The organism is Mesorhizobium sp. RSR380A, assembly GCF_054719385.1.
On the sequence record NZ_JBTTIB010000001.1, the window covers coordinates 276620 to 728809 of the forward strand.

Genomic DNA, 452190 nt, shown 5'->3' on the forward strand with positions numbered 1-452190 from the left:
GAGGAAGCCGTCGGTATCGACGTCATGGGTCTGACCAAGCTCCTCGTCGAAGAAGGAATCCGTCTGGTCGACCGCGTCACCGCGTCCCCAGCCATAGCCGGCGTTGATGCCGACATAGCCACCCGACCAGACAAACCCTGCCGGTACGGTCTCAATCACGTCGGCGGCGAACGTCGCGCCGCAAGCCGAAATCAGGAAAGTGGATGCGAGAAGCAGACGTTTCATGAAACTCCCCAATGCAGTCGGAAAGAGCATAGCACAGACATGCAATATTCATTAAGCTGCCCAGGCCGGAAAATCGGAAATTGTTGCAGAAAACAACTGTTTAGCCGAGACTTAATTAGCATCGCAACCGCAACGCAGATCTAAGCGATTCAAAGCGAACGCGCCATCTGCAGCAGCGCCAGCACCGACCGCCGTTGCGCGCGGTGCCGGGCACTTTCAGCACGCGCGGGATGAGATTGGCGAACACCGATTTGCCGAGCCCGTCCGGCGCCTTGAGGTAGAGCACGTCGTCCCTGACCTCGAAGCTTTCCGGGCCGGTGCATTTTTCGGCAAGCCTGGCGATCTCGTCCGCCGTCGGCTGGCGCTCCAGCGTGTAGGCGTGAAGCTTGGTCGGATCGCCGGCGACTTCCGGATAAGGATTCTCCTTCACCAACCGTTCGAACCAGGAGAGATCGCGCACCATGATGCGCGAGTGAAAGCCCCATTTTTTCTCGAACGCCATTTCGATCTGTTTCGCCAGCGTGGCGGCGTCGCCCTTCTTGGTCCGGAACACGACATTGCCGCTCTGCACATAACTGGCGACATCGGTGAAGCCTAGCGCCTCGAATAACGCCCGCAACTCCGCCATCTGGACGATGCGGTTGCCGCCGACATTGATGCCGGAAAACAGCGCGACGAAGACCACCCTTCGCTCTTCGAGCTTCGGGTGGCAGGCTGTACCGCTCATATGATGAACCCGGCCAGGGTCTCGTTGTCGGTGATGTCCTGATAGTGGACGCCCTCGGCCTCGAAATTCGCCCTCAGCAAATCGAAGTTTCGCCGGTCTTTGGTTTCGATGCCAATAAGCACAGAGCCGAAATTGCGCGCCGATTTCTTCAGATATTCGAAGCGCGCGATGTCGTCGTCGGGACCGAGCAGTTCGAGGAAGTCGCGCAGCGCGCCCGGCCGCTGCGGAAAGCGGATGATGAAGTATTTCTTCAGCCCCTCGAAGCGCAGCGCCCGCTCCTTCACGTCGGGCAGCCGCTCGAAATCGAAATTGCCGCCCGACACCACCGCGACGATGGTCTTGCCGCGGATTTCCTTGCGCGAAAAATCCTTCAACGCGTCGATCGCCAAGGCACCGGCCGGCTCCAGCACCACACCTTCGATGTTGAGCATCTCGATCATGGTGGCGCAGAGCCGGTTCTCAGGGATCAGCCGCACCGCCTGAGCGGCGAACTCCTTGAGGTGGCGCAACGGCTCGCGGCCGATCTCGGCCACCGCCGCGCCGTCGACGAAATTGTCGACATTGGCGAGCCGGACGCGCTTGCCGCTGGCGAGGCTCTGATGCAGGCTCGGCGCACCGGCCGGTTCGCAAAAGACGTAGCGCGCCTCACGTTGCTGATCGGCGAAATAGTGCGTCACCCCCGCGGCCAGGCCACCGCCGCCGACCGGCAGCATGATGATGTCGGGCATGCGCGCGCCTGGCATCTGGTCGGCGATCTCATAGGCGACCGTCGCCTGCCCCTCGATAATATCCTTGTGGTCGAAGGGCGGCACCATATGCGCGCCGGAACTTTCGGTGAATTCGAAGGCGGCGCGGTAGCAGTCGTCGAAGAAGTCGCCGACCAGCCTGATCTCGACGAAATCGCCGCCGAACAGCCGCGTCTTGTCGATCTTTTGCTGCGGCGTCGTCACCGGCATGAAGACCACGCCCTTCTTGCCGAAATGGCGGCAGACGAAGGCAAAGCCCTGCGCATGGTTGCCGGCCGAGGCGCAGACGAACAGCTCGGCCTCGTTGCCGGCGGCAAGCGCCTTGCGGAAAAAGTTGAAGGCGCCGCGGATCTTGTAGGAGCGCACGGGCGAAAGATCCTCGCGCTTCAACAGCACCCGAGCCCCCGTCTTCTTCGACAGATAGTCGTTTTCCTGCAGCGGCGTTTCGGGAAAGATCTCGCGGATCGCGGCTGCGGCGGTGGCGACACGGGAGGAGAAACTGTTCATGGCGCCGTCACCTCTGGATCGAATGGTTCGAAGGCGAAGCCTATTGCACAATTCGCCGTTTGCAGCCACCGATGCGGCGCGGCCGCTTTGACGCGCCAGCAGGAATCCATTGGAGCCATCTTCATGCCTGTTTCGGCTGTCGCCCTGAAGACCGTAGACCTTCCTGAATTCGGCGAACCAACAGTGATGCCGCTAGTTCAGCGGCGGACCTACGAAGCGCGCATCGAGGCTCTGCTGGCGCGCGGCGCCGAGGCCGGGCTCGATGCCTTCGCCGTCTATGGCGACCGCGAGCACGCGGCCAATGTCGCCTATCTCAGTGGTTACGATCCGCGTTTCGAGGAGACGCTGCTGGTCATCGTTCCCGGCAGCCAGCCAAAACTTCTCGTCGGCAATGAGGGTTGGGGCTATGCCGAAATCTGCGACGGGCCTTACGAGCGCGTCCTTTACCAGACCTTCTCGCTGCCGGCGCAGCCACGCGACCGCTCGGCCTCTCTATCCGACACGCTTGCCGCCTGCGGCCTGAAGGCCGGCCAGAAGATCGGCGCCATCGGCTGGAAGCCGTTCGGCCCCGGCGATGGCGGCTTTGGCGAGACGACGCTCGACCTGCCGTCCTTCATCGCCGATACGCTGCGCACACTGGCCGGCGACAGAGGCGCGGTGGTCAACGCCGCCAACCTGTTGATGAACCCGTCCGACGGCCTACGCGCCATCAACGAGGCAGACCAATTGGCGTCCTTCGAATTCGCCGCGACCTTTTCCTCGCAGGGCCTGCGCAACGTGCTTAGGAATATCGAGCCCGGCATGAGCGAATTGCAGGCCGCGCGGCTGATGGGGATCAACGGCCTGCCCCTGTGCTGCCACCCGATGCTGTCCGCCGGCAGGCGTGCGCCCTACGGCTTGCCTAGCCCGCGCCTCGACATCATCAAGCGCGGCGATCCCGTCACCATGGCCTATGGCATCCAGGGCTCGCTCAACGCCCGCGCCGGCTTCCTGGTCGAGAGCGCGGCCGAACTGCCGCGCGAGATAAGCGACTATGTCGAACAGCTGGTAGCGCCCTATTTCGCCGCCGTCGTCGACTGGTACGAGAGCATCGGCATAGGCGTTGCCGGCGGAGCGCTTTGGAAAGCCGTGCATGACCGCATAGGCGACCCGTTCTTCGGCGTCTCGCTCAATCCCGGCCATCTCGTCCATATCGACGAATGGATGCATTCGCCGGTGTTTTCCGGCTCGGACATCAAGCTGCAATCGGGCATGGCGCTGCAGGTCGACATCATTCCGGCGACCGGAACCAGCTATTTCACCACCAACATCGAAGACGGTATCGCGCTTGCCGATGAGTCCCTGCGCGAGGAGATCGCGGCCCGCTATCCCGAGGCATGGCGCCGCATCGAGGCGCGCCGCGCCTTCATGGGCGATGTGCTCGGCATCAGGCTCAAGCCCGAGGTATTGCCCTTCTCCAACATCCCTGCGTTCCTGCCGCCATTCTGGCTTTCGCGCAACAGTGCGATGACCGTGGCTCGACGCTGACCACATTTCGGCTGGACACGACTTACTTCTGCCGCACTCTCACTGTCCGGGAGGTGCCGCGGGGGTATATGGGCCTTTTGGCCGGAGTGGAATTTTTGACGTGCGTTTGAAGACGATTTGCATTCTTGCACTTGCCCTGTTGATCGCCGGCTGCGGCGGCCGCAAAACCGAGGAACTGCTCGGCAGCGCCGTCATGTCCACGCCGGTGACCGAAATCTCAGGCAATCACTCGATCTTCATTGCCACCACACGCAAGAAATCCGACGATCCCAACAAAGTTTTCGACGGCGAACGCTCGGCGACGCTGAACTACGCCCGCGTCACCGTCACCGTTCCCGGCACCCACCAGACCGGCCAGATCGAGCGCCGCTCGCGCGGCAGGTCCAACGACCCGGCGAAGTACTTCATGGCCTCCGAGGTCGTCGGCTACGATGCGCAGCCGAAATTCTCCAGTGCGCTCAATGCCGACATCGCCGCGCGCGGCGGCCGCGTCATGGTCTTCGTGCATGGCTACAACACCGGCTTCGACGACGCGGTCTACCGCCTGACCCAGATCGTCCACGATTCCGGCTATCCCGGCACGCCGGTGCTGTTTTCCTGGGCATCGGGCGCCAGAACCACCGACTATGTCTATGACAAGGAAAGCGCCAGCGCCGCCCGCGATCAGCTGGAGGTGACATTGCGCATGCTGCAGCAGTCCGGCGCGCGGCGCATCGACATCGTCGCCCACTCGCTCGGAACCTGGGTGACCATGGAAACGCTGCGCCAGATGGCCATCACCGGCGACCGCGATCTCGGCGGCAAGCTCGGCGATGTCGTGCTGGCCTCTCCCGACATCGACGTCGACGTCTTCAAGAGCCAGATGCGCCGCTACGGCAAGCCGGACAAGCCGTTCATCCTGCTGCTCTCCGACGACGACCGGGCGCTGCGGCTCTCAGGCCTGATCGCCGGCTCGCGGCCACGCGTCGGCGACTACAAGGATGCCGCCGACCTCGCCGCTTATGGCGTCACCGTGGTCGACCTCTCCAAGGTCAAGGGAGGCGACAGCTTCAACCACACCAAATTCGCCGACAATCCCGAACTGGTGAAGATGATCGGCCAGCGGCTGCGCGAGGATGACGGCTTTGCCAGCGACCAGACGGTGACCGACCGTATCAGCGCGCTCGGACAATAAGGCTGTCGCCTTGCGGCGACCGTCGCTGCGTGAGGTCGCGAATGCCGCTCGGCCCGATCACTTTCAACTGGACCGGGCCGGTCTCTGCCTCTACGACATTGAAATCGGCGCCAATGCGCCAGCGGGAGCCCGCGTGAACGAGCGTTGGAAGACTGTCCTGGTCCTTGCGTTCGCGCTCGCTGCCGCCGGCTGCGTCGGCCCGAACACCCATGACCTGTTGAACGAGACGACGGTTTCGGTGCCTGCCTCCGACATCGCGGCCACCCACGAAATCTTCGTCGCCACCACCCGCAAGCAGGCGACCAAGGACCCACGCCAGGTGTTCGATGGCGATCGCTCGCTGACCACCAGCTACGCCCGCGTCGACGTCACCGTGCCGAAGGTCCACCAGGTCGGCGCCATCGAGCGCGCCAAGGGCTCGGCAAATTCGAACCCGGCCAAGCAATTCACCGCCACCGACGTCGTCCACTATGGCGACGCCTCGCAATTCGCCAAGGCCGTCGGCGCCAACATCGCCATGAATGGCGACCGCGCGCTGGTCTTCGTCCACGGCTTCAACAACGGCTTCGACGATGGGGTCTACCGGCTGACGCAGATCGCCCACGACACCGAATATCCGGGTACGCCGATCTTGTTTTCGTGGGCTTCGAGCGGCAAGACCACGGGCTATATCTACGACAAGGACAGCGCCAACGCCGCGCGCGACGACCTCGAGGCGACGCTCAGGATGCTCGCCAAGACACGGGTCAAGAGCATCGACATCATCGCGCATTCGATGGGAACCTGGGTGACGATGGAAGCGCTGCGCCAGCTGGCGATCACCGGCGACCGCGATCTCGACGGCAAGCTCGGCCGTGTCGTCCTGGCATCGCCCGATATCGATGTCGACGTCTTTAAGAAGCAGATGATCCGCTACGGCAAGCCCGACAGGCCGTTCGTCATCCTGCTTTCCGCCGACGACCGTGCTCTGCGATTGTCCAGCCTGATATCCGGCGACAAGCCGCGCGTCGGCGACTACGGCAACGCCGCCGACATCGCCAGCTACGGCGTCGTCGTGGCCGACCTCAGCCAGATCAAGGGCGGCGACCGCCTGAACCACGCCAAATTCGCCGACAACCCGTTCCTGGTGCAATTGCTCGGTGACCGTCTGCGCGCTCCAGCCGGCCTGGCATCGGACGAACCCACGCAGGGCCAGATCGACAATCTCGGCCGAGGCCTCGGCAAGGCAGTCGGATCCGTCGCCGAGATCATCATCACCACGCCATTCAAGGTGCTGACCATCGCCACCGGCGGATGAGAGCCAAGCACCGGGGCTGATCTCAGATAAAAAGATCGACCTTCTGGAACGTCGTCACGTCGATCAGGCCGACATCGGAAATCCTGAGCTCCGGAATGACGACCAGCGCCAGCAGCGAGTGCTGCATATAGGCGTTGTTGAGCGAGCAGCCCATCTTGCGCATTGCTTCGGTCAGTTTCTCGGCCTTGGCCGCCACGATTTCGGCGCGCTCGTCCGACATCAGCCCGGCGATCGGCATTTCGACCAGCGCAAGCTCCTTGCCCTTCGAAAACAGCACCACGCCGCCACCGACCTCGCCCAGGCGGTTGACGGCCAGCGCCATGTCTTCCTTGTTGGTGCCGACGCAGATGATGTGGTGGGCATCATGTGCGACGCTCGACGCAATGGCGCAGTCGCCCATATAGCCGAAGCCTGAGACGAAGGCATTGGTGACGCCGCCGGTGCCGCGGTGGCGCTCGACCAGCGCGATCTGGCAGATGTCGTTGCGGCGGTCCATGGCGACCAGCCCGTCCTCGACCGGCAGGTCGGCCTCCAGCGCCCGCGTCGGCGCCTGGTTTTCGATCACGCCGATGACCCGCACCCGCACCTCGTTGGCGCCCTTGGGCGCCGCAATGTCGAAGTCGCCTGGCTTCAGCTTCTTGCCGAGCTTGACGGTGTTCTTCGCCGATTTGGGGTAATCATAGGCCGGGATGTCGATCTCGAGCTTGCCGCCCTTGGCCAGCCTGATACCGCGGCCATAGACCTCGTCGATGGTCATGGCGGCGAGATCGGCGACGATCAGCAGATCGGCCAGCCGTCCCGGCGCGATCGAGCCGATCTCGCGCTCCAGCTTGAAATGCTGGGCGGTATTCAGCGTCGCCATCTGGATCGCCGTCACCGGCTTCAATCCCTGTTGGATGGCGTGGCGCACCACCCGGTCCATATGGCCTTCATGCACCAGCGTGCCGGAATGGCTGTCGTCGGTGCACAGGATGAAGTTGCGCGGGTCGAGCCCGCTCTCGGTCACCGCCTTGATCTGCGAGGCAACATCGTACCAGGCCGAGCCCAGCCGCAGCATTGCCTTCATGCCCTGGCGCACGCGGGCGATCGCGTCCTCGGCGCGCGTGCCTTCATGGTCGTCCTCCGGCCCGCCGGCGACATAGCCATGGAACGGCAGGCCGAGATCGCGCGACGCATAGTGGCCGCCGACCGTCTTGCCCGCTCGCACCGTGGCGGCTATCTCGCCCGACATCACCGGATCGTTGGCCACGACACCGGGAAAATTCATCACTTCGCCGAGCCCGATGATGTTTTCCCAGGTCATCGCTTCCGCGACATCGGCGACCGTCAGTTCGGCCCCGGCATGCTCCAGCCCCGGCGCGGACGGCACGCAGGACGGCATCTGGACATGGACGTTGATCGGCATGGCGACGGCCTCGTCATGCATCAGCCGCACGCCGGGCAGACCCAGCACATTGGCGATCTCGTGCGGATCGATGAACATCGAGGTGGTGCCGTGCGGGATGACGGCGCGGCAGAACTCGGTCACCGTCACCATGCCGCTCTCGACATGCATGTGCGCGTCGCACAGGCCGGGCACGAGATAGCGACCGCCGGCGTCGACCACCTTGGTGCCCTGGCCGATGGCATGGCTGGCATTCGGCCCGCAATAGGCGAAGCGGCCGCCTGATATGGCGATGTCGGTGCCGGCTATGATTTCGCCGGAGTGCACGTTCACCCAGCGGCCGTTGCGAATGACGAGATCGGCAGGCTTGCGCCCCGTCGCGACGTCGACCAGATGCGTCGCCATCTCGGTCCAGGGCTTGGGTTTCGTCGCCGACGGCTGCTTGGCCATGAAAGACTCCTGTTTGCCAGACTGTGCCAAGCCGGCAAGGTTTTGGCCAGCGATCACGGACGAAATCCGCTCGATGATCGGCGGATGCGCTGCACCCGTTCACACCGGCGAGCGTCACGGCGGTCATTCAGTTTGGCTTGTGCCGGCACTTATGCTACTATTCTGCCGACGGTGCTGATTTGCTCCGACGACCCGCCGCGAGGCGGGTTTTTGTTGTGATGAGGCCGAAACCTCCTGAGGTGAAGTCATGACCCGGTTCCTGAAAGCACTCGCCTTCGTCACCCTGTTCCTGATCTCGGCCGGCTTTGCATCCGCCGAGGAACGTTGGCAGACCTTGCCCGAACCGGCGGCCATGCCCAAGCCTGAACAGAGCGGATATGCGCCGGTCAACGGCATTCAGATGTACTACGCCGTTTTCGGCGCCGGTGATCCGATTCTCCTGATCCATGGCGGCCTTGGCCATGGCGACATCTGGGCAAGCCAGGTGGCGACCATGTCCAAGACGCATAAGGTTATTATCGCCGACAGCCGCGGCCATGGCCGCTCTACCCGCACCGAGCAGCCTTACGGCTATGACCTCATGGCGTCGGACTATCTTGCGCTGCTCGACTATCTCAAGATCGACAAGACCGCTCTTGTCGGCTGGAGCGACGGCGGCATTATCGGCATCGACATCGCGCTGCATCATCCGGAGCGGCTGACAAGGCTCTTTGCGCAGGCCGCCAACGTCACCACCGATGGCGTCGATCCGGGTGTGCTGACCAACAAGACCTTTGCCGCCTATATCGACCGCTCGGGACGCGACTACAAGAAACTGTCGAAGACTCCCGACCAGTACGATGCCTTCGTGGCGCAGATCAGCCACATGTGGGAGTCGGAGCCGGCCTGGACCAAGGAACAGCTCGGCAAGATAACCACGCCGACTGCGATCGTTGCCGGCGACCATGACGAGGCGATCAAGCGCGAACACACCGAATACATGGCCTCCGTCATTCCGGGCGCCAAGCTCATCATCCTGCCCAACGCCAGCCATTTCGCCATGCTGCAGGCGCCGGACGAATATAGCAAGGCGGCGCTGGACTTCATCGACGCCAAATAGCGCCCCCCAAGATAGAGCACCCAGCGCAGCAACGGGTGCTTCCGATTGTTGAACAATGGGTTCCGTTTTGCGGCGAATAGGATTACCTTCCGGCAAGGCGCCTTCTGAACAGCCTTTTCGGAGAACTCGATGCGGTGTCTGACGATTGCCAGTGCCGGATTTCTGATCGCTCTGGCCGCGCCGGCATTCGCCGCCGACCCGATGGCGGTGCCGATGACCGAACCAGGCTTCGACTGGACCGGCTACTATGCCGGCCTGCAGGCCGGCTACGGCTGGGGCCAGTCCGACATATCAGTGACGGAAGGCGCGCCGTTTTCCATCTCGCCCGATATTGACGGCGGTTTCGTCGGGGGCCATGTCGCCGGCCTGTGGCAGTTCGATCAGGCGGTGCTCGGCGCCGAGGCGGAGCTCAATTATTCCGCCGTCGACGGTACGGCGGTATCAGGCCTTGGAAGCACATTCCGCACGGACATCAAGTGGTTCGGATCTGTAAACGCCAAAGCGGGCTTCGCCATGGACCGCGTGCTGGTCTACGGCGTCGGCGGCGTCGCCTTTGCCGGCATCGAAACGTCGCAAGTCGCGGGCGCGTCGTTCGCCGGCACACGCACGAATATCGGCTGGACCTTGGGCGCCGGCGTTGACTATGCGCTGACCGACAAATTCATCGTCGGCGCGCAATATCGCTATTACGATTTCGGCTCCGAGCACTATGACGTGGCGGAACCCTTCAACGATCGCGATCAGGATGTGAAGCTGAACGCGGTCGGTATCAATCTCAGCTACAAATTCTGAGCCTTCTCGGCGACTGAGATTTTGGCAACAACCAACTGTTTTGCCATCACGAACCACCTTTCATGAGTCCGACACTCGGCAAAAGATGGCTTGACGGGTTTTCGCTGGCGTCTGAAAAGGGCTGGCCTGCGGACGTGGCGGAATTGGTAGACGCAAGGGACTTAAAATCCCTCGATCTCTGATCGTACGGGTTCGATTCCCGTCGTCCGCACCATTTGAAATGCTTAGGATTTGTTCTGTAAGAACTCACTGGCTACCATAGAAAAGGCTGACGCGGGTAGCAACTGAAGAGGTTTAACACTCTTGCTGGAATACCTGCTGCAACACTCCTGTCGGTAGCGACCGACCGCGCGGGCCAGGTCAAGGCACTCCCTTAGGAGCCGGCTGGGGCCGCAGCGGCCTTAACCCGGTGGGCATGCTCCGTCGCGATTTTAAGAAGAGTTGCGGCCGTTTCCTGTGGCGTCCAACCTTGCGCTTCTGACGCAGTCACCAAGGCCGCAAACGCGGCTTCTAATGCGACTTCACAGTTCACCCCACGGTCTGGGCTATCCTCTGGCAATATCGGGGGTTCGACGGATTGGGACATGGTGACTTCTTTCAAAGGGGAAAACCCGCCGCCCCAGCCTTTTGCCACTTGAAAATTTCAGCAAAGGATCATTCCAGCTATCAGCAGCGTGATTAGAACTGACAACGGCACGGCCAGAAGACCGACCAACTCAACATTTCTTGTGTTTTGTCGCTTGTCCATCTTCGTCGCCCGCATGTCGTTGGCTTTGGCATCTTGCCGTCAACGTGCAGCTGTTGGAACCAACCACAAGTGCCGCTGATCGGAGATTCAGTCGGTGCTGCATATTAGCAACACATTGTGGAACGATCGGGCGGCATCAGCCAATTGCTTTTGAATGCGCTTGCACTTGCTTCGTACGATTCCGTACAGTTTCCCCCATAGGGGAGGCGGCCGATGGACCATGACGAGGAAGGCTACAGCATTGACGCCTTCGATTTCGATGTGGTGTGCGAGACCTTCAGGAGATCCGTTCGGGAGTTGAACCTGGCTGAAGAGCATTGGGTAGACCACGCGAAGGCGCTGCTACGGGAATTCACCGACAGCGCACCTGATGACGACATGATTAGCCGGATCGTCGGGCGCTAGTGGCCTATACAGCGGTAGTTGGTTAGAATCGTACCCCGGTCCTGCCACGGAAACCTTTTCCAAGGTTTGCCGCGTCATAGAGGCATCACAGAAGCTCCTGGAACAGATTGCCCAGCGCGGAGGGCCCTATAACGAAAAAGCTCGCCACCGTGAGGCAGCGGGCAGTTTTGGGAGAAACAGAAATGGGAACAATGGACCCCCGAATTGCCAACGGGCCATCGCCAATGCCGTCAGAGAGCCCTGCCTGGACGTGTGGCGTCCTGTCCGGCCCTCGCCATTGATTTCGTCGGCAAGCTTGTCTTTGGCCTCGTGATAGGTCTTGAAGTTGGCATCGGGATGGCAATCGCCGGCTGCCAAGGAGGCCGGCCGCTGGCCGACCCATCAGTTAGGCGTCCGTAGCCAGAGCGTTATAAAGCAGCAAACACGCCAGGATAGGAACGGCGCTGCCTAGCAGCTGGTCTGCCGTGAGGCCGGAAAAATAGACAAGATGAAACGTCACCATCGCTCTACCAATCACGGTTCGGAACACTGCCGAATTAACCGTTGGCCGACGCTAATGTTCCGCTCTGGACTCACTACCGCTTTGGAAGAATCCTGCATCAGCGCCCCGCCGACCTTGATCTCAACGTCCGTGCCACAAGGCTTTCCTTCGTTCGCATGGTTCGCAGAGATTAGCACGATCGCATACTCTCATCTCATCCGGCGTCGTCTCCCTCACAAAGCAGCGCCGGTAAGGCTCGGCGACCTTCTTGTTTGTCCGTGTGCCAAAGGAGGTCGCCGGGCCTGCCGTTGCTCATCTTTGCTGGTGGTTGCTCCTGATGCTGCGCTTGGCGCCGTCGCCCTACTGCTACCTGCGGGGTAAGGCCGGCGAGCCCTCTTGTCAGGCAGTCCGGCATGTAGGATTATAGTCCTCGTTGCGGCGACCCCTCAATGGAGAGCGCCAATGGCCAGAACCAAACCTTCGGAACAACTTTCCCGGGCTGAAATCGAGCGCTTCCTGGCGGCAGCCGAAGCGCTGCACAAGAGCATCGTCGGGCCGCTCCTGGCGTACCACGGCGAGCACTACCAAGCTCTACGTAAGGTCCATGGACCCCTGTTGAAGTCGATCGAGACCATCACCGGCCAGAGGGCGAAGTTCATCCAGTGGAACGGGACAGGACCGGCACAGCCCCGGGACAAGCCTCCGGGCTAAGTCTCCTCCCGGAAATCCAGCAGCTTGGCATGGCGAAGCTTCTCCTCGCCCTTTAGGAACCGCACGCGGCCGACCAGGCCCGGCTTTAGCCATTCGGCCTTGTCACTCTTGAGCCCTTTCGGCGCCGGCCCGCCAATCTTGCCTTGCACGCGGTCCCATAGGCGCTGGCGCTTGTCCGCCTTGAAGGTGACGAAGGCGCCGCCGGCATAGTGGCCTTTGTCGGCCATCAGCACCATGGCAGGCTTGCCGGCCTCGCGCTGCACGCCGATGATGTCCATCTCCTTTTCGGCATAGCACTTGATCTTGCGCCAGTTCGTCGTCGGACCCGACCGATACTTGCTGCCCTTCCGCTTTGAAACGATACCTTCAAGCCCAGCCTGGTCGACCAGATGAAAGACGGCGTCGCCAGTGCCCGGCATCGCTTCGCTGAACTGAATTCGGCCGCCGTCCGGGATCAACGCCCGGAGTATCTCGCGACGGTCTTCCACCGGCGTGTTCCGCAAGTCATGCCCGTTCAGGTGCAAGAGGTCGAATGCTAGCAGATACAGATCGCGCGAAGGCTTGCGGCTGGTCGCGGCTGATTGATGCGCATGGAAGTCGGATAGGCCAGCCTCATTGATCGTAATGGTCTCGCCGTCGATGATGAAGTCTTTCGCCTCGATCGCTTCCGCCTCACCGGCAAGTTGGATGTAGCGGCCCGTCCAATCATAACCGTTCTTGGTGATCAGCCGAATCCCGTCATCATCCTTGATGACCTGGGTGCGGTAGCCATCGAATTTGATCTCATGAATCCAATCATCGCCCATCGGCGGCGTGTCGACCAGTTCGGGTTCCATGGGCTTGATGAATTTCAGACGCATGCACTGACTCGCAGAACTGCGACTTCAATTAGCAATTGCTAAATTAGTTCCGGAACATTTTAGACGAATTGGATGTTTGAAGGGCTATGAAGATCGAAGCCGACCAATGCCGGGCAGCGCTGACGCTCATCCGGCGCACAATGGAAGAACTGTCCTCCTGGCGTGCTGCCGAGCGAAGAGATGGTCAATGGGCTCTATGGTCCGGAACTGATCCATGAGGCGGAAGCCATTGCCGCCGGCATCGTCGCAACCATTGACCAGCTGCAATTGCCCGTGATGAAACCGCCGTCCCCTAGTATCAAATAGAGACCGACACAGGGAAGGTCGCTTGGCCGCGCGATCGTGGGCTCGCAACGACCGGCGAGGCGATGCCGGCCTCACCAAGGGTTACAGCCCCTCGACCAGCAGCGAAGGCGGCTCGCGGCAGTGCAACGCCCGAAGTGTTTCGAGACGACGATGTCCACCGAGCGTAGCCAGCGCGCGTTGTGCTGCACAAGGACCGAGGCAGCGGCACGGCCGCCCGGGCTACTCCAAAGGCGGCTCTTCGCTCTGTGGAGCCAAAACGGTGATATCCATCCTGGCGATTGTCGATGCGGCGCGCCCCTGGGCGCCAGAAACCGTGTCGCCACTTTCTGCCGCCATTGCCTTGGCGCGATGTCCTACGCTGTCTGCGCTTTTGCCTGGCGCAAATCCTTCGCCCGGTTCTGTCTTTGCGGGTTTCGGTCGAGTTTCAGCTGCCTGCCGATGTTGGTTTCCAATCGCCGAGACCATTGATACCTCCCCTTGATGAGGCCGCGACTGTACCTGTCAAGGCTGTAGCGAGGCTGATCACTTAAGTGGTCGGGTTGCGCCCGCTCGTAGTGGCCCTCCGATCACTGGGCTCTCGATGCCTTGGCGCTCGCGGACGTCTGGTCGGGTGGGAAGTTCAAACTCAGCCGCCCTTTGCGGCACCGGTTTCGCCCGACAACTAGGAACGATTTCGGCCGCCATGTGTTACGCAATCATGAATCTCGCGGATCCCGGATCAACAATGGCAACCGATCTTTTCACGATGCAACTCGCTGATGCTCAGCAGCGCATCAAACAGACCGAGTTCGCGCTGGTACTCAGCGAGAAAATGGTGGCTGAGAACCTCGCTTTATCCAGCAGGATACGATCGGCGAGGCGCCGAGTCCTGAAGACCGGAGGGCCTCTGGCGACAGTCGACTCAACAAGCTGAAAGAGTTCTTCAAATGATCTCGACCCAGTCCGGACGTGGGAGAGCTTGCCGGTAACCTTAGCGGTAATCGGCCGAGTCGCAGCAGGAAGCGCGCTGAAAACTTGCTCCATGAAGACTGCGGCGTCGCTATGAATCTCGCCTTTGTGTTGCCGAATCCGATCTGCGCAAAGGCGCGTGGTCGAGACCAGGCAGCGGCTCACGAAGATTGATCCCAGCAGGGCAAATTGACCGCTACGGCTCAGTTGAGGCAGCACTTCGAAATCACGGCTATTGACCTGCTGAGCTATCAGTTTCCCTCGATCTCTAATCGTATGGGTTCTCCGCACCATCCTTCGCTCTTCGAGCTTCGGGGTGGCAGGCCACCCAGTAGCCGTCAAACGTCGAGATAGCCGGCGGCGACCAGCGTTGCCTTATATCGCCGGGCAAATCGGCTGGGCAAACGACTGAGGTAAGCTGACGCGCCAATATCCCAATGCGCGCCCAGTTCGCGGTCGAAGGCAGCCGGGTCGAATTGCAGCAAGCCGCTGCGTGGGTAGACCGTGAATTCTCCGAAGATCGGCTCCCCCTCCTCCTCGTAGAAATCGACACGCACCATGTCGAACTCGCTGCCGAGCGCCTCGGCTGCCTCGATCATCCGCGCCAGGCTCTTGGGAGGGGGAATTTCCAGGCTCGAGTCGATCGCGCCCTGGGCAATGTTCAGCGGGCGCCAATCGCGATCCAGGTGGGCGGTATTCTTGACCGTGGAACGGAAGGCGACGACGACGATGTAGGCGACGCGGCCAGCCAGCACACAGAATTTGTAGTCGACCGGGTCATAGCCCTGGTCCTTGCCCACAAGTGCTTCGACGAAAACCCGCCGCTCTATGTGCGCATAGCTGCGCTCCAGCTTCCGGGCGCCATAGGTTTGGCCAAGGTATTCCGTCATCTCGGCAATGATCGCCTCCCGGTCGGCGTTGGCCGGATCGCGAACGATGACATTCATGGCGCAACCGTGGTTGCATTTGACGGCGTAGGGGATTTTTAGGTCATCGAAGGGGATCTGGCGCGGATCGTCGCCCTGCCACAGCACCTCAGGGATGGCGAGCCCGGGAAGCCGCTCCCTGACGATTTCCTTGGACTTGAGCTTGTCGAGAAGACCGGTAAAGCGAGGATCGTCATCGAAAATCTTGCGCCAGTGGATCTTTTCCGTGAACGTCACCGGGGCTGCAAAATTCGGCAGATGCCGCATCCGCTCAAGGAAACGCTGGGTCAACCGGCGGTAGCGGACAAGCAGCGCGGCGTTCAGCAACAGGAGAGATGCCCGCGCGCTGTTTCGCTTCAGCCATGCCTTTGCGCCACGCGCCATTCCGGTGTCCTTGCAACTTGCGCAACTTCATCCGCGAAGTGGACGGCCACCCTGCCCGCAGCAGTGAGGCACGTCGAGCTTCGCCGAGCTAGCCCTTCATCGGGTACAGTTTCAAATGCTGGATCAGGATGATCGTCTTGGCATCGATGATGCGGCCGTCTGAAATGCCGGCCAGCGCTTCATCAAGCCGCATTTCCAGAACCTCGATGTCCTCGCCCTCGTCGGCCGCGCCGCCGCCGGCCGAGATGCGGTCGGCGGGTGAATAGCGCGCCACGAAGAACCACAGCCGTTCGGTGACGCTGCCCGGGCTCATATAGGGGGAAAACAGCCGCTCGATGTTCTGTAGGCGATAGCCGAGCTCTTCCTCGGCCTCCTTGAGGATGGCGGTTTCGGGATCGTTTTTGTCGAGCAGGCCGGCGCAGGCCTCGATCAGCGGTTCGCGGTGGCCGGTGACGTAGGCGGGGTAGCGGAACTGCCGCACCAGAAGCACCGTCTGACGCTCGGGATCGAAAGGCAGGATCACCGCGCCGTCGCCACGATCGTAGGTCTGGCGAATCTGCGTCTCCCACTGCCCGTCGCGCCGACGGTAATCGAGAACAGTCTTCTTCAGGACCGCCCAGTCGTCGGACAGGACTTCCTCCGAGCGGATGCGGATACGATCTTCCATGATGAGCTCCAAGCTGTCGGCGCCATGGCGTAACCGCGAACGGTTTTGCGCGCAACCGAAACGGCGAAGCTTTCACCGCCTCGTGTCTGGTGCCGGCAACTGCCATCGCCTAAATAGCTGCAGTCCCTCTCCGGAGTTTTTTGATGACCGCAGCGCTTTTCCAGCCGATCGCTCTCGACGGCCTGACCTTTCCGAACCGTATCGCGGTGGCGCCGATGTGCCAGTATTCCGCCGAAGATGGCTCGGCCAGCGACTGGCATCTCTATCACTGGATGAACTTGGCGATGTCGGGCGCCGGCATGGTCACCGTCGAGATGACCGACGTCGAACGGCGCGGCCGCATCACCCATGGCTGCCTCGGCCTCTATTCCGACGACAACGAGGCGGCCGCCCGGCGCACGCTGGATGCAGCAAGGCGCGTCGCCGCGCCGGAAACGAAATTCGGCATTCAGCTTGCCCATGCCGGCCGCAAGGCCTCCAACCGAAAGCCCTGGGAAGGCGGCGGCCCATTGCAGCCGGGCGAGGATCCCTGGCAGACCGTCTCGGCCTCGGCCATCGCCTATGACACCGGCTGGAATGTGCCGCATGCGCTGGAGGAGGATGAAATCCTGCAGCTTATCGAGCGCTTCACTCAAGCCGCGAAGCGGGCCGAGCGCGCCGGCTTCGACTTCCTCGAGTTGCACGCCGCGCACGGCTATCTGATCTTCCAGTTCCTGTCGCCGCTTTCCAACCAGCGCACCGACCGCTGGGGCGGCTCGCTGGAAAACCGCATGCGCTTCCTCATCGAGATCGCCAAATCGGTGAGGAAGGCAGTTCCAAACCTGATGCTTGGCGCCCGCCTGTCGGTGAAGGACTGGGTCGATGGCGGCTTCGAGGTCGAAGAGGCGATCGAGGTGGCCAAAGCCTTGAAGGCGCTTGATGTTGCCTATATCTGCTGTTCGAGCGGCGGCAATTCGCCGTTGCAGAAGCTGCCGACCGGCGCCGGCTATCAGGTGCATCTGGCCGAAGCGGTGCGCAAGGGCGCCGGCATCCCGACACGGGCTGTCGGCCTGATCGACGATCCCTCGCAGGCAGAGGCGATCGTCGCCGACGGCCGCGCCGACATAGTCGCGCTGGCCCGCGCCTTCCTCGCCGATCCGCGCTGGGGCTGGCGCGCCGCCGCCACCTTCAGCGAGAAAATCCATCCCGCGCCACAGCTCGCCCGCTCGGTGACGACGATGCAGCATTGGACGAAGGGCTGAACAGGCAGCGCCGACGGATGCGCCAAACGCATCTGCTGGACAGATTGCCGCAGCTTCGCGTTAATCCGCCCGCTATAGTCCCTGGGGGCAGGCCGCCTTGGCGGCCGGATTGGGAGCAAAGTCCATGGCATCAAGGGCAATCTATCCGGCGGCAGCCGCTCTGGTGGTCGCACTGTCGTTCGCCGCGTCGTCTCCGGTCGGCGCGCAATATTGCGAAGGCACGGTGCACGGCCTGTCCAGGCACTACGATCTGGATACCGGCAGCGGGTTTCTCGCCGTGCGCGTACGGCCGAACTCGTCGTCGCGCATGATCGGGCAATTGTTCAACGGCGACCACACGGAGATTTTCGACCGCCGCGGCAACTGGTACCAGGTCGAAATCGGCGGACGGACCGGCTGGGCCAACGCCCACTGGCTGCGCAACGACTGCGGTTACTGAGACCAACGATTGCGGTTGGTGAGACGTTTGGGCGCAGGCTGACGGCCACTTTTGCAACCATATTGGCTGCTTTGCGTTGCGGCCATCATGGATAACAAACCTTTTGAAACCCCGGTCGTGGTCGAACTCGGCCATGTCGGCAAATATCGCCAGATCCGCAGCACCCAGGAAGCGGCGGAGTGTCTGATGACGGTGTGGCCGCTCAATCGCGGCCCGCGCCATCGTGATGCTCTCGACACTTGCCTCAAAGTGCTGGAAGGTTATCGTTCGACGGCCGATGCACGCAGGGCTTTGATCGAAGCGGCCAAGGAATCGGAAGTGCTGGTTCCCGAAGACCGGCTGCCAGACGCCAAGTTGCATTGAAGCCCAAATTGCAATGAAAAACGGGCCGCATTGAGCGGACGGACGAACCGGAGGATTCCATGGCGAAGCTGACTTACAAGATCGTCGAGCATGACGGGGGCTGGGCCTACAAGGTCGGTTCGACATTCTCGGAGACATTCCCGACCCACCAGGATGCGCTGCGCGCCGCCGAGATCGCCTCGGCCGAACAGCAGATCGCCGGCGCCACGGACGGCATCCAGTATGAGGATGCCGAAGGCAAGTGGCACGACGAACTGGCCGACGGCCGCGACCGGCCGCAGACCGAAGTTTCCGACTGATCCTTGCCCCTCAGCTTTCGCTGCCGGCCATGGATGCTCGCCTAAGCAATTCCCTTGGGAATTGCGTGTCAAAACAAACAGGCGGGACATCCTGCCGGTCAGTCGAAGCCGCGGCTTGATCACTTGCCGCAATATTGATCGTTCACGTTGGGCCTCACATTTCCATAGGGTCCTGACGGGTCGGAGGCGCACGGCCCCGTAGCGCCGCCATAGCCTTGGCTGCCGTCGGCATTGATGCTGCCGGTGGTGCTCTGGTCGACGGTCGATGACTGCTCGTTCCCGAACGGCCACCAGCTGTGATGGTTGGAATACGTGCTGTCCGATGACTGCGCCATCGCCGATGTGGCAAGACCGATCGTCAGCACGGATGCTGCAAAAACTTTCCTGTACATTGAATTACTCCGTATCCGCCGCCTTGGGTGCGACACGGGGTAAAACCGGATATCAGCCGAATGGTTCAGTGAAATTGTTGTGAGGCTGTGGTGAGGTCTTGGCCGGCGAATGTCCGCTCGGCAATGCGCTTGATGAAGGCGATGACGCGGTCCGGCTCGACGAATTGCGGCATGTGGCCGAGGCCTTCGACCGTCTCGAAATCGAGCCCTTCGATCCTGTCCTTCATCGGCTCCCCATGTATGCGCATGGCGATGACGCGATCGGCTGTCCCGAAGAAAATGCCGGCCGGCATGGCGATCTCTTCATAGCGCTCTTCGATGCGGCCAAGATCCTGTTCGACCGCTACGAAATCGGTGGAGGTTGCATGGAAATGGCTTGGCCTCAGCCCGAGCCATCCGCCGCCATCGATCATGTAGTCGGCGGGAACGGCCTGCGGCGCGAAGATGAACTCCAGTGTCTGCCGCGCATATCTGAGGCTTGTCGGTATCGCGACGGTGTAGGCCATGATCCAGCGCCAAAGCCGCGAACGGATATAGAGCAGGCCCGCTTTCTCGCGGGCGCCGGCTTCCAGATGCGTCAGCGGCGCCAGCAAAGCGATGCCGGAAATCGCGCCGGGATGCTCCAAGGCCAGGGTCAGCGCGACGGCGCCCCCCAGCGAGTGCCCGACCACGAGCGGCCTTTCCAGCCCGAGTGTTTCGATGAAGCGCCTGATGATCTCGACCTGTTCAGGCAGACGGCCGGTGGCTCCTCGCGCGCGAACAGAATAGCCCGATCCCGGCCGGTCGAGTGCAATGAGGCGGTAGCCAGGGCCAAAGCGCTCAAACAGCGTGTGGCGAAACTGGTGGAGTTGCGCGCCAAGTCCGTGCACGAACAGGATCGGCCGTCCCTCGCCCGTTTCGACATAATGGATGCGGCTGCCGTCGATCTCGACGAAGTTTCCGCTGGCCGGCACCAGCCTTTCGGCCTTGGCGGCAATCCAGAGCGTAGCGGCCACCAGACAGGCCACGATGACGAGAGCCAGCACGGACAGGCCGGCGACAAGCCAAAGCAGAATCGATACCAGCATGTTTTCACCCGGGAAGCGGACCGGCGCGCACCATCACCCACTGACGAACGCTCGGCAAGGCAGATGGCGGCTTGTGTCGGCATTGCCGCCAGTTCGATGGCGCGCTATCTCAGGCGACCTTCTTTCTGCCTCAGGCGACCTTGTCTGCCAACGGGCCTGTTTGCCGGAGCCTTCCATGCCTGAAATCGTCACTGCCGCCATGCTTGTCATCGGCGACGAGATTCTGTCCGGCCGCACCAAGGATAAAAATATCGGCCACCTCGCCGACATCATGACGGCCATCGGCATCGACCTGAAGGAAGTGCGCATCGTTCCCGACGAGGAGGACGAGATTGTCGCTGCGGTGAATGCCGTACGCGCCCGCTACACCTATGTCTTTACCACCGGTGGCATCGGCCCGACGCATGACGACATCACCGCCGATTCCGTTTCCAAGGCTTTTGGGGTGCCGTGCGAATACGACGCCAAGGCCTATGCCATGCTGGGCGAGAGCTATGCCGCGCGCGGCATCGAATACACCGAGGCCCGCAAGCGCATGGCGCGCATGCCGCGCGGCGCCGACCATATCGACAATCCGGTCTCCGTCGCGCCCGGCTTTCGCATCGGCAACGTCCATGTCATGGCCGGCGTGCCGGCGATTTTCCAGGCCATGCTCGACAATGTCGTGCCGACGCTGAAGGCCGGCACCAAGATGCTGTCGGCCACCGTCCATTGCCCGTTCGGCGAAGGCCTGATCGGCGGTCCCCTGGGCGACATCCAGAAGGCGCATCCCGACACCATCATCGGCTCCTATCCGAAATATGGCGACGGCAAATTCTGGACGGAGCTGGTGGTCCGCGCCCGCAGCCAGGAGGCGCTGGATTCGGCACGCAAGGACGTCGAGGCGATGGTGGCCGGCTTCACCGCCGCCAATTGACCCTGGGTTCGCGGACCATCGCCGGGCCGGAACCAAGCACCGCACTCCCACGTTTTCCCTCGGGCGCAGCACGCGCTGGCAGATTTGAGGGATTTCGCATGCGCTTCAAGACCATCGTCGCCATATTGCAGAACGAACAGGACGCCGAACGCGTGCTCGACTGCGCCATCCCGCTTGCCGACCGGTTCGAGAGCCATCTCATCGGCATCCATGCCGAAGCGCTGCCCGTTCCCTACACCTCGGCAACCGGCTTCCCCGACACTGAGTTCCTGCAGGTCTCCGCCGACATGAACCGCGAGCGCGCCGAGAAATTGCAGGCGCTTTTCGTTGGGCGGATCGAGAATTCCGGCCTTTCCTTCGAATGGCGCAGCCTCGAGAGCTTTTCCGGCGACAGCGCGCTGACGGGTATTTCCAGCGTGCGCGCCGCCGATCTGATTATTGCCGCGCAGCGCGAGACCGGGGGCGACACGAGCGCCGATGTCGACACGCTGGTTTACGATGCCGGCCGGCCAGTGCTGGTGGTGCCGCATGAGGGGCCGTTGGTCACCACATTCAAACATGTGCTGCTGGCCTGGAACGGCAGCAAGGAGGCGGCGCGTGCCGCCTTCGACGCGCTGCCCTTCATCATCGAGGCCGAAAAGACCGACATTCTGGTCATCGATCCGCCGGATACGCTGGATGACAACCCGGAAGCCGCCGGCGCCGAGATCGCCGCGGCACTCTCCAGGCATGGCGCAACGGTCAGCGTGTCGGTGCAGAAATCGGGTAATGCTTCGGTCGATGACGTCATCCAGACCCGGATCGCCGAGACCGGAGCCGACCTTCTGGTGCTCGGCGCCTACAGCCATTCCTGGCTGCGTCAGCTTTTGTTCGGCGGCGTCACGCGCACCGTGTTGCGCAGCGTGCCGGTTGCGGCCTTTTTGTCGCGGTAACTCCACAGCTGGCCCCGCCCTTGCCAATGCCCTGACTTTCCAGTTAATTCCGCGCGCATTCCACAATGTTGCGCGCGGAGTGCAGAATGTCCCTTCCCGAAAAAGCCTTTCCGGTCTCCTGGGACCAGTTCCACCGCGATGCCCGGGCGCTCGCCTGGCGGCTTGCCGGCGCCAACAAGGGTCAGTGGAAGGCCATCGTCTGCATCACCCGTGGGGGCCTGGTTCCCGCTGCCATCATCTCACGCGAACTCGGCATACGCGTCATCGAGACGGTCTGCGTCGCCTCCTATCACGACTACACCAGCCAGGGGCAATTGCAGGTGCTGAAGGAGATCACGCCGGCGCTGCTCGCCGATGATGGCGCGGGCGTGTTGATCATCGACGACCTCACAGACACCGGCAAGACGGCAGGCATCGTGCGCGCCATGATGCCCAAGGCGCATTTCGCCACCGTCTACGCCAAGCCGAAAGGCCGGCCGCTGGTCGACACCTTCATCACCGAAGTCAGCCAGGACACCTGGATCTACTTTCCCTGGGACATGGGTTTCACCTACCAGAAGCCGATCGCCGACGATCACGCCGGCTGATTCGCGCCAGCCCCATTTCTGCCCAGACGGCCAAACCCGCCCCGTCTGCTATGAAAACAGACACTGGAAGGCACATTATTCTGTCGAATCGACGCCTGTTGGCGGATTGGACGGTTGGTGTGATGTTTTTTACTTTTAAGACTTACACTTGTCGGTAAGATTCATACGGCGGCTAACGATTCTGAGGGCTGGGGTAGCTTTCACTGATGCTGACGACACCGGCGACACACGACCATCTGGCTGAAAGGGTCCGCAAGCTCTTCGGCACTTCGCCTTGTCGCCTGCAGGTTGCCGCTTTGCCATGGCGCAATAAGGGAAGACGGCGTCGAGATCATGCTGATCACCAGCCGAGACACCGGGCGTTGGGTGCTGCCGAAGGGCTGGCCCGAGGCCAGGGAGCCGCTCTGCGAGGCAGCGGCGCGCGAGGCGGGCGAGGAAGCCGGATTGCGTGGCAAGATTTCGCTTTTCGAGGCCGGTCGTTACTTCTACGCCAAGGCCCTAGCGTCCGGCGAGGAAGTGCCTTGCGAAGTGCTGGTGTTTCCGCTGCAGGTCGAGCACGTTGCCGACCGCTGGAAGGAAAAGCGCGCTCGCACCCGCAAATGGGTCAATGGGGCCGAGGCAGTACGCATGGTCAACGAACCGGCCCTCTGCCAGATCATCGCCCATTTCTGCGCCGATCCCGACAAGTTCGTCGTTAGAGCGTAGCTCACAGCCACCGCTGCATAGTCCTGCGCGCCCGCACCGGTTCTTGCCCCGATTCCGGGCTCGGTGCTTCGCTCCGCGCGCCAGCAATCCGACACTATAAATCCCTCCCCTTCAGGCCAAGCTTAGCCACGGCTTGACATGCAGGTATTTACCTGCATATTGTGTCTTCAAGATGAGTGAGACCGATGGACGCCGACAAGGTTTTCAAAGCGCTGGGCGACCCGAGCCGCAGAAGGCTGCTCGATCTTCTGTGTGAGAAGAACGGACAGACGCTCGGCCAGCTTTGCCAAAATCTCGACATGGCGAGGCAATCCGCCACGCAGCACATCGATCTGCTGGAGGCGGCCAATCTGATCAGCACGGTCAAGCGTGGCCGAGAGAAGCTGCATTTCATCAACCCCGTGCCGCTGCACGAAGTCTACGAGCGGTGGGTGCGAAAATTCGAACGGCAGCGGCTGAGCCTGCTGCACGACCTGAAACAAGAACTCGAAGGAGACGACCAATGACCCGGGAAACCACCAGTTTTGTCTACGTGACCTACATCAGATCGACGCCACAAAAGGTGTTCGAAGCCATCACCAGGCCCGATATCGCCAAGCGCTACTGGGGCCACGAGAACGTCTCCGACTGGAAGCCCGGTTCGAAATGGGAACATATTCGCGCCAATGAGGAGCGCTCTGTTGAACTCGTCGGCAAGGTGGTCGAAATCTCGCCGCCAACCCGCCTGGTCATGAGCTGGGCCAACGCTTCGCAGGCCGACGATCCGACCAAGCATAGCCGGGTGACGTTCGCCATCGAGGAATACGACACCATGGTCAAGCTGACCGTCAGCCATGACGAGCTCGAAGCCGGCAGCGGCATGGCCAAAGGCGTCAGCCAAGGCTGGCCAGCCGTGCTGTCCAGTATGAAATCCTTCCTCGAAACCGGCACGGGCATCGACCTTTTCGCCAAGCCGAAATCAGCCTGAAGCAACCGCGGAGAACGATGATGACCAAGCACTTTGCCGGCGGCTGCGCCTGCGGCGCGATCCGCTATGAGGCCAGCGGCGAGCCGATCTTTCAGAACCACTGCCAATGCCTCGATTGCCAAAAGCGCAGCGGTACTGGCCATTGTTCCTATGTGACCTTCGGCCGGCGCGCTGACGTAAAGATCACCGGCGAGCCGAGCACATGGCGGATGATCGCCGACAGCGGCAATGAAAAAGCCCAGGCCTTTTGCCCGACCTGCGGCACGCCGGTCTACGTAACGTTCGTCGCCATGCCGGAGGTGACGGCGATCCAGGCCACGAGCCTCGACGATCCCGGCCAGTTCGACCCGCAGGCGGTCACCTACACCGTGCGCGGCCACGTCTGGGACACGATCGACCCAGCGCTTCAGCCATTCGAGCGAATGCCTGGATGAACCAGGCAGAGCCCTATCCCTCGGATAGGGCTCTGCGTTCAACTCAGATCACTAGGCCCTTGGTCAGTTCCAGCGCCTGCCGCTCGAACAGGCGGCGGTAGATGCCGCCCTTCAGCCGGATCAGCTCGTCATGCGAGCCTTCCTCGACGATCTTGCCACGGTCGAACACGAGCAGCCTGTCCAGCGCCCGCACCGTCGACAGACGGTGCGCGATGACCAGCGTCGTGCGGCCAACCATCAGCCGCTCCATCGCCTGCTGGATCAGCACTTCCGATTCCGAATCGAGGCTCGATGTCGCCTCGTCCAGGATCAGGATGCGCGCATCCGCCAGGAAGGCACGTGCGATCGCCACCCGCTGGCGCTCGCCGCCCGACAGTTTCACGCCGCGTTCACCGACCAGCGTGCCGTAGCCCTTCGGCAGGTTGGTGATGAAATCATGCGCGCTGGCGAGCTTCGCGGCATGCTCGATCTCGGCCTGCGTGGCGTCCGGTCGGGCGTAGGCGATGTTTTCCGCCAGCGAGCGGTGGAACAGGATGGGCTCCTGCTGGACGATGGCAATCTGTGCGCGCAGCGACGCCTGTGCAACCTGCGAGATGTCTTGGCCATCTATCAGGATCCTGCCGCCGCTGACATCATAGAGACGCTGGATCAGCTTCACGAAGGTCGTCTTGCCCGAGCCGGAATGACCGACCAGTCCGACCCGCTCGCCCGCCGCTATCTCCACCGAAAAGCCGCGGTAGAGCGGCAGGCGATGGCTGCCATAGTGGAAGGTGACGTTATCGAAGGCGATGTGGCCATGCGTGATCCGGATCGGCTTGGCGCCGGGCCGGTCCTCGATGCCGAGCGGTTGCGACTGGAAATCGACCAGTTCCTCCATGTCGTTGATCGAACGCTGCAAATTGCGGATATGCGTGCCGATGTCCCTGAGGTAGCCCTGCAGCACGAAGAACGAGGTCAGCACGAAGGCGACATCGCCCGCACTTGCCTGGCCCCAGGCCCACAGCATCAGCGACAGGCCGATCACTGCCGTCCGCAGCACCAGCAGCATGGCGCCTTGCGTCGTGCCGTTGATGGTGCCGCGCACCCAAGTGCGGCTGGTCCGCGCGCGCCATTTGGCGACGACCTTGGCAAGACGCGTTTCCTCGCGCGTCTCGGCGCCGAAACCCTTGACCACGGCATTGCAGCTCACCGCATCGGCAAGCGAGCCGCCAAGCCGCGTATCCCAGCTGTTGGCGAGCCGTGCCGCGGGCGCGACATAGCCGAGCGACAGCAGCGCCGTCACCGTGATGAACAGCACCGAGCCGACTGCCACGACCAGCCCCATCAGCGGCCAGAACCAGCCGAGCAGCAACGTCGAGCCGACCAGCATGGCGACCGATGGCAACAACGCAATCAGGATGGTGTCATTGAGCAGGTCGAGAGCCCACATGCCGCGCGTGACCTTGCGCACCGTCGATCCGGCAAAGCTGTTGGCGTGCCAGTCGGTTGAGAAGCGCTGCACGCGATAGAACGAGTCGGCGGCGATGTCGGCCATCATCTTCAGCGTCAGCTCGACAATGCCCATGAAAGCCAGGTTGCGCAGCACCACGCCGGTCAGCGCCAAAGCGATGAGCGCGAAGAACGCCGCCATTGCCGCATTCCACGCGACATCGTCAGCCAACGCACTGCTGGCGACGGCGTCGACCAGCCGGCCGGAATAGAGCGGCGTCAAGACGTCGGCCAGGGTCGACAGCAGGAAGCTGCCCATGATCAGCGAAAGCCGCCACGGCTGGCGCCGCCAGTGGCTGAGCGTGAAGCCAAGAACGCTGCGAAAGGCGCTTGCACGCAGATCGATTCGAAAACGAGTCATGATGTCATCCGGGCGCAAATCTGCCCGGTCCCGGTAAGGTCTGAAAATTGAAAACCGCGCTGGGCAATTCGCCCGGCTGCGGAGGTTCGGCATAGGTGGCGGCGCGCCCCGGGTTGTCGGGTGGCGACCGGCATCGGCAGAAGCCTGTACTCGACCGGCATCGGTGCGAAGGGCAAACCTTCGCCGGACGCCAGGTGAGACCTAGGCTTCGCGGCCTCGCATTACCATGTGAAATACTGCCATTCAGACCTCCCGCAAGACACTTGCGGAGAGGTCCTTATAGAGACGCCATGAAGGATCGCCAAGGCCGGGCACGTGGCAAAGCGTAACTGGTCCAACCAGTGAGGTTATTTTGCAACAACAGCCGGTCAACCCCCCTCGCTATGCCTCATTCCGGGTTGCGATCGAGGCGCATGTAGCGGCCGTCGGTTGATGCCTTGAAGCCCAGCTTCTCATAAAGGCCATGCGCGTCACTGGTCGACAGGCTCCAGTGCGAGACCGTGCTGAGTTCAGGGTGGTCGATGAGCGCCTGCACCAGTTGCAAGCCAATGCCTTGGCCGCGATGCTGCGGCCAGATGATGATGTCGGCGAGATAGGCAAACACCGTACGGTCGGTGATGGCCCGGCCAAAACCGACTTGGTTCCCGTCGATATAGGCCGCGGTGCAGAACGAGTTGGCAAAGGCGCGGCGATGAAACTCATCGCTGCGGCCGGCGCCCCAATAACTCGCCATCAACAGATCGGAGGTCGCCCGGAAATCGATCCGTGACATGTCGAAGCTGATTTCACAGTCGGGCATGGTGCCTCGCAAAGAATGGAGGGCGGCCGAATTTCGGTCCGGCCCGTGGTTTGGTTACCGACCTGACGCGCTTACGGCACCACGAAATGCCGCGCCCCTGCTCCCTGATCTTGCCGTTCTTGAAGCGCAGGATGTGATACTCAGCGTTCCCTTGAAATAGCTGATAAAGATGCGCCCCCCAAGCTTCATCAATTTAATCAGATGTTTAGCCGCGATCCCTGAAACGGTTGGTGATGGGATAGCGGCGGTCGCGGCCAAAATTCTTACGGGTGATCTTCACACCCGGCGCCGCTTGCCGGCGTTTGTACTCGGCAATGTAGAGCAAATGTTCGACGCGCGTCACCGTCGCCCGGTCGTGGCCGCGCGCGACGATGTCGTCGACGCCCATTTCGTTCTCGACCAGGCATTCCAGAATGTCGTCCAGCACCGGATAGGGCGGCAGCGAATCCTGGTCGGTTTGGTTCTCGCGCAATTCCGCCGACGGCGCCTTGTCGATGATATTCCTGGGGATCACCTCGCCTGAGGGACCGAGCGCGCCCGGCGGCACATGGCTGTTGCGCCAGCGCGACAGCGCATAGACCTGCATCTTGTAGAGGTCTTTTATCGGGTTGAAGCCGCCATTCATGTCGCCATAAAGCGTGGCGTAGCCCACCGACATCTCGCTCTTGTTGCCCGTGGTGACGACCATCGAGCCGAACTTGTTGGAAATCGCCATCAGGATCGTGCCGCGCGCGCGGCTCTGTAGATTCTCTTCGGTGATGCCTTCCTTGGTGCCTTCAAAAAGCTGCGCCAGCGTGTGTAGGAAACCCTCGACCGGTTCGAAGATCGGCACGATGTCATAGCGGCAGCCAAGCGCACGGGCGCAATCCTCGGCATCCTTCAGTGAATCCTCCGAGGTATAGCGGTAGGGCATCATCACCGCCCGCAGCCGCTCCTCGCCAAGTGCGTCGACGGCAAGGGCCGCGCAGATCGCCGAATCGATGCCGCCGGAGAGACCCAGCACCACGTTCTTGAAGCCGTTCTTGTTGACGTAGTCGCGCAGGCCGAGCATGCAGGCGCGGTAGTCCGCCTCTTCGCGCTCGGGGATTTTCGACATCGGCCCTTCCGAGCAGACCCAGCCGTCGAACTCTTCTGCGTTTTGCGCGCCTGCGGCGACGCGGTTGCGCTTCCAGGTGGTGACGTCGACAGTTTCCTCGAACTGGCTCATCTGGAAGGCAAGCGTCTTGTCGGCGCCTATGGCAAAAGAGGCGCCGTCGAAGATCAGCTCATCCTGGCCGCCGATCTGATTGGCATAGATCATCGGCAAACCGGTCTCGATGACCTGGCGGATAACGACCTGATGGCGCACGTCCATCTTGGCGCGGTAGTAGGGCGAGCCGTTCGGCACCAGCAGGATTTCCGCGCCGCTCTCGGCCAGGGTTTCACAGATGCCGACGTCGCCCCAGATGTCCTCGCAGATCGGAATTCCGATGCGCACACCGCGGAAGTTGACGGGTCCCTGAGCCTCGGGGCCGGCCTGAAAGACGCGCTTCTCGTCGAACTCGCCATAGTTTGGCAAATCGAGCTTGTAGCGCTCGGCGAGGATCTTGCCGCCATCGGCGACGATGATCGAATTGTGGGTGCCGCTCTTGCGCTTCAACGGCGTGCCGATGATGACGCCCGGCCCGCCGTCGGCGGTATCTCCGGCGAAGTCCTGAGCGGCCTTCTCGCAAACCTTGAGGAAGGCCGGCTTCAGCACCAGGTCCTCCGGCGGGTAACCGGCAAGGAAAAGCTCGGTGTAGAGCACGATGTCGGCGCCCTGGCGGGCGGCATCGGCCCTCGCCTCGCGCGCCTTGGCAAGGTTGCCGGCGACATCGCCGACCGTCGGGTTGAGCTGGGCAACGGCGATGCGCAGAATATCGGGTGCGGTCTTTTTGGTCATGTGTGCGGTTTAGCGCGGCAAAATTGCTCCGGCAATGGCACGGTGTTTCAAGACCATATGCCAGATGCGAACCTCAGTGGACGGCCGGCTCAACCCGATCCCGCTATTCCCACCATTCCCGGATCTCTTCGGCCGAATGGTTCGCACCAATGGACAGCGACAAAATGCGTGACAGATGCTGATAGGGCAAACCGGTTTCGACATGCCATTCGTTCAGTTGCATCTGGATCTTGGCCAGGTACCTCTTCGACGTCGGGCTTTCCGCAATGTCGAGGCCGGCGTCGCGCAGTGCCGCCCCCATCGGCTGAGATGACAAATGCGTCCCAGCCCAGCCAGCGCAGGAAATACTGGCCGGTGTTGCCGCCAAGCCGGCTGCCATGCTTGCCGAGATACGCCATCAGCCCGACCTGGTCGTCGCCAGGCCACTCCGCGAGGAATTTGCCGAAACCGCCATGTTCCTTCGACACACGCTCAACGAAGGCGGCGTTGTCGCGGACGGATTTGATCTTCTGCGGGTTGCGCACGATGCGCTTGTCGGCCGTCAGGTCGTGCCAGAAGTCATCAGGCTGAAACAACAGCCGTTTCGGCTCGAAATGGAGAAACGCGTCCTCGAACCCAGGCCATTTCTGTTCGATAACGCGCCAGACGAAGCCGGCGGCAAATACCCGCTCGGCCATCGTCGACAGGATGCGATCGTCCGTAATGTCGGCAATCGCAGCATTGTCAGACGCCGGCCCGAGCAGCGAGGTCAGCACCGCGTCGCCGCCTTTGCGTTTTGCAGCACGGGCGCGAATCTTCGCGAAATCGGGCATCCTGCATCCTCGCGCCGCGCTTTTGACGAAACGCCATCTTCCTATATGCAAACAAGGCTGCCAAGCCGACGCTTTTCCTATGGAGACATCCATGCACAAGACCGTGCCAGAACTTGCCAACCGCTGGTTGAGGCGAACGCCTGAAACCCTCAGCGAGCTCGAGCGGCGGGTGTTGCAGAGCACTGTCGACCGCAAGCCCATCTCGCAGGATATCAACGACAGCCTCACCGGCCTTCAGGGCGCCGGCGACCGGATCGCCGATGCCATTGCCCGCATCGGCGGCTCGTGGACGTTCATCCTGTCCTTCATTGCTTTCCTGGTGCTGTGGATCGGCGCCAATTGGTGGCTGCTGGGACGAGACTCATTCGATCCCTACCCCTTCATCTTCCTCAATCTCGTGCTGTCGATGATCGCCGCCCTGCAGGCGCCGGTGATCATGATGTCGCAGAACCGCCAGGCCGCGCGCGACCGCATCGACGCCGCGCATGACTATGAGGTCAACCTCAAGGCCGAGATCGAGATCATGGCTCTGCATGAAAAGCTGGACGAACTGCGCCACAGCCAGATCATCGGCGTGCGCGAGGACATTGCGCGCCTGGCCGAACAGGTGAACCGCATAGACGAAAAACTGTCGGGCCGGCAAACCTCTCAATGACCGGGATCGTCCATCACCTCATCGAGCAATACGGGTTGATCGCGGTTTTCCTGGGCTGTGTCGCCGAAGGCGAAAGTGCGGCCATCCTCGGCGGCTTCTTCGCCCATCAGCATGTCTTCATCCTCTGGAAAGCTTTCCTCGCGGCCGCCATTGGCGCCTTCGTCGGCGACACGTTTTTCTTCGTCCTCGGCCGCAGCTTTGCCGACCATCCCAGGGTGCTGAAACTGAAGGCGAGGCCCGGCTTCAACCACGCCTACCGTCTCGTCTCGTCCCATCCCAACATATTCGTCCTGTCCAACCGCTACATCTATGGCCTGCGCCTGGTCGGCGGCATCGCGGCCGGTTTCGCCAGCATTTCGGTAGCGCGCTTCGTTATCCTCAACGCGGTGTCGTCGCTGGTCTGGGCGGCTTTGTTCTGCGGCATCGGCTACGTCTTCGGCCTCGGCGCCGAGCAGATGATAGGCAAGGCACTGCTCCATCACGAACGGCTGCTGATCGCGCTTGCCATAGGTCTGGGTGTCGCCATCCTTGCCTGGCTCATCGCCCGCACCGTCGCCGGCAAGGAGCGCGCCAAGGACGCCCGCGACAGCGAAACCACATCGTAAGGTTCAGTCGTCGTCCTCGACCAGAGCCCGGTCGCCGCGATCGAGGATCAGCGGGATGATGAGATCTTCCTCGTCGGCCAGATGCCGCTTCAGCATGGCGATCAGCCGGCTGTTCTCGTCCGCATAGGCGTCGGCGGCGAAGCGCTGCCTGTCCTCGCTCTCCTCGAGCGTGCGGATGAAGGCGTTCGCCGTCTCGGCGTTGCGCTCCATCCCCTCATGAATGGTGTGATGGTCGGCATCGAGGATTTCGAAGCCGCGCTTCAGGCGCGGCTCCGCCTTGGCGAAAGCCGGGAAATATTGGTAGTCCTCGACATTGTGGTGGCCGTCGAGATTGCCGAGAAAGTGGTTCAGCCGCGGCGCGAACCAGCGCGCGAAATCCGGCGCCGTCAGCCTGCCTTCGCGATAGTCGCCAATGCCGTTGGTGAGCATGCCGCCCAGCTCTCGGAACATGTCGTGCCGCTGCAGCCACATGTTTGCCATGCCGTGGATGTTGGCGTGGCCCTGCCATGTCTCGCGCGGATATTTTTCCGCCAGCCAGCGCAGGTCTTCCGGCAGGCCGGCTCTTTCAAGCAGCAGAAAATTGGCTTCCACGTCAGTCTCCTTTGGTGACTAACATATGGGAGCGTTCAGATCAGATCGGTAGTCCCGTGATGCGCTCGATGAGGGCGATTCCCCAGACGCCGGCGACGATGACGACCGAAATCAGCACCGCCAGCGAGCCGCAGTCCTTGGCAAGTTGGATGTCGACGTTGAACTCGCGACTGAAGGCATCGCAGGCTGCCTCGATGCCGGTGTTCAGCACTTCGACCATGATGAGCAGCAGCACCGCGCCGATCAACAGCGCGTAGCCGCGCCACGAGACCGAGACGAACCAGCCGAGCGGCAGCGCCAGCACCAGCAGCATCAGTTCCTGCTGAAATGCCCTTTCGCTGGCGGCGAGCTTGCGAAAGGCTCGCACAGAATTGAAGTAAGCACCGATCAGCCGCTGCATGCCGCATCCCCTTCGAATCACCGGCAGGGGATATCGCAATGGCTGGATCAAGGGAATAAGGCAGCCGCCGCAAAATCACTCCTCCGCAACCTTGATCGTCGGCGTCGACTTCTCGAACTGCGGCAGTCCATCGTCGATCGTATAGTAATCGCCCTTGTCGCCGACAAAGATGTGGCATTGGCCTTCGAGCCCGGTCGGGTTGTCGAACGATCCGGCCAGAACTGAGACATAGGCATCCTGACCCGGCTTCCAGAACAGCACCGAGCCGCAGATCTTGCAAAAGCCGCGCTTGGCGAAGGAAGACGATTCGTACCAGCTGATGTTGTCGGCGCCGGTTATCGTGATGTCGCCGTCGGCGACGTTGGTTGCAGCGTAAAAATGCCCGCTCTGCTTCCGGCACTGCGAACAGTGGCAATAAATGACGCCGCGCAACGGCCCTCGCGTCTGGAAACGCACGGCTCCACACAGGCAAGATCCGCTGTGGTTGTTGCTCATCCCTGCCTCCACCAGCCATCGTCCACGGCTTCGCCGCTGGCCGAGAGGATTTCAGTTTTGCCGCAGCCGGGCACCGGCAAATGCGACATGGGGTGGGCGTGTTCGGACCTGACCTCAGGATCTTGCAAACCATTTCTGCAGCCTGCGGTAGAACGGACGCGTTACCTGGCGGCACATTAAGGAAACTTTAGCGCCGGCGCATCTATGGTCGTTGCCAAGCGAATGTCGCGATTGGGGACGTGTCTTTCGCAGGATGATCCGAAATACGGCTGGCACTCTCCGGTCGGCGGCATCTCGCACGGTCTGCGATGGTTCCCAGAGGCAGAGTGAACAGAACATGCAGCCGGCAGCCGTCCAGACCGACCGAAACAGCGACATTGCAACAGCCGTTGTGGCGACCATGCGTCAGCTCGGCGTGCTTGGCCTGCCGCGCAATTACGAAATCTTCTACGAAGCACTGAAAGGCACCAATCGCGAACTCGGCCTGGCCGTCGTCGCGCTGGGCAACCAGCCGACGCAGGACGATCTCGACCGCATCGGCCGCGCTTTCTTTGCCCAGCATCACGGTCCCGGCATTGTCGAGCAGGCGCGCGACGTGCTGGCCAGGGAACTCGAGGACATCGCCTTGCTGCTGCGCAGCGAACGTAGCCATATCGAGAAATACGGCAAGATCCTCGATGAGACATCGAGTGGCCTCGCCAACCGCAGCCTGCTTTCGCAGGATCTGCTGCAGAAGGTCGCCAGCGCCATGGCGGCGGCCACCAACTCGACCCTCGACCACGGCAAGCAGGTTGCAACCACGCTGAGCGACAAGACGGCGGAACTGGAGAGCGTCAAGTCGAAGCTTGAGGAGTACAAGCGGCTCGCCGACACCGACCCCTTGACCCATATCTGGAACCGCCGCGCCTTCGACAAGCAAATCACGGCGATTTACACCTCCAACAAGGGGATCCTGTTCAACGCCCTGATCCTTGCCGACATCGACCATTTCAAGAGTGTCAACGATCGCTACGGCCACCCGGTCGGCGACAAGATCATCCAGATCGTCGCTGAAATCTTCCAGACCAGCATCCGTGAAGACATGTTCGTAGCCCGCACCGGCGGCGAGGAATTCGCGCTGATCGTCGAGGGCGCCAGCGAGGATACCACTTACGAGATCGCCGAACGCATCCGCCTGCTGATCGAACAGACGCCGTTCACCAGCAGCCAGACCGGCGCCAATTACGGCACGGTGACCGTTTCCATGGGCATCTGCATGGCTTCCGAAGCGGAAAGCCCGGAGGATCTCTACACCAAGGCGGACCGGGCGCTCTACCGCTCCAAGGTTGGCGGGCGCAACCGCGTCACCCGGCACTCGACAATGGCCGGCCGCACCGGCAAGAACTGGCTGCTATACAAGAAAGACTGACGCTTCGGCGTGCAGCCAATTCCCGGGCACGGGCAAATTTATCGGATCCCGTCTCTTTCCATATGAATTTCCGTGGACTATATTTTCCATGGAAAGAGAGAGGCCATGTCTGTTACACAACCCAATGCTGCCGCCCCTGATCTGACCGCGAAGGCGGCCGAAAATGCGGTTCTGACCAAGGCCACGCTGCGCGCCGCCGAACTCTTGGATATAACCGCCAGGGTGCTTGCGTCGATCATCGGCGTCTCGGAAGCCACGGTTTCACGCATGCGCAGGCAGGAATTCCTGCTGGAGCGCGGCACCAAGCCGTTCGAACTCGCGGTGCTGTTCGTGCGGCTGTTCCGTTCGCTCGACGCCATTGTCGGCGGTGACGAGACGATAGCCCGGGCATGGCTGAAGAACGCCAATACCGCGTTCGATGGCAGCCCGCTTGAAAAGATCCTCACCATTGCCGGGCTTGTCGATGTCATTGCCTATCTGGACTCCCGACGCGCTCTCGTCTGAAGCCGTCCGGTTCGACGGCAAATACTGGCGCATGGTCGAGGCGCAGCACCGCGTCTCGACGCTGAAGATCGTTGACACGCTGGACGAACAGGCGCTGCTCGAGGATCTGATCGAGGAGACCAAGCCGCAGATCCCCATGGAATGCCGGCATCTCCACTATCTCCTGGCGACGCCCTTCCGCTACGGCTCGATCTATCCCTACGGCTCGCGCTTCCGCCGCGCTGGCCGCACCCTGGGTGTCTACTATGCCGCGGAGACGATCATGACGGCGGTCGCCGAAATGGCCTTCTACCGCTTGTTGTTCTTCGCCGATTCGCCCGACACGCCATGGCCGCACGACGCCGCCGAATACACCGCCTTCGCCGCCGCGATCCGCACCGACAAGGCTGTCGACCTCACGCGGCCGCCACTCGACCGCGATCAGGCTGAGTGGACGCATCCGACCGACTACGCCGCCAGCCAGGCGATTGCCGATGTCGCGCGTGAGGCTGGGCTGGAGGCGATCCGTTACCGTTCGGCGCGCGACCCGACGGGCGTCAATGTGGCGTTGCTGACATGCCGCGGCTTTACCAAGGCCAAGCCGCTGGAGCCGCATACCTGGCGCATCCGGCTCGGCGCGTTCGGCGTCCAGGCCATCTCAGAATTTCCGGAGAAGCGGATCGAGTTTTCCAGAACCGCCTTTGCCAACGATCCCCGGCTCAACGGATTGCGCTGGGAACGCGGGCGTTGATCTAAACGAAAAAGCGCCGGATTTCTCCGGCGCTTATCATTTCAGTTTCTGAAAACAGGCTCTCAGCCGTTCACGGCCTGCTTGTGCCGGATCGGATGGGTCTTCTTCAAGAGGTCGGACACCAGGAACGCCAGCTCGATCGCCTGGTCAGCGTTGAGGCGCGGGTCGCAATGGGTGTGGTAGCGATCCTGCAGTTCCTCTGCGGTGATGGCGCGGGCGCCGCCGGTGCATTCGGTGACGTTCTTGCCGGTCATCTCGACATGGATGCCGCCCGGGTGCGTGCCCTCAGCGCGATGCACTTCGAAGAAGGTCTGTACTTCCTTGAGGATGCGGTCGAATGGCCGCGTCTTGTAGCCGGCTGCCTCGATGGTGTTGCCGTGCATCGGGTCGGATGACCACACGACGCTGCGGCCTTCCTTCTGCACCGCGCGCACCAGCTTCGGCAGATGGTCGGCGACCTTGTCGGAGCCGAAGCGGGCAATCAGCGTCAGCCGGCCCGGCTCGTTCTCCGGATTGAGCAGGTCGATCAGCTCCAGCAAACCATCCGGCGTCAGCGACGGACCGCATTTGAGGCCGAGCGGGTTCTTGATGCCACGGCAATATTCGACATGGGCATGGTCGGGCTGGCGGGTTCGGTCGCCGATCCAGATCATGTGGCCGGAGGTTGCATACCAGTCGCCCGACGTCGAATCGACGCGGGTCAGCGCCTCTTCATAGCCCAGCAACAGCGCTTCGTGGCTGGTGTAGAAATCGGTCTCGCGCAAGGCGTAGTTGGTTTCCGAGGTGATGCCGACGGCCTTCATGAAGTCCATCGTCTCGGTGATGCGGTTAGCGAGCTTGCCGTATTTCTCGCCCTGCGGGCTGTCGGAGACGAAACCCAGCATCCAGCTATGCACGTTCTCCAGGCTGGCATAGCCGCCCTGGGCGAAGGCGCGCAACAGGTTGAGCGTCGCCGCCGACTGGCGGTAAGCCATCTCCTGGCGGGCCGGGTCGGGAATACGCGACTTCGGGTCGAACTCGATGCCGTTGATGATGTCGCCGCGATAGCTCGGCAGCGTCACCTCGCCCTTGGTCTCATTGTCGGACGAGCGCGGCTTGGCGAACTGACCAGCAACGCGGCCGACCTTCACCACCGGCTGCGCGCCGGCGAAAGTCAGCACCACCGACATCTGCAGGAAGACGCGGAAGAAGTCGCGGATGTTGTCCGCGCCATGCTCGGCGAAACTCTCGGCGCAATCGCCGCCCTGCAGAAGGAATGCGTCGCCGGCAGCGACGGCCGCAAGCTGCTTCTTCAGCTTGCGCGCCTCACCGGCAAAAACCAGCGGCGGAAAGGTGGCGAGCTGGGCTTCCGTGCTCTTCAGGGCGGCAAGGTCCGGATAGGCAGGAACCTGCTTGATCGGCTTCGCTCTCCAAGAATTCGGCGACCATTTCGTCATCGCTGCACCCAAACGCTCTTTCCAGCAGGCTTTTGCCCGCCATTCCCGCCCCATATGGGGATGGCGGCTCCATACACGAAGCCGATTTCCTATTCTAGACCGGAATTCAAGCGCTGGCGAATGATGGGGAGCGCCATGCCGCGACCCACTTTGGCTTCTTATCTTCGCGACGGCTGTGCAATATCGCTTGGTGCCAGAATCGATCCTCACCGATCTAGTCGCGCCGGTCATCGTCCGCCGCGCAACAATTCTCCATGGAGTCCCTATGTCCGTGTCCGCCTACTTTGACCGCGTGCGCCGCGAGCAAGGCCTGTTTACGATCGAAGAGGTGGTTGGCCTGTCCGAGCGCGGCAACGTGATCTACGACCCCTACTCCACGCTGATTTCCGCAGGCGCCGTCATCGGGCGAGGCAACGTCTTCTTCCCCGGCGTCTACCTGTTCTGCACCGACGGTGGCGCGCTGGAGATCGGCGACGCCAACATTTTCCACGCCAACACACTGTTCGAAGCAGCCACAGGCATCATCCGCGTCGGCTCACGCAACCAGTTCGGTGAAGGTGGTTTTACTGCAAAGGCCAACAGGCCGGGAGCCTCGATCGTGATCGGCGATCAAGGCCGCTATCTCAACGGCGCGGCGGTCTTCGGCGAAACGGTGCTGGGTTCAGGCAGCCAGCTTCTCGGTGCAATCACGGTCGACAGTTGCCGGCTGGAACCGGGCGGCAGTTTTCGTGAGCCCGACCCCGACCGCCGGGCCGGATTGCTGAAAGGCGCCGGCGCCGCGCGCGGCTTCACCGTGCCTGCCGGGCACGTCATCGTCGGCGCCGGCACGTTCTCGGCATCCGACCTGCAGTTGCAGTCGAATTTCCATCCGAAAGTCTAGGTGGCCACCAGCCGCGCCAACTGCGTCATGACGACAGCCGAGCCCGCCAGACGCTTCTCGGCTGTCGGCCAGTCGCGGATGAAGACCACGCTGTGGTCGGCCCTGATCTTGGCCAGCGAGCCCTGTTCGCCGATGTACTTGACCAGCCCGACCGGGTTGGAAAACTCGCGCTTGCGGAAATGGATGACGACGCCCTTGGGGCCGGCATCGAGCTTTTCGACATTGGCCCTGCGGCAGAGTGCCTTGATGAAGACGATCTTGAGCAGATGCTTCACTTCCTCCGGCAGCGGGCCGAAGCGGTCGATCAGCTCGGCGCCGAAAGCATCGATCTCCTCGGTGTTTTCGAGATCGCCAAGGCGGCGGTAGAGCGCCAGCCTGAGCTGAAGGTCCGGCACGTAGCTTTCCGGGATCATGACAGCGGTGCCGACAGCGATCTGCGGCGACCAGCCGCCATCCTGAACCTCGCCGGAATCCTTCACCTCGGCCACCGCCTCCTCCAGCATCTGCTGGTAGAGTTCGAAGCCGACCTCCTTAATATGGCCGGATTGCTCTTCGCCGAGAAGATTGCCGGCGCCCCTGATATCGAGGTCGTGGCTGGCCAGTTGGAAGCCGGCGCCGAGCGTATCCAGCGACTGCAGCACCTTCAGCCGGCGCTCGGCGGTGTCGGTGAGCTTGCGATTGGCCGGCAGCGTGAACAACGCATATGCCCGCACCTTGGAACGGCCGACGCGGCCGCGCAGCTGGTAGAGCTGCGACAGGCCGAACATATCGGCGCGATGGATGATCAGCGTGTTGGCGGTCGGAATGTCGAGCCCGGATTCGACGATGGTGGTCGACAACAGCACGTCGTACTGGCCGTCATAGAAGGCGTTCATGATGTCGTCGAGTTCGCCCGGCGGCATCTGGCCATGGGCCACCGCCACCTTCAGCTCGGGGACGGATTCGCGCAGGAAATCATGGATTTCGGCGAGATCGCTGATGCGCGGAACGACATAGAAGGAATGGCCGCCGCGGTAGCGTTCGCGCAGCAGCGTCTCGCGGATGACCAGCGGGTCGAAAGGCGAGATGAAGGTGCGCACCGCCATGCGGTCGACCGGCGGCGTGGCGATCAGCGACAGTTCGCGAACGCCGGTCAAGGCAAGCTGCAGCGTGCGCGGGATCGGCGTCGCCGACAGCGTCAGCACATGGACGTCGGTCTTGAGGTCCTTCAGCCGTTCCTTGTGCTTGACGCCAAAATGCTGCTCCTCGTCGATAATCAGCAGGCCGAGATTCTTGAACGAAATCGCCGACCCCAGCAGCGCATGGGTGCCGATGACGATGTCGACCTGCCCCTCGGCGATGCCTTTCTTGGTTTCCGCCAGTTCCTTGGCGCCGACCAGCCGCGAGGCCTGGCCGACGCGGATCGGCAGGCCGGAGAAGCGCTGCGAAAAGGTCTTGAAATGCTGGCGCGACAACAGCGTCGTCGGCACCACGACCGCGACCTGGAACCCTTCCATCGCCGCGATGAAGGCGGCGCGCAACGCCACTTCGGTCTTGCCGAAGCCGACATCGCCGCAGATCAGCCGGTCCATCGGCTTGCCGGCGCCGAGATCGTCCACGACGGCATCGATCGCGCCCTGCTGGTCGTCGGTCTCCTCGTAGGGAAAGCGCGCCGAGAATTCGCCGTAAAGCCCTTCCGCCGGCACCATGGGCGGCGCGGTACGCATCTGGCGCTCGGCGGCAATGCGGATCAGCTGTCCGGCCATGTCGAGCAGGCGCTTCTTCAGCCGCGCCTTGCGCGACTGCCAGGCGCCGCCGCCGAGCTTGTCCAGCGTCGCCTCGGCTGTGTCAGAGCCGTAGCGCGACAGAAGCTCGATGTTTTCCACCGGCAGGAACAGCCGGTCGTCGCCGGCATAGTGGATTTCCAGGCAATCATGCGGCGCACCGACCGCCTCGATGGTGCGCAGGCCGATGAAACGGCCAATGCCGTGATCAGCATGGACGACGATGTCGCCCGCCGACAACGACGACGCCTCGGCGATGAAATCCGACGCGCGCTTCTTGCGCTTCGAGCGCCGGATCAGCCGGTCGCCCAGAATATCCTGTTCGGCGACGACGACCAGTTGTTCGGTCTCGAAGCCGGATTCCAGCGGCAGCACCGCAAGCGCCGCCTGGCCCGGCTCGAGTTTTTCCGCCTCGGCCAACGTCGCCACCGGCACGAGATTGCCGAGATGGTGCTCGGCCAGGATCTGGCCAAGCCGGTCGAGCGAGCCTTCGGTCCAGCCGGCGACGATGACCCGCCGGCGCGCCGCGCGCTCGTCGGCGATGTGTTTTACGACGACATCGAAGACGTTGATGTTTGGGTCAGCCCGTTCCTCGGCAAAGCTGCGGCCATGGCGCGAGCCGCCATGGAAGACCTTCTTGGCCCCGACATCGGGCGCGTCGAAGGCGGTGAAGTCGATGGCTTCGCGCGGTCCGAGCGACGCCACGAGGTTTTCCGGTGAGAGATAGAGCAGGTCCGGCGCCACCGGCTTGTAGGGCACGGCGTCCTTCAAGGCGGCGTCGGCCTGTTTGCGGCGCGCTTCGTAGTGGTCGAGGATCAGCGTGTGACGCTCAGCCAGCGCTTCGTGCGCCAGATGGTCGAAGATGACAGGCGCATCCGGCAGATAATCAAACACTGTCTCCAGCCGCTCGTAGAACAGCGGCAGCCAGTGCTCCATGCCGGCAAAGCGCCGCCCTTCGCTCACCGCCGCATAAAGGCCGTCGTCGCGCTGCGGCGCGCCAAAGGCTTCGATATAGGAGCGCCGGAAGCGGCTGATGGTTTCGGGCGTCAGCGCCACTTCGCTCATCGTCTGCAGCGCCATCGACTTGCGCTGGCCGGTTGTGCGCTGCGTGGCGGCGTCGAAAACGCGGATCGATTCCAGCGTGTCACCGAAGAAATCGAGCCGCAGTGCTTCCGTCCAGCCGGGCGCGTAGAGGTCGAGGATGCCGCCGCGCACGGCGAATTCGCCGATACCGCGCACCGTCGGCACTCGCTCGAAGCCGGAAATCTCCAGCCGGGACACCAGCGCGTTCATGTCGATCTGGTTGCCGGGCTTTGCGTGGAAAGTCTGCGCTTCGACCAGATCGGCCGGCGGAATGCGCTGCAGCAGCGCATTGGCAGTGGTCAGGATGACCGCGCGATGCGGCTTTTTTGCCAGCGCGATCATCGCCGTCAGGGCGTCGAGCCGCTTGGCAGCGGCATCGGAGCCTGGCGAAACGCGGTCATAGGGCAGGCAATCCCAGGCCGGCAACTCCAGCACCGGCAGGCCGGGGGCGGCAAAGGTCAGCGCCTCGATGATCGACGGCAGGCGCTGGCCGTCGCGCGCCACGAACAGCACCGGTTTGTCAGGCGCAATCTCATGGATCGCCTGCACCAGCGCAAAGGCTTCGTAGCCATCGGCAACGCCGTCGACGATGAACTGGCCGGCACGGCCTTTCGGCAGACCGATTTTGGGAATGAGGCTCATGGTTGCACGTTTAAAATGTCATGGTCCGGCGCGATGCCAGGATCTTTTGCAGGACGGCACAGTCGATATTCCTGGGAACCGGGCGTTCGCCGGTGACCATGGGCAGGAATTCGGTGTCGGGAATGTCGAGCAGCCTTTCATATTGGTCGATTTCATCGCCGGTCAAGGCGCCGATCTCGTTGTCGGCAAACGTACCGAGGATAAGGTCCATCTCGCGCATCCCGCGATGCCAGGAGCGGAACAACAGCTTGCGGCGCCTGATATCCAGCCCCTCGCTTGATCGTTTCGTCCCGGTCATCGTGCCGCATCCTTGCTTGGTGCGGCGCATATAGCGTGGATAGAGGGCGGTGTCAGCCTTGCAACGCACGGGTGGGCGGCTAAACATCCCGGGTGTGAAGAACACTCCTGACAACGCTGGTGCCGGACACCGCCCGCACCTCACCCTCCCCCTTGTGGGGAGGGTCGGCGAGCACGCTTCGCAAAGCGAAGCGGGTGAGACGGGGTGCTGCGCTGGTGTGCCGCCTTCTTGTGAAGTTAGACGCGCACCTACCCCCATCCCGCTCCGCTTCGCGGATCGACCCTCCCCGCAGGGGGGAGAGTAAAGCCATGCGCCCCTCCCTCCTCGACCCTCTCTTCGTTCCCATCACTTCGCTTGCCGGCGTCGGCCCCAAGGTTGGCGCTCTGATCGAGAAGGTGGTGGCGGCCGATCTCGGCGAACGGCCGGCGCGCGCGGGCGACCTGTTGTTCGTGCTGCCGCACACCGTCATCGACCGTCGCAATCGTCCCGGCATCGCGCTTGCGCCTGCAGGCGCCATCGTCACACTCGACGTGCGCATCGACCGCCACCAGCCACCGCCGCGCGGCAACCGGTCGGTGCCTTACCGCGTCTATGCCCATGACGACACCGGCGAGATCGGGTTGACCTTCTTCCACGCCCATGCCGCCTATCTCGAAAAAGCGATGCCGGTGGGCGAGCATGTCGTCGTCTCCGGCCGTATGGAATGGTTCAACGGCCGCCCGACCATGGTCCATCCCGACCATATCGCTTTGGCAGGTGACACTGAGAGCCTGCCGCTGGTCGAACCGGTCTATCCGCTCACTGCGGGCCTGTCCGGAAAAGTGCTGCGCCGCGCCATCGGCCAGGCGCTCGGCCGGCTGCCGGAATTGCCGGAGTGGCAGGACGCTGCCTTCATGCGCAAGCAGACCTTTCCGGCCTTTGCCGACGCGCTCGCCCGCGTCCACAATCCCGCGGACCCGATCGATGTCGCCATCGAGGGGGTGGCATGGCGCCGCCTTGCCTATGACGAGCTTCTCGCCGGCCAGGTGTCGCTGGCATTGGTGCGGGCAAAAGTGCGCCGGCTGTCGGGCCGGCCGCTCATCGGCGACGGTCGCATCGTCGAGAAACTGCGCGCAGCCCTGCCCTATTCATTGACCGGCAGCCAGGAATTCGCGCTTGCCGAAATCAATGCCGATCTGGCCGACCCCGAGCGCATGCTGCGCCTGCTGCAAGGCGATGTCGGCTCCGGCAAGACGGTGGTGGCGCTGCTGGCCATGGGGCGCGCAGTCGAGGCCGGTGGCCAGGCGGCCTTGATGGCGCCGACCGAGATCCTGGCGCGCCAGCATCTGGCGACGATCACGCCTTTGGCCGAACAGGCCGGCCTGCGCGTCGCCATCCTCACCGGCCGCGAAAAGGGCCGCGAGCGCGCCGATACGCTGGCGGGCCTGGCCAGCGGCGACATCGACATTGTCGTCGGCACCCATGCGCTGTTCCAGGAAACGGTGACCTATCACGACCTCGTCTTTGCCGTGGTCGACGAGCAACACCGCTTCGGCGTCCACCAGCGGCTTGCCATCACCGCCAAGGGCGACGCCCCGGACATGCTGGTGATGACGGCGACGCCGATCCCGCGCACTCTGGTGCTGACCGCCTTCGGCGACATGGACGTCTCCAAGCTGACGGAAAAGCCGGTTGGCCGCCAGCCGATCCGCACCGTCACGCTGCCACTGGAACGGCTGGACGAACTGGTCGGTCGCATGCTGGACGCGGTTGCCGACGGCCAGAAGATCTACTGGATCTGCCCGCTGGTCGAGGAATCCGAAGAGATCAAGTTGATGTCGGCCGAGGACCGTTTTGCCTCGCTGCAGCCCTTGTTCGGCGATCGAATCGGCCTCGTCCACGGCCGCATGAAGGGCGCCGAAAAGGACGAGGCGATGCGCGCGTTCAAGGCCGGCGAAACCCGCATCCTGATCGCCACCACCGTCATCGAGGTCGGCGTCGACGTGCCGGACGCCACCATTATGGTCATCGAGCATGCCGAACGTTTTGGCCTGGCGCAACTGCACCAGTTGCGCGGCCGCGTCGGCCGCGGCGACAAGCCTTCTTCCTGCGTGCTGCTCTACAAGGACCCGCTCGGCGAAACGGCCAAGCGCCGGCTGTCGGTGATGCGCGAGACCGAGGACGGGTTCCTGATCGCCGAAGAGGATCTGAAGCTGCGCGGCGAAGGCGAATTGCTCGGCACCCGCCAGTCCGGCACGCCGGGCTTCCAGGTGGCGCGCATCGAGGTGCACGCCGACTTGCTCGAAGCAGCCCGCGACGATGCAAGGCTGATCCTGTCGCGTGATCCGGAACTACAGTCTGAGCGCGGCGAGGCGCTGCGGCTGCTGCTCTATTTGTTCGGCCGCGACGAGGCCGTGCGGCTCTTGCGTGCCGGCTGAGCCAAAGCACCAAGCGGCGGGTTGGCGAGATCTCCGTCGATCGGCTGGCCGTTCATCGTCACCATTTTCGGCTTGACTTCGGGCGCCACCAGCCCGGCCGAGACGATCAGCCTGGCGCCGTCCTCAATCGTCATGTCGAGCAGCACGATGTCGGATTTCGGCACGTACATCAGGAAACCGGTGGTAGGGTTCGGCGTGCACGGCATGAACACGGCGATCATCGGGTCGCCTGCATGGTCGAGCTTCTGGTTGATCTCGGTTTCCTTTTCACTGGCGACGAAGACCAGCGACCAGACGCCTTTTCGCGGATATTCGACCAGCCCGACCTGGCGGAACATATCGCCCTTGTTCGACAGCACCGTCTGGAAAATCTGCTTCAGCGAACCGTAGATGCCGCGCACCAGCGGCATACGGCCAAGCAGCCGTTCGCCGAAATTGACGATGGCGCGACCGACGATGTTGGCGGTCATGAAGCCGATCAGCGTGATCAGCACGAGCGCCACGATCAGGCCGAAGCCGGGCACCGGAAACGGCAAATAGGTGTCGGGGCTGTAGCGCGCCGGAATGTACGGCTTCACCCAGGAATCGACCCAGCCGACGAACGACCAGGCGATATAGGCGGTGATCGCCAGCGGCGCGCAGACGATAAAGCCTGTGAGGAAATAGTTCCTCAGCCGGGTCATGCCTGAAGTTCTGGGAGCATCGGACATGGTTCACCGGGGACGCGGGTTGCAGCGCCACACTAGTGAAGCGGACGGCGCTTTGGAACTGCGAAGTTTTTTAGACCCCCGATGAGCGCCGACTACTCCACCGTCACCGATTTCGCCAGGTTGCGCGGCTGGTCGACGTCCGTCCCCATGAACACGGCGGCGTAGTAGGCCAGCATCTGGATCGGCAGCGCATAGATGATCGGCGAGATGATTTCCGGCACGTCGGGCAGGATGATCGTCTCCATCGTCTTGACGCTGACCTGCGCCGCGCCCTTGGCGTCGGTGATCAGGATGATCTTGCCGCCGCGCGCCGCCACTTCCTGCATGTTCGACACGGTTTTTTCGAAGATGCGATCATGCGGCGCGATGACGATGACCGGCATGTTCTCGTCGATCAGCGCGATCGGCCCGTGCTTCAGTTCGCCCGCGGCATAACCCTCGGCATGGATGTAGGAGATTTCCTTGAGTTTCAGCGCGCCTTCCATGGCCAGCGGGAAATTGGTGTCGCGTCCGAGATAGAGCACGTCCTTGTAGCGCGAGATTTCGCGCGCGATGCGCTCGATCTGCTCTTCGAGCTTCAGTACCTGGTTGGCGTAGCGAGGCGCCTCCGAAAGAGCGCGCACCAGCGTCTTTTCCTCATCCTTCGAGATCGTGCCGCGCGCCACACCCGCACGCACCGCCAGCGAGGCCAGCACCGAAAGCTGGCAGGTGAAAGCCTTGGTCGAGGCGACGCCGATCTCCGGCCCGGCCAGCGTCGGCAGCACGACGTCGGATTCGCGCGCCATGGTCGATTCGCGCACATTGACGATGGCGCCGATCTTCATGCCCGCCTTGCGGCAATAGCGCAGCGAGGCCAGCGTGTCGGCGGTTTCGCCGGACTGCGAGATGAAGAAGGCGGCATCATCAGCGGATAATGGCATTTCGCGGTAGCGGAATTCCGAGGCGACATCGATGTCGACCGGCAGCCGCGCATAGCGCTCGAACCAGTATTTGCTGATCAACCCCGCGAGATAGGCGGTGCCGCAGGCCGAGATCGCCAGCCGGCCGATCTTGGCGAAGTCGAACGGCAGTTCCAGCGGCTTCGACAGGCCAGAGACGAAATCGACGTAGTGCGCCAGCGTATGCGAGATCACCTCGGGCTGTTCATGGATTTCCTTTTCCATGAAATGGCGGCGGTTGCCCTTGTCGACCATGAAGCTGGTCGACAGCGATTGCTGGCGCTTGCGGGCAACCTCTTTGCCGTCGATGTCGAAGATGGTGACGCCATCGCGGCGCACCACCGCCCAGTCGCCGTCTTCAAGGTAGGTGATGGAATTGGTGAAGGGCGCCAGCGCGATGGCGTCGGAGCCCAGAAACATCTCGCCATCGCCATGGCCGACGGCCAGCGGCGGGCCATTGCGGGCGCCGACGATGAGGTCCTCGTCGCCGGTGAACATGATGGCCAGAGCAAAGGCGCCTTCCAGTCGATTCAGCGCCTGATGCGCCGCCTCGATCGGCTTCAACCCTTTGGCGAGTTCGCGCGCCACCAGGTGCGCCACGACCTCGGTGTCGGTCTGTGATGAGAAGGAATAGCCGTCGCGGATCAGTTCGTCGCGCAGTTCGGCGAAATTCTCGATGATGCCGTTATGAACGATGGCGACGCCGTCGGAAAAATGCGGATGGGCGTTGGTCTCGTTGGGCACGCCATGCGTGGCCCAGCGCGTGTGGCCGATGCCGATCGTGCCATCGAGCGGCTCGTCCTTCAGCCGGCGTTCGAGGTTGATCAGCTTGCCTTCGGCGCGGCGGCGGCCAAGCCGGCCATGCTCGACCGTGGCGACACCGGCCGAGTCATAGCCGCGATATTCCAGCCGCTTCAGCGCATCGACGATGAGCGGCGCGACCTGGCTCTGGCCGACAATTCCGACGATACCGCACATATGCCTGCCCCCAATTCCCGCTGGAAAACCAGTCCCGATGGAAAACCAGCGCTATCTAGGGATTGCCGGCCCGCCGCGAAAGTCACTTTGCGTTTCGTCTGCTGTAACGGAACGCTTCTCAACCCGATGCACTATGACACACCGCTCTTGCAATCCGGTTACCGCAATTCCTCGGTTGTTCAATTGCTTCGGCGGTTAATGGTCGGTGCCGGCCTTTTTCTTCGCCGCAGCGGCCGAGGCAAAGCGCTCGCGCAATTCCTTGCCTTTCCCGGGAATGGTCTTCTGGCGGGCGCGGCCGAAGGCCAGCGCATCGTCCGGCACGCTTTCGGTTATGACGCTACCCGAGGCGATGTAGCCGCCCTTGCCGATCGTAACCGGCGCCACCAGCGACGAGTTCGAACCGATGAAGGCGCCCTCGCCGATGTCGGTGAAAAACTTCGAGTAGCCGTCATAGTTGCAGGTAATGGTGCCGGCGCCGATATTGGCCCCCGCGCCCACACAGGCATCGCCGATATAAGTCAGATGATTGACCTTGGCGCCCTCCTCGATGACCGCCTGCTTGACCTCGCAGAAATTGCCGACCTTGGCCTTGTTGCGAAGATCGGCACCCGGCCGCAGCCGCGCGAACGGCCCGACATCGCAGTTGGAGGCAATGGTGGCGCCCTCGATGTGGCTGAAAGCGTGGATCTTGGCGCCGGTTGCAATTTTCACGCCCGGTCCGAACCAGACATTGGGCTCGACGATCGTATCGGCGCCGATTTCGGTGTCATGCGAGAAATACACGGTTTCCGGCGCGATCAGCGTTACGCCCGACAGCATGGCCTCGTAGCGCCGGCGCACCTGCCAGATGGCTTCCGCCTGCGCCAGCTCGGCCCGGTTGTTGATGCCGAGCGCGCTCTCGAAGCTCGTTTCGGTGGCGAGGACATCGAGCCCTTTCGCGCTGGCGATCTCGACGATGTCGGTGAGATAGAACTCGCCCTTGGCGTTCTTGTTGCCGACCTTGTGGAGCAGTTCGAGCGCATGAGCGCCGGCCACCGCCATCATGCCGGCATTGCAGAAGCCGATCTTCTTTTCCTCGGCGGAGCAGTCCTTCTCTTCGCGGATGGCAGTCAGCTTGCCGCCCTTTTCGATCAGCCGGCCATAGCCGGCCGGGCTGGGCGGACGGAAACCGATCACCACGACGGCCGCGCCATCGGCAAGCTTTTGCCGCGCGGTCACCAGGGCTTCAGCGTCGATCAGCGGCGTGTCGCCGAACATCACGAGAATATCGTCATAACCCTTTGATATCGCATCGCTCGCAGCCAGCACGGCATGCGCAGTGCCGAGCCGCTTCTCCTGCACGAAGGTCTCGGCCTTGGGCGCGAATTTCGCCGCCGCCTTGCGCATATCATCGGCGCCATGGCCGATCACCAGCGCCTGGCTGCGGGCGCCGGCGGCCTCGGCCGCTTTCACCACATGGGCGACCATCGGCAGTCCAGCGATCTGGTGCAGCACCTTCGGCATCGCGCTCTTCATGCGCGTGCCTTCACCGGCGGCGAGAATGACGGACAAGCAGGATCTCTGGCTCATGGAAGGACAACCGTATGAAATGGGATCAGGAATCGCAGAGTGGTAGCATCTGGCGTCATGCTGCACCAATGGGGTTAAATTCCGGTGAGGTGATGAGGCAGTTCACTCTCGATCAGCGGATCGCTACCCCAGCCGGCCCAGCACCGGAAAATTCTCGAGCAGCCAGTAGGACACCGTCTGCACGCCACCGGTGAGGAAGAACACGCCGGCGACGACCAGCAGCGCGCCGATCGCCTTTTCGACGCGGCCGAGATGGACGCGGAATTTGCCGAGGAAGCGCATGAAGGCGCCGGAGAACAGGGCAGCAAGCAGGAACGGAATGCCGAGGCCAAGCGAATAGGCGGCAAGCAGAAGAGCGCCCTCGCCCACCGTCTCGCGGCCGCCGGCCAAGGTCAGGATCGGCCCCAGCACCGGGCCGATGCACGGCGTCCAGCCAAAGGCGAAGGCCAGCCCCATGACATAGGCGGCGACCATGCTGGCAGGCTTGCCCTGCGACTGAAAGCGCGCCTCGCGCGACAGAAGTGGTATGCGCAGGATGCCGAGGAAATTCAGCCCCATCAGGATGATCAGCACCCCGGCCGCCATCGCCAGCGGCTCCTGCCAGACGCGCAGCCAGTGGCCGATGGTCGAGGCGCCGGCGCCAAGCGCCACGAACACGGTGGAGAAACCGAGTACGAAGGCGAGCGAGGAATAGATGAGCGCGCCGCGGGCGCCGGCCTTGGCCGTGACGCCGGCATCGTCACCGCGAAAATCGTCGACCGACACGCCGGCCATGTAGCAGAGATAGGGAGGCACCAGCGGCAGCACGCAAGGCGACAGGAACGAGATCGCCCCCGCTCCGACCGCGCTGACATAGCCGATGTCCAATGGCATTCCAGAACTCCAGATTCCTTGGCGCCGGTATAGCGGTGCAAAACCGTGTTCGCCAATCACCATCGTGTGGCATTTGGCTACACATACGGTCCGGCCGGACGAATTGTTACCGACCAATCCCAAGTTGACCAAGTCGGGGAAGAAATGCCCCTCGCCGAGCGTTCACACAGCGAAGCCGCGATTTCTGCGCGCTTCGTCGGATCACCAGGGAGATTTCCATGAAAAGCATCACTGTCGGCCTGGCCGCCCTTCTGCTCAGCACCGCCGCATCCTTCGCCGCCGAAGCGTGGAAGGAAGCCGAAGTCGGTGGCACCAAGATCTACACCGATGCCAATGGCATGACGCTCTATACCTATGACAAGGACGAGAAGGGCAAGACCAACTGCTACGACAAATGCGCCACCAACTGGCCGCCGCTGAAGGCCGAGGACGGCGCCAAGGCGGACGACGAATGGACCATCGTCGACCGCACCGACGGCACCAAGATGTGGGCCTATGACGGCAAGCCGGTCTACACCTTCATCAAGGACAAGAAGGCCGGTGACATCACCGGCGACGGCGTCGGCGAAGTCTGGCACATCGTCAAGGCCGACTGATCGTCCGAACCTCTATCCCGCACCCCATCGGCGGGACTCGGCTGGCCGCCGGCTCCAAGCGACCCGGCGACCAGTTCGGCATTTACACGCAGCACGAACTAGTCGCGGCGCCTTTCCCGGTGGCTCGAAACACGAACCGTCCCAGACAGAAATTTTGTGATCTTCTCCATACACTCTAAGAGTGTATTGCGGCACACGCCTCCGCATTTTGGCCGCTTGCCCTTGACCGATCGCAAAAGCGCGGCCATGTGAGCGACCAATTGAATGCGTCACGCAGCGGAATTCTTCTGCCGCCCCACAGCTGATATGAGACCTCATGGACGTCGTCGTCGTCGAATCGCCGGCCAAGGCAAAGACAATCAACAAGTATCTCGGCAGGAACTTCAAGGTTCTGGCCTCGTTCGGCCATGTCCGCGATCTGCCGGCCAAGGATGGTTCGGTGCGTCCCGACGAGGATTTCGCCATGTCCTGGGCGGTCGACACCGCGTCCGGAAAGCGTCTCTCCGACATCGCGAACGCGGTCAAGGATGCCGATGGCCTGATCCTCGCCACGGATCCGGATCGCGAGGGCGAAGCCATTTCCTGGCACGTGCTGGAGGTGCTCAAGCAGAAGCGCGTGTTGAAGGACAAGCCGGTCAGCCGCGTCGTCTTCAATGCCATCACCAAGTCGTCGGTGCTGGAAGCGATGGCCAATCCGCGCCAGATCGATGCACCATTGGTCGATGCCTATCTGGCTCGCCGCGCACTCGATTATCTCGTCGGCTTCACGCTGTCGCCGGTGCTGTGGCGCAAATTGCCGGGCGCCCGTTCGGCCGGCCGCGTCCAGTCGGTGGCGCTGCGCCTGGTCTGCGACCGCGAATCCGAGATCGAGCGCTTCATCCGCGAGGAATACTGGCAGATCGCTGCCCTCCTCGGCACGCCACGTAACGACAGCTTCGAGGCGCGGCTGACCGCCTTCGAGCGCAAGAAGCTGCAGAAGCTCGACATCGCCAGCAAGGCGCAGGCCGACGATATCAAGGGCATGCTCGAAGGCGCGACTTTCAAGGCTCTGTCGGTGGAAGCCAAACCGACAAGGCGCAATCCTGGCCCGCCCTTCACCACTTCGACGCTGCAGCAGGCGGCATCGTCGGGCCTCGGCTTTTCGGCGACGCGCACCATGCAGGTGGCGCAGCGCCTCTATGAAGGCATGGAGATCGGCGGCGAGACCACCGGCCTGATCACCTATATGCGAACCGACGGCGTGCAGATGGCGCCGGAGGCGATCGACGCCGCCCGCGACACCATCGCCAAGGAATTCGGCCCACGATACCTCCCGGAAAAGCCGCGCCAGTACACAGCCAAGGCCAAGAATGCCCAGGAAGCGCACGAGGCGGTCCGCCCGACCGATTTCATGCGCACGCCGGCTTCGGTCAGGCAATATCTCGATTCCGACCAGCTGCGGCTTTACGAATTGATCTGGAAGCGCGCCATCGCCAGCCAGATGCAGTCGGCCGAGATCGAGCGTACCACGGTCGAAATCGAGGCGGTCAATGGCGCTCGCACCGCGGAGCTTCGCGCCGTCGGTTCCGTCGTTCGCTTCGACGGCTTCATCGCCGCCTACACCGACCAGAAGGACGACGACGCCGAAGACGAGGAAAACCGTCGTCTGCCCGAGATCCGTGCCGGCGAGCAGCTGGCCCGTCAGGCGATCAATGCCACCCAGCACACCACCGAGCCGCCGCCGCGCTACTCCGAGGCGTCGCTGATCAAGAAGCTGGAAGAGCTCGGCATCGGCCGTCCGTCGACCTACACCGCGATCCTGAAGACGTTGGAAGACCGTGACTACGTCACCATCGACAAGCGCCGGCTGGTGCCGCAGGCCAAGGGCCGGCTGCTGTCGGCTTTCCTCGAAAGCTTCTTCGAGCGCTATGTCGAATATGACTTCACGGCCTCACTCGAGGAAAAGCTTGACGAGATTTCCGACGGCAAGCTCGCCTGGAAGGACGTGCTTCGTGACTTCTGGAAAGATTTTTCCGGCGCCGTCGCCGACATCAAGGAACTGCGCGTCACTGACGTGCTCGACGCGCTGAACGAGGAACTGGCGCCGCTGGTGTTCCCCGCGCGGGAGGATGGCTCGAATCCCCGCATCTGCCCAAAATGCGGCTCCGGCAATCTGTCGCTGAAACTCGGCAAGTTCGGCGCCTTCGTCGGCTGCTCCAACTATCCGGAATGTTCCTTTACCCGCCAACTCGGCGATGCCGCCAACCCGAATGGCGAGAATGGCGGCGGCGAGGACGGCACCAAGGTCCTCGGCAAGGACCCCTACACGGCAGAGGAAATCACGCTGCGCTCAGGCCGCTTCGGTCCTTATATCCAGCGCGGCGACGGCAAGGAAGCCAAGCGCTCCAGCCTGCCCAAGGGCTGGACGCCCGACTCGATCGACCATGAAAAGGCCTTGGCGCTGCTGTCGCTGCCGCGCGATATCGGCAAGCACCCTGAATCCGGCAAGATGATCTCCGCCGGGCTTGGCCGCTATGGTCCATTCGTTTTGCATGATGGCATCTATGCCAATGTCGACAGCATAGAGGATGTGTTCTCGATCGGCCTCAACCGCGCTGTCACCGTGATCGCCGAGAAGCAGCTGAAGGGCAAGGGCGGCCGCAATGGCGGCACTGCGGCGGCGCTGAAGGAACTCGGCGACCATCCCGATGGCGGGGGCAAGATCGTCGTGCGCGATGGCAAATATGGGCCCTATGTCAACTACGGCAAGGTCAACGCGACACTGCCCAAGGGCAAGGATCCGCAGTCGGTGACCGTCGAGGACGCGCTGGCGCTGATCGCCGAGAAGGAAGCCAAGGGCGGCGGCAAGAAGCCGTTCCGCAAGGCGGCAGCCGCCAAGGCCCCCACAGCCAAGAAAACCACTGCCAAAACAACCACTGGCAAGAAAACCACAGCCAAGAAGTCGGCGACCAAGAAGCCGGCGGCGAAGAAAAAGGGATAGCAGCGTGGCGCGCAGGATCACCGGTAGAAGCCACGGCGATCCGCGCACCGCCGACACGAGGGCCAAGGTCAAGGACGACTACAGGCCCTCGCGTGACGAAATCCTGCGCTACATCGCCGAGAACCCCGACCGCGCGGGAAAACGCGACATCGCCAAGGCGTTTGCCTTGCGCGGCGACGACCGCATCTGGCTGAAGGACATTCTGCGCGACCTGCAGGACGAAGGCATCCTGACCAAGGAGCGCAAACGGCTGGCCCGTGTCGGCGCCTTGTCGCATGTCGCCGTACTCGACATTTTTGGCCGCGATGGCGACGGCATCCTGCTGGCGCATCCTGCCGAGCCCGTAGGCACCGGCGAACCGCCCGTCGTCTCGATCCGCGTCTCGCGCGGCGGCAATGGCCCGCAGCCGGGCATCGGCGACCGTGTGCTGGCCAAGACCTTCCCGACCGACGATGCGACCGGGCCCGCCTATACGGGCCGCGTAATGAAGATTTTCGAGAAGCGGACAGATGCCGTGCTGGGCGTCTTTCGTATCCTTCAGGACGGCACCTTCCGCATCGAGCCGGTGGAACGTCGCCAGCCCGAACTGATCGTCGACAAGGAATTCCAGAACGGCGCCAGGAACGGCGACCTTGTCGAGGTCGAGCCCGCGCGGGCCTCCCGGTATGGTTTGCCGCGCGCAAAAGTGGTGGCGGTGCTGGGCTCGCTGACCAGCGAAAAGGCGGTCTCGATGATCGCCATCCACGCGCACGACATTCCGCATATCTTCCCGGCCGACGTCATCGCCGAATCCGAGGCGGTAAAACCGGCGACGCTTGCTCACCGCGAGGACTGGCGCGACCTGCCGCTGGTGACCATCGACCCGGCCGACGCCAAGGACCATGACGACGCCGTCTTCGCCACGCCCGACCTCGACGAGAAGAACCCCGGCGGCGTGATCGCCACGGTGGCGATCGCCGATGTTGCAGCCTATGTCCGCTATGGCACCGCACTCGATCGCGAGGCGCTGAAACGCGGCAATTCTGTCTATTTCCCCGACCGCGTCGTGCCGATGCTGCCAGAGCGCATCTCCAACGACCTGTGCTCGCTGCGCGAAGGCCAGGACCGTCCCGCGCTTGCCGTGCGCATGATTTTTGCCGCCGATGGCCGCAAGCTGCGTCACACCTTCCACCGCGTCATGATGAAATCGGCGGCAAAGCTCGCCTATCCGCAGGCCCAGGCCGCGATAGACGGCCTTCCTGACGACAAGACCGGCCCGATCCTCGATACGGTGCTGAAGCCGCTGTGGGACGCCTACGCCATCCTCAAGCGCGGCCGCGATGGCCGCCAGCCACTCGAGCTTGATCTGCCCGAGCGCAAGATCCTGCTCAAGCCGGACGGCACCGTCGACCGCGTCGTCGTCCCGGAGCGGCTCGACGCCCACAAGCTGATCGAAGAATTCATGATCCAGGCCAATGTCGCCGCCGCCGAAACGCTGGAAGCGAAGAAGCAGGCGCTGGTCTACCGCGTCCACGATGCGCCGTCGCTGGCCAAGCAGGAATCGCTGCGCGAGTTCCTGCAGACGCTCGGCCTGTCGCTGGCGCGTGGCGCGCAGATGCGGCCCGCCCAGTTCAACGGCATTCTCGAGCGCGTGCGTGGCGCCGACAATGAGGGGCTGGTCAACGAAGTGGTGCTGCGCTCGCAGAGTCAGGCCGAATATTCGCCCAAGAACATCGGCCATTTCGGCCTCAACCTGAAGCGCTACGCGCATTTCACCTCGCCGATCCGCCGCTATGCCGATCTGATCGTGCATCGCGGGCTGATTGCCGCACTTGGGCTCGGCCCTGGCGGGCTGACGCAGGACGAAGAGACGCGGCTGGAAGACGTCGCGGTGCTGATCTCCGGCACCGAGCGCCGCGCCATGGCGGCCGAGCGCGACACCGTCGACCGGCTGATCGCTGCCTACCTCGCCGAGCGCATCGACGACCGGTTCGACGCCCGCATTTCGGGCGTCACCAAATCGGGACTATTTGTCCAATTGCCGCAGTTTGGCGCAGATGGCTTCATCCCGGTGTCAAGTCTGGATGGCGATTACTATATATATGACGAAACCGCGCGATCGCTGTTCGGAGAACGCACCGGCAAGGGCTATCAGCTTGCCGACCGCGTCGAGGTTCGCCTGATCGAGGTGGCGCCTATGGCCGGCGCGATGCGTTTCGAGATGCTGACCGACCCGAAGCCCCTGCCCGGCTCCAAACGGTCGTTTCACAAGGCAAAAGGCCGCGCCCGCGCGTCGCAATCGCGCCCGGGGTCGCGCGGCAGGAGACGATAATGGCAAGCGAAATGGGAATCCAGAAGCAGGTTTTCGGCGGCGAACATCATTCGGGCCGAGTCGCCCGCCCGCTGTGGACGGCGATGAAGCGCGGCGCCCTTGGCCGCTGCCCGCATTGCGGCGAAGGCAGGTTGTTCGCCGGCTTCACCAAAAGTGTCGACAAATGCGCCGTGTGCGGTGAGGAGTTCCACCACCACCGCGCCGACGACCTGCCCGCTTATCTCGTCATCGTCATTGTCGGCCACATCGTTCTCGGCGCCTTCATGGGCGTTGAGGCGACCTCGACGCTCTCCATGTGGCAGCACATCGCCATTTGGGTGCCGTTGACCATCGTGCTGTCGGTCGCTCTGCTGCAACCGGTCAAGGGCGCCGTCATCGGACTGCAATGGGCGCTCTATATGCACGGCTTCGGCGGCGAAAAAGACGGCACCGAGCCGCATCCCGGAACCTAGTTTGCGTCAGGGCAATGTCGCCTGGCGCAACATGCCGACCGTGAAAGGCCACTTTCGTTTGCCAGAAGTTTCCGCTAGGTCCTGCGCATGGAAGGTATGACCAAGGCGGAAGTCAGCAGGATGGACCGTGGCGCAGCCGCCCACAGCGGCCTGCCCATACGCCCGCGCGATGCCGCCACCCTGATCCTGCTCGACCGCGAGGGCGACGAGATTCTGGTGCTGATGGGCCGGCGCCATGCAGGCCACGCCTTCATGCCCGGCAAGTTCGTCTTTCCCGGCGGCCGCACCGATTCGGCCGACAGCCGCATAGCCGTTGCCACCCCATTGCTCCCGGAGGAAGAAGCCAGGCTGACCGCCGGCGTCGGCCGCATCAGCCCGTCGCGGGCCCGTGCCATCGCGCTCTCGGCCATCCGCGAGACTTATGAGGAAGCCGGCCTGCTCATCGGCCGCAAAGGCTCGTTCGCAACCGACAAGCGCGACTGGCAGGGCTTTGTCGAGCACGGCGTCCAGCCTTCGCTGGCGCCGCTGCGCTTCATCGCCCGCGCCATCACCCCGCCCAATCGCGTGCGTCGTTTCGACACCCGCTTCTTCAGCGCCTGGCGCAGCGATGTCGCCGTGGAACTGCCGGGTGGCGGCCCGACCAATGAGCTGGAAGAACTGGTCTGGCTGCCGCTTGCCAAGGCCAGAGAGGCCGATATCCCCGACATCACCCGAACGATCTTGCAGGAGCTGGAGACGCGGCTTGCCGGCGATCCGCGCCTGCGACCCGGTGGGTCCGTGCCGTTCTACCGGCTTATCCGCAACCGCTTCGTTCGCGAAATTCTTTAGAGCAATTCCAGGAAAAGTGTGACGCGGTTTTCCGTCCGGAATTACGCAATATCAAACAGACAGAGTATTCAGGCATCACATGACGGTCGATACCCAGCAAGAGGGCGACGAGCGCGTACATTGGCTACCGATGATCGCCGCGATCTCGTCGATCAGCGTCGTCGGCATCGCCATAGGCCTCGGCATGCCGCTGCTCAGCGTTATTCTCGAGAGCCGCGGCCACTCGGCATCGATGATCGGCCTCAACACCGCGGTCGCCGGCCTTGCCTCGATCGCCGGCGCCCCGCTGGCCACGCCGCTGGCGATGCGCTTCGGCGTCGCCTGGACGATGATCGCCATGATCGCCGCCGGCGCGCTCGCCTTTGTCGGCTTCCACTTCGCGCCGGACTTCTGGATGTGGTTCCCACTACGCGTCGTGCTGCACATCGCGCTGACGGTGCTGTTCATCCTGTCGGAATTCTGGATCAGCACCTCGGCGCCGCCGCGCCGGCGCGGCCTGGTGCTCGGCATCTACGCCACAGTGCTGTCGCTCGGCTTCGCCGCCGGGCCATGGATCTTCGCCCATATCGGCAGCACCGGCTTCTTGCCGTTTGGCGTCATCATCGTCCTGGTCGCGCTGGCCGCAATCCCGGTGCTGGCCGCACGGAATGAAAGTCCCACAATCGTGGTTGACGGCGAAACCAGCAACTTCCTGCGCTACATCTGGCTGGTGCCGACAGCGACCGCCGCCGTGCTGGTGTTCGGCGCCGTCGAGACCGGCGGCTTTGCGCTGTTCCCCGTCTATGGCAACCGCATCGGCTATTCCGAGGCGGATGCAGCCCTCCTGCTCACCATGATCGGCCTCGGCAACGTGCTGTTGCAGATCCCTATCGGCATGATCAGCGACCGCGTCTCAGACCGCCGCTATCTGCTTTTGGCCTGTGCCACGGTCGGACTTGCCGGCACCATCTTCATGCCGTTCTTCGCCGGCAATTGGCACCTTATGGCGGCGCTTCTGTTTGTCTGGGGCGGCGTGGTGGCCGCCATGTACACGATCGGCCTTGCCCATCTGGGCTCGCAGCTCTCCGGCCATGAACTGGCCTCGGCCAATGCCGCCTTCGTGCTCTGCTACGGCGTCGGCATGGTGCTTGGCCCGCAGGCGATCGGCATCGGCATGGATGCCTTCGGGCCCTCCGGCTTCGGCTGGTCGCTCGGCCTGTTCTTTGCCGCCTATATCGCCTTGGTCAGCGCCAGGCTGGTCCGCAAGATCTGGTAGCCTGTCCGTCGCCAGCCTGCGCAATCCTGACGGGATGTCGCCGCTGCTGACAGAACCGTGTCAGGAGACCTCAGCTAAAAGGGTGTCCCAAAAAACCCGAGTTTGAGGATACGGTGATGATCGACAGCGGCTTTGAAACCACATCTCTGCGCATGACGCTTCTGCTGCTTGTCAGCTTCCAGGCCCCGGCAACCGATGTCGACCGCATCATGGACGCCGTGGTCGCGATCGCGCCGCTGGCAATGGGCAAATACGACCGCAACGCCTATCAAACGGCGCACGGCATCGAACGCTACCGACCGCTGGAAGGTGCAACCGCCGGCGTCGAAACCGAACTGCGCCGCCGCCCCGGCACCGTCGAGGTCTCGTTCGAGTTGCCCGACGACCAGGTGCTCGCCGCCCGCGTCGTCGAGGCGATTTTCCAGGCGCATTCCTACCAGGAGCCGGTGATCCGCATCCAGCCGATCCTCGCCAGCCGCTCCAAGGGCCTGGACGACCGCGCCAATCCGAATCGCTGGTGGAACACCACCGGGGACTGGAAAAAAGCGCTTCCAGTTAAGGAAGAAGCCTAGAAATCCGGCCCCGCTGAGGGCGAGCAACAGCGACCTTACCTTCTCTCCTTGTGGGGTGAGAAGCGGCCTCGTAGCGGACGAAAAGCCAATTGCTTGGTTTTCGAGATTCGAACGCCCTGAGCCTCAGCCTCCATCGAGCCGGTGATAAAACCGGACAACTCATGTGCTACCTAATCCGGACAACTCATGTGCTTACGACACGGCGGCCGCGCCGGGCTTGACTTTCCGGGCACGTTCTTTATGTGTCGCGCCAAGTTTCCCGCGTCCGGGTGTTTTCCCCCGCTCCAGCGGCCAAAACCCCACGAACATAACGGACTGATACAATGGCCAAAGCCGCAAACATCAAGATCAAGCTTCTGTCGACCGCCGACACCGGTTTCTTCTACGTGACCAGCAAGAACAGCCGTACCAAGACCGACAAGCTGTCGTTCCGCAAATACGACCCGGTCGCCAAGAAGCATGTCGAGTTCAAGGAAACCAAGATCAAGTAATCTGGTTTTCATACGCTCTGTCAAAAGCGCCGCCCCTTCGGGCGGCGTTTTTGATTCAAGGCCCCGAAAAGCCAGAACCCTCCGCTGTTTGGCGCGAAGTGCTCATCTCATTTTTTGGCAAAAAAGGGGGCCGGTCGGCGTATGGCAGCGGTACGAGGAGGCCACTATGTGCCAGCGCCGGCCGGCCGACCCCACGGACCCAGGAGATGCGGCGGACCTGAGCATCATGGGGTATTCGGCGAAGCGATGCGGCTGTCTACCCTCGTGCCCGCATCGCCCTTGTTCTTGCACCGCACATTTGCGCAACAATGTTTGAAAATCAATAGTTTCTTAACCAAGCCTGCCGAATCGCTTGGATTAAGGTAAATTCCTAACCCTGTCCGATTGACTGCATAATCGGTGGTCTAGCCTACGCTGCCTTGGCGACGACCCGGTTGCGGCCGCCACTTTTGGCTTCGTAGAGCGCCACGTCGGCACGTTTCATCAACGCCGCGACCGTGTCCGCGCCCTTCAGAACCGATGACACGCCGACGCTGACCGTGACTTCGATCGCCTTGCCTTCAGGGCCGATGGCAAACGGCAGCTGGGCGATTTCAGCGCGAATGCGCTCGGCAACTTTCTCCGCCACCGCGCCGTCCGTGTCCGGCATCACAACGACGAATTCCTCGCCGCCGAAGCGGCAGGCAAGGTCGATACCCCTGACGTTCTTGCGCAGCCGCCTTGCGAACTCGCGCAGCACATCGTCGCCGCCATCATGGCCATGCGAGTCATTGACGGTCTTGAAGCGGTCCAGATCGGTGATCATCACCGACAGAGGCCGCCGCCGCGCCACGGCGCGGTCGAACAGCGTCTGCAAATGGCTGTCGAGGTAGCGGCGGTTGTGCAGGCCGGTCAATGCGTCGGTCACCGCCATCTCGATGGTCTGGGTGACGCTGGCGCGCAGCTGGTCGTTGTAGCGCTTGCGGCGCACCTGCGTGCGCAGCCGCGCCGTCAGCTCCTGCTGGTCGATCGGCCGCATCAGATAGTCGTTGATGCCGAGCTCGAGCCCGCGAATGATGCGCCCCTCCTCGCCTCCATCGGCAATCAGGATGATCGGCAGGAAGCGGGTGCGGTCGAGCGAACGAAATTGCGAACACAACCGCAGCGGATCGAAATCGGCAAAACCGGTCGAGATCAGCACGCACTCATAGGGCGCCTCGGCGGCTTGGAAGAAGCCGGCATGCGGATCGGTCGCAATGTCGAGCTCGGCGCTGCCGCGCAGCATTTTCTGGATGCGCTCGAACGACGATTTGCGCTCGTCGATCAACAGCACCTTCGGCGTGGCGTCCTCCGACGCGAAGCTGCGGCTCAACAGCGCCTCGATGCCGATGTTGCGGGTGGTCGATGCGCGCAGCCGCAGCTCGTCGGTCAGCGACTTCAGCCTGACCAGGCTCTTCACCCGCGTCATCAGCTGCAGATCGTTGACCGGCTTGGTGAGAAAGTCGTCGGCGCCTGCCTCGAGGCCGCGCACCCGGTCGGCAACGTGGCCCAGCGCGGTCACCATGACCACCGGTATATGCGCGGTCGCCGGATCGCTTTTCAGCCGCTTGCAGACCTCGAACCCGTCCATGCCGGGCATCATCACGTCGAGCAGCACGACATCGACCTTGCCGTTTTCGCAGGTCTCGATCGCGTCCGGCCCGTTGAAGGCCGTCAACACCTCGAAATATTCGGCCAGCAGCCGAACCTCGAGAAGTTTGACATTGGCAGGGATGTCGTCGACGACGAGGATCCGCGCGGTCATGTCACAAGGCTCCGGCTGAAGGCATCAGGCATCACCGAGATAGGATTTGATGGTCTCGATGAAACGCGGCACCGAGATCGGCTTGGAGATGTAGGCCTCGCAACCGCCCTGGCGAATGCGTTCCTCGTCGCCCTTCATGGCGAAGGCGGTGACGGCGATGACCGGAATGGAATGGAGGTCGTCGTCCTCCTTCAGCCATTTCGTCACTTCCAGCCCCGACACTTCGGGCAGCTGGATGTCCATCAGGATCAGGTCGGGCCTGTGCTGGCGCGCCAGATCGAGCGCCTCGAGCCCGTTGCGCGTGCGCACCGTTTCATAACCGCTGGCTTCGATGAGGTCGCGAAAGAGCTTCATATTGAGCTCGTTGTCCTCGACGATCATGACCTTCTTAGGCATCGATTTCCCGTCCCGGCCAGGCTTCTGCCCGAAGCCCTGCCGCTATGCGCCCTTGTCGAAGCACACCAAACCCTCGCTCACTCTTAAGGCAATATGATTGACGAAATGGAAACCCGAAGCGGCAAAAGCCATTCGGATTCCACCTCGAAAACCACATTGGATCGGGGCTGTGGCTTGCCGCAGGCGACGCTTGCGATTACTGCGGAAAAGAGACTCATTTCCGCAACGAGAAAGTAGTGATGGCAAACGCAGCGTCAATGCGCGAGGAAGCGGAAACCATTGCCGTGAAGGCACTGGGCTTCGTCGCCGCCGACCCCGAACTCCTGCCGCGCTTCCTGGCCATCACCGGCATCGAGGCGTCCGCCATCCGCCGCGCCGCGGCCGAACCGGGATTCCTTGCCGGCGTGCTGCAGTTCATCCTCGCCCACGAGCCGACCTTGCTGCGCTTTGCCGAGGAAACCGGCACCCCGCCTGCCTCAGTCGGCAAGGCGTTGCGCGCGCTGCCTCTTGGCGGCGAGGACCATGAGCATTCGATATGAGCGACGATCCCGAGACGGCACGCCAGATCGCCGAACTTGCAGCCGACGACCGGCCTCTGCTGATCCTCGATGTCGACGATGTCGTGCTCGAATTCATCCGGCCGTTTCCGCATTTCCTGAAATCGCGCGGCTTCGGCCTGACGCTGGCCTCGTTCCGTCTCACCGGCAACATTGCCGAAACGGCGAGCGGCCGGCTGATCGAACAGCCGGAGGTGACGGCACTTCTCGGAGATTTCTTCGATACGCAGGCCGACTGGCAGAGCGTCACCGACGGTGCCGAACAAGCGCTTGCCAGCCTCGGCGACCGCGCCGAGATCGTCCTTTTGACCGCCATGCCGCATCGGCATCGCGCGGCGCGCCGCGCTCATCTCGATGCGCTCGGGCTGCCCTATCCGCTGTTGACCACCGAGATGGCCAAGGGACCGGCGGTGGCCAAGTTGCGTGGTAGCAAGGGCCGGCCGGTGGTCTTTGTCGACGACCAGCCCGCCAACCTCATCTCGGCACGCAACTCGGTTGCCGACGCCCATCTCTTCCACCTGATGGCCGACAATTCGCTGCGCGCCTTCCTGCCGCCGGTGCCGGACGACGTCATCTCCGTCGAGGACTGGCACGAGGCCGCGCCGAAGATCGCAAGCGCGCTCGGGCTCTGAGTTAGTCGCCTCTGAGTCCAGCGCTCAGGGCTTCGTTGCTGTCCCAGGGCTCGCATCCTGATCGGTGTTGTCTTCCACGACCGGATCAGGCCCCTTCAGCATGGCGCCGTTGACCGTCACCGACCCGTCGTGCCTGGCGTTGATCACCCATTCGATACGACCGCCCGGCAGCGTCTTGGCGAATCCCTTGATGGCCAGCGCGCCGGTAAAAGCCTGCGAGGCCTGCGGGTCCGTCTTCGCCGCCTCCTGCAGGCTTGCCACGATCTTGTCGTAGCCGGTCACGTCGATCGTCACGTTGGCATCGGGCTTCTTGTCGGGGAAGGTCATTTCGCCTTCCATGGCGACCTCAATGTCACCATTCTTGACCGTGCTGTGTCCAAGCACGAACTTTGGTGTCTTGGCCAAGAAATCGGCGGAAATCTCATCGCCGAAATCTGCCGGAAGCGGTGGATCCTTACTGAAATCGAGGGTTTCTATGGTTTTCCGAGCCATACTGTCGAGATCGATGTTGGCGCCGCCGAAATTCAGGTCGAGATCCGTCGGCAGCAACGCAACGGTCCAACTGGGCAGCATCTGCTGCGGTATTGTCAGGCCGGAAACCTTGAATGCGTAGCTGATCTTGCCGTCCTTGGTGATGCCGTCCATGCCGACAACGGTGTTCAGCTGCGCCGCGCCGAAATTGCCGGCATATGTTTCAATGGCAAGGTTTTTGAATGCGTAGGTCCCATCGATCCGTTCCCATAGCGGCAGCGCACCGAGCAGAAGCGTTTTGAACTCTGCTTGATCGGCCTTCAGCCGGGCCTCGTCCTCATGGGCGACGGCGAACGCCAAAAGATCCAGAAGCGGCTTGGTCTGAATGGCCTTAGCGGTCACGTTCACAGCGAGCTCCGGTGCCCGGAGCGCTGCGATTGACCGGTCATCGATTTTGACCGTTTCGACGAAGTCCGCCATCGCCTGTGTGAAATTAAGATCGACGCCGCCGTTAGCCGACTTGCTGGCGTCAAATTTGGAAGAGCCCAGCCCCACGCTCAAATTGGTCAATTGACTGACTTGGCGCGACGTCATCGTCATGCCCGCAATCGAACTGGTGCCACTGGTAAATGCCGCCAGTTTCGGGTCATAGACGCCCGTGAACTTGCCATCCTTGACAACGATTTGCCCGGTGTTCAGGCCATTTGGGCCATTTACCTCGATGGACCCAGTCGTAGAGAAATCCGAGGCGACATCCCAGCCTCCGTCGCTGCGCGGTTTGACCCGCAGCGTGACGGGCGGGAAATCGAACCGCTTCAGATCCTGCTTCGGCATCTTCGCCACAAGCGCCTTCACATCGAAGGTGATCTTGTAGGCACCCTCCTCGGCTGAGATCTTCAAAATGCCTTCATTGAGCGCCTGTTTGCCGACATAGCGAGAGAGCTCATCGGAAAGTTGCTTGGCACCTTGGGCATCGACAGCCTGGCCAAAGGCAGGAGCGCTGAGGGCGAGAAGGAAAGCAAGCGGCAAGACACGGTTCACAAAATTCTCCATTTGACCAAAAAGGAACGCTTCGTTCGTCTGCTATGAACCAACCTACAGTTTCCACAGGACATCAACAAACGCCGACGGGTAATTAGACTACAGCACAAGCCGCATCAGCGGCCGGCCGGCCTTGCGTTCGAGGAGCCGCTCGAAGCCGGCCTTTTCGAACACACGCGACGAGCCGACGAATAGCCCGATCGAACGCGAATCGCGCGACACGTCGATCGGACACGCCTCGACCAGCCGCGCCTTGTTCTGGCGGGCAAAAGCGATGCCGCCCTCGACTAGGCGGTGGCTGACGCCCCGGCCGCGCGCGCTGGCGCGGATGAAGAAGCAGGAGATGGCCCAGACGCCGGGATCTACGGCGTCGGTTGGATCGACCGGCGCCGAGCCCCTGCCCCGATTGTTCCATTCGGGCACGTCGGCGCGCGGGCCGATCTGCATCCAGCCGACCGCTATGCCGTCCTCGAAAGCCAAAAGCCCCGGCGGCGGCCCTGCCTCGATGCGCGCCTTGATATGATCCTTGTTGCGCTGTTTGTCGCTGGCCCGCCGGACCGCCGGCGCCATCCGGAAATGCGTGCACCAGCACCCGTAACAGGCGCCCTGCTTGCCGAAAAGATCCTCGAAATCCGCCCACAGGTCGGGCGCCAGCGGCGCTATGGTCGTGCTCATGAGTTATCTCCCGGCTAACCGCTTGTGGCGGCTTCCGTCCTGACGTACCATTGCATCTGTTCTCTTTATGTTCGCAGCGATGGCGGCCCCTGTCAACAATCCCGAGCACGGTTTTTGCCGCGACTGCCTGACCTTTCAGCGCAGCGATACCAGGCGCTGTGAGCGTTGCGGCAGCCCTCGACTCACCCGCCATCCCGAGCTCTACCAGCTGCATCTGGCGCATATCGATTGCGACGCCTTCTATGCGGCGATCGAAAAGCGCGACAATCCGGCGCTGAAGGACAAGCCGCTGATCATCGGCGGCGGCAAGCGCGGCGTCGTCTCCACCGCCTGCTACATCGCCCGCATCAAGGGGGTGCGCTCGGCAATGCCGATGTTCAAGGCGCTCGAAGCCTGTCCGGAAGCGGTTGTCATCCCGCCCAATATGGAGAAATACGTCCGCGTCGGCCGCGAGGTCCGCGCGCTGATGCAGGCGCTGACGCCGCTGGTCGAACCGCTCTCCATCGACGAGGCGTTTCTCGACCTCGCCGGCACCGAGCGCCTGCACGGCATGCCGCCGGCGGTGGTGCTGGCGCGCTTTGCGCAGACCGTCGAAAAGGAAATCGGCATCACCGTTTCGGCCGGCCTTTCCTACTGCAAGTTCCTGGCCAAGGTTGCCTCCGATTTCCGCAAGCCGCGCGGCTTTTCGGTGATCGGCGAAGCCGAGGCGCTGGGTTTCCTGGCCGAACAGCCGGTGACGTTGATCTGGGGCGTCGGCAAGGCTTTTGCCGTAACGCTCGAACGCGACGGCATCCGCAGCATCGCCCAGTTGCAGCGCATGGAGCGCGCCGATCTGATGCGCCGCTATGGCGTGATAGGCACCCGGCTCTACCATCTCTCGCGCGGCCAGGACGACCGCCGTGTCGATCCCGACCAGAATGCGAAAAGTGTGTCGGCCGAAACCACTTTCGACACCGACATAGCTGAAATGGGCGAACTGGTTCCAGTGCTGAGGGGATTGTCGGAAAGGGTCTCGGCGCGGCTGAAGAAGTCAGGCATTGCCGGGCGCACCGTGGTGCTGAAGCTGAAGACGCAGGATTTCAAGCTGCGCACCCGCAACCGCCAGCTCGGCGACCCGACAAGGCTGGCCGACCGTATTTTCCAGACCGGGCTCGAGCTTTTGCGCAAGGAGGCGGACGGGACAAAGTACCGGCTGCTCGGCATCGGTGTCAGCGATCTATCGGATGACGAGAAAGCCGATCCGCCCGATCTCGTCGACGTCGGCTCGCGCAAGCGCGCCATGGCCGAAAGCGCCATCGATACGCTGCGCGACAAGTTCGGCAAGAAGGCGGTGGAAACCGGCTACACCTTCGGCAAAGGCCGCAACGCCAACCCGCCGGAGCCGATCGAGGGGTGAGACGGCTTAGATACGCTTGAGATCGATGCGGCTCGTCACCACGTTGTTGCCGGTTTTCGGATCGACGTCGGTAACGGTCAACCGCATTCCGTCGCCGCTGGTTTTCTCGACCGTCAACCGCGCCTTGCGATCGCCATTGACCTCCGCCGCCCAGCGAATGCCGAGACTGATCGCGTTGCCGGAGCGGCTGCCGGCGAGCTGTGCCGGCCCGGTGCGCGACCCGACATAGACGCCAGTATACTTCGCCCCGCGGGCCTTCAGATTGGCGCTGATGGCGCGCGTCACCACGACAAGACCACGGCAATTGCCGTCAAGCGACAATGAACTCGAGGTCGCGTCGGAATTGAAGGTGCAGGACACATTCACCGTCGGTGCGTCGGTGGTGACCTTGACTGTCCCATTGCCGGAGAAATTCCCTTGCAAGGAGCTGAGAAAATTCGCCTCGTCGGCATCGGCCGTGGCGCTTGCAGTTAGCAGGCAGCCGGCTAGCAGAAACCGCGCGAATGATTTCATCGGAATCTCTCCCCCGTTGATGTTGAAGAAACGATGCGTCCAGCAATTGGCCAATACCGGGAACCAACGCCTGCCGTTGCGTCAGGTTCCACTTCCAGCATGGCTGTTTTGCAACGGGTCTGGCCCAGTCGAATGCGTCGCCTAACGGTTGCGATAGAAGTCCCGGCTTGCGACATAGCGCCTATGGCACCTTCCCCATCGATCCCCAAAGCCGCGTTCTGGATGGCGCTGTCGATCGCCTCGTTCCTGGCGATGTCGGTCGCCGGCCGCGCCACGACCGCGGAGCTCAACGTGTTCCAGGTGCTGGAACTGCGCTCGGTGATCGGCTTTTTCATCCTGCTGCCGCTGGTGATTGTGAGCGGCGGCTTTGCGGCGATGCGCACGCAGCGCCCCGTCGCCCATCTCGCCCGCAATGTCATCCACTATACCGGCCAGGCGGCATGGCTTTACGCATTGACACTGATCCCGCTGGCCGTGCTGATTTCGATCGAATTCACGACGCCGATCTGGACGGCCCTGCTGGCGGTGGCCTTCCTCGGCGAAAGGCTCTCCCGACCCAAGCTGGCGGCGATCGCGCTGGGGCTGATCGGCGTGGTGATCATCGTGCGGCCCGGCGTTGGCGCCGTCGATCCGGGGCACCTGATCGTGCTCGGCGCCGCTGTCTGCTTCGGCATTTCGGTGGTCATGGTCAAGTCGCTGACACGCACCGACAGCGTCGTGCGCATCATCTTCTGGATGCTGATCATCCAGTCGGTGGTCGGCCTGATCCCGGCGCTTTATGAATGGCGCAACCCACCGCTCGAACTCTGGCCATGGATCCTGCTGATTGCCTTCACCGGCATGTCGTCGCATTTCTGCATGGCGCGTGCCCTCACCTATGCCGACGCTACGGTGGTTTCACCGATGGATTTCCTGCGCGTGCCACTGTCGGCGCTGATCGGCTGGCTGCTCTACAGCGAACAGATCGACATCTTTACAGCCGGCGGCGCCCTGCTGATCCTGATGGGCAACCTGCTCAACCTGCAGCGCAAGGCGCCAAAGCCGGCCGAGGTCGCGGCCTCGTAGCGGTCGGTCAATTCCCCTCATCCGGTATGTTGAGGAGATGCCCGCAGGCCTTGCAGTGCACGGCGTCCGGCTCATGCCGTTGCAGTCCGCACTGCGGACAGGGAAAGAACACCTTGGCGGGTCGAAAAATCGCGGTCGCCAGTCTGACGAACAGCGAGATGCCGATGATCATGGTGACGATTGCGGTCAGCTTGCCGGCAATTCCCGGCAGCACGATGTCGCCGAAACCGGTCGTCGTCACCGTGGCAACGGTGAAATAAAGCGCATCGACATAGTTTTCGAGGCCGGCGCCGGAGCGGAAGAAGAAGGTGTAGACGAAACCGGTGATGACGAAGAGAAACGTCAAAAGGTTGATGACCGCCTGGCTCGCCTCGCGCCATGGCCTTAGCCCGCGCATCTCGAAATGCCGCCACAGCGAGCCGCTGCGCGACAGCGACCACAGCCGCAGGATGCGCAGGAACGCCAGATTTGCCAGCGCCGTCGGCATCAGCAGCGTCAGAAGGATGAAGACATCGACCCAGGATGTCGGCTGTTTCATCAGCCGCAGCATGTCGTTGGAGGCTAACAGCCGGGCAATCAGGTCGGCGGCGACCAATGCGGCGACGGTATAGTCGAGCCACAGGAATGACGGCTTGTCCTGGAGCACCGGCGTGGCAACGAAGAAGGCGATGATGGCGAGGTCGATGATGACCGCCACCAGCTGAAACCGGAACGCCGCCGGCGTGCGTCCGTGATAGAGCTTGCGCAGCCGGTCACGCAGCCGCGCCATCGCTGAGCTTTGCTGCAATCCGTCCTTCTCGGCTGCTTTCATCACCAAGTGCGTAACTGTCCCAGCCGGGGCCGTCTAGAGCATGATCCCAAAAAGTGGGTGCCGGTTTTTGGAAAAGATCATGCTCCAACAAAGGGTTAGATCATGATGAGATTTCAACCAAATCTCATCATGATCTAGTGGCCCCGGTGACCGTCAGCCCTCCACCACCTTGCCGTCCGGCCCGACGAGGCGCCAGGCCGAGGCGGTGTCGTAGACGAACCGCTCCTCCGCAATCCGGTCACCACGCCAGCGCTGCAGGGCCACCTCTTCCAGCCGGCGCACGGTGCCGGCCTTGTCGACACGGTCGAAGGTCCAGCGGATGGCGACATTGTCGCCATCGACCAGGAATGTCTGGACAGGATGGGTGTGCATCTTCTCGATCCGGTCGAGTGCTGCCTGCTCATGCGCCATCAGTGTTTCCTTGCCGCGCCGCGGGACGCCGAGATTTTCCTGCATGGTGGCATCGTCATGGTAGAAGTCGGCGATCGCTTTGACGTGGCTGCCTTCGACCACCTCCTTGAGGAAGGCTTCGACGCGTTCGCGGCTGGGCATGATTGTGCGTTCCTGTGAAGTTTCTGCTCAACGCATGTGGTTCAAAGGAAGGTCAGGTCAACCACGCCCCGCACGCTGGCCCTATCGGCTGCAATGTCAGGCCCAGAGCATCTTTATGCCGTCATGCACTGGCCGACGTCGATGGGATTGCCGTGTATATCAGCGCAGCCTAGACGAGCTCGACTTCGACCACACCCGGCACCGCGCGCATGGCCGACGCGATCTGCGGCGAGATGCGGTAGCGGTTGGGCAATTCGATCTCGATCTCGCCCTGCGCCTCTTCTTTGATGACGATAATGCTTACCTGACTTTCCCCACGCTGGGTAAGCTGCGATTGAATCGCCGACGCAGGCCCGTCATTTCGAACGAAGATGCGCAGCGCCTTCTGGATACGGCTGGCCTCATCCTCCAGCGACTGCACCGTCTGGATGCGCAGATTGACCCCTTCGGGCCTATCCTCGGCCGAAACGGTGATCACCACCGAACGTCCGGGCTCGAGCAGATCGCGATACTGCGCCAACCCTTCCGAAAACAGCACGGCTTCATATTGGCCAGATGTGTCGGAAAAGGCGATGACGCCCATCTTGTTGCCGGTTCGGGTCTTGCGCTCCTGCTTGGTGGTGACGGTGCCGGCGAGCCGGCCCGCGGCGGCACCGCGTTTGACCGCAGCCGAGAACTCGCCCCAGTTCTGCACGCGCATCTTCTGCAGGGCCGCCTTGTACTCGTCGAGCGGATGCGCCGAAAGATAGAAGCCGACGACCTGGAATTCACGGTGCAGCCGGTCGGCGGCAAGCCACGGATCGGTCTGCGGCAAATTGAGCGCCTGCTGCTGCGCGCCGAGCGACGCGCCGAAAATGTCGTGCTGGCCCGAAATGGCATTCTGCTGCGCCAGCGAAGCCAGCCCCATCATCCGTTCGACGCCGGCCATCATCTGGGCGCGGTCGTGGCCGAAGCAGTCGAGCGCGCCGGCCATGATCAGGCTTTCGAAGACGCGCTTGCCGACGATCTTGGGATCGACCCTTTCACAGAAATCGGCGAGATTCTTGAACGGCTTTTCGCCGCGCATGGCGACGATGTGCTCGACCGCAGCGTCGCCGACGCCCTTGAGGGCCGCCAGCGAATAGTAAATGCGGTTCTCGCCGACCTCGAAATTGCGGAAGCTGGTCATCACCGACGGCGCCACCACCTCGATGCCGAGACGCAGCGCATCCTGGCGGAAATCGGCGAGTTTGTCGGTATTGCCCATGTCGAGCGTCATCGACGCCGCCAGGAACTCGACGGGGTAATGCGCCTTGAGATAGGCGGTCTGGTAGGACACGACGGCGTAGGCGGCCGCGTGCGATTTGTTGAAGCCGTAGTCGGCGAACTTGGCCAGAAGGTCGAAGATGAAGTCGGCCTGCGGCTTGCCGACGCCGCGTTCGACCGCACCGGTGACGAAGCGCTCGCGCTGCTTGTCCATTTCGGCGCGGATCTTCTTGCCCATCGCGCGACGCAGCAGATCGGCTTCGCCGAGCGAATAGCCCGACAGTTCCTGCGCGATCTGCATCACCTGTTCCTGGTAGACGATGACGCCTTGCGTCTCCTTCACCAGATGGTCGATCTTGGGATGGATCGATGCCATCTCCTCTTCGCCATGCTTTCTGGCGTTGTAGGTCGGGATGTTCTCCATCGGGCCGGGACGGTAGAGCGCCACCAGCGCGATGATGTCCTCGATGCAGTCGGGCCGCATGCCGATCAGCGCCTTGCGCATGCCGGCACTTTCCACCTGGAACACACCGACCACTTCGCCGCGCGACAGCATGGCGTAGGTTTCAGGATCGTCGAGCGGGATCGTCGCCAGGTCGATCTCGATGCCGCGCCGGCGGATCAGCTTCACCGCCGTCTCCAGCACCGTCAGCGTCTTCAGGCCGAGGAAGTCGAATTTTACCAGCCCGGCCTGCTCGACATATTTCATGTTGAACTGGGTGACCGGCATGTCGGAGCGCGGATCGCGGTACATCGGCACCAGTTCCGACAAGGGCCGGTCGCCGATCACGATGCCGGCGGCGTGCGTCGAAGCGTGGCGGTAGAGCCCTTCCAGCTTTTGCGCCATATCGAGCAGCGTCTGCACGATCGGCTCCTTCTCGGCCTCCTCGGCAAAGCGCGGCTCGTTGGCGATGGCATCCGCCAGCTTGACCGGATTGGCCGGGTTCTGCGGCACCATCTTGGAGAGCTTGTCGACTTGGCCGTAAGGCATTTGCAGCACGCGGCCGACGTCGCGCAGCACCGCGCGCGCCTGCAGCGTACCGAAGGTGATGATTTGTCCCACCTGGTCGCGGCCATATTTCTGCTGGACGTAGCGGATGACCTCTTCGCGCCGATCCTGGCAGAAGTCGATGTCGAAGTCGGGCATCGACACGCGGTCCGGATTGAGGAAGCGCTCGAACAGCAGCGAGAAGCGCAGCGGATCGATATCGGTGATGGTGGTGGAATAAGCGACCAGCGATCCGGCGCCCGAACCACGGCCCGGCCCGACCGGAATGCCTTGCGCCTTCGCCCATTTGATGAAGTCGGCCACGATCAGGAAGTAACCGGGAAATTTCATCTTCTCGATGATGGAGAGCTCGAAATCGAGCCGCTCGCGGTATTGTTCGACCGTGTAGCCGGCGGTGGGTCCATGCGCCGCCAGCCGGGCGTCGAGACCTTCATGGGCCTGCCGGCGCAGTTCATCGGCCTCCGCTTTCAGCGCCACCTCATTGTCGGCGACATCGCCGCCGGTAAAGCGTGGCAGGATCGGATTGCGGGTCTTGGGATAATAGGAACAGCGCAGCGCGATCTCGACGGTGTTGTCGATCGCTTCCGGCAGGTCGGCGAACAGCCGCGCCATATCCGCCTGGCTGCGCAGGAAATTGTCCGAAGTCAGCCGGCGACGGTTGTCGGCGGCAACCACCGAACCCTCGGCAATGGCGATCAGAGCATCATGCGCGTCATAGTCGTCGCGGGCGGCGAAGAACGCCTCATTCGTGGCGACCAGCGGCAGATCATGGATATAGGCAAGGTCGACCGATGATTTCTCGATAGCGCGGTCATAACCGGAAACACGGTCCAGCTCGACATAGAGCCGGTCGCCGAACAGCGCCTTGAGTGCCAGAAGCCGCGTCTCGGCAAGATCTCGGCGATCCTCCTTCAGCGCCCGGCCGATCGGGCCGCGCGGCCCGCCGCTGAGGCAGATCAGGCCATCGCTATGGCCTTCCAGCATTGCTGACGTCAGATGCACGGGCTCGCCCGGCGGCGTCTCCAGATAGACCTGGCTGACCAGCCTGACGAGGTTGCTGTAGCCGGCCTCGGTGGCGGCGAGCAGCACCACGGCGTGCATCTCCGGACCATGGCGGCGGCGGTCGCGCTGCGCGTCGCTGGTCTCGCCGGAAAAGGCGAGATCGATCTGGCAACCGATAATCGGCTGGATGCCTTCCTTCACCGCCTTCTGGGCAAATTCCAGCGCGCCGAACAGATTGTTTGTGTCGGTGACTGCGATTGCCGGGCACTCGTCCTTGACGGCATGACCGACAACGGCGGCGACCTGCAAGGCGCCCTCGAGCAGCGAATACGCCGAATGCACCCGCAGATGGATGAACGGCCGCGCCGGCGCCTCCGGGCGCGCAGCAGCGAGCGCTGCTTCGCGCCTCAGGGGATCGCGTGGAAGTTTGTCATCCGCCATGATGTTTCAAATTGCTCGAAGGGCTTTGAGTCGATGGAGATGTATTGTCCCGGACCGGGCGATGCCAGTCCAGCACAAATGACCACCGACCACAGGCTTCCGTACCCAGCCGCACGGCTCAGAGATTGTTTCGAAATTCGAGTCATATGATGGTGGTTCCGAGAACCGGAGCGCAGCGGCCATTGGTCCGTGAGCACGGGAAGCGCAGAAACCACCTTCAGATGGCCGCCGGAGTAGAATTTCCAAACAATCTCTAGGCGAACTCCATGATCACCGCATCGACAGCCAGGCTGTCACCCGGCTTGGCGTTGAGCTTCGACACGACAAGATCGCGGTCGGCGCGCAGCACGTTTTCCATCTTCATCGCCTCGACCACGGCCAGCGTCTCGCCGGCCTTGACCTCCTGCCCCTCGGCAACCGCGATCGACACGACCAGGCCCGGCATCGGGCAAAGCAGCATCTTGGACGTGTCCGGCGCCACCTTCTCCGGCATCAGCCTTTCCAGCTCCGCCGTTCGCGGCAGCATGGCGCGCGCCGTCACCGACATGCCCTTCCAGGCGATGCGCAGGCCGTTCGGCAGCGGCCTGATCTGCGCCGTGACCTTGCGGGCACCGACAGTGCCGCGCCAGATGAGGTCGCCCGGCCGCCAGTCGGACGCCACGGTCAGCGCTTTGCCGCCATCGACCGACAGATCGATTTCCATCGGAATGGAGATCATGCCCTCGATGATCGAAGCCTGGAGATAGTCGTCGCCGAGCTTCACCACCCAATCGCGCTTGAGTGCGCCCGAATGCGGCGCCAGCCGCCCGCCCAGCCGGTCAAGCCGATCGCGGCGCAGAAGCTCGACCGCGGTGGCGATCGCCGCCAGCACTGCCTTTTCATCGCCATTGGGCACGATCGGCGCGAAGCCGTCAGGATATTCCTCGGCGATGAAGCCCGTCGATATCCGCCCCTCGCGCCAGCGCGGATGCTGCATCAGCGCCGCCAGGAACGGGATGTTGTGCTCGATGCCGTCGACGACGAAACTGTCCAGCGCTTCCGACATGGCATCGATGGCCTCGATACGCGTGGGCGCCCAGGTGCAGAGTTTTGCCACCATCGGATCATAGAACATCGGAATCTCGGAGCCTTCGGTGACGCCGGTGTCGTTGCGGATGACGACATCGCCGAACTTGCCCTCCTCCGGCGGCCGGTAGCGCGTCAACCGGCCGATCGAGGGCAGGAAATTGCGATAGGGATCCTCGGCATAGAGCCGGCTTTCCACCGCCCAGCCGTTCAGCGTGACGTCGCTCTGCTTGATGCCGAGCTTTTCGCCGGCGGCGACGCGGATCATCTGCTCAACTAGGTCGATGCCGGTAACAAGCTCCGTCACCGGATGCTCGACCTGCAATCGTGTATTCATTTCAAGGAAATAGAAGTTCTTTTCAGCATCGACGATGAACTCGACGGTGCCGGCGCTCTGGTAGTCGACCGCCTTGGCCAGCGCCACGGCCTGCTCGCCCATCGCCTTGCGCGTCCTGGCATCGAGGAATGGCGACGGCGCCTCTTCCGCCACCTTCTGGTTCCGACGCTGGATCGAGCATTCGCGCTCGCCGAGATAGAGGGCGGTGCCATGCGCGTCGGCCAGCACCTGGATTTCGATATGACGCGGATCGACGACGAACTTTTCGATGAAGACGCGGTCGTCGCCGAACGAGCTTTTCGCCTCCGAGCGCGCCCGGTCGAAGCCGTCGCGCACTTCCGACTGGCTCCAGGCAATGCGCATGCCTTTACCGCCGCCGCCGGCCGAGGCCTTGATCATCACGGGATAACCGATCTCGCCGGCGATCTTTTCGGCATGGTCGGCATTTTCGATGACACCAAGCCAGCCGGGAACCGTCGACACCTCAGCGGCCTTGGCGAACTTCTTCGATTCGATCTTGTCGCCCATCGCCTTGATAGCCTTGGGTTTCGGACCGATGAAGACAATGCCCTCAGCCTCAAGCGCGTCGCAGAAGGCGGCCCGCTCCGACAGAAAACCGTAGCCGGGATGCACGGCCTGCGCGCCCGTCTCCTTGCAGGCAGCGATGATCTTTTCAGGCAGAAGATAGCTTTGCGCGGCAGGCGATGGCCCGATATGCACGGCTTCGTCGGCCATTTCGACGTGCACGGCGTCGCGATCGGCGTCGGAATAGACCGCTACGGTGGCAATCCCCATCCTGCGCGCCGTCTTGATGACGCGGCAAGCAATCTCGCCGCGATTGGCGATCAGGATTTTCGTGAACATCGAAGGCGTTTCCTCGGTCTTTCGTCCTTCTTATGGGCTTCGGCAGCCAGGCTCAAGCACCGCCGGCAGCGCACCCATCAAGACACTCCCTGCCCGCCAGGCCCGTGCCGAGGGGCGAAGGTTGGGCTCGCCGACGACTGGGCCAAGATTTGCGCCATATTTGGTCGCCAAATCGGGTTGAAACAGTATAAAAACCCTGAAAGCCTGAAGACCAATCGCCTTGGGAGGAATTGCCTAATGAAAACCCGCGCCGCTGTCGCTGTCGCCGCCGGAAAGCCGCTGGAAATCATGGAGGTCGACCTCGACGGACCGCGCGAAGGCGAGGTGCTGGTCGAGATCAAGGCGACCGGCATCTGCCACACCGACGAGTTCACCCTGTCGGGCGCCGATCCCGAAGGCCTGTTTCCGGCAATCCTCGGCCATGAAGGCGCTGGCGTTGTCGTCGATGTCGGCAAGGGCATCACCTCGGTCAAGAAGGGCGACCACGTCATCCCGCTCTACACGCCGGAATGCCGGCAGTGCCCATCCTGCCTGTCGCGCAAGACCAATTTGTGCACCGCCATCCGCGCCACGCAGGGCCAAGGCTTGATGCCCGATGGCTCCTCGCGCTTCTCGATCGGCAAGGACAAGATCTTCCACTATATGGGCTGCTCGACCTTCTCCAATTTCACCGTTTTGCCCGAGATCGCCGTCGCCAAGGTCAACCCGGACGCGCCCTTCGACAAAATCTGCTACATTGGTTGCGGCGTCACCACCGGCATCGGCGCGGTCATCAACACCGCGAAGGTCGAGCAAGGCGCGACTGCTGTCGTCTTTGGTCTCGGTGGCATCGGCCTCAACGTCATCCAGGGCCTGAAGCTCGCCGGCGCTGACATGATCATCGGTGTCGACCTCAACAACGACAAGAAGGCATGGGGCGAGCGCTTCGGCATGACGCATTTCGTCAATCCGAAGGAGATCGACGGCGACATCGTTCCTCACCTCGTCAACTTGACCAAGCGCGGCGCCGACCAGATCGGCGGCGCCGACTACACATTCGACTGCACCGGCAACACCAAGGTGATGCGCCAGGCGCTGGAAGCCTCGCATCGCGGCTGGGGCAAGTCGGTCGTCATCGGCGTGGCCGGCGCCGGCCAGGAGATTTCGACCCGGCCGTTCCAGCTGGTCACCGGCCGCACCTGGATGGGCACCGCCTTTGGCGGCGCACGCGGCCGCACTGACGTGCCAAAAATCGTCGACTGGTACATGGACGGCAAGATCCAGATCGACCCGATGATCACCCATTTGCTGAAGCTGGAAGACATCAACAAGGGCTTCGACCTTATGCATGAGGGCAAGTCGATCAGGAGCGTCGTCGTTTATTGAGGAGAAGAAGCCGCCGACCGAAGGGCCAGCGACTTTAGTTGCATGGGTTCAACAAGGGAGGAAGATAATGCCTGAGAAACTGCATCCGAAAATCGACAATGGCCTGCCGAAGGAAAGCGCAAGCTTTGCCGGCGGCACGCTGGTCTGTGCCTGCACCAGCAAGCCGGTGAAGGTGAAGGTCAAGGGCCAGATCGCCCACAACCATGCCTGTGGCTGCACCAAATGCTGGAAGCCTGACGGCGCGGTGTTCTCGGTCGTGGCCGTAGCCGGCACCGGCGATGTCACAGTCACCGAAAACGGCGACAAGCTGAAAGTGGTCGACCCCTCGGCACTTATCCAGCGTCACGCCTGCACCGGCTGCGGTGTCCATATGCACGGACCGGTCGAGCGCGACCATCCGTTCAAGGGTCTGTCCTTCATCCATCCCGAGCGCTTCCAGGAAGACGGCTGGTCACCGCCGGGCTTCACCGCTTTCGTTTCGTCGATCATCGAATCCGGTGTCGACCCCAAGCGCATGGACGGCATCCGCGGCCAGTTGAAGTCGATGGGCCTCGAGCCCTATGACTGTCTCAATCCCGGCCTGATGGATTACATTGCCACCTGGACGGCGAAGAAGTCGGGCGCGCGGCCGGCCTGACAGTACGAGATTTCTGGCATGGGGCCGGGTAACATGCCGGCCCCATGTCCGTTTTGGAGAGATAATGCCGGCACCCGCCATCTACGTCGACGCCGATGCCTGCCCGGTGAAAGCCGAGGTCGAGAAGGTCGCCGAGCGCCATGGCGTGGTCGTCACCTACGTCTCCAATGGCGGGCTGCGTCCGTCGCGCGATCCGATGATTCGCAACGTCGTCGTCTCTAAAAGCGCCGATGCCGCTGACGATTGGATCGTCGAGAACGCAAAACCCAACGACATCGTGATCACCGCCGACATCCCGCTTGCCGCTCGCACCGTGGCGCTCGGCGCGCATGTGCTTGGGCCAACCGGCCGGCCGTTCACGCCGGAGACCATCGGCATGGCGGTTGCAATGCGCGATTTGAAGCAGCATCTGCGCGAAACCGGCGAGAGCAAGGGCTACAATGCCAGCTTTGCGCCACAGGATCGCTCGCGTTTCCTGGGTGAGCTCGACCGTATCTTGCGGCGGGCTCTGAAATCCGTCACACCCGACCAGACGTGAAGCATCATCCGAGGTCGGGCTATGGCCGACACATCGCCGAATAACCCCTTGCAGCGGCACAAGCAGTTCTTTGTGTCGCTAGCCGTCGGTCTGGTCGTATTTGCCGCGGTATTGCCTTTGATTGGATCGCTCCCCGTCTCCACGCGGCTTGCTTATTCGATCTCGATTGCCGCCGATTCCTTCTTCGTCGTCTTCATCGCGCTCGTCATCGCCAAGATGCCGCTGCTGTCCGGCCGCTATCTCAGCAAGAACGCGCGCGAACTGGACCTCCCAGTGCTGGGCATCTTTGCCATCACGCTCGGCATCGTCGCCATGGCCATTGTCCTGCTGTTCCTTTTGATCAATCACAAGGATCGCGACCCCATCGAACTCGGCTTCGCCATGCTGTCGATCCCGCTTGGCTGGTTCACCATCCATGCCATGGCCGCCCTCCACTATGCGCATGTCTACTGGATGGACGGCGACGCGATCGATGCCGAAACCAAGAAGAAGATACCGGTCGGCGGCCTCGATTTTCCCGGCAGCAAACGGCCGGACGGTTGGGACTTTCTCTATTTCGCGACGGTGATCGGCATGACCGCGCAGACCGCCGACACCGCGATCACGACCTCGCATATGCGCCGCGTGGTGCTTGTCCATTCGATCCTGTCGTTCTTCTTCAACGCCGTCATCGTCGCCGCCGTCGTCAATCTCGCGGTGAGCCTCGGCAATTGAGTATCCGTGCCCGCGATAAACCCGTGCCCGTAATAAAAACGTGACCGCATGAAACATCGCTTTCGATAGCGACGTATTGGGAGGACAAGGACGAGCGCGGCCATCCCAGGATCGCGCAGCCGGAGGCGAGGAAAAGATGGAAACCATTACCATGAGTCAGCCCGGCGCAGGCGTCGATGCCGCCTCAACGAAGGATGCGACGCTGATCTACCGGCAATCGCGCTGGACCCGCCTGACGCACTGGCTGTGGGCGATCTCGCTGTTCTTCTTGCTTTTGTCCGGCCTGCAGATCTTCAATGCCCGGCCGCAGCTCTACATCGGCAAGCAATCCGGCTTCGAGTACAACAACACCGTCTTTGCCATCGGCGCCGAAAACACCGCCACCGGCCCGCGCGGCTATACCGAAATCTTCGGCCATCGCTTCGACACCACAGGCGTGCTCGGCTGGTCGGGCCCGGCCCGGCAGCAAACGTCGCGTGCCTTCCCGTCCTGGGCGACAATCCCGTCCTATTACGATCTCGGCACCGCCCGCGTTGTGCATTTCTTCTTCGCCTGGATACTGACAACCACCTTGGTCGTCTGGCTGGTCGCCAGCCTGGTCAACGGCCATCTGCGCCGCGATCTGGCGCCGCGCCTTGACGATCTCAAGCGGCTGCCGCAGGACATCATCGAGCACGCCAAGCTCAGGTTCCACCACACACGCGAATACAACACGCTGCAGAAAATGGCCTATGGCGGCGTACTGTTCGTGCTGTTGCCACTCATGATCATCACCGGCCTTGCCATGTCGCCGAGCATGAACTCGGTGCTGCCCTGGCTCAACGAACTGCTCGGCGGAAGGCAGACGGCGCGCACCATCCATTTCACGGTGATGGTGCTGCTGGTCGGCTTTTTCATCGTCCATATGATGATGATCCTCGCCGCCGGCCCGATCAACGAACTGCGCTCGATCATCACCGGCTGGTACCGCACCGATCCGCCAAGGCATGGCGACACCGAGAGGAGTGCGTGAGATGGCCAAATTCCAGATCAGCCGCCGAAAGTTCCTGACGGGCGCCGGCCTCGGCGTTTCCGGCATCATGTTGTCGGGCTGCGATGCCTTCGACAGCCAGCTCGGCATGGGCGACGGCCTGCGCAGTTTCCTCGAAAACGCCAATGGCCTGACCTACCGCGCGCAACGCTGGCTTGCCGGCCGCGATGCTCTGGCGCCGGAATTCACCGAGGCCGACATCCGCCAGCCGCAGCGGCCGAACGGCGTCACCGCGCCCGACGATGACACCTACAAGGGCCTGCTCGCCAACAATTTCGCCGACTGGCGGCTGGAGGTAACGGGCCTGGTCGAAAAGCCGCTGTCGCTCAGCCGCGAGCAGTTGGAGAACATGCCGAGCCGCACGCAGATCACCCGCCACGACTGTGTCGAAGGCTGGAGCTGCATCGCCAAATGGACCGGCACCCCGCTGTCGCTGGTGCTCGACCAGGCTGTGGTCAAGCCGCAGGCCCGCTATGTCATGTTCCACTGCCTCGATACGATCGATCGCAGCCTCTCCGGGGAAATCAAATATTACGGCACCATCGACCTGATCGATGCCCGCCACCCGCAGACGATCCTCGCCTACGGCCTCAACGGCAAGCCGCTGCCGGTCGAAAACGGCGCGCCGCTGCGCGTGCGCGTCGAACGACAGCTCGGCTACAAGATGCCGAAGTATCTCTACAAGATCGAGCTCGTCGACAGTTTTGCCAATATCGGCGGCGGCCGCGGCGGCTATTGGGAAGACAATGGCTATGACTGGTATGGCGGGATTTGATGGCCTCGCATTCTGACCGAGCACGATCTGACTCCGACCGAACCGAGCTTGCCTGAGGAAGCCGGTTTCGAGCGCGTGGCCGAACTTGGCGATTGGCCTGAAGACACTCCAATATCGTCCTCTGCAAAACGGTCGCAGAAAACGGCGCGGCTTAAGCAACCTTGTCGAGCAGTGGCTTGAGCGCCGGATGTATCTCCGGCGAGGCGAGTTTGATCAGCGTCAGCAGCGCGCGTTCATTGTCACGCAGCGGGCGGTCGGTGCCGATGCGATCGGCCAGCCATTTCGCCTCGCTGGCGTCGATCGTCTCGGCGCGGCGCGCGAGTGCCTCGGCGGCACGGTTCTTCGACTCCCATTCGGCCTCGATATCGCCGGGCGAACGATAGGCTTCCATGATGCCGGCCAGTCCGCCCGACACCATGCGGCTGAAGAAGCCACCAATTTCGGGCTCGACCTGGTCCAAGAAACTGTCACGACGCAGCGCCACATCGCGCGTCGGCGCTTCGTAGCCGGCCGAACACATGACGAAATTGGCGAGCGCCTTGACGAACAGGTCGTTCCAGGACGGGTCGTTGTGGGTCGCTGCGGTCTGCTCGTTGATCTGGAACAGCACCTCGGCCTCAACCCGTGTGATGGCGATGTTACCGTCGCCGCCATAGGCATGGAGAATGCGGCGCAACAGATCGACCTCTGCCTTGGCGACCAGCCCGGGAACCAGCGCGCCGCCGAGCATCAGTGGTCCCTTGCCGTCGACCACCGCGTTGGCGACCTGCTCGAGCGCATAGGCGGAGAGCCGGCCGGGCGATGATTTCGCCCTTTCCAGCACATGCACCAGCAGCTCCAGTTCGGTCACACTGTCGACCATTCCGTCGCGCGAGATGGTCTGGATCAGCCAACCGGCATTGTCTTCAGAGATATAGCCTGCCGGCTTTTCCTGGTGGACGATGTAGTCGGTAACGGCCTCGACGAAGAATTCAGGCCATTGCGGACATTTGTCCGTCGCTGTCGCATCGAGCGCGAACAGTGCTTCAGCCTCGCCGCGCGTCACCACGCCGTCGGCGAACACTTCGCGACGCAGCATGACGACATCTTCCGCCGTGATGCGGTCCTTCGAGGCCAGCCCCGCCACCGGCGCGCTCCCGATCCGTTCGCCCATCTGTCAATCCCCATCCGCCGTGCCCAACGCAATTGCCGGCCAAACCGTCAGCCCAGAATATCGCCATTGTCTTGAAAAACCGGCAAACGGCGTGGTTAGCGAAGACTGTAAAGACGACGCGCTTTACGTGTCGCTGGCAGGTGACAAGGTGTCGCCGACAAGCTATGGATGGCGCGTCGAGGGCTTAAGTTTTGAGTCCTACCTGTTTGCGGGAGAGAGCAGCGCGAGCTGCCGCCGAAGGGGAAATCGCCCGAAATCTCTCAGGCAAAAGAACCGTAGACGGGAAAGACACTCTGGAAAGTCGGGGCTTGCCCCCGCGCCGAAGGTGTAAGCGTCGCCGACAGAGTTCCGGTTGCGCGAGTCTCTCAGGCTTCAGACAGAGGGGCACGGACTGGTCGCCAGCAGCGGCCGATTGCGTGCGACTCTGGAGATGACATGACGGGCGACGACACCAAACACCTTCCTCTCGAAGATCTGCACACCGCCGCCGGCGCACGCTTTGGCGCCTTTGCGGGCTGGTCGATGCCGCTGACCTATCCGGCCGGCGTGATGAAGGAGCACCTTCACACCCGCGAACATGCCGGCCTGTTCGACATTTCGCATATGAAGCTGTTCGCTGTCAGCGGACCGGGCGCTGCGGCACTGCTCAACCGCGCCAGTCCGCTCGATGCCGGCGCGCTTGAGATTTCACAGTCCAAATATAGTTTCTTCCTCAACGAGGCCGCCGGGATCATCGACGATCTGATCGTCACCCGGCTCGGCGCCGAGCGCTTCATGGTGGTCGCCAACGCCGGGAATGCGGTCGAGGACGAGAAGCATTTGCGTGCGCTGGCCGCGGACTTCGACGTCAAAGTCGATGCGCTCGACCGCGTCTTCCTGGCGATCCAGGGGCCGGAAGCCTGGGCTGCCTTGTCCCGCGCCGGCATCGAGACCGGCTCACTCTTGTTCATGCATGGCATCGAGCCGAAGCAAAACTGGTTCATGAGCCGCTCCGGCTACACCGGCGAGGACGGCTTCGAGATCGGCCTGCCGGAGGCGGATGCGCGCGCTCTGGTCACGAAACTGCTCGAGGACGAGCGTGTGTTGTGGATCGGCCTTGCTGCCCGCGACTCGCTGCGGTTGGAGGCCGGCCTGTGCCTGCACGGCCAGGACATCACGCCGGAGATCGATCCGGCCAGTGCCGGCCTGATGTGGGCGATCCCCAAAGATCTCCGCGCCGGCGGGTCCTTCATCGGCGCCGATGCGCTGCGGTCCATCCTGGAGCGCGGGCCGTCGCAAAAGCGCGTCGGCCTGAAGCCGGACGGCCGCCAGCCGGTGCGCGCCGGCGCTGCTTTGTTCGATGCCGACGGCGATCCGGCCGGCTACGTGACATCAGGCGGCTTCGGCCCGTCGGCCGGCCATCCCGTCGCCATGGGCTATGTGTCAACGGCCTTGGCCAAGCCGGGCACGAAACTGTTCGCCGACGTTCGCGGGACGAAAATCCCGGTCGATATCAGTTCCTTGCCCTTCACTCCTCATCGCTACCGCAAAGGATAATTCCGATGGCAAAAACCTATTTCACACAAGATCACGAATGGCTGAGCGTCGAGGGAGGCATCGCCACCGTCGGGATAACCGACTATGCGCAGGAACAGCTTGGCGATCTCGTCTTCGTCGAACTGCCTCAAATCGGCACCAAACTCAGTAAGGGCGACACCGCCGTGGTCGTCGAATCCGTCAAGGCGGCATCCGATGTTTATGCGCCGGTTGATGGCGAGATCACCGACGCCAACGGCGCGCTGTCCTCGGACCCGTCGCTGGTCAACTCCGCTGCGACCGGCGACGGCTGGCTGTGGAAGATGAAGCTCGCCGACGAAGGCCAACTCGCAGGCCTCATGAATGAGGCCGCCTACAAAGCCCATATCGGTTGACATCAGGACCTATTGCCATGAGCGCAGCACTTACCCCCTTCTCGGCCCGCCACATCGGTCCTGATGTAAACGACGTCAGAGCCATGCTTGCCGTGATCGGCGTTCCCTCCGTCGAGACGCTGATCAGCCAGGCCGTGCCGCAGTCGATCCGCCTCGATCTGCCGCTAGCCCTTCCCGCGCCGGCGAGCGAAGCCGAAGCGCTGGCCGAATTGTCGGCGATCATGGCAAAAAACAGGGTGCTGAAGAGCTTCATCGGCGCCGGCTATCACGGCGTCCATGTGCCGCCGGTCATCCAGCGCAACCTGTTCGAGAACCCGGCCTGGTACACCGCCTATACGCCCTACCAGGCCGAGATCAGCCAGGGCCGCCTGGAAATGCTGTTCAACTTCCAGACCTTGGTCACCGAATTGACCGGCCTGCCGGTGGCTTCGGCCTCCCTGCTCGACGAAGCGACGGCGGTGGCCGAAGCGGTCGGCATCGCGCTGCGCCATCACCGCGACAAGCGCACCAAGGTGGCGCTGGCCGGCACGCCGCATCCGCAGACGCTGGACGTCGTGCGCACCCGCGCCGAGCCGCTCGGCATCGAGATCGATGGCGAGACCATCGACGACAACACCGCCGCCCTGCTGGTCTCCTGGCCGGACACGTTTGGCGTCTATGGCGACCACAAGGCGGCGATCGAGAAGGCTCGCGCCACCGGCGCCGTGGTCGTCTTCATCGCCGATCCGCTTGCGCTCACGCTGACCGAAGCGCCGGCCAGGCTTGGCGCCGACATCGCCGTCGGCCCGATGCAGCGCTTTGGCGTGCCGATGGGCTTTGGCGGCCCGCACGCCGCCTATTGCGCCGTCTCCGACAAGCTGACCCGGCTGATGCCCGGCCGCCTCGTCGGCCAGTCGATCGACAGCAAGGGCCGTCCCGGCTATCGCCTCGCCCTGCAGACGCGCGAACAGCATATCCGCCGCGACAAGGCGACCTCCAACATCTGCACCGCGCAGGCGCTGCTTGCCAACATGGCGACCGCATACGCGATCTGGCACGGGCCTACTGGTTTGCAGGCGATCGCAGCCCGAATTCATGAGCTCGCCAACGGCCTCGCAGCAGGCCTGAAAACCGCTGGTGTTTCCGTGCTCGGCTCAAGCCGTTTCGACACGGTGACGGCCGAAGTGAAGGGCAAGGCAGCTTCGATCGCCGCTGCCGCTGAAAAAGGTGGCCGGCTGCTGCGCGTCATCGATGCCGACCGCATCAGCATCGCCTTCGACGAAACCTCGACCGAGGCGGATCTCGAGGCTATCGCCGCCCTGTTCGGCGCCAAGTCCGGCGCTACTGAGGCCGGCGCGATGCCCGGCAAGCCGCGCGGCAAGGAGTTTCTGACCCAGCCGGTTTTCCGCGAAAACCACTCCGAGACCGACATGATGCGCCTGCTGCGCAGGCTAGCCGACAAGGATTTGGCGCTCGACCGCACCATGATCCCGCTGGGCTCCTGCACCATGAAGCTGAACGCGGCGGCCGAAATGATGCCGGTCAGCTGGCCTGTTGTCGCCAACCTCCATCCCTTCGCGCCGGCCAGCCATTCGGCCGGCTATCGCGCCATGGTCGGCGAGCTGGAAGGCTGGCTGGCGCAGATCACCGGCTTCGACGCCGTCAGCCTGCAGCCCAATGCCGGCAGCCAAGGCGAATATGCCGGCCTGCTCGCCATCCGCGCCTATCACCGTTCGCGTGGCGAAGGCCATCGCACCATCTGCCTGATCCCCCAGTCCGCGCATGGCACCAATCCCGCGAGTGCGGCGATGGCCGGCATGAGCGTCGTCGTCGTGCGCTGTCTGGAGGACGGCAATATCGACATGGACGATATGCGAGCCAAGGCCAACGAGCATTCCAAGAATCTCGCAGCTCTGATGTTCACCTATCCCTCGACGCACGGCGTCTACGAGGAAGGCGCGCGCCACCTGTGCGCTCTCATCCACGAGCATGGCGGCCAGGTCTATTTCGACGGCGCCAACCTTAACGCGCTGGTCGCGCTGGCGCGGCCCGCCGATATCGGCGCCGATGTCTGCCACATGAACCTGCACAAGACCTTCTGCATCCCGCATGGCGGCGGCGGTCCGGGCGTCGGTCCGATCGGCGTCAGGGCGCATCTGAAACCCTATCTGCCGGGTCATGTCACCGAAGGTTCGGCGCATGCCGTGTCGGCCGCACCGTTCGGCAGCGCTTCCATCCTGCCGATCACCTGGATGTACATCCGCATGATGGGCGCCGCCGGCCTGAAGCAGGCGACGGAGACGGCGATCATCTCGGCCAATTATGTGGCGACGCGGCTCGCGCCGCACTTCCCGCTTCTCTACAAGGGCAGGCACGATCGCATCGCGCATGAATGCATCCTCGACACGCGCGTGCTCAAGGAGAGCGCCGGCATCAGCGTCGACGATATCGCCAAGCGGCTGATCGACTACGGTTTTCACGCGCCGACCATGTCGTTCCCTGTCGCCGGCACGCTGATGGTCGAGCCGACCGAATCCGAGCCCAAGCGCGAACTCGACCGGTTCTGCGAGGCGATGATCGCTATCGCCGGCGAGGCAGCGAAAGTGGCGAAGGGCGAATGGCCGCTCGAGGACAACCCGCTGGTCAATGCCCCGCACACGGCGGCCGAAACCCTTGCCGGCCAGTGGACTCACCCCTATTCGCGGCTGGAAGCGGCCTACCCCGCCGGCGATGTCGACAAAGCGGCCAAATACTGGCCGCCGGTCTCGCGCATCGACAATGTCGCCGGCGACCGCAACCTCGTCTGCTCCTGCCCGCCGCTGTCGGAATATCTCGGCGCCGCCGAATGACACTCTGGCCTGTCAGGCTGAACGCAAGGCCGGCCCATCGGCCTTGCTTACCCGGTTCAGCACAAGCACGCGGTTCCGCCCCGCGTGCTTGGCCGCGTAAAGCGCTTTGTCGGCCTCGGCCAGGACGTCCTCGAGGCTGCTGCCGTCTTCCTTGCCAAAGCCGATGCCGCCGCTGACGCTGCTGCGCAACGGCCCGCGCGGCGTCGGCACCACTTCCGTGCCGAAAGCGACGCCGATCTTGCTGGCGAGGTCATGGGCCTTGTCTTGCGGCATCCGCGACATGACCAGCGCGAACTCCTCGCCGCCCAGCCGAAAGGCGTCGACGCCAACCCGATCATATTTCTTGATGATTGCCGCGAAGCGGCACAGGACCCGGTCGCCGACCGGATGGCCGTAGACATCGTTGGTCCGTTTGAAATGATCGAGGTCGAACATGGCGATCGACATGAACGGACCGAAGACGCGCTCGCCATAGAGCGAGTTCAAGGCACGCCGGTTCATCAGCCCGGTCAACGGGTCGGTCAGAGTCTCGGCCTTCAGTTCGATCTGTGCCTGAAGATGATGCAGCGACAGCGTCAGCGCGCCGAGAGCCGTCATGCAGGCGACCGCCACGACCGAATTCAACCGCTCGGCCCAATTGTCGGGTGCGACGCCGAGCACCCACTGGCCCTTAACCAGAAGCACGGCGCCGCAGAGCCCGAAGGATACGCCGCAGACGCCGCTTAGCGCCGAAACGACCAGCAGAATGCCGCGATCCTGACCGCCCTTGATCCAGAACATCACCCCGATCGAGGCGAGCAGCACTGTTACCGTCGTATAGGTGAGGATGAAGCCGACACCATCGAAACCGAGATAGGTCACGCCGGCGCAGACAGCCATCGCAAGCAGGGCCGGCAGGACAGCGCGACTGTAGTTGCGCACACCGAGATATTGCATGGCCGAAAGTGAAAGCGCCAGGAAACCGAGGCTGAGCAGCGCCAACGCTGCCTGACAAAGCAACGGAGTGGGCTCCCTCGTGTAGCGCCAGAAGACGATGACGTGGGCGACAAGGACGAGAATGCCGCACGCCACCGTCAGCACGAAGCGTGCACGCGGCGCCGTGAACCAGATCACAAACATGGTGACGCTCAGGCATGTGCCCGACAGCGCAGCCGCCAGCAATAGCGAACTGAAATCCAGCATGGATGAGCGGCAACCTTTGGGATCCTCGATTTGTGGCGCATCATAGGCATGCAACCGGCCGGAGATACCGTTTTCGGCCGGTTTTCAAAGCAACCTGCCGACAGGGTTTACAAAGCGTCGACTGCCGTCCCCGCGAAGAGTCTCAGCCCTTGTTGAGCAGCGCCAGATTGGCGTTGATCACGCTCGGGTCGGCCATTCCGGCCCTTGCTTCCATGAGCAGCGCCCTCGCCTTCTTCTTGTTGCCGCGCAGCAGCTGCGAATAGCCCATATTGTTGACAATCTGCGGCTTGCGCCCGGCAACCTTCAAAAGCTGGTCGTAGGCGCGGTCGGCGAAGTCGAAGCGGCCGAGTTCGTCATAGGAGGCGGCAAGCCCCATCCATCCCTCGGCACTGTCGGCCTTCAGTTCCACGGCCTTGCGGAAATGCTGTTCGGCAAGGCCGTAATTGGCCTCGCGGAACTGCGCCTTGCCTTGCGCAAGGTCGGAGGTGCTGACGTCTTTTGCCACCGGTTGGATCGACGTGGTCTTGGTCTTATCGACGTTCTCAGTCGTACAGCCGCTGACCATCAAGACGGCCGCTAGCGCGGCCATTGCCGTGAAAATTCTGTGACGCATGCCCCTGGCCCCAATCGCCCGATTTACCGGGTCGTTCTTCAGGAGGCAGACTACAACAGGGCAATTAAACTTCAGTGCTGAAACGCCCCTAAAATTTGGTTTCGGGCACACCAGCCATTAACCAGCCGAGGGCTAGTCCGGCTCCATCGACTTGAGCCCCGCCGGAAACTGATAGCGGCTGCCGTCATAGCGCAGCCGGTAGGTTCGTTTCATGGACCTTCCGGGATGGGACTGGCACTCGCCGTTCTTGTCGACAGACGGATTGTCGGTGTCCAACCGCTCGAACACTGTGATGTCGTGATAGCCGTGATGTCTCGCCGGGCTCATCGCCAGGCTGACCCGGCTGGATTGAAAGGATCCTGCGCAATTGGTGTCGCCTTCGCCGCCAAAACCGGCCACGATGATGCCGTCGAGCACCAGGCGCAGATCACCGCCGTCAAGGGCATAGAGCCGCAGGTCGGTTTCGCTGAAGGGATTGGGCCGCGAATGGCTCGCCATTTGGATGCGCAGGCCAAAGCCGGTGACACCGGGCGCCAGGCCATAGCGGCCGGTATCGAATTCGACCTTGTTGATGGCGATGGCATCATCGGTCATCAGCCCGGGCTGGAGCAGGCGCTGGCGCACCTGCCTGGTCTTCCTGTCGACGACCAGAAGGTCGACATCGCCGACATGCCCGTCGTCGCTGGATTGGCTGCTGTCGATGAGCGGCACCGCGACCAGCAACAGATCGTCATGGGCAGGCCATATCTTGCAGACGAGGCCAAACGGCGTATCCGGGAGCGTCACGGCGATGCTGGTATGGGGTTCGAGCGTGAACGAGGCGCCGTCTGCGCTCTTTTGGGCCCTGGGATAGGCCTGTTGCACCAGGGCGGCAGCATCGCCGCAATCGTCGGCCGCGGCCGAGGCCGGCGACAGACTGGTGGCGGCCAGGCCGAGGAAAGCGGTGCACAAGACTATTCGCATGGACGGCTCACTCATTTTGCTTTGCGGATTTTGCCGAAGGAGAGCGACCGAACCGGCCGGGTTTCGACATCCAGATGAAGCGTAGTTGGAGTGAGTAACCGCAAGAAGCCGCCGGGCAATCCCCTAGGTATCTACTGAACCGCCGTCATTTTGACGATGATCGGGATGACGGCGATCATCAGCACCACCGGCAGGATGCACACCACCACCGGCACCGACATCTTGGCCGGCAAGGCATGTGCCTTCTCCTCGGCCAGCGACATGCGCTTGTGGCGCATTTCGTCGGAGAACACGCGCAGCGCCCCGGCAAGGCTGGTGCCGAGTTCCTTCGACTGCTGCAAAAGCGTGGCGAAGGAGCGCACCTCGTCCAAGCTGAGGCGGTCGGCGAGCGCCTTCAAGGCATCGTCGAGGCTGCGGCCGGCCCTGAGTTCCAGCGACACCAGCTGCAGGTTTTGGCTCAGCGACGGATAGGTCTTGGCCAGTTCCTTCGAGACCCGCTCGATGCCTGCCTCCATGCTCATGCCCGCATCGGAGCAGACGATCATCAAATCCATGAAGTCGGGAAAGCCGTTGCGGTATTCGCGCATCTTTTCCCGCACCTTCTGGCTGAGCACCAGGCCGGGCACGAAATAGCCGGCGGCTCCCGACAGGATGATGAAGGTCCAGCGGCTGGTCGCGGTGGAATCGGCGCTGCCCATCCAATGGTTGACCAGGAACGCGCCGATCGTTGCGCCCACCAGGCAGGCGAAGCGGATCAGGAAGAATGTGCCGATCGCGCGCGGCTCCATATAGCCCGCCTGGATCAGCTTCATACGCAACCGGGCGACATTTTCCGGATCGCTCTTGGCGTAGAATTCCTGCGCCCGCTTCACCGCCTTCTCGCGCACGACGCTCTGGTTCTTCTTCGGCGCCGCCTCGGCCTGTTGGGGAGTCTTGCTGTCGTCGATCTTGAGCCGGCGCTTGAGATCGTTGCGGTCGCCTTTGGCTACCACGAGCGGCCATGCCACCGCGCTGCCACCCAACACCAGCAGCAGCGCGGCTACCGGCATCAGCGACGTCGGCGCCAGCGATGCAAGAAACTGGATCATCTGCTCCATCTCAGAACCGGAAGTTCGACATCTTGAACATGATGATGTTGCCCAGCATCAGCCATGTCACGGAACCGCCCAGCAGATACCACGTCTTCGGTACATCCCAGACGCTCTGATAGAATTGCGGCATCATCACCATGATGGTGGCGAACAGCAGTGCCGGCACCGCCGTCAGGATATAGGCCGACATACGACCCTCAGTCGAAATGGCGCGCACCTTGCGGCGCAGCTTGCCGCGTTCGCGGATCGTCGTCGACAGCCCGTCGAGGATCTCGCGCAGATTGCCGCCCGAACTCGTCTGGATGGAAACCGCGGTGACGAACAGCGGCAGATCCTCTTGGCCGACGCGGTCGAACAGTGAATTCAGCGCAGAAACCAGGTCGGAACCATAAGTCACCTCGTCGGAGATAACGCCGAATTCGGTGCCGATCGGATCGGACATCTCGCGCGACACCATCGAGATCGCCACCGGAACCGGATGCCCGGCCTTCAAGCCGCGCGTGATCAATTCCAGCGCCTCCGGCAACTGCACGCCGAAACGCTTCACCCGCCGGGCACGCTTGGAACGCAGCACAATCACCGGCAGCAGCGCTGTCAGCACCACAAACAGCAAAATGGCGAGCAACAGCGGCAGCCCGTACCAGAGCGCGACGAGCATCATCGCGAGCGCGACGCCCGTCGTCATCGTCAGGAATTTCGGCAACGGCATCACCATGCCAGACTGCGTGCGCAGCGCGCGAAAACGGTCGGGCGAGAAGAATGACGTGCCGGAATCGAGGCCGCGTTCCTTGCGCAGCTGAATCAGCACCTGTTCCTGGCTGATCTTGTTTTCCTGCAGCTTCATGCGCCGGTTGATGGCCAGGCGCTTGTCGCTGCGGCCGGCATAGAGCAGATAGCAGCCTTCGGCGATCATGATGCCGGTCAGCGCTGCCGCGGCATAAACGACATAGATCGGGCTGAAATTCTCGAACACCCGGCTACTCCTGCGGCCGGCCGGGTTCGAAATATTTGCCGGGGAATTCAATGCCCATATTGCGCAGGTCCTCGAGGAAACGCGGGCGAATGCCGGTCGCCTCGTAGTGACCGAGGATCTTGCCGTCGGCCTCCATGCCAGTGCGCACGAAGCGGAATATCTCCTGCATCTGGATGACGTCCCCTTCCATGCCGGTCACCTCGGCGACGCTGGTCACCTTGCGCTTGCCGTCCGACAGTCGCGTCAGCTGGACGATAAGGTCGAGCGCGCTGGCGATCTGGCTGCGGATCGACTGCACCGTCATCGGCATGCCGGTCATGCCCAGCATCTGCTCGAGGCGCGAAATGGCGTCGCGCGGCGTGTTGGCGTGGATGGTCGCCATCGAGCCTTCATGGCCGGTGTTCATCGCCTGCAGCATGTCGAAGGCCTCCTCGCCGCGGCACTCGCCGAGGATGACGCGGTCAGGGCGCATGCGCAGCGCGTTCTTGACCAGGTCGCGCTGCTTCAGCTCGCCATGACCTTCGATGTTGGCGGGGCGCGTTTCCATGCGCGCGACATGCGGCTGCTGCAGCTGCAGTTCGGCCGCGTCCTCGATGGTGATCAACCGTTCGTCTTCCGGAATGAAGGCTGACAATGCGTTGAGCATCGTCGTCTTGCCGGTGCCGGTGCCGCCCGAGATGATGGTCGTCTTGCGGGCGTGGACTGCCGCCGCCAGCACCTCGGCCATATTCTGGGTGATGGCGCCGAACTCGACCAGCTTGTGCAGGCCGAGCTTGTTCTTTGAAAACTTGCGGATCGACACCAGCGGCCCGTCGACGGCGACCGGGCGAATGGCGGCGTTGAAGCGCGAGCCGTCGAGCATGCGGGCATCGACCATCGGTTGCGATTCGTCGACCCGGCGGCCGACGGCGGCGACGATCTTGTTGACGATGCGCAACAGATGCGCCTCGTCCTTGAACGGGATATGGACCTGCTGCAGCTTGCCCCGTTTTTCGACGAAGCAGTTCTGGTGGCCGTTGATCAGGATGTCGTTGATGTCGGGGTCCTTGAGCAGCGGTTCCAGCGGGCCGAGGCCGACCATCTCATCGACGATGTCATCGACCAGCGCTTCAAGTTCGACGGTGTTGATCGCCATACGCTCCTGGCGGGTCTTTTCCGACACGAACTCCTGCACCTGCCGGCGCATCTCATCCTTGGGCAGGCGCTCCAGCGCGACCAGGTTGATTTCCTCGAGCAGCAGCCGGTGGATGCGCACGCGGGCATCGAGCACCTTGTTGGCGCTTTTTCCCGGTGTTGTCTCCGGCTTCGGCGGCAAGGCCTTGCGGTTCGTCGGGATGACCACGGCGTGATGCGCGACCGGCGCCGCCTCGGCCGGTTTCAGCGCGCGGACGTCACGGTTCTGCAGGGTCGAGAAGCGGCTGGTCATCCGGCTTTCCTCTTCAGGAGGCCCCTGCCGATGCCGAACAGCGAGCGCGATTTCTCCGGCGTCACCACGGCTTCTTCCGGCAGGATGATCCTCTTCAGATCGTTGACGACATTGGCGTTCGGGTCGATCTCATGCAGCGGCACGCCGCGGTCGACCGCTTCACGCACAAGCCGGTAATTGTTGGAGATGCCGCCGACGAAATGCTCGCCCAGGATTTCCTGAACATCCGCCTGCTTGATGCCGTTGTCGAACATCTTCTGCTCGAAACGGTTGACGATCACGTTCGGCTTCACTTCCTTGCCTGCCGTCTCGTAGACCGCCTGGATCAGCCGCTGCGTATGGCGCAGGCATGGCACCGTCATTTCAGCGACGATGTAGAGCTTGTTGGAGCCGAGCAGCACCGTCTCCGTCCACGGAAACCAGGTGCGCGGCATGTCGATGACGACGTTGTCGAAATAGGCCGAGACGAGATCGAGCATGCGCACCACGACATCGGTCTTGAACGAGCGCATTTCCGACGGATGCGTTGGCGCCGCCAGCACGCAGAGCCCGCTCGCATGCTTGGACAGCATCACGTCCAGCAGCTGACGGTCGAGGCGCTCGGGCTGGTTCTCGATTTCGGTGATGTCGAAGCGCGGCTCGAGGTCGAGATATTCGGCGCAGGCGCCTTGCTGGAAGTTGAGGTCGACCACGCAGGTCGACGCGCCGCGCGTCACCGAATGATGCAGCTGGAAGGCGGTCTGCAGCGCCAGCGTCGTGGTGCCGACGCCGCCGGCGGCCGGCATGAAGGTATAGATCTGCGACTCGGTGTTTTCCTCGCGCCCCGGCCCTTGCAGCGCGCGCACGACCGACCGCACCAGATCGGCGGTGGTGATCGGCTTGACCAGGAAATCGGCGACCTGGAGCTGCACCAGGATACGCACCGCGGCTGCGTTGAATTCCTGGGTGACGACGACCACCGGAACGCGGCCTTCAAGCCGGCGCATGATGCGCTGCAGCGACTCGATCTCTTCCAGCTTTGCCGCATCCATGTCGACGATGAGCGCGCCGAAATCGGCTTCCTGGACCTCGCCGCGCAGTTCGGTAATGTTCTTCTCAACGGTAGAAAGCTGGATCACCTCCGAAGCCGCGAACGCGGTGCGCGTATCCTGCACAAAGGTCCGGTCGCTGGACACCAGCAGGATTTTCTTGGTCTTTATGCCGCTTGCCATTTTGTCAGCCTGTCAGGTCATTCCCGGTCAAATCACCGGGCAAATCAATCGGTTGTCGCTGTCGGTTGCACTGCCTTGGCGGCAGCAGCCTGGTCGGCGGCGTTGACCGCCGCCTCACTGCGCTGCGCCGGCACCAGCAGCCTGGTGTTCTGGACGCCGTATTTCCAGGGATCGACCATCTGCATGGCCGTATTGGCGGCCTGTGCGTTGCCGGCCGCCATCGTCGGTCCCTCGGAGCGGATATAGTCGTCGCTGGTGCAGCCGCTGGCGAGGCCGGCGAGCAGCAGGGCGATGCATGGTTCCACGCGCATGGCTTCAATCCTTCGGCAGGTCGAGGAAATGCCCGACGGTGGTGACCGCGGCCGGCTGTGCCGTACTGCCGCTGGCCATTGCCACTGCACGATTGGCGTCGGACGATTTCACTTCCTCGGTGTTGTTTAGGAAATAGTCGACATTGCTGGCCGGCTGCGTGCCGTCGGTCGGCTCGAGCAGCTTCTTCGACGGATCGACCGGCTTGACCAGATAGGGGGTGACGATGATCACCAGATCGGTCTCGCGCCGCTGATATGATTTGGAGGAGAACAGCGAGCCGAGCACCGGCAGCTTGCCGAGGCCGGGAAGACGCGACGTGGTGATGTCGTTCTGTGACTGCAGCAGGCCGGCGATCATGAAGCTCTGGCCGTTCTTCAGGTCGACCGATGTCCTGGCGCGGCGCACGATAAAGCCCGGCACCGAGATATTGCCGATATTGTAGGAGGCCGAAGCATCGATCGAGGACACTTCCGGCGCGATGTCAAGGCTGACCAGCCCGTCCTTGAGAACCGTCGGCGTGAAGTCGAGGCTGACGCCGTATTTCTTGTAGCTGACGGAAATCTTGCCATTGTCCTCGGAGACCGGGATCGGGAACTCGCCGCCGGCGAGGAAGCTTGCCGTCTGGCCCGAGCGGGCGATCAGGTTCGGCTCTGCCAGCCGCCGGGCAAGGCCACGTTCCTCCAGCGCCTTGATGGCGACGTCGATCGACAGGCCGTTGGACAGCAGCCGGCCGATGATCTCGCCATTGCCGGCTCCCGGCACCGAGCCCGGCTCGATGGTGACGTCGCGCCCGCCAATGCCGTAAGCAAAATTGGCGCTGTATTTGGCGCCGAGATCCTGTCCGGCCTGGCGATTGATCTCGACGAAGCGGACGTTGAGCTGAACCTGCTGCGAGGACGAGATGTTGACCGAATTGATCACTTCCTCATTGCCGGAGAAGCGGCTGGCGATCTTGCTTGCCTTCTCGGCGGCGACCGCGTCATCGGCCTCGCCCGACAGCACGACGCGGCCATTGGCCGAGCCGACCTTGATCTTGGCGTCCGGCACGCTGGCGCGAATGGTGCTGGCCAGCTGGTCGGTGTCCAGCGTCACCTCGATGTCTACGGTGCCGACCAGCTGCTTGTTCTCGTCGAACAGCGCGATGCCGGTGGTGCCGAGATTGTTGCCCAGCACATAGAAGGATTTGTCGGTCAGCGGATTGACGTTGGCGATCTCCGGATCGCCGATGACGATCTGGTAGAAGGCGGCATTGGTCATGACCGTCTTCGGCTTGCCCTTGGCCACCTTGATCGACGCATTCGTTGTCGACGAGACATGGACTATATCGTTGTCGGCCTTGGCTGGCGCGCTGAGGCCGAGCATTACGGCCGCGGCAAGGCAAGCCCCCACCGCAAGCGCCCGCATTGGGCGCAGCCCTTTCGTCGTCTGAAATGCATGAAGTCCCGACATCTGTCCCGTCCTTCGCCCGGTTCCCACCGGCAGTTATTGCTGGTCCCGCGCAGGAACCTGGTATTCTTCGACCTGCGTGCCGCGCGTCACGATGATCGTCTTGAATTTCGGCTTCTCAGGCTCCTTGGTCGCGGCAGTGAACAGCGCGCCGGCAGCGGCCTGGACGCCGGAGGCGACCGATCCGCCGAAGGACGAGATGGTGGTGACGCCGTCCTTGGCGGCACCACCGTCGGCGGCCGAGCGGAGCGACAGCGACAAGGTGCCGACGGTGCGGGCAAGCGCCACTTTCTGCGCGCCTTCGGTCGTCACCTCGATGGTCACGGAATTGGCGATCTGCGGTGTGGTCTGGCGCTCGTCGGCGCCCTGCCCCACGGTCAGCACCTTGGCGTCGGAGACGACGATCTCGGAGGTAACGGTCGATCCGGCAGCGCCCTGCGCGTTCTTGGCCACTTCCTGGATTTCGCCCGCATCGCGTGTCAGCACCACGTCGACCCGGTCGCCCGGCATGACGAAGCCGCCGACACCGGCGATCTCGTCGGTGCGGATTGTCACCGCCCGCATGCCGGGCGTCATCATGTTGGACAGCGTCGCGCGGCCGTTCGGCCCCGACAATTTGCTGATCAGCACCGGCTCGTTGATCTCGATCGGCGACAATACCACGCGGCTGCCTTCGGCGAGCAATGCATTGACTGTGGTGAACGCGCCCTGCGGCACCGAATCCTCGGACCATGGGATTTCGCTGAGCTGCGCCCGGTCAAGCTCCATGCCGTAACGCAGCGGCGCGTTGGCCACCACGATGGTCTTGAAGACAACCTTGGGGACGGCGGGCGCCGGGATCGACGCCGTTTTCTCTTCGGCATCGGCCTTGGCCTGGCTTTTCACCCAGAAATCCGCGGCAAAGATTGAAATCGCGCCGAAGACGGCAGCGATGCCAATCATCGTTATGGCCTTGCCCCTCACAACCAACCCCTGACTCTCGTGGTCTTTTGTTTTGTTGGGGCGACGCTAGGCCGCTTTGTTAAAGATTCAGGAATCCCAGCGGCTCCGCACGGACCTATTTCCGCCGGCTTGGTTATCGAAAGGTTTTAGGATAAGAAGGGGTTAAATCCCCGAACGTAACAGGAACTTCCGTCGCTTGGCGCCGAAAAGCGTGGCAGTATCGACGGGTGATTCGCGGCACCGGATTCTATGGCAGGCATGGACGACAACAACGATCTTTTCGGCAATCTGGAAAAGCAGCCCCAACCGGCTCGGACACCTTCGCGCCCGGCCGACCCGCTGGTGCAGGCCACGAAGCGTCCTGCCGCGACCAAGGACGGCAGCGAGGGCTATAGCGCCGCCGACATCGAGGTGCTGGAGGGGCTGGAGCCGGTGCGGCGCCGTCCCGGCATGTATATTGGCGGCACCGACGACAAGGCGATGCACCATCTGTTTGCCGAGGTCATCGATAATTCGATGGACGAGGCGGTCGCCGGCCATGCCACTTTCATCGATGTCGAGCTGTCGGCCGACGGGTTTCTGACCGTCACCGACAATGGCCGCGGCATTCCGGTCGATCCGCATCCGAAATTCAAGAAGCCGGCGCTCGAAGTCATTATGACGACGCTGCATTCGGGCGGCAAGTTCGATAGCAAGGTTTATGAGACCTCCGGCGGTCTGCACGGTGTCGGCGTCTCGGTCGTCAATGCGCTGTCGGACCATCTCGAAGTCGAGGTCGCGCGCGGTCGCCAGCTTTACCGCCAAAGGTTCTCGCGCGGCGTTCCGGTGAGCGGGCTGGAGCAGCTCGGCGAAGTGCACAACCGGCGCGGCACCAAAATCCGCTTCCATCCCGACGAGCAGATTTTCGGCAAGGGCGCCGCCTTCGAGCCGGCGCGGCTCTATCGCATGACCCGCTCGAAAGCCTATCTGTTCGGCGGCGTCGAGATCCGCTGGAGCTGCGACCCATCGCTGATCAAGGAAAAGGACCAGACGCCGGCCAAGGCGGAGTTCCATTTCCCCGGCGGCTTGAAGGACTATCTCAAGGCATCGCTCGGCGATGATTTCCAGGTGACCCGCGAAATCTTCGCCGGCAAGAGCGAGAAGCAGGGCGGCCACGGTTCGCTGGAATGGGCGGTGACCTGGTTCGGCGGTGACGGCTTCGTCAACTCCTACTGCAACACCATCCCGACCGGCGAAGGCGGCACGCATGAGGCCGGCTTTCGCAATGTGCTGACGCGCGGGCTTCGGGCCTATGCCGACCTGGTCGGCAACAAGCGCGCCTCGATCGTCACCTCCGAAGACGTGATGATCTCGGCGGCAGGCATGCTGTCGGTGTTTATTCGCGAGCCGGAATTCGTCGGCCAGACCAAGGACAGGCTGGCAACGATCGAAGCCATTCGCATTGTCGAGACCGCCATCCGCGATCCCTTCGACCACTGGCTGGCCGACAATCCGCAGGAAGCCTCCAAGCTGCTGGAATGGGTGATTGCGCGCGCCGACGAGCGGGTGCGCCGGCGCCAGGAAAAGGAAGTGTCGCGCAAGAGCGCGGTGCGCAAGCTGCGCCTTCCCGGCAAGCTCGCCGACTGCACGCAGAATGCCGCCGCGGGCGCCGAACTGTTCATCGTCGAAGGCGACTCGGCCGGCGGCTCGGCCAAGCAGGCGCGCGACCGCGCCAGCCAGGCGGTGCTGCCGCTGCGCGGAAAAATCCTCAACGTCGCCAGCGCCGGCAACGACAAGCTAGCCGCCAACCAGCAGATTTCGGACCTGATTCAGGCGCTCGGCTGCGGCACGCGCTCGAAATACCGCGACGAGGATTTGCGCTACGACCGCGTGATCATCATGACCGACGCCGACGTCGACGGCGCTCACATAGCCTCGCTGCTGATCACCTTCTTCTACCAGGAAATGCCGAATCTGGTGAATGGCGGCCATCTCTATCTGGCGGTGCCGCCGCTCTATTCGATCCGGCAAGGCGGCAAGGTTGCCTATGCCAGGGACGATGCGCACAAGGACGAGCTGTTGCGCACCGAATTCACCGGCCGCGCCAAGGTCGAGATCGGCCGCTTCAAGGGCCTGGGCGAGATGATGGCCGCGCAGCTCAAGGAAACCACCATGGACCCGAGGAAGCGCACGCTGCTCAGGGTCGATGTCATCGACGCCGTGGCCGCGACCAAGGATGCTGTCGACGCGCTGATGGGCACCAAGCCGGAAGCCCGCTTCCGCTTCATCCAGGAACGCGCCGAATTCGCCGCGACGGAAGTGCTGGATATCTGAGCGCTGGCCAACTCTTCGTTTTGACGCAGTTCCGGGCGGAAAACCGTTTCAAACTTTTCCTGGAATTGCTCTAGCCTGCACTTCCGATACGGAGACCAGCTTGTGATCCGGGCGCGGCTGAAGAGCTACTTCGAAACCAGTTTGGCGGGCCTGACGCAGCCGACGCGCTCGGATTGGATTTTCGCCCTGCGCACGGTTTCGGCCGGTCTGATCGCGCTTCTCGCTGCTTACGCGTTGAAACTCGACCACCCGCAATGGGCGATGATGACGGTCTTCATCGTCGCCCAGCCGGTCGCCGGCATGGTGCTGGCGAAAGGTTTTTACCGGCTGCTCGGCACGCTGGCCGGTGGACTTGCGGCGATCGGCATCACCTCGGTTTTCGGCACCAATCCCTGGCTGCTGGTCACGGCGCTATCCGTCTGGATTGGGCTGTGCACGCTGGTTTCGTCGCTGCTGCGCAATCCGGAAGCCTATGGCGCCGCACTTGCCGGCTATACCGCGATGATCATTGGGCTGCCGGCTTTCGGCCAGCCGCACGTGGTCGTCGATCTCGCTGTCGCGCGCTGCGCCGAGATCGTGCTCGGCATCGTCTGCGCCGGCCTGACCAGCCGGCTGATCCTGCCCAAGCTGGCCGCTGACGCCATTATCTCCAGGCTGAAGCGCAGCATCCTCGACCTTGCAACCTATGCAGGCGGCGCTTTTTCCGGTGGCGACCCGGCGACGCTGGCCGGCCTGCACCGCAAGCTGATCACCGACGCCCAGATGCTGGCCGAGATGCGCGCCTATGCCCGGCTCGAAGCACCGAGCTTCGCCACCCGCGCCCATCCGGTCCGCCTAACCATCGGTCAGCTTCTCTCGGCGCTGTCGGCGGCGCGCGCGCTGCATTCGCATGCCGCGCCGAAAAACGCAGCGCTCATTCCGGTACGCTCCGAACTGCAGTCGTTGGTCAGCGAGCTGGCAGCGACGCCCGAGGCGCTGGACGACACGTCGCCCTGGGTGACGCGGCTCGACGCGATTGCCGGCAAGGCCCGGCAAATGCCCGACGCCTCGACCGATCAGGGCGACGACAGGGTCGGCACCATAACCCGCCTCACCATCGCCGCCGATTTCGCCGAAGCCTTCAAGCAGGTGCTGCGCGGCCTCGACGCCCTGCGCGCACCGGTGACGGGCCCCAGCCGGAGCAACAGGCAGCCGCCTGCGCTGGTGGTGCACCGCGATTATCCCGGGGCTTCGCGCAATGCCATACGCGCCGGCCTTGCCACGTTGGCGGTCGCCGCCTTCTGGCTGACGACGAAATGGTCCGACGCGGCCGGCACCGTCATCCTCGTTGCCGTCGTCTCCAGTCTTTTCGCCGCGCGGCCTGACCCGGTGCGGGTGTCCTGGGGCTTCTTCAAGGGAACGCTGCTGGCTTTGCCCTTTGCCTTCCTTGTCGGCCAGGTCGCGCTGCCTGCTTTGCCCGGCTTCGGCTGGTTCACGCTGTTTGTCGTGCCGATCCTGGTACCGACGGCGCTGGGCATGGCCAATCCGCGCACCGTCGGCGTGGCGACGGCCTTTGCCATCAATTTCCTCGCCTTCCTCAGCCCGCATCAGGCGATGACCTATGCCCCAGGCCCGTTTTTCGCCGGCTCGGCCTCGGTGCTGGTCGGCATCCTGCTGGCGATCGGCGTCTTCATCGTGGTGCTGCCGGTGGATCCATGGCGCGCGGCCAACCGCATCGTGCGGGCCATGCGCGAGGATCTGGCGCGGCTGTGCCTGCATGAGCGGGTGCCGCGGCGTTCGGCCTTCGAGAGCCTGGCCTATGACCGCATCAACCAGCTGATGCCGCTCTTGCAAAATGCCGGCAGGAAAGGCGATGCGATTCTGGGCGGCGGGGTCGCCGCCGTTACCGTCGGCCTTGAAATCCTGCGTCTGCGCGCCGCGCAGCAGAGCCCGTCCACTCCTACCGACACCGCGCTCTCGATCGCCAATTTCCTGCGCGGCCTCGCGCGTGAACTGCTCTTTCGCGCAACCGGCGATCCACAGACAGCAACTGTCACTGTGGCCCGGCAATATGCAGCCAGCCTTTCAGAGCGCAGCGGCGGTGCGGATATGCTGCAGATCGCAGCCTCGCTGCGCATCATCGCCGCCGCGATCGAGGATTTCCCGGATTTCTTCACCAGGGGCCGTGGCTAGGGCGTCAGGCCGCGGCTATCGCCAGCGCATGCCCGCGCGCGTTTTCCCGCAGCGCGTCGAGATGGATCGACTTGACCAGGCCGGCGAGATCGCCCTCAGTGGATTGACCTCCGAGTTCCTTCAGCATCAGCCAGCTGACTTCCTGCACGCCGGCGAGGCGCTTGCCGTTGGCGACTTCGCGCCAGATCTTGAGCGCGCGCAGGATGATGGCATGGGTGGAAGCGGCAAGGCCGGCGCTGCGGAACAGCGCCTGCAACGCAAGGTCCTGGCCGCCGGCGAGCAAGGCCCGCACCCGCTGCTCCGACTGCTGGCTGAGCGCGACCAGGGCCGAGCCGAAAAAGTCGACCTTGCCGTGGGCAATGGTGCGGATGATGAAACTTGCGGTCAGGTCGCCGCGCAGGCGCAGATGTTCGATGAGTGCCGCATGTTCCTCCGCGCGCGTGCCTTCGACCAGCCGCACCGAAGCCTTGACGCAAGCATCGCGCGTGACGCGCTCGGCTCTGGCCGCCCCCATCAGCGCCATCACCAGCGGCGAAGCCTTCAGCGTTTCGCCGAGCTTGACCAGCAGCATGTGCCGGCAGTCGGCCGGCAGCCGCACATCCGTGACCATTGCCTCGCGCAAATGAGCGATATGGCCATGCCGCTCGGCGATGCGGCGGAAGGAGAGCGAGGCTATGTCGGCGCCGTCATTGGCGAGCAGCGCCGCACACGCTTCCGGTTCGCCGATCTCGGCGATCGCCGCGGCAACCGCCATCGAAACGACCGGCCGGTCGGCGATCAGTTTTTGCGTCGCCTTGTGCCCGGCCGCGACGCGGTCGATCAGGTCGGCGTCCGTCAGCAGCGGGGAGCGCGCCAGCACCAGGGCTGCCACTTCCGGCTGATCGGAGGCAAGCGCGCTGATGATCTGCAGCGGCGCGTGATGGCTCATCGACAGCGCTTCGGCCATAGCCAGCCGCACCTTCGACGAGGCGTCGTCGAGCAGCAGCGTCAGCGCCGCTTCGGCCGCGCAACGGTCTTCGAAAGGCAGGTCGGAATTGACGTAGGCGCGGGCCAGCGCGCTTGCCGCCGCGGCGCGCTCCGAAACTCTCGCGGTGTAGATCCATTTGAGAAAATGCGAGACAACCATACTGCCTGCTACGCCCCTTGCCGGAAAGCTTCCGGCCCCAGGAATGACCCTAGGCAGAAATGGTTTACGAACGGTTCACCATGTTTATTAACTGGCTTGCGGGTGGCATGGGCAGCGCCTATCAACCGTCAGGCAGCGGAGGAGAAAAACGATGCCCGGGCTTTATCTCGAAGAGTTCGTCGTCGGACATGTCTTTCGGCACACGCTGCGCAAGACCGTCACCGAAAGCGATAACATGCTGTTCTCGGTGATGACGCTGAACCCGCAGCCGCTGCACATCGACTTCGACTTCGCCGCCAAGAGCGAATGGGGCAGACCGCTGGTCAATTCGCTGTTCACGCTCGGCCTGATGATCGGCATTTCCGTCAATGACATCACCGTCGGCACCACAATTGCCAATCTCGGCATGAAGGAGACGGTGTTTCCGCACCCGGTCTTCCACGGCGACACCATCCGTGTCGAAACGACGGTGATCTCAGTCAGGGACTCGAAATCGAAGCCGGACCGCGGCATCGTCGAGTTCGAGCATCACGCCTACAATCAGAACGATGTGCTCGTTGCCAAATGCACGCGCCAGGCGATGATGATGAAAAAGGCGGCCTGATGCGCTCGCTGCTGTTTGTTCCCGGTGATTCCGAAAAGAAGCTGGACAAAGGCTTTGGCGCCGGCGCCGACGTGGTCATCGTCGATCTCGAGGATTCCGTGGCGCCACAAAACAAGGCGGCGGCACGCGACATCGCGGCACGCTTTATCGCCGGCAACAGGCAGCAGACAAGCTCCGCCATCTATGTCCGCGTCAACGATCTCTCGACCAGATTGACCGACGATGATCTGGCCGCGCTGGTTCCTGCAAAGCCCGACGGCATCATGCTGCCGAAGTCGAACAGCGGCCAGGATGTTCAGCAGCTGTCCGTAAAGCTCCGCGTGCATGAGGCCGAAAACGGATTGCCGGATGGCGCGATCAAGATCCTGCCGATCATCACCGAGACGGCTGCCAGTTTGCTGGCCGCCGCGACCTACGCCGGGGCAAGCGCCCGGCTTGCCGGCCTCACCTGGGGTGCCGAAGATCTGTCCGCGGCGATCGGTGCGCGGGCTGCGCGCGACGACAACGGCCGCTACACCGATGTCTTCCGCCATGCCCGCACCATGACCATCCTCGCCGCCGGCGCGGCCGAAGTCGCGGCGATCGACACGGTCTTCCCCGCCTTTCGCGACATGGCCGTCTTCGAAGCCGAATGCACGGAGGCCGAGCGTGACGGCTTTACCGGCAAGATGGCGATCCATCCGGCGCAAGTGCCGGTCATCAACGCCGCCTTCACACCGTCGGCGGAGGCAGTGCAACGCTCGCAGGCCATCGTCGCGGCCTTCGAGGCGGCCGGAAATCCTGGCGTGGTCGGCATTGACGGCAAGATGTATGACCGGCCGCATCTCAGGCTCGCCGAGCGGCTTCTGGCTCGCGCCAAGGCAGCCGGGGTTTAGTCCCGCGCCAGCACGATGACCCGGTCCTCCGGCAGGTAGGCCAGCGCTTGCGACTTCAACGGGTTGACGGTGACGCCGCCCAGAGCCCGCTCATCATTCTGCGCGGCGCGAACGCGCCGGTGCCCGATGGCGATCTCTCCGCGCAACCGCGCCGATTCCGCGATCGTCCAGAACGTCACCGGCTGGTCGATGGCGACATAGTCGCCGACCGGACGCATGTAGATTTCGGAGCCCTCCTCGTCGAGCAGGTCATCGAAGATCGCGGCGAGATGCTGGTTCTCCGATGCCTGCGCCAGCATCAGGCTGACCAGCCGGTTGCTGACGACGAAGTCATCGGCCTTGGTCACCGCCGCCAACTCGCGGTTGCGCACGTCGATCATTTCGCTGACGATCGAGATATGCGTGCCGGCATCGTCTGCGATTTTGCGCAAATGCAGCAGCGTCACCAGCGTGCGCGTATCGGCGGGCTGCGCTGCCATGGTCTCGCTGTAGCCGAGGACGAGCACGTGGTCGTAAGAAGGCACGTCCAGACTTGCCAGTGCTGTTCTGCTCGACGTGTCGGTGATGCGGCAGGAAACCGCCAGATTGTCGCCGACGACCGGCAGTCCGGCAACTTCCTGCTCGAGGCCAGGCGTATCGGCGGCGATGGTCAGGATTGACCCAGGTGCGACGTAGCGCGACAGTTCATAGGTTATGATCGGACCGCGCCGGTTCCAGCCAAGGATCAGCGTGCGCTCCGGCTTCGCCTCGATGGGCTGATGGCGAAGAATCGCCGCGGCATCGATCTTGGCTCCGGCGCTTCCCAGCTTGATGGCGGCATCGTCCTCGGCAATGATGATGGCGCGCATGTCCTTGCCGATTACCAGCTCCGACGGCGGGTTGAGATTGACGCGCCCCTGCTGGTCGCAGAGCCCGATCAGCGCGCAATGCTCATACGCCATCACTGCCTCGCCGAAGGTCTTGCCGGTGAGATCAGGCTGCTCGGTCGTGTAGATTTCGCAGCCGTCGAAATCGAGCAGCTCCGAATAGACGCCGCTGAGACCCGACTGCCGGCTCGAATGCACGACGATGCGCGAGATCAGCTGGTCGGCCAGGACAAGCTGTACCTCTGCCCCGCCGACGACGCGGGCGACCTCGGCGTTCTTTCCGTCGCGGATCTCGGCGGCGATGTTATAGGGCGCCGTGCGCCGGTTCGGGTCGTTGGCCAGCGCCAGCACCGTCTTGATCACCTGCGAATCCGGGTCGTCGCCGTCCGGCGACAGCACGATGATCGAGCGCGAGGTCTGCGGGTTGACGATGGCCAGATCGTAGAGGTCGGTCGGGTCGCCGCTGCGGCAGATGATGCGTGTATTGCCCAGTCTGCCGACTTTGGCGGCGATCTCGTCCTCCATCACCACCTTGTCCATATTGGCCATGACGACAATGCGCGGATGGCGGCGGCTGGCATTGGCAATGACGAGTTCGGAGATGACGTCGAAGATCGACGGCGACCAGTTGAGGATGATGGTGTGGTCGCTCTCCAGCACCCGCGAACGGCCCTTGCGCAATTCATCGAGCTTGCTGTCGACGCCGGCGCTGAGCACGCCGATGAGGGCCGACACGACGAAGATGCCGGCGAGCGTGACAAAGAGCATGACGAGACGAAAGGCCCAGCCGGTGTCGCCGCCCATCGTGCCGGAATCGAGCGTGCGCATCAGCGATTCCCAGAATGCTTCGAAGAAGTTCAACGGCTCGCCGCCCTCCGGCGCAATGCGGGTCACCGCAAGGAAAGCCGCGGCGGCAATGATGATCAGCAGCGAAGCAACTGCGAGCCAGCCGATCAGCGCGATCGGGCCGGCGGCCATGCTCTTGTCAAACCCGTAGCGCAGCCGGGTTCCCAGCGAGTCTCGTTTCTTCATGTCGCCGGCAACCCCCAATATTCCCCATGGTCGATGCGCCGACCCCAACGCATCGCCGAAGCCGCTGTCTTAGCCGGTGTTTAAATAAAGGGGAATCGCTTTCGGGTGTCAGTCGTTCCACGGCCCCGCATAATCGGCATAGAGCTTTGCCGGATCGGGCCGCGGCCGTTCCGGCGCCGGTCCCTGATAGGAGCCAATATGGATAAACCCGACAACACGTTCCTGTGGCGCCAGTCCCAGCAGCGCCCGGCCCTCCGCCACGTCGGAATACCAGTTGCTGATCATGTTGGTGCCATAGCCCAGCGCATTGGCTGCGATCATCAGGTTCATCGCCGCCATGCCGCCGGACAGGAACATTTCCCATTGCGGGATTTTTGGATTGTCCTTCGGAACCGACACCACGCCGATCACCAGCGGCGCGCGGGAAAACCGCGCCAGCTCCTGGTTGCGGCGGTTTTCCGGCAGCGGCCCTTCGCGCTGTTCGGCGAGCGCCGCCAGCTTCCTGCCGATCTCGAGTCGCGCCTCGCCGCGATAGAGGATGAAGCGCCACGGCTCCAGTCGGCCGTGATCGGGCACACGGCTTGCAGCCGCGATCATGGTCGCGATATCGCCATCGCTGGGCGCCGGTTCCTTCAATTCAGGAATCGGTGCGGAGTTTCGGGTCAGCAGGAAGTCGATGATCGGCGACGCCATGGGGCCAGGTCTCCTAAAGCACTCGATTTTGAGCTGAAGCGCGCCATTGCGGGTGGGGCGGCTCGTGCATTGGCGCGGACGCGCCGGACGAAAGAGCCGTTGCCGAGGCGGATCGGACTCTTAAGCCTTGAAATTGCCACCGCCTTGGGCTTCAACGCAAGGCATGTTTGAGGGGACATCGCGCCTTTTCCTGATTTGGCTCGCCGTAGCGCTGTTTGCGCCGGCCTCGATGGCCATGGCGCAGAATGCCGACGGCATCGGCAATCTGAAACTCCCCGATATTTCGAGCTATGCACCGCCCAAGGGCGAGACGCCGCTGGCACTAGGTGGCGGCGGCGCCATAACGCTGTCGGCCCAGTTGACCGACAAGGGCGCCGACATCACGCGCGGCATCGTCTGGCGCGTCTTCAAGCCCGAGGCCGCCGGCGACGGCAAGCTGCCGATGGTGGCTTCCGCGCATGGCGGCAGCGCCGTGTTCCAGCTCGAACCCGGCAGCTATCTGGTCCACGCCTCATACGGACGCGCCGGCGCCACCAAGCGCATCACCGTCGGCAAGGACGCCAGGCGCGAAAGCCTGGTGCTCGATGCCGGCGGCCTCAAGCTCGACGCGGTGCTGTCGGGCGGCGTGCGTATTCCGCCGAAAAAACTGCGCTTCTCCATTTATGAGGGCACCGCCGAGGCCAATGGCGACCGCGCTTTGATCATTCCCGATGTCGAGCCGAACAGCGTCGTGCGGCTCAACGCCGGCGTTTATCATGTCGTCTCCACCTATGGCGCGGTCAATGCCGTCATTCGCTCCGACATCCGCGTCGAAGCCGGCAAGCTGACCGAAGCCACCGTCGAGCATCGCGCGGCGGAGGAGACCATGAAGCTGGTGCGCGAGACCGGCGGCGAGGCCATCGCCGATACATCCTGGTCGCTGCTCAACGAATCCGGCGACCCGATCAAGGAGGCCGTCGGCGCCTTCGCCTCGATGGTCTTGGCCGAAGGCCAATACACCATCATCGCCAAGAACCGCGACCGCATCTACCAGAAGGATTTCACCGTCGTTGCCGGACAGAACCAGGAGATCGAGGTCCTGGCCACCGAGGCGTCGGCCATCGATCCCGAGGAAGGCGCCGACTGACCGGCGCGCCCATTGGCCTCGGTTTGGCCCTCAGTTGAAGTGGTAGTTCAGGGCTACGTCAGGCGGCCTTGCGCAGGCGGCGCTGCAGGAAGTGGACCCGGCCGCGCGGCGCGTCGGGCGCCAGATCGAAGACGCCGCGATGAAGACGCTCAAGCAGCGCCTTGCGATCGCGCAGCGATTCCAGCTCGGCCCAGCTCAACAGGTTGCCGACGCGCACGTCGATCGTCTTGCCGGACAGCCGCGCGAATTCGCGGATGAGCATTGAAAGGCGCAACGTCAGCGACGCCTTGCCGACGAATTTCGCCACCCTTCCTTCGCGCTCCGCCATGTTCATCGGGCCGCTGACCAGATGGAACAGCCGGCCGTTCTGCCCGGAAAAATGCATCGGCACCACCGACGCCTTGGCGTCCTGCACGAGGCGCGCCGGAAACATCTTCCACGGCAGGTCGCGCGCCCGGCCAAAGCCTTTCGGCGCGGTGGCGACGCCGCCGGCCGGAAATACGACGATGGTGACGCCCTCCCTGAGCAGCCGCACCGCCTCGTGGCGTACCGCCAAGTTGTTCTTCACCGCGTCCTTGGTCTCGGAAAAGTCGATCGGCAGCGAATACGGTTCCATCTCGCGGATCTTCAGCAGATCCTTGTGGATCATGACGCGGAACGGACGCCCGAGCTGCTCGACGAGCGACAGCACGGCAATGCCGTCGCCAATGCCGAACGGGTGGTTGGCTACGATCACCAGCGGCGTGTCCGGCAGCCCCGCCGGCGGCCACCGATCGGTGCTGCGCACCTCGACGTCGATCAGCTCCAGCATGCGGCTGAACACGCGCTCGCCGGTCGGCGCCACCTGGCGGCGCCAGAAATCATAGAGCGCGGCATACCGGTCGCGCCCCGACAGACCTTCAATGGAATGGATGAACCAGCGCGTCAGCGCCGGCTGGCTCGCATTGGCGTAGGAGAGTTCGGGAAACGGCCTTTCCCGTATCTTCAGCTTGAGCATGGGGGCTCGTTACAAGGTTGGCGTGACAGGCATGTGAAAATGGCGGTGGATCGCTCCACCGCCATTTCTCCGAAATATTGATTGCTCAGGCCGCGCTGCGCCTTCGGTCGGGCGAAACAGCCTCGTCGGAAAGCAGCTTCAGCGCGTCGGCCAGCTTGAGCGATTCCTGATCGCGCGAGCCGAGCCGGCGGATGTTGACCGTCTCCTCTTCCGCCTCGCGCTTGCCGCATACGAGGATCACAGGAACCTTGGCCAGCGAATGCTCACGCACCTTGTAGTTGATCTTCTCGTTGCGCAGATCCGGTTCGGCCAAAAGTCCTGCCGCCTTCAACTGTGCGACGACCTTTCGCGCATAGTCGTCAGCATCCGAGGTGATCGTCGCCACAACCACCTGCAGCGGCGCGAACCACAGCGGGAAATGACCGGAATAATGCTCGATCAGGATGCCGAGAAAGCGTTCCATCGAACCGCAGATGGCGCGATGCACCATCACCGGCTGCTTCTTTTCCGAATCCGAACCTATGTAGAAGGCGCCAAAGCGTTCCGGCAGATTGAAGTCGACCTGCGTGGTGCCGCACTGCCATTCGCGGCCGATGGCGTCCTTCAGCACATATTCGAATTTCGGCCCATAGAAAGCGCCCTCGCCCGGATTGATCGAGGTCTTGATGCGGTTTCCCGAGCGCGTCCTGATTGTATCCAGCACGTTGCCCATGATCGCCTCGGCATGATCCCAGGCCTCGTCGGTGCCGACGCGCTTATCCGGCCGCGTCGACAGCTTCACGCTGACATCGTCGAAGCCGAAATCGGCGTAGGTCGACAGGATCAGATCGTTGATGCGCAGGCACTCCGCGGCCAGCTGCTCCTCGGTGCAGAAGATGTGCGCATCGTCCTGCGTGAAGCCGCGCACGCGCATCAGCCCGTGCAAGGCGCCGGACGGTTCGTAACGATGCACATTGCCGAATTCCGCAAGCTTTACGGGCAGATCGCGATAGGATTTCAACCCATGCTTGAATATCTGCACGTGGCCCGGACAATTCATCGGCTTCAGCGCGAACACGCGGTCGTCGTCGGTGTCGTCGCCGGCCACCGTCACCTTGAACATGGCATCGCGATACCAGCCCCAGTGGCCAGACGTCTCCCACAGGCTCTTGTCGAGAACCTGCGGTGCGTTGACCTCCTGGTAGCCCTGCTCGTCGAGGCGGCGGCGCATGTAGTTGACCAGATTCTGGAACATCTTCCAGCCCTTGGCGTGCCAGAAGACGACGCCCGGCCCCTCTTCCTGGAAATGGAACAGGTCCATCTCGCGGCCGAGTTTGCGGTGGTCGCGCTTCTCTGCCTCTTCCAGCATCGTCTGGTAGGCATCGAGTTCAGCTTGCTCGGCCCAGGCCGTGCCGTAGATGCGGGTCAGCATGGGGTTGTTCGAATCGCCACGCCAATAGGCGCCGGCCACCTTCATCAGCTTGAAGGCGTTGCCGATCTGCCCGGTGGAGGCCATGTGTGGGCCGCGGCAGAGGTCGAACCAGTCACCCTGGGAATAGATCTTGAGATCCTGGTCTTCGGGAATGGCGTCGATCAGCTCGAGCTTGTAGCGCTCGCCCTTCTCGGCAAAGACCTTTTTCGCCTTGTCGCGCGACCAGACTTCCTTGGTGAACGGCTTGTTACGCGCAATGATCTCGCGCATCTTCTTTTCGATCACCGGGAAATCGTCAGGCGTGAACGGCTCGTTGCGGGCGAAGTCGTAATAGAATCCGTTCTCGATCACCGGCCCGATGGTCACTTGCGTTCCCGGCCACAGTTCCTGCACGGCCTCCGCCAGCACGTGTGCTGCATCATGACGGATGAGTTCCAGCGCGCGCGGATCGCTGCGGGTGATGATCTCGACCTTGCCGGACTTGCCAAGCGGGTCGGAAAGATCGCGAACGGTGCCGTCGATGGCATAGGCGACAGCCTTCTTGGCCAGCGACTTCGAGATCGATTCGGCGAGGCCCGCACCGGTCATCGCCGCGTCATAGTCGCGGACGGAGCCATCGGGAAATGTCAGGGAAACGGAATTCAGCATCGGGTATCTCCTATCCAGTCCCGCAAACGAGCGCGGGTGGTCGTGGTGTGAAGCCGGAGGCATCCGGCAGCGGGCGGGTTTTAGAGGCCACGCGGCATCAGGTAAAGAGCCGTCGTTGGCGCAGGTGTCAGGAAATGGCGCGACAGATGTCGCAGGCCAGTCGCACAGGCTTGCGAATTTCCCCGACACGAGGTTGGAATCCCCGGCATGGAAGACGCAAAATCCAGCCGAACCGCCTTGGGCGTCGCGCGCATGCGGGCCCTCCACCAGTTCTCGCAGCAGGCGGCGCTGTTTCGCGACCCATATGCGAGTGCGATACTGGGCGATGCCGCACCGACGGTGCAGGAGCTCGAGCAGGAAGGTGAGCGCAGCCGGCGCATGCGCCTGTTCGTGGCAGCGCGCGCCCGCCTCGCCGAGGACTGGCTGGCTGCGGCGGTGCGCCGGGGCGTCCAGCAAGTGGTGGTGCTCGGCGCCGGCCTCGACACTTTCTCGCTGCGCAATCCGTACCCTGATGTCGCGGTGTTCGAAGTCGATCACCCGGCGACACAGGCCTGGAAACGGAAATGCATCGCCGATGCTGGTCTTGCCGAACCGCGGGCCACCATGTTCGTGCCGGTCAACTTCGAGCGCCAGCGCCCCGCGGATGGCCTGGCATCGGCCGGTTTGCGGCAGACCGAGCCCAGTTTCTTCATCTGGCTGGGTGTCGTTCCGTATCTGAGCCAGGACGCAATCTTCAGCACCCTGTCCTGGATTGCCGGCATGCCAGGTTCGGAGGTCGTCTTCGACTACAGCGAGCCGGCCGAGAACCGCGATGCGGCTGGACAGGCTGCCCTCTCTTTCCATGCGGCGCGCGTCGCCGCTGCCGGAGAGCCCTGGATCAGCTTCTTCGTGCCCGCGGCACTGGCGCAATCGCTGCGCGAGCTCGGCTTCGATGAGATCGAAGATCTGGAAAGCAGCGACATCGCCGCCCGCTTCTCCAGGACGCCAAAGGCGGAGACAAGGAATTCCGGCGGCCACATCCTTCGTGCCCGCCGGAGCACTTGAAGCTAAAGCAAGTTCACTTCACCAGTTGCGGCAACTCCCTCAGTAACGCCGCGCGTGTCGCCGGGCCTTTCGGCATGTCGATCGGCTTGGTGTCGACGACCAGCCGGGCGAAGACGATCCGGCGGCCGCCCTTTTCGGCCCAGCCGACGAACCAGCCCAGCGCGCGCTTGTCCTTGCTGTTTCCCAGCCTGGTGCTGCCGGTTTTGCCCCGCACCGTCCAGCCGCCGGCCTGGAAAGTCGGCAGGATGGCTCGGGTCATCTCATGCGCCTTGGCAGAAACCGGCATCTTGCCGGCGAGCAGCTGGCGCAGGAAGGCTGTCTGTTCGACCGGCGATATCTCAAGCGAGGAATTTATCCAGGATTGCGTGAGCCCGTTGTCCTTGTCGGCATCGCCCGAGACATCCATGTTGCCGTAGCCGAATTTCGAGACGTAGAGGGCAAAGCTTTTTGCGCCGAGCCGGCGCACGATCTCGCGCGAATACCATACGATCGAGTCGCGCTCCCAGATCGTCGGGTCGACGGCCTTGTGGTCGCGCTTCACGGCGTTGAACTCAGGCTTGTAGTCCCAGCTCGGTGTATGCGCGTCGCTGAGGACACCGCTGTCGTAGCCGATCAGCGCCAGCGGCACCTTGAAGGTCGACGCCGGGCTGACGCGTTGGTCGCAGACGCCGCTTTGATAGAGCGTCTCGCCGCTCGCCGCGTCCTGGATAAGCGTGCAGGCGAAATCGCCAAGCGGCGCCGATTGCGCCCGCATCGGAAATCCCAGAAACCAGGCCAGCAGGAAGAGGACCGCGGCAATGATGAAGGGATGGGTTTCGATCCGACGCATGTGGGCTCTCCTGGGAATGAACAGGAGGCGCTTAGCGAAGTGTCTTGGCTCGATTTTGACTCAAATGCGCAGTCTTTGTGCAGGCCGTTGTTAACCCTACCGGATCGTAAAGAAATGCCGCCCTGGCGATCTATATCAGGGACCCAGCGCGTCCGCCGTCAGGCCTCGCCGCGCTTCCTGCCGATCTGCCAATAACGCCATGGCGTGAACCAGACGTAGCTCGGAGCGAGCACCTCCGGCACGCGGTCGACACCATGCGTTCCGAACGGCCCGCAGCGCAGCACGCGAAAAAGCCCCATCCAGCCGCCGGCCCACAGGCCATGGCGGGCGATTGCCTCATGCGCGTATTCGGAACAGGTCGGCAGATGCCGGCAGGAATTGCCGACAAAGCCGGACAGCGTCAGCTGGTACAAGCGCACCAGCGACGTGCCGAAAATGCGGCCGGGTGTTTTGCGCCAGGGACCGGGCCAGTTGCGCCCGCGCCGGGTCTGTCCGGCGGCATGCACATGCCGATGCTTGTCGCCCACCGCAGTCTCTTTCCGAACGCGACCCCGAAACCGGCTTCCGGGTCAGCTTGCGTTTCCAAACCGATAGATGTGAGCTTCGGCCGGCAAACGCAATCCTCTTCACTCGCCTCTTTGTCGGCTTCAGGGTCGCGAGCGGCGAAAGGGATGCCGCTCCGCTGGAGCCGCCCAGCGGGTGGCCGGCCTTTGCTCGGTGCGGTGCACATGATGCTGCCTGTCGCCATGCCACTGAAATGTCGCGATCCGCATCACATCGCAAAAGATTTCCAGTAACTGGATCATGGCCGCATCTCCTTTGAGACGGATTAGACGCCCGCTGGCCTTCGCCTTCAAACGAGTATAATTTCCGGTTCAGATAACTTCGGGTTATGCGAAATGAAGCGCGGACGGCTGCCCCTGACGGCATTGCGAAGTTTCGAGGCAGCCGGCCGGCAATTGAGCTTTAGCCGGGCCGCCGAGGAGCTGTTCGTCTCCCAGGCCGCCATCAGCCGGCAGATCCGCGAACTCGAGCAGTTCCTGCGCCAGCCCTTGTTCCACCGTCATCACCGTCGCGTCGAGCTGAGCGAAGCCGGCCAGCGCCTGCTCGATCAGTTGGTCAGGAGTTTCGATGACATCGACAGGCTGGTTTCGGACCTGGTGGCTGCCCCGGCGCAGTCGGTGGTCCGCGTCAGTGTCGAGCCGTCGCTGGCCTCGGTATGGCTGTTGCCGCGGCTCAACCGCTTCAGCCAGTTGCGGCCCGATATCGACGTTTCCCTCGAAGTCGACCCAAGGCCGATCGAGTTCCGCAGCGATCAGCCCGAACTCGCCTTGCGCTTCAGCGCGCGCGCCACCTCATGGCCGCGCAGCGAGGCCGAATGGCTCGCCTCGACCGTCGATTCACCGGTCCTGTCGCCGGCATTGCTGGCATCGGGCCCTGCCCTCGAAAAGCCGCTCGACCTTGCCCGCTACACGCTGTTGCACGAGGAGAATCGTCAAGGCTGGGCGCGCTGGTTCGAGGCAGCCGGCGTGGCAGCCGACACCATTCCGGCGCGCGGCCCTATGCTGGCGGATGTGTCGCTGTCGAAGCAGGCGGCCCTGCTCGGCCACGGCGTGGCGCTGGGCGACCTCTTGCAGATCGGCGAAGAGATTGCATCCGGCGCGCTGATCAAGCCGTTCGACATCGACGTCGCATCGGGCGCCTACTGGCTGGTGGCCAGGAGTTTGAAGGACCTGCCGGAGCCGGCTAAGGCGTTTGCAGACTGGGTGAGAAGCGAATTCGCCGAAAGCAGACGGGCGCAGCAAACCAAGGCATGAGCCCGGTTACGTGAGAAGCTCCTCGACGTGTTCAGCGCCCAATTTTGACAATTCACCGGCTGTTGGAGGAGCCGTCATGTACCAACATCACCGCTTGTTCGGCGCGTTTCTTCTCGATCTGACCGATGGCATCGACGACCGCATCGAAGGTCAGCATGGTCGAGGCATGGCGCGCCTTGTAGTCGCGCACCGGCTCCAGATATCTCAGATCGGCAAAGCGGCCTTGCGGCGGCGCGCCGTTTTCCTTGAGCATCTTCAGCATGGTGTCGCGCACCGCCCGCAATTCGTCGGCGCTGGCGCCGATGACATGTTGAGCCATGATCGAGGACGAGGCCTGGCCGAGGGCGCAGGCCTTCACGTCATGCGAGAAATCGGTGACGACGCCATTGTCCATCTTGAGGTCGATGGTCACCGTCGAGCCGCACAATTTGGAATGGGCCTTGGCCGTCGCATCCGGATGATCGAGCCGGCCTATGCGGGCGATGTTTCCGGCAAAACCCAGAATTTTCGCATTGTAGACGTCGTCAATCATATTTTTCCAATCCGTCGCCGCCAAGCGAACAGCGATTGCCGCTGTGGCGTCTTTCATTCGCTGCGCACGACCATATATAATGCTGGCAGTCGGGTATCGACAAGGCAACGCAAAGCCGCCGTCCTTGCCCGTTTCGTTCACGCCGCTTGCGGGCTGGAAACAGGGCGAGTTTTCAGCACCCGAAAGGTCGTGGTCCGTTCAACTCGTTCCTTCTGAGAGAGGAACTACGGGAGACGCCTTTATGGATGCCGTCATCAAGAAAATCATGCCCCCTTCCGACTATCTGGACAAGCCGGTCACCGACAGGCCGAGCGAAGCCGAGGTCGAGGCCGCCGTGCGCACGCTGTTGCGCTGGACCGGCGACAATCCGGACCGCGAGGGCCTGATCGACACGCCCAAGCGCGTCACCAAGGCCTTTCTCGAAATGTTCAACGGCTATGACATGTGCCCGGCCGAAGAACTCGGCCGCACCTTCGAGGAAGTCGCCGGCTATGACGATCTCGTCATCGTCAGGGACATCCAGTTCCACTCGCATTGCGAGCACCACATGGTGCCGATCATCGGCAAGGCGCATGTCGGCTACCTCCCGGACGGCAAGGTCGTCGGCCTGTCCAAGATTGCCCGTGTGGTCGATATCTTCGCCCATCGCCTGCAGACGCAGGAGGCCATGACTGCACAGATCGCCGGCGTCATCCAGGACGTGCTCAATCCGCGCGGTGTCGCAGTCATGATCGAGGCCGAGCATATGTGCATGGCCATGCGCGGCATCCGCAAGCAGGGCTCCACCACGCTGACCTCGACCTTCACCGGCGTATTCAAGGACACGCCCGAGGAACAGGTCCGTTTCGTCACCATGGTGCGCGGCCTCGGGGCGTAAGCCGCTCGCCGCCATCGCTAGATCAAGGACCGGCGATGTCGGCACTAACATTTCCCAAGGCTCCATCGGACAAGAAGGCTCTCGAAGAAGGCGCGGTGTTTTCCCCGCGCTTCGATGCTGCCGGGCTGGTCACCGTCGTCGTCACCGACGCCGCTGACGGTATGCTGCTGATGGTCGCGCATATGAATGCCGAGGCGCTGGCGCTGACGCTCGAAACCGGCATCGCGCACTACTGGTCGCGCTCGCGCAACGCGCTGTGGAAGAAGGGCGAAACATCAGGCAATTTTCAGACCGTCGTCGAGGTGCTCACGGATTGTGACCAGGACGCCATATGGTTGCGCGTCAAAGTGTTGGGCCACGACGCAACTTGTCACACCGGCCGGCGTTCATGTTTTTATCGGACGGTGGGGCTAATCGGCGGCAAGGCAACGCTTGCCGACGATGGCAGCACGCCGCTGTTCGATGCGGAAAAAACGTATCGGAAGCCCGCGTGAACCATTCAACAGTCGCAAACCACTCATATTCACTATTCTCAAACGTCCTTCCTGTAGAACGGACGCGGGACAAGGGAGATCATGATGCTCGAGTGGGCGTCATTGCGTAGCAGACCGGACGTGCGGGAGGCCAATGGCCCCTCATCGTCCGGCGGCGTGCCTGACCCGCAACCCGCGGGCAAGACAGGCATTTCGCTCGCGCTGGGCGGCGGCTGCGCACGCGGCTGGGCGCACATTGGCGTGCTGCGCGCGCTCGACGAAGCCGGCATCGAAGTCTCGATGATCGCCGGCACCTCGATCGGCGCGCTGGTTGGCGGCTGCTATCTCGCCGGCAAGCTGGACGAACTCGAGGAGTTCGCCCGCAGCCTGACCAAGCGGCGCATCTTCGGCCTGCTCGATCTCAATCTGCGCGGCAGCGGCCTGTTCGGCGGCATGAAACTGGACGTCAGGCTGCGCGAGCACATGGCAGGCATCCGCTTCGAGGATCTGACAAAACCCTTCGTCGCCGTTGGCGCCGAAATTCGCACCGGCCATGAGATCTGGCTGTCCAGCGGTTCCCTGATCACCGCGATGCGCGCTTCCTATGCGCTGCCCGGCGTGTTCGAACCGGTGAATTGCAACGGCCGCATCCTGGTCGACGGCGCGCTGGTCAACCCGGTTCCGGTTTCGGTCTGCCGCGCCTACGAGCAGCCGCTGGTCGTCGCGGTCAACCTTCACTACGATCTGTTCGGCCGCGCCGCCGTCATCAAGCACAGCGCCGGGGAACTGCTCATCGAGAAGGACGCGCCCCGTCCAGGCCAGGCCGACCCGAACCACCAGCCGCACCAGAGCCGTCTCGGCATCACCGGCGTCATGGTCGAAGCCTTCAACATCATCCAGGACCGGATTTCACGCGCAAGGCTGGCGGGCGATCCGCCCGACATGTCGCTGCAACCGAAACTCAGCCATATCGGCTTGACCGAATTCCACCGCGCGGATGAGGCGATCAGCGTCGGTTACCAGGCGACGATCGCGCAGATCAGCGAGTTGAAGCGGCTGCAGACGGTTCTGGCTTAAACCAATTCGGCAATGTCAGGCTTTGGCCGCATCGGTGATGCGGAACTGCACCGTACGGTTGCCGTTCCAATAATTCCCCGACAGCGAGCCGGCGACATGGATCGTGTTGCCCCTGTTCTTGAACAGGAATTCGCCCAGCGCGGTATCGACGGATCGAAAGGCGATGCCCTGGATGCGGCCGCCGCTTTCCGACTGCAGATCAGCCCGGATGTGGTTGGTGCCGACGGCCCGCGCGTCGGCCAGCCGATGGCGCGGCAGCGCGAACACCGGCGCGACATGGCCGGCGCCGAAAGGCCCGGCCTTTTCCAGTGCATCGAGCAAAGCAATCGTCGCGCCCTCGGCGGCGAGCGCGCCGTCGACGGCCAGACTTTCTTCGTCCTGCAGCCGGAACACTTCGGCCGCCGCGCGCTCCTCAAAGAAAGCACGGAGTTCGCCGAGCTTGGCGCGTTCCACCGTGATGCCGGCGGCCATGCCGTGGCCGCCGCCCTTGACGATCAGCCCGGCATCGGCGGCTGCGCGCACCAGCCGTCCGAGATCGAAGCCCGACACCGAACGGCCAGAGCCGGTGCCGATGCCATTGGCGTTGAAGGCGATGGCGAAGGCCGGCCGCCGCGCATGGTCCTTCAGCCGCGAGGCGATCAAGCCGACAATGCCAGGATGCCAATTGGTGCTGGCGGTGACGATGATGGCCGGCCCGTTGCCGCCGGCAAGTTCGGCGTCAGCCTCGGCGCGCGCCGCTGCCAGCATCTCCAGCTCCATCTGCTGGCGTTCCTGGTTGAGCCGGTCGAGTGTCTCGGCAATGGTCCCGGCCTCAACCGGATCGTCGGTGGCGAGCAGCCGGCTGCCAAGTGCTGCATCGCCGATGCGGCCGCCGGCATTGATGCGCGGCCCAATCAGATAGGCGAGATGAAAGGTGCTTATCGGCTCACCGATGCGGGACACCCGCGCCAGTGCGGCGAGCCCCTCATTCTTCTGCTGCCGCGCCATCTGTAGTCCCTTGACGACGAAAGCGCGGTTCACGCCGATGAGCGGCACCACATCGCAAACCGTGGCCAGCGCCGCCAAGTCGAGCAACGACAACAGGTCCGGTGGCGCTGCGTCGGGCAATCGGCTGCGCAGGACCCTCGCCGTCTGCACCAGAGTAAGGAAGACGACACCGGCGGCGCACAGATGGCCTTGCCCGGATAGGTCGTCCTCGCGATTGGGATTGACGACTGCGGTCGCCTCCGGCAGCGGGCCGCCGACCTGATGGTGGTCGAGCACCACCACATCGGCGCCTGCGGCCTTGGCGGCATCAATGGAGACAGCGCTGTTGGTGCCGCAATCGACGGTGACGATCAGCGTCGCGCCGCGCGAGACCAGTTCGCGCATAGCCTCCGGATTGGGGCCGTAGCCCTCGAAGATGCGGTCGGGAATGTAGATCTCCGAAGGCACCGAGAAATGCGTCAGGAAGCGCTTGAGCAACGCCGAAGAGGCGGCGCCGTCGACATCGTAGTCGCCGAAGATTGCCACCTTCTCCTTGGCCATGACCGCTTCGGCGATGCGGGTCGCAGCCTTGCCCATGTCGGTCAGCGAAGCCGGATCCGGCAACAGATTGCGAATCGTCGGATCGAGGAAGCGCTCGGCCTGGTCGGCGGTGACGCCGCGCCCGGCGAGCACGCGAGCCACAATGTCGGGCACGCCGTGGCCCTGCGCTATGGCAAGCGCGGTCATGTCCTGCCGCTCGCTCAACCGGTGTTCCCAGGAAACACCGGTCGCCGACTGCCTGATATCGAGGAAGAGGCGTTTGTCGCCCGTCATAGGAGGCGTAATCTATAGATTGTCATTTCCGGCAATATGCGACGGCTAAACAGGAAAGTCTCAAAACTTTTCCACATCCTGGTGACGCGCCTTGATCTCGCGGCTCACGCCTCCGCCAGAGCCCGATGATGATTGGTGGGTTCGACCTGAAATCTCAATCCGGCTCCAAATCAAAGAGATAGAGCATTATGGCGTCTGAACCACTTTTCAGCAGGAATATCAAATCGGTTAAGGAGAAAAATGACTTGGCCTAACCAGCGCGCTCAATGCGGATAACCTGCGGCTTGTCTGTGAGGTGGCCGTCCTTGGTGATGCCGTCGACAGCCTTGCGCACCGCTGCTTCCGTCGTCTCGTGGGTGACCAGGATCACCGTCTTTTGCGCGTCCGTCTCGCCGCTGACGGCATGCTGGACGATCGATTCCAGCGAAATGTCGTTGTCCGCCATGCGCTTGGCGATCGCGGCGAAGACGCCGATGCGGTCGTGCACGGTCAGCCGGATGAAATAGCCGCCGGCATGGCTGCGCATCTGCGCCTTCTTGTAGGGGCGCAGTTCCTTGGCCGGCAGGCCGAACACCGGACCGTGCTGGAAGCCCGGCCGGCTCTTTGCGATGTCGGCGATATCGCCGACCACGGCGGACGCGGTGGCGTTGCCGCCGGCGCCCGGGCCGGAGAGCAGCAGTTCGCCCAAAATGTCGGTTTCGATGGCCACCGCATTGGTAACGCCATGCACCTGTGCGATCACCGACGCGGTCGGCACCATGGTCGGGTGCACGCGCTGCTCGATGCCGCTGTCGGTGCGCTGCGCGACACCGAGCAGTTTTATCCGGTAGCCGAGATCGGCGGCAGCGCGGATATCGGCCTGGCTGATATTGGAAATGCCTTCCATGTAGATGTCGTTGGCGGCGATCTTGGTGCCGAAGGCCAGGCTGGTCAGGATCGACAATTTATGCGCCGTGTCATGGCCCTCGATATCGAAAGTCGGATCGGCTTCGGCGTAGCCCAGCCGTTGCGCGTCCTTCAGGCACTCGTCGAAGGAGATGCCCTCGGCCTCCATGCGGGTCAGGATGTAGTTGCAGGTGCCGTTGAGGATGCCGAAAACGCGAGTGACCGAATTGCCGGCCATCGCCTCGCGCATCGTCTTGATGACCGGGATGCCGCCGGCAACTGCCGCCTCGTAGTTGAGCAGCACGCCCTTCTTCTCGGCGATTTCGGCAAGCGCCACGCCGTGCTTGGCCAACAGCGCCTTGTTGGCGGTGACGACATGACGTCCGGCTTCAAGTGCTGCCTTGACCGACGCGCGCGCTGCCCCTTCGTCGCCGCCGATCAGTTCGACGAAGACGTCGATATCGGCGGCCTGCGCCATCTTGATCGGATCGTCGAACCATTTGGCGGCGCTGAGGTCGACGCCACGGTCGCGCTTGGGATCGCGCGCGGAAACGGTCGTGACGATGACATCGCGTCCGCACTGGCGCGTCAGCTCCGCTGCCTTGTCGCGCAGCACGCGCGCCACCGAGGCGCCAACCGTACCCAGACCCGCAATTCCAACACGCAACGCTTCAGCCATGCCCGGCGACGCCCCTCAAAAAATCTACTCGAATAAGATGTGCGGCGACTTTAGCGATGCGCGGCGAGCGGCACCACATTGTTCGGCTGCTTGGCGCTGGACGCCAGGAAGCGCTTGATGTTGCGCGCCGCCTGCCGGATCCGGTGCTCGTTCTCGACCAGCGCGATGCGGACATGATCGTCGCCATGCTCGCCAAAGCCGATGCCCGGCGCCACCGCCACGTCGGCGTGCTCGATCAGGAGCTTGGAAAACTCAAGCGAGCCGAGATGCTTGAACGGCTCCGGGATCGGCGCCCAGGCGAACATCGAGGCAGCCGGTGCCGGAATGGTCCAGCCGGCGCGGCTGAAGGCGTCGACCATGACGTCGCGGCGCTTCAAATAGACCTCGCGCACTTCGGCGATGTCGGCGCCGTCGCCATTCAGCGCATGCGCCGCCGCAACCTGGATCGGCGTGAAGGCGCCGTAGTCGAGATAGGACTTCACCCGCGTCAACGCCGAGATCAGCCGCTCATTGCCGACGGCAAAGCCCATGCGCCAGCCGGGCATGGAGAAGGTCTTCGACATCGAGGTGAACTCGACGCAGACATCGATGGCGCCCGGCACTTGCAGCACCGAAGGCGGCGGATTGCCGTCGAAATAGATCTCCGAATAGGCAAGGTCCGACAGGATGATGATGTCGTTCTTCTTGGCGAAGGCGACCACGTCCTTGTAGAAATCGAGCGAGGCGACCAGCGCCGTCGGGTTCGACGGATAGTTGAGGATCAATGCCAGTGGCTTCGGGATCGAATGACGGACACCGCGCTCGAGCGCCGGGATGAAGCCGTCATCCGGCTCGACCTGCAGCGAACGGATGACGCCGCCCGACATGATGAAGCCGAAAGCATGGATCGGATAGGTCGGGTTGGGGCACAGGATCACGTCGCCCGGCGCGGTGATCGCCTGCGCCATATTGGCGAAGCCTTCCTTCGAACCGAGCGTCGCCACCACCTGCGTGTCGGGATTGAGCTTCACGCCGAAACGGCGCTGATAATAGGCGGCCTGGGCGCGGCGCAGACCTGGGATGCCGCGCGAGGAGGAATAGCGATGCGTGCGCGGATCGCGCACCACTTCGCACAATTTGTCGACGATCGCCTTCGGCGTGGGCAGGTCCGGGTTGCCCATGCCAAGGTCGATAATGTCGGCGCCGCGCGAACGGGCGCTGGCCTTCAGCCGGTTGACCTGCTCGAACACGTAGGGCGGAAGCCGGCGGACCTTGTGAAATTCTTCCATGTCAGTTCCAGACGATTTAAGATTGGCTTTAGCACAGTTGGCTTGGCTAGGCGCCTTTGGCAAAGACCGCTTTCGGCGCGCGATATAGCCTTATTTGCAGGTAGGGTCGAGGGCGGGATCGCATTTGGCTTCGATCTGCTTCAGCGTGTCCTTGCCATGGTTCTTCGCCAGCGAATTCAGCGCCGCCGGGCTGGTGGACGGGGCACCGCCGCCGCCCTTGGCCACTTGCCCCTGCTGTTCGCCCTTCAACTGGGCAAGCTTGGCCTGCGTCTCCTCAGGGGTGAGTTGCTTTGCCGCCACCTGCGGTGGGATGTTGAGATTGGGATAAGAGCCGGTGTCCTGCGCGCCCTGGGTCAGGCCGACATTCATCCCGTTGCCGGTGTTGGCGCTCGTGCAGCCACTTGCCGCCAGCAGCCCTGGCGCCAGACATGCGATTGCAACCGCGATGCGGCAAAAGCGGCCTGCCCCCGAAAAAATGGTCTCGCCGGTGTTAATCGTCATATTGTTTTCCTGGCAGCCGGGGTACAGCGCATTGGACCCGGTCAGATGTCCCATGATAATATGTCAAGAAAACGCCTCGGGAGGAACCCCGCGAGCCATGTCCAAAACACCTGATTCGAGCAAAGCGGAAGATGATCAATCTTCGACCGTCGAGCAATATCTGGTGAAAGACCCGGAACGCTTCGCGTTGAACATGGCGCGTATGGTCGAACAGGCCGGCAAAGCCGCCTCCGCCTGGGCCGAGCCGCGCGAAAAGGGCGAGGTGCGCGATCATGTCGCCGAACCCGTGGTCGACATGGTAAAAACCTTTTCCAAGCTCAGCGAATATTGGCTGGCCGACCCGCAACGCGCGCTGGAAGCGCAGACGCGACTGTTCGCCGGCTACATGACGGTCTGGGGCAACGCCATCCAGAAGGTTAGCCCGAATGCCGAGGCGCCCGAAGATGCGGTCAAGCCCGAGCGCGGCGACAAGCGTTTTCAAGACCCCGAATGGGGTCGCAACGCTTTCTTCGATTTCCTCAAACAGGCCTATCTCGTCACCTCGCGCTGGGCGGCCGACCTGGTCGAGCACGCCGAAGGCCTCGACGACCACACCCGCCACAAGGCGAGCTTCTACGTCAAGCAGGTGTCCAATGCCATCTCGCCGTCGAACTTCATCCTGACCAATCCGGAGCTGTTTCGAGAAACCATCGCCTCGAATGGCGAAAACCTGGTGCGCGGCATGAAGATGCTGGCCGAAGACATCGCCGCCGGCAAGGGCGACCTGAAGCTGAGACAAGCTGACTATTCGCCCTTCGAGATCGGCAAGAACGTCGCGACATCTCCCGGCAAGGTGGTCGGCCGCAGCGATGTCGCCGAAATCATCCAGTACGATCCGACGACGGAGACGGTGCTCAAGCGCCCGCTGCTGATCTGCCCGCCCTGGATCAACAAGTTCTACATCCTCGATCTCAACCCGCAAAAGTCCTTCATCCGCTGGGCGATCGAGCAAGGCCATACCGTTTTCGTCATCTCCTGGATCAATCCCGACGAGCGGCACGGCGCCAAGGGCTGGGAAGCTTACATACGGGAAGGCCTGCAATACGGCCTCGAAATGATCGAGAAGGCGACCGGCGAGAAAGAGGTCAACGCCATCGGCTATTGCGTCGGCGGCACGCTGCTGGCGGCCGCACTCGCACTGCTGGCACAGGAAGGCGACAACCGCATCAAATCGGCGACCTTCTTCACCACGCAGGTCGACTTCACCCATGCCGGCGACCTGAAAGTCTTCGTCGATGAGGACCAGGTGGCAGCGGTCGAGAAATCGATGAACGAAAAGGGCTACCTCGACGGCACCAAGATGGCGACCGCCTTCAACATGCTGCGCTCGGGCGACCTGATCTGGCCTCATGTCATCAACAATTACATGCGCGGCAAGGATCCCCTGCCCTTCGACCTGCTCTACTGGAACGCCGATTCCACCCGCATGGCGGCTGCAAACCACTCCTTCTACCTGCGCAACTGTTATCTCGAGAACAATCTGACTCGTGGCGTGATGGAACTCGCCGGCCGCACTGTGTCGCTGGCCGACGTCACCATCCCGGTTTACAACCTGGCGTCGAAGGAAGATCACATCGCGCCGGCCCTTTCGGTGTTTCTCGGCTCGCAATATTTCGGCGGCGACGTCGAGTTTGTGATGGCTGGTTCCGGCCACATTGCCGGTGTGGTCAACCCGCCGGCAGCCAAGAAATACCAGTACTGGACCGGCGGCAAACCGACAGGCGATTTTGGCCAGTGGCTCGCCTCGGCGGTGGAGCATCCCGGCTCCTGGTGGACGCACTGGCAGCACTGGATCGAAACCCAGGACGACACCCTCGTTCCGGCCCGCAAACCGGGCAAGCATATGAAAACCCTGGGTGATGCCCCCGGCACCTATGTGAAGGTGCGCGTGTAACGGCCGGCACCTTTTGCAGGTGCCTGTGTGTAACGGAATGTAATGTCTGGTGAGTTGACTGGCCGGCAAAACGGGGCGAAATGGTGTCGTCAACCTTCAAGAAGCCTCAATTGGCCTCCAACGAGCAAATAATTCAGAGGCTTGCAGAATTGACACAAGTCTCGTTTCCGGTTTGGGAACACAAGGTTATTGGATGTGAACGTTTCGACGCCGCACCAATAGCAGGCCGACCGGACACCGAGGGGGAATTTAGTTTTGAAATCAGTAGGATCGCGTCTCGCGGGGAGAGAAGGTCGCACTATAGCGGCAGCGCTTTTCTCCGTGCTTCTGGCGTCCTGCACCTCCGCCAGCGACCCCACAATGTCCGTCGGCATGCCTGGCTACAACGCGACCGCTTCTGACATCGCCGCGGCTTCCGGCGCCAGCCCTGCGGCGCCGGGCGATTCGACCGTGCAGGTCACATCCACCGGGCCGCAGATGATGATGACGGCAGCGGGCGATGCGACACTGCCCGAGCAGGTCGCCTATGTGCCGGTGGCCAAGCCCGGCACCGGCTTCCCGGTCAATGTTCCCGCCGGCTCCGAAACCATTGTCGGCCAGACGCCGCAGTCGCTGCAGCAGTCAGCACAGACCGCGGCCGCAACGGACGCCGTGGCGCAGAAGATCGCCGCCGCCGATGCCGGCGTGATCGCACCGAAACCGACTGCCGCGGCACCCGCGCCCGGCGAGGTCTACGTGACCGCCGCGCCCCAGCAGATCGACACGCCGAAGAAGGGCTTCCTGGCCTCACTGTTCAGCACCACGCCAACCTCGGCGGCACCTGCTCCGCTGGTCAACTCGCGCTCGGGCGAACAGCCTGCGGTTGCTGCCCAGAAGGCCGCCCCGGCAAAGCCGATCATCACGTTGGCCTCAGCCAGTTCGGCCGACAAGCCCTTGCAGCTTGCCTCGCTTGGCAACGAGAGCAACCACATCACCGGCAGCGATGCCTTGCCCGGCGTGCGCCAGACGGCGTTGTTCGAGATCAAGCGCAAATCCGGCCTCGACGACGAAAGCGACGTCGATCTGAACGAGGACGAGGGTTCGGGCGGCGCCTATCAGGTGGCTTCCGCCGCCGGCCTCGCCCGGCTGGCGCCCAACGGCCTGTTGAAGCAAAACGAGAGCGTCGACGTCGCCTGCCTGAAGCCGTCGCTGGTGCGTGTGCTGAAGACCATCGAAGGCCATTACGGCCGCAAGATGATGGTCACATCAGGCTACCGCGACCCGGCACGCAACCGGCGCGCCAACGGCGCCAAGAATTCGCTGCACATGTATTGCGCCGCCGCCGACATCCAGGTTCCCGGCGTCTCCAAATGGGAACTGGCGAGCTACATCCGAACCATGCCCGGCCGCGGCGGCGTCGGCACCTACTGCCATACCGAATCCGTTCACGTCGACGTCGGCCCCGAGCGCGACTGGAACTGGCGCTGCCGCCGGCGGGGGTAGCATCCCCATTCGGCAAACGGGCCGAGGGGCTGTTAGCAGCCCGCCGTTTTTTCCGATTAGCTATCAGCGACGTTCGAGATTAGCCGAGGCACCCGCGACTTCGTCATCCTATGGCGAAGCAAGGACCGCAGCGACGCAGCGCAGACGCGAGGATGACGACTGCGCAGCGCATTCGTCCAAAGATGTGCAACGACGCGAGGCCAGAAAACCTGCGCTTGCTCACCAAACTGGCCGTTTTCGCCCCTCTTGAAAAAAGTTTCCGCATCTGGCGGCTGATGGGTTGCCGGTTGGCAACAACGCAATTATAAGCCGCTTCGTCTGAGCGCGCCCATCGTCTAGCGGTTAGGACACCGCCCTTTCACGGCGGTAACAGGGGTTCGATTCCCCTTGGGCGTACCAGATCTTTCAGGAAAACAATAAGCCTCGCGGCAGCCGCCGAACTAGCAGCGGCTGGAACGGTGGCGCGGCGAATCGGTTGAAACGGCGAACAGCGGCTGCCGTGCCGAGGTTTCCCTCGGCGCCTGCTCGCGGCAATCTCCGGCCACTCACCCCTGGTCGTGCGCTACCTGCGGCCAGCGCTGTAACGCCGCGTGACCACCCTCGGTCAGCGCGTAGACGCCGCGCTCGGCCCTGGCGAACCAGCCATAGACATTGTCCGATAGGATGCTGGGCGCGCGCGGCGAAATCGCTTTCAGATCGCGCGGGCGTTTCGGCCCGTCGGTCATGGCTGCGGCGCAGGCCAGCGCATCCTGCCGGTAGACGGTCATGATCGGGGCGCGCGAACCACCGCCGACCACCGGATCGCCGCGCCGGCGACGGTGTTCCTCCATCAGTCGGGAGCGCCGCTTCGGATCGCGACGCGGCGGCAGAGCCGCCGGGCTGAGCAGCACTTCGACCTCCCCCTTGCCGCTGACAGCCAGAAGCCCGAAGCCGAGCCGCCGGCACAGCGCGCGAAAACGGCGGTCGTGCTCGCGGCCTTTGCCACGCGCCGACATGCGCGCGGCCAGCCACACTTCGTCGCATGCCGCGGCGCGATCGACACCTTGCAGCACCAGTTCGAGGTTGAACTGCAATTTCAGTTCGCAGATGACCAGCACAGGCGGCTCGCCGTCGCGCACCGCCACGATATCGCAGTGCCCGACTTCGCCCTTGACCGTGAATTCCAGGCTCTCGAGAAACCGCTTCACCGGGATGTAGAGAGACGTTTCCTGCATCGCGCAGGCATAGCCGATTCGGATCGGGTCGGCACAGGGATCGCCGAGAGGCCGACGCCTTGCGCTAAACCGCGTCGATCCCACCATCTGCAAAAGCCATCCGTCAGGCAGGTCTCCGGCATGATAGTCCCGCCATAGCGCTCGACGATTTCCTTGGCGATGACCGACGTCGCCAGGGCCGAGCGCGACCAGTATTTCATCGCCTGTCTCGCGTTCAACAAGGCGCTCGCCGTGGCTGGGACGGCACGATCGACAGCGCAAGGCCCGAGATTCGTCGACGCCAAGACCGGTCCACGGTTGGCCACACAATGACGAGCGCGTGTGTGCTCTGTATGAGGCTAGGGGCGGGTGCGCGTCCGGCGCTGCCCCGGTGCGGCATCGTCCGCCTTGAAATGCATCTCGTCCTGGACCGCGGCAAAAAACCGGCGGACATCGTTGGCCGCCGAAGCCGCATCGCAGCCGGCCGCGACCGCCTTGTCGAGGAGTTCGCGCGCCGTGGCCTTCCAGAACGACGTGGCCGTGTCGCCGTGCAGTCTGCCCAGCCTTGCGGCGACCTCGCGCACCAGCACGGTCTGCCGATCTAGCGGGAAGGTACGCACATTGGCTGAAGACATGTTCTGCACCATGAAACCGACGCAACGAATCAGACGCTGCTCTATGGCTCATGCCTAGCTGTGAAGTCGGAAACGGAACCTTAACGCCGCGGAGTCCGCGCCGATTGGAACGAGTCGGTTGGCCGGCCTCCAGGCCAAGCAGAACTCTAGACCCTCAGGCCCCTCGCCTCGCCGGCGCGCTTGGCCGTAACCATCATATCCCTGGCCAGCAGGCCACTGACCCGGCAAAACGCCATGAAGGCGCGCCAGGCGTCCTCAGTCCTGACCACATCCACCGTGGCCCCGAAGCAGGCATTGAACGCCGCTTCATAGACCTTGCCCTGTCGCTTCCTTGGCCAGTCATGCAGGATATCCAGCGCCTGTTCGACGCTGTATATTTCCTCTACCGGCAGCCCGGGCGCGGGCGCGATGCGCACCGGCACCTCGAATTGCAATCTGTCCATTCTATATCTCCCGAACTGGCGTCGACCACAGCAACGCCGTTCGTCGTCAAAAGTTGCTTTGGCTGCTTTTGCGCGAAAATGTGTCGTCAGTGCGATCTCGGCATTCGGAGGAGATCGCGCACCTGGATGTCATCTGAGCGGTCGCGCAAGCCAGGAATATCGCCAGTATCAGTCCATTGCCGGCAGTTCTTCCTTGAACCTTGCGGCTTGCAGTGCCAAATCTGAGGAAATTTTCTAACGGGCTGATATGCGCCGCCCGCTTACAGGCAAACGGACACTATGGTAACCTATCTCGACGCCGCCACGGCACCCCTCAGGAACACCGGCCAGATCCGCCTCTACGGCGAAGAAGGATTTGCCGGCATGCGCAAGGCCTGCGATCTCACCGCGCGCTGCCTTGATGAACTGGTGCCGATGGTCCAGCCGGGTGTCACCACCGAGACCATCGACCGTTTCGTCTTCGAATTCGGCATGGACCAAGGCGCGCTACCGGCGACGCTCAACTACCGCGGCTACACCAAATCGTCCTGCACCTCGATCAACCACGTCGTCTGCCACGGCATTCCAGACAACAAGCCGTTGAAGGATGGCGACATCGTCAACATCGACGTCACCTACATCCTCGACGGCTGGCACGGCGATTCCTCGCGCATGTATCCCGTCGGCACCATCAAGCGCGCCGCCGAACGCCTGCTTGAAGTCACTCATGAGTGCCTGATGCGCGGAATCGCGGCGGTCCGGCCCGGCGCCCGCACCGGCGCCATCGGCGCCGCCATCCAGACCTATGCCGAGGCAGAGCGCTGCTCGGTGGTGCGCGATTTCTGCGGCCACGGCGTTGGCCAGCTGTTCCACGACGCACCCAACATCCTGCACTATGGCACCGCCTCGGAAGGCGTCGAGATGCGGCCGGGCATGATCTTCACCATCGAGCCCATGATCAATCTTGGCCGGCCGCATGTGAAAGTGCTGTCGGACGGCTGGACGGCGGTGACGCGCGACCGCTCGCTGTCGGCGCAGTACGAACACACGATCGGCGTCACCGAAACTGGCTGCGAGATTTTCACCCTGTCGCCAAACAAGCTCGACCGCCCCGGCCTGCCGCCGGTCAGCTGAAAACAAGATCGCCTCAAGCCGCAGCTTTGAGGCGCCGTCGCCGAAAAAACTCGACCGCGCGCTGCTTACCGCTCTAATCTGCCGTCGAAGCCTCGGGGAGTGTGGGGGATGGATGGGGAACAGCGGTGACGACGAACGGGGGTTCTTCTCCGAGCGGTGGCTTGAACCACCGGCGAAGGACAAGGCACCAAGAGACAAATCGGCGGAGAAGCCACACTATCACGGCCATCGCGACCGTTTGCGCGAGCGCTTCGTTGCCGGCGGCGCGGACGCCCTGCCCGACTACGAACTTCTCGAACTGCTGCTGTTTCGCCTGATCCCGCGCGTCGACACCAAGCCGATCGCCAAGGCGCTCTTGGCGCGCTTCGGCACTTTTGGCGAAGTGCTTGGCGCACCGGTGGCGCTGCTGCAGGAGGTGAAGGGCATCGGCCCCGCCGTGGCGGTCGACCTGAAGGTGATTGCCGCTGCCGCGCAGCGCATGGCGCGGACCGAGGTTCGCGACCGCGAGGTGCTGTCCAACTGGACGCAGCTTCTTGCGTACTGCCGCTCGGCGATGGCGTTCGAGAACCGCGAACAGTTCCGCATCTTGTTTCTCGACAAGAAGAACGTGCTGATCGCCGACGAGGTACAGCAGGTCGGCACCGTGGACCACACGCCGGTCTATCCGCGCGAAGTGATCAAGCGCGCGCTGGAACTATCGGCCAGCGCCGTCATCCTGGTGCATAACCACCCTTCCGGCGATCCGACACCATCGCGTGCGGACATCGAAATGACCAAGCAGATCATCGAGAGCGCCAAGCCGCTCGGCATCGCCGTCCACGACCACATCATCATCGGCAAGAAAGGCAACGCCTCGATGAAGGGCCTGCTGCTGATCTGAGCCTGATGGGCGCCGGTGCCGTCATCCCAAACGCCACCGCTCGCGAGCCAATCAGCAACATTCCGGCTTGGCTCAAACGCCCACGCTTGCGGTGTAGAAGTGATAGTGCGACGGAAGCGCCCGCTTCGGCGACAATGTGGTAGACCCGCGAATACGAAGCAGCCACAGCCATTGCAGGAGATCTATTCAATGACGCTCGAATGCATAAATCCAAATGATCTGCCGATTCCAGAAATGTACTCCCAGGTCGTCGTTGCGACAGGAAGCAAGCTGGTGTTCGTCTCGGGCCAGCAACCAGAAGACATACACGGCAAGCTCGTTGGCCATGGTGATTTCGCAGTCCAGGCGCGCCTGGCGTTCGGGAATCTCGGCCGAGCGCTTGCTGCCGCCGGCGCTCGGCCCGTAGCAAGTCTGCAAGATCACGATCTACATCGTCGATTACAAACGCGACGAACACGTGCCGATCATCGAAGCGGCCCAGATCGAGCTGTTCGGCGATCACAAGCCGGCAAACGTAGTGGTCGGGATAGCGGTGATGTCTCCCGGCTACCTGATAGAGATCGATGCGATCGCGGTCATCGACCCGTAGGCCAAGCGAGGACGCGTCAAGTCGCCCAAACAAATCCCGGAACTCGCTGCGAGATTGCCACGACCTTGATCTCTCCATCCATCCACGATCACATCGTCATCGGCAGGAATTGCGATGTCTCGATGAAGAGCCTGCTGCTCACCTGATCAACGTCGGAAACAGGAAACACGCAATGCCCCAGCCCGGCGACGAACCATGGCCGTTCGACAAGCAACGCGCAGCCCTCCTGGTCATCGACATGCAAAGCGACTTCGTCGATGAGGGCGCCGTCATGGAAGTGGCCATGGCCCGCCATCGCATTCCGGCGATGCGGCAGGTGGTCGAGCTTTGCCGCGCGCAAGGCGTCCCGGTGATCTACACCCAGCATGTGCTCAGCGACCATTTCGATATCTCGCCGCTGGAAACCAGCTATCAGCCGAAGCTGAAAACCAAAGGCATGCGGGAAGGCAGCGCCGGCGCCGAAATCGTCGCCGCGCTTGCGCCCTTGCCTGGGGATGTCGTCATCAAGAAGCACCGCTACGATGCCTTCCACAACACGCAGCTCGAGACCGTGTTGCGCAACATCCGTGGCGCAGGCCGGGTCGACACGGTGATCATCATCGGCACCGTGACCAGCATCTGCTGCGAATCCACCGCGCGGAGCGCCTTCATGCGCGACTACAAGGTGGCTTTCATCAGCGACGCCAATGGCGGACTGGACGAGGCATCGCACAATGCAACCCTCGACATCATAGGCAAGGTGTTCGGGCGCGTGATGACGGTTGCCGAGCTTGGGAACCTGTTGCGGAGTTGAACCCCAGCGTCAGCTGGCGTGCGTCTCAAGCTCCGGCGCCGAGCCTGCCCTCAAGAAGGTCGCGCCGCTGCTGCAATTCGCCGGAGACGAATTTGGTGAAGGCGTGGACGCGCGCCGTGCGGCGCAAATCGTCGTGCACCAGCACCCACAGCGCCGAGCCAATCTCCTCGATCAGCCCTCCGATCCTTACAAGCCCGGGCAGGCTGTCGCCGAGATAACAGGGCAGCGCCGCAACCCCGATACCGGCGCCCGCCGCATGCGACATCGTCACCAGGGAATCGGCGCGCATGGCGATCTCGACATCGGGCAGCGACGACCGCATCCAGCGGGCGACGCCGGTGTTGGCTAGGCTGTCGTCGGGCGCGATCCAGCGCAGCGCACCCAATCTCGGCTCCGGGGGTAGCGTTTCGGCGTAGGAACGTGTCGCGTAGGCGGCGAAGGCGACGCCCGAAATGCGCCGGCCGACCAGGATTTCCTGCGGTTGCGACACCGGCCTGATCGCCACGTCTGCATCCCTTTGCGTCAGGTTGGCGATGGAATTCTGCGTCATCGCCTCGACCCGTATGCCGGGATGGAGCTTATGAAACGCCGCCAGGATCGGCGGCAGCACCGATGCCATTAGCGTATCGGTGGTGGTGACCCGCAACCTGCCTTCGAACCTGAGATCCTGCCCCGACAGTTTGCGCGCCAGTTCATTGACCGTCTCGGCCATTGTGCGTGCCGCGCCCAGCAGTTCCTCGCCGCCCGCGGTGAGGGCATAGCCAGTCGGCAGCCGATCGAAAAGGCGGATACCCAGCCGCGCCTCGAAGGCGTTGACGCGCCGCAGCACAGTCGTGTGGTTCACGCCTAGGATCCGAGCCGCCGCCGCCAGCGAAGCGCCATCGGCGACGGCCAGCACCATGCGCAGATCTTCCCAGTCGATATCGCGTGAGCTGTGCATTCTTGCAGAAAGATAAAAGAAAGCGCTGCGCTCTGCGAGTCAAAATGACGCTTCGCTGTGCAAAAACGCAGAGCAAGCGGGCGAATCGGCATGTCGATCTGCGCATGCACGCACGCCATATGGAGTCCGACGCAAAAGAAACAGTCGCGGAGAAGAGCCATGACGCCGATAGAACTCTACACCTGCCAGACACCCAACGGGCACAAGGCCTCGATCATGCTGGAAGAGGTCGGCCTGCCCTACTCGGTCCGCTTGGTCGACATCGAAAGGGGCGACCAGACCAAGCCTGATTTCCTGGCGCTCAATCCCAACAACAAGATCCCGGTGATCGTCGACCGGGACGCCGGCCGCACGGTCTTCGAATCCGGCGCCATCCTACACTACCTGGCGCGACGGTCGGGCAAGCTTCAGCCGGTGGGCGCGCAGGAGGCGGACGATACGCTGACCTGGACCTTGTTCCAGGCGGCCCATGTCGGCCCGACGCTTGGCCAATTGTGGAATTACAAAATCTTCGCGCCGGAAAAAATCCCTTATGTGATCGAGCGTTTTGAGCGCGAAACCGGACGCGTCTTCCGAGTGCTCAATAGCCGGCTCAAGAACTATGAGCACATCGTCGGCAAAAGCTACGGCATCGCCGATGTGATGACATGGCCATGGATCAACGCGGCCGTCACCAGGCTCGGCCTCAGCCTCGATGACGCGCCAGACCTGGCGCGTTGGTATGCCGCCATAGGCCGACGCTCCGCAGTTGTCAGAGGCATTGCCGTTCCCGCCCTGCCCGAAGCATCGGCTGCCGCTTAGATCATGATGAGATTTGGTTGAAATCTCATCATGACCTAACCCTTTGTTGGAGCATGATCTTTTCCAAAAAACCGGCACCCACTTTTTGGGATCATGCCCTAGCCGCCGCACCCCGCATTCAAGGAATACGATCGTGGAAATCCTCTTCGTCCCTCTGGCGCTTGTCGCCGGTGGCCTGCTTGCGGTGCAAGCCGGCGCCAATGCCCAACTTTCAAAGGCGGTCGGCTCACCCTTTGCCGCGACCACGCTTCAGCTCGCGGTCGGCGCCATCGTGCTGTTGTCGATCACGGCCCTCACCGGAACGACACCGGCTCTGCTTGCCGTTCGGCAAGCCGAATGGTGGCATGCGATCGGCGGCATGGCTTCGGCCTTCTACGTTGTTTCGACCATTCTTCTGTTCCCTCGCCTTGGCGCCGTCGTGTCCGTCGGGCTCTTCATCGCTGGGCAGATGCTTGCATCCTTCGCCCTCGACACGTTCGGCTGGCTCGGGATCCCCGAAGCCGGACTGCGAGCCGGGCCTGCCTTCGGCATGCTCGTCTTGCTTGCCGGGGCTGCCCTCATCGTTCTGGGACAGAAGGGCGCGGCCGACAATACCGCATCCTCAAGACCAGGGTGGATCGGACTGGCGCTGCTGGCAGGCGCCGTGCTTCCGGTGCAAGGCGCTGTAAACGCCTTGCTTCGGCACGACCTTGGCGGCGCGCCGTTTGCGGTCGGCACCATCTCGTTCCTGGTGGCGATGCTGGCCATGGCCGCGGTGCTTCTGATCGCGCTTGCCCTGACGAAGACGCCCCGCCCTCGCCTCGCCGGCTTGTCGTCGATGCCCTGGTGGGGCTGGCTCGGAGGTTTTGCCGGCGCCACCTATGTCACGACCGTGTTCACCGCCATCCCCGTCATCGGAGCGGCAGCTGCCGTCAGCCTGACGGTGGCCGGCCAGCAGGTCGCCGGCATCTTCGTCGACACCTTCGGCTGGTTCCGCCTGCCGCAGCGGCTTGTCTCCGGCATGCGGCTCGCCGGCGTCGTGCTGCTTTTGGCCGGCTGCATCATCATCAAGGCGCTTTGATCCCGCTGGAACAAGGCAAGCCGAATCAAACCAGTCCCTGCCCTCCCTGATTTGGGGGTCAGGTGTCGCTCCGGCGTCACCAACGAAGCAAGGTCCGGGCGCCGCAGAAGCAATTTTTCGCTCCTTCCACAACCGGCTCTAGAATTTCGATCGCAAATCACGCATGATGCACTTGGTATTTTCCCGGGACGGCTTCGCGCCCCCTGAAATACCGGGAGGAACGGGACATGCCCATAGTGGTTGTACTCGTTTTGATCGTCGTGGGCTCGGTGTTGTTCCACTTCCTGAGCCCATGGTGGTGGACTCCGATTGCCTCGAATTGGGACTATATCGACAACACCATCATCATCACCTTTTGGATTACCGGCGTCGTCTTCGCCGCAGTCGTCCTATTCATGGCCTATTGCGTTTTCCGCTTCCGTCACCGCGAAGGCAACCAGGCGGCCTACGAACCGGAGAACAAGCGGCTCGAATGGTGGCTGACGATCGTCACCGGAGTGGGTGTTACCGCCATGCTGGTTCCCGGCCTGTTTGTCTGGAGCCGGTTCGTCAACGTTCCAAGCGACGCAACCGTGGTCGAAGTCGTCGGCCAGCAATGGCAGTGGAGCTTCCGCTTGCCCGGCAAGGACGGCAAACTCGGCACATCCGACACCCGCGACGTCACCGCTGAAAATCCGCTGGGCGTGATCGCCAAGGATCCCAGCGGCCAGGACGACGTCGTGGTCGAAGCGGCCGACCTGCATCTGCCGGTCGGCAAGCCGGTCAAGATGCTGCTGCGCTCGATCGATGTGTTGCACGATTTCTACGTTCCGGAATTCCGCGCCAAGATGGACATGATACCGGGCTCGGTCACCTATTTCTGGTTCACCCCCACCAAGACCGGGACCTTCCAGGTTCTGTGCGCCGAACTGTGCGGCCAGGGGCACCCGATGATGCATGGCATCGTCATGGTCGATACCGAGCAGGACTATGTGGCCTGGCTCGACCAGCAGCAGACGTTCGCGCAGTTGTCGGCGCCGCAGCAGACGGGCTCGGTGGAACAGGCGCCGGGCAACGCGACGGCGTCAGCTCTAGAAGTTGCGGCAAAACTCGAAACTGTCGGGTCCCGCTGAAGGGCACGGAGGTGCTCCGCCTATGGTCGATATCACGCCTGCAGATGCCGTCCCGCCCGCCGAAGTCGCGGAAATGGAGCTTTACCATCCGCACAGCTGGTGGACGAAGTATGTCTTCTCGCAGGACGCCAAGGTCATCGCCATCCAGTATTCGGCGACCGCAACGGCCATCGGCCTGGTCGCGCTGGTGCTGTCCTGGCTGATGCGGCTGCAGCTCGGCTTCCCCGGCACGTTCGATTTCATCACCCCCGAGGCCTACTACCAGTTCATCACCATGCACGGCATGATCATGGTGATCTACCTGCTCACGGCACTCTTCCTCGGCGGCTTCGGCAACTACCTGATCCCGCTGATGGTCGGCGCCCGCGACATGGTCTTTCCCTATGTCAACATGCTGAGCTACTGGATCTACCTCCTTGCCGTGCTGGTGCTGGTGTCGAGCTTCTTTGCGCCCGGCGGACCGACCGGCGCCGGGTGGACGCTCTATCCGCCGCAAGCCATCATGACCGGTACACCTGGCGGCCAGGAATGGGGCATCATCCTGATGCTCGTCTCGCTGATCCTGTTCATCATCGGCTTCACCATGGGCGGTCTGAACTATGTCGTGACGGTGCTGCAGGCCCGCACGCGCGGCATGACGATGATGCGCCTGCCGCTGACCGTCTGGGGCATCTTCACCGCCACCGTCATGGCGCTGCTCGCCTTTCCGGCGCTGTTCGTCGCCTGCGTGATGATGCTGCTTGACCGCGCGCTTGGAACCTCCTTTTTCATGCCCGCGGTCGTCGAGATGGGGGAACAGCTACAGCACAATGGCGGCAGCCCGATCCTGTTCCAGCATCTGTTCTGGTTCTTCGGCCACCCGGAAGTCTACATCGTGGCGCTGCCGGCCTTCGGCATCGTCTCCGATCTGATCAGCACGCATGCGCGCAAGAACATTTTTGGCTACCGGATGATGGTCTGGGCCATCGTTGGCATCGGCGCGCTGAGCTTCGTGGTCTGGGCGCACCACATGTATGTCAGCGGCATGCACCCCTATTTCGGCTTCTTCTTCGCCACCACGACACTGATCATCGCCATCCCGACGGCGATCAAGGTCTACAATTGGGTGCTGACGCTGTGGCGGGGCGACATCCATCTCACCATACCGATGCTGTTTGCCATGGCTTTCATCGTCACCTTCGTCAATGGCGGGTTGACCGGGCTGTTTCTCGGCAACGTCGTCGTCGACGTCCCGCTGTCGGACACGATGTTCGTCGTCGCTCACTTCCATATGGTCATGGGTGTTGCTCCGATCGTCGTCATCTTCGGCGCGATCTACCACTGGTACCCGAAGGTCACCGGCCGGATGCTGAACGAGACGCTCGGCCGGTTCCATTTCTGGGTCACATTCCTCGGCGCCTACCTGATCTTCTTTCCCATGCATTACATCGGCCTGATGGGCGTGCCGCGGCGCTATGCCGAACTGACCGACGTGACGGTCATGACGGAGTCGGCGCATCACCTGAACTCGTTCATCAGCATCATGGCGTTTATCGTCGGCTTCGCCCAGATCGTTTTCCTGTTCAATCTTATCTGGAGCATCCGCCATGGGCGCGAGGCCGGTGGCAATCCATGGCGAGCCACGACACTCGAATGGCAAACGCCGCAGACGCCACCGGCGCATGGCAATTTCGGCAAGGATCTGCCGATCGTCTATCGCTGGGCCTATGACTACAGCGTGCCGGGCGCCAAGGAGGACTTCATTCCGCAAAACATGCCGGGCACGTTCGGCCCCTCCAGGGAGCCGGCATGAGCGTCATCCTGGTCTTCCTTCTCGTGATCGCCGGCTTTGCCGGCTGGTGGCTCTCGCATCAGCGGCTGATGGCGAAACCATGGCTCGAGCAAGGTGTGGCAGGAGATTTTGTCGCCTTCGACCGATCGAGCCTGCCGACCGCCAAGATTGGCCTCGGTGTCTTCCTCGCCGTGGTCGGCTGCCTGTTTGCGCTGTTCACCAGCGCCTACTTCATGCGTATGGCGCTGTCGGACTGGCAGCCGCTGCCCATCCCACGCCTGCTCTGGCTCAACACCGGCATGCTGGTGCTGAGCAGCGTTGCGCTGCAATGCGCCTCGATCGCGGCGCGCAAGCGCCAGATGGACACGGTCAGGCTCGGCCTTGCCGCGGCTGGGCTCACCGCGATCGCCTTCCTCATCGGGCAGCTCATGGCATGGCGGGACCTGACCGCCGATGGCTATTTTCTGGCCTCCAATCCGGCCAACAGTTTTTTCTACCTGATAACCGGGATGCACGGCCTGCATATCGTGGGAGGGCTGGTGGGCCTGGGCAGGACAACCGCCGGCGCCTGGAACGGGGCACGGCCGGAACGGCTTCGCCTCAGCGTCGAATTATGCGCCATGTACTGGCATTTCCTGCTTTTCGTCTGGCTCGCCATCTTCGCTCTTTTAGCCGGCTGGGCCGCGACGTTCATCGATATTTGCCGGCAGTTGCTGACCTAGGAGGTCGAGGAGCATGGCAGAAACGACACTGACGCATACCGGCCAAACGGAGACGCGGCCCGCAGGCTGGCAAGGCATCGCCGCCGATTGGTCCTCGGATCAGCGCGCGTTCAAGAACGTGTCCTGGGGCAAGGCCATGATGTGGATCTTCCTGCTCAGCGACACCTTCATCTTCGGCTGCTTCCTGCTCTCCTACATGACCGCGCGCGTCTCCACACGTGTGCCGTGGCCCAATCCGAGCGAGGTCTTTGCGCTTCGCATCGGCGGTTCGGACATTCCACTGATCCTGATTGCCATCATGACCTTCGTGCTGATATCGAGCAGCGGAACGATGGCCATGGCGGTCAATTTTGGCTATCGCCGCGACCGCCGCAAAACCGCAATCCTCATGCTTCTGACGGCAGCGCTAGGAGCCACCTTCGTCGGCATGCAAGCCTTCGAATGGACCAAGTTGATCACCGAAGGGGTACGGCCGTGGGGCAATCCCTGGGGCGCGGCACAATTCGGCTCGACTTTCTTCATGATCACCGGCTTCCACGGCACGCATGTGACGATCGGGGTGATCTTCCTCATCATCGTGGCGCGAAAGGTCTGGCGTGGAGACTACGACGTCGGTCGTCCCGGCTTCTTCACCAGCCGCAGGGGTCGCTACGAGAACGTCGAAATCATGGGGCTCTACTGGCATTTCGTCGACCTGGTCTGGGTGTTCATTTTCGCATTCTTCTATCTTTGGTGAGAGGCTGACATGGCTGAAGCAACCGCAAACGGCCTCGGGCAACACGCGCTGCACTCTGATCATGCGCATGAAGGGCCATCGACCGGCGTCGCGGAGGTTCATCAGGAACATCCGATCAAGCTCTATCTGGTGGTCTGGGCATGGCTGTTCATCCTCAGCGCCTGCTCCTACATGGTCGATTATCTCGGCATCCACGGCTATCTCAGATGGTCTCTGATCCTGATCTTCATGATCCTCAAGGCCGGGCTGATCGTCGCCGTGTTCATGCACATGGCCTGGGAGCGGCTGGCGCTGACCTATGCGATCATCCTGCCGCCGCTTCTGATATTGGTGTTCGTGGCGATGATGCTCTTCGAAGCGGACTACACGCTTCTCACCCGGTTGTCCTTCTTCGGACCGGGGCCCTGACGCACAGTCTTCATCTCCGGTCAAAGACCGGAGATGAAGCTTCCCATCAGCTGATCTGCGGGGTCAGAGGCCGACCCGCGTCGGGGACGATGGCGGCTCCACAACCTTGCGGTAGACATGCCAGGTGGCGTGACCCAGGATCGGCAGCACGACCGCCAGCCCGGCAAACACCGGCAGCGAGCCTATGATCAGGGCGACGGCGACAATCAGTCCCCAGACAGCCATGGGGATCGGGTTCGCCAGCACCGCTCGCACCGACGTGTGGATGGCTTCGTAGGCGCCGACGTCGCGGTCGAGCAGCAATGGGAAGGCGACAACCGTCGTGCACAACACCACCGCGGCGAAGACGAAGCCGATGGCGTGACCCAGGACAATCAGAGACCAGCCGCGTCCGGTGGCAAATATTTCATTGATGAAGCCCGAAATCGATGCAGGCGGAGCCGGGCCGAAGAGATATTCGTAGAACACCTGCGCCGCCAAAAGCCAGGCGATGAAGATTGCAACCAGCATGATCCCGACTGCGGCGATGGCTGGCAGGGCCGGAGAATTCCTGACCTCGAACGCGTGCGTCCAGGAGGTGTCGAGCCCGGCTTCTCGTCTGCGGCTGATCTCGTAAAGGCCGATCGCCGCGAATGGACCGATAAGCGCAAAGCCGGACACCAGCGGAAACAACATCGGCAACGCATTGGCACCCGAAGTCCAGGCAGCGAGCACCACGCCGACAAGCGGATAGATCAGGCAGAGAAAGACGATGTGCGACGGTTTGACCATAAAATCGTCAACACCGCGCTTGAGCGCATCGAAAAGATCGGAAACACTGATTTTTCGGATTTTGGTGTGTTCCAGCGTTTCGCTGGCGCCTGCAATCACGTGAAAACTTGTCATGCCCGTTCCTCCAGACCAGGTCCGGCAAGGTCGCGGTGTCACGGTGCTGCCGTTCTGCATGACTGGCCACGCGAACCGCGACCTGCACCGCAATCAATATACTCCATTGACTGGAGCTTGTCGCCCGTTCTTACAAAAGGCTCCCGGAAGGCGAAGTTTCCGAACACAGCGTCATGCCGTCACCCTCCGGCTGACATGAACGCGCGCATCGCGATGGTATCGGCAAGCAGCACGGCAAAGATCGCGAAAAGATAGAAGATCGAATAGGCAAACAGCGCCTTGGCCGGCTTCATCTCCTTGTCGAGGATGACCAGGGCGTTCCAGGCATGCCAGATGAAACCCGCGCCCAACGCAGCCGAAACAATCCCATAGACCCCGCTCGTAAATCCGAACGCCCAGGGCAGCACTCCGATCGGTGCCAGAAGCAGTGAATAGGCGAAGATCTGCCTTCTGGTCGAGGCCTGGCCGGCCACGTTCGGCATCATCGGGATGCCGGCAGCGGCATAGTCGCCGGCCTTGAACAGTGCGAGCGCCCAGAAATGCGGCGGCGTCCACAGGAAAATGATCAGGAACAGGATCAGGCTTTCAATGCCGATGGCGCCGGTGGCCGCCGCCCAGCCGATCATCGGAGGAAGGGCACCCGCTGCGCCGCCGATGACGATGTTCTGCGGCGTCGAGCGCTTCAGCCACATCGTATAGATGACGACGTAGAAAAAGATTGTGAAGGCCAGCAGTGACGCGGCAAGCCAGCCCACCAGCACGCCGAGCGTCATGACCGAAAGTGCGGAAAGCACCAGGCCGAAGCCGAGCGCTTCGCCGGCCGTGACGCGGCCCGACGGAACCGGCCGCTTTGATGTGCGCGACATCAGCGCGTCGATGTCGGCGTCGTACCACATGTTGAGCGCGCCGGCCGCTCCCGCTCCAACCGCAATCGCACCTATGGCGATCACGGCGATGACCGGGTTCATCGCGCCGGGCGCCACCATCAGACCGACGAAGGCGGTAAAGACGGCAAGGGCCATGACCCGAGGCTTCAAGAGCGCAAAGAAATCACTGGCCGTCGCGTCCGAGAGGCGGACGCCGGTATCCTTGAGGCTTTCCTTGACCGACATTTGAGACGACCATCGATGGAAACCGGGCAGCCTAGAGCAATTCCAGGAAAAGTGTATGCGGTTTTCCATCCGGAATTGCGTAAGAACAAAGAGATCGAGCGGATCGCCGTTTCCGTGAAACGGTGAAACGCTCTGGCCGGCCGAAGAGCCAGGTTACGGGGAAAATTGCTTCAGATAGGCGATGACGTTGGCGACGTCCTCGTCCTTCTTGAGGCCGGGAAACGCCATCTTCGTCCCTTTGACCATTGCCTTGGGGTCGTGAAGATACGTCGTCAGTGTCGGCTCATCCCATTTGACGCCGGATGTGCCGGCCGCGATCATGGCTTCGGAATATTTGAAATCCGGATGCGTACCGGCCGTCCGGCCGATAACGCCATGCAACGAAGGGCCTATCTTGTTGGTGTCTTGGTCTGCGACGTGGCAGACCTTGCATTTGGTGAAGACCTTCTCGCCCGCCGCGGCGTCCTGTGCCCGCGATGGATTGGCGATGAAAGTTGCAACGGAAACGACGGCGAAAAACGCAACCAAGCGCATGGCATTCCTCCCTGATCGTCAAATTTGCCTGAGACGGTCTGCACATGCCGGTAGCACCAGCATGCGCCCTGCACGGCAGAATAGATTCTCCGCTCCTCCTCAGATGGAATTGCGGCACTTGTGTACCACAGAATCTGGCCGGTAGGTAGAACAGGACGACCGTACAAAGGTTCAGGTGGGCTGCGGTGGCTCAAGGCACATCCGCCACAACGAAAAAGGCCGCCTCGGGGGCGGCCTTTTCTGATCTTGTCGTCAGGCGCTTATTCGGCGTCCTTGGCGGCCTTCTTCTTCGGGGCTGCCTTCTTCTTCGGCTCTTCCGCGTCGTCGGCCTTTTCAGCCTTGTCGGCCTTCTTGGCAGCGGCCTTCTTCGCCGGCTTGGCCTTGGCGGTATCGCCCTCTTCGTCGTCAGCCATCAGCTCTTCCTTGCTGACCTTGACGTCGGTGACCGAGATCTGGCTGAGCAGATGGTCGACGACCTTCTCCTCGAACATCGGCGCGCGCAGCGTGTTCAGGGCTTCCGGATTGCTGCGATAGAACTCGAAGGCTTCCTGCTGCTGGTTGGCCGGGTAGCGGCGCACCTGCTCGAACAGGCCGCGCTGCAGTTCCTCGTCGGAAACGGTGACGCCGGCCTTCTCGCCGATCTCGGCCAAAACCAGGCCGAGACGCACGCGGCGCTCGGCAAGCCGCAGATATTCGGCGCGTGCCTCTTCTTCCGTCGTCTCCTCGTCGGCGAAGGTACGGCCGGCGGCTTCGAGATCGCGGTTGACCTGGGTCCAGATGTTGTTGAACTCGGCATCGACGAGCTTCGACGGCGCCTCGAACGAATAGGCCGCGTCGAGCTGGTCGAGCAGCTGGCGCTTGACCTTCTGACGGGTCATCGAGCCGAACTGGTTCTCGATCTGGCCGCGCACCACGTCGCGCAGGCGCTCCAGCGATTCCAGGCCGAGATTCTTGGCCATCTCGTCATTGATTTCCAGCGTACCGGGCTTGGACACTTCCTTGACGGTGACGTCGAAGGTGGCTTCCTTGCCGGCCAGATGCGCTGCCTGGTAGTTTTCCGGGAAAGTGACCGTGACCTGCTTCTCGTCGCCGGCCTTGGCGCCGATCAGTTGGTCCTCGAAGCCTGGAATGAATTCCTTGGACCCCAGAACCAGCGGCTGGTCGGTGCCGGCGCCGCCGGAAAAGGCCTCGCCGTCGATCTTGCCGACATAGTCGATCAAAACGCGATCGCCTTCGGCGGCCTTGCCGGTCTTCGGCTCGAAGCTTCGCGCCGATTCGGCAACGCGCTGGACCTGCTCGTCGATCTCGCTGTCCGGCACTTCGAATACCTGGCGCGTCACCTTGATGTCGGAGAAATCCTTGATCTCGATCGCCGGGATGACCTCGTAGTTGAGGCGGAATTCGAAGTCGGCGCCGCCGGCCAGGATCTTCTCGGCCTCTTTCTCGTCTTCCGTCATGATCACTTCAGGCTGCATGGCGGCCTTTTCGCCGCGCCCCGTGATGATCGAACGGGTCGAATCGTTGAGGATTTCGTTGACCACTTCGGCCATGAACGACTTGCCGTAGACCTTGCGCAAATGCTGCACAGGCACCTTGCCGGGACGGAAGCCGTTGATGCGGACCTTGTTCCTGGCGTCGGACAGCCGCGCCATCAGCTTGGCTTCCATATCACCGGCCGGCACGGTGATCTTGATCTCGCGCTTGAGACCGGAGTTGAGCGTTTCGGTGACCTGCATCGTAAAACCTTTATCTTCACCAAAGAGGCTGCCACGGCGTCTTGCCGTTCACAGCCTGCCGGTACAATCTTGCCGGGAATGGCTTTTGGTACGGAACCTGGCGATTTGACCGAAATTACGGCTCAAATTGTTCCAAACTGCGTTCCAAGATGTGAATAAGTTCTTGTTTTTCCTACTTCTTATCACATTCTGCAGAAGCGGATCGGCGCGTCCCGTCACATTTGACACGCCTTTTGTCACAGGCGAGGCCAATTTTCAACCATCTTCGCGTTGCAGCGAATGACCGCCCCAACGGCAGACATTTTCGCCCCGACATTGACAGAATGATGGCTACATGGGATTGCCGACAAATGCGGATGTGGCGGAACTGGTAGACGCCCTGGATTTAGGTTCCAGTGCCGAAAGGCGTGGGGGTTCGAGTCCCTTCATCCGCACCACCCTTCGCTCTATCGAGCTTCGGGTGGCAGGCCACCCAGGAGCTTGATAAAGCGAAGGGTGTCCTCCGAAGCCGTGGCGTAGGAGGACTGGCGGCGACGGCCTACACTTCAAACACTTGACCGGTAAACCACTCCGCCAATTTCGCCAGCTCCGGCCCCAGCACCCGGTCGGCGTCGACCGGGGGCACGATCTTCCTGATATCCGCGACAAAATCCTGCAATGCCGGCGGCGCGGCGCGTTCAGTCACGTACAGGGCCTGCGAGGCGATCATGGCCAGCATCGCCATTGCCGCATCGAGGCAGCGGCCGGCCGTCGCTTCCTTGGTCCAGGCGAAGAATGCGGTGGTGGCGACGTCGTCCTGGCCGGCGCCGGCCGATTCGGTGCCCGGAATGAAGGTGCGCTGCGCCGCGAGCTTGGCCTGTTCGAAATAGCCGGTGATCGCCATCGGGACATAGCCGACATTGCCATGGCCATCGCTGTCGGCCCAATGCCGCCCGGTCATCAACAGATCGGGCAGCAGCGACACCTTGCCGTTCAGCAGCTTTGAGGCGTGGCGGTCGCAAAGCAGGCAGAGATCGGCCCAGATCGCCGCCAGATCGTCCAATGCCGGTGTCGCCATGGCATTGTGGTAGCCGCCGGTGGAGATGCAGCGTCCCAGCGGATGCGCATCGTCGGGCGGGATATAGACCGGATTGTCCGAGATCGAGGCCAGCGACACGGTCGCCGCCTGCTCGGCGCCCGCCAGCGCCCGATGCGCATGGCCGAGCACGCGCGGCACGATGCGGTAGCTGACCGGCGCCTGATAGTTGCGCCGGCCGTCGCCGGCGCCAACCAGGTATTGCCGCAACCCTTGCAAGGCGGCCGCTTCGTGCGCGTCGCCCCACAGCCCGTCGAGCGCGGCATCATAATGCTCGAGCGGCGCACGAAAGGCTTCGATCGACAGCGCAAACACCTTGTGCGCCATCGCGACGCGACGGCGTGCGGCAAGTGCTGCGTCCGCCACAAGGGCGGCAGCGCAGGGCGAGCCGTTGATCAGCGAGCCCCGCTCCTTCACTTCGAGCTCCAGGCCAGCGGTAAGCGCGGCAAACAGCGGATAGAGCGCCAGGATCTCGCCGGCGCCGCCCTGCCCCTGCGACGACACCACCGGCATCGGTCCACCGTCGAGCATCGCCGCAACGGCTAGCGCGATGCGCGGCGTGGTGGCGGCATTGCCTTCGATGAAATTGGTCAGCCGTGCCAGCACGATCGCCCTGACCACGCGCTCGGGCAACGGCTCCCCGAAGGATGTGGCGGCGGCAAAAGCCTTGATGCGCGCATGGCGGTCGCGCTCGTCAAGTTCGAGCTTGCGGCTTGCCAGCTCGCCCATGGCGGTGGTGACGCCGTAGATGACCGGCGGCGGATCGGACTCAATGAGTTTCAGGAACGAGGCGCGGCATTCGGCAATGCGTTGCAAGGCCTTGTCGCCGATTTCGACCGTGTCGTTTCTCCAGGCGACGCGCAAAACGGCATCGAGATTGATATCTTCGCGCGTCGTCACCGTAATCGGCATTGTCTTCGCCCGTCTGGTTTGCATGAGGGCGAAGCGATCGATCGTTGCCGAAATCCATGCCCTGGGTAATGTCTTCTAGTAGAGCGGTTCCTCAAACAATGTCTTGTCGCCGTCCATCAGCGCCTTGATCTGTGCCTGGCCACTGGCGGCGAGCGCGATGCGCACGCCGAATGGCCGCACCCGCATGTCGTTCTGGATCGCCATGCCCTGGCCCTCAGGTAGGTAGAAGCGGTCGATGCCGTATTGCGGTGCGATCGTGGATTCAGGATCAAGCGTCCAGCCCGGCGCGACCTGGCCGACAATATCGGCTTCGTCGGCGGTCGCCGGCGTCGGAGCCTTGCCGAACCAGGCCGTGGTCGCATGCCAATAGCCGTCGGCACCCGGCTTCAGCCGGACCACGATCGGCGTGTTCTCGCTCACGAGCTGGCCGGCCGGGATGTTGGCGATCAGCTTCACCGGCAAGCGCGATATTTCATAGCCGAGGATAATATAGTCGCCGCGCAGCAGATCGCGCGGATCGACCGGCTCGACTTTCAGCAAGACCTCCTTGCCGTTGCGCAGGATCGCCGCGCGGCCGGCGATGATCCAGCTCAGGAAGCCGATCTGGACGAGCGCCAGGACCAGCGCCGAGATGACAAGTTTCTTTCCCGACATCATGCTGCCGCTCCTTCCGGGGCCTTCATGCGTTTTTCCACACGGATGATGACGAGAGCCAGGATGCCGAACAGCACTGCGGCAGCCAGGAAGAAGCCGGCCGTGCCGAGCATCGTCTGCAAGGTCACGACGTAGATAATGGCGAGCTCGAAGGCAAAGCCGGCATAGGCAACCCAGCGCAGCCCCCTGCTCTCGCGCCCGCCCAGCATGATCGCCGCGGCAATGCCGGCCAGTGCGATGACCGACGCAATGGCAAAGCCGTTGCTGAAGGCGTTGTCATCGCCCAGTTCGATCTGCATCATCGCCAGCCCGGTGAGAAAGCCGATCAAGGCGTGCAAAGGCAACCGCCCGCCGAGTTGCAAGATCCGGTCGGCCGGCCCAGCGGCGAAGATCGAAACCGCAAACAGCAGCGCCGACACCAGAGGAATAGCCAGGGCGAGCGTGTTCTGGTCCAGGCCGCGCACCGCGATATAGAAAATGACCGAGAGAATGATCAGGTGGCGTGCCGGCTGGCTGCGCGTCCACAACGAGACGACAAAAAGCACCGGCGCCATGATAACGAAGAAATCCGGAAATACGGGGCGGTCATAAAAGTCGAACGCGCGCACGAACAGCCAGGCAACGGATATGCCGACGGCAGCGACCGTCAGCGGGTTCGAGCGCAACGCCACCGCGGCTAATGCCGTGCCGATGCCCCAGGTGACGATGGCCGAGGCTTCGTCACCCGTGAGATGGTACATCTGGCCGATCAGCGCGATCGATCCGCCGAAGGCCGCGGCGGCCACGATCCACAGCGCCTCGCCGATCGCCGCATGGTCGCGCATCTTCAACACCGCGCCGCCGACATAGCCGGCGAGAATGACGGCAAACAGCGCCGCGACCCGCACCAGCCGCGGGATCGCGTCCCAGTTGGCGGCGACGAAGAGCAGGATCGCGGCGCCGAACAGCAGCGCTGCCATCATGGCCAATATAGTGCCGAAGCTCAGCGATTTGCGCTCGTTTGCGTCGATGTCGCGCTTAAGCGCATCGGCCGTCTTCGCGTCGATCAGGCCAGCCTGCAGCCACCGCCCGATATCGGCCCTCGCCCGTGACGAATAACTCGCCATGCCGCTTCTCCCCCAGCTTGGTCTTTCTGACAGCCGATCCGCTCAAATCGTTGACGCAACGTCATTTTCCGATTCGGGTTTCTTCATGACGAAGCCGTGAACGCGCGTTAATGTTGCATTGCACAATTTGCATTGCTGCCATGCGCCAACAGCACTTTTAAATCGATATAACCCAGCCTATTTACTGTTCGTACACAAACGGAATGATCCGAAGAAAGACGAAACGAGCACTACCATGAACCTGATCCGCAACTACCGCAACTGGCGCCGCTACCGGGACACCGTCTCCGAGCTGAGCCGCCTGTCGAACCGTGAACTGACCGACCTCGGCATCAGCCGCAGCGACATCCACTACGTCGCCCGCAAGGCGGTCTAATCCTCTTCGGATCGCAAATGGTCCGAACCAGTTTTGAAAAAGAGAACGACAATGAACCTGATCCGCAACTATCGTAACTGGCGCGTTTACCGCGACACCGTTACCGAGCTGGGTCGCCTTTCGAACCGTCAGCTCCATGATCTCGGCATCGTCCGCGACGAGATCAAGATCATTGCCCGCAGGGCGACGATCTAACCAGAATTTCGCCAGGGTCGACCTCCTCCCCGACCCTGACGGATACGGTCAGCCTTCACCTCCTCCCGAGGGTTGACCACCAAAACGGCGCCCGCCGCACCTCCTCCCGCGGCGGGCGCTGTTTCCAAACCGAACGCAGTTCGTCTCCAAAGTGAACGCAGTTCGCCTTCCAGGGATTTCGCCTCCCTCGATCCGGCGAAAAGAATTTCGTCAAAGCCGACCTCCTCCCCGGCGATGACGAATACGGCCGATCCCCACCTCCTCCCGAGGATCGGCCCCAAAAACGACACCCGCCGCACCTCCTCCCGCGGCGGGTGTTGTTGTTTTTGGGCAGGCTTTTCAATTGCGCATGCAGTCGATCGAGGCGCTTTACGCCGCGATCAGAGCGTCGCCGCGGACATAAGAAAGTCGAGCTCCGTCGTTGCACGACAATGACCCACGCTCGCACCGGCCAATTGCAAACGGCGCGCCAAGCGATTATTCCGGCGCTCATGAGCAAAAATCCTATCCACATCGTCGGCGGCGGCCTCGCCGGCTCCGAAGCCGCATGGCAGGCAGCACAAGCCGGCGTTCCCGTCATTTTGCATGAGATGCGCCCAGTGCGCGGCACCGATGCGCACAAGACCGATGGGCTGGCCGAACTCGTCTGTTCCAATTCCTTCCGCTCCGACGATGCCGAGAACAATGCCGTCGGCCTGCTGCATACCGAAATGCGACTGGCCGGCTCGCTGATCATGAGCGCCGGCGACGCCAATCAGGTGCCGGCCGGCGGCGCGCTGGCCGTCGATCGCGACGGCTTCTCCGACGCGGTGACGAAAAGGCTCGAAACGCACCCGCTGATCACCATCGAGCGGGAGGAAGTGCCGGGCTTGCCGCCGGCGGAATGGGACCAGGCGATCATCGCCACCGGCCCGTTGACCGCGCCGTCGCTCGCCCAGTCGATCGCCGAGGCAACCGGCGCCGACGCGCTGGCCTTCTTCGACGCCATCGCCCCGATCATCCATTTCGACACGATCGACATGGACACCTGCTGGTTCCAGTCGCGCTACGACAAGGTTGGGCCCGGCGGCACCGGCAAGGACTACATCAATTGCCCGATGGACAAGGACCAGTATCTCGCCTTCGTACAGGCGCTGGTCGACGGCCAGAAGACCGAATTCAAGCAGTGGGAAGGCACGCCCTATTTCGACGGCTGCCTGCCGATCGAAATCATGGCCGAGCGCGGCGTCGAGACGCTGCGCTACGGGCCGATGAAGCCGATGGGGCTGACCAATGCCCACAATCCGACGGTAAAAGCCTATGCCGTGGTGCAGCTGCGCCAGGACAATGCGCTGGGAACGCTCTACAACATGGTCGGTTTCCAGACCAAGCTGAAGCATGCCGAGCAGGTGCGCGTCTTCCGCACCATTCCGGGCCTGGAAAACGCCGAGTTCGCCCGTCTCGGCGGCCTGCACCGCAACACCTACATCAATTCGCCGACCTTGCTCGACGCCTCGCTGCAGCTGAAGTCGCGGCCGGGCCTGCGCTTTGCCGGCCAGATCACCGGCTGCGAGGGCTATGTCGAGAGCGCGGCGATCGGCCTGCTCGCCGGCCGCTTCGCCGCCGCCGAGCGGCTCGGCCACGCGCCATCGCTGCCACCGCTCACCACCGCCTTCGGCGCCTTGCTCAACCACATCACCGGCGGCCACATCGTTTCCGACGACGAGCCGGGCAAACGCTCGTTCCAGCCGATGAACGTCAATTTCGGCCTGTTCCCGCCGGTGGAAGCACCGAAGACCGAAGGCAAACGCCTGCGCGGCAAGGACAAGACGGTGGCCAAGCGCCACGCGATCACCTCACGCGCGCGGGCAGATTGTCGGGAGTGGCTAGGGCTGCCGGCGCAAACATCGGAAGCTGCTGAATAGCCAAGTCTCAGAGTCCTAACGCGATTGACGTTTACGTCAACTCGCTGGCCAACCCCGCGTTGCGCGCCTGAGCAACAGCCAATGCCGGCGCAGAGCCGAAAGCCGGGCTGCGCCACCAAGCGGCGAGCGGCCATTGGCCATCTTGCCGAGATAGGCGCTGGTCAGCGCCAGCGGCAGGAACGCCGGACGCAGCGTTTCCGGAAGTGCGGACGCCCCTTGCTCGAAAGCGCGGAGATGCTCCTGCGCCAATGCAATCATCGCAGCCACCGCGCGCTGAGCGCCGGGGCCGCCGTCGCCGCTGACGAACTCCTCCGGCGACGAGCCGGCCGCTGCAAGGATATCCGCCGGCACGAAGCATTGCCCGCGTCGGCGATGCAGCGGCAACAGCAGCAACAGGCCGGTCATCGCCTGGGCGCAGCCGGCCCTGCCCGCCAGTTCGGCAAAGCGCGGCGCCTGATTGGGATCGAGCACCATCGCCGCCAGCTGGATCAGCGCGGCCGCCGTCTCGCCGCAATATCCCTCGAGATCGGTGCGCGACGGCATCGGATCGTCATAGAGGTCGAAGATGCGGGCCTCGAGCATGTTGTCGAAGGCAGTTTTGGGCAGGCCATGGGCAGAAATCGTCGCCTTCAGCGCATCGGCGAGCGGGTTGCCTGTGGCTGCGGCTTCAGCAGCGATGACATCGCGCCACCATTGCAGCCTCACTTCGCCCGGCAATGCCTCGTGGATGCGGTCTCGGACAGACGCAATCTCGGCATTGAAGGCGTAAAGCGAAAACAGCGCCGCGCGCTTGTTGGCCGGTGCATAGAGTGCGCTGACATAGCGGTCATGGTCGCCGGCGCGCACCGTCTCCATGACGATGTCAGCTGTATCGGTCACGTCAGTCGACGGCGATGAGCGCCGCGGCCACGGCGCGGTCTTCGGCAAGCAGAACATTGTAGGTCCGCACCGCTGCCCCCGTCGACATCGGGTCGGAGCCAATGCCAGCCGCTTTCAGCGCCGCCCGAAGTGCTGTCGGCAAGGGCCGCAAATCCTTGCCTGTACCGACCAGCAGGATCTCGACCTTGCCGGCCTCAGCCAGCAGCAGGTCGAAATCCGCCGCCGTCAGGGCCAGCGGATCGGCCGGCTCCCAGCCATGGATGCCGGAGGGCAGGCAAAGAAGCGAGCCGCGATGCGACATGTCGGCGAAGCGGAAGCCGCCATTGCCGTAGGCTTCGATCGGCGCCCGTCCGGGGAAATGCGCCTCGCGGATGACGATCCCTTTTGCCACCAGCGCAGCCGTCAGGTCGCCATGGCCTTGCCGCCACCAACCGGCTTCTCCTCATCGGCGCTCGCTCCCTGCGGCCTGAGCCTGAACAGGATCAGCAAGGGCGCTGCGATGAAGATCGACGAATAGGTGCCGAAGACGACGCCGAACAGCATCGCCATGGTGAACGAGCGGATCACCTCGCCGCCGAACAACACGAGCGCCAGCAGCGCCAGGATGGTCGTCACCGAAGTCAGCGTCGTTCTCGACAGCGTCTCGTTGATGGCGTTGTTCAACAATTGTGGGAGCGGCATTCGTTTGTATTTTCGCAAATCTTCTCGAACACGGTCATAGACGACGATCGTGTCGTTGAGCGAATAGCCGATAATGGTCAGGATCGCCGCCAGCGAAGACTGGTTGAACTCGAGCCCGGTGATGACGAAGAAGCCCAGCGTCATCACCACATCGTGCACCGTCGCCACGATTGCGCCGACCGCGAACTGCCATTCGAAGCGGAACCAGACATAGACCAGGATGCCGATCAGCGCGATGATCATCGCAATCGTGCCTTGCTTGGCCAGTTCGCCCGAAACGGTGGGACCCACCACCTCGACGCGGCGGAAATCGTAATTGTCCTGCAGCTCGCCGCGCACCTTGTCGATGACGGTCTGCTCGGCGTTCTCACCGCCATCCTGGGTGCCAACGCGGATCAGCACGTCATTCGGCGCGCCGAATTGCTGGACCTGCACTTCACCGATATTGAGCTCCGACAGCCGGCTTCTGATATCGCCAATATCGGCGTCGCCTTGCTTGGACTGCACCTCGATGATCGAGCCGCCCTTGAAGTCGATGCCGTAGTTGATGTCGATGGTCAGGAATCCGATAACCGACGCGATCGACAGCAGGCTGGACAGTGCGAACGTCCAGCGGCGGATGCCCATGAACGGGATTTTCGTGCCGGCCGGAACGAAGGTCACCGGCGCACGCGGCAATTCCTTCGGACGCGCACGGCGCAGCCAGATCGACACCAGCAGACGGGTGAAGGTGAAGGCGGTGAAGACCGTGGTCAAGATGCCGATGGCATAGGTGATGGCGAAGCCCTTGACCGGTCCGGTGCCGAGATAGAACAGCACGACCGTGGCAATCAGCGACGTCACGTTGGAATCCACGATGGTCGCCAACGCCTTGGTGAAGCCTGTGTCGATCGACTGGATGACCGAACGGCCGGCCCGTCGCTCCTCTCGGATACGCTCATAGATCAGCACGTTGGAATCGACCGCCATGCCGATGGTCAGCACGATACCGGCAATGCCGGGCAAGGTCAGTGTCGCGCCAAGCAGCGACAAGACCCCGACGATCATCGCCACGTGCACGGCGAGCGCAATGTTGGCGAGGAAGCCGAGAAGTCCGTAGGCGACGAACATGAAGGCGACGACGAGAATGGAGCCGATGATGCCGGCGACCTTGCCGGCATGGATCGAATCCTGGCCGAGGCCCGGGCCGACGGTGCGTTCTTCGATCACGGTCAGCTTTGCCGGCAGCGCGCCGGCGCGCAGCAGCACGGCGAGGTCGTTGGCGCTTTCGGCGGTGAAATTGCCTGAGATCTGGCCGCTGCCGCCGAGGATCGGTTCGCGGATCACCGGCGCCGAAATCACCTGATTGTCGAGGATGATGGCGAACGGCTTGCCGACATTCTGCTGCGTCGCCTGGCCGAATCGTGTCGCACCGCGCGAGTTGAAGACGAACGAAACCACCGGCTCGTTGTTTCGGGAATCATAGGTTGCCGTCGCCTTGGCAAGATCTTCACCGGACACGATGACGCGATTTTCCACCAGATACGGAACCGGCGGATCGTCCTGCGAATAAAGCACCGAGGAGCCTGCCGGCGGGCGGCCGTTCAGCGCATCCTGCACCGACATCGAGGTATCGACCATCTGGAAGGTCATCTTGGCGGTCTGGCCGATGATCTCCTTCAGCCTTTGCGGATCCTGCAGGCCCGGCACCTGGACGAGTACACGGTCGTCGCCCTGCCGCTGCACGATCGGCTCGGTGGTGCCGAGTTCGTTGACGCGACGCTCGACGACTTCGATCGACTGCGCCAATGCGGCCGAGGTGCGGTATTTGATGCCGGCGTCGGTGACGGTGAATTTGAGCAGCCCGGCTTCGGAATCATCCAGGGACATCTCCTGGATGGAGCCACCGGTGAACAGGCCGGCGGCGACCGGATCGGTCAGCGGCTTAAGCGCCGCCTTGGCGGCATCGATCTGGGTTGGATCGGTGATGCGCACTTGTACGGTCCTGCCGGTGCCGCCAAGGCCGGTATAGCCCACCTTGGCATCGCGCAGCAGCGTGCGGATCTCGTCGCGCGTCGTTTCCAGCTGCGCCTTGACCAGGTCGTTCTGGTCCATCTGCAAGAGGATGTGCGAACCGCCCTGCAGATCGAGACCAAGCGTCATCTGCCGCTTCGGCACCCAGTTGGGCAATTGCGCCAATGTGCTGGCCGGGAAGAGATTTGGCGCGGCAAGGATGAATGTGACGGCCACGGCGATCCAGATCAGGATCATCTTCAGGCGCGAAAAATACAGCATATGGCGTTGTCCGTCAGGGCGTACTGGCGGATCGTTCCGCCGACAATTCGGTTATTTCTTGGCGTTCTTATTTGCCACCGGCTCGCCCTTAACCCGCACTTCGCCGATTGTCGAGCGCGCTGAGGTCAATTTGGCGCTGCCGCCGGCAGCGGTTTCGGCGTCAATCGCCTCTGTCGGTTCCATTCTAATTCTGATCACCGCCGGGCGCTATCGTGCGCTACTCGACTATTTTCAATTGTGCAGGCATCGGTCCGGAACGCAAAAGCAAGGCCAGATCATCGGCGTTCTCCTTTGTAAGGTTGCCCGATATCTGGCCGCGGCCGTTAAGAATTGGCTCGCGGACGACTGGCACCGAAAGCACTTGGTTGTCGAGGATCATCGCAAATAGCTTGCCGACATTCTGCGAGGTCGCCTGCGCAACGCGTGCCGTTGCCCTGGAATCGAAGGTGAACGAAACCGCCGGCTCATTTGTGACGGAGTTGGAAGTCGCCTGAGCATTGACAATGTCGTCACTGGAAACGATCGTTCGGCTCTCAACCAGATAGGGAACCGGTGGATCGTCCTTCGAATAAACCACCACCGAGCCAGCGGGCGTCCGGCCATTGATCGCATCAGCGACCGGCATCGACTCATCAACCCACTGAAAAGTCAGCATTCCGGTTCGGGTGAGAATTCTCCTCAGCCTTTGCAAATCCGCAACGCCCGAGGTCCGGACCAGCATACCGTCTTCGCCCTCTGGCCGCACTACTGGGTCGGCTACACCAAGATCACGCAGGCGATTCTTAATGACCACGATTGACTGCGCAAGCGCGATCGACATCCGATACTTGATACCTGTGTCTGTTACCGTGAACTTGAGCAACGCTGCTCCGGTATCATCCAGGATCACTTCCTGGACCGGACCAGCGCTGCCAAGGACAGGATCAGTCACCGCCTCCAATGCCATCTTGGCCGCGCCGACCTGAGCGGCGTCGGTGATATGCACCTGAACGGCCCGACCCGACTTAGCAAGACCAGTATAGCCGATCCTTGCATCGCGCAGCAGCGTCCTGATTTCGTCACGCGTCGCCTCCAACCGGCGATCGATCACATCGGTCGCGTCCAATCGAAGCAGCACGTCCGCGCCGGCAGCGTGAAGACTGGGCGCGTCGACGAGCATTGTGGCCATAGCAAGCCAGATCAGGATCATTTTCAGGCGCGAAAAATGGACCATACGCCGTCTTTGTCAGAGCTCTGCCCGCGGATCGCTCCGCTTGGGAAACTGGCTTACTTCTTGGCGTTCTGGTTGGCCACCGGCTCGCCCTTGACCCGAACATCGGCGATCGTCGAGCGCAGCGCCGTCACCTTGGTGCCGCCGCCAAGGTCGATCTCAAGCTCATTGTCGTCGATCACCTTGGTCACCTTGCCGACGAAGCCGCCGCCGGTGATGACCGTGTCGCCACGGCGCACGGCCGAGATCATCTCCTGGCGCTTCTTCAACTGGGCGCGCTGCGGCCGGATGATGAGGAAATACATGATCACGAAGATCAGAACGAACGGGAGTATCATGCCGATATCCCCGAACGGACCAAGCGGAGTTCCGGTAGCTTGGGCGTATGCCGGTGTGACGAACATCAAGAACTCCTGGTTACGAAGAAGGCCGTAGGGCGGCCTCGCCAAATTTGGCCGGAATATAGTGGGTAAAGTTACCAATGCAACTGCGCGGCCGGGCTTTCAGCTGCTTTTCCGGCCGGTTGACCCGTGTTAGAGCATGCTCCCGGAATACGGGCGTGGTTTTCGCAAAAGATCATGCCCAAACAAAAGCTTGGAACCAGTTTCTATCTCGCCCGGATCAAGACGATTTCGGCCCCTACGCACGTTCGTGCGGAAACATAAAAGACGAGACATGACCGACAGCACCATCGAGGCCCTGAACCAAAAGCTCGACCGCCTGATCGAGGCGGTCACCCGCCTCGCCCCGCCGCCGGTGCCGCAAACCGATCTTGCGGTTGCCGATTGCTTCGTCTGGCAGGCCGACCCCGGCTATCTCGAGCCGGTGCGCAAGGTCAACCGCGTCGACATCGGCCTGATCCGCGGCGTCGACCGCGTGCGCGACATTCTGGTCGAAAACACGGAACGCTTCGCCGCCGGCCATGCCGCCAACAATGTGTTGTTGTGGGGTGCGCGCGGCATGGGCAAATCCTCGCTGGTCAAGGCCGTGCATGCGCAGATCAACGCCCAGGCCAAATCCGACCTGCCGCTCAAGCTGATCGAGATCCATCGCGAGGATATCGACACGCTGCCCAGGCTGATGGGCCTGCTGAAGGCGGCGCCGTTTCGCTTCATCCTGTTTTGCGACGACCTCTCCTTCGACCATGACGACACCTCCTACAAGTCGCTGAAGGCAGCCCTTGAAGGCGGCGTCGAGGGCCGCCCGGCCAATGTCATCTTCTACGCCACGTCGAACCGCCGGCACCTGTTGCCGCGCGACATGATCGACAATGAGCGCTCGACCGCCATCAACCCGTCCGAGGCGGTCGAGGAAAAGGTTTCGCTGTCCGACCGTTTCGGCCTGTGGCTCGGCTTCCACAAATGTTCGCAGGACGAATATCTCGACATGGTCAACAGCTATGCCAGCCATCACGGGCTCACTATCGACCCGGAGCAGCTGCGCGCCGAGGCGCTGGAATGGGCAACGACGCGCGGCAGCCGCTCGGGCCGCGTCGCCTGGCAGTTCACCCAGGATCTGGCCGGCCGGCTCGGCAAGCCGCTGAACGACTGATTGATTTGCGTCAGGTCACTGAAAAAGCCCGCCCCTTGCGGAGCGGGCTGAGCCGGCGGGCCGGACTGGAGGTCAGACGGCCTGCAAAACGTTTATTGTTCTATTCGAGATAGCCAGAGGGGTCGACCGGGGCCGAGTTCTTGCGCACTTCGAAGTGCAGTTTCGGCGAGTCGGTGGTGCCGCTCATGCCCGACAACGCGATTTCCTGGCCGCGCTTGACCTTCTGGCCGCGCTGCACCTCGATAGAACTGGCGTGGCCATAGACGGTGACCAGCCCGTTTTCGTGGCGCACCAGCACCGTGTTGCCGAATTCCTTGAGGCCGTCGCCGGCATAGATGACCACGCCATTCTCGGCCGCCTTGACCGGCGTTCCCTCAGGCACGGCGATGTCGACACCGTCCTTGCCGCCACCAAAATTGGAGATGACGCGGCCACGCACCGGCCAACGCATCTTGCCGATGCCGGTGGCATCAGGCGCGACAGCATCGTCGTCCTCGGCCTGCTGGATGACCTTGGCATCCTTCTTCGGCGGCGTGTAGGTGGCGAGCGTCTCCGTCGGCTTTGCCGCAGGCTGGGTTGCGGCCGTCGTCACCGGATCAACTTTGGCCGGCTTGGCGCTTGCAACCGTTGCGGTGCCACCGGCGGGAACCTTCAGCGTCTGGCCAATCTTGAGCAGACCGTCCTGCATGCCGTTGGCCTGCTTCAGCGCCACGACGCCAACCCCGGTCTTCCTGGCGATGGAGGACAGGCTATCGCCCGACTGCACCGTGTAGGTGCCGGCACCTGCCTTTGGCGCCGCTGCGGCCGTCTGCTGCGCCGGCTTGTCGGTCTTCGGCTTGTTCGCGGCCGAAGCGTCGACCTGCGCGGCGGACTTGCCGTCCTTGAGCTTCGGCTGCTGCGGCAGCACGGCGACCTTCTCCGGAGCCGGCGTCTTGGGGCTGTTCGCCGGCTTGCCGTCGGCAACTTTCGGCTCGGTCCCCTTGCTCGAATAGGCATAGGCCGGGATGACCAGCTTCTGGCCGGTCTTCAGCCCCTTGGTGGCGCTCAAGCCGTTGACCTTCATGATGACGTCGGCCGGCACGTGATAGCGATGGGCGATGCCGGAAATGGTCTCGCCGTCCCTGACGACGATCTCCGTGGCGTGCGGCGTGCCGGCGGCAACTGGTTTCGGATCGGAGTCACCGGCATTCTTGAACGGCCTTGCCGGCTGCACGGTGCCGGTGGTCGTCCTGTCGACATGCGGTGCCGGCGCAAGTGCAGGCGCGGAAGCGGTGCGCATCGGAGCGGCTTTGGGCGCGCTCGGCGGCGGCAGCTGCTGGACGGTGACCGGCTCCAGGCTGGAGCGGCTGACCGACTGGTTATGGCTGCCATCGACAGGTGCTGCAGCGATCGGCTCGGGCGCCACATCGCCCGGATAGGGCTGCGCGGTGCTCTGCTTGTCGATGATGGCGCGCTGATTGTTGGTCGAGGAGGTGAAGACGTCGTCGACACCGTTGAACCGCGAGACCTGGGAGCTACACCCCGCTGCCATTCCGGCTAGCATGAGGACAGCGCAGCCCCGCGACAGAGTACGCCCGTTTGCCTTCATAACACTGAATTGCATCGCACTAACCCGCAGACCCGGTACACACTGGTCATGATTAAAGCGCGTTAATGTTACTGGCGGGTTAACCCCATAGAATCGGACGCAAATTTTCTTAAAACATTTTGTAAGGCGCCTTCACCAACGTCGTCATCCCTGGGCGAAGCAGGCGCGAAGCGCCGTCGCGGAGACCCTGGGATCCATTCCGTGACATTGGCCGAAGAATGCAGCAGAGCAGAATTCTGCGCCGTAGCTACGCCTTGATGGCGCGGCATGGATCCTCGGGTCTGCGCTGCGTCGCTACGCTCCTTGCTTCGCCCGTGGATGACGAAACGATCGGCTTCGGCTTACCTTCGAAGCGCGTGACAGGCAGAATTCAGATAACCGCCGCAACGCTGCGCAGGATCGGCTGCAGGCGCACGGTGCCGATATCCTCGCGCTCGAAGCGGCTGCCGACCTTGGTCAGCTTGGCCAGCACCTGCTCGCCCTCCTCCGGCCCGATCGGGGCAATGACGATGCCGCCGCTCGACAATTGGTCGAGCAGGAAGCGCGGCAGGCTGTCGAAAGCCGCCCAGGCTACGATGCGGTCGAACGGCGCTTCGTTGGCAAGGCCGGTGGAACCATCGGCCTGGCGCACGATGACATTGCCGATGCCGAGCGCCTCGAAGCGTTGCCTGGCCTGCTCGGCCAGCGTCTTGTAGCGGTCGACGCTGACGATGCGAGCCGCGAGCCGCGACATCACCGCTGCCGTGTAGCCCGAGCCGGTGCCGATCTCGAGCACCCGGTTGCCGGGCTCTATTGCCAGGGCCGCAATCACCGCCGCCTGCCGGTCGGCGCCCTCGATCGCCTCGCCGCACTCGATCGGCAGCATGCCGTCCGACCAGGCGATCGAATGGAACTGGCCGTTGAGGAAGCCGCGCCGCGGCGTCGCCTCGAAGGCTGCGATCAACGCCTTCGGCACCGCGCCTTGGCCGCGCAGGCGCAGCAGGAAAGCGGCAAAACCCTCGCGATCGTCGAGCGGCAAGTTCATGCCAGAACCTTCTTCATGCGAACACCTTATTCAGCCAGCGCCTTGGTCAGTTGGTCACGGATTTCATGCGCGGTGAGGTCAAGCTGCAGCGGCGTCACAGACACGAGCCGGTTGCGCAGAGCATGGAGATCGGTGCCCTGCTTGCCCTCGACCGGCTCGCGGCCGAAGCGCAGCCAGTAATAAGGCAGGCCGCGCCCGTCGCGGCGCTCGTCGACCCACAGGCTGTGCACCAGCTTGCCTTGCGACGTCACGACGGTGCCGGCGACCTCGTCAGGCAGGCAGTTGGGAAAGTTGACGTTGAGCAGCACGCCGTCCGGCAGCGGCATGGCGACGAGCTTTTTCAGCAGCGCCGGCGCCAGCACCTCGGTGGTCTCATAGGGAACGACGCGGTCCTCGCCGACATAGGAATAACCCTGGCTGAGTGCGATCGAGCGGATGCCGAGCAGCGCGCCTTCCATGGCGCCGGCGACGGTGCCGGAATAGGTGACGTCGTCGGCGATGTTGGCGCCGGAATTGACACCGGACAGGATCAGGTCCGGCGCGCCAGGCAGGATCTTCTTGACGCCCATGATGACGCAGTCGGTCGGCGTGCCGCGCACGGCGTAGTGTTTCTCGCCGATCTTGCGCAGCCGGAGCGGCTCCGAGATCGACAGCGAGTGCGCGTAGCCGGACTGGTCCTGCTCCGGCGCCACGACCCAGACATCGTCCGACAGCGTGCGGGCGATGCGTTCGAGCGACGCCAGGCCCTCGGCATGGATGCCGTCATCATTGGTCAGAAGGATGCGCATTACTTCGATTCGATCTTCGCCAGACCGCCCATATAAGGCCGCAGCACTTCAGGAATGGTTACGCTGCCATCCTCATTCTGGTAGTTTTCGATGACGGCAATCAGCGCACGGCCGACAGCGGTGCCCGAACCGTTCAGCGTGTGCACAAAGCGGTTGCCCTTGCCATCCCGGTCCTTGTAGCGGGCATCCATGCGCCTGGCCTGGAAGTCGCCGCAGACCGAGCAGGACGAGATTTCGCGATAGGCGTTCTGGCCGGGCAGCCAGACCTCGATGTCGTAGGTCTTGCGCGCGCCAAACCCCATGTCGCCCGTGCACAGGACCATGGTGCGGAACGGCAGCTCCAGTCGCTTCAGCACCTCTTCCGCGCACTGCGTCATCCGCTCGTGCTCGGCGAGCGAAGACTCCTGGTCGGTGACCGAGACCAGCTCGACCTTGTAGAACTGGTGCTGGCGCAACATGCCGCGCGTGTCGCGGCCGGCGGAGCCCGCTTCCGAGCGGAAGCACGGCGTCAGCGCCGTATAGCGCAGCGGCAGCTTTTCATGGGCCGTGATTTCTTCGCGCACCAGGTTGGTGAGCGGGACCTCGGCGGTTGGAATCAACCCGAGCCGGCCATCGCCATGCTGCACGAAGAACAGGTCGTCCTCGAATTTCGGCAGCTGGTTGGTCCCGAAAAGCACTTCGTCGCGCACCATCAGTGGCGGGATGACTTCTTCATAGCCATGCTCGGTCGTGTGCAGATCGAGCATGAACTGGCCGATGGCGCGCTCCATCCGCGCCAGCCCGCTCTTCAGCACGGTGAAGCGTGATCCCGACAGCTTTGCCGCCCGCTCGAAATCCATCATGCCGAGCGCTTCGCCGATCTCGAAATGCTCCTTCACCCAGTTCGGCCGGGTCGGCACCTCGCCGACGATATGCTTGACGACATTGTCGTGCTCGTCCTTGCCGACCGGCACGTCGTCGAGCGGCACATTCGGCAGCACCGCCAGCGCATCGTTCAGCGTCTTGTCGAGCTCGCGCTCGCGCGCCTCGCCATTCTGGATGAAGGTCTTGATATCGCCGACTTCGGCCTTGAGCTTTTCGGCAAGTGCCGTGTCGCCCGAACGCATGGCGTTGCCGATCTCCTTCGAGGCGGCGTTGCGGCGTTCCTGCTTGGTCTGCAGCTCGGTGACGTGCTCGCGCCGCGCTTCGTCCTTCTTGATCAGCTCATCGACCGTGGACTGCGCCTCGTCAGCCGACCACGAGCGCTTGGCCAGCGCCTCGACAAGGGCCTTCGGGTTGTCGCGAATCCATTTGATATCAAGCATGGTTGGTCGTCCTCGAGCTAAGGCCTGAGGGCGTAAACCGCATCCTTCATCGATGCAAGATGGCGGCTGTCGCGTTTTTCCGCTAACGCGGATACCCGAACGCGACAGCCTATGAACGAGCCTGCTTTGAGGACGCGTCCGCCGCCTTTTCGGCCACGGCTTCGGCGGCTTCCTGCTTCTCGCGCGCCAGCTTCTGCTTGACCTGATCGCGCTCGATCAGCCGGGCCGCCCAGATCGACACCTCGTAGAGCAGGATGGTCGGGATGGCCAAACCGATCTGGCTCATCGGATCAGGCGGCGTCAGCACCGCCGCGACGACGAAGGCGATGACGATCGCCCATTTGCGCTTCTCGGCCAGCGCCTTCGACGACAGCATGCCGACGCGCGTCATCAGGCTGGTCACCACCGGCAGCTGGAACACCAGGCCGAAGGAGAAGATCAGCGTCATGATCAGGCTGAGATATTCCGACACTTTCGGCAGCAGCGAGATCTGCACCTGGTCGTCGGTGCCGGCCTGCTGCATGGCGAGGAAGAACCACATCACCATCGGCGTGAAGAAGAAATAGACCAGCGACGCTCCCATCAGGAACAGGATCGGCGATGCGATAAGGAACGGCAGGAAGGCGTTGCGTTCGTTCTTGTAGAGGCCTGGCGCGATGAATTTGTAGATCTGCGTGGCGATCAGCGGAAAGGCGATGACCATGCCGCCGAACATGGCGAGCTTGACCTGGGTGAAGAAGAATTCCTGCGGCGCCGTATAGATCAGCTCGACCTTGTGCGGATCGAGCCCGGCCCACTGCGTGGCCCACTTGAACGGAACGACCAAAAGATTGAACAGCTTCTTGGCAAAGAAGAAGCAGACGAGGAAGGCGACGAAGAAACCGCCGATCGACCAGATCAGCCGCCGGCGCAGTTCGATCAGATGCTCCATCAGCGGAGCCGACGACTTCTCGATCTCGTCCTTTTCGCTGTCCGTAATGCTCACTTGGCGGCCCCCGCCGTCTTCTTGGACGCGGGCTTCGTGGCCGGCGCAGGCTTCGGCTCAGCCTTTGCGACTGCCTTCGGTGCAGCAGCGGGCTTGGTGGCGGCTTTTCCAGGTGCAGCCTTGGCGGGCGCCGCTGACGGCTTGGCCGCAACCTTCGCCGCAGGCGCCGGCTTTGCCGGTGCTGCCTTGGCTGCCGCTGTTTTGGTTGCCGGGGCCTTTGATATCGCAGCCCCCTTGGCGCGCGCGTTTCGTGGCGCTGCTGTTGCTGCAGCCGGTGTCACCACCGCCTGATCGGTCATCGCCGGAAGGATCGGCGCCGCCGGCGCTGTTTCCGGTCCGTTGACACCCGGCATCACCGTCGCGCCGTTCTTGAGCGGCTCGGCCGGCTGTGGTGTTTCTGCCGCGGGCGTTGAGGGGTCGACGGCGGGCTTCGGCTTCATCACCGCATCGACGCCGGAGCGAACCTCGGCTGCCGCCTGTTCGAACGGATTGAGCTGCTTGCGGATTTCGGCCGCCGGATTGAGGCCGCGCAGCGTATCGACAGACTTCTTGACGTCGTCGAGCTCGGCTTCCTTCAACGCCTCGTTGAACTGCTTCTGGAAGTCGGAGGCCATGGCACGCAGCTTCGCCGTCGTGCGGCCGAAGGTGCGCAGCATATTGGGCAAATCCTTGGGTCCGACGACCACGATCATGACGATCGCGATCACCAGCATTTCGGTCCAGCCGACTTCAAACATGGCAATCAGTTCCGACTAGTGCTTGTCGCCCAACAGTGCGAAGCGGTTTTGGGACAACGACTTGCACAAAAGCAACAACCTTCGGCTCAGCTCTTGCTGGCCTTTTCCTTCACTGCCGAAACGGTCTCGTCCGGGCGGTGCTCGACGGTGCGCTTGTCTTCGGCGGTATCGTCGTCGGCCATGCCCTTCTTGAAGCTCTTGATGCCCTTGGCCATGTCGCCCATCAGCTCGGGTATCTTGCCGCGGCCGAACACCAGCAGCACGATCACCAGCACGATCATCCAGTGCCAAATCGAAAATGAACCCATTGTAACTCTCTCTCGAATGTTTTCCCTGGCGATGATCTATGCGTTTTCGCGTTGGGATTCAAACACAACAGCGACAAAGTTTATGAAGGCGCGGTCTATGTCACGCATTTTCGGCAAAGCTGCCCGCTACCAATCGGCGCATCTACCGCAGCAATGCAGCTTTTTGACAGCGGCTTGCGGTCAATCTTCCGTGACGCGCGGCGTCAGCAGGCCGAGTTCCTCGAGATCGATGTCGGTCAACGCATCCTCGTCCTCGGTCAGCGCGTCCGGATCGGCCGGCGGCAACGGGATGGCGAAATTCGACGGCATTCGGCCGGAAAGCAGCCCTGCCCCCTTCAGTTCGTCCATGCCGGGAAGATCGCGGATATCCTCCAGTGCGAAATGGTCGAGGAAAGTGTCTGTCGTGCCGTAGGTGACGGGACGGCCGGGCGTGCGGCGGCGGCCGCGCATGCGCACCCATTCCGTTTCGAGCAGCGTATCCAGCGTGCCCTTCGAGGTCTCGACGCCTCTGATGTCCTCGATCTCGGCGCGCGTCACCGGCTGGTGGTAGGCGATGATCGCCAGCACTTCGAGCGCCGCGCGCGACAGCTTGCGCTGCTGCACCGTGTCGCGGCTCATCAGGAAGGCGAGATCGCCGGCGGTACGGAAAGCCCAGGCATCGCCGACCCGGACCAGATTGACGCCGCGCCGCGCATAGATCTGCTGCAGCTCAGCCATGGCAGCGGCTATGCTGATGCCGTCGGGCAATCTGGCTGCGAGCTGCTTTTCGCTGACCGGCTCGGCGCTGGCGAACACAATCGCCTCGGCCATGCGTATGGCTTCGGCCATATGCAGCCGTTCGCCAGGATTCAGAAGCAGGGTATCAGTCGGATCCTGGGCGATAATGCCCTCCTCGGTCTCTTCTTCGACCTTGAACGGAATGACCGAAGCGTTGGCGCGTTCGCTCATGATGCCACCTCGACTGCCTTGATTGGTTGCGCGCGGCCGCGCAGATAGAGCGGCGCGAACACCTGGTCCTGTCGCATCTCGATGCTGCCTTCGCGCACCAGTTCCAGCGACGCCGCAAACGAGCTGGCAATCGCGGTACGCCGTTCGTCCGGGCTGGTCAGGTAATTGATCAGATAGCTGTCCAGCGCCGTCCAGTCGCGCAGCGAGCCGATCAGCCGGGTCAGGATATCGCGCGCATCCTTGAGCGACCACACGCCACGCCGGGCAATTGTCACATTGGTGATCGCCTGTTTCTGGCGCTGCTGCGCATAGGCGGTGAGCAAATCGTAGAGCGAGGCCGAATAGGCGTTACGCTTCTCGACGATGACCATCTCAGGCATGCCGCGTGCAAACACGTCGCGGCCGAGCCGGTTGCGGTTGACCAGCCTTGCCGAGGCGTCGCGCATGGCCTCCAGACGCTTCAGCCGGAACTGCAGCACCGCGGCCAGTTCCTCGCCGCTTTCGCCTTCCTCGCCGGGCTGCTTGGGGATGAGGAGCTTCGACTTGAGGAAGGCCAGCCACGCCGCCATCACCAGGTAGTCGGCGGCAAGCTCAAGCCTCAGCGCCGTCGCCGTCTCGACGAAGGTCAGATATTGCTCGACCAGCGCCAAGATGGAAATCCGCGACAGATCGACCTTTTGGTTGCGGGCGAGATGCAGCAAGAGGTCGAGCGGACCTTCGAACCCGGCGACGTCGACGACCAGCGACGGGTCGCCGGTGACCCGTGAATCGTCGTTCTCGGCCCACAGACGGTCCATCGGTGCGGCCTTCGCAGCCTTGCTGTCCAATGTCTCCGCCACTTGTTCCTTTACCTCTGGTTAGAGCATGATGCCGAAAAGTGTGAAGCGGTTTTCGGACGACATCATGCTCTCTCTATCTAATTTAGAGACGGATTCAGATTTCAGGTCGAACAGACCTGAAATCATCCGTCTCTAGGCCACCGCATCGAAATAGGTGGCAAACTCGGCGCGTATCTCGGTTTCGTCGGCCCGGTCGCGATCCCTTATATAGGTCAGCGCCCGGTTGGCGCGCTCCAGCGACGTCCCTTCAAGTCCCGTGGTTCGCGATGCGATGCCTGCCATCTCCTCGAAAACGCCATTGCAGTGAAGGACCAGATCGCAGCCCGCCGCAAGGATCGAGGCCGCCTTTGTCGGGAAATCCCCAGAAAGTGCCTTCATCGAGGTGTCGTCGCTCATCAACAGCCCGTCGAAGCCGATCTCGCGGCGGATGATCTCGTCGATGACCTTGCCTGAGGTGGTCGCTGGGTTGTTCGGATCGATGGCGCTGTAGACGACATGCGCCGTCATCGCCATCGGCAGATGGCTAAGCTCGCGGAAAGGGGCGAAATCATGCCGCTGCAGGTCGCTCAGCGAGGCGTCGACCACAGGCAGCTCGAAATGCGTGTCGGCGAAGGCGCGTCCATGGCCCGGAATATGCTTCATGACCGGCAACACGCCGCCGGACATCAGCCCTTCCGCGGCGGCGCGGCCAAGTTCGATGACCGGGCGCGGCTCCTTGCCATAGGCGCGCGCGCCGATGACGTCGCTGGCGCCCTCGATCGGCACGTCCAGCACCGGCAGGCAATCGGCCGAGATACCGAAGCGCAACAGGTCGAAGGCGTGCAGCCGCGCCATCAGCCAGGCAGCGCGGGTGCCGGCATCATGGTCCTTGCGCCACAATGCACCGAGCGCGCCGCCGGCGGGATAGTTCGGCGCCAGCGGCGGCCGCAGGCGCTGCACCCGGCCACCTTCCTGATCGATGAACACCAGCGCATCGGGGCGCCCGATACAGTCGCGCATTTCGGCGACCAGATCGCGGATCTGCTCGGTTTCGCCGATGTTGCGCGCAAACAGGATGAAGCCCCACGGGCATTCATTGCGATAGAAACGGATTTCTTCGCGGGTCAGCGATTTCCCGGCACAGCCGAGGATCATGGATTTTGATTCGGTCATTCCACCAGTTTAGGGCTTCGCGCCGGCAAAGGGAATCTCCCCGGACGGCAAGCGCCTCAACCTCTCGCCCATCCACATGAAAAAGCCGGCGCGACCCTTGGGAACGCACCGGCTCTGATAATTGGATCCGGCCTTACCGAGACACGAAGCAGTTGCCGCCGGCAGCCTTGTAGCTGGTGCACAGATTGATCGCATCGTTGCGCGATTGCGCAGGCACCCGGACACGGTAGAAGGTGCCCTTGCCGGCGATCTCCGCCTTGACGATGTTGGCGGTGCGACCGGCGAGCACATTTCCATAGCGGCGCTGCAGGTCGGCGTAGTTGGCCTGGGCGCTTTCGACCGTCGGCTGCGAAGCGATCTGCATCGACCACGAACCGCCCGATGTCGAAGCCGTCGCCGGAATGGAGGCAACCTGGTCGGGCTTGACCTCGCCGACCACGTCGACCGGCTGGTCGGACGGGCGCTGCGGCGCTACGGCAACCGTCTGCGGCGTGTTGGCGGACTGGGTCTCAGCCTTCGGCGTGGCCGCCGGCTTCACCGGCTTGACCGGCTTGGCGGTCTCGGCACTTGCCTGGTCGCTATTTGCCTGATCGGCAGGCGCCACGGTGCCGGTCTGCTCGGCATCGGCCGAAGGGGCGACGTGCTGCGGCGCCGGGTCAAGCGGCTCAGTCGCCGCAACCTGTGGCGCGGCCGGCGTCGAGTCCTCGCGGGCCACCAACGAGCCGTCGGGCTTGACCACCATGGTCCGCACCTTGCGCGGGGCAACGGCGACCGTATCGGGGTTCTTGTCGGCTTCCTGCAGCACCTGAGCGATGCGGTCCTCGGACTTTGGCGCCGGCGCGACAGCCGCGTCGGGGTTGACGGCAGCTTCGGGGTTGCCGGCAGCGTCGGGGCCTGGGGCAGCGTCGGTATCGTCGGGCGACAGATCGACGACGCGGCTTTCAGGCTCCTGCGCCTTCACATCGACCGGCTCTTCGGTGTTGGTGACCAGCTTCTCCTGAACCGGCTCGGCCGGCTTGGTGCCCTTGGCGACCGCATCATAAACCTTGTTGTCCTGGTTCGGCACCACGGCGCCGCCCGGATTTTCGGGCTTGACCTTGATCGGCCTGTTGTCGGCTTTGACAATGACCGGCGCATCGCCGCCGCCCTTTCCGCCGAACGACAAGGCGAAGGCGCCAAGGCCGCCGGCAATCGCAACCGCAGCAACGACCCCCGCGACCAGCAGGCCGCTCCTGCGCGGCCGTGCGGCTTCCTGCTCGGCGAGGCCCGGCACCGCCATTGCCTCGTCCAGATCCGGATCGTAGTCGAGTTCGTCGACCGCGAAATCGTCGGCCTGCGAAACCGGCTGGCTGCCGGGCAGATCGTCCATGTCGAAGCCGCCGGCGGAATCGGCGTGGTGAGCTTGCGTGGCTGCAAGCACTTCGGCTGGCCGCGCAGCATAGGCGCGCTGGTCGAGCTCGTGGCCCGAACTGAAGCCGGAACTGTAGGAATCGTCATCATAGCCGGCACTGCGTGCGGCAGTGGGCGGCGCCACTTCCACCGCGTTCATGTCGTTGAGCATGCCGGCGAATTCGGCGTCGATGTCGTCATAGGCGGCCGGCTCGTCTTGCTCGAAGCTGAGTTCTGGAATGTCGAGGTCGTCGGCAATCGCCACCACACGCTCCGGCACATCGACCGTCTCGACATCCGGCATCTCGTCATAGGCCTGAGGCGGCGCCTGGCGCGATGGCGTCGGCGCCACATAGGCAGCAGCGGCAACCGGCTGGTCGCGATAGCTTGGCGCTGCCGCCGGCGGCATGGACGGCTTTTCTGCAAAAGAAGCTTGCGGCTGCGCTGCAAAAGAAGGTTGCGGCTGCGCTGCAAAGGAAGGCTGGGCCGGGGTGGGAGTCACGCGGCTCCACGAACGCGCCGGCTCCGGCGGCGTCGAGCGCCAATCGCCAGCGACCGGTGCTGCCGTATCGTCATGACCGAGATCGATGCCCTTGGCCAGCGCCGCGTCGAAGGCGTGATCATCGAACTCGATCTCGGGCACATGGCCTTCAAGTTCGCCGGCAAGCAGATCGTCGAAATCGGCATCGTCCGCCTGGGCCTCCTGAGGAGCAGGCGCGTGTTCGTCCAGGTCCCAGTCGAGATTATCGACCGGAGCGACCGGCGTCGCGACGGACCGCTGCACCGGGGCAACCGGCTCATAAGTCCTGGTGGGCTCGATGGCGGCAGCCCTGGTGGGCTCGGTGACCACCGGAATCGGGGCGACTGGCGCCGGGCGTGGTGTGGTCATGGCGCCAAGCAGCGCGTTGAGTTCATCTTCCAACGTCCGTTCGTCAGCTACCGGAGCGGCCGGGGTCGCCATATTGGTAGGCGCCACATAGGCTGGTGCGACCGGAGTTGGCTGAACCGGAGCGGGTGCGGTCTCGGCCACCGGCTCGTGATCGGCAAGCGCATCATCGATGCTCAGATCGAAATCGTCGAATGCTTCGTGCGCAGTCTCATGAGAGGGGCTGGCCTCCACGGTCCAGGCCGGCGTCTCGTCCACTTCCGGCGCATCCATCTCAACCGGCGCGCTGACCTGCAGATCGCTGACATCCAGATCGCGCTCTTCCGGATCCTCGGCCTCAACAGGCTGAGCCTCGAAAGCCTGAGGCTCGAAATGCTCGGCTGCAAAATCCTGGGCTGCAAAATCCTGGGCTGCAAAATCCTGGGCCGCAAAGTCCATGTCGACATCGGCCATCGCGTCATCGAAATGACCCGCAAAATCCTCGTCGGCAACAGCGTGGTCGGCGGAGCCGACGGCGTCGAAGGTATGGATCGGCGCCTCGGCTACTGGCGCGGCATACTGGTCCTGCGCCGGCGCAGGACCGTCCAGCGTCAGCTCGTCTTCCAGCGACATCGAGACGGCATTGTCGAAATCATCGTCGAACGCGAGATCGTCGGCAGGCGCAGCAGCAACCTGCGCGACATCTGCGGCATGGGCGACGGTCGCGCCGTCATCGAGCAGCAACCCCTGCTCGAGCGAAGCGGCAAGGTCGTCATCCATCGGCAGGTCGTCTTCGAGCGGCGATACGTTTTCCAGCGAGCTGGCCACGGCATTGTCGAAATCATCGTCGAATGCAGCTTCGTCGAATGCGGGCTCGGCAAACGAAGGTTCGGCAAACGAGGGTTCAACGGGAGCAGCCGCAGCCTGCGGGGCAGCGCCGAAATCCAGATCGGCGGCATCGTCGAAGACGAAATCATATTCCAGCGAAGCAGCCAGCGCATCGTCCATCGCGGCATCGGTGGTTTCGAAAGCCGGCTCGCGAATCTCGGCAGCAGGTTCGTAGGGCTCAGCGGCAGGCTGGTGAACCTCGGGAGCTGGCTGGCTGGCCTCCATGGAACCGACTTCATCGCCGAATTCGCCCATCAACTCCTTCTCGAGGTCGATGTCGAAATCGCCCTCGTCTGCAGCCGTCTCGACGGCTGGCGCCTGCGGCTTGACCGGCTGGCGCGGATCGAAACCCATGATCCTGGTCAGTTCAGCGAACGGATCATCTTCGGCGATGTCGTTGTTGTCGGCTACTCTCAGCTGGGTTCTGTCTGCCATTATTGTTCCCGAACTCGCACTCATTCGGACGCCATGGACGTCGCGTAGGGTTGGCCCTTACCAGCGCAATGTGGGCAAATGGTGACAGGTGTTTTGGTTAAACCTAACGCATCTCAGTGGGCGCATCAGCCCCAATCAGCGTCAGGCCGGAGGTCAAAACATCCGAAACAGCCTGCACCAGCCCTAGTCTGGCATGAGTCAATTGTCGGTCGTTAACCTTAACAAAACGTAAGTCGGGATTCTCGGTGCCCCGATTCCAGTGTCCATGGAAGGTGGAAGCCAGATCGTAGAGGTAGAATGCCAGCCGGTGCGGCTCCAGCGCAAGGGCCGCGGATTCGATCAGCCTTGGATATTCAGCCAGCTTCCGGATCAGGCCGATCTCGCCCTCGTCGGTGAGCGACGCCGAGGCCGCGGCCAGGCTGTTGCGGTCGAAATTGGCCTCGCCCAGTTGCTCGCTCGCCTGCCGGAACACCGAATGACAGCGCGCCGAAGCGTACTGCACGTAGAACACGGGATTGTCCTTGGACTGTTCGGTGACCTTGGCGAAATCGAAGTCGAGCGGCGCGTCGCTCTTGCGGTAGAGCATCATGAAGCGGATAGCATCGCGGCCCACCTCCTCCACCGCTTCGCGCAAGGTCACGAAGTCGCCCGACCGCTTCGACATCCGAACCGGTTCGCCATCGCGAAACAGCTTCACCAGATTGCACAGGAGCACCGTGAGTTGCAGCTTCAGATCATCGCCTGCAATCGCCCGCGCCAGCGCTTCCAGCCGCTTGACGTAGCCGCCATGGTCGGCGCCCAGCACATAGATCAGGCCGACGAAACCGCGGTCGACCTTGTCCTTGAGATAGGCGACGTCGGCGGCGAAATAGGTGAACGAGCCGTCGGACTTGACCAGCGCCCGGTCCATGTCGTCGCCGACCGCCGTCGAGCGGAACAGCGTCTGCTCGCGGTCTTCCCAGTCGTCCGGCTTCTCGCCCTTGGGCGGCGGCAGCTTGCCCTTGTAGATATGGCCCTTCAGCGTCAGATCGTTGATCGCCGAGCGGATCCTCCTGGCATTGTCGGCATGCAGCGTGCGCTCGGAGAAGAAAACGTCGTGATGCACATTGAGCAACGCCAGATCCTCGCGGATCATCACCATCATGGCGTCGATCGTGCGATCCTTGACGATTGCCAGCGACTCATCGTCGGGCATCTGCAAGAGCTTGCGGCCAAATTCGGCAGCCAGCGCCTGACCGACCGGCACAAGGTAATCGCCGGGATAGAGGCCGGCCGGTATCTCGCCAATGTCGTCGCCCAGCGCTTCGCGGTAGCGCAGGAAGGCCGAACGCCCGAGCACGTCGATCTGCGCGCCGGCGTCGTTGATGATGTATTCCTTGGTGACGTCATAGCCGGCGAAGGCCATCAGATTGGCGAGCGTGTCGCCGACAACCGCGCCCCGGCAATGGCCGACATGCATCGGCCCGGTCGGATTGGCCGAGACATATTCGACATTGGTCTTCTTGCCGCCACCAATGGTCGAGCGGCCGTAGTTTTGCCCCTCGCCGAGCACCGCGGTCAGATGTGCCTGCCAGAAAGCGTCCTTGAGCCGGAGATTGACGAAGCCGGGACCGGCGACGTCGGCTTCGGCAACATCGGCGTCGCTGCGCAGCACTTCCACCAGCCGCTCGGCCAGCGCGCGCGGGTTCTGCCCGGTGGGCTTGGCCAGTACCATCGCCGCATTGGTGGCGAGATCGCCATGGCTGGCGTCGCGCGGCGGCTCGACGGCGATGCGCGACAGGTCGGGCGAAACGCCATTACTGTCTTTCAAATCAAGCGCTTCGACGGCTTTTGTGATTCGCGCGCTGAAATCGGCGAAGATGTTCATGGGTCTTGCTCTGGCGGACTGTGCAGGGGAACCGGCTCATTGGCCGGCAAATCGCGCCCGCCCTAGCTTAAATCGGGCGTATGGTCAAACAGACGGCGGTGTTCCTTCAAGGCGTAGGTATCCGTCATCCCCGCCAGGAAATCGGCGACGCTGCGCGCCTTGATGCGGTCCTCCGCCCGGTCGAGCCCCTCCCGCCAGCCGTCCGGCATGGCGCGCGGATCGGCGAAATAGACATCGAACAGGTCGCGCACGATCTGCTCGGCCTGAGTGCGAACGCGCATCACCTCGTCATGCCGGTAGAGATGCTTGTAGAGAAAGGTCTTCAATTCCTTCTCGGTCGCCGCCACGTCAGCGGAAAAGGTCACCATCGTTTCGCCCGCCGCCCGCACCGCTTCGGCGCTGTCAGGCTTGATGCGCTCAAGATTGGCGGTGGTGGAAACAATGACATCCTCGACCATCATCGTGATCTGCCGGCGCATCAGCTCATGGCCGGTGCGCACATCGTCCAGGCCCGGATAGCGCGCGCGCACGCTTGCCAGGATCGATCCCGGCAGCGCCACCGTTTCCAGCATGTCCAAGGTCAGGAAGCCGGAGCGCAGGCCGTCGTCGATGTCATGGGTGTTGTAGGCGATATCGTCGGCGATCGCAGCACATTGCGCCTCGATGCCGGCGAAATGGTCGAGTTCGAGGTCGTGCAACTCGGAATAGTCGCGGATCGCCTGCGGCACCGGGCCTTTGAGCCCTTTTCCCTTGGCGTGGGTCAGCGGGCCATTGTGCTTCACCAGGCCTTCCAGCGTTTCCCAGGTCAGGTTCAGCCCGTCGAACTCGGCATAGCGCCGCTCCAGCCGCGTCACCACGCGCAGCGACTGCGCATTGTGGTCGAAGCCGCCCCATTGGGCCATCCGCTCGTTCAGCGCGTCCTCGCCGGTATGGCCGAACGGCGTGTGACCGAAATCGTGCACCAAGGCGACCGCCTCGGCCAGATCCTCGTCGCCGCGCAGCGCTCGCGCCAGAGCCCGCGCAATCTGCGCCACCTCGATCGAATGCGTCAGCCGGGTGCGGTAGTGATCTCCTTCATGGGCGACGAACACCTGCGTCTTGTGCTTCAGGCGGCGGAAGGCAGTCGAATGAATGATACGGTCACGGTCGCGCTGGAATGGCGTGCGAGTCGGGCTCTCGACCTCGTCATAGAGCCGCCCGCGCGACCTGGCTGGGTCGCTGGCATAGGCCGCGCGCGGCCGATAGCCGAACCCAATGTCGCCAAGCTCATTTGTCATGGCTGATGCCGCCGCAGTTGACTTGCCCCTTCCCGCTTCATACCTATCATGTGAAACTGAAAGCAAGGTGACGCCCATGGGCGCTGATGCCAAGACTGCCATGAAAGTCGAGATGACCGAGTCCGCCGCCAGGCGGATCGCGAAAATCGTCTCTGGCGAGGCCGGCAAGACGGCGCTGCGCGTCTCCGTAGAGGGCGGCGGCTGCTCCGGCTTTTCCTACAAGTTCGACCTGGTCAATACGCGCAACGACGACGACGTCGCCATCGAAAAGGACGGCGCCACCGTGCTGATCGACGATTTGTCGCTGGTCTATATGGGCGGCTCGGTGATCGACTTCGTCGACGATCTGATGGGCCAATCGTTCCAGATCCGCAACCCCAATGCAGTCGCCTCCTGCGGCTGCGGCACCAGTTTCTCCATCTAGGCAGATGTCCGGCGTCGGCGCGGTCCGTCAGGTCGCACTGTCGGCCGGGCGCGATCTCGACGTGACGCTGGCCTTCTGGCACGATGTGCTCGGCCTCAGCGTTCATGCCCGCTACGATCCGCCGGGCATCGCCTTCATCATGGCCGGTGATATCAGGTTGCTGTTCACCGATGGCGTTCCGGCCGGCACCGTCTATCTCGATATAGCCGGGCTCGAAGCCTTCCACGCCGAGGCGAAAGCGTCCGGCGTTCCCTTCACCGCACCGCCGGCGCTCGTCCACAACGACACCGAAGGCACGTTCGGAACGGCGGGGGAAAGCGAGTGGATGGCCTTTCTAAAGGACCCGGCAGGCAATACGATCGGGCTTGTCGAACGTCTTTCGCCCGAACATCCCTGAGGCCGCCCATGAAAATCGTTACCTGGAACATAAACGGCATTCGCGCCCGCATCGGCAACCTCACCCACTGGCTGAGCGAAAGCCAGCCCGACATCGTCTGCCTGCAGGAGATCAAGTCGGTCGACGAGCAGTTCCCGCGCGCCGAGATCGAGGCGCTTGGCTACAACGTGGAAACCCATGGCCAGAAGGGCTTTAACGGCGTCGCCCTACTGTCGAAACTTCCGTTCGACGAGGTTATCAGAGGCCTGCCCGGTGATGACGCCGACGAGCAGGCGCGCTTCATCGAGGGCGTGTTCTCGACCGACCAGGGCGCGCTGCGCGTCGCCTCGCTCTATCTGCCCAACGGCAATCCCATCGATGACGAGAAGAAATTTCCTTACAAGCTGGCCTGGATGGAGCGGCTGCATCGCTGGGCCGAGCAGCGGCTGCTTCTGGAGGAGGCGCTGGTGCTGGCCGGCGACTACAATGTCATCCCCGAGCCGGTCGATGCGCGCTTCCCCGAGAACTGGCTTGGCGATGCGCTGTTCCAGCCGCAGACCCGGCAGGCCTTCCGACGGCTGAAGAATCTCGGCTTCACCGAGGCAGTCCGCGCCGTCACCGATGCGGCCGATGTCTATACGTTCTGGGATTACCAGGCCGGTGCCTGGCAGAAGAACAACGGCATCCGCATCGACCATCTGCTGTTGTCGCCCGAAGCCGCCAACCGCTTTTCCTCGGCCTCGATCGAAAAGCATGTGCGCGCCTGGGAAAAGCCTTCCGACCATGTGCCGGTGGCGATCGATCTGGCGCTGCTGCCGGCCTGATATCAGCCGAAACCCTGATGTCGCCACAATCGCGCCATTCAGTCAGAGATCAGCATGGCGGCTGGGGTTCCATGGCACTACGATTCCTCCTTTGCCCGATCGGTCTGGCATTTGCCATGGCCTCTCCTGCAGCGGCACTTGCCGAGTGCCTCGCCAATGGCAAGTCCTACCAGGTCGGCCAGGTCACCTGCCTGACGGTTTCAGACAAGAGCCATATGGCCCGCTGCGACCTGGTGCTCAACAACACCTCATGGACCAAGATCGGCGACAGCTGCCCCGACAGCACGATGAAGCCGCATCTGCACGTCACGCCGATCTCGATGCCGGTACACAGAGCGGCGCCGGCGGAACTCACCGAGAACTGATGGATGTGAGCTAATTTCCCCCTTGAGGGGGAGATGGCCGGCAAGCCAGAGGGGGGCGCGAAGAACGCGACCTTTCGGTCAAACAAGCTCACCCTCTCAGTCCAACCCGGGCAAACTTTAGTCAACTGAATGCCAGCGGCACAGCGCCCCCCTCTGCCCTGCCGGGCATCCCCCTCAAGGGGGGAGATTGGCAATTTCACTGGTCGCCGCCGCCCTTGGTGAGAATATCGTCGGCAAGCGAAATCGCAGTGCGGCGGTCGGCTTCGCCGGCGGCGGCAAATGCCTCTTCCTGCATGCCGCGGATCCACGGCTGGTCGCTCGGCGAGGCGCGTTCGAGCGCGGCGGTCATCATGGCCAGCCCGCGCACGATCTTGCCGCTCTGGAACAGAAGATTGCCAAGCGTCGCCTGGGCGCCGGCATGGCCTTTTTCGGCGGCGAGCTGGAACCAGCGGCCGGCCTGCTTGACGCTGGCCTTGACGCCGCCCTCGCCCTTCAGGAACATCTGGCCCATCTCGAACTGGGCGTTCGGGTTGCGGTAATTGGCGGCCGCACGCATGTAATATTCCTGCGCCGCGACCTCGTTTTCCTCGACCGGGCTGCCGGGGATGCCTGTCCGGAGATAGTCGCCCAGCGCCACCAGCGCGTCGGAGACATAGCTTTCCTCCGGCGAACCCGGCTCGACATCCTGATCGACGATCTCGGAGAAGAATTTGAACGCCGCGTAGTCGTCGCGCGTCACGCCGTCGCCTTCGGCATACATGCGGGCGAGCTTCCAGGTGGCGCCGATCTGGCCGTTTTCGGCGGCGTATTTATAGGCCTCGACCGCCTGTTCCTTGTGGCCGCTCTTGTAAGCGGAGAAGCCGAACTGGAACACGGCCCACGGGCTCGATTGCGGCTTCACGCCGGTCTTGTCGTCGAACACCTTGTCGTCGAAGGCCATGGCCTGGCTCACGGCGCCAAAGATCGCAACAGCGACCAGTGCCGGAAGGACAGACGACCTCAACAACTCAGATATCCGCATAGCAATGTGTTTCTTTGGCACCGCCGGGATGGGTGACCGCGCCGTCGCGGGCAGGCCCTACCGTCTGTGCATATTTCCAGATCGCGCCCGACTGGTAGTCGGTCGTGCGCGCCTTCCAGGCCTTCGCCCTCGTTGCCAGTTCAGCCTCGGACAGGTCGACCTCGATCGTGCCTTTGGTCGCGTCGATCGAGATCACGTCGCCGTCTTTCAAGAGCCCGATCGGGCCGCCAACGGCTGCTTCGGGCCCGACATGGCCGATGCAGAACCCGCGTGTCGCGCCCGAAAAACGGCCGTCGGTGATGAGGGCCACCTTGCCGCCCATGCCCTGGCCGTAGAGCGCCGCCGTCGTCGACAGCATCTCGCGCATGCCCGGACCGCCGCGCGGACCCTCGTAGCGGATGACGAGAACTTCGCCTTCCCTGTAGTTGCGGTGCGTGACCGCCTCGAAACATTCCTCTTCCGAATCGAAACAGCGTGCCGGGCCTGAGAATTTCAGCTCCGTCATGCCCGCGACCTTCACGATCGCGCCTTCGGGGGCAAGGTTGCCCTTCAAGCCCACGACACCGCCGGTTTGGGTGATTGGTCGGTTGGCGGGACGGACCACATCCTGGCTATCATTCCAGGCAACATGCTCCATGTTTTCGGCCAAAGTACGGCCAGTCACGGTCATGCAGTCGCCATGCAGATAGCCATGGTCGAGCAGCGTCTTCATCAACAGCGGAATGCCGCCGGCCTCGAACATGTCCTTGGCGACATATTTGCCGCCCGGCTTGAGGTCGGCGATGTAAGGCGTCTTCTCGAAAATCGCGGCAACGTCGAACAGGTCGAACTTGATGCCTGCCTCATGCGCGATCGCCGGCAGGTGCAAAGCCGCATTCGTCGAGCCGCCGGTGGCCGAGACCACGGTCGCCGCATTCTCCAGCGCCTTCAGCGTGACGATGTCGCGCGGCCGGATGTTCTTGGCGATCAGCTCCATGATCTTTTCGCCGGAGGCGAAATTGAAGCGGTCGCGCATCTCGTAAGGCGCCGGCGCGCCGCAGGAGTACGGCAGCGCCAGGCCGATCGCCTCGGCGACGGTGGCCATGGTGTTGGCTGTGAACTGGGCCCCGCAGGAGCCGGCGGACGGACACGCCGCCTGCTCGATCTCGAGCAGTTCGGCATCGCTGACCGTGCCGACCGAATGCTGGCCGACCGCCTCGAACACGTCCTGCACAGTGATCTGGCGGCCGCGATAGGAGCCCGGCAGGATCGAGCCGCCATAGATGAAGATCGACGGCACGTTGAGCCGCACCATGGCCATCATCATGCCGGGCAGCGACTTGTCGCAGCCGGCAAGGCCGACCAGCGCATCGTAGCAATGGCCGCGCATGGTGAGTTCGACCGAATCGGCGATGACATCGCGCGACACCAGCGACGACTTCATGCCCTGGTGGCCCATGGCGATGCCGTCGGTGACGGTGATGGTGCAGAATTCGCGCGACGTGCCGTTGCCGGCCGCGACACCTTTCTTGACCACTTGCGCCTGGCGCATCAGCGAGATGTTGCAAGGCGCCGCCTCGTTCCAGCAGGAGGCAACGCCGACCAGCGGCTGCGCGATCTCGGCCGCAGACAGGCCCATGGCATAGAGATACGAACGGTGCGGCGCACGCGCCGGACCGACCGTCACATGGCGGCTAGGGAGCTTGGCCTTGGAGATGACTTTGGCGTCCATTCTCTTCCTTGCCGCGGGCGGCGCGGCCTGCCTCATCGCCGAGCCTTTTGGCGCGTGTCCCGAGACGAATTCGAGGTGCGCCGGGTTTATGGCGGGAAATGGGCAATTTGGTCGAGCGGGACCGTAGCGCGGGGGTTGGTCCGGAACTGTTGCCAAAACGTCACAATTACGAGAGGCGACATAGGTGCGGCGGATTTTGAACGCCGGCGCTTGACGGCACGGCTCGACGCTGTGCCGCAAACTGAAAAAGGCCGGGCACTGCCCGCCCTTTTCTCTTTTAATTTGAAAAGCTTACCACTTCACCTTGAACGAAGTCGAAACGGCTGAAACCAGATCGTTGCCGAAATCGGCGGTGTAGTCCGTACCATATGTGACGCCATCCTTGCCTACGACGGGATGGATCGATCCGCTTGTGAGCACACCCAACGCGCCGCCAAGACGAAGCTCGACGTTCGCGGTCGGGGTGTAGGATACACCACCGCTGACCGTCCATGTATCGGTCTGGGCGCTGAGGCCTGTGCTGGTTCCACGATCCCAGGTCAGACCCGCGGCGCCGCTCCACTGGTCATTGAACTTGTGGCCAATGCCGCCGGAAACCGTCCAGCCATCACGATAGAGCAGATCAAGCGACGTGAGCCTCAAAGCACTGGTCGTCGTGCAAGACGGAACGCCTGTCGGGCAGAAAGGAATGCTCTGCAGCACGCTCCAATTGACCCATTTGATGGACCCGAACGCCAGCCAACCGGGAGCTATGCCCGACTGAAGTTTGAGTTCCAGCGACTCCGGAACCTCCGACGAGCCGCTGACATTCGTAACATTGCCCAGGAACGGGTTGGCCGGACCGACGGCGGGAAGCTGCGTCAGGTCGAGCGTTCCGTCCAAATGGTCCAGCTTGACCGCCGAGTTGTAAACGAGGCTGGCGCGCAGCGCGATATCCGGAATCTCATAGGCTACGCCGGCGCGCCATCCCCAACCGTCACCTTCGAGATCAAGACGGCCAATTCCCGACAACCCAAGGGGACCAACAAAAGGCGAAACCAGCTGTTCCTTGAAACCCGAAACATCCTCGTGAAACACGCCGCCGATAAAGCGCACCTGTCCTTTTCCGAGATCCATCTTATACGAACAGGTCCCGCCTACGGCCTCGCTCTTGACCTTGGTTATGATGTTACCGTTCGCGCCGGCCCAGTTGGCGCCGGGATTGCTGTACGCACCGATCGGCTGGCCGTAGTCGATAAGACAATCGACGGGCCCCATACCAGCCTTGATACCGACACTCGGCACCCAATAGCTTTCGGTATCACGGGCACTGTTGGAGAAGCCCAGAGCGTTAAGATTGCCGCCACCCGTAACCGGGTTTGGATCGATATCCACCACGTTCTTCAAGTCGCGTTGCGGCATGACATAAGTGCCGGTCACCTCGCCTGTGACCTGCGCCGGATCGAAAAGCAGGTCGATGTCGTAGCCACCGCGCTCCAGACCGCCGGCATGCACGGAACCGATCAAACCCAGCGAAAAACACCCCGCCCCCAGCAGTGTTTTCAAACGCAAATTGTTCATGGATGTCCTCCCCGAAATTCCAGTGCGTCAAGCTAGAACCAATTCGGGTTAACGGTGCAACAATGAATTGAAACAGCGTACATGTACGCACTTGCGGAACGCATTTCGGACAAAGTGGCGCGCCGCGCAAGCATGCCGGAAAATGGCCATTTGAGCGGCAATCGGCGCAAAAAATCATGAAAAACCGCTCTAAACAGTATAAAACGCGGATGTTTTACCGGCATTAGGCCCCATTGTTACATTAAGGCAACAATGGGGCGCAAACTTTCCGTTTACGTCAACATTAACGTTACGGAATGCCTGTTTTTCGGGCACAAGACTGCCTTGACGCCGTTCCCAGGCATCGCGAATCCGGCGCTCAGCCGGCGTCGCGCACCCGGGTCAACGCCACCGAAAGCTTCTCCTGCTGATCACGGTATTCCGCGAGTTTTTCGCGCTCGGCCGCGACGATCTCTTCCGGCGCGCTGGCGACGAACCGTTCGTTCGACAGCTTCTTGTGCAGCCGCGCGATTTCCTCGGTCACCTTGGCCAGTTCCTTCTGCAGCCGCGCCGCCTCGGCGGACAGATCGATCAGGCTGCCGAGCGGCAGGCAGATCGTCGCCTCGTTGAGCACGATCTGGGCCGAGCCCTTGGGTGCGGCGTCCTGCAGCGAGATGTCGCCGACCCGCGCCAGCCGCTTGATGGCGGACGCATGGCGTTCCAGCCTCTGGTGAGTCTCGGCGCTGGCGCCGACCACCACCAGCGGCGCGATCGCCGCCGGCGGCACGTTCATTTCAGAGCGCACCGAGCGGATGCCGGAGACCAGATCGACCAGCCAGTTGATGTCGGCGGCTGCATCGGCGTCCTCGAAGTCCGGTGATGGCCAGGCGGCGTGGCAAAGCAGCGTTGCGCGCGTCCTGCCCTCACCTGCCGTCTGCGCCCACAGCTCCTCGGTCATGAACGGCATCATGGGGTGAAGCAGCTTGTAGATCTCGTCGAGCACGAAGGCGACGCAGGCACGGCTTTCGGCCTTGGCCGCCTCGTCGGTGCCCATGAACACCGGCTTCAGCAGTTCCAGATACCAGTCGCAGAACAGGTTCCAGACGAAGCGGTAGGCGGCGCCCGCCGCTTCGTTGAAGCGGTAGCCGGTGATCCCTTCGGTGATCGCGTGCGACGCCCTGGTCAATTCGGTCAGGATCCAGCGATTGACCGGCAGCTTGGCGTCGTTCAGCCAGAAGTCGTCATTGCGCGCGACCTCGTTCATCTCGGCAAAGCGTGTCGCGTTCCACAGCTTGGTGCCGAAATTGCGGTAGCCGGCGATGCGCGCCGGATCGAGCTTTACGTCGCGCCCCTGCGCCGCCATCACCGTCAGCGTGAAGCGCAGTGCGTCAGCACCAAACTCGTCGATGAGGTCGAGCGGATCGATGACGTTGCCTTTCGACTTCGACATCTTCTGCCCGTTCTTGTCGCGCACCAGCGCATGCACATAGATGGTGTGGAACGGCTCCTCGTGCATGAAATGCAGGCCCATCATCATCATCCGGGCGACCCAGAAGAAGATGATGTCGAAACCGGTCACCAGCACGTCGGTCTGGTAATAGGTCTTCAGCTCCGGCGTGTGATCCGGCCAGCCCAGTGTCGAGAACGGCCAAAGCGCCGACGAGAACCAGGTGTCGAGCACGTCCTCGTCGCGGGTCAGGATCTCGCCCGGCTTGAAGGTCTCGAGCTTGTCCTCGACCCAGGCCTTCCATGGACCTTCCAGCGCCAGATAATATTCGATCGCGGCGCCCAGCGCCTCTTCCTCGGTCTTCTCGACGAAGACCCGGCCGTCCGGCCCGTACCAGGCCGGGATCCGGTGACCCCACCATAGCTGGCGTGAAATACACCAGGGCTGGATGTTCTCCATCCAGTCGAAATAGGTCTTTTCCCAGTTCTTCGGCACGAAGTTGGTACGGCCTTCGCGCACCGATGCGATCGCCGGCTTGGCCAGCTCAGCGGCGTTTGCATACCACTGCTCGGTCAGAAACGGCTCGATCGGCACGCCGCCGCGGTCGCCATGCGGCACGGCGTGGCGATGCGGCTCGATCTTGTCGAGGAAGCCGCCGGCCTCCATCAGCTCGACGATTTTCTTGCGCGCGACGAAACGGTCGAGACCGTCGAGCTCGTCCCAGACGGCCTGGCGCTCCGGCGTCACGTCGAGCCCGGCGAGAAAATCCTCGTTATCCCTGAGCGTTATTGCCGCCTCGATGGTCAGGATGTTGATCGCCGGCAGCTTGTGGCGCTTGCCAACCTCGAAATCGTTGAAGTCGTGCGCCGGCGTGATCTTGACGGCGCCGGAACCCTTTTCCGGGTCGGAATACTCGTCAGCCACAACCGGAATTTTCCGGCCGACGATCGGCAACACGACATTCTTGCCGACCAGATGCCGGTAGCGCTCGTCGTCCGGGTGCACGGCGACTGCCGTATCGCCCAGCATCGTCTCGGGCCGTGTCGTCGCCACGGTGATGAATGTCCCAGGATTTTCCGGATCGAAAATCTCGCCCTCGATCGGATAGCGGAAGTGCCAGAGATTGCCATTGACCTCCTGCGGCTCGACCTCCAGGTCGGAGATCGCCGTCAACAGCTTCGGGTCCCAGTTCACAAGGCGCTTGTCCTTGTAGATCAGCCCTTCCTTGTAGAGGCTGACAAAAACTTCGAGCACGGCCTTGGACAGGCCTTCATCCATGGTGAAGCGTTCGCGCGACCAGTCCGCCGAGGCGCCGAGCCGCTTCAGCTGGTTGAAAATGGCGCCGCCGGACTCGGCCTTCCACTCCCAGACCTTGTCGATGAACTGTTCGCGGGTGAGATCGCGGCGATGTATCTGCTTTTCCATAAGCTGGCGTTCGACCACCATCTGCGTGGCGATGCCGGCATGATCCATGCCGGGCTGCCACAGCACGTTTTTGCCGCGCATGCGCTCGAAGCGCACGAGTATGTCCTGCAGCGTGTTGTTGAGTGCATGGCCCATATGCAGCGAGCCGGTGACGTTGGGCGGCGGGATGACGATGGTGAAGGCCTCCGCCCCCTCCTCGGCGCCGGCGCCGGCGCGAAATGCGTCCGCCTCTTCCCAGATTTTGGCGATCCTGGGCTCGACGGTCTTGGCGTCGTAGGTCTTTTCAAGCATGGGAAAATGGTCCGCGCGGTCGGGAGTTTTGCTGACCCGGTGTAAATCGGAAGGTTTTGGCCAAGTCAACCGCGAGGGCGGCCTCAGTCCTTCAACGCAAATAGGCGGGGCCCTGGTCATTTCAACGGGAAGGCCATGCCTGCACCTTCATCGTCAGCGATCCCGACGGTAACCTGATCGTGTTCGCGACATCGGCCGGAAGCTGACCTGCAGCGAAAGCGTCGCCCGAAGGCGGCGCCTTAATCCGGAACGGGCTATGGTGATGTCTACTGCGCGCCGCGCGCGACGCGCTCGATTTCTTCGCGTACCAGGCGCTCGACCAGCGTCGGCAGATTGTTGTCCAGCCAGTCCTGCAACATCGGCCGCAGCATCTCCTCGGCCATCTCGTCGAAGGTCTTCTTGCTGCGGCTGGCGAAGGCGTCGGAGAGCTCGCCGAAGGCGGCTGCGACCTGCCGTCCCGTATGTTCCGAAACGATCGCCGACCGAACCGGAGTTGTATCGGCCGGGCGCGCGCGCTCGCCGCTCGAAGGACGAGGCTCGAAAGCCGGCTCGGCAGCGAGATCGTCCTCGAAAGCCTCGACCTCCGCGATTGCTGCCTGCCGATTTTCAGTCTCTGGCTGCCTGATCTCCGGCTGCCTGATCTCGGGCCGCCGTACTGTGTCAGCCGGTTTTGCCTGATTGCCAACGGCCGCGATTTCGCGGCGCCAATCCGTGACGATCGAGTCGGTGGTTTCCGCCTTTGCCCGCACTGCAACTTCTGCCCTGACGGCGGGAGCTGGCTCACTGGCTATCCTGGCGCTTACTTCCGCCAATGTCATCGGAGCATGCGCGGGTGGCGCGGCGGTCGTGGCATTTGCCGCAATGGCCGGCTTCACTGGCGACGGCTCGGAGCGCGGCTCCAGCCGCGCAACCACCGGCTCGGCCAGTTGGGCCTGCACCTCGGCCAGCGTCACCGGCTTCTTGCTTTCGGTCGAGCTGTGCAATTCGCTGCGGAAGGCCTCGACATCCGAAACAGGCCCGGCGGCCGGCACAACGTCCTGGCGCAACTCATCCGCGTCGCCCGGCAGCTTGCGGCCTGTGTCGCTGTCTTCGATGATCCTCCTGATGGAAGCCAGTATTTCTTCCATGGAAGGTTCGCGCTGTGCGCTGCTTGCCGTCGCCATCGTCACATCCGCCGCCCCCGCGCATGATCCCGAAAATCGATCTTCGATTTTCGAAGAGGATCAGGCGCAAAATCAAAGTTCTACAGCCTCCTTTGCGCATCCATCGGACGCGTGGCGCTGCAGTGACCCGTTCCTGGATTCCTGTCCGGCAAAGCCGGATACGAATCATGGCGACAGCGTAGCCGACGGATCGCCATCCGAGAATCCCCAATCTCGGAAGACGCCGGATTTCAACAATTTAGGCTACAAAAGACAAACGCCGCGCATCCTTGGGAAGCGCGGCGCTACGATACTTTCAATCTTGGCGGGATTTGAACCGCTCAGTCGCGATCAACGACCGTCCGGCGTACGCAGCCCGATCCATTTGTCCTTGACGGCTCTGTAGTGCTCTTCAGGCTTGTACTTCACCACATTCAACGCCAGGCGATCGGCCGACAGGCGGCCCATGGCCGACAGGATGGCGTAGCTCGCTACAACCACATCGCGCTCGGAGCTGGCGAGGTCGATCTTTGCCGAGATGACGGCGTTCTGGGCATTCAACACGTCGAGCGTGGTGCGCTGTCCGACATTGCGCTCCTCGATGACGCCGTTGAGCGCCAACTGTGCGGCCGCGATCACCTGCCGATTAGCGTCGACGCTTTCACGCGCTGCGATGTATTGCGTCCATGCCGAGGTCACGGCCTGGCGCACCGAGTCACGGCTGACATCCACCTCGATGCGAGCCTGGCTGAGCGATTCCTTCGACTGACGAACGAGTGCGGAGGTACGGCCGCCCGAATAGATCGGAACGGTCAGCGTCGCGCCGACGGTGGCGGCATTGGAATCGCCGTCCGAATCCCCCGCGCCAGGTACGGTATTTTGATAGACATGGGAAAGGCCGGCACTGGCAGTCAACTGCGGCAGCAACGCACCCTCCTGCGTCTTTACATCAAATCCGGCTGCATCGACGGAATGTAGGGCGGCCAGGATGGCCGGATGCTCGTTCGATGCAATACCGATCGCCGCCTCGAGACTCCTCGGCAACAGCTTCGCCAACGGCGACGCGGCCTTGAGCTTGCCCGGCTCGTCACCGACGATCTGATGATAGGTTGCCGCACTGGCCAGAGCCTGCGCACGGGCAGCACTCAATTGCGCCACCGCGGCCGAACGCGACGCGTCGGCCTGCGCTACATCGGTGCGCGTGCCCTCGCCGACCTCGAAGCGCGAGCGTGCCGCGCGCGCCTGCTCGGTCAGGAACTGCAGATTCTGTTCGGTCAGCACCGCCACCTGGCGGTCGCGAATCACGTCCATATAGGCGCTCGCCGCGTTGAACAGCGTGTTCTCTTCGGTGTTGCGCAGGCCCTCGACCGAGGCCCTCACCTGTGCAGCGGCCGACGCGACCCTGTTCTTGGTCTGGAAGCCGTCGAACAGCGTCTGATCAATCCGAACGCCGAAGCTGCCGGTGGTCAATGCCAGGCTCGCGTTCCTGCCGTTTAGGTGCCTGGAGGTGTAATCGATATCAGCCGAACCAGTGATCACCGGGCGATAGCCCGACTTGGCGATCGCCACGCCCTCATCGGTGACGCGCACGCCGGCACGGGCCGAATTCAGCGAGGAATTGTTCTGGTAGGCCTTGGAAAGCGCGCCGAGAATGGTTTCCGCCGAGGCGGCTATCGGCGAAAGCGCTGTCGCGGAAATGAGGACAGTAACAAACAAACTCTTGGCTAAGGACGGCACTTTATATCCCTCATTCGTTTTGCACGGGAACCACGCCACGCCAGCCCATCCCTAGGGATCGGCCAGCGCCGCGTCGATGTATCGTTCCCCCGCTGACAGCCTCCCGAAACCCCGGTTAACCAATCAGCAACGATTGTTCAATCGCAAGCCAACATGACAGAGTCTTTGCTGCAAGGCAAAATCACTTAGAACTCGAAGGCATGAATGCGTTCAAATCCGGGTAGTGGCTTAATTGCCGCATTAAATGCCCGTCTTCCGGTTACAACCCCCCCTGCATTGAAAAAGAGCCGGGCTACGCCCGCATTGCCCTGCCCTTCCACAGCCACCAGCCGGCCGCCTTCGGCAAGCTGGTCAAGCAGCGCCGCAGGCACTTTCTCGACGCTGCCGCCGATGAGAATCACATTGTAGGGCGCCTTGGCGGCATGACCTAGCGGCAGTGGGCCGGTGACCACGGTGACGTTATCGCAGCCCTGCGCCGAAAGCGCCGCTTTGGCTGCTTCCGCCAGTGTGGTATCGCTTTCCAGCGCCACGACGGATTTGGCCAGCCTGGACAGCAGCGCCGCGGAATAACCGGTGCCGCAGCCGACATCGAGCACCGAATCGCCGGCGTCGATCTCGGCCAACTGCAAAAGCTTGGCCAGTGGCGACGGCTCCATGAGGTAGCGCGCACCGCTGCCATCGGCGCCGTCGGAGATGCGGATATCCTCGTCGATATAGGCGAGAGCCTGTCGGCCGGCCCCGACAAAGGCCTCGCGCGGCACGGCAAGCATGGCATCGAGCAATGCTGCGTCGGTCACATCGGTGGTGCGGACCTGGCCGTCGACCATCTTGACGCGAAGTTCGGAGAAATCAGCGCTCATGTCCCAACCAATCCGTCAAAGCCAATGCGCTGAAATGCGCTTGTCGCGCCGACACTGCGGCGCATTCGACCGGAACTCAAGCCCCCGGCATGCGGGAGTTGAAGCGATTGGAGGCCTCGCCCGGAATCGAACCGGGGTGCAAGGATTTGCAGTCCTCTGCGTAACCACTCCGCCACGAGGCCTCATCGCTCCCGGCGAGCGAACTCAATATGGTGGCAGCGAAAGGTCGTCAAGCGTCCGCGCGGCATTCCGGCGCGCTTTCCTCATCAGCCGCCGCAACGTGGTTCCCGAGCGGTTTCAGCGCTTGGCGCACCGGCATATTGGCCGCTCCTCAAGCATGGCTGCGCGACCGGCGAAACTCGAACCCGCGGCTTTACGCAGCGGGTGCAAACTGGCTTCCACCGTAAACGCGCGGCTGACACCAGGGCTGCCGTTCTCAAGGAGATATTCGAGGGGAAGGTCTGCGAGGGGCTGGAAGCGAAGCGTCCGCTGAACCGGGACCGCGCGCCATCGCTTTCAATTTGGCCGGCGACGCCGTTCCCACCAGACGACGAACCGGCGCCGCAGGCGGCGCACCGCGGCAAATTCGTAGGAAAGCACCAAAAGGCCGAGCGGAATCATCCAGAAGCCGAGAATCGGCAGGAAACCGAGAAGGCCGAAAAACACCAGCACGATACCGATGGCGATCCTCAGCCCGCGCGAGCGCGGCATGGTGAACTCGCGCCCGAACACCGAGATTTTCCGCGCCGGTGCCTGGTTTTCGTCTGCTGCAGTCATGTCGAAAGTCGATCCGGTTGCCTTCGATAAAGCCATATGCGCTAAAGGCTGCAATCGCCTTTCAGGTTCCGCCGACCAAGGTCCGACGGCGCCCAAGACGGCTCATATGTGGTGTCATCCGGCGATTGCCAGAAACCATTGGGTGAAAATGCGCTAAAAAATGCGAAATGCTTCTTTGCAAAGCCGAAAAGGGTTTGCTATAGGCTGCGCCACTCACATGAGAGCCTCTATTCCCCGGTAGCTCAGTGGTAGAGCAACCGGCTGTTAACCGGTTGGTCGCTGGTTCGAATCCGGCCCGGGGAGCCACCGCCTTTTCTAAGCCGTGGTGCGATCTTGTACACTACAGCGCCATTGTCCGCGCACTTCGGTCCGCTTAGCTTCTGCCAGAACGGCTGGTAACAGCTACGAAGCCGATCGAGGCAGTTTGGTGGGCATCGCGCCCCTGCCCTCGCCCGAAGGCAGCCTGATAAAGCCCGATATCATCTATGAAAATACCAAATCGGGAGGACGTTGGTGCAAACCAAGAAGATCATCAATGACGGCAATCGGGCCGTCGACGAGATGCTGGAAGGCATCCTGGCTGCGCATCCCCGCCATCTCAAAGCCGTTGACGGAAGCCCGCGCTCGATCATCGCCCGCGATGGACCGCGCCAAGGCAAGGTAGGCCTCGTCATTGGTGGCGGCTCGGGCCACGAGCCGAGTTTTCTCGGCTTCGTCGGCAAGGGGCTGGCCGACGCGGCGGCGATCGGCAATGTCTTCGCCTCTCCGCCGCCCGACCCGATCCTCGAATGCGCCAAGGCGGCGAGCGGCGGCGCCGGTGTGCTGTTCATGTACGGCAACTATGCCGGCGACGTCATGAATTTCGACATGGCGGCCGAGATGGCCGCGATGGACGACATCGAGGTGCGCACGGTGCTGAGCACCGACGACGTCGCTTCCGCGCCCGTTGGCGACAGGCACAAGCGGCGCGGTGTCGCAGGGAACTTCTTCATCTTCAAGGCGGCAGGCGCCGCCTGCGACCGCATGTTGTCTTTCGATGAATGCGAACGCATTGCCGGGAAAGCCAACGACCACACCTTTACCATGGGCGTCGCATTGGCGCCGTGTTCGTTGCCGCAAACCCGCCGGCCGAATTTCGAAATCGGACCCGACGAGATGGAGATCGGCATGGGCATCCATGGCGAACCCGGCATCGCACGCGGAAAACTCAAAACGGCCGACGAGATCACTGACGAAATGCTGGACAGGATTCTCGCCGAGATGGCGCCGGCACGCGGCGAGAAGGTCGCCGTGCTGGTCAATTCGCTGGGTTCGACGCCGCTGATGGAACTCTACATCATGAACCGGCGCGTGAAGCAGAGGCTTGACGATATCGGTGTATCCATTCACGCAAGCTGGGTCGGCAATTACTGCACCTCGCTCGAAATGGCCGGCGCTTCGATTACGCTGCACCACCTCGACGACGAGTTGCAAACGATGCTCGACCACCCTTGCGACTGCGCCATGTTTCGCGCCGGGTAAACTTGGTGAACGGCAAGGAACAAGAGATGACGACAATCGACACCACCCGCCTTGCCGCGATGTTCGCGGCCATCGCCGACGCTATGTCAGCCGACCGGGATCGGTTGTGCGCGCTTGACGGGGTGATCGGCGATGCCGACCACGGCATTGCGATGGAGCTTGGATTTTCCGCGGCACGCGATGCGGTGGCCGCATTGGATACCGGCACCACCGATCCGACCATCTTGCTGAACACGGCGGCGAAGTCGTTCCTCAACGCCGTCGGCGCCTCCTCGGGCCCGCTCTATGCCACGGCATTCATGCGCGGCGCGGCCGCCGTCAAGGGCAAGGCGACGCTCGACGACGCCGACGCGGTCGCTATGTTCCAAGCGATGGCCAGAGGCATTCAGGATCGCGGCAAGGCCGAGCCTGGCGAAAAGACAATGATCGATGCGTGGGCGCCGGCCGCGACGGCTGCGGGCGAGGCACTGGCCGCCGGCAAGGGGCTGGCCGGCAGCCTCGCGGCTGCAGCCGGGGCGGCAAAGGCCGGCGCGGAGGCGACCAAGGCGATGATCGCCACCAAGGGCCGGGCCTCCCGCCTCGGCGAACGCTCGCTTGGCCATATGGATCCAGGCGCGGCGTCCGCCGTAACCGTCATCGAGGCGATGCGGATCGCCTTGACCGGCTAGGTCGGGAGCGGATCCTCAGCGCTTCGCGTCGAGCTTGTCGACAGCCTGCACATTGGCGGCAGAGGGACCGTTCGGATCGAACTCCGAGGCCAGCCAGGCGTCGGCGATCGATTTGGCCAGTTCGGGGCCGATGACGCGCGCACCCATGGTGATGATCTGGGCATTGTTGGATTTCGCAGCGCGTTCCGCCGAATAGGTGTCGTGGGTTAGCGCGGCACGGATTCCGGGCACCTTGTTGGCCGAGATGCTGACGCCGATGCCGGTGCCGCAAAACAGGATGGCGCGATCGTAATTGCCGTCGACAATTTCGTGGCCGACCGCAGCGGCAATATCGGCGTAGAATCCGGCCTGGCTGAGATCGACGACCTGCAGTTCTGGCTTGGTGGCGAGATGCTTGGCGATGACATCGAGCAGCGGCTTGCCGGCGCTGTCGGCTCCGAGTGCGATCTTCATGGCAATTAACTCCTTCGTTTTCGTGGTCAGCGCGCGATGGCGGCCGACGCCTTTTTGAGAATGTCGATATAGCCTTCCGCTTGCCATGCCGAGCGGCCGATGAACAGCCCATCGATATGCGGCTGGCCGATCAGTTCGGCCGCGTTGCCGGGATTGACGCTGCCGCCGTAGAGCACAAGCGGGGCGGTCGGCAACCGGGTTGCTGCGACCTGCTTGATCAGCGCCTGCTGCTTGTCGGCATAGTCGGCGCTGGCCGGAATGCCTTTCTCGCCGATCGCCCACACCGGTTCATAGGCAAAGAGTATCTCTGCCGACAACTCATTGTTTGCGAGACCCTGCAGCGCGCCCAAAACCTGCGCGGTCAGGATTTCGTCGGCGCGGCCGCCCTCGCGCTCGGCCAGCGTCTCGCCGACACAAATCAAGGGTACGAAGCCGTGCTTGACTGCCGCTGCGGTTTTCAGTCCCACGATCTTGTCCGTCTCGCCAAAATGCTCACGGCGCTCGCTATGGCCGAGTTCGATCAGGTCGAGCCCACAATCCCTCAGCATCACCGGCGAAATCTCGCCCGTCCAGGCGCCGGCATCGGCCCAATGCATGTTCTGGGCGCCGACCTTGACGCGGGTGTTGGCGAGCGCCGCCTTGACCTGCCGCACCGCGGTGAAGGGGGGAATGACGAAAGGCTGTATCGCCGGATCGAAGCCCGGCACGAACGCCGCCAATCCCTCGGCGAACTGCAGCGCCTCCGCCAGCGTCTTGTTCATCTTCCAGCTCGTGCCGACCCAATATGGGGCCATTCTTCTCTCCTTCGATCCGAAATTCGAATGATGCGTGTTTCCGGGTCTGCGCCGGCCTTCGGGCCGGCGGTTTGCCTCAAGCGCGAGGCTTGAGACTTTCGCGGCCGCTGTCGATGTAAGGCGCCCAGAAATCCACCGACTCACGGATCATTGCAATAACCTGATGATCGACCGGTTCCCTCTCCCGGAAGGAAAGTTCAAGGCAGATTTCATTGTCGGTTCCGCCACCCGCCCGCACGGCGTCGAGCAGCTTCTGCGGGATGATGCGGCCATCCTTGTTGTAGGCGGCGGTGAACGGCCAGTGCCCGCCCTTGTTCATCGACGATTGCTTGATGTGGATGATCGGCGATTGCAACGGGAACGCTTTCGCCCAGGCATAGGGATCAGTGTCGTCAGGATTGGGCGAGGTCACGTCGCCATGGTCGATGTCGACCATCATCTGCATCGGGATCGGCAGCTTGGCCGCATCGATGGCGCCCTGCAATTCGACGCAGCTTTCGATCGTGTGGCCAAACTCGCGGCCGACCGACATCGGTTCCCAGAAAAGGTAGGTCAGGCCCGCCGCCTTGGCGTGCTCGGCCACTTCGCGCCAGCATTCGAGCGCGATGTCGAGAAGCGCCGCGCACCGCTGCGGATCGTCAAAATCCTTGTAGGTGAATATGGCGAACTGCGTGCCCATGCCCGACGCGCCGAGTTCGGCGGAGATGTCGGCGAAGGTCTTGAACCAATCGACATAATAGCGGCGCACATCCGCGTCCGGATGGCCGAAATGATTGAGCCGGCCATAGGGACCGGTCATACCCGAAGTGATCCGCACGCCGGTCCGCGCCAGGGCGCTGTTGAACAGGCGAACGAACTTGGCGATCGTTGCCGCCGGCCAGCCCGGATTGACGAATTCATGCGTCAGTTGCACGTCGCGGATGCCGATGCCATAGGCAATGGCGTCGATCAGATCGTCGGGATCGGCGAAGCGATTGACCAGCGGGTTGGTGTTCAGCGAAAGCGTGAAGGCCATCAGTTCACCGCCGCCATTGTCTTTGTGCACCAGTCTTCGAATGTTTTCCGCTCGGCCGCATTGATATGCAGCCCGTGTTTGGTCCGGCGTTCGAGAACGTCGGCGGCGGTCATCGCCCATTCGGTCTCGAACAGGAAGACAGCTTCGAGCTCATAGAAATCCGGGCCGAAACGACGGCCGAGATCGGCTTCGCCTTTTACGCCTTTCAGCAAGGCGCGTGTGCGCGTGCCGTAGCTGCGGGCATAGTGCTTCACCAGCGACGGGCTAAGCCACGAAAACTCGGCGTGCAGATCGCCCAGGAACTGTTCGAAATCCGCGTTGGGCAGGTCGCCTCCCGGCAGGGGAATTTTGGCTGTCCAGGCCTTCTTTATGGTCGGAAAGAAGGGCTGGATCTTTTCCAGAGCATGTTCGGACAGTTTGCGGAAGGTGGTGATCTTGCCGCCGAACACAGAAAGCAGCGGCGCGCCACCGTTCGGGGCGTCGAGTTCGAACATGTAGTCGCGCGTCACCGCGCTCGGGTTGTCGGCATTGTCGTCATAGAGCGGCCGCACGCCCGAGAAACTGTAGACCACGTCCTGCGCGGTGAGTTGGCGCTTGAAGTAGCGGTTAACCACCTTGATCAGATAATCGATTTCGCTGGCTTCGGCCGCCACTAGCTCAGGCCTGCCTTCATAGGGTATGTCGGTGGTGCCGATCAGCGCCAGATCGTTCTCATACGGGTTGACGAAAATCACCCGCTTGTCGTTGTTCTGGATCAGATAGGCCTGCCGTCCCTCCCAGAATTTTGGCACGACGATATGGCTGCCCTTCACCAGGCGAACGTTGCGGGTGGAATTCTGTCCCGCCACGCGGCTGACGATGTCATTCACCCACGGCCCGGCCGCGTTGACCAGCCCGCGTGCGCGGACCCTCGTCACAGCACCGGTGCGGCCGTCCTGCATGTCGATTGCCCACAGGCCGCCTTCACGCCTGGCAGCAATACAGGCGGTGCGGGTGAACACCTTTGCGCCGCGCTGTTTGGCATCCAGCGCGTTGAGCAACACCAGCCGTGCATCATCGACCCAGCAGTCCGAATATTCGAAGCCGCGCTTGAATTCGTCCTTGATCGGCGCCCCTTCCGGCGCTGTTCTCAAATTCAGTGTCCTCGTTCCCGGCAACCGCTTGCGGCCGCCAAGATGGTCGTAGAGAAACAGCCCGAGCCGCACCAGCCATGCCGGCCGGTCCTCGGGGCTGTGCGGCAGCACGAAGCGCATTGGCCAGATGATGTGCGGCGCCGCCTCCAGCAGCACCTCGCGTTCGATCAGCGCTTCGCGCACCAACCGGAACTCGTAATATTCGAGATAGCGCAGGCCGCCATGCACCAGCTTGCCGGAACGCGAACTGGTGCCTTGCCCCAGATCGTCCTTCTCGCACAGGATAACCGACAGCCCGCGACCGGCCGCATCGCGCGCGATGCCGGCGCCGTTGACGCCGCCGCCGATCACGAAGAGATCGACAATATCCGTTGTATCGCTCAAGACTTAGCTCCTGTGCGGTGCGCCATCGATTTCCACACCGGCTGCAGCGCCTGACGCGCCGCGACAAAAGACGGAAACAGCGCATCGTAGGTTTGCGAAAGCGCCTCGTCATAGGCGTCGCATTCGCCCAGCAGCGGCGTCACCCACTCGGCGCAGCAATCATCCATCGAGCGATAGACGCCAAGCCCGACTGCGGCCATCATCGCCGCACCCGCGGCGCCGGCTTCCTGGCGGCTGCTGGTCCTGACTTGCGCACGGGTCGCCGCGGCGATGATGCGGCGCAGCGACGGACTGCGCGCGGCGCCGCCAGACAGGCGGATTTCGCCGGGCACGCTGCCCATTGCCTGGTAGCAATCGCGGGCCGCGAAGGCCAATCCTTCAAGAACCGCGCGTGCCAGATCGCCAAAACCGTGCTTGACGGAAAGCCCGATGAAGCCGGCGCGCGCGTCTGGATCGACGAACGGGCCGCGTTCGCCGGCAAGCGAGATATAAGGCTGATAGACCAGCGACCCCGGTTCCGATCCTTCGACCCAGACATCGAGCGCTTTCAGCAGCTCGTCGCGCGAAGGTTTTGCGCCGCTGGCGGTCAGCACGTCGCGCGCCAGGCCAAGCAGCCAGTCGATGTTGAGCGTCGCCGCCATATTGGATTGCAGCTGCGCATAGGCGCCCGGAACCGGCATGGCGATCGTGTAGCCGGAGGCATTGTCGTTGAGGACGACATCATCAGGAGTGCGCGCTAGGCGTGTGTGGATGCCGGTCGAGCCGATGACCGTGCAGCCGACATTGCCGCTTGGATCATAGAGGCCGGCGCCAAGCGCGGTGCTGACCATGTCGACGTAGCCCAGCACCACCGGCGTGCCCTCAAGCAGGCCGGTCTCGTTTGCTGCCGACGCAGAAAGCGGATGATGATCGGTCGTGCCTTCGAGCATGGGCGGCAACAGGCGGCGGTGCGACGTCAGATCCAGAATGTCGAGCACCTCGTCGGAATATCTGCGCGAGCGGAAATCGCCAAAGGTGAAGGTGCCTTCCGATGGATCGGTGGCGCGCTCGCCGGTCATCTTGAAGTAGAGCCAGTCCTTGCAGTGAAAGGCAGTGGCGGCGCGCTCCAGAATTTCAGGGCTGTTCCTCTTCAGCCAGCTGAGCTGAGCGCCCTGCTGGCAGGCGTTGAGCCCGGTGCCGGTGATCTCGAACCGCGCGCGATCCCGGGGATCGCCGCGCATCTCGTCCACCAGATGTCCGGCGCGGGCGTCGAGCCAGAGCCAGGCGCGACCGACCGGCAAGCCGTCACCATCGATCAGCCAGGCGCCGTCGCCCTGCCCGGTGATCGCGATCGCCGCGGTTCGCCGCGCGAGGTCGGGAACTTTCGTCGCCAGCTCGCGAACGGTCAGCGCCATGTCGCGCCATGTCTGATCGAGGTCCTGCTCGGCGCCGCCGCCTTCCAGCGTGACAAAACTGTTGGTCATCGACGCCATGGCAAGCTGCCGCCCCGACAGATCGAAAGCGACCGATTTGATCACGGAAGTTCCCGCGTCGATCCCGATCAGCAGGTCTTTCATGCCGCAAGTTCCGGATGATTATGGAGGCAAGTCACAAGGAGCAGTCTTTATTGTCTGGAGCCGTGGAAGAGGCAGGGAGTGTCCGCAAGGACACCCCCTGTGCAGGTTTTATTCCGACAGCACGAAGGGTGCGGTGTACTTGTCCACATTATCCTTGGTGATGAGAAGGCAATCGAACAGCTGCTTCTCGCTGGTGGCGCCGGTGGCGCCCGACTTGATGAACGAGTCGGCCTGCTGCACGGCTTTTGCCGAGAAGATGGCGACTGGCTGAAGCACGGTGTACTGCAGTTCGCCGGACTTGATGGCCGCAACCGCATCCGGGGAGCCGTCGAAGCCGCCGACCTTGATGCCGGCGAGCTTGCCGGCTTCCTTCAGCGCCGCAACCGCACCAAGCGCCATTTCATCATTGCCGCTGATCACGGCGATGATGTCGGGATTGGCTTGCAGCATGCTCTGCATCTTGTCGTGGCCCTGGGTGCGATCCCAGTTGGCGACCTGCGAGGCAGCCTTTTCGAGATCCGGATACTGGCTCAGCACGGTCGCGTAGCCGTTCGAGCGCGTGGCGGCGTTGTTGTCCGACGGGGCGCCGAGCAGTTCGACATACTTGCCCTTTTCACCGACCGCCTGCACCCACTGCTGGGCACCGAGAGCCGCACCCTGCGCGTTGTTGGAGACGAGCTGGCCCTTGGCGAGGCCTTCCTGGTTGATCTCGGCATTGACGAGGAAAACCGGGATGTTGGCGGCAATCGCCTTCTTCACCGCGCCGACCGAACCATCGGCATTGGCCGGGTCGAGGATGATCGCCACCGACTTGTTGGTGATGGCGGTGTCGATCAGATTGCTTTCGGTATTGGTGTCGCCCTTGTGGGCGGCGACGTTGGCTGTATAGCCAAGCTTTTCGGCTTCGGCCTTGGCGACGTTGCCTTCGGTCAGCCAGTAGGGGTTGGCCGGATCGTTGACGATGATCGAGATCAGGCCCGCGGCCGATGCGGCTGCGCTGAACCCGACCACCATCGCGGCGGCAAGCAAACTTCTAAGCACGATTTTCATGTACATTCCTCCAATGATTTTACGCGGTCTTGCTGCCAGTCAGCTGGCAGTCTTCCCTTGGGCAGGATTGGCCGGTTCGGCCTTCCCCCGTTTCTGAGAAGTCGGTTGGCCGCCCGTCGAAGCTGGAAGCTTGCTACGGCGGCGATACTGAACGGCATTGAGGAGCACGGCGAGCACGATGACGGCGCCGGTGAACACTGTTTGCCAGTAGGATGAGATGCCGATGATCACCAGACCATCCGACAGGAAGCCGATGACGAAGGCCCCGAGCAATGTGCCGCGGATGTTGCCGCGTCCGCCGGTCAATGCCGCGCCGCCGATGACGACGGCGGCGATGGCCGTCAATTCGTAAGTGGTGCCGGCGGTCGGTCCGGCCGAAGTAAGCTGCGATGACAGGATCAGGCCGGCAATGGCGGCGCAGATACCGGAAAGCACATAGACCGAAATCTGCACGGTCTTGACCGGAACGCCGGAGAGTTCGGCGGCGCGCTCATTGCCGCCGGAGGCGTAGAGCCAGCGCCCGAAAGCGGTGCGGTTCAACACGATGCTGCCTATCAGCGCGATCACCGCCAGCACCACTACGCCGGTCGGCACGCCGAACAGGCGGTTGAAGCCGAGCGCGTCGAAACCGGTGTTGCCCAGCTCCGGCTTGCCGCCGAGATTGTTGTAGGTCAGGCCGCTGGTCATCAGCAACGCCAGGCCGCGCGCCATGTACATCACGCCGAGCGTGGCGACGAAAGCCGGAACCTTGAACCGCGCGATCAACACGCCGTTGACCAGACCGACAGCGGCGCCCAGCATGCAGGCCAGCACCGCCACCACCCAGACCGGCGGGTAGAGAACGACGCCCAGCCAGGTCAGCGTCACGCCCTGCATCAGAAAACCGGCGACGACGCCCGCAAGCCCGAGCGTGGAGCCGACCGACAGATCGATGCCGCCATTGAGGATGACGAGCAGCATGCCGACGGCGAGAATCCCGAAGATGGCGACATGCGAGGCCATGGTCAGGAAATTCGCCACCGAAAGGTAATAGGGCGACAGGATCGAGAAGACGACGATGATGACGATCAGGGCAAAGAAGGCCCGGCCTTCGAGCAGCAGCTTGGCCACGTCGAAGCCCTCGCCGCCCGCATTGGGGCTGGACTGTTTGCTGGCCTGGCTGACATCGCTCATGATCGGGGCTCCGGAATCTATGATCAGGCGACCACGGCTTCGCCGGAGGCGGCCATGATCTGCTCTTTGGTGGCGTTGGCGCCGAATTCGGCGGAAATCTTGCCGCGCCGCATGACGACGATGCGGTGAGCGATGCTGAGGCACTCATTGACCTCCGAGGTCGAGAAGACGACCGCCAGGCCTTGCGCGGCACGCTCGCTGAGCAAGCGAAAGACTTCGGCCTTGGCGCCGACATCGATGCCGCGGCTCGGCTCGTCGAGAAGGATGACCTTGGGATCTGTCGTCAGCATCTTGCCGATGACGACCTTCTGCTGGTTGCCGCCCGACAGCGATCCGATCATGGCGTTGCCGCCCGCGGTCTTGATGGTCACCTTGCGGATCGAATCGTCGATCAGTGCGCGTTCCCTCGGCCGGGAGAGGAACAGGCCTTTCGCAAACGCCTCGATGCTGGCAAGCGACAGATTGCGGCCGACGGTCATGGTCTGAACCAGGCCGTCGCGCTGGCGATCCTCGGGGACCAGAACCAGACCTCGGGCGATGCGCTGGGCAATGGTCAGCCCCGAAACGTCCTCACCCTCCAGCAGCGCCCGCCCGCCCGCCATGGGCACACGGCCGGCGACGGCCTCCAGCAATTCCGTGCGGCCCGCGCCCATCAGCCCATAGATGCAGACGATCTCGCCCGCTTTGACATCCAGCGACAGATGATCGACGACGTAGCCTGAACCCGAAGCGTCGGTGACGCTGACATCCTCGATCGACAGCGCGACCTCACCAAACGCATGGCCGGTCGGCGGCGAGCCGAGGTCGAAATTCTCGCCCACCATGTTGCGGACGATCCATTCGAGGTCGATGTCCTTGGCTTCGGCCGTCGCCGTGATCGCCCCGTCACGCAGCACGACGGCGTAGTCGGTGATCTGCAGCGCCTCTTCGAGGTGATGCGAGATGTAGACGATGGAGACACCGCGGCTGGTCAGATCGCGGATCACCTTGAACAGCACTTCGACCTCCGTGGCGCTCAGCGCGGAGGTCGGCTCGTCCATGATCAGGATGCGGCTGTCGACCGATAGCGCGCGTGCGATCTCGACGATCTGCTGCTGCCCCAGGCGCAGGTCCTCCACCAAGGTCATCGGATCGATGTCTTCTTCGAGGTCGGCCATCAGCGCCCGCGCTTGGCGCGACTCCTCGGCGAAGTCGAGGCCGGTTCTGGTGCGCAGTTCGCGGCCCAAGAAGATGTTGTCGCGAACGCTCAGATTCGGCGCCAGGCTGAGCTCCTGGTGGATGATCGAAATGCCGCGGTCGCGCGCGTCCGAAGACGAGGAAAAGCTGACGAGATTGCCGTCGAGCACGATGTCGCCGGATGTCGGCGTGACCACGCCGGACAGGATCTTCATCAGCGTCGACTTGCCGGCGCCATTCTCACCGAACAGGGTGGTGACCTTGCCGCGATGGATGTCGAAGTTGACGCCCTTGAGCGCGTGAACGCCGCCATACGACATGACGACATTGCGCGCCGACAGCACGGCGTCGCCAGTCGCGGGTTCTGTGCCGGAAGCCGAATTCATTTGACCTCCAGCCTCACCGGCGTAACCAGCCAGCTCTTCGGATTGACCAGCTTGAAGGCACCGACCACCGCTATGGTCTTGCCGGTCAAGGCGCTGGTGTCGACTTTCGCCAGCACCTCCTTCTTCATCTCGTTGTTCAGCGCCGAGCCGGCGTCCTGATACTCGATCTGGTTGGTGAACTGACCGAAGGTGATCTTGCCGGTGGCGTCGCGAAGCTCGGTTCCGTTGATCGCCGGCCCTGTCTGCACGCGGACCGTCAACGTGTCGGGCAAACCATCGACGGCGACCTTGTAGATGCCCGACTTTCCCTCACCGACGACGCCGGTGAACTTGACCGACATGACCGGTCCGACACCCGCAGGTACGCCATATTCCTTTTCGGCGGTCGCCCTGTCCTTGGCGATCGCAGTCGCGATCGTCGCGGCGTCGGCGGCACGCGCCTCGACATCGGCCTGCACCTTGGGAAACTCCGACTTGCCATAGTCGGCGGCGGAAAAGACGGCGTTGCGGACATCGCCGGCGGAGCCGATCTTGATCACCTTGGTGTCGAGCGCCATGGCGCCAAGCAGAACCACAACCGCGGCGCCGGCAAGTGCGCGGCGCAGGCCGGGCGAAGCTTGCCGGGCGGAGGCAGCGTTCGCGCTCATGATGCAACCACCAGCGATTTTCCGTTGTCACGCATTCGAAGATCCTCCGTTCACGCGGCGCTTCGTGGCACCGGCTGCATCATCGAGCCGGCTGAGTTCGACGAGCGCGCGCGCCGTGCATTCATCGGTGATCAGGCCGCTGAGATAACGGCTTTCGAGCACCGCCTTGATGGCGCGTACCTTCACCTTGCCGCCGGCGACGGCAACGATCCTGCGGCCCTTCAACTGGTCTCGCGGAAGCGCCAGGATTCTTTCCGACAGCGCTGTTTCGACCGGGCGCCCCTTGTCGTCGAAGAAATGCGCCAGCAACTCGCCAACGCCGCCGTCCCGTTTGACATCGTCGATTTCGGACGGCTCGATCATGCCTGTGGCAACCAGCGACGCCTCCCGCTCGGCCGTGCCTATTCCGACGAACATCAGGTCGGACCGGCTGGCGAGAGCGAACACATCGCTGATGCCGCGCTGGCCAAGCAGCACTTCGCGGTCCTCGGCGGTATTGGCGACAAAAGGCACCGGCATGACGAAAGCCTGCGCGCCGGTCCGCTCTGCCAGGCGATGCATGACGTCGTGCGGGTTGGCGGCGAATTTGCGCGTCACGCCGCCAAGCAGCGAGACGAAACGGATGTGAGCAGCAGTTGCGCGCGTCAGATATTCGACGCTGGCGGCAAGCGTGCGGCCATGGCCGACGCCGATCAGCATGTCTTCGCCGCGATCGATTTCGCGCTTCAGGAACTGGGCGCCGGCAATGCCCAGCCCCTTGAGCGGCAGTTCGTCCTGATCGAGATCGGGAACCACCTCGCAATAGTGGAGCCCATAGGCGGCGATCAGGCGCTGTTCCAGGTCGACGCATTCGGCGACGTCGCCGTCGATGAAGACCCTGACCAGACCTTCCTGGTTGGCCTTGGTGATCAGCCTATGCGCCTTGAGGCTGGTCAGGCCAAGCCGCTTGGCCACCTGGGCCTGGGTCAGACCACCGGCATAGTGCAGCCAGGCCGCGCGCGTGGCGAGGCTGGATTCATGGTCGCGGTTTGCGCTTCCGCCGGAATTCAAGCCATCCCCTCCCCAGGGTGATAATATTATCTTTGTGTGCAAAAATTTTCATACCTTTGCACCGCTGTCAATCCCTCCGCAGATGGTTGCCTCAGCCGACGTTCGGCAGCCAACGCGAGCCTATTAGAAGGTAAGCATACAATATGACCATACGGTAGTGTTAATTTAACGTCAATTTGTGTTACCGTATCCAGTGACGGCATGAGCCCGTAGGCGCCGGCAAATCCCAATCCGGGTGCAAAATGGGAAGGTTGATGCACAGGGCGCAACAAGGGCAAATCGATCGGATTGCCTCAGGAAAAGCTATCGGCGTCAGCGATCAAGCGATCAGTCCAGCCGCATCAGGTTCCTGCCCTCGAGCTCGACAACAGCGGCTTCGACCTCCCGCGTGAGGCGCTCGGTGCTCCACGCCAACGCCCGCCCCGCGATCGCGGCAATCTCCTGCAGGTCGCGGCTCGTCAACGAGCCGCCTATCGCCAACGTGCTGCGGCGCATAACGACATCGGCCAGATGTTCGACGAACTCGTTGCGCGCGATGTAGTCGATTTCCGCCTTGCCGTAGCCGCCGGAGTCCGGCAGGCAACCCTCATCATCCGACCCGTGCCTGGCGATCTCAACGGCTCTGGTCCCGTAGCGCGACAGCAATTGATCAAGGCGCCCTTCCCCGGCGCCCGTTGCCTGCTGTGCCTCAGCCAGCCAGTCCGCGCGCGCGGCGGCATTGGCCGGAAAATCCCGCCCACCGCCGATCGGCATCGACTGAGTCGACATCTTGCGGCTGCGCTGCAAGCGCTTGAGTACGGTATCAGTGACTTCCTCGGCAAAGCCGCGGAACGTCGTCCATTTGCCGCCGACCAGCGAAATGACTGCAAAGGGCCTGTTGCCGTCCGGCTCGGCAACGGGCGCCGAATGATCGCGGCTGATCAGTCCGGGCGTCGCTGCTTCAGACGTCGGCAGCGGCCGGATGCCGCTATAGGCGTAGACGATCTGGTCGCGCTCGAACGCCATGCCCGGCAGCAGCGTTCGCACGCTGTCGAGCAGATAGTCGACTTCTTCGGGTTCGCAGCGGACCGCGTCCGGATTGTCGGCCTTGATGTCGGTCGAGCCGACCAGCGCCAGGCCGAGATAGTCGTAGACCAGGCAGATGCGGCCGTCATCGGCCTCGAAATAGAGCATGCGCCCGGCGAGGCTTTTGACCAGTTCGTCATGCCTTAACAGGATATGCGAGCCCTTGGTGCCGCCGATCATCTTCGATGGAGCACCAAGCAGCGCGTTGACGTCGTCGATCCACGGACCGGCGGCGTTCACCACCAGCTTCGGCCGCACCGAAAAGGCCGCGCCGTTTTCCGGCTGGAAGGTGAGCACGCCATTGGCTGAAGCCGCCAGTGTCGTGTAGTTGGCACCGGCAGACGCCGCGTGAGCCTGCAAGCCGTCGAGGATCAGTTCCAGCACCAGCCTTTCCGGGTGACTTATCTTGGCGTCGTAGTAGGTGCCGGTGGCGACGATCGCCGGATTGAGCGCCGGCATCTCAACAAGCGCCTGCCGCCGCCCGACCATGCGGTGGCGCGGCATGACCTGGTTTCGTGAACCGTAGAAATCGTAGATCATCAAGCCGATCTTGATCAGTATGGCGCCGCGGCTGCGCGGCGCGCTGGTCGAGCCGAACAGCGTTCGCAACGCCGCGAGCATGCCCTTGCTCCACGAGAAGATCGGGATGACGGTCGGCAGCGGGCTGACATAGTGCGGCGCGTTTTGAAGAAGCAGATTGCGTTCGAGCGTCGACTGCGCCACCAGCCCGAACTCGCCGGTCTCGAGATATTTCAAGCCGCCGTGGATGAGCCTCGACGGCGCGGCACTGGTGCCCGAGCCGAAATCCGCCTTTTCGACGATCAGGCAGCTGACACCTTGCGCGCACAGATCGCGAAACAGCCCAGCCCCGTTGATGCCGGCGCCAAGAATGACGACGTCGACTTCGCCGGTCCCGGCCATCGCGGCGAGACGCCCTGCGGGATTGTCCGCCCCGGCTCCATCTGCTGGGTTCATGGCGCCTTCGTCTTGACGATGCGCAACTTCACCCCCGCCCGTTCGAGGCTCTGCGCCTGCGCATCGCCCAGGCCCTCGGTCACCAGCACGGCGTCGAAACTGGTCAGATCGTCGAAGACATGCAGCGCGATCCGGTCGAATTTTGCGTGGTCGACCAAAAGGATGCGCTTCACGGAGGCGGTCATCATCGCCTGCTTGACCCGCACGACATTCGGATCCTGGATGAAAGCAGTGGTTCCGGTGACGGCCGAAGCCGAACAGATCAGCACATTGGCGCGCAACTGCGCCACGGCGTTCTCGCAGACAATGCCGATATAGGCATTGTAAGTGGGATGATACTGGCCGCCGAGGCAGATGAAATCGATATCGTCCACATTGATCAATTGGCCCGCCGTCGAGACGCTGTTGGAAATGACGGTCAGCGGCTTGACGTCGAGCAGCAGCGTCGCGACCGCGTTTGCCGTCGATGAATCGTCCAGCATCACCACCTGGCCGGCCTCGATATAATCCAGTGCCGCCCGCGCCAGTGCATCCTTCTCGGCTCGATTGACGGTCACCCGGTAGCGGAAAGCGCTCTCGTAGAGGCCGGAAGGCTGGACCGTCACCGCACCGTGCAGCTTGCGCAGCACGCCCTGCTGCGCCAGCCGGTCGATATGCCGGTGGATGGTCATGCGCGACACGCCGAAATGCTCGACCAGATCATCGATGCGCACCTGGCCGAGCTTGATCACATAATCGGCGATCTCTTCGCGTCGTTCGTCGGCCTTGATCATGCGTTTACCCCCGCCAGCCTTTCGATATCAGGCCAATGCGACTTCAGCTGCTCGGCTATGCGGCAGTAGAGCGAAAACCGCTCATTGAACACAGCACTGGAGGCGGGCACGGTTTGGTACGTCCGCTCCGTCATGCCGACCTGCCTGGCGCCCTCTTGCGGCGTCTTGAACAAGCCGACCGCAGCACCTGCGCAAAGCGCGGCACCGAGGGCCGCGGTCTCATCCGTCGAGGTGACGGTGACCGGGGCGTTCAGCACGTCGGCAAACATCTGGACGAAAGCAGGATTGCGCGAACCGCCGCCGGTCAGGCGGATCTCGCTGACGGCAAAGCCGTCGCGCAAAGCCTCGACATGGGTGCGGTGATTGAAGGCGATGCCTTCCAGAACCGCCTTCAGCATGTCGCCGCGATTGTGCCAGCCATGCAGGCCGACAAAGCTGCCGCTGGCCAAATCGCCATAGGGAGAGCCGAACAGATAGGGATGAAACAGGATGGTCGAAGGCTTCTTCAACGCCGCGTCGATCTCTCCCGCCAGCAATTCGTGGAGCGAGCCGCCATCCGCGTTTGTCCTGTCTTGCTCCAAGCGACAGAAAGTGTCGAGAAACCAGTCGTAGTTCGCGGTCGAGGCCGGCGAGATCGACATGTTGTTCCAACGCCCCGCATCGATGGCGTTGCGGCAGAACCAACGTCGGTCGACGCGCGGTTGCGAAGAGACGACTTCGTTGATGGAATACGTGCCGGCGACGATGGCGAGCACGCCGTCTTCATGGCCGCCCATGCCAAGCGCCGAGGCGGCCACGTCGTGCAGGCCGCAGGCGACCGGTGTTCCCCTGCGAAGGCCGGTCCTTTCGGCGGCATCGGCTGTGACTTGACCGGCGATGTCAGCGGAATGCGCCACCGGCGGCAGCGCGTTGAACAGATCCTCCAACCCGAAGATGCGCATCGCTTCAGGCGCATAGGCTTGCGTGCGAAAATCCGTGAATGAAGTGCTGGCCTCCGTGCGGTCGGTCCCGATCGTGCCGGTCAGGCAAAAGCGCAGCCAGTCCTTGCAGGCCAGCACATGGCCGATGCGGCCATAGCGATCAGGATCGTTCTGCTTAAGCCACGCCAGCAGCGCCGACGGCGCCGAAACATGCGGCGTCTGGCCTGTCGTCGCCAGTGCATCGGTGAAAACGGTACCGGCGGACCACCTTTCGACAATGTCGCCGGCGCGGCTGTCGAGCGACAGGATGCCTGGTCCCAAAGGCTGACGATCATGATCGAGCAGATAGAGACCATCGCCATGCGCGGTCGCCGCCACCGCCTTGATGTCTTCCGCCGGCCTGCCGGAGAGCGCGATCGCCTCCTTGATGGCGTCGGCTGTTGCTTGCCACAGGCCTGACATGTCGCGCTCCACCCAGCGCGCGTGGGGCATCGATTGCGGCACCCGGCGACGGGCCACGGACAATTGCGTGCCGTCGGCATCGAAGATGACCGCCTTGGTGACCGTGAGGCCGTTATCGATTCCGAGCAGGCTGGGCATGATCACCGCCTCTTTCAGCAACTGGCGATTGCTACAGGGCGATCCTGCAGTCTGATGCAAGGGCGAAACACATGGCGACAACCCCGATTGAGCAAGGGGGACAAACGGCAAAAGCACCTCGCCGCAACAAAGAACTCATATCTTTATGTGAATTTAACGTCAACATACGCGACAAAAAGGCTTCGGCGCCAGGGAGCCACGGATGGATCTCGCGGTTGCCAGGCGACGCGTAATCAGCTGCTAAGGCCGTCACGGATGGCGCTGAAATAGCGGTCGGTTCCGACCTGCCCGCCCTTGAGCGCCACCTCCATCCCATCGATCGCCTTGATGCGCGAGTGAGCGACGCAAAGCGGCGACCCCGGCGACGCCGGCAGCGGCATCCGCACCGTCAGCGCATCGACACCCATCTGGCCAAGCGCGTGGCTCGACGTGTCGCCGCCGGCTATGACCACGCGCTGCAACTTCTGCTCGATCGTCAGCGCGCGAAGCAGTTCGCCAAGGCCGCGACCGAGCTTGTGGCGGGCGCCTTCCTGGCGGTCGATTTCCGCACCCCTGTCGGCTGCGGATCCAAGGGCCGTGTAGAGAACGACGCTGCGCCCGGCTTCCAGGCTGGCGCGACCGGCTGCCGCTGCGCGTGCGATCGCATCTCCCGAAGCTTCGGAGACCAGTTCGACGGGATCGACCTCGATGCCGTCGAAGCCGTCGGTCAAAGCGTGCCGGATCTGTCGTTCGGTCGTCGGCGAACAACTGCCCGAGACGACCGCGATCCGGTCGGCAGCACCTGGCGGCGAAAATTCTGGTTCAGCTCTGACTGTCCCGTTCGACACCCATTCGGCCAGCAGCGCATATTCGATCCCCGACGAGCCGACGACGAACGAACCGCCCGGCTTGCGGGCGCGCCATATCTCCTTGCCGGCAAGCGCCTGCGTCTCGAGGCTGTCGACATCGACAAGCACGATGTCGGTGCCCTCGGCGAGCAAGCGATCGAAGGCTTCCGAGCGCGACGCCGACTGCAACGTCGCGAGATCGACCAGCCCCGACGTGAGCTCCGTCTGCCGCGACAGATGGATCAGCAGGTCGGATTCATCCATTGGCGTCGTCGGGTGGCGGCTCATCACCGGATGGCGATCGATGCGGTAGTATCTGTCGCGATAGGCGGCGAACAGATGGCCGAAGGCGGTGTATCGCTTGAGCTGCGGCGCCCCGACCAGCAGCGGCACGCTGTCCCGCGCGAAGACCGAGCGGCCGATCTCGATGGCGCGGCCGATGCTGCCGATCGTCGGGCTGGAGTCGAAGGTCGAGCAGACCTTGTAGTGACAGATTTGGGCATTCAGCGCCTTCAGCCAGGCGAAAGCGTTTGTGAGATGCGTGTCCATCCACTGTGGCGTCTCGCTGCGGCTGGTGCCGGCCAGGCCAATGGCGCGGCAATGGCTGAACTGCGCAAGCATGGTCGCGTTCGGCTGGCGCATGAACAGCACGGTCGGCACGCCGCCAAGTTCGAGCGCTTCCATGACGTCGGTCGAGCCGGTGAGGTCGTCGCCATAATAGCTGAGAAGCAGATTTTGCATCGCTTCAGGCCGCTTTGCCGTCGCCGAATTTTTCGATCGACCGCGCCAGTTCGGGATGGCTCAAGGCGAAATCCGCCAGCGGAATGCCGTCGACCGCCGCCTGCCAGGCCTGCTGCACGGCGCGCACGCCGGCGCCCGGCCCGTCCGGATGGCTGACGATGCCGCCGCCGCAGAGATAGAGCAGATCGACCGTCCGGCCGGTTCGTGCATAGGTCTCCGGCGCCTGCCCGCCCCATTGGCCGGAGCCCGCCACAGGCAAGGCGCAATCCTCAGGCGCAAAGATCGGCGTCGTCACCGCCTTGAAGGACTCGACGAAGGACGCGTCCGGCTCCCAGTATTTCGATTGGATGCCGTTGATCTGAAACTGGTCGACGCCGAGCAGCCGCCAGAATTGTTGCCAGACCTTGAAGTCCATGCCGAGGCCGGGATGACGGGTAAGAATGTCCCAGCCGTTGCGGTGGGCGTGCAGCACCAGGCTGGAGCGCTTTCTCAAGTAGGCCATGCCACCGAAGCCTATCGAATTGATGTTGACCACCGCGCAATTGCCGCCGGCCTTGGCCACCAGATCGTGGTTGCGCATCATCTCGTCCGGGTCGGCATGCGAGATGCCGAAGGCATACATGACCTTCTTGCCGGTCCTCTGCTCGTGGTCGAGGATCAGCGGCATGATTGCCTTTACCCGCTCCGCCAGCGGCGAATAGGCTGGGCTCATCAGCTTCTCATCGTCCTTGATGAAATCGACACCGGCGGCGATCAGCTCGCCCACCATCGCGGCGGTCTCGGGGGGCCGCAGCCCCAGCGCCGGCTTGACGATGGTGCCGATGATCGGCCGATCCGTGACACCTGTCAGCCTGCGGCTGCCGGCGACGCCGAATTGCGGACCTGGATGCGCGCCGCGGAATTGCTCCGGCAGCTTCATGTCGACAACGCGAATGCCGGTTAGGCCCTTGATCGAATAGGCGCCGCCGATGGCAATGGTCATCAGAGCCGACAGGTCGTGGCCGATGGCATCGAATGGAAAGGCGATGTCGACATCCGCGCGCTTGAACGGCCCGTTACCGGCCTCGGGAATGGAGGGGCGAAGTGCGTCCGGCAGGTGCCGAATGGCCAGGACACGCGCGGCCACCCGGGCTTTCAGTTCCTCGGTCTCGCCGGGCAGCGCGACGAAGGTTCCAGACGACTGGTCGCTGGCGATCTTGGCTGCCAGCGTCTCGATGCTGCCTGATGTCTCGATGCGGTAGGTGAGCGTGATCATGGTTCGTTGTCTGAGGCCGCAGGGGGTTCGAAAAGAGTTCCTTGATCGTCGGAATCTGGTATAATGAGCACATAAGCTTTGCAAGCAATATCCTGTCTGGCGGCTATGGGCGATCGGGGCGACAGCCATTCCGGGAACAGCTGCGGCAGTGTTAGATAGACACAGGTCAAGGGAGTGATTCGCGACGATGAACCGTTCGGAGCCGATCGTCCGGCGCAAACTTTCCGACGAAGTGTTTTTGCGGCTGAAGCGCCTGATCACCAGCGGAGAATTGACGCCGGGCGACGACATGCCGTCGGAGCGCGAGTTGATGGAGCGCTTCGAGGTCGGCCGTCCCGCGATCCGCGAGGCGATGCAGGCGCTGAGCAATATGGGCCTCGTCGCGATCTCGCATGGGGAACGCGCCAAGGTGCTGCAGCTGACCGCCAAGTCGATCATCAAGCAGGTCGATGGCGCAGCCAAGATCATCCTGTCGTCGTCGAAGGACACGTTGGAACACCTGAAAACGGCGCGCATCTTCTTCGAGCGCGGTATGGTCAGGGAAGCCGCCGAAAACGCCACTGCCGAGGACGTTGAGCAGCTGCGGGCCACAATTGCCGAACAGCGTGGCTTTCGCGGCGATTCCGAGGCTTTCATTTCAGCCGACATGAAGTTTCACACCCAGATCGCGGCCATTTCAGGCAACCCGATCTATATCGCCGTCAGCGAGGCGATGCTCGGTTGGCTGAAGGAATATCACACCGAAATGCTGATCTGGACCGGCAAGGAACAGTTCACGCTGACCGAGCATGAAGAGATCATCGGCCGCATCGAGAAGAAGGATGCCGACGGCGCCGAGAAGGCGATGATCAAGCACCTCGAGCGCTCGCGCGCGCTTTATGTGATGAACTCCGGCAACTGATTTCAGCCGATCCGCGTGATCGCGTAAGGGGTCATCACCAGTTGGCCTCGGCCAAACGCTGAGATGTCGACCGTCACGTCGTCCGCCGTCAGGTTCGCCAGCCACGCCACGGTCTTGCCCGAAGCGGAGCGGCCGGCCAGCGCCAGCACCTTGGTCTCGTCGCTCGTTTTCGTCGCCACATACGTAAGGCCGGCCAGTTCGCAAAGCCCCTTGATGGCATCGAAGATCGGCCGAGGCGATCCTTCCGCGACGGGTTCGCCGGATGCTGCGAGCACGCCGAAAGGCCCGGCGAAGCCGGACAGCGTGAGCAGTTCCAGCCCGGCCGGCGCGACACGCGCGGCATAGCCGATCGCCCATGCGGCTGCGAACAGGCCGGCATGGCGAGGGTCGCGATCGGCCATGGCGATGCGCTGGCCCCCGGGATTGCCCTTGGTCGCGCCGCCATAGGGGTTCTGGCGCATGGCGATCGTCGATGGACCGATGCGGTAAGGCTTTTCCCCGAAGATCGCCCGCGCCGACGCGGTGATGAAGGGCAGCGCCTCCAGCGACTGCATGACGCTGAGATCGTCGGCGGCGTGCACGATCGGGCACGTGCAGTGGGTGACGAAATCGAGTTGGCCCGCCGGCACGCGCTTGCGGTTGAGCTCGGTGAAATAGCTGAACATGCCGCCGCCGAGCCGGATATCGGGAAAGGCGCGACAGGCCGCGGCATAGACGTCTTCGAGCGGCGGACAGTCCGGCCACGCGCTGCCCGGCGGTGTCGACTGCCGGTCAACCGAAGGCGAGACGGCAATGGCCGAAAGCTTCAACCCGGCTTGACGCACCATGTCGGCAACGCCTGACAGCTCGGCATCGAGGTCGCCCGCGCAGGCAACGACGCATTCCAGCGTCGTCTGCACCGGATAGGCGGCGGTGAGCCTTGCATAAGACTGCAATGCTTCGACGCCGTGACCGCGCGTCGGATCGTAGTGGAAGACAAGTTGCTGCGGGCCGAGCTCGGTCAATGTCGAAAGATTTGCGAGCGCTGCTTCGACCTCATCCGGGTAGATGATCACGCCGAGATCCGGCAGCCTCTGCCCGGTCTCGCCGAGTTCGACGCTGACCGGTTCGGCGGCAGATGCTGCGGCCGGCATTCCCCCCTCGCCGGTGATGCGCAGGCTGACCGTCTGGCTTACAGTTTGGCCGGCCGGCAGCACATAGGGCCAAGGCAACGCCAGTGGCCGCACATAGGTCTTGTAGGACGCGTCCGACCAGTTACGCTGGTCCTCCATCTCGAAAGTGTCGCCCTCCATCCGGCATTCGGCAGTGATGCCCGGCCGGACCTCATGGGTGATCGCGCGCAAATCCTTGAAAGGCTGCCAGGGATCGATCAGCAGTGGCAGTTTCGTCGCCACCACGCTGCCGTCGGTATGCTCGACCGTGACCGGGCTGCTGGCGAGGCCGGCGATCGGATGCAGGACGCAAAAACCGCAGCGATTGGTCTCGAAATCGCTTTCAGGGACCGCGCTGACGTCGAACACTAGGTGACCGTTGGCGGAGCCCTTGATCGTAGCGCGAAAGTCGAGCCGGCTTCCGCCCGGTGCTAAGCAAGTTGCGGAGTAGCTGACGGAGCAGCTGTCGGCGTCCTGATCGACGGCAAGTTCCGTCAGCGCCGGTTCATAGGTGCCCCAGTCGCGGTCGCGCACGATGTAGGCGATGGCGCGCAGCACTTCGATGCCGCCGTAACGGATGGTGCGCAGGCTGCCGTTGACAAAGTCGGCGCTGAGCAAGCCCGCACTCAGCCTAACCGGCTCGGCCTCGACCACGCGTGTGCCGTATAGGAGGAAGGCGTCGGCTGTCATGTCAGCAAGCCATCCAGGTGGACAGGTTCGTGGCTCGCGGCGCCCAGATAGGCCGCCTCGACCAGCGCGAATGTCTTGAGATTGTCGGCGCCCGAGGTCGCCGGCTCGGTTCCCTTTGCCAGGCAGTCGACCCAGTGCTGCTGGATGGCGACGACGCTCTCCTGGATGTTGTGCCATGGGCGCGATGCCCAGGCGAGTACGGGCGGCGAAACGTCGGTAATCTTCGTGCCGCTCCTGCCGGTGACGGTGAGCCGATATCCCTGCGCCAAGCGGATCGTGCCGTCGCTGCCGTCGATCTCGATCAGCGTTTCGGGAAACGGTTCGGTGGCGAGCTTCGTCGCGTAGCTACAGTCGACCACTGACGTCGCCCCGCTCTTGTGGTCCATCAGCATCGTCGCGACATCTTCGCCCGCGATGCCGGGGTTGATGCGCGCGGTTCGCGTCGTGATCGTCGACACGTCGCCCAGTAGAAAACGGGCGATGTCGAGACTGTGGATACCGAGATCCTCGATGATGAAGCGCTTTCCCTTGGCGAGATAGGGCTGGCCGGAAAACACGTCATAGGCAGAGCGGAAGGAGATGCGCCCGAAGAACGGCGTGCCGATCTCGCCGCTGTCGAGCACGGCACGCACCGCCTGGATCGCCGACTGCCAACGAAAATTCTCATGCACCATCAACGGTACGCCGGCTTCCACGCAGGCCCTCACCATCGCCTTGGCGTCGGCAAGCGTCGGCGCGAACGGCTTTTGGCAAATCACCGGCACACGGTGCAGCGCCGCCATCTCGACCAGCGGACGATGGCTGGGAACGGTGGTGGCGATATCGACGAAGTCGAGGCTTTCGCTTGCAAACATCTCTGCCGCGTCGGTGTAGCGCTTCGCAATGCCGAACTGGTCGCCGATGATGCGCAGCCGCTCCGGGTCGCGGTCGCAAATGGCGACCATCGCGGCGCCTTCAATGTCGCGCCAGGCATGCATCTGGTTGATGGCAAAGAAGCCGCAGCCGATGAGCCCTCCCCGCAACTCCGCCATGCTCAGCCTGCCTTTGCCATCTGCATCAACGTCACCCGGCTCTGCAGCCGGCGCTGCGCCTGGTCGACGACGACGGCGACGATAATGACAAGGCCCTTGATCACCATCTGCCAGAAGGAACTCACGCCCATCATCACCAACCCGTCCGAAAGAATGCCGATGACGAAGGCGCCGACAATGGTGCCGCCGATCGTGCCGCGCCCCCCTGACATCGAGGTGCCGCCGAGCACTGCCGCCGCGATGGCGTTGAGCTCGAAACTTTCGCCCGTTGCCGGGTGCGAGGCCATCAGTTCGGACGAGATGATCAAACCGACGATCGCCGCGCAAAAGCCGGAGAACATGTAGACGAACATTTTCACCACGTTGACACGAACGCCCGAAATTCGCGACGCCCGTTCATTGCCGCCGACGGCGAAGATGTGGCGGCCGAGCGGCGTGTATTTGGCGAGATATGCCGCCGCCAGCGCAACGACGATCAGGATCCAGATCGCCACCGGCAGGCCGAGCAGCCGCCCGGCGCCGAGGAAACCAAACCCGGTGGTGCCAAGCTCCGGCTTGCCGACGAGGTTGGGGAAGGTGCGGCCGTCCGACGACAGCAACGCCAGGCCCCGCGCGACATAGAGCACGCCGAGCGTGGCGATGAACGGCGCGACATTCAACCTGGTGATCAGCAATCCGTTGACGGCGCCGATCAATATGCCGACCGCCAGCGTGATCAGGGCGATCTCGACGACATTGAAATAGATTGTGTAGCCGAATTGCAGGTCGATTCCGTTCAGCACGAGGTAGCCGGCGACCATGCCGCACAGGCCGACGATCGAGCCGACCGACAGGTCGATGCCGCCGGTGACGATGACGAAGGTCATGCCCATAGCGAGGAAGGCGTTCAGCGCCACATGTTTCGACATCAGGATCAGGTTGGCGGTCGACAGGAAATTCGGCGCCGCGATCGAGAAGAAGATCAAGACGGCGATCAGCGCGATGAAGGTCCTCGCCTTCATCAGCGTCAGCAGCAGCGAGCCGCTCGAAACGGAGGAGACAGCCGCCTTGGCCGGGATGTCAGTCATGGGTTCTCCGTGTGCGGGGCCGGTCCGTGGCCAAGTGCCGAGGCGGCGACAAGGGCTGCCTCCGTCGCCTCGGCGCGATCGAACATGCCGGTCAGTTTTCCATTGCTCATCACCGCGATCCGGTCGGACAGCGCCATCACCTCATCGAGATCGGAGGTGGCGAACAGAATACCGAGCCCATCGCGCGACAGTTTGCGCATGGTGCGGAAGACGTCGGCCTTGGCGCCGACATCGATGCCACGGCTCGGCTCGTCCATCAGCAGCACCTTCGGCCCGGTGAGCAGCGCCTTGCCGATCACCACCTTTTGCTGGTTGCCGCCCGACAGCGACGAGACCTCCTGCGCCGGGTCGGCAACCTTGATCGCCAGTTCCCGCACCATCTGCGTCACCGCCTGCTTCTCCTGGCCGCCACTGATGTGGAACAGGCGGACAAAGCGCGACAGGCTGGCCAGCGTCAGATTGCTGGCGACGGAGAGGATCGACACCAGCCCTTCGCGTTGGCGGTCTTCGGGGATCAGCGCCAGCCCGCGCCGGATGCGCCGCGTCGTGTCCCGCTCCTTGACCTTCTTGCCGGCGATGAAGATCGCGCCGGTCGCCTGGCCATGGCGGCCCATGATGCAGTCGAACAGCTCGCTTCGCCCGGCGCCCATCAGGCCGTATATGCCGAGTATCTCGCCGGCGCGCAGCGACAGCGAGACGTGATCGACCGCCAGCCCCCCGGTAGCCCGCGGCAGGCAGATGTCCTCGGCGCGGAATATCTCTTCGCCGGGAACATGGCCGTCGGCCTTGGCGAAATCCTTGGCGTCGGAGCCGATCATCTGCCGCACGATCCACCGCGTGTCGACGTTTTTCATCTCTTCCTGGCCGGTGATGTGTCCATCGCGCAGCACGGTGATGTAGTCGCCGATGCGGATCAGTTCTTCCAGCCGGTGCGAGATGTAGACGATGGCCACGCCGCGCGCCTTGAGGTCGGCGATCACCTTGAACAGGATCTCGACTTCCGCCGCACTCAGCGCCGAGGTCGGCTCGTCCATGATCAGGATGCGTGCATCGAGCGAAACCGCCTTGGCGATCTCGACCAGCTGCTGCTGGCCGATGCGCAGATCCTCGACCAGCATGTCGGGCCTTATCCCGGCCTGCAGGCGTTCGAGAAATTGGGCCGCACGGCGCTCCTGCTCCTTGCGGTCGATCTTGCGAAACCGGTTGGTGATCTCGCGCGTGGCGAAGATGTTCTCGGCGACGGTCATATTGCCGAACAGGTTCAGCTCTTGGAACACCATGCCGATGCCGCGGTTCACCGCGTCGCCCGATGACGAGAAGGAGACCTCCTCCCCTTCCAGGAGGATCCGGCCGAGCGTCGGCTGTTCGACGCCGGCGATAATCTTCATCAGCGTCGATTTGCCGGCGCCGTTTTCGCCGACCAGCACATTGACGGCGCCCTTGCGCACCTCGAAATTCGCGCGCTTGACCGCGACGGTGCCGGAATAGACCTTGGAGACGTCCTCCAGCTTCAAGACGACATCGTGAGCAACCGCAGCGCTCATGGCTTCGGCCCGATCTCTGCCTCCGCCGGCGTCACCAGCGGCAGGTCCTGGCCGTTTTCGAGCGTATAGGCGCCGAGGACCTTGGCGGTCCGGCCTTCCAGCGCGTCACGCGGCAGTTTGGCAAGCACGGCCTTGACGGCATAGGCGTTGAACGCCTTGCCGAACTGGGCGAAGTCGATCTGGTTGGTAAAATCGTTGAACTGGATGAAATCGAGACTGTCGCGCAGCGCGGTTCCCCGCATCGCCGGTCCGATTTGCACACGCGCATCGGCCTTGCCGTCGCCGTCGACATCGATATCCATCGTTGCCGCGCGTGACGTCGTGTTGGCTGCGATGATCTTGCCCTCGACGCGAACCGCGAAGGTCCATGGCGAATTCGCCTGCTTGTTCGGATTGCCATATTTGGCGCCAGCGGAAGCAGGATCGGTTTTCGCCAGAGCGTGGACCTCGGCAAACGGCCCGGCCTTCTGCTGGAGGTAAGGCACGACCTTCGCGGCCCAGATCTCCTCGACCATCTTGTCCGGATTGAAGACGGCGGCATTGCCGCTGCCCCCCGAAGGGGTCGGGAGGATCTTGCAGGCGGTCAAGCTGATGCCGAGTATCACGGCAAGGATCGGCCAGGTCGGCTTGTTGTTCAGCATGATGGCTTGTTGAGCATGTGATCAATACCCACGGAAAATGCCGACGAGGGACGACCCTTGGGTCGCCCCTCGCTATTCATGTCACGCCGGCTCAGTTGGTCAGCGCAAACGTTTCCAGCTTGGCAGCATTGTCACCATTGACCAAGACGCAGTCCATCAGCTGCTTTTCCTTGGCCGGCGACTTCTTGTTCTTGATGAAGTCGTTGGCCTGCTCGACCGCCATCTGCGCCTGCGCATAGGCCGGCTGCAGGACGGTTGCCTTGATGCCGCCCGCGGTGATGGAGTCGCGCACGTCGTTGGATCCGTCGAAGCCAACGACGATGACGTCCTTGCGGTTCGCCGCGACCAGCGCCGCATACGCGCCCATCGCCATGGTGTCGTTGCCGGAGATGACGCCCTTGATATCCGGGTTGGCCTGCAGGATCGATTCCATCTTGGAATAGGCTTCCGTCTGGCTCCAGTTGGCCGATTGCTGGGCGACCATCTTCAGATCCGGATAATCGTCGATGACGTCATGATAGCCCTTCGAGCGAATGCCGGCATTGGTGTCGGATTCCTTGCCGACCAGCTCGACGAAATTGCCCTTCTCGCCCATCAGCTTGACGAACTCCTGCGCGCCGAGCTGGGCGCCCTGGTAGTTGTTGGAGACGATCTGAGCCACGGCGACGCCGGTGGCGTTGATCTCGCGATCGATCAGGAACGACGGCACGCCCGCGTCCTTGGCCTTCTGCACGGCAGCGACAGTGGCGTCGGCGCCGGCATTGTCGAGGATGATCGCCTTGGCGCCGCGACCGATCGCCGTATCGATCAATTCGGATTGCTTGTTGGCGTCGTCATCATGGACGAGCACAAGCGGTTCGTAGCCGAGTTCCTTGGCCTTGGCTTCGGCGCCGACGGCTTCCGCCTTGAAGAACGGATTGTCGTGCGAGGGCGTGATGATGGCAATGAGGTCGGCCGCATAGGCGGGTACCGCCGTGCCAAGCGCCAGCATGCCGGCGAACGCCGCAAGTGTCATTCTGCGTGTGAGTTTCATGATGTCCTCCCGTTTGAAAAATTGCCTTGATAAATCAAGGCCTCTGTATTCGAATTCATCGCGCAACGCGGGCCGCCGATCGGTTCAGGCTGAATGCCGGTGCCGGCTTCCCAAACGATCGCTGCTCCCCCGCCGTCCCTCCACTCGCCCACGCTTCGTACTTCCCGCGAACCCTTGCCCAAGCCATCAACAGCTAAGCCAACTGGTATGATGAGTCAATCACTAATTGAGGTGACATGTTCCCACTGAGCAAAACATCTGTTCGTCATGGCGGGTGTGTCGAGCCATCGAGGCGCTCCGGCAAGCGCCCGACTCGGCCTGTCTCAGGTAATGCGCCGAATGCTCTCGGCGATCTCTTCCGGCTCGAACACCCGCTTCCAGTCGTCGCGCATCAGCACCGGCTTGCCGAATTCGATCGCCTTGTTGCAGGCATCCGAGAATACGCCCTTGGTCTCGCCGAAAATCACGGCGCCGAGCACGTTCATGTGGCCGAGCAGGAAGTCGAGCGCCGCCTGTTGGTCGACGCCACGCGCGACGACCTCGTCGACGGCTTCCTTCATGACGACGAGCAGTGACGCGCACACCGTCTCCGATAGACCGGGCTCCAGCAGCGCCATCTGTTCGACAGTGACACGGTGCGAGCGCATGACCGGCGCCCAGATGATTTTCGCGACCGCCTCGCCCTTGGCGTAATCCGCTTCCGGTCCCTGCATCAGCGCGCTGACCATATGCTGCTTGGCCTTGACGCCGCCAAAATAGTCCTTCTTGGCCGCCATGTCGGTCTCGTCGTTGAAGATCGGCGGATGACAGGGATGGGTGACGAAATAGGTCAGGTCCGGCCGGTTGGGCAGATGGCCGGCGAAGGGTGCGGCCGCGTCGAGCACTATCACCATCGTGCCAGGCGCGAGCTTGCTCTCGATATCAGCCGCCACCTTGCCGATATGCGTGTCGGGAACGGCCAGGATGACGATATCCGCCCCGTCGAGCGCCGCATCGGCACTGACCGCGTCAAAGCCCAGTCCGGTCTTCAGCCGCTCGCGGCCGGCCTCGCTGACCTCGACATGGCGTACCGTGTAGGGCGATCCGCGAAAATTGGTCGACAGGCGGTAACCCATTTTGCCGCCGGCACCGAGCAGCGCAATCGTCGTCATCTATCCCTACTCCCGCTTTAAACGACGGCCGCGCCGATCGTCAGGTTATCAACTGGTATAATCACATTACCACGAATTCAGGAGTTGAACAGGGCTTTGATGAGGCTATGCGGTCGCCCGTTTGGCATTCCACTCGCACGTGGCGGGCCTATAGCTGCCTGGGTCCCGGGTCTTCCCAGCCCGAAAACTATCCCTGCGCTGCGACTCCTGGTAGCGCCTTCAGGATCCAGTCACGCGCCGGCGTCCTTCTTCAACCAGGTGAAACCGGTAGCGATCGCGCACGAACTCGTTGAAAAATTGCCCTTTCGAGAAGGCGGCGCGGAACGCCGCGTAGGTCTCGGGCTCGACCTCCTCGTAGTCGTAGCGGGCTCCGCTCGGGACGAACCAGACCGAGAGGATTTTCGTCGACGGGTCGTAGTGGGTGTTGCGGATGGCAGTGGACGGCATGTCGAAAATCCCGCTTCGTCCCAAAATCTTGCTTCGCCCCAAATCCTGCTTCGAAAATGCGTAATGCCGCAACGATGCGGAGGTTCCGTCAGGGAGGCGCACCACAACGCCGAAAATCTTGCCCGGGCGGCGAGGCTTCCTATCTCTCCGTCAGATGTCACAGACGAAATCCAGCACAACAGCGTATGCCAGCCAGGGCGATCTCTTCGGCGCGGCCGACACGCTGCCGGAAGGATTTTCTTACCGGCCGGGCCTGATCACAACGGATGAAGAGGCGGCACTGGTCCGTCACCTCAATGAACTGTCCTTCAAGCCGTTCGATTTCCATGGCCATATTGCCAACCGGCAGGTGGCCGGCTTCGGCTGGCGCTACGACTACGACCGGCGCCAGGTCGTCGAAGCGCCGCCCATCCCGAAATTCCTGCTGCCGCTTCGCGACAAGGTCGCGGATTTTGCCGGCAGGCAGGCCACGGAATTCGCGCAAGTGCTCATCAACGAGTATCGGCCGGGCGCGGGCATAGGTTGGCATCGCGACAAGCCGCATTTCGATCTCGTCGCCGGCGTCTCGCTGCTGGCGCCCTGCAGCTTTCGGCTGCGCCGCAAAAACGGCTCGAAATGGGATCGCGAGACGATCGAGGTCGAACCGAGGTCCCTCTATCTCATGGACGGTCCGGCGCGCCACGAGTGGGAGCACAGCATTCCGCCGGTCGCCGGGCACCGCTATTCGATCACGCTGCGCACTCTGAAATAGCGACACTCCAAGCCACGCAGCAGCCGCTCTGGAAGGCCGAGCGCAGTTGTGCTTCGATTGCATATGAGCGTGGATCGCAGCAGAGTTTTGGTTACCCGCGTGGCGCTCTTTCTGTGGGCATGCCTGTCCTGCGTTCTGGCTCTGCAGTGGCTCGTCGACCTTGGCATGGTCGGCTTTCCCGACGGATACATAACGCCCTATGCCCGAGCAACGAGCACGCTGTTGCATGTCCTTGTCTGGGCATGCCTGGCTCAAAGTCTCTACTTCGCTTGCCGAGCCTTGTTTGGCAAACGCTTCGAGCCTGCTCCTCTCTTCCTGCAAATCCTGATCGCCGCCGCACTGACTGTCGTGCCGGCATTCATCGTAAAACACTGTCCGCGGTCTCAGGTATGCAGCAACATCTATGAAGCGCTCACGAATACGATGATGGACGACGGCACCGGCGGATGACGTTGTGTCTCCAGTAACTGACGAGAGTTAGAACTTTGGCGTCGCGCCGCGCGGTGGCGGTAAAACCTGGAGGAACCATGCGAAAGATCCTGGCATCGATGCTGCTGTTCGCGGCAGCGCTATCGGCAAACCCCGCTCGGGCGCTGGACAGTACCATCCCGCCGGTTGTCGTCACACCGCTTGCCGATCGCAGCCAGACGGCGTCCGGCCAGCCGATCGTGCTGCCGCAGAAAAATGTCCAGGTCCTGGTTTCAACCTATGACATTGCGGTCGGCGCCACTCTGCCGGTGCACAAGCACCCGTTTGCCCGCTACGCCTATGTCGAAGCCGGGACACTCAAAGTGACGAATGTCGAGACCGGCAACAGCAACACCTACAAGACGGGCGATTTCATCATCGAGATGATCGGCCAGTGGCACCAGGCCACCAACATCGGCGACGGCCCGGTCAAGCTGCTGGTCATCGACCAGGTCGAACAAGGCGCCAAGAACACGGTGCTGCGCCAGTAATTGCGGATCGGCCGGGTTGCCGGGCTGGCCCAAGCAGCGACTGGCTGTTCCGGCTTCCCCACCAACCGAGCCGATGCTAGGGCTGGCCGTCTGCAATGATGAAGGATCGCCCCTTGGCCGGAAATGCTCGCCCCCTGATCGAAATCTGCGTCGAAGGCATCGACGGATTGCTGGCAGCCCAGGCCGCCGGCGCCGACCGGGTTGAACTCTGCGCCAGCCTGGTCGAAGGCGGCATCACGCCCAGCCTCGGCACGGTGCGCGCCGCACTCGAGAGCGCGACCATTCCGTTCCACGTCATCGTGCGCCCGCGCGGCGGCGATTTCCTCTACAGCGAGGCCGAATATCGCTCGATGCTGGCTGATGTCGCGGCACTGCGCGACCTCGGCGTCGCCGGCGTCGTCGTCGGTTGCCTCAATGCCGACGGCACCATCGACGAAACCCGCATGGGCGCTTTGGCCGAGGCGGCCGGCCCGCTCGCCGTCACCTGCCACCGCGCCTTCGACATGACCCGCGATCCGGCCGAGGCGTTGGAAGCGCTGATCCGCTGCAAGGTCGGCCGCGTGCTGACCAGCGGCCAGAGGGACACCGCGGTGGAAGGCGCCGGCCTGTTGGCGGATCTCGTCCGCCAGGCCGACGGCCGCATCATCATCCTCGGCTGCGGCGCGCTGGGCCCCGAAAACATCGCCGGGGTGCTGGCATCAACCGGGCTGACGGAAATGCATTTCGCCGCGCTCAAGGATGTACCGAGCGCCATGGCCTACCGCAACCCTGATGTCGGCATGGGCGGCGGCGATCTGGACCGCGAATACCGCACCACAGTCACCGATGGGGCGCTGGTTGCCGCGACGATTGCGGCGGCCAGAGCATGATGAGCGAAGCCGTGACTGGGCCGTCGCCGATCAGCCGTGTCTCGCCTCAGGACGAAGCCGCCATCCTCGCACTCAACAACGAGCACGCCGCCGAACTGTCATGGCTCGAGCCCGAACGGCTGTCCTTCCTGCTTGGCGAAGCGTTTTACGTCAGGCGCATCGGCGCGCTCGAAGCCTTCATCATGACCTTCGACCAGGATGCGCGCTACGACAGCCCGAATTTCCTCTGGTTCCGCGAGCGCTATCCACGCTTCGTCTATGTCGACCGCGTCGTCGTCGCGGCGCAAGCGCGCGGCCACGGCCACGCCCGCCGGCTCTACGAGGATCTGTTCGGGGAAGTGGCCCGCGCGGGCCACAGCATCGTCACCTGCGAGGTGAATGCCGAACCGCCCAATCCGGCTTCGGACGCCTTCCATGCCGCGCTTGGCTTTGCGCAAGTCGGGGAAGCGGCGATCCATGGCGGCCAGAAGACCGTGCGCTACTACCTCAGGCAGATTGCGGGCTGACGCATCGCTGGCTGATGATCGGCAAGCAGGTCGCCACGGCAGCATAAGATTAGGAGTCCGTAGCCCTCACCAATTCCGGTTCAGCCAGGCCCGCGCGGGCTTCTCGACCAGATAGTAGCTGCATAATGCACAGGCGAAGACAGCCGCCAGCATCGGGATCGGCGCACTGCCCTGCTCGGCGACGAATTTGTAGAAGGGCTGTTGCCAGAGATAGAGCGAGTACGACCACAGCCCGATCATCACCATCGGCCTGGATGAAAGCAGGCCGGTCAGGTGCCGGCTGCTGGTGTCCAGCGTATTGACGGCAAGCGCCAGCAACGGCACCGCCAGTAGGTAATGGATCGGCGTCGGCACCGGATCGAGGAACAGCAATATAGCCGCCGCCGCCGACACGAGGCTGACATAGGGGCTCTTCAGGAATGCCGGCACCCGGTCATCGTGCTTGAGCAGGCAGATCGATGCCGACAGCAGGATCGAGGCGATATGCACATCGGTGCGCCAATAGCTGTGCTCGTAATCCATGCCGAGCACCCAGTACGAAATGGCGCCATTGGCCATCGCCAGCAGCGACAGCGTCACCAGCAGCCGAACGACATTACCCCGCCCGGTCACCACCACGCTGATGAGCGCCAGGATGATGTAGGCATGCTCTTCCACGCACAGCGACCAGATGTGGTCGAGCGCGCCGGCGCGGGTGATGAGAATTCCGGCATAGTTGTAGGTGAATGTCAGCGCCGTCAGCGCCGCCTTCCATTTGAAGCCGATAAAGGTGCCGGAGAGCCCGATCATGGCTGATGTCACGAACACCAGCAGCGCGGGATAGATGCGCGAAAAGCGGCGCTTGAAGAATTTTTTCAGCGGAAAGCGTTCGATGAACAGTATCTCGCCCATCAGCCGGCCTGAGAGCACGAAGAAGAACTCGACGCCGAGCACGCCGAGATTGATCCCGGGAACGGGGAAGAAATGGCCGATCAGCACCAGTGCGATCGAAAGCCCGCGCCAGCCATCGAGATAGGCCAGTCTTGCTCTGGCGGCTTTGTCGGCTGTGGCCCGCGGCAGGGCAACAGACGCTGCGGAGATGTCGGCCATGCCGATCCTCTACGACGCAAGATCTTGGCGCAGCTCACACCGCCGCGCGCAGAATCCACCCCGTGTTCCGCCAAGCTATACATATTGCAGTGCAATATCAGATTGTGCAAGTGCGAGAATGGGGCTGGGCAGTCCCTTGGGAAGTATGCGCCTGTTCTTGCACGGGAATTACCTGAAACAACGGATTTGCGCGTGGCAGCGAACTCGCAAGGACTGGGCAGTTACAGCTCGCCGCAGACGAACAAAGGGGCCGCGATGGCCCCTTTCCTTGTCAGTAGTTGATGATGTCAGGCGTTGGCTGCCGCCACGGCGCGCTTGGCCATCACGGCGATCAAATTGGCGCGGTATTCGGCCGAAGCGTGGAGGTCGGTCATCAAATTCTTCGCCGGCACTTTCACGCCGTCGAGCGCCGATGCGGCAAAGTTCTTCGCCAGTGCGGCTTCGATCTCCTTCGAGCGGAACACACCGTCATCGCCGGCGCCGGTAACGGCAACGCTGACCCCGTCCTTGCCCTTGGCCACGAACACGCCGACAATCGCATAGCGCGAGGCCGGGTTGCGGAATTTTTCGTAAGCAGCCTTGGCCGGCGCGGTAAAACTCACCGCCGTGATGATCTCGCCTTCTTTCAGCGCCGTCTCGAACAGGCCGGTGAAGAATTTCGCGGCTGAAATCTCGCGCTTGTTGGTGACGATGGTGGCGCCCAGCGCCAAGAGCGCCGCCGGATAATCGGCGGCTGGGTCGTTGTTGGCGACCGAGCCGCCGATCGTGCCCTTGTGGCGCACCGCCGGATCGCCAATCAGCGACGCCAGATGCGCAAGCGCCGGACAGGCCTTTCTCAGTCTCTCGTCATTGGCGACGTCGTAATGGGTGGTGGCAGCGCCGATGGTGACGGTCCTGCCCGACACCTTGACGCCTTGCAGCTCCTTGATCCGCGACAGGTCGATCAGGTCGGAGGGTGCGGCGAGCCGCGTCTTCATCGCCGGGATCAGCGTCATGCCGCCTGACAAAAGCCTGGCGTCGCCGCTCTTCACCAGCTTGGCGGCGTCGGCGACCGAGGCGGCGCGGTGGTAGTTGACTGCGTACATGGGATCCTCCCCTGAAGTGGTTAGGCAGTAGTGAGTAGGGAGTAGGGAATAAGGACGCTGTCATCTCCGGTAGTGCCCATTCCCTACTCACTACTCCCTACTCACTCATTTCTTCGCCCTAATCGCCGCCCACACCGTCGACGGCGAGGCCGGCATGGCGATGTCCACAATCCCCAAAGCGTCGGTGATGGCGTTGATGACCGCTGGCGGCGAGCCGATGGCGCCGGCTTCGCCACAACCCTTGATGCCGAGCGGATTGCTCGGACACGGCGTGTTCGAGGTCGACACCTTGAATGACGGCAGGTCGTCCGCGCGCGGCATGGTGTAGTCCATGTAGCTCGCCGTCAAAAGCTGCCCGCTATCGTCATAGTGAGCGCCTTCCAGCAGCGCCTGGCCGATGCCCTGGGCGATGCCGCCATGCACCTGGCCCTCGACGATCATCGGGTTGATGATGTTGCCGAAATCGTCCGCGGCGACGAACTGGACGATCTCGGTCGTGCCGGTTTCCGGATCGATCTCGACCTCGCAGATGTAGCAGCCGGCTGGGAAAGTGAAGTTCGCCGGATCGTAGAAGGCGGTTTCCTTCAGTCCCGGCTCCATGCCTGCCGGCAGATTGTGGGCGGTGTAGGCGGCAAGCGCCACCTGGAACCAGGGCAGGCTCTTGTCGGTGCCGGCAACCTTGACCTCGCCATTCTCGATGACGATGTCGCCCTCGTCGGCCTCGAGCAGATGGGCGGCGATTTTCTTGGCCTTGGCCTCGACCTTGTCGAGCGCCTTGGCAATTGCCGACATGCCGACCGCACCCGAGCGCGAGCCGTAGGTGCCCATACCCATCTGCACCTTGTCGGTATCTCCATGGACGATCGAGACCGAGTCCAGTGGCACGCCAAAACGCTGGTTGACGAGTTGCGCGAAGGTCGTCTCATGGCCCTGGCCATGGCTGTGCGAGCCGGTCAGCACCTCGATCGTGCCGACGGCATTGACCCGCACTTCGGCCGATTCCCACAGACCGACGCCGGCGCCGAGCGAACCGACCGCCGCCGACGGCGCGATGCCGCAGGCCTCGATATAGCAGCTCATGCCGATGCCGCGCAGTCTGCCCTGGCTGGCGGCCGCCGCTTTGCGCTTGGCAAAGCCGGCATAGTCGGACGCCTGTGTCGCCGCATCGAGCGAAGCGCCGTAATCGCCGGCGTCATAATTCATGATGACCGGCGTCTGGTGCGGAAACTCGGTGATGAAATTGATGCGCCGCAACTCCGCCGGCGAGACCCCAAGTTCACGCGCGGCCGTCTCCATTGTCCGTTCGAGCAGATACGTGGCTTCTGGCCGCCCTGCCCCGCGATAGGCGTCGACGGGTGCCGTGTTGGTGTAGACGGTGCGCACATTGGCGTGGATCGTCGGGATGTTGTACTGGCCCGACAGCAGCGTCGCGTAGAGATAGGTCGGCACGCAAGACGAGAACAGCGACATGTAGGCGCCGAGATTGGCGATGGTGTCTACCTTGAAGCCGGTGATCTTGTTGTTCTTGTCGAACGCCATTTCGACCGTCGAGACATGGTCGCGGCCATGCGCGTCGGTGAGAAAGCTTTCGGTACGGTCGGCAACCCATTTGACCGGCACGCCGGTCTTCTTCGACGCCCAAAGGCAGACGATCTCTTCGGGATAGATGTAGATCTTCGAGCCGAAGCCGCCGCCGACATCGGGCGCAATGACGCGCAGCTTGTTTTCCGGAGCGACATTGTAGAAGGCGCTCATCACTAGCCGCGCGACATGCGGGTTCTGCGACGTCGTCCAGCAGGTAAAATGGTCCTCGGCCTTGTCGTAATGGCCAAGGGCCGCGCGCGGCTCCATGGCGTTGGGAACCAGCCGGTTGTTGACGATCTTCATGCGGGTGACATGGGCCGCCGCCTGGATCGCTGCGTCGGTCGCCTTGGCGTCGCCGATCTCCCAGTCGAAGATCAGATTGTCCTCGGCATCGGCATGGACCTGCGGCGCACCTTTTTGCAGCGCCTTGGTGGCATCGACCACCGCCTTCAATTCCTTGTAGGTGATCTCGACCGCTTCGGCCGCGTCGCGGGCCTGGCCCTTGGTTTCCGCCACCACGATGACGACCGCATCGCCGACATAGCGCACCTTGTCGACCGCCAGCGGCGACCACGCGCCCATCTTCATCGGCGAGCCGTCCTTGGAATGGATCATCCAGCCGCAGATCAGGTTGCCGATGCCGTCGGCCTTGAGCTCCTTGCCGGTCAAGACGCCGATGACGCCGGGCATCGCCTGCGCTCGTCTGACGTCGATCTTCCTGATCTGAGCATGCGCGTGCGGGCTGCGCACGAAAGCGGCATGCTTCATGCCGGGAACCACCATGTCGTCGACATAGCGGCCGGCGCCGGTGATGAAGCGTTTGTCTTCCTTGCGCACGACCCGAGCGCCGATACCTTCAATGCCCATAGGAATTCCTCCGGAATAGCGAATAGTGAGTGGCGAATAGTGATTAGTGAGTAGGGAATTGTGCTCGGAGCGGTTCGGCTAAACCGACTACTCGCTACTCCCTATTCGCTACTCGCTTCTTTCTTACGCTGCCTGTTTCGCCCTGCCCTTCGGCACCTTCGCCATAGTCTGCGATGCGGCGAGGATCGCCTTGACGATGTTGTGGTAGCCGGTGCAGCGGCAGATGTTGCCTTCGAGCTCGGCGCGCACCGTCGCCTCGTCAAGGCCTTCGGGATGGCGCGCGATCATGTCGGTCGCCGTCATGATCATGCCCGGCGTGCAGAAGCCGCATTGCAGCCCATGATGTTCCTTGAACGCGGCCTGCATCGGATGCAGGTCGCCGCCATTGGCAAGCCCTTCGATCGTCACCACGGTCGACCCGGAGGCCTGCACGGCCAGCATCGAACAGGACTTCACCGCCTTGCCGTCGACATGCACGACGCAGGCGCCGCATTGAGAGGTGTCACAACCGACATGCGTTCCGGTGAGACCAAGATTTTCGCGCAGGAAATGAACCAGAAGCGTTCGGTCCTCGGCAGCGCCGCTGATCCGTTTTCCGTTCACGACAAACGAAACGTCCGACATGCATCCTCCCTGAGTATCGACCTTGGTAGTCATGCTGCCGATGCGGCTTTGGCGCTCGGCCATGCGCTATTGGTACACTGCAAAAAGCGCAAAAAACACACGGCGCTCATTGTACTTTCGGTCATGGAGAAAACGAAAATCATGGGCCTGTCCGCCCCATTGCCAAAGAGCGAATAGGGGGCAACAATGCCCTCGACGCCAACGCGCCGAGAGACATAAAACGGGCGCGCGCAGGAAGCGTCGGAGGATATCGGGAGGAAGCCTCTGGCCAGTTCACGGACGAGCTATGCATCCGGTCTGTCGGCGCTCACCACCGACGAGCCCGACGCCGATGCATTCGCCCTGGCGGTCGCCGTCGAGGCCGCAGCCATCGATGCCGGCTTTGCCCTGCTGTTCTTCTCCCAGAGCCTGTTTGACGCGAGCGTCCTTTCGCAAGGGCTGAAGACCCACGCGCCGACGCTGGCCTACGCCGCCTGCTCGACCGCCGGCGAGATCACCCCCCAGGGCCTGGAGGAAGGCCATGTGCTGGCGCTGCTCTTTCCCTCCGCGTCGTTTTCGGCGGTCAGCACCATGGTCGACAATCTCTCCTCGTCGGGAATGGACAGGATCACTGATGAAGTCGAGGGCTTGCGGCGGTTGCTGCGCGGACGCACCGGCAGTTGCCATGCCAAAAGCACCTTCGCGCTCTGCTTCATCGACGGCCTGTCCTTTGCCGAGGAAGCTGTAACCTCGGCCATCCATTGGGGGCTGGACGACATCCCGCTGATCGGCGGTTCGGCGGGCGACGATTTGAAATTCGAAACCACCAGGCTGATTTCGAACGGCAAGGTTGCGTCCGACAGCGCCATCATTGTGCTGATCGCCACCGAGATCCCGTTCCATGTCTTCAAGACCGACAATTTCATCCCAACCGACGAGAAGCTGGTGGTGACGGCATCCGATCCGGACCACCGCACCGTGCGCGAATTCAACGCCACCAACGCGGCTGAGGAATATGCAGCCTCGGTCGGCATCGTTGCGCAGAACCTGACGCCGATGAGCTTCGCCTCGCACCCGGTGGTGGTGAAAGTGGGCGGCGAATATTACTGCCGCTCGATCCAGAAGATGCATGCCGACGGTTCCCTGTCTTTCTTTTGCGCCATAGACGACGGCGTCGTGCTGTCCATCGCCCAGCCCAAGGACATGGTGGAATCCACGCGCGCCGCACTGCGCGACGTCGAGCAACGGCTCGGCGGCATCGACATGATCCTCGGCTTCGATTGCGTGCTGCGCCGGCTCGACGCCCGCAACCGCCAGGTGTTCCGCGACATTTCGGAGCTCTACCGGGTCAACAATGTCATCGGCTTCGGCACCTATGGCGAACAGTACCGTTCGATGCATCTGAACCAAACCTTCACCGGCATCGCCTTCGGCGAACGCCAGGCGGCGGAATAGCGCATGCCGCTCAGGGACATCAACGACGTCGACAGGCTGAAGAAGATCAACGCCGCTCTGGTCAGCCGCGTCGAGCGCTCGATGGACCAGCAGGGCAACGCCTTCTCGCTGTTCCAGACCGCAATTTCACTGGAAAACCGCGTGCGCATGCGCACCGAGGAACTACACTCGACCTTGCGCCGGCTGGAACAGTCGAACATCGACCTCAGCGCCGCCAAGGAAAACGCCGAGCTGGCAAACCTGTCCAAGACCAGGTTCCTGGCCGCCGCCAGCCATGACGTGCTGCAGCCGCTGAACGCCGCCCACCTCTCGGTCTCGGCACTGGCCGAAGTGCAGACCAGCGACGAGGGCAAGAAACTCGTCCGTCAGGTCGAGCGCTCGCTGGAGACGATGGAAGACCTGTTGCGCACGCTGCTCGACATTTCCAAGCTCGACGCCGGCGTGGTCCAGCCCGACATTGGCGACGTCAATCTGGAGACGCTGTTTTCCTCGCTGCGATCGGATTTCCTGCCCGTGGCCGAGATGAAGGGGCTGGCGCTGAAGTTCCGCCCGGTCAGCGCCGTGGTGCGTTCGGACCGCACGCTCTTGCGCCGCATCCTGCAAAACATCCTGTCCAATGCGCTGCGCTATACCCCTTCGGGCGGCGTGCTTGTCGGCACAAGGCATCGCGGCGATAGCATCCGCATCGATGTCGCCGACACCGGCTGCGGCATTCCCGACGACCAGCGCGAGGCGGTGTTCGAGGAGTTCCATCGCGGCTCCGCCATTCCAGCCGACACCGGAATCTCCGGCGGCGGGCTGGGCCTGGGCCTTGCCATCGTGCGGCGCATGGCCGCCGCGCTCGGTCATCCCGTGACGTTCTCCTCGAGGGTTGGGCGCGGCACCATCTTCCACATCGACGTGCCGGTCGGCATCGGCGCCAGCGCCGACGCCATCGCCAGCCTTGCCGAAATGGAGCGGCCGCGCGGCTACGGCCTGTTCGGCACCAAGGTGCTGCTGGTCGAAAACGACGCCGACGTGCTGCAGGCGATGACTTTCCTGCTCGAGCGCTGGCAGTGCCTGGTGCGCGCCGCGACCTCGACCGAGGCTGCGCTCAGCCTGCTTGGCGACACCGACTGGGTGCCCGACATCGTCATTGCCGACCAGCATCTCGACGACGGCGACCTCGGCACCGCCACCATCGCCGAAGTCCGCGATTATCTCGGCCGCGCCGTGCCGGCGCTGATCGTCACCGCCGACGGATCGGAGGCCGTCGCCAAAGCCGCCCGCGCCGCCGGCATCGAACTGATGCGCAAGCCGCTGAAACCGGCGCAGCTAAGGGCGCTGCTGGCGCATTTGCTGGCTTAGAACCAACTGTGCAAATCGGAAAATCTGGACGCCGAGGCAGCTGGCGAAGGAGAAAGTGCACAGTCACCATAGCTCAAGTGCAGGTAGCTCAATGATAGTGATAAGACATATTTATAGCAGGGACCTTTTGGTTGAAGGAAAAATCTTGGACCTTTGGGATTTGCCAAGCCAGTCCAACATTCATGTGAACATTCGGGTAACTATCGGCTTTGAGGAGAACAATTTTGAGGAGGTTTTTGATTCTGCAATTATCACCGGAAGTCTAGTCAAAGAACTAATCGACGACTCTGCCATCGCGCCGTATGGCGGAAAGGTCTTTAAATACAAGGAATTCGAACCCGTTTCTATAAAATCGGATATCTATCGAAAGATATTTAGCTGCGACAGAATTGATTTTCGAGATAGTATCTCTGAGCTTTCAAAGATCATGGAATGGGATTTCGAAGGGATGTAAACTATCCCTCTGGTGTAAGAGTTTCGAATTACGGTGCGAACTACGGTGATTTTCTAGGCGCCCCTCAAAACCCCGCCTGATCCCGAAACAGCTCCGCATTGTCCAGCTTCGACACCTCGATCACCGCTTGCGTGCGGCTGTAGACGTTGAGCTTGCGCAGGATCTCCGAGACATGCGCCTTGACCGTGGTCTCGCCGACCTGCAGCTCATAGGCGATCTGCTTGTTGAGCAGGCCCTGGCGCAGCATCTGCAGCACGCGCAACTGCTGCGGCGTCAGTTTCGCCAGCCGCTGCACCATGTCGGCGCGGTCGGTGCTGTCGGCGTCCGGCGGCTGGCCTTCGTAGTTTTCCGGCACATAGATCGCGCCCTCCATCACCGAACGGATGGCGGCGGCGAGATCGCTCTTGCGCGCCGATTTCGGGATAAAGCCGGCCGCGCCATAGGACAGCGCCTCGGAGATGATCTTCGGCTCCTCATAACCCGACACGACGACCACCGGCAGCCGCGGATGGCGGGTCCTGAGCTGCAGCAGCCCGTCGAAACCATGGACATCGGGCATGTTGAGATCGAGCAGCGCCAGATCGAACGGTTTTATCCCACCCAGAAGATCGAGTGCCTCGGCGATCGAGCGCGCCTCCACCGTGTCGACTTCCGGATAGGCCATCTGCACGGCGCTGTGCAGCGCCTCGCGAAACAGCGGATGGTCGTCGATGATCAGAAACCGGGCGCGATCGTTGATTGCGGTCATGGTGTTCGTTTCAGTTCTCCGTGGGCACGATACTCCCGCTGGTATGGCCAGCTTATTGGCAAATAGTCTATCGCCATCTTAACCCCCGGAGGCGAAGCCGACTTTATCCGACAATCAAGGCGCAGCCGATGCTTTTGCTGGCGCTGACGCCTTGCCCGGCCGTCCAAATCGGTCGAATGTGCCGGCAACAACCCAGGCAGAGACCCCGCATGACAGACTTCGTCCTTCCCTTGCCCGCAACACCATCGGTCGCCATAGAAGGCTCTGCCGAGCGCTTTGCGGTGCGCCGCATCTTCTGCGTCGGCCGCAACTACGCCGCGCACGCCCGCGAACTCGGCAATGACGAACGCGACCCGCCCTTCTTCTTCACCAAGCCGGCCGATGCGGTGGTCGATAGCGGCACCACGGTCCCCTACCCGCCTTTGACCAAAAACCTGCACCATGAGATCGAGCTGGTGGCGGCGATCGGCAAGGCCGGCTTCCGCATCCCCCGCGCTGAAGCCCTCGAGCATGTCTGGGGCTACGGCGTCGGCATCGACCTCACCCGCCGCGACCTGCAGGACGAAGCCAAGAAAGCAGCGCGGCCCTGGGATTGGTCCAAGGCCTTCGACCGCTCGGCACCCTGCGGTCCGCTGGTGCCGGCCGCCAAATCCGGCCATCCGCAAAAGGGCCGCATTTGGCTCGCCGTCGACGGCGCGGTGAAGCAGGAGGGCGACCTCGCCGAACTGATCTGGCCGATCGCCGATATCGTTTCGATCTGCAGCAGTGCGGTTGTACTACAACCGGGCGACCTGATCTTCACCGGCACGCCGGCGGGCGTCGGCGCGGTCGCGTCGGGACAGACGATGACCGGCGGCGTCGACGGCATCGGCACCATCGAGATCACCGTCGGCCAAGATTCCACCGACAAGCCGTGACCCGATGAGCGACCTCGTCCTCCACAACTACTACCGCTCCTCCACCTCCTACCGCGTGCGCATCGCGCTCGAGATGAAGGGGCTAAGCTACGATTACGTGCCGCATCATCTGCGTCATGGCGACCATCTGGAGCCGGCTTACCGCGCGGTCAATCCGCAAGCGCTGGTACCGGCGCTGATCCTGGGCGACGGCACGCTGTTGACGCAGTCGCTGGCGATCATCGAATATCTCGACGAGACCCATCCCGAACCGCCGCTGTTGCCGAAGGACGCGCTCGGCCGGGCGCGTGTGCGAATGCTGGCGCAGATGATCGCCTGCGACATCCACCCGGTGAACAATCTGCGGGTGCTGACCTCGCTGCGCACTTTGTTCGGCGCCGGCGACCAGGATGTCATCCACTGGTTTCGCCACTGGGTGAACGAAGGGTTCCAGCCGCTTGAAAAGATTCTGGCTTCATCGGATGAGACCGGCACATTTTGCCATGGCGACGCACCGGGTCTCGCCGACATCTGCCTGGTCGCCCAGATCGCCAGCAACGCCCGCTTCGGCGTCGACCTGACACCCTACCCCGAGATCTCGCGCATCCACGCCGCCTGCATGGCGCTGCCGGCCTTTCAGAAGGCAGCACCGGAGAATCAGATAGATGCGGAATAGAAGCGCACTGGCGCAGAGCATGAGGACCACCCGATGAAAGCCGTCGTCTTCGAGAAATTCGGCCAAGCGCCGACGATCCAGACCGTGCCGGATCCGAAGCCGGCCGCCGATGGCGTCGTCATCAAGGTCGAGGCGACGGGGCTGTGCCGCAGCGACTGGCATGGCTGGATGGGCCATGATGACGGCATCACCCTGCCGCATGTTCCCGGTCACGAACTGGCCGGCATTGTCGTAGCCGTCGGCAAGCGGGTAACCCGCTGGAAGGCCGGCGAACGCGTCACCGTGCCGTTCTGCGTCGGCTGCGGCCGCTGTTTCGAATGCACCTCCGGCAACCACCAGGTCTGCGAGCATCAAACGCAGCCAGGCTTCACCGCCTGGGGCTCGTTTGCCGAATATGTCGCCATCGAACATGCCGACACCAACCTCGTGCGGCTGCCCGAGGAGATGGAATTCGCCACCGCCGCCAGCCTCGGCTGCCGCTTCGTCACCTCGTTTCGCGCCATTGTCGACCAGGGCCGGGTGACGCCGGGCGAATGGGTGGCGGTGCATGGCTGCGGCGGCGTCGGCCTGTCGGCGATCATGATCGCCAGTTCCATGGGCGCCAATGTCATTGCCATCGACCTTACCGACGAGAAGCTGGAGTTCGCCAAAAAGATCGGCGCCGTGGCGACCATCAATGCCTCGAACACGCCGAATGTCGTCAAGGCGGTCAAGCAGATCACCAATGGCGGCGCACACATGTCGATGGACGCGCTCGGCCACCCCACGACGTCGTTCAACTCGATTTCCAATCTGCGCCGGCGTGGCCGCCATGTGCAGGTTGGCCTGATGCTGGGCGAGCATGCCCGGCCACAGGTGCCGATGGACAAGGTGATTGCCTTCGAGCTCGAAATCCTCGGCAGCCACGGCATGCAGGCCCATCGCTACCCCGCAATGATGGAAATGATCCGCACCGGCAAGCTGAAGCCCGATCTGCTGGTCGGCAGAAAGATCAGCCTCGACGAGGCGCCAGCCGCCCTGATGGCGATGGGCGGGTTCGAGGGGATTGGCATCGGGGTTGTGACGAAATTCTGACAGCGATTCGATAGAAATTGCAGAACAGTCCATGCAACCAAGACGCCAGTAGAATCGCTCGACAAGGTTGCGCTAGTCCGTCAGAATCGACCCCAAGCGATCATCGGATTGAACCTGGCTGGACCAGCCACACACAGGACTATACTGTCGCTATGGCCTATTGGGTAAAGCGTATTGCACTAAAGGATGGCGAAGTAGTCACGGAACGTGAGCTTCGCGCAGACGAAAACCGATTTGCTGGAACGGCTCCGGTGGTTGGTGACTTGATTGAGGTCGAATGTCGCGGCCGCAGGTTTATGGCTGAGGTGGTATGGGGAAATTGGCCCGGCCGCGTTCATCCACACGATACAGTTGTACCGCTTCGGGTTTTCGAGGTTGGCCTTGATCCGGCAACCCCGCTCCGCTTTCCGACTCGTGGCCCAACCTGATCGCGGAGTGACTGCTTCCACCAAGTTCTGTCATTTCACATTAATGAGACCGCGGCCGAATCAGCCAATCCTACCGCGCAAACCTCTTTGCCCCGACCACGCAGGCGACCACACCCAGCGTGACAACCACCATCAGCGGGCTGACCTGCTCGTGCAGAAGCGTCGCTGCCAGCGCCAGGCCGAAAAAGGGCTGCAGTAGCTGCAACTGCCCGACGGCAGCGATGCCGCCTTGGGCGAGGCCGCGGTACCAGAACACGAAGCCGATCAGCATGCTGAACAGCGAGACATAGGCGAGACCCGCCCAGGCGCCGGAGCCGACGCCGGCGAAGGACGACGGCAGCGTCGCAAAGGTCAGCACCAGCATGATCGGCAGCGAGATCGCCAGCGCCCAGCAGATCACCTGCCAGCCGCCCAGCCTGCGCGACAATGCCGCCCCCTCGGCATAGCCCAGCCCGCAGACGATGATGGCAGCCAGCATCAAGCCGTCGCCGATCGGTGATGCTGTTACGCCTTGGGAGAAGGCAAAACCGCCGACAAGCGCGCTGCCGATGCAGGAGAACAGCCAGAAGGCCGGGCGCGGACGCTCGCCACCGCGCAGCACGCCGAAGATCGCGGTGGCCAGCGGCAGCAGGCCGACGAAGATGATGGAGTGGGCGGAGGTGACGTGCTTAAGCGCCAGCGCTGTCAGCAAGGGAAAGCCGACAACCACGCCAAGCGCCACGATGACCAGCGACAGAAAATCGCTGCGCTCCGGGCGCTTCTGCCGAAAAAGCATCAGCATGGCGAGACCGAGCAGTCCGGCAATCGCGGCGCGGGCCGAGGTCAGGAATATCGGATCGAAATCGGCCACGGCCACCCGCGTTGCCGGCAGCGAGCCTGAGAAGATCAGCACGCCGACGAATCCGTTCAGCCAGCCGCTCGCGGTCTTGTCCATTCCAGGCTCCATTGCTTTCGCCCTCTATCGGGCAAGTGCCTATGGTGCAGCCAGAGACAATGCAGTACAATTCCGCAAAGCTGTAATGGCTGATTGAGCAATACAGATGACTGGTCTCGTTTTGGAAGTCGACACCGCACGCACTGTTGCCCCGACCACTCTGGTCGAAACTGTCATGGCGACCATCCGCCAGCGGATTGCCGCGCGCAGCCTGACGCCGGGCGCGCGGCTGCCTTCGATCCGCGCCTTCGCCAAAGCCATGCAGGTGTCCAAGTCGACCGTGGTCGAAGCCTATGAGCGGCTCGCTGCCGAAGGCGCGATACGCTCACGGCCGGGCTCGGGTTTCTATGCCGCCGGATCGCTGGCGCCACTGTCGCTGGCCGAGATCGGCCCGCGGCTCGACCGCGCTGTCGATCCGCTTTGGGTTTCGCGCCAGTCGCTGGAAGCCGGCGACGACATGCTGAAACCCGGCTGCGGCTGGATGCCGGCCTCATGGATGCCGCAGGCGGCCTTGCGCCGGGCGCTGCGCACCGTGGCGCGCGCAGACGATGTCGACCTAGCCGATTACGGCACGCCGCTCGGCCTGCCGCCGCTCAGGCAATTGCTCGCGCGGCGCATGGCCGGCCACGGCATCGAGGTCTCGCCCGAACAGATCATGCTGACCGAATCGGGCACGCAGGCCATCGATCTTCTGTGCCGCTTCCTGATCGAACCCGGCGATACCGTGCTGGTCGACGACCCCTGCTATTTCAATTTCCACGCGCTGCTGCGCGCCCACCGCGCCAAGGTCGTCAGCGTGCCCTACACGCCATCCGGGCCTGATATCGAGCTGTTCGCCCAGGCACTGGCCGAGCACAAGCCGCGCCTCTACATCACCAATTCCGCCATCCACAACCCGACCGGCGCGATCCTGTCGCCGGTCACCGCGCACCGGCTGCTGAAGCTCGCCGACCAGTCGGACCTGACCATCGTCGAGGACGACATCTTCGCCGATTTCGAGCACAGTCCCGCGCCCCGGCTGGCGGCGTTCGACGGCCTCAACCGCGTCGTCCATATCGGCAGCTTCTCCAAGACGCTATCGGCATCGGTTCGCTGCGGCTTCATCGCGGCACCGCGCGACTGGATCGAGCAACTCACCGACCTCAAGATTGCCACCACCTTCGGCGGCGGCCGGCTGGCGGCCGAACTGGTGCTGACGCTGCTTAGGGACGGCAGCTACCGCAAGCACATGGAATTGCTGCGCGCGCGGCTTTCCCGCGCCATGGGCGAGACGGGCGTGCGCCTGAAGGCGATCGGCATCACGCCCTGGATCGACCAACCGGCCGGCTTGTTCCTGTGGTGCAGCCTGCCCGATGGCGTGGATGCGGCCGAAATCGCCCGCCGCGCGCTGGCCGACAACATCGTGCTGGCGCCCGGCAACGCATTCAGTCTGTCGGGAACCGCCAGCCGCTTCCTGCGCTTCAACGTTGCCCAGTGCCAGGACGAGCGGATTTTCAGGGTGCTCAAGGCGGCAATGGCGCGCTGAGCGCTCAGCGGGAGGCCGCGCAGACCTCCCGAACGCAATCTCGCAGCCAGCGTTGCGCCGGATCGGCATCGAGCCGTGGATGCCAGAGCATCGAGATGGTGACCTCCACAGTGGCGACCGGCAGCGGAAAGCTGACCATGCCGGCGCGTGCGCCTTGCGTGTGCCGTTCGGGCACGCTGGCAATAAGGTCCGAAGCGCGCGCCATGGCGAGTGCAGCCGAAAAGCCGGAGACCATGCACGCCACGGTTCGCTGCAGGCCGAGCTGCGCCAAAGTCTGATCGATCGGCCCTCTTTCCCGACCCCGCCGTGAAACGCTGATGTGGCGGCCGGCCGCGTAGCGTTCAGGCGTTACCGCGCCTTCACTCAAAGGGTGGCCGGCTCGCACAGCACCGACGAAGCGGTCGCGAAACAGCGCCTGTATCAGCACTTCAGGTCCGGCCTCGCCGGTAACGCCGATTTCGAGGTCAATGTCGGCGTCGCGCAATGAGGCGACGTCCTTGTCGGCTTTCGGCGCAAAGCGCAGCCGCACGCCCGGCGCCTCGGCCTGTATGCGGGCGACAAGACCCGGCCCGAACTCCTCGACGAACCCCTCATTGCTGCGCAGCGTGAAGATCTGTTCCAGCTTCGCGAGATCGAGAGGCCTGGCAGGGCGCAGCAGCATTTCCGCTTCCTGGACAACACGGCCGGCCTGCTGCCGCAATGCCTCCGCGCGCGGCGTCGGCACAAGGCCTCGACCGGCCCGAACCAGCAGCGGGTCGCCGGTCGCTTCGCGCAGTCGCGCCAGGGTGCGGCTCATCGCCGACGGGCTGAGCCGTAGCCGGCTGGCGGCGCGCGCCACGCTGCCTTCGGCGAGCAAAACGTCGAGCGCGAACAGCAGATTGAGATCGGGCGATGCCATCGGCGGATTGTAGCACATGCCATGGCGTTTGGCGCACGAATAAGATGCAAATGCTGCGCCTTCCGCCATGACACCCCGACGACTAGATCTCGGTTGCGGGACTGACAAGGAGGAAATCGCCATGGCAACTGCCGAGCAGAACGAGTGCGCATCGGCGCCGCAGAAAACCCGGTCCGCAGGCCTGGCCCACTCTCCTGTCTTGGCATTGGCCAGCCTGTCGCTCGCCACGCTGCTGTCGTCGCTTGGAACCAGCATTGCCAGCGTCGGCCTGCCGTCGCTGATGCAGGCCTTCGGCGCGTCGTTCCAGTCGGTGCAATGGGTGGTTCTCGCCTATCTGCTGGCCATTACCGCCCTGATCGTCAGCGCCGGCCGACTGGCCGATATGGTCGGCCGCCGGCCGTTGCTGCTCGGCGGCATCGCGCTGTTCACACTGGCCTCGGTGCTCTGCGGCCTGGCGCCCACGCTCTGGCTGCTGGTCGCGGCGCGCGCCGTGCAAGGGCTGGGTGCCGCGCTGATGATGGCGCTGACGCTGGCCTTTGTCGCGGAGACTGTAGCCAAGGAACGGACCGGCAGCGCCATGGGGCTGCTCGGCGCCATGTCGGCAATCGGCACCACGCTCGGCCCCTCGCTCGGCGGCTTTCTGATTGCCGGCTTTGGCTGGCGGGCGATCTTCCTCGTCAATGTCCCGCTCGGCCTCCTGACCTTTGCCCTCGCCTCGCTGGCCCTGCCCGCCCGTGGCAAGGCTGCACAAGGCGTTCAAGGCGGGTTCGACGCGATCGGAACGGTCTTGCTGGCCCTGACGCTCGCCGCCTATGCATTGGCCATGACGCTCGGCCGCGGCCATTTCGGCGCCCTCAACATCGGCCTCCTGGTGGCCGCCGGCATCGGCGTCGTTCTGTTCGGCGTTGCGCAGACGAAGGCGAAAAGTCCCTTGATCCGGCTTGCCCGGTTGTACGACATCCGGCTCAGCGCCAGCCTCGCCACGAACCTCGTTGTCGCCACCGTGATGATGGCGGCCCTGGTGGTCGCTCCGTTCTATTTGTCGCGAGGGCTGGGGCTCAATGCTGCGATGGTCGGCGTGGTCCTGTCGACAGGTCCGCTGGTCTCCGCGCTCTCGGCGCTCGGCGCCGGCCGCCTCACCGATCGCTTCCGGCGCGCACAGGATGATGGTCGTCGGACTGTTCAGTCTTGCCGTCGGAACCTCATTGTTGTCGCTCGCCGCAACAAAACTCGGCATTGCCAGCTATATCGTGCCGATCGCCGTCACCTGCTTCGGGTACGCCCTGTTCCAGACATCCAACAATGCCGCCGTCATGAGCGGTGTCGCTGCCGGCGAGCGCGGCGTGGTGTCCGGCCTGCTCAATCTGTCGCGCAATCTCGGCCTGATCACCGGCGCATCGCTTATGGGCGCCATTTTTGCGGCTGCCTCGACGGGAGAACGGCAAAGCCAGGACATGCTGACCTCAGCGGCAGCCGCGCACGGCATGCAGGTTACCTTTCAGACGGCAACGGTCCTGGCGGTGGCTGCGCTGTTGCTGGCACTGCTCTCGACCCGCGCCGGCGGCAGGCTGTCGGTGCGGCAACAACCATCATGACCGAAGATAGGGAGCTTACGCTCCCGCCCGCTTGCGCCGCTCATAAAGCATGACCAGCGTTTCGGCGGTCAGCGCCGGCCTCTGTTCGCCCTCGATCTCGACCGTATTGGCGGCCTTCATCAGATACTGGCCCGGCCCCTTGTCCTCCACCGACAACAGCGTCGTGCGCAGCCGGATGCGTGCGCCGACCCTGACAGGCGCCAAGAACCGCACCTTGTCGAAGCCGTAATTGAAGGCGGCTTGCGTGTTTTCGGGTACGATGCCCATACCCAGCGCCAGCGCGCCGATGATCGACAGCGTCAGATAGCCATGCGCGATCGTGGTGCGAAATGGGCTCTGCCGCTTCGCCCGCTCCGGATCGACGTGGATCCACTGATGGTCGCCTGTGCATTCGGCAAACTGGTTGATGCGGTTCTGGTCGACGGTCGTCCATTCCGACACGCCGAGCTCCTGCCCGGCCATCGCCCTTAACTGCTCGAAGGTCGGCGGCGTTTTCGGCCGTAGTTCCGTCATTCCTGCTTTCCCGGTGGCTCCCAGTGCCTCGGACCACGAACGGACGGCTCCTGTCAATTCGCCCGTTGCGATTCCGTTCCGTCATTTTCCGCCAAACAGCGTCCCTCGTCCATGCTCATGCGCCGCAACCGGCCCACTCCTCTCATGGTTGCGTTGAGAGTCACTTCTTGTCATAGCCCGAGCGGATTTCCTCCATCGCTTCCTTGATGCGGCTGCGCAGGATTTCGATCGATTCGGTGCCGGATTTCTTGACCAGCTCGGCCACTTCGCCGGCATTTTTCAGGGCGGCTTCGAAGGATTTCCTGGCGAACTCCGCCTGTTTTGTCATCAGTTCCTGGGGATTGCCCGGCGCCTTGTAGCTCTGCGCCATGTCGCTGACTTCACGCAGCGTGTCCTGCAGCATCTCGCGCTGTCTGGACAACAATGAGGTCGCGCCGGCAGCTCCCGCCCGCGCCGATCTTTCCAGGGCCTCGAGGTTCTTGCGATGATGCGCGAGGATCGCCTCGACATTCGGCACCTTCAGGTCACGGCCGAACCGGCTGAACATGTCAAGGAACGAATCGGAGTCGGGTTGTTTGGCCATTGCTCGTGCTCCCCAGTGTCGCAAATGCTGAACCCTGTTCTGGACAATAGCACTCGCGCGCCGTGTGTCCATTCGGACGCCCAAGCAATTCAGCGGCAAATGCAGCATCAGCCAGCGAGAAACAGCCTCTCCGCCGTGTAGAGCACGAGACCGGCCAGGCCGCCAATAATCATGCCATTGAAGCGGATATATTGCAGGTCCCTGCCGATGTTCATCTCGATCAGCCTCGTCAGCTGGGCAAGGTCCCAGCGCTTGACCTGATCGGCGATGAACGTCGACACACCGCTCTTCTGGCTCTCGACGAATGACGACAGCGCCACGACAAAGCCCTGGTTCATGTCGGCCCTGATCTGCGGATCGCCCGAGAGATGGCGGCCGACCTCGACGAACATGTTGGCGAGATGCGCGCGAACAATCGAATTCTCCGCCTTGGCGTCCTGTTCGATGAACAGGCTGAGGCTCTGCCACATGTCGCCGGCGAGCGACTTCACTTCCGGCCGCGCCAGGAAATCGCGTTTCAGCTTCTCGGCCCGTTTGGCGTATTGCTTCGAGGTTCTGAGCCGCTCGATGAAGCTGTGCGCGAAACGGTCGAATTCGGCGCGCATCGGATGGTCGGGGTCGGCGCGCACCTCGTCAAGCAGCGAACCGGCGGAAGCGACTATCTTCTTCAGCAGATAGGCGTCGGCTCTGAACAGGTTGAACAGCGACGGCAATTCCTCGCGGATTTTCTCGCGCATGGTCGCCAGCGCCTCTTCATCGTTCAGGAACCGGCCGATCACCCTGGTGAATTCGTCGAAGAGTTTCTGGTGGCGGCGGTCGTCGGTCAGTGCCGACAGCAATTCGGCCGCGAGCGGCGCCAGCGGCACCTTGTCGATCTGCTCCAGCATGCGGCTGGTGACGAAGCCGCGCAGGCCGGATTGCTCGATCGCCGCAAGCGTCTGCGGGACCAGCCGTACGACGAAGCGCGACAGGCCGGCAGAGCGTTCGGCGTCAGTCAGCCAGTCGGCGACCAGTGCTGCAAAATCGACCTCGGCCAGCTTTTCCCGCACCGGCTCCGGCGCCAGAAAATTGACCTCGATGAAGCGGCCCAGATTATCGGCGATGCGGTTCTGGTTCGCTGGGATGATGGCGGTGTGCGGGATCGGCAGGCCCAGCGGCCGCTTGAACAGCGCCACCACCGCGTACCAGTCGGCCAGGCCGCCAATGGTCGCCGCCTCGGCGAAGGCCGCCACGAAGCCCAGCCACGGATACTTGGCCTCGAACGATTTGGCCACGGCAAAAACCACGACGCAAAGCACCAGCGCAGCCGTGGCGAGGAACTTTGTCCGCCGCAACGCGAAAAGCTTGGCGCCCGTCTCGGCATCAAAACCGCCAGGCGCCAGGGACGAAGCCGATTGGGACATGATACGCCGCTCCTCATCGATCTCTTGGCTATCTGGCATGGGCTATTTAGGGGGTGTTTGGGCCCGTAGCATGATCGGATGGGCCGATTTCGTCCGGGAATTGCCGGTTTCGCACGCAAAGTTGACAAGAATGTTCATCTATCATGCAATCCCAGTCTGGAATTGTTCCAAGGTATAGGCCATATTCCGATCAGGCCAGTGTGGGCGAATCCGAAACTCCGGGTGAGAAAGCCGCACCAGCACAATCTAAAATCTGGTGCAGTTCCAGCGCGCCAGCACTCGGTGAGGAATGAAATGCGGCTGACGCGCCAGACCAACTACGCCATGCGCATCCTGATGTATTGCGCCGCCAACAACGATCGCCTGAGCCGCATCCCCGAGATTGCGGCCGCCTACTCGGTGTCGGAGCTTTTCCTGTTCAAGATCCTGCAGCCGCTGGTCGAGCATGGCCTGGTCGAGACGGTGCGCGGCAGGAATGGCGGCGTGAGGATCGGCCGCCCCGCCGAGCAGATCAGCCTGTTCGACGTCGTACGGGTGACCGAAGAGAGCTTCGCCATGGCCGAGTGCTTCGAAAACGACGCCGCCGAATGCCCGCTGGTCGACAGCTGCCAGCTGAATTCGGCGCTGCGCGAGGCGCTCAACGCCTTCTTTGCCGTGCTTTCCCGCTACACGATCGCCGATATGGTGGCGGCGCGCCCGAATGTGCGTCATTTGCTCGGCATCGACATGCTGGTCCAGCGAGCACCGGCCGCCTGAGTTTTCTAGTGCATGTCGCTCAAAAGTGGCCCCGGTTTTGAGACAACGACATGCATAAAGACAAAGACCTAAAGCGCGTCGCCTGAGTCCGTTCAAACGCGACGCGCTTTAGGCGGCTGACTGCGGCAAGACAAACGGCATGTTCGCCGCCGGCAACACACCGACCCTTAGCCGACAATCGAACACCTTTTCGATCAGATCGTCGCTCAGCACCTCCTGCGGTGAACCGTCGGCGGCGAGCCGGCCGCGATGCATCACGAAAATCCGGTCGGCATACATGGCCGTCAGATTGAGGTCGTGCAGGATGGCGATCACACCGCCGCCGCGCCGGGCGAAATCGCGGGCGATGTTCATGATGATCAGCTGGTGCTTGATATCGAGGCTGGAGACCGGCTCGTCGAGATAGAGATAGCGCGGCTTGCCGTCGAGCACCGGCGCCCAGACCTGGCACAGCACGCGCGCCAGTTGCACACGCTGTTGTTCGCCGCCCGAAAGCTCCTGATAGAAGCGGCCGGCAAAGCCGTCGAGGTCGACCCGCACCAGCGCCCGCTCGGGCAGACGATCATCTTCGCCCGGCAGAACGCCGGAACGGCCGCCGATAAGGCCGAGCCTGACCACTTCGTGCACGGTGAAGGGAAAGGACAGCGTCGCGGCCTGCGGCAGCACGGCACGCACGGTCGCGGCCTCCACCGGCTTCATCGCGGAGAGGTCGCGCCCGTTGACGGCCACTGTCCCCGCAAACGCCAGATCGCCCGACAACGCCTTCAAAAACGTCGTCTTGCCCGAGCCGTTGGGTCCGACGATTGCCGCAATTTCGCCCGGCCGCGCGACGAAATCGACATTGGCAACAATGCGCTTGCCGCCGATCGCCACCGAGACATCGCGTGCTTCGATCATGCCGCCTCACAAGTCGATTACGCCGCGCTTGCGCAGCAGGATCCAGAGGAAGAACGGCGCGCCGGCGATCGCCGTGACGATGCCGATTGGCAATTCGGCCGGCGCCACGATGACGCGGGCAACTGCGTCGGCAAGAAGCAGCATCGAGGCGCCGAGCAGTGCCGATGCGAGCAAAAGATAGCGATTGTCCGGACCGATCAGCAGCCGCAGCAGATGCGGCACGACGATGCCGACAAAACCGATGCCTCCGCTGACTGCGACAGAGGCGCCGACCGCTGCCGAGACGCCGACGATCGCGGTGTATTTCAGCCGCTGTACCGGGATGCCGAGATGTCCGGCCGTCGCCTCGCCGAGCGCCAGGGCGTTGAGGCCTTTGGCCAGGAACGGCATTGCCGCAAGCGCCAGGATGATGATCGGACCGACGGAAGCGATCTTCGGCCAGGTCGCGCCGCCCAGCGAGCCCAGTTGCCAGAAGGTCAGGTCGCGCAACTGCCGGTCGTCGGCCATGAAAATCAGGATACCGGTCAGCGCCATGGCAAGGGCTGCGAGCGCAATGCCGGCAAGCAGCATGGTAGCGACCGATGTGCGCCCCTGCCGCGTGGCGACGCGGTAGAGCACCAGCGTGACCGCAAGGCCGCCGCAGAAAGCGGCGAGCGGCAAGGCCAGCCCGCCGAGCGCCAGAGTGAGCGGCGCCAGCCACGTCGTGCCGAGCACGATGACGGCGACCGCGCCGAGGCTCGACCCGGCGGAAACGCCGATCAGGCCGGGATCGGCGAGCGGGTTGCGAAACAGGCCTTGCATGACCGCACCCGATACGGCCAGTGCCGCCCCGATGAGCACACCGAGCAGTACGCGCGGCATGCGGATATCGTAGACGATCAACCGGTCGCGGGCACCAAGCGCGGCGTCGTCCGGCGTGGCGCCGGTCAGCCAGTCACGAATGACACCAACGGCCGATGCATCGGAAGCGCCCGACCTCAGCGACAGGAACATCGAAAGGGCAAGCGCCACACACAGGAGCACAATAACCAGGCGAGCGCGCCCGGAACGATCGCCCTCGGCCACCTTGCCCGCCGCGCCGGCGATCGACTGATCCACCATCGGCTCAGTCCGTGACCTGGCTGCCATAGAGCGAGGCGGCCAGATCGTGGATGGCATCGGCCGTGCGCGGCCCGAAGCCGAGGAGATAGCTGCCATCCATCAGGGTCAGCTTGCGGCCTTCGCCCGCCGGCGTCGAGGTGATCGACGGGATGGCGAACAGCTCGGCCTCCGCAATCGGCGGGCCGGCATTCTTCATGGCCAGGATCACGTCCGGCCTGGCAGTGACGATCGCCTCGTCGGACATCTGCTTGTAGCCGGAAAAACCTTCGACCGCATTGACGGCACCGGCGAGCTTGATGATGCCGTCACCGGCGGTGTCGGTGCCGGCGGCCAGGATCTTGCCGCCCTGGATCGACAGCACGAACAGGATGCGCTTGCGCTGCTTGATCGACGCCGTCTGCTTCTCGGCCGCCTTCAGCTTGGCGTCGGTCTCAGCCACCAGCGTCTCGGCCTTGGCGTCGACGCCAAGCGCCTTGCCGACGATGCGGATCTTTTCCAGGATGCCGTCATGGCTGTAATGCTCGGGCACGTCGATGAACGGAACGCTCGACTTTTTCAGCACATCGACCGCTTCCTTCGGCCCACTGCCATGCAGCGCCAGAATGCCCGAAGGATTGACCGACAACACGCCTTCCGGCGACAGCTGGCGCATATAGCCGACGTCGGGCAGCGCGACCGCGGCGGCGGGGTAGCGGCTGGTCGAATCGCGGGCGACGAGATGACCTTCCTCGCCAAGCGCGTAGACGATCTCGGTGATCGAACCGCCGATCGCCACGATCCGCGACGTGTCGGCCAACACGGCCACGTTCTCGCTGGCCGGCACTGGGGCGGCAATAAACAGCGACAGGCCCATGGCCGCGGCAAGCGTCCTGAACAGTGAAATCATCGTCGTTTCCTCAGGCTGCGGTCGGGCTTGGAATGCGCGGCAGGTTCTCGGCAAGGAACCGCCAGTCGTCGCGCTCGCCCTCGCCTTCACGGCGCTTGCCGAAGAACTGGATGATCATCTTGCCGTCGGCGCCATAGGCTTCGAGCGAGGTGACATGACCGTCCTTGGTCGGTTTGCGCACCGCCCACACCTCCTGGATGTGGTCGGTGCGCAGATGCAAATGGAAGGTCTCGTCCATGACGTTGATCCACGGCCCCATCGGCTTGATCGACTTGACCGGGCCGGAATGGATCTGGATGCAGCCTCGGTTTCCGACAAAACACATGATCGGCATGCCGTCGGCGGCGGCATGGTGGAACATGGCGCCGATGGCGTCATTGTCGAGCAGCCAGGCATAGTCCTGGCCGACCATGCGCACGGCCTGGCGGCGGCTGAGCTTCAGCGCTTTCAACATGCCAAAGAACTGGTGGACGTCGGTCAGCCGGCTCCAGCGGTCGCGCAGATCATCGATGTCTGCGGCAATGCCCGACGTCTCCGCGTCGTCGTCGGCCAGGCCTGCGATAGACACGGTCGCCTCCTGGTTCGGCGATTCGAGTGCGGCCACGAGCTTCTGGTAGGCATAGAGATTGGACGCCGGCCGCAGATGCACCTTGTGCACCGCATCGCCGGCCGCGTCGAAGAATTGCAGGCTGCGGCGGATGTCGCCACCGTCGCGCTTTTCCACGGCAAAGCCATGCGCCCAGACCTTTGGAAAGATACGCAGGTCGATGTTTTCGCCCAGCACCATGGCATTGTGCGCGCCTGTGACAACCTTGTCGTAGACGCCGATCTTCTCGTGCACCGCGCTTTCGTTGCGGGTCAGCGCCATCACTTCGCCGACGGCGTCGAGGCCGGTCAGAAGATCGTTGACCCTGGGCTCGACGCGCACGACACCGTCGCCGCAATGCGCGGCCACCAGCTCGGCTTCGGAAATACCGAGCTCGGCGGCAAGATCGCGCTCGCGCGCTTTCGGATTGTCTGCCCGCGCTCGCCGGATTTCATGCGGTGCGGGTTTTACGCGCTGGTCCATGTCCTGCTTACCTGTCCTGCCTGGCGTTTTGGCCTGCCTGGCTGTTTCGTCACTTGTTGAGGATGAGCTTGCCCTGGCGGGTGATCTTCAGCCGATAGAGCGCCCCATGGTGCTCGATGCCGATCTCGTGCTCGCCCTGGAACAGCGTGTTGGAGGACAGCGTCCGCACCGCCAGCGGCACCCGGTCGAAGCGGGTCGGCGTCTCCTCGGAACGGCGGACGCGGTAACGGAAGTCGTTGGGATTGTGGGTGTTCATCTCTTTCGATCCCTTTCCTGTGCCGGGCAACTGGCTAGCGTTGTAAAAATGCCGATTCATTTCTTGACTCGAATAATCATGTTTATTAGTCAGTGCAATACCGGACAAAATGAGTCAACATTTAAGACGCCGGACAGAATGAAAAATGCCAGCGAGCACCAAGCCAGCCAGCATCGAACCTGGAATTTTGGAGTTGGGGCATGGGCTTGGGAAATTGTGGACGACTGGGTCTGGCGAACGCCGATCCGGTGCATCGGCCTATGGCAAAGGCAATGGCAGCCTTGCTTGCGGGGGCAGCGACGATCGCGCTGCTGACATCGCCGGCCAGCGCTCAGCAGGCTGCTGACCAGCAGCAGGCTGATCCGGCCAGGAAAGCTGAAGACACCAAGGCCGCCCCTGCCGGCGCAACGCTGCTCGACAAGATCCTCGTCATCAGCCGCACCGGCGAGACGGCGATCGAATCGCTTGCCTCGGCCAGCCATGTCGACCAGGAACAGCTCGACCGCCGCATGGCGACGACGCCGAGCGAAATGCTGCTCGGTGTGCCTGGTGTCGCCGTGCAGGCCGATGCGCGACGCGTCAGCTCCAGCATCAACATCCGCGGCCTGCAGGATTTCGGTCGCGTCGCCGTCATCGTCGACGGCGCCAGGCAGAATTTCCAGCGCTCCGACCACGGCACGCAGTCGACCTTCTATGTCGATCCCGAGCTCATCAAATCCGTCGATGTCATCCGCGGACCGACCGCCAACACCTATGGCTCCGGCGCCATTGGCGGCGTCGTCTTCTTCGACACCAAGGATGCGGTGGATTTCCTCAGATCGGGCGAAACCTGGGCCGGCTCCGTCACCGGGCGCTATGAAAGCAACGGCAAGGGCTGGACCGCCAGCGCCAGCGGCGCCTACAAATTCAACGACGATTTGGATGTGCTGGGCAACATCGTCTACCGCGACTACGGCGACTACAAGAATGGCAGCGGCGACACCGTCGCCGGTACCGGTTTCGACGTGCTGAGCGGCCTGCTCAAGACCACAATCCGCCCGAGCGAGAACAGCGAATTGAAGCTCGGCTGGGTCGGCTCGAGCGACGGCTGGACGGAAACCAGCGGCGGCGTGCCGGCCAACGACGTCGACCTGAAGTCGAACACCTTCACCGCCCGCTACAACATCACTGACGACGCCAAGAGCTGGCTCGACCTCCACATCAACGCCTCCTACAACAAGACCAATCTCGACCTCACCACGCTTGTTTCGCAAAACCGCTTCGATCCGGTAACCGGTCTTCCCGTCGTGCTTCCGGCAGGCTCAACGTCGACCTTCGATGTCGGCACGACCGGCATCGACATCTGGAACACGTCGCGCTTCGAGACCGCCGGCATCTCGCATGAGCTGACTTATGGCGGCGACTGGGTCGGCGACGATGTCGAGACCGGCGGCACGTCGGGCGGCGACAGTTTTTATACGCCGTCGGGCAAGCGCAACGTTTCGGGCGCCTATATCCAGGACAGGCTGAGCTGGGACTGGCTCGAAGTCATCACCGGTCTGCGTTACGACAATTACAGCCTGAAGGATTCGGACAACGAAACCTCAGGCGACAGGCTGTCGCCGCGCATCACCGTTGGTGTCACGCCCTTCGAAAGCGCCAGCCTGGCGGGCCTGCAGTTCTATGGCACCTACGCGGAAGGCTACCGCTCGCCGTCGCTGACCGAAACGCTGATCAGCGGCAACCATCCGGCAGGCGTCACCTTCCCGTTCCTGCCCAACCCAAACCTGCGGCCTGAAACCGGCAAGACCACCGAGTTCGGCGTCAACTACAAGCTGGACGACCTTATCGAGGCCGGCGACGCGTTCCGGCTCAAGGCCGCCTACTTCCACAACGATGTCGACGACTACATCGAAGGCGTCACGCTGTCGGCATTCGACCCGACCAGCGGCTGCCCGTTCGGCCCCGGCATTCCGATCTGCTTCCAGTACCAGAACGTCGCCCAGGCCAAGATAAACGGCTTCGAACTGGAAAGCGTCTACGATGCCGCCTGGGGTTATGCCGGGCTCTCCGCCTCGATCACCAACGGCCACACCATCTCCGATGAAGGTGAGCGCGCCGACCTTGCCACCATCCCGTCCTCGCAGGTCACCGGGCAGCTCGGCTTCCGCTTCCTTCAGGACAAGCTGACCGTCGGCGGCGAGGTGCAGTACAACGGCAAGCCGAAGGGCAACCCCGTAGCCAAGGATTATACTCTGGTCAACGCCTTCGCCAGCTACCAGGCCACCGACAATCTGAAGGTGGACTTCCGCGCCGACAATTTGTTCGACGTCAAATACTCCAACCCGCTGAACGGCGGCACCACCGCCGTCATCTATGAACCCGGCATCACGCTGAAGCTGGCCGCAACCATGCGCTTTGGAGGCTGACACCCATGACAAGTTTGACGGCATCGCTTCGGCTCCTGACCTCGACGCTGGCGATGTCGCTTGGCTTGATGCCGGCGTGGGCTCAGTCCGCGCCGGCTCCGCAACTCAGCCTCGAGCTCAATGCCGCGCAGCCCTCCGAAAAGGGTTGCCGCCTGACCTTCGTCGTCAACAATGCGCTCGGCGCCGATCTTTCCAAGGCGGCATTCGAAATCGCGCTGTTCAACGAGGCCGGCATTGTCGACCGCCTGAGCGTGCTCGACTTCAAGGACCTGCCGGCCGGCAAGACCAAGGTGACCCGCTTCGACCTCGCCGGCACCGACTGCACCAAACTCAGCCGCGTGCTGATCAACAGCGCCACCGAATGCGCCGGCGTCGAACCGGGCGCCTGCATGCGCGGCCTGAAGACGCAGACCAAGACCGGTATCGCATTCGGCGTTTGAGGTGGGCCTGCATCCCGCCTTCCTGCACGACAATGCGGCACGACCCGTCGCAGCTCCGCCGTCATGGCCGGCAACCGATCTTGATTTGACAATTCCGCCGCGCTCGCGGCAGGTCTCGCCGCGAACCATGCAGGACATCACCCCCCTTCCCGACGCCGGCAGCGAACTGGCGATTACGCCGGCCAAGCTCGCACAGCCGGCGGCCGCGGACCGCAAATGGACTGTGGCGATCGTCGCGTCCTGCCTACTCCATGCCGCTGCCGCAGCGGCGTTCATGGTCGCACCCGCCGGGACATTCGATACCGGGAAGGCAATACAGGCCGAAGGCGCCGATCGATCAGGCGCAGACGTCCTCGGCACCGCTTTGCAAAACCCGGTACCCGACGCGGTGGATGTTACCCTGGTAACCGATCCGCAGCCGGCCAAGCCCGTCCAACCCACGCCGCAAACCGAGGCGCCTCAAGCCGTAGAGGAGCCGGCGGCGCCCAAATCTGCGCCGGAATCTGCCAAGCAGGCAACCGTCGCTCCCGATGCACCAACGGCCGCCATCCCGGATGATCAAAGTGTCGCCCCAGAGGCTGAGACGCCTGCACCGTCACCGGTTCAAACGCAGAGTTCGGAGGCGTCTCCCGCCAATGAGCCTGCCGTTGAATTGCCTGCCGCGAGGCCACCAGTCCCAAGCCCGAGGCCAAGTACATCAATATCGGGCGCACCAATATCGGGAGAGACTGGCGGCACGGCAGATGGCGAGGAGCGCGAGGCAACGGCGGTTGCCAGCAAAGGCGGAAAACAGAGCGCGGCGGGCAATTCGATGGAATCCGGCTACAGCGTTGAAGTTCAGAACAAGCTTGTCCGCGCCAACCGCCACGTTTCGAAGGCGGTTCAAGCCAAGGCTCGCAACAATGCCAGGGTCTATTTCGTCGTCATGGCCGACGGCAGCGTCAGCGACTTGCAGCTTGTCGAAAGTTCAGGGTCTGCCGAGCTAGACCAATTCGCTTTGAAACTGGTGCGCCAGCAAGCGCCGTTCCCGCCCATTCCACCCGAGACCGGATTATCAAGTTGGGTGTTCAGGGCGCGGATCGGTCCGTTTTAACCAGCTCGTAGACCTTCGCCAAATGTCATCGTCCATCAATTCAAGAGGAAGCCCAATGTACATCGCCATGAACCGCTTCAAGGTCCAGAACGGCTCGGAGACCGCTTTCGAGGATGTCTGGAAGAACCGCGATTCGAGCCTCTCGGAGATGAAAGGCTTCAGGGAATTCCACTTGCTGCGCGGCCCGGTCAACGAGACCGAGGGTTATACGCTGTTTGCCTCGCACACGGTGTGGGCAAGCCATGAGGATTTCGTCGCCTGGACCAAATCCGAGAATTTTCGCGCCGCCCATCGCAACACCGGCACCTCGAAGGTGCATTATCTCGGCCATCCGCAGTTCGAAGGCTTTTCGGTCGTCGAAGGGGCCTGATTGAGATTTCACCCGTCGACGAGATCTGACGACGGGCAGATGCCGTCAGGTTCCGGTTGAATTCCGGCCGCCCAGTCGCCGAAGCCACTGGGCAATGTGCAGGCGCAGCCGCCGCCAGGGCTGTCCGCGTGTCAGGTAGCGCGCCAACCGCGGATCACCGGCCAGCTCCGGGAACTGGCGCACATGCTGCGTCAGGAATGCAGGTATGAAATTGCGCCCGTTGAGATCGCTGAGCCAGGCAGAATTCGCCAGCAAATAGTCTGCGGCATCCGCCGCCAACACGCTCCTGTAGCTCCTGTATGCAGGCGTTTGCCGCACATTGCCGCCGGCAAAGGCAGTTCCGGTGGACAGGTTGGAGCCATGCAGGCGATAGAGGCCGAGACCTTCTGACAGGATGAGGCTGCCGCCGGCCTGGTGCGCGAGTGTCGCCGTCAGATAATCCGTCCCGACCTTGGCCTTGAACGGGAAGGACAATACCGGTTCCAGCGCGCCACGCCGGTACATGATCGCCGAGCATTGCGACCACAGCCAGCCCGTCACCGCAGGTGCGAAATAGGTTACCGGATGCTCCGATGCGTAGGCGATCCCGGGCGCCATGCCGGCAAGCCGGCCACCGGGCGCGATGGCGACGCCACTGCGATCCGCTCCGGACCGCGGTTTGCGCAAGGCAAGGAAGGTACCGCCCAGCAAGGTGCCGTCGCCATCGACAAGGAACACATCGGAACTCGACAGTGCGGCCGAATGCGTCGTGTTGAGGTGGGCGGACAGATGAGCGAGGAGAAAATCCGGCAGCCACACGTCATCGGCGTCGAGAAACGCGACGAAGGGCGCGTCGGTTGCGGCAAAGCCGTCGCGGAATCCCGCGGTCTGGCCGCCATTCTCCGTGCGCACCAACAGGCGCAGGCGCGGGTCTTCTATATCCCTTAGAAGCTGTCGGACATGGTCGGCCGAGCCGTCCGTCGAGGCATCGTCGACGATGACGCATTCCCAATTCCGGTAGGTCTGCGCAAGCACCGAGCGGATCGCCTGTTCGACGTACGGCCGATAGTTGAAGCAAGTGATGACCACCGCCACGCGCGGCAGCTCAAACGGTCGGGACGTGTCTTCCATCTGTTCGGCTGCCCCGCTCGAGTTGCTCTCTATCCCTTGCGCATACCCTTGCAACCCGACGCAGGCAAGCGAGCCGCGAAAAGCCCCCTAGGCCGCCGCGAGCAGGCTGGCATTGCCGCCGGCAGCCGTGGTGTCGACGCAGACAGCGCGTTCATGCGCATAGGCCGCCGGGTTGAGCACCTCGCTGACCAGCGGCACGATCGGCCCGCTGCGGTCGGCAATGACCTTGCGCACGATCCGCGCCGCCTCGGGCCTGCCCGAGAAGGCGACGACATGGACGCGCAGCGAACGCGCTTCGACTGGGTCTGGCCGACCGTCTATGGCCGCCAGCGGCAACCCCTTGCCGGTCAGCGCCGACAGTGCCGCCGGCGCGCCCGGCGCCACGGCCAGCACCGCATTGCCGGCGGCCAGCGCCTGGATCGTCTGGGCAAGCAGCGTGTCGGCGTCCGGACCGAGGCACAGCACCCGGCCACGCGGCGACAGCGACAGCGTGTTGGCCTCGCCGGTCGGTCCGGGCAGGTCGACCTGGCCGAAATCGATGGCGGCTGCAGCGCCGATGGCTGCAGCGCCCTTGCCGCGCAGATGTTTTCTCAAAATGGCGATGCGGTCCGGCCGCGTCGACCAGCCGCCAAGCGTCGGATCGGGCAGATTGTCGGCCAGTTCGGTCGCCGTCACCTTGTGGCCCTCGGCAATCTCCGTGCCCGCCTCCGGCCCCTTGCGGAACCGCCGGAGATAATGCGGCCCGCCGGCCTTCGGCCCGGTGCCCGAAAGCCCCTCGCCGCCAAAGGGCTGCGAGCCGACGACGGCGCCGATCTGGTTGCGGTTGACATAGATGTTGCCGGCATGGATGCCGTCGACGAAATGCTGGACGCGGCCTTCGATGCGGGTGTGCAGGCCGAAGGTCAGGCCATAGCCTTTGCGGTTGATGGCGGCGATGACGGCGTCGATCCCGTCGGCGTCGAAGCTGGCGACATGCAGCACCGGACCGAACACTTCGCGCTCCATCTCCTCGATGCCTTTGACCCGGAACACATGCGGCGCAACGAAGCGGCCATCTTTGGGTGCTTCGAGCTTGGCGATCAGCCGGCCCTGCAGCCCCATTTTGGTGCAATACTCGCGGATCGAGTTCTGCGCCTCGTCATCGATGACCGGCCCAACATCGGTCGAAATCTGCCAGGGATCGCCGATGGTGAGCGCTTCCATGGCGCCCTTCAGCATCTCCAGCATCTTCTTCTCGACATCCTTCTGCACGTAAAGCACGCGCAGCGCCGAGCAGCGCTGGCCCGCACTCTGGAAGGCGGACGCCAGGATGTCGCGCACCGCCTGTTCGGGCAGTGCTGTGGAATCGACAATCATGGCATTGAGACCGCCGGTCTCGGCGATCAGCATGGCGTCGGGCGCAGCTGTCTCGGCCAGTTGCTTCTCGATCAGCTTTGCAACCTCGGTCGAGCCGGTGAAGCAGACGCCGGCAATGCGCGAATCCGCGGTCAGCGGTCCGCCGACCGACGGGCCGTCGCCCGGCAGAAGCTGGATCACATCTTCCGGCACGCCGGCCTCGCGCAGCAGCTCGACGGCGCGGAAGGCGATCAGCGGCGTCTGTTCGGCTGGCTTGGCGATGACCGAATTGCCGGTGACGAGCGCTGCCGCGATCTGGCCGGTGAAGATGGCGAGCGGGAAATTCCACGGCGAAATGCACACGATCGCGCCGCGCGCCTCGGTGCCCGCTTCGTTGTTGGCCGCTTCGGCAGCGTAGTAACGCAGGAAGTCGACGGCTTCGCGCACTTCAGCCACGCCGTCGGCCAGCGACTTGCCGGCTTCCCTTGTAGCCAGCGCGAAAAACTCGACCGCATTGGCCTCATAGAGGTCGGCGGCGCGGTTGAGGATGGCGGCGCGCTCGGCGACGGGACGCTTCGCCCAGGCCGGCTGCGCTTCCACAGCAAAGCGCACCGCGGTCGCGACCTGCTTGGCAGCGGCTTCGGCGACCGTGCCGACGATCTCGGCAGGCTTTGCCGGATTGACCACCGGGCGCTGCTTGCCGTAGCCGGCGGCGCGCGTGATCGGCTTGGCATGCCAGCGCTCGGGCCCGGCAAAGGCCGCCTTGGCCTTGTCGATCGCCGCCAGCGTCACCGGATCGGTGATGTCGAACCCCTTCGAGTTGCGCCGACCAGCGCCGAAGATCGTCGCAGGACGAGCGATTGCCGGATTGGCGGCGGGGCCCTGGCTCTCGACCGTCTCGAGCGGATCGCACGCAATATCCTCCGGCTCGACGTCCTCGTCGGTGAGCTGATGGACGAAGGAGGAGTTGGCGCCATTCTCCAGCAGGCGGCGAACCAGATAGGCCAAGAGGTCGGAGTGCGCGCCGACCGGCGCATAGATGCGGCAGCGCGTGCCTTCGGCCTGGCGCACCGTCTCATGCAGCGCCTCGCCCATGCCGTGCAGGCGCTGGAATTCGAAAGCGTCACGGTTGTCAGCCATCGACAGGACGGCAGCGACTGTATGGGCGTTGTGCGTGGCGAATTGCGGATAGATGCGGTCGGTCATCGACAGCAACTTCCTGGCGCAGGCCATGTAGGAAACATCGGTGTTGGCCTTGCGGGTGAAGACAGGGTAGCCGGAAAGCCCGAGCGTCTGTGCCCGCTTGATCTCGGTGTCCCAATAGGCGCCCTTGACCAGCCGCACCATGATGTTGCGGTCGTACTTTTTCGCCAGCGCATAGAGCCAGTCGATGGTGAAGGCCGCGCGCGGGCCGTAGGCCTGGACGACGACGCCAAAGCCATTCCAGCCGGCAAGCTCCGGCTCGGACAACACACGCTCGATCACATCGAGCGACAGGTCGAGCCGGTCGGCCTCCTCGGCGTCGATGTTGAGGCCCATGCGCGAATGGCGTGCGGCCAGCGCCAGCGACAGCAGCCGCTCCGCCATCACCGGCAGCATCTTTTCCTTCTGTGCCTCTTCGTAGCGCGGATGCAGCGCCGACAGTTTGACCGAGATGCCGTGGTTCTGGCGGATATCGGGACCGTTGGAGCCTGAATCGAGCGAGGAGATCGCATCGGCATAGGCCTTGAGGTAGCGCAGCGCGTCGGCCTCGGTGCGGGCCGCCTCGCCCAGCATGTCGAAGGAATAGAGATAACCTTTCTGGATCATCGACTTGCCGCGCTTGACGGCTTCCGCAATGGTGCGGCCGAGCACGAACTGCTCGCCCATTTCGCGCATGGCGGCGGCGACCGCCTTGCGGATCACCGGTTCGCCCAGCCGGCGAACCATCGAGCGCAGCGTGCCTTCAATGCCGCCCTCGCCCTCGTCGAGCACACGGCCGGTCAGCATCAGCGCCCAGGTCGAGGCGTTGACGAAGATCGAGCTCGAACCGCCCGAATGCGCCGACCAGTCATGCGGTGCGATCTTGTCGGCGATCAGGTCGTCCATAGTCTCGGTGTCAGGCACGCGCAGCAGTGCCTCGGCCAGGCACATGAGCGCCACTCCTTCCTTGGTGGAGAGGCCGTAGGCGGAGAGAAAAACCTCCATCAGCCGCGGGTCGGACGAGCCGCGCACCGCGCGCACCAGATCCGCGGCACGGGCCGAGACGGCTTTGCGGTCATCGGCCGAAAGTTCTGTCGCGGCAGCCAGGCGCTTCACAGCCGCGTCTTCGTCGGGCAGGTAGTTGGCGCGGATCTGCTGGCGGATGGTGTCGAGCGGCATGGCGGTCCTGCGGAGCAAGCATCTGGGAGCGGGCCGGCGGTCGCCGGACCGAATGGCGCAAGCTAGCACAGAGCCGCATTTTCGGCCGGTCCAAAGAAATCGACATGCCAGGCCGAGCGGTCTATCATGCGGCTAAATTGTTATCAGATGGACTGTGATATCCGTGACAGGAGACCAATTGGACCGCATCGACAGAAACATCCTGTCGGCGCTGGCGCGCGACGGGCGGCTGTCCATGTCGGAACTGGCCGGCAAGGTCGGCCTGTCGAAGACGCCGGTGCAGGCGCGGGTGAAGCGCCTGGAGAAGGACGGCTATATCAGGGGCTATCAGGCGATCATCGATCGCGAGCGCATGGGCGAAGGTCATGTCGCCTTCGTCCAGGTCAAACTGTCGGACACACGCTCGGCCGCGCTCGATGCTTTCAATCGCGCGGTGCAGGCCGTGCCGGAGATCGAGCAGTGCCACATGATGGCGTCGAGCTTCGATTATCTTCTGAAGGTCCGCACCACGGACATCGCCGCCTATCGCCGTGTCCTCGGCGAGCGCATCTCGGCATTGCCGCATGTTGCGCAGACTTCAACCTTCGTGGCCATGGAGACGGTGAAGGATCGCTGACTCACTCCGACAGCGTCTTCAAAAACGCCACCAGCGCCGCGCGTTCGCGGTCCGACAGTTGCAGCGGGTGGACCTCGGAGGTGCCCTCGACGCTCGCCTCCGCCTTCGCATAGTGCGCCACCACCTCCTCCAGCGTGGAGAACTGTCCGGCATGCATATAGGGCGGCCGTGTCGCCGCGCCCCGCAGCGACGGCGTCTTGTAGGCGCGCATCAGTTCGGGTGCTGCCTTGACGATGAAGCGCAGCTCGCCGCAGGCGCCGGCGTCGCCATCGCGGAAGGCGCCGAAGCAGTTGAATGGGTCGGCCTGAACCTGGGCCACCGCATCGAAACGGCCGCGATCCAATGGCAAATCCCTGACCGGCGGCACGCCGGTGTTGTGGAAAGCGTTGTCGGTGAAGCGCGGGCCGTTATGGCAGGTGACGCAATTGGCCTTGCCGATGAACAGTTTCAGCCCGAGCATCTCCTCCGGCGAAAAGGCATCGTCGGCTTTCGGCTTGGCGCCTGACGCAAGATCGATGGCAAAGCGGTCAAAGCGCGTCTGTGCCGGTTCGACCGACCGTTCGAAGGCGGCGATCGCCTTGCCGATGTTGGAAAAGACGCGGTTGACGTCGTCCATTTCCGCCGCGGTCATTGCCTTCCATGCCGCCTGCTCGGCCTCGTTGCCGAGCGGGCTGGCGTTGGCCGGCACGGCGGAAAGATCCGGCAGTGGCCCGAAGATGCGCTCGTAGCGCGCACCAAAGCGCTTCTGGATGTAATGGGCGAAGGCGGCGCGGTTCCCCGCCTGCTCAAGCGGGTTTTCCAGCGGCGTCAGCGCCTGCGCCCACAGGCTGTCGCGCCGTCCATCCCAGAAGAACCACGGATTGCGGGCAATGCCGGCCAGCGGCATCGAGCGCCTGTTGGTTCGGCCGACGCCGACGGATTGCGGCAGGTCATCCTGGAACTGCCGGTCGATCTTGTGGCAGGTCGAGCAGGATACGTTCCCGTCACGGCTCATCCCCTGGTCGAAGAACAGAGTGGAGCCCAAGGCGGCGGCGGCTGGCACGTCGGCGAAGCGGTTGGTGGTGTCGGGTTTGAGCGCCGGCAAGGTGTTCAGCGCCAGCGAAGCGATGGTCTTCTTCTCGGCATCGGAAAAATCCGGTTTGCCGCAGCCGGCAACGAGCACGACCGCCGCCAATGCCAGAAGGCGCAACAGGCCGTTCATCCGCTCACAGCACCACGTTGAAGACGACCGTGTCGGAACCGGCCGCCGCCGAAATGGCGAAGCGCAACTGCCACACGCCGCTCATGGTGAATTTCAGCCCCTCGATGCGGTAACGCCCCTCGCCAAGATAATCGGTCGCCTGCGGACTGGTCGGCAAGCCGTGATTGTGCTGCGGCATGCCGCCGGACACCGAGATCGCCGCACCTTCCACGGAATCGCCCTTGACCGTCTTCAGGGTCAGCAACCAGGATTGCAGTTCGCCTTGCCGGATAACGCCGCGTTCCGGCTGAATGCTGGCGACAAACAAGCCGTTCGCCGTCTTCTTCGAGCGCGAAACATCGGGGCTCGGCGCCGACTGCGGCGCGGTCAGATAGACGATCGCCAATATGCCAGCCAGCAAGGCGGCCAGACCAACGCCCGCAAGAAGATAACGCCATATCGATGCCAAACCGGTTCCTCTTCTGGACATAACGTCTCGGGAAGCAATTCGCGTCCCGCCGCTTCTGTGGGAAAACGCTTCTGGCGCAAAAAACCGCCGCCGCCAAGCATGGCGCTGCCGGCCGCAAAAAGCTACAGCAGCGAACTGGTCCGGAGACAGATACATGGCAGCAGACGGCGTCGCTTCGATCGGTGAATGCATGCTCGAGCTGTCCGGCCAGGCCGGGCCGAACTGGCGCATGGGCTTTGCCGGCGACACGTTCAACACGTTGTGGGCGCTGCATGCGCTGAGCGGCGAGCGGCCGGCGACCTATGTCTCGGCCTTCGGCGACGATCCCTTCTCGCAGGGCCAGATTTCGTTCTTCGCCGAAAACGGCATCGACATCGGCGCCAGCCCGGTCATCCCAGGCGCGCGGCCCGGCCTCTACGCCATCACCTTGACCGGCGCCGAACGCGCCTTCACCTATTGGCGCAGCGACGCGGCGGCCAGGCGGCTTGCCTCGGACCCGGCCGCCTTGGCAAAAAGCCTTGAAAACCAGGCTCTTGTGTATTTTTCCGGAATCACCTTGGCAATTCTGGATGCCGCCGCGCGCAAGACGTTGCTGGCAGAAGTGGCCAAGGCGCGGGCTGCCGGTTCGCTCGTCGCCTTCGACCCCAACTACCGGCCGCGCCTGTGGCAGAGCCGCGAGGAGGCGCAAGCCGCGATCCTCGACGCGCTTGCCGTCGCCGACATCGCGCTGCCGACCTTTCCCGACGAGCAGATGCTGTTTGGCGATTCGGCACCGCAAGCGACCGCCGAGCGGTTCGGAAAACTGGTCGGCGAAGTCGTCGTCAAGAATGGCGAGGAACCCGCGCTGATCGCCACTGGCGGAGCCCTGCAGCCGGTTCCGGCCCAGCATGTCGCCACCCCGGTCGACACCACCGGCGCCGGCGATTCCTTCAATGGCGGCTATCTCGCCGCCCGGCTTGCCGGCCATGCCCCGGCGGATGCCGTGCAGCGCGCGCATCGCGTCGCCGCCGCTGTCGTGCAGGTGCGAGGCGCGCTGGCGCCGTTCGAGGTTCTAAGAACCGCTTTCGAGGGCTAAGACCTTAGGGAAGCCTGAAACGATATTCCGTCACCTGATGATAGATCTGGCCCGGCCACAGCGTGGCCTGTGGGAAATAGGGCCGGTTCGGCGCGTCGGGCCATGTCTGCGCTTCCAGGCAAAAGCCGGAAAACGCCTTGTAGCGCCGTCCGTCCAGGCCGCCTGAGGTTGGCGCGACATACTGGCCGGTGTAGAGCTGCAGGCCAGGCTCTGTGGTCCAGACCTCCATCTCGACGCCGGAATTGGCGCCTTGCGCCCACGCCACCTGGTGAAGCGGGCCCCGGGCTGACGCCAGGCAGAAATTGACGTCGTAAGGAAGCTGCTCGCCTTCCGTTTCCATGCGCAGCGGCCGCGCCTGGCGGAAGTCGAAGGGCGTGCCGTCGACCGGTTTGACCACGCCGGTCGGGATCATCTCGCCATCGACCGGCGTATAGGCGCCGGCATTCAGCATCAGCCGGTGGTCGAGAATGTCACCGGCGCCGCCATCGTCGAGATTGAAATAGGAATGCTGCGCCAGATTGCACAGCGTCGGCTCCTCGCAAGTGGCGGTCAGTTCCATCGAGAGCGTGCCGGGAATCTTCAGCCGGTAGGTGCAGGTGACGTCGAGCGCGCCGGGAAAGCCCATCGTGCCCTCGGGATCGTGCAGGGTCAGGGTGACAAAATCCCGGCCGTGCAGCGAAACCGTCCACGGCCGATGGAAGAAGCCCTCCGAGCCGCCATGCAGCGTGTGCTTGCCGAGGAAATTGCGCTCGGTCTGGTAGCGCTGGCCGGCAATGGTGAAGCGGCCGTCGCGGATGCGGTTGGCATAGCGGCCGACGACCGCGCCGAAGAAGGCCCGGTCGGTCTCGTAAGGCTCGAAGCGATCGTAGCCCAGCACCAGCGGCGCGTCGTGGCCGGCGAGCCGCAGATCCTGGATGATTGCGCCAAGCCCGATGATGTTGGCGCTGACGCCGCCGCCCCGGATGGTGAAACGGCGAACGGGTTCGCCTGCCTGCGTCGTGCCGAAGACTTCGCCGTCCTTCATCGCTATGTCCAAATGCTAATTCATCGATCTGTCGACTTAGAGCAATTCCAGGAAAAGTGTGAAACGGTTTTCCGTCCGGAATTGCAAAAAACAAAGAACTGGAGCGGTTCGGCGTTTCCGTGAAACGCTGAACCGCTCCAGTCCGGCTGAATGTCGTCTGGCAAGGGCAGGCGCGCGGCCTGCCCTGCCCGTGAATGATTTAGAGGCCGAGACCCCCGATGCAGACATATTTGGTGTCGAGATAATCCTCGATGCCCTGATGTCCGCCTTCCTTGCCGAGGCCCGATTCCTTGACGCCGCCGAACGGCGCTTCCGGCGTGGTGATCAGGCCTTCATTGACGCCGACCATGCCGTATTTCAGGCCTTCCATGACCCGGAAGGCGCGGCCGAGGTCGCCGGTGTAGAAATAGGCGGCCAGGCCGAACTCGGTGTCGTTGGCGAGCGCAATGGCTTCCTCCTCGGTCTCGAACTTGAACACCGGGGCGATCGGGCCAAAAATCTCTTCCTTCATGAAGCGCATGTCGGGCTTCGCATCGGCGATGACGGTCGGCTGGAAGAATGAGCCGCCAAGCGCGTGGCGCTTGCCGCCGGCAACGACCTTGCCGCCCTTCGACGTGGCGTCGGCGATGAATTCCTCGACCTTCTCGACCGCCTTCACGTCGATCAGGGGCCCCTGCTGCACGCCCTCTTCCAGGCCCGAGCCAACTTTCAGCGCATTGCTGGCAGCGGCCAGCCTCTCGACAAACTTGTCGTAGATGCCGGCCTGCACCAGGAAGCGGTTGGTGCACACGCAGGTCTGGCCTGAATTGCGGTATTTGGCGGTGATGGCGCCGGCGACGGCGCGATCGAGGTCGGCATCGTCGAAGACCAGGAACGGCGCATTGCCGCCGAGTTCCATCGAGACCTTCTTGACGGTGACGGACGACTTCTGGATCAGCAGCTTGCCGATCTCGGTCGAGCCGGTGAAGGTGATCTTCGACACCAGCGGATTGGCGCAGATCTCGTCGCCGATTTCGCCGGCAGCACCCGTCAGGATGTTGATGACGCCCTTTGGGAAGCCGACTTCCTCGGCGAGCGCGCCCCATGCAAGGCCGGAATACGGCGTCTGCGAGGCCGGCTTGACCACGGCGGTGCAGCCGGCGGCAAGCGCGGGGCCAAGCTTGCGGGCAAGCATCGAGGAGGGGAAATTCCACGGCGTGATGGCGGCAATGACGCCGACCGGCTCCTTGGTCACCAGGATGCGGCGATCGCCCCATGGCGATGGCACGACATCGCCATAGGTGCGGCGGCCTTCCTCGGCAAACCACATGATGTAGGCGGCAGCCGAACCGATCTCGCCCTTGGATTCGGCGAGCGACTTGCCCTGCTCGATGGTGAGCAGTTCGGCCAGCACATCCTGATTATCCATCATCGCGTCATGCAGCTTGCGCAACAGCTTCGAGCGCTCCAGCGCGGTCGTCTTGCGCCAGGTCTTGAAGGCTTCGCTTGCGGCTTCGATGGCGCGGCGGGTTTCCGCCTTGCCCGACTTCGGCACGGTGCCGATCTTGAGACCGGTGGCCGGGTTGTTGACGTCGACCGTTTGGCCGCTGTCGGCCTGCACCCATTCGCCATTGATGAGATTGGACTGGCGCATGAAATGGCTGGTTTTCTGCAGCATGGTCTAGCCTCCGTTCGGCGCACTTACGGGCCGGTTTCCTGGATCTCTTGAACGAGCGTGCACAATGGCGGCGGAGCCGACACGCTGAAGCCACTGCTCTTTACCTAGGGCAAGCCCGGCAAGCAATTGCAAGATGGCATATAGGCTTTGGGCCAGCCCAACGCCAGAGAAAATTCACATGTAAATTAGTTTGGGCCGCAGCCTTGCCAAAGACCAGCCTTGCCAAAGACCAGCCTTACAGAAGACCAAGCCTACCCAAAGACATGCACCACCACCGTCAGCCAAAAGGCGGTTGTAACAACCGCGCTTGCCGTGGCGATGGTCATCTGGTTCGACGCCAGCGCCTGGCCGGTGTTGAACTGCACGGCGATGAGATAGGAATTGATGCCGGACGGCAGCGCCGCCACCACGACCGCCACTTTGGCCGTCAAGGGCGGCAGGCCAAACAGCCAGACCAGGCCGAGCACCAGCGCCGGCATCAGGAACAGTTTCAGCGTCGACAGCGCCAGCGCCGGTCGGATGTTACCGGAAATGCCGAAACGGCGCAGGCTGAGCCCCATGGCGAACAGCGCCACCGGCCCGGCGGTGTTAGCCAGCGCATCGGCCAGTCGCATGGCAAGGTTCGGCAGCGGCGCGCCGGTGAGGCGCCATGCCAGCCCGGCCAGGATGCCGATGATCAACGGATTGGTGAACAGTCTTCTCAGAAAGCTCTGGATGATGTGCAGCGGGTGTACGGGCTCGCTGCCGCCGCGGCCAAATATCTCGAACATGATGATCGAAGCCATCATCATGGTCGGCAGATGCACGGAAACGAGCAGCGACAGCACTTCGAATCCGCTGGACCCGAATACGCCGAGAACGAAGGGAATGCCCAGCAACACCACATTCGAGAAGGACGACGACACTCCACCGACGATGCCGGTGCGCGCGTCCCGCCCAAAGATCCGTGTCGTCACCAGATGGCCGGCGGCCCATGTCATTGCAACCGCCGTGAAGTAAGCGCCCCACAGCGACCAGGGCGCCACGCCGTGGAAATCCGAATTCACCATCGTCCGAAACAGCAGCAGCGGCATCGCGACGTTGATGGCGAATTCGGAGATGCCGTCCCCGCTGGCCGGTTTCAGATAGCCGGTGAGCCCGGTGACATAGCCGAGCGCGACGAGGCTGAAGACGAAAAGAACGGTTTCGGTGAGCGGAGACATTTTTCAGGGATAGGCGAGCCCGGATTCCAGTGCAATCGCCATGATCTTCAGAAACTGATCCTCGATCCGCCCGGCGCCTGAATTTGATCATGGTCGGGTGGCAGCGCTATACAGGCTTGGGATCATCAGGGCGGACACACAGCGAATGGTTGCGACGCCGAAACAGCGTCATTTCAGACAGGGGTGGCTGGTCAGACAAGTGTGGCTGGTCAGACAGGGGTGGCTGGCGGGTTTCGTCGCTATACTGCTTTGCCTTGGCGTATCTGAGGCCCAGGCCGCCGAGACCAAAAGTCTCAGGGGCGTGGCGCTGATCATCGGCCAGTCGAAATACGAACACATCGCAGCCCTTGCCAACCCGGCCAACGACGCCCGCGACATGGCCAAGATGCTGACCGACCTCGGCTTCGACGCCCGCAACGTCACCGATCGCGATGCCGCCAAGCTGAAGCGCGATCTCGATCGGTTTGTCGAGGACGCCGAAGGCGCCGACGTCGCCTTCATCTATTATTCCGGCCACGGCATCGAGGCGGGCGGCGAGAATTATCTGGTGCCGGTCGATGCCGACGTCTCCTCGTTGAAAAATGCCGGTGAGGCGCTGGTGGCGATTTCAGCCGTCATGGACGAGCTGAAAAAGACCGTGCCGGTGACGATCGTGCTGCTTGACGCCTGCCGCACCAACCCGTTTCCGCCGGGCGCGGTCGTGCGACGCGGGCCGACGGCTTCCGCCGAGCCTGTCGGCGCCGGCGGGCTGGAACCGGTGCGCGGCGCAAAAGCCCTCGCCGATGCCTCATTGGATAATGCCAGCCTGGGAACCGTGGTCGGCTTCGCCGCTGAGCCGGGCCGACCCGCACTTGATGGCGCCGCCGGCGAAAACAGCCCCTACGCCGCCGCCCTGCTGCGCCACCTCACCGCGATGAAAGGCACGGAATTCGGCTCGGTCATGCGCATGGTCACCGAGGAGGTCTATCTCGACACCAAGGCAAAGCAGCGCCCCTGGGTCAGCGAGAGTCTGCGTCGCCTGCTCTATTTCGGCGTCGCGCCGCCGGAACCGACCGGCGACGACGGGCTGATCACCGGTGAGCGGCGGCAATTGCTGCTGACCATTTCCGACCTGCCCGATCCCAAACGGGCTCAGGTGGAGTTGGCTTCTCTGCAGGACGGCGTGCCCCTTGACGCGCTCTACGGCGTGCTCAAGGCGCTCGGCACGGAAAAGATCCCTGAGGATCCCAACGACCTGCAGAAGGTGCTGGACAGCCAGGCCGAGCGTCTGAAGAAGATGATGGCCGAGCGCGCCGCGCTGCGCACCGACGATCCCGAGATCAGTCGCCTGGTCGCATCCGCCGACAAGGCCATAGGCCAGGGCGCCATGGTGACGGCGCGCAAATTCCTCGACGACGCGGTCGGCCGGATCGAGGAAAACAGCGGTGCGGTCGACGAGGCCGAGGACCTGCTCCGGCAAAAGCGCATCGCCGACGCCGCCATCTATGCCAAACGCGCCGACGCCGCCGCGCTGGTCTTCGACTACAAATCCGCCGCCAACGACTATGCCAAGGCGTATTCGTTGGTCGAGAAGTGGGACGAAAAGCTGCGCTGGAACTACAAGAACCAGGAGGCCGAGGCGTTGAACGCTCATGGCTACGCCACCGGCGACCTCGATGCGCTGCAGCACTCCATCGAGGCCTATCGCACCATCTTGAACTTCATCCCCAACGGCGAACAGAATCGCGACTGGGCAATCACCCGCAACAACATGGCGGTGGTGCTGCAGACCATTGGAGAGCGCGAAACCGAGACTGCGCATCTCGAAGAAGCAGCGGTGATTTTCCGCGATTCGCTGGTGGTGTTCGAGCGCGAGAAGGACGACCGCAACTGGGCCGCGGCGCAGAACAACCTGGCCAACGTGCTTCTGAAGATCGGCGAACGCGAGAGCGACCCGAAGCGTCTCAATGAAGCGGTGGCGGCGACGCGCGCCACCCTTGAGAAGCGTCCGCGCGACAAGCTGCCGTTGGACTGGGCCGGTTCGCAGAACAATCTAGGCCTCGCGCTCTATGCACTCTCCGAGCGTGAGCCTGCCGGCGAGCATCTCACCCAGGCGGAAGCAGCCTACCGGCTGGCGCTTGAGGAATACACACGCGAGAAAGCACCCGTGGAATGGGCGATGGTCGAGAACAATCTCGGCAACACGCTTGTAACGCTTGGCATCCAGCACAACGACAAGGCGAAGATCAACGAGGCGGCCGACGCGTTTCGCGCCGCGCTGGAAGTGCGAACCCGCGAAACTTTCCCGGTGTCCTGGGCGACCAGCCGCCTCAACCTGGGCAATGCGCTGAGCGGTATCGCCCGCTTCGATATGGGCACGGCTACGCTCGAAGAAGCTGCTGCTGCCTATGACGACGCTCTGACGGTGTTTACCCGCAAGCGCTTCCCGATGGACTGGGCGTCAGCCCAGAACAATCTCGGCTCGATCTATCAGACGCTGGGCCAGCGCACGCGTGATGCGGCCAAGCTGGAACAGTCGGCGGCAGCCTTCCAGGCGGCACGGCAGGTCTATGTCAGGCGGAAGTTCCCGCAGGACTGGGCGATGAGCTACTACAATCTCGGCAACACGCTGCAGCTTCTCGGCGGCGTCACCGACAAGCCCGAGCATTACAGCGAGGCGGTCGACGCCTACGGCAATGCGTTGCGCGAGTACAAGCGCGAGACGAACCCGCGGCAATGGGCAATGGCCCAGGCCGGCCTGGGCTCGACGCTGCACTGGTTGAGCATGAGCAATGGCGATGCCAAGACGCTGCAGGATTCGATTGCGGCGCGGCGGGCAGCGCTCGAAATACTCACCATCGAGGCCGCGCCGGTCGACTGGGCCAACGCTCAAAATGGCATCGGTATGAGCCTGCTCAATCTCGGCAATCTCCAGCGGACCGACAAATATCTCAACGACGCCGAAGCGGCGTTCACGGCGGCGCTGAAGGTGTTTACGCGCGAAAGTCAGCCGCTGCAGTGGGCCTTCGAGCAGAACAATATCGGCGACGTCCACTGGAACCGCGCCAGCTATGGCGCGGGCAAGCCGGAATATCTCAAGGCGATCGAATTCTTCGAGAACGCCAAGCAGGGCTTCACCGAAGCCGGCTACACGATCCCTATCCCGCTCACCGATCAGAAGATCGAGCTGGCGAAGAAGCAAATGGCGAAAATGTGAAGCGAACCGACGGTTCGCCTTTCGCTTGTCTTTGTGCCGGCTTTCCGATCCCTATATCAGAATGACCGGAGCGGCATCCGGCTCCCGGAAAAGGTTTCGATGATTCGATTTGTGCTGTCGCTGTTCCTGCTTGCTGTTCCCGCCGTCGCCCACGCGACCGACGCCGGCTGGGCGCTGCTGCGTGACGGCGGCCATGTCGTGCTGCTTCGCCACGCACTGGTCACCGGCACCACCGACCCCGCCAATTTCGTCATCGACAACTGCGCCACCCAGGTCAACCTATCGGCGCGCGGCAAGCAGCAGGCGAGCAAGATCGGCGCCTTGTTCGGCGCCCGCGCCGCCCCCATCGAGCGGGTGCTGTCCAGCCGCTATTGCCGCTGCCTCGACACTGCCCGCATCGCCTTCGAAGCGGAGCCGGAGCTCTTTGCGCCGCTAGACCTCCTGAGGAGCGATCCGACCGAGAAGGCCGCGCAGCTCGACGCGGTGATGAAGGAAATCCGCGCCTACACCGGTTCCGACAATCTGGTCATGGTCACGCATCTCGAAAACATCGTCGCGCTGACCGGCGTCTCGCCGCGCGAGGGCGAAGCGGTGGTGGTCGAGCCGCAGGGCGATGGCTTGCGCGTGCTCGGCCGTGTCACGTTCTGAGAGAGCCAGTGGTCAAGCTCCGTGAAAACTAAGCTGACGTAACGTCAACTGGAAGAGCCACCGGCTTGTCGGGCGGCCCTTCTTGTCTTCACGGGAGGGCCATCCCATCTGCGCCCGGCGCATCAGGCCTTTTCCTGCCGGGAAAAACCGATTAGACAGCGCCCAAACCAGATGCGGACAGATTCCGCCCGCAACCGAAGGAAGAGCCCTTGTCCACCACGTTCGACAAAGTCGCCAAGATCATTGCCGACACCAGCGAGATCGATATCGACACCATCACTCCCGAGAGCCACACGATCGACGATCTCGGCATCGACAGTCTCGATTTCCTCGATATCGTCTTTGCCATCGACAAGGAATTCGGCATCAAGGTGCCGCTGGAAAAGTGGACCCAAGAAGTCAATGACGGCAAGGCTTCGACCGACGATTACTTCGTCATGAAGAACCTGTGCGCCAAGATCGACGCGCTGGTCGCCGCCAAGACCGCCTGATATCGGCAAGTGCGCGGCCTTGACGGGCTGCGCCGCCTGACCCACAAAGCCGCTCATGAGCAGCCCTCGCGACGTCGTCATCACCGGTATCGGCCTTGTCTCCTCGCTGGGAGAGGGTCCGGATACCCACTGGCAGAAGCTGGCGCAAGCGGGCCTGCAGCCGGTGCTCGAATCCGCGCGCTTTGCGCCCTACACCGTGCATCCGCTGCCGGAGATCGACTGGAACCTGCAGATCGCCAAGCGCGGCGACCAGCGGCAGATGGAAACCTGGCAGAGGCTGGGCACCTATGCCGCCGGCATGGCGCTGGATGACGCCGGCATCAAGGGCAATGACGATCTCTGCACGACGATGGACATGGTGGTGGCCGCCGGCGGCGGCGAGCGGGACGAGGCGGTCGATGCCGCCATCCTCGCAGCGTCCGAGAGCCGCAACGACCGCGACGTGCTGCTCAACGAGAAGCTGACCACCGAATTGCGGCCGACGCTTTTCCTGGCCCAGCTCTCCAATCTGCTCGCCGGCAATATCTCCATCGTCCACAAGGTGACGGGATCGTCGAGGACCTTCATGGGCGAGGAAGGTGCCGGCGTCGCCGCCGTCGAGACCGCCGCCGCGCGCATCCGCTCCGGACAGTCGACGCACATACTGGTCGGCGGCGCCTTCCAGACCGAACATTCCGACATGCTGCTCGGCTATGAGCTGGCCGGTTATCTGCATCGCGGCCCATGGAAGCCGGTCTGGCAGAGACAGGGCGCCGAGGGCGGCGGCCTGGTCTCCGGCTCCGGCGGCGCTTTCCTGGTGCTGGAGCAGCGCGAACACGCGCAAAGCCGTGGCCGCAAGATCTATGCCGAGCTCGGACCGGTCGTCTCAGGCCGCGCCCGGCGTTCGCGCGGCGAGCTTGACGCCGAGATCACGGCACTGCTCAAACAGGCAACTCTCCCGAACGGCAAGTTGCTGGCCCTGTCGGGCGCATCCGGGGCGCATACCGCAACGTCAGCCGAAAAGTCAGCGCTGGATGCCAATCCGGCGATATCGGCGCGCGGCTTCGCCACGCTGACCGGGCATATGAAGGAAGCGCAGTTTCCATTCGCGGTCGCCCTCGCCGCCCTGGCCGTCGACCGCAAGGCCCCCTACCCCGTATTCGACGCCGCGGCCGAGAAGCCGTTCGAAGGCATTCCCGAAACCGTGCTCGCAACGGCGATCGGCTATCACCAATTCGAGGGCATGGCGCTGGTCAACGCTGCTTGAAGCAGCGCTGAGCGATCATGCTGCAAAGTTAAGAGGTTCCGGATGGCCAATCTCAGAGATCATATGGGCAGGCCGATCGTCGCCGTCACCGGCATCGGCGTGGTAACCTCGCTCGGCATCGGTAAGGCCGACAATTGGGCGGCACTGACCTCCGGCAAATCGGGCATCCACCCGATCACCCGCTTTCCCGTCGACCACCTCAACACCCGCATCTCCGGCATGGTCGATTTCCTCGACTCAAGCTCGAAAGGCGCCAGCCTGCTGACCTACGAACTGGCCGAAACCGCAGCGAAGGAGGCGGTGGCCGAATCCGGCCTCGAGTCCTCTGACTTCGGTGGCCCGCTCTTCCTCGCCTCGCCGCCGGTCGAACTCGACTGGCACGACCGCTTCGCGCTCTACAATTCCGACGGCAAAGGCGCCGGCGCCGAAAGGCTGCTCAGGGTGGCGCGCGGGCTGAAGGAAACAGGTACGTTCGCAAGCACGCAGTTCGGCGCGATCGCCGACCGGCTGGCCGACCGCTTTGGCACGCGCGGCCTGCCGATCACGCTGTCGACGGCCTGCGCTTCGGGCGCCACCGCCATCCAGCTCGGCGTCGAGGCGATCCGCCGCGGCGAATGCGACCGGGCGCTGTCGATCGGCGCCGACGGTTCGGCAACCGCCGAGGCGCTGATCCGCTTTTCGTTGCTCTCGGCGCTGTCGACCCACAATGACATCCCTGAAAAGGCGTCAAAACCCTTCTCCAAGGACCGCGACGGCTTTGTGCTGGCCGAAGGCTCCGGCGCGCTGGTGCTGGAATCGCTTGAGGCAGCCCTTGCCCGGGGCGCCAGCGTTCTCGGCATCCTGCGCGGCTGCGGTGAAAAGGCCGACGATTTCCATCGCACCCGTTCCAAGCCCGACGGTTCGCCGGCGATCGCAGCAGTCCGCGCCGCCCTTGCCGATGCCGGCTTGAGCAAGGACGAGATCGACTACGTCAACGCTCACGGCACCTCGACACCGGAAAACGACAAGATGGAGCATCTGTCGCTGTCGACCGTGTTCGGCGATCGCATCGGCTCGATGCCGGTCTCGTCGAACAAGTCGATGATCGGCCACACGCTGTCGGCGGCGGGTGCTGTCGAAGCGGCGTTTTCGCTGATGACCATGCGCGAAAGCGTGATTCCGCCGACCATCAACTACGACAATCCCGACCCGGCAATCGTGCTCGACGTGGTGCCCAACAAGAAGCGCAATGCCGAAGTCGGCACCGTGCTCTCGAACTCGTTCGGCTTCGGCGGCCAGAACACTTGCCTTGTCATGGCGCGGGAACCGGTCTAAGCGACCTTTTTCAGCCAGACTGAACTGACAGGCCCCATGCGCGCACTGCAACTTATCGAGGACCGCCGTCTTGAAACGGTGGACCTGCCGCCCCCGCCGCCCCCCGCATTGGGCGAAGTCACGCTGCGCATCAAGGCGGTGGCGCTGAACCATATCGACGTCTGGGGCTGGCGTGGCATGGCCTTCGCCAAGCGTAAGCTGCCGCTGGTCGTCGGCGCCGAAGCCTCCGGCGAGGTCGAAGCTGTCGGCCCCGGCGTCTCCAGCCTGCTGCCCGGACAATTGGTATCGATCTATGGCGCGCGCACCTGCGGCCTTTGCCGCGCCTGCCGCGAAGGCCGCGACAATCTCTGCGAACATGTCTCGGGCGTCCACGGCTTCCATCTCGATGGCTTTGCCCAGGAGAAGATCAACCTGCCGGCGCGCCTGCTGGTCCCTGCTCCTCCCGGCGTGACCGATGTCGGCGCGGCTGTCGCCCCCGTCACCTTCGGCACCGTCGAGCACATGCTGTTCGACAATGCCAAGCTGCAGCCCGGCGAAACCATCCTCATCCATGCCGGCGGCTCCGGCATCGGCTCGGCGGCGATCCAGCTGGCCAGGCGCATGGGTTGCACCATCATCACCACGGTCGGCTCCAACGACAAGATCGACAAGGCCAAGGCGCTCGGCGCCGACCATGTCATCAACTACCGCGACGACCGTTTCGAAGGCGTCGTGCGCAAGCTCACCAGGAAGAAGGGCGTCGACGTCGTCTTCGAGCATGTCGGCGCCGACACCTTTGCCGCCTCGATGCTGTGCCTCAAGCGCGGCGGCCGCCTGGTCACCTGCGGCTCGACCTCCGGCGTGTCGACGCAGATCAATCTGATGCAGCTGTTCCAGCAGCAGCTGAAGCTGCTCGGGTCCTTCGGCTGCCGCATGGAGAACATGGCCAACGCCATGCAGAAGATGGCGGCGGGACAGGTAGCACCTGTCATCGACACCGAGGTCGGCTTCGACGGCATCGACGCCGCGCTGAAGCGCATGGAAGGCCGCGACGTGTTCGGCAAGATCATCCTGCGCGTTTCTTAGGACTATGGTCGGCAAGGTGTTCAAGAAAGCCCGCCGGGACTTCATGTTCCGCTATGGCCGAAGACTGCGCCAGATGGAGCACTGGCTGGTGGCGCGCGTGGCGATGACGATCATCTCGCTGCTGCGCCTCCTGCCCGCGGACAGGGCGCTCAATTTCGCCGACCGGGCGGCCCGGCGCATCGGTCCGCGGGTCGGGCGCCACCGTGTCGCCATCGACAATCTGCGCCTTGCCTATCCCGAAAAGAGCGATGTCGAGATCGAGGCCATCGCCTCCGACATGTGGGGCAACATGGCCCGGCTCGCCGCCGAATACATCTTTCTTGACGCGCTCTTCGACTATGATCCGAACGCAGCGACGCCCGGCCGCGTCGAAGTTGGCGGCGCCGATCATTTCCATCAGATAGCTGGCGAGGACAAACCGCATATCCTGTTCACCGGCCATCTCGGCAATTTTGAATTGCTGCCGGTGGCTGCCGCGACGTTCGGCATGAAGATCACGGCGCTGTTTCGTCCGCCGAACAATCCCTACCTCGCCGATTATATCCATTCGACGCGGCGTTCGAGCATGGGCGCCTTGCTGCCGTCTTCGACCGGCGCCTCCTTCGCGTTGGCGTCGATTCTGGAGAAAGGCGGCAATATCGGCGTTTTGGTCGACCAGAAATTCTCCAGCGGACTGGAGACGATCTTCTTTAATCGCCCATGCCAGAGCAATCCGGTTCTGGGCATGCTCGCCCGTCACTATGATTGCGACGTCTATCCGGCGCGATGTGTGCGGCTGCCAGGCAACCGCTTCCGCCTCGAGATCGAGGACAAGCTGACCTTGCCGCGCAATGAAAGCGGCAGCGTCGATGTCGCGGCCACCACCCAACTGCTCGCCGACGTGGTCGAGCGCTGGGTGCGCGAAGATCCGGGACAGTGGATGTGGTTCCACAAAAGGTGGGAAATCTCAGGCCGGCGTCGCCGCCGGCGCGGACAGGCCAACGCCACCGGCCAGGGGCAGCGTCAATCTTAAGTCGTCGAAAGCCTCAGTTCGTCACAACGATCCGCGTATTGCCGAAGCCGACTTCGCGCACCATCGCATAGAACATCGCGGCATTGGCGGTGTGCAGCCGCACGCAGCCATGCGATGCCGGACGCCCTAGCTGCCTGACCGCGCCGGTGCCGTGGATGGCGTAGCCGCCATGGAAGAACACCGAGTAAGGCATTGGCGACATGTGGTATTTTTTCGAATACCACATCCGCGCCGTGCGTTGCGGCCGATAGGTGCCGCGCGGCGTGAAATAGCCGCTGCGCGCGGTCGACACGCTCCAGCGATAAAGCACCTGGCCGTATTGGCTGACGGTCATGGTCTGCGACGAGACGTCGATGCTGGCCACCAGCGAGGCAGCCCTGCTTTCGATGGACGTGCCGAACAGCATCGCAGCAAAAGCAGCTGCCATGAGAACGATTTTAGTCATGAGATCAAACCCCTTTGATGCCCCTTGCCTGCCTTGTCATCACGCGGTTTTTCATCTTTTTAATGACAGGTGAGTGATCTAACACACACTCCTTGATAAATTCGCCAATCTAAAGCAGCGAATTTGAACGATTTTCCCGCCATAGTTGCCGCTGCGACACGAAGTTTCGGCGCCAGTGGCGCGATGCTTGCAAAACCACCCCCTTGCCTGCTCAAATCCGGGAATGAGCGAACGACTCTTCAAAGCGATAGACGCCCGTGTTGATGACCTGGTCGCACTGACCGCCGACCTGATCCGCTTCCCGACCATCAACCCGCCCGGCGAAGCCTATCGCCCCTGCGCCGAATATATCGGTGCGCGCCTAGGCAGGCTTGGCTTCGAAACCGAATTCATCCGCGCCGAAGGCACGCCCGGCGACACCGACCGCTATCCCCGCGTCAATGTCGTCGCCCGCTTCGACGGCCGCTCGCCTGGGGCCTGCGTCCATTTCAACTCGCACATCGATGTGGTCGAAGCCGGCGAAGGCTGGAGCGTCGATCCCTTTGCCGGGGTGGTGAAGGACGGCAAGGTCTACGGCCGCGGCGCCTGCGACATGAAAGGGGGCATGGCCGCCTCGATCATCGCGGCGGAAGCCTTCATGGAGGTTTTCCCCGACTTTCCCGGCGCCATCGAAATCTCCGGCACCGTCGATGAAGAGTCCGGCGGCTTCGGCGGCGTCGCCCATTTGGCCAGGCTCGGCTATTTCTCGAAACCCAAGGTCGACCACGTCATCATCCCCGAGCCGCTGAACAAGGACCGCATCTGTCTTGGCCATCGCGGCGTCTGGTGGGCGGAGATCGAGACCAAGGGCGAGATCGCGCATGGCTCGATGCCGTTCCTCGGCGACAATGCCGTGCGCCACATGGGCGCCGTGCTGCAGGCCTTCGAGGATGAACTTTTTCCGGCGCTCGACCGCAAGGTGACGCGCATGCCTGTCGTGCCCGAAGGCGCAAAGCGCTCGACCATGAACATCAACTCGATCCATGGCGGCCAGACCGAGGATTTCCGCCCCGGCCTGCCCTCACCCAACGTGCCCGACGCTTGCCGGCTGACCATCGACCGCCGCTTCCTGCTCGAGGAGGACCTTGCCACGGTCAAGAGCGAGGTGACCGATATCCTCGACCGGCTGAAGCGCGAGCGCAAAAAGTTCGACTACGAGATTCGCGACCTGATGGAGGTGCTGCCGCTGATGACCGAGCGCGATGCGCCGGTGGTCAAGGCGGTGGCGCAAGGCATCATGGCGATCTTCGACCGCGAGCCGGATTATGTCATTTCACCAGGTACTTACGACCAGAAGCACATCGCCCGCATCGGCCACATCTATGATTGCATCGCCTATGGCCCGGGCATTTTGGACCTCGCCCACCGGCCCGACGAATGGGTCGGTATCTCTGACATGGTGGAGTCGGCCAAGGTGATGGCGATCGGGCTGAATGTGCTGCTTAGGGGCACGGCCGCGGACTGAACCATCGACTTCGCTGAAAAAACATTCCTCCCCGCGCCGCTGCGGAGCACGAAACGCAATTTACTCCACCTCGAAATCACGCTTCTATCGCACCAGGGTTCGAGCATTTGGGAGTTGCACGATGAAATTGTGGAAAACCATTCTTGCCGCCGCGGTGCTGGCACTGGCCGGCAGTCAGGCATTTGCCGCACGCACCGACCTGGTGATCGGCATTACGCTCGAGCCGCCACATCTCGATCCGACCGCCGGTGCTGCCGCGGCGATCGACGAAGTGCTCTACGCCAACGTCTTCGAGGGCCTGACCCGCATCGGTCCGAATGGCGAAGTGCTGCCCGACCTTGCCGAGAGCTGGGCCATTTCCGACGATGGCAAGGTCTACACCTTCAAGCTGCACACCGGCGTCAAATTCCATGACGGCAGCGATTTCGACGCCGGCGACGTGAAGTTCTCGCTCGACCGCGCCCGCGCCGACAATTCGGTCAACGCGCAAAAAGCCCTGTTCGCCTCCATCGATACGGTCGAAGTCGTCGATCCGACGACGGTCAAGGTGACGCTGAAGAACCCGCAGGGGTCGTTCCTCTACAATCTGGGCTGGGGCGACGCGGTGATTGTGGCGCCCGAGAGCGCCGACACCAACAAGGAAAAGCCCATCGGCACCGGCCCGTTCAAATTCCAGAGCTGGGCCAAGGGCTCGTCGATCACGCTGGTGAAATCGGACACTTACTGGGGCGCCCCGGTGTTCCTCGACAAGGCCGAGTTCCGCATCGTTCCCGACGCCGCCGCCGCCGTGCCGGCGCTGCTCTCCGGCGACATCCAGGCTTTCCCTTTCTTCGATCCCGACAGCGTCGCGCAGGTCAAGGACGATCCGCGCTTCAAGGTGGTGATCGGCTCGACCGAGGGCGAGACCATTCTGGCGATCAACAACAAGAAGCCGCCTTTCGACAAGCTCGAGGTGCGGCAGGCAATTGCCTTCGCGCTCGACCGCAAGGCGATCATCGACGGCGCCTCGGCCGGCCTCGGCGTGCCGATCGGCTCGCACATGTCGCCGGCCAGCAAGGCCTATGTCGACCTCACCGGCCTCTATCCGCACAATGTCGACAAGGCCAAGGAACTGCTGAAGCAGGCCGGCCTGGAGAACGGCTTCAAGGCGATGCTGAAACTGCCGCCGCCTTCCTATGCGCGGCTTGGCGGCGAGATCATCGCTTCGCAGCTGCGCGATGTCGGCATCGACCTGGAAATCATTCCGGTCGAATGGGCGCAGTGGCTGGACCAGGTGTTCACCAAGAAGGATTACGACCTGACCATCGTCTCCCACACCGAGCCCAACGACATCGATATCTACTCGCGCAAGGACTACTACTTCAACTACGACAACCCCGCCTTCGACAAGATCATCGCCGAGCTGAACCTCACCTCCGACGACGCCAAGCGCAACACGCTGCTCGGCGAAGCACAGAAGATCCTGGCCGACGACGCCGTAGTCGGCTTCCTCTATGAACTGCCGAAGGTCGGCGTCTGGGACGCCAAGCTGCAGGGCCTGTGGGAGAATGCGCCGATCCAGGCGAATGATCTGACCAAGGTGAAGTGGACGGATTGAGGCGGCGGGCCAAAGGGCGGCGTTTGCGCTCCGTCACACCCCCCTCTGCCCTGCCGGGCATCTCCCCCGCAAGGGGGGAGATCGGGCTCTCATCTCCGCTTTCGCCTATCGCGAACGTTGAACGCTGGTCGACGACACAGAACCTGCTGATCTCCCCCCTTGCGGGGGGTGAGGAGTGGTCCGCGCAGCGGACGGAAAGCCAACTGCTTGGCTTTCCGAACAACGAACGCCCGAAGCGACAGCGAAGGGCCGGGTCCGGCAGGACAGAGGGGGGTGGGGGGGAACTCGACTTTCAAGGCGCAGCCGCACCGGGCGCCCCTCCACCATGACCGCCTACCTCCTCAAACGCCTCGCCATCGCCATCGCAACCTTGATCCTGGCCTCGATGGTCGTCTTCGCCGTGCTAGAAATCCTGCCCGGCGATCCGGCGCGGCTGATGCTTGGCCTCAACGCCAGCGCCGAGCAGGTCGAACTCCTGCGCAACCAGATGGGCCTCAACGCGCCGCTTCTCCTGCGCTACCTCCACTGGGTCGGCGGTCTGCTCAGCCTCGATTTCGGCCGCTCCTACACTTATTCAGTGCCGGTCATCGACCTTGTCCGCGAGCGCATGGCGGTTTCCCTGCCGCTGGCGCTGATCGCGCTGGCGCTGTCCACCATCATTGCCATCCCGGTCGGGCTCTATTCCGCCAGCCGGCGCGGGCGGGCCGGCGATACGATCGCCATGGGCGCCGCCCAGCTCGGCGTTGCCATCCCGAACTTCTGGTTCGCGCTGATGCTGATCTACCTCTTTGCCGTCTGGCTGCGGCTGGTGCCGGCCGGCGGCTTTCCCGGCTGGAGCGCCGGCGCCTGGCCGGCGCTGAAATCGCTGCTGCTGCCGGCCATCGCCCTCGCTCTGCCGCAGGCGGCGATCCTGGCGCGCGTTGCCCGCTCGGCGCTGATCGAGGTGCTGAACGAGGACTATATCCGCACCGCCCGCGCCAAGGGCCTGCCTTACCGCGCCGTGCTATGGCGGCACGCGCTGCGCAACGCGATGATCCCGGTTCTGACCATTCTGGGCCTGCAATTCGCCTTCCTGCTCGCCGGCACCATCATCATCGAGAACGTCTTTTATCTCCCCGGCCTCGGACGGCTGGTGTTCCAGGCGATCACTCAGCGCGACCTGATCGTGGTGGAAAGCATCGTCATGCTGCTGGTCGTCGCCGTCATTGCCGTTAACCTCGTCGTCGACGTCTCCTACGCCATCGTCGATCCGCGCCTTCGAGGCCGGCAATGACGCTGCACATCGACATCCCGCAGGAGACGTTGGGCAGCATTCTGGCCAAGGCCTTCCGCAACCGCTCCTTCCTCATCGGCTTCGCCATCACGGTGCTGGTGGCTGCAATAGCGGTCATCTCCTACGTCTGGACGCCCTACGACGTGACCAAACTGGTGATCTCGGACAAGACGCTCGCGCCCTCTGCGGCGCACTGGTTCGGCACCGATCATTTCGGCCGCGACATCCTGTCGATGATCATGGTCGGCGCCCGCAACTCGATCGCCGTGGCGCTGGTCGCGGTCGGCATCGGCATGGGCGTCGGCGTGCCGCTCGGCGCCTTCGCCGCGGCGCGCGGCGGGTTGGTCGACGAGGCGCTGATGCGGCTGAACGACCTCGTCTTCGCCTTCCCGGCGCTGCTGTCGGCGATCATGATCACCGCCATCTTCGGACCGGGCGCGATCAACGCCATCATCGCCATCGGCATCTTCAACATCCCGGTGTTTGCGCGCGTCGCCCGCGCCGGCGCGCTGGCGATCTGGCCACGCGAGTTCATTCTCGCCGCGCGCGCCGCCGGCAAGAGCAAGACGCAGATTACAATCGAGCACGTGCTGCCCAACATCGCCACGCTGCTTCTGGTGCAAGGCACCATCCAGTTCGCGCTCGGCATTTTGGCCGAAGCCGGTCTCTCCTATGTCGGCCTCGGCGCCCAGCCGCCAATGCCGAGCTGGGGCCGCATGCTGTTCGACGCGCAGACGCGCATGGTGGTGGCGCCTTGGATGGCGATCTTCCCCGGCATGGCCATCGTCATCACCGTGCTTGGGCTCAATCTGCTCGGTGACGGCATCGCCGACATACTCGACCCGAAATCGCGGCGGCAGCGATGAGCCTGCTGCAGATCGAGAACCTGTCGCTGGCCGTCGGCGACACGCCGATCCTGAAAGGGGTCGAGCTCTCCGTCGCGCCCGGCGAGGTGATGGGCCTGGTCGGTGAATCCGGTTCCGGCAAATCGATGACGGCGCTGACCATCATGCAGCTTCTGCCGCATGCGGCGCGCGCCGCCGGCCGCGTGACCTTCGACGGCATCGATATTCTGGCCGCAACCGAGGACCAGATGTGCGCGCTGCGCGGCGACGACATCGGCATGGTGTTCCAGGAGCCGATGACGGCGCTCAACCCCGTCAAGACCATCGGCGAGCAGGTCGCCGAAGGCATACGCTGGCACACTAGGGCAAGCCGTGCCGACGCCGAAGACCGCGCGCGCAAAATGCTCGACCGCGTTGGCCTGCCGGAGGCCAAATTCCCGCTGTCGCGCTATCCGCACGAACTGTCGGGCGGCCAGCGCCAGCGCGTCGTCATCGCCATTGCCTGCGCATTGAAACCCAAGCTGCTCATCGCCGACGAGCCGACCACGGCGCTCGACGTGGTGCTGCAGGCGCAGATCCTCGACCTCTTGCGCGGCCTTGTCAGCGAAAACCGAATGGGCCTGCTGTTGATCTCGCACGATCTCGCGGTCGTCACCGAAATGGCCGACCGCATCACCATTCTGCGCCATGGCGAGGTGATGGAAGCCGGCGACACCGCACGCACGCTGTCGGAACAGCTGCATCCCTACACGCGCCAGCTGGCGCTGGCCTCCATGCACGTGCCCGCGCGCGCCAAGGTTCACGCCGCCGGCCAGGGCAAACCGCTGCTTGAGGTCGAAGGCGTGACACGGGACTATCCGGGCCGGCGCACCTCCCTGTTCAAGTCAGCGGCTCCGATCCGCGCCGTCGACGACGTGTCCTTGTCGCTGGCGCCGGGCCAATCGGTGGCGCTGGTCGGCCGCTCCGGCTGCGGCAAGTCAACGCTTGCCCGCATGATCCTGGCGCTCGACAAATCGACATCGGGAACGATCCGCTTTCGCGGCGAGACCATAACCGGCAAAAGCGAGGCGGAGCTCAAAGCCGCGCGGCGCGACATGCAGGTCGTGTTCCAGGATCCCTACGGCTCTTTCGACCCGCGCCAGAAGGTCGTAAAACTGGTCGCCGAGCCGCTGCATGTACTGGAGACGAAGCCGACACCGGCTGAGCGGCGCGAGATGGTGGCGCATGCGCTGCACGAGGTCGGCCTCGGCACCAGCGACATGGACAAATATCCGCATGAGTTTTCCGGCGGCCAGCGCCAGCGCCTGTCGATCGCCCGCGCCATCATCACTAGGCCGAAGCTGGTCGTCGCCGACGAGCCGGTCTCGGCGCTCGACGTCTCGATCCGCGCCCAGATCCTCGATCTGTTCGCAGAGCTCAACCAGAAGCTCGGCATCGGCTATCTCTTCATCACCCACGATTTGACCGTCGCCCGCGCCATCACCGATGAGGTGCTGGTCATGCATGACGGCAGGATCGTCGAGCGCGGCAAGACCGGTGACGTGCTCGATCATCCGCAGTCGGAGGCGGCCAGGGCGCTGGTCGCGGCTGCGCCCGATCTGCATCGGGCGATCGCTCACCGTATGCAGGAACAGGGGTAAGTGACCGGTTCGCGCAGCGAATTCATCGTGCCAGTGGCACGATGAAAGGTCACAAACGCTGGGACGCTGCGAAGCAGCGGGGACCCGGCTGGGCGGCCGTTGCCCCTGGTCTGCCTCACTCCTCCGGCTTCACCACATCGACCGGGCTGATGTCGAGCAAATCGAGCGTGCGGCGCAACAGCCGCACTTCGCTCTCGGCCAGTTTGGAATCGGCTTTGGCGATCTCCGCCATGTGGAGCGCCAGCAACTTGCGCCGTTCGACATCGAGATCGCGGAACAGCGCAATGGCTTGCGAACCGTTGGTCTCGTAGCCGAAATCATTGAGATATTCGATGACCGCGTCGATGCTGGTTTCCGGGATGCCGAAGGCGTCCTTGCAGATGCGCCGGAAGGCGACCATCTCGCTCTCCGAAACCGAGCCGTCGGCCAGGATCATGCGAAACAGCATCAAGAGCTCCGCCGACAGCACAGGGTCGTCGGCAACCTTGCGCACGCCGGGGTCACCATCGAAGATCGAGCGTATCTGGTCGAGCAATGCCATCGCCAACAGTGTCCCTTTCCCGAGCCCGCCCAGCGCACATGACCCAAAACTGCGCAGCGGTACTGAGATAATGACATGCACCACAGGAAATCCAAGCGCAACGCGCTTGGATGGACGTAGCGCGGAATCGGCCTTGCGCAAACCGGATGGCCATGAGAAGGCGCGGCACCACCTTTCCCGCCGGAATGTTCAGAAAATCCCGATGCTCGACCTCGCCACCCAGACCGTCATCATGCTTGCCTTGGCCGCTTTTGCAGCCGGCTTTGTCGATTCGATAGCCGGCGGCGGCGGGCTGATCACCATCCCGGCCCTGCTGCTTGCCGGCTTCCCGCCGGTCGCAGCACTTGGAACCAACAAGCTGCAGGGCATTTTCGGCACCGCTTCGGCGACCATCCACTACGCCATGAATGGCCATGTCGATCTGCGCCGACAGCTGCCATCGGCGCTTCTGGCCCTTGCCGGCAGTGCCGTCGGCGCCTTGCTGGCGGCATTCGTGCCGGGTGATCTCCTGCGGGCGCTGCTGCCGCTGCTTTTAATCGCCATCGCGATCTACTTCGCCGTGAAACCCAACATGAACGATGTCGACCGCGCCGAGCGCCTGTCGCCCTTCCTGTTCGGGCTGGTCATCGCCCCTTTGGTCGGCTTTTATGACGGGCTGTTCGGGCCGGGAGCCGGCTCCTTCTACATGCTGGCCTTCGTCAGCCTCGCCGGCTTCGGCGTGCTCAAGGCCACGGCACACACCAAGCTGCTCAATTTCGCCTCCAACATTGGCGGCTTCATCGTCTTTGCCGTCGCCGGCGTCGTCTGCTGGAAGATCGGGCTGATGATGGGCGTCGCCCAGTTCCTCGGCGCCCGGCTCGGCGCCAGCCTTGCCATCCGCATCGGCGCCCGGCTGATCAAGCCGCTGCTGGTGATCATCTGCCTGGCTCTGGCGGTGAAGCTGCTGGCCGACCCGGCGAACCCATTGCGCCAGCTGATTGGTGTATAAGCCTCACGCCTGATAGGATGCCGTTGTACGAATCATGTTGGAGGGACCACACATGAATCTTAGTGCACCCACTCAGCTTGTTTTCATCATATCCCTAGTCATCGCCATCATCGGCGTGCTCGCCGCGCTTGGCGTTCTTGCGTTCATTCCTCTGGCTGCGGTGTGGATTGTCCTCATCGCATACATTGTGCTTGCCGCCGCCTGCCTGATGCGCGGCGCCTAGGCACCCGAGACTTCTGCAATTCGAAGCGCCCGGTCAAAAGCCGGGCGCTTTTGCTTTGGATGCATGGTCCGTTAGGCTCTTCCGCGCGGAAGGATGACCATGTCCGGCGAGACGGAGCGCCACGATCAACAGCACCGCCCGGTAGCCGACCGGTTCGAGATGGTGCGGCGCGCGCCGGGCCTGCGGCTGCAGAACGCGGTCACCGACATTTGTGGCTATCGCGAAACGGCGCCCGGCCATTTTCGCAATGTCGAATACGCCTCGCTCACCGTCCCGCTGGTGATCAGTTTCGCAGAATCCTTCGCCATCGGCCTTGGTCCTTCAGCGCCGCGTCGAAGGTCGGCGAAAGCGCCCGAACTTCGACATCCACGGAGTGGAAACGAAGCGGAAGCGCAGACCCGAGGATGACGAAACGATGGGCGGCCCTACCTCGCTAACCCAAAAATCGCATCGCAATCGAGATGGCGCTCCAGTTCGGTTGCGATCTCGTCCAGAGCGTTTTCCACCTCCGCCCGATAGTCGACGCCGCCGCCTTTCACGCCGAGGCTTTCCAGGAATCTCGCTCGGAAAGCGTCGGCGGAAAACAGGCCGTGCAGATAGGTGCCAAAAACCTTGCCATCGGCGGAAATGGCACCGTCGTCGATGCCGTTGATCACAGCCGACGGCCGCGCCATGTCCGGCCCGGTGGTACGGCCGAGATGGATTTCGTAGCCCTCGAGCGCCAGGCCGAACGGCACTGAGCGGGCGCTGACATTGCGCACCGTCTTTTCCGGCTCCATCACCGTCTCGATGTCGAGCAGACCAAGACCTTCCGCCTCGGTGACGCTGCCCTCGATGCGATCGGGATCGCGCACCAGGCGGCCGAGCATCTGGAAGCCGCCGCAAATGCCGACGATATGGCCGCCGCGTTTGCGGTGCGCGAGGAGATCGCGATCCCAGCCATTCTCGCGGAACTTCATGAGATCGCCGATCGTCGATTTGGAACCGGGAATGACCACCAGGCCGGCATCCTCCGGCAAGCGCTGCCCCGGCGGCACAAACACCACTTCGACCTGCGGTTCGGCCTTGAGCGGGTCGAGGTCGTCGAAATTGGCGATGCGGCCAAGCATCGGCACGGCGACCTTCAACGCCCGCTTCTCGCCCGATGCCAGGCGTTCGAGCACGACCGAATCCTCCGAAGGCAATCGCGCCGCCGCCTTCAGCCACGGCACGACGCCAAAGCAGCGCCAGCCGGTGAAGCTTTCGATCGACCGGATGCCGTCGTCGAACAGCGAGACATCGCCGCGGAACTTATTGATGAGGTAGCCGACGATCATGCGCCTGTCTCCCTCCGGCAGGATCAGATGCGTGCCGGCGACCGAAGCGATGACGCCACCGCGGTCGATGTCGCCGACCAGGATGACCGGCACGTCGGCGCGCGTGGCAAAGCCCATATTGGCGATGTCGCGGCTGCGCAGGTTGATTTCGGCCGGCGATCCGGCGCCCTCGACGACGACCAGATCGGCGCCCTCACCGACCTTCGTCCAGGACTCCAGCACGGCGTCCATCAGCCCCGCTTTCATTGTCTGGTAGTCGCGCGCTCGCGCCTCGCCGAACACCTTGCCCTGCACGATCACCTGCGAACCGATGTCGCTCTGGGGTTTGAGCAGCACCGGATTCATATGCACGGTCGGCTGAACACCACACGCCAGCGCTTGCAGCCATTGCCCACGGCCAATCTCGCCGCCGCCGGGGCGGTCGTCGCCCGGAATGTCGGCGACGGCGGCATTGTTCGACATGTTCTGCGGCTTGAACGGCCTGACTTTCAGCCCGCGATTCCTGGCCGCGCGGCAGAGCCCCGCCACCAGCACCGTCTTGCCGACATCCGAACCCGTGCCTTGCAGCATGATCGCCTTGGCCATGCTCAGCCCCTGCCCTGCGCGCCGGAAACGGTCGATTTCTGCGCCAGCGGCCCGCCGCGCCAGATGTAGAGCGCCAGCAACGCTTCGCTGCCGGTGCGCATGGCATGGCTGACATTGGAGGCGTGATGGATAATTTCGCCCGCCTGGCGGGTGTGAAAGCCGCCTTCGCCCATGCGCCACTCGGTGCCGCCGGTCAGCGGAATGTAGATCTCCTCGGCAATGTGATGATGGTCGGGATAGGTGATGCCGGGCCCCAGGATCAGCAATCCGGCCGCGACCTCTTCATTGGCGAAATGGCCGCGCGTGCCAAACACCTCCAGCCAGCCGTATTTCTGCAAGAACGCTTCACCAAAATCGCTCGCGTTGTAGGTCTGCCCCCAGCACAGATCGTCACGACGCTCCGCCAGCAGTTGCACCAGAGGCTGCGGGTCCGGCGGCGCCAGTTCGACAATGCGGTCGAGCAGACCAAGGCAAGGCAGCGGATGCGCTTCGAGCACGCGCGCCGTCATATTCCAGCCGATCCGGGTCACGGCGTCCCGCACCAGCGCGTTGTCCACGCCCCGGAGATAGGCATGGAAGCGGTCGAGCAATTCGTCGAAATATGTCGGCACGCAATGCTCCCTTGATCCATTCATGCACAGCGGCTGCGCGGCGAGCCGGGTTGCGCGGCGGCATCATTGGTCTAGATTGAGCGGCGCGCAAAGCCAAAAACAACAGGCCAGCAAGCCAACCCCAGCTGGGGAACACAGGGAGCACGCCATGGACGCCGCGGTCGATGCGAGCACCAGCCAGTTCGAGCTCAACGAGGAACAGCGCGCCATCCAGGAGATGGCACAGGCCTTCGCCGCCGATCGCGTTGCGCCCAATGCGCTCGAATGGGACCGGGCAAGACACTTTCCTGCCGATGTAATCCGCGAGACCGGCCCGCTCGGCCTCGGCGGCATCTATGTCAGGGACGATGTCGGCGGCTCGGCGCTCGGCCGGCTCGACGCCGTGCTGATCTTCGAGGCACTGTCGCACGCCGATCCGGCGTTTTCCTCCTTCATCTCGATCCACAATATGGCGGCGTCGATGATCGACCGCTTCGGCGACGACGAGCAGCGCCAACGCTTCCTGCCGAAGCTGACCTCGATGGAATGGCTGGCGAGCTACTGCCTGACCGAGCCGGGTTCAGGCTCGGATGCCGCGGCGCTGAAGACGCGCGCGGTGAAGAACGGCAACGACTATGTGCTTAACGGCGCCAAGCAGTTCATCTCCGGGGCCGGCGACAGCGACCTCTATGTCGTCATGGCGCGCACCGGCGCCGACGGGCCGAAGGGCATTTCCACCTTCGTCGTGCCGAAGGATGCGCCCGGCCTCTCCTTCGGCGCCAACGAGCACAAGATGGGCTGGCACATGCAGTCGACCCGCCAGGTGATCTTCGAGGACTGCAAGGTGCCGGCTGCAAACCTGCTGTCGGGGGAAGGCGCAGGTTTCGGCATCGCCATGGCCGGCCTTGACGGCGGCCGCCTCAACATCGCCGCCTGTTCGCTCGGCGGCGCGCAATCTGCGCTCGACAAGGCGCTGTCCTATACCGCCGAGCGCAAGGCTTTCGGCTCGAAGATCAACCAGTTCCAGGCGCTGCAGTTCAGGTTGGCCGACATGGAGACCGAATTGCAGGCGGCACGCATTTTCCTCTATGCTGCCGCCTCGAAGCTAGACCGCAAGGCGCCGGACGCCGGGAAATGGTCGGCCATGGCCAAGCGCTTCGTCACCGACATCGGCTTCAACGTCGCCAACGAGGCGCTGCAGCTGCATGGCGGCTACGGCTATCTCCACGATTACGGTATCGAAAAACTGGTGCGCGACCTGCGCGTCCACCAGATCCTCGAAGGCACCAACGAGATCATGCGCGTCATCATCGCGCGGGCGTTGATTGGACGGCAGTAGGCAGTAGGCAGTAGGCAGTAGGCAAAGGATGACCGGCAAGATCAACTCGTACAAGGATCTTATCGTATGGCAGCAGGCGGTGGATCTGGCTGTCAGCACCTACTCATTGACCAAGACATGGCCCAAAGAGGAATTGTATGGGCTGACCAGCCAAATCCGCCGTTCAGCAACCTCTATCCCTGCAAACATCGCGGAAGGCTATGGCCGAGACAACCGAGGCTCCTATCAGCAATTTCTCAGGATAGCCCAAGGCTCGCTGAAGAAGTTCGAGACACACCTCCAAATCGCTCAACGCATTGGCGTTGCCACGCATGGGCAAGCTGAGCACCTGCTTCTGGCGGCCGAGGCCATCGGAAAGATGCTTCGCCAACTTATTATCAAACTCGCACCCGAATAGGTCGCCCTACTGCCTACTGCCTACTGCCTACTGCCTACTGCCTACTGCCTACTGCCTACTGCCTACTCATCATGGAGCACCGCTATGACCACCATCGCCTTCATTGGTCTCGGCAATATGGGCAATCCGATGGCTGCCAATCTCGTCAAGGCGGGGCACGCGGTGCACGGCTTCGACCTGATGCCGGAGAACCTGACCGTCGCGCGCGAGCATGGTGTCACCGTCATGGCTAATGCTGTTGCCGCGGTGAAAGACGCCGATGTCGTCATCACCATGCTGCCGGCCGGCAAGCACGTGCTCTCGGTCTACGAGGACATCGCATCCAAGGCCAAACCAGGCGCCCTGTTCATTGATTCCTCGACCATCGATGTCGAGTCGGCCCGCAAGGCGCATGCCGTAGCAAGGAAGCAAGGGCTGCATTCGATCGACGCCCCCGTCTCCGGCGGCACCGGCGGTGCTGCTGCGGGAACGCTAACCTTCATGGCCGGCGGCGCCAAGGATGCCTTCGCCAAGGCCGAACCGGTCCTGAAGCCGATGGCAGGCCGCATCGTCCATTGCGGCGACGACGGCGCCGGTCAGGCAGCCAAAATCTGCAACAACATGATGCTCGGCATTTCGATGATCGGCGTCGCAGAGGCCTTCGTGCTGGCCGAAAAGCTCGGCCTCTCGCATCAGGCCCTGTTCGACGTTGCCTCGACCTCGTCGGGCCAGTGCTGGTCGCTGACCACCTACTGCCCGGTGCCGGGTCCCGTGCCGGCCTCACCCGCCAACCGCGACTACAAACCGGGCTTTGCCGCGGCACTCATGCTGAAGGACCTGAAACTGGCGCAGGAAGCCGCCCAAAGCGCCGGCGCGGTGACGCCGATGGGGGCCGAAGCGGCCCAGCTTTATGCGCTGTTCAACGCCCAGGGAAATGGCGGCGACGATTTTTCCGGCATCATAAATTTCCTTCGCGGCAGTTCTCTATAAGTTTCGAATTTGGCAGCGCTTTTCTCGATTTTTATTGCGCGGAAAAATTGCAAATTTAGATTTGCTTAAGCTCTCGATAACCCGGCGGTAACGATGTGCCTATATAACGGATGGCGAGGCGGACATATCGCATCCGCCCGGCGCTCCGGATCAGGTCTCGCGTACCGGAGCCCGTAAGTTTCGCAAGTGTACTGTTGGCGAAATGCCATGCGTATCTGGCAAAGCCGCGTTCCGATGGAGCGCGGTTTTTGCGTTTTGCAGTCCTATACTGTTCGGTCTGAATTATATTCCGATTGCAGCGTTCGGAATTGCCTGATGGTCTTCATTGACCAGCACGATCGGTGCGCTGACCCCTTCGACCCTGACGATAAGCAGGCGCACAGTCCGGGCGCCCTGATTGCAAGGCGTCCGGCTGTCGTTCCATCTACTTCTTGCGCAAATCCGCTTGCGCCAGATCCAGCGCTTTGGCGATGCGATCGCAAGCCATGTCGATCGTCGCGCGGGTCCAGATCAGCGGCGGCGACAGGATCATCGTGTCGCCGGTGGCGCGCAGCATCAGGCCTTGCGCGATGGCGTGGTCGCGGACGGTGACGGCGGCACTGCCCGCCGGCAGGAAGCGCTCCTTGGTCGCCTTGTCCTTGACGATCTCGACCGCGCCCATCAGCCCGATCGATCGCACCTCGCCGACCAGTTCGTGGCCGGCAATGCGCTCCTGCAGCGCCTGGGCGAAGTAAGGTCCAGTGTCGTTCCTGACCCTGTCGACTAGGCCTTCTCGCTCCATGATCTCGAGATTCTTCAGCGCCACCGCGCAGGCCACCGGGTGACCCGAATAGGTATAGCCGTGGTAGAATTCGCCGCCCTTTTCGACCAGCGTCGCCGCGATACGGTCGCCGACCAGCAGCGCCGACAGCGGCTGATAGCCCGAGGTCAGTGCCTTGGCCGTGGTGATGGTGTCGGCCTCGACGCCGAAGGTCTGCGCCGCAAACCATTCGCCGGTGCGGCCATAGCCGGTGATGACCTCGTCCAGCATCAAAAGCGCATCGTATTTGCGGCAGATGCGCTGCACTTCCGGCCAATAGCTCATCGGCGGTATTTTCACCCCGCCCGCGCCCATCACCGGCTCGCCGATGAAGGCCGCCACCTTGTCGGCACCGGCTTCGAGGATGGCGTCCTCGACGGCCTTGGCCGCGCGCAGGCCGAAATCATGGTCGCTTTCGCCAGGCAGCGCCAACTCATAAGCATAGGGCATCATCACATGGACGATGTTGGGCACCGCCCCGCCGAGCTGCTTGTGCATCAAATCCATGCCGCCCAGCGACGTGCCGGCGACGGTCGAGCCGTGATAGGCCGACTTGCGCGAGATGATGCGGTTCTTCTCCGGCTTGCCTTCCAGCACCCAATAGTGGCGCACGAGCCGCAGCGCCGTGTCGTTGGCCTCCGAGCCGGAGGAGCCGTAAAACACCTGGGCGATGCCCTTGGGCGCCAGCTCGGCCAGCTTCTTCGACAGCAGCACGGGCGTCGGCGTCGAGCATTTGAAGAAGGAATTATAGTAGGGCAATTCCTTCATCTGCGCGTAAGCGGCGTCGGCCAGCTCGTCGCGGCCATAGCCGACATTGACGCACCACAGCCCGGCCATGCCGTCGAGTATTTCGGTGCCGTCGGCATCGTAGATGAACGGGCCGTTGGCGTGGGTGATGATGCGCGAGCCGGTCTCGCGCAATTCCTTGTGGTCGGTGAAGGGATGCAGATGATGCGCGGCGTCAATCTGCTGAAGCTGCTTCAGCGAATAATTCTGGTAAGTCATGGGTTTGCTCTTTCCTCTGGAATCAAACCGGCAAGCTGCCGGGGCGACTTCGTCAGAGGACGGCGGGCGGCGAATAGCCGATGCGAGCGCACAGCCTGAGCAGTTCGGCGCGCAGCGTGCGCGGCGACGGTGTCACCGCGACCCCGAAGGCGCCGGATGTGCTCATGTAGACCATGGCGGCAGTCTATGCCGCCCGAGGCCCGAAATTCAAGCGGTGCCGCTCAATACCCTTTGCAGGAACACGTATTTCATGGCGGTTTGCGCCGCTTGCGGCCGGCGGTCGCCGCGCCCGCCATGGCCGCCTTCCGTCTCCTCGAAGAACAACGTCTTGCCGTGACCTGCTTCCTGCAGCTTCGCCGCCATCTTGCGGGCATGGCCGGGATGGACGCGGTCGTCGGCGGTTGATGTCGTGAGCAGCACCGGGGGATAGACGGCATCGGCCGAGACATGATGGTACGGCGAATAGGCGGCGAGCCACTTGGCTTCTTCCGGTTTTGCCGGATCGCCATATTCGCCGATCCACGAGGCGCCTGGCGGCAGTTCGGTGTAGCGCAGCATGTCGAGCAGCGGCACCTCGATGATGACGGCGCCGAACAGTTCGGGATGCTGCGTCAGGGAAACGCCGGTAAGCAGGCCGCCATTCGAGCCGCCCTGGATGCTGAGGGAAGCAGCGGTGGCGATGCCGCGCCTGACGACGTCCTGCGCCACCGCGGCGAAATCGTCGAAGGCAGTCTGGCGATTGCCCTTCAGCGCCGCCTGGTGCCAGGCCGGCCCAAACTCACCGCCACCGCGGATGCAGGCCTGCACATAGGCATTGCCCTTCTCCAGCCACAGCCTGCCGCGCACACCGGCATAGCCGGGCAGCAGCGGTATTTCGAAGCCGCCATAACCATAGAGAAGCGTCGGTACCGGACCCTTCTGGTCGCGCCGCCTGACGACGAAATACGGGACCATTGTGCCGTCCTTCGAGCGCGCCTCGAACTGTTCGGAGACCAGCGGCGCGGCGTCGAACCGAGCCGGCTGCGATTTCACGGTGGCCAGCGTCGCCCCGTTATCATCCGACCAGATGATCGAACTCGGCGTCAGGAAATCGGTGAAGGAGAAGGAGACGCTGGAACCGAAATGCTCAGCATGCGCGATGCCGACATTGCCGTTCTCGGGCAGCGCCACCGGCTTCAGCGACCAGCGGTCGCCGCTGCGCTCGGCGACAACGACCTTGCCGCGCACATTGTCCATCAGATTGATGAACAGCCGGTCCTGAGTGCGGGCAATGCCGGCGACCGAAACACGGTGCGCTGGCGCGAGCATGGTTTCAACAGGGCCCAGGTCGCCGGTGTCCATCCAGTGTTCGAAATCGAAGGAATAGAGGCCGTCCGGCAAGCACTCAGTGCCGCCCGGCGCCGTCCATGGGCTGCGCACCCCGAACACGAACCGGCCCTTGAACAGCGCGGTGTCGGTGACATCGTCCGGCAGCGGGATGCGCCGGTTTTCGCCCGACGGCAGGCGCAGAAAACTGTGCGAGGAGAAGAAGGCGATCGTGCGGGCCAGAAACAAATACTGCCTGTCGCCATCATGCTCGACCCCCGCGCCGGCCGCGAGATCCTGCTTCTCGGCCTCGAAGATCGGCGTCGCCTCCTCCAACCGGGTGCCGCGCTTCCACAGCTTGACGACGCGCGGATAACCGGACTGGGTCTTGTCGTCTTCATGGAAGGCAGCCGAGACAATGACCGTGTCCTTGTCCAGCCAGGAAAAGCCGGATTTCGAGGCGGGAGCGCGGAAGCCGCCCTCGATGAATGATTTGGTCTCGATGTCGAATTCGCGCATCTCGCTGGCATCGCCGCCATCCGGCGACATCGCCACCAGGCAAAGGTTGAAATCGGGGTAAAGGCGGCTGGCGCCGCTGAACACCCACTTCACCCCCTCCTTGGCCGACAGCACGTCGAAGTCGATGATCGTCTCCCACACAGGCTTCTCGGTCTTGTAGGAAGCAACCGTCGTGCGGCGCCAGAGGCCGAGCACATTGGTCTTGTCCTGCCAGAAATTATAGACTTGGCCGTTGAGCGCGGCACCGACCGCAATGTTGTCCTCGGCCGTCATCAGGTCGAGCGCCGTCTCGAAGGCCGCCTGGTAGGACGGATCGCCCTGTAGTTCGGCCACGGTGATCTGGTTCTGGCGATGCACCCAGTCGAGCGATTCCTTGCTGGTCCGGTCCTCCAGCCAGAGGAACTTGTCCTCCGCGGTGGCATCCGTCTGGCGTTTTGTCGTCGATTGGGTCACGCATGGTCTCCAGGCTAGTGGCGGGCAGCCCTGCCTACATCGCGTTGCAAGCGGTTTTATTCAAGATGGTACGTCAGGTCATCGGGGGAATGCGGCCTCAAACCATCCGCCGGCGCAGGACCGTGGCCACAGCCAGTGCCAGACAAATCGCGCCCAGCGTGATCGGCAGACCGGAGGCGCCGATCACATCCATGACGCCACCCGCCAGCGGCGGCACCACGATGCCGCCGATGCCCCACATCAGGGAGAAGGCGGCATTGCCGGCGACCAGCGCCGAGCCGGTAAAGCGCTCGCCGAGCTCGATGATCGACATGGTGTAGATGCCATAGGAGACCGCGCCCCAGATAAAGACGCAAGGCCAGATCAGCGGCGTCTCGATGAGCAGCGGCAACAGGGCGCAGCCCAGCACCGTCACCACGACGCAGATGAATCGCACCAGACGCGCCGTCAGCCGTTCCGCCAGCAAGCCGAGCGGCACCTGCATGGCGATGTTGCCTGCGATCATCACCGACAGCAGCGCCGACATGCGCGCTTCCGCGATGCCATAGTGCGTGCCGTAGACCGGCAGCAGCGCCAGCACGCCCTGTTCGAAACCGGCGGCAACGACCACCGCCGACAGCAATAGCCATGCCAGTGGCATGAAGCCCATGACCGAAACCCTGCGCCCGGCTTCGTCGACCTTCGGCAGTTGCGGCAGCACCAGCGCCAGGCAGGCGCCGCAGAAGATGAAGGCGGCGATCCCCACCAGGAATGGCGGCCATCCCACGGTGCCGACAACGAGCAGGCAGAGCGGCCCGGCAGCGAAGCCGGCCGAGATGATGGTTGAATAGACACCCATGACGCGACCGCGGCGCGATGGCGGCGCCAGTGCAATGACCCAGATTTCGCTCAAGACATAGAGCGGGTTGGTCACCACCCCGATCAAGAAGCGCAGCGGAAACCACAGATAGACATTCTGGGTCCAGCCGATCAGCGCAAGCACAATAGCCGAAAGCGCCGCGCAGGTAAGCGCGGTGCGCCCTGCCCCGAACCGGCGCGCCAGTGCCGGGATCAGCGGCGACGAGACAATGAAGCCGATCGGCGTCATTGCCGCCGAGAGCCCGATGATGGCCGGCGAAACGCCTTGGCGTTGCAGGATGAAGCTCAGCAGCGGATAGGACAGGCCTTGCGCGATGGCGAACACCGAGACGGTCGCGATCACGCCGCTGATCGCCGCCCACTGCATCTTCTCGTTGTCAGCTTCCGCCAGGTTCATCATTGGCACCTAAACCAGGCTCAGGACTAGCTTTTCTGTCCGACGCGGGTAAGCCCCGCCCCGGTAAAACCGTTTGCTCCAGACAAGGCCTGTCATGAGTTTGGGCCTGTCAGGAGTTTTTGGGCCTGTCAGGAGTTTGGCGCTTGAACGATCGGTAAAGCGCGAAGCTCACCAGCAGCGCGTCGAGTCCGGCGATCACCACCGGCAGGCCGAGCGGACCGATGACCTGCATCAGCGCACCGGCGCCGGGCGGGCCGACAATGCCGCCGGCGCCCCACATCAAGGCAAAGGCGGCGTTACCGGCGACCAGCACGGTTCCCTTGAAGCGGCTGCCGAGCTCCACCAGCGCCATGGTGTAGACGCCATAGCCGACCGCTCCCATGACGAGAAGGACGAGCCAGATCGCCGGCGTCGTGATCAGCAACGGCAGCAAAACCGCGCAGGCCGTTGTCGCCAACGCACAGAAGATGATCATCGCCCGCCCGCCGAAACGCTCGGCAAGCAGGCCGAGCGGGATTTGCAGGAAGATGTTTCCCAGCGACAGTGCCATCACCAGGGCCGCCAGCGTCCTTTCGGGCAGGCCATAGGCAGCACCGAAGACCGGCATCAATGCGTAGGTGCCCTGCTGGACCGCCGCCGAAACCAGCACGGCAAACAACAGCGCCGGCGCCAGCCTGGCGAAACCGAAAAAGCCGCCGGGCAATTGGCCGTCATCCTCGAAGCCGGCGAGGCTTGAGGAAACAGCACGAAGGATCGCGGCGCACAGGATGAAGCCGGCCATGCCGACCAGGAAAGGAACCCAGCCCGATATCCCTACCGCGGTCAGGACCAAAGGCCCCGCAGCATAGCCAGCGCCCAGCACGGTGTTGAATGCCCCCATCACCCTGCCGCGGCGCGACGGCGGCGCCAGCGACAGCGCCCATACTTCGCCCAGTATATAGAGCGGGTTGATGACGATACCGATGATGAAGCGGATGACGAACCAGCCCACCCAGTCCTGCAGGTAGCCGATGCCGAGGAAGCACAGCGCCCCAATCAATGAGCAACCCACAGCCAGGTTGCGCGCGCCGACCAGCCGAATGGCTGCCGGCACGAACGAGGCCGAAAGGATCAGGCCAAGCGGCATCATCGCTGCCGACAAGCCGATCAGCGCCGGCGACATGCCTTGCTTCTGCATCAGCAGCGTAAACAGCGGCGAGCTCAGCCCTTGCGCCGCACCGAACATCGCGAGGGCGGCAGTTACGCCGGCAAGCGCCGCCCATTGCGTCCCCGCTTCGCCATCGCTCGAACCGGTCGCAGCCATGATGCCTTCCACATGAATTGCCGGCCCATCCAGCGGCAAACCACTGAGCTAGCGGTTCGATTTAGGGAAAGGAAGGGCCGCGCCTGAAATCCCCTTGCGCCAAGAGCCGCAGTGGGCGCGTCCTGTCCGCTAATCCCCGGCAAGGTTGTCAACTATCGGACTGCCGTTCGGGCATGTCGCTTCCCTCGTCCTAGTGGTCGCCGCCTCCGCAATGGTCGGACAGCCGCCGGTCCATTATGCCGCCCGCTACCAGCATCGTACGAGGACCATCATGACCGCCGCCCTGCATCCAGCCGAACCGCCTTTGGCAACCGACCGGGCCCGTCGCGGTGGCCGTGCGGGCAAGCGCGCCGGCGGCTCGGCCGCCTTCGAACAGCCGGCTTTTCGGCAACTGAGAAATCCGCTAACGCCGACCAAGCTGGTCTCTGACGACGAGCTGGAATCGATCCACCTCGCCTCGCTGCGCGTCTTGAGGGAAATAGGCGTCGACGTGCTGCATGACGAAGCGCGCCGCATGATGAAGGAAAACGGCGCCGATGTCCGCGAGGGCAGCGAGCGCGTGCGCTTCGACAGCGACATGATCCTCGATCTCATCTCCAACTGCCCGTCGGAATTCACGCTCCATGCCCGCAACCCGGCGCACAATGTGCGCTTCGGCGGCAACAATGTGATCCTGTCGATGATGGCGTCGGCACCGAACTGCTCCGACCTCGATCGCGGCCGCCGTCCGGGCAACCAGCAGGACTACCGCAACTTCCTGCGTCTGGCGCAGATGCACAACATCCTGAACTGCACCGGCGGTTATCCGGTCGAGCCGACCGACATCCATCCTTCCGTGCGCCACCTCGAATGCATCCGCGACCTCGCCACGCTGACCGACAAGGTGTTCCACATCTATTCGCTCGGCAAGGAGCGCAATGTCGACGGCATCGAGATCGCCAGGATCGCCCGCGGCATCAGCCATGAGCAGATGCTCGAAGAGCCGTCCGTCTTCACCATCATCAACACCAATTCGCCGCTGAAACTGGATGTGCCGATGATGGAAGGCATCATCCAGATGTCGAGCAAGGGTCAGGTCGTCGTCATCACGCCCTTCACCCTGTCCGGCGCGATGGCGCCGGTGACCATCGCCGGTGCGCTGGTGCAGCAAAATGCCGAGGCGCTGTCCGGCATCGCCTTTGCCCAGATGGTGAGAAAGGGCGCGCCGGTTGGCTATGGCGGCTTCACCTCGAATGTCGACATGAAGTCAGGCTCGCCGGCCTTCGGCACGCCTGAATATATGAAGGCGCAGCTTGTCGGCGGCCAGCTTGCCCGCCGTTACAAGATCCCCTACCGCACCTCCAATACCTGCGCCGCCAACACGGTCGACGCGCAGGCAGCCTATGAAAGCGTGTTCTCGCTGTGGGGCGCCATCCAGGGCGGCGGCAATCTGATGATGCACGGCGCCGGCTGGCTCGAAGGTGGCCTGCGCTGTTCCTACGAGAAGACCATCCTGGACATCGACCTGTTGCAGATGGTGGCCGAGTTCCTCACCCCGCTCGACCTGTCCGACGAAGCGCTCGGCTTCGACGCCATCCAGTCGGTCGGCCCCGGCGGCCATTTCTTCGGCACCCAGCACACGCAGGACCGCTACAAGACAGCCTTCTACTCGCCCATCCTCTCCGACTGGCGCAATTTCGAGACCTGGGCCGAAGCCGGATCGCCGACCGCGCTGGAAAAGGCCAACAAGGTCTGGAAGGAGCGGCTGGCATCCTACGAGGAACCTTATATGGACCCGGCGATCCGCGAAGAGCTCAACGACTTCGTCGAAAAGCGCACGGCCGAAGGCGGCGCGCCGACCGATTTTTGATCGGCAAGCAACTGGCGGCATCCTGCCAACCGACACACCTGATTCAATTTACGCAAAAACGGACCTATCTCTCATGAAATCTCATGTAAAAGCGGTTGTCATTGGCGGCGGCGTCGTTGGCTGCTCGGTGCTCTATCACCTGGCCAAGGCCGGCTGGACCGACATCATGCTGATCGAGCGTTCCGAGCTCACCTCCGGCTCGTCCTGGCACGCAGCCGGCGGCTTCCACACGCTGAACGGCGATCCCAACGTCGCCAAGCTGCAGGCCTATACGGTGCAGCTCTACAAGGAGATCGAGGAAATCTCCGGCCAGTCCTGCTCGCTGCATCTGACCGGCGGCGTGATGATGGCCGATACGCCCGAGCGCATGGATTTTCTGCGCCTGGCCCACGCCAAGGGCCGCTATCTCGGCATGGACACCGAACTGATCACGCCCTCCGAAGCCAAGGCGATGTTCCCGCTGATGGACGAGACCAATTTCGTCGGCGCCATGTGGGATCCGGTCGAAGGCCATCTCGATCCCTCCGGCACGACGATCGCCTACTCCAAAGCGGCCAAGAAGCTGGGCGCCGAGATCGTGCTGCGCAACCGCGTCGTCGAACTGACGCAGGAAGTTGACGGCACCTGGAACGTCGTCACCGAACAGGGCACCGTCCACGCCGAGCATGTCGTCAACTGCGGCGGCCTGTGGGCGCGCGAGATCGGCCGCATGGTCGGCGTCGAACTGCCGGTGCTGGCCATGGAGCACATGTACCTGCTCACCGAGCCGATGCCCGAGGTCGAAGAGTTCAACAAATCGACCGGCCGCGAGATGATCGGCGTGCTTGACTTCAAGGGCGAGATCTACACCCGACAAGAGCGCAACGGCATCCTGCTCGGCACCTATGAAAAGGCCTGCAAGCCATGGTCGCCGGTCAACACGCCGTGGGATTTCGGCCATGAACTGCTGCCGCCCGACCTCGACCGCATCGCGCCGTCGCTGGAGATCGGCTTCAAGCATTTCCCCGGCATCGAGAAAGCCGGCATCAAGCAGATCATCAACGGCCCCTTCACCTTCGCGCTCGACGGAAATCCGCTGGTCGGGCCGGTGCAGGGCCTGACCAATTTCTGGTGCGCCTGCGCCGTCATGGCCGGCTTCAGCCAGGGCGGCGGCGTCGGCCTCGCGCTGTCCAACTGGATGGTGCATGGCGATCCCGGCTTCGACGTCTGGGGCATGGATGTCGCCCGCTTCGGCGAGTGGGCCGGCCTGCGCTACACCAACGCAAAGGTGCGCGAAAACTATTCGCGCCGCTTCTCCATCCGCTTCCCCAATGAAGAGCTGCCGGCTGCGCGCCCTGCACAAACCACCCCGCTCTATGACACGATGCTCGCCAACAACGCCGTCATGGGCGATAGCTGGGGCCTGGAGACCCCGCTGTGGTTCGCGCCGAAGGGCAAGGAGCCGAAGGACGTCGTCTCCTTCCACCGCTCAAACGATTTCGGTCCTATCGGCGAGGAAGTGCGCGCCACGCGCGAACGCGTCGGCGTCACCGAAATCGCCAACTTCGCCAAATACGAAGTGTCGGGACCTGCGGCTGAGGATTTCCTCAACCGGCTGATGACCAACCGCATGCCGAAGATCGGCCGCATCGTGCTGACGCCGATGATCAACGAGTTCGGCAAGCTGATCGGCGACTTCACCATCGCCAAGGCAGGCGAAGACAGATTTATGATCTGGGGTTCGTCCGCCGCGCAGAAGTACCACATGCGCTGGTTCGAAAAGCACCTGCCGAAGGATGGTTCGGTGCGCATCCACCGCTTCGATCAGACGCTCGTCGGCCTGTCGATCGCCGGGCCGAAATCGCGCGACCTCTTGCAGAAGCTGGTCGATGTCGACATCTCGACCAAGGCGTTTCGCTTCATGGATTTCCGCGAAATGGCGGTCGGGGGCGCGCCCTGCATGGTCAACCGCATCACCTATACCGGTGATCTCGGCTATGAAATCTGGATGGCGCCGGCCTATGAGCGCCTGGTCTACAAGGCGATCAAGGACGCCGGCGAGGAGTTAGGCCTCGTCGATTTCGGCATGCGCGCTTTGCTCTCCATGCGCCTGGAGAAGAACTTCCCGACCTGGTACCGCGAGCTGCGGCCGATCTACGGCCCGTTCGAAGGCGGGATGGACCGCTTCATCAAGCTGGAGAAGAACGACTTCATCGGCCGCGAGGCCGCCGCCAAGGAACAGGCGGAAGGACCGAAACTGCGCCGTGTCTCCTTTATCGTCGATGCGGCCGACGCCGATGTCATGGGCGACGAGCCGATCTGGGCCAAGGTCGGCAAGGACTATGGCACGGTGGAAAAGCCGCATGGCTATGGCGCGCCGCGCTTCGACATGGCGGGCAAGGAAGTGCGTGGCTCGAAGGCTGCCGAAGGCGCTTCCGCCGTGCGCGGCATCGTCGACGGCGACTGGCGCGTGGTCGGCTGGGTCACCTCGGGCGGTTATGCGCACTATGTGCAGAAATCGATGGCGCAGGGCTATGTGCCGGCGGCACTCGCCGAGGACGAAAGTGCCGGACTGTTCGAGATCGAGATCCTCGGCCACCGGCGTCCGGCGCGTATCAATGTCGAGGCGCCCTTCGACCCCAGCGGCGAGAAGATGCGGACCTGAAAAGGCGACAGGGAGCGTGAGATCGTGTAAGGGGCCTTCGGCAGTTGGCCGCAGGCATTTTCCCTCGATGAGAAGACGATCCCCTTGCAGTATCTAGAGAAATGGACGGACTGGCTCGGCGAAGGCAAGGTCGGTCCCTTCAACGCCGCACTGGTCTGCGTCGCGGTCTATTGCGTCGTCCAGATCGTGGTGATGGCGCTGCTGTCCCATGTCGTAGGAACCGGTGTCGGCGTCGACGATTCCGAACAGCTGATGTACATGCACTACCTCTGGGCTGGCTATGGTGGCTCGCAGCCGCCGCTCTACACCTGGCTTGCCCGCCTCGTCGCCGCCGTGGTCGGAACGAACATCCTGGCGCTCAAGATCGTGAAGTACCTGCTGATCGGAGCGGCGCTGGCGTCGGTTTTCATCGCTGTCCGCCGCCTGGGCTATTCCAGCCGCGCTGGCGCCGCCGCATTGTTCGGCCTGCTGTTGTTTCCGCAGATGGTGTGGGAGATGCAGCACGCCCTCACCCACTCGATCGCCGCTTTCTGTTTTTCAGTGGTGCTGTTTCTTGCGCTCGTCGAACTGGTGCAGCGGCGTTCGCTGGCCACCTATGTGCTGTTTGGCGTGGCGATGGCCGCCGCCATCCTGTCGAAATACAACAACGCGATCTTTCTCGGCGCGCTGATGCTGTCCACCCTGTCGCTGCGCGAAACGCGCGGCGTCATCCTCAACCGCCGGTTTTCGATCAGCCTTGTCGTGGCGGTGCTGCTTTGCCTGCCGACGCTCTACTGGAACCTGACCTACACCGACCAGTTGCTGTCGCACAGCGGCGGCTTCGGAATGGGCAGAGGAGAAAGCGCCATACAAACCGCATTCTACGGAATGCGCGGACTGGGCAAGGCTATCCTGTATTTCGCCGTGTTGCCGGCCGGCATATTCGTCGCGGCTTTGCTCATCGCATGGAAAAAGCCGGCGCCCGCGCTGCAACCGGCGCCATGGACCGAGAAACTGGTGTGGCGCACCATCGCTTTTGCCCTGGCGATGACCATCGTGCTCGTCCTGGCGAGCGGGACGACGCAATTTCGCGATCGCTGGATGCTTCCCATCCTTGTGTTGCTGCCGGTCGCGCTGGCCTTGCGGATGGATGCCAGAGGCGACAAGGGAAGGAAGGTGCAGGACGTCGTCGTCTTTGTCGGCGCAACGCTTGCAATCCTCGTGCTGCCGGTGACCTGGTACACGCACCTCAATGGCGGCGACAGCCGCGGCAGCATCGTGCGTGTCGACTACCAGTCGCTCTATGGCCAGCTGACGGCAAACGGTCCGGTTCGCACGGCGATATCGAGCTGGCACTGGGTGGGAAATCTGCGTCTTGTCGATCCCGATCTGGTCGTGCTCGACGACGAGATGCCGGACTTCGGCCATTTGCTGATCGAGCCGGCGGTGCTCGTGATGGCCAATGACAAGGAACCTCCCGAGGGCATCCTGCGGGCCTTGAGCGAGGCCGGCTATGTCGCTGACGGCTCGCCGCAGCAGTTGGTCGTTCCGATGCTGTTCGACAGCGAGCCGCCCACCCGCACGCTGACGGTCACGCGGCTGAAGAAAGCGGCCGCGGGCGCAGCGCCACAGTAAGTCGGCAGGGAGGCGTCGGGTGGAGAAACAAGGGTTCGGTCGTCATCGCAAGATCATGCCGTTCGAGCCCGGCTCCGTCGAAGCCTTGCGCGAAACATCGCGCCAGAAGGCGGCGTCGCTGAACCAGCATGTGCTGGGCTATGGCGCGCTGGCTGAAGCCGAATGGCAAGCGGCAGGCATCGCCGCGCCCGATCTTGCCGCGATGCGCAAATACCGGCTCGAGCGCCTCCGCGCCGAACTGAGGCGCCGAAACTACGCCGGCGCGCTGCTCTACGACCCCGTCAACATCCGCTACGCCACCGATTCGACCAACATGCAGCTGTGGGTCGCGCACAATCCGACCCGCCACTGCTTCATCGCCACTGAGGGACCCGTGGTGCTGTTCGACTATTTCTCCTGCGAGCATCTGTCCGACCATTCCGGCGTCGTTGACGAGGTGCGGCCGGCAGTGTCGTGGATGTATCTCTATGGCGGCGAGCTGACCGAGCACAAAGTCCGCCGCTGGGCGGCCGGCATCGCCGATCTGGTCAAGGAGCATGGCGGCGGCAACAGCCGCATTGCGGTCGACCACATCAACCCGGAAGGCGTCGAGGAACTCGCCCGGCTCGGCATTTCGATCGGCAATGGCGAAGCGGTGATGGAAAATGCGCGGCTGATCAAATCGCCGGACGAGATCCTCGCCATGCGCCGCGCCATTGTCGCCTGCGAGGCGGCGATGGGCGAGATGGAAGCGGCGTTGAAGCCGGGCATTTCCGAAAACGAATTGTGGGCCGAACTCCACCGCGGCAACATTGCGCGCGGCGGCGAATGGATCGAGACCCGGCTGCTGGCCTCGGGGCCGCGCACCAATCCGTGGTTCCAGGAATGCTCATCGCGCGTGATCGAGGAAGGCGACCTCGTCGCCTTCGACACCGACCTGATCGGCCCCTACGGCTTCTGCGCCGATCTCTCGCGCACCTGGCTTTGCGGTGACGCCAGGCCGTCGAACGAGCAGCGCGACCTGTTCCGCATTGCCGCCGACCAGATCGCCCACAACACGCAATTGATGCAGCCCGGCATGTCCTTTCGCGACCTGGTCGAACGCTCCGTGGTGCCGCCGGGAGATTGCTTCCCGGCGCGCTACGGCGTGCTCTATCACGGCGTCGGCCTCGCCGACGAGTATCCAACCCTGCCACATGCCAGCGACTGGACGCCGGACACGCCCGATGGCGTGCTGGAGCCGGGAATGGTCCTGTGCGTGGAAAGCTATATCGGCCGTCTCGGCGACCATGAGGGCGTCAAGATCGAGGAACAGATCCTGATCACCGAGACCGGTAACGAGCAGCTTTCAACCTACCCGTTGGATGCGAGGCTGCTCGGCTGATCCGGCAAGCGCCTCGCGCAGAGCCTTGAGCGTCTTTTCCGGCGTCGTCCTGGCGGTGATGTAGGGCAGGCCTTTGCGCCTTGCCGTCCAGCCGACGACCTTCACGGCGTTTGCCGCAGGCTCGAAACGCTGCGCCAGCGCCCAGCTCTCACAGTCGATGGCAGCTATATCCGCCTTGCCCTCGGCGACCGCGACGATCGAGCCGCGATGGCCACCGCTCTCGCTGCGCGAGGGAAACATATCCATGCTCTCGCCGGCGGCCTGCAGGTCGCGCGTCAGCGCGATGATGCCCGACATCGAATCGAGGCTGTTGTAGGTAAAACACTTGCCACGCATCAGATCGAGCGGCAGCAAGGCTTTGCCATCCGCGGGCGAGCGAACCTCCGGTCCCTCGCCCGTCCGCATCACCAGCGCGCTCGAATAGAGTTCGCCTTCGCCGCCCTCGTAAGCGTCGTAGCTCGGCTGGCCGACCACCTGCACATGCTTGCTCAGGCCGAGTTCCATCGGCCCCCAGCAGGTCTGCGCGAACAGCAGCGCCGGATGCAGCCAAAGCTGGTGATGGTCGAGTTCGTCCGGCGGCAGTATCGCCGGATCGGGCGCGATCAGTCTGCCCTCGGCGTCGTGGATACCGCCCGGCACCGGCGGCAGGTCGCCATTGCGGCGCACGATTGTCTGCGGCCCATCGACGCCCTTGTGCCGAAAAGCATCGCGCAACGCTGCCCATTGCGCGTCGACCTCGCCGCGCACTTCGGGCCAGTCATACATCGGCAATGCCGCAACCAAATCACTCATGCCGACACTCAATCATCATGGCTCGGGAAAGGATCGCAAAAACGCGGCGTCCAATCAGAATTGGCCGACACGGGTTCGGGAAGTCCGGGGATTATTCCTTCGGCGGCTCGGCCGGAACCGGCGCGCTGCCAAGCCCGCTGATGCTGCGCGCCCTGATGCGCGGCTTGAACGCCCTGCCCGGCTCGGCCTGGCGGCGCAGCACCGGGTGCACGATCGGCTCCTTGGCCTTGAAGGCGTAGGCTTTGATCAGTGCGAAATAGTTCGGATAGGCGTAGCCATTGTTCATCCGCAGCCACTCGTCGCGGCGGTCGGCAAACAGTTTTGGCAGCCTGTACCAGGCAACGGTCGGGGTCTTGTGGTGAACGAAGTGCAGATTGTTGTTGAGGAACAGGAACGACAGCGGCGAGCGCTCGATGATCACCGTGCGTCCTTCAGGGTGCTCGGACCACTGATGTTCGGCGAAAGTCCGGACCGCGATCAGCGACTGGCCGAGCCAGACCGGCACCAGAATGTAGAGCCATACGGGAATGCCGAAGCCGAACTGCACGATCGGCACCACGATGGCGAGGCCGATCGCATGCAGCAGCCATGCCTTGCCGATCACCTTGTCGCCGGCAATCACATGCCTGGCGTCGTCGACGAAGAAACCGATGCAGGACAGCCAGGGGCCGAGGAAGAAACGGCCGGCCATGGTGTTGTTGATCTTGAGCAGGAATTTCATCGTCGGCGGTAGATCGTCATGCATCCACAACGCCTGGTAATAGCTCTCGGGATCGTCGAGCGGATCGGTCAGGCGCTCGTCGGCGTGGTGGCGCAAGTGAAGCGTCTTGAAGCGACGGAACGGCCAGACCAGGCCGATCGGCAGGAAGACGAAGGCTTCGTTGATGAGCGCGCTGCGCGTCGGATGGCCATGCAGCACTTCATGCATGATCGACGACTGCAAGGCCAGGATGAAGCCGAGGAGAAGAAGTGCCAGGACCGGATAAGAGGGCCAGAGCAGGAGCCCGGCAGCGAGCCACATTCCGTAACAGAAGAAAGCGAGGACCACGGTCGGCCACTCGATGGCCGCTGCGTCGCGTCGCTTGATGCACTTGCCTGTCATGCTATCGAACACTGCCCCTCAGTCGCCGGAATTGGTTCCTGACAGCATAGTGTCAGGAGAAGCGATTCCGCTCAACGAGACAAAGTGTACAAAATGTTGCGATTGCGCATTTTTGACCGCAGATGTTATACATTGTAAACAACCCTACGGATTCATTTACGCTGGAAGTGCTGAATCGACGGCTCGGGCGCAAATTTTTCCTAAGAGAGCGCGGAGAACGAACAGTGGACAAACGGGACCTTTCGGCAATCTTCCGGGAGCGCCTGAAGCTGCTCCTGACACGGTCCGATCTCAACCAGTCAGCTTTCGCGTCAGCAGTCGGCATCGACCGGTCGGCGCTGTCGCAACTGATGTCCGGCGCCTCGACGCGCCTGCCACGCGCCGAAACGCTGCTCAACATCGCCGCCGAATTCAAGATCTCGCTGGACTGGCTGCTCGGCCTCTCCCAGGACGAAGGCGTCACCGGCGAAATCCGCGAAAGCCTGGAGATCGAAGAGGCGCCCGACGGCTTCGACCGCACGCTGCTCGCCAAATGGTTCGCGGAAGCCGCAGGCACCAAGATCCGCTATGTGCCGGCCGGCATTCCCGATCTCCTGCGCACACGCCAGCTGGTCGACTACGAAGCCAACATCACCAACCGCAGCCGTCTGGCGCAGGCCAGCGAGACGCAGTACCGCATCGAGTACAACCGGCGCCCTGAGACCGATATGGAGGTCTGCATGCCGCGCCACACGCTGGAGATTTTCGCCCGCGGCCTGGGCGTCTGGGACCGCTTTCCCGAGGCTGACCGCCGGCAGCAGCTTGCCCATATGGCGACGCTGCTTGACGATCTCTACCCCACCTTCCGCCTGTTCCTCTATGACGGCCGCATGCGCTATTCGATCCCGCTGACAATCTTCGGTCCCTACCGCGCCGCCATCTATGTCGGCGACATGTATGTCGTGCTGAACGCCACCCAGCCGGTCCAAGCGCTGACCCAGCATTTCGACAATCTGATCCGGGCCGCCGACATCAACCCGCATGAGGCCGCCGCCTACGCGCGCAATCTGGCCGGCGCGTCATTTCCATCGGGTTCTGCCTGATCCCCAACGCCCCGGAAAGGTGCGCCGCGCGGCATTGCAGGTTGCAAACACATTGACTGGACATAAAGACTTCTTTATATCCTTATTCCATTCAAATATCTGAAAGTCGATCCGATGACCGCGAACAATCCCATCGATGCTCTGCTGGCCGAAAAGGGCGTGCTGCTCGCCGATGGCGCCACCGGCACCAATCTGTTCGCCATGGGTCTGGAGGCCGGCGAAGCGCCGGAGTTGCTGAACGAGACAGCGCCCGACACCATCACCAGCCTGCACCAGAATTTCGTCGACGCCGGCGCCGATATCATTCTCACCAACTCGTTCGGCGGCACGCGCCACCGGCTGAAGCTGCACCATGCGCAGGACCGCGTGCATGCGCTGAACAAGCGCGCCGCCGAGATTGCCCGCGCGGTCGCCGACAAGGCCGGCAGGAAAGTCATCGTCGCCGGCTCGGTCGGCCCGACCGGCGAGTTGCTGGTGCCGCTCGGCGCCATGACCTATGACGAAGCAGTCGAGGCTTTTGCCGAGCAGATCGAGGGTCTCAAGGAAGGCGGCGCCGAAGTCGCCTGGATCGAGACCATGTCTGCGCCGGACGAAATCCGCGCCGCGGCGGAGGCCGCCATCCGCGTCGGCCTGCCCTACACCTATACCGGTTCATTCGACACTGCCGGCCGCACCATGATGGGCCTGCTGCCCAGGGATATCCACGGCGTCGTCGACGGACTTTCAGAGACACCGCTCGGTGTCGGCGCCAATTGCGGCGTCGGCGCCTCCGACATCCTGGCCTCGCTGCTCGACATGACCGAGGCGAGGCCGGAAGCGACGGTGATCGTCAAGGGCAATTGCGGCATTCCCGAATTTCGTGGCACCGAAATCCATTATTCCGGCACGCCGGAGCTGATGGCCGACTATGTCCGGCTGGCTGTCGATGGCGGCGCGAAGATCATCGGCGGCTGCTGCGGCACCTCGTTCCAGCACCTTGCCGCCATGCGCAAGGCGCTTGACGCGCACACCAAATCCGAACGCCCGACCGTCGCGGCGATCGTCGAGCGCATCGGTCCGATGCGCAATAAGGTGGCGACGGAAAACACCGCCGAGACCAGCGAAGCCCGCCGCGAACGCCGCCGCAGCCGCGCCTGATATCGAACTTATTCGCTGTTTTCAGCGTAACGCGATAGCGCCGTCTTGAAATCCAGGGCGGTGCCGTTGGCGTTGCCACTCATCGTCACCAGGTCACCCGACGACTGCGGATTGCCGATCTGCTCCAGCATGACGCGAAAGCGGTCATTGGTCAGCGCCGACTTTGCGGTATTCCGGGCTGCGTCAACGTCATCCATGATGCGCCTGGATTCTGGCGACAGCGTTCCCGACGCCTGCGTGTGTCTCACCGCCGGCGTCGTGTTTCCAATGTTCATGATCTGCAATTCCCGGCTCCCCAAGCCCAGTCCCGACCCCATGCAATAATAGCAGGGCATTGCGATGACGTTCCGGAAAAGCCGCGCAATTTAACGATCAGGCGGATCGTCGGTGCGCTTCGGATCAATCGATCCGAAAAAAGGCCGGCAGGGTTTTCCCCGCCGGCCTGCCTCACCCGCCCGTAGCCGGTTCCCCGTATCAGAACGACCCCCGTCTGAAAGGAACCGACTGTATTGCCACTACCGGTTACCGCCGAGCGCCGAGGCAAGGCGCACAAGCGAAAGGAACTCGGACCTGTACCCAAACGGGTCGGCTCCTCGGGCGGCGGTGGCAATCTCCATGATCTTGTCGTAGCCGAACTTCGCGGTCGCATCCTCGTCGCGCAGCTTCTGGCCGAAGGCGGCGACAGCGACGGAGAAGCGCTGGTCGGTGCTGGCCTGGTCGAAGGACTCGACCTCGTTGGCCGACGTCACCGGCCTGGTGATCAGCTTCGAGACGTCCTCGTTCGGCAGCTTGTAGCGGATCTTCACGAAGGCATATTCGTCGGCATTGGCGACGCCGCCATTGTTGACCGTTGCCTGGCCGTAGCGCAGCGGATCCATCTGTTCGCCGCCACTGCCCTTCGGCGTGATCTCGTAGATGGCGGTGACCGAATGGCCGGAGCCGATATCGCCGGCATCGACGCGGTCATTGTTGAAATCCTCGCGGTTGAGCGCGCGGGTCTCATAACCGATCAATCGGTATTCCGAGACAGCGTTCGGATTGAACTCGACCTGGATCTTGACGTCCTTGGCGATGGTGAACAGCGTCGAGGAGGCATCCTCGACCAGAACCTTCTCGGCCTCGGCCAGCGTGTCGATGTAGGCGGCGGTGCCGTTGCCGTTCTGGGCGATGGTCTGCATCATCTGGTCGTTCAGATTGCCGCGTCCGAAGCCGAACACCGACAGGAAGACGCCCGTCTTGCGCTCCTGCTCGATCAGCCGCTTCAGGTCCTCGTCATCAGTCTGTCCGACATTGAAGTCGCCGTCTGTGGCCAGCATCACACGGTTGATGCCGTCCTTGACGAAGGATTGCTGGGCAAGCTTGTAGGCTTCCTTGATGCCCGCCTCGCCGGCAGTCGAACCGCCAGGCGACAGATTGTCGATGGCATTGAGGATCTTGTCCTTCTCGGTCACCTTGGTCGGCATCAGCACGGTGCCGGCATCACCGGCATAGGTGACGATCGAGATGGTGTCGTCCGCCCTGAGCTTGCTGACCAGCAGCCGGAAAGCCGACTTCAGCAGCGGCAGCTTGTCCGGCTCGTCCATCGAACCCGAGACGTCGATCAGGAACACCAGATTGGCCTTGGGCTGCTCGACCGGCTTGATGTCGAAACCCTTGATGGCGACGTGCATCAGCTTGGTATGCCCGTTCCACGGCGTCGGCATGACGCTGACGGTCGAGTTGAACGGCGTCGACGCGGAGTCCGGGCCCTTCCAGTCATAGGGGAAGTAGTTGACCATCTCCTCGACGCGCACCGTGTCGGCCTGCGGCAGGTAGCCCTGCTTCAGCGAGCTGCGCACGAAGGAATAGGAAGCGGTGTCGACGTCGATCGAGAAGGTCGAGACCGGATCCTGAAGTGCCGCATGCACCGGATTGGTCTTGAAATCCTCGACGCGATCGCGGTTTTCCTCCTGCGGCGCAATCTGGTCGGCCGGCAGCGTAGAGGGCTGCTGCGGTGCCATCAGCTTGGATTCGGCGGCCCCTTGGGCACGGCTGGTCCGCGCGCCATCTGCCGCTGGCGCAGCTGGTGAAAATCCCATGATAACTCTGCCACCCGATGGTGCGGCCTCGGTGCTTGGCGCAGGCTCGGGCGCCTGCTGGGAAGTCTGCAAAGTGCCGTACTCGTTCACCGTCGCCGGAGCTTCGGTCTTCGGCAACGCTTTGCCACCAAGACCAGCGATCGGACTCGACCCAGACTTCGAGGGCGCGGTCGGCGTAGCAAGCGCATCGGTGGCGTCGCGGCTTCGCACTTCGGCGTCGGCGTCGGCCTTCTTTTGGTCGCCTTCGGGCGCCTGCTTGTCTTTTGCCGGCGCGTTGGTTGCTGGTTTGTCGGCCAGCGTTTCGGTGATTTTCTCGTCGTTGCCGAACGGCGACGGCTGTTCCCTCAGCATTTGGAAGGTGGCGTATCCGGCGATCGGCAGGGCGACGAGCCCGGCAATGGCTGGCGTGGCGATGAGTTTCTTTTGCATGATCTCGCTCCAGAGCTTTTGTGCTCGCTCTGTGAGACGAAGCCCGCCAACCGATCCTTGGGTGACGGCAGAAATATTTTCCTGATCATAGGCGCGCATGGCAGCTTCGAAGGCGCGTGCCTTCGCGCTCTCGCCCGGCGCTGGTATTGCTGCGTCACGCAGCCTGTTGAGTTCGTTGTCGTCGACCATGGTCACACTTCCCCGGCTGCGCGCATAAGCGTCTTCAGCCGTTTCTTCGCTTCATGGATGTGCCAGGAAACCGTCGTCTCCGAGATTGCCATCGCCTCGGCGGCGGCCGCATGGCTCAAACCTTCGCCATAGACCAGAAGCACCGCATCACGCTGCTTGTCCGGCAATTGCCGCACCGCTGCCCAGAGCGCCTCAGTCGGATCTTCGGGCGGGGCGGAGGCCTCTCCCGATATCATGCTGTAGGCGCCGTAGGCCTCGGTCTTGACGTTTTCGCGCGTGGTCTTGCGCATCATGTCGCGCGCCGCGTTCATCGTCACGGAATAAAGCCATGTCGTAAACGCGCCGCCGCCGCGATAGTCGCGGATTGCCTTGCCGAGACGCACGCATACTTCCTGGGCGATGTCTTCGGCATCGGCCTTCCTGCCGCACCAGCGATAGGCGGCGCGATAGACGAAGTCGTAGTGCCGCTCCAGCAATTTGCCGAAGGCACCCCTGTCTCCGCCCTTCGCCCGCCCGATCAATTCGGCGTCGGAGGCTTCGCTTTCATCCAGCATCATCGCCATCATTTGCCTGTAGGACGAAGGCTAATGGCTAATCCTTGGGGTTATGGAAAGATTTTTTTCGGATTGGCGCTTTTCGCCTCTAGGCGGCTTGTCCAGCGACCCAACCGGACGACCACGCCCATTGGAAATTGTAGCCGCCGAGCCAACCGGTGACATCGACGACTTCGCCGATGAAAAACAGCCCGGGCACGGATTTCGCCTGCATTGTCTTCTGATCGAGCTCGTTCGTATCGACGCCGCCAAGCGTCACTTCGGCGGTGCGATAGCCTTCGGAGCCAGCCGGCTTGATGCGCCAGTCGTTGGCGGCGGCTTCGACGGTTTTCATCTGCAGGTCTGTCAAATCAGCGAGATTGCCATCGATCCCGGTGCGCTCGGCGACCGCTTGCGCAAGGCGCTTCGGCAGATGGTTTGCCAGCACCGTCTGCACCGCCTGCCTGCCATTGACGCGCCGGGCGACGCGCAGCAGTTCCGCCACATCCATCCCCGGCAGCATGGCGATGCGGATCTCGTCGCCCTCGCGCCAGTAGGACGATATCTGCAGGATGGACGGCCCGCTTAAGCCGCGATGCGTGAACAGCATCGCCTCTGAAAACCGTGTCTTGCCGCAAGCGACTTCAGCATCGACGGCATTGCCGGCCAGGGGCGCCAGCCGCTCGAGCGTTCTTGCGTCGAAGGTCAGCGGCACCAGCGCCGGCCGCGTCTCCACCACGGCCAGGCCGAATTGTGTCGCAAGCTCGTAGCCGAAACCGGATGCACCCATCTTGGGGATCGACTTGCCGCCGCAGGCCACGACCAGCGAATTGCAGGCGACAGTGCCGGTAGTGAGGCTCAGGGTAAACCCTTCCGCGGTCTTGCTGACGCCCCTCACCTCGGTCGACAGCGCCAAGTCCACGCCCCGGTCCTGCATTTCGGCGACCAGCATGTCGATGACCTGGCGCGCCGAGCCATCGCAAAACAGCTGGCCCAGCGTCTTCTCGTGATAGGCGATGCCATGGCGTTCCACGAGCGCGATAAAATCGCGCTGCGTGTAGCGGCTGAGCGCCGAGATGCAGAAATGCGGATTGCCGGAGAGAAAATTCTTCGGGCTAGTGTGGATGTTGGTGAAATTGCAGCGGCCACCGCCGGAGATGCGGATCTTTTCGCCAGGCTTTGCCGCGTGATCGAGCACCAGAACCGAGCGGCCGCGCTTGCCTGCCTCGATGGCGCACATCATGCCGGCCGCACCGGCGCCGATCACCACCACGTCATAGGATTGCATCAGGCCATTCGTTCCCGCTCGACCGCGCTATCCCGGCAGGCCGCGCCAATGGATCTGCCTCTACCGCGTCAGGCAACCAACGGGCAAGACCACCGTCAGCCCAGCGTCTCGGCAAACAGCGTCGTCAATCGCTTCCAGTGGCGCTCCACGCCGGTGGCGTTGAAGACACTGTGATCCGACACGCACCAGCCATGCGCCATGCCGGCATAGTTCTCGATGGCGTGGTCGACTTCCGCCACGCGCAGCGCCTCGGCCAGTCGCGCCGACTGCTCCGGCGGAAAACTGCGGTCGACGCCGGCGGCGCCGACATAGACGCGCGCCTTGATCGAGGCCGCCTTGCGGTGCGGGCTATCGGAGGCGTCGCTCGCCAGATTGCCACCATGGAAGCTGGCGGCGGCAGCGATCCGATCGGGATAGACCGCCGCCGCATTCAGCGCCCGGCCGCCGCCCATGCAATAGCCGACGACGCCAACCGGTCCACTGATGCCCTCCGAAGCCAGCGCACCAGGAAGGCGCTGCTGTCGCGGATGGTCATCTCCTGCGTCGTGCCGGTGACCAGCGCCATCAGCGCCACTTTTGTCTCTTCGACGGCAAAGGCCGTCTTCGCATCGAACGGACCATACGGCGCGTTGCGATAGAACAGGTCCGGCACCAGCACGGCATAACCGTGCCCCGCCAGTCGCTCAGCCATCACGTCGAGCACCGGGCGCGGCCCGAAGGCGTCCATATAGAGGATCACCCCGGCCTTCGCCGAGCTGGCTGGGCGAAACAGCCCTGCTTTGGCCAAGCCGTCCGCGGTCTTGATCTCGATGTCCTGCTTGGCCATGGCCCACTCCGTTTGAGTGTCGCGCGATACATATCCGTGACGGACGGCTGGGCAAGTCAATCCAGGACCCGCCGCGTTCACAAATGCGTATCGCCCCCATCGGAGGTAACTGCCTTAGCGCGCGAATGCCGCCATGTGAAAGGCCTGTACGTCAGGGGGATAGCGATAGGCCGTGCCATAGGGACAGGCGTTGCGGTCGAGGCAGCCGCCGGTCCGGCAAGGCGAACCATTCGCTCCGCGCACATGCGCGAGGCACGACTGATAGGCAAATCCTTCAGTCGAATAGGCGTCGACCGGACAGGATTTCATGCAGGGTTTTTCGACACATGTGTCGCAAAGGTGAATCGATGCCTCAGACGCCTCAATCGAGATCTCGTCCTCGAACAGCAGCGCGCCGCGATAGGCATGCCAGAGCCCGTACTTCGGATGCATGAGAATACCGAGCGGCGACGGCTTCAGCCCTTCCGCCCGCATTGCCCATTGCTGGAACGGCAGATAAGGCTTGTCGGAGGGCGAAACCGCGCGCGCGCCAAATGCCAGCGCCACATCGCCGATGACCTGCCGCGACCAGCTGTCGAGCGGATTGGCGATTGTCGACGGCTGCTGGTCCCGCCAGCGCAGGAAATGCGGCCAGGGTGCCGCACCCGCCTGCCCGACCAGCAGGACGGATTTCGCTAAAGCGCCCGACAAGCCGAGTGGCGGCGCATCGTCTGTTGCAAAATTGAAGCCGCCGCGAAGAACGAGACCTTGGACGGCTAAGGCTTCGTCGATGTCGCCAAAACCCAATCGGGAACTGTCTGATTGCAGTCCGAGGGACGTCACATTGAACATGGTCGCCCTATGAAACTCTGGAGCTCCGCGACTCTCGCGCGGGATCGTGAGGGTGAGAGCAACCCGAAATGGTATGGGTCCAGGCCCTTCCCCGATCATCACAATCGTCAGTGAGCATCTAAAGGGGTTCTCGTGACGCCTGCAGAAATCGATGCCGAAGCCATCTCTTGACAAATCGAACTCGACTTCAATCGAGGACGCCTGAAACCTCAAGTCCTTGGCTGTTGCTTGCACGTCGATCATCGAACGATGTCGCCTTATCAGCGAAGCGAAGGCTGGTAGTGCCGCACACGACGCTTCCGACAAATCGATCCGGATTTTGGATGTCGAATTTCCCCGCGCCAACGAATGAAGCAGCCCAATGCCCCAATACCCTTGAACGTCGTTGTTACGGCTGACAAACGAGCTCACCACATCGTTCGCAACACCCTTGAAAGCACGCCTTCGAGCCATGTCGGCCTCCGCACGGAATCATCCCTTCTTGTCCGGATCGGAGAAGGCGCTCCGCCAGACTTCCTTGTGGATGATGTTGGCGACTTTAGCCCCGCCTGACTCGGGCTCCTTTCAAGTGAAGGCGTCGGCCATCGACGCCTTCTTGGCGCCAATGTAGTCCTTCAGCCCGTCGTCGATGCCCGGATCGAGATACGGCGCCTCATAGGTTTCCAGCCAGCGGCGGGCGAGATCGTTGGCGCGCTGCGGCGCGGTCTTTTCGCCTTCTGCCAGCCACTGCTCGTAGGAATTGTTGTCGGCGATGCTGGAGCGATAGAAGGCGGTCTGGAAATTCGCCTGCGTGTGGTCGCAGCCGAGATAGTGGCTGCCTGGGCCGACCTGGCGGATGGCGTCCATTGCCTGGCCATTTTCCGACAGGTCGACACCCTCGGCGAACTTCTGCTGCATGCCGAGCTGGTCGATGTCCATCATGAATTTTTCGTAGCAGGAGGCGAGCCCGCCCTCGAGCCAGCCGGCCGAATGCAGCACGAAATTGGTGCCGGCCAGAATGGTCGAGTTCAGCGTGTTGGCGCTTTCATACGCGGCCTGGGCGTCCGGCACTTTCGAGGCGCAGAGCGAGCCGCCGGTGCGGAATGGCAGGCCGAGGCGGCGGGCAAGCTGTGCGGCGCCGTAGGAGACCAGCGACGGCTCCGGCGTGCCGAAGGTCGGCGCGCCCGACTGCATGGAGATCGACGAGGCGAAGGTGCCGAACAGCACCGGCGCACCGGGCCGGATCAACTGCGTGAACGACGCGCCGGCCAGCACTTCGGCCAGAACCTGCGTCAGCGTTCCGGCAACCGTCACCGGGCTCATCGCGCCGGCCAGGATGAACGGCGTGACGATGCAGGCCTGGTTGTGGCGCGAATAGACTTTCAGCGCCCCGAGCATGGTTTCGTCGAACACCATCGGCGAGTTGGCGTTGATCAGGCTGGTCAGCACCGTGTTGTTTTCGACGAAATCGTCACCGAATACGATCTTGGCCATGGCGACCGTGTCTTCGGCCCGCTCCGGCGCCGTCACCGAGCCCATGAACGGCTTGTCGGAATACTTTATGTGCGAATAGACCATGTCGAGATGGCGCTTGTTGACCGGCACGTCGACCGGCTCGCACACCGTGCCGCCCGAATGGTGGATCGACGGCGCCATATAGGCAAGCTTCACGAAATTCCGGAAATCCTCGATCGTGGCATAGCGGCGGTTGCCGTCGAGATCGCGCACGAAGGGCGGGCCGTAGACCGGTGCGAAGACGGTGGCATTGCCGCCGATCTGCACCGAACGCTCGGCGTTGCGTGCATGCTGGGTGTAGATGGGCGGCGCGGTCTTGAGCAGCGAGCGGCACAGGCCCTTGGGGAAGTGCACGCGCTCGCCCTTGACGTCGGCGCCGGCCTCTTTCCACAGCTGGAGCGCCTCGGCGTCGTCGCGAAAGATGATGCCGATCTCTTCCAGCACCGTATCGGTGTTGTTTTCGATGATCGCCAGGCCTTCCTCGTTGAGGACCTCATAGATGTTGATCTTGCGCTTGATGTAGGTGAGCTGGGTGCCCGGTCCGCCGCCCGAGCGCGCCGCCCGCCTTGCCGCCGCGCCGCCGCTGGCAGCGCGCCCACGTCGCGCGTTGGACGCTTCCTGGTCGACTGACGCGTTCTCACTCATGATCGTTTTCCCTAAAAACCGTTTGCGGCCGCATATCGCAGCTTCTCGCCCGGATCGTAGCCATGCACCCTATTCGAAACGGCCCGCCAGCGCCAACGCCTGTCGCAAAATCGACAAGAATTCCAATAGATTTGCGGTCGCTTTCCTTTTGCGGGAAGTCGCAAATCAGCTATGGATACCTGCCCCTGCCGGGTTAGGTATTGACGCGATTATTTTAAGCCGCCGTGATCGCACCCCGCGCGGCAAGGAGCCCGAGAAAAATGGCCGACGACGAGATCATCCTCTCCGAGCTTTCCGACGACGAGTTGGTGCAGCAGATGCACGACGATCTCTATGACGGACTGAAGGAAGAGATCGAGGAAGGCACCAACATCCTGCTCGAGCGCGGCTGGGTGCCCTACAAGGTGCTGACCGAAGCTCTGGTCGAAGGCATGCGCATCGTCGGCGAGGACTTTCGCGACGGCATCCTGTTCGTTCCCGAGGTGCTGCTGTCGGCCAACGCGATGAAAGCCGGCATGTTCATCCTGCGCCCGCTGCTGGCCGCCACCGGCGCGCCGAAGCAGGGCAAGATGGTGATCGGCACCGTCAAGGGCGACATCCACGACATCGGCAAGAACCTCGTCGGCATGATGATGGAAGGTGCCGGCTTCGACGTCATCGATCTCGGCATCAACAATGCGGTGGAAAAATACCTCGACGCCATCGAGCAGCACCAGCCCGACATTATCGGCATGTCGGCGCTTTTGACCACGACCATGCCTTACATGAAGGTCGTCATCGACACGATGAAGGAAAAGGGCATCCGCGACGACTATGTCGTCCTGGTCGGCGGCGCGCCGCTAAACGAGGAATTCGGCAAGGCCGTCGGCGCCGATGCCTATTGCCGCGACGCGGCTGTGGCGGTCGAGACCGCCAAGGACTTCATGAAGCGCAAGCATAACGTGCGCGCTTCAGCCTGATCTGTTACGCAAGGCGTCTGGGCCACAATCGAAAGCCGCGCCTTGCAGCGCGGCTTTTTTGTTCCAGCTATTGGAACGGATGGCTGCGTCAGGGTTTGGTGACGGTGTCGTCGACGGCTTTCGCAGTCGATTTGATATCCCGGCCGACACCACGGACGGTGTTGGCACAGGCCGTAAGCGCCAGGATGCAGGCAAGGATTGCAATCGGCGCAACGCGTAACAGTTTCATGGACGGTTTATCCCTCTCTCGATAGATTCGCCCCACAGCAACGAAGGCCGCTTCGACCAGGTTCCATGGCCAGAATGCAAAAAACGAAACCGAATCAGGACGACAGGCTGCTGGTCATCGCCTGCGGAATGATTGCGCGCGAAGTTTTGGCCGTCAAGGAGCAGCTCAAGCTCGACCATCTCGACCTGACCTGCCTGCCGGCGGAGTTCCATTTCTACCCCGACCGCATCGCACCGGCGATGGACAAGGCGATCGAAAAGGCCAAGGCGGAAGGCTATAGCAACATCTTCGTTGGCTATGCCGATTGCGGTACCGGCGGCATGCTCGACCGGGTCCTGGAGAAGCACGGCGTCGAGCGCATGGCCGGGCCGCACTGCTTTGCCTTCTACCAGGGCATGGACGCCTATGCGAAGGTCGCCGACGACGACATGATGTCGTTCTACATGACCGATTTCCTGTGCCGCCAGTTCGACGCCTTCTTCATGAAGCCGCTCGGCCTCGACAAGCACCCGGAGCTGATCAAGGACTATTTCGGCAACTACCAGAAGCTGATCTACATCGCCCAGACCGACGATCCGGAACTCGACAAGGTCGCCGAGAAGGCCGCGAAGATGCTTGGCCTCGCCTATGAGCGCCGCTCGACGGGCTATGGCGACCTGACGGCCGGGCTGGCGCAGGCCGCCGCCCACGCCTGAAGCGGTTCTTGAGCCGGGACGCTGTCGAGAACAGATGACAGGCCGCCGCGGATGGTTAAGTTGTGAGCAACAAGCAAACAGGCTGATTCAGCCATCCGAACACGGAACGTCCCGATGACCCCTCGCGTCCTGCTCGCCGCCCTTGGCCTCCTCTGCCTCGTCTTGCCCGCTCGCGCCGACGGCGAGGTGCAGAAGATCATCACGCCTGCCGACAAGGTTCGCCTCGACAAATATGGCGAGACCCGCAAGGCGGCGCTGGCCGAGGCAAAAGCGGGAGACCCGGCTGAGGTCAGCCAACTCGACGCGCTGCTGGCAAAGCCGATAGTGGCCTTTTCCGACAAGGACCTGAGCGGCAACTGGCAATGCCGAACCATCAAGGTGGGCCTGACCGGCCCGCTGGTCATCTATGGCTGGTTCAAGTGCAAGGTCACGGACGATGGCTCCGGCTGGCAGCTGGAAAAGGTCAGCGGCTCGCAACGCACCAAGGGCCGTTTCTTCGACGATAGCGAAAAACGCGCGATCTATCTCGGCTCCGGCTATGTCAATGACAACAAGCCAAAACCCTATGGCAGCGGCCCGGAAAGCGACCAGGTCGGCTATGCCTTCCGCACCAGCGCCAATGAATGGCGCATCGAATTCCCGGCGCCCTACTACGAATCGAAACTTGACATCATCGAGTTCAAGCGCTGATCCGTTGGTCTCTCGCTGGCCGGGCGGTCATCAAGATTTAACCTCGCCCGGCACAGAATTGAGCCGGGCAGCGCACGGCAAATGGTTGCGCGCCGGCAAGAAAGCGCGCCATGGCATCAGCGGTTGAAAAAAGTGCTGCGATCGTCATCGTCACCGAAGGCGGGCCGCACATCTGGGCCATCGTCAACGCCATCGCCGACCAGTTCGGTCCTGTCAGCGTCATCCTCGAAAGCCCTGAATCCAAAAAACAATTGCTGCTCGGCCGGGCGCGCCGCCAAGGCTTGTTTTCGGCCATCGGCCAGCTTGGCACGATGGTGCTGACCAGGCTCGGCAAACGCTTCTTCGCCGGGCACGCGGAGCGGCTGATCGCAGCGCAAAAACTGCAGACAGAGCCGAGGCCGGGACAAAAGATCATCCACGTCTCCTCCGCCGACGGGCCCGATTGCCTGCAGGCGGTCGCCGACATCCGCCCGGGCGTGGTGCTGCTCGCCGGCTGCCGGATTTTGTCCCGGCAGACGCTGGCGCAAATGCCCTGCCCGGTGCTCAACTACCACGCCGGCATCGCGCCCAAATACCGCGGCATGAATGGCGGCTACTGGGCGCTGGCCTGCGGCGATCTCCAGAATTTCGGCACCACCGTGCATCTGGTCGACGCCGGCGTCGACACCGGCGGCGTGTTGAAACAGGCGCGCGGCAAGCCGGAGCCCGGCGACACGATTTCGAGCTATGCGTTGCGCCAGGCGGCGTTCTCGCGCGACATCTGCGTCGAGGCGATCCGCGACGCCTTGGACGGAAAGTTGGCCACGATCAAGCCGGACCTGCCCTCGAAACAATGGTACCATCCGACGATCTGGTTCTATCTCTGGACCGGCCTGACCAAGCGGGTTTGGTAGCCAGCCTTCCCTCGGAATCTCGCCTTTCTTTTTGCGACGTCCAATAGCGTCGCTTTTGAATGCGCGCGCGTCGTCCCATAACAAGCAGCCCCACTGCGCATCCGGCAATGCTCGCACCTGCTGGACAAAGTGGTGGAGCGTCGTTTCCCTCATGGACGCACGGCGCTCTACAGGGAGTGAGAGAATTCATGGCCGATCTGATCGTCGTCTATTGGCGCGACATCCCCGCCCAGGTCATCGTCAAGAAGGGCCGGCAGAACGCCAAGCGCGAACTGCCGCTGCGCTTCACCGAGGCGATCGATATGTGCGCCATGCGCACCGGCGCCGGCGGCACCGACGATTACCTCGCCGAATGGCGCAAGGCCGATCCGATCCCGGTCGGCGACGACCTCGAAGCCGAGGTCGAGAAGGCATTCAGCGACATCGACGCGAAATACGACCGCGAGCGGCTGGTCGCTCTGGTCAAGGCAGGCGGGAAAGAAAATGTCTGAAACCACTCCTGCCAAAGAGGGGCCAAGGGTTACCCAGCCGGTTACCCAAGCCACTCAGGTCAAGAAAGCAGCGCAGAAATCGGACTACAAGCCGGCCGACGTATCGCCGCAGCGGCGCGTGCAGCGCTCGTTTGCGATCAGGCTGTGGTCGATCCGCCATTCGCGATTGCTCGAATGGTTCTACTCCAGATTCGCAGACATGTTCCTGCTGCTCCATCCGCTGTGGAAAGGCCTTGGCTACGGCCGCGTCGAAGCGCCGATCAAGTTCGTTGAAAAACGCGTAAAAGGCTTCATGTTCGACTGCCGCATGTGCGGTCAGTGCATATTGTCCTCGACCGGCATGTCGTGCCCGATGAACTGCCCCAAACAGCTGCGCAACGGCCCGTGTGGCGGCGTGCGCGCCAACGGCAATTGCGAGGTCGAGCCCGACATGCCTTGCGTCTGGGTCAAGGCCTGGGAAGGTTCGCGGAACATGGAGCATGGCGACAGGATCCTGACCGTTCAGAAGCCCGTAGACCAGTCGCTGCGCGAAACCTCGGCCTGGCTGCGGGTGACGGCGCAGTCGGCAGCGGCCCGTGAAGCCGCTGCCAAAGCCAACACTGGAGCGGCCGCGTGATCGGCCGCCAGCGCGACGAAAACCCGGCCGGCATCCATCTGCCGCTCGATCCCCTGCCCGGCCACTCCTCACGTGGCCGACTGGAGCGTGTGCTGCGGCGCGGCGAATTCGCGGTCACTACCGAGCTCAACCCGCCCGACAGCGCCGATCCCGAAGACGTCTATAACCGCGCGAAAATCTTCGACGGCTGGGTCGACGCCATCAATGCCGTCGATGCCTCCGGCGCCAACTGCCACATGTCCTCGGTCGGCATCTGCGCGCTTTTGACCCGCATGGGCTATGCCCCGATCATGCAGATTGCCTGCCGTGACAGGAACCGGATCGCCATCCAGGGCGACGTGCTGGGCGGTGCGGCGATGGGCGTCGCCAACATGCTGTGCCTCACCGGCGACGGCGTCCAGGCCGGCGACCAGCCCGGCGCCAAGCCTGTCTTCGACCTCGATTCCATGTCGTTGCTGGAAACCTGCCGCATCATGCGCGACAACGGCAAGTTCCTGTCCGGCCGCAAGTTGACGACGCCGCCGCAAATTTTCCTCGGCGCCGCCGTCAACCCCTTCGCGCCACCCTTCGATTTCCGCCCGATCCATCTCGGCAAAAAGATCGCCGCCGGCGCGCAGTTCGTGCAGACGCAATACTGCTTCGACGTGCCGATGTTCAGAACCTTCATGCAGAGGGCGCGGGACTTGGGGCATACGGAAAAAGTTTTCATCCTGTGCGGCGTCGGCCCGCTGGCTTCGGCCAAGACGGCCAAATGGATCCGCTCCAACGTGCCGGGCATTCATATTCCCGACGCCATCATCAAGCGGCTGGAAGGTGCGCAGGACCAGAAGAAGGAAGGCAAGCAGCTCTGCACCGACATCATCAACGAGGTGAAGGAAATTCCTGGTGTCTCCGGCATCCATGTGATGGCCTACCGCCAGGAGGAATATGTCGCCGAGATCGTCGATGAATCGGGTGTGCTGAAAGGCCGCCAGCCATGGAAACGCGAGATCCGCCACGACGATCAGATGGTCGCCGACCGGCTCGAGAGCATACTGCACGACGACATTACCGAAACGCAGGTGGATATGGTGAAGACCGCGCACTGACAGCGCGGACGGCCAGCCATTCGCTTGAATGAAACCAGACAACGATATAAAGAAATCTTTATATCAGGCGGAGAGACTTCATGACCCGGACCATCGTCGCCTCGGCGACACGAGAGATCATCATCGGCTTCGACCAGCCTTTCTGCGTCATCGGCGAGCGCATCAACCCGACCGGCCGCAAGAAGCTGGCCGCCGAGATGATCGCCGGCAATTTCGAGACCGTCGTCAAGGATGCGCTGGAACAGGCCGCCTGCGGCGCCACCATGCTCGACGTCAATGCCGGCGTCACCTCCGTTAATCCGAACGAAACCGAACCCGGCCTGCTCGTGCAGACGCTGGAGATCGTCCAGGGCCTTGTCGACTTGCCGTTGTCGATCGACTCGTCGGTGACCGCCGCCATCGAGGCAGCGCTCAAGGTCGCCAAGGGCCGGCCGCTGGTCAACTCCGTGACCGGCGAAGAGGAAAAGCTCGAAGCCATCCTGCCGCTGGTCAAGAAGTACAACGTTCCGGTCGTCGCCATCTCCAACGACGAGACCGGCATTTCGATGGATCCGGATGTGCGCTTCGCCGTCGCCAAGAAGATCGTGCAGCGCTGCGCCGATTTCGGCATTCCTGCGCATGACGTCGTCGTTGACCCGCTGGTGATGCCGATCGGCGCGCTCGGCGATGCCGGCCGCCAGGTCTTCGCGTTGCTGCGCCGTCTGCGCGAAGAGCTCAAGGTCAACACCACTTGCGGCCTGTCCAACATTTCGTTCGGCCTGCCGCACCGCCACGGCATCAACGCCGCCTTCATCCCGATGGTGATCGGCGCCGGCATGACTAGCGCTATCATGAACCCGGTTCGCCCGCAGGAAATGGAAGCCGTGCGCGGCGCCAATGTGCTCAACGGCACCGACGAGAACTGCACCAACTGGATCCGCACCTACAAGGATTACAAACCGGCCGAAGGCGGCCAGGCGGTCGCAGCGCCCACCGCCGTTAACGCTCCGGGCGAAGGCGGCGGCAATGGCGGTCGCCGGCGCGGCGGCCGTGAAGCCCGCATGGCCAGGGGATAAGCGCGCAATCGTGAACTCGCCTGCAAACATTACTGATCCGCTCGTGCTGTTCATGCCGTCAGGCAAGCGCGGGCGGTTTCCCGTCGGCACACCGGTGCTCGATGCCGCGCGTCAGCTCGGCGTCTATGTCGAGAGCGTCTGCGGTGGCCGCGCCACCTGCGGTCGCTGCCAGATCGAAGTGCAGGAAGGCAATTTCGCCAAGCACAAGATCGTCTCGTCCAACGACCACATCTCGCCCAAGGGCGCCAAGGAAGAGCGCTATGAGCGCGTCCGCGGCCTGCCCGAGCGGCGCCGCCTGTCCTGCTCGGCGCAGATTCTCGGCGACCTCGTCATCGACGTGCCGCAGGACACGGTTATCAACGCCCAGACCATCCGCAAGGATGCCGACACGCGCGTCATCGCCCGCGATGCGGCGATCCGCATGTGCTATGTCGAGATCGAAGAGCCCGACATGCACAAGCCGCTGGGCGATCTCGACCGCCTCAAGATCGCCTTGATGAAGGATTGGGGCTTTAAAAACCTCGAATTCGACTTCTACCTGATGCCGCAGATGCAAGGCATACTGCGCAAGGGTAACTGGACCGCGACCGCGGCCATCCACAAGGATGCCGAAAGCGACATCGCCCGCGTCATAGCACTCTGGCCCGGCCTCAAGAACGAGGCCTATGGACTGGCCTGCGACATCGGCTCGACCACCATCGCCATGCATCTGGTGTCGTTGCTGTCGGGCCGCGTCGCCGCTTCGTCGGGCACCTCCAACCCGCAGATCCGCTTCGGCGAGGATCTGATGAGCCGCGTCTCCTATGTGATGATGAACCCGGACGGCCGCGAAGGCATGACGGTCGCCGTGCGCGAGGCGATCTCGGGCCTAGTCGACAAGGTCTGCGCGGAAGGCAATGTCCAGCGCAACGACATCCTGGATTCCGTCTTTGTCGGCAATCCGATCATGCACCATCTGTTCCTCGGCATCGATCCGACCGAACTCGGCGGCGCGCCCTTCGCACTCGCCGTCTCGGGCGCGGTGCGCATCAAGGCCTCCGATATCGGCCTGAAGCTCAACCAGGGCGCCCGCCTCTATATGCTGCCTTGCATTGCCGGCCATGTCGGCGCCGACGCCGCAGCCGTGACGCTGTCGGAAGGCCCGCATCGCCAGGACGAGATGATGCTGATCGTCGACGTCGGCACCAATGCCGAGATCGTGCTTGGCAACCGCAAGCGGGTGGTCGCAGCCTCCTCGCCCACCGGTCCCGCCTTCGAGGGCGCGGAAATCTCCGGCGGCCAGCGCGCTGCCCCCGGCGCAATCGAGCGCGTGCGCATCGACCCCGATACGCTGGAGCCGAAATACCGCGTCATCGGCTCTGAACTCTGGTCCGACGACCCCGGCTTCCTGGATAGCGTGCAGGCGACCGGCGTCACCGGCATTTGCGGCTCCGGCATCATCGAGATCGTGGCCGAAATGTACCTCGCCGGCATCATCTCCGAGGATGGCGTCATCGACGGGTCGCTGGCCGAGCGGTCGCCGCGCGTCACGGTCAACGGCCGCACCTTCTCTTATGTCTTGAAGGAAGGCGAACCCAAGATCACCATCACGCAGACCGACGTGCGCGCCATCCAGCTTGCCAAGGCGGCGCTCTATGCCGGCACCAAGCTTCTGATGGAAAAGCAGAACACCGAACACGTCGACCGCATCCATTTCGCCGGCGCCTTCGGCTCGTTCATCGATCCGAAATACGCCATGGTGCTTGGGCTGATCCCGGACTGCGACCTCGACAAGGTCTCGGCCGTCGGCAACGCCGCCGGTGCCGGCGCGCGGATGGCGCTGCTCAACCGCGGCTATCGCCGCGAGATCGAGGACACGGTCAGCCACATCGAGAAGATCGAGACCGCACTGGAGCCGAAATTCCAGGAGCATTTCGTCTACGCCATGGCGCTTCCCAACAAGGTCGATCCGTTCCCGAAACTGTCGGCGGCGGTGAAATTGCCGCCACGCAAGACCGTCAGTGAGGATGGCGTCGCCGGCGACGCCGCCCCGCGCCGGCGTTCGCGCGAAGGCCATGCCGCCAGGCGCAGCCGGGAATAAGCCGCCTTACGAAGGCCGCCAATTCGCCCAATTTCATTTGTATGCAAATGTTTCCAGATCGCACCGATCTGGAAACCGAAACGCTGTTTTGGCGCAATCCGTTCGATACAGACGTGAAGCATTTAACGGACATCGAATGGCGGACCGGACTATTCCGCCGCCACAACGCTCCAAAGGAGAATAGAGATGTTCGAGACCCTGGGCCGTTTTCGTGCGGCCATGAAGAATGCACAGGCCGTGCGCGCCATGAACAACCTGCCACCCGAAATCCAGAAGGACATCGGCTGGCCCGTGTCGCCGCGCATCGACGCCCAGACCAACCTGTCGCGTCTGATCCTGGGCTCGGGCCGCTGATGACCTTCGCCGACAAGTGCAAATTGCTGACCAAGCGCCGGGGCCGCCGCATGGTCCCGGCTGCGACCGACGTCAAGCTGCGCGCCGCGCTGCTGCCCCGGCGCTGAGCCGCGCTGCGCAAAACAGCGGACCTGGCTGATCAAACAACCGTGTTGGCTTGGGCCAGAATCTTGACATTTCGGCTGGAGGTACGATCTTCGAGACAGTGGGGGAATTCTCTTAGTCGGCTGCGGCCGAGCTTGTGTACGCGAATGCCCAGTTTCAAAAGCCACCTCGTTTCCTTCATCCTCCGGCACAGCCGCAAGAAGGCATTTGCCAGCCCGGAAAACCTGCAGCGCTGGATCGCCTATGCCCGCAAGACCGAGGATCATCATCCCCCGGCATTGCTGCGGGAGCAGCTCGATATCACCGAGCGCAGCGTCGATGGCTTCCCTGTCTATGAAATCGCGCCGAAGGCCGGCGAACGCAGGCGCATCCTCTACATGCATGGCGGCGCCTATGTCTTCCAGATCACATCCTATCATTGGGGGTTGATCGCCGAGGTGGCCGAGCGCTTGGGTTTCGGCATCACCGTGCCGATCTATCCCATCGCGCCGGAGCATGATTTCCACGCCATGTTCGGCATGGTCGGCGACGTCTACCGGCAGATGCTGGATGAGACCGACGCTGAAGACATCGTCTTCATGGGCGATTCCGCGGGCGGCAACATGGCCGTCGTGCTGACCATGATGGCGGCTGAGGAAGGCCTGCCCTTGCCGTCGCGCCACGTGCTGATTTCACCCGGCCTCGACATGTCGCTGTCCAACCCCGAAGTGTTCGAGGCGGAACGCAACGATCCGTGGCTCGGCATTTCCGGCGGGCTGGAAGCGATCCGCATGTACAGTGCCGGCATCGATCGCAGGGACTGGCATATCAGTCCGCTCTATGGCGACCTCTCGGTGCTGCCGCAGACCCTGCTTCTGACCGGCTCGCACGACCTGCTCAGCCCCGACAATCTGATCTTCGCCAAAAAGGCACGCGCTGCCGGCGTCGATATCGACGTCGTCTATGAGGAAGGCATGTTCCACGTCTGGCCGCTGATCGAGATGCCGGAGGCGCGTCGCGCCAGGGACAGCATCGTCGCCTTCCTTGAAGGTGAGCCCACCAAGCGGCGCGCAACTGCGCGGCGCACGGCGCGACCCGCTCTCGCGGCGCGCCCCGCCCAAGCAGCGGAATAGCAGAGCAATTCCAGGAAAAGTGTAAAACGGTTTTCCCGGGAAAGCGTGTAGCGCTTTCCCTTGGGAATTGAGTCAAAACAAGGAGTTAGAGCGGCTCGCCGTTTCCGTGAAACGGTGAACCGCTCTAGAACTTGCCGGTTTCGCGGAAAAGCTCGAACGTCGCACGGATATGGTCGGCGACGGCCTTGACCGGCGCGCTGGCGTCCGGCGACACCACCATCGCCAGATTGTAGGTGCCGATATCGGGCATGCCGTCCTTCGGGCAAAGCTCGACCATGTCGTTGCCCAGGAACGACTTCGGCAACGGTGCAACCGCGAGATCCGACATGATGGCGGCGCGCTGGCCTGCCGTGTGGGCGCTCATATAGGCGATGCGGTAATTGCGGCCTTCACGGCTCAGCGCATCGAGCGCGCCGGCCCGCCAGGCGCAGCCCTCTTCCCACAGCGACACCGGCAAAGGCTCGCGCAGATGCGCGCTGCCGCCCTTGGCGCCGGCCCAGACGATCGGCTCGGTGAGCAGCACCTCGGCGCCGAGTGCGCTGGTTTTGTAGGAATTGGTCAGCAGCGTGATGTCGAGCGCCCGGTCGTCCATGCGGCGGCGCAGATTGCTGCTCTGGTCGATGGTGACGTCGACGGCAATCGACGGATGCGACTGCGCGAAACGCTTCAGCACATGCGGCAACACGCGCTCGCCATAGTCGTCCGGCGAGCCGAGCCGCACCACGCCGACGATCTCGGGGATGATGAACTTCGACACCACCTCGCGGTTGATCGACAACAGCCGGCGGGCATAACCGAGCAGCATCTCGCCATCCGTGGTCAGCGTCACCGAGCGCGCATCCCGCGCGAAAACAGAGCGCCCGAGAATGTCCTCGAGCTTCTTGATCTGCATGGAGACCGCCGACGGCGTGCGGAACACCGCATTGGCCGCCGTGGTGAAACTGCCGGTCTCTGCAATGGCCACGAAGGTGCGCAAAACGTCGAGATCGAGCAGCGGCAGCGGATGATTGAGTGGGGCGTTCATCGGGATCGACCTTCAATTTTTCTGATGTGAAGCATCATTCCATTTCGTTTGATTGAACATCAGATTGGGAGGATAGTCAACTCCATCGAAGGCAGGACGTGCCATGGCTCCAACGCTCCTGACACGGAATTGCACTCGATGCGGAATATCCAGGCGACGGAACGCGTTCATGCGGGACGTGCCACAACCAAAGGAGAATGAAATGTCTATCCTGTCATCCATCGGTCGGCTTGCGACCGAATTGAGCGCGGCCCGCGCCCGCTTCCAGACCGAACGTGCGATCCGCTCGCTGCCGATCGAACTGCAGAAGGATATCGGCTGGCCTGAAGCTGCCGACACCAAGACCGGTGCACGCCACGGCGTCGGATCCTGGGCTGGAGCAAAGTAAACCATTGTGTACCTTGTGCTGAAGGCCTGCCGCGCAGACCAGCCCGGCAGGCCTTCTCTATTGGCCCTGCAGGCTTTCTCCAACTTATTTGCACTCAAATGATTTTCAGAGCCGTGTCGCCGCTGCATGGCGCATATGCGTCACTTGCATGGCGCCTCAATGTCGCCGGTAACACACTGTAAGTAATCGTAAATTTTGGGCACCATGCCCAATAATGTCGCAAACGATGTCGCATTTCCATTCAAGCGCTTCGCATTTGCGATTTAGTTTCTGCTCACGCAGGCCTATATCACCGTCAGCAAACGAGCTGCCCCACTCCATCAAGCGAAGGCGACCCGTCTGAGCAACCGATAGGAGATGATGATGAAGCTTTTTGCCCGCCTCTTTGCCCGCCGCGAAATGAACCTGACGACCGCTCTCGAGCGCCAGCGCCTTGCCAATACCATGCCCGGCCAGACCGGTGCCATGAATGCGGTGCGCCTCGGTTTCGTTGCCTGAGATAACGGCTAGCGCTCAGCGCTTCCCTGCCGCTGCCGATAGTCGATAACAGCGCCGCTTCGGCTTGACCGAAGCGGCGTTTCTCATTTTTGGCACCTATGCCGCCGCCACCATGCCCAATCCGTCGGCAGCCCGTGCCTGTCATCCCGGACGATTGCTCATTTGCGACCCATGTCGCAAATATAGTTTCCGCTTAGCCCCCTAGCCGATTGACAGGAATGGTTTTTCCTGATGTCGCTGTGCTGTTCGCGACATCCTGTTCGCGCCATGGCCGCGTGAGGTTCCCTTGAACGCCGTAAAGCATCCGATCAAGCGATCGTTTGTATTCTTCCTTGTCCCGGACTTCACCATGATCGCCTTTGCGACGGCGCTCGACCCGCTGCGCTCGGCCAACCGCATGCTCGGCTATGAGGCCTATCGCTGGCGCCTCGCCAGCATCGACGGCAAGCCGGTGCGCGCCTCCAACGGCGTCGAATGCGCCGTCAACACCTCGCTCGAGGAAGAGCGCAAGAAAATGGCCGGGCCGGATCGGCCGAACATGGCCATCGTCTGCAGCGGCATGAATGTCGAGCGCTACCAGAATAGGTCGGCCTTCGCCTGGCTGCGCGAGGAATACAACAGAGGCGTCGCCGTCGGCGGCCTGTGCACCGGCGCGCATATCCTTGCCGCCGCCGGCCTGCTCTCCAACAAGCGCTGCGCCATCCATTGGGAAAACCTGCCGGGCTTTTCCGAGGCCTTTCCCAAGGCCAACGTCTTTGCCGACCTCTTCGAGATCGACCAGAACATCTACACCTGCGCCGGCGGCACCGCCGCCCTCGACATGATGCTCAAGCTGATCGGCGACGATTTCGACGACAATCTGGTCAACCGCGTGTGCGAGCAGGTGCTGACCGACCGCGTGCGCAGCCCCACCGACCGCCAGCGCCTGCCGCTGCGCGCCCGCCTCGGCGTGCAGAATTCCAAGGTGCTGACCATCATCGAACTGATGGAAGGCAATCTCTCCGAACCGCTGTCGCTGATCGAGATCGCCGACCATGTCGACCTGTCGCGCCGCCAGATCGAGCGCCTGTTCCGCACCGAGATGGGCAGATCCCCTGCCCGCTACTACTTGGAAATCCGCCTCGACCGCGCCCGGCACCTGCTGATCCAGTCCTCGATGCCGGTGGTCGAGGTAGCGGTCGCCTGCGGCTTCGTCTCGGCGTCGCATTTCTCCAAATGCTACCGCGAACTCTATGCCCGCTCGCCGCAGCAGGAGCGCGTCGACCGCAAGCAATTGCTGGCGGCCTGATCCGAAAACGCACTCAGGCTTCGGCGGGCTGCGCCTGTACTGTGCGCATCGCCTCGACGCGGATATCCTCGGTCAGCCGCGCCTTGAGCGCCGAGAACTCCCGGCTGGTCTTCAGCGTATAGTGACGCGGATGCGGCAGGTCGATGGCGACATCCGACTTGATGCGGCCTGGCCGCGCGCTCATCACGATCACCCGCGAAGCCATGAAGATCGCCTCCTCGATGTCGTGGGTGACGAACAGCACTGTCTTCTTGCGCCGCTCCCAGATGCCGAGCAGCAGTTCCTGCATCAGTCCGCGCGTCTGGTTGTCGAGCGCACCGAACGGCTCGTCCAGCAACAGGATTTCGGGGTCGTTGGCCAGCGCCCGGGCGATCGCCGTGCGCTGCTGCATGCCGCCGGACAGCTGTTTTGGCCAATGGTTCTCGAAGCCCTTGAGCCCGACGAGGTCGACATAGGAAGCGACGATCCCGTCTCGCTCCTTTTCGGCCATGCCACGTTCGCGCAGGCCGAAGGCGATATTCTGCGCCACCGTTAGCCACGGAAACAGCGTGTAGGACTGGAACACCATGCCGCGATCCGGTCCCGGCCGCGTCACCGCCTTGCCGTCGAGCAGCACACGGCCTTCGCTCGGCGCTTCCAGGCCGGCAACGATCCTGAGCAGCGTCGACTTCCCGCAGCCGGACGGCCCCAGAATGGTGATGAAGTCGTTGGCCGCGACCGCAAGGTCGACCGGCATCAGCGCCTTGACCGGCTGCCCGCCGCGCACGCCGGCGAAGGTTCGCGAGACGCCTTCGATAAGCAACTTGCTCATGCCAGGCTCCAGGGAAAGAGCCAGCGATTGAACGCCTTGAAGGCGAAGTCGGACAACAGTCCGATCAGCCCGATGACGATGATGCCGAAGATGATCTGCCCTGTCGCCAGCCGCGACTGGCTGTTGATGATCATGTAGCCGATGCCTGAGGACGAACCGATCAGCTCGGCGACGATGACATAGGTCCAAGCCCAGCCGAGCACCAGCCGCAGCGTCTCGGCAATCTCGGGCGCATTGGCCGGCATGATGACCCGTTTGACGATACCGCTGTTGGTCGAGCCCAGCGTATAGGCCGCCTCGACCAGGTCGCGCCGCGTCGAGCCCACCTTGACCGCGACGATCAGCATGATCTGGAACACCGAGCCGACGAAGATGACCAGCAGCTTTTCCAGCTCGCCAATGCCGGCCCACAGGATGAGCAGCGGAATGAAGGCCGAAGCCGGGAGGTAGCGGGCGAAGGAGACGAACGGCTCCAGAAACGCCTCTATTGGTTTCCAGGCGCCCATGGCGATGCCGATCGGCACGGCGACGATCGACGCCAGCAGGAACCCGCCGAAGACCCGCCAGATGGTGATCAATATGTCGAGCCAGAAGCGGTCCTCGACCAGCAGCCGCCAACCATCCCGCAGCATCGACAGCGGGTCGGCGAGGAAGATGCGGTTGACGTGGCCGCCAAGCGTGATCCACGCCCAGAAGGCGACGAACAGCACGAAGAAGGAAATGCCAAGCACGGTTCGAATGCCCGGCGACACCGGATGCAAGGGGCGCATCTTCAGATCGTCCGCATCGTCAAATCATCACTTGTCCAGGAGAGAGCGGCGGCCCTAGGCGCCGCCGCACAATGGTCAAAGGCGAGGCCTGTCAGTTCGCCACCGCGCTGGTGTCGGCCAGCGTGGCAACGTCTGGCGCTTCCTTGATCAACCCCATCTGCAGCAGAAGCTCGCCGGCGGTCTTGGAAAAGTCCTGGAATTCCTTGGTGAAGAACTGCTTGTTCTCCGCCTTGTCGGCCCATTTCAGGTATTTCGCCGAATCCTCGAATTCTTTCGCAGACTGCTTCACGTCGGCGCCCATGATCTCGTAGGATCTCTGCGGATCGCTCTTGATCAGGTCGAGCGCTTCGAAATAGCTGTCGGCCAGCGCCTTGGCGGCGTCGGGATTGGCGGTGAGGAATTCAGGCGTGCAGCCGACCGTGTCGAGCACCATCGGGTAGTCGAGCGTGGTCGCCAATATGTGGCCCTGATCGGACTTGTCGCGCACCGCCGAGATGAACGGCTCATAGGTGACCGCCGCATCGTTCTGGCCGGCGAGGAAGGCTTGCGCCGCCGCATCCGGTTCCAGGTTGACGACGGTCACATCCTTGGTCGACAGGCCGTTCTTGTTCAGCACCCAGGCCAGCATGAAATAGGGCGACGTGCCCGGCGCCGAGGACGCGACATTCTTGCCCTTGAGGTCGGCGACGGTCTTGATGTCGTTGCGCACGACAATGCCGTCGGCGCCATAGGATTTGTCGAGCTGGAAGATCTGCTTGGTGGTCACCCCTGAGGCGTTCCACACCAGCCAGGTCTCGACCGTGGTGGCGGCGCATTGCAGATCGCCGCTGGCGATGGCGAGCGGCCGGCTGGCCTGCGGCACCTTCTTCAGGGTCACGTCGAGGCCATGCTTCTCGAAGATGCCGGCCTGCTTGGCGAGCGTCAGCGGCGCAAAGCCGGTCCATCCGCTGATGCCGATGGTGACCGATGTGGCAGCCTCGGCCGGCACGGATATTGCAGCCGCAAGCGCCAATACCGCGGCAGCGACGATGGTCTTGTTCATGTCGGTTCCCCTTGTTTTTTCGGATGCCGAATTGTGTCACAGACGCCCATGGGCTTGTCAATGAAACCGGCCCTTCACGGCAGCGTGATGATGCGAACGCTAACGCGCATCGAACATCCAGCTGCGGTCGCGCCACATCTTTTCGCCGACCTGGCAGTCGGTCGGCCGGTCCTGCGCCAGCACCACCGGCGGATGCCCGGCCTCCTCGCGCGCCCGTTGCGGCGAAGCGGCGCCGGCCAGCTCCAGCACCAGCTTGCGGCGGATGGCTTCGGGAAACTGCGTCCAGTCATTGACCGGGATCATGAAGGATCCGGGACCGCCGATGACGCAGTCGCTGTAGTAGCGGTCGAGATTGTTGACGTCATAGGCGCCGCCGAACCCGCCGCGCGTCATCAGCGGCAGGCCGTTGATGATGATGCCTTGCTTGACCACCGCGTCGCGGGTGATGTCGACGGGCGCGCCCTGGTTGTTGGGCCCGTCGCCGGAAATATCGATGACGCGCTTTGTCCCCTGAAAACCGCTTTCGGCGAACAGATCGCTGCCGAATTCCAGCGCGCCGGAAATCGAGGTGCGCCGGGCGCTGGCCGGCGGATGGGCGGAAAGCTGCGCGGCCACCCGCTCGGCATCGGCCCGGCTGGCGATCACCGTCCACGGCACGACGACCTGCTGCGTGGTCGCTCCGGCCCATTCGACATAGGTGACGGCGACCTTGCCATAGGCGCCGTCGGCGATGGCCTGCAGAACATTGTCGTGCGTCAGCGCAGCAGCATAGCCGTGACGCTGGATTTCAAGTTCGCCCGGCGACATCGACAGCGACACGTCGACGGCCAGCACCAGCTCGACGTCGACCGGCTCGGCGGCTTGAACCGGCGGCACCAGCCAGAGCCCCAGCGCCAGCGCGGCACTGCCTGAAAGGAAATGTCGTGCGCAAGAAAAAGCAGACATACCCGAAGGTAAGCGAAAACCGGCTGCTGACAAAGCAAAAAGCCCGGCGAGGTGCCGGGCTTTTCGATGTGTTGGTTGGAACCTATGACGCTCAACTCCTCGGCTTCAAATTCTCTGGATCGTAGAGCGGCTTGTAACCAACCGCCGCCACTTCTACCGGGTAGGTCTCGCCGAAATATTCGATGGCGAGCTTGCGGCCTTCCTGGGCATGGGCCCAGGGCAGATAGGCGAGGCCGATGTTCTTGCCGATGGTCGGGCCATAGGCCATCGACGTGGTGAAAGACCGGCGGCCGAGTTCGTCGACCAGCGTCTCGCCGGTCTTCGGATCCATCACCGGCATGGTGCCGACGGGATAGCGGGCAACGCCTTTCGCATCGACGTTCTCGGTCATCACCAGCGTGCACAGGATCGCCGGCTGGTGCTCGCGGGCGCGGTATTCGACATGTTTGGCCTTGCCGCAGAAATCGTTCTCCTTGACCTTCGGTCGGGCAAGGTCGGCCTCAAGCAGATTGTACTCGGTCAGAAGGTCGGCGTTCTGCAGGCGCAGGCTCTTTTCCATGCGACGCGTGTTGGCATAGGTCTCGACGCCGAACGGCATGACGCCGGTCGAACGCAGCGCGTCCCAAACGGCCAGGCCGTCCTCGTAGCGCATGTGCAGTTCCCAGCCCTGCTCGCCGACATAAGAGATGCGGAAGGCGGTGACGTCCTTGCCGCCGATCCTGACCGGCTTGATCGCCGCGAAGGGGAAGTTCTCGAGCGAGAGACCATCCGGATTTTCGACCACTTTCTGCAGCGTCGCCCGCGCGTTCGGTCCCCAGATGCCGATGGTGACGTATTTTTCCGTCACGTCGGTGATGGTGACGTCAAAGCCTTTATCCTGCGCGGTGCGCTGCATGTAGCGGAAGTCGCGCGGACCGGCGTCGGCGCCGTCGATCAGCCGACAGCGGTCGGCCATGCGGATGACGGTGAAGTCGGCGCGCACCATGCCTTCCTCGTCGAGGAAGTGGGTGTAGATACCCTTGCCGATGTTGTTGTCGCCACCGATCTTGGCCGCACACAGCCACTCCAGCAGCGCGACATGGTCCGGCCCTTCGATGTCGTACATCGAGAAATGCGAGAGGTTGACGATGCCGCAATCTTCGCTCATCGCCAGGTGCTCGGCATTGGACACCCGCCAGAAATGGCGGTTGTCCCACTCGTTCTCACGTATGGGAACCCGGTTGCCATACTTCTCCAGCAGATGCTCGTTGGCGGCATAGCCATGCGCGCGCTCCCAACCGCCCAGCTCCATGAAGTAACCGCCAAGCTCCTTCTCGCGCTCCCAGAACGGCGAGCGGCGGATGTTGCGACCTTTGGAGAACGGCTCGCGCGGATGCACCGCTGGATTGTAGACCTTCATCGCCGTCTCGGTGCAGCGATCCCAGATGAACTGCTCTTTCGTCTGGTGCGGATAGAAGCGCGCATAGTCGATGGCGTGATGGTCGATTTCCGTGCGGCCGTCCGTCATCCAGTCGGCGATCAGCTTGCCCATGCCGGGGCCGTCCTTGACCCAGATGGCGACGGCGTACCAGAGGCCCCTCACCTTCTGGCTCTCGCCCATGGACGGGCCGCCATCGGCGGTCACCTGCAACAGGCCGTTGAAGGAATGGCTTTCATTGTAGCCGAGTTCGCCCAGGATCGGCGTCAGCTCCATGGCGCGCTCAAGCGGCGCCAGGATCTGCTCCATGTCGAGATCGCGCTGCGACGGTGACAGCCGCGCCTGATCCTTTTCCAGCAAATCGCGCGGATGGCAAAGACGCGGATTGGTCTCTTCGTAGTAACCCCATTCGATCTGGCCGCCTTCGGCGGTCTTGGGATCGCCGGTGTCGCGCATATAGGCCGAATTGCCTTGGTCGCGCAGCAGCGGCCAGCCGATCTCCTTGCCGGTACCGGCAAACTCATTGTAAGGCCCGAAGAAGGTCAGCGGATGGTCGATCGGCATCACCGGCAGGTCTTCGCCGACCATTTCGGCGATCAGCCGGCCCCAGATGCCGGCGCAGACGATGACATAGTCGGCCATGATCGTGCCGCGGTCGGTGACCACGCCCTTGATGCGGCCTTCCTCGACAATGAGGGATTTGGCCGGCGTGTTGGCGAACGACTTCAACTTGCCCGACGCTTCCGCCTTGTCGACCAGCTTGCCGGCGACGGTCTGCGAGCGCGGGATGACCAGGCCGGCGTCCGGATCCCACAGGCCGCCCTGCACCATAGACTCTTCGATCAGCGGGAATTTTTCCTTGATCTCGGCCGGTTCGATCAGCCGGGCGCGGGTGCCGAAGGATTTGGCCGAGGCGATCTTGCGCTTGATCTCGTCCATGCGGCTGTCGTCGCCGACGCGCGCCACTTCGAGGCCGCCAATGCGGGCGTAGTGGCCCATCTTCTCGTAGAAATCGATGGAGTAGAGCGTCGTCCAGCACGACAGGAAATCATGGCTCGTGGTGTAGCAGAAGTCCGAGGCATGCGCGGTCGAGCCGATATCGGTCGGGATGCCCGACTTGTCGATGCCGACAATGTCGGTCCAGCCGCGCTCGATCAGATGATGCGCGATCGACGCGCCGACAATGCCACCCAGGCCGACGATGACGACCTTCGCCTGTTTCGGAAACTCTGCCATTGCCCGCGACTCCAAGGGGATAAAGCGGGCGCGTCCGCGCCCGTTCGAATGGCGCACAATATGCAGAGGACGTGGATGGAGCTACCGCCTGTTTGCGACACGTCGCAGATGCGACGCGACCCGGCGCGCCGGCGTGCCGCCAGTGGCGATCTATCTCAGGCGAAGGCCCAGATGTCCTCGGCCTGGAAGCCGACCTGATAGCCTGATGTCTTCAGCTTGACCACGACCTGGCCGATTTCGGCGGCCGGCAGCGCGCCGACCTCGACCTTGATCATGCCCGGACGATAGCGCTTGAGATCGAGCTGTTCGAAGACGATCCAGTCGGCGCCCTCGCAATCGACCAGGAAGGCGTCGATATGCGTGATGCCGTTGCGATCGAGCAGCGTCTGCAGCGTTTCCGACGTCACCTCGATATCCCTCACGTGCGGCGCGAACTTGTTGAAATTGGCGTCGTCCTCGCCCCAGGCATTCTTGCCCGACATCAGATTGGTGTCGGTGACCGACGAGCAGCCGATGAACTCGATCGGCAGCGTGCCGGCCTCGAGTGCCGCGGCATCGAAAGTGTGGACGGTGATCGTGCCCTTGGTCTTCGTCACCGCGACCGGTTCGATGACGAAGCGTTCCGTGTCGGGATAGTTGGCGCGCAACCGCTTCTGATTGTACGGGATCGGCTCGACCAGCACGGCCCGCGCCCGCGGAATGCGGTGCAGCCACGGCGTGACGTCGTCGAACAGCGCGCCGTCGCAAGCGCCGACATTGACCATCTGGAAGGCTTGCCCACCGCCAAACCGCGCCTTCAGCGCCGCCTTGGCCAGGAATTTCGTGCCACGCAACGCCGGCCCGCGATCGAGCAGGCCGGCGGGCAGGCCGAGCGAAAGGGCGATGCGCGCCAGCCCGGAAATGGAACTCATGGCTTATCTCCAGGTATGGCCTGCAAGGCGATGGGCCGCCTTCCATTCAGGCTTGCCGACGCCCACAGCGCCATGATCGGGCCGACAAGCAAAAGGTAGGGCGGCAGAAGGTTCGGGAAGTAGATGCGGGTGTCGTGGATCGGAAAGACGGTGAATTTCGCCAGCACGCCAAGCACCAGTGCTGCAAGCAGGATGCCGGCGCGACGATCGAGCCGGAAGCCGGCGCGGCCGAGCGCAAACCACGCGGCCAGCGCCAGAACCGAGACCCCGACCCAGCTGTTGATGCTGATGGCGCGAATGAAGGATGCGGCAAACGCCTTGAGATAGGCGCCAACCGAGAACGGCGGCTCGAAGCCATCCATATTGTAGTGCTGCTCGATGCTGGAGAACCACAGATGCGGCCACCAGCCGGGATGTTGGGCCCAGTGCGAAATCGCGAAATAGGCGACGAAGGACGCGGCAAAGCCGGCCAGCGCGCCCCACGCCCGCTGCCGGAAGACCAGCAGCAGCACGGCGAAAATGGCCAGGAACACGATGTTGTCCGGCCGCGCCATGAAGGCCATGAAAAGCAGGAAAGCGGTCGCTGCCTCGCGGCCGCGCACATAAGCAAACAGCCCGCCGAGGAACAGCGCCGAGCACAACAGATCCGGGGTCGAGGCGCGTGCGGCATCGCCGAAATCGGCCATGATCAGCACCGCGCCGACCACAGGCGCCAGCGCAAGCGCGCCTTCGGTTCGCAGCCACAGCAGCGTGATCATCCCGAACAGCAGCACCGAGACCACCTGCAGCACCCGCATCGCCTCGACCGGCGACATCACCGAACTCATCGTCGACAGCATCTCGGCATAGAGAAACTTGATCCGGTACATGCCAAGCAGCGAGTGAAAGTCGGCGGCATTTTGCGCCATATGGCTGCGGAAGCCGCCGCCATCGTCTGTCAGCGCCTTGTAGTCGGCGGCCGAAACGCCGGCCTGGACCGTCCTGTAGGCATAGTCATGCAGCGCCTGGGCATCTGGGTAAGCGCCCTCCTCGGCGATTGTGAGATAAGGCAGCATGTCCCAATTGGCATCGGGCATCGTCCAGGCGGTAAACGCCGTCAGCAGGATATAGAGCGAAAACGCGATCGCGCCGATTGGCGCGGCCCATCGCGCATAAGTCCCCTCGCCCCACGCCAGAGCGGCCGCGGTCAGCCGGTCGAGTGTGTTTTGCGGGGCGGGAGACTTGCTCAGCATTGTCGGACTCGGGACTTCGCTCAACGGACTTCTTTAACGGACCTGGCTTTTGACGAAATCCTTCACGATCCCCACGATGCCGCGCGACAGCAGGCTATCGAAGGCATCGACGAAATGGTCGACATGCTCGCGCTGGCAGATCAGCGGCGGCTCGAGACGGATGACGTTGCGGTTGTATTCGGTGAAGGCGACGAGCACGTCATAGTCGCGCAGCAACAGCGCGCCGACGAAGCCCGACAGCGAGCCCTTCAGCTTGTCGTCGAGGACGCTGACGATCGGACGCAGCACCATCGGCAAGGTCTGCGAGAAGTCGTGGAACTCGAGCCCGACCATAAAGCCTTTGCCGCGCACATCCTTGATGATCTTCGGGTACTTCTCCTTCAGCGCCTGCAGGCGCTGCAGCAGATAGTCGCCGGTAGTGGCGGCGTTGTCGATCAGCCCCTCATCATAGAGCACGTTGATGCCCTCGATCGCGGTGACGCAGGCCTCGCCCATGCCGCCAAAGGTGGCCATGGCATGGATCATCGCCGTCTTCGGCGTGCCATAGGCCTTCATATAGACCTCGCGCCGGGCGATCATCGCGCCGACCGCCGCCTTGCCGGCGCCGAGCGATTTCGCCAGCGCCGTCACATCGGGCACGACGCCATAATGCTCGAAGGCATAGAAGCGTCCCGAACGGCCATAGCCGCACTGCACTTCGTCCGCCACCCACAGCACGCCATACTGGTCGCAGAGCACGCGCAATTTCTGCCAGTATTTGGCCGGCGCCTGGATGATGCCGCCGCCGCCCTGGATTGTCTCAAGCACGATGACGCCGACCTCCGGGTCGGAGCGGAACAGCCGCTCGACCGCTTCGATATCGGCGAACGGAATGCGAACGGTGTTCTCAGCCATCTTGAAGTCCGCGCGGTAGAGCTGGCCATCGGTAATGCCGAGCACGCCCTTGGTCTTGCCGTGGAAGGAATTCTCGGCATAGACGATTTTTGGCCTCTTAGGCCCGGCGGCGCGCTCGGCGAGCTTCACCGCCGCTTCCATCGCTTCCGAACCCGACGAGCCCAGAAACACCATGTCGAGATCGCCGGGCGAGCATTTGGCGATGTTGTGCGCAAGGGCCGATGCATATTGCGACATGAAGGCGATGGCGATTTCCTGGCGCTTCTCCTCCTGGAATTTGCGCCGGGCCTCCAGGATGCGCGGATGGTTGTGGCCGAAGGCCAGCGAACCGAAGCCGCCGAAGAAGTCGAGAATCTTGCGGCCATTCTGGTCGATGTAGAACATGCCTTCGGCACGCTCGATCTTGATCTTGTGGAAGCCGAGCAGCTTCATGAAATGCAGCTGGCCCGGATTGAGATGCGCCTTGAACAAGTCGGTCATGCGCGCAACATCCATCGCCTTCGCCTGCTCGACGCTGATCAGGTCGGGCTTGGCGATGGCGGTAGGCGACAACGCCGGCGCGCCGACCATGGTGCGCGCGTTCGTCTGCTCAGGCTTGGCCATGACGGTCATTTCGGAGTTCTCCTGGTCGTCCCACCTATTCGGCGGGGACATGATTTGCGGTGACGGCAAGCCCGTCTTTCTTGGCGCGGTATTCGCTGTAGGCGGCGATCAGCATGCCCTCGTCGCGATATTGCGGCACCCAGCCGAGCTGGCGCTCGGCCTTGGATACGTCGAGCACGCACTCCTCATCGGCGATCAGATATTGTTCGGGATCCATGATCGGCATGTTCATGAGATCGAGCAGGTCGAGGGTGCGCTTGACCGCCCAGCCCGGCGTCGGGATCAGCAGCGACTTCGAGCCAGCATGCTTGATCAGGTCGCCCAGCAATTTCTTCACCGGCGGCGGATTGAGGGAGCCCAGATTATAGGCCTGGTTGGGCACGCCTGCCTTCCAGGCCGCGCGGGCAGCTTCCGCGCAATCGAACACCGAGATGAACTGATAGGGGTTCTTGCCCGAGCCGATCATCGGCACAGGAAAATTCCAGTCGATCAGTTTGAACAGCTTTTCCAGGATCCCGAGCCGGCCGGGACCGATGATCAGCCGCGGTCGAAAAAGCGAGATCGACATGCCGCGCTTGCGCCATTGCGCGGCGAGCTCCTCGGTCTTCTGCTTCGACCAGCCATATTCGCCGAGCGGCGCGACCGGGTGCTCCTCGGTCATCGGCTGGGTGACCGTGTGGCCGTAGATCATGTCCGTGGTGTAGTGGACGAGCTTGGACGCGCCGGCCTTGTCCATCGCCTGCATGATGTGTTCGGTGCCGTGGAGATTCACCGGAAAGAAGAAGTCGTGACGCTTGGCCCGCACCTGGATCGGCGACAGCATTTTGGCCGACAGGTTGTAGACCATGTCGTCGGCCTTCAATCCGATGTTGGCCACCGAGGCCGTATCCGTGACATCGCAGGTGACGAAGCGAACGTTGCGATAGTGCGCCAGGTCGCTCTTGACGATGTCGGCAACGACAACCTCTTCACCATCGGCCACAAGCTTCGGGGCAAGATGACGGCCGACGAAGCCGTCGCCGCCGAAAATAACATGTCTCATCGAACGATCTCGCTGGTCTTGTTGGGGATGATGGAAGCGGTTTGGTCGTCATGCCCGCGCCCGCCCAAGTCTCGACCGCTTTGCGCGATCAGCACGGTGCCGACGCAGATGAAGGCGATGCCGGCAATGCGCCAGGCATTGAGGTCCTCGCGGAAGATGAAATAGGCGAAGATCGCAACCGCGACATAGGCAAGGCTGAGGAACGGATACGCAAAGCTGAGCTCGACCTTGGACAGCACATAGAGATGCGAAGCCATCGAGATGACGAAGGTGCACAGGCCGAGAAACACCCATGGGCTGAAAACGACCTGCAACAGCCTCAACAGCGGATTGGTGCCTTCGAACGAAATCGGCCCGAGTGACATCATGCCTTGCTTCAGCATCAGCTGCGCGGCGGCATTGGTCATGACCGTGAACAGAATGAAGACGATGTATTTCATATTTTGCACCCGCCACTCGCAACGGTCGTATTACGAACCTGCAAACATTTCATGAAGTCACGACAATGCTTTGAGTAAACCACGGAAATTACGATCTATTCACCATGACTTATTCGGATTGTACCTATTCAGCTGCCTCGACACGCCCTGGCCGGACGTTGAGCTTTTTCGCCGTCCGCAGCCAGAAACTGGACACGAACGCCGGGTCGCGCAGCGCTTCAAGCCGCTGCCAATTCGGGAAGGAGGCCGCGAAAGTATCAGCGCCCATGCGCGCATCCTTGTACGGGTTGACCGCGCCGCCGGCCGCGACCGTGATGCCGTCGAGTTCGCTGAGCAGGGCCAGCGTCCTGTCGCCGCGATTGGGGAAATCCAGCGTCAACGTGAAGCCTGGCCGCGGAAAAGACAGCAGCCCCGGCGAGCGGATCGAGCCGAAGCGCTTCAACACGGTGAGGAAAGAGCCCTGCCCGGCCCGTCGCGCCGCCTCGAGCAGCGCCGGCACGGTCTGGCGCGCGACATTTTCCGGCACCAAGCTCTGGTGCTGGTAGAGACCTTTCGGGCCATACAGCCGATTCCAGTCGCCGACACCATCAAGCGGAAAGAAAAAGCCCTGGTAGCCGGTTTGGCTCGGCCCCGGCGAGCGCCCCTTCTTCCACCGATAGGCGGCGTTGAAGGCGGTGAGGAACGGCCGGTTGAGCACATTGAACGGCGGCTGGAACGGCACTGAAAAACGGGAGCCGGCGCGAGACGCCGCATGCGAGCCATACTCGGCATGATTGCCTGTCAACAACAGGCCGCGCCCGCGGCCATGGCCGCCGGCAAGCTGGTCGATCCAGGCGACGGCATATTCATTGGCCTGGTCGGCGGCCTCGGCCAGTTCGAAGAATTCGCCGAGATCGGCAAACCGCGTTACCTTCTCGGCGATATCGAGCGAATGCACCCGCATCAGCCGGATCGAGGCCGACAGGATCAGGCCGGTCAGCCCCATGCCGCCGATCGTCGCCGCAAACAGCCTTGCATTGTCGGTTGCCGAGCAGGTGTAGGTCCGCCCGTCCGAGCGCAGCAGCGTGAACGACTCGACATGGCAGCCAAAGGTGCCGCGCCGGTGATGGTTCTTGCCATGGACGTCATTGGCGATCGCGCCGCCAAGGGTGACGAACTGGGTGCCTGGGACGACAGTCGGAAAGAAACCGTAAGGTGCAGTGTGCGCAATGATATCGGAGAGGAACACGCCGGCCTCCGCCTCGAGCAGGCCGGTCTCGGCATTGAAGGCGCCGATGCGGTTCAGCGGCCGCATGTCCACGACCGCACCTGGCCCGTTCTGGCAGGAATCACCGTAGGAGCGGCCATTGCCATAGGCGAGCAGAGCGTTCTTTGTCGCCTTGCCGCTTCGCATCAGCGCGATGGCATCGTCGGCCGCGATGGCTCGCTTTGCGGCCGGCGTGGCGAGGCCAAAACTCCGGTACCGTTCGCCGGCCATGCCCTACCAGCCTCCCGCGACCAGAAGGGCGGCGCCGATCACCACGACGATCTGGCTTCGCCAGTCGCGAATGATGAAGATGACCGGATCATCATTCATCTCGTTGCGGCGCGCCAGGATCCAGACCCGCATGGTCAAATACAGCACGATCGGCGCCAGCGGCCAGACCAGCCAGGGATGCGGATAGAGTTCGCGTACCGCGACGCTGTCCATGTAGAGCGCCAGCACCAGCGCCGAGGAGAAGGCCGACGCCATTCCTGCCTGGGCGACGATCTCCTGATCTTCGATGCGGTAGCCGCGACCGGCAATGCGCTCGCCCACCGGAATGGCTGTGGTGCGCAGTTCGACATAGCGCTTCACCAGCGCCAGCGACAGGAAGAAGAAAATCGAGAAGGCGAGCAGCCAGAACGAGACTTCGACCCCGGTCGCCGCAGCACCTGCCAGCACACGCACAGTGTATAGCCCCGCCAGCGTCAGTACGTCGGCCAGGAGCATGCGCTTGAACGACAGCGAATAGGCTGTGGTCACCACCAGATAGCCGGCGAGCACGCCCAGGAACTCGATCGGCAACAGAAGCCCGGCGGCAATGCCGATCGCCAGCAGCACCGCCATCGCGCCGAGACCGAACGGGATCGACAAAGCGCCGCTGGCGAAAGGCCGGTTGCGTTTGGTCGGATGCTTGCGGTCGAGCGCAAGGTCGAAGAAATCGTTGAGAATGTAGATGGCGGAAGCCACGGCGCTGAAGGAGACGAACGCCAGCAGGCATTGCCAGATCATGTTGATGTTGAAGTATTCATGCGACAGCACCATCGGCACCGCGATCAGCGAATTCTTCAGCCACTGATGCACGCGCAGCATCTTGACGAATGTCTTCAATGTCCTTTTCGGCGCCGGCATCCTTTCGGCGCTATGCGCGGCCTGCCAGCGCCTCGCATGGCGGTCGGGCGCCACGACGATGGCGTTGCGTGCGGCTCCGAAAACCTTGAGGTCGTGCCGGCTGTTGCCGGCATAGTCGAAACCGCCGTCGCCATAGGCGGCGATGAGCGCGTCGCGCTTGCGGCCCGAGGTCATGTTGTGGGGACCGTCGGTCGCCAGCACATAGTCGAAGACGCCCAGATGCGCGGCGATTGTCTCGGCGAACTTGCGTGGCGTACCGGTCGCCAGCACGATCTTGCGTCCGTCGCGATGGTCGGCGCGCAGCCGCTGCAGCAGCGCTTCGCGATAGGGCAGCGAGGCCGGATCGATGTCGATGCGGTCGGCAATCGCTTGTTTCAGCCGCGCCGGGCCGGCGGCCAGCCAGAACGGAACCAGGAAAACATAGAGCGGATTCTTCTTGAGCAGGATGAACAAGCCTTCCCAAAGAAGATCGGTCGCAATCAGCGTGCCGTCGAGGTCGACCGCAAGCGGGATTGCGTTCTTGTCCGACCGCGCATCCATATCTTTCCTGCCCAGCTCAAAAACCCGTCGCGCCACGTTTCGGCGTCTTGGTATCCGGCATAGCGAGCAACGGCGCAACGAACGTTAAAACGTCTGGTTGCAACGGATATGCGCCGGGGTATTTCCCTCGTCATCGTTAAGCAACCGTTGCCGTAGACGAGAAAAGGCCGGGCATTGCCCGGCCTCTACTACATTTGCTGCCGACTTACTTGATGCGGGCAACGCCACCCGAGATTTCGACCGTTTCCGAGCCGGTCAGGGCCTCGAGGTCACCATTGGGCAAGGTGACAAAACAGCCGTTCGGGCAGAATTCCACGGTTTCGCCGGCGGCCAGCGCCAACTCCGTCTTGCCGCCGCCTTCCGTCACGATCAGCGTACGGGTCTCAGCGTCCTTGTTGACCGCGCTGGCGGCAAAGGCCGAGCCACTCGCTGCGGTAAGAGCGATGGCGACGACGAGCGACTTCCACATTTTGCAATATCGGTGTTTCCACACCGCCTCTGTTGCATTTCGCAAGGCATTCTCGCCTTTGCATGTGAGCTTATAGGAGATGCAAGCTGAACCGCAACTGAATGCCGCATTCATGCCGCAATTGGTTTGGGAGGAGCTTGGGGCCTAGCTGGGATCGGGTTTGCGCGCCTTGCGACCAGTTTTGGCCAGCCGCTTCGCCTCCGCGGCGGCTTTGGCCTCCGCCTGCTCCTTCTCGGCGAACTCGACTTCGATCTTGTCGTCGTCGATCGGCCATGCGTCGGCCTTCTTGACCTTGACCTCGGCGCGCGGCGTCGAGGGGATTTCTATGTGCTCGGCGTCAAAAGCATCGAGAACGGCAAAGCGAATATCGTTCTGAACGATGGCGCCGTTCAGCACATCGGCCAGGAACACGCGGATCTCGAACTCGAGTGCTGCCGGCCCGAAATTGGTGAACAGCACGAACGGTTCCGGGTTCTTCAGCACCAGCGCATGGCCGCGCGCAATCTCAAGCAGGACCGCGTGTACCCGCTTGACGTCGCTGCCATAGGCGACCCCGACCTTGATCTCCACACGTCCGAGCTTGTTGCGGTGCGTCCAGTTGCCGACGGCGTTGTTGATGAGATTCGAATTGGGCAGGATCACCGATTGCCGCTGGAAGGTCTCGATTTCGGTGGCGCGCACGCTGATCTTCTTGACCGTGCCTGATGTGTCGCCGGCGACGATCCAGTCGCCGACCTTGAACGGCCGCTCGGCGAGCAGGATCAGGCCGGACACGAAGTTGGACACGACATTCTGCAGGCCAAAGCCGATACCCAGCGAAAGTGCGCCGGCAACAAGCGCCAGGTTGGAGAGATCGATGCCCGCCGCCGAGATGCCGACGAGCCCAGCGAGCGCGACGCCGGCATAGCCGACCGCCAGCCGGATCGAGTTGCGCACGCCGGTATCGACCTTGCCGCGCGCCATTACCGAGCCGTCGAGCCAGCCCTGGAACCAGCGGGTCAGGAAATAGCCGATGATGAAGACGACGATGCCGGTGAGGATGCCGGTGACCGAAATCGTCACCGAACCGACGGTGACGCCTGTCGCCAATTTATAGCCCCAGGCCTGGATATCGCCGGGCTGGAAGCCCCACATCAACAGGATCAGCGGCAGGAACACCAGCACGATCATCAGGTTGATGGCGACGCTGACGACGAGGCCGAGTTGGTCGAGCGCGGTGTCCTCATAGCTGGAATTGGTCTTCAGCCAGCGCCCGATGGACGTGCCGGCGAAACCACCCTCCTCGCCGATCTCGCGCGCCGACAGGAAGCCGATATAGGCGGTGAGCAGGATGGTGCCGGTGACCACGACCTGCAACGAGACGAAGATGGCAAGACCGATATAGCCGAACAGCGCCGCCGCAATCGTGAACAGGCCGAGCGCGACACAGGTGTAGCGCAGCCAGGCTGGCCAGGGGCGCCAACGCCCGTCGGCGTCCTTGTAAGGCTTCAGCAGCGCCATAAGGATCAGGATGACGCCCACGATGACGGTGGCGACAAAACTCCTGGCCACCGTCAGCGACAGGGGCGAGCCCATCTTGTCGTTGACGATCGACAGGAAATTGTTGATGCCGATGACGACTGCCATGGCCGTCGTCAGCCGCACCAGCCAACGCGCCGGGCCGGTCTCGACCTGGATCAGGCGCCAGTTCGGCATGCTGGGCGACAGCGCCGCATTGGTCAGGCGGTTGACACAGAACACTATGGCGATGACGGCTGCCAGCGCGTTGAGGAACACGCCTATGTCGCCGCGCAGCACATTGTAATAATTGTACAGGAACACCGTCGAGGCGAGGAAGGCGCTGACCGCCAGCGTCGGCAGCAAGGTCGACCAGAACGCCACCGACAGGCGACTGAGATACGTCGGATCTTCAACCGACGCGTCGGCCTCGAAGATGCGCCCAAACAGGCGGCGCCCACCGACCAGAAGCACCACGGCCAACGCGAGCGCCATGAGGGTCGCCGCGAGCATCGCCTGGAACTTGAACTTGAAGGCAAAGCTCAGCCAGGACGACACCGCCCTGTAAAAATTGGCGTATTCGTCCCTGGCGTCGGAAAACACTTGCGGGCTCAGTGCATCGGACAGCACGTAGCGCTTGGTCAGCCCGCTGCGAAACAGCTCGCTGCGCATATTGCCGATCTTCTCGATCAGCGCATTGATGCGGATCGACAGGTTCTGCGCGCCGGCGATGACGGCGTTGATCTCCGCCTTTTCCGACGCCAGCGCCTGGCGCTCGCCGGTCACGATATCCGGTTCAGGCGGCTGTCCGGCAGCCGGGGGCGCACCAAGCTGCTCAAGCCTCGAATTGATCTCCCCCAGCCGGGACCGGAACGCCAGCGCGCTGTTCAGCGCAGCGCGCGACAGCTCTTCCAGCTGCAGGCGGATCTCGACGAGGGTGGCGTCGTCGACGCCGTCCTCCTGGACTTTCTTCTCCAGAGCGTCGGTTTTCGTCGTCAAACCCTGCAGGATTTTCTGCTGGTCGGCGACCAGCCCGGCAGGCGCCTGGCCCAGCCCCTGCGCCATCGCGCCGAACGAATGCGGCGCCAAGGCAACGAGCGCGAGGACCAGGATCAGGCGAAAGAAGCGAAAAAACATAATGGTGGCGACTCGAAGCGCGGCAAAGGCCGCTTCTAAAGCGGACCTTGATAGAGACGCTCATCCCATGGGGCAAGTCGTGGCGAAGTCATGGCAGGTGTCGCCTTGCGGGAGTCGGCCAGTCGAAAAGCCATGGCGCAATCTTGGCTTTGCGCCCGCCGCCTGCTCTATAGTCTGCCGCATCGCACCCGAGCCGGATGGTTTCAGGTCTGTCCGACCTGAAACCATCCGGCTCTAGAAATCAAAGATATAGAGCATGATGTCGTCCGAAAACCGCTTCACACCTTTCGGCATCATGCTCTAGGGATGACATGAAGAATGGCGGAATATTCAGCCCTTTCGCTTCTCACGAACGCGCTCAAGGGAAACAAGGACTGGAAGCCGGCCTGGCGCAAGCCCGACCCCAAGGCCTCCTATGATGTCATCATCATCGGCGGTGGCGGCCATGGCCTGTCGACGGCGTATTATCTGGCCAAGGAGCACGGCATCTCCAATGTCGCGGTGCTGGAAAAGGGCTGGCTGGGTTCCGGCAATGTCGGCCGCAACACCACGGCGGTGCGTTCCAACTACCTCCTGCCCTCCAACACCCGCTTCTACGAACATTCGATGAAGATGTGGGAGAACCTGTCGCACGACCTCAACTACAACGTCATGTTCTCGCAGCGCGGCTGCCTGAACCTGGCTCACACGCCGGCCCAGTACGACGACTTGGCCAGGCGCGGCAACGCCATGCGCCATCTCGGCGTCGATGCCGAGCTGATGAGCACCGCCGAGATCGCGCGCCTGGTCCCGGCGCTGGACATGTCGGCCTCCGCGCGCTTTCCCATCGTCGGCGGCCTGATGCAGCCGCGCGCCGGCACCGCCCGTCACGATGCGGTTGCCTGGGGCTATGCCCGCGGCGCCGACCGACGCGGCGTCGACATCGTCGAGAATTGCGAGGTCACCGGCTTCCTGCGCGACGGCGACCGCATCACCGGCGTGCAGACGACGCGCGGAGAGATCCGCGGCAAGAAAGTTGCCGTGGCCGTTGCCGGCAGCACCGGACGGGTGATGCAGCTTGCCGGCATCGACAGGATGCCGATCGAGAGCCATGTGCTGCAGGCCTTCGTGACAGAGTCGCTGAAACCGTTCTGCAACACGGTCCTGACCTTCGGCATGGGCCATTTCTATATGTCGCAGTCCGACAAGGGCGGCCTTGTCTATGGCGGCGATATCGACGGCTACAACAGCTACGCCCAGCGCGGTAATCTGCCCATCGTCGACGAGGTCATGAGCGAGATGCTGGCGCTGTTTCCCGGCCTTGCGCGTGTACGCATGCTGCGCTCCTGGGGCGGCGTCTGCGACATGTCGATGGACGGTTCGCCGATCATCACCACCGGCCCGCTGCCCGGCATGTATCTCAATTGCGGCTGGTGCTATGGCGGCTTCAAGGCCACGCCGGCCTCGGGCTGGTGCTTCGCATACACCATCGCCAAGGACGAACCGCACGCGTTCAACGCGCCGTTCACGCTCGACCGTTTTTATCGCGGCCTGGTGATTGACGACAAGGGCCAGGGCGCAACGCCCCGGCTGCATTAGGGTTCAAACAAATGCTTATCACTTGTCCCTATTGCGGCCCGCGCGACGTCATCGAGTTCACCTATCAGGGCGACGGCAACCGCGAGCGCCCGCAGCCCAACTCGCAGGACCTCGACGCCTGGAACGCCTATGTCTACGATCGGCTGAACCCGGCCGGCGACCACAATGAGATCTGGCAGCATTCCGGCGGTTGCCGCACCCATCTGAGGATGGTGCGCAACACGGTCACACATGAGATTTCCAGCACCGGTTTCGCGCGCGGCGACCACAACGCCGCCGCCCGGCACAAGGCTGGGGGCAAATCGTGAGCCCGCGCCGCACCGAGACCGGCGGCCGCATCGACCGGCTGCGCACCATCCGCTTCACCTTCGACGGCACGCCCTACACCGGCCATGGCGGCGACACGCTGGCCTCGGCGCTGCTTGCCAACGGCGTCACGCTTTTCGGCCGCTCGTTCAAATACCACCGCCCGCGCGGCCTGCTCTCGGCCGGCGTCGAGGAGCCGAACGCGCTGGTCACGGTGCTGCGCGGCGAAGTGCGCGAGCCCAACATCGCCGCAACCATGGTCGAGATCTATGACGGGCTGGTGGCCGTCAGCCAGAACCGCTTTCCCTCGCTCGCCTGGGACATCAACGCCGTCAACCAGCTCGGCGGCAAGATCCTGGCCGCCGGCTTCTACTACAAGACCTTCATGGGCCCTGTCTTCGGCCCCTTGAAAGGCACCCGCTTCTGGATGTTCTGCGAGCATTTCATCCGCCGCGCCGCCGGCCTGGGCCGCGCCGGTATTGCGGCCGACACCTCGCGCTACGAGCGCATGAACGCGTTTTGCGACGTGCTGGTGGTCGGCTCCGGCCCGGCCGGCCTGTCGGCCGCCAAGGCCGCTGCCGACCAGGGCGCGCGGGTCATCCTGGCCGAACTCGAGCCGCGTTTCGGCGGCTCGGCCAACTGGTCCGGCGAGGCCATCGACGGCGCGCCGGCCGCCGACTGGGCGGCGCGCACCGTCAGCCAACTCGAAGGCCATGACACGGTCCGCCTGCTGCCGCGCACCACGGTGTGGGGCTATTACGACGGCAACACGCTAGCCGCGCTCGAGCGCGTCACCGACCACAAGGAAACGCCCGGCAAGGGCGAGCCGCGCCATCGCTACTGGGCCATCCGCGCCAAGACGGTGGTGCTGGCCACCGGCTCTTTCGAGCGGCCGCTTGTGTTCCCCGGCAATGACCGGCCGGGCGTCATGCTGGCGCATGCCGCCGAGCGCTATGCCAACGACTATGGCGTGCTGCCCGGCGACAGGGTCGCGCTGTTCACCAACAACGACAGCGCCTATCGCTCGGCGCTGGCGCTGAAAAAGGCCGGCGCGGCGATTGTCGCCATCATCGACGTGCGCCCCGAACTGTCGGCCGAGATGCGCAGCCTGGCCACCGAGGCCGAAGCCGAAATCCTCTCCGGCCATGCCGTGGTCGCCACCGAGGGCGGCAAGGCGCTCTCCGGCCTCAAGGTACAGCGCTTCGACATGAATTCGGGCACACTGAGCGGTAACGCCCGCAGCATCCACGCCGATAGCCTGCTGATGTCGGGCGGCTGGTCGCCGACCATCCATCTCGCCAGCCAGGCCGGTGCCAGAGCCGAATGGAACCCTGCCCGCCAGGCCTTCCTGCCGCCGAAACCGACTCGGCAATGGATTGGCGCCGGCGCTTTCAACGGCAGCTTTTCGACCGTCGAAGCCATCACTGAGGGCCGTGCAGCCGGCCTGTCCGCCGCGGGCGGAGCGGCTGCGCCGGCAGCTTTGCCGGATGTCGAAGCAGCCCCGGGAAACCCCGGTCCGGCGCCGGTGTTCGAGATCAAAGCCAAGGGAAAAAGCTTCGTCGACTTCCAGCATGACGTGACTGCCGAAGACGTGCGGCTGGCGCATCGGGAAGGTTTTGTCTCCGTCGAGCATCTGAAGCGCTACACCACGCTCGGCATGGCGACCGACCAGGGCAAGAACTCCAACGTTCCGGGCCTCGCCATCATGGCCGAGGCGTTGGGCAAACCGATCCCCGAAGTCGGAACGACGCGCTTCCGCCCGCCCTATTCCGCGGTGTCGATCGGCTCGCTTGCCGCCGAACGGTTCGGCGATCTGAAACCCGAGCGCCTGACGCCCATGCATGACTGGCACCTCGCCAATGGCGCAACGATGTATTCCGCTGGCCTCTGGTATCGACCAATGATCTACGGCCTTGCCGGCGAGACGGTCGAGCAGGCTTATGTCCGTGAAGCCAGGGCGACGCGCGAAAGCGCCGGCATCGTCGACGTCTCGACGCTGGGCAAGATCGCCGTTCAGGGGCAGGACGCCGGTGAATTCCTCGACCGCGTCTACACCAACATGTTTTCTACCCTCCCCGTCGGCAAGGCCCGCTACGGCCTGATGCTGCGCGAGGACGGGCTGGCCTTCGACGACGGCACCACATGGCGGCTCGGCGAACAGGATTTCCTGATGACGACCACCACGGCCAACGCCGGCAAGGTGATGCAGCATCTGGAATATTTCCTCGACGTCATCTGGCCGGAACTCAAAGTGCATGTCACCTCGGTAACCGACGAATGGGCGGGCGCGGCCATCGGCGGGCCGAAGGCACGGGCCATCCTCGCCGCCTGTGTCACCGGCACCGCCGTCGACAACACAGCCCTGCCCTTCATGGGCATCGTGCGCGGCGAGATATCAGGCGTGCCGGTGATGATTTGCCGGCTGTCCTTCTCCGGAGAAATGGCCTTCGAGGTCTATTGCGGCGCCGGCTACGGCACCCATGTCTGGCAAGCCCTTGTCGAAGCCGGCAAGCCGTTCGGCCTGGTCACCTACGGGCTGGAGGCGTTGGGCACGATGCGCATCGAAAAGGGCCATGTCACCGGCGCGGAGATCGACGGCCGCACCACGGCGCGCGACCTGCATCTCGACTGGATGCTGTCGAAGAAGAAGCCGTTCATCGGCTCGGCGATGATGGACCGCGAAGGCCTGATCGCGCCCGAGCGGCTGCAGCTGGTCGGCCTGGTCTCGCTCGACAACCGGCCGTTCAATGGCGGCGCCCACCTCGTCGAGCAACTGGACGAAGCCAATCCGCACGATTCCATCGGCCACATCACCGCCTGCTGCTATTCGCCGGCGCTGGGCAAGCACATCGCGCTGGCCCTGGTCGAAGGCGGCAAGGCGCGCCATGGCACCCGCGCGTTCATCTCCGATCCGCTGCGCAAGCGGTTCGGGCCGGTCGAGATCGTCTCCAACCATTTCTACGACCCGGACGGGAGCCGCATGCATGGCTGAGCGCCAATCACCCGAACGCCAACTGCCCGAGCGCCTCTCGCCGCTCGAGCCGGTATCCCATCCGGGTTCGCACGGCAATTTCGAGCATGGCGTTGAAGTCATCCTGACCGAGACCCGGCCAGGCTCGATCCTGCAACTGGCCGCGTGGCCGGGCGCGGAAAAGCAGCTGATCGAGGCGATCGGCAAGGTCACCGGGCTCGCTTTGCCCGACGGTGCCGGCGGCGGTCTCGCCAAGTTCGGCAAGGCCGTGTTCGGTTTCGCGCCTGGAAAATTCACGGTCGTCGACGATGCCGAGGGCCTGGCGGCGCGTTTTGCCGGGGACGTAACCCCGGCAATCGGCACGATCACCGACCTGTCGCATGGCCGCACCGCTATCCGCATCGCCGGCCCTAAGGCCGAATGGGTGCTGGCGAAATTCTTCGCCATCGACTTTGCGCTGCCCGCCTTCCCCATAGGCTCCGGCCGTTCGACCACCCATCACGACGTCTTTGCGCAGATCCAGCGCACCGGCGCCGACCAGTTCGACATCTATGTCTTCCGCTCCTTCGCCCGCTCGTTCTGGAAGGCGCTCTGCCATGCCAGCGAGGAGGTCGGCTACGAGGTTCAGTAGGGCCGACAGCCGTTCTGGCCTCAAGGCCAGCCGGTTCTGCCGCTAGAGAATGCTCCAATGGAAGCCCATGTTGGGGAACGTGGCCCAACCGGCCCAGGGATTAAAAAGATCCCGTCTCAGAGTCGGCATCGTCGTTTGGTTCGAACATCCCCATGACCGCAGAACTATCCGCCGGAGCCACGGATCGCGCCGATGTGTCCGCCAGAGCCTTGCTCCTGCTGCCGCTCACGGTCGCCTGCGGCGTGTTCATGACCAGCCTCGACCAGAATGTCGTGGTCACCGCCCTGCCCGGCATCAGCGACAGCCTCGGCCGGCCGCCGAGCCAGCTCGGCCTGTTGATCACCGTCTATGTCGCCAGCCTGATCATCTCGATGCCGCTCGGCGGCTGGGCGGCCGACCGCTTCGGCCTGCGCAACGTTTACTGCTTCGCCTTGCTGGTGTTCGCCGCGTCATCGGCGCTGTGCGGATTGTCCAACGACATCTGGACGCTGGTCGGCGCCCGCGCGCTGCAAGGCTTCGGCGGCGCCTTGATGGGGACGCTCGGCCAGGTCGTCATCCTGTCGACCTTCCCGCGCAGCCGCACGCTGAAGATCAACATGTATATTTCGCTGGCCGGCCAGTCCGGACCGCTGGTCGGCCCGCTGGTCGGCGGCGCGCTGACGACTTATATCTCCTGGCGCTGGATCTTCTTCATCAACGTGCCGTTCGCGCTGGCGGCGGCCGTTCTTGCCGCCTCGCTGTTTCCGACTGTTACCAAACCGGTGCGCACGCCGTTCGATTTCCCGGGCTTCCTGCTGGTCGGCAGCGGCATGGTCCTGCTGGTCTTCGGCATGGATTCGCTTGCGGCGAAAGACGCCGCCGGCAGCATGATCGCGGCCGAGCTGACGCTGGCGATCGTCATCCTGACGCTTGCCTCCTTCCACTGCCTGCGCGCCCGCAACCCTTTGCTTGACCTGAAACTCCTGCGCATCCGCACCTTTCGCATCTGCTTCCTCACAGGCGGCGGACTGGACACGATCGGCCTCAGCTCGGTCGTCTTCCTGCTGCCGCTGATGTTCCAGCTCGGCTTTGGCATGAGCGCGGTGCAGGCGGGATCGCTGACTTTCGTTGCCGCAATCGGCTCGCTGATCATGCGTGTGTTCATGCCGCGCCTGCTCAACCGCTTCGGCTTTCGCCGTGTGCTGGTTGTCAACACGCCGATCGTTGCCGCCATGGTTGCGGGCTTCGCCTTGATAGAGGCAACAACGCCCGTCTGGATCGTGCTTGCCTATATCTTCGCCTTCGGTGTCCTGCGCTCGGCGCAATGGGCTTCGACCGGCAATCTCGCCTATTCCGACATCGCGCCCGACCAGCTCGCCCGCTTCAGCGCGCTCTACTACATACTGTGGCAGTTGGGGGTGGCGATCAGCGTCGGCCTGGCGGCGGCGCTGTTGTCGTTCCTGGCTGGCGGCAGGCCGGCGGTGACCAACGATTTCCGCATCCTGTTCGTGGTCGAGGGCGTCATCACTTTGTGCGCGCTGATCGCCTATCTCAGACTGACACCGCAGGACGGCGCCCATGTCAGCGGCCATGGCGCGCAGATGAACGTGGAATAAGGCCCCGGTAGCCGAGGCCTAGCCGCTGAACGTCACCCACTCTTCCAGCGGCACGCGGTCAGTCCGAAAATCGTTTTCGGGCTTGGACGTATCCTCGAGGCCGAGCGCCATGCCGCAGACCACGATCTCCTCGTCGGGAATGTTGAGCACCGGCCGGATCTGCCGGTGATAGGGCGCGAAGGCGGCCTGCGGGCAGGTGTGCAGGCCCCTGCCCCGCGCCGCCACCATGATGTTCTGCAGGAACATGCCGTAGTCGATCCACGAGCCCTGATTGAGGCGGCGGTCGATGGTGAAGATCATGCCGACCGGCGCATCGAAGAAGACGAAGTTGCGGTCGTGCTGGGCGCGCATCTTGTCGACCTCGCGGCGGCCGATGCCGAGCGCGCCATAGAGCCCGAAGCCGTTGGCGCGCCGGCGGGTCAGATAAGGCTCGAAGAACTGGGTGGGGTAATAGCGATACTCGTCCCAATCGGCCTTTTCGGCGCGGATACCGGAATTCAGGATGGCATCGGTGATCTGCTGCTTGACCTCGCCCTTGACAACATAGACCCGCCAGGGCTGCATATTGGTGCCCGAAGGCGCGCGCGCGGCGACGCCAAGAATGGCTCGGATCGTCTCGTCATCGACCATGTCGGGCAGGAAGGCGCGCACTGAACGGCGCGAGATGATCGCCTCGTCGACAACAGCCGCGTTATGCGCTGCCAGGCCGTTTTTTTCCAGCATGGGCCGTTCCTTTGCGCACACTTCGAAAGCCGAACCGGCTATCGGAAAAGACCTTGCGCAGATTTCAATCCTTGGTCGCCGACCCGCATTCCCACACCCGCCGCTCGTGCCAGAGCCTTTGCATGAACCGCCAAAATCGCGCAAGCAAATCTTGTGTGTCCATGAAAATTCGCTTGATTTTTTCACGGACATGAGCTCTCATGAAATTCATATCCAGTTTTTCATCAAGTGAGCGTTTTGCCCCCAGCTATCCCCAAAACATTGCAGGGACCTGACGAGCGCCTGCTGGCGAGCGACATCCGTGCGCTGCGCAAGGCGCGCGGGCTGACGCTGGCTGAGATAGCGCTGAAGCTTGGCCGCTCCGTCGGCTGGGTCAGCCAGGTCGAGCGCGGCCTGTCTATCCCTTCGCTCGGCGACCTCAGGGCCTTCGCCGATTTATTCGGCGTGCCGCTCAGCCTGTTCTTCAGCCACGACGTGCCGATCGAGAAGGAGCGCGGCGTCATCGTGCGCGCCGGCAGCCGGCGCACGCTTGGCACAAGCGAATCCGGCCTGGTGGAGGAGCTTCTGTCGCCCGATCTCGGCGGTAGTTTCGAGATGGTGCGTTCGATCTTTGCGCCGGGCGCCGAGATGAAGAGCGAGCAGCTGCGGCCGACCGAGGAAGCCGGCTACATCGCCTCTGGCATTTTCGAGATCGAGATAGCCGGCGTCTGGCACCGGCTCGGCGAAGGCGATTCCTTTCGCTTCGAGCGCAAGCCGTACCGCTGGCGCAATCCCGGCAGCGAGCCGGCCGTGGTCATCTGGGTGGTTTCGCCGCCTGTTTATTGAATGCATGTCGCCCAAAGTGTGCAGCGGTTTGGGAAACGACATGCATCAAGCAAAAAGATAGAAGCGCAGCGCGCTTCAGGTTTGGGAGAAGAATATGGCCGGTTTGCCGACCACGGCGCGCGTGGTAATCATCGGAGGCGGTGTCGTCGGCGCCTCCTCGCTCTACCATCTGTGCAAGGCGGGCTGGACCGACTGCGTGCTGCTTGAAAAGAACGAGCTGACATCGGGCTCGACCTGGCATGCCGCCGGCAATGTGCCGACCTTCTCGTCGTCCTGGTCGCTGATGAACATGCAGCGCTATTCGACCGAGCTTTATCGCGGTCTCGCCGACGCGGTCGACTATCCCATGAACTACCACGTTACCGGCTCGCTCCGCCTCGCCCACACCAAGGAGCGCATGCAGGAGTTCCAGCGCGCCAAGGGCATGGGCCGCTACCAGGGCATGGACATCGACATCGTCGGCCCCGACGAGATCAAGCGCCGCTATCCCTTCGTCGAGACGCATGAATTGAAAGGTGCGCTCTACGATCCAAACGACGGCGACATCGACCCCGCGCAGCTGACGCAGGCACTGGCCAAGGGTGCGCGCGACATGGGCGCCAGAATCGTCCGCTTCTGTCCGGTGTCAGGTGTGCGCCGCGAGAACGACGAATGGGTTGTCGAGACGCCGCAAGGCGAGATCCGTTGCGAGATCGTCGTCAACGCCGCCGGCTACCGAGCCGCGGAAGTCGGCAAAATGTTCGGCCGCGACGTCCCGATGATGGTGATGAGCCATCAGTACATCTTGTTCGAGGAAATCCCCGAACTGGTGGCGTGGTCGAAGGAGCAGGGCAAGAAGCTGCCGCTGCTGCGCGACGTCGACACCTCCTACTATCTGCGCCAGGAAAAGAACGGCATGAATCTCGGTCCCTATGAGCGCAATTGCCGCGCGCATTGGGCAACCCACAACGACCCGATGCCGGAGGACTTTTCCTTCCAGCTCTTCCCCGACGATCTCGACCGTCTTGAGCACTACCTTGCCGATGCCGTAGCCCGCGTGCCGATCCTGGGCACTGCCGGCCTGTCCAAGGTGATCAACGGGCCGATCCCTTACGCGCCGGATGGCAATCCGCTGATCGGTCCGATGCCCGGCGTTCCCAACGCGTTCGAGGCCTGTGTCTTCACCTTCGGCATCGCCCAGGGCGGCGGCGCCGGCAAGGTGCTGGCCGAGTGGATCACCGAGGGCCAGACCGAATGGGACATGTGGTCCTGCGATCCGCGCCGCTTCACCAGCTTTGCGGCCGCCCCCGACTATAGCGTTGCCAAGGGCATGGAGATCTACGGCAACGAATACGCCATCCAGTTTCCGCGGCATGCCTGGCCGGCCGGGCGCGACCGCAAGCTGTCGCCGATCCACGATCGCATCAAGGCCCTCGGCGCCCAGTTCGACGCCTATAATGGCTGGGAGCGTGCCACCTGGTATGCGCAACCCGGTGACGACACGTCGGAAGAAGCAACACTCACCTTCCGCCGCGACGGGCCGTGGCAGCACCGCGTGCGCGAAGAATGCCTGGCGGTGCGCGACGCCGCCGGCATTCTGGACCTGCCCGGCTTCTCGCGCTTCAACCTCGAAGGTCCTGGCGCAGCCGAATGGCTGGCGCTGCAGGTCACCGGCCTGGTGCCCAAGCCGGGCCGCATCGGCCTCGCCTATTTCGCCGACGACAAAGGCCGCATCGTTACCGAGATGTCGGTGGTGCGCCATGGCGAAGAGCAGATGACTCTGATCACCGCGGCGGTAGCGCAGTGGCACGATTTCGAATGGCTGAAGTCGCGCCTGCCGAAGGACGCAGCTTTCACCCTCACCGACAGGACCGAAGACTATTCGACGCAAATCCTCGCCGGCCCCAATTCGCGCAAGATCCTGGCCGAGGTCTGTGGCGCGGATCTCTCGCTGCCCTGGCTGACGCATCAGGAAACCACCATCGCCGGCCGCTGGGCGAAGCTGGTGCGGGTATCCTTCGCCGGCGAACTCGGCTGGGAAATCCACACCAAGGTGGGAGACACCGCCGCCATCTTCGACGCCGTCTGGACGGCGGGACAAAAACACGGTCTGAAACCGTTCGGCATGTATGCGCTGGATTCGCTGCGCCTCGAAAAGGGCTACCGGACCTGGAAGGGCGACCTGTCGACCGACTATACGGTCCTGCAGGGCGGGCTCGAGCGCTTCGTAAAATGGGACAAGCCCGACTTCCGCGGCAAGGCAGCCCTGCAGAACGAAAAGCAGCAAGGCGTAAAGAAGCGCTTCGTCACGCTGGTGGTCGAAAACCCCGGCGATTGCGACGCGCCGTCGGTGTCGACGCTCTGGCATGACGGCAAGATCGTCGGCGAGACGACGTCCGGCGGCTGGGGGCATCGCATCGACAAATCGATCGCGCTCGGCATGCTGCGCGCCGACCTGGCTGAACCCGATACCGCGATCGAGATTGAAATTTTTGGCGATCGTTTCAGGGCGGTCGTGCAGAAAGACGAGCCGCTGTGGGATCCGAAAAACGAAAGACTGAGAGCATGAAGAAAGTCATTCTCACCGATGGCGGCATGGGCCAGGAACTGGTCCGCCGCAGCAGCTCCGAGCCGACGCCGCTCTGGTCGGCCAGGGTGCTGATCGACGAGCCGGATCTGGTGCGTGGCCTGCATGCCGAATTCATCCGGGCCGGCGCTCGCGTCATCACCATCAACACCTATTCGGCAACGCCGGAGCGGCTCGCGCGGGAAGGAGCAGAAGATCTCTTCAAGCCCTTGCAGAAGCGCGGCATCGAATTGGCAAGACAGGCACGCGACGAGGCAGGCGATGCAGCGATCGCCGGCTGCCTGTCACCGCTGTTCGGCAGCTATGCGCCGGCGCTGGCCATATCGTTCCAGGAGACGCTGGACATCTATCGCCGCATCGTCGCCGAGCAGGCCGATGGCGTCGACCTGTTCCTGTGCGAGACCATGGCCTCAGCCGAGGAAGGCCGTGCGGCCGTTACCGCTGCGTCGGAAAGCGGCAAACCTGTCTGGGTGTCTTGGACTCTCGCCGATCACGGCGCGCCGCGGCTGCGCAGCGGCGAAACAATAGCGGCAGCGGCGGACGCCCTCGACGGCCTGACGGTTGCAGCGCGCCTGGTGAATTGCTGCCGGCCAGAAGCTATCGCCGCTGCACTGCCCGAATTGATTGCTCTCGGCGGCCCGGTCGGCGCCTATGCCAATGGCTTCACCTCTGTCGAAGCGCTCAAGCATGGCGGAACGGTCGAAGTGCTGCACGCACGCCACGACCTTGATCCGGATGCCTATGCCGACCAGGCGCTCGGCTGGGTCGCCGCTGGCGCCACCATCGTCGGCGGCTGCTGCGAAGTCGGCCCTGCCCACATCGCCGCCTTGCGCGACTGGCTCGAACAGGCCGGCCACGAAATCTCGGGAGTATCCTGATGCCCAGACCGTCATCGCGCATTTCCGGCATCGTGCCTTCGGGCAAGGATGGCTGGGAGGTCCACACCGAGGCATGGGCCCGCAAGGAGGCGGGCCAGGACATCATCATGCTGTCGGTCGGCGACCATGATTTCGATACGCCGAGCCAGACCATCGAAGCCTGCGTGACGGCGGTTCGCGGCAGCAACCACCACTACACCCCGCTTCCCGGCGTTCCGCGCCTGCGCAGGGCGATGGCGGCGGCCTCGACCGCCTGCACCGGGGTCGAGACGAGCCCCGACCAGGTGATCGCCACGCCGGGCGGTCAGGCCGCCCTTTACGCGGCGGTGCAGGCCGTTCTCGACCAGGGCGACCACGCTATCGTGGTGGCGCCCTACTACGCGACTTATCCCAACACCTTCAGCGCCGCCGGCGCCAGCTTCACCGTCGTCGAGACGCCGGCCGGAGACGGTTTCCAGCCGCACGCCGAGATGATCCGCGCGGCGCTCAAGCCCAACACGCGCGCCATTTTGATCAACACGCCGAACAACCCGACCGGCGCCGTCTATTCGCGTGAGCGTCTGGAAGAGCTGGCCGAGATCTGCCGCGAGCACGATCTCTGGCTGCTGTCGGACGAGGTCTACTGGACGCTCGGCGGCGGCGAGCACATCTCGCCGCGCGGCCTGCCCGGCATGGCCGAGCGCACGCTGGTCATCAATTCGATGTCCAAGAGCCACGGCATGACCGGCTGGCGCATGGGCTGGCTGACCGGCCCGACGCAGATGATCACGCTGTTGACCAATCTCAATCTGGTGACGACCTACGGCCTGCCGGCCTTCATCTCGATCGCCTGCGCCGAGGCGCTGGAGAACCGCTTTGGCGTCAAGGAGATCGCCGAACGCTATGCGGCGCGCCGCACCGTCCTGCTCGACGCCGTGCGCGGCATGAACAATGTCAGCGTGCACGGCTCCGAGGGCGGCATGTATGTCATGCTCGACATCTCCGCCGTCGAGCCCGACGACGAGAAATTCGCCTGGGCCTTTCTCGACCAGGAGAGTGTCGGCGTCATGCCGGGTTCCAGCTTCGGCAAGGCCGCTGCCGGCCACATCCGCATCAGCCTCTGCCAACCGGAACCGGTGCTTCAGGAAGCCGCAAAACGCCTGCGCCGCTTCGCATCCGGCTATCGCCGCGAGGCCGCATGACCAGAAGCATTCCCATCAAGGCCCGCGCGGTTATTATCGGCGGCGGTGTCTCCGGCTGTTCGGTCGCCTACCACCTGGTCAAGCTCGGCTGGACCGACATCGTGCTGCTGGAACGCAAGCAGCTGACCTCGGGAACGACCTGGCACGCCGCCGGCCTGATCGGCCAGCTGCGCGGCTCGCAGAACATGACGCGGCTGGCGAAATATTCGGCCGACCTCTACGTCAAGCTGGAGGCCGAGACCGAAGTCGGCACCGGCATGCGCCAGGTCGGCTCGATCACCGTGGCGCTGACCGAGGAGCGCAAGCACGAGATTTACCGTCAGGCCTCGCTCGCCCGCGCCTTCGATGTCGATGTGCGCGAGATTTCGCCTGGTGAAGTCAAGGAGATGTACCCGCATCTCAACGTGTCCGATGTGATCGGCGCCGTGCATCTGCCGCTCGACGGCCAGTGCGATCCGGCCAACATCGCCATGGCGCTGGCCAAGGGCGCCCGCCAGCGTGGCGCCGCCATCGTCGAGAATGTGAAGGTCACCAAGGTCCATACCAAGGCCGGTCGCGTCACCGGTGTGTCGTGGGCGCAAGGCGACGACCAGGGCACGATCGAGGCCGACATCGTCGTCAACTGCGCCGGCATGTGGGCGCGCGAGCTCGGCGCCCAGAACGGCGTCACCATCCCGCTGCATGCCTGCGAACATTTTTATCTCGTCACCGAGCCGATCCCCGGGCTCGGTCGTCTACCGGTGCTGCGCGTTCCCGATGAATGCGCCTACTACAAGGAAGACGCCGGCAAGATGATGCTCGGCGCCTTCGAGCCGGTGGCCAAGCCCTGGGGCATGGACGGCATAAGCGAGGATTTCTGCTTCGACCAGTTGCCGGAGGACATGGAGCATTTCGAGCCGATCCTCGAAATGGGCGTCAATCGCATGCCGATGCTGGCAACCGCCGGCATTCACACCTTCTTCAACGGCCCCGAAAGCTTTACCCCCGACGACCGCTACTATCTCGGCGAAGCGCCGGAGCTGTCGGGCTACTGGATGGCGACCGGCTACAATTCCATCGGCATCGTCTCGTCCGGCGGCGCCGGCATGGCGCTGGCGCAGTGGATCAATGACGGCGAAGCGCCCTTCGACCTCTGGGAAGTCGACATCCGCCGCGCCCAGCCATTCCAGAAGAACCGTAGGTATCTCAAGGAGCGTGTCTCCGAAACACTCGGCCTGCTCTATGCGGATCACTTCCCCTACCGGCAGATGGCAACGTCCAGAAATGTCAGGCGCTCGCCCCTGCACGAACACCTGAAGGCGCGAGGCGCCGTGTTCGGCGAAGTCGCCGGCTGGGAGCGCGCCAACTGGTTTGCGCGAGAGGGGCAGGAGCGCGAATACCGCTATTCCTGGAAGCGGCAGAACTGGTTCGACAACCAGCGCGAGGAGCACCTGGCCGTCCGCAACAAGGTCGGCCTGTTCGACATGACCTCGTTCGGCAAGATCCGTGCCGAAGGCCGCGACGCCTGTGCCTTCCTGCAAAGGCTGTGCGCCAACGATATGGACGTGGCGCCGGGCAAGATCGTCTACACCCAGATGCTCAACCAGCGCGGCGGTATCGAAAGCGACCTCACGGTGTCGCGGCTATCTGAGACCGCCTACTTCCTCGTCGTGCCGGGCGCGACGCTGCAACGCGACCTCGCCTGGCTGCGCCGGCATGTCGGGGATGAATTCGTAGTCATCACCGATGTCACGGCAGCTGAGGCCGTGCTCTGCCTGATGGGTCCGGATGCGCGAAAGCTGATCCAGAAAGTCAGCCCCAACGATTTCTCCAACGACAACAATCCATTCGGCACCTTCCAGGAGATCGAGATCGGCATGGGCCTCGCCCGTGCCCACCGCGTCACCTATGTCGGCGAACTCGGCTGGGAACTTTATGTCTCGACCGACCAGGCGGCTCATGTCTTCGAGGCGATCGACGAGGCCGGCGGCGATGTCGGCCTGAAACTTTGCGGCCTGCACACGCTGGATTCCTGTCGCCTCGAAAAGGCGTTTCGGCATTTCGGCCACGACATCACCGACGAGGACAATGTGCTGGAGGCCGGCCTCGGCTTTGCGGTCAAAACCGCCAAGGGCGAGTTCATCGGCCGCGATGCGGTGCTGAAGAGAAAAGAAGCCGGCCTGTCGCGCCGGCTGGTGCAGTTCCGTTTGAAAGACCCTGAACCCCTGCTCTTCCACAACGAGGCGATCCTGCGCGACGGCAAGATCGTCGGCCCGATCACATCGGGGAATTACGGCCACCATCTCGGCGGCGCGATCGGACTGGGCTATGTGCCCTGCCAGGGCGAGAGCGAGGCGGATGTGCTGGCCTCGTCCTACGAGATCGAGATCGCCGGCGAGCGTTTTGCGGCGGAAGCATCGCTGAAGCCGATGTACGATCCCAAGGCGGAACGGACGAGGATGTAGCACCTTTTTACCCTCCCCCTTGTCGGGAGGGTCGGCTCGCAGTCGGAGCGAAGCGGCGATTGCGAGCCGGGGTGGGGGTGCGCCCTACGAGACCCCCCACCCCGCTTCGCAAATGCCGCCTTGCGGCATTTGCTGCGCGACCCTCCCCACAAGGGCGAGGGTGAAGAAGCTCAAAACCGCTCCAGCTTCGCCCGCACTTTCACCAGAAACGCCGCCCTCGTCCTTGGCGTCGAGGCGTCCATCAGGTAGTGCGCCAGGAAAAACGTCCGGCAGCGGCGGGCGCACAGCGCGCGCATACCGCGCAGCAAGGTCTTGCGGCCGGGCTGGCCGACGACGACGCTCCACCAGGTCGGCGCGCCGCAGGTGGTAATGACGCCGACCCTGGTGACATGTGTCATCAGCGACGTGATGCGCCCCTTGCCCAGCTTGAAGGCGACATCGGTCGCCCAGACCCGGTCGAGCCAGCCCTTCAGCATGGCCGGCAGCCCGTACCACCAGGTCGGATAGATGAACAGGATCGCCTCAGCCCAGGCGAGATGCTCGAAATGCGGTTTTAGGGCCGGATCCTCCGGCGCCCGCTCATTGTAGGCGCGTCGCTCTTCGCAGCCCATCACCGGATCGAATTTCTCCGCATAGAGGTCGAGCAGCCGCACCTCCCAGCCGCGTGCCTTCAGCACATCGACTGCGGCATCTCTGATGGCGGCGCAAAAGCTTTCGGGCACCGGATGGCAATAGACCACCAGCACGCGCATCAGAATTCATCCATCCCGGCCGCGACCTTGGCCATGAAGGCTGCCCGCGTCTCGTCGGTCGACAGGTTCATCGAATAATGAGCGAGGTAGGACACCGAGGCGCCGGGCCTGATCGTCGCGCGCAGCATCCGCTTGACCAATCTGCGTGGCGGATCGCCCATCAGCATGGCGCGGAAGCGGCTGCCGCCATAGGTGGTGACGGCGGTCAGCTTGCGGATGTTGTGGAGCGAAGGCTGCGCCTTGCCGTCGACCAATTTGAACGACACGCCGGGCAGAAACACGCGGTCGAAAAAGCCTTTCAGGATGGCCGGGAAGCCGTAGTTCCAGACGGGATATGACAGCACCAGCGCCTCGGCCTTGAGCAGCCGCTCGACATAGGGCGCGGCCGGGTCCGCAGGGCTGCGTTGGTTATGATAATCCAGCCTCTCCCCGCGCGTCAGCCTGGGGTCGAAATCCTCTGCATAGAGATCGCAATCGTCGACCTCATGGCCGGCGGCCGTCAGCCGCTCGACGATCGTGCGGTGCAGGCCTGCATTGAAGCTGGTCTCCACCGGGTGTGCGTAGAGGACGAGGACTTTCATGGGGAAATGCTTGCGAGGTGGGCGCGAGGCACCCCCCTCTGCCCTGCCGGGCATCTCCCCCGCAAGGGGGGAGATCGGACTGCCGCATCGCTTTCACTAATTGTCAGCGTGTCAGATTGGCCGCGGCGTTCAGGCTGCCAATCTCCCCCCTTGCGGGGGGTGAGAAGTGGTCGGCGAAGCCGATGGGAAGCCAATTGCTTGGCTTTCCAAACGACGAACGCCCGAAGCGGCAGCGTAGGGCCTGTGCCGGCAGGACAGAGGGGGGTGCTCAAGCTCAAACCTCTGCTCATTCTGCTTTCTGCAAACCCTTGAACAAAAAAGTCCGGCCCGAGCGATAGTCGTAATCCGGATTTTCCCAGGCGATCATCTTGCCGGGATTGAGCAGGCCTTGCGGATCGGTCTCGCGCTTGAAGGCGAGCTGGATTTCATCCGTCTGCTTCATGCCGCCCTCTTCCAGCGTGTAGCGGTGCGGGTTGAAGATCGGGCAGCCGTTCTCCTCATGCAGCCGGATGATTTCGTTGAGCCGCGCCTCGGTGGTGAATTTCACCAGCGGCAGGCCGAAGCAGGTGATGTTGCCGTCGAGGCGCACGAATTCGAGATGCGAAAAGACCTCGTTCGGAAACATCGCGTCCATCTTCTCCACCAGCGCCAGCTGGTTGGGAAACGGATAGAGCGATTGCAGATAGGTGATCGCGGGATCGACCCGCAGTGCCCTGAGCGTGGTGTGGTTCCACGCCAGTTCGAAGCCCGGCGGCAGGCCCTTTTTCTCTTCGTCCGTTGCCGTCGCCGCATTGAAGATGACTTCGCCGCCGGCGCGGCGGGTGAAGGCGAGGAACGCGTCTAGCCCATGCCGGGCAACCATGACGACGCAGATGCTTTGCCCGTCCCGGAAGAACTTCTGGTGGCGCTTGAAATAGAGCTGCGGCACGGGCGCGGCGATCGGCGTGATCAGCTTGGTCAGGATGCCGTCCTGGCGTGCCAGCGCGTTGCCGTAGCGGGCTGCCGGCATGAAAGCGTCGAAGCCGACGATCACGTCGATCCATTCATAGGCTGCAGTCAGCGGCATCTCGACCTCGGTGATGATGCCGTTGGTGCCATAGGCGTGGGTGACCTTGTGCAGGTCCTCGCCGGCGAGTTCGAGCGCCTTCGGCTCCGCCTCCATAGTGACGACGCGCAGGCGCAGCACATTGCCGAAATCACGCAGACCGCCGAAATTGATCGAGCCAACGCCGCCCGAGCCGCCGGCGATGAAGCCGCCGATCGAGGCGGTGTTGTAGGTCGACGGCGACAGCCGCAGTTCCTGCCCGGAATGCGCGCGCGTCGCTCTGTCGATGTCGGCGAGGATCGCGCCCGGCCCGGTGACGACGCGGCCCGGCGCTATGGCCTTGATCTCGTTCATCTCGGCAAGGTTCAAAACCACGCCGCCCGATAGCGGCATCGCCTGACCGTAATTGCCGGTGCCGCTGCCGCGCGGCGTCACCGGAACGCCATGACGGTGGCAAGCGGTAAGCACGCGGATCAGTTCGGCCTCGTTCCTGGGCGTCACGATCAGGTCGCCGGTGACGTGGTCGAGCTGCTGCTTCAGCACCGGGCTGTACCAGTAGAAGTCGCGGCTCTTCTGCTGGACGATGGCCGGATTGTCGTCGAGCTTTATCCCGTCGAGATCACGTTTGAGCGCCGAAACATCCATCATTCCACCATCAGTTCGTCGAGCTCGGCATAGTCGGGCAATTGCCTGTCGATCGCTCGGCCGTTGCGCACGACGATGCGATCCGATTCGGGCCGCGACAGCAATTCCGTCCAGCTCCGCCCTTTGAAGACGATGAAATCGGCGCTGCCACCGGCTGCCAGTGTCCCGACACCATCGAGCCGCATCACCTTGGCCGGCGTCGCCGCCACCGTCTGCGGCCAGTCGCCGACCGGATGGTCGAAATGCAGGATGCGCGTCGCCATGCGGTAGACCTCCAGCATGTCGAGATCGCCATAGGCATAGAAAGGATCGCGGGTGTTGTCGGAGGCGACCGCGACCGCAATGCCCCTCGCCTTCATCTCGTGCAGCAAGGTCACGCCGCGCCAGCGTGGCGTGGTCTGGTCGGCGCGCCGGTCCTGCAGATAGAGATTGCACATTGGCAGCGACACCACCGCCAGCCGCGCCTTGGCGACCTTGTCCAGCGTATCGAGCACGTCGAGGTCCGGCTGGCGCGCCAGCGAGCAGCAATGTCCCACCAGGATGTTGCCCCCAAAACCGTTCCAGAGTGCAGCCTCGGCAATCTTCTTCAGCGAGATCGCCGCGATGTCGTCGGTCTCGTCGGCGTGGAAATCGAGATCGAGCCCGTGTTTGTTCGCCTCGGCGAACACCTTGTCGAGAAGCTCTTCGAGATCCGGCACCATATAGGTGACGACGCCGAGGACGCCCTTGGCCGCAGCCACGCGCTTGGCCAATTTCTCGAACCACTTGCTGTCGCGCACGCCTTCGATGCCGAGCAGGCAGGCCGCCTGCAGTTCGATGCGACCGCGCCATTTCTCCCGCATCGCCTCGAACACCGGCCAGGAGATCTCCTCCTGCGGCGGCACGCTGTCGAGATGCGTGCGCAGCGCCTTGGTGCCGTGCGCGAAGGCCGAGCGCAAAGAGAAATCCATGCGCCGCGCCACGTCCTCGGCGCTCCAGCGCGCTGCACGGTCGGCGCCGGTGGCATTGAGCGCGCCCATGAAACTGCCGTCGGGATTGGGTTTGCGCGGCCAGATCTGGCCCTTGTCGATATGGGTGTGGCAGTCGACGAAGCACGGCAGGATGATGCGGCCGGCAAGGTCGATGGCGGTGGCTGGCGCTTTTGATTTCTTGTGCGCGGCGATGCTGGAGAGCTTACCGTCGGCGACGGCGATGTCGGCCAGCGCGAAGCCGTCAGTATCGTAAGTGGTGGCAAGACCTGATGTCAGCGACCGGTGAAGGCGGACGTTGGTGAGATGGTACGAGCCAGAGGTCGGTATCAAGGACCGCCCCCCTCTGCCCTGCCGGGCATCTCCCCCTCAAGGGGGGAGATTGGCAGCTTTTCCGACAGCACCCGTCTTCCAACGTCGATAATTGGCGAAATCCCGGATGACGTCCAATCTCCCCCCTTGAGGGGGAGATGGCCGGCAGGCCAGAGGGGGGTGTTTCGCGCCAGCATCTCAATCACGTCACCCAACCCCCTACCGCTCATGCTTCAGCGCGCTCTCGTGCCAGCGGCGCAGGATGAGATGCGACACGAGCGACAGCACCAGGAAGATCAATATGCCGGTGAGCGAGATCAGGATCAGCGCCGCGAAAAGCCTTGGCGCGTTGAGGCGGTAGCCGGCCTCGATGATGCGCGACGCCAGCCCCGACGACTGCCCCTGCGCGCCGGCGACGAACTCGGCCACCACGGCGCCGATCAGCGACAGACCGCCGGCGATCTTCAAGCCTCCTAGAAAATACGGCATGGCCGCCGGCAGTCTGAGATAGCGCAATTGCTGCCAGCGCGTCGCGCCGTTGAGCTTGAACATGTCGCGCAGATTGCGGTCGACCGAATTGAGGCCGAGCGTGGTGTTGGACAGGATCGGGAAGAACGCGACGATCCAGGCGCAAAGCAAAAGCTTCACCGTCTGGTTGTCCACATAGATGTTGATGAGCGGGAAGACCGCCACGATCGGCGTTACCTGCAGCACGATGGCGAAGGGAAAGAACGACATCTCCACCCATTTCGATTGCGCAAACAGCACCGCCAGTCCGACGCCGCCGACGACCGCGAGCAGCAGGCTGAGAAAGGTTATGCGCAACGTGACCAGCAGCGCGGAGAACAGGAGCCCGGCATCGCTATAGAGCGTCCACAGCACCACGCCCGGGCGCGGCAGAATATATTGCGGGATCGCGTTCCACACGCAGATGCGGTCCCACAGCCAGATCGCCAGGATCATGATCGCCAAAGGCAAGACCCACCGGCCGATCCGCTCCAGCCGCTCCTGGCGTACGCGGCCCGCCTCTTCCGCGTCGAGCGTTGCGGCATTCTGGTCAATGGCCGTCATGGTGCGGTCCGGCTGATGTGTTGATGGCGTTGACCAGGATGTCCGAGGCCTGGCGGCAGAGCGCGGCATAGTCGGGCGAAGTGCGGAAAACCTCGTCTCGCGGATAGGAGGCGTGGATGGCAAGCTCGGCATGGACGCGGCCCGGCCGCGCCGCCATGACGACGACGCGGTTTGACAGGAACACGCTTTCGAAGACGCTGTGGGTGACGAAGACGACGGTGAAGCGCTCGTCCTGCCACAGCTCCAGAAGGTCGTTGTTGAGCTTGAAGCGGGTGATCTCGTCGAGTGCCGCGAACGGCTCGTCCATCAACAGAATGCGCGGCTTCGTCACCATGGCGCGTGCGATCGAGACGCGCATCTTCATGCCGCCGGAAAGCTCGCGCGGCACGGCGTTTTCGAAACCGGTCAGGTGCACCCGCTCCAGCATCTCCGTCACCACCGGCGCCGCCTTGGCACGCGACACGCCTTTCAGCCTGAGCGGCAGCCAGACATTGTCGAAGACATCGGCCCAAGGCAGCAGCGTCGGTTCCTGGAAGACGAAGCCGATATTGGCGCGGTCGATCGAACCGCCCCAGTCGAGTTGACCGGATGTCGGCGTCGACAGGCCCGCGATCAGCCTCAACGCCGTCGACTTGCCGCAGCCGGACGGACCGAGCAGGCTGACAAAATCGCCCTCGCGGATGGCGAGATCGACGTCGCTCAATGCAGTCACGCCATTGGAAAACACCTTGCCGACATGGCGCAGCGTCAGCAGCATCGGGCCTTCACCCGATGCCGTCATGGGCGCCTGCGCCATCTTTTCCAGCTTCACGATTACTTCTTCAGCTCGATTCCGACACCTTTGTTGATGAAGGCCAGCGTATAGGCCTTCTCGATATCGATGCCCTCGGGCGTGACCTTGGCCTTGACCATCTTGTCATAAAAGCTCTTGATCCGGTCTTCGTTCATGGCGCCGATGCCGAGCTTTTCGGTGTCGCCGGAATCGGCCAGGCCGAACTTCTTCATCTGCTCGATCGAGAAGGCAATCTGCTCGTCGCTCATGTCGGGATTGTCTTTCTTGATCATCTCGTTGGCGGCCTTGTTGTCGCCGTAGAGGTAGTTGTACCAGCCCTTGGCCGAGCCATCGACGAAGCACTGGACCACCTCCGGCCGCTTGTCGATCGTGTCCTGCATCACCTCGATCGTCGTCGAATAGGTGTCCCAGCCATAGTCGGCGAGCAGGAACTGGTTGGGCACGAAGCCGCCTTCCTTCTTGACCGCAAAAGGTTCCGAGGTGACGTAACCCTGCTGGATCGACTTCTTGTTGGCCAGGAATGGAGCGGTGTTGTAGGTGTAGGGCACGCGCTTGGCGGCATCGAAACCGAGTTCGATGACCATCCACTGGAAGAAGGTCTGGACGCCCTCGTCGCCGAGAATGTACTGGTCGGCGTTCTTCAAATCCTCCCACTTGTCCAGCCCCTGCCCCGGGTGGGACATGATGACTTGAGGGTCCTTCTGGAAATCGGCGGCGACGACGCGCATCGGGATGCCCTGCTGGACGGCGTCGAAAGCCGACAGCAGATTGCCGCCCATGTAGAAATCGAGCTTGCCGGCCAGCAGCAGCGGCCGCCCGCTGACCTGCGGACCTCCCTGCGAAATCGTCACGTCGAGGCCACATGCAGCGTAGGTGCCGTCGGCGACGGCCTGGTAGTAGCCGCCATGCTCGGGCTCGGCCAGCCAGTTGGTGCCGAAGGTGACCTTCTCGTTTGCTGCCGCGCCGAACGTGCCGGCTCCAAGCAGCGCGACCGCAAGCGCTGAAATCTTCTGTTTTCCGTACATCGACACCACCCTTTGTTGGCTCCGGAGCGTCACGCGCCGGGCTCGACACCATTGATCCAAGAAGCAAGACACATGCCACCGCCCGGGCCGCCTGCTTGCGCGGCAGTCACTGCCAACACCGGACGGGTCATGCTGTGCGGGAGGCATCGTGCCTATTTTTTGGACGCCTGTCCACAATCGCCCTTGTGCCATGCACCACATCTTGAACGTACTATCGGTCACGTCTTAGGCTGCTCTCGCAGACAGGAGATTGCCATGTTCAGATACCTCGCGCCGAAGTCGATCAAGCCGCCTTTCGCCCGCTACAGCCACGGCGTCGAGGTGCCGCCAGGCAAGCGGCTGGTTCTGTGCTCCGGTCAGGTCGCCATCACGGCGGACGACCAGATCCCCGAGGATGCCGGCGCGCAGGCCGAGCTCTGCTTTCAAAACATAGCGGCGATTCTGGCTGAAGCCGGGCTGGGGCTAGGCGACATCGTGCGCATAAACGCCTACGTCACCGACCGCGCCTTTCTGCGGCCCTATATGGACGTCCGCGACCGCTTGTTTGCCAGCCCCGCGCCCGCCTCGACGCTGATGATCGTGTCAGGCTTTGCGCGGCCGGAGTTCAAGGTCGAGGTCGAGGCGATTGCGGCTGGGTGATCGACAGACGACGTTTGGCGCGCTAGGTCTCCCTCACAGTCAAGAGGCATGACATGACCGTTGCAAACAGACGCGTTTGGTGGGGCGACTACCGGACCACCGAATACGCCGCGATCGATCCGGAGGCGACGATTGCCGTGCTGCCGGTGGCGGCGATCGAGCAGCACGGCCCCCATCTGCCTGTATCAACCGATACCTCGATCATGAACGGCATGCTGGAGACGGTCATCGCCCGCCTGCCCGGCGATCTCGACATCCGCATCCTGCCGGTCCAAACGGTCGGCAAGTCGAACGAGCATCTGCAGGCGCCGGGCACGCTCACCCTGCCGGCGGCCACCCTGGTCGATGCCTGGACCGAGCTTGGCCTGTCCGTTGCCCGCGCAGGCGTAAGGAAACTGATCGTCGTCAACTCGCATGGCGGCAATGAAGAGATCATGGGCATCGTCACGCGCGAGCTGCGCGTGCGTGAGAGGATGCTGGCGGTGAAGACCAGCTGGCAGCGCTTCGGCCGCCCCGCCGGCATGTACACCGAGCTGGAAGACCGCCATGGCATCCATGGCGGCGACGTCGAGACCTCGTTGATGCTGCATTTTCGCCCGGAGTTAGTCGACATGGCCAAGGCCGACAATTTCGCCTCCAAGGTCGCCCGCGCCGAAACCGAATTTGCGCTGCTGCGCCACACCGGAACGCACGCTTTCGCCTGGATCGCTGGGGATCTCAACCCCAACGGCGTGGTCGGCGATGCCAGCATTGCCACGGCCGAGAAAGGCCGACTGACGGCGGAGCATCAGGCCGACGGCTTCATCACCCTGTTGAAGGATGTGCGCAAGGCGAAGCTTGCCGACTGGCTGGCATAGCGGGCCGCCTTAGCCGTCGATCTTCAACACGAAAGGCGTACCCTCAAAAGCATCGGCGCCGCGTCCGATCGCCTCGATCGCTTCGATCATGCGGCCTTGTCGTGAGAGCAGAGCATCCGCGACGGCGATCAACCGTGGATTGGGTGTCGCCGAGGGCGAAAGCTTCCGCAATGTCTGCGCAAGTTCGACTTCGTCGCGCTTCGGGGCGAGCGCCGCCGCAATGATATAGGCCGAGGCGGTCGAGCGGCTGATGCCGGCATAGCAATGGACGACCATGGGTTTGGCGCGGTCCCATTTCCGGGCGAAATCGAGCAGATTGCGCACATGGCCTTCGCCGGGCATGGTCATGCCGTCCTGCGCCACCGCGATGTCGTGCATGACCAGATGCAGGTGGTTTTCCCTCGCGATTGAGGCCGGCCGCGTCACCTCGGTGCCGGCAGCGAGCAGCGACAGCACGCGCTCGGCGCCGCTTTTGGCCACCGTCTCCTCAAGCTTTGCCAGCGAACAGATATGGATCATGGCGCGATCTCCTTCGACCCATCGTCGCGCCGTGCGTGCCAGTCGGCAAGCGCCGATTCGAGCCGCTGCCATTCCTCCTGACTTCCAGGCAGCCCCGCGCGGAGCACCTGGGGACGCTCGGAAAAATGCCTGAGCAATATGCCGCGCTCACCGAGCGTCGAAAACAGCCCCGGTGCATCGGCAAGCCGGAGATAGCGAAACAGCGTCGTGCCGCCGGCGACAGCAACGCCAAAGCGCGAAAGCAGCGCATCGAGCCGCGCCGCATCCTGCGCCAGCCGCCGCCGCATGTCGGCCTGCCAGCCGCTGTCGGCAAGCGCGCGGATGCCGTATTCGAGCGCTGGGCCGGCGACCGCCCAAGGGCCGAATTGCGTTTCAAGCCTTTCGACCGTCACCGCATCGGAAAGTGCGAAGCCGAGCCGCAGGCCGGCGAGACCGAAGAACTTGCCAAACGAGCGCAGCACGACGATGCCGCCCCACCCGACATCGCCGGCCAGGCTTTCCGCGTGCGGGCCGACATCCATGAAGGCTTCGTCGACGACCAGCAGACCGCCTATGGCGCGCAATGTCTCGGCAAGCCGAAGCAGCCTTTCCCGCGACACGACTCGCCCGTCGGGATTGTTGGGATTGACGACGATCGCAATTTCGGCTCCGGCAAGCGCCTCGAAATCGTCGACTTCCGCCACCGCATGGCCGGCAATCGCGGCGGCCCTGGCATGCTCGGCATAGGTCGGCCCGAGCACCAGCGCCTTGCCGGGGCTGACCAGCGAGGCGACGCGCGGCAGCAGGATCTGCGTGCCCGGGGCGACCGCCACATTCTCGGCCGAAGGCGCGCCATAGGCGCCGGCCGCGACCCTGGCCAGCTCACGCAGGCGCGCGGCCTCCGGCAATCGTGACAGGGCGGTGGCGGGCAGCTCGAAAAGCGGGTAGGAGTGCGGATTGATACCTGTCGAGAGATCGACGAAAGGTTGTGGCGCGTGAGGGAAGAGCGCCCTCGCCCGGCCAAGGGATCCACCGTGATCCACCACAGTAATCGCTCCATCAGAAAGCTTCATGTCGATCCTGATCGCTTTCCTGTCGCTGGCCATCGAACGCATCCTGGGTTACCCGGACTGGCTGTTCCGTGCCGTCGGCCATCCCGTCACCTGGTTCGGCAGGCTGATAGCCTTTCTCGACCACAGGCTCAACCGCGACACTGATTCCGACGCGCTGCGTCGCCGCCGCGGCGTGCAGGCGCTGCTGGTGATCGTGCTGGTGCCGGCGGCAATCGCCTTCATCGTGCAAATCCTGCTCTGGCAGCTCTTTCCTGCCGGCATGATCATCACGGCAATCCTGGCCTCGTCGCTGCTGTCGCAAAAGAGCCTTACCGAACATGTCGAGGCGGTGGCCGATTCGCTGGATACCGGCGGGCTGGCGCTCGGCCGCATCGCGGTTGCGCGCATCGTCGGCCGCGATCCCGAGAAGCTCGACCATGCCGGCGTCAGCCGCGCCGCCATCGAAAGCCTGGCCGAGAATTTCTCCGACGGCATCGTTGCGCCCGCCTTCTGGACAGGTGTCTGCGGTCTGGCCGGCGGCGTCGCCTACAAGGCCGCCAACACCGCCGATTCGATGATCGGCCACCGCACCCCGCACCACGAGGCCTTCGGCCGCGCGGCGGCACTCTTCGACGACTGGATCAACCTGCCGGCGTCCCGGCTGACCGCGTTGCTGATCGTTGCCGCCGCCTTTCTCGTTGACGGCGCCGATCCCCGCAACGCCTGGCAAGCAGTGCGGCGCGACGCCAAAAAGCACCGCTCACCCAATGCCGGTTGGCCGGAAGCAGCAATGGCCGGCGCACTCGGCCTGGCGCTCGCCGGCCCGCGCAGCTATGGCGGCGTTGTCGTCGAGGACGCCTATATGGGCGAAGGCGGCCGCCGCGAGGCCGACAGCACCGACATCCGGCGGGCGCTGAAACTTTACCAGATAGCAGACTATCTGCTGATCGCGCTGTTTGGATTGCTCTCCGCGGTCGTCATCTACCTGGATGTTTTGATCTCGCAGTAGATGCGCCGCCTGACTCACCAAGAGACACGGACTTCCTTGGCGTTTGAATCCACCGCCGCGCCAAATCTTTTGATCGCGTAACCGCCGGCGGCCACTGCCGAGGATTTCAGCACAGGCTCAATCACAAGGAAAAGCTTCTCGGCGTCTGGCCCGTACAGATAGAGGGTGCATTTGCCCTCGCCAAACTCGTCGCCATCAAATTCGCCGACATGCGCATTCGAAACAGCTTGTTCCAACCGATCCTCCAGAACTTGGACCGATTGCCGCTCTTCCGGCGCCCCGAACTGACCGCCGCTCAGAAGAAGATAGACAATTACCGCTTGTTCCAACGGTCATCTCCCGAAGTTAGACCCTCAAAACTCGATTCCCTGCTGCGCCTTAACGCCTGCGGAAAAATGGTGTTTGGTCACGCCCATCTCGGTGACGAGGTCGGCCGCCTCGACCAGCGCCGGCTTGGCATTGCGGCCGGTGACGACGACATGCAGGCCTTCGCGCCGCGCCTTCAGCGCCGCCACCACTCTGTCGAGATCGAGATAGTCGTAACGCAGCGCGATGTTCAGTTCGTCCAGCACGACAAGGCTGACAGAGGGGTCGGCGATCAGCTCCAGCGCCTTGGCCCAGGCGGCTTCGGCCGCCGCAATGTCGCGCTTCAGATCCTGCGTCTCCCAGGTGAAACCCTCGCCCATCGTGTGCCAGACGACACGGTCGCCGAACGCCGCGAAGGCGTCCTTTTCGCCGGTGTGCCATTTGCCCTTGATGAACTGGACGACGCCGACGCGCTTGCCATAGCCGAGCATGCGCAGCGCCAGCCCGAAGGCGGCCGTGGTCTTGCCCTTGCCGGGTCCGGTGTTGACGATCAGCAGCCCCTTCTCGACCGTCTTTTCCGCGACCTCGGCGTCCTGCACCGCCTTGCGTTTGGCCATCTTGGCGCGGTGGCGTTCTTCGTCTTTTGCGTCGATATCGGTCATCATTTCACCTTGAGCGGCAGCCCCGCCACCATCAGTAGCACCGTATCGGCAACCGCCGCGACCTGCTGGTTGAGACGGCCGGCGGCATCACGAAACCGGCGTGCGAGCGCATTGTCGGGCACGATGCCTTGCCCGACTTCGTTCGAGACAACGAGCCAGGGCCCGCGCGGCCGCGACAGCATGTCGGCTAGCCGCCGGCATTCCGCCTCGAGATCATGGTCGGAAAGCATATGATTGGTCAGCCACAGCGTCAGGCAATCGACGAGCACCGGCTGGTTGTCGGGCAAGGCTTCGAGCGCTCCGACAAGATCGAGCGGCGCGTCGATGGTCGCCCAGCCTTCGCCGCGCCGCGAGCGATGCAGCGCGATGCGCTCGCGCATCTCATCGTCATAGGCTTCGGCGGTGGCGATATAGGCCCATGGCGGCGGCAACGCCGTCGCCAGGGTTTCGGCATGCGCGCTCTTGCCGGAGCGCGCACCGCCGATGATAAAGGTCAAACTGCGATCAGGCAAAGCTGTCGCGCAGGCTGGTCGCCGAGCCGGTGAAGCGTTCGCGCACCACGCCAATGACGGCGCCGAGCACCAACCAGAACACCAGATTGGTCACCGTCACCGCCACCACGAACTGGTGATGCAGGCCTTCGGGGATCGGCGTCTCGAAACTGTCGGGCTGCGGCGCGCCGACAATATGCGGGGCGACGATCAGAACGACGGCAAGGACGGTCAGCGGCGCCGAGGTGCGGAAGGCGATCAAGGCAAGGCCAATGGCAGTCGCCACAACCGTCGCCACCCACCAGATTTGGCGCTGCATGAGATCGGCCGCCGGCATTGCCGGCAGTTCCGGCGGCAGGCCGAGGCCCGGAGCCAGCGTGAATACGGCAAAGCCGGCCAGACCCCAGAACACCCCCTGGCGCCAGTTGCCGATGCCGCCGGCGAATTCGGAGACCGCCACCAGGACCAGCGCGAAACCGATACCGGTGACGATATTGGCCAGCACGCTGAAGGCGAATCGCTCGAAGCCGTCGGCCGGCGCCCAGCCTTCGTCCTCCGCTGGCGCGGCAGCTTCAGCCGGTGCGGGTGCTGCGCTGCTCACGGCATTTTCCGCCGGCGCGGCGGTGCTCATGGCATTGGTGTCCGCAGCGTTGGCGGCGGGCGCCGCGGCATGCTCATGCTCATGGCCGCCACCAGCCTTTTGGTAGACCTCGGCCTTGAGGATCAGCGGCACGGTGGCGTGGGCCTGCATGCAGGCGAGAGCGACACCCGCCACGAGCCCTGCGATCGCCGCGATGAACACGACGTTGCGAAACAGGTTCATGATGTCAGATCCTCGTCAGTGGCAGGGAAACGCCATCGAATGGCGATAGTCGTGCGCCGCATTGTGGACCGCATCGATATGCGAGAAACCGACAACGCCGACGACGAAAATGCCCAGAAACGCGCTAAGCACGAGCTGCATGAAGCGCGACTGCGAGGAGACGGAAGCGCCGAGGGAGACGGAAGCGGTATTCATATCTTGTCCTTTCGCCCTCCACCCGAGGGCATCGAAGTCAGTTCCCTGTCGCCGGCAGGTCTCCTGGCTCGCGGATCAGCGCCCTTCCCCACCTTCCCGAGGAAAAAATCCTCAGTGGCTTGGAGAGGACTACCGCACACAGTTGCGGGGGCAGCCACGGCATTGGGCAACAAGTCAGCCCTCACCGCATTCCCTCTTGGTCCCTAACGGAACCGACGACATGCATGACTATAGGCTGAAACGGCCGCATCCGGCAAACCAAATTCCGCCGGCCAACAGCGCGAATGCGCCATGCGGCGTTACGGGTTCAACGCGGTGATCCGCTCGGCAACCAGCCGCTGCAGCCGCCACAGATGGCGATCGTGAATGCCGCGCTCTTCAAGGTTTTTCACCGTGTTGTAGAGATAGTCGGCGCCCGACCCCCAGTGCCCGCAGGACGTTGCCAGCCTTTCGACGACCTTGCCCTCGTCGAGCGGCCCTGAATAGGTCAGGCCGTTGCGGTTGATGACGAAGGCCAATGCCCTGAGCGGTCCGGCCTCGCTTGCAAGCTTCAGCATGCGCGGCCGGTAGCTTGTCGGCTTCAGCGTGACTTCGCGCCGGAAAAGCCGGCCCAACTGCCCGCGCCGGTTACTTTCGGTCAGCCGGAAGGCGACGCCCTTGCATTGTCCGCCACGGTCCAGCGCCATCATCAGGCCGGGGCTGTCCTTGGTGCCGCGCCAGCGCGTCATGTTCATGCAAAAGGACCGATGCCAGCCGCGCGCCAGCGCAACGCGGTCCTCGACATAATCTATTTCCGGTTTCCAGATCAGCGATCCATAGCCGAACAGCCATAGCGGTTCGCTATCCGGGAGTTCGACCTGCAATTCATCCAGCAGCGCGTCATAGTCGGCGTCATCGAGATGCATCGCGTCCGGATCCGGCCCGGGGTCCCTGATCTCGCGCCAGCAGCGCGCGACCAGCTCCGGCGTAAGCGACATCTGTCGTGCGGCCAATTTCCGAATCCCCCCAATTTCCGAATGTCCCATGTCCACGACATGATTATGCGCCGCGCCTGCAACCGGCAATGCGGCACTCTGATTGACAAACTATCTGCCGGGGTGTCGGCTGACGCTTCATAGGAAGCCAGCCATGCATCCCAACCCGAGCGAGCGCGACCCCTATAACGGCCTGAGCCGGGCCGAACCGACGCTACCGTCATCGGCCTATTGGGATAGCGAGGCTTACCAGCGCGATCTCGACGCCATCTGGTACAAAAGCTGGCTGCTCGTCTGCCGCGAGGCCGATCTTGCCCAGCCTTTGGCATTCAGGACATTCCGCGTTGGCACACAGGAAATCGTCGTGCTCCGCGACGACACCGGCGAGTTGCGCGCCTTCCACAACACCTGCCGGCATCGCGGCTCGCAGCTTTGCCAGGAAAGCGAGGGCCGGCTGAAAGCGCGGCTCATCACTTGCCCCTACCATGCCTGGTCCTACTCGCTGCGCGGCGATCTCGTGCGCGTTCCCTCGAAATCGCTGCCAGATGGTTTCGACAAGGCAGATCATCCGCTCTACCGGGTGGCGCTGTCGGTATGGCGCGGCTTTGTCTTTGTGAACCTTCAGCAGGCTGCGGCCGGCTCCGCCGGGACCTCCTTCGATCCCGCATCCGGCGACCTCGCCAACTGGCCGCTGGAAACTCTGGTATCAGGCCATGTCCTGCGCAAGGTGATGAACTGCAACTGGAAGATCTTCTGGGAGAACTTCAACGAGTGCCTGCATTGCCCAGGCGTCCACAAGGACCTGTCTCGGCTGGTGCCGATATACGGCCGCGGCCTGATGAGCCGGCACGACGACCCCGACTGGGTCCGCCATGCCGACAATGACGCACCGGAGTTTTCGGGTGGCCTGCGCGCCGGCGCCGAGACCTGGTCGCGCGACGGACATGCCCATGGCCCGGTCTTCCCGGGCCTGACGCCGGCCGAGCGTGCGGCCGGACAGACCTATGCCACCAGCCTGCCCTCGATGTTCATCGTTGGCCATGTCGATTATGTCAGGACGGTGCGACTGATGCCGCTCGGTCCCGAACAGACCGAACTCACCGCCGAGTGGCTGTTCGCGCCCGAGGCGCTGGCTGAGACGGACATCGACAATGTCGTCGCCTTCGGCACCCAGGTGCTGGAGGAGGATGCCGCGATCTGCGAGATCAATCAGAAAAGGCCTGCGCTCGATGCGCCACCAGGCCGGCGTGCTAATGCCGGAGGAGTACGATCTGCACCGCTTCCACAACTGGGTGCGCGAGCGGCATGCAGCGCTTGAGGCAACCGCCTGATCGGCGACTAAAGCGACTTCGGCAGATAGCGCCAGGAGATAAAGCCGCAAACCGCGGCCAGAATGCCCAGCGTCACGAACACCGAGCCGAGGCCGAAAAACGCCAGCACCACCGAATAGACCAGCGGCGGCGTCAGCTCGGAAAAGTCGAGATAGGTGCGGTAGACCGCGGCCATCTGCGCCCGCTCATAGGACCGCACCGAGCGCATGAAGGCGGTCGAGCCCAGTGCATCGAGCGCGATGGTGAAGAAGGCGCCGCAGAGCAGGAAAAAGCCCGTAAGCAGCGGCGCGGTAGTGCCGACCGCGCCCGCCGCAAGCAGCGTCGCCGACATCGCGAAATAGGCGAAGGTCATGGTGCGCCGGCCGCCGAAGCGTTTTCCCGCTTTGCCCCAGAAGATCGCCATAAACAACAGCGCATTGCCGGCCGAAACCAGCAGGCCGCCGGCAAGCTTGCCCTCGCCGGTAATCACCATGAACAGCGGCCCGTAGACGAAGAACGTCGTCCAGAAGCAGGAGCGGCCGAAGGCGATCAGCCAGGCCAGCCTGAGCCTGGGTTGTGCTACGAAGCGGCCGATATTGGCCAGCGGATTGGCCGGCCGTGTCTTGCCCGGCCGGATCGACCGGTTGTCGCCCAGCCTGTAGGTCCAGAACAGCGCCAGCAAGGCCAACGCAAACACCGCGACCGCGCCATGCGCGGCATAGATGCCGTACCGTGTGTAGAGGAAGATGCCGAGTGTCGGCCCGCCGGTCCAGGCCAGCATCGACCACGCCATGCGCAGCGATTCGGCCTGCATGAAATCGGTCTTGCGGATGTGGTCCATGATGTAGAGGTTGAGCGTGATCGACAGGGCGCTCGCCCCCATCACGCGGCACAGCATGCCTGCCAGTTGCCCGGCAAGCGTGTGGGTGACGAAGAACAGCGAGCCCATCGCCAGCAGGCAGGCGCCGGCGGTATAGACCCAGCGCCGGTCAAACCTGCGGATCAGCATCGGCATGAACAAGGTCACCGACAGGCCGAGCAGCGCCACGATGGTGTAGAGGATCGAGACGATCTGCTCGTTGTGCAGAATCTCATAAGCCTGGATCGGGATGACGCTCGACACCGTGGCACGGGCGAAGGATTCGACCGCATAGAGCGAGGCAAAGGTGCGCGCATCCGCCGGACGCAGGGCTGGCAGCCAGATCGGATGGCGCACATGGGTGGACATTTGATCCCCAAATCAGACTCGCAGCCCAAATCTGCGCTGGCGCTTCCTCCGCCGGTAACAGGAAACCGACCCCTTCCCGGCAAAAAGCGAATTCGGCCAAAGGCTTTCCGGCTCTGGCCTAAAGCGCCGCGCGATGCAGCCGCACGGCGCGACCCGGAGCGTAGAGGGCGGCCTTCTTTTGTCCGGTGCAACCGTGATAGTCGTCTTTGGGGCTGAATCAGATCGCGAGACCATGAGCATCCATACCGCACCCCCTGGAGATCAACTGAAGCGAGATCAACCGAAGCGCATCGTCGCCATCGATGTCGTACGCGGCATCGCGCTGATCGCCATGGCGAGCTACCACTTCACCTGGGATCTCGAAAATTTCCACTACACCGATCCCGGCCTCACCGCCGTCGGCTGGTGGAAGATCTATGCGCGCTGCATCGCCTCGACCTTCCTGTTCCTGGTCGGCGTCAGCCTGTTTCTCGCGCATGGCAGGCAGATCCGCTGGACCGGCTTCTGGAAACGTTTTGCCATGGTCGCCGTCGCGGCCGCCGCTATATCGGCGGTCACGTACTTCATCACGCCGGACAGCTTCATCTTCTTCGGCATCCTGCATCAGATCGCGCTGGCCAGCCTGCTCGGCCTTTTGTTCTTGCGGCTGCCGTCCTTGCTGGCGCTTGTCGTGGCGGCGGTGGTGATCGCCGGGCCGATCTATTTCCGATCCGAAGCCTTCGATCATCCGGCGCTGTGGTGGGTCGGCCTGTCGGCGATCAACCCGCGCTCCAACGATTACGTGCCGCTGTTTCCCTGGTTCGGCGCCGTGCTTCTCGGCATCGCCGCGGCAAAGTCTGCGTCCACCACCGGCCTGCTGGCGCGGCTGGCCACGCTGGGATCAGGAAGCTGGACCAGGCCGCTCACCTTCATCGGCCGCCACAGCCTGGCTTTCTATCTGATCCACCAGCCGCTGCTGTTCGGCTGCGTCTGGCTGTTCTCGCAGATCGCGCCGGCGCCGGTCGAGACACGGGAAGTAGTCTTCCTCAAGGAATGCCAGGTATCCTGCGAACAGCAGCGCGACACGGAGTTCTGCACCAGCTATTGTGTGTGCATGCTGGACACGCTGCAAAGCGAAGCGGCATTCGACCGGCTCTACAATGGTGACCAGACCCCGGAGTTCAAAGCGCATCTCGGTGAACTCGCCGGCATCTGCACCGCAAGGACGGAGGAGAGTCCGATGACGCAGGGAGGGCAACAATGACCGACAAGCTCACAAAACCCGGGCTGGCAAAACCCGATCTACCGAGACCACGGCTGATCCCATGGCCGCCGCTGATCTACATCGCCGCCATTGCCATCAGCATCGCGCTCGGCCTGTTCTATCCCCTGCCCTGGATCGGCGACCTCTTGGGCGACCTTTTGTTTGCCGCCGGCTTTGTGGTGCTGTTTGCCGTCGCAGCCCTCTGGTTCACCGCTATCCGCACCATGATCGGGGCCAAAACGACGATGAACCCCAATGGCGTGCCGGATCATCTGGTGACGTCCGGCCCGTTCGGCGTGACGCGCAACCCGATGTATCTGGCCAACACGCTGCTTTTGATCGGCGTCGCCTTCGTCTCGGGGATCGTATGGTTCCTGCCGCTGGCTTTGATCGCGGCATTTGCAACGCAGAAGGTCGCCATCGAGAGCGAGGAGAAGGTGCTGTTCGCCAAATTCGGCAAGAAGTACCGCGACTATACGAAGCGGGTGCGCCGGTGGATTTGAGGCGGGTGTGATCGCTGGCAGGGTTCGCATGCCTTGGCGACTAGCCGAACGCCCATCTCTTCATCATCCACGGGCGGAGTAAGGAGCGTAGCGACGCAGCACAGACCCGAGGATCCATGCCGGGACTCCAGAGCGTTGCTATGGTCCAGAATTCGCTACCGCTGCACTCCACGACCGATGTCACGGAATGGATTCTAGGGTCTCCGCGACGGAGCTTCGCTCCTGCTTCGCCCTAGAATGACGAAGTGCGGAAGGGCTCCGGCTAATCACGAACGTTTGCGACGGGCGCGCGCAAACGCTCGACGGTCCGCTCAGGTATTAACCCCCAGCTCCACCAGCCGCTCAACACATGACTCCTCAGCCTGGTCGAGCTCCGCCAGCGTCTCCTCGAGATCGCGGCGCTTCTGGCGCAAATCCTCGCGCTTCTCCTCGATGCGCTTGATCATCAGCTTGAGTTGACCGACCTCGCCGGGTGGTTCCTTGTACATCTGGATGATTTCGCGGATCTCGTTGATCGAGAAGCCGAGCCGTTTCCCGCGCATGATCTGGCGGATCAGATGCCGGTCAGATGGGCGAAACAGCCTTGTGCGGCCCCGCCGGACCGGTTGCACCAGCCCCTCGTCCTCGTAGAAGCGCAGCGTCCGCGTCGACACGTCGAATTCGCGGGTCAGTTCGGTGATCGAATAATATTCCCGCATCTTTGCTCCAAATGTCGGAACATCGGAAAACGCCCGGTCGCCCGGGATTTCCAACGCATTCCGATCAACCCCGTTCCAAGCCGGACTCGGCATGGAACCCCGCGCAAGCCTCGCACCACATTTACGTAAAAGTCAATTGAACCCGCAACGCCTCTTTCTCAAGGGATAGCGAACCACCAGGTGGCCAGCCCGAGGAAGGCAAAGAAGCCAACGACGTCGGTGACCGTAGTGACGAAAACCGCCGACGCCACCGCCGGGTCGATCTTGAACCGGTCGAGCAATAGCGGGATCAGGATACCGGCAAGGGCTGCCACGAACATATTGATGATCATCGCCGCCGCTATGATGCCGCCCAGATTGGGATCGCGGAACCAGACGGCCGCGACGATGCCGATCAGCACGGCGAAGATGATGCCGTTGATGGAACCCACGCCCATTTCGCGGCGGATGATGCGGCCGGCATTGTAGATGTCGAGGTCCCTGGTCGCCAGCGCGCGCACGGTGACGGTCATGGTCTGCGAACCGGCATTGCCGCCCATGCCGGCCACGATCGGCATCAGCACGGCCAGCGCCACGATGTGCTCGATGGTGCGGTCGAACAGCCCGATCACCGAAGCCGCGAGGAACGCCGTCAACAGGTTGACCAGCAGCCAGGGCACACGCGAGCGCGAGGTCGAAAGAATGCTGTCGGACAACTCTTCGTCGCCGACGCCGCCCATGCGCAGCAGATCTTCCTCGGCCTCCTGCTGGATGACGTCGACGACGTCGTCGATGGTCAGCACGCCGACCAGCCGCTCGTTCTCGTCGACCACGGCGGCGGACAGAAGATCGTATTGCTCGAAGTCCCGCGCCGCCTCTTCCTGGTCCATGGTGGCCGGAATGGCGTGCCTCGTCTCGTGCATCACGTCTCCGACCTTGGTCGTGCGCTTGGTGCGCAGGATCTGGTCGAGGTCGATGGCGCCGAGCAACTTGAAGCTTGGATCGATGACGAAGATCTGGCTGAAGCGCTCGGGCAGGTTCTTGTCTTCGCGCATGTAGTCGATGGTCTGGCCTATGGTCCAGAACGGCGGCACGGCGACAAACTCGGTCTGCATGCGGCGACCGGCCGTCTCTTCCGGGTAGTCGAGCGAGCGGCGCAGCCTGATCCGCTCGGTGAACGGCAACTGCGACAGGATCTCGTCCTGGTCTTCCTTTTCAAGGTCTTCGAGAATGTAGACCGCGTCGTCGGAATCGAGGTCCTGCATGCCCTGGGCAATTTGCTCATTGGGCATATTGTCGACGATATCGCGGCGGATCGCCTCGTCGACCTCGGTCAGCGACGAGAAGTCGAAATCGGCGCCGAGCAGTTCGACAAGGGCGCGACGCTGTTCGGGGTGCAGGGCCTCCAGCAGATCGCCAAGTTCCGACTGGTGCAGGTCGTCGACTTCGCGCTTCAGCGTCAGCGTATCGCGATCGGCGATCGCCGCCCCGATCTGGGCCAGGAATGATGACAGGACGGCGCCGTCCTCGCCATAGATGTCGGCGTGGGCATCGTCAGCGGCTTTGGCGCCGGTCTTCTGGTCGTCCTGGCGTTCCACCAGCGGCTCCCGCCATGGGAATTTCGGAAAAGGTGCCTGTCAGGTCTAGCGCGCAACGCACGGGAATATCAAACGAAATGCGCCCCGCCCTGCATATGGGCGAGAGTGATTTCATCAGGATATGACGCCGCCCAGGATTCAGGCGGCGCGACAGCACATGTCGCTGGGGAAAGAGCACCCGAGCACGGTTGGGGCAGAATTGTCATGGTGCAGGTCCTGCCATCTGCCGGACCCGCCCAGGCCAGGAACCAGACAGCCGGAAGCCCTTGAAGATCAGGTCACAGACGCAGAAGGCAATCGAGGAACGGCGCGTGCGCGTGGTCGTCGCCGAACGCAATCCGCTCGTCATATCGGCGGTGCGCGACATGCTGGACTGCGACGGGCGCTTCGATCTCAGGGCCTGCGTGCAAAGCGGCAGGCATTTTCTGGAATTGGCAGCGGAAGGCGAATTCGACGTCGCAGTTATCGGCTGGAAGCTCTCCGACATGGACGGCGCCGATGTGCTGGCCGAGGTTCACAGCCGCAAGCTGGGCGTGCGCATCGCGGTGTTTTCCAACGACCACGACATCGGCATCCTGAAGCAGTGCGTGCGGCTCGGCGCCCAGGGCTACTGCTTCCAGTTCGACGATCCGGCGATCATCTTCGAGACCATCCTGGCCGTCGCGCATGGCCGCATCTGCATCCCCTACATCGACATCAACAAGGTCAACGACACACCCTTGTCGCTGCTCACCGTGCGCGAGCGCGAGCTGCTGGCGGTGCTGTCCGACGGCTGGACCAATCTGCAGATCGCGACGCGCACCGGGATTTCGGAGAACACGGTGAAATACCACCTCAAGAATCTCTACGACAAGCTCGACGTCCGCAACCGGGCGATGGCAGTCGCGCTCTACGCGCGGGAGAGGCGTACCCAGAAGCAGCCGTTGGGGTAGGCGAGCGACTGGCCGCGGGTAGGTCACCCGGGTAGGCAACCCCCACCCGCGCGCGGCAAGATGTTACCCCTTGAGGTGTTGTTGCCTTTAGCCGTCGAGACGAAACTCCCCTCACCGCTTTGCTGGATCAGGAGGAGTTCGCGACATGGCCGGTTTCACCCATCTTTTCATTCCCGGACCGACCAACATCCCCGAACAGGTCCGGCAGGCGATGAACCTGCCGATGGAAGACATGCGTGCAGCATCCTTCCCCGATCTCACGCTACCGCTGTTCGAAGACATCAAGACGGTGTTCAAGAACGAGACCGGCCGCGTCTTCATCTATCCCTCCTCCGGCACCGGCGCCTGGGAAGCGGCGATGACCAATGTGCTCAGCCCCGGTGACCGCGTGCTGATGTCGCGCTTCGGACAGTTCTCGCATCTGTGGGTCGACATGGCCGAGCGCCTCGGCTTCGAGGTCGATGTCATCGATTGCGACTGGGGGACCGGCGTGCCGCTCGAGCTCTATGCCGAGCGGCTCAGCGACGACAAGGCGCATCGCATCAAGGCAATCTTCTGCACGCAGAACGAGACGGCGACCGGCGTGACCAGCGACGTCGCCGGCTGCCGCGCCGCGCTCGACGACGCCAACCACCCTGCTTTGCTCTTCGTCGACGGCGTCTCGTCGATCGGCTCGATCGACTTCCGCCAGGAGGAATGGGGCGTCGATTGCGCCGTCAGCGGCTCGCAGAAGGGTTTCATGCTGCCCGCCGGCCTCGGTTTCCTCTCCGTCAGCAAGAAGGCGCTGGTGGCCTCGCGGAGCGCCACGCACCGCCGCTGCTTCTTCTCCTTCGAGGACATGATCCGCGCCAACGATGCCGGCTACTTCCCTTATACGCCGGCTACACAGCTGCTGCGCGGTCTGCGCGCCTCGCTCGACCTGATCGCCGAGGAAGGGCTGGAAAACATCTTCGCCCGCCACCATCGTCTCGCCGAAGGCGTGCGCAAGGCAGTCGACGCCTGGGGCCTGAAGCTCTGCGCCAAGGCGCCGAAATGGCACTCCGATACGGTCAGCGCCATCCTGGTGCCGGACGGCGTCGACAGCGGCGATGTGGTCAAGCGCGCCTACCAGAAATACCAGACCGCGCTCGGCGGCGGCCTCAACAAGGTGATCGGCAAGGTCTTCCGCATCGGCCATCTCGGCTGGCTGAACGAGGTGATGGTGCTGGCCTCGCTCTCGGCCGCCGAAATGGCGCTGCTCGACTGCGGCGTACGGCTGGCGCCCGGCTCCGGCGTCGGCGCCGCCATCCAGCACTTCCGCGCCTCGGCCGCCGTGCCGGTCGCCGAAGCCGCTTGAGGGGAGCCGACGATGAGCCACACCATCAACCATCTGAAAAAACTGCGGCTGCAGCGCAGCGAGCTGGCCGTTCCGGGCTCCAGCCCGGAGATGATCGACAAGGCCGCCAACAGCGCCGCCGACTTCATCTTCCTCGACATCGAGGACGCCGTTGCCCCACCCGACAAGGAGCGCGCCCGCAAGAACATCATCCAGGCGCTCAACGACATCGACTGGCGCGCCAAGGGCAAGACCGTCTCGGTGCGCATCAACGGCCTCGACACCCATTACATGTATCGCGACGTGGTCGACGTCATGGAACAGGCAGGCGACAGGCTGGACACGATCCTGGTGCCGAAAGTCGGCGTGCCGGCCGACCTCTACATGGTCGAGGCCATGGTCAACCAGATCGAAATGGCCAAAGGTTTCAAGACCCGCGTCGGCCTCGAAGCGCTGATCGAGACCGCGCTCGGCATGGCCAATGTCGAGGCGATTGCCGCGACACCCGGCCGGCTGGAAGCCATGCATTTCGGCGTCGCCGACTATGCGGCAAGCTGCAAGGCGCGCACCGTCAACATCGGTGGCCTCAACCCCGACTATCCCGGCGACCAGTGGCATTTCGCTTTGTCGCGGATGACCGTCGCCTGCCGCGCCTATGGCTTGCGCGCCATTGACGGACCGTTCGGCGACTTCTCCGATCCGGAGGGCTACGTCGCCGGGGCCAGGCGCGCGGCGGCCCTCGGTATCGAAGGCAAATGGGCAATCCATCCCTCGCAGATCGCGCTCGCCAACGGCGTATTCTCTCCACCGGAAAAAGAGGTGACCCGTGCCAGGCGAGTCCTCGAAGTGCTGAAGGAGGCGGAGGCGCAGGGCAAGGGAGCGGCCGCACTCGACGGCAAGATGATCGACGCAGCGTCGGAACGCATGGCGCGCAATGTTCTGGTGGTCAACGAGGCAATCGAACGCGCCGGTCAATTCTCTAGTGAGCCGCGCGTCGCCACGCATTGACCGTTCAGGGAGGACAAAATGGACATCCACGAATATCAGGCCAAGGAACTGCTGGCACGCCACGGCGTGCATGTGCCGCGCGGCGGGCTGGCCTACAGCCCCGAGCAGGCAACCTACAGGGCGCGCGAGATCGGCGGCAGCAAATGGGTGCTGAAGGCGCAGGTGCATTCCGGCGCCCGAGGCAAGGCCGGTGGCATCAAGCTCTGCGCCAATGACGAGGAGATCTCCAACGCCGCCGAGGCCATGCTCGGCCGCAAGCTGGTGACCCACCAGACCGGCCCGCGCGGCAAGCTGATTTCGCGCCTCTATCTCGAGGAAGCCGTCGACATCGCGCAGGAGCTCTATGTCGGCTTCGTCCTCGACCGCAAGGAAGAGCGCGTCATGATCGTGGCCTCGGCCGCCGGCGGCATGGAGATCGAGGACATCGTCGAGAAGGCGCCGAATTCCATCCTGCGCACATCGGTCGATCCCGGTGTCGGCATGCAGCGTTTCCAGGCCCGCGAGATCGCCTTCGGCCTCGGCCTCGACCACAATCTGATCGGCAAGGCGACCGAGACCATCTTCAGCTGCTACCAGGTGTTTCGCGACTACGACGCCTCGATGCTGGAGATCAATCCGCTGGTGGTGACGCGCGACGGCAATCTGATCGCGCTCGACGCCAAAATGTCGTTCGACGAGAACGCGTTGTTCCGGCGGCCGGAAATTTCCGAGCTGCGCGACAAGAGCCAGGAAGACCCGCGCGAAACCTTCGCCAGCGATCGCGGCCTGTCCTATGTCGGGCTCGACGGCAACATCGGCTGCATCATCAACGGCGCCGGCCTCGCCATGGCGACCATGGACATGATCAAGATCGCCGGCGGCGAGCCGGCCAACTTCCTCGACATCGGTGGCGGCGCCTCGCCCGAGCGGGTGGCGAAATCCTTCCGGGCCGTGCTCGGCGACAAGAATGTCGAGACCATCCTGGTCAACATCTTTGCCGGCATCAACCGCTGCGACTGGGTCGCCGAAGGCATCATCAAGGCAATACGCGAGGTCGGCGTGAACGTGCCGCTGGTGGTCCGTCTCTCCGGCACCAAGGCCGAGGAAGGACGCCGCATCCTGGCCGATTCCGGCGAGGCGGTAATCGTTGCCGACACGCTTGCAGAAGCCGCCGAAAAAGCCGTCGCTGCCTGGCGCGCGGCCACCAAGAAAAAAGCAGCCTGAGGGAGGTCGAGAAAATGGCAATCCTGCTCAACCGCAGCACCCGCGTCATCGTCCAGGGGTTCACCGGCAAGATCGGCAGCTTCCATGCCGACGACATGAAACGCTATGGCACCAAGCTGGTCGGCGGCGTCACCCCCGGCAAAGGCGGCCAGAAGCATCTCGGCCTGCCTGTCTTCAACACGGTCAAGGGCGCGGTGCGCGAGACCCGCGCCGAGGCCAGCATCGTCTTCGTGCCGCCGCCCTTTGCCGCCGATTCGATCATGGAAGCGGCGGACGCCGGCATTAAACTCTGCGTCTGCATCACCGACGGCATCCCGTCGCAGGACATGATGCAGGTCAAGCGCTACATGCTGCGCTACCGCTACGAGGACCGCATGCGGCTGATCGGCCCGAACTGCGCCGGCGTCATCACGCCCGGACAGGCGCTGATCGGCATCATGCCCGGCAGCATCTATCTGCCTGGCCGCGTCGGCATCGTCGGCCGCTCCGGAACGCTCGGCTACGAGGCGGCGTCGCAGATGAAGTCGCTCGGCATCGGCGTGTCGACCAGCGTTGGCATTGGCGGCGACCCGATCAACGGCTCGTCCTTCAAGGACATGCTGAAACTGTTCGAACAGGATGACGACACCGACGCCGTGGTGATGATCGGCGAGATCGGCGGACCGCAGGAAGCCGAAGCGGCCATCTGGGCGCGCGACAATATGAGGAAGCCGCTCATCGCCTACATCGCCGGCCTCTCCGCCCCCAAAGGCCGCCGCATGGGCCACGCCGGCGCCATCATCTCGGCCTTCGGCGAGTCCGCGCAGGAAAAGGTGGAGATCCTCAAGGACGCCGGGGTGATCATCGTGCCGACGCCGTCGTCGTTTGGTGAGGTGGTTGCAGAGACGCTGTCACGTATGAAGAAGGCCGCCTGAACAGCGGCCTTCGCGTTCGACCGCGCCTCATGCCGCCTTGTCGGCTGCCGGCTTCGCGACCTTGGTGCGGGTGGCGCTGCGGCGGCCGTCGACGCTGACCGGAACGTCGCCGTCGACCGTGGCGCGACGCACCACCCGGTGCTGGTCGCCATAGTCGTTGACGGCGTAGTGCTGCGTCGCGCGGTTGTCCCAGATCGCCACATCGCCGGCCTTCCAGCGCCAGCGCACGGTGTTCTCCGGCGCGGTGACATAGGACTGGAAAACCTCGTAAAGCTTCGCCGAATCGCTTTTGGAAAGACCGATCAGCCGTTGCACGAAATTGCCGAGCAGCAGCGTGCGCTCGCCTGTTTCGGGATGGACGCGGACGACGGGATGCTCGGTCTCGTAGATCGTCGAGGTGAAGATTTCCTCGAAGTGCTTCTTTTCCGCAGCACTCGCACGCGGCCGCACCGCGGCGTAATCGTAGGCGTTGCTGTGCACCGCCCAGAGATTGTCGGCCAGCAGCTTCAACGGCTCGGGCAGGTCCTGATAGGCGGCCGCGGTGTTCGACCAGATGGTGTCGCCGCCGGCCGGCGGTATGACGATGCCGCGAAGAACGGAGAATTTCGGATAGGCGTCGACGAAGGTGACATCGGTATGCCATTGGTCGGCGCGACCGCCGCCACGGCTGGAATCGAGTTCGAGAATGGACGCCGTTCCCTTGACGGGACCTTGGGTCGGATGCGGGACGAGGTCGCCGAGACGCTGGGCAAAGCGCTCCTGCCCGGCATCGTCGAGATGCGCCTGGTCGCGGAAGAACACCACCTTGTGCCGCAACAGGATCTGGTTGATCGCCGCGACCGTCTGCTGCGGCAGGTCGCCGGAGAGCCGAATGTTCCTGATCTCTGCGCCGACGCGTCCGGTAAGCGGGACAATATCGGCATCCGGGATGATCTGCTCTACGGGGGTAAGTCTGGTCATGGGAACCTCTTCCTCTAAAGCCGCGGGGCTGCTGGCAATGCTCCGCCGTCTGCCGGCCGCACAGCGATCGGCGGAGCAACTCCCTCATCGGGAGCCGACTTGCCTGGTAACGAGAGCACTGATCTCAACTCAGGAGGCGAAGGCCGCCAAGGCTGGCGAGCAGTACCGAGATCCATTCAAAGCGTAATTCTACAAATTCCATAGACATTTCTTTTCAAAGTTCGGCGGCCCTGAGAAAAATGCCTTCTGTCCAGTTCGTTCGTGAGCGGCAGGCGGTGGAGCCCTGCGCGACGCGGCCCGCACCAGTAGTGACGCTGTCGTATCCCTTCGATATTGGAGATGGCGGGTGAATTGCATGCCTGATATTGATGGCTTCCACGCATCACGCAGGCGCCGAGATGACAGACTCCGATAAGGCTGACGCTGTCGAGCAATTGCTCGATACGCCTGACCTCGCCACCGCGCTGGAAAGCGACCAGTTCAAGAAATTTCTCGACCAGATGCCGATCGCGATCGCCGTCTCGGAATTGATCGCGAAGGAGCGTGTCGTCTACGCCAATCCCGAATTCGAGAAGCTCTCGGACCTCAAGGCGCCGAAGCTTGCGCGGGAAAACTGGGCGGCCCTTTCCGGCAGGGGGCTTCATCGGCAGAAGGACAGGCCGCTCGCCGAGGCTGTCGTTGAAGACACCGATTTCGTCGGCACATTTCGTCTTGAGCGCGGCGAGGACAAGCCGGCAATCGTCGACGTTTATTCCAACGTCATCGAGGACGACAACGGCAAGCTCTGCTTCCGGCTGGTGGCGCTTGTCGACGTCACGGCACACGGTGAGACCGAGGACACGCGACCCGCGGAGGAGCTCATCCGGGAGAAGGACACCCTGTTGCGCGAACTGCAGCACCGGGTGAAAAACAATCTGCAGATGATCACCGCTTTGATCCGGATGGAAACCCGCAACGCCACCGAACCGGACCAGAAGCGTTTCGAAAGGCTTGCCGGCCGGGTAGACGCATTGGCAATCCTTTACCAGACCTTGTCGGCTGACCAGCAGAAGGATGAGGTGGATCTTGGTGTGTATCTTAGCCAGATCGCGTCCGCCGTCATGGCGTCGCACGCAGTCGAAGGTATCCGCCTCGACCTTAAGGTGGATACCTATCCGGTATCCATCAACGTTGCCATGCCGACAGGCCTGGTCGTCAATGAGTTGCTGACCAACGCTCTCAAACATGCATTCGTCGGGCGCGACGGCGGCACGATCACGCTGCACAGCGTCGTCAGCGGCGATGGTTGCCGGGTGACTGTCGCCGATGATGGAATCGGTCTGCCGACGGGTGAGACCTGGCCCAGGCCAGGCAAGCTCGGCTCCCTGATCGCGCGGTCGCTGACCGAAAATGCCAAAGCGCAATTCGACGTCAAGTCGAGTGCCGGCGAGGGAACCAGGGTCACCATCGTCTTCAAGCGATCGGCGGCGACGGACTGAGGCTATGCAACGACGCGCCGGCAAATCCCGGCCGGACAGGTGCTTCGGGCGCTCGCGGGTGTGGCCTTAAGTCGCAAACGATTTGGCTTCAGAAGCGGGGCGCCGGGCTTCTTTGACGGTGCGATCAGCACCATATGTGGTCCACAGCCTACAAAACGAGAGAAGCTCGCTCCGACGGGTCGCATCGCGGTCGTCAGCCGGCAAGGGCTATGAACCAGGAACTGAAAACCATCATGCGTGAAAATATCCGACCAGCGTCGAGAGACGTCCCCCTCATTCAGCTAGGCCTCAACCAGTGCCGCTTCCCGGTGAGCGAAGACCGCTCGGTACCCGGAGGTTACCGGTTTTGTGCCGGGCCGACGTCGCCGGATCGCGTCTACTGCGATCACCACCACACCGTCGTGACGGCCGTTGACCCTCGTCGAGCCCGTCCGGGTCTCCATTTCCCGCAACGACGCGCCGCTTAGGTCACCCACATCCCCTGCCCCGCCACCGTTAAAGCCGGGGACTCGGTGCAGGAGGCTGGCCGGTGCGAGCCAAATGGCGTTCGCGTGCGGCTCTGCGACCTCTTGTTGCAACTCTGCTGCGGCCGGTTCAAGCGCCAAAGGCGATGATTTGGCGTCGACGGCCTGAGAAGCCGCAATGATTTCAATGGCCGAAAAATTATGGTGCGGTCGAGAAGACTCGAACTTCCACGGGTTGCCCCACAGCGACCTCAACGCTGCGCGTCTACCAATTCCGCCACGACCGCCCGTGGTAGGAGCCGGAACGAACCGGCTCGCGGCGTGTAGCAAATCGTTTCCGGCGAAACAAGGGCGCGGCGCGCAATAATCGCCGCAAATTGGCATATCGGCCTCTACAGCGCCGCGCGTCCTGTGGGACGCGCAAAGGACGCTGCAGCACTTTGATTTGGCGCATGATCCTTTCCGAAGATCGTTCCTATCTTCGGGGTCGTGCGCGAAGGCCGAAATGCGTGGCGAACTGGACGTTTCAGCCGGATACCGCCATATGAAGGGCAAATGCATTTGGCCCCAGAGCGCAAGCCGGTTTCGCCAAGCCGGCGTGCGTCACGCGAAAAACGAAAAAGCCATGACCGAACGCAGCCAGATCGCCACGTCGTTCCTGCCCTTGCCGGGTTCGGCGCCGGTCGAATGGCGCATCGAGCCCGGCCTGACCGGCTACACCGATGCGCTGGCCCTGATGGAAGCGCGCGCCGAGGCGATCCGCACGGGTGCGGCCGCCGAGATGGTCTGGCTGGTCGAGCATCCGCCGCTTTACACCGCCGGCACCAGCGCCCGCATCGAGGACTTGATCGACCCCGACCGTTTCCCGGTCTTTGCCGCGGGGCGAGGCGGCGAATACACCTATCACGGGCCGGGGCAGCGGGTTGCCTATGTCATGCTTGACCTGAAGCGCCGGCGCGAGGATGTGCGCGCCTTCGTCGCCGCGCTCGAGCAGTGGATCATCGGCACGCTTGCCGCCTTCAATGTGCGCGGCGAACGCCGCGAGGACCGCGTCGGAGTCTGGGTGGTGCGGCCCGAGCGCCCGTCCCTGCCCGACGGCTCGCCGGCTGAAGACAAGATCGCGGCCATCGGCATCCGGCTGCGGCGCTGGGTGAGCTTTCATGGCATTGCCGTCAATGTCGAGCCGGATCTCAGCCATTTCAGCGGCATCGTGCCATGCGGCGTGCCGGATCACGGCGTCACCAGCCTCGTCGACCTCGGCCTGCCCGTGACCATGGCCGATTTCGACCTGGCGCTGAAATCCGCCTTCGAGGATGTTTTCGGGGCAGCGGAGTCAACTTCTGCAGAACCGGCTCGCAAGGCCGGCTGAGTCTCGCCTCGACCAACGCTCAAAGCAACCGCGCCGAGGCCCACAACAGCCCGAAACCGTGAATGGCGAAGACGGCCAGCAGCGCGCCGGCCATGGCGAAACGGTCGAAGATGCGGATCGGCTTCAATTCGTGGCGCGGTTTTACCCCGCTACCCACTGTCATCAGGCTGAGGATGGCAAAGACGGCGCCCGCCACCAGCAGAAAGCTTTGGGAAAAGCCGGCCAGCCAGCCAAGCCATAGCAAGGCCGAGAGCAGGGAAAACGAGGCGAGCGCCAAGGCGACCGGCCCCGGGCAGATCTGGCGCAGCACCTGACCGCCGTCGAATTTCCACACCGGCACCAGATTGGCGATGTTGAACAGCGCGGCAAAGCCGGCAAGCGTCGCCAGAAGGGCCGCGGCGAGCCGATGTCCCTCGCCGGATGCGAGCCCGCTGGCGACGATCAGCAGCGGTACCAGGAACGCGGAAAAACCAGCGCCCATCAGCGCCACGAAGGCGACCTCGAAGCGGCTGTCATAAGGCCGGCCGCCAATGGCGATGCCGCCGAGCAGCGGGATAAAGATCATCCGCGCCTTGCGATGACCGGTTAGCCGGAAGGCCGCCATGTGGCCGAGCTCATGCAGGGCAACCACCGAGGTCAGGATCGCGGCCAGCGCCAGGCCGCCGAGATTGAGCCCGAAGAACGGCCAAAGGATGAAAGCCGACAGAACGGCGAAACCGACCTGGCTCAGCGGATGCTCGAACCAGCCGCCCTTGCGATACTGTCCGGTCCTCGCCCAGATCTCCAGCTTGCCGAGCTCGCGGCGCATGGCGAAGTAGCGGAACACCAGGAAGGCGACGCCGCGATAGCGATCGGTCTGGCTGAGCGTCACCCGCGTGCCGGCACCTTCCGAGGTGAGTTCAGTGGTCTCGTAAAAATCCTTCCAGAACGACGCGTCGAGCGCGGTATCCTCGATGACCCGCATCGAAAAACGACTGCCTTCGACGACGTCCTCGAAGCGCGACCCGCGCTCGATCGGCTGGCCGTCGCGGCCTTCCCAGGACAGCAGGATGCGGGCCGTGCCCTGCCCGTCCAGCGGCTGGGCCGAGAGTATCTCGCCGGACCAGCCGGCATCGCTGCCGAGCGGCCACAGCGCCTGCCAGAGGCGCTGCCGGTCCATTGCGACCACGCGGCTGAGCCTCACCGTGCGCAAACCGAGCGGCGCGGTCATCAAAAGGAAAATCAATCCGAGATTACCGGCCACCAGAAGGGACGTCACGATCGGCGACACCTGAGGTTTTGCTCCCTGTATTTGGCAGGGCACCCTAGCGGCACGGCGGCAAGAAAGGCTTAACGGCACAACGCCCTCCTGCCCGCCTAAAACACTGCGGCGAACAGCAGTTGCATCACATGGCGCCGATCCAGACGGCCATGGAAACCAGAAACGCACTCATGCACACCAACGAAACGACGTCCTGAACAAGATCGCTCATAACTCTCTCCTGTTGCTGATATGTTCGTATTTTGTTCTAACTTTGTTCGAAAGTCAATGAGCGGAAAGCGGCATGCCGACGAATCCTGACAGCCGGTTTGGGCAGGGTTAAGGAAAGGTTGACGGGGTGACGGCAGTGCTGACGCAGGGCGCATCGCATGCCTTTGCGATCGGGACACGCACCAATCACTTCGTGATCCTAGGGCGGAGCAAGGAGCGCAGCGACGCGGCGCAGACCCTAGGATGAGGAAGTTGGGGCCTACAACGGAACGACCTTGCCATCCGCCAACGTCACCCGGCGGTCCATGCGCGAGGCGAGTTCGTGATTGTGGGTCGCGATCAGCGCGGCAAGGCCGGACTGCTTGACCAGCGCGCCAAGCGCCTCGAACACATAGGACGCGGTGACCGGGTCGAGATTGCCGGTCGGCTCGTCGGCGAGCAGCAGCAATGGCGCGTTGGCGACCGCGCGAGCAATGGCGACGCGCTGCTGTTCGCCGCCGGACAGCTCCGACGGACGGTGCGACGCGCGCTTGCCAATCTGCATATAGTCGAGCAGCTGTGCTGCGCGCTCCGACGCCTCCTTGCGCGAAAGCCCCTTGATCAGCTGCGGCATCATGATGTTTTCCAGTGCCGAAAACTCCGGCAGCAGATGATGGAACTGATAGACGAAGCCGACATCGTTGCGGCGGATTGCCGTGCGTTCGTCGTCGGAGAGCCGTCCGCAGGCGCGGCCGGCCAGAATGACGTCACCGGCATCGGGGCGCTCGAGCAGGCCCGCCGTGTGCAGCAGCGTCGACTTGCCGGTGCCCGACGGCGCCACCAGCGCCACCATCTCGCCGCGCTTCAGCGAAAAGTCGGCGCCGTTCAAAATGGTGAGCTTGCGCGGCCCCTGGACATAGTGCCGCTCGACGCTCTTCAGCTCGATAATGATCTCGGACTTCATTCGTATCTCAAGGCCTCGACCGGATCGAGCCGTGCGGCGCGCCATGCCGGAAACACCGTTGCTAGGAAGGACAGGCCGAGCGCCATCAGGATGACATAGGTGGTCTCGCGCGGGTCCATCTTTGCCGGCAGCTGGCTGAGGAAATAGAGCTCCGGGTTGAACAGCACCTTGCCGGTCATCCAGGAGAAGAACTGGCGGATGGATTCGATGTTGGTGCAGATGAGCACCCCGAGCAGCACGCCGGCCAGCGTGCCGGTGACGCCGATCGCAGCACCCGTCATCAGGAAGATGCGCAGGATGGCGCCGCGCGAGGCGCCCATTGTGCGCAGGATGGCGATATCGTGGCCCTTGTCCTTCACCAGCATGATCAGGCCGGAGATGATGTTGAGCGCCGCCACCAGCACGATCAGCGTCAGGATCATGAACATGACGTTGCGCTCGACCTGCAGTGCTGAAAAGAACGTCTCGTTGCGCTGGCGCCAGTCGACCATGTCGATCGGCCGTTGCGCCGCCGCATCCACCAGCGGTTTCAGCGCGTCGACATTATCGGGGTTGTCGACATAGATCTCGATCGTCTGCGCCCTGCCGTCCATGTTGAAATAGAGCTGCGCTTCGGAAAACGGCATGTAGACGATGGAGCTGTCATATTCCGACATGCCGACCTCGAAGATCGCCGCCACCTTGTAGCCCTTCAGCCGCGGCGTCGTGCCCATCGGCGTCACATCGCCGTCCGGCGAGATCAGCGTGATGGTGTCGCCGAGCACAAGGCCGAGATTCTCGGCCATGCGCTTGCCGATGGCGACGCCATCGCCGGAGTCGAAGCCGTCAAGCGTGCCTTGCTTGACGTTTTGGGCGACGATGGCGATCTTGCCGAGGTCTTCGGCCCTGATACCGCGCACCAGCGCGCCCATGCCGCCGCCGACATTGCCTTGCGCCAGGACCTGGCCGTCGATCAGCGGTATCGCGTATTTGACGCCGGCCACGCCGTTGATGCGGGCTGCGACCTTCGCATAGTCCTCAAGCGGCGAATCCAGCGGCTGCACGATCAAATGGCCGTTGACGCCGAGGATGCGGGTCAGAAGTTCGGCTCGAAACCCGTTCATGACAGCCATGACGACGATCAGCGTGGCGACGCCTAGCATGATGCCGAGGAAGGAGATCGAGGCGATGACCGAGATCACCGTCTCCTTGCGGCGCGACCGCAAATAACGCCAGGCGACCATGCGTTCGAACATGGAGAACGGGCCGGCGACCGGAGACTTGGTGACCGGAGACTTGGCGACCGGAGACTTGCCAACCGGAGACTGGGCTACCGAAGACTTCGCTGCCGCGGCTTCGCTCATGCGGTTGCACCGAAGCGTTTCCTGGCCTCCGCGACCGGCAGCGTCTCGCGCTCGCCGGTCCGACGGTTCTTGATCTCGATCTCGCCGGCGGCCACGCCGCGCGGCCCGACGATCACCTGCCAGGGCAGGCCGATCAGGTCGGCGGTGGCGAACTTGCCGCCCGGCCGCTGGTCGGTGTCGTCGTAAAGCACATCCTTGCCGGCGCCGGTGAAGGCGGCGTAGAGCTCGCCGCAAACGCGGTCGCACTCGGCGTCGCCGGCCTTCATGTTGATCAGGCCGATGTCGAACGGCGTCACCGCTTCCGGCCAGATGATGCCGTTGCCGTCATGGCTGGCCTCGATGATCGCCGCCACCAGCCGCGACGGACCGATACCGTAGGAGCCGCCGGAAACGAAATGATCCTTGCCGTCGGGCCCGGTCACCTTGGCGCCCATGGGCTTGGAATATTTGTCGCCGAAATGGAAGATGTGGCCGACCTCGATGCCGCGTGCCGAGACCCGGTCGGCCTCGCTAAGCTTGTCCCAGGCCGCCTCGTCATGCATCTCGTCGGTGGCGGCGTAAGGCGTCGTCCACGTTTTGACGATGTCGGCGATCTCGCCGTCATTGCCGAAGTCGGTTTTCTCGCCGGGCACCTGGAGCGACAGATATTCGCGGTCGCAATAGACCTGGCTCTCGCCGGTGTCGGCCAGGATGATGAATTCATGGCTGAGATCGCCGCCGATCGGCCCGGTGTCGGCCCGCATCGGAATGGCCTGCAGCCCCATGCGCGTGAACGTTCGGAGATAGGATACGAACATGCGGTTATAGGCGGCCTTCGCGCCCTCGAAATCGAGGTCGAAGGAATAGGCATCCTTCATCAGGAACTCGCGCGAGCGCATGACGCCGAAGCGCGGCCGCACCTCGTCGCGGAACTTCCACTGGATGTGGTAGAGGTTGAGCGGCAAATCCTTGTACGACTTGACGTAGGCGCGCACGATCTCGGTGACCACTTCCTCATTGGTCGGACCGTAGAGCATGTCGCGGTCCTGCCGGTCCTTGATGCGCAGCATCTCCTTGCCATAGTCGTCATAGCGGCCGCTTTCGCGCCACAGATCGGCCGACTGGATGGTCGGCATCAGGATTTCCAGAGCGCCGGCGCGGTTCTGCTCCTCGCGGATGATGCGGCAGACCTTGTCGAGCACCAGCTTGCCTAGCGGCAGCCAGGAAAAGCTGCCCTGCCCCTGCTGGCGGATCATGCCGGCACGCAGCATCAGCCGGTGCGAGACGATCTCGGCCTCGCGCGGATTTTCTTTCAGGATGGGCAGGAAAAACTGCGACAAACGCATGGACAGGTCCGTGAGAGAGGAGGCTGCGCCGGAATCGGCGCGGCTGGCTTGCTTGCCCCGGCTTCATAGCTATTTCGTGACGGAATGGAAACCCGACCGGCCGCATCGGTCCGAAATCGCAAAAATCGATTCTTCTTCCAAAGACCTTCGCACCGAAAACGATAATGCTTTTGATGCAAAATGATGACCCTGACTCCGAAGTGCTCACACACGCTTTGCGCGTCCGGGCGACGCGGCACACCTGACCAGATTAAGGCGGCAGCCCGGGTGTTGTTCGTTTCGCAAGCAAAGCCTGCCGCACTATTGTGCACTGCAGCACAGATTGCCCGATTGCGGGCAAAATTCTGCGTGACAATTTCATCAGGGTTAGGCTAGTGTGCCCCGATAACCGAGAGGGTGGAGAAAAATCTGCTCTCCTACGCGGTCAAAGTCTTGGGAGGATGCGATCTAGGCGCGGTTACCCGCTGCCGCCGGAAACCGGAAAACAGATCGGAACGCGTTTAAATTGCAAGGCCTTGTGCCTTGCATTTTTTTTGCCCGATCATCTGGTTAGATCAACCTGTTCCCAAATCACGTGAGCTTGCGTCAGCCTGACACCAAGGCGTGATTCTAATGCGGGTGGGCCATGCCTGGCCGCCTATTGCGCATCGCAGGCTGGCGAGACAAAATCTGAGTTTGGCGCTCCGAAACAGACACAAACATGCCAGCCGATCTGCCGGCGGGAAAGTGGTTAGTTAGCCGGTGCCTGGCTGGCTTCGGGGATGATGTGCGGGACTTCGTCGAGGCTGTAGCCCAGCCCGTGCGTCAGGCTATAGAAAACCCCCATGACGACAGCCGTGACGATGGTGGTGCGGATCACGGCGCGCAGCATATGCGGCCCGCGCGGCGCACTCGCAACCGTGCCCAGCGTCACGTCCTGGTCGTCATCCTGCGTCTTGACGCTGAACGGCAGCACGATGAACAGCATCAGCCACCAGGTGATGAAGAACAGCGCGGCAAACGAAATCCAGCTCATGCCTGCTCCAGTTCGACCAGCGTGCCGAAGAAATCCTTGGGATGCAGGAACAGCACCGGCTTGCCGTGGGCGCCGGTTTTGGGATTGCCGTCGCCCAGCACGCGGGCGCCGCTCGCTTTGAGGTGATCGCGCGCGACAAGGATGTCGTCGACCTCGTAGCAGACATGATGCATGCCACCCGAGGGGTTCTTCGCCAGAAAGGCCGCGATCGGCGACCGTTCGCCCAGCGGCTCCAGGAGTTCGATCTTGGTGTTGCCGACATCGACGAACACCACGGTAACGCCATGCTCGGGCAGCGCTTGCGGCGCGGTGACCTTCGCGCCAAGCGTATCGCGATAGGCCGCAATCGCCGCGGCCAGGTCCGGCACGGCAAGTGCTACATGGTTCAGGCGTCCCAGCATGAAGTGCTCCACAAGTTAAGGGAGTAGGGAATGGGCAGTAGGCAGTAGTGATACATCTGCATTTTTCTCCACTGCCTACCGCCTACTGCCTATTCCCTCACCTCGTCACAAACACCGTCACCAGCGGCTTCTTGCCCCAGGCCTCGTTGGCGGCGCCGCGCACGGCGCGGCGCACCGCTTCCTGCACCAGATCGAGGTCCTTGCGGCGCTGGCGAGGGATCGAGTCGACCGCGCCGACGGCCGCGTCGAGCATCAGATCTTCCATGTTTTCGCCACGGGCATCGGCCTCGGCGACGCCGATGGCGACCAGATCGGGATCGCCGGCGAGCTCATATTTATCGTCGAGCACGACATTGACCGCGACATGGCCGGCGAAGGATAGCTTGCGCCGGTCGCGTATGCCCATCGCCTGGTCGGTGCCGATCAGCCTGCCGTCCTTGTAGATGCGGCCGAACGGCACCTGGTCGATGATCGTGGCCGGACCCGGCGCCAGCCGCAGCATGTCGCCGTCGCGCACTTGCGCCACCTGGCCGATGCCCGACGTCGACATCAGCGATCCCTGCGCCACCAGATGCGCGGCTTCGCCATGCACGGGAACGCCGATCTGCGGCCGCACCCACTCATACATCCTGCGCAATTCGCTGCGGCGGGGATGGCCGGAGACATGCACAAGCGCGTCGCCATCCTCGATGATCTTGATGCCGAGGTCGATGAGGCGGTTCTTGATCTCGAGGATCGCCTTCTCGTTGCCGGGAATGGTGCGTGAGGAAAACACCACCGTGTCGCCGGCCGTCAGCGACACCGATTTCATCTCGTCGCGCGAAAGTTTTGCCACTGCCGCCAGCGCCTCGCCTTGGCTGCCGGTGCAGATGATGACCAGGTTCTCGCGCGGGATGAAGCCGAAATCCTCCTCGGCGATGAACTCCGGCAGCCCGTCCATGTAGCCGAGTTCGCCGGCGACATCGATGACCCGCTTCAGCGAGCGGCCGAGCACCAGGCACTGGCGGCCGGCATCGCGCGCCGCCTTGGCGATGGAGACGATGCGTCCGACATTGGAGGAGAAGGTGGTGACGGCGACACGGCCGACAGCGCTCTGGATGACGCCCCTGAGGCCTTCGCCCACCGCCACTTCCGACGGCGATTCGCCTTCGCGCAGCGCATTGGTGGAATCGCAGATCAGCGCCAGCACACCCTTGTCGCCATAGGCGCGAAACCGCGCCTCGTCGGTTTTCGGACCGATCGTCGGTTCCGGATCGATCTTCCAGTCGCCGGTATGGATGACGGTGCCGGCCGGCGAGGTGATCGCCAGCGACATCGGCTCGGGGATCGAGTGCGCCACCGGAATGGCCTCGATCGAGAACGGGCCGACAGTGAATGTTTCGCCTGCCCGGTAGATCGTCACCGGAATTTTCTTCGGCGCGCCCTGCTCGCCCTGGCGCTTGGCGTCCAGCAGGCCGGCGCTGAACGGTGTCATCCACACCGGCGCCTTCAGCTTCGGCCAGATGTCGAGCAGCGCCCCGTAATGGTCTTCATGCGCGTGGGTGATGATGATGCCGCGCAGGCCGGCGAGGTTCTCCTCGATGAAGCGGGTATCGGGCAGGATCAGGTCGACGCCCGGATGCGCCGCATCGGGAAAGGTCACGCCGACATCGACGACGATCCACTCGCGCGCGCTAGGCGGCCCATAGCCGTAAAGGGCGAAGTTCATGCCGATCTCGCCGACGCCGCCGAGCGGCACGAAGACGAGTTCGGCGTTTTGCGCTTTCGCCATCAATTTTCCCTTCCCGGCCCTTGCGGCCAGCCCTAAATCTTTGCCGACGCGACGGCGCCGAAATGCACGTCGCCGGCGGCTACCGTCACGACCGACCCCTCATCATCGCGGATCACGAAACGGCAGTCCGCGTCAATGGTCTCGAAGGTACCGCGCACCACATTCCCGTCAATCCTGACAGCAACCTCGCCGCCAAGCCCCGCCGCGCGCGATAGCCAGCGACGCCGGATGGCGTCGAGCCCGCGTCCGTCATCCCACAGCCGGGCATTGTCGGTCCAGGCATCGGACAGCGCCAAGAACAGCGTTTCGGCGTCGCATGTCGCGCCCAGCGCCTGAAGCGATGTCGCCGGATACGGCAAATCCGGCGGATGCGCCACCACATTGACGCCGATGCCCACCGCCACCGCGAAACGGCCGCCATCGAGAATGGCCGATTCCAGCAGGATGCCGGCCAGCTTGGCGCCGGAGGCCAGCACATCGTTCGGCCATTTCAGCTCGAAGCGGTTCTGCCCCTGGCTGGCGCCGTCGAGGCCGATAGCGATCCTGCCCTTCGGCACCACGGCGTCGAGCGCATCGGCCAGCGACAGGCCCGCGACGAAGCCCAGCGTCGCCGCCAGACGCAACTCACCGCCGGTGATGACCAGCAATGTCGCCGCCAGATTGCCCTCGGGCGATACCCAGGCCCTGCCGCGGCGGCCACGGCCGCTTTCCTGCTTCTTGGAAACGACCCACAATTTGCCGGGATCGCCTGCCCTTGCATGGTCCAGCGCCAGCGTGTTGGTGGAACCCACACTGTCATGCGCCTCGAGCCGGAACCCTTCCGTCTCAGAGGTTGGAGCCAGCCGAAATGCCATCCGGTCAGAAAAATGTCTTGGCGGCGGCTTCGGCGTAGGTCGCGATCGGACCGCCGATCAGCACATAGAACAGCACGAAAGCGCCGGAGACACCAAGCACGAGGCGCAGCTCAACCGCCATCGGCACGAAGCCGCCGGCCGGTTCGTCGAACCACATGATCTTGATGATGCGCAGATAGTAGAAAGCGCCCACCACAGAGGCCAGCACGCCGATGATCGCCAGCGCATAGAGATTGGCGTTGATGGCGGCGAGGAACACGTACCATTTCCCCCAGAAGCCGGCGAGCGGCGGGATGCCGGCCAGCGAGAACATCAGGATGGTCAGGATCGTCGCCATGATCGGGTTGGTCGACGACAGACCGGCGAGATCGCTGATATGCTCGACATTGCCTTCCTTGCGCCGCATGGCGAGGATGAAGGCGAAGGTGCCGAGCGTCATGACGAGATAGATCAGCATGTAGATGGCGACGCCGCGCACGCCGGCCTGGCTGTTGGCGGCTAGGCCGACCAGCGCGTAGCCCATATGGCCGATCGAGGAGTACGCCATCAGCCGCTTGATGTTGGTTTGGCCGATCGCGGCGAAGGAGCCGAGCGCCATCGAGGCGATCGAGATGAAGACGATGATCTGCTGCCAGTCGGAAGCGATCGGCTTGAAGGCGCCCATGGTGACGCGCACGATCAGCGCCATTGCCGCCATTTTGGGGGCAGCCGCCAGGAAGGCGGTGACCGGCGTCGGCGCGCCCTCGTAGACATCGGGCGTCCACATGTGGAACGGCACCGCGGAAATCTTGAAGGCAAGGCCGGCCAAAACGAAAACCAGGCCGACGACGAGGCCGAGCTGGCGCTCACCGCTGCCAAGCGCCGAGGCGATTTCCTGGAAGCCGACATTGCCAGTGTAGCCGTAAATGAGGCTGATGCCGTAAAGCAGCATGCCCGACGACAGCGCGCCCAGCACAAAATACTTCAAACCGGCCTCGGTCGAACGCAGATTGTCGCGATTGATCGCGGCCAGCACGTAAATCGCCAGCGACTGCAGCTCGAGGCCGAGATAGAGCCCGATCATGCCGTTGGCCGAGATCATCAGCATCATACCGAGCGTGCAGAGCAGGATCAGCACCGGGTATTCGAACTTGTCGAAATGCTCCTGCCTGGCGAAGCGCATCGACATCACCAGCGTCACCGCCGAACCGATCAGCGACAGCACCTTCATGAAGCGGGAGAACGGATCCTGGATGAAGGCGTTGCCGTAGGCTGCGCCCTGTCCCGTGGGAAAGATCAGCCATAGGCCTGCGATCACCAGCACGGCGACGGCAAGGACAGTCACCAGAATGGCAGTGTTGGCGCGCGAATAGGCGCCCACCATCAACAGCGCCAGCGCGCCGATGGCGAGGATCAGCTCCGGCGTCGAGAGCGAAAGGCTGGAGTAAAGGTCCGGCGTCATGGTTCGCAAAACCTCTGGTCAGTTCGCCGCCGCGGTCTGCGCGGCGCCGATGGATGCGGTGACATTGGTGACGAGCGCCTTGACCGACTGGGCCGTGGCATCGAAGACGGGAGCGGGATAAACGCCGAAGAAGATGACCAGCACGACCAGCGGGTAGATGATTGCCTTCTCGCGCGTCGACAGATCGAGCAGGCCCTTCAGGCTTTCCTTGGTCAGCGCGCCGAAGATCACCCGGCGGTAGAGCCAGAGCGCGTAGGCCGCCGACAGGATGACGCCGGTGGCGGCGAAGAAAGCCACCCAGGTGTTGACCCGGAACACGCCGAGCATGGTCAGGAACTCGCCAACGAAACCTGACGTGCCCGGCAAGCCGACATTGGCCATGGTGAAGATCAGGAACACCGTGGCGTATTTCGGCATGTTGTTGACCAAGCCGCCATAGGCGTCGATCTCGCGCGTGTGCATGCGGTCGTAAATGACGCCGACGCACAGGAACAGCGCGCCCGAGACGAGGCCGTGGCTCAGCATCTGGAAGATCGCGCCCTGCACGCCTTCCTGGTTCATGGCGAAGATGCCCATGGTGACGAAGCCCATATGGGCGACGGAGGAATAGGCGATCAGCTTCTTCATGTCCTCCTGCATCAGCGCCACCAGCGAGGTGTAGATGATGGCGACGACCGACAGCGTAAACACCAGCGGGGCGAACATTTCCGAGGCCAGCGGGAACATCGGCAGGGAAAAGCGCAGGAAGCCGTACCCGCCCATTTTCAACAGGATGCCGGCCAGGATCACCGAGCCCGCCGTCGGCGCTTCGACGTGGGCGTCGGGCAGCCAGGTGTGCACCGGCCACATCGGCATCTTCACCGCGAAGGAGGCGAAGAAGGCCAGAAATAGCCATGTCTGCATGTGGGCCGGGAAGTTGTGGGTCAGCAGCGTCGGGATGTCGGTGGTGCCCGCCTGGAAGAACATCGCCATGATGGCGAGCAGCATCAGCACCGAGCCGGCCAACGTGTAGAGGAAGAACTTGAACGAGGCATAGACGCGGCGCTTGCCGCCCCAGACGCCGATGATGATGAACATCGGGATCAGGCCGGCCTCGAAGAAGACGTAGAACAGCACGATGTCGAGCGCGCAGAACACGCCGATCATCAGCGTTTCCAAGAGCAGGAAGGCGATCATGTAGGCCTTGACCCGCTTGTCGATCGCTTCCCACGACGCCAGGATGCAGAGCGGCATCAGGAACGTCGTCAGGATGACGAACAGCATCGAAATGCCGTCGACGCCCATATGGTAGGAGATGCCGGAATCCAACCAGGCAAACTTCTCGACGAACTGGAAGCCGGCTTGCGAATTGTCGAAGCCGGTCCAGATGAACAGCGAGATGATGAAGGTGGCTGCTGTCGTCGTGAACGCGATGGCGCGGATGTTGCGACGCGCATTCGGGCTGTCATCCCTGATGAACAGGATCAGCAGCACACCTACGAGCGGCAGGAACGTGACCAGCGAGAGGATTGGCCAGGCGGTCATCAGAGCATCATCCAGGTGACGAGTGCGGCCACGCCGATCAGCATGGCGAAGGCATAGTGATAGAGATAGCCGGTCTGCAGCTTGACGACGCGGTCGGTGACGTCGACGACACGCGCCGAAATGCCGTCAGGGCCGAGCCCGTCGATGATGGTGCCGTCGCCGGTCTTCCACAAGAACCTGCCCAGCGCCTTTGCCGGCCGCACGAACAGGACGTCGTAGAGCTCGTCAAAGTACCATTTGTTGAGCAGGAAGGCATAGAGCAGCCGATGGTTGGCGGCGACGCTCCGGGGCAGCTCCGGCGAGCGGATGTAGAACTTCCAGGCGACGGCAAAGCCGATGATCATGGCGACGAACGGTGCCAGCTCGACCCACAGCGGCAATTCATGGATCTCGTGCAGGATGTGGTTGCCCGGCAGCGTGAACAGCGACGCCTTCCAGAATTCGGCATAGGCTTCGCCGATGAAGGCGCCATGAAAGACAACGCCGGCAAACAGCGCGCCCGCGGCCAGGATGAACAGCGGCACCAGCATCACCGGCGGCGATTCATGGACATGGTGCATGACGTCGTGGCTCGCCCGCGGCTCGCCGTGGAAGGTCATGAAGATCAGCCGCCAGGAGTAGAAGGAGGTGAAGCAGGCGGCGATGACCAGCAGGACAAAAGCGAGGCCGGCGACCGAATTGTGGCCGGCAAAGGCAGCCTCGATGATGGCATCCTTGGAGAAGAAGCCGGCGGTGCCGATGACGGTCACCGGAATGCCGACGCCGGTCAGCGCCAGCGTGCCGATCACCATCATCCAGTAGGTCTTCGGAATGAGCTTCCGCAGGCCGCCCATCTTGCGCATGTCCTGCTCGTCGGAGACGGCATGGATGACCGAGCCCGAGCCCAGGAACAGCAGCGCCTTGAAGAAGGCGTGCGTGAACAGATGGAAAATCGCCGCGCCATAGGCGCCGACGCCGAGCGCCACGAACATGTAGCCGAGCTGCGAGCAGGTCGAATAGGCGATGACGCGCTTGATGTCGTTCTGGACCAGGCCGACGGTCGCCGCGAAGAAGGCGGTGAAGGCGCCGATGAAGGTGACCACGGTCAGCGCCGAATGCGACAGTTCGAACAGCGGCGACAGCCGCGCCAGCATGAACACGCCGGCCGTCACCATGGTGGCGGCATGGATCAGTGCCGAGACCGGGGTCGGGCCTTCCATCGCGTCCGGCAGCCAGGTGTGCAGCGGCACCTGCGCCGACTTGCCCATAGCGCCCATGAACAGCAGCAGGCAGACGATGGTCATGGCCGCCTGCTTGTCCAGCGCATAGCCGAGGAAGGTCAGCACGGCGGCGCCTTGTGGTGCGCCTTCAGCCGGAATGAACGTCGCGGCATTGGCGAAGATGGTGCCGAGATTGACCGAGCCGAACAAAACGAAGACGCCGAAAATGCCGAGCGCAAAGCCGAAATCGCCGACGCGGTTGACGACGAAGGCCTTGATCGCAGCGGCATTGGCCGACGGCTTCTTGTACCAGAAGCCGATCAGCAAATAGGAGGCGAGACCCACCCCTTCCCAGCCGAAGAACATCTGCACCAGATTGTCGGCCGTCACCAGCATCAGCATGGCGAAGGTGAACAGCGACAGATAGGCGAAGAAGCGGGGCCGGTTCGGATCGTGGTGCATGTAGCCGATCGAATAGATGTGGACCAGCGCCGACACCGTGTTGACTACCACCAGCATGACCACCGTCAGCGTATCGATCCTGAGCGCCCAGGACGCGTCGAGCCCGCCGGATTGGATCCAGCGCAGTACCGGCACGGTGAACACCTCGCCCTCGCCGAAGCCGACGGAGAAGAAGGCGACCCAGGACAGCACGGCCGAGATCACCAGGAAGCCTGAGGTGATGTATTCCGATGCCTTGGCGCCCAGCGAATTGCCGAACAGGCCGACGATCAGGAAGCCGAGCAGCGGAAGGAAGACGATCGCTTGATACATGTTAGCCCCGTCAACCCTTCATCTGGTTCACGTCTTCGACCGCGATCGAGCCGCGGTTGCGGAAGAAGACGACGAGAATGGCAAGACCGATGGCCGCTTCGGCGGCGGCGACCGTCAGCACGAACAGGGCAAACACCTGGCCGACGAGATCGCCCAATGCCGCCGAGAAGGCAACGAAATTGATGTTGACCGCCAAAAGGATCAGCTCGATCGACATCAGGATGACGATGATGTTCCTGCGGTTCAGGAAGATGCCGAACACGCCCAGCGTGAACAGGATCGCCGATACGGTCAGGTAATGTGCGATGCCGACGACCATCTCAGAGCCCCTCGCCCGACTTGACCTTGCGGATTTCCATGCCTGTCGCCGGCGTGCGGCCGACCTGGGCTGCGATCGACTGCCGCTTGACCCCTTCCTTGTGGCGCAGCGTCAGGACGATGGCGCCGATCATGGCGACCAGCAGGATGAGGCCCGAAATCTGGAAGTAGTAGAGGTAGTCCGTATAGAGGATGTCGCCGAGTGCTGCGGTGTTTGTCCGCGCGGCAAGATCCGGGATGGGTTTGGAGACCGTCGAGGCCAGTTGCGGCGCGAAGGTGTAGCCGCCGAGCACCACGATCAGCTCGGCCGCCAGGATCAGCCCGACCAGCGCGCCGATCGGCGCATATTGCAGGGCGCCTTCCTTCATCTCGGCGAAGTCGACATCGAGCATCATGACGACGAACAGGAACAGCACCATGACCGCGCCGACATAGACGACAAGCAGGATCATCGCCAGGAACTCGGCGCCGGTCAGCATGAACAGGCCGGCGGCGTTGAAGAAGGTCAGGATCAGGAACAGCACGGAATGCACGGGGTTGCGCGACGAAATGACCATGAAGGCCGACGCCACCGCGACAAAGGCGAAGAGGTAGAAAAAGGCCGCCTCTAGTCCACTCAGCATTGGGGATCCCCCGGGTTCCTATTCCGACTCCGTCCCGCCTCGGGTACGAAATCGCGTGTTCCTTAGACGGGCGACGTTGCGCCGTCCACTTTCTTATTCCTTCTCCCCGTTTACGAGGAGAAGGTGGCCCGAAGGGCCGGATGAGGGGCAGCGCAGAGATTTGCGGCCTTGGCGCCGCCCCTCATCTGCCTGCCGGCATCTTCTCCCCGTAAACAGGGAGAAGCACGCTAATCACCGATAGGGCGAGTCCAGCGAGATGTTGCGCGCCAGTTCGCGCTCCCAGCGGTCGCCATTCGCCAGCAGCCTGTCCTTGTCGTAGTAAAGCTCTTCGCGCGTCTCCGTCGCGAACTCGAAATTCGGCCCCTCGACGATGGCGTCGACCGGGCAGGCTTCCTGGCAGAAGCCGCAATAGATGCACTTCACCATGTCGATGTCGTAGCGCACGGTGCGGCGAGTGCCGTCATTGCGGCGCGGGCCGGCCTCGATGGTGATCGCCTGCGCCGGACAGATCGCTTCGCACAATTTGCAGGCGATGCAGCGTTCCTCGCCATTGGGATAGCGGCGCAGCGCATGCTCGCCACGGAAGCGCGGGCTGGTCGGCCCTTTCTCGTGCGGATAGTTGATCGTTTCCTTCGGCGCGAAGAACTGGCGCATCGACAGGAAGAAGGCGCTGACGAAATCCTGCAGCAGCAGCGATTTTGCGGCCTGGCCAAAAGCGGACATCACGCAAACCCCGTGATTTTGAGGAAGGCCGCGGTGGCAACGACCATGAACAGGGAGATCGGCAGGAACACTTTCCAGCCCAGCCGCATCAGCTGGTCGTATCGGTAGCGCGGCACGAAGGCCTTCACCATGGAGAACATGAAGAACATCAGGCAGATCTTGAGCACGAACCAGATCACGCCGGGCACCCAGGTGAAGGGGGCGAAGTCGAAGGGCGGCAGCCAGCCGCCGAGGAACAGGATGGTGGCCAGCGCGCACATCATCACCACGGCGACATATTCGCCGAGGAAGAACAACAGGAACGGCGTCGAGGAGTATTCGACCATATGGCCGGCGACGAGTTCCGACTCGGCTTCCACCAGGTCGAAGGGCGGGCGGTTGGTCTCGGCCAGCGCCGAGATGAAGAAAATGACGAACATCGGGAACAGCGCCAGCCAGTGCCAGTCGAGGAAGCTGTTGGGCAGGCCAAGCTTGGTGCCCAGCCCATCCTGCTGCGACAGCACGATGTCCGACAGGTTGAGCGAGCCGACGCAGAGCAGCACGGTGACGATGACGAAGCCGATCGAGACTTCGTAGGACACCATCTGCGCCGCCGAGCGCAGCGCGCCGAGGAACGGGTATTTCGAGTTGGACGCCCAGCCGCCCATGATCACGCCGTAGACCTCGAGCGAGGAGATGGCGAAGACGTAGAGGATGCCGACATTGACGTTGGCGATCCCCCAGCCCGCATTGACGGGAATGACCGCCCAGGCCGAGATTGCCAGCACGGCCGACACCAGCGGCGCCAGCAGGAACACGCCCTTGTTGGCGCCGGACGGAATGACCGGTTCCTTGAAGACGAATTTCAGCAGATCGGCGAAAGCCTGCAGCGTGCCCCACGGGCCGACGACGTTCGGGCCGCGGCGCAATTGCACCGCCGCCCAGATCTTGCGGTCGGCGTAAAGCAGGTAGGCAACCCCGATCAGCAAAACGACGATCAGCACGACCGACTTTAAAAGGATGATCAGCGTCGGCACCACATAGAAGGAGAAGAAAGTGTCCATGTCTACTCTGCCGCCTGCCTGAAGCCGTTTTTCGCCAGCGCCGAGCATTCCGCCATGACGGCGGAGGCCCGCGCGATCGGGTTCGTCAGATAGAAATCCGTGACCGGCGAGGTGAAAGTGCCCTTGTTCAGCCGCCCGCCGAGCTTCGCCACCCTGGCGATGTCGTCGGGGTTGCCTGAGACAACATGATCGATGCGGGCGAGATGCGGGTATTCGCCATAGAGTTTGGCGCGCAACTGCTGCAGCGAATCGAAGGGTAGTTTCTTGCCCAGCACATCGGACAATGCCCTCAGGATCGCCCAGTCCTCGCGCGCATCGCCCGGCGCGAAGCCGGCGCGGTTGGTCTGCTGCACGCGTCCCTCGGTGTTGACATAGGTGCCGGACTTTTCGGTGTAGGCGGCTCCCGGCAGGATGACATTGGCGCGGTGCGCACCGGCGTCGCCATGCGTTCCGACATAGACAACGAAGGCGCCGCCGGTCTTGGACATGTCGATCTCGTCGGCGCCGAGCAGGAACAGAACCTCGCTCTCCCCCAGCATGCCGGCAACGTTCTTGCCGCCCTTGCCAGGCACGAAGCCGACATCGAGACCGCCGACGCGCGCGGCCGCAGTGTGCAGCACGGCAAAGCCGTTCCAGTCGGCGCGGGCAGCGTTCACGGCCGTGGCGAGTTTCGCCGCCTGGCCGAGCACCGCCGCGCCGTCGGCACGCGATAGTGCGCCCTGGCCGACGATGATCAGAGGATGCGTCGCCTTCTTCAGCACCTGGAAGAACTTGCCGTTGCCATCGGCCAAGTCTTTCAGCGACTCCGGACCGGCGCCGAGCTGTTCATAGTCGTAACGCGTGTCGCCGACCTCGCCGATGACGCCGACCGGCAGATTGCCGATCCGCCAGCGCTTGCGGATGCGGGCATTGAGCACCGAGGCCTCGAAGCGCGGATTGCCGCCGATGATCAGCACCGCGTCGGCCTGCTCGATGCCCTCGATGGTGGGGTTGAAGATGTAGCTGGCGCGGCCGAGCGCGGGATCGAGTGCGGCGCCGTCCTGGCGGCAATCGGTGTTCTTCGAGCCCAACGCAGCCATAAGCTGCTTAAGCGCGTAGATTTCCTCGACGGCGGCAAGATCGCCCGCAATCGCGCCGATTTTCTCGGGCGCCGCATTCGACACCGCATCCCTGATCGCAACGAACGCTTCGGCCCAGCTGGCCGGCGCCAGCTTTCCGTCCTTGCGGACATAGGGGCGGTCGAGGCGCTGCGTGCGCAATCCGTCCCAGATGAAGCGGGTCTTGTCGGAAATCCACTCCTCGTTCACCGCTTCATTGACGCGCGGCAGGATGCGCATCACCTCGCGGCCACGGCTGTCGACGCGGATTGCCGAGCCGACGGCGTCCATGACGTCGATGGATTCGGTCTTGGTCAGCTCCCACGGCCGCGCCTGGAAGGCGAACGGCTTCGACGTCAGCGCGCCGACCGGGCAGAGGTCGATGACATTGCCCTGCAGCTCCGAGGTCATGGCGCTTTCGAGATAGGTGGTGATCTCGGCATCCTCGCCGCGGCCGATCAGGCCAAGCTCGGAAATGCCCGCAACTTCCGTGGTGAAGCGAACGCAGCGCGTGCAGTGGATGCAGCGGTTCATCACCGTCTTGACCAGTGGGCCGATATACTTGTCTTCGACCGCGCGCTTGTTCTCGTGATAGCGCGAGGAATCGACGCCGAAGGCCATCGCCTGGTCTTGCAGGTCGCATTCGCCGCCCTGGTCGCAGATCGGGCAATCCAGCGGATGGTTGATCAAAAGGAATTCCATCACCCCTTCGCGGGCCTTCTTGACCATCGGCGTGTTGGTGAAGATTTCAGGCGCCTCGCCATTCGGACCCGGACGCAGGTCGCGCACATTCATGGCGCAGGAGGCCTGCGGCTTCGGCGGCCCGCCCTTCACCTCGATCAGGCACATGCGGCAATTGCCGGCGATCGACAGCCGCTCATGGAAGCAGAAGCGCGGCACTTCCGCGCCGGCGTCCTCGGCCGCCTGCAGCAGCGTGTAGTGGTCGGGTACAGTGATCTCTTTCCCGTCGACCTTGAGCTTTGCCATCAATTGCCCCCGGCGGTCTGCGCCGTCTCATATGCCTGAAACAGATCGCTCAGCCTGATGCCATTGATCATCATGCCGGCGACTTCAGCGTTTTCTATCTTCAGATTGCTCATATTCACATTGCTGAAAAACGCGTTCGAGAGGTTCGCGTCGTCCACCACGGCCGCCGACAGGTCGACGTTGTGAAACTGCGTGTTCGACAAGTTCACATCGTCAAATCTGGAGTTGCTGACGATGGCATTGCGCACATCGAGAACATCGCTCCTGTCGTGGATCTCCATGCCTGCCACCCCTACTTCTTCGCCTTGGCAGCCAGCGTCAGCGCCGCGGCCTGGCGGGTCCACTCGTCGCGGCCGATGCGGCCGGTGAGCGACAGGTAGTCCTCGACCCAGGCGATCTCTTCCGGCGTCCACGCCGCGATCTGGGCAAAGGTCCAGATGCCGAGGCCGTTCAGCACCTTTTCCAGCTTCGGCCCAACGCCGGTGATCGCCTTGAGATCCGACGGCTTGGCCGGACGCGCCATGGCCTTGGGCTGTCTGAAATCCTCCGGCATCAATCCGATCGTCGCGCCTTCGGCGACGGCATCGGTCTTCTCCGGCTCGGCATCGACGGTGCGAGCGGCAATATCGGTCACATCCTGGGCAAAACTCTGCGCCTCGGCGATCAGGGTTCTGGTCGCCGCGCGCGCCTTGGTGGCCGGCGCGGTCTCGGAGAACTCTTGGGTGCGCTGCTCGAAATCGTCGATGATCGGCTGGAAAATCCGCTGCGATGCCTCGGCAGCACCCGACAAGGCGCCGAGCCACACGCCAAATGCATGGTTGGCAAGGCCGAAGCCCAGCGCCGACATCGCGGCGGCACCAGCGACAGGATGCGCGAGAAGGTTGACGGCGCTGGCCATCTCCTTCGGCATCATCCTGGTCAAATCCTGGTTCATCTTTTCAAGCTGGTCCAAATTGGGCATCAAAGGGTTCGAATACTGCGCCATAGACATCTCCTGGTCGTTTCTTCGCTTGCCCCGCCCCGCTGTGTCAGTCCCGGGCTTGCGCCCGTATTTCAAATCTACTCAGCCGCCACCATCACCGGTTCGGCCCGGTGCGCGTTGCGCGAAAACTCGTCGATGCGCCGCTCCACCTCGCCGCGGAAATGCCGCATCAGGCCCTGGATCGGCCATGCCGCGGCATCGCCCAGCGCGCAGATCGTATGACCCTCCACCTGTTTGGTGACGTCGAGCAGCATGTCGATCTCGCGCTTCTGCGCCTCGCCGCGCACCAGCCGCTCCATCACCCGCCACATCCAGCCGGTGCCTTCGCGGCATGGCGTGCACTGGCCGCAGCTCTCATGCTTGTAGAAATAGGAAAGCCTGGCGATCGCCTTCACGATATCGGTCGATTTGTCCATGACGATGACAGCCGCCGTGCCGAGGCCGGATTTCAGGTCGCGCAAAGCATCGAAATCCATCGGCGCATCGATGATCTGCTCGGCCGGCACCAGCGGCACCGAAGCGCCGCCCGGAATGACCGCGAGGAGATTGTCCCAGCCGCCGCGAATGCCACCGCAATGCGTCTCGATCAGCTCGCGGAACGGGATCGACATCGCCTCTTCGACGGTGCACGGATTGTTGACATGGCCCGAGATGCAAAACAGCTTGGTGCCGACATTGTTGGGGCGGCCGAAGGACGAGAACCAGGCGGCGCCACGGCGCAAAATGGTCGGCGCGACCGCGATTGACTCGACATTGTTCACGGTAGTCGGACAACCGTACAAGCCGACATTGGCTGGGAATGGCGGCTTCAGCCGGGGCTGGCCCTTCTTGCCTTCGAGGCTTTCGAGAAGTGCTGTTTCCTCGCCACATATATAGGCGCCGGCGCCGTGATGCATGTAGATGTCGAAATCGTATCCGGACGTGTTGTTCTTGCCGATCAGCCTGGCCTCGTAGGCCTCGTCGATGGCGCGCTGCAGCGCCTCGCGCTCACGGATGAACTCGCCGCGCACATAGATGTAGGCGGCGACCGCGCCCATGGCGAAGCCGGCGATGAACGAGCCCTCGACCAGGGTGTGCGGATCGTTGCGCAGGATATCGCGGTCCTTGCACGTGCCGGGCTCGGACTCGTCGGCGTTGACAACGAGATAACTCGGCCTTCCATCGCTCTGCTTGGGCATGAACGACCATTTCAGCCCGGTCGGGAAGCCGGCGCCGCCACGGCCGCGCAGGCCGGACGCCTTCATCTCATTGACGATCCACTCTCGCCCCTTGGCGATGATGCCGGGCGTGTTGTCCCAGGCGCCGCGCGCCATCGCGCCGGCCAGTGACTTGTCGAAGAGCCCGTAGATGTTGTTGAAGATGCGGTCTTTGTCAGCCAGCATGACTTACCTCTTTCCCCGCAAGACGATCGAGACCCACACCAGCACGCCTATGCCGGTCGCGGCCATCGATTCCAGGGTATCCGAAAACGGCAATTCGACGAGGCGCCGAAGCCCCTCCAGAAGGATGTTGGCAGCAGCGATGCAGACAACGCCGATGACAATGCTGCGCAGCGACAGCAAAGATCCGGTGCTTTGCGCTTCAGCCATCAACGTGGCTCCTTGCCGAAGACGCGGATGTATTCGGCGACGCCGCCCTTGGCGAGCGCCTTGGCCTGCTTGCCCCAGTCGTCGCGCTCGATGCGGCCCTGGAAAGCGAGATATCCATCCACCCAGTCGCGCTCGGCCTTATTCCAGGATGCGACCTGTGTGAAGGTGAAGATGCCAAGCGAATGAAGGATGCCCTCGATCTTCGGGCCAATGCCCGAGATCAGCTTGAGATCGTCGACCGCAGCCGGCCTGTCGATTCCGGCCGGACGGTTCTTGTCCTCGAGCGACGGCTTTGCGGGTCTGGCTGTCGGCGCCTTGACGGTCGGGGCCACCGGGGCGTTGGCCGCTGGCGCCTTGAATTCCGGAGCGATGAAGGCAGCTGCCGGCGTGGAGGTGGTCTTCGGGCCATTACGCTGCTTGGCGACCTTCTCGACTTCAGGCGCCGCGGTGTTGGCGTTGGCGGCCGAATGCAGGGGCGCCGGGACGCTCGCCGCTTTTTCCGCCGCCGGTGCAACCTTGGCCCTGGAGGGCGACTTCAACGCCGAGCTGGTTTCCGGCGCATCGGTTTTCGGTTTGCCGGCGTTGGATGGCGCGACCGGGGCGGCCGCTGCAGGAGCGGCAGGAGCCGGAACAGGCGCCGCAATGATTGCGTCGGGCGCCGCGTGGGCAGCCTTGCTCGCCGCCCTGGCTTCCTTGTCGCGCGTTGCTTTGAGGATCGCCTTTTCGCTCTTCAGCGTCGTCAGGCCAGGCGCCGGCTCCGAGCCGGTTCTGCCGTTTTGCGGTCCCGTGGGAACCGAGGCGCCCTTGCCCGCATCGTAAAGATCGATGATTTCGGCCAGCCGCTCGGGGGTGAGATCCTCGAACGTATCCTTGAAGACCATCACCATCGGCGCGTTGACGCAGGCGCCGAGGCATTCGACTTCCTCCCACGACAGTGTGCCCTTGTCGTTGGTGTGGAATTGGTCGTGATGGATTTTCGAGCGGCACACATCCATCAGCGCTTCCGAGCCGCGCAGCATGCAGGGCGTGGTGCCGCAGACCTGGATATGTGCGCGCGTGCCGACCGGATTGAGCTGGTACTGCGTGTAGAAGGTCGCGACTTCGAGGCCGCGAATGCGCGGCATGCCGAGCATGTCCGAAATCGTCTCGATCGCCGCCTTGGTGACCCAGCCTTCCTGCTCCTGCGCAATCATCAGCAAGGGAATGATCGCCGACTGCTCGCGGCCCTTCGGATATTTCTTGATCCATTGCTTCGCAACCGCCGCATTCGCCCGGTTGAAGGCGAAGGAGGCTGGCTGGACGCTTGCTTCTGCGAGACGGCGGACTGACATTTAGCGATCGGGCCCCTGCTCTGCTACGAGAGCTATTGCGGTTTCACATTCTTTCTGATGAGAAAACGGAATGCGTTCGGCAGATCGAGCAACACTCGCAAATCGCTCTGCGGGCAACATGTATTGCCACAGCCCCAGAACAGTTTGCCTTACTTGAGGCGAGATCCATGCCATGACCGCATCAGCGTCGATGTCATCGTCGAACAAGTGCTCGTAAAAAGCGACACCAGCCGCATTCCAAATCTGTTTGTTCGGGTGAACGGCAGCCCATTGGGCGAACCCGTGCATTCTACCCAGCTTGTCGACGTCATTGTCGCGGTGGGCAAGGCGCGTCTTGGGTAGCAGGGTAAAAAAGAAGTCATAGATCGAACAGTGCTGAGTCGAGTTGTAAGAAGCCTCTGCGAACTCGACCGGCAGCATGGCTTTTGCCAATTCGCGCCACCGCGGTAGGGCAGCGTCGGCATTCCCTCGAACACCGACCTGAGAGCGCACTGTAGGATTGGCTGCCGCCATCACCGATCAACCTCCCCGAAGACGATATCGAGGGAACCCAGGACGGCAGTGACGTCGGCCAGCATGTGGCCGCGGCAGAGGAAATCCATGGCTTGCAGATGCGCGAAGCCGGGCGCGCGCAGCTTGCAGCGATAGGGCTTGTTGGTGCCGTCGGAGACGAGATAGACACCGAACTCGCCCTTCGGCGCCTCGACGGCAGCATAGACCTCGCCGGCCGGCACGCGATAGCCCTCGGTGTAGAGCTTGAAATGATGGATCAGCGCTTCCATCGAGCGCTTCATCGCCTGGCGCTTCGGCGGCACCACCTTGCCGTCGAGGTTCGACACCGGCCCGGTGCTCTCCTTGCCGAGCAGAAGGTCGACGCACTGGCGCATGATTTTCGCCGACTGGCGCATCTCTTCCATGCGCACGAGATAACGGTCGTAGCAGTCGCCGTTCTTGCCGATCGGGATGTCGAAATCCATCTCGGAATAGCATTCATAAGGCTGCGACTTGCGCAAATCCCAGGCCGCACCCGAGCCGCGCACCATGACGCCGGAAAAGCCCCAGGCCCAGGCGTCGGCAAGCGACACGATACCGATATCGACATTGCGTTGCTTGAAGATGCGGTTGCCGGTAAGCAGCCTGTCGAGGTCGTCAAGCGACTTCAGGAACGGGTCGATCCACTTGCCGATGTCCTCGACCAGCTTCGCCGGCAGATCCTGGTGCACGCCGCCGGGACGGAAATAGGCCGCATGCATGCGCGAACCGGAAGCGCGCTCATAAAACACCATCAGCTTTTCGCGTTCGACGAAACCCCACAGCGGCGGCGTCAGCGCGCCGATATCCAGCGCCTGCGTCGTCACATTGAGGATGTGCGACATGATGCGGCTGAGCTCGGAATAGAGCACGCGGATCAACTGGCCGCGCTTCGGCACTTCGATGCCGAGCAACCGCTCGGTGGCGAGCGCGAAGGCATGCTCCTGGTTCATCGGTGCGCAATAGTCGAGCCGGTCGAGATAGGGCACTGCCTGCAGATAGGTTTTGTGCTCGATCAGCTTTTCGGTGCCGCGATGCAGCAAGCCGATATGCGGATCGACGCGGTCGACCACCTCGCCGTCAAGCTCCAGCACAAGACGCAAAACACCGTGCGCCGCAGGGTGCTGCGGTCCGAAGTTGATGTTAAAGTTGCGGACGGAGGTTTCAGCCATTCTGGCGCCTCTGGCGAAGAGTCAGTAGTGAGTAGTGAGTAGTGATCATCAATCTCAATGCCTGCTTCATTCCGCCTGCTTGGCCTGCACCGTTCGGATAAGAGATCTCATCATTTTTCCAATCTCTTCGCATCGCAGCGGCAGCTCAATCTCATTGTCTTTTCGCAGCAGGCCAACCCGACATGCCAGCAGTATGTGTGTCTCCAGTTCCTTCAACGAGCCTTGCGCCATGCGCAAAAATTGAACGAACGACCCTCTGTTCTCCCGACCGTATCCCTCCGCGACGTTCGCTGCGACCGAAACCGCCGATCGGCGCATCTGAGAGGTCATGCCGTAAATCTCATCCCTCGGAAACTCTTTGGTGAAACGGTAGCAATCCTCAGCAAGCGTCATCGCCGATTGCCACACCTTCAAGTCGCGATAAGATTCGATCCGTTGCTCCAAATCTTTTGCTACTGACTACTCACTACTTCCTACTCACTGTTTCGCCTTCTCATCGCCCGGCAGGACGTAGTCCGTCCCTTCCCATGGCGAGAGAAAATCGAAGTTCCTGAATTCCTGCTTCAATTCCACCGGCTCGTAGATCACGCGCTTGGCTTCGTCGTCGTAGCGCACCTCGACGAAACCGGTCAGCGGGAAGTCCTTGCGCAGGGGATGGCCCTCGAAACCGTAGTCCGTGAGGATGCGGCGCAGGTCCGGATGGCCGGAGAACAGCACGCCATAGAGATCGTAGGCCTCGCGCTCATACCAGTCGGCGCCGGGATAGACAGCGGTGAGCGACGGCACCAGCGTCTCTTCGTCGGCCTGCACCTTGATGCGGATGCGCAAATTCTGCTTCGGCGAAAGCAAATGATAGACGACATCGAAACGCTTGACGCGCGACGGGTAGTCGGCGCCGCAGATATCGATGATCGAAATGAACTGGCAGCCCGAATTGTCACGCAGGAAGCTTGTCACCTCGATCAGATTGTCTGTAGCAACCGAGATCGTCAGTTCGCCATAGGCAAGCACCGCATCGGTGACGCGGCCCGGCAGCTTTTCGCCGAGATAGGTCGACAGTTCGCTCAGGGATGCGGCCATGGGTCTACCGTTCGATCGTGCCGGTGCGGCGGATCTTCTTCTGCAGGAGAAGAATGCCGTAGAGCAGCGCTTCGGCGCTCGGCGGGCAGCCGGGCACATAGATGTCGACCGGCACGATGCGGTCGCAGCCGCGCACCACCGAATAGGAATAGTGATAATAGCCGCCGCCATTGGCGCAGGAGCCCATCGAGATGACGTAGCGCGGCTCCGGCATCTGGTCGTAGACCTTGCGCAAAGCGGGGGCCATCTTGTTGGTCAGCGTTCCCGCCACGATCATTATGTCCGACTGGCGCGGCGACGCGCGAGGAGCCACGCCAAACCGCTCCGAATCATAGCGCGGCATCGAGGTGTGGATCATCTCGACGGCACAGCAGGCGAGACCGAAGGTCATGAACATCAGCGAGCCGCTGCGTGCCCAGGTGATCAGCGCCTCGGTCGAGGTGACCAGAAAACCCTTGTCGGCCAGTTCATTGTTGATCTCGAGGAAGAACGGATCGTCGGAACCGACCGGACGTCCGGTATTGGGGTCGATCAGGCCTTTGGGCTTCGGCGCGACGAGCGTTCCGGAACTGTCGTTCAATCCCATTCCAGCGCTCCTTTTTTCCACTCATAGGCAAAGCCGATGGTCAGCACCGCCAAAAACACCATCATCGACCAGAAACCGAGCATGCCGATCTTCGAGAACGACACCGCCCACGGAAACAGGAAGGCCACTTCCAGATCGAAGATGATGAACAGGATCGACACCAGGTAGAAGCGGATGTCGAATTTCATCCGGGCATCGTCGAACGAGTTGAACCCGCACTCGTAGGCGGAAAGCTTCTCCGGATCGGGATTGCGATAAGCCACCAGGAACGGCGCGATGATAAGCGCCAGGCCTACAACTGCGGCCACGGCGATGAAGAGGACGATGGGCAGGTATGAACTGAGGAGTACGTTCATGCTCGGCTTTCCGTTGGCGGCCAATCCACTTTGATTACAGCAACCAACCCTAATGCGGAAGCGCGACAGTTTAACCGCTGAACCGTTTTAGGTGCCTTTGCTGCAACGCGGCGAGGGTTAGCGCACGGCTTTCAGCGAAGCAAGTCAAACCTTGTTCAAAAGACAGTGCTGGACGGCAGGCCGGGAAAAACTGGTCCGATCTCCTCCTGTTTGATTTCCTTCATCTTTCACTCCACTTTTGTCTCCTGACACATCTCCCGCCATTTGCCTGCTAGCATGACCGGAATCGCCGGCTAAAGTCGGGAAAATGGTTCGAGGCAAGACACTTTGACGAAGGACAAAATCTCACTCCCCGCGGCCAGGCGCATCGCGCTCGCCGCGCAAGGATTTCTCGATCCCCGCCCGGTCGGCACGCCCGATCGCCGCCACCTCGCCCGCGTGCTGTCGCGCACCGGCTTGCTGCAGATCGATTCCGTCAGCGCGGTGGTGCGCGCCCACTATATGCCGCTCTATTCGCGGCTTGGCCCCTACCCGCTGGCTTTGCTCGACAATGCGGCCATCACCCGCAAACGCACGGTGTTCGAATACTGGGCGCATGAGGCCTCGTTCCTGCCGGTCGAGACCTACCCGCTGATGCGCTGGCGCATGCAGCGGGCCGAGCAAGGCGACGAAATGTATCTCGGCCTCGCCAAATGGGGCCGCGAGCACGCCGCCTATATCGAAGAGATCTACCGCGCGGTCGCCGAGCGCGGCCCGATTGCCGCTTCGGCACTGGAAGGCCAGAAAGGTTCGGGCGGCTGGTGGGGCTGGAGCCACGCCAAGCACGCCTTCGAATGGCTCTTCTGGGCCGGACGCATCACCACGGCGCACCGCCGTGGCTTCGAACGCTTCTATGACCTGCCCGAGCGCGTGCTGCCGCAGGCGATCCTCGATCTGCCGGTGCCGGCCGCCGAGGACGCGCACCGCGAATTGCTGCGCATTTCTGCCCGCGCCCACGGCATCGCGACGTCGGGTGACCTGCGCGATTATTTCCGCTTGTCGCCGGCCGACATGAAGGGCCGGTTGGAGGAACTGGTCGAGATGGGCGAGTTGCTGCCGGTAAACGTCGAAGGTTGGGACAAGCCGGCTTACCTCTATAGGGACGCCCGCCTGCCGCGAAAGATCGAGGCCCGCGCCTTGCTGGCCCCCTTCGATCCGGTGGTCTTCGAGCGCGCGCGCACCGAGCGTCTCTTCGATTTCCGCTACCGCATCGAGATCTACACCCCGGCCGACAAGCGGCAATATGGCTATTACGTGCTGCCTTTCTTGCTCGGCGACAAGATCGTCGCCCGCGTCGACCTCAAGGCCGACCGGCCTGCGAGTGTCTTACGCGTCCACGCCGCCTATGCCGAAGCAGGCGCACCGCCTGAGACCACCGCACAGCTTTTCGAGGAACTAAAGGAGATGCAGGGCTGGCTTGGCCTTGAGCGCATCGAAGTGACGCCGGCCGGCAATCTGGGGCCGGCATTGGCTAGCGAGAGAGATGGCCAACCCTTGCAGCGTCTGTCATAGACGCCTCAATAAGCCTCGTAGGTTGTGCAATGGCATCGGACAAAGTGCTCGACATGATCCATGGCGCCCTCATTGCGCATGGAATAGATGCAGTCCGCAGAGATAGGGACGTCATGCTCCAATCGAAGCAGCTTCGGTTTGAGGCTGAGGTGTTCGAGACGAGTTCTGACCGGCTGGTCCTGGAAATCTACATTTTTTCTCCGCTGCTTGATGTTCAGCCGGTCATTGAATCCTTTGCTGACTTCGGCGACACGCGCGAACAGGAACTGAACCAGGCGTTTGAAAAGTTTCTCCGTGGTGTTTTCCATGTGGCCATTGAGGGACTGGCCGATCACGTCTGCGAGAACATGCAGGCCGAAATAGAGCTTTGGCAGCGAAGCAGCGCCAGTTGGAAGATCTGGCGAAAAGATGCCCGCTGGAAAATCTATAGCGGCCCGGTCATTTCCCAGGCCACAACCGAGCTATGCTCGCTGACACCAGGCTATCCAGCATTCTATGCCAAGCTGGAAAAGCTGTTCACAGCTTCGGTACCCCCCGGAAGCCATTTTGTCCGGACCTTTCTGGCAGGCTTGAAGGGCACGCTGATTAGTGCCGAAGTCCTTCTGGACAACGCGGTTTGGCATGAGGGACAGAATCTGGCTGTCGGTCATGACTGGGACTATAGCGATGGCTATCAAGCTATCCGACAGGTCATCCTGGCACTGCCGGAAGCCGGGACATGACAGCCCCTGCCGACATCGCCATGTCGTAGCCGTGCGTTGACACCGCTGCCTGCAAAAGCCTAAATCCGCTCCAGACGGTCCCCTGCCCGCAACGGCAAGGGCCAAGAGGGAATGCGGTGCGGGACGAAAAAATCCCAAATCCGCGGCTGTCCCCGCAACTGTAAGCGAAGAGCCAAGGCCGAAAGCCACTGGGTAACACCGGGAAGGCGGCTAACCAAGGCAATGACTCGCGAGCCAGGAGACCTGCCGTCTGAGACAAAGTATCCGATCGCCTGGCGGGTTTCCGGGCAAGGAGCACGGTTTTTGGACCAGAACAGCAGTTTTTCGGCTGGCACAACGGACATTGCGTCCGGCGACAACGACGCCCTGACCGGCGTGACCGTCATCGTCTGCGCCTCCTGCCGCGATGAGACCGGTTCCGACGCCCATCCGCGCGCCGGCGAATTGCTGGCTGAGGACACAGGCCGCGCCGCTGCCGGCGATATCCGGGTCCGCACCGCCGAATGTCTCGGCAATTGCAAGCGCCGCCTCAGCGCCGCGATCCTGCGCGATGGCTGCTGGAGCTATGTCTTCGGCGATCTGACCGCAACCAGCGGCGCCGACCTCGTTACCGGCGCAAAGCTCTTCGCGACTTCGGCCGACGGCCTCATCCCGTGGCGCGGCCGGCCCGATAGCCTCAAGCGCGGCCTCGTTGCCCGCATCCCACCCCTCGACATGCTGAAGGACTGACGATGAACGCTTCAAACCCGGCCGCCAACCTCTCCCGTGTTCCCTGCACTGTCGTTACAGGCTTCCTCGGCGCCGGCAAGACGACGCTGGTCCGCCATCTCCTGGAAAATGCCGGCGGCAAGCGCATCGCCATCATCGTCAACGAGTTCGGCGACATCGGCATCGACGGGGAAATCCTGAAAGGCTGCGGCATCGACACCTGCCCCGAGGAAAACATCGTCGAACTGGCCAATGGCTGCATCTGCTGTACAGTCGCCGACGATTTCGTGCCCGCCCTCGACAAGATCCTCGCGCTGACACCGAAGGTTGACCACATCCTGATCGAGACCTCGGGCCTGGCTCTGCCCAAGCCGCTGGTCCAGGCGTTCCAGTGGCCGAGCGTGAAGAGCCGGGTAACCGTCGACGGTGTCATCGCCGTGGTAGACGGCCCGGCGCTGGCCGAAGGCCGCGTCGCCAACGACATGGACGCTTTGCAGGCACAGCGCGCTCAGGACGAGACGCTCGACCATGACGATCCTGTCGAAGAAGTGTTCGAGGACCAGATCGCCTGCGCCGATTTGATCATCCTGTCGAAGAGCGATCTGATGGACGCCCCCGGTTCGGCCCGCGCCAACGCCATCATCAATGAACATTCCGCCCGCGCGGTAAAAATCGTGCCGACTGCGCATGGCAAGGTCGACCCGTCGGTGCTGCTTGGCCTCGGTCTCGCCGTCGAAGACGACATCGAGAACCGCAAGTCGCATCACGACGGCGCTTTCGATCATGAGCATGACGATTTCGACACCTTCATCGTCGACATCCCCTCGATCGCCAATCCCGACGACCTGGCCAAGCGCGTCGCCACCGCCGCCGAACAGGAAAACGTGTTGCGTGTAAAAGGCTTCGTCGATGTCGGCGGCAAGCCGATGCGGCTTTTGCTGCAGGCCGTCGGCCCGCGCGTCAATCATTACTATGACCGCGCCTGGGCGGCTGAGGACGACCGCCGCTCGCGTCTTGTCGTCATTGGCCTGAAAGGACTGAACCGCCCGGCGATCGAGCGTATACTCGCCGGCTGATCCAAACCACGAGCCGAAATGCATATACTCACCACCACATCCGCCTCGCTCGACGATCTCGCCGAGCCCGTCGATCTCGGGCAGACGCCGGCGGATATCGTGGCGCTGTCCTTCACCGACAGCGACCTCGCCGGCCTCGCGGCGGCGTGGAAGGCCGATGCCGCCCGCCTGCCGTCGATGCGGCTGGCGGCGCTGCGCGACCTGCGCCATCCCATGTCCGTGGACCTCTGGATCGACAGCGTCGCCCGCCACGCCAAGGTGATTTTGGTGCGCATCCTCGGCGGCTACGACTGGTGGCGCTATGGCTGCGACCAGCTTGCCGCGACTGCCCGTGCGAACGGCATCAAGCTGGCGCTGCTGCCGGGCGAGAGCCACGACGAGGATCTCAGGCTGATCGAAGCCTCGACGCTGCCGCGCGAGGATCTGGACGTCCTGCTTGGTTATTTCCGCGAGGGCGGACCGGAGAATATGGCAGCACTGATGCAGCGGCTGGCGGGGTTGGCTGGGCAGGATGCGGCGGCGGCTGAGCCGGTCAGCGTGCCGAAAGCTGGTTACTACGAGCCTGGCCGCGGCGTCGTAGGCAAGTTGGATTTTGCCGATGTCGGCGTTCCTTCACACCCCCCTCTGTCCTGCCGGACATCTCCCCCGCAAGGGGGGAGATCAGCCGGCGCGGACCTCGGCACTTTTTCTGCCCAGCCGATAATAGATTCCTCTGCAACATCCCCGATTGGCGAAAGCGTCGATGAGAGCACAATCTCCCCCCTTGCGGGGGAGATGTCCGGCAGGACAGAGGGGGGTGGGCGGGAACTCGGCGCAGACAACATCAACTCTCCCATCATCCCCATCCTCTTCTACCGCTCGATGCTGCTGGCCGCCGATGTCGCGCCAATCGATGCCCTCTTTGATGCACTCCGCCAGCGCGGCATGAGACCGGTCCCGATCTTCGTCTCCAGCCTCAAAGACCCGACCTCCCTGGCCTTCGTCGAAACCGCACTGGCCTCGCTCAACCCCGCCGCCATCATCACCGCAACCGCCTTCGCCTCCGGCGCCGAACCCGGCGTCCAAACCCTGTTCGACCGCGCCGGCGTGCCGGTCTTCCAGGTCATCGTCGCCACCACCCGCCGCGACGTCTGGGACAACAACCAGCGCGGCCTGGCGCCCGCCGACCTCGCCATGCATGTCGTGCTGCCCGAACTCGACGGCCGTATCCTTGCCGGCGCGATTTCCTTCAAGGGCGAGAGCGAGACCGACCCGGCGCTCGGCCACCGCGCTTTCGCCAACCGCCCGGAACCGGATCGCGTGGCGCAAGTGGCGGACAGGCTAGCGGCGTTCACACGGTTGCAGCAGACGCCCCGCGCGACGCGTAAGTTGGCGATCCTCATTCCGGACTATCCGAGCGCGCCCGGCCGCACTGGCTATGCAGTGGGCCTGGATGTGCCGTCCAGCGTGCTGGCCATGCTGCATGACCTGAAGGAGCAGGGCTATCGCGTTGACGGGATTCCAGAAACGCCGCGTGCGCTGCTGGATGCGTTGGGGCGGAGCGATGGTGGGCTGGGGCTGGATGAGTATCTGGACTTCTCAAAGGATTTGCCGGCTGAGGCACTGGCTGCAGTCGAGGCGGCATGGGGCGCTCCTTCACCCTCCCCCTTGTGGGGAGGGTCGGTTCGCGACATTCGCGAAGCGGATAGCGCGAAACGGGGTGGGGGTAGCGGTGCACCACCCCCACCCGGCGCTGCGGGCCACCCTCCCCACAAGGGGGAGGGTAAGAGCGGCTTCCCCTTCCGCGCCGCCACCTTCGGCAACATCACTGTCGCTCTCGCCCCCGACCGTGGCCGCTCGGCCGACCGCCGCGCCGATTACCACGACCCGACGCTCCCTCCCCGCCACAACCTCATCGCCTTCGGCCTGTGGCTGCGCAAATCGCTCCGCATCCATGCTCTCATCCATGTCGGCGCTCATGGCACGCTGGAATGGCTGCCCGGCAAGACGGTAGCGCTCTCACAAAACTGCTTCCCCGAGATCGTCACCGGCTCGTTGCCCGTCATTTACCCCTTCATCGTCTCCAATCCCGGCGAAGCGGCGCAGGCGAAGCGGCGTATCGCCGCCGTCACGCTTGGCCATCTGCCGCCGCCGTTGACCGGTGCCGGCCTCGACGAAGGGCAGCACAAGCTCGAACGCCTCGTCGACGAATACGCCCAGGCCGACGGCCTCGACCGCCGCCGCCGCGATCGTCTGGCCAAGCTGATCGTCGACACGGCGCAAAAGACCGGCTTCGCCTCCGAAGCCGGCGTCGCCGGAACCGATGCGCCCGACGAGGCGCTGCGCCGCATCGACGCCTGGCTCTGCGACCTCAAGGATTTCGCCATCAAGGACGGCCTGCACATCTATGGCCGCGCTCCCGACGACGAGCCCGACGCCATGCGCGTGCAAAGCGCGGAGGCCGAGAAAGCAGCACTTCTTGCCGCGCTCGACGGCCGTCACATCAAGGCGGGTCCGGCGGGCGCACCGGCGCGTGGCCGCTCCGACGTGCTGCCCACCGGCCGCAACCTGTTCACCTCCGACCCGCGCACCATGCCGACGCCGACCGCCTACGATCTGGGAAAGGCGGCGGCAGAAGAAGTCGTGCGCGGCTATATGCAGTCGCATGGCGACTGGCCGCGCTCGCTGGTCATCGACCTCTGGGGCTCGGCCTCGCTGCGCACTGGCGGCGAGGAGATCGCGCAAGGCCTGGCGCTGATGGGCTGCCGGCCGCAATGGGACAGTGCCACCGGCCGCATCACCGGCATCGAAGTGCTGCCGCCGGCCACGCTCGGTCGCCCGCGCGTCGATGTCACCTGGCGGATTTCGGGTCTGTTCCGCGACATGTTCCCGACCCAGATCGCGCTGATCGACGCCGCCGCCAACGCCGTAGCCGCGCGCGACGAGGACGATTCGGAAAACCCGCTCGCCGCCAGAACCCGCGCCGATGGCAAGATCGGCCCGCGCATCTTCGGCACCTCGCCCGGCACCTACGGCGCCGGCGTCGAGGACCTGCTGTCCAGCGGCGACTGGGTCGGGCGCGAAGAAATCGGCCGCGCCTATCTCGATGCGACATCGCATGCCTATGGCGGCGCCGAGGGCGAAGGCATTGCCTCCCCCGGCGCTTTCGAGACCCGCATCGCCGAGGCCGATCTGCTCGTCCACACCGGCGACGATCCCGGCCGCGACATTCTCGAGGGCTCCGCCGACGTCGCCTTCATCGGCGGCTTTTCGGCTGCACTTGCGACGCTCGGCCGAAATGCCGACGTCATCGTGCTCGACACCACCGACCCGCACAAGCCGAAGCCGCGCTCGGTCGGCGAGGCTGTGTCGCGGGTTGTGCGGGCGCGAGCCGTCAATGCGCGTTTCATCGCCGGCCAGATGCGGCACGGCCCGCGCGGCGCCTCCGAATTCGCCGAAACGGTCGACCGCCTCATCGGCTTCGCTGAAACCACGCACGCCATTTCAGGCGCGCTGATCGAGGCCGTGCATGATGCCTATGTCGGTGATCCCGATGTCCGCGCCTTCATCCTGCGCGAAAACCCGGCCGCAGCCAAAGTCATCGCCGAACGCTTCCTGTCGGCGCGCCGGCGTGGTCTCTGGCATCCCTTGCGCAACGCGATCGACGACGATCTCGCGGCGTTGATCGCCGAGGCCGAGGCGCTCGGGGTCGCGGCATGAACGCCTTCTCGCGCCGCGGCGCCTGTCCGGCTCTCTCGGCGCCGATGCAGACCGGCGATGGCCTGCTGGTGCGGCTCAACCCGGTTGCTGGAGGGCTTTCCCCCAAGTCGCTGATCGGACTCTGCGAATCCGCCTTGAAGCGCGGCAACGGCATCATGGAAGTGACCGCACGAGGCAGCCTGCAGATACGCGGCCTGACGGCGGAAAGTGCGGTGCTGTTGGCGGCGGAGGTCGATGCACTGGGGATTGCAGTGCGTACCGGCGTGCCGGTCGAGACCGGGCCGCTGGCCGGCATCGATCCGCGGGAGATTGCCGATCCGCGATCTTTGGCTGAGCGGGTCAGGGCTGCGGTCGAGGAAGCTGGGCTGACGCCAAGGCTCGGGCCGAAGGTTTCGGTGGTTGTCGATGGCGACGGGCAGTTGACGATGGATGGGGTGACGGCCGATGTCAGGCTGAAGGCGGTGCGGGACGGCGCTAGCGTTCTGTGGACTGTATCTGTCGCTGTTGACGGTCAAAGCGCGAGGCCGCTTGCGACGGCCGATGAGGATGCAGCGCGCGATATTGCGGTTGCTGCGCTGAGGATGGTTGCCGAGAAGGGGCGTGACGCACATTCTCGGGATTTGTCGGAGAGGCAATTGGCCTCTCTCGCAAGCTGGCATTCCCTCGCGCCCCCCTCTGTCCTGCCGGACATCTCCCCCACAAGGGGGGAGATCAGCAGGGTCGCCGGCGGCTCTCCACTTTCGACGCTGAAAATTGGCGAAATCGCCCACGAAGACGCAATCTCCCCCCTTGAGGGGGAGATGTCCGGCAGGACGGAGGGGGGTGTGCAGGATCGCCGGCCTATCGGTCTTTTCCCCTTATCCAACGACACCACCGCTCTCGGCATAGCCCTCCCCTATGGCAGCATGCCGGCCGAAAAACTCATCGCCCTCGCCCAAAGCGCCCTGTCCCTCGGCGTCGCCGAAATCCGCCTCGCCCCCGGCCGCGCCTTGCTTTTCCTCGGCCAACCATCGTCCGCAAACCACCTCCTGCAGGCCACCGCCACCGCGCTCGGCTTCGTCACCACCGCCGCCGACCCGCGCACCCGCATCGCCGCCTGCCCCGGCACCCCTGCGTGTGCCTCCGGCCGCATCGCCACGCGCGACATCGCCGAGACAATCGCCGCCGAAAACGCTGATATCCTCGACTTCACACTGCACATTTCCGGCTGCGCCAAGGGCTGCGCTCACCCCGGCTCTGCCGCGCTAACAATCGTCGGCGGCGAAAACGGAGCCGGACTTGTCGTGAACGCGACGGCAAAGGCCCTTCCTGCGGGCTACAGGCCGGGCTATGACGCCGCGCGCGGCATCGGTCGCGTCGCAGCGATGGTCCGCAGCGCTCAATATCCAGGTGAAACCGCCGCCGCCTGCCTGACAAGGCTCGGACCGGCGGCAATCGCCGAAAGCTACCGACAGGAATAAGCATGGCCGCCTACGATTACATCCATGACGGCAACGCCATCTATGAGCGCTCTTTTGCCATCATCCGCGCCGAGGCCGATTTGTCCCGCTTTTCCGAGGCCGAGGCCGACATTGCCATCCGCATGATCCATGCCTGCGGCCAGGTCGAAGCATCAAGTCATTTTGTTTTCTCCAGCGATTTCGTTGCCGCCGCCCGCAGCGCCTTGACGGCCGGCGCACCGATCTTCTGCGACGCCGAAATGGTCTCGCATGGCGTCACCCGCGCCCGGTTGCCGGCCGGCAACGAGGTGATCTGCACCTTGCGCGACCCGCGCACGCACGACATCGCCAAGCAGATCGGCAACACCCGCTCGGCCGCGGCAATCGATCTGTGGGGCGAGCGTATGGCCGGTTCGGTGGTCGCCATAGGCAATGCGCCGACGGCACTGTTCTATCTCCTGGAAAAATTGCGCGACGGCGCGCCGAAGCCGGCGGCGATCATCGGCATGCCGGTCGGCTTCGTCGGGGCCGCCGAATCCAAGGATGCGCTGGTGCAGAATTCCTATGGCGTGCCCTACGCCATCGTGCGCGGCAGGCTTGGCGGCAGCGCCATGACTGCAGCCGCGCTCAATTCGCTGGCGAGGCCCGGCCTGTGAACGCAGCTGTCAAAGAAGATCTGGCAAAAGGCCGCCTCGTCGGCGTCGGCACCGGTCCCGGCGATCCCGAACTCTTGACGCTGAAAGCCGCGCGCGTCCTGGCCGAGGCCGATGTCGTTGCCTATTTCGCCAAGCGCGGCAACAATAGCAACGCGCGCGCCATCGTCGAGGCGCGTTTCCGGCCGGATATGCTGGAACTGCCGCTTCTCTATCCCGTCACCACCGAGATCGACAAGGATCACGACGACTACCGTTCGCAGATCACCGATTTCTACGAGGAGTCGGCCGAGAAGGTCGCCGAACACCTCGAAGCCGGCCGCATGGTCGCCGTGCTCTCCGAAGGCGACCCGCTGTTCTACGGCTCCTACATGCACCTGCATGTCCGCCTCGCCCATCGCTTCCCGACCGAAGTCATCCCCGGCGTCACCGCCATGTCGGGCTGCTGGTCGCAGACCGGCGTGCCGATCGTCCAGGGCGACGATGTCCTGACGGTTTTGCCCGGCACGATGAGCGAGTTCGAGCTGACACGCCGTCTCGCCGACACGGATGCCGCCGTCATCATGAAGGTCGGCCGCAACCTGCCCAAGATCAGGCGGGCGCTGGAAGCCACCGGCAAACTGACCCGCGCCGTCTATGTCGAGCGCGGCACCATGGCCGGCAGCGTTTCGTTGAAGCTCGCCGACAAGCCGGACGACAAGGCCCCCTATTTCGCCATCGTGCTGGTCGCCGGCTGGTCCGGCCGGCCTGGCGTTATGGGAGGCACGCCGTGAGCGGCCGGCTCACCGTCATCGGCCTTGGGCCCGGCAATGCCGACCAGGTGACGCCGCAAGCCAGCCGCGCCGTCGCCGAGGCAAAGTTCTTCTATGGCTACAAGCCGTATCTCGACCGGCTTGATCTTCGCCCGGATCAAACCCGCGTCGCCTCGGATAATCGCGAGGAACTCGCCCGCTCCAAGGACGCGCTGGTAAAGGCGGCGGACGGCCATGACGTCGCCGTCGTCTCCGGCGGCGATCCCGGCGTGTTCGCCATGGCGGCCGCCGTCTGCGAGGCGATCGAGGCCGGTCCGGCCGAATGGCGCACCGTCGATGTCACTGTCGTGCCCGGCGTCACCGCCATGCTGGCGGTTGCCGCCCGCATCGGCGCGCCGCTCGGCCATGATTTCTGCGCCATCTCGCTGTCCGACAATCTGAAGCCGTGGGACTTGATCGAACTGCGCCTCCTGGCGGCGGCCGGCGCCGGCTTCGTCATCGCGCTCTATAACCCGATCAGCAAGGCGCGCCCTTGGCAGCTCGGCCGTGCCTTCGAATGCCTGGCCGCCATCCTGCCCGGCACCACGCCGGTCATCTTCGGCCGCGCCGCCGGCCGCCCGGACGAGCGCATCGAGGTCTTTTTGCTGGCCGATGTCGACGCGCAAAAAGCCGACATGGCGACCTGCATCATCATCGGTTCGCCGGAAACACGGATCATCAAGCGCGGCGACAAACCGGCGCTGGTCTACACGCCGCGCTCCGCGACGGGGTCGAGACCATGATCGATCATCGCGGCCAATGCTTCGACAGTTTCGGCCGACGGCACCTCCGGCAGGATGGGCCTGCGCACCATCACCACCTCGATACCGAGCGCCCGCGCCGCCGCGATCTTGCCGTAGGTCGCCTCACCGCCGCTGTTCTTGGACACGACACCATCGATGCGGTGCTCCTCGAGCAGTGCGCGTTCATCCGCCTCGCGAAACGGCCCGCGCGCCAGAAGGTAGGTCGCATCCGGCACCGCCAGTTTCGGCTCGACCGGATCGACGCTGCGGATGAGGTAGTGATGCTGCGGCGCCGCCTCGAAAGCCGCGACCTCTTGCCGGCCGAGCGCCAGGAAGGCGCGGCGCGGCGTCGATCCAAGCGCGTGCACCGCATCGCCTGTCGTATCGACCTGCGTCCAGCGGTCGCCGTCGACAGGCTTCCAGCCGGGACGGCGCAGCGCCAGGATCGGCACACCGGTCAGGCGCGAGGCTTGCGCCGCATTGGCGGATATCTGCGCCGCATAGGGATGTGTGGCGTCGATCAGCAGGTCGATGCCCGCCTCCCTGAGATAGGCGGCCAGCCCGTCGGCGCCGCCAAATCCGCCGCTGCGCACCGGCACGCCTTGCGCGACCGGGCTTTCGGTGCGGCCGGCCAGCGACAGGGTGACACGGAAATCTTCCACCAGTTTTTCGGCCAATTGGCGCGCTTCTGTCGTGCCGCCAAGGATCAGAATCTTCTTCATGAGCACCATGTTGAACAGCGTCGGCGCTGCCCCTCACCCCTACCCTCTCCCCGTGAAGAACGGGGAGAGGGAGGCGTCAGAGCCGGAGCTTCTCCCTTCTCCCCGTCACTACACGGGGAGAAGGTGCCGGCAGGCGGATGAGGGGCGGCGCGACATGTCAAAAAAACAGCCCACGCCAAAATGGCTTACAATCGTCGGCATCGGCCAGGACGGTTTAGCGGGTCTCGGCGACGAGGCCAAGCGGCTGATCGCGCAAGCCGAATTCGTCTTCGGCGGCAAGCGGCATCTGGCGCTGGTGGCCTCCCTGGCCAAGGGCGAGGCGCGCGCCTGGCCGGTTCCTTTCGATGCCGGCATGGCAGACGTGCTGGCGCTGGCCGGCCGGCAGGTCTGCGTGCTCGCCTCCGGCGATCCGTTCTTCCATGGTGTCGGCGCTACGCTTGCCCGCAAGGTGAAGCCTGGGCAAATGCATGTTATCCCCGCGCCGTCAGCGACTTCGCTGGCCGCCGCACGGCTCGGCTGGGCGTTGCAGGACATCGAAGTGATCTCGCTGCATGGCCGCCCACTCGATCTGATCCGGCCGCTGCTGCATCCCAGGGCGCGCATCCTGGCGCTGACATCGGACGGCGACGCACCAGCGACAATAGCGCGCCTGCTCGCAGAGCTCGACTTCGGCGGTTCGCGGCTGACCGTTCTGGAAGCGCTGGGCGGACCGAACGAGAAGCTTCGCTTGGCACGTGCCGACGCTTTCGATCTCAGAGACATCAATCCGCTCAACGTGCTGGCGCTTGAGCTTGAATCGACACAAGAGGCCCGCATCCTGCCGCTGACCGTTGGCCGCGCCGACCATCTGTTCGAGCACGACGGCCAGATCACCAAGCACGACATCCGCGCCATTACGCTTGCGGCGCTGGCGCCGAGGCGTGGCGAATTGCTGTGGGACATCGGCGCCGGTTCCGGCTCCATCGGCATCGAATGGATGCTCGCTCACCCCTCGATGCGCGCCATCGCCATCGAGGCCAACAGCGACCGCGCCGCCCGCATCGTCCGCAACGCCGCGCATTGCGGCGTGCCCGGTCTTGTCGTGGTGGAAGGGTCGGCGCCCAAGGCACTGGCCGGGCTGGACACGCCGGATGCGATCTTCATCGGCGGAGGTGGCAGCGACGCCGGCGTACTGAACGCCGCCATCAAGGCGCTGCCATCCCGTGGCCGTCTCGTTGCCAATGCGGTGACGCTGGAGATGGAGGCGCTGCTTCTCGCGGAGCACATCAAGCGCGGCGGCGACCTTACCCGCATCACCATTTCCCGCGCTTCTCCTGTCGGTTCGATGCAGGCCTGGCGCCCGGCCATGCCGGTCACCCAGTGGAGCTGGGTGAAGCCATGATGGTGGCGGGCATCGGCAGCCGGAAGGGCGTGAGCGTCGAAGACGTGCTCGCGGCGATCGAAACCGCCCTCGAAGCGCACGGGCTGGCGATAACGGCGCTGTCGGCCTTGGCGACCGCCGCGCTCAAGAAAGACGAAGAAGCGATCTCTGCCGCTGGCCGCACGCTCAACCTTCCCGTCATCATCGTTGATGACGCAGCACTTCAGGCCGTCTCGTCGGAGGCACTCAGCAAATCCGATCTCTCGCAGGATCTCGCCGGCACACCCTCCGTCTCAGAAGCCTCCGCCCTTACCGTTGCCGGCCCCGGTGCAAAGCTGCTTGGTCCACGCACCGTGCTCGGCCCGGTCACCTGCGCCATCGCCATCAGCGGAGACGCGCCATGACCGTGCATTTCATCGGCGCCGGTCCCGGCGCCGCCGACCTCATCACACTGCGCGGCGCCAAGCTGCTGGCAAGCTGCCCGGTCTGTCTGCATGCCGGCTCGATCGTCGCGCCGGAATTGCTGCAACACTGCGCACCGGGGACCAAACTGATCGATACGGCGCCGATGTCACTCGACGAAATCGAGGTCGAATATGTGACAGCCCACCAGGCCGGCCACGATGTCGCCCGCCTGCATTCCGGCGACCTCTCGGTGTGGAGCGCCGTGGCCGAGCAGATCCGCCGGCTGGAAAAACACGGCATTCCTTACACGCTGACGCCGGGCGTTCCCTCTTTCGCCGCCGCAGCCGCAGCCCTTCGCCGCGAACTGACCATTCCCGAGGTGGCGCAAAGCCTGGTGCTGACCCGCGTCTCCGGCCGCGCCTCGAAAATGCCGCCGGGCGAAACGCTGGCCGGCTTCGGCCGCACCGGCGCCACACTGGCCATTCATCTCGCCATCCACGCCATCGACCGAGTCGTCGCCGAATTGTCGCCGCATTATGGCGGCGATTGCCCGGTGGCGATCGTCTTTCGCGCTTCATGGCCGGACGAGCACGTGCTGACCGGCACGCTCGCCACGATCGAGGCACTGCTCGCCGCCGACCCGATGGAGCGCACGGCGATCATCTTCGTCGGCCGCTCGCTGGCAGCGGAAGGTTTTGGCGAGAGTTCATTGTACGACGCCCACTACCAGCGGCGTTTCCGGGGACGGGACGGATTGTGAGCGGCAAGACCAAAAGCGAAAACACCACGCTCGAACAGGCCCTTGCCCGGCTGAACTTCAAGCCGCGCCGGCTTGAGCCGGGCCATGTCTGGCTGGCCGGCGCCGGCCCCGGCGATCCCGGCTGCCTGACGCTGGAAGTGCTGGCGGCATTGGCCGAGGCCGACGCTGTGGTCTATGACGCGCTGGTCTCCTCTGACGTTGTCGCCGTTGCGGACAATGCCCAGCTGTTCTTTGCAGGAAAACGCGGCGGCAAACCGTCCATGAGGCAGGACGATATCACCGCTTTGCTGGTGCGGCTGGCACGCGAGGGCCGCCGCGTCGTCCGGCTGAAGGGCGGCGATCCCTATATTTTCGGCCGCGGCGGCGAAGAGGCGCTGGCGCTGGCGCGCGAAAAAATCCCTTTCCGCGTCATGCCCGGCCTGACATCGGGGCTGAGCGCGCTGGCCGCCACCGGCATTCCCGCAACCATGCGCGGCATCAACAAGGCGATCATCCTGGCGACAGGTCATGCCGCCGGCACAGATGACGATCTCGACTGGGGCGCGATCGCCCGCACCGGCCAGCCGGTGGTCATCTATATGGGCATGGCCAATCTGCCTGTTATCGCCGCGTCGCTGCTCGAAGGCGGGCTGGCGCCGTCGACGCCGGCGGCTGTCGTCGTTTCGGCGACGACACCGCAGGAGCGGACCGTCGTCGCGACACTCGCCACCATTTCCGAAGCGGCCGCCGCGGCGGAATTGGCCTCGCCGGCCCTCATTGTCGTCGGCGGCATCGTCGCCATGCGCGCGGCACTGGCGGGTAACGCATGACCCGCGCCATCATCATCGGCGCGCCGCGTTCCGGCTCCGGCAAGACCAGCGTCACCATCGGCATTTTGCGCGCACTCGCCCGGCGCGGCATCAAGGTGCGCGGCGCCAAGTCCGGCCCCGACTATATCGATCCGGGTTTTCATACCGCCGCCACCGGCCTGTCCGGCGTCAACCTGGACAGCTGGGCGATGTCGCCTGACCTGCTCAACGCGTTGGCCGGCAATGCCACCGAGGACGCCGATTTTATCTTCCTCGAAAGCGCCATGGGCCTGTTCGACGGCATCCCGGCCGGACAAGGCCGCACCGGCTCGGCCGCCGATCTGGCGCGGCTCTACCACCTGCCGGTGCTTTTGGTGCTCGACGTCTCGGGACAGTCGACGACGGCGGCCGCCGTCGCCAAGGGCTTTGCCACCTATGATCCCGATGTGCGCATGGCCGGAATCGTGCTCAACCGCCTCGGCAGCGAGCGCCACCGCAAGCTGTGCAGCGAGGCGATCGAAGCGCTCGGCCTGCCGGTCGTCGGCGCCATCCTGCGCGATCCCACGCTCAATTTGCCGGAGCGCCATCTCGGCCTCGTCCAAGCCGGCGAATATGCCGACCTGATGACGCATCTCGACCGCCTCGCCGACATGGTCGAGAAATCCCTCGACCTTGACGCCATCATGGCGCTGGCCGCGCCGTTTTCGCCGTCACCGGGCAGTTTCGAAAATGCCTTGCAGCCGCCCGGCCAGCGCATCGCACTCGCCGAAGATGCCGCTTTCACCTTCCTCTATCCGCACGTTGCCGCCCACTGGCGTCAGGCCGGCGCCGAGATCGTGCCGTTCTCGCCGCTCGCCGACGAAGCACCGGCGCAGGATTGCGATGTCTGCTGGCTGCCCGGCGGCTATCCCGAGCTTCACGCCGGCCGCCTCGCGGCGGCGACCAATTTCCGAGCTGGCATGGCAAGGTTTGCCGAGACCAAACCCATCCATGGCGAGTGCGGCGGCTTCATGGTGCTGGGCGAAGCGCTGGAGGACGCGGCCGGCGAGACGCACGCCATGCTTGGCCTGCTCGGCCATTCCACCAGCTTTGCCAAGCGCAAGATGAACCTCGGCTACCGCGAGGCACGCCTGCGCGCCGCCTGTCCGCTGGGGCCGCAAGGCGCGCTGATCCGTGGCCATGAATTCCACTATGCGCAGATGATCGCCACCGGCAATGACGAGCCGCTGGCCGACCTAGCCGATGGCCAGGGCAATCCGCTCGGCGCCTCCGGCTATCGCCGCGGCCTTGTCAGCGGCACCTTCTTCCACGCCATTGCGAGGAGTGCATGACCGCCGTGCCCTCACCCCGGCAAGCGCTCGACGACGTCGCGCTTTGCCTCGTCTTCTTCACCCGGCTGCCGCTGCCGGTCTTCGACTTTCGTGGCCGCAGCCTGGCCGATGCGATCTGGGCGGCGCCTGCCGCCGGCCTCGCGGTCGCTTTGGTCGGCGCCGTCGTCTACGCCATCGGGGTAAAGCTCGGTCTCGCCGCTGGGCCGGCGGCCGCACTTGCGCTTGCAGCAACCCTGCTCGCCACCGGCTGCCTGCATGAGGATGGGCTGTCGGATGTCGCAGATGGCTTTGGCGGCGGCAAGACGCGCGATAAAAAACTCGAGATCATGCGCGACAGCCGTATCGGCGCCTATGGCGCTTCGGCGCTTGGCCTGTCGATGCTCATTCGCTGGAGCGCGCTGTCGCAACTGGCCGATCCGACAAGCGTTCTCTTCGCGCTGATCGCCGCCCATGCCGCCTCGCGAGGCCTGCTCGGCGCGTTCATGCATCTGGCGCCGGCGGCGCGCAGTGACGGCCTGTCTGCCGGCGCCGGGACCGTCTCGACCCAGACAGCTGTTCTCGGCGCCGTGCTCGGGGCCATCCCGCTTCTGACTCTGGGGCTCGGCGGCGCCTTTGCCGCACTGATCCTGCTCGCTCTCGTGTTCAGCGCCTTGCGCGCGCTCTGCCTCAACCAGATTGGCGGCCACACCGGTGACACGATCGGCGCCCTGCAGCAGCTGGGCGAGATCACTGTCCTGCTCGTCGCTTCCGTTTCCCTGTCCTGATTCTTCCCCGGAGATTCCTTCCCCATGCCATTCAAATCATTCGACGAACTGCGCGCCGCCTGTCTCGATCTGCCTGCCGGCAGCGATACCGCCGCCAACGCCGTCGCCCGCCGCCAGGACACGCTGACCAAGCCTCAAGGCAGCCTGGGCCGGCTGGAAACTCTCGCCGCCTGGCTGGGGCGCTGGCAGGGTCGCGACATGCCGAAACTCGACCGCGTCAAAGTCTTCGTGTTCGCCGGCAACCACGGTGTGACGGCGCAAGGCGTTTCAGCCTTTCCCTCGGAAGTGACGGTGCAGATGGTGGCGAATTTCGCCGGCGGCGGCGCCGCCATCAACCAGCTTGCCCGCATCGCCGGCGCGGAACTCGACGTCATCCCGCTCGATCTCGATCATCCGACCGGCGACTTCACTGACGTGCCGGCAATGGACGAAAAAAACTTCCTCGCCGCCGTCTCGGCTGGCTATGACGCGGTGACGAAAGACCTGGACCTCGTCTGTTTCGGCGAGATGGGCATCGGCAACACCACGCCGGCGGCCGCCATCTCGACCGCCCTGTTCGGCGGCGGCGCTGAAAAATGGACCGGGCGCGGCACCGGCGTCGACGATGCCGGGCTGAAGCGCAAGGTCATCGCCATTGAATCCGGCCTCAAGCGCCATGCCGACGCGCTGTCCGACCCGCTGAAGATCGCCGCCGCCCTTGGCGGACGAGAACTCGCCGCCACCTTCGGCGCCACGCTCGCCGCCCGCCGCAACAATGTCCCGGTGCTGCTCGATGGCTTCGTCTGCACGGCGGCGGCAGCGCCCTTGGCGCGGCTGCACCCGTCTGGCCTCGCCCACACCATCGCCGCCCATGTCTCGGCCGAATCCGGCCACCGCCGCCTGCTCGAAGTGCTCGGCCTGCCGCCGCTACTCGACCTCGGCATGCGGCTCGGCGAAGGCTCCGGCGCCTGCCTAGCCGTCAACATCGTCCGCTCGGCGCTGGAGTGCCACACGGGCATGGCGAGCTTTGCCGAGGCTGGTGTTTCGGAGAAGTAGCTAGAGCGATTTGACGGGAGGGCGCCGGCCCGAACCTTCACTGACCATCGTCGGGCCGATCACTGGCATTCCGGGCTGGTGGCTCGAACAGCACGGCCGCTGAAAGATTCCCCACCTGGGGGTTGGCCCGCTGCTTCTGTGGTGGGCTCTTTTTACTGGCACTATTCGCCGCCGTTGCCGACAAAATGTGATTGACGTAACGGTGACCAGGCGCAATCATTACGGATTGGGCAGGGTGAGGGCGTTTTCAATGAAACTCGTTGTCTTTGGCGTAGCAATAGTATTGGCCGCTACCGGAGCAGCTGCTGCGAAAGAGAAGAAAAAGGTGGCCACCGCTCAGGCTACAACCTCGTGTTCTACAGCTCATAAGAAGGCTGGCAGCAAGCCGACCGCGAAACCGGATTGCAAATCGACAGGCACCGTGGTTGCGCGACCGTCAAATAGGGCCGAAAACTTCCTGGATCATTATAATCCGCGCTTAGGGTATGACACCAGTCCGTGGTTTCAAACTGGCTTTAATTGATGGCGGCTTCGGCTTCCGGGCTTTTCTTAATCCAGCGCGGCCTTCACTCCTTCGCCAAATAGCGCACCGGCTTACCGGCCGCCGAGTTTAAGGCAAACCTGCCCCAGCATGTCGAGGCGCGTCAACGCGTCCGGCATTCCAAGGTCTTCCACCAACTCTTCTAGAAATTTGGTGGGTGCGCACAGGATTGAACTGTGGACCCGCTGATTAAGAGTCAGCTGCTCTACCAACTGAGCTACGCACCCACTCGACCGGTAAAACCGGCGTTGGCGGGCATATAGCCGCCGATACCGGTCCTGTCCAGCCCTGCCGGAATCATTTCCCGACAAATCGCTGAACTGCCGCAGGCGGTCACACGAACAGCCTGCCTTCCGCCACCTTGATGGCATGGCCGCCGATGCGCGCGGAGGCCAGTTTTCCGCCTTCGACAGTGAGTTCCAAGCGGATACGTGACGGGCGGCCCATCTCCAGCCCCTGCTCGATCCACAGCTGCGAAATGCCGTCGGTGGGCGCATCGAAATGCATGATGGCGCCGGCAAAGGCCGCCGCCGCCGACCCGGTCGCCGGGTCCTCATAGGAGGGAGTACCCGGCACGATCATGCGGACATGGAAGGCGCTGTCATGGTTCACCGTCTGGCGGCAATAGACGTACGGGCTGGCGAAGGCCCATTCGCTCTTGCGCGGCGCCAGTTCCGACCAGGCCTGGTTGTCGAGCTTGATCCGGCCGGCAGCCTCCAGATTGGCGACCGGAATGGTGACGTAAGGCACGCCTGCCGACCAGAACGACACCAGGTGATTCTCGAAGCCGATCTCGTGCGGCGCCAGCCCGAGGGCGGCGCCGATCGCCTCCGGGTCGGCATCGAGCTTCAGCGGCTCCGGCAGCTTCACCAGGTCGAACTCGGCAAAGGTGGCGCCATCGTGCCGGCTGACGGCGCAGCGCACCGGGCCGATATTCTCCTCCAGCACGAAGATGCCGGCTTCGCCCTCGCCTGTCAGTTCGGCCAGCGCGATCGCGGCGCCAACTGTCGGATGTCCGGCGAACGGCATCTCATAGTCGGGCGTGAAAATGCGGATGCGGTTGCGATGTTTTGGATTGTCCGGCGGCAGCACGAAGACCGATTCGGACAGGTTGAACTCGCGCGCTATGGCCTGCATGGCGGCTGTATCCAGCCCTTGGCTGTCGAGCACGACAGCCAGCGGATTGCCGGCCAGCCGCTCCGTCGTAAACACATCGTAGAGCAAGTAATTGCGGGTCTGCATCTTGAAAAACCTTCCGCCTCAATCCGAACATGGCCGAAATTTAATTTGATATTCGAACCACCAAGCCTGATCTGTGCACAACTAGGGACATTACGCTTTCATAGGGGTCCGGCGTGGACCAGCTTGTCAATCTGCCAAAGACGGAATCGGATTCCGCCATCGAGGCGGCGCTCGGGCTTGATCAGCGCGGCGTGCGCAAGACGCGCCGCCGGGGCTGGCTTTACGCGCTGCTGGCGCTGATCGCACTTGCCGCCGGGTTGGCAGGCTACCAGTGGTTTGCCGGCTCCCCGGCCAAGATCGACTACACCACCACGCCGGCTACCATTGCCGACCTCACCGTCGCGGTTTCGGCGACCGGCACGCTGCAGCCCCTCACCCAGGTCGACATTTCAAGCGAGCTGTCCGGTATCATCCGCTCGGTCTCGGCCGAAGAGAACCAGCAGGTCAAGAAGGGCGACGTGCTGGCGACGCTCGACACGGTGAAACTCGAGGTCCAGATCGAACGCGCCGAAGCCTCGGCCAAGGCCGCTGCCGCCAATGTCGAGGACGCCACGGTAACCCTGAAGGAGAACGAAAGCGCCCTCACCCGCGCGGCCGAACTGACCAGGCGTGGCATGGCGACCGATCAGTCGCTCGAGGCGGCGACTGCCACGCGCGACCGCTCCAAGGCGGCGCTCGATAGTGCGCAGGCCAATCTCGCCATCGCCCAGGCCGATCTCAAGGCGCAGCAGACCGACCTTGCCAAGAGCACCATCTATGCGCCGATCGACGGCATCGTCTTGACGCGTTCCGTCGACCCCGGCCAGACGGTCGCCTCCTCGCTGCAGGCGCCGGTTCTGTTCATCATCGCCGCCGATTTGAGGAACATGGAATTGGTGGCGGCGGTCGACGAGGCCGATATCGGCGCGGTCAAACCAGGCCAGCATGCACGCTTCACCGTCGATGCCTTTCCGGAGCGGCCGTTCGACGCCGAGATCCGCGACATCTCCTACGCCTCGGTCACCACCGACGGCGTCGTCACCTACAATGCACGGTTGGAAGTCGACAATAACGAGCTTTTGCTGCGGCCCGGCATGACCGCCACGGTTTCGGTCGTCACCAGGCAGGCCAAGAGCGCGCTCACCGTGCCTTCAACAGCGTTTCGCTATCGGCCATCGGCACCTGCTGCCCGCACGTGGAGCCTCAGCGATCTGTTCACCGGCCGCATGGGTCGTGGCGGCAACCGCCGCCAGCCGGTGAAGGCGCCCACCGACGGCTCACGCACGCTCTATGTGCTGGAGAACGGCCGGCCGCACCCGGTCAACGTGAAGATCGGCTCCACCGACGGCGAACTGACCGAGATCACCTCCGGGCTGGATGAAGGTGCAGAGGTTATCACGACCTCGCAGCTGCGGAGCTGACGCCATGGCCGCGGGCCTCATCGGTTTCGACACGGTCTGGAAGAGCTATGGCCAGGGCGAAGCCAAGGTCCATGCGCTGGCCGGCGTCGACCTCGCCATCCAGCGTGGCGAATTCGTCGCCATCATGGGCCCGTCCGGTTCGGGCAAATCGACCGCGATGAACATCATCGGTTGCCTCGACACGCCGACTGCCGGAACCTATTCCTTCATGGGCATCGATGCCGGCCGGCTCGACCGCAACCGTCGCGCGCTTCTGCGCAATCTCTATATCGGCTTCGTCTTCCAGGGCTACAATCTGTTGCCGCGCACCACGGCGGCGGAAAATGTCGAGCTGCCGCTGATCTATCGCGGCGCTCCTGCCCGCGAGCGCCGCGATCTCGCCATGCAGGCGCTGGCGGAGGTCGGCCTGGTCGGGCGCGAGCACCACACGCCTGCCGAACTCTCCGGTGGTCAGCAGCAGCGCGTGGCGATCGCGCGCGCCATCGTCACCAGGCCGACGCTGCTCGTCGCCGACGAGCCGACCGGCAATCTCGACACCGCCCGCACGCATGAGATCATGGAGCTGTTGACGCGGCTGAACCGCGAGCTTGGCCTGACCATCGCCATGGTCACCCACGAGGCCGATGTGGCCGATTATGCCGAGCGCACCATCCGCTTCCTCGACGGCCACGTCGCTTCAGACTCCAAGAGGCTGGAGATAACGTCATGATCTGGGAAACCGTCCGCCTCTCTCTGCGCTCCATCCGCCGCAATGTGCTGCGCTCGTTCCTGACGCTGCTCGGCATCGTCATCGGTGTCGCCGCCGTCATTGCCATGCTGACCATCGGCTCCGGCACCACCGCCAAGGTCAAGTCGGACATCGCCAAGCTCGGCTCGAACCTGCTCGTCGTCCGTTCCGGCCGCCCGGCAGGCACTGGCGGACCAGGCGGGCTCGACCAGGCGGTACGGCCTCTGGCCGACAAGGATGTAGCCGCCCTCGTCGCGCATCTGACCGGTGCGCGCGCCATCGCGCCGGCGTCGCAGAAACAAGTCCGCGTCATCTTCGGCACCGAGAGCCTGACCTCGGGCGTCACCGGCACCGACAGCGCCTATCTCGACGCCCGCGACTGGAAGCTGGTGTCGGGCCGCCCATTCAGCGATTCGGAGACACGCTCGGGCACCGGCGTCTGCCTGATCGGCGAGACGGTGCGCCAGCAATTCTTCGGGGCCGGCGAACCCGAGGGCGAGATCATCCGCGTCAACCGCACCTCGTGCAAGATCATCGGCCTGCTCGAACCCAAGGGCTATACCGGCTTCGGCCAGGACCAGGACAATGTCGTCTTGATGCCGCTTGCCGCCTATCAGCGCCGCATCGCCGGCAACCGCGACATCGACAACATCTACGTCGCCGCCGACGACCGCACCCCGACCACCGAATTGCAGCCGCGAGTCGAGGACATTTTGCGCGACACCCGCCGCATCACGCCGGACCGCGAAGACGATTTCTCGATCCGCGACATGACCCAGATCGCCGACGCCATGGCCAGCGCCACCACCACCATGACCGGCATGCTAGGCGCCGTCGCGGGCGTCAGCCTGCTGGTCGGCGGCATCGGGATCATGAACATCATGCTGGTCTCGGTCACTGAGCGCACCCGCGAGATCGGCATCAGGCTCGCCATCGGCGCGCATGAAAAGCACATCCTCATCCAGTTCCTGGTCGAGGCGACGGTGCTGTCGCTGCTCGGCGGCATTATCGGCATCCTGATCGGCCTGGCGCTGGCCGGCCTCGCCTCGGCAACGCTGGCCATACCGTTTGCGCCGAGCCCGGCGGTCATCCTGCTCGCCGTCGGTTTTTCGGCGCTGATCGGCATGGTGTTCGGCTTCTTCCCGGCGCTGCGCGGCGCCAGGCTCGACCCGATCGACGCGCTGCGCCACGAATAAGCGCCAGATCAGCTCCACCGCAACCAACCGCTATCCACAAGGATGGGTGCTTGTCGACATCGGCAATACTTGTTGTCGTCCGGTCTGCGATGCTAATTTTAGAGCAAAGCATCTGGTCAAGGAGTGGCAATGAGCAAGAAGGCGCGGCTGATTCTGACGATGGTGATCATCGAAGGCGCCCTTGCGGGACTTTGGTGGTATCTCGCCCGCTACGGCATGGCCAATCCCGATCGTGTCACCGCCGATTTTCAGGCAGTCGTCGGCCAGACGATGGGCATGGTCATGGGTGGATTGCTGGGCATCGGCGTTATCCTGTTCCTCGTCGCCGCCCGCAACGACCGCAAGGCGGCGCAGAACAATCCGCGCCGTTAGCCCCCGCCACCGCCAAAATGCCACTCGACCAGCGGCTTCATATGCGGTGCCAGCCCTTCCGGCAGGTCGGCGGCGTGGCGGATGATCACCGGCCCCTCGATCTCCGGCTCGGTCTCGGTCGCGACGAAGGCGCCGATGCGCCGCGCAACCTCGTCGGCCGGCGCATCGACGTGGTAGCGGCGGAAGAGGACCGTGCCGGTCGAAGTCGACAGCGCATGGTAGCGCTTGCCGCGCGCAGCGCCTGTCAGGTCAAGCCCGGTCTCCTCGCGCACTTCACGGATCATGTTGAAATCGACATCGACGCGGCCATCGCGAAAATCGATCGGCTCGAACGAGCCGGCAGCGAAGTAGACACTGCCGGCCGGGACCGTGTGCGCGCCCATGCGGATCGCCACCAGGGCGTTGTCGCCGGCGACCAGCATGGCGTGGCCATAGGCATGCTCGGCGCCCGTCCCCTGCCGGTTCTTTCGCCACAGCAGGAAGGTCGAGTACTTCACCGCGTGACAACGCCCGACGATCCGCTTGTCGCGCCAGGCGAGCGCCGAGAGCAGCACCACCGTGCCGTCGAACAACGCCGGATTGGCCGTGACCTCGCGCCGCCAGTTGTCAGTGATCGCCTGCGCGTTGTCGCGCTCGAACGGATGCGGGCCGGGGTCGAGCCGGACGTCGATTTCGTCGACGGGCAGGATGACGTTGCGCGGCAGGTCGAAGCTCACCGTGCTCAAGCCATGTCCAGGGTAATTGCGACGGGACAATGGTCCGACGCCTTCGGCCGGTCCCAGCCGGCGCGCGGAAAGCGCTCCACCGCCTGTCCGGCCGGAAAGATGGTGCGCCAGGGCTGGCCGTTGCGGATGATGTCGGGAACCGCCGTCGCATTCTTCGCCGCCAGCCCTTTCGACAGCAGGATGTAGTCGAGCTGGCACAGATGCCGCTCCTTCGGCCCGCGCGTGTGGTAGAAACTCCAGCGGTCCATCTCCGGCCGGCGTTCGACGACATTCTCGCAAAAGCCGCCGGCGGTGAGCACATCGATACAGGACTGGCTCTCGTCGATCACCTGGAAGCGGTAGCCGTCGATAGCGTCGCCCTCGATCTTCACCCGCTGCCGGTAGTCGTTCATGTCGCCGCAGATCGCCCAGTTTTTGTCGGCTGCGTGCTCTTTGCCGAAGCGCTCGTCGATAATGCGGCGCACCGCTTGCGCCTCGGCGATGCGCACCGGCATCGTCGCCTCGCGGCCGTCGAGCCCATTGCGCGGCGAGCCCATCGATTTGAAATGGACGAGGTAAAGCGTCAGCGGCACGCCGCCGACCTTGATGTCGACCTCCAGGCAGTCGCGCCGGAAGATGCGTTCATTGGCCAGGTTGCCGAGCGCCTCGAGTTCAGGCGTGTGCAATCCGAACTGCTCGAACGTGACATAGGCATGGCTGGTCATGCGCACGAACTCGATCGGCTGACCTTGCGCGGTCTCGTTGCGCATCATCACGGCAACGTCGATGCCGCGCGAATCATTGCCGGCGGTGGTGTATTTCTGCCGGTAACCCTCGCCCACCATCTTGAAGAGATAGCCGTACTCGAAGGCCTTCAGCGCCTCGATGTTGTCGACCTCCTGCATGCAGATGATGTCCGCACGGGTGGCGGCAATGGCGAGCGCGGTCAACTGGCGCGTATCGTCGGATTGCGCGATGGCGCGCGCCTGCTCCAGCATCCGGTATTCGGCTTCGCTCTGGATGTCGAAAAGCGCCAGCGTGCGGTCTTCGTTGAGCTGGTTGCGGAAGCCCGAGAAATCGAACCTGTTCATCAGGTTTTCGACATTGAAAGTGGCGAGGCGCAGCGACATGGACTGACCTTTGCCTGCAAGCGCCCATGAAAACAAGGGCTGCTTGTCATGGCTGATGGAACCTTTCTGTTCATCCTCCGTTCAGACGCCAAGGTCCATCAATAGGCCACTTCCCTGGGGTATCCGGGCGTGGGGCCTGTATCACTTGGAGAGTGCAATGAGCTCGCTCTTTTCGTCCACAGTCAAATCCGGGCTGTTAGCGCTCGGTCTTTTCTCGGGTCTCACGGCGCCATCCGCCGCCGGCCCGATCCTGCAGCCAAACCTGGCGGTGCCGACAAGCACCGCATTGTCTGACATCACACCGGTTCGCGACAGCTGGGCGGGCGGCAATGACCGCCGCTCCTTCAACGATTGGCAGTGGCGCCGCCACGACGGCCGTCACTTTGCCCGGTCAGGCAACTGGAACAACGGCAACTGGAATGGCGGCAACTGGAACGGCGGCGACAACTGGCGCTGGCGCCATCACCGTCACCATCGCGGCCGTGATTTTGACAGCGGCGCCGCAGCAGTTCTCGGCCTCGGCCTGGGTCTCGGCCTCGGCAGCATCTACAACAACGGCTACTACAACAACGGCTATTACAATGACGGCTATTACGTGCAGCCGGCGCCCCGCCGCTATTACCGCACGCAGCGTCTGTCCAGCGCCCATGTCCAGTGGTGCTACGACCGCTATCGGTCCTACCGGGCCTGGGACAACACGTTCCAGCCCTATGGTGGCCCGCGCCAGCAATGCTGGTCGCCCTACAGCTGAACTATAAACGACAATACACGACGGCGCCGCCCCATCGCGGCGCCGTTTTCATTTGGGAAAGACGGCTGGTCTCGGTCACCGCTAACCATATGTTTATCGGCTCAGCCTATCCGTGATATCGTGCCCCATCTGACGATCGCGCCGATCCGGTCGCGAAGGACGTGCCGTCATGGCCGACAACGAATTGCGAAACAAACACCGGCAGCGCGTGCTGAAAGGCGCGACGATTCTGACCGGCCTCACCAATTCCGAGGTCAAGTGCACGGTGCGCAACATGCATGCCGGCGGCGCCGAGCTGAAAGTGTCTATAGACGCGCGCGTCCCGGACGAGTTCCTGCTCTATGTGCCGGTCGACGGCATCGGCTACAAGGCCATCGTGCGCTGGCGCCGCGACGACCGCATCGGCGTCGAGTTCACCGGCACCGAGCCGAAGCCCCATTGGCACTATGGCTGAGTATCCTGATCGATAAACCGGCATGAAAGAGCCGGCGGATCGCTCCGCCGGCTCTTTGCTCCCAATCCCGACGACTGCGGGTTAGTTCTTGGCCTTGTCGACCAGCTTGTTCTTGGAAATCCAGGGCATCATGGCGCGCAGCTTGGCGCCGACTTCCTCGATCTGGTGGCTGTCATTGTTGCGGCGGATGCCTTTGAAGCGCGACATGCCGGCGCGGTATTCCTGCATCCATTCCGAGGTGAACTTACCGGTCTGGATGTCCTTCAGCACGCGCTTCATCTCGGCCTTGGTCTCGGCGGTGATGATGCGCGGGCCCGAGACATATTCGCCCCATTCGGCGGTGTTCGAGATCGAGTAGTTCATGTTGGCGATGCCGCCTTCATAAATCAGGTCGACGATCAGCTTGACCTCGTGCAGGCACTCGAAATAGGCCATTTCGGGCGCATAGCCGGCTTCCACCAGCGTCTCAAAACCGGCGCGGATCAGTTCGACCAGGCCGCCGCAGAGCACGACCTGCTCGCCAAACAGATCGGTCTCGCATTCCTCGCGGAAATTGGTCTCGATGATGCCCGAACGGCCGCCGCCGACGCCGCAGGCGTAGGACAGAGCGAGATCGAGCGCGTTGCCGGAAGCATCCTGGTTGACGGCGACCAGGCACGGCACGCCGCCGCCCTTCTGGTATTCGCCGCGCACCGTGTGGCCGGGGCCTTTCGGCGCGATCATGACGACATCGACGGTCGACTTCGGCTCGATGAGGCCGAAATGCACGTTGAGGCCGTGCGCGAAGGCAATCGCGGCGCCGTCACGAATGTTTGGCGCGATTTCGTTTTTGTAGATGTCGGCCTGCAATTCGTCAGGCGTCGCCATCATCATCAAATCGGCCCATTTGGCAGCGTCCGCCACGCTCATCACCTTGAGCCCGTCAGCCTCGACCTTCTTGGCGGTCGCCGATCCCGCCTTGAGGCCGATGGCGATTTCCTTGGCGCCGGAATCCTTGAGGTTGAGCGCGTGCGCCCGGCCCTGGCTGCCATAGCCGATAATGGCGACCTTCTTGCCCTTGATCAGATTGAGATCGGCGTCGCGATCGTAATAGACACGCATCTTTTGCTTCCTTCCCGTAGAGATTAGAGGCCTTGCGGCCCGGTTTTTGCTCCATAAAGAGCGAGAAACTGCTGCGTCGCCCGGGCGGCATCGCCGCCGATCGCCGCTTCAGTCAATTCCAGCCTGTCGCCGAGCAGGAGACGGATCTGCACGTCGCGGGCGACCAGCCCGAAAAAGGTCCGGAACGCCATTTCGGCGTCCGTAAAGTCGAGCAGCCCGGCCTGCTTGCCGGCAAGCAGCACCGGCTTCAGCCGTCTGGCCAGCGCGAAACGGCCATTCTCCAGCACGATGGCGCCGAGATCGTCCTTTCCGGATCCGGCATGGCCGACCGCGACGCGGTTCAGCGCGATCGAGGTATCGCTCGAAATCACCTTCAGCCAGTCCGAGGCGAAGCCTTCCAGGCTTGCCGTCAGCGAGGCAAGATCCAGCCGCTCACCGTCGACCGGCACCACGCGCACTTTCGATGCCTGCCACTGCACGGTCGCCGTCAGCAGTCCGTCGCGGTCGCCGAACCATTTGTAGAGCGTTTCCTTCGAGCAGCTGGCGCGGCGCGCCACCGCCGTCATGGTCAGATTGTCGCCCTCCTCGACCAGCAGCCGCAAAGCCGCGTCCAGGACGGCCTTTTGCCGCTCTGTCAGCACTTCGCTGGTTTCGATGTCGGCGCTTGCCTGCAACAATTTCCGCCCATTCGATGAGGTCGCCGGGTCGCCTCAAACGGCGTACCGTACGTTACGGTTCGGCATATTGCGCAATCCTATGCTCGACGCAAGGGGTCAGGTAGAAAAATCGTCGACGTGAGAGCCGCCGAGCAAACCACGAGATTCTGACGGATCAATCATCGGCGGGCGGATGGCGCAGCTCTCCAAGCAGGCTCGCCAGTATCTTCAGCTCCTCCGCGGAGAGTTTTGCGCCGACCAATTCCGCAATCGACCGTCCATAGACAGCCCACATCCGTCGCCTGGTCTCACGGCCCTTGGCCGAGATGCGGATGGTTTGGCCGCGGCCGTCGTCGGCAACCCTGAGTTTCTCGACCAGTCCTTCGGCCTCGAGCCGCGCCAGAAGCCGCGAGATATTATACTGCGCAAACAGAGTGCGCTCGGTCAGCTGAAATGGCCGCAGCCCGCCCTCACCCGCCTCGGCGAGTTCATGCAGCACGTCATACCAGTCGAGCGGCGGCAAGCCGCTAGTCTTCAAAGCCTCTTCCGCCTTTTCGATGAGCTGGCGCGAAACCCGCATCAGGCGGGCCCAGGCCTTGACGGCTTCGGGCGAAGGCGTGGTTGTTTTGGCCATGACCCATTCTAGGCGATAGATGCAGTTGCATCAAGCTTGACGGTCAATGCACTTGCATCTATATGCATGCAACTGCATCGATCCGGGAAAGATCCATGAAACACGAAATTTGCAAAGTCGCCGACGTCCCACAGACGGGCAGCCTGATCGCGCCATTCTTCGGCCGCGAGGTCCATATTTGGCGCAGCGGTGAGCGCATCCGCGCCGCCGCCAATGTCTGCCTGCATTTCGGCGGGCCGCTCGACTGCAAGGACGGCAAGCTGGTCTGCCAATGGCACGGCGCCGCCTTCGACATGACATCAGGCGACCGGATCGAAGGTCCGGCGCCAAAAGCGTCGCGACTGATGTTCCTGTCGACGCGCGTCGAGGACGGCGCGTTGAACTATGTCTGGGGAGAGTGACATGCCTGAGAAGAATGAAATGACTGAGAAGAATGAAATGACTGGCAAGCTCATTCTCGTCAGCCATCATCTATGCCCCTATGTGCAGCGCGCGGCGATCTCGCTGGCCGAGAAGGGCGTACCGTTCGAGCGTGTCACCATCGACCTCGCCAACAGGCCGGACTGGTTCAAGGCGATTTCGCCGCTGGGCAAGGTGCCGCTGCTGATCGTCCACGCAAATGGCGAGGAGACGGTGATCTTCGAATCTGCCGTTATTCTCGAATTCATCGAGGAGACGCAAGCCAATCCTCTGCATCCGGCCGACGCCTACGCCCGTGCCCGGCATCGCGCCTGGATCGAGTTCGGCTCAGCGACATTGAACGCCATCGGCCGGTTCTACACGGCTTCGACGGAGGCCGCCTTCCTGGCAGAGTCCACGGCACTTTCGGCCATGTTCGATCGTCTGGAGGACGAACTGGCCGACCAGGCCGGACCGTGGTTCAATGGCGAGTGCTTTTGCCTCGTCGATGCCGTCTACGGCCCGGTCTTCCGCTATCTCGACGCCTTCGACCGGATCGGCAATTTCGGCATTCTGGACGGCAAGCCATTGGTCCAGGCCTGGCGCAAGGCGTTGAGCGAACGCGCCTCGATCAAGGGTGCCGTGGCGCCGGACTATCCGCAGCGGCTGCGTCTATTCCTGCGTGCGAGAAATTCGCTTTTCTCGACCCTGATCCCGCCGGATGATCTGGCCAGTGCACCTCCTCTAGCCCGATCCGCCTGAACGGATCGATCAGCGTGCCGGCCACCATCGAGGCAAGCACGCTTGGCACTGGCGGGATTTTGGCGATGGTTGCCACCAGCCTGTCGCGGAAGAAGGGCAGCATCGTGCCGTCCGACTGGTAGAACGGCGTCAGCGCCAGCGACAGCAGCTGGAAGATCCGGACATGCCATCGCCGCGCCCGGGCGTAGCTTTCCAGCGCTGCCTCGACGTTGCCCGTCTGTGCCAAGGCATGGCTGAGCGCTGCCGCGTCGAGCAGCGCCATGTTGGCGCCTTGCCCGAGCTGCGGGCTGGTCGAATGCGCGGCGTCGCCGATCACCGCCAGCCGGCGGCCGGTCGGCAGCTTCATCGTGTGATGGCCGTAGCGCGCCAGCGACAGCTGGTCGAAGCTGTCGATCTGGCTGGTGAACGCCTCGCACTGTGGCCACAGCGAGACCAGTCTCGCCTTCCAGGCGTCGAGCCCTGCCGCGCGCACGTTTTCGGCATCCGCCGGCTTCAGGCTCCAGAAGAACGCCGCCATCTTTTCCCCGCCCGGTTCCGGTCGGCCGATCGGCAGGACGCCGATCATCACGCTGGCCTTGTCGTAGCGCTGCAGCAGCGCATTTTCGTCGAAGCCTTGGCGCCAGCCGAGCGAGGCCCAGAACGCGCCGTAAGTGAGCTGCCGCGGCTGGGCCGGATCGTTGAGGCACCGGCGCAGCTTCGAACGCGAGCCGCTGGCGTCGACCACGAGGTCGAACGGCCCTGCCCTGCGGCCCCCCACCGTTCGGCTCTTGTCGAAGATCAGGATCGCCCGCTCACCGACGTCCAGCGTCTCGATCTCGACACCGGTTTCGATGGCGATGCCTTGGCGCTGCGCGGCGCGAAACAACATGTTGAACAACGCCGCCCGGTGCACCGCCAGCCCGAAACGGCCGCCAGGCTGCGCATCGTAGCGCACGGCGAGCACGGTGCGGCCGCTCGAGGCTTCGGCGCCATGCAGACGCTCGATGCGGCTCCCCAGCGCCAGAATGTCGTCGAGCAGGCCGAGATCGGCGAGCACGCTCAGCCCGGTCGGCTGCAGGATCAGTCCGGAACCGACGGGCTTGGGTTCCTCGAAACGTTCGAAGATGGTGACGTTGTGGCCCGCGCGCTTGAGATAGAGCGCGGTGGCGAGCCCCGCCGGGCCGGCGCCCGCAATCGCGATGTCGAGAGATTTTTCCATTGCCCGCCCAACTACTGGCCGGACAATCCTTCAGCGCCATTGTCAAATCAAGCCTTTGCTGCATGGACCAAAATATCAGCCACCGGCGTCGAAGGCAGCGCGCGCCTTGCGCACCGCACCATGGTTGAGTTCGGCCCACAGGATCAATTGATGCAAGGCGCCGAACATCGAACGGCCGAGATCGGTCAGGCTGTATTCGACGCTTGGCGGCTTGGTCGGGAACACTTCGCGATGAACAAAGCCGTCGCGCTGCAGATCGTGGAGCGTCTGGGTGAGCATGCGCTGCGAGATGTCGGGCACCAGGCGCCGCAACTCGCCGAAACGATAGGGCTGCTCTGCGAGCGCCGCCATCAGCAGCGAACTCCATTTGCCGTTCACGCCCTGCATCACGTCGCGAACCGGGCAATCGGCAATGTTTGCGCCATCGCTGGTGGCTTTGAATATATTGAGCTTGGTTCTCAGATTGACGACCTTGCCGTCCATGGCTGCTGGTTCCCTGGCGGTGCCTACCTCCCTAAAAACTGCCTTCTTTACGGTGGCCGGTCAATTCTTATTTTAGTGCTGGTCTCTTTTTGAGACTGTCAGAAGCACCCGCCACCCGGCGCAATTTCAGGATCCCCCATGACCGCAACCCTTCTCGTCACCGGCGCTTCCGGCCAGCTTGGCCGCGGCGTCATCAACCACCTGCTGGACACATTAAAGATCCCCGCAAACCGCATCATCGCCACCACCCGTACACCCGCCAACCTTGCCGATCTGGCGGCGCGCGGCGTCGTCGTCAGAGCCGCTGACTTCAACGACCCGCAATCGCTTGCCGAGGCCTTCGCGGGAGCCGACCGGGCACTCGTCATCTCGACCAACGAACTTGAGGTACAGGGGAAGCGGCGCGAGCAGCAGCTTGCGGCGGTGACGGCGGCCAAACAGGCTGGCGTCGGCCACCTGCTGTACACCTCGATGCCCAACCCCGAGCCTGGTTCGCCGGTTGTTTTCGCGCCCGACCACTACGACACCGAACAGGCGATCAAGGCGAGCGGGATCCCCTACACGATATTCCGCAATGGCTGGTATAACGAGAACCTGTTCATGGCGTTGCCGCAGGTTCTGGCGTCGGGTCAGTGGTACACCTCCGCCGGCGACGGCGCCATTTCCTACGGCACGCGTGACGATTTCGCGGCGGCGATCGCAGCGGGGCTCGCCTCGGACAGCAGCGAAAGCGCGACTTACACGCTCACCGGCCCCAGTGCGTATACGGCTGCCGAAGTGGCGGCGTTGGTCACCGAGGTCACCAGCAAGCCGATCAAGGTCATCCAGCTTTCCGACGAAGCCCTGACCGAGGGAATGAAGTCGGCCGGCCTGCCTGAACCCTTCGCCAAGGTGCTGGTGTCGTTCGACGCTGCCGCACGCGCAGGTGACCTCGGCATGGTGACAGACGCGGTCGAAAAACTCTCCGGCCGAAAGTCGGTGCCGCTGAAGCAGTTTCTGGAGACGAACAAGGCTGCACTGGCCGGCTGAAAGCTGCCGTTGCGGGACGCCGAGCCCTTAAGGTTCGGCCTCCCGCACAATTACTTACGTCGCTTGACCAGTCCCAGCCGGATCAGGCTTTCGCCCGTGGCAGTCAACGCATCTTCGCGCGAGCGTGGCGCCCAGCCGAGCACGCGCACCGCCTTGGCGTTGGTGGCGTTCTTGATCTTGCCCAGTTCCGTTGCGAGTTGTGCCGCTTCCGGATTGAACAGCCCGATGATGCGCACCAGCCAATCGGGAAACTCCCGCGTCGAGACGCGCGACGCCGCCGGCCCGAGCCGCGTCTTCAGGGTCTGCGCGATCTCGCGCACTGTCATGAAATCGCCGGCGACAGCGAGGAACCGTTCGCCCTTGGCGGCGGGGTGGGTCATGGCGCGAACATGCAGATCCGCCACGTCGCGCGCGTCGACGACGCCGAAGGACAGGCGCGGCAGCCCAGGCACGGCGCCGTTCAGCATGCGCTGGACAAATTCGGTCGAGGTCGAATGGTCCGCGCCGAGCACCGGTCCAAAGATGCCAACGGGATTGACGACCGCAAGCTCCAGCGCGCCGCCCTGCTCGGCGATGAAATCCCAGGCCGCGCGCTCGGCGAGCGTCTTGGACTTCACATAGGCGCTGACCTTGCCTGCCGGATCGGTCCAGTTTTCCTCGTTGAAAGGCTGCCCATCCGCGCGCATCTTGCCATAGCCGACGGCCGCGAAGGATGAGGTGAGCACGACGCGCCTGACCCCGGCATCCCGCGCCGCCCGCAGCACGCGCAACGCGCCCTCGCGCGCCGGAAGGATCAGGTCATCCTCATGCGTGGGCACGCCGGGCGGAAAAGGCGATGCGACATGCAGCACGTAATCGCAGCCGGCCACCGCCGCCGGCCAGCCTGCGTCGGCCATCAGATCGGCATGGGCGAATGAAAGGGCGTCACCGGGCTCCGTGCCACCTGCCTTGAGCATGGCGAGCACATCGGCTTCGCGCCTGGCCGATCGCACGGAGGTGCGGACGCGGTAGCCGGCCTTCAACAGTTCGAGGATGCAGTGAGCGCCGAGGAAGCCGGACCCGCCGGTGACCAGCACCAATTCGCCGCTCATATTAGCCTCCTCGACGATTTATCCCTTCGAGACCCCTTAGATCGCCACCTGCGTGCCGATCTCGACCACACGTCCGGTCGGGATCTGGAAATACTCCGTCGCATCGGCCGCCGAGCGGGCGAGCCCGATGAACAGCTTGTCCTGCCACACCGGCATGCCGGAATTGGGCGATGCTTTGAGCGAGCGCCGCGACAGGAAGAACGACGTCGTCATGATGTCGAACTTCCAGCCCTGCTTGCGGCAGATCGCCAGCGCGCGCGGAATGTTGGGCTGCTCCATATAGCCGAAGGTCAGCGTCACCCGCATGAACAACTCGTTGACTGTCTCCATCTTGACCCGCTCGCTGTCGGGCACCAGCGGCTGCGGTGCGGTGACCACCGACAGAATGACGTTCTGCTCGTGCAGCACCTTGTAGTGCTTCAGGCTGTGCATCAGCGCTGTCGGCGCGCTTTGCGGATCGCTGGTCAGGAACACGGCGGTGCCGGACACCAGCTGCGGCTTCTTCTTCAGCAGATTGCCGGCGAGGAAATCGAGCGGGATTTCGTTGCGCCGGGTCTTGTCGAACAGATAGCGGCTGCCGCGCACCCAGGTCCACATCGCCAGAACGATGGTGAAGGCCACCGCAAGCGACGCCCAGCCGCCCTCGAACACCTTCACGATGTTGGAGGCGAAGAAGCCGATGTCGATGAAGCCGAACAGCGCCGTCATGGCGACCGCCACCCACAGCCGCCATTTCCAGATGCGGGTCATGACGACGAACAGCAGCACCGTCGTCACCAACATGTTGCCGGTCACCGAGATGCCATAGGCGGAGGCGAGCTTGCTCGATTCGCCGAAACCGACGACCAGCAACATCACCGCCAACGCCAGCAAAACATTGACGCGCGGCATGTAGATCTGGCCCGACTGCCGTTCCGACGTGTGCAGGATTTCGAGGCGCGGCAGCATATTGAGCTGCACCGCCTGCCTGGTCAGCGAGAAGGCGCCCGATATGACCGCCTGGCTGGCGATAACCGTCGCGGCAGTGGCCAGCACCACCATCGGGATCAGCGTCCAGCCTTCGTTCATCTCGAAGAATGGGTGGCCGACGTGACCGTTCTTCGCCAGCACGAAAGCGCCCTGCCCGGCATAGTTTAGCAGCAGGCAGGGAAACACGATGGCCAGCCAGGCGAGCACGATGGGCTTGCGGCCGAAATGGCCCAGATCGGCATAAAGCGCTTCGGCACCGGTGACGGCGAGGAAGATGGCGCCGATGGTCACGAAGGCGACATCGGGCGAATTGATCAGGAAGGCGACGATGTAGTGCGGGCTGACCGCCCACAGGATTTCGGGATCGGCGATGATGTGGTTCAAGCCCGAAAGACCGATAGCCAGGAACCAGACCGCCGTGATCGGCCCGAAGATCAGCGCCACACCGCCGGTCCCGAAGCGCTGCACCGAAAACAGGATCGCAAGGATGACCAGCGTCAGCGGCACGACGTAGGGCTGGAAGGTCGGGGTAACGACATTCATGCCTTCAACCGCCGAAAGCACCGAGATTGCCGGCGTGATGACGGCGTCACCGAAGAACAATGACGCGCCGACAATACCGATGGCCAGGATGATCGCCGAGCGGGTCGGGAAACTGCCGCGCGCCAGTGCCATCAGCGACAGCACGCCGCCCTCGCCTCGGTTGTCGGCTCTGAGCACAAACATGATGTATTTGATGGTGACGATAATCGTCAACGACCAGATGATCAGCGACAGCACGCCCAGAATATCGCCGCGCTCGGCGATTTCGCCGCCGGAGGACGCAACAAGCGCTTCCCGGAAGGCGTAGATCGGGCTGGTGCCGATGTCGCCATAGACCACACCGAGCGCGCCCAGCATCAGAACTTTGGTGCTGTGCTGTTCGATTTCGGGATGGCTCGATTGTTCGACGGGTTCTGCCTCAATACCAGCATTGGTAAGGGCCATGGACGACACTCCGATAAGCGCGCGGTGCTCTACGCTTGCTGCGATGCAATATCAAGTGCCGTGACGGTAGGGCTACCATGTTCCCAGCGCAGGGCTTGCCCCGCAATGACCGGTGCGTGGCGTCAAAGGCTGCCGGAAACCTCAGATCGCCACCTGCGTGCCGATCTCGACCACACGTCCGGTCGGGATCTGGAAATACTCCGTCGCATCGGCCGCCGAGCGGGCGAGCCCGATGAACAGCTTGTCCTGCCACACCGGCATGCCGGAATTGGGCGATGCCTTGAGCGAGCGCCGCGACAGGAAGAACGAAGTCGTCATGATGTCGAACTTCCAGCCCTGCTTGCGGCAGATCGCCAGCGCGCGCGGAATGTTGGGCTGCTCCATATAGCCGAAGGTCAGCGTCACCCGCATGAACAACTCGTTGACTGTCTCCATCTTGACCCGTTCGCTGTCGGGCACCAGCGGCTGCGGTGCGGTGACCACCGACAGAATGACGTTCTGCTCGTGCAGCACCTTGTAGTGCTTCAGGCTGTGCATCAGCGCTGTCGGCGCGCTTTGCGGATCGCTGGTCAGGAACACGGCGGTGCCGGACACCAGCTGCGGCTTCTTCTTCAACAGATTGCCGGCGAGGAAATCGAGCGGGATTTCGTTGCGCCGGGTCTTGTCGAAGAGATAGCGGCTGCCGCGTATCCAGGTGGTCATGATCAGCCCCATGAGGCAGGCAACGGATATTGACACCCATCCGCCTTCCACGATCTTGACGACATTCGCCAGGAAGAAACCCATGTCGATGGTGCCGAACAGCAGCGCCAATGCCAGGGCGAGCCCAAGCTGCCATTTCCACAAATTGCGCATGACAACGAACAGCAGAATGGTTGTCATCAGCATCTCGCCGGTCACCGAAATTCCGTAAGCGGAAGCCAGCGAACTCGAGCTGCCGAAGCCGACAACCAGCAGCATCACTCCCAGGGCGATGAGCAGGTTAACGCGCGGCATATAAATCTGGCCGCTCTGCATTTCGGACGTGTGCTGCACCTCGATGCGGGGCAGCAGGTTGAGTTGCACTGCCTGACGTGCCAGCGAAAAAGCACCCGAGATCACCGCCTGACTGGCGATCACGGTGGCGGCCGTTGCCAAGCCGACCATTGGCATCAGCGCCCAATCCGGCAACATCTCGAAGAATGGATTGGTCGGCCTGCCGCCATTCGCCAATACAAAGGCGCCCTGGCCGAAGTAGTTGAGCAGCAGGCAAGGAAACACCACGGAAAACCACGCGAGCACGATCGGCTTGCGCCCGAAATGTCCAAGGTCGACATAAAGCGCCTCGGCCCCCGTTACCGCCAGGAACACTGCACCAACGGTCACGAAAGCGGCGGTCGGCGTGCCGGCTAAGTAGGCGATCGCATAATACGGGTTGATCGCCAACAGCACCGAAGGATCATCCATCAGGTGGTAGAGCCCGGAAACGCCGATGGCCAGGAACCATAGCGCCGTCACCGGCCCGAATACTGCCGCCACCTTCCCCGTGCCGAAGCGCTGCACGGAGAACAGAAATGCCAGGATGACCAAGGTGATCGGAACGACATAGGCCTCCAGCGTCGGTGTCACCACTTCCAGGCCCTCAACTGCCGACAGCACGGAAATGGCCGGAGTTATGATAGCGTCTCCGAAAAAAAGCGACGCCCCGCAAAGTCCGATGCCGAGGATAAGCTTGGCGCCTTTTGGATAGGCGCTGCGCGCCAGCGCCATCAGGGACAGCGTGCCGCCCTCGCCCTTGTTGTCGGCGCGAAGCACGAAAGCGACGTATTTTATGGTGACGATAATCGTCAGCGCCCAGACGATCAGCGACAGCACGCCCAGGACATCTATGCGCGTGTCGGTACCAGGCGAAGCGTGAAGCGCCTCGCGGAAGGCATAGATCGGGCTGGTGCCGATATCGCCATAGACGACGCCAAGCGCGCCCAGCATCAGAACTTTGGTGCTGTGCTGTTCAGTGTGGGAGTGGTTCGGTTGTTCGACGGGTTCAGCCTCGCTACCGATGCTGGAAAGAGCCATCGACTACTCCCCGATCACCGCGCGGTGCGCCTTGCTTGCTGTCATGCGATATCACCTTCGACACGAGCCTTCCACCGCTACCAACCGCAAGCCTTCAGAAACCGCCCCACCGTGCCGGCCATGCCATACTCCAACGCATCGGCTGTCAACCCGTGTCCGATAGACACTTCGGCCAATGCCGGAATGCGCTTTGCCAATGCCGGAAGGTTGTTCACCACCAGATCGTGCCCGGCATTGACCTGGAGCCCGGCGGCGAGTGCGGCATCCGCGGTTTTTCCCAATCTTTCCAGCTCCTTCCGCGCCTTGGCGGAATCGGAATGGTAGCTGCCGTAGGGCCCGGTATAGAGCTCGATGCGGTCGGCGCCGGTATCGCGCGCGGCATTGACGCCGGTGGGATCCGGATCGGAAAACAGCGACACGCGGAAGCCCCCTTTTTTCAGACGCTTGACGATCGGGTTAAGGAACGCCGCCTCGGCGGCAAAGTTCCAGCCATGGTCTGATGTCGCCTGCGCCGGATCGTCGGGCACCAGCGTCACCTGCTCCGGCTGGTGCCTTTCCACAAGCGCCAGAAAATCCTCGGTCGGGTAGCCCTCGATGTTGAATTCCGCCTTGGGAAACTCGTCGTCGATCAACGCCCGGATCTCCGGCAGGTCGGAATGCCTGGTGTGGCGCTCGTCGGGCCGCGGATGAACCGTCAGCCCGTGCGCGCCGGCGGCAAGCGCTAGGCGGCCGAGCCCGGTGACGCTCGGCCACGGCAGGTCGCGGCGGTTGCGCAGCATGGCGATGGCGTTGAGATTGACCGAGAGTTTCGCGGGCATGGCGTGAGGTCCGGCTGTTTGTGCAGCGCATCTA

Annotated in this window: 414 protein-coding genes, 7 tRNA genes, 8 pseudogenes and 3 riboswitches (1 of these 432 running past the window's edge); of the genes and pseudogenes, 195 read left to right on the plus strand and 234 right to left on the minus strand. The window is 63.2% G+C overall.

The features are described from left to right. The 3 genes and pseudogenes from ACYG9Z_RS01470 to ilvA all read right to left on the minus strand — a co-directional run. On the minus strand, nt 1-225 hold the 5' portion of the coding sequence (locus ACYG9Z_RS01470; RefSeq protein ID WP_023691203.1) for an outer membrane protein. The gene continues 480 nt to the left of window position 1, outside the view; the window shows 225 of its 705 coding nt (coding positions 1-225); its start codon is at nt 223-225; its stop codon lies off the left edge, out of view. 149 nt (nt 226-374) lie between these two features. Beyond that, nucleotides 375-952 (minus strand): annotated as a pseudogene (locus ACYG9Z_RS01475) (DUF1697 domain-containing protein). Then, entirely contained in the window at nt 949-2205 is a 1257-nt protein-coding gene (ilvA, locus tag ACYG9Z_RS01480; RefSeq protein WP_023751501.1) for a threonine ammonia-lyase IlvA, read from the minus strand. The pseudogene ACYG9Z_RS01475 and the gene ilvA overlap by 4 nt, the downstream one beginning before the upstream one ends. Nucleotides 2206-2328: 123 nt before the next feature. On the opposite strand from ilvA, the gene ACYG9Z_RS01485 reads away from it, so the two are divergent. The 3 genes from ACYG9Z_RS01485 (at nt 2329) to ACYG9Z_RS01495 (ending at nt 6203) form a co-directional block, all read left to right on the plus strand. Continuing rightward, nucleotides 2329-3732, plus strand: coding sequence for an aminopeptidase P family N-terminal domain-containing protein (locus tag ACYG9Z_RS01485; protein WP_031244015.1), 1404 nt, complete (start codon nt 2329-2331; stop codon nt 3730-3732). A gap of 100 nt (nt 3733-3832) precedes the next feature. Next, nucleotides 3833-4906, plus strand: a complete 1074-nt coding sequence (locus ACYG9Z_RS01490; RefSeq protein ID WP_023681526.1) for an alpha/beta hydrolase — start codon at nt 3833-3835, stop codon at nt 4904-4906. 133 nt (nt 4907-5039) lie between these two features. Continuing rightward, a complete protein-coding gene (locus ACYG9Z_RS01495; RefSeq protein WP_023714234.1) occupies nt 5040-6203 on the plus strand; it encodes an alpha/beta hydrolase in 1164 nt (387 codons plus the stop codon). A gap of 22 nt (nt 6204-6225) precedes the next feature. On the opposite strand, the gene ade is transcribed toward ACYG9Z_RS01495, so the two are convergent. Further along, on the minus strand, nt 6226-8037 hold the full coding sequence (gene ade, locus ACYG9Z_RS01500; protein ID WP_023751503.1) for an adenine deaminase: 1812 nt from the start codon (nt 8035-8037) through the stop codon (nt 6226-6228). A gap of 247 nt (nt 8038-8284) precedes the next feature. Between ade and ACYG9Z_RS01505 the strand changes: the two genes are divergently transcribed. From ACYG9Z_RS01505 to ACYG9Z_RS01525, 5 genes are all read left to right on the plus strand, one after another. Then, nucleotides 8285-9136 carry an alpha/beta fold hydrolase gene (locus ACYG9Z_RS01505; protein ID WP_023702492.1) on the plus strand — a complete coding sequence of 284 codons (852 nt, stop codon included), beginning with the start codon at nt 8285-8287 and terminating at the stop codon, nt 9134-9136. 129 nt (nt 9137-9265) lie between these two features. After that, nucleotides 9266-9928 (plus strand): outer membrane protein, encoded by a 663-nt coding sequence (locus ACYG9Z_RS01510; RefSeq protein ID WP_023702493.1) that lies wholly within the window; start codon nt 9266-9268, stop codon nt 9926-9928. A gap of 128 nt (nt 9929-10056) precedes the next feature. Then, a tRNA-Leu gene (locus tag ACYG9Z_RS01515) sits at nt 10057-10142 on the plus strand. Nucleotides 10143-10889: 747 nt separating this feature from the next. Beyond that, on the plus strand, nt 10890-11081 hold the full coding sequence (locus tag ACYG9Z_RS01520; protein WP_023667524.1) for a hypothetical protein: 192 nt from the start codon (nt 10890-10892) through the stop codon (nt 11079-11081). A 943-nt stretch (nt 11082-12024) separates the two neighbouring features. Further along, nucleotides 12025-12273: a hypothetical protein gene (locus ACYG9Z_RS01525; protein ID WP_023695401.1), complete on the plus strand. Its 249-nt coding sequence runs from the start codon at nt 12025-12027 to the stop codon at nt 12271-12273. Here the strand turns inward: ACYG9Z_RS01525 and ACYG9Z_RS01530 are convergent. Next, complete coding sequence (locus ACYG9Z_RS01530) at nt 12270-13133, minus strand: ATP-dependent DNA ligase (RefSeq protein WP_023667527.1); 864 nt, start codon at nt 13131-13133, stop codon at nt 12270-12272. The genes ACYG9Z_RS01525 and ACYG9Z_RS01530 overlap by 4 nt on opposite strands. Before the next feature lie 162 nt (nt 13134-13295). Here ACYG9Z_RS01530 and ACYG9Z_RS01535 point away from each other — a divergent pair, with 162 nt between their 5' ends. Continuing rightward, complete coding sequence (locus tag ACYG9Z_RS01535; protein WP_245259867.1) at nt 13296-13439, plus strand: hypothetical protein; 144 nt, start codon at nt 13296-13298, stop codon at nt 13437-13439. 1286 nt (nt 13440-14725) lie between these two features. Here the strand turns inward: ACYG9Z_RS01535 and ACYG9Z_RS01540 are convergent. Both ACYG9Z_RS01540 and ACYG9Z_RS01545 read right to left on the minus strand, forming a co-directional pair. Further along, nucleotides 14726-15697, minus strand: coding sequence for an ATP-grasp fold amidoligase family protein (locus ACYG9Z_RS01540; protein ID WP_023681534.1), 972 nt, complete (start codon nt 15695-15697; stop codon nt 14726-14728). Nucleotides 15698-15785: 88 nt separating this feature from the next. Next, complete coding sequence (locus ACYG9Z_RS01545; protein ID WP_023688346.1) at nt 15786-16364, minus strand: NUDIX domain-containing protein; 579 nt, start codon at nt 16362-16364, stop codon at nt 15786-15788. A 143-nt stretch (nt 16365-16507) separates the two neighbouring features. Here ACYG9Z_RS01545 and ACYG9Z_RS01550 point away from each other — a divergent pair, with 143 nt between their 5' ends. The 4 genes from ACYG9Z_RS01550 to ACYG9Z_RS01565 all read left to right on the plus strand — a co-directional run bounded on the left by ACYG9Z_RS01550 (nt 16508) and on the right by ACYG9Z_RS01565 (nt 18706). Beyond that, on the plus strand, nt 16508-17605 hold the full coding sequence (locus ACYG9Z_RS01550) for an NADH:flavin oxidoreductase/NADH oxidase (protein ID WP_023701165.1): 1098 nt from the start codon (nt 16508-16510) through the stop codon (nt 17603-17605). Nucleotides 17606-17729: 124 nt separating this feature from the next. Then, nucleotides 17730-18044: an SH3 domain-containing protein gene (locus ACYG9Z_RS01555; protein ID WP_023701166.1), complete on the plus strand. Its 315-nt coding sequence runs from the start codon at nt 17730-17732 to the stop codon at nt 18042-18044. An 84-nt stretch (nt 18045-18128) separates the two neighbouring features. Further along, nucleotides 18129-18407, plus strand: coding sequence for a DUF982 domain-containing protein (locus ACYG9Z_RS01560; RefSeq protein WP_032891817.1), 279 nt, complete (start codon nt 18129-18131; stop codon nt 18405-18407). Between the two features lie 59 nt (nt 18408-18466). Continuing rightward, entirely contained in the window at nt 18467-18706 is a 240-nt protein-coding gene (locus ACYG9Z_RS01565) for a DUF2188 domain-containing protein (RefSeq protein ID WP_023667535.1), read from the plus strand. A gap of 119 nt (nt 18707-18825) precedes the next feature. Here the strand turns inward: ACYG9Z_RS01565 and ACYG9Z_RS01570 are convergent, their stop codons facing one another. Beyond that, nucleotides 18826-19098, minus strand: coding sequence for a hypothetical protein (locus tag ACYG9Z_RS01570; RefSeq protein WP_023688343.1), 273 nt, complete (start codon nt 19096-19098; stop codon nt 18826-18828). A gap of 65 nt (nt 19099-19163) precedes the next feature. Further along, entirely contained in the window at nt 19164-20165 is a 1002-nt protein-coding gene (locus ACYG9Z_RS01575) for an alpha/beta fold hydrolase (protein WP_050586824.1), read from the minus strand. Between the two features lie 175 nt (nt 20166-20340). Between ACYG9Z_RS01575 and ACYG9Z_RS01580 the strand changes: the two genes are divergently transcribed. The 7 genes and pseudogenes from ACYG9Z_RS01580 to ACYG9Z_RS01610 all read left to right on the plus strand — a co-directional run bounded on the left by ACYG9Z_RS01580 (nt 20341) and on the right by ACYG9Z_RS01610 (nt 24706). Beyond that, nucleotides 20341-21081: a competence/damage-inducible protein A gene (locus ACYG9Z_RS01580; protein WP_023681539.1), complete on the plus strand. Its 741-nt coding sequence runs from the start codon at nt 20341-20343 to the stop codon at nt 21079-21081. Nucleotides 21082-21179: 98 nt separating this feature from the next. Continuing rightward, nucleotides 21180-22013 (plus strand): universal stress protein, encoded by an 834-nt coding sequence (locus ACYG9Z_RS01585; RefSeq protein ID WP_023681540.1) that lies wholly within the window; start codon nt 21180-21182, stop codon nt 22011-22013. A gap of 86 nt (nt 22014-22099) precedes the next feature. After that, on the plus strand, nt 22100-22600 hold the full coding sequence (gpt, locus tag ACYG9Z_RS01590) for a xanthine phosphoribosyltransferase (protein WP_023667540.1): 501 nt from the start codon (nt 22100-22102) through the stop codon (nt 22598-22600). Between the two features lie 206 nt (nt 22601-22806). Then, a pseudogene (locus ACYG9Z_RS01595) lies at nt 22807-23305 on the plus strand (NUDIX hydrolase). A 185-nt stretch (nt 23306-23490) separates the two neighbouring features. Further along, nucleotides 23491-23811, plus strand: coding sequence for an ArsR/SmtB family transcription factor (locus ACYG9Z_RS01600; RefSeq protein WP_023751504.1), 321 nt, complete (start codon nt 23491-23493; stop codon nt 23809-23811). Continuing rightward, nucleotides 23808-24272 carry an SRPBCC family protein gene (locus ACYG9Z_RS01605; protein WP_023704564.1) on the plus strand — a complete coding sequence of 155 codons (465 nt, stop codon included), beginning with the start codon at nt 23808-23810 and terminating at the stop codon, nt 24270-24272. Before ACYG9Z_RS01600 ends, ACYG9Z_RS01605 begins: the two co-directional genes overlap by 4 nt. Before the next feature lie 20 nt (nt 24273-24292). After that, nucleotides 24293-24706, plus strand: a complete 414-nt coding sequence (locus ACYG9Z_RS01610; RefSeq protein WP_023751505.1) for a GFA family protein — start codon at nt 24293-24295, stop codon at nt 24704-24706. 43 nt (nt 24707-24749) lie between these two features. On the opposite strand, the gene ACYG9Z_RS01615 is transcribed toward ACYG9Z_RS01610, so the two are convergent. From ACYG9Z_RS01615 to ACYG9Z_RS01630, 4 genes and pseudogenes are all read right to left on the minus strand, one after another. Next, entirely contained in the window at nt 24750-26555 is a 1806-nt protein-coding gene (locus ACYG9Z_RS01615) for an ABC transporter ATP-binding protein (RefSeq protein WP_023751506.1), read from the minus strand. A gap of 388 nt (nt 26556-26943) precedes the next feature. After that, a complete protein-coding gene (locus ACYG9Z_RS01620) occupies nt 26944-27354 on the minus strand; it encodes a GNAT family N-acetyltransferase (protein WP_023695412.1) in 411 nt (136 codons plus the stop codon). A 205-nt stretch (nt 27355-27559) separates the two neighbouring features. Then, a complete protein-coding gene (locus ACYG9Z_RS01625; RefSeq protein WP_023751507.1) occupies nt 27560-29275 on the minus strand; it encodes an NAD+ synthase in 1716 nt (571 codons plus the stop codon). Between the two features lie 103 nt (nt 29276-29378). Further along, nucleotides 29379-30087 (minus strand): annotated as a pseudogene (locus ACYG9Z_RS01630) (DNA-3-methyladenine glycosylase I). A 91-nt stretch (nt 30088-30178) separates the two neighbouring features. Between ACYG9Z_RS01630 and ACYG9Z_RS01635 the strand changes: the two are divergent. Both ACYG9Z_RS01635 and ACYG9Z_RS01640 read left to right on the plus strand, forming a co-directional pair. Further along, nucleotides 30179-30742, plus strand: a complete 564-nt coding sequence (locus ACYG9Z_RS01635) for a DUF1003 domain-containing protein (RefSeq protein WP_023667551.1) — start codon at nt 30179-30181, stop codon at nt 30740-30742. Beyond that, nucleotides 30739-31347, plus strand: a complete 609-nt coding sequence (locus tag ACYG9Z_RS01640) for a DedA family protein (protein WP_023695416.1) — start codon at nt 30739-30741, stop codon at nt 31345-31347. The genes ACYG9Z_RS01635 and ACYG9Z_RS01640 overlap by 4 nt, the downstream gene beginning before the upstream one ends. A 3-nt stretch (nt 31348-31350) precedes the next feature. Here the strand turns inward: ACYG9Z_RS01640 and ACYG9Z_RS01645 are convergent, their stop codons facing one another. The 3 genes from ACYG9Z_RS01645 to ACYG9Z_RS01655 form a co-directional block, all read right to left on the minus strand. Continuing rightward, nucleotides 31351-31938: a hemerythrin domain-containing protein gene (locus tag ACYG9Z_RS01645; RefSeq protein WP_023751508.1), complete on the minus strand. Its 588-nt coding sequence runs from the start codon at nt 31936-31938 to the stop codon at nt 31351-31353. 40 nt (nt 31939-31978) lie between these two features. Continuing rightward, entirely contained in the window at nt 31979-32338 is a 360-nt protein-coding gene (locus tag ACYG9Z_RS01650) for a diacylglycerol kinase (RefSeq protein WP_023667554.1), read from the minus strand. A 75-nt stretch (nt 32339-32413) separates the two neighbouring features. Next, nucleotides 32414-32833 carry a GFA family protein gene (locus ACYG9Z_RS01655; protein ID WP_023667555.1) on the minus strand — a complete coding sequence of 140 codons (420 nt, stop codon included), beginning with the start codon at nt 32831-32833 and terminating at the stop codon, nt 32414-32416. A gap of 337 nt (nt 32834-33170) precedes the next feature. On the opposite strand from ACYG9Z_RS01655, the gene ACYG9Z_RS01660 reads away from it, so the two are divergent. The 3 genes from ACYG9Z_RS01660 (at nt 33171) to ACYG9Z_RS01670 (ending at nt 35475) form a co-directional block, all read left to right on the plus strand. Next, nucleotides 33171-34241, plus strand: coding sequence for a GGDEF domain-containing protein (locus ACYG9Z_RS01660; RefSeq protein ID WP_023751509.1), 1071 nt, complete (start codon nt 33171-33173; stop codon nt 34239-34241). Nucleotides 34242-34346: 105 nt separating this feature from the next. Beyond that, nucleotides 34347-34745, plus strand: a complete 399-nt coding sequence (locus ACYG9Z_RS01665; protein ID WP_023751510.1) for an MbcA/ParS/Xre antitoxin family protein — start codon at nt 34347-34349, stop codon at nt 34743-34745. Next, nucleotides 34705-35475 (plus strand): RES family NAD+ phosphorylase, encoded by a 771-nt coding sequence (locus ACYG9Z_RS01670; protein ID WP_023751511.1) that lies wholly within the window; start codon nt 34705-34707, stop codon nt 35473-35475. Before ACYG9Z_RS01665 ends, ACYG9Z_RS01670 begins: the two co-directional genes overlap by 41 nt. Before the next feature lie 62 nt (nt 35476-35537). Here ACYG9Z_RS01670 and ACYG9Z_RS01675 read toward each other — a convergent pair whose 3' ends face one another. Further along, a complete protein-coding gene (locus ACYG9Z_RS01675; protein WP_460222871.1) occupies nt 35538-36911 on the minus strand; it encodes a class II 3-deoxy-7-phosphoheptulonate synthase in 1374 nt (457 codons plus the stop codon). 271 nt (nt 36912-37182) lie between these two features. Here ACYG9Z_RS01675 and ACYG9Z_RS01680 point away from each other — a divergent pair, with 271 nt between their 5' ends. Further along, entirely contained in the window at nt 37183-37791 is a 609-nt protein-coding gene (locus ACYG9Z_RS01680; protein WP_196814900.1) for a hypothetical protein, read from the plus strand. Here ACYG9Z_RS01680 and mfd read toward each other — a convergent pair. Together mfd and ACYG9Z_RS01690 are read right to left on the minus strand one after the other, a co-directional pair. Next, a complete protein-coding gene (mfd, locus tag ACYG9Z_RS01685) occupies nt 37788-41279 on the minus strand; it encodes a transcription-repair coupling factor (RefSeq protein WP_023751514.1) in 3492 nt (1163 codons plus the stop codon). The genes ACYG9Z_RS01680 and mfd overlap by 4 nt on opposite strands. A 10-nt stretch (nt 41280-41289) precedes the next feature. Then, nucleotides 41290-41577, minus strand: coding sequence for an FAD assembly factor SdhE (locus ACYG9Z_RS01690; protein ID WP_023681561.1), 288 nt, complete (start codon nt 41575-41577; stop codon nt 41290-41292). Between the two features lie 308 nt (nt 41578-41885). Here ACYG9Z_RS01690 and recG point away from each other — a divergent pair, with 308 nt between their 5' ends. Further along, nucleotides 41886-43994, plus strand: a complete 2109-nt coding sequence (recG, locus tag ACYG9Z_RS01695) for an ATP-dependent DNA helicase RecG (protein WP_460222872.1) — start codon at nt 41886-41888, stop codon at nt 43992-43994. On the opposite strand, the gene ACYG9Z_RS01700 is transcribed toward recG, so the two are convergent. The 4 genes from ACYG9Z_RS01700 to ACYG9Z_RS01715 all read right to left on the minus strand — a co-directional run bounded on the left by ACYG9Z_RS01700 (nt 43946) and on the right by ACYG9Z_RS01715 (nt 49062). After that, nucleotides 43946-44704: a DUF502 domain-containing protein gene (locus tag ACYG9Z_RS01700; RefSeq protein ID WP_027050381.1), complete on the minus strand. Its 759-nt coding sequence runs from the start codon at nt 44702-44704 to the stop codon at nt 43946-43948. The genes recG and ACYG9Z_RS01700 overlap by 49 nt on opposite strands. 92 nt (nt 44705-44796) lie before the next feature. After that, nucleotides 44797-46620: a glutamine--fructose-6-phosphate transaminase (isomerizing) gene (gene glmS / locus ACYG9Z_RS01705; protein WP_023751515.1), complete on the minus strand. Its 1824-nt coding sequence runs from the start codon at nt 46618-46620 to the stop codon at nt 44797-44799. 195 nt (nt 46621-46815) lie between these two features. After that, nucleotides 46816-48189, minus strand: a complete 1374-nt coding sequence (gene glmU / locus ACYG9Z_RS01710) for a bifunctional UDP-N-acetylglucosamine diphosphorylase/glucosamine-1-phosphate N-acetyltransferase GlmU (RefSeq protein ID WP_023751516.1) — start codon at nt 48187-48189, stop codon at nt 46816-46818. 123 nt (nt 48190-48312) lie between these two features. Next, the gene (locus ACYG9Z_RS01715; protein ID WP_023751517.1) at nt 48313-49062 is read right to left on the minus strand and encodes a cytochrome c biogenesis CcdA family protein; all 750 of its coding nucleotides are present in this window, start codon (nt 49060-49062) and stop codon (nt 48313-48315) included. A gap of 218 nt (nt 49063-49280) precedes the next feature. Here ACYG9Z_RS01715 and ACYG9Z_RS01720 point away from each other — a divergent pair, with 218 nt between their 5' ends. The 8 genes from ACYG9Z_RS01720 to rpmG all read left to right on the plus strand — a co-directional run bounded on the left by ACYG9Z_RS01720 (nt 49281) and on the right by rpmG (nt 58547). Beyond that, the gene (locus tag ACYG9Z_RS01720; protein WP_023751518.1) at nt 49281-49658 is read left to right on the plus strand and encodes a COG4315 family predicted lipoprotein; all 378 of its coding nucleotides are present in this window, start codon (nt 49281-49283) and stop codon (nt 49656-49658) included. Nucleotides 49659-49974: 316 nt separating this feature from the next. Continuing rightward, entirely contained in the window at nt 49975-52638 is a 2664-nt protein-coding gene (gene topA, locus ACYG9Z_RS01725) for a type I DNA topoisomerase (RefSeq protein WP_023751519.1), read from the plus strand. 4 nt (nt 52639-52642) lie between these two features. Next, nucleotides 52643-54949: a ribonuclease R gene (gene rnr / locus ACYG9Z_RS01730; RefSeq protein WP_023744817.1), complete on the plus strand. Its 2307-nt coding sequence runs from the start codon at nt 52643-52645 to the stop codon at nt 54947-54949. Next, nucleotides 54949-55401 (plus strand): DUF983 domain-containing protein, encoded by a 453-nt coding sequence (locus ACYG9Z_RS01735; RefSeq protein WP_031194788.1) that lies wholly within the window; start codon nt 54949-54951, stop codon nt 55399-55401. Before rnr ends, ACYG9Z_RS01735 begins: the two co-directional genes overlap by 1 nt. An 87-nt stretch (nt 55402-55488) precedes the next feature. Then, on the plus strand, nt 55489-56229 hold the full coding sequence (locus tag ACYG9Z_RS01740) for an NUDIX hydrolase (protein ID WP_023710624.1): 741 nt from the start codon (nt 55489-55491) through the stop codon (nt 56227-56229). A 79-nt stretch (nt 56230-56308) separates the two neighbouring features. Next, nucleotides 56309-57484 (plus strand): MFS transporter, encoded by a 1176-nt coding sequence (locus ACYG9Z_RS01745; protein WP_023681570.1) that lies wholly within the window; start codon nt 56309-56311, stop codon nt 57482-57484. 116 nt (nt 57485-57600) lie between these two features. Then, entirely contained in the window at nt 57601-58056 is a 456-nt protein-coding gene (locus tag ACYG9Z_RS01750) for a YqfO family protein (RefSeq protein WP_023751520.1), read from the plus strand. Between the two features lie 323 nt (nt 58057-58379). Next, nucleotides 58380-58547, plus strand: coding sequence for a 50S ribosomal protein L33 (gene rpmG, locus ACYG9Z_RS01755; protein ID WP_006201775.1), 168 nt, complete (start codon nt 58380-58382; stop codon nt 58545-58547). 409 nt (nt 58548-58956) lie between these two features. On the opposite strand, the gene ACYG9Z_RS01760 is transcribed toward rpmG, so the two are convergent. Together ACYG9Z_RS01760 and ACYG9Z_RS01765 are read right to left on the minus strand one after the other, a co-directional pair. After that, nucleotides 58957-60330, minus strand: coding sequence for a PleD family two-component system response regulator (locus ACYG9Z_RS01760; RefSeq protein ID WP_023710626.1), 1374 nt, complete (start codon nt 60328-60330; stop codon nt 58957-58959). Between the two features lie 24 nt (nt 60331-60354). Continuing rightward, nucleotides 60355-60726 carry a response regulator gene (locus tag ACYG9Z_RS01765; RefSeq protein ID WP_023667574.1) on the minus strand — a complete coding sequence of 124 codons (372 nt, stop codon included), beginning with the start codon at nt 60724-60726 and terminating at the stop codon, nt 60355-60357. Between the two features lie 239 nt (nt 60727-60965). Between ACYG9Z_RS01765 and ACYG9Z_RS01770 the strand changes: the two genes are divergently transcribed. Continuing rightward, the gene (locus ACYG9Z_RS01770; protein WP_023729852.1) at nt 60966-61265 is read left to right on the plus strand and encodes a DUF3572 domain-containing protein; all 300 of its coding nucleotides are present in this window, start codon (nt 60966-60968) and stop codon (nt 61263-61265) included. After that, nucleotides 61262-61915: a hypothetical protein gene (locus tag ACYG9Z_RS01775; protein ID WP_023710628.1), complete on the plus strand. Its 654-nt coding sequence runs from the start codon at nt 61262-61264 to the stop codon at nt 61913-61915. Before ACYG9Z_RS01770 ends, ACYG9Z_RS01775 begins: the two co-directional genes overlap by 4 nt. A 24-nt stretch (nt 61916-61939) precedes the next feature. Here the strand turns inward: ACYG9Z_RS01775 and ACYG9Z_RS01780 are convergent, their stop codons facing one another. Both ACYG9Z_RS01780 and ACYG9Z_RS01785 read right to left on the minus strand, forming a co-directional pair. Next, nucleotides 61940-63427 carry a hypothetical protein gene (locus ACYG9Z_RS01780; RefSeq protein WP_023710629.1) on the minus strand — a complete coding sequence of 496 codons (1488 nt, stop codon included), beginning with the start codon at nt 63425-63427 and terminating at the stop codon, nt 61940-61942. A gap of 99 nt (nt 63428-63526) precedes the next feature. Next, nucleotides 63527-64102 carry a GNAT family N-acetyltransferase gene (locus ACYG9Z_RS01785; protein WP_023729854.1) on the minus strand — a complete coding sequence of 192 codons (576 nt, stop codon included), beginning with the start codon at nt 64100-64102 and terminating at the stop codon, nt 63527-63529. Between the two features lie 67 nt (nt 64103-64169). Between ACYG9Z_RS01785 and ACYG9Z_RS01790 the strand changes: the two genes are divergently transcribed. Continuing rightward, nucleotides 64170-65498: a DNA polymerase IV gene (locus tag ACYG9Z_RS01790; protein WP_023738969.1), complete on the plus strand. Its 1329-nt coding sequence runs from the start codon at nt 64170-64172 to the stop codon at nt 65496-65498. Nucleotides 65499-65504: 6 nt separating this feature from the next. Here ACYG9Z_RS01790 and ACYG9Z_RS01795 read toward each other — a convergent pair whose 3' ends face one another. Next, complete coding sequence (locus ACYG9Z_RS01795; protein ID WP_023729856.1) at nt 65505-66011, minus strand: hypothetical protein; 507 nt, start codon at nt 66009-66011, stop codon at nt 65505-65507. A 183-nt stretch (nt 66012-66194) separates the two neighbouring features. Between ACYG9Z_RS01795 and ACYG9Z_RS01800 the strand changes: the two genes are divergently transcribed. Then, nucleotides 66195-67076 carry a DMT family transporter gene (locus tag ACYG9Z_RS01800; protein ID WP_023729857.1) on the plus strand — a complete coding sequence of 294 codons (882 nt, stop codon included), beginning with the start codon at nt 66195-66197 and terminating at the stop codon, nt 67074-67076. Between the two features lie 7 nt (nt 67077-67083). Here the strand turns inward: ACYG9Z_RS01800 and ACYG9Z_RS01805 are convergent, their stop codons facing one another. The 4 genes from ACYG9Z_RS01805 to ACYG9Z_RS01820 all read right to left on the minus strand — a co-directional run bounded on the left by ACYG9Z_RS01805 (nt 67084) and on the right by ACYG9Z_RS01820 (nt 74402). Beyond that, the gene (locus ACYG9Z_RS01805; protein WP_023667582.1) at nt 67084-67887 is read right to left on the minus strand and encodes a potassium channel family protein; all 804 of its coding nucleotides are present in this window, start codon (nt 67885-67887) and stop codon (nt 67084-67086) included. Nucleotides 67888-68040: 153 nt separating this feature from the next. Further along, nucleotides 68041-68439 carry a nuclear transport factor 2 family protein gene (locus ACYG9Z_RS01810; RefSeq protein ID WP_023667583.1) on the minus strand — a complete coding sequence of 133 codons (399 nt, stop codon included), beginning with the start codon at nt 68437-68439 and terminating at the stop codon, nt 68041-68043. A gap of 169 nt (nt 68440-68608) precedes the next feature. Next, nucleotides 68609-72136, minus strand: coding sequence for a DNA polymerase III subunit alpha (gene dnaE / locus ACYG9Z_RS01815; protein WP_023751521.1), 3528 nt, complete (start codon nt 72134-72136; stop codon nt 68609-68611). 253 nt (nt 72137-72389) lie between these two features. Beyond that, nucleotides 72390-74402, minus strand: a complete 2013-nt coding sequence (locus tag ACYG9Z_RS01820) for an acetyl-CoA carboxylase biotin carboxylase subunit (protein WP_023751522.1) — start codon at nt 74400-74402, stop codon at nt 72390-72392. Nucleotides 74403-74639: 237 nt separating this feature from the next. Here ACYG9Z_RS01820 and ACYG9Z_RS01825 point away from each other — a divergent pair, with 237 nt between their 5' ends. The 6 genes from ACYG9Z_RS01825 (at nt 74640) to ACYG9Z_RS01850 (ending at nt 79461) form a co-directional block, all read left to right on the plus strand. After that, nucleotides 74640-75767: an S-(hydroxymethyl)glutathione dehydrogenase/class III alcohol dehydrogenase gene (locus ACYG9Z_RS01825; RefSeq protein WP_023751523.1), complete on the plus strand. Its 1128-nt coding sequence runs from the start codon at nt 74640-74642 to the stop codon at nt 75765-75767. Nucleotides 75768-75834: 67 nt separating this feature from the next. Further along, nucleotides 75835-76404 (plus strand): S-(hydroxymethyl)glutathione synthase, encoded by a 570-nt coding sequence (gfa, locus tag ACYG9Z_RS01830; RefSeq protein ID WP_023751524.1) that lies wholly within the window; start codon nt 75835-75837, stop codon nt 76402-76404. Between the two features lie 64 nt (nt 76405-76468). Further along, the gene (locus ACYG9Z_RS01835; protein ID WP_023695438.1) at nt 76469-76942 is read left to right on the plus strand and encodes a YaiI/YqxD family protein; all 474 of its coding nucleotides are present in this window, start codon (nt 76469-76471) and stop codon (nt 76940-76942) included. A gap of 21 nt (nt 76943-76963) precedes the next feature. Further along, a complete protein-coding gene (locus tag ACYG9Z_RS01840; protein ID WP_023688301.1) occupies nt 76964-77656 on the plus strand; it encodes a DUF1345 domain-containing protein in 693 nt (230 codons plus the stop codon). Nucleotides 77657-77792: 136 nt separating this feature from the next. Then, on the plus strand, nt 77793-78668 hold the full coding sequence (locus tag ACYG9Z_RS01845) for a cytochrome b/b6 domain-containing protein (RefSeq protein ID WP_023691148.1): 876 nt from the start codon (nt 77793-77795) through the stop codon (nt 78666-78668). Between the two features lies 1 nt (nt 78669). Then, nucleotides 78670-79461 carry a molybdopterin-binding protein gene (locus ACYG9Z_RS01850; protein ID WP_023681588.1) on the plus strand — a complete coding sequence of 264 codons (792 nt, stop codon included), beginning with the start codon at nt 78670-78672 and terminating at the stop codon, nt 79459-79461. Nucleotides 79462-79612: 151 nt separating this feature from the next. Here the strand turns inward: ACYG9Z_RS01850 and ACYG9Z_RS01855 are convergent, their stop codons facing one another. Continuing rightward, complete coding sequence (locus tag ACYG9Z_RS01855) at nt 79613-80614, minus strand: hypothetical protein (protein WP_023751525.1); 1002 nt, start codon at nt 80612-80614, stop codon at nt 79613-79615. Nucleotides 80615-80813: 199 nt separating this feature from the next. Continuing rightward, nucleotides 80814-80900, plus strand: a riboswitch (glycine riboswitch). A gap of 149 nt (nt 80901-81049) precedes the next feature. Between ACYG9Z_RS01855 and gcvT the strand changes: the two genes are divergently transcribed. From gcvT to gcvP, 3 genes are read left to right on the plus strand one after another with little or no spacing between them, the layout of a single operon-like run. Beyond that, complete coding sequence (gene gcvT / locus ACYG9Z_RS01860) at nt 81050-82150, plus strand: glycine cleavage system aminomethyltransferase GcvT (RefSeq protein ID WP_023691145.1); 1101 nt, start codon at nt 81050-81052, stop codon at nt 82148-82150. A gap of 5 nt (nt 82151-82155) precedes the next feature. Then, nucleotides 82156-82524, plus strand: coding sequence for a glycine cleavage system protein GcvH (gcvH, locus tag ACYG9Z_RS01865; protein WP_023681591.1), 369 nt, complete (start codon nt 82156-82158; stop codon nt 82522-82524). A 17-nt stretch (nt 82525-82541) separates the two neighbouring features. After that, nucleotides 82542-85352 (plus strand): aminomethyl-transferring glycine dehydrogenase, encoded by a 2811-nt coding sequence (gcvP, locus tag ACYG9Z_RS01870; RefSeq protein WP_023751526.1) that lies wholly within the window; start codon nt 82542-82544, stop codon nt 85350-85352. A 12-nt stretch (nt 85353-85364) separates the two neighbouring features. Here the strand turns inward: gcvP and ACYG9Z_RS01875 are convergent, their stop codons facing one another. The 10 genes from ACYG9Z_RS01875 to cpaB all read right to left on the minus strand — a co-directional run bounded on the left by ACYG9Z_RS01875 (nt 85365) and on the right by cpaB (nt 95511). After that, nucleotides 85365-86534 carry a GGDEF domain-containing protein gene (locus tag ACYG9Z_RS01875; protein WP_023681593.1) on the minus strand — a complete coding sequence of 390 codons (1170 nt, stop codon included), beginning with the start codon at nt 86532-86534 and terminating at the stop codon, nt 85365-85367. Nucleotides 86535-86676: 142 nt separating this feature from the next. Then, the gene (locus tag ACYG9Z_RS01880) at nt 86677-87147 is read right to left on the minus strand and encodes a hypothetical protein (RefSeq protein ID WP_023681594.1); all 471 of its coding nucleotides are present in this window, start codon (nt 87145-87147) and stop codon (nt 86677-86679) included. Nucleotides 87148-87279: 132 nt separating this feature from the next. Then, nucleotides 87280-88110, minus strand: a complete 831-nt coding sequence (locus ACYG9Z_RS01885) for a PA3715 family protein (RefSeq protein ID WP_031193122.1) — start codon at nt 88108-88110, stop codon at nt 87280-87282. Between the two features lie 131 nt (nt 88111-88241). Beyond that, complete coding sequence (locus tag ACYG9Z_RS01890; RefSeq protein WP_023681595.1) at nt 88242-89207, minus strand: type II secretion system F family protein; 966 nt, start codon at nt 89205-89207, stop codon at nt 88242-88244. A 1-nt stretch (nt 89208) separates the two neighbouring features. Next, a complete protein-coding gene (locus ACYG9Z_RS01895; protein WP_023681596.1) occupies nt 89209-90174 on the minus strand; it encodes a type II secretion system F family protein in 966 nt (321 codons plus the stop codon). Between the two features lie 4 nt (nt 90175-90178). Beyond that, nucleotides 90179-91600, minus strand: coding sequence for a CpaF family protein (locus ACYG9Z_RS01900; RefSeq protein WP_023667600.1), 1422 nt, complete (start codon nt 91598-91600; stop codon nt 90179-90181). Continuing rightward, nucleotides 91597-92811 (minus strand): AAA family ATPase, encoded by a 1215-nt coding sequence (locus ACYG9Z_RS01905; RefSeq protein WP_023681597.1) that lies wholly within the window; start codon nt 92809-92811, stop codon nt 91597-91599. The genes ACYG9Z_RS01900 and ACYG9Z_RS01905 overlap by 4 nt, the downstream gene beginning before the upstream one ends. Before the next feature lie 44 nt (nt 92812-92855). Further along, nucleotides 92856-93122: a hypothetical protein gene (locus ACYG9Z_RS01910; RefSeq protein ID WP_023681598.1), complete on the minus strand. Its 267-nt coding sequence runs from the start codon at nt 93120-93122 to the stop codon at nt 92856-92858. Between the two features lie 4 nt (nt 93123-93126). Continuing rightward, a complete protein-coding gene (locus ACYG9Z_RS01915; RefSeq protein WP_031193121.1) occupies nt 93127-94527 on the minus strand; it encodes a type II and III secretion system protein family protein in 1401 nt (466 codons plus the stop codon). Nucleotides 94528-94605: 78 nt separating this feature from the next. After that, the gene (cpaB, locus tag ACYG9Z_RS01920) at nt 94606-95511 is read right to left on the minus strand and encodes a Flp pilus assembly protein CpaB (RefSeq protein ID WP_023681601.1); all 906 of its coding nucleotides are present in this window, start codon (nt 95509-95511) and stop codon (nt 94606-94608) included. Nucleotides 95512-95769: 258 nt separating this feature from the next. Here cpaB and parE point away from each other — a divergent pair, with 258 nt between their 5' ends. Together parE and ACYG9Z_RS01930 are read left to right on the plus strand one after the other, a co-directional pair. Further along, nucleotides 95770-97824 (plus strand): DNA topoisomerase IV subunit B, encoded by a 2055-nt coding sequence (gene parE / locus ACYG9Z_RS01925; RefSeq protein ID WP_023691142.1) that lies wholly within the window; start codon nt 95770-95772, stop codon nt 97822-97824. Nucleotides 97825-97926: 102 nt separating this feature from the next. Then, nucleotides 97927-99996 carry an FUSC family protein gene (locus ACYG9Z_RS01930; RefSeq protein ID WP_023751528.1) on the plus strand — a complete coding sequence of 690 codons (2070 nt, stop codon included), beginning with the start codon at nt 97927-97929 and terminating at the stop codon, nt 99994-99996. A gap of 4 nt (nt 99997-100000) precedes the next feature. Here ACYG9Z_RS01930 and ACYG9Z_RS01935 read toward each other — a convergent pair whose 3' ends face one another. After that, on the minus strand, nt 100001-101122 hold the full coding sequence (locus tag ACYG9Z_RS01935) for a DUF2336 domain-containing protein (protein WP_023751529.1): 1122 nt from the start codon (nt 101120-101122) through the stop codon (nt 100001-100003). Nucleotides 101123-101213: 91 nt separating this feature from the next. Here ACYG9Z_RS01935 and ACYG9Z_RS01940 point away from each other — a divergent pair, with 91 nt between their 5' ends. After that, the gene (locus tag ACYG9Z_RS01940) at nt 101214-101726 is read left to right on the plus strand and encodes a MaoC family dehydratase (RefSeq protein WP_460222903.1); all 513 of its coding nucleotides are present in this window, start codon (nt 101214-101216) and stop codon (nt 101724-101726) included. Continuing rightward, entirely contained in the window at nt 101726-102601 is an 876-nt protein-coding gene (locus ACYG9Z_RS01945; RefSeq protein ID WP_023751531.1) for an HpcH/HpaI aldolase/citrate lyase family protein, read from the plus strand. The genes ACYG9Z_RS01940 and ACYG9Z_RS01945 overlap by 1 nt, the downstream gene beginning before the upstream one ends. Here ACYG9Z_RS01945 and ACYG9Z_RS01950 read toward each other — a convergent pair. Next, nucleotides 102598-104499 carry a CASTOR/POLLUX-related putative ion channel gene (locus ACYG9Z_RS01950; protein ID WP_023751532.1) on the minus strand — a complete coding sequence of 634 codons (1902 nt, stop codon included), beginning with the start codon at nt 104497-104499 and terminating at the stop codon, nt 102598-102600. The two genes, ACYG9Z_RS01945 and ACYG9Z_RS01950, sit on opposite strands and share 4 nt — an antisense overlap. A gap of 108 nt (nt 104500-104607) precedes the next feature. Continuing rightward, on the minus strand, nt 104608-105192 hold the full coding sequence (locus tag ACYG9Z_RS01955; RefSeq protein ID WP_023695449.1) for a nitroreductase family protein: 585 nt from the start codon (nt 105190-105192) through the stop codon (nt 104608-104610). Between the two features lie 163 nt (nt 105193-105355). Between ACYG9Z_RS01955 and ACYG9Z_RS01960 the strand changes: the two genes are divergently transcribed. Next, nucleotides 105356-106318 (plus strand): hypothetical protein, encoded by a 963-nt coding sequence (locus ACYG9Z_RS01960; protein ID WP_023695450.1) that lies wholly within the window; start codon nt 105356-105358, stop codon nt 106316-106318. 58 nt (nt 106319-106376) lie between these two features. Here the strand turns inward: ACYG9Z_RS01960 and ACYG9Z_RS01965 are convergent, their stop codons facing one another. Together ACYG9Z_RS01965 and thrS are read right to left on the minus strand one after the other, a co-directional pair. Next, nucleotides 106377-107315: a lysophospholipid acyltransferase family protein gene (locus ACYG9Z_RS01965; protein ID WP_023695451.1), complete on the minus strand. Its 939-nt coding sequence runs from the start codon at nt 107313-107315 to the stop codon at nt 106377-106379. 85 nt (nt 107316-107400) lie between these two features. Further along, nucleotides 107401-109374: a threonine--tRNA ligase gene (gene thrS / locus ACYG9Z_RS01970; RefSeq protein ID WP_023667614.1), complete on the minus strand. Its 1974-nt coding sequence runs from the start codon at nt 109372-109374 to the stop codon at nt 107401-107403. Between the two features lie 207 nt (nt 109375-109581). On the opposite strand from thrS, the gene ACYG9Z_RS01975 reads away from it, so the two are divergent. Continuing rightward, the gene (locus tag ACYG9Z_RS01975; RefSeq protein ID WP_023695453.1) at nt 109582-110418 is read left to right on the plus strand and encodes an SAM-dependent methyltransferase; all 837 of its coding nucleotides are present in this window, start codon (nt 109582-109584) and stop codon (nt 110416-110418) included. A gap of 13 nt (nt 110419-110431) precedes the next feature. Here the strand turns inward: ACYG9Z_RS01975 and blaOXA are convergent, their stop codons facing one another. Together blaOXA and yidD are read right to left on the minus strand one after the other, a co-directional pair. After that, on the minus strand, nt 110432-111247 hold the full coding sequence (gene blaOXA / locus ACYG9Z_RS01980; protein ID WP_023695454.1) for a class D beta-lactamase: 816 nt from the start codon (nt 111245-111247) through the stop codon (nt 110432-110434). 158 nt (nt 111248-111405) lie between these two features. Next, nucleotides 111406-111774 carry a membrane protein insertion efficiency factor YidD gene (yidD, locus tag ACYG9Z_RS01985; RefSeq protein ID WP_023751533.1) on the minus strand — a complete coding sequence of 123 codons (369 nt, stop codon included), beginning with the start codon at nt 111772-111774 and terminating at the stop codon, nt 111406-111408. Between the two features lie 372 nt (nt 111775-112146). On the opposite strand from yidD, the gene ACYG9Z_RS01990 reads away from it, so the two are divergent. Beyond that, on the plus strand, nt 112147-113064 hold the full coding sequence (locus ACYG9Z_RS01990; RefSeq protein ID WP_023751534.1) for a LysR substrate-binding domain-containing protein: 918 nt from the start codon (nt 112147-112149) through the stop codon (nt 113062-113064). Nucleotides 113065-113116: 52 nt separating this feature from the next. On the opposite strand, the gene ACYG9Z_RS01995 is transcribed toward ACYG9Z_RS01990, so the two are convergent. Further along, complete coding sequence (locus ACYG9Z_RS01995) at nt 113117-113596, minus strand: iron-sulfur cluster assembly scaffold protein (RefSeq protein ID WP_023751535.1); 480 nt, start codon at nt 113594-113596, stop codon at nt 113117-113119. Nucleotides 113597-113837: 241 nt separating this feature from the next. On the opposite strand from ACYG9Z_RS01995, the gene folE reads away from it, so the two are divergent. The 3 genes from folE (at nt 113838) to ACYG9Z_RS02010 (ending at nt 116023) form a co-directional block, all read left to right on the plus strand. Then, the gene (gene folE, locus ACYG9Z_RS02000; RefSeq protein ID WP_023667622.1) at nt 113838-114473 is read left to right on the plus strand and encodes a GTP cyclohydrolase I FolE; all 636 of its coding nucleotides are present in this window, start codon (nt 113838-113840) and stop codon (nt 114471-114473) included. A 35-nt stretch (nt 114474-114508) separates the two neighbouring features. After that, on the plus strand, nt 114509-114967 hold the full coding sequence (gene hisI / locus ACYG9Z_RS02005) for a phosphoribosyl-AMP cyclohydrolase (protein WP_023681612.1): 459 nt from the start codon (nt 114509-114511) through the stop codon (nt 114965-114967). A gap of 84 nt (nt 114968-115051) precedes the next feature. Then, nucleotides 115052-116023 carry a patatin family protein gene (locus tag ACYG9Z_RS02010; protein ID WP_023681613.1) on the plus strand — a complete coding sequence of 324 codons (972 nt, stop codon included), beginning with the start codon at nt 115052-115054 and terminating at the stop codon, nt 116021-116023. Between the two features lie 15 nt (nt 116024-116038). Here ACYG9Z_RS02010 and recJ read toward each other — a convergent pair whose 3' ends face one another. The 4 genes from recJ to ACYG9Z_RS02030 all read right to left on the minus strand — a co-directional run bounded on the left by recJ (nt 116039) and on the right by ACYG9Z_RS02030 (nt 121156). Then, a complete protein-coding gene (recJ, locus tag ACYG9Z_RS02015; RefSeq protein ID WP_023714253.1) occupies nt 116039-117823 on the minus strand; it encodes a single-stranded-DNA-specific exonuclease RecJ in 1785 nt (594 codons plus the stop codon). Nucleotides 117824-118073: 250 nt separating this feature from the next. Then, entirely contained in the window at nt 118074-119387 is a 1314-nt protein-coding gene (locus ACYG9Z_RS02020; protein ID WP_023681614.1) for a homoserine dehydrogenase, read from the minus strand. Between the two features lie 50 nt (nt 119388-119437). After that, entirely contained in the window at nt 119438-120655 is a 1218-nt protein-coding gene (locus tag ACYG9Z_RS02025) for an LL-diaminopimelate aminotransferase (RefSeq protein WP_023681615.1), read from the minus strand. Nucleotides 120656-120745: 90 nt separating this feature from the next. After that, nucleotides 120746-121156: a hypothetical protein gene (locus tag ACYG9Z_RS02030; protein ID WP_023667627.1), complete on the minus strand. Its 411-nt coding sequence runs from the start codon at nt 121154-121156 to the stop codon at nt 120746-120748. A 97-nt stretch (nt 121157-121253) separates the two neighbouring features. Between ACYG9Z_RS02030 and phaC the strand changes: the two genes are divergently transcribed. The 3 genes from phaC to ACYG9Z_RS02045 all read left to right on the plus strand — a co-directional run bounded on the left by phaC (nt 121254) and on the right by ACYG9Z_RS02045 (nt 124970). Beyond that, on the plus strand, nt 121254-123089 hold the full coding sequence (gene phaC / locus ACYG9Z_RS02035) for a class I poly(R)-hydroxyalkanoic acid synthase (RefSeq protein ID WP_023751537.1): 1836 nt from the start codon (nt 121254-121256) through the stop codon (nt 123087-123089). A gap of 360 nt (nt 123090-123449) precedes the next feature. Further along, nucleotides 123450-124571 (plus strand): YcbK family protein, encoded by a 1122-nt coding sequence (locus ACYG9Z_RS02040; RefSeq protein WP_023681618.1) that lies wholly within the window; start codon nt 123450-123452, stop codon nt 124569-124571. Between the two features lie 324 nt (nt 124572-124895). Then, a tRNA-Glu gene (locus ACYG9Z_RS02045) sits at nt 124896-124970 on the plus strand. Nucleotides 124971-125116: 146 nt separating this feature from the next. On the opposite strand, the gene ACYG9Z_RS02050 is transcribed toward ACYG9Z_RS02045, so the two are convergent. Next, on the minus strand, nt 125117-125785 hold the full coding sequence (locus ACYG9Z_RS02050; RefSeq protein ID WP_023751538.1) for a DUF2161 domain-containing phosphodiesterase: 669 nt from the start codon (nt 125783-125785) through the stop codon (nt 125117-125119). 159 nt (nt 125786-125944) lie between these two features. Here ACYG9Z_RS02050 and ACYG9Z_RS02055 point away from each other — a divergent pair, with 159 nt between their 5' ends. After that, nucleotides 125945-126097, plus strand: coding sequence for a hypothetical protein (locus tag ACYG9Z_RS02055; protein WP_023681620.1), 153 nt, complete (start codon nt 125945-125947; stop codon nt 126095-126097). A 26-nt stretch (nt 126098-126123) separates the two neighbouring features. Here the strand turns inward: ACYG9Z_RS02055 and ACYG9Z_RS02060 are convergent, their stop codons facing one another. Together ACYG9Z_RS02060 and ACYG9Z_RS02065 are read right to left on the minus strand one after the other, a co-directional pair. After that, nucleotides 126124-126399, minus strand: coding sequence for a DUF6074 family protein (locus tag ACYG9Z_RS02060; protein ID WP_023681621.1), 276 nt, complete (start codon nt 126397-126399; stop codon nt 126124-126126). A 146-nt stretch (nt 126400-126545) separates the two neighbouring features. Further along, nucleotides 126546-126842, minus strand: coding sequence for a DUF982 domain-containing protein (locus ACYG9Z_RS02065; RefSeq protein WP_023681622.1), 297 nt, complete (start codon nt 126840-126842; stop codon nt 126546-126548). Nucleotides 126843-127121: 279 nt separating this feature from the next. Between ACYG9Z_RS02065 and map the strand changes: the two genes are divergently transcribed. The 5 genes and pseudogenes from map to ACYG9Z_RS02090 all read left to right on the plus strand — a co-directional run bounded on the left by map (nt 127122) and on the right by ACYG9Z_RS02090 (nt 130217). Continuing rightward, nucleotides 127122-127955, plus strand: coding sequence for a type I methionyl aminopeptidase (gene map / locus ACYG9Z_RS02070; RefSeq protein WP_023681623.1), 834 nt, complete (start codon nt 127122-127124; stop codon nt 127953-127955). A gap of 112 nt (nt 127956-128067) precedes the next feature. Beyond that, nucleotides 128068-128835: a RadC family protein gene (gene radC, locus ACYG9Z_RS02075; protein WP_023751539.1), complete on the plus strand. Its 768-nt coding sequence runs from the start codon at nt 128068-128070 to the stop codon at nt 128833-128835. Between the two features lie 234 nt (nt 128836-129069). After that, nucleotides 129070-129174: pseudogene (locus ACYG9Z_RS02080) on the plus strand (RidA family protein); the annotation flags it as partial. A gap of 118 nt (nt 129175-129292) precedes the next feature. Further along, on the plus strand, nt 129293-129424 hold the full coding sequence (locus ACYG9Z_RS02085; protein ID WP_023751541.1) for a RidA family protein: 132 nt from the start codon (nt 129293-129295) through the stop codon (nt 129422-129424). A gap of 172 nt (nt 129425-129596) precedes the next feature. Then, nucleotides 129597-130217 carry an isochorismatase family protein gene (locus tag ACYG9Z_RS02090; protein ID WP_023751542.1) on the plus strand — a complete coding sequence of 207 codons (621 nt, stop codon included), beginning with the start codon at nt 129597-129599 and terminating at the stop codon, nt 130215-130217. Nucleotides 130218-130242: 25 nt separating this feature from the next. Here the strand turns inward: ACYG9Z_RS02090 and ACYG9Z_RS02095 are convergent, their stop codons facing one another. Then, nucleotides 130243-131157: a LysR family transcriptional regulator gene (locus ACYG9Z_RS02095; RefSeq protein WP_023751543.1), complete on the minus strand. Its 915-nt coding sequence runs from the start codon at nt 131155-131157 to the stop codon at nt 130243-130245. A gap of 159 nt (nt 131158-131316) precedes the next feature. Here ACYG9Z_RS02095 and ACYG9Z_RS02100 point away from each other — a divergent pair, with 159 nt between their 5' ends. From ACYG9Z_RS02100 to ACYG9Z_RS02130, 7 genes are all read left to right on the plus strand, one after another. Further along, entirely contained in the window at nt 131317-131958 is a 642-nt protein-coding gene (locus ACYG9Z_RS02100) for a glutathione S-transferase family protein (RefSeq protein ID WP_027050354.1), read from the plus strand. A 133-nt stretch (nt 131959-132091) separates the two neighbouring features. Next, a complete protein-coding gene (locus ACYG9Z_RS02105) occupies nt 132092-133018 on the plus strand; it encodes a DMT family transporter (RefSeq protein WP_023667660.1) in 927 nt (308 codons plus the stop codon). A 227-nt stretch (nt 133019-133245) separates the two neighbouring features. After that, nucleotides 133246-134130 carry a cytochrome c oxidase subunit II gene (locus ACYG9Z_RS02110; RefSeq protein WP_023667661.1) on the plus strand — a complete coding sequence of 295 codons (885 nt, stop codon included), beginning with the start codon at nt 133246-133248 and terminating at the stop codon, nt 134128-134130. A 22-nt stretch (nt 134131-134152) separates the two neighbouring features. Beyond that, nucleotides 134153-135922: a cytochrome c oxidase subunit I gene (gene ctaD / locus ACYG9Z_RS02115; protein WP_023681631.1), complete on the plus strand. Its 1770-nt coding sequence runs from the start codon at nt 134153-134155 to the stop codon at nt 135920-135922. Continuing rightward, nucleotides 135919-136623, plus strand: coding sequence for a cytochrome c oxidase subunit 3 (locus ACYG9Z_RS02120; protein ID WP_023688233.1), 705 nt, complete (start codon nt 135919-135921; stop codon nt 136621-136623). The genes ctaD and ACYG9Z_RS02120 overlap by 4 nt, the downstream gene beginning before the upstream one ends. Before the next feature lie 13 nt (nt 136624-136636). Beyond that, nucleotides 136637-137359, plus strand: a complete 723-nt coding sequence (locus ACYG9Z_RS02125) for a heme-copper oxidase subunit III family protein (protein WP_023667664.1) — start codon at nt 136637-136639, stop codon at nt 137357-137359. A gap of 9 nt (nt 137360-137368) precedes the next feature. Beyond that, the gene (locus ACYG9Z_RS02130) at nt 137369-137767 is read left to right on the plus strand and encodes a cytochrome C oxidase subunit IV family protein (protein ID WP_023667665.1); all 399 of its coding nucleotides are present in this window, start codon (nt 137369-137371) and stop codon (nt 137765-137767) included. A 63-nt stretch (nt 137768-137830) separates the two neighbouring features. Here the strand turns inward: ACYG9Z_RS02130 and ACYG9Z_RS02135 are convergent, their stop codons facing one another. The 4 genes from ACYG9Z_RS02135 to tig all read right to left on the minus strand — a co-directional run bounded on the left by ACYG9Z_RS02135 (nt 137831) and on the right by tig (nt 142034). Then, a complete protein-coding gene (locus ACYG9Z_RS02135) occupies nt 137831-138652 on the minus strand; it encodes a DUF2189 domain-containing protein (RefSeq protein ID WP_023691119.1) in 822 nt (273 codons plus the stop codon). Nucleotides 138653-138831: 179 nt separating this feature from the next. After that, nucleotides 138832-139764, minus strand: a complete 933-nt coding sequence (locus ACYG9Z_RS02140; RefSeq protein WP_023716235.1) for a heme o synthase — start codon at nt 139762-139764, stop codon at nt 138832-138834. Nucleotides 139765-139917: 153 nt separating this feature from the next. Further along, complete coding sequence (locus tag ACYG9Z_RS02145; RefSeq protein WP_023667668.1) at nt 139918-140298, minus strand: c-type cytochrome; 381 nt, start codon at nt 140296-140298, stop codon at nt 139918-139920. 260 nt (nt 140299-140558) lie between these two features. Beyond that, nucleotides 140559-142034, minus strand: coding sequence for a trigger factor (gene tig, locus ACYG9Z_RS02150; protein WP_023716236.1), 1476 nt, complete (start codon nt 142032-142034; stop codon nt 140559-140561). Nucleotides 142035-142386: 352 nt separating this feature from the next. Here tig and ACYG9Z_RS02155 point away from each other — a divergent pair. After that, nucleotides 142387-142471: transfer RNA gene (locus ACYG9Z_RS02155), tRNA-Leu, on the plus strand. A 101-nt stretch (nt 142472-142572) separates the two neighbouring features. Here ACYG9Z_RS02155 and ACYG9Z_RS02160 read toward each other — a convergent pair. The 3 genes from ACYG9Z_RS02160 to ACYG9Z_RS02170 form a co-directional block, all read right to left on the minus strand. Then, nucleotides 142573-144021, minus strand: coding sequence for an aromatic amino acid lyase (locus ACYG9Z_RS02160; protein WP_031244020.1), 1449 nt, complete (start codon nt 144019-144021; stop codon nt 142573-142575). A 75-nt stretch (nt 144022-144096) separates the two neighbouring features. Then, complete coding sequence (locus ACYG9Z_RS02165) at nt 144097-144678, minus strand: GDYXXLXY domain-containing protein (protein ID WP_023697610.1); 582 nt, start codon at nt 144676-144678, stop codon at nt 144097-144099. Next, complete coding sequence (locus ACYG9Z_RS02170; RefSeq protein ID WP_023751545.1) at nt 144675-145781, minus strand: DUF2157 domain-containing protein; 1107 nt, start codon at nt 145779-145781, stop codon at nt 144675-144677. The genes ACYG9Z_RS02165 and ACYG9Z_RS02170 overlap by 4 nt, the downstream gene beginning before the upstream one ends. A gap of 235 nt (nt 145782-146016) precedes the next feature. Here ACYG9Z_RS02170 and ACYG9Z_RS02175 point away from each other — a divergent pair, with 235 nt between their 5' ends. From ACYG9Z_RS02175 to trmFO, 3 genes are all read left to right on the plus strand, one after another. Then, nucleotides 146017-146157: a DUF1127 domain-containing protein gene (locus ACYG9Z_RS02175; protein ID WP_006335194.1), complete on the plus strand. Its 141-nt coding sequence runs from the start codon at nt 146017-146019 to the stop codon at nt 146155-146157. 51 nt (nt 146158-146208) lie between these two features. Further along, the gene (locus ACYG9Z_RS02180; protein ID WP_023667673.1) at nt 146209-146352 is read left to right on the plus strand and encodes a DUF1127 domain-containing protein; all 144 of its coding nucleotides are present in this window, start codon (nt 146209-146211) and stop codon (nt 146350-146352) included. A gap of 491 nt (nt 146353-146843) precedes the next feature. Beyond that, nucleotides 146844-148256, plus strand: a complete 1413-nt coding sequence (trmFO, locus tag ACYG9Z_RS02185) for a methylenetetrahydrofolate--tRNA-(uracil(54)-C(5))-methyltransferase (FADH(2)-oxidizing) TrmFO (RefSeq protein WP_023751546.1) — start codon at nt 146844-146846, stop codon at nt 148254-148256. A gap of 36 nt (nt 148257-148292) precedes the next feature. Here the strand turns inward: trmFO and ACYG9Z_RS02190 are convergent, their stop codons facing one another. From ACYG9Z_RS02190 to yajC, 5 genes are all read right to left on the minus strand, one after another. Beyond that, nucleotides 148293-149111 carry a phytoene/squalene synthase family protein gene (locus ACYG9Z_RS02190; protein ID WP_023751547.1) on the minus strand — a complete coding sequence of 273 codons (819 nt, stop codon included), beginning with the start codon at nt 149109-149111 and terminating at the stop codon, nt 148293-148295. Between the two features lie 25 nt (nt 149112-149136). Continuing rightward, nucleotides 149137-149526: an Mth938-like domain-containing protein gene (locus ACYG9Z_RS02195; protein WP_023688226.1), complete on the minus strand. Its 390-nt coding sequence runs from the start codon at nt 149524-149526 to the stop codon at nt 149137-149139. Between the two features lie 11 nt (nt 149527-149537). Next, nucleotides 149538-152090 (minus strand): protein translocase subunit SecDF, encoded by a 2553-nt coding sequence (gene secDF / locus ACYG9Z_RS02200; RefSeq protein ID WP_023667677.1) that lies wholly within the window; start codon nt 152088-152090, stop codon nt 149538-149540. A gap of 217 nt (nt 152091-152307) precedes the next feature. Then, nucleotides 152308-153303 carry a SecDF P1 head subdomain-containing protein gene (locus tag ACYG9Z_RS02205; protein ID WP_023697614.1) on the minus strand — a complete coding sequence of 332 codons (996 nt, stop codon included), beginning with the start codon at nt 153301-153303 and terminating at the stop codon, nt 152308-152310. Between the two features lie 53 nt (nt 153304-153356). Next, the gene (yajC, locus tag ACYG9Z_RS02210; RefSeq protein ID WP_023667680.1) at nt 153357-153704 is read right to left on the minus strand and encodes a preprotein translocase subunit YajC; all 348 of its coding nucleotides are present in this window, start codon (nt 153702-153704) and stop codon (nt 153357-153359) included. A gap of 271 nt (nt 153705-153975) precedes the next feature. Between yajC and ACYG9Z_RS02215 the strand changes: the two genes are divergently transcribed. Next, the gene (locus ACYG9Z_RS02215) at nt 153976-154851 is read left to right on the plus strand and encodes an ATP-binding protein (RefSeq protein ID WP_023688224.1); all 876 of its coding nucleotides are present in this window, start codon (nt 153976-153978) and stop codon (nt 154849-154851) included. 100 nt (nt 154852-154951) lie between these two features. On the opposite strand, the gene ACYG9Z_RS02220 is transcribed toward ACYG9Z_RS02215, so the two are convergent. The 13 genes from ACYG9Z_RS02220 to ACYG9Z_RS02280 form a co-directional block, all read right to left on the minus strand. Continuing rightward, a complete protein-coding gene (locus tag ACYG9Z_RS02220) occupies nt 154952-156454 on the minus strand; it encodes a peptidoglycan DD-metalloendopeptidase family protein (RefSeq protein WP_023725684.1) in 1503 nt (500 codons plus the stop codon). A 355-nt stretch (nt 156455-156809) separates the two neighbouring features. Continuing rightward, nucleotides 156810-157463 (minus strand): protein-L-isoaspartate(D-aspartate) O-methyltransferase, encoded by a 654-nt coding sequence (locus tag ACYG9Z_RS02225; protein WP_023751549.1) that lies wholly within the window; start codon nt 157461-157463, stop codon nt 156810-156812. Between the two features lie 26 nt (nt 157464-157489). Beyond that, on the minus strand, nt 157490-158251 hold the full coding sequence (surE, locus tag ACYG9Z_RS02230) for a 5'/3'-nucleotidase SurE (protein WP_023667684.1): 762 nt from the start codon (nt 158249-158251) through the stop codon (nt 157490-157492). Further along, nucleotides 158251-159555, minus strand: coding sequence for a serine--tRNA ligase (gene serS, locus ACYG9Z_RS02235; protein ID WP_023667685.1), 1305 nt, complete (start codon nt 159553-159555; stop codon nt 158251-158253). Before serS ends, surE begins: the two co-directional genes overlap by 1 nt. A gap of 109 nt (nt 159556-159664) precedes the next feature. Beyond that, the gene (gene tatC / locus ACYG9Z_RS02240) at nt 159665-160540 is read right to left on the minus strand and encodes a twin-arginine translocase subunit TatC (RefSeq protein WP_023667686.1); all 876 of its coding nucleotides are present in this window, start codon (nt 160538-160540) and stop codon (nt 159665-159667) included. Continuing rightward, nucleotides 160537-161277, minus strand: a complete 741-nt coding sequence (tatB, locus tag ACYG9Z_RS02245; RefSeq protein ID WP_023691107.1) for a Sec-independent protein translocase protein TatB — start codon at nt 161275-161277, stop codon at nt 160537-160539. Before tatB ends, tatC begins: the two co-directional genes overlap by 4 nt. Nucleotides 161278-161363: 86 nt before the next feature. Continuing rightward, nucleotides 161364-161585, minus strand: coding sequence for a twin-arginine translocase TatA/TatE family subunit (locus ACYG9Z_RS02250; protein ID WP_023681650.1), 222 nt, complete (start codon nt 161583-161585; stop codon nt 161364-161366). A gap of 180 nt (nt 161586-161765) precedes the next feature. Continuing rightward, complete coding sequence (scpB, locus tag ACYG9Z_RS02255; protein WP_023735290.1) at nt 161766-162533, minus strand: SMC-Scp complex subunit ScpB; 768 nt, start codon at nt 162531-162533, stop codon at nt 161766-161768. Beyond that, entirely contained in the window at nt 162530-163330 is an 801-nt protein-coding gene (locus tag ACYG9Z_RS02260) for a segregation and condensation protein A (protein ID WP_023751550.1), read from the minus strand. The genes scpB and ACYG9Z_RS02260 overlap by 4 nt, the downstream gene beginning before the upstream one ends. 174 nt (nt 163331-163504) lie before the next feature. Further along, entirely contained in the window at nt 163505-164524 is a 1020-nt protein-coding gene (nagZ, locus tag ACYG9Z_RS02265) for a beta-N-acetylhexosaminidase (protein ID WP_023735289.1), read from the minus strand. Nucleotides 164525-164657: 133 nt separating this feature from the next. Next, entirely contained in the window at nt 164658-168101 is a 3444-nt protein-coding gene (locus ACYG9Z_RS02270; protein ID WP_023751551.1) for an SPOR domain-containing protein, read from the minus strand. Between the two features lie 103 nt (nt 168102-168204). Beyond that, entirely contained in the window at nt 168205-169968 is a 1764-nt protein-coding gene (gene argS, locus ACYG9Z_RS02275) for an arginine--tRNA ligase (RefSeq protein WP_023751552.1), read from the minus strand. Between the two features lie 62 nt (nt 169969-170030). Then, nucleotides 170031-171245 carry a deoxyguanosinetriphosphate triphosphohydrolase gene (locus ACYG9Z_RS02280; protein ID WP_023751553.1) on the minus strand — a complete coding sequence of 405 codons (1215 nt, stop codon included), beginning with the start codon at nt 171243-171245 and terminating at the stop codon, nt 170031-170033. Nucleotides 171246-171321: 76 nt separating this feature from the next. On the opposite strand from ACYG9Z_RS02280, the gene erpA reads away from it, so the two are divergent. The 4 genes from erpA (at nt 171322) to ACYG9Z_RS02300 (ending at nt 173234) form a co-directional block, all read left to right on the plus strand. After that, a complete protein-coding gene (gene erpA / locus ACYG9Z_RS02285) occupies nt 171322-171669 on the plus strand; it encodes an iron-sulfur cluster insertion protein ErpA (protein WP_031199080.1) in 348 nt (115 codons plus the stop codon). Between the two features lie 4 nt (nt 171670-171673). Then, a complete protein-coding gene (locus tag ACYG9Z_RS02290) occupies nt 171674-172066 on the plus strand; it encodes a VOC family protein (RefSeq protein ID WP_023681658.1) in 393 nt (130 codons plus the stop codon). Between the two features lie 8 nt (nt 172067-172074). Then, nucleotides 172075-172869 (plus strand): exodeoxyribonuclease III, encoded by a 795-nt coding sequence (xth, locus tag ACYG9Z_RS02295; RefSeq protein WP_023667698.1) that lies wholly within the window; start codon nt 172075-172077, stop codon nt 172867-172869. Between the two features lie 116 nt (nt 172870-172985). Next, nucleotides 172986-173234, plus strand: coding sequence for a hypothetical protein (locus ACYG9Z_RS02300; RefSeq protein WP_245259868.1), 249 nt, complete (start codon nt 172986-172988; stop codon nt 173232-173234). Between the two features lie 196 nt (nt 173235-173430). Here the strand turns inward: ACYG9Z_RS02300 and ACYG9Z_RS02305 are convergent, their stop codons facing one another. From ACYG9Z_RS02305 to ACYG9Z_RS02345, 9 genes are all read right to left on the minus strand, one after another. Beyond that, nucleotides 173431-174255, minus strand: coding sequence for a tetratricopeptide repeat protein (locus tag ACYG9Z_RS02305; protein ID WP_023691100.1), 825 nt, complete (start codon nt 174253-174255; stop codon nt 173431-173433). After that, a complete protein-coding gene (gene ilvD, locus ACYG9Z_RS02310) occupies nt 174242-175966 on the minus strand; it encodes a dihydroxy-acid dehydratase (RefSeq protein WP_023751555.1) in 1725 nt (574 codons plus the stop codon). Before ilvD ends, ACYG9Z_RS02305 begins: the two co-directional genes overlap by 14 nt. Nucleotides 175967-176257: 291 nt before the next feature. Next, complete coding sequence (locus ACYG9Z_RS02315; RefSeq protein ID WP_023739018.1) at nt 176258-177526, minus strand: OmpP1/FadL family transporter; 1269 nt, start codon at nt 177524-177526, stop codon at nt 176258-176260. A gap of 358 nt (nt 177527-177884) precedes the next feature. Next, on the minus strand, nt 177885-180668 hold the full coding sequence (locus ACYG9Z_RS02320) for a valine--tRNA ligase (protein WP_023739019.1): 2784 nt from the start codon (nt 180666-180668) through the stop codon (nt 177885-177887). A 266-nt stretch (nt 180669-180934) separates the two neighbouring features. Next, the gene (locus ACYG9Z_RS02325; protein WP_023739020.1) at nt 180935-181831 is read right to left on the minus strand and encodes a PopZ family protein; all 897 of its coding nucleotides are present in this window, start codon (nt 181829-181831) and stop codon (nt 180935-180937) included. Between the two features lie 330 nt (nt 181832-182161). Then, complete coding sequence (locus ACYG9Z_RS02330; RefSeq protein ID WP_023691095.1) at nt 182162-183547, minus strand: TolC family outer membrane protein; 1386 nt, start codon at nt 183545-183547, stop codon at nt 182162-182164. A 185-nt stretch (nt 183548-183732) separates the two neighbouring features. Continuing rightward, nucleotides 183733-184407: a protein-L-isoaspartate O-methyltransferase family protein gene (locus ACYG9Z_RS02335; RefSeq protein ID WP_023701682.1), complete on the minus strand. Its 675-nt coding sequence runs from the start codon at nt 184405-184407 to the stop codon at nt 183733-183735. 108 nt (nt 184408-184515) lie between these two features. Next, nucleotides 184516-184589 (minus strand) — tRNA-Cys (locus tag ACYG9Z_RS02340). A gap of 334 nt (nt 184590-184923) precedes the next feature. Further along, nucleotides 184924-185184 carry a PGPGW domain-containing protein gene (locus ACYG9Z_RS02345; RefSeq protein ID WP_027050334.1) on the minus strand — a complete coding sequence of 87 codons (261 nt, stop codon included), beginning with the start codon at nt 185182-185184 and terminating at the stop codon, nt 184924-184926. A 231-nt stretch (nt 185185-185415) separates the two neighbouring features. On the opposite strand from ACYG9Z_RS02345, the gene ACYG9Z_RS02350 reads away from it, so the two are divergent. The 3 genes from ACYG9Z_RS02350 to dhaL all read left to right on the plus strand — a co-directional run bounded on the left by ACYG9Z_RS02350 (nt 185416) and on the right by dhaL (nt 187373). Further along, nucleotides 185416-185490: transfer RNA gene (locus ACYG9Z_RS02350), tRNA-Asn, on the plus strand. Between the two features lie 207 nt (nt 185491-185697). Then, complete coding sequence (locus tag ACYG9Z_RS02355; RefSeq protein WP_023667709.1) at nt 185698-186705, plus strand: dihydroxyacetone kinase subunit DhaK; 1008 nt, start codon at nt 185698-185700, stop codon at nt 186703-186705. Between the two features lie 26 nt (nt 186706-186731). Beyond that, nucleotides 186732-187373, plus strand: a complete 642-nt coding sequence (gene dhaL / locus ACYG9Z_RS02360) for a dihydroxyacetone kinase subunit DhaL (protein ID WP_023739035.1) — start codon at nt 186732-186734, stop codon at nt 187371-187373. A 15-nt stretch (nt 187374-187388) separates the two neighbouring features. Here dhaL and derI read toward each other — a convergent pair whose 3' ends face one another. From derI to oiaX, 15 genes are all read right to left on the minus strand, one after another. Next, nucleotides 187389-187826 (minus strand): D-erythrulose-4-phosphate isomerase, encoded by a 438-nt coding sequence (gene derI, locus ACYG9Z_RS02365; protein ID WP_023672592.1) that lies wholly within the window; start codon nt 187824-187826, stop codon nt 187389-187391. A 26-nt stretch (nt 187827-187852) separates the two neighbouring features. Further along, complete coding sequence (locus tag ACYG9Z_RS02370; protein ID WP_023739036.1) at nt 187853-188620, minus strand: triose-phosphate isomerase; 768 nt, start codon at nt 188618-188620, stop codon at nt 187853-187855. Nucleotides 188621-188696: 76 nt separating this feature from the next. Then, nucleotides 188697-189635, minus strand: coding sequence for a sugar phosphate isomerase/epimerase family protein (locus tag ACYG9Z_RS02375; protein ID WP_023751556.1), 939 nt, complete (start codon nt 189633-189635; stop codon nt 188697-188699). Beyond that, the gene (locus tag ACYG9Z_RS02380) at nt 189635-191152 is read right to left on the minus strand and encodes a glycerol-3-phosphate dehydrogenase (protein ID WP_023751557.1); all 1518 of its coding nucleotides are present in this window, start codon (nt 191150-191152) and stop codon (nt 189635-189637) included. Before ACYG9Z_RS02380 ends, ACYG9Z_RS02375 begins: the two co-directional genes overlap by 1 nt. After that, nucleotides 191149-192708, minus strand: coding sequence for an FGGY-family carbohydrate kinase (locus tag ACYG9Z_RS02385; protein WP_023751558.1), 1560 nt, complete (start codon nt 192706-192708; stop codon nt 191149-191151). Before ACYG9Z_RS02385 ends, ACYG9Z_RS02380 begins: the two co-directional genes overlap by 4 nt. Nucleotides 192709-192816: 108 nt before the next feature. Next, nucleotides 192817-193758, minus strand: coding sequence for a D-ribose ABC transporter substrate-binding protein (locus tag ACYG9Z_RS02390; protein ID WP_081725422.1), 942 nt, complete (start codon nt 193756-193758; stop codon nt 192817-192819). A gap of 39 nt (nt 193759-193797) precedes the next feature. Further along, complete coding sequence (locus tag ACYG9Z_RS02395) at nt 193798-194931, minus strand: ABC transporter permease (protein ID WP_023751559.1); 1134 nt, start codon at nt 194929-194931, stop codon at nt 193798-193800. Between the two features lie 23 nt (nt 194932-194954). Further along, nucleotides 194955-196493: a sugar ABC transporter ATP-binding protein gene (locus tag ACYG9Z_RS02400; RefSeq protein ID WP_023751560.1), complete on the minus strand. Its 1539-nt coding sequence runs from the start codon at nt 196491-196493 to the stop codon at nt 194955-194957. Further along, a complete protein-coding gene (locus ACYG9Z_RS02405) occupies nt 196490-197140 on the minus strand; it encodes a DUF2291 family protein (RefSeq protein WP_023733704.1) in 651 nt (216 codons plus the stop codon). The genes ACYG9Z_RS02400 and ACYG9Z_RS02405 overlap by 4 nt, the downstream gene beginning before the upstream one ends. 27 nt (nt 197141-197167) lie before the next feature. Beyond that, on the minus strand, nt 197168-198190 hold the full coding sequence (locus tag ACYG9Z_RS02410; protein WP_023751561.1) for a sugar-binding transcriptional regulator: 1023 nt from the start codon (nt 198188-198190) through the stop codon (nt 197168-197170). A gap of 327 nt (nt 198191-198517) precedes the next feature. After that, nucleotides 198518-200230, minus strand: coding sequence for a glycerol-3-phosphate dehydrogenase/oxidase (locus ACYG9Z_RS02415; RefSeq protein WP_023714400.1), 1713 nt, complete (start codon nt 200228-200230; stop codon nt 198518-198520). Further along, complete coding sequence (locus ACYG9Z_RS02420) at nt 200227-201003, minus strand: DeoR/GlpR family DNA-binding transcription regulator (RefSeq protein WP_023672603.1); 777 nt, start codon at nt 201001-201003, stop codon at nt 200227-200229. The genes ACYG9Z_RS02415 and ACYG9Z_RS02420 overlap by 4 nt, the downstream gene beginning before the upstream one ends. After that, on the minus strand, nt 201000-202523 hold the full coding sequence (locus ACYG9Z_RS02425) for an FGGY-family carbohydrate kinase (RefSeq protein WP_023681696.1): 1524 nt from the start codon (nt 202521-202523) through the stop codon (nt 201000-201002). Before ACYG9Z_RS02425 ends, ACYG9Z_RS02420 begins: the two co-directional genes overlap by 4 nt. Before the next feature lie 233 nt (nt 202524-202756). Continuing rightward, nucleotides 202757-204091 (minus strand): four-carbon acid sugar kinase family protein, encoded by a 1335-nt coding sequence (locus ACYG9Z_RS02430; protein WP_023751562.1) that lies wholly within the window; start codon nt 204089-204091, stop codon nt 202757-202759. A 4-nt stretch (nt 204092-204095) separates the two neighbouring features. Next, the gene (oiaX, locus tag ACYG9Z_RS02435; protein ID WP_023751563.1) at nt 204096-205346 is read right to left on the minus strand and encodes a 3-oxo-isoapionate-4-phosphate decarboxylase OiaX; all 1251 of its coding nucleotides are present in this window, start codon (nt 205344-205346) and stop codon (nt 204096-204098) included. A gap of 187 nt (nt 205347-205533) precedes the next feature. Here oiaX and ACYG9Z_RS02440 point away from each other — a divergent pair, with 187 nt between their 5' ends. Further along, on the plus strand, nt 205534-206247 hold the full coding sequence (locus ACYG9Z_RS02440) for a transcriptional regulator NanR (protein ID WP_023672607.1): 714 nt from the start codon (nt 205534-205536) through the stop codon (nt 206245-206247). 2 nt (nt 206248-206249) lie between these two features. Here the strand turns inward: ACYG9Z_RS02440 and apnL are convergent, their stop codons facing one another. From apnL to ACYG9Z_RS02480, 8 genes are all read right to left on the minus strand, one after another. Next, nucleotides 206250-208088, minus strand: coding sequence for a D-apionate lactonase (gene apnL, locus ACYG9Z_RS02445; RefSeq protein WP_023751564.1), 1839 nt, complete (start codon nt 208086-208088; stop codon nt 206250-206252). Next, complete coding sequence (locus ACYG9Z_RS02450; RefSeq protein WP_023681700.1) at nt 208085-209119, minus strand: Gfo/Idh/MocA family protein; 1035 nt, start codon at nt 209117-209119, stop codon at nt 208085-208087. Before ACYG9Z_RS02450 ends, apnL begins: the two co-directional genes overlap by 4 nt. A gap of 2 nt (nt 209120-209121) precedes the next feature. After that, nucleotides 209122-210186, minus strand: a complete 1065-nt coding sequence (locus tag ACYG9Z_RS02455; protein ID WP_023751565.1) for an ABC transporter permease — start codon at nt 210184-210186, stop codon at nt 209122-209124. Beyond that, the gene (locus ACYG9Z_RS02460) at nt 210183-211730 is read right to left on the minus strand and encodes a sugar ABC transporter ATP-binding protein (protein WP_023730742.1); all 1548 of its coding nucleotides are present in this window, start codon (nt 211728-211730) and stop codon (nt 210183-210185) included. The genes ACYG9Z_RS02455 and ACYG9Z_RS02460 overlap by 4 nt, the downstream gene beginning before the upstream one ends. Next, nucleotides 211727-212371 carry a DUF2291 family protein gene (locus ACYG9Z_RS02465; RefSeq protein ID WP_023751566.1) on the minus strand — a complete coding sequence of 215 codons (645 nt, stop codon included), beginning with the start codon at nt 212369-212371 and terminating at the stop codon, nt 211727-211729. The genes ACYG9Z_RS02460 and ACYG9Z_RS02465 overlap by 4 nt, the downstream gene beginning before the upstream one ends. 91 nt (nt 212372-212462) lie before the next feature. Continuing rightward, entirely contained in the window at nt 212463-213404 is a 942-nt protein-coding gene (locus ACYG9Z_RS02470; RefSeq protein WP_023751567.1) for a D-ribose ABC transporter substrate-binding protein, read from the minus strand. Between the two features lie 323 nt (nt 213405-213727). Further along, nucleotides 213728-214555: a phosphogluconate dehydrogenase C-terminal domain-containing protein gene (locus tag ACYG9Z_RS02475; protein WP_023751568.1), complete on the minus strand. Its 828-nt coding sequence runs from the start codon at nt 214553-214555 to the stop codon at nt 213728-213730. 219 nt (nt 214556-214774) lie between these two features. Further along, complete coding sequence (locus ACYG9Z_RS02480; RefSeq protein WP_023751569.1) at nt 214775-215002, minus strand: KTSC domain-containing protein; 228 nt, start codon at nt 215000-215002, stop codon at nt 214775-214777. A 154-nt stretch (nt 215003-215156) separates the two neighbouring features. On the opposite strand from ACYG9Z_RS02480, the gene ACYG9Z_RS02485 reads away from it, so the two are divergent. The 5 genes from ACYG9Z_RS02485 (at nt 215157) to ACYG9Z_RS02505 (ending at nt 218087) form a co-directional block, all read left to right on the plus strand. After that, nucleotides 215157-215753: an alpha-ketoglutarate-dependent dioxygenase AlkB gene (locus tag ACYG9Z_RS02485; protein WP_023751570.1), complete on the plus strand. Its 597-nt coding sequence runs from the start codon at nt 215157-215159 to the stop codon at nt 215751-215753. Nucleotides 215754-215816: 63 nt separating this feature from the next. Continuing rightward, the gene (locus ACYG9Z_RS02490; protein ID WP_023691071.1) at nt 215817-216203 is read left to right on the plus strand and encodes a hypothetical protein; all 387 of its coding nucleotides are present in this window, start codon (nt 215817-215819) and stop codon (nt 216201-216203) included. A gap of 77 nt (nt 216204-216280) precedes the next feature. Next, nucleotides 216281-216712, plus strand: a complete 432-nt coding sequence (locus tag ACYG9Z_RS02495; protein ID WP_023681708.1) for a cupin domain-containing protein — start codon at nt 216281-216283, stop codon at nt 216710-216712. Nucleotides 216713-216807: 95 nt separating this feature from the next. After that, a complete protein-coding gene (locus ACYG9Z_RS02500; RefSeq protein ID WP_023751571.1) occupies nt 216808-217581 on the plus strand; it encodes a copper homeostasis protein CutC in 774 nt (257 codons plus the stop codon). Next, on the plus strand, nt 217581-218087 hold the full coding sequence (locus ACYG9Z_RS02505) for a GNAT family N-acetyltransferase (RefSeq protein ID WP_023751572.1): 507 nt from the start codon (nt 217581-217583) through the stop codon (nt 218085-218087). The genes ACYG9Z_RS02500 and ACYG9Z_RS02505 overlap by 1 nt, the downstream gene beginning before the upstream one ends. 66 nt (nt 218088-218153) lie before the next feature. On the opposite strand, the gene ACYG9Z_RS02510 is transcribed toward ACYG9Z_RS02505, so the two are convergent. From ACYG9Z_RS02510 to ACYG9Z_RS02525, 4 genes are all read right to left on the minus strand, one after another. Then, nucleotides 218154-219176 (minus strand): acyltransferase family protein, encoded by a 1023-nt coding sequence (locus ACYG9Z_RS02510; protein WP_023751573.1) that lies wholly within the window; start codon nt 219174-219176, stop codon nt 218154-218156. Between the two features lie 287 nt (nt 219177-219463). Beyond that, a complete protein-coding gene (locus ACYG9Z_RS02515; RefSeq protein ID WP_023751574.1) occupies nt 219464-220261 on the minus strand; it encodes an FAD binding domain-containing protein in 798 nt (265 codons plus the stop codon). Nucleotides 220262-220366: 105 nt separating this feature from the next. After that, entirely contained in the window at nt 220367-222712 is a 2346-nt protein-coding gene (locus tag ACYG9Z_RS02520) for a xanthine dehydrogenase family protein molybdopterin-binding subunit (protein WP_023714394.1), read from the minus strand. A 123-nt stretch (nt 222713-222835) separates the two neighbouring features. Continuing rightward, nucleotides 222836-223336 carry a (2Fe-2S)-binding protein gene (locus tag ACYG9Z_RS02525; RefSeq protein WP_023681712.1) on the minus strand — a complete coding sequence of 167 codons (501 nt, stop codon included), beginning with the start codon at nt 223334-223336 and terminating at the stop codon, nt 222836-222838. 342 nt (nt 223337-223678) lie between these two features. Here ACYG9Z_RS02525 and ACYG9Z_RS02530 point away from each other — a divergent pair, with 342 nt between their 5' ends. The 3 genes from ACYG9Z_RS02530 to ACYG9Z_RS02540 all read left to right on the plus strand — a co-directional run bounded on the left by ACYG9Z_RS02530 (nt 223679) and on the right by ACYG9Z_RS02540 (nt 226571). Further along, a complete protein-coding gene (locus ACYG9Z_RS02530; RefSeq protein ID WP_031214137.1) occupies nt 223679-224770 on the plus strand; it encodes an FIST signal transduction protein in 1092 nt (363 codons plus the stop codon). Between the two features lie 3 nt (nt 224771-224773). Continuing rightward, complete coding sequence (locus ACYG9Z_RS02535; RefSeq protein ID WP_023681715.1) at nt 224774-226117, plus strand: hybrid sensor histidine kinase/response regulator; 1344 nt, start codon at nt 224774-224776, stop codon at nt 226115-226117. Nucleotides 226118-226262: 145 nt separating this feature from the next. After that, on the plus strand, nt 226263-226571 hold the full coding sequence (locus tag ACYG9Z_RS02540) for an Imm8 family immunity protein (RefSeq protein ID WP_198020708.1): 309 nt from the start codon (nt 226263-226265) through the stop codon (nt 226569-226571). Nucleotides 226572-226635: 64 nt separating this feature from the next. Here ACYG9Z_RS02540 and ACYG9Z_RS02545 read toward each other — a convergent pair whose 3' ends face one another. Next, nucleotides 226636-227319: a response regulator gene (locus ACYG9Z_RS02545; protein ID WP_023681717.1), complete on the minus strand. Its 684-nt coding sequence runs from the start codon at nt 227317-227319 to the stop codon at nt 226636-226638. A gap of 209 nt (nt 227320-227528) precedes the next feature. Here ACYG9Z_RS02545 and ACYG9Z_RS02550 point away from each other — a divergent pair, with 209 nt between their 5' ends. Genes ACYG9Z_RS02550 through ACYG9Z_RS02560 form a run of 3 tightly spaced genes read left to right on the plus strand, consistent with a single transcriptional unit; the run spans nt 227529 to nt 229965 of the window. Beyond that, nucleotides 227529-228236, plus strand: coding sequence for a fumarylacetoacetate hydrolase family protein (locus tag ACYG9Z_RS02550; protein ID WP_023751577.1), 708 nt, complete (start codon nt 227529-227531; stop codon nt 228234-228236). Between the two features lie 4 nt (nt 228237-228240). Continuing rightward, nucleotides 228241-228891 (plus strand): maleylacetoacetate isomerase, encoded by a 651-nt coding sequence (gene maiA, locus ACYG9Z_RS02555; protein WP_352499600.1) that lies wholly within the window; start codon nt 228241-228243, stop codon nt 228889-228891. 33 nt (nt 228892-228924) lie between these two features. Then, a complete protein-coding gene (locus ACYG9Z_RS02560) occupies nt 228925-229965 on the plus strand; it encodes a zinc-dependent alcohol dehydrogenase family protein (RefSeq protein ID WP_023751579.1) in 1041 nt (346 codons plus the stop codon). Between the two features lie 498 nt (nt 229966-230463). On the opposite strand, the gene ACYG9Z_RS02565 is transcribed toward ACYG9Z_RS02560, so the two are convergent. Further along, nucleotides 230464-231327 carry a DMT family transporter gene (locus ACYG9Z_RS02565; protein ID WP_023751580.1) on the minus strand — a complete coding sequence of 288 codons (864 nt, stop codon included), beginning with the start codon at nt 231325-231327 and terminating at the stop codon, nt 230464-230466. 106 nt (nt 231328-231433) lie between these two features. Here ACYG9Z_RS02565 and ACYG9Z_RS02570 point away from each other — a divergent pair, with 106 nt between their 5' ends. Beyond that, nucleotides 231434-232852 carry an aminotransferase-like domain-containing protein gene (locus ACYG9Z_RS02570; RefSeq protein ID WP_023750179.1) on the plus strand — a complete coding sequence of 473 codons (1419 nt, stop codon included), beginning with the start codon at nt 231434-231436 and terminating at the stop codon, nt 232850-232852. A 4-nt stretch (nt 232853-232856) separates the two neighbouring features. On the opposite strand, the gene ACYG9Z_RS02575 is transcribed toward ACYG9Z_RS02570, so the two are convergent. Then, nucleotides 232857-233750 (minus strand): LysR family transcriptional regulator, encoded by an 894-nt coding sequence (locus ACYG9Z_RS02575; protein ID WP_023751582.1) that lies wholly within the window; start codon nt 233748-233750, stop codon nt 232857-232859. A 121-nt stretch (nt 233751-233871) separates the two neighbouring features. Here ACYG9Z_RS02575 and ACYG9Z_RS02580 point away from each other — a divergent pair. Next, nucleotides 233872-235345: pseudogene (locus ACYG9Z_RS02580) on the plus strand (MFS transporter). 15 nt (nt 235346-235360) lie between these two features. Here the strand turns inward: ACYG9Z_RS02580 and ACYG9Z_RS02585 are convergent. The 3 genes from ACYG9Z_RS02585 to ACYG9Z_RS02595 form a co-directional block, all read right to left on the minus strand. Further along, entirely contained in the window at nt 235361-235858 is a 498-nt protein-coding gene (locus ACYG9Z_RS02585) for a MaoC family dehydratase (protein WP_023681725.1), read from the minus strand. Between the two features lie 160 nt (nt 235859-236018). After that, on the minus strand, nt 236019-236441 hold the full coding sequence (locus ACYG9Z_RS02590; protein WP_023672638.1) for a phasin family protein: 423 nt from the start codon (nt 236439-236441) through the stop codon (nt 236019-236021). A gap of 107 nt (nt 236442-236548) precedes the next feature. After that, nucleotides 236549-237844 carry a DUF445 domain-containing protein gene (locus ACYG9Z_RS02595; RefSeq protein ID WP_023714385.1) on the minus strand — a complete coding sequence of 432 codons (1296 nt, stop codon included), beginning with the start codon at nt 237842-237844 and terminating at the stop codon, nt 236549-236551. Nucleotides 237845-238138: 294 nt separating this feature from the next. Between ACYG9Z_RS02595 and rirA the strand changes: the two genes are divergently transcribed. Then, on the plus strand, nt 238139-238600 hold the full coding sequence (gene rirA / locus ACYG9Z_RS02600) for an iron-responsive transcriptional regulator RirA (RefSeq protein WP_023672640.1): 462 nt from the start codon (nt 238139-238141) through the stop codon (nt 238598-238600). 108 nt (nt 238601-238708) lie between these two features. Here the strand turns inward: rirA and ACYG9Z_RS02605 are convergent, their stop codons facing one another. The 5 genes from ACYG9Z_RS02605 to hemP are packed head-to-tail and all read right to left on the minus strand — an operon-like array spanning nt 238709 to nt 242809. Then, entirely contained in the window at nt 238709-239497 is a 789-nt protein-coding gene (locus ACYG9Z_RS02605) for a heme ABC transporter ATP-binding protein (RefSeq protein WP_023725641.1), read from the minus strand. 6 nt (nt 239498-239503) lie between these two features. Next, nucleotides 239504-240598 carry a FecCD family ABC transporter permease gene (locus tag ACYG9Z_RS02610; protein WP_286461669.1) on the minus strand — a complete coding sequence of 365 codons (1095 nt, stop codon included), beginning with the start codon at nt 240596-240598 and terminating at the stop codon, nt 239504-239506. Nucleotides 240599-240602: 4 nt separating this feature from the next. Beyond that, entirely contained in the window at nt 240603-241484 is an 882-nt protein-coding gene (locus ACYG9Z_RS02615; RefSeq protein WP_031194752.1) for a heme/hemin ABC transporter substrate-binding protein, read from the minus strand. A gap of 10 nt (nt 241485-241494) precedes the next feature. Continuing rightward, on the minus strand, nt 241495-242553 hold the full coding sequence (locus tag ACYG9Z_RS02620) for a hemin-degrading factor (RefSeq protein WP_023681730.1): 1059 nt from the start codon (nt 242551-242553) through the stop codon (nt 241495-241497). Between the two features lie 49 nt (nt 242554-242602). Then, entirely contained in the window at nt 242603-242809 is a 207-nt protein-coding gene (hemP, locus tag ACYG9Z_RS02625; protein ID WP_023673860.1) for a hemin uptake protein HemP, read from the minus strand. Nucleotides 242810-243081: 272 nt separating this feature from the next. Here hemP and ACYG9Z_RS02630 point away from each other — a divergent pair, with 272 nt between their 5' ends. The 4 genes from ACYG9Z_RS02630 to ACYG9Z_RS02645 all read left to right on the plus strand — a co-directional run bounded on the left by ACYG9Z_RS02630 (nt 243082) and on the right by ACYG9Z_RS02645 (nt 247120). Continuing rightward, the gene (locus ACYG9Z_RS02630) at nt 243082-245217 is read left to right on the plus strand and encodes a TonB-dependent hemoglobin/transferrin/lactoferrin family receptor (protein ID WP_031244023.1); all 2136 of its coding nucleotides are present in this window, start codon (nt 243082-243084) and stop codon (nt 245215-245217) included. A 5-nt stretch (nt 245218-245222) separates the two neighbouring features. After that, nucleotides 245223-245657, plus strand: a complete 435-nt coding sequence (locus ACYG9Z_RS02635; protein WP_023714381.1) for a hypothetical protein — start codon at nt 245223-245225, stop codon at nt 245655-245657. 127 nt (nt 245658-245784) lie between these two features. Beyond that, complete coding sequence (locus ACYG9Z_RS02640; RefSeq protein ID WP_023751584.1) at nt 245785-246750, plus strand: energy transducer TonB family protein; 966 nt, start codon at nt 245785-245787, stop codon at nt 246748-246750. A gap of 55 nt (nt 246751-246805) precedes the next feature. After that, entirely contained in the window at nt 246806-247120 is a 315-nt protein-coding gene (locus tag ACYG9Z_RS02645; protein WP_023714379.1) for an antibiotic biosynthesis monooxygenase family protein, read from the plus strand. Nucleotides 247121-247165: 45 nt separating this feature from the next. Here ACYG9Z_RS02645 and ACYG9Z_RS02650 read toward each other — a convergent pair whose 3' ends face one another. After that, nucleotides 247166-248230 (minus strand): glycosyltransferase, encoded by a 1065-nt coding sequence (locus ACYG9Z_RS02650; RefSeq protein ID WP_023751585.1) that lies wholly within the window; start codon nt 248228-248230, stop codon nt 247166-247168. 87 nt (nt 248231-248317) lie between these two features. Continuing rightward, nucleotides 248318-251926: a bifunctional proline dehydrogenase/L-glutamate gamma-semialdehyde dehydrogenase PutA gene (gene putA, locus ACYG9Z_RS02655; protein ID WP_023751586.1), complete on the minus strand. Its 3609-nt coding sequence runs from the start codon at nt 251924-251926 to the stop codon at nt 248318-248320. A gap of 163 nt (nt 251927-252089) precedes the next feature. On the opposite strand from putA, the gene ACYG9Z_RS02660 reads away from it, so the two are divergent. Continuing rightward, nucleotides 252090-252542 (plus strand): Lrp/AsnC family transcriptional regulator, encoded by a 453-nt coding sequence (locus ACYG9Z_RS02660; protein ID WP_023688158.1) that lies wholly within the window; start codon nt 252090-252092, stop codon nt 252540-252542. Nucleotide 252543: 1 nt separating this feature from the next. Here ACYG9Z_RS02660 and ACYG9Z_RS02665 read toward each other — a convergent pair whose 3' ends face one another. Both ACYG9Z_RS02665 and ACYG9Z_RS02670 read right to left on the minus strand, forming a co-directional pair. Then, nucleotides 252544-253743 (minus strand): cytochrome-c peroxidase, encoded by a 1200-nt coding sequence (locus ACYG9Z_RS02665; RefSeq protein WP_023700295.1) that lies wholly within the window; start codon nt 253741-253743, stop codon nt 252544-252546. A 4-nt stretch (nt 253744-253747) separates the two neighbouring features. Further along, complete coding sequence (locus ACYG9Z_RS02670) at nt 253748-254191, minus strand: FixH family protein (RefSeq protein WP_023751587.1); 444 nt, start codon at nt 254189-254191, stop codon at nt 253748-253750. 154 nt (nt 254192-254345) lie between these two features. Here ACYG9Z_RS02670 and ACYG9Z_RS02675 point away from each other — a divergent pair, with 154 nt between their 5' ends. After that, nucleotides 254346-255266, plus strand: coding sequence for a sugar kinase (locus ACYG9Z_RS02675; protein ID WP_023751588.1), 921 nt, complete (start codon nt 254346-254348; stop codon nt 255264-255266). Between the two features lie 4 nt (nt 255267-255270). Here ACYG9Z_RS02675 and ACYG9Z_RS02680 read toward each other — a convergent pair whose 3' ends face one another. From ACYG9Z_RS02680 to ACYG9Z_RS02690, 3 genes are all read right to left on the minus strand, one after another. After that, nucleotides 255271-256296 carry an aldose epimerase family protein gene (locus ACYG9Z_RS02680; protein ID WP_023681740.1) on the minus strand — a complete coding sequence of 342 codons (1026 nt, stop codon included), beginning with the start codon at nt 256294-256296 and terminating at the stop codon, nt 255271-255273. Nucleotides 256297-256489: 193 nt separating this feature from the next. Beyond that, nucleotides 256490-257947 carry an NAD-dependent succinate-semialdehyde dehydrogenase gene (locus ACYG9Z_RS02685; protein WP_023751589.1) on the minus strand — a complete coding sequence of 486 codons (1458 nt, stop codon included), beginning with the start codon at nt 257945-257947 and terminating at the stop codon, nt 256490-256492. A 251-nt stretch (nt 257948-258198) separates the two neighbouring features. Beyond that, nucleotides 258199-259149, minus strand: a complete 951-nt coding sequence (locus tag ACYG9Z_RS02690; protein ID WP_023751590.1) for an AEC family transporter — start codon at nt 259147-259149, stop codon at nt 258199-258201. A gap of 145 nt (nt 259150-259294) precedes the next feature. Here ACYG9Z_RS02690 and ACYG9Z_RS02695 point away from each other — a divergent pair, with 145 nt between their 5' ends. From ACYG9Z_RS02695 to ACYG9Z_RS02725, 7 genes are all read left to right on the plus strand, one after another. Further along, a complete protein-coding gene (locus tag ACYG9Z_RS02695; RefSeq protein WP_245259870.1) occupies nt 259295-262345 on the plus strand; it encodes a caspase family protein in 3051 nt (1016 codons plus the stop codon). Nucleotides 262346-262444: 99 nt separating this feature from the next. Beyond that, on the plus strand, nt 262445-262993 hold the full coding sequence (locus ACYG9Z_RS02700; RefSeq protein WP_023670442.1) for a histidine phosphatase family protein: 549 nt from the start codon (nt 262445-262447) through the stop codon (nt 262991-262993). A gap of 209 nt (nt 262994-263202) precedes the next feature. After that, the gene (locus tag ACYG9Z_RS02705; RefSeq protein WP_010909964.1) at nt 263203-263484 is read left to right on the plus strand and encodes an acyl carrier protein; all 282 of its coding nucleotides are present in this window, start codon (nt 263203-263205) and stop codon (nt 263482-263484) included. A gap of 55 nt (nt 263485-263539) precedes the next feature. After that, nucleotides 263540-264730 carry a beta-ketoacyl-ACP synthase gene (locus ACYG9Z_RS02710; protein WP_023751592.1) on the plus strand — a complete coding sequence of 397 codons (1191 nt, stop codon included), beginning with the start codon at nt 263540-263542 and terminating at the stop codon, nt 264728-264730. Between the two features lie 42 nt (nt 264731-264772). Further along, on the plus strand, nt 264773-266044 hold the full coding sequence (locus tag ACYG9Z_RS02715) for a beta-ketoacyl-ACP synthase (RefSeq protein WP_023751593.1): 1272 nt from the start codon (nt 264773-264775) through the stop codon (nt 266042-266044). Between the two features lie 36 nt (nt 266045-266080). After that, nucleotides 266081-267109 carry a zinc-binding dehydrogenase gene (locus ACYG9Z_RS02720; protein ID WP_023681745.1) on the plus strand — a complete coding sequence of 343 codons (1029 nt, stop codon included), beginning with the start codon at nt 266081-266083 and terminating at the stop codon, nt 267107-267109. Nucleotides 267110-267113: 4 nt separating this feature from the next. Then, a complete protein-coding gene (locus tag ACYG9Z_RS02725) occupies nt 267114-268121 on the plus strand; it encodes a lipid A biosynthesis lauroyl acyltransferase (protein WP_031244026.1) in 1008 nt (335 codons plus the stop codon). Between the two features lie 13 nt (nt 268122-268134). On the opposite strand, the gene ACYG9Z_RS02730 is transcribed toward ACYG9Z_RS02725, so the two are convergent. Continuing rightward, the gene (locus ACYG9Z_RS02730; protein ID WP_023681747.1) at nt 268135-268566 is read right to left on the minus strand and encodes a L,D-transpeptidase; all 432 of its coding nucleotides are present in this window, start codon (nt 268564-268566) and stop codon (nt 268135-268137) included. Nucleotides 268567-268789: 223 nt separating this feature from the next. Here ACYG9Z_RS02730 and ACYG9Z_RS02735 point away from each other — a divergent pair, with 223 nt between their 5' ends. The 5 genes from ACYG9Z_RS02735 to ACYG9Z_RS02755 all read left to right on the plus strand — a co-directional run bounded on the left by ACYG9Z_RS02735 (nt 268790) and on the right by ACYG9Z_RS02755 (nt 275425). Further along, entirely contained in the window at nt 268790-270070 is a 1281-nt protein-coding gene (locus tag ACYG9Z_RS02735; protein ID WP_023751595.1) for an acetylornithine deacetylase/succinyl-diaminopimelate desuccinylase family protein, read from the plus strand. A 121-nt stretch (nt 270071-270191) separates the two neighbouring features. Further along, nucleotides 270192-271667 (plus strand): ABC transporter substrate-binding protein, encoded by a 1476-nt coding sequence (locus ACYG9Z_RS02740; protein ID WP_023751596.1) that lies wholly within the window; start codon nt 270192-270194, stop codon nt 271665-271667. 325 nt (nt 271668-271992) lie between these two features. Further along, on the plus strand, nt 271993-272940 hold the full coding sequence (locus ACYG9Z_RS02745; RefSeq protein WP_023710755.1) for an ABC transporter permease: 948 nt from the start codon (nt 271993-271995) through the stop codon (nt 272938-272940). Further along, the gene (locus ACYG9Z_RS02750) at nt 272937-273806 is read left to right on the plus strand and encodes an ABC transporter permease (protein WP_023688144.1); all 870 of its coding nucleotides are present in this window, start codon (nt 272937-272939) and stop codon (nt 273804-273806) included. Before ACYG9Z_RS02745 ends, ACYG9Z_RS02750 begins: the two co-directional genes overlap by 4 nt. Continuing rightward, nucleotides 273803-275425, plus strand: coding sequence for an ABC transporter ATP-binding protein (locus ACYG9Z_RS02755; RefSeq protein ID WP_023751597.1), 1623 nt, complete (start codon nt 273803-273805; stop codon nt 275423-275425). Before ACYG9Z_RS02750 ends, ACYG9Z_RS02755 begins: the two co-directional genes overlap by 4 nt. A 115-nt stretch (nt 275426-275540) precedes the next feature. Here ACYG9Z_RS02755 and ACYG9Z_RS02760 read toward each other — a convergent pair whose 3' ends face one another. Next, nucleotides 275541-275972 (minus strand): TerB family tellurite resistance protein, encoded by a 432-nt coding sequence (locus ACYG9Z_RS02760; RefSeq protein WP_023688142.1) that lies wholly within the window; start codon nt 275970-275972, stop codon nt 275541-275543. Nucleotides 275973-276168: 196 nt separating this feature from the next. On the opposite strand from ACYG9Z_RS02760, the gene ACYG9Z_RS02765 reads away from it, so the two are divergent. From ACYG9Z_RS02765 to ACYG9Z_RS02775, 3 genes and pseudogenes are all read left to right on the plus strand, one after another. Beyond that, the gene (locus tag ACYG9Z_RS02765) at nt 276169-276954 is read left to right on the plus strand and encodes a TSUP family transporter (protein ID WP_023751598.1); all 786 of its coding nucleotides are present in this window, start codon (nt 276169-276171) and stop codon (nt 276952-276954) included. Between the two features lie 52 nt (nt 276955-277006). Beyond that, complete coding sequence (locus ACYG9Z_RS02770) at nt 277007-277177, plus strand: hypothetical protein (RefSeq protein ID WP_023670429.1); 171 nt, start codon at nt 277007-277009, stop codon at nt 277175-277177. Nucleotides 277178-277276: 99 nt separating this feature from the next. Then, nucleotides 277277-277495 (plus strand): annotated as a pseudogene (locus tag ACYG9Z_RS02775) (AraC family transcriptional regulator); the annotation flags it as partial. 107 nt (nt 277496-277602) lie between these two features. Here the strand turns inward: ACYG9Z_RS02775 and ACYG9Z_RS02780 are convergent. Beyond that, on the minus strand, nt 277603-279078 hold the full coding sequence (locus ACYG9Z_RS02780) for a cobyric acid synthase (protein WP_286488138.1): 1476 nt from the start codon (nt 279076-279078) through the stop codon (nt 277603-277605). Nucleotides 279079-279080: 2 nt separating this feature from the next. Further along, nucleotides 279081-279689 carry a dimethylsulfonioproprionate lyase family protein gene (locus ACYG9Z_RS02785; RefSeq protein ID WP_023670427.1) on the minus strand — a complete coding sequence of 203 codons (609 nt, stop codon included), beginning with the start codon at nt 279687-279689 and terminating at the stop codon, nt 279081-279083. 148 nt (nt 279690-279837) lie between these two features. On the opposite strand from ACYG9Z_RS02785, the gene ACYG9Z_RS02790 reads away from it, so the two are divergent. From ACYG9Z_RS02790 to mmsB, 3 genes are read left to right on the plus strand one after another with little or no spacing between them, the layout of a single operon-like run. Next, nucleotides 279838-281007: an isobutyryl-CoA dehydrogenase gene (locus tag ACYG9Z_RS02790; protein ID WP_023670426.1), complete on the plus strand. Its 1170-nt coding sequence runs from the start codon at nt 279838-279840 to the stop codon at nt 281005-281007. A gap of 28 nt (nt 281008-281035) precedes the next feature. Further along, a complete protein-coding gene (locus ACYG9Z_RS02795) occupies nt 281036-281404 on the plus strand; it encodes a four helix bundle protein (RefSeq protein WP_023751601.1) in 369 nt (122 codons plus the stop codon). 51 nt (nt 281405-281455) lie between these two features. Then, entirely contained in the window at nt 281456-282373 is a 918-nt protein-coding gene (gene mmsB / locus ACYG9Z_RS02800) for a 3-hydroxyisobutyrate dehydrogenase (RefSeq protein WP_460222904.1), read from the plus strand. Between the two features lie 424 nt (nt 282374-282797). Here mmsB and ACYG9Z_RS02805 read toward each other — a convergent pair whose 3' ends face one another. From ACYG9Z_RS02805 to ACYG9Z_RS02825, 5 genes are all read right to left on the minus strand, one after another. Beyond that, a complete protein-coding gene (locus ACYG9Z_RS02805; RefSeq protein ID WP_023751603.1) occupies nt 282798-284177 on the minus strand; it encodes an aspartate aminotransferase family protein in 1380 nt (459 codons plus the stop codon). Nucleotides 284178-284229: 52 nt separating this feature from the next. Continuing rightward, complete coding sequence (locus ACYG9Z_RS02810) at nt 284230-284352, minus strand: hypothetical protein (RefSeq protein WP_023670422.1); 123 nt, start codon at nt 284350-284352, stop codon at nt 284230-284232. Nucleotides 284353-284384: 32 nt separating this feature from the next. Continuing rightward, the gene (locus tag ACYG9Z_RS02815; RefSeq protein WP_023751604.1) at nt 284385-286454 is read right to left on the minus strand and encodes a prolyl oligopeptidase family serine peptidase; all 2070 of its coding nucleotides are present in this window, start codon (nt 286452-286454) and stop codon (nt 284385-284387) included. A gap of 97 nt (nt 286455-286551) precedes the next feature. Next, complete coding sequence (locus ACYG9Z_RS02820) at nt 286552-287709, minus strand: MFS transporter (protein ID WP_023730703.1); 1158 nt, start codon at nt 287707-287709, stop codon at nt 286552-286554. A 109-nt stretch (nt 287710-287818) separates the two neighbouring features. Continuing rightward, complete coding sequence (locus tag ACYG9Z_RS02825; RefSeq protein ID WP_023688132.1) at nt 287819-289012, minus strand: MFS transporter; 1194 nt, start codon at nt 289010-289012, stop codon at nt 287819-287821. 271 nt (nt 289013-289283) lie between these two features. On the opposite strand from ACYG9Z_RS02825, the gene ACYG9Z_RS02830 reads away from it, so the two are divergent. The 4 genes from ACYG9Z_RS02830 (at nt 289284) to ACYG9Z_RS02845 (ending at nt 296482) form a co-directional block, all read left to right on the plus strand. Beyond that, entirely contained in the window at nt 289284-290861 is a 1578-nt protein-coding gene (locus ACYG9Z_RS02830; protein WP_023710765.1) for a trimethylamine methyltransferase family protein, read from the plus strand. Between the two features lie 73 nt (nt 290862-290934). Beyond that, nucleotides 290935-293505 carry a GcvT family protein gene (locus tag ACYG9Z_RS02835; RefSeq protein ID WP_023751605.1) on the plus strand — a complete coding sequence of 857 codons (2571 nt, stop codon included), beginning with the start codon at nt 290935-290937 and terminating at the stop codon, nt 293503-293505. Between the two features lie 84 nt (nt 293506-293589). Further along, nucleotides 293590-295119: an ArnT family glycosyltransferase gene (locus ACYG9Z_RS02840; RefSeq protein ID WP_023670415.1), complete on the plus strand. Its 1530-nt coding sequence runs from the start codon at nt 293590-293592 to the stop codon at nt 295117-295119. Between the two features lie 55 nt (nt 295120-295174). Next, entirely contained in the window at nt 295175-296482 is a 1308-nt protein-coding gene (locus tag ACYG9Z_RS02845; RefSeq protein WP_023751606.1) for a M24 family metallopeptidase, read from the plus strand. Here ACYG9Z_RS02845 and ACYG9Z_RS02850 read toward each other — a convergent pair. After that, nucleotides 296447-297274: a phosphate/phosphite/phosphonate ABC transporter substrate-binding protein gene (locus tag ACYG9Z_RS02850; protein WP_023751607.1), complete on the minus strand. Its 828-nt coding sequence runs from the start codon at nt 297272-297274 to the stop codon at nt 296447-296449. The genes ACYG9Z_RS02845 and ACYG9Z_RS02850 overlap by 36 nt on opposite strands. Before the next feature lie 91 nt (nt 297275-297365). Then, a complete protein-coding gene (locus ACYG9Z_RS02855; RefSeq protein WP_031244028.1) occupies nt 297366-298376 on the minus strand; it encodes a fatty acid desaturase in 1011 nt (336 codons plus the stop codon). A gap of 224 nt (nt 298377-298600) precedes the next feature. On the opposite strand from ACYG9Z_RS02855, the gene ACYG9Z_RS02860 reads away from it, so the two are divergent. Both ACYG9Z_RS02860 and bmt read left to right on the plus strand, forming a co-directional pair. After that, entirely contained in the window at nt 298601-299458 is an 858-nt protein-coding gene (locus tag ACYG9Z_RS02860; protein ID WP_023681768.1) for a helix-turn-helix domain-containing protein, read from the plus strand. A gap of 114 nt (nt 299459-299572) precedes the next feature. Then, nucleotides 299573-300595: a betaine--homocysteine S-methyltransferase gene (gene bmt / locus ACYG9Z_RS02865; RefSeq protein ID WP_023735240.1), complete on the plus strand. Its 1023-nt coding sequence runs from the start codon at nt 299573-299575 to the stop codon at nt 300593-300595. A gap of 8 nt (nt 300596-300603) precedes the next feature. Here the strand turns inward: bmt and ACYG9Z_RS02870 are convergent, their stop codons facing one another. The 7 genes and pseudogenes from ACYG9Z_RS02870 to ACYG9Z_RS02900 all read right to left on the minus strand — a co-directional run bounded on the left by ACYG9Z_RS02870 (nt 300604) and on the right by ACYG9Z_RS02900 (nt 308908). Continuing rightward, nucleotides 300604-300870 (minus strand): hypothetical protein, encoded by a 267-nt coding sequence (locus ACYG9Z_RS02870; protein WP_031202677.1) that lies wholly within the window; start codon nt 300868-300870, stop codon nt 300604-300606. Nucleotides 300871-301110: 240 nt separating this feature from the next. Continuing rightward, nucleotides 301111-303291, minus strand: coding sequence for a VWA domain-containing protein (locus ACYG9Z_RS02875; protein ID WP_023751609.1), 2181 nt, complete (start codon nt 303289-303291; stop codon nt 301111-301113). A gap of 2 nt (nt 303292-303293) precedes the next feature. Further along, nucleotides 303294-303854 carry an RNA polymerase sigma factor gene (locus ACYG9Z_RS02880; RefSeq protein ID WP_023751610.1) on the minus strand — a complete coding sequence of 187 codons (561 nt, stop codon included), beginning with the start codon at nt 303852-303854 and terminating at the stop codon, nt 303294-303296. Between the two features lie 79 nt (nt 303855-303933). Continuing rightward, nucleotides 303934-305112 carry a BaiN/RdsA family NAD(P)/FAD-dependent oxidoreductase gene (locus ACYG9Z_RS02885; RefSeq protein ID WP_023751611.1) on the minus strand — a complete coding sequence of 393 codons (1179 nt, stop codon included), beginning with the start codon at nt 305110-305112 and terminating at the stop codon, nt 303934-303936. A 95-nt stretch (nt 305113-305207) separates the two neighbouring features. Further along, a pseudogene (locus tag ACYG9Z_RS02890) lies at nt 305208-305938 on the minus strand (dienelactone hydrolase family protein). A 114-nt stretch (nt 305939-306052) separates the two neighbouring features. Then, nucleotides 306053-306769, minus strand: a complete 717-nt coding sequence (locus ACYG9Z_RS02895) for a 4Fe-4S dicluster domain-containing protein (protein ID WP_050586827.1) — start codon at nt 306767-306769, stop codon at nt 306053-306055. A 564-nt stretch (nt 306770-307333) separates the two neighbouring features. Then, on the minus strand, nt 307334-308908 hold the full coding sequence (locus ACYG9Z_RS02900; protein WP_460222873.1) for a trimethylamine methyltransferase family protein: 1575 nt from the start codon (nt 308906-308908) through the stop codon (nt 307334-307336). Between the two features lie 260 nt (nt 308909-309168). Here ACYG9Z_RS02900 and ACYG9Z_RS02905 point away from each other — a divergent pair, with 260 nt between their 5' ends. Continuing rightward, nucleotides 309169-309867 (plus strand): corrinoid protein, encoded by a 699-nt coding sequence (locus ACYG9Z_RS02905; RefSeq protein WP_023688118.1) that lies wholly within the window; start codon nt 309169-309171, stop codon nt 309865-309867. Nucleotides 309868-309955: 88 nt separating this feature from the next. Here the strand turns inward: ACYG9Z_RS02905 and ACYG9Z_RS02910 are convergent, their stop codons facing one another. Continuing rightward, complete coding sequence (locus ACYG9Z_RS02910; RefSeq protein WP_023688117.1) at nt 309956-310096, minus strand: entericidin A/B family lipoprotein; 141 nt, start codon at nt 310094-310096, stop codon at nt 309956-309958. A 65-nt stretch (nt 310097-310161) separates the two neighbouring features. On the opposite strand from ACYG9Z_RS02910, the gene ACYG9Z_RS02915 reads away from it, so the two are divergent. The 10 genes from ACYG9Z_RS02915 to ACYG9Z_RS02960 all read left to right on the plus strand — a co-directional run bounded on the left by ACYG9Z_RS02915 (nt 310162) and on the right by ACYG9Z_RS02960 (nt 319275). Further along, nucleotides 310162-310791, plus strand: a complete 630-nt coding sequence (locus ACYG9Z_RS02915) for a DUF1638 domain-containing protein (RefSeq protein WP_023691015.1) — start codon at nt 310162-310164, stop codon at nt 310789-310791. 114 nt (nt 310792-310905) lie between these two features. After that, nucleotides 310906-311481: a DUF4893 domain-containing protein gene (locus ACYG9Z_RS02920; RefSeq protein ID WP_023670399.1), complete on the plus strand. Its 576-nt coding sequence runs from the start codon at nt 310906-310908 to the stop codon at nt 311479-311481. Between the two features lie 110 nt (nt 311482-311591). Next, nucleotides 311592-312374, plus strand: coding sequence for a formyl transferase (locus tag ACYG9Z_RS02925; protein WP_023751614.1), 783 nt, complete (start codon nt 311592-311594; stop codon nt 312372-312374). Nucleotides 312375-312562: 188 nt separating this feature from the next. Further along, nucleotides 312563-312865 carry a virulence factor gene (locus tag ACYG9Z_RS02930; RefSeq protein WP_023670397.1) on the plus strand — a complete coding sequence of 101 codons (303 nt, stop codon included), beginning with the start codon at nt 312563-312565 and terminating at the stop codon, nt 312863-312865. Then, nucleotides 312858-313481 carry a methylenetetrahydrofolate reductase C-terminal domain-containing protein gene (locus ACYG9Z_RS02935; protein WP_023751615.1) on the plus strand — a complete coding sequence of 208 codons (624 nt, stop codon included), beginning with the start codon at nt 312858-312860 and terminating at the stop codon, nt 313479-313481. Before ACYG9Z_RS02930 ends, ACYG9Z_RS02935 begins: the two co-directional genes overlap by 8 nt. Then, nucleotides 313478-314569: a methylenetetrahydrofolate reductase gene (locus ACYG9Z_RS02940; RefSeq protein ID WP_023681780.1), complete on the plus strand. Its 1092-nt coding sequence runs from the start codon at nt 313478-313480 to the stop codon at nt 314567-314569. Before ACYG9Z_RS02935 ends, ACYG9Z_RS02940 begins: the two co-directional genes overlap by 4 nt. Before the next feature lie 80 nt (nt 314570-314649). After that, complete coding sequence (locus ACYG9Z_RS02945) at nt 314650-315624, plus strand: methyltetrahydrofolate cobalamin methyltransferase (RefSeq protein ID WP_023681781.1); 975 nt, start codon at nt 314650-314652, stop codon at nt 315622-315624. Continuing rightward, nucleotides 315575-317704, plus strand: a complete 2130-nt coding sequence (locus tag ACYG9Z_RS02950) for an ASKHA domain-containing protein (RefSeq protein ID WP_032903629.1) — start codon at nt 315575-315577, stop codon at nt 317702-317704. Before ACYG9Z_RS02945 ends, ACYG9Z_RS02950 begins: the two co-directional genes overlap by 50 nt. A 186-nt stretch (nt 317705-317890) precedes the next feature. Continuing rightward, nucleotides 317891-318058, plus strand: a complete 168-nt coding sequence (locus tag ACYG9Z_RS02955; protein ID WP_196813564.1) for a hypothetical protein — start codon at nt 317891-317893, stop codon at nt 318056-318058. Between the two features lie 251 nt (nt 318059-318309). After that, a complete protein-coding gene (locus ACYG9Z_RS02960) occupies nt 318310-319275 on the plus strand; it encodes an alpha/beta hydrolase (RefSeq protein WP_023688109.1) in 966 nt (321 codons plus the stop codon). A 124-nt stretch (nt 319276-319399) separates the two neighbouring features. Here the strand turns inward: ACYG9Z_RS02960 and ACYG9Z_RS02965 are convergent, their stop codons facing one another. After that, nucleotides 319400-320299, minus strand: a complete 900-nt coding sequence (locus ACYG9Z_RS02965; protein WP_023670389.1) for a LysR substrate-binding domain-containing protein — start codon at nt 320297-320299, stop codon at nt 319400-319402. 202 nt (nt 320300-320501) lie between these two features. Between ACYG9Z_RS02965 and ACYG9Z_RS02970 the strand changes: the two genes are divergently transcribed. The 3 genes from ACYG9Z_RS02970 to ACYG9Z_RS02980 all read left to right on the plus strand — a co-directional run bounded on the left by ACYG9Z_RS02970 (nt 320502) and on the right by ACYG9Z_RS02980 (nt 322473). Beyond that, nucleotides 320502-320687 carry a hypothetical protein gene (locus tag ACYG9Z_RS02970; RefSeq protein ID WP_023681786.1) on the plus strand — a complete coding sequence of 62 codons (186 nt, stop codon included), beginning with the start codon at nt 320502-320504 and terminating at the stop codon, nt 320685-320687. 363 nt (nt 320688-321050) lie between these two features. Then, nucleotides 321051-321185 (plus strand): hypothetical protein, encoded by a 135-nt coding sequence (locus ACYG9Z_RS02975; protein ID WP_023681787.1) that lies wholly within the window; start codon nt 321051-321053, stop codon nt 321183-321185. A gap of 349 nt (nt 321186-321534) precedes the next feature. Then, nucleotides 321535-322473 carry a GlxA family transcriptional regulator gene (locus ACYG9Z_RS02980; protein ID WP_348524244.1) on the plus strand — a complete coding sequence of 313 codons (939 nt, stop codon included), beginning with the start codon at nt 321535-321537 and terminating at the stop codon, nt 322471-322473. 13 nt (nt 322474-322486) lie between these two features. On the opposite strand, the gene ACYG9Z_RS02985 is transcribed toward ACYG9Z_RS02980, so the two are convergent. The 14 genes from ACYG9Z_RS02985 to ACYG9Z_RS03050 form a co-directional block, all read right to left on the minus strand. After that, nucleotides 322487-323284 (minus strand): ABC transporter ATP-binding protein, encoded by a 798-nt coding sequence (locus ACYG9Z_RS02985; protein ID WP_023696446.1) that lies wholly within the window; start codon nt 323282-323284, stop codon nt 322487-322489. Then, nucleotides 323281-324054 carry an ABC transporter permease gene (locus tag ACYG9Z_RS02990; protein WP_023751616.1) on the minus strand — a complete coding sequence of 258 codons (774 nt, stop codon included), beginning with the start codon at nt 324052-324054 and terminating at the stop codon, nt 323281-323283. The genes ACYG9Z_RS02985 and ACYG9Z_RS02990 overlap by 4 nt, the downstream gene beginning before the upstream one ends. Before the next feature lie 91 nt (nt 324055-324145). Beyond that, a complete protein-coding gene (locus ACYG9Z_RS02995; RefSeq protein ID WP_023688106.1) occupies nt 324146-325096 on the minus strand; it encodes an ABC transporter substrate-binding protein in 951 nt (316 codons plus the stop codon). Between the two features lie 99 nt (nt 325097-325195). Then, nucleotides 325196-326041, minus strand: a complete 846-nt coding sequence (locus ACYG9Z_RS03000) for a DUF1194 domain-containing protein (protein ID WP_023691008.1) — start codon at nt 326039-326041, stop codon at nt 325196-325198. 91 nt (nt 326042-326132) lie between these two features. Beyond that, entirely contained in the window at nt 326133-328694 is a 2562-nt protein-coding gene (locus ACYG9Z_RS03005) for a GcvT family protein (RefSeq protein ID WP_023751617.1), read from the minus strand. 155 nt (nt 328695-328849) lie between these two features. Next, nucleotides 328850-329605, minus strand: coding sequence for an FkbM family methyltransferase (locus ACYG9Z_RS03010; protein WP_023691006.1), 756 nt, complete (start codon nt 329603-329605; stop codon nt 328850-328852). Continuing rightward, nucleotides 329602-330837, minus strand: coding sequence for a hypothetical protein (locus tag ACYG9Z_RS03015; protein ID WP_023751618.1), 1236 nt, complete (start codon nt 330835-330837; stop codon nt 329602-329604). The genes ACYG9Z_RS03010 and ACYG9Z_RS03015 overlap by 4 nt, the downstream gene beginning before the upstream one ends. Nucleotides 330838-330870: 33 nt before the next feature. Then, entirely contained in the window at nt 330871-332301 is a 1431-nt protein-coding gene (locus ACYG9Z_RS03020) for an aspartate aminotransferase family protein (RefSeq protein ID WP_245259874.1), read from the minus strand. A 67-nt stretch (nt 332302-332368) separates the two neighbouring features. After that, a complete protein-coding gene (locus ACYG9Z_RS03025; RefSeq protein WP_023751620.1) occupies nt 332369-333376 on the minus strand; it encodes an NAD-dependent epimerase/dehydratase family protein in 1008 nt (335 codons plus the stop codon). Continuing rightward, entirely contained in the window at nt 333373-333816 is a 444-nt protein-coding gene (locus tag ACYG9Z_RS03030) for an EamA family transporter (protein ID WP_023700340.1), read from the minus strand. Before ACYG9Z_RS03030 ends, ACYG9Z_RS03025 begins: the two co-directional genes overlap by 4 nt. Before the next feature lie 124 nt (nt 333817-333940). Continuing rightward, nucleotides 333941-335293, minus strand: a complete 1353-nt coding sequence (locus tag ACYG9Z_RS03035; protein WP_023706098.1) for an FAD-binding oxidoreductase — start codon at nt 335291-335293, stop codon at nt 333941-333943. 3 nt (nt 335294-335296) lie between these two features. Beyond that, the gene (locus ACYG9Z_RS03040) at nt 335297-336730 is read right to left on the minus strand and encodes a UbiA family prenyltransferase (RefSeq protein WP_023751621.1); all 1434 of its coding nucleotides are present in this window, start codon (nt 336728-336730) and stop codon (nt 335297-335299) included. Nucleotides 336731-336935: 205 nt separating this feature from the next. Next, entirely contained in the window at nt 336936-337199 is a 264-nt protein-coding gene (locus tag ACYG9Z_RS03045; protein ID WP_023670370.1) for a hypothetical protein, read from the minus strand. 144 nt (nt 337200-337343) lie between these two features. Continuing rightward, nucleotides 337344-339833 carry a mechanosensitive ion channel family protein gene (locus tag ACYG9Z_RS03050; protein ID WP_023751622.1) on the minus strand — a complete coding sequence of 830 codons (2490 nt, stop codon included), beginning with the start codon at nt 339831-339833 and terminating at the stop codon, nt 337344-337346. Nucleotides 339834-340151: 318 nt separating this feature from the next. On the opposite strand from ACYG9Z_RS03050, the gene ACYG9Z_RS03055 reads away from it, so the two are divergent. The 5 genes from ACYG9Z_RS03055 (at nt 340152) to ACYG9Z_RS03075 (ending at nt 346914) form a co-directional block, all read left to right on the plus strand. Next, nucleotides 340152-341411, plus strand: a complete 1260-nt coding sequence (locus ACYG9Z_RS03055) for a sarcosine oxidase subunit beta family protein (protein ID WP_023751623.1) — start codon at nt 340152-340154, stop codon at nt 341409-341411. 11 nt (nt 341412-341422) lie between these two features. Beyond that, nucleotides 341423-341719 (plus strand): sarcosine oxidase subunit delta, encoded by a 297-nt coding sequence (locus ACYG9Z_RS03060; protein WP_023670367.1) that lies wholly within the window; start codon nt 341423-341425, stop codon nt 341717-341719. Then, the gene (locus ACYG9Z_RS03065; RefSeq protein WP_023751624.1) at nt 341716-344709 is read left to right on the plus strand and encodes a sarcosine oxidase subunit alpha; all 2994 of its coding nucleotides are present in this window, start codon (nt 341716-341718) and stop codon (nt 344707-344709) included. Before ACYG9Z_RS03060 ends, ACYG9Z_RS03065 begins: the two co-directional genes overlap by 4 nt. 22 nt (nt 344710-344731) lie before the next feature. Continuing rightward, the gene (soxG, locus tag ACYG9Z_RS03070; RefSeq protein ID WP_023751625.1) at nt 344732-345319 is read left to right on the plus strand and encodes a sarcosine oxidase subunit gamma family protein; all 588 of its coding nucleotides are present in this window, start codon (nt 344732-344734) and stop codon (nt 345317-345319) included. Nucleotides 345320-345471: 152 nt separating this feature from the next. After that, the gene (locus ACYG9Z_RS03075; RefSeq protein ID WP_023751626.1) at nt 345472-346914 is read left to right on the plus strand and encodes an MFS transporter; all 1443 of its coding nucleotides are present in this window, start codon (nt 345472-345474) and stop codon (nt 346912-346914) included. 18 nt (nt 346915-346932) lie between these two features. On the opposite strand, the gene ACYG9Z_RS03080 is transcribed toward ACYG9Z_RS03075, so the two are convergent. After that, nucleotides 346933-347637, minus strand: coding sequence for a nitroreductase (locus ACYG9Z_RS03080; RefSeq protein ID WP_023670762.1), 705 nt, complete (start codon nt 347635-347637; stop codon nt 346933-346935). A 261-nt stretch (nt 347638-347898) separates the two neighbouring features. Between ACYG9Z_RS03080 and ACYG9Z_RS03085 the strand changes: the two genes are divergently transcribed. The 5 genes from ACYG9Z_RS03085 to ACYG9Z_RS03105 all read left to right on the plus strand — a co-directional run bounded on the left by ACYG9Z_RS03085 (nt 347899) and on the right by ACYG9Z_RS03105 (nt 355531). After that, nucleotides 347899-348462, plus strand: a complete 564-nt coding sequence (locus ACYG9Z_RS03085; RefSeq protein WP_081732301.1) for a helix-turn-helix domain-containing protein — start codon at nt 347899-347901, stop codon at nt 348460-348462. Nucleotides 348463-348556: 94 nt separating this feature from the next. Then, the gene (locus ACYG9Z_RS03090) at nt 348557-351010 is read left to right on the plus strand and encodes a GcvT family protein (protein WP_023751628.1); all 2454 of its coding nucleotides are present in this window, start codon (nt 348557-348559) and stop codon (nt 351008-351010) included. Next, nucleotides 351007-351906: a homocysteine S-methyltransferase family protein gene (locus tag ACYG9Z_RS03095; RefSeq protein ID WP_023685239.1), complete on the plus strand. Its 900-nt coding sequence runs from the start codon at nt 351007-351009 to the stop codon at nt 351904-351906. The genes ACYG9Z_RS03090 and ACYG9Z_RS03095 overlap by 4 nt, the downstream gene beginning before the upstream one ends. Next, nucleotides 351906-353087 carry a pyridoxal phosphate-dependent aminotransferase gene (locus tag ACYG9Z_RS03100; protein ID WP_023751629.1) on the plus strand — a complete coding sequence of 394 codons (1182 nt, stop codon included), beginning with the start codon at nt 351906-351908 and terminating at the stop codon, nt 353085-353087. The genes ACYG9Z_RS03095 and ACYG9Z_RS03100 overlap by 1 nt, the downstream gene beginning before the upstream one ends. Next, nucleotides 353084-355531 (plus strand): GcvT family protein, encoded by a 2448-nt coding sequence (locus tag ACYG9Z_RS03105; RefSeq protein WP_023751630.1) that lies wholly within the window; start codon nt 353084-353086, stop codon nt 355529-355531. The genes ACYG9Z_RS03100 and ACYG9Z_RS03105 overlap by 4 nt, the downstream gene beginning before the upstream one ends. A gap of 170 nt (nt 355532-355701) precedes the next feature. Here the strand turns inward: ACYG9Z_RS03105 and ACYG9Z_RS03110 are convergent, their stop codons facing one another. From ACYG9Z_RS03110 to ACYG9Z_RS03140, 7 genes are all read right to left on the minus strand, one after another. Next, a complete protein-coding gene (locus ACYG9Z_RS03110) occupies nt 355702-356283 on the minus strand; it encodes an NAD(P)H-dependent oxidoreductase (protein ID WP_023690990.1) in 582 nt (193 codons plus the stop codon). Beyond that, on the minus strand, nt 356283-356864 hold the full coding sequence (locus ACYG9Z_RS03115; RefSeq protein WP_023700354.1) for an NAD(P)H-dependent oxidoreductase: 582 nt from the start codon (nt 356862-356864) through the stop codon (nt 356283-356285). The genes ACYG9Z_RS03110 and ACYG9Z_RS03115 overlap by 1 nt, the downstream gene beginning before the upstream one ends. Nucleotides 356865-357150: 286 nt before the next feature. After that, on the minus strand, nt 357151-358554 hold the full coding sequence (locus tag ACYG9Z_RS03120; RefSeq protein WP_031196657.1) for an FAD-binding oxidoreductase: 1404 nt from the start codon (nt 358552-358554) through the stop codon (nt 357151-357153). Continuing rightward, complete coding sequence (locus ACYG9Z_RS03125; protein WP_023751631.1) at nt 358554-359855, minus strand: cytosine deaminase; 1302 nt, start codon at nt 359853-359855, stop codon at nt 358554-358556. The genes ACYG9Z_RS03120 and ACYG9Z_RS03125 overlap by 1 nt, the downstream gene beginning before the upstream one ends. 198 nt (nt 359856-360053) lie before the next feature. Beyond that, the gene (locus ACYG9Z_RS03130) at nt 360054-360905 is read right to left on the minus strand and encodes an ABC transporter permease (RefSeq protein ID WP_023690276.1); all 852 of its coding nucleotides are present in this window, start codon (nt 360903-360905) and stop codon (nt 360054-360056) included. Beyond that, nucleotides 360892-361716, minus strand: coding sequence for an ABC transporter ATP-binding protein (locus ACYG9Z_RS03135; RefSeq protein WP_023733788.1), 825 nt, complete (start codon nt 361714-361716; stop codon nt 360892-360894). The genes ACYG9Z_RS03130 and ACYG9Z_RS03135 overlap by 14 nt, the downstream gene beginning before the upstream one ends. A gap of 2 nt (nt 361717-361718) precedes the next feature. Continuing rightward, complete coding sequence (locus ACYG9Z_RS03140) at nt 361719-362723, minus strand: ABC transporter substrate-binding protein (protein ID WP_023733789.1); 1005 nt, start codon at nt 362721-362723, stop codon at nt 361719-361721. Nucleotides 362724-362978: 255 nt separating this feature from the next. Here ACYG9Z_RS03140 and ACYG9Z_RS03145 point away from each other — a divergent pair, with 255 nt between their 5' ends. Together ACYG9Z_RS03145 and ACYG9Z_RS03150 are read left to right on the plus strand one after the other, a co-directional pair. Next, on the plus strand, nt 362979-363362 hold the full coding sequence (locus ACYG9Z_RS03145; RefSeq protein WP_023670775.1) for a RidA family protein: 384 nt from the start codon (nt 362979-362981) through the stop codon (nt 363360-363362). A 53-nt stretch (nt 363363-363415) separates the two neighbouring features. After that, nucleotides 363416-364219, plus strand: coding sequence for a creatininase family protein (locus tag ACYG9Z_RS03150; protein WP_023670776.1), 804 nt, complete (start codon nt 363416-363418; stop codon nt 364217-364219). 9 nt (nt 364220-364228) lie between these two features. Here ACYG9Z_RS03150 and ACYG9Z_RS03155 read toward each other — a convergent pair whose 3' ends face one another. After that, nucleotides 364229-364738, minus strand: coding sequence for a tyrosine phosphatase family protein (locus ACYG9Z_RS03155; RefSeq protein ID WP_023690280.1), 510 nt, complete (start codon nt 364736-364738; stop codon nt 364229-364231). After that, a complete protein-coding gene (gene cobD / locus ACYG9Z_RS03160; RefSeq protein ID WP_023733790.1) occupies nt 364735-365790 on the minus strand; it encodes a threonine-phosphate decarboxylase CobD in 1056 nt (351 codons plus the stop codon). Before cobD ends, ACYG9Z_RS03155 begins: the two co-directional genes overlap by 4 nt. Between cobD and cbiB the strand changes: the two genes are divergently transcribed. Next, the gene (cbiB, locus tag ACYG9Z_RS03165) at nt 365789-366778 is read left to right on the plus strand and encodes an adenosylcobinamide-phosphate synthase CbiB (RefSeq protein ID WP_023733791.1); all 990 of its coding nucleotides are present in this window, start codon (nt 365789-365791) and stop codon (nt 366776-366778) included. The two genes, cobD and cbiB, sit on opposite strands and share 2 nt — an antisense overlap. A gap of 14 nt (nt 366779-366792) precedes the next feature. On the opposite strand, the gene ACYG9Z_RS03170 is transcribed toward cbiB, so the two are convergent. The 6 genes from ACYG9Z_RS03170 to ACYG9Z_RS03195 all read right to left on the minus strand — a co-directional run bounded on the left by ACYG9Z_RS03170 (nt 366793) and on the right by ACYG9Z_RS03195 (nt 370247). Next, a complete protein-coding gene (locus tag ACYG9Z_RS03170; RefSeq protein WP_023670780.1) occupies nt 366793-367107 on the minus strand; it encodes a hypothetical protein in 315 nt (104 codons plus the stop codon). A gap of 24 nt (nt 367108-367131) precedes the next feature. Then, complete coding sequence (gene cobO / locus ACYG9Z_RS03175) at nt 367132-367746, minus strand: cob(I)yrinic acid a,c-diamide adenosyltransferase (protein WP_023733792.1); 615 nt, start codon at nt 367744-367746, stop codon at nt 367132-367134. Then, entirely contained in the window at nt 367746-368258 is a 513-nt protein-coding gene (cobU, locus tag ACYG9Z_RS03180; protein ID WP_023690284.1) for a bifunctional adenosylcobinamide kinase/adenosylcobinamide-phosphate guanylyltransferase, read from the minus strand. Before cobU ends, cobO begins: the two co-directional genes overlap by 1 nt. Then, nucleotides 368251-369060 carry a CbtA family protein gene (locus ACYG9Z_RS03185; RefSeq protein ID WP_023733793.1) on the minus strand — a complete coding sequence of 270 codons (810 nt, stop codon included), beginning with the start codon at nt 369058-369060 and terminating at the stop codon, nt 368251-368253. Before ACYG9Z_RS03185 ends, cobU begins: the two co-directional genes overlap by 8 nt. A 15-nt stretch (nt 369061-369075) precedes the next feature. Then, the gene (locus ACYG9Z_RS03190; RefSeq protein ID WP_023670784.1) at nt 369076-369255 is read right to left on the minus strand and encodes a CbtB domain-containing protein; all 180 of its coding nucleotides are present in this window, start codon (nt 369253-369255) and stop codon (nt 369076-369078) included. 36 nt (nt 369256-369291) lie between these two features. After that, a riboswitch (cobalamin riboswitch) is annotated at nt 369292-369487 on the minus strand. A gap of 67 nt (nt 369488-369554) precedes the next feature. Further along, nucleotides 369555-370247, minus strand: a complete 693-nt coding sequence (locus tag ACYG9Z_RS03195) for a gamma-glutamylcyclotransferase (protein ID WP_031203234.1) — start codon at nt 370245-370247, stop codon at nt 369555-369557. Between the two features lie 136 nt (nt 370248-370383). Between ACYG9Z_RS03195 and ACYG9Z_RS03200 the strand changes: the two genes are divergently transcribed. After that, on the plus strand, nt 370384-371547 hold the full coding sequence (locus tag ACYG9Z_RS03200; protein WP_245259871.1) for an aromatic ring-hydroxylating oxygenase subunit alpha: 1164 nt from the start codon (nt 370384-370386) through the stop codon (nt 371545-371547). A gap of 20 nt (nt 371548-371567) precedes the next feature. Here the strand turns inward: ACYG9Z_RS03200 and ACYG9Z_RS03205 are convergent, their stop codons facing one another. Then, nucleotides 371568-372767 (minus strand): MFS transporter, encoded by a 1200-nt coding sequence (locus ACYG9Z_RS03205; protein WP_023733795.1) that lies wholly within the window; start codon nt 372765-372767, stop codon nt 371568-371570. A gap of 232 nt (nt 372768-372999) precedes the next feature. On the opposite strand from ACYG9Z_RS03205, the gene ACYG9Z_RS03210 reads away from it, so the two are divergent. After that, nucleotides 373000-374010 (plus strand): heparan-alpha-glucosaminide N-acetyltransferase, encoded by a 1011-nt coding sequence (locus ACYG9Z_RS03210; protein WP_023751632.1) that lies wholly within the window; start codon nt 373000-373002, stop codon nt 374008-374010. Next, complete coding sequence (locus ACYG9Z_RS03215; RefSeq protein WP_031244029.1) at nt 374007-374513, plus strand: methyltransferase family protein; 507 nt, start codon at nt 374007-374009, stop codon at nt 374511-374513. The genes ACYG9Z_RS03210 and ACYG9Z_RS03215 overlap by 4 nt, the downstream gene beginning before the upstream one ends. Before the next feature lie 311 nt (nt 374514-374824). On the opposite strand, the gene ACYG9Z_RS03220 is transcribed toward ACYG9Z_RS03215, so the two are convergent. Continuing rightward, nucleotides 374825-375211, minus strand: coding sequence for a MerR family transcriptional regulator (locus ACYG9Z_RS03220; protein WP_006203215.1), 387 nt, complete (start codon nt 375209-375211; stop codon nt 374825-374827). Nucleotides 375212-375369: 158 nt separating this feature from the next. Next, nucleotides 375370-376788 (minus strand): magnesium transporter, encoded by a 1419-nt coding sequence (mgtE, locus tag ACYG9Z_RS03225; RefSeq protein WP_023700365.1) that lies wholly within the window; start codon nt 376786-376788, stop codon nt 375370-375372. Nucleotides 376789-377054: 266 nt separating this feature from the next. Between mgtE and ACYG9Z_RS03230 the strand changes: the two genes are divergently transcribed. The 5 genes from ACYG9Z_RS03230 (at nt 377055) to sucD (ending at nt 382160) form a co-directional block, all read left to right on the plus strand. After that, nucleotides 377055-377720 carry a response regulator transcription factor gene (locus ACYG9Z_RS03230; RefSeq protein WP_023712722.1) on the plus strand — a complete coding sequence of 222 codons (666 nt, stop codon included), beginning with the start codon at nt 377055-377057 and terminating at the stop codon, nt 377718-377720. 145 nt (nt 377721-377865) lie between these two features. After that, complete coding sequence (locus ACYG9Z_RS03235; protein ID WP_023712721.1) at nt 377866-379056, plus strand: aminotransferase class V-fold PLP-dependent enzyme; 1191 nt, start codon at nt 377866-377868, stop codon at nt 379054-379056. A 12-nt stretch (nt 379057-379068) separates the two neighbouring features. Beyond that, entirely contained in the window at nt 379069-380043 is a 975-nt protein-coding gene (locus ACYG9Z_RS03240; RefSeq protein ID WP_023751633.1) for an HpcH/HpaI aldolase/citrate lyase family protein, read from the plus strand. 18 nt (nt 380044-380061) lie between these two features. Then, nucleotides 380062-381246 carry a malate--CoA ligase subunit beta gene (locus tag ACYG9Z_RS03245; RefSeq protein ID WP_023698327.1) on the plus strand — a complete coding sequence of 395 codons (1185 nt, stop codon included), beginning with the start codon at nt 380062-380064 and terminating at the stop codon, nt 381244-381246. 14 nt (nt 381247-381260) lie between these two features. Beyond that, entirely contained in the window at nt 381261-382160 is a 900-nt protein-coding gene (gene sucD / locus ACYG9Z_RS03250) for a succinate--CoA ligase subunit alpha (protein WP_023690971.1), read from the plus strand. 27 nt (nt 382161-382187) lie between these two features. On the opposite strand, the gene ACYG9Z_RS03255 is transcribed toward sucD, so the two are convergent. Beyond that, nucleotides 382188-383120, minus strand: coding sequence for a TauD/TfdA dioxygenase family protein (locus ACYG9Z_RS03255; protein WP_023698328.1), 933 nt, complete (start codon nt 383118-383120; stop codon nt 382188-382190). 398 nt (nt 383121-383518) lie between these two features. Between ACYG9Z_RS03255 and ACYG9Z_RS03260 the strand changes: the two genes are divergently transcribed. Then, entirely contained in the window at nt 383519-384598 is a 1080-nt protein-coding gene (locus ACYG9Z_RS03260; protein WP_023751634.1) for a sensor histidine kinase, read from the plus strand. A gap of 134 nt (nt 384599-384732) precedes the next feature. Further along, nucleotides 384733-385065 (plus strand): GcrA family cell cycle regulator, encoded by a 333-nt coding sequence (locus ACYG9Z_RS03265; protein WP_084566269.1) that lies wholly within the window; start codon nt 384733-384735, stop codon nt 385063-385065. A gap of 199 nt (nt 385066-385264) precedes the next feature. Here the strand turns inward: ACYG9Z_RS03265 and ACYG9Z_RS03270 are convergent. Beyond that, nucleotides 385265-385349, minus strand: a tRNA-Leu gene (locus tag ACYG9Z_RS03270). Nucleotides 385350-385687: 338 nt separating this feature from the next. Here ACYG9Z_RS03270 and lipB point away from each other — a divergent pair. After that, nucleotides 385688-386431, plus strand: a complete 744-nt coding sequence (gene lipB, locus ACYG9Z_RS03275) for a lipoyl(octanoyl) transferase LipB (RefSeq protein WP_023751636.1) — start codon at nt 385688-385690, stop codon at nt 386429-386431. 19 nt (nt 386432-386450) lie between these two features. Here the strand turns inward: lipB and ACYG9Z_RS03280 are convergent, their stop codons facing one another. From ACYG9Z_RS03280 to ACYG9Z_RS03410, 27 genes are all read right to left on the minus strand, one after another. After that, complete coding sequence (locus ACYG9Z_RS03280; RefSeq protein WP_023751637.1) at nt 386451-387701, minus strand: peptidase M50; 1251 nt, start codon at nt 387699-387701, stop codon at nt 386451-386453. Between the two features lie 460 nt (nt 387702-388161). Continuing rightward, entirely contained in the window at nt 388162-388845 is a 684-nt protein-coding gene (locus tag ACYG9Z_RS03285) for an ABC transporter ATP-binding protein (protein WP_023685211.1), read from the minus strand. Next, on the minus strand, nt 388842-390080 hold the full coding sequence (locus ACYG9Z_RS03290) for a lipoprotein-releasing ABC transporter permease subunit (RefSeq protein WP_031244030.1): 1239 nt from the start codon (nt 390078-390080) through the stop codon (nt 388842-388844). Before ACYG9Z_RS03290 ends, ACYG9Z_RS03285 begins: the two co-directional genes overlap by 4 nt. Before the next feature lie 104 nt (nt 390081-390184). Beyond that, on the minus strand, nt 390185-391513 hold the full coding sequence (gene proS / locus ACYG9Z_RS03295; protein ID WP_023751639.1) for a proline--tRNA ligase: 1329 nt from the start codon (nt 391511-391513) through the stop codon (nt 390185-390187). 730 nt (nt 391514-392243) lie between these two features. Next, nucleotides 392244-392528, minus strand: a complete 285-nt coding sequence (locus ACYG9Z_RS03300; RefSeq protein ID WP_023670803.1) for a DUF1467 family protein — start codon at nt 392526-392528, stop codon at nt 392244-392246. Then, on the minus strand, nt 392525-392929 hold the full coding sequence (gene mce, locus ACYG9Z_RS03305; RefSeq protein WP_023685207.1) for a methylmalonyl-CoA epimerase: 405 nt from the start codon (nt 392927-392929) through the stop codon (nt 392525-392527). The genes ACYG9Z_RS03300 and mce overlap by 4 nt, the downstream gene beginning before the upstream one ends. A 97-nt stretch (nt 392930-393026) precedes the next feature. Continuing rightward, a complete protein-coding gene (locus ACYG9Z_RS03310; RefSeq protein ID WP_023751640.1) occupies nt 393027-394700 on the minus strand; it encodes a ribonuclease J in 1674 nt (557 codons plus the stop codon). A 32-nt stretch (nt 394701-394732) separates the two neighbouring features. Continuing rightward, a complete protein-coding gene (locus tag ACYG9Z_RS03315) occupies nt 394733-395554 on the minus strand; it encodes a biotin--[acetyl-CoA-carboxylase] ligase (RefSeq protein WP_023709242.1) in 822 nt (273 codons plus the stop codon). A 4-nt stretch (nt 395555-395558) separates the two neighbouring features. Then, a complete protein-coding gene (gene nuoN / locus ACYG9Z_RS03320; RefSeq protein WP_023751641.1) occupies nt 395559-396995 on the minus strand; it encodes an NADH-quinone oxidoreductase subunit NuoN in 1437 nt (478 codons plus the stop codon). 18 nt (nt 396996-397013) lie between these two features. After that, the gene (locus ACYG9Z_RS03325) at nt 397014-398519 is read right to left on the minus strand and encodes an NADH-quinone oxidoreductase subunit M (RefSeq protein WP_023670808.1); all 1506 of its coding nucleotides are present in this window, start codon (nt 398517-398519) and stop codon (nt 397014-397016) included. Continuing rightward, complete coding sequence (gene nuoL, locus ACYG9Z_RS03330) at nt 398519-400492, minus strand: NADH-quinone oxidoreductase subunit L (RefSeq protein WP_023706137.1); 1974 nt, start codon at nt 400490-400492, stop codon at nt 398519-398521. The genes ACYG9Z_RS03325 and nuoL overlap by 1 nt, the downstream gene beginning before the upstream one ends. A gap of 10 nt (nt 400493-400502) precedes the next feature. Continuing rightward, nucleotides 400503-400811: an NADH-quinone oxidoreductase subunit NuoK gene (gene nuoK / locus ACYG9Z_RS03335; RefSeq protein WP_023670810.1), complete on the minus strand. Its 309-nt coding sequence runs from the start codon at nt 400809-400811 to the stop codon at nt 400503-400505. A gap of 1 nt (nt 400812) precedes the next feature. Further along, the gene (locus ACYG9Z_RS03340) at nt 400813-401433 is read right to left on the minus strand and encodes an NADH-quinone oxidoreductase subunit J (RefSeq protein ID WP_023690957.1); all 621 of its coding nucleotides are present in this window, start codon (nt 401431-401433) and stop codon (nt 400813-400815) included. 231 nt (nt 401434-401664) lie between these two features. Next, nucleotides 401665-402156, minus strand: a complete 492-nt coding sequence (gene nuoI / locus ACYG9Z_RS03345) for an NADH-quinone oxidoreductase subunit NuoI (protein ID WP_023685203.1) — start codon at nt 402154-402156, stop codon at nt 401665-401667. Further along, nucleotides 402156-403199 carry an NADH-quinone oxidoreductase subunit NuoH gene (nuoH, locus tag ACYG9Z_RS03350; RefSeq protein WP_023735918.1) on the minus strand — a complete coding sequence of 348 codons (1044 nt, stop codon included), beginning with the start codon at nt 403197-403199 and terminating at the stop codon, nt 402156-402158. Before nuoH ends, nuoI begins: the two co-directional genes overlap by 1 nt. Nucleotides 403200-403201: 2 nt before the next feature. Next, nucleotides 403202-405283 carry an NADH-quinone oxidoreductase subunit NuoG gene (gene nuoG, locus ACYG9Z_RS03355; RefSeq protein ID WP_023735919.1) on the minus strand — a complete coding sequence of 694 codons (2082 nt, stop codon included), beginning with the start codon at nt 405281-405283 and terminating at the stop codon, nt 403202-403204. Then, nucleotides 405283-405564, minus strand: a complete 282-nt coding sequence (locus ACYG9Z_RS03360) for a pentapeptide repeat-containing protein (protein WP_023685200.1) — start codon at nt 405562-405564, stop codon at nt 405283-405285. Before ACYG9Z_RS03360 ends, nuoG begins: the two co-directional genes overlap by 1 nt. Before the next feature lie 11 nt (nt 405565-405575). Continuing rightward, a complete protein-coding gene (locus tag ACYG9Z_RS03365; protein WP_023685199.1) occupies nt 405576-406268 on the minus strand; it encodes an NADH-ubiquinone dehydrogenase subunit in 693 nt (230 codons plus the stop codon). Between the two features lie 74 nt (nt 406269-406342). Beyond that, nucleotides 406343-407647: an NADH-quinone oxidoreductase subunit NuoF gene (gene nuoF / locus ACYG9Z_RS03370; RefSeq protein ID WP_023670819.1), complete on the minus strand. Its 1305-nt coding sequence runs from the start codon at nt 407645-407647 to the stop codon at nt 406343-406345. Nucleotides 407648-407650: 3 nt separating this feature from the next. Next, the gene (locus ACYG9Z_RS03375; RefSeq protein ID WP_023670820.1) at nt 407651-407854 is read right to left on the minus strand and encodes a hypothetical protein; all 204 of its coding nucleotides are present in this window, start codon (nt 407852-407854) and stop codon (nt 407651-407653) included. After that, the gene (locus ACYG9Z_RS03380; protein ID WP_023670821.1) at nt 407854-409185 is read right to left on the minus strand and encodes an NADH-quinone oxidoreductase subunit E; all 1332 of its coding nucleotides are present in this window, start codon (nt 409183-409185) and stop codon (nt 407854-407856) included. Before ACYG9Z_RS03380 ends, ACYG9Z_RS03375 begins: the two co-directional genes overlap by 1 nt. Beyond that, a complete protein-coding gene (locus tag ACYG9Z_RS03385) occupies nt 409186-409698 on the minus strand; it encodes a DUF7674 family protein (protein WP_023700376.1) in 513 nt (170 codons plus the stop codon). Then, nucleotides 409698-410888 carry an NADH-quinone oxidoreductase subunit D gene (locus ACYG9Z_RS03390; RefSeq protein WP_023685196.1) on the minus strand — a complete coding sequence of 397 codons (1191 nt, stop codon included), beginning with the start codon at nt 410886-410888 and terminating at the stop codon, nt 409698-409700. The genes ACYG9Z_RS03385 and ACYG9Z_RS03390 overlap by 1 nt, the downstream gene beginning before the upstream one ends. 66 nt (nt 410889-410954) lie before the next feature. Further along, nucleotides 410955-411332 carry a four helix bundle protein gene (locus tag ACYG9Z_RS03395; protein WP_031196361.1) on the minus strand — a complete coding sequence of 126 codons (378 nt, stop codon included), beginning with the start codon at nt 411330-411332 and terminating at the stop codon, nt 410955-410957. A 33-nt stretch (nt 411333-411365) separates the two neighbouring features. Further along, on the minus strand, nt 411366-411968 hold the full coding sequence (locus tag ACYG9Z_RS03400) for an NADH-quinone oxidoreductase subunit C (RefSeq protein WP_023685194.1): 603 nt from the start codon (nt 411966-411968) through the stop codon (nt 411366-411368). A gap of 4 nt (nt 411969-411972) precedes the next feature. Further along, nucleotides 411973-412554 (minus strand): NuoB/complex I 20 kDa subunit family protein, encoded by a 582-nt coding sequence (locus tag ACYG9Z_RS03405; RefSeq protein ID WP_023670824.1) that lies wholly within the window; start codon nt 412552-412554, stop codon nt 411973-411975. Then, a complete protein-coding gene (locus ACYG9Z_RS03410) occupies nt 412545-412910 on the minus strand; it encodes an NADH-quinone oxidoreductase subunit A (RefSeq protein ID WP_023670825.1) in 366 nt (121 codons plus the stop codon). Before ACYG9Z_RS03410 ends, ACYG9Z_RS03405 begins: the two co-directional genes overlap by 10 nt. A gap of 327 nt (nt 412911-413237) precedes the next feature. Between ACYG9Z_RS03410 and ACYG9Z_RS03415 the strand changes: the two genes are divergently transcribed. The 9 genes from ACYG9Z_RS03415 (at nt 413238) to ACYG9Z_RS03455 (ending at nt 424292) form a co-directional block, all read left to right on the plus strand. Beyond that, nucleotides 413238-414461: a winged helix-turn-helix domain-containing protein gene (locus ACYG9Z_RS03415; protein WP_286438805.1), complete on the plus strand. Its 1224-nt coding sequence runs from the start codon at nt 413238-413240 to the stop codon at nt 414459-414461. Nucleotides 414462-414490: 29 nt separating this feature from the next. Then, nucleotides 414491-415183 (plus strand): DUF6348 family protein, encoded by a 693-nt coding sequence (locus tag ACYG9Z_RS03420; RefSeq protein WP_023751643.1) that lies wholly within the window; start codon nt 414491-414493, stop codon nt 415181-415183. A 58-nt stretch (nt 415184-415241) separates the two neighbouring features. After that, a riboswitch (cobalamin riboswitch) is annotated at nt 415242-415448 on the plus strand. Between the two features lie 38 nt (nt 415449-415486). Continuing rightward, a complete protein-coding gene (locus ACYG9Z_RS03425) occupies nt 415487-415912 on the plus strand; it encodes a DUF1636 family protein (protein WP_023685191.1) in 426 nt (141 codons plus the stop codon). 2 nt (nt 415913-415914) lie between these two features. Further along, the gene (gene cobW, locus ACYG9Z_RS03430) at nt 415915-416967 is read left to right on the plus strand and encodes a cobalamin biosynthesis protein CobW (protein ID WP_023698338.1); all 1053 of its coding nucleotides are present in this window, start codon (nt 415915-415917) and stop codon (nt 416965-416967) included. An 18-nt stretch (nt 416968-416985) separates the two neighbouring features. Further along, nucleotides 416986-420666 (plus strand): cobaltochelatase subunit CobN, encoded by a 3681-nt coding sequence (gene cobN, locus ACYG9Z_RS03435; RefSeq protein WP_352673996.1) that lies wholly within the window; start codon nt 416986-416988, stop codon nt 420664-420666. Continuing rightward, nucleotides 420663-422126 carry a precorrin-3B synthase gene (gene cobG / locus ACYG9Z_RS03440; protein WP_023739147.1) on the plus strand — a complete coding sequence of 488 codons (1464 nt, stop codon included), beginning with the start codon at nt 420663-420665 and terminating at the stop codon, nt 422124-422126. Before cobN ends, cobG begins: the two co-directional genes overlap by 4 nt. 2 nt (nt 422127-422128) lie before the next feature. Beyond that, complete coding sequence (locus tag ACYG9Z_RS03445) at nt 422129-422761, plus strand: precorrin-8X methylmutase (protein WP_023739148.1); 633 nt, start codon at nt 422129-422131, stop codon at nt 422759-422761. Next, a complete protein-coding gene (locus ACYG9Z_RS03450; protein WP_031199068.1) occupies nt 422758-423531 on the plus strand; it encodes a precorrin-2 C(20)-methyltransferase in 774 nt (257 codons plus the stop codon). Before ACYG9Z_RS03445 ends, ACYG9Z_RS03450 begins: the two co-directional genes overlap by 4 nt. Next, complete coding sequence (locus tag ACYG9Z_RS03455; protein WP_023700382.1) at nt 423528-424292, plus strand: precorrin-3B C(17)-methyltransferase; 765 nt, start codon at nt 423528-423530, stop codon at nt 424290-424292. Before ACYG9Z_RS03450 ends, ACYG9Z_RS03455 begins: the two co-directional genes overlap by 4 nt. Here the strand turns inward: ACYG9Z_RS03455 and ACYG9Z_RS03460 are convergent. Next, nucleotides 424256-425014, minus strand: coding sequence for a cobalt-precorrin-6A reductase (locus tag ACYG9Z_RS03460; RefSeq protein WP_032903654.1), 759 nt, complete (start codon nt 425012-425014; stop codon nt 424256-424258). The genes ACYG9Z_RS03455 and ACYG9Z_RS03460 overlap by 37 nt on opposite strands. 154 nt (nt 425015-425168) lie before the next feature. Between ACYG9Z_RS03460 and ACYG9Z_RS03465 the strand changes: the two genes are divergently transcribed. The 8 genes from ACYG9Z_RS03465 to ACYG9Z_RS03500 all read left to right on the plus strand — a co-directional run bounded on the left by ACYG9Z_RS03465 (nt 425169) and on the right by ACYG9Z_RS03500 (nt 431980). After that, a complete protein-coding gene (locus tag ACYG9Z_RS03465; protein WP_023739151.1) occupies nt 425169-426395 on the plus strand; it encodes a bifunctional cobalt-precorrin-7 (C(5))-methyltransferase/cobalt-precorrin-6B (C(15))-methyltransferase in 1227 nt (408 codons plus the stop codon). After that, nucleotides 426392-426778, plus strand: coding sequence for a cobalamin biosynthesis protein (locus ACYG9Z_RS03470; protein WP_023685183.1), 387 nt, complete (start codon nt 426392-426394; stop codon nt 426776-426778). The genes ACYG9Z_RS03465 and ACYG9Z_RS03470 overlap by 4 nt, the downstream gene beginning before the upstream one ends. Next, nucleotides 426775-427539 carry a precorrin-4 C(11)-methyltransferase gene (cobM, locus tag ACYG9Z_RS03475; protein ID WP_023685182.1) on the plus strand — a complete coding sequence of 255 codons (765 nt, stop codon included), beginning with the start codon at nt 426775-426777 and terminating at the stop codon, nt 427537-427539. Before ACYG9Z_RS03470 ends, cobM begins: the two co-directional genes overlap by 4 nt. Beyond that, nucleotides 427536-428348, plus strand: coding sequence for a uroporphyrinogen-III C-methyltransferase (cobA, locus tag ACYG9Z_RS03480; protein ID WP_023685181.1), 813 nt, complete (start codon nt 427536-427538; stop codon nt 428346-428348). Before cobM ends, cobA begins: the two co-directional genes overlap by 4 nt. Then, entirely contained in the window at nt 428345-429658 is a 1314-nt protein-coding gene (locus ACYG9Z_RS03485; protein ID WP_023739152.1) for a cobyrinate a,c-diamide synthase, read from the plus strand. The genes cobA and ACYG9Z_RS03485 overlap by 4 nt, the downstream gene beginning before the upstream one ends. Then, nucleotides 429655-430422, plus strand: a complete 768-nt coding sequence (cobS, locus tag ACYG9Z_RS03490) for an adenosylcobinamide-GDP ribazoletransferase (protein WP_031194701.1) — start codon at nt 429655-429657, stop codon at nt 430420-430422. The genes ACYG9Z_RS03485 and cobS overlap by 4 nt, the downstream gene beginning before the upstream one ends. A 24-nt stretch (nt 430423-430446) precedes the next feature. Next, entirely contained in the window at nt 430447-431457 is a 1011-nt protein-coding gene (cobT, locus tag ACYG9Z_RS03495; protein WP_023685178.1) for a nicotinate-nucleotide--dimethylbenzimidazole phosphoribosyltransferase, read from the plus strand. A gap of 250 nt (nt 431458-431707) precedes the next feature. After that, nucleotides 431708-431980: a hypothetical protein gene (locus ACYG9Z_RS03500; protein WP_155923538.1), complete on the plus strand. Its 273-nt coding sequence runs from the start codon at nt 431708-431710 to the stop codon at nt 431978-431980. 169 nt (nt 431981-432149) lie between these two features. Here the strand turns inward: ACYG9Z_RS03500 and ACYG9Z_RS03505 are convergent. Next, nucleotides 432150-432225: transfer RNA gene (locus ACYG9Z_RS03505), tRNA-Lys, on the minus strand. A gap of 106 nt (nt 432226-432331) precedes the next feature. After that, the gene (locus tag ACYG9Z_RS03510; protein WP_023739153.1) at nt 432332-433240 is read right to left on the minus strand and encodes a PhzF family phenazine biosynthesis protein; all 909 of its coding nucleotides are present in this window, start codon (nt 433238-433240) and stop codon (nt 432332-432334) included. A gap of 113 nt (nt 433241-433353) precedes the next feature. Between ACYG9Z_RS03510 and ACYG9Z_RS03515 the strand changes: the two genes are divergently transcribed. The 4 genes from ACYG9Z_RS03515 to ACYG9Z_RS03530 all read left to right on the plus strand — a co-directional run bounded on the left by ACYG9Z_RS03515 (nt 433354) and on the right by ACYG9Z_RS03530 (nt 436935). Beyond that, complete coding sequence (locus tag ACYG9Z_RS03515) at nt 433354-434640, plus strand: efflux RND transporter periplasmic adaptor subunit (protein WP_023739154.1); 1287 nt, start codon at nt 433354-433356, stop codon at nt 434638-434640. Nucleotides 434641-434644: 4 nt separating this feature from the next. After that, nucleotides 434645-435349: an ABC transporter ATP-binding protein gene (locus tag ACYG9Z_RS03520; RefSeq protein ID WP_023751644.1), complete on the plus strand. Its 705-nt coding sequence runs from the start codon at nt 434645-434647 to the stop codon at nt 435347-435349. Further along, nucleotides 435346-436563 carry an ABC transporter permease gene (locus ACYG9Z_RS03525; protein ID WP_023685173.1) on the plus strand — a complete coding sequence of 406 codons (1218 nt, stop codon included), beginning with the start codon at nt 435346-435348 and terminating at the stop codon, nt 436561-436563. Before ACYG9Z_RS03520 ends, ACYG9Z_RS03525 begins: the two co-directional genes overlap by 4 nt. 129 nt (nt 436564-436692) lie before the next feature. After that, on the plus strand, nt 436693-436935 hold the full coding sequence (locus ACYG9Z_RS03530) for a hypothetical protein (protein WP_023690325.1): 243 nt from the start codon (nt 436693-436695) through the stop codon (nt 436933-436935). Here the strand turns inward: ACYG9Z_RS03530 and ACYG9Z_RS03535 are convergent. Both ACYG9Z_RS03535 and ACYG9Z_RS03540 read right to left on the minus strand, forming a co-directional pair. Further along, on the minus strand, nt 436932-437651 hold the full coding sequence (locus tag ACYG9Z_RS03535; protein WP_023712689.1) for an NUDIX hydrolase: 720 nt from the start codon (nt 437649-437651) through the stop codon (nt 436932-436934). The genes ACYG9Z_RS03530 and ACYG9Z_RS03535 overlap by 4 nt on opposite strands. 5 nt (nt 437652-437656) lie before the next feature. Beyond that, complete coding sequence (locus ACYG9Z_RS03540; protein WP_023712688.1) at nt 437657-438769, minus strand: endonuclease/exonuclease/phosphatase family protein; 1113 nt, start codon at nt 438767-438769, stop codon at nt 437657-437659. Nucleotides 438770-438926: 157 nt separating this feature from the next. Here ACYG9Z_RS03540 and ACYG9Z_RS03545 point away from each other — a divergent pair, with 157 nt between their 5' ends. After that, a complete protein-coding gene (locus ACYG9Z_RS03545; protein ID WP_023698358.1) occupies nt 438927-439520 on the plus strand; it encodes a BA14K family protein in 594 nt (197 codons plus the stop codon). Between the two features lie 169 nt (nt 439521-439689). Continuing rightward, nucleotides 439690-439974: a PilZ domain-containing protein gene (locus tag ACYG9Z_RS03550; protein ID WP_023685169.1), complete on the plus strand. Its 285-nt coding sequence runs from the start codon at nt 439690-439692 to the stop codon at nt 439972-439974. 81 nt (nt 439975-440055) lie between these two features. Here the strand turns inward: ACYG9Z_RS03550 and ilvC are convergent, their stop codons facing one another. The 3 genes from ilvC to ACYG9Z_RS03565 all read right to left on the minus strand — a co-directional run bounded on the left by ilvC (nt 440056) and on the right by ACYG9Z_RS03565 (nt 442365). Then, nucleotides 440056-441075: a ketol-acid reductoisomerase gene (gene ilvC / locus ACYG9Z_RS03555; protein ID WP_013531065.1), complete on the minus strand. Its 1020-nt coding sequence runs from the start codon at nt 441073-441075 to the stop codon at nt 440056-440058. 23 nt (nt 441076-441098) lie between these two features. Then, a complete protein-coding gene (locus ACYG9Z_RS03560) occupies nt 441099-441749 on the minus strand; it encodes a TetR/AcrR family transcriptional regulator (protein WP_460222905.1) in 651 nt (216 codons plus the stop codon). A 157-nt stretch (nt 441750-441906) separates the two neighbouring features. Next, entirely contained in the window at nt 441907-442365 is a 459-nt protein-coding gene (locus tag ACYG9Z_RS03565; protein ID WP_023698360.1) for a MarR family winged helix-turn-helix transcriptional regulator, read from the minus strand. A 95-nt stretch (nt 442366-442460) separates the two neighbouring features. Between ACYG9Z_RS03565 and ACYG9Z_RS03570 the strand changes: the two genes are divergently transcribed. Both ACYG9Z_RS03570 and ACYG9Z_RS03575 read left to right on the plus strand, forming a co-directional pair. Beyond that, nucleotides 442461-442766 carry a Rieske (2Fe-2S) protein gene (locus tag ACYG9Z_RS03570; protein WP_023690332.1) on the plus strand — a complete coding sequence of 102 codons (306 nt, stop codon included), beginning with the start codon at nt 442461-442463 and terminating at the stop codon, nt 442764-442766. Nucleotides 442767-442803: 37 nt separating this feature from the next. Next, the gene (locus tag ACYG9Z_RS03575; RefSeq protein WP_198020710.1) at nt 442804-443526 is read left to right on the plus strand and encodes a glutathione S-transferase family protein; all 723 of its coding nucleotides are present in this window, start codon (nt 442804-442806) and stop codon (nt 443524-443526) included. On the opposite strand, the pseudogene ACYG9Z_RS03580 reads toward ACYG9Z_RS03575, so the two are convergent. Together ACYG9Z_RS03580 and ACYG9Z_RS03585 are read right to left on the minus strand one after the other, a co-directional pair. Beyond that, nucleotides 443489-444724 (minus strand): annotated as a pseudogene (locus ACYG9Z_RS03580) (FAD-dependent oxidoreductase); the annotation flags it as partial. The gene ACYG9Z_RS03575 and the pseudogene ACYG9Z_RS03580 overlap by 38 nt on opposite strands. A 75-nt stretch (nt 444725-444799) precedes the next feature. After that, entirely contained in the window at nt 444800-445207 is a 408-nt protein-coding gene (locus tag ACYG9Z_RS03585) for a winged helix-turn-helix transcriptional regulator (protein ID WP_023690335.1), read from the minus strand. Between the two features lie 138 nt (nt 445208-445345). Between ACYG9Z_RS03585 and ACYG9Z_RS03590 the strand changes: the two genes are divergently transcribed. Further along, nucleotides 445346-446236, plus strand: coding sequence for an SDR family oxidoreductase (locus ACYG9Z_RS03590; RefSeq protein WP_023706160.1), 891 nt, complete (start codon nt 445346-445348; stop codon nt 446234-446236). Nucleotides 446237-446286: 50 nt separating this feature from the next. Here ACYG9Z_RS03590 and ACYG9Z_RS03595 read toward each other — a convergent pair whose 3' ends face one another. From ACYG9Z_RS03595 to ACYG9Z_RS03610, 4 genes are all read right to left on the minus strand, one after another. Then, the gene (locus tag ACYG9Z_RS03595; protein ID WP_023668370.1) at nt 446287-447327 is read right to left on the minus strand and encodes an SDR family oxidoreductase; all 1041 of its coding nucleotides are present in this window, start codon (nt 447325-447327) and stop codon (nt 446287-446289) included. A gap of 36 nt (nt 447328-447363) precedes the next feature. Continuing rightward, entirely contained in the window at nt 447364-449283 is a 1920-nt protein-coding gene (locus ACYG9Z_RS03600) for a potassium transporter Kup (protein ID WP_286459217.1), read from the minus strand. Nucleotides 449284-449424: 141 nt separating this feature from the next. Then, nucleotides 449425-451338: a potassium transporter Kup gene (locus ACYG9Z_RS03605; protein ID WP_023823130.1), complete on the minus strand. Its 1914-nt coding sequence runs from the start codon at nt 451336-451338 to the stop codon at nt 449425-449427. 77 nt (nt 451339-451415) lie between these two features. Continuing rightward, complete coding sequence (locus tag ACYG9Z_RS03610) at nt 451416-452156, minus strand: pyridoxine 5'-phosphate synthase (RefSeq protein WP_023702989.1); 741 nt, start codon at nt 452154-452156, stop codon at nt 451416-451418. Nucleotides 452157-452190 lie beyond the last annotated feature (34 nt).

Bases quoted from the DNA above. Each gene is read 5' to 3' on its own strand.
- ACYG9Z_RS03145 (WP_023670775.1), top strand. From the start codon at position 362,979: ATGTTCAGATACCTCGCGCCGAAGTCGATCAAGCCGCCTTTCGCCCGC.
- ACYG9Z_RS03565 (WP_023698360.1), bottom strand. From the start codon at position 442,365: ATGGCCAAAACAACCACGCCTTCGCCCGAAGCCGTCAAGGCCTGGGCC.
- ACYG9Z_RS03585 (WP_023690335.1), bottom strand. From the start codon at position 445,207: ATGGACGGCAAGGTCGTCAATCTGAGAACCAAGCTCAATATATTCAAA.
- ACYG9Z_RS02825 (WP_023688132.1), bottom strand. From the start codon at position 289,012: ATGGCTGCGACCGGTTCGAGCGATGGCGAAGCGGGGACGCAATGGGCG.
- ACYG9Z_RS01620 (WP_023695412.1), bottom strand. From the start codon at position 27,354: ATGCCCGACTGTGAAATCAGCTTCGACATGTCACGGATCGATTTCCGG.
- ACYG9Z_RS01610 (WP_023751505.1), top strand. From the start codon at position 24,293: ATGACCAAGCACTTTGCCGGCGGCTGCGCCTGCGGCGCGATCCGCTAT.
- cobO (WP_023733792.1), bottom strand. From the start codon at position 367,746: ATGACCGATATCGACGCAAAAGACGAAGAACGCCACCGCGCCAAGATG.
- ACYG9Z_RS01885 (WP_031193122.1), bottom strand. From the start codon at position 88,110: ATGCGAATAGTCTTGTGCACCGCTTTCCTCGGCCTGGCCGCCACCAGT.
- ACYG9Z_RS03510 (WP_023739153.1), bottom strand. From the start codon at position 433,240: ATGCAGACCCGCAATTACTTGCTCTACGATGTGTTTACGACGGAGCGG.
- ACYG9Z_RS02700 (WP_023670442.1), top strand. From the start codon at position 262,445: ATGATTCGATTTGTGCTGTCGCTGTTCCTGCTTGCTGTTCCCGCCGTC.
- ACYG9Z_RS02835 (WP_023751605.1), top strand. From the start codon at position 290,935: ATGAAATCTCATGTAAAAGCGGTTGTCATTGGCGGCGGCGTCGTTGGC.
- xth (WP_023667698.1), top strand. From the start codon at position 172,075: ATGAAAATCGTTACCTGGAACATAAACGGCATTCGCGCCCGCATCGGC.
- phaC (WP_023751537.1), top strand. From the start codon at position 121,254: ATGTCCAAAACACCTGATTCGAGCAAAGCGGAAGATGATCAATCTTCG.
- ACYG9Z_RS03485 (WP_023739152.1), top strand. From the start codon at position 428,345: ATGACCCGCGCCATCATCATCGGCGCGCCGCGTTCCGGCTCCGGCAAG.
- mfd (WP_023751514.1), bottom strand. From the start codon at position 41,279: ATGAGCCTCATTCCCAAAATCGGTCTGCCGAAAGGCCGTGCCGGCCAG.
- ACYG9Z_RS02645 (WP_023714379.1), top strand. From the start codon at position 246,806: ATGTACATCGCCATGAACCGCTTCAAGGTCCAGAACGGCTCGGAGACC.
- ACYG9Z_RS03040 (WP_023751621.1), bottom strand. From the start codon at position 336,730: ATGGATGCGCGGTCGGACAAGAACGCAATCCCGCTTGCGGTCGACCTC.
- ACYG9Z_RS02480 (WP_023751569.1), bottom strand. From the start codon at position 215,002: ATGCCGTCCACTGCCATCCGCAACACCCACTACGACCCGTCGACGAAA.
- ACYG9Z_RS02735 (WP_023751595.1), top strand. From the start codon at position 268,790: ATGAGCGAACGACTCTTCAAAGCGATAGACGCCCGTGTTGATGACCTG.
- ACYG9Z_RS02420 (WP_023672603.1), bottom strand. From the start codon at position 201,003: ATGATCAAGGCCGACGAACGACGCGAAGAGATCGCCGATTATGTGATC.
- ACYG9Z_RS01665 (WP_023751510.1), top strand. From the start codon at position 34,347: ATGTCTGTTACACAACCCAATGCTGCCGCCCCTGATCTGACCGCGAAG.
- ACYG9Z_RS02850 (WP_023751607.1), bottom strand. From the start codon at position 297,274: ATGAGTGATTTGGTTGCGGCATTGCCGATGTATGACTGGCCCGAAGTG.
- ACYG9Z_RS01650 (WP_023667554.1), bottom strand. From the start codon at position 32,338: ATGCAGCGGCTGATCGGTGCTTACTTCAATTCTGTGCGAGCCTTTCGC.
- ACYG9Z_RS02565 (WP_023751580.1), bottom strand. From the start codon at position 231,327: ATGGACAAGACCGCGAGCGGCTGGCTGAACGGATTCGTCGGCGTGCTG.
- ACYG9Z_RS02590 (WP_023672638.1), bottom strand. From the start codon at position 236,441: ATGGCCAAACAACCCGACTCCGATTCGTTCCTTGACATGTTCAGCCGG.
- ACYG9Z_RS02690 (WP_023751590.1), bottom strand. From the start codon at position 259,149: ATGTCTCCGCTCACCGAAACCGTTCTTTTCGTCTTCAGCCTCGTCGCG.
- ACYG9Z_RS02870 (WP_031202677.1), bottom strand. From the start codon at position 300,870: ATGAACATTGGAAACACGACGCCGGCGGTGAGACACACGCAGGCGTCG.
- ACYG9Z_RS02525 (WP_023681712.1), bottom strand. From the start codon at position 223,336: ATGTCGGACGTTTCGTTTGTCGTGAACGGAAAACGGATCAGCGGCGCT.
- ACYG9Z_RS02990 (WP_023751616.1), bottom strand. From the start codon at position 324,054: ATGCGCCCCTTGCATCCGGTGTCGCCGGGCATTCGAACCGTGCTTGGC.
- ACYG9Z_RS03410 (WP_023670825.1), bottom strand. From the start codon at position 412,910: ATGAACGTACTCCTCAGTTCATACCTGCCCATCGTCCTCTTCATCGCC.
- ACYG9Z_RS02320 (WP_023739019.1), bottom strand. From the start codon at position 180,668: ATGCTTGAAAAGACCTACGACGCCAAGACCGTCGAGCCCAGGATCGCC.
- ACYG9Z_RS02725 (WP_031244026.1), top strand. From the start codon at position 267,114: ATGGTCGGCAAGGTGTTCAAGAAAGCCCGCCGGGACTTCATGTTCCGC.
- ACYG9Z_RS03255 (WP_023698328.1), bottom strand. From the start codon at position 383,120: ATGACCAGACTTACCCCCGTAGAGCAGATCATCCCGGATGCCGATATT.
- ACYG9Z_RS01550 (WP_023701165.1), top strand. From the start codon at position 16,508: ATGACCGCAGCGCTTTTCCAGCCGATCGCTCTCGACGGCCTGACCTTT.
- ACYG9Z_RS02550 (WP_023751577.1), top strand. From the start codon at position 227,529: ATGACAGACTTCGTCCTTCCCTTGCCCGCAACACCATCGGTCGCCATA.
- ACYG9Z_RS02470 (WP_023751567.1), bottom strand. From the start codon at position 213,404: ATGAAACTCACACGCAGAATGACACTTGCGGCGTTCGCCGGCATGCTG.
- ACYG9Z_RS02135 (WP_023691119.1), bottom strand. From the start codon at position 138,652: ATGACAAGTTTTCACGTGATTGCAGGCGCCAGCGAAACGCTGGAACAC.
- ACYG9Z_RS01765 (WP_023667574.1), bottom strand. From the start codon at position 60,726: ATGCCTAAGAAGGTCATGATCGTCGAGGACAACGAGCTCAATATGAAG.
- ACYG9Z_RS03075 (WP_023751626.1), top strand. From the start codon at position 345,472: ATGACCGCAGAACTATCCGCCGGAGCCACGGATCGCGCCGATGTGTCC.
- ACYG9Z_RS02455 (WP_023751565.1), bottom strand. From the start codon at position 210,186: ATGACTGACATCCCGGCCAAGGCGGCTGTCTCCTCCGTTTCGAGCGGC.
- rpmG (WP_006201775.1), top strand. From the start codon at position 58,380: ATGGCCAAAGCCGCAAACATCAAGATCAAGCTTCTGTCGACCGCCGAC.
- ACYG9Z_RS03025 (WP_023751620.1), bottom strand. From the start codon at position 333,376: ATGAGACATGTTATTTTCGGCGGCGACGGCTTCGTCGGCCGTCATCTT.
- ACYG9Z_RS02675 (WP_023751588.1), top strand. From the start codon at position 254,346: ATGGCAGCAGACGGCGTCGCTTCGATCGGTGAATGCATGCTCGAGCTG.
- maiA (WP_352499600.1), top strand. From the start codon at position 228,241: ATGAGCGACCTCGTCCTCCACAACTACTACCGCTCCTCCACCTCCTAC.
- ACYG9Z_RS01995 (WP_023751535.1), bottom strand. From the start codon at position 113,596: ATGATTGACGACGTCTACAATGCGAAAATTCTGGGTTTTGCCGGAAAC.
- ACYG9Z_RS01915 (WP_031193121.1), bottom strand. From the start codon at position 94,527: ATGCGGGCGCTTGCGGTGGGGGCTTGCCTTGCCGCGGCCGTAATGCTC.
- ACYG9Z_RS02810 (WP_023670422.1), bottom strand. From the start codon at position 284,352: ATGGTCTACATGAGCACATCCGGCGCCTTCGGGGTCGCGGTGACACCG.
- ACYG9Z_RS02805 (WP_023751603.1), bottom strand. From the start codon at position 284,177: ATGACTTACCAGAATTATTCGCTGAAGCAGCTTCAGCAGATTGACGCC.
- ACYG9Z_RS02720 (WP_023681745.1), top strand. From the start codon at position 266,081: ATGCGCGCACTGCAACTTATCGAGGACCGCCGTCTTGAAACGGTGGAC.
- ACYG9Z_RS01540 (WP_023681534.1), bottom strand. From the start codon at position 15,697: ATGGCGCGTGGCGCAAAGGCATGGCTGAAGCGAAACAGCGCGCGGGCA.
- ACYG9Z_RS02140 (WP_023716235.1), bottom strand. From the start codon at position 139,764: ATGTCGGTCAAGGAAAGCCTCAAGGATACCGGCGTCCGCCTCTCGGAC.
- parE (WP_023691142.1), top strand. From the start codon at position 95,770: ATGGACGACAACAACGATCTTTTCGGCAATCTGGAAAAGCAGCCCCAA.
- gcvP (WP_023751526.1), top strand. From the start codon at position 82,542: ATGAGCGCAGCACTTACCCCCTTCTCGGCCCGCCACATCGGTCCTGAT.
- ACYG9Z_RS02595 (WP_023714385.1), bottom strand. From the start codon at position 237,844: ATGTCCCAATCGGCTTCGTCCCTGGCGCCTGGCGGTTTTGATGCCGAG.
- ACYG9Z_RS02925 (WP_023751614.1), top strand. From the start codon at position 311,592: ATGGCATCAGCGGTTGAAAAAAGTGCTGCGATCGTCATCGTCACCGAA.
- ACYG9Z_RS02520 (WP_023714394.1), bottom strand. From the start codon at position 222,712: ATGGGCATTGAAGGTATCGGCGCTCGGGTCGTGCGCAAGGAAGACAAA.
- ACYG9Z_RS02495 (WP_023681708.1), top strand. From the start codon at position 216,281: ATGCGAAAGATCCTGGCATCGATGCTGCTGTTCGCGGCAGCGCTATCG.
- ACYG9Z_RS03115 (WP_023700354.1), bottom strand. From the start codon at position 356,864: ATGAAAGTCCTCGTCCTCTACGCACACCCGGTGGAGACCAGCTTCAAT.
- ACYG9Z_RS02615 (WP_031194752.1), bottom strand. From the start codon at position 241,484: ATGATTTCACTGTTCAGGACGCTTGCCGCGGCCATGGGCCTGTCGCTG.
- ACYG9Z_RS02575 (WP_023751582.1), bottom strand. From the start codon at position 233,750: ATGGCATCGCCCGATCTCAATCTGCTGTTCGCGCTCGACGTTTTGCTC.
- ACYG9Z_RS03550 (WP_023685169.1), top strand. From the start codon at position 439,690: ATGGCCGACAACGAATTGCGAAACAAACACCGGCAGCGCGTGCTGAAA.
- ACYG9Z_RS01525 (WP_023695401.1), top strand. From the start codon at position 12,025: ATGGCCAGAACCAAACCTTCGGAACAACTTTCCCGGGCTGAAATCGAG.
- ACYG9Z_RS02505 (WP_023751572.1), top strand. From the start codon at position 217,581: ATGAGCGAAGCCGTGACTGGGCCGTCGCCGATCAGCCGTGTCTCGCCT.
- ACYG9Z_RS02370 (WP_023739036.1), bottom strand. From the start codon at position 188,620: ATGGCCCCATATTGGGTCGGCACGAGCTGGAAGATGAACAAGACGCTG.
- ACYG9Z_RS02065 (WP_023681622.1), bottom strand. From the start codon at position 126,842: ATGGACAGATTGCAATTCGAGGTGCCGGTGCGCATCGCGCCCGCGCCC.
- ACYG9Z_RS02965 (WP_023670389.1), bottom strand. From the start codon at position 320,299: ATGAACGCCCCACTCAATCATCCGCTGCCGCTGCTCGATCTCGACGTT.
- ilvA (WP_023751501.1), bottom strand. From the start codon at position 2,205: ATGAACAGTTTCTCCTCCCGTGTCGCCACCGCCGCAGCCGCGATCCGC.
- ACYG9Z_RS03595 (WP_023668370.1), bottom strand. From the start codon at position 447,327: ATGAGCGGCGAATTGGTGCTGGTCACCGGCGGGTCCGGCTTCCTCGGC.
- ACYG9Z_RS03590 (WP_023706160.1), top strand. From the start codon at position 445,346: ATGACCGCAACCCTTCTCGTCACCGGCGCTTCCGGCCAGCTTGGCCGC.
- ACYG9Z_RS03360 (WP_023685200.1), bottom strand. From the start codon at position 405,564: ATGGAGATCCACGACAGGAGCGATGTTCTCGATGTGCGCAATGCCATC.
- ACYG9Z_RS02225 (WP_023751549.1), bottom strand. From the start codon at position 157,463: ATGAACTTGCCGCTCGACGATCGCGAGGGTTTTGCCGCTTTCCTGCTG.
- ACYG9Z_RS02400 (WP_023751560.1), bottom strand. From the start codon at position 196,493: ATGAATTCGGCTTCCGGCACAGAACCCGCGACTGGCGACGCCGTGCTG.
- ACYG9Z_RS02770 (WP_023670429.1), top strand. From the start codon at position 277,007: ATGAATCTTAGTGCACCCACTCAGCTTGTTTTCATCATATCCCTAGTC.
- ACYG9Z_RS02440 (WP_023672607.1), top strand. From the start codon at position 205,534: ATGAACCGTTCGGAGCCGATCGTCCGGCGCAAACTTTCCGACGAAGTG.
- ACYG9Z_RS03400 (WP_023685194.1), bottom strand. From the start codon at position 411,968: ATGGCCGCATCCCTGAGCGAACTGTCGACCTATCTCGGCGAAAAGCTG.
- ACYG9Z_RS01545 (WP_023688346.1), bottom strand. From the start codon at position 16,364: ATGGAAGATCGTATCCGCATCCGCTCGGAGGAAGTCCTGTCCGACGAC.
- ACYG9Z_RS02985 (WP_023696446.1), bottom strand. From the start codon at position 323,284: ATGAGCAAGTTGCTTATCGAAGGCGTCTCGCGAACCTTCGCCGGCGTG.
- ACYG9Z_RS02535 (WP_023681715.1), top strand. From the start codon at position 224,774: ATGCCGCTCAGGGACATCAACGACGTCGACAGGCTGAAGAAGATCAAC.
- ACYG9Z_RS02710 (WP_023751592.1), top strand. From the start codon at position 263,540: ATGAGCAGCCCTCGCGACGTCGTCATCACCGGTATCGGCCTTGTCTCC.
- ACYG9Z_RS02875 (WP_023751609.1), bottom strand. From the start codon at position 303,291: ATGGTCGACGACAACGAACTCAACAGGCTGCGTGACGCAGCAATACCA.
- nuoI (WP_023685203.1), bottom strand. From the start codon at position 402,156: ATGTCCGCTTTTGGCCAGGCCGCAAAATCGCTGCTGCTGCAGGATTTC.
- cobD (WP_023733790.1), bottom strand. From the start codon at position 365,790: ATGAAGCTTTCTGATGGAGCGATTACTGTGGTGGATCACGGTGGATCC.
- ACYG9Z_RS02145 (WP_023667668.1), bottom strand. From the start codon at position 140,298: ATGCGCTTGGTTGCGTTTTTCGCCGTCGTTTCCGTTGCAACTTTCATC.
- ACYG9Z_RS01505 (WP_023702492.1), top strand. From the start codon at position 8,285: ATGACCCGGTTCCTGAAAGCACTCGCCTTCGTCACCCTGTTCCTGATC.
- ACYG9Z_RS03420 (WP_023751643.1), top strand. From the start codon at position 414,491: ATGGCATCGGACAAAGTGCTCGACATGATCCATGGCGCCCTCATTGCG.
- ACYG9Z_RS03285 (WP_023685211.1), bottom strand. From the start codon at position 388,845: ATGAAGTCCGAGATCATTATCGAGCTGAAGAGCGTCGAGCGGCACTAT.
- glmU (WP_023751516.1), bottom strand. From the start codon at position 48,189: ATGAGCCAGAGATCCTGCTTGTCCGTCATTCTCGCCGCCGGTGAAGGC.
- ACYG9Z_RS01750 (WP_023751520.1), top strand. From the start codon at position 57,601: ATGATCGACAGCGGCTTTGAAACCACATCTCTGCGCATGACGCTTCTG.
- scpB (WP_023735290.1), bottom strand. From the start codon at position 162,533: ATGAGCGAACGCGCCAACGCTTCGGTCATTCCGTTCAAGGTCGAAGAA.
- ACYG9Z_RS01835 (WP_023695438.1), top strand. From the start codon at position 76,469: ATGCCGGCACCCGCCATCTACGTCGACGCCGATGCCTGCCCGGTGAAA.
- ACYG9Z_RS03150 (WP_023670776.1), top strand. From the start codon at position 363,416: ATGACCGTTGCAAACAGACGCGTTTGGTGGGGCGACTACCGGACCACC.
- ACYG9Z_RS01625 (WP_023751507.1), bottom strand. From the start codon at position 29,275: ATGACCAAAAAGACCGCACCCGATATTCTGCGCATCGCCGTTGCCCAG.
- ACYG9Z_RS01740 (WP_023710624.1), top strand. From the start codon at position 55,489: ATGGAAGGTATGACCAAGGCGGAAGTCAGCAGGATGGACCGTGGCGCA.
- ACYG9Z_RS03445 (WP_023739148.1), top strand. From the start codon at position 422,129: ATGGCCGCCTACGATTACATCCATGACGGCAACGCCATCTATGAGCGC.
- ACYG9Z_RS03385 (WP_023700376.1), bottom strand. From the start codon at position 409,698: ATGGCGGCAGCCAATCCTACAGTGCGCTCTCAGGTCGGTGTTCGAGGG.
- ACYG9Z_RS01770 (WP_023729852.1), top strand. From the start codon at position 60,966: ATGGCAAACGCAGCGTCAATGCGCGAGGAAGCGGAAACCATTGCCGTG.
- cobS (WP_031194701.1), top strand. From the start codon at position 429,655: ATGACCGCCGTGCCCTCACCCCGGCAAGCGCTCGACGACGTCGCGCTT.
- cobN (WP_352673996.1), top strand. From the start codon at position 416,986: ATGCATATACTCACCACCACATCCGCCTCGCTCGACGATCTCGCCGAG.
- ACYG9Z_RS01690 (WP_023681561.1), bottom strand. From the start codon at position 41,577: ATGACCGGGACGAAACGATCAAGCGAGGGGCTGGATATCAGGCGCCGC.
- ACYG9Z_RS03185 (WP_023733793.1), bottom strand. From the start codon at position 369,060: ATGAACCTGTTTCGCAACGTCGTGTTCATCGCGGCGATCGCAGGGCTC.
- ACYG9Z_RS03315 (WP_023709242.1), bottom strand. From the start codon at position 395,554: ATGGCATTTCGGCTGGCTCCAACCTCTGAGACGGAAGGGTTCCGGCTC.
- ACYG9Z_RS02630 (WP_031244023.1), top strand. From the start codon at position 243,082: ATGGCAGCCTTGCTTGCGGGGGCAGCGACGATCGCGCTGCTGACATCG.
- ACYG9Z_RS02415 (WP_023714400.1), bottom strand. From the start codon at position 200,230: ATGAACCCAGCAGATGGAGCCGGGGCGGACAATCCCGCAGGGCGTCTC.
- ACYG9Z_RS02390 (WP_081725422.1), bottom strand. From the start codon at position 193,758: ATGAAAATCGTGCTTAGAAGTTTGCTTGCCGCCGCGATGGTGGTCGGG.
- ACYG9Z_RS02780 (WP_286488138.1), bottom strand. From the start codon at position 279,078: ATGGCCAAGGCGATCATGCTGCAAGGCACGGGTTCGGATGTCGGCAAG.
- ACYG9Z_RS02585 (WP_023681725.1), bottom strand. From the start codon at position 235,858: ATGACGGAACTACGGCCGAAAACGCCGCCGACCTTCGAGCAGTTAAGG.
- ACYG9Z_RS02020 (WP_023681614.1), bottom strand. From the start codon at position 119,387: ATGGCTGAAGCGTTGCGTGTTGGAATTGCGGGTCTGGGTACGGTTGGC.
- ACYG9Z_RS03010 (WP_023691006.1), bottom strand. From the start codon at position 329,605: ATGAGTTCCATTTCCGGGCTGGCGCGCATCGCCCTTTCGCTCGGCCTG.
- ACYG9Z_RS02980 (WP_348524244.1), top strand. From the start codon at position 321,535: ATGATCGCCTTTGCGACGGCGCTCGACCCGCTGCGCTCGGCCAACCGC.
- ACYG9Z_RS02315 (WP_023739018.1), bottom strand. From the start codon at position 177,526: ATGAACAATTTGCGTTTGAAAACACTGCTGGGGGCGGGGTGTTTTTCG.
- ACYG9Z_RS02640 (WP_023751584.1), top strand. From the start codon at position 245,785: ATGCAGGACATCACCCCCCTTCCCGACGCCGGCAGCGAACTGGCGATT.
- ACYG9Z_RS02765 (WP_023751598.1), top strand. From the start codon at position 276,169: ATGCTCGACCTCGCCACCCAGACCGTCATCATGCTTGCCTTGGCCGCT.
- ACYG9Z_RS03375 (WP_023670820.1), bottom strand. From the start codon at position 407,854: ATGGCTGAAGCGCAAAGCACCGGATCTTTGCTGTCGCTGCGCAGCATT.
- ACYG9Z_RS02260 (WP_023751550.1), bottom strand. From the start codon at position 163,330: ATGGACCGTCTGTGGGCCGAGAACGACGATTCACGGGTCACCGGCGAC.
- ACYG9Z_RS01575 (WP_050586824.1), bottom strand. From the start codon at position 20,165: ATGCTGGTATCGATTCTGCTTTGGCTTGTCGCCGGCCTGTCCGTGCTG.
- ACYG9Z_RS03380 (WP_023670821.1), bottom strand. From the start codon at position 409,185: ATGTCAGTCCGCCGTCTCGCAGAAGCAAGCGTCCAGCCAGCCTCCTTC.
- nuoG (WP_023735919.1), bottom strand. From the start codon at position 405,283: ATGGCAAAGCTCAAGGTCGACGGGAAAGAGATCACTGTACCCGACCAC.
- ACYG9Z_RS02650 (WP_023751585.1), bottom strand. From the start codon at position 248,230: ATGGAAGACACGTCCCGACCGTTTGAGCTGCCGCGCGTGGCGGTGGTC.
- ACYG9Z_RS01900 (WP_023667600.1), bottom strand. From the start codon at position 91,600: ATGACCAGCCGCTTCTCGACCCTGCAGAACCGTGACGTCCGCGCGCTG.
- ACYG9Z_RS03080 (WP_023670762.1), bottom strand. From the start codon at position 347,637: ATGCTGGAAAAAAACGGCCTGGCAGCGCATAACGCGGCTGTTGTCGAC.
- serS (WP_023667685.1), bottom strand. From the start codon at position 159,555: ATGCTTGATATCAAATGGATTCGCGACAACCCGAAGGCCCTTGTCGAG.
- ACYG9Z_RS02995 (WP_023688106.1), bottom strand. From the start codon at position 325,096: ATGAACAAGACCATCGTCGCTGCCGCGGTATTGGCGCTTGCGGCTGCA.
- ACYG9Z_RS02885 (WP_023751611.1), bottom strand. From the start codon at position 305,112: ATGCAATCCTATGACGTGGTGGTGATCGGCGCCGGTGCGGCCGGCATG.
- recG (WP_460222872.1), top strand. From the start codon at position 41,886: ATGCGCCCCTCCCTCCTCGACCCTCTCTTCGTTCCCATCACTTCGCTT.
- ACYG9Z_RS02300 (WP_245259868.1), top strand. From the start codon at position 172,986: ATGGCCTCTCCTGCAGCGGCACTTGCCGAGTGCCTCGCCAATGGCAAG.
- ctaD (WP_023681631.1), top strand. From the start codon at position 134,153: ATGGTCGATATCACGCCTGCAGATGCCGTCCCGCCCGCCGAAGTCGCG.
- map (WP_023681623.1), top strand. From the start codon at position 127,122: ATGGTAACCTATCTCGACGCCGCCACGGCACCCCTCAGGAACACCGGC.
- ACYG9Z_RS03405 (WP_023670824.1), bottom strand. From the start codon at position 412,554: ATGGGATTGAACGACAGTTCCGGAACGCTCGTCGCGCCGAAGCCCAAA.
- ACYG9Z_RS01990 (WP_023751534.1), top strand. From the start codon at position 112,147: ATGAAGCGCGGACGGCTGCCCCTGACGGCATTGCGAAGTTTCGAGGCA.
- ACYG9Z_RS02485 (WP_023751570.1), top strand. From the start codon at position 215,157: ATGTCACAGACGAAATCCAGCACAACAGCGTATGCCAGCCAGGGCGAT.
- ACYG9Z_RS02345 (WP_027050334.1), bottom strand. From the start codon at position 185,184: ATGACTGCAGCAGACGAAAACCAGGCACCGGCGCGGAAAATCTCGGTG.
- ACYG9Z_RS01975 (WP_023695453.1), top strand. From the start codon at position 109,582: ATGGAAGACGCAAAATCCAGCCGAACCGCCTTGGGCGTCGCGCGCATG.
- ACYG9Z_RS03575 (WP_198020710.1), top strand. From the start codon at position 442,804: ATGACTGGCAAGCTCATTCTCGTCAGCCATCATCTATGCCCCTATGTG.
- cbiB (WP_023733791.1), top strand. From the start codon at position 365,789: ATGTCGATCCTGATCGCTTTCCTGTCGCTGGCCATCGAACGCATCCTG.
- ACYG9Z_RS02920 (WP_023670399.1), top strand. From the start codon at position 310,906: ATGACCCCTCGCGTCCTGCTCGCCGCCCTTGGCCTCCTCTGCCTCGTC.
- dhaL (WP_023739035.1), top strand. From the start codon at position 186,732: ATGACGACAATCGACACCACCCGCCTTGCCGCGATGTTCGCGGCCATC.
- lipB (WP_023751636.1), top strand. From the start codon at position 385,688: ATGACCGAACGCAGCCAGATCGCCACGTCGTTCCTGCCCTTGCCGGGT.
- ACYG9Z_RS03340 (WP_023690957.1), bottom strand. From the start codon at position 401,433: ATGCTGAGTGGACTAGAGGCGGCCTTTTTCTACCTCTTCGCCTTTGTC.
- ACYG9Z_RS02515 (WP_023751574.1), bottom strand. From the start codon at position 220,261: ATGTACGCAGTCAACTACCACCGCGCCGCCTCGGTCGCCGACGCCGCC.
- ACYG9Z_RS02205 (WP_023697614.1), bottom strand. From the start codon at position 153,303: ATGGTCCATTTTTCGCGCCTGAAAATGATCCTGATCTGGCTTGCTATG.
- hemP (WP_023673860.1), bottom strand. From the start codon at position 242,809: ATGAACACCCACAATCCCAACGACTTCCGTTACCGCGTCCGCCGTTCC.
- ACYG9Z_RS02945 (WP_023681781.1), top strand. From the start codon at position 314,650: ATGACCCGGACCATCGTCGCCTCGGCGACACGAGAGATCATCATCGGC.
- ACYG9Z_RS03215 (WP_031244029.1), top strand. From the start codon at position 374,007: ATGACCGACAAGCTCACAAAACCCGGGCTGGCAAAACCCGATCTACCG.
- ACYG9Z_RS02510 (WP_023751573.1), bottom strand. From the start codon at position 219,176: ATGGCCGACATCTCCGCAGCGTCTGTTGCCCTGCCGCGGGCCACAGCC.
- ACYG9Z_RS02560 (WP_023751579.1), top strand. From the start codon at position 228,925: ATGAAAGCCGTCGTCTTCGAGAAATTCGGCCAAGCGCCGACGATCCAG.
- ACYG9Z_RS02935 (WP_023751615.1), top strand. From the start codon at position 312,858: ATGTCTGAAACCACTCCTGCCAAAGAGGGGCCAAGGGTTACCCAGCCG.
- ACYG9Z_RS02060 (WP_023681621.1), bottom strand. From the start codon at position 126,399: ATGTCTTCAGCCAATGTGCGTACCTTCCCGCTAGATCGGCAGACCGTG.
- ACYG9Z_RS03605 (WP_023823130.1), bottom strand. From the start codon at position 451,338: ATGGCTCTTTCCAGCATCGGTAGCGAGGCTGAACCCGTCGAACAACCG.
- ACYG9Z_RS02730 (WP_023681747.1), bottom strand. From the start codon at position 268,566: ATGACTAAAATCGTTCTCATGGCAGCTGCTTTTGCTGCGATGCTGTTC.
- ACYG9Z_RS03265 (WP_084566269.1), top strand. From the start codon at position 384,733: ATGTGGTCCACAGCCTACAAAACGAGAGAAGCTCGCTCCGACGGGTCG.
- cobW (WP_023698338.1), top strand. From the start codon at position 415,915: ATGAACGCTTCAAACCCGGCCGCCAACCTCTCCCGTGTTCCCTGCACT.
- ACYG9Z_RS01655 (WP_023667555.1), bottom strand. From the start codon at position 32,833: ATGAGCAACAACCACAGCGGATCTTGCCTGTGTGGAGCCGTGCGTTTC.
- ACYG9Z_RS03015 (WP_023751618.1), bottom strand. From the start codon at position 330,837: ATGCTGAGCAAGTCTCCCGCCCCGCAAAACACACTCGACCGGCTGACC.
- ACYG9Z_RS03030 (WP_023700340.1), bottom strand. From the start codon at position 333,816: ATGAAATACATCGTCTTCATTCTGTTCACGGTCATGACCAATGCCGCC.
- ACYG9Z_RS03530 (WP_023690325.1), top strand. From the start codon at position 436,693: ATGAGCAAGAAGGCGCGGCTGATTCTGACGATGGTGATCATCGAAGGC.
- ACYG9Z_RS02905 (WP_023688118.1), top strand. From the start codon at position 309,169: ATGGCCGACGACGAGATCATCCTCTCCGAGCTTTCCGACGACGAGTTG.
- radC (WP_023751539.1), top strand. From the start codon at position 128,068: ATGGGGAACAGCGGTGACGACGAACGGGGGTTCTTCTCCGAGCGGTGG.
- ACYG9Z_RS02820 (WP_023730703.1), bottom strand. From the start codon at position 287,709: ATGAACCTGGCGGAAGCTGACAACGAGAAGATGCAGTGGGCGGCGATC.
- ACYG9Z_RS02450 (WP_023681700.1), bottom strand. From the start codon at position 209,119: ATGGCGGAGTTGCGGGGAGGGCTCATCGGCTGCGGCTTCTTTGCCATC.
- ACYG9Z_RS03045 (WP_023670370.1), bottom strand. From the start codon at position 337,199: ATGTGGAAGTCGCTCGTCGTCGCCATCGCTCTTACCGCAGCGAGTGGC.
- ACYG9Z_RS01845 (WP_023691148.1), top strand. From the start codon at position 77,793: ATGGAAACCATTACCATGAGTCAGCCCGGCGCAGGCGTCGATGCCGCC.
- ACYG9Z_RS03260 (WP_023751634.1), top strand. From the start codon at position 383,519: ATGACAGACTCCGATAAGGCTGACGCTGTCGAGCAATTGCTCGATACG.
- ACYG9Z_RS02750 (WP_023688144.1), top strand. From the start codon at position 272,937: ATGACGCTGCACATCGACATCCCGCAGGAGACGTTGGGCAGCATTCTG.
- ACYG9Z_RS02040 (WP_023681618.1), top strand. From the start codon at position 123,450: ATGTCCGTCGGCATGCCTGGCTACAACGCGACCGCTTCTGACATCGCC.
- ACYG9Z_RS02165 (WP_023697610.1), bottom strand. From the start codon at position 144,678: ATGATGTCGGGAAAGAAACTTGTCATCTCGGCGCTGGTCCTGGCGCTC.
- blaOXA (WP_023695454.1), bottom strand. From the start codon at position 111,247: ATGCGTCGGATCGAAACCCATCCCTTCATCATTGCCGCGGTCCTCTTC.
- ACYG9Z_RS01675 (WP_460222871.1), bottom strand. From the start codon at position 36,911: ATGACGAAATGGTCGCCGAATTCTTGGAGAGCGAAGCCGATCAAGCAG.
- ACYG9Z_RS02335 (WP_023701682.1), bottom strand. From the start codon at position 184,407: ATGAGCGCTGATTTCTCCGAACTTCGCGTCAAGATGGTCGACGGCCAG.
- ACYG9Z_RS03155 (WP_023690280.1), bottom strand. From the start codon at position 364,738: ATGATCCATATCTGTTCGCTGGCAAAGCTTGAGGAGACGGTGGCCAAA.
- apnL (WP_023751564.1), bottom strand. From the start codon at position 208,088: ATGACAGCCGACGCCTTCCTCCTATACGGCACACGCGTGGTCGAGGCC.
- ACYG9Z_RS02665 (WP_023700295.1), bottom strand. From the start codon at position 253,743: ATGAACGGCCTGTTGCGCCTTCTGGCATTGGCGGCGGTCGTGCTCGTT.
- argS (WP_023751552.1), bottom strand. From the start codon at position 169,968: ATGAACATCTTCGCCGATTTCAGCGCGCGAATCACAAAAGCCGTCGAA.
- ACYG9Z_RS03090 (WP_023751628.1), top strand. From the start codon at position 348,557: ATGGCCGGTTTGCCGACCACGGCGCGCGTGGTAATCATCGGAGGCGGT.
- ACYG9Z_RS01510 (WP_023702493.1), top strand. From the start codon at position 9,266: ATGCGGTGTCTGACGATTGCCAGTGCCGGATTTCTGATCGCTCTGGCC.
- ACYG9Z_RS02305 (WP_023691100.1), bottom strand. From the start codon at position 174,255: ATGCGGATATCTGAGTTGTTGAGGTCGTCTGTCCTTCCGGCACTGGTC.
- ACYG9Z_RS03110 (WP_023690990.1), bottom strand. From the start codon at position 356,283: ATGCGCGTGCTGGTGGTCTATTGCCATCCGGTGCCCGAAAGCTTTTGC.
- ACYG9Z_RS02740 (WP_023751596.1), top strand. From the start codon at position 270,192: ATGAAATTGTGGAAAACCATTCTTGCCGCCGCGGTGCTGGCACTGGCC.
- ACYG9Z_RS02130 (WP_023667665.1), top strand. From the start codon at position 137,369: ATGGCTGAAGCAACCGCAAACGGCCTCGGGCAACACGCGCTGCACTCT.
- ACYG9Z_RS02880 (WP_023751610.1), bottom strand. From the start codon at position 303,854: ATGGCGATGATGCTGGATGAAAGCGAAGCCTCCGACGCCGAATTGATC.
- nuoK (WP_023670810.1), bottom strand. From the start codon at position 400,811: ATGGTCGTCGGCATCGCACATTACCTGACCGTATCGGCGATCCTGTTC.
- ACYG9Z_RS03235 (WP_023712721.1), top strand. From the start codon at position 377,866: ATGGCCGGTTTCACCCATCTTTTCATTCCCGGACCGACCAACATCCCC.
- ACYG9Z_RS01585 (WP_023681540.1), top strand. From the start codon at position 21,180: ATGCGCTTCAAGACCATCGTCGCCATATTGCAGAACGAACAGGACGCC.
- ACYG9Z_RS01700 (WP_027050381.1), bottom strand. From the start codon at position 44,704: ATGTCCGATGCTCCCAGAACTTCAGGCATGACCCGGCTGAGGAACTAT.
- ACYG9Z_RS03130 (WP_023690276.1), bottom strand. From the start codon at position 360,905: ATGACGGCCATTGACCAGAATGCCGCAACGCTCGACGCGGAAGAGGCG.
- ACYG9Z_RS01760 (WP_023710626.1), bottom strand. From the start codon at position 60,330: ATGACCGCGCGGATCCTCGTCGTCGACGACATCCCTGCCAATGTCAAA.
- ACYG9Z_RS02120 (WP_023688233.1), top strand. From the start codon at position 135,919: ATGAGCGTCATCCTGGTCTTCCTTCTCGTGATCGCCGGCTTTGCCGGC.
- ACYG9Z_RS02110 (WP_023667661.1), top strand. From the start codon at position 133,246: ATGCCCATAGTGGTTGTACTCGTTTTGATCGTCGTGGGCTCGGTGTTG.
- ACYG9Z_RS01810 (WP_023667583.1), bottom strand. From the start codon at position 68,439: ATGCCCAGCCGCGAACGCGTCGAAGCCTTCCTCAAGGAGGTGGTCGAA.
- ACYG9Z_RS02715 (WP_023751593.1), top strand. From the start codon at position 264,773: ATGGCCAATCTCAGAGATCATATGGGCAGGCCGATCGTCGCCGTCACC.
- ACYG9Z_RS02270 (WP_023751551.1), bottom strand. From the start codon at position 168,101: ATGGCAGACAGAACCCAGCTGAGAGTAGCCGACAACAACGACATCGCC.
- ACYG9Z_RS02385 (WP_023751558.1), bottom strand. From the start codon at position 192,708: ATGAAAGACCTGCTGATCGGGATCGACGCGGGAACTTCCGTGATCAAA.
- ACYG9Z_RS02960 (WP_023688109.1), top strand. From the start codon at position 318,310: ATGCCCAGTTTCAAAAGCCACCTCGTTTCCTTCATCCTCCGGCACAGC.
- ACYG9Z_RS02910 (WP_023688117.1), bottom strand. From the start codon at position 310,096: ATGAAACTGTTACGCGTTGCGCCGATTGCAATCCTTGCCTGCATCCTG.
- ACYG9Z_RS02095 (WP_023751543.1), bottom strand. From the start codon at position 131,157: ATGCACAGCTCACGCGATATCGACTGGGAAGATCTGCGCATGGTGCTG.
- ACYG9Z_RS03290 (WP_031244030.1), bottom strand. From the start codon at position 390,080: ATGTTCGAACGCATGGTCGCCTGGCGTTATTTGCGGTCGCGCCGCAAG.
- ACYG9Z_RS01965 (WP_023695451.1), bottom strand. From the start codon at position 107,315: ATGCTCAAGCTGAAGATACGGGAAAGGCCGTTTCCCGAACTCTCCTAC.
- ACYG9Z_RS02900 (WP_460222873.1), bottom strand. From the start codon at position 308,908: ATGAGTGAGAACGCGTCAGTCGACCAGGAAGCGTCCAACGCGCGACGT.
- ACYG9Z_RS01605 (WP_023704564.1), top strand. From the start codon at position 23,808: ATGACCCGGGAAACCACCAGTTTTGTCTACGTGACCTACATCAGATCG.
- ACYG9Z_RS03220 (WP_006203215.1), bottom strand. From the start codon at position 375,211: ATGCGGGAATATTATTCGATCACCGAACTGACCCGCGAATTCGACGTG.
- ACYG9Z_RS01905 (WP_023681597.1), bottom strand. From the start codon at position 92,811: ATGGCAAGCGGCATAAAGACCAAGAAAATCCTGCTGGTGTCCAGCGAC.
- ACYG9Z_RS02100 (WP_027050354.1), top strand. From the start codon at position 131,317: ATGACGCCGATAGAACTCTACACCTGCCAGACACCCAACGGGCACAAG.
- ACYG9Z_RS03525 (WP_023685173.1), top strand. From the start codon at position 435,346: ATGATCTGGGAAACCGTCCGCCTCTCTCTGCGCTCCATCCGCCGCAAT.
- ACYG9Z_RS03245 (WP_023698327.1), top strand. From the start codon at position 380,062: ATGGACATCCACGAATATCAGGCCAAGGAACTGCTGGCACGCCACGGC.
- ACYG9Z_RS01960 (WP_023695450.1), top strand. From the start codon at position 105,356: ATGTTTGAGGGGACATCGCGCCTTTTCCTGATTTGGCTCGCCGTAGCG.
- ACYG9Z_RS02970 (WP_023681786.1), top strand. From the start codon at position 320,502: ATGTCTATCCTGTCATCCATCGGTCGGCTTGCGACCGAATTGAGCGCG.
- ACYG9Z_RS01615 (WP_023751506.1), bottom strand. From the start codon at position 26,555: ATGACTCGTTTTCGAATCGATCTGCGTGCAAGCGCCTTTCGCAGCGTT.
- recJ (WP_023714253.1), bottom strand. From the start codon at position 117,823: ATGACGGGCGACAAACGCCTCTTCCTCGATATCAGGCAGTCGGCGACC.
- ACYG9Z_RS03140 (WP_023733789.1), bottom strand. From the start codon at position 362,723: ATGTACGGAAAACAGAAGATTTCAGCGCTTGCGGTCGCGCTGCTTGGA.
- ACYG9Z_RS02050 (WP_023751538.1), bottom strand. From the start codon at position 125,785: ATGCAGGAAACGTCTCTCTACATCCCGGTGAAGCGGTTTCTCGAGAGC.
- dnaE (WP_023751521.1), bottom strand. From the start codon at position 72,136: ATGGCGGATGACAAACTTCCACGCGATCCCCTGAGGCGCGAAGCAGCG.
- ACYG9Z_RS02950 (WP_032903629.1), top strand. From the start codon at position 315,575: ATGGCGGTCGCCGGCGCGGCGGCCGTGAAGCCCGCATGGCCAGGGGAT.
- ACYG9Z_RS02090 (WP_023751542.1), top strand. From the start codon at position 129,597: ATGCCCCAGCCCGGCGACGAACCATGGCCGTTCGACAAGCAACGCGCA.
- nagZ (WP_023735289.1), bottom strand. From the start codon at position 164,524: ATGACCGAATCAAAATCCATGATCCTCGGCTGTGCCGGGAAATCGCTG.
- ACYG9Z_RS03050 (WP_023751622.1), bottom strand. From the start codon at position 339,833: ATGTTTTTTCGCTTCTTTCGCCTGATCCTGGTCCTCGCGCTCGTTGCC.
- ACYG9Z_RS03465 (WP_023739151.1), top strand. From the start codon at position 425,169: ATGTCAAAAAAACAGCCCACGCCAAAATGGCTTACAATCGTCGGCATC.
- ACYG9Z_RS01635 (WP_023667551.1), top strand. From the start codon at position 30,179: ATGCACAAGACCGTGCCAGAACTTGCCAACCGCTGGTTGAGGCGAACG.
- ACYG9Z_RS02125 (WP_023667664.1), top strand. From the start codon at position 136,637: ATGGCAGAAACGACACTGACGCATACCGGCCAAACGGAGACGCGGCCC.
- ACYG9Z_RS03610 (WP_023702989.1), bottom strand. From the start codon at position 452,156: ATGCCCGCGAAACTCTCGGTCAATCTCAACGCCATCGCCATGCTGCGC.
- ACYG9Z_RS03005 (WP_023751617.1), bottom strand. From the start codon at position 328,694: ATGGCAGAGTTTCCGAAACAGGCGAAGGTCGTCATCGTCGGCCTGGGT.
- ACYG9Z_RS02500 (WP_023751571.1), top strand. From the start codon at position 216,808: ATGATGAAGGATCGCCCCTTGGCCGGAAATGCTCGCCCCCTGATCGAA.
- ACYG9Z_RS02685 (WP_023751589.1), bottom strand. From the start codon at position 257,947: ATGCTGCAGAAAACCAGCCATTTCATGCGCCAGTCCAATCTCATCAAT.
- ACYG9Z_RS02425 (WP_023681696.1), bottom strand. From the start codon at position 202,523: ATGCCCAGCCTGCTCGGAATCGATAACGGCCTCACGGTCACCAAGGCG.
- ACYG9Z_RS02220 (WP_023725684.1), bottom strand. From the start codon at position 156,454: ATGCAATTCAGTGTTATGAAGGCAAACGGGCGTACTCTGTCGCGGGGC.
- mce (WP_023685207.1), bottom strand. From the start codon at position 392,929: ATGCTGGGACGCCTGAACCATGTAGCACTTGCCGTGCCGGACCTGGCC.
- ACYG9Z_RS03300 (WP_023670803.1), bottom strand. From the start codon at position 392,528: ATGAGCTGGATTTCGTTTGCCGCGCTGTTCTTCATCACCTGGTGGCTG.
- ACYG9Z_RS03035 (WP_023706098.1), bottom strand. From the start codon at position 335,293: ATGGCCGGCGAACGGTACCGGAGTTTTGGCCTCGCCACGCCGGCCGCA.
- secDF (WP_023667677.1), bottom strand. From the start codon at position 152,090: ATGCTGTATTTTTCGCGCCTGAAGATGATCCTGATCTGGATCGCCGTG.
- ACYG9Z_RS03520 (WP_023751644.1), top strand. From the start codon at position 434,645: ATGGCCGCGGGCCTCATCGGTTTCGACACGGTCTGGAAGAGCTATGGC.
- ACYG9Z_RS03060 (WP_023670367.1), top strand. From the start codon at position 341,423: ATGCTTATCACTTGTCCCTATTGCGGCCCGCGCGACGTCATCGAGTTC.
- glmS (WP_023751515.1), bottom strand. From the start codon at position 46,620: ATGTGCGGTATCGTCGGAATTGTCGGCCAGAGCCAGGTCGCGCCGCTC.
- ACYG9Z_RS03020 (WP_245259874.1), bottom strand. From the start codon at position 332,301: ATGGTCGGCGCGCCGGCGTTGTCGCCTACCGCCATCGCCAAGCCCGAC.
- ACYG9Z_RS01945 (WP_023751531.1), top strand. From the start codon at position 101,726: ATGCGCTCGCTGCTGTTTGTTCCCGGTGATTCCGAAAAGAAGCTGGAC.
- ACYG9Z_RS02030 (WP_023667627.1), bottom strand. From the start codon at position 121,156: ATGACGATTAACACCGGCGAGACCATTTTTTCGGGGGCAGGCCGCTTT.
- ACYG9Z_RS01570 (WP_023688343.1), bottom strand. From the start codon at position 19,098: ATGTACAGGAAAGTTTTTGCAGCATCCGTGCTGACGATCGGTCTTGCC.
- thrS (WP_023667614.1), bottom strand. From the start codon at position 109,374: ATGCTGAATTCCGTTTCCCTGACATTTCCCGATGGCTCCGTCCGCGAC.
- gcvH (WP_023681591.1), top strand. From the start codon at position 82,156: ATGGCAAAAACCTATTTCACACAAGATCACGAATGGCTGAGCGTCGAG.
- hisI (WP_023681612.1), top strand. From the start codon at position 114,509: ATGTCGGCACTAACATTTCCCAAGGCTCCATCGGACAAGAAGGCTCTC.
- gfa (WP_023751524.1), top strand. From the start codon at position 75,835: ATGCCTGAGAAACTGCATCCGAAAATCGACAATGGCCTGCCGAAGGAA.
- ACYG9Z_RS01520 (WP_023667524.1), top strand. From the start codon at position 10,890: ATGGACCATGACGAGGAAGGCTACAGCATTGACGCCTTCGATTTCGAT.
- ACYG9Z_RS03120 (WP_031196657.1), bottom strand. From the start codon at position 358,554: ATGGATGTTTCGGCGCTCAAACGTGATCTCGACGGGATAAAGCTCGAC.
- ilvC (WP_013531065.1), bottom strand. From the start codon at position 441,075: ATGCGTGTCTATTACGATCGCGACGCCGATCTCAATCTGATCAAGGGC.
- ACYG9Z_RS01795 (WP_023729856.1), bottom strand. From the start codon at position 66,011: ATGAAATCATTCGCGCGGTTTCTGCTAGCCGGCTGCCTGCTAACTGCA.
- surE (WP_023667684.1), bottom strand. From the start codon at position 158,251: ATGCGCATCCTTCTGACCAATGATGACGGCATCCATGCCGAGGGCCTG.
- cpaB (WP_023681601.1), bottom strand. From the start codon at position 95,511: ATGATTGGCATCGCTGCCGTCTTCGGCGCGATTTCAATCTTTGCCGCG.
- ACYG9Z_RS01880 (WP_023681594.1), bottom strand. From the start codon at position 87,147: ATGCGTCACAGAATTTTCACGGCAATGGCCGCGCTAGCGGCCGTCTTG.
- ACYG9Z_RS01565 (WP_023667535.1), top strand. From the start codon at position 18,467: ATGGCGAAGCTGACTTACAAGATCGTCGAGCATGACGGGGGCTGGGCC.
- ACYG9Z_RS02375 (WP_023751556.1), bottom strand. From the start codon at position 189,635: ATGGCCTTCACGCTTTCGCTGAACACCAACCCGCTGGTCAATCGCTTC.
- ACYG9Z_RS02460 (WP_023730742.1), bottom strand. From the start codon at position 211,730: ATGAGCGCTGCGGTTGCTCACGATGTCGTCTTGAAGCTGGAGGACGTC.
- ACYG9Z_RS03240 (WP_023751633.1), top strand. From the start codon at position 379,069: ATGAGCCACACCATCAACCATCTGAAAAAACTGCGGCTGCAGCGCAGC.
- ilvD (WP_023751555.1), bottom strand. From the start codon at position 175,966: ATGGACGCCAAAGTCATCTCCAAGGCCAAGCTCCCTAGCCGCCATGTG.
- ACYG9Z_RS02405 (WP_023733704.1), bottom strand. From the start codon at position 197,140: ATGAGCGCGAACGCTGCCTCCGCCCGGCAAGCTTCGCCCGGCCTGCGC.
- ACYG9Z_RS03055 (WP_023751623.1), top strand. From the start codon at position 340,152: ATGGCGGAATATTCAGCCCTTTCGCTTCTCACGAACGCGCTCAAGGGA.
- oiaX (WP_023751563.1), bottom strand. From the start codon at position 205,346: ATGATCACGCTCACCTACCGCATCGAGACATCAGGCAGCATCGAGACG.
- ACYG9Z_RS03200 (WP_245259871.1), top strand. From the start codon at position 370,384: ATGCATCCCAACCCGAGCGAGCGCGACCCCTATAACGGCCTGAGCCGG.
- ACYG9Z_RS01850 (WP_023681588.1), top strand. From the start codon at position 78,670: ATGGCCAAATTCCAGATCAGCCGCCGAAAGTTCCTGACGGGCGCCGGC.
- ACYG9Z_RS02010 (WP_023681613.1), top strand. From the start codon at position 115,052: ATGCTCGAGTGGGCGTCATTGCGTAGCAGACCGGACGTGCGGGAGGCC.
- ACYG9Z_RS03470 (WP_023685183.1), top strand. From the start codon at position 426,392: ATGATGGTGGCGGGCATCGGCAGCCGGAAGGGCGTGAGCGTCGAAGAC.
- ACYG9Z_RS02695 (WP_245259870.1), top strand. From the start codon at position 259,295: ATGGTTGCGACGCCGAAACAGCGTCATTTCAGACAGGGGTGGCTGGTC.
- ACYG9Z_RS02745 (WP_023710755.1), top strand. From the start codon at position 271,993: ATGACCGCCTACCTCCTCAAACGCCTCGCCATCGCCATCGCAACCTTG.
- ACYG9Z_RS01790 (WP_023738969.1), top strand. From the start codon at position 64,170: ATGTTCGCAGCGATGGCGGCCCCTGTCAACAATCCCGAGCACGGTTTT.
- rirA (WP_023672640.1), top strand. From the start codon at position 238,139: ATGCGGCTGACGCGCCAGACCAACTACGCCATGCGCATCCTGATGTAT.
- ACYG9Z_RS02280 (WP_023751553.1), bottom strand. From the start codon at position 171,245: ATGACAAATGAGCTTGGCGACATTGGGTTCGGCTATCGGCCGCGCGCG.
- sucD (WP_023690971.1), top strand. From the start codon at position 381,261: ATGGCAATCCTGCTCAACCGCAGCACCCGCGTCATCGTCCAGGGGTTC.
- ACYG9Z_RS01720 (WP_023751518.1), top strand. From the start codon at position 49,281: ATGAAAAGCATCACTGTCGGCCTGGCCGCCCTTCTGCTCAGCACCGCC.
- folE (WP_023667622.1), top strand. From the start codon at position 113,838: ATGGATGCCGTCATCAAGAAAATCATGCCCCCTTCCGACTATCTGGAC.
- derI (WP_023672592.1), bottom strand. From the start codon at position 187,826: ATGAAGATCGCACTCGGAGCCGACAGCGCCGGCAAGCCGCTGCTCGAT.
- ACYG9Z_RS02975 (WP_023681787.1), top strand. From the start codon at position 321,051: ATGAAGCTTTTTGCCCGCCTCTTTGCCCGCCGCGAAATGAACCTGACG.
- ACYG9Z_RS01950 (WP_023751532.1), bottom strand. From the start codon at position 104,499: ATGAAGAAACGAGACTCGCTGGGAACCCGGCTGCGCTACGGGTTTGAC.
- ACYG9Z_RS02755 (WP_023751597.1), top strand. From the start codon at position 273,803: ATGAGCCTGCTGCAGATCGAGAACCTGTCGCTGGCCGTCGGCGACACG.
- cobM (WP_023685182.1), top strand. From the start codon at position 426,775: ATGACCGTGCATTTCATCGGCGCCGGTCCCGGCGCCGCCGACCTCATC.
- ACYG9Z_RS02055 (WP_023681620.1), top strand. From the start codon at position 125,945: ATGACCGACGTCGCCAGGGCCGAGCGCGACCAGTATTTCATCGCCTGT.
- ACYG9Z_RS02215 (WP_023688224.1), top strand. From the start codon at position 153,976: ATGACCGACAGCACCATCGAGGCCCTGAACCAAAAGCTCGACCGCCTG.
- ACYG9Z_RS02790 (WP_023670426.1), top strand. From the start codon at position 279,838: ATGGACGCCGCGGTCGATGCGAGCACCAGCCAGTTCGAGCTCAACGAG.
- nuoH (WP_023735918.1), bottom strand. From the start codon at position 403,199: ATGGACACTTTCTTCTCCTTCTATGTGGTGCCGACGCTGATCATCCTT.
- ACYG9Z_RS03545 (WP_023698358.1), top strand. From the start codon at position 438,927: ATGAGCTCGCTCTTTTCGTCCACAGTCAAATCCGGGCTGTTAGCGCTC.
- ACYG9Z_RS02465 (WP_023751566.1), bottom strand. From the start codon at position 212,371: ATGCTGAACAACAAGCCGACCTGGCCGATCCTTGCCGTGATACTCGGC.
- ACYG9Z_RS01735 (WP_031194788.1), top strand. From the start codon at position 54,949: ATGGCAAGCGAAATGGGAATCCAGAAGCAGGTTTTCGGCGGCGAACAT.
- ACYG9Z_RS02290 (WP_023681658.1), top strand. From the start codon at position 171,674: ATGTCCGGCGTCGGCGCGGTCCGTCAGGTCGCACTGTCGGCCGGGCGC.
- bmt (WP_023735240.1), top strand. From the start codon at position 299,573: ATGACCGCGAACAATCCCATCGATGCTCTGCTGGCCGAAAAGGGCGTG.
- ACYG9Z_RS01840 (WP_023688301.1), top strand. From the start codon at position 76,964: ATGGCCGACACATCGCCGAATAACCCCTTGCAGCGGCACAAGCAGTTC.
- ACYG9Z_RS02180 (WP_023667673.1), top strand. From the start codon at position 146,209: ATGAACCTGATCCGCAACTATCGTAACTGGCGCGTTTACCGCGACACC.
- ACYG9Z_RS03210 (WP_023751632.1), top strand. From the start codon at position 373,000: ATGAGCATCCATACCGCACCCCCTGGAGATCAACTGAAGCGAGATCAA.
- putA (WP_023751586.1), bottom strand. From the start codon at position 251,926: ATGCCGCTCGACACCATCCGCCAGCAGATCCGCGCCAACTACCTGCCC.
- ACYG9Z_RS03095 (WP_023685239.1), top strand. From the start codon at position 351,007: ATGAAGAAAGTCATTCTCACCGATGGCGGCATGGGCCAGGAACTGGTC.
- yajC (WP_023667680.1), bottom strand. From the start codon at position 153,704: ATGTTCGTCACACCGGCATACGCCCAAGCTACCGGAACTCCGCTTGGT.
- ACYG9Z_RS02895 (WP_050586827.1), bottom strand. From the start codon at position 306,769: ATGTTCAATGTGACGTCCCTCGGACTGCAATCAGACAGTTCCCGATTG.
- ACYG9Z_RS01875 (WP_023681593.1), bottom strand. From the start codon at position 86,534: ATGCTGGATTTCAGTTCGCTATTGCTGGCGGCTGCGCTGTCGGGCACA.
- topA (WP_023751519.1), top strand. From the start codon at position 49,975: ATGGACGTCGTCGTCGTCGAATCGCCGGCCAAGGCAAAGACAATCAAC.
- ACYG9Z_RS02610 (WP_286461669.1), bottom strand. From the start codon at position 240,598: ATGGTGGATCAGTCGATCGCCGGCGCGGCGGGCAAGGTGGCCGAGGGC.
- ACYG9Z_RS01855 (WP_023751525.1), bottom strand. From the start codon at position 80,614: ATGGGCGAACGGATCGGGAGCGCGCCGGTGGCGGGGCTGGCCTCGAAG.
- ACYG9Z_RS02395 (WP_023751559.1), bottom strand. From the start codon at position 194,931: ATGAGCGATGTCAGCCAGGCCAGCAAACAGTCCAGCCCCAATGCGGGC.
- ACYG9Z_RS01935 (WP_023751529.1), bottom strand. From the start codon at position 101,122: ATGGTTGTCTCGCATTTTCTCAAATGGATCTACACCGCGAGAGTTTCG.
- ACYG9Z_RS02855 (WP_031244028.1), bottom strand. From the start codon at position 298,376: ATGACAGGCAAGTGCATCAAGCGACGCGACGCAGCGGCCATCGAGTGG.
- ACYG9Z_RS01640 (WP_023695416.1), top strand. From the start codon at position 30,739: ATGACCGGGATCGTCCATCACCTCATCGAGCAATACGGGTTGATCGCG.
- gpt (WP_023667540.1), top strand. From the start codon at position 22,100: ATGTCCCTTCCCGAAAAAGCCTTTCCGGTCTCCTGGGACCAGTTCCAC.
- ACYG9Z_RS01820 (WP_023751522.1), bottom strand. From the start codon at position 74,402: ATGTTCACGAAAATCCTGATCGCCAATCGCGGCGAGATTGCTTGCCGC.
- ACYG9Z_RS01745 (WP_023681570.1), top strand. From the start codon at position 56,309: ATGACGGTCGATACCCAGCAAGAGGGCGACGAGCGCGTACATTGGCTA.
- ACYG9Z_RS03190 (WP_023670784.1), bottom strand. From the start codon at position 369,255: ATGAATACCGCTTCCGTCTCCCTCGGCGCTTCCGTCTCCTCGCAGTCG.
- tatB (WP_023691107.1), bottom strand. From the start codon at position 161,277: ATGTTTGAAGTCGGCTGGACCGAAATGCTGGTGATCGCGATCGTCATG.
- ACYG9Z_RS02490 (WP_023691071.1), top strand. From the start codon at position 215,817: ATGAGCGTGGATCGCAGCAGAGTTTTGGTTACCCGCGTGGCGCTCTTT.
- ACYG9Z_RS02545 (WP_023681717.1), bottom strand. From the start codon at position 227,319: ATGACCGCAATCAACGATCGCGCCCGGTTTCTGATCATCGACGACCAT.
- ACYG9Z_RS01530 (WP_023667527.1), bottom strand. From the start codon at position 13,133: ATGCGTCTGAAATTCATCAAGCCCATGGAACCCGAACTGGTCGACACG.
- ACYG9Z_RS03325 (WP_023670808.1), bottom strand. From the start codon at position 398,519: ATGACCGCCTGGCCAATCCTCTCGCTGGTCACGTTCCTGCCGCTCGTA.
- ACYG9Z_RS02605 (WP_023725641.1), bottom strand. From the start codon at position 239,497: ATGATCGAAGCACGCGATGTCTCGGTGGCGATCGGCGGCAAGCGCATT.
- ACYG9Z_RS01825 (WP_023751523.1), top strand. From the start codon at position 74,640: ATGAAAACCCGCGCCGCTGTCGCTGTCGCCGCCGGAAAGCCGCTGGAA.
- ACYG9Z_RS01775 (WP_023710628.1), top strand. From the start codon at position 61,262: ATGAGCGACGATCCCGAGACGGCACGCCAGATCGCCGAACTTGCAGCC.
- ACYG9Z_RS01910 (WP_023681598.1), bottom strand. From the start codon at position 93,122: ATGCGCGTGGAACCATGCATCGCCCTGCTGCTCGCCGGCCTCGCCAGC.
- ACYG9Z_RS01555 (WP_023701166.1), top strand. From the start codon at position 17,730: ATGGCATCAAGGGCAATCTATCCGGCGGCAGCCGCTCTGGTGGTCGCA.
- ACYG9Z_RS02325 (WP_023739020.1), bottom strand. From the start codon at position 181,831: ATGGCGACGGCAAGCAGCGCACAGCGCGAACCTTCCATGGAAGAAATA.
- ACYG9Z_RS02175 (WP_006335194.1), top strand. From the start codon at position 146,017: ATGAACCTGATCCGCAACTACCGCAACTGGCGCCGCTACCGGGACACC.
- trmFO (WP_023751546.1), top strand. From the start codon at position 146,844: ATGAGCAAAAATCCTATCCACATCGTCGGCGGCGGCCTCGCCGGCTCC.
- ACYG9Z_RS03540 (WP_023712688.1), bottom strand. From the start codon at position 438,769: ATGTCGCTGCGCCTCGCCACTTTCAATGTCGAAAACCTGATGAACAGG.
- cobG (WP_023739147.1), top strand. From the start codon at position 420,663: ATGAACGCCTTCTCGCGCCGCGGCGCCTGTCCGGCTCTCTCGGCGCCG.
- ACYG9Z_RS02160 (WP_031244020.1), bottom strand. From the start codon at position 144,021: ATGCCGATTACGGTGACGACGCGCGAAGATATCAATCTCGATGCCGTT.
- tig (WP_023716236.1), bottom strand. From the start codon at position 142,034: ATGCAGGTCACCGAAACGCTCAACTCCGGTCTCAAGCGCGAGATCAAG.
- ACYG9Z_RS01485 (WP_031244015.1), top strand. From the start codon at position 2,329: ATGCCTGTTTCGGCTGTCGCCCTGAAGACCGTAGACCTTCCTGAATTC.
- ACYG9Z_RS02570 (WP_023750179.1), top strand. From the start codon at position 231,434: ATGACTGGTCTCGTTTTGGAAGTCGACACCGCACGCACTGTTGCCCCG.
- ACYG9Z_RS03310 (WP_023751640.1), bottom strand. From the start codon at position 394,700: ATGGCGAAAGCGCAAAACGCCGAACTCGTCTTCGTGCCGCTCGGCGGC.
- ACYG9Z_RS03600 (WP_286459217.1), bottom strand. From the start codon at position 449,283: ATGGCCCTTACCAATGCTGGTATTGAGGCAGAACCCGTCGAACAATCG.
- ACYG9Z_RS02955 (WP_196813564.1), top strand. From the start codon at position 317,891: ATGTTCGAGACCCTGGGCCGTTTTCGTGCGGCCATGAAGAATGCACAG.
- ACYG9Z_RS02795 (WP_023751601.1), top strand. From the start codon at position 281,036: ATGACCGGCAAGATCAACTCGTACAAGGATCTTATCGTATGGCAGCAG.
- ACYG9Z_RS01715 (WP_023751517.1), bottom strand. From the start codon at position 49,062: ATGCCATTGGACATCGGCTATGTCAGCGCGGTCGGAGCGGGGGCGATC.
- nuoF (WP_023670819.1), bottom strand. From the start codon at position 407,647: ATGCTGGCTGACAAAGACCGCATCTTCAACAACATCTACGGGCTCTTC.
- ACYG9Z_RS02635 (WP_023714381.1), top strand. From the start codon at position 245,223: ATGACAAGTTTGACGGCATCGCTTCGGCTCCTGACCTCGACGCTGGCG.
- ACYG9Z_RS02025 (WP_023681615.1), bottom strand. From the start codon at position 120,655: ATGGAAGAATTTCACAAGGTCCGCCGGCTTCCGCCCTACGTGTTCGAG.
- gcvT (WP_023691145.1), top strand. From the start codon at position 81,050: ATGACGGGCGACGACACCAAACACCTTCCTCTCGAAGATCTGCACACC.
- ACYG9Z_RS03500 (WP_155923538.1), top strand. From the start codon at position 431,708: ATGAAACTCGTTGTCTTTGGCGTAGCAATAGTATTGGCCGCTACCGGA.
- ACYG9Z_RS01800 (WP_023729857.1), top strand. From the start codon at position 66,195: ATGGCACCTTCCCCATCGATCCCCAAAGCCGCGTTCTGGATGGCGCTG.
- ACYG9Z_RS02250 (WP_023681650.1), bottom strand. From the start codon at position 161,585: ATGGGTTCATTTTCGATTTGGCACTGGATGATCGTGCTGGTGATCGTG.
- ACYG9Z_RS01805 (WP_023667582.1), bottom strand. From the start codon at position 67,887: ATGAAAGCAGCCGAGAAGGACGGATTGCAGCAAAGCTCAGCGATGGCG.
- ACYG9Z_RS01660 (WP_023751509.1), top strand. From the start codon at position 33,171: ATGCAGCCGGCAGCCGTCCAGACCGACCGAAACAGCGACATTGCAACA.
- ACYG9Z_RS03100 (WP_023751629.1), top strand. From the start codon at position 351,906: ATGCCCAGACCGTCATCGCGCATTTCCGGCATCGTGCCTTCGGGCAAG.
- erpA (WP_031199080.1), top strand. From the start codon at position 171,322: ATGGGCGCTGATGCCAAGACTGCCATGAAAGTCGAGATGACCGAGTCC.
- ACYG9Z_RS01890 (WP_023681595.1), bottom strand. From the start codon at position 89,207: ATGGAGCAGATGATCCAGTTTCTTGCATCGCTGGCGCCGACGTCGCTG.
- ACYG9Z_RS03570 (WP_023690332.1), top strand. From the start codon at position 442,461: ATGAAACACGAAATTTGCAAAGTCGCCGACGTCCCACAGACGGGCAGC.
- nuoL (WP_023706137.1), bottom strand. From the start codon at position 400,492: ATGTATCAAGCGATCGTCTTCCTTCCGCTGCTCGGCTTCCTGATCGTC.
- ACYG9Z_RS02915 (WP_023691015.1), top strand. From the start codon at position 310,162: ATGGCCAGAATGCAAAAAACGAAACCGAATCAGGACGACAGGCTGCTG.
- ade (WP_023751503.1), bottom strand. From the start codon at position 8,037: ATGGCCAAGCAGCCGTCGGCGACGAAACCCAAGCCCTGGACCGAGATG.
- ACYG9Z_RS03105 (WP_023751630.1), top strand. From the start codon at position 353,084: ATGACCAGAAGCATTCCCATCAAGGCCCGCGCGGTTATTATCGGCGGC.
- ACYG9Z_RS01670 (WP_023751511.1), top strand. From the start codon at position 34,705: ATGTCATTGCCTATCTGGACTCCCGACGCGCTCTCGTCTGAAGCCGTC.
- ACYG9Z_RS01785 (WP_023729854.1), bottom strand. From the start codon at position 64,102: ATGAGCACGACCATAGCGCCGCTGGCGCCCGACCTGTGGGCGGATTTC.
- ACYG9Z_RS02830 (WP_023710765.1), top strand. From the start codon at position 289,284: ATGACCGCCGCCCTGCATCCAGCCGAACCGCCTTTGGCAACCGACCGG.
- ACYG9Z_RS02620 (WP_023681730.1), bottom strand. From the start codon at position 242,553: ATGGACCAGCGCGTAAAACCCGCACCGCATGAAATCCGGCGAGCGCGG.
- cobT (WP_023685178.1), top strand. From the start codon at position 430,447: ATGCCATTCAAATCATTCGACGAACTGCGCGCCGCCTGTCTCGATCTG.
- ACYG9Z_RS03365 (WP_023685199.1), bottom strand. From the start codon at position 406,268: ATGGCGCAGTATTCGAACCCTTTGATGCCCAATTTGGACCAGCTTGAA.
- nuoN (WP_023751641.1), bottom strand. From the start codon at position 396,995: ATGACGCCGGACCTTTACTCCAGCCTTTCGCTCTCGACGCCGGAGCTG.
- ACYG9Z_RS03390 (WP_023685196.1), bottom strand. From the start codon at position 410,888: ATGGCTGAAACCTCCGTCCGCAACTTTAACATCAACTTCGGACCGCAG.
- ACYG9Z_RS03205 (WP_023733795.1), bottom strand. From the start codon at position 372,767: ATGTCCACCCATGTGCGCCATCCGATCTGGCTGCCAGCCCTGCGTCCG.
- ACYG9Z_RS03000 (WP_023691008.1), bottom strand. From the start codon at position 326,041: ATGTCTGCTTTTTCTTGCGCACGACATTTCCTTTCAGGCAGTGCCGCG.
- ACYG9Z_RS02845 (WP_023751606.1), top strand. From the start codon at position 295,175: ATGCCGTTCGAGCCCGGCTCCGTCGAAGCCTTGCGCGAAACATCGCGC.
- ACYG9Z_RS01600 (WP_023751504.1), top strand. From the start codon at position 23,491: ATGGACGCCGACAAGGTTTTCAAAGCGCTGGGCGACCCGAGCCGCAGA.
- ACYG9Z_RS02170 (WP_023751545.1), bottom strand. From the start codon at position 145,781: ATGGCGAGTTATTCGTCACGGGCGAGGGCCGATATCGGGCGGTGGCTG.
- ACYG9Z_RS01955 (WP_023695449.1), bottom strand. From the start codon at position 105,192: ATGGCGTCGCCGATCATCGACTTCCTGCTGACCCGAAACTCCGCACCG.
- ACYG9Z_RS02190 (WP_023751547.1), bottom strand. From the start codon at position 149,111: ATGGAGACGGTGCGCGCCGGCGACCATGACCGCTATGTCAGCGCACTC.
- proS (WP_023751639.1), bottom strand. From the start codon at position 391,513: ATGCGTTTGTCGCAGTTTTTCCTGCCCATCCTGAAAGAAAATCCGCGC.
- ACYG9Z_RS02475 (WP_023751568.1), bottom strand. From the start codon at position 214,555: ATGACGACGATTGCGCTGCTCGGTGCCGGCGGCAAAATGGGTTACCGC.
- ACYG9Z_RS02430 (WP_023751562.1), bottom strand. From the start codon at position 204,091: ATGCAAAATCTGCTTCTCAGCTATTATGGCGACGACCTCACCGGCTCG.
- ACYG9Z_RS02930 (WP_023670397.1), top strand. From the start codon at position 312,563: ATGGCCGATCTGATCGTCGTCTATTGGCGCGACATCCCCGCCCAGGTC.
- ACYG9Z_RS01580 (WP_023681539.1), top strand. From the start codon at position 20,341: ATGCCTGAAATCGTCACTGCCGCCATGCTTGTCATCGGCGACGAGATT.
- ACYG9Z_RS03460 (WP_032903654.1), bottom strand. From the start codon at position 425,014: ATGAAGAAGATTCTGATCCTTGGCGGCACGACAGAAGCGCGCCAATTG.